The 459942-nt window shown below is 47.4% G+C and carries 476 protein-coding genes, 1 other RNA gene, 6 pseudogenes, 2 riboswitches and 4 other annotated features (1 of these 489 cut by a window edge); of the genes and pseudogenes, 339 read left to right on the top strand and 144 right to left on the bottom strand.

The window, feature by feature from the left end; translation table 11 throughout:
* The first annotated feature begins 46 nt into the window (after positions 1-46).
* The 4 genes from MKY22_RS04810 to MKY22_RS04825 all read left to right on the top strand — a co-directional run bounded on the left by MKY22_RS04810 (position 47) and on the right by MKY22_RS04825 (position 4447).
* Positions 47-1084: a M42 family metallopeptidase gene (locus MKY22_RS04810; protein ID WP_290754794.1), complete on the top strand. Its 1038-nt coding sequence runs from the start codon at positions 47-49 to the stop codon at positions 1082-1084.
* Complete coding sequence (locus MKY22_RS04815; RefSeq protein ID WP_035409139.1) at positions 1068-1271, top strand: YqgQ family protein; 204 nt, start codon at positions 1068-1070, stop codon at positions 1269-1271. Before MKY22_RS04810 ends, MKY22_RS04815 begins: the two co-directional genes overlap by 17 nt.
* Before the next feature lie 83 nt (positions 1272-1354).
* On the top strand, positions 1355-2305 hold the full coding sequence (locus MKY22_RS04820) for an ROK family glucokinase (protein ID WP_341087108.1): 951 nt from the start codon (positions 1355-1357) through the stop codon (positions 2303-2305).
* Positions 2306-2521: 216 nt separating this feature from the next.
* A complete protein-coding gene (locus MKY22_RS04825; protein ID WP_035409136.1) occupies positions 2522-4447 on the top strand; it encodes an LTA synthase family protein in 1926 nt (641 codons plus the stop codon).
* 105 nt (positions 4448-4552) lie between these two features.
* Here MKY22_RS04825 and MKY22_RS04830 read toward each other — a convergent pair whose 3' ends face one another.
* Positions 4553-4732 (bottom strand): DUF2759 domain-containing protein, encoded by a 180-nt coding sequence (locus MKY22_RS04830; RefSeq protein ID WP_035409134.1) that lies wholly within the window; start codon positions 4730-4732, stop codon positions 4553-4555.
* Between the two features lie 168 nt (positions 4733-4900).
* Between MKY22_RS04830 and MKY22_RS04835 the strand changes: the two genes are divergently transcribed.
* On the top strand, positions 4901-5518 hold the full coding sequence (locus MKY22_RS04835; RefSeq protein WP_341087110.1) for an MBL fold metallo-hydrolase: 618 nt from the start codon (positions 4901-4903) through the stop codon (positions 5516-5518).
* A 41-nt stretch (positions 5519-5559) separates the two neighbouring features.
* On the opposite strand, the gene MKY22_RS04840 is transcribed toward MKY22_RS04835, so the two are convergent.
* Positions 5560-5823: a DUF2626 family protein gene (locus MKY22_RS04840; RefSeq protein ID WP_023467555.1), complete on the bottom strand. Its 264-nt coding sequence runs from the start codon at positions 5821-5823 to the stop codon at positions 5560-5562.
* A gap of 224 nt (positions 5824-6047) precedes the next feature.
* Here MKY22_RS04840 and MKY22_RS04845 point away from each other — a divergent pair, with 224 nt between their 5' ends.
* The 13 genes from MKY22_RS04845 (at position 6048) to gcvPB (ending at position 14852) form a co-directional block, all read left to right on the top strand.
* Positions 6048-6434 (top strand): Spx/MgsR family RNA polymerase-binding regulatory protein, encoded by a 387-nt coding sequence (locus tag MKY22_RS04845; protein ID WP_023467556.1) that lies wholly within the window; start codon positions 6048-6050, stop codon positions 6432-6434.
* A 62-nt stretch (positions 6435-6496) separates the two neighbouring features.
* The gene (locus MKY22_RS04850) at positions 6497-7339 is read left to right on the top strand and encodes an ATPase, T2SS/T4P/T4SS family (RefSeq protein WP_149426967.1); all 843 of its coding nucleotides are present in this window, start codon (positions 6497-6499) and stop codon (positions 7337-7339) included.
* Positions 7340-7353: 14 nt separating this feature from the next.
* Positions 7354-8295, top strand: coding sequence for a type II secretion system F family protein (locus tag MKY22_RS04855; RefSeq protein ID WP_290778589.1), 942 nt, complete (start codon positions 7354-7356; stop codon positions 8293-8295).
* A gap of 17 nt (positions 8296-8312) precedes the next feature.
* Complete coding sequence (locus MKY22_RS04860) at positions 8313-8624, top strand: competence type IV pilus major pilin ComGC (protein WP_023467559.1); 312 nt, start codon at positions 8313-8315, stop codon at positions 8622-8624.
* Positions 8593-9054 carry a prepilin-type N-terminal cleavage/methylation domain-containing protein gene (locus MKY22_RS04865; protein WP_035398319.1) on the top strand — a complete coding sequence of 154 codons (462 nt, stop codon included), beginning with the start codon at positions 8593-8595 and terminating at the stop codon, positions 9052-9054. Before MKY22_RS04860 ends, MKY22_RS04865 begins: the two co-directional genes overlap by 32 nt.
* 5 nt (positions 9055-9059) lie before the next feature.
* Entirely contained in the window at positions 9060-9419 is a 360-nt protein-coding gene (locus MKY22_RS04870) for a type II secretion system protein (RefSeq protein WP_051656225.1), read from the top strand.
* The gene (locus MKY22_RS04875) at positions 9412-9705 is read left to right on the top strand and encodes a hypothetical protein (RefSeq protein WP_029341079.1); all 294 of its coding nucleotides are present in this window, start codon (positions 9412-9414) and stop codon (positions 9703-9705) included. The genes MKY22_RS04870 and MKY22_RS04875 overlap by 8 nt, the downstream gene beginning before the upstream one ends.
* On the top strand, positions 9702-9974 hold the full coding sequence (locus tag MKY22_RS04880; RefSeq protein ID WP_231925701.1) for a hypothetical protein: 273 nt from the start codon (positions 9702-9704) through the stop codon (positions 9972-9974). Before MKY22_RS04875 ends, MKY22_RS04880 begins: the two co-directional genes overlap by 4 nt.
* Entirely contained in the window at positions 9967-10452 is a 486-nt protein-coding gene (locus tag MKY22_RS04885) for a shikimate kinase (RefSeq protein ID WP_290778599.1), read from the top strand. The genes MKY22_RS04880 and MKY22_RS04885 overlap by 8 nt, the downstream gene beginning before the upstream one ends.
* Entirely contained in the window at positions 10449-10763 is a 315-nt protein-coding gene (locus MKY22_RS04890; RefSeq protein ID WP_023467565.1) for a hypothetical protein, read from the top strand. The genes MKY22_RS04885 and MKY22_RS04890 overlap by 4 nt, the downstream gene beginning before the upstream one ends.
* A 184-nt stretch (positions 10764-10947) precedes the next feature.
* On the top strand, positions 10948-12030 hold the full coding sequence (gcvT, locus tag MKY22_RS04895) for a glycine cleavage system aminomethyltransferase GcvT (RefSeq protein ID WP_035409121.1): 1083 nt from the start codon (positions 10948-10950) through the stop codon (positions 12028-12030).
* Positions 12031-12043: 13 nt separating this feature from the next.
* Positions 12044-13390 (top strand): aminomethyl-transferring glycine dehydrogenase subunit GcvPA, encoded by a 1347-nt coding sequence (gene gcvPA, locus MKY22_RS04900; protein ID WP_290778604.1) that lies wholly within the window; start codon positions 12044-12046, stop codon positions 13388-13390.
* Positions 13383-14852: an aminomethyl-transferring glycine dehydrogenase subunit GcvPB gene (gene gcvPB / locus MKY22_RS04905; RefSeq protein WP_290778607.1), complete on the top strand. Its 1470-nt coding sequence runs from the start codon at positions 13383-13385 to the stop codon at positions 14850-14852. Before gcvPA ends, gcvPB begins: the two co-directional genes overlap by 8 nt.
* A gap of 66 nt (positions 14853-14918) precedes the next feature.
* Here the strand turns inward: gcvPB and MKY22_RS04910 are convergent, their stop codons facing one another.
* A complete protein-coding gene (locus tag MKY22_RS04910) occupies positions 14919-15299 on the bottom strand; it encodes a rhodanese-like domain-containing protein (RefSeq protein WP_023467569.1) in 381 nt (126 codons plus the stop codon).
* Between the two features lie 138 nt (positions 15300-15437).
* Here MKY22_RS04910 and MKY22_RS04915 point away from each other — a divergent pair, with 138 nt between their 5' ends.
* The 3 genes from MKY22_RS04915 to hpt all read left to right on the top strand — a co-directional run bounded on the left by MKY22_RS04915 (position 15438) and on the right by hpt (position 17392).
* A complete protein-coding gene (locus tag MKY22_RS04915) occupies positions 15438-16268 on the top strand; it encodes a lipoate--protein ligase family protein (RefSeq protein WP_074668436.1) in 831 nt (276 codons plus the stop codon).
* A gap of 24 nt (positions 16269-16292) precedes the next feature.
* The gene (gene mntR, locus MKY22_RS04920) at positions 16293-16715 is read left to right on the top strand and encodes a transcriptional regulator MntR (protein WP_035398709.1); all 423 of its coding nucleotides are present in this window, start codon (positions 16293-16295) and stop codon (positions 16713-16715) included.
* Between the two features lie 149 nt (positions 16716-16864).
* Positions 16865-17392 carry a hypoxanthine phosphoribosyltransferase gene (gene hpt / locus MKY22_RS04925; RefSeq protein ID WP_029341088.1) on the top strand — a complete coding sequence of 176 codons (528 nt, stop codon included), beginning with the start codon at positions 16865-16867 and terminating at the stop codon, positions 17390-17392.
* Positions 17393-17450: 58 nt separating this feature from the next.
* Here hpt and MKY22_RS04930 read toward each other — a convergent pair whose 3' ends face one another.
* Together MKY22_RS04930 and MKY22_RS04935 are read right to left on the bottom strand one after the other, a co-directional pair.
* Complete coding sequence (locus tag MKY22_RS04930; RefSeq protein ID WP_069940386.1) at positions 17451-17852, bottom strand: SA1362 family protein; 402 nt, start codon at positions 17850-17852, stop codon at positions 17451-17453.
* A 20-nt stretch (positions 17853-17872) separates the two neighbouring features.
* On the bottom strand, positions 17873-18805 hold the full coding sequence (locus tag MKY22_RS04935; RefSeq protein ID WP_290778615.1) for a DUF1385 domain-containing protein: 933 nt from the start codon (positions 18803-18805) through the stop codon (positions 17873-17875).
* A 128-nt stretch (positions 18806-18933) separates the two neighbouring features.
* On the opposite strand from MKY22_RS04935, the gene aroQ reads away from it, so the two are divergent.
* The 15 genes from aroQ to spo0A all read left to right on the top strand — a co-directional run bounded on the left by aroQ (position 18934) and on the right by spo0A (position 32765).
* Entirely contained in the window at positions 18934-19410 is a 477-nt protein-coding gene (gene aroQ / locus MKY22_RS04940) for a type II 3-dehydroquinate dehydratase (protein WP_290778618.1), read from the top strand.
* Positions 19407-20471, top strand: a complete 1065-nt coding sequence (locus MKY22_RS04945) for a M24 family metallopeptidase (RefSeq protein ID WP_029341091.1) — start codon at positions 19407-19409, stop codon at positions 20469-20471. Before aroQ ends, MKY22_RS04945 begins: the two co-directional genes overlap by 4 nt.
* A gap of 35 nt (positions 20472-20506) precedes the next feature.
* A complete protein-coding gene (gene efp, locus MKY22_RS04950) occupies positions 20507-21073 on the top strand; it encodes an elongation factor P (RefSeq protein ID WP_023467577.1) in 567 nt (188 codons plus the stop codon).
* 170 nt (positions 21074-21243) lie between these two features.
* Complete coding sequence (gene accB, locus MKY22_RS04955) at positions 21244-21693, top strand: acetyl-CoA carboxylase biotin carboxyl carrier protein (protein WP_341087137.1); 450 nt, start codon at positions 21244-21246, stop codon at positions 21691-21693.
* A 15-nt stretch (positions 21694-21708) separates the two neighbouring features.
* Positions 21709-23061, top strand: coding sequence for an acetyl-CoA carboxylase biotin carboxylase subunit (gene accC / locus MKY22_RS04960; RefSeq protein WP_035409099.1), 1353 nt, complete (start codon positions 21709-21711; stop codon positions 23059-23061).
* Positions 23062-23181: 120 nt separating this feature from the next.
* The gene (gene nusB, locus MKY22_RS04965) at positions 23182-23586 is read left to right on the top strand and encodes a transcription antitermination factor NusB (RefSeq protein WP_023467580.1); all 405 of its coding nucleotides are present in this window, start codon (positions 23182-23184) and stop codon (positions 23584-23586) included.
* 69 nt (positions 23587-23655) lie between these two features.
* Entirely contained in the window at positions 23656-24489 is an 834-nt protein-coding gene (gene folD, locus MKY22_RS04970) for a bifunctional methylenetetrahydrofolate dehydrogenase/methenyltetrahydrofolate cyclohydrolase FolD (protein ID WP_082627410.1), read from the top strand.
* Positions 24486-25808 carry an exodeoxyribonuclease VII large subunit gene (gene xseA, locus MKY22_RS04975; protein ID WP_341087142.1) on the top strand — a complete coding sequence of 441 codons (1323 nt, stop codon included), beginning with the start codon at positions 24486-24488 and terminating at the stop codon, positions 25806-25808. Before folD ends, xseA begins: the two co-directional genes overlap by 4 nt.
* A 2-nt stretch (positions 25809-25810) precedes the next feature.
* Positions 25811-26032, top strand: coding sequence for an exodeoxyribonuclease VII small subunit (gene xseB / locus MKY22_RS04980; protein WP_023467583.1), 222 nt, complete (start codon positions 25811-25813; stop codon positions 26030-26032).
* On the top strand, positions 26029-26898 hold the full coding sequence (locus MKY22_RS04985) for a polyprenyl synthetase family protein (protein ID WP_341087144.1): 870 nt from the start codon (positions 26029-26031) through the stop codon (positions 26896-26898). Before xseB ends, MKY22_RS04985 begins: the two co-directional genes overlap by 4 nt.
* A gap of 117 nt (positions 26899-27015) precedes the next feature.
* Positions 27016-28902: a 1-deoxy-D-xylulose-5-phosphate synthase gene (dxs, locus tag MKY22_RS04990; protein ID WP_023467585.1), complete on the top strand. Its 1887-nt coding sequence runs from the start codon at positions 27016-27018 to the stop codon at positions 28900-28902.
* Between the two features lie 6 nt (positions 28903-28908).
* Positions 28909-29715, top strand: coding sequence for a TlyA family RNA methyltransferase (locus MKY22_RS04995; protein ID WP_214728070.1), 807 nt, complete (start codon positions 28909-28911; stop codon positions 29713-29715).
* 155 nt (positions 29716-29870) lie between these two features.
* Complete coding sequence (gene ahrC, locus MKY22_RS05000) at positions 29871-30320, top strand: transcriptional regulator AhrC/ArgR (RefSeq protein WP_023467586.1); 450 nt, start codon at positions 29871-29873, stop codon at positions 30318-30320.
* 12 nt (positions 30321-30332) lie between these two features.
* Positions 30333-32039, top strand: coding sequence for a DNA repair protein RecN (gene recN, locus MKY22_RS05005; RefSeq protein ID WP_214728068.1), 1707 nt, complete (start codon positions 30333-30335; stop codon positions 32037-32039).
* 3 nt (positions 32040-32042) lie between these two features.
* Positions 32043-32765, top strand: a complete 723-nt coding sequence (spo0A, locus tag MKY22_RS05010) for a sporulation transcription factor Spo0A (protein ID WP_214728066.1) — start codon at positions 32043-32045, stop codon at positions 32763-32765.
* Positions 32766-32801: 36 nt separating this feature from the next.
* On the opposite strand, the gene MKY22_RS05015 is transcribed toward spo0A, so the two are convergent.
* Both MKY22_RS05015 and MKY22_RS05020 read right to left on the bottom strand, forming a co-directional pair.
* Positions 32802-33380: a dihydrofolate reductase family protein gene (locus MKY22_RS05015; RefSeq protein WP_290778638.1), complete on the bottom strand. Its 579-nt coding sequence runs from the start codon at positions 33378-33380 to the stop codon at positions 32802-32804.
* A gap of 675 nt (positions 33381-34055) precedes the next feature.
* Entirely contained in the window at positions 34056-34310 is a 255-nt protein-coding gene (locus MKY22_RS05020; RefSeq protein ID WP_290778641.1) for a DUF2627 family protein, read from the bottom strand.
* A 122-nt stretch (positions 34311-34432) separates the two neighbouring features.
* Here MKY22_RS05020 and MKY22_RS05025 point away from each other — a divergent pair, with 122 nt between their 5' ends.
* The 15 genes from MKY22_RS05025 (at position 34433) to trpA (ending at position 51035) form a co-directional block, all read left to right on the top strand.
* Positions 34433-36088 carry a sigma 54-interacting transcriptional regulator gene (locus tag MKY22_RS05025; RefSeq protein ID WP_058704307.1) on the top strand — a complete coding sequence of 552 codons (1656 nt, stop codon included), beginning with the start codon at positions 34433-34435 and terminating at the stop codon, positions 36086-36088.
* 144 nt (positions 36089-36232) lie between these two features.
* The gene (yqiS, locus tag MKY22_RS05030) at positions 36233-37153 is read left to right on the top strand and encodes a phosphate butyryltransferase (protein ID WP_041255026.1); all 921 of its coding nucleotides are present in this window, start codon (positions 36233-36235) and stop codon (positions 37151-37153) included.
* A 13-nt stretch (positions 37154-37166) separates the two neighbouring features.
* On the top strand, positions 37167-38291 hold the full coding sequence (locus tag MKY22_RS05035) for a Leu/Phe/Val dehydrogenase (protein WP_290778646.1): 1125 nt from the start codon (positions 37167-37169) through the stop codon (positions 38289-38291).
* Positions 38292-38307: 16 nt separating this feature from the next.
* Positions 38308-39411, top strand: a complete 1104-nt coding sequence (gene buk / locus MKY22_RS05040; protein ID WP_290778649.1) for a butyrate kinase — start codon at positions 38308-38310, stop codon at positions 39409-39411.
* On the top strand, positions 39381-40802 hold the full coding sequence (gene lpdA, locus MKY22_RS05045; protein ID WP_290778652.1) for a dihydrolipoyl dehydrogenase: 1422 nt from the start codon (positions 39381-39383) through the stop codon (positions 40800-40802). The genes buk and lpdA overlap by 31 nt, the downstream gene beginning before the upstream one ends.
* A gap of 13 nt (positions 40803-40815) precedes the next feature.
* The gene (locus MKY22_RS05050; RefSeq protein ID WP_023467595.1) at positions 40816-41829 is read left to right on the top strand and encodes a thiamine pyrophosphate-dependent dehydrogenase E1 component subunit alpha; all 1014 of its coding nucleotides are present in this window, start codon (positions 40816-40818) and stop codon (positions 41827-41829) included.
* Positions 41826-42809, top strand: coding sequence for an alpha-ketoacid dehydrogenase subunit beta (locus MKY22_RS05055; RefSeq protein WP_023467596.1), 984 nt, complete (start codon positions 41826-41828; stop codon positions 42807-42809). Before MKY22_RS05050 ends, MKY22_RS05055 begins: the two co-directional genes overlap by 4 nt.
* Before the next feature lie 14 nt (positions 42810-42823).
* The gene (locus MKY22_RS05060) at positions 42824-44092 is read left to right on the top strand and encodes a dihydrolipoamide acetyltransferase family protein (protein ID WP_290778657.1); all 1269 of its coding nucleotides are present in this window, start codon (positions 42824-42826) and stop codon (positions 44090-44092) included.
* 56 nt (positions 44093-44148) lie between these two features.
* Positions 44149-44400: a binding site (T-box leader), on the top strand.
* Between the two features lie 48 nt (positions 44401-44448).
* Positions 44449-44698 (top strand) — a binding site (T-box leader).
* Between the two features lie 51 nt (positions 44699-44749).
* Positions 44750-46144: an anthranilate synthase component I gene (gene trpE, locus MKY22_RS05065; protein WP_064300279.1), complete on the top strand. Its 1395-nt coding sequence runs from the start codon at positions 44750-44752 to the stop codon at positions 46142-46144.
* Positions 46141-46707 (top strand): anthranilate synthase component II, encoded by a 567-nt coding sequence (locus MKY22_RS05070; RefSeq protein ID WP_290778663.1) that lies wholly within the window; start codon positions 46141-46143, stop codon positions 46705-46707. The genes trpE and MKY22_RS05070 overlap by 4 nt, the downstream gene beginning before the upstream one ends.
* A gap of 6 nt (positions 46708-46713) precedes the next feature.
* Positions 46714-47730 (top strand): anthranilate phosphoribosyltransferase, encoded by a 1017-nt coding sequence (gene trpD, locus MKY22_RS05075; protein WP_341087163.1) that lies wholly within the window; start codon positions 46714-46716, stop codon positions 47728-47730.
* Positions 47727-48494 (top strand): indole-3-glycerol phosphate synthase TrpC, encoded by a 768-nt coding sequence (gene trpC / locus MKY22_RS05080; RefSeq protein ID WP_290778668.1) that lies wholly within the window; start codon positions 47727-47729, stop codon positions 48492-48494. The genes trpD and trpC overlap by 4 nt, the downstream gene beginning before the upstream one ends.
* Positions 48491-49060: a phosphoribosylanthranilate isomerase gene (locus tag MKY22_RS05085; RefSeq protein ID WP_290778671.1), complete on the top strand. Its 570-nt coding sequence runs from the start codon at positions 48491-48493 to the stop codon at positions 49058-49060. Before trpC ends, MKY22_RS05085 begins: the two co-directional genes overlap by 4 nt.
* A complete protein-coding gene (gene trpB / locus MKY22_RS05090; RefSeq protein ID WP_290715361.1) occupies positions 49057-50253 on the top strand; it encodes a tryptophan synthase subunit beta in 1197 nt (398 codons plus the stop codon). Before MKY22_RS05085 ends, trpB begins: the two co-directional genes overlap by 4 nt.
* The gene (gene trpA / locus MKY22_RS05095; protein WP_290778673.1) at positions 50253-51035 is read left to right on the top strand and encodes a tryptophan synthase subunit alpha; all 783 of its coding nucleotides are present in this window, start codon (positions 50253-50255) and stop codon (positions 51033-51035) included. The genes trpB and trpA overlap by 1 nt, the downstream gene beginning before the upstream one ends.
* Positions 51036-51300: 265 nt before the next feature.
* Here the strand turns inward: trpA and MKY22_RS05100 are convergent, their stop codons facing one another.
* The 6 genes from MKY22_RS05100 to abc-f all read right to left on the bottom strand — a co-directional run bounded on the left by MKY22_RS05100 (position 51301) and on the right by abc-f (position 59328).
* The gene (locus MKY22_RS05100) at positions 51301-51843 is read right to left on the bottom strand and encodes a GNAT family N-acetyltransferase (protein ID WP_341087168.1); all 543 of its coding nucleotides are present in this window, start codon (positions 51841-51843) and stop codon (positions 51301-51303) included.
* A complete protein-coding gene (locus MKY22_RS05105) occupies positions 51788-53761 on the bottom strand; it encodes a penicillin-binding transpeptidase domain-containing protein (RefSeq protein WP_290778677.1) in 1974 nt (657 codons plus the stop codon). The genes MKY22_RS05100 and MKY22_RS05105 overlap by 56 nt, the downstream gene beginning before the upstream one ends.
* 117 nt (positions 53762-53878) lie before the next feature.
* Positions 53879-54595 (bottom strand): peptidoglycan DD-metalloendopeptidase family protein, encoded by a 717-nt coding sequence (locus tag MKY22_RS05110; protein WP_341087171.1) that lies wholly within the window; start codon positions 54593-54595, stop codon positions 53879-53881.
* A gap of 245 nt (positions 54596-54840) precedes the next feature.
* Positions 54841-55734 (bottom strand): diacylglycerol/lipid kinase family protein, encoded by an 894-nt coding sequence (locus tag MKY22_RS05115; protein ID WP_290778682.1) that lies wholly within the window; start codon positions 55732-55734, stop codon positions 54841-54843.
* Positions 55735-55871: 137 nt separating this feature from the next.
* Complete coding sequence (locus MKY22_RS05120; RefSeq protein WP_290776199.1) at positions 55872-57335, bottom strand: alanine/glycine:cation symporter family protein; 1464 nt, start codon at positions 57333-57335, stop codon at positions 55872-55874.
* Positions 57336-57531: 196 nt separating this feature from the next.
* Positions 57532-59328: a ribosomal protection-like ABC-F family protein gene (gene abc-f, locus MKY22_RS05125; RefSeq protein WP_341087175.1), complete on the bottom strand. Its 1797-nt coding sequence runs from the start codon at positions 59326-59328 to the stop codon at positions 57532-57534.
* A gap of 72 nt (positions 59329-59400) precedes the next feature.
* On the opposite strand from abc-f, the gene MKY22_RS05130 reads away from it, so the two are divergent.
* Positions 59401-59631, top strand: coding sequence for a hypothetical protein (locus tag MKY22_RS05130; protein WP_035398262.1), 231 nt, complete (start codon positions 59401-59403; stop codon positions 59629-59631).
* On the opposite strand, the gene MKY22_RS05135 is transcribed toward MKY22_RS05130, so the two are convergent.
* Complete coding sequence (locus tag MKY22_RS05135; RefSeq protein ID WP_023467610.1) at positions 59608-60489, bottom strand: DUF1002 domain-containing protein; 882 nt, start codon at positions 60487-60489, stop codon at positions 59608-59610. The genes MKY22_RS05130 and MKY22_RS05135 overlap by 24 nt on opposite strands.
* A gap of 194 nt (positions 60490-60683) precedes the next feature.
* Positions 60684-60790, top strand: a riboswitch (TPP riboswitch).
* A gap of 73 nt (positions 60791-60863) precedes the next feature.
* Between MKY22_RS05135 and tenA the strand changes: the two genes are divergently transcribed.
* Positions 60864-61559 carry a thiaminase II gene (tenA, locus tag MKY22_RS05140; protein WP_290776203.1) on the top strand — a complete coding sequence of 232 codons (696 nt, stop codon included), beginning with the start codon at positions 60864-60866 and terminating at the stop codon, positions 61557-61559.
* Positions 61560-61610: 51 nt separating this feature from the next.
* Positions 61611-61919 carry a hypothetical protein gene (locus MKY22_RS05145; protein WP_290776205.1) on the top strand — a complete coding sequence of 103 codons (309 nt, stop codon included), beginning with the start codon at positions 61611-61613 and terminating at the stop codon, positions 61917-61919.
* Between the two features lie 30 nt (positions 61920-61949).
* Here the strand turns inward: MKY22_RS05145 and MKY22_RS05150 are convergent, their stop codons facing one another.
* Both MKY22_RS05150 and MKY22_RS05155 read right to left on the bottom strand, forming a co-directional pair.
* On the bottom strand, positions 61950-63866 hold the full coding sequence (locus MKY22_RS05150) for a glycoside hydrolase family 3 protein (RefSeq protein ID WP_290776207.1): 1917 nt from the start codon (positions 63864-63866) through the stop codon (positions 61950-61952).
* 208 nt (positions 63867-64074) lie between these two features.
* Positions 64075-64848: a sporulation protein gene (locus tag MKY22_RS05155; protein WP_023467614.1), complete on the bottom strand. Its 774-nt coding sequence runs from the start codon at positions 64846-64848 to the stop codon at positions 64075-64077.
* 110 nt (positions 64849-64958) lie between these two features.
* Between MKY22_RS05155 and MKY22_RS05160 the strand changes: the two genes are divergently transcribed.
* The 7 genes from MKY22_RS05160 (at position 64959) to MKY22_RS05190 (ending at position 70325) form a co-directional block, all read left to right on the top strand.
* Complete coding sequence (locus tag MKY22_RS05160) at positions 64959-66143, top strand: class I SAM-dependent methyltransferase (protein WP_290776209.1); 1185 nt, start codon at positions 64959-64961, stop codon at positions 66141-66143.
* Positions 66144-66173: 30 nt separating this feature from the next.
* On the top strand, positions 66174-66599 hold the full coding sequence (locus MKY22_RS05165) for a BrxA/BrxB family bacilliredoxin (RefSeq protein ID WP_023467616.1): 426 nt from the start codon (positions 66174-66176) through the stop codon (positions 66597-66599).
* A 289-nt stretch (positions 66600-66888) separates the two neighbouring features.
* Complete coding sequence (locus tag MKY22_RS05170) at positions 66889-67662, top strand: transporter substrate-binding domain-containing protein (protein WP_023467617.1); 774 nt, start codon at positions 66889-66891, stop codon at positions 67660-67662.
* A gap of 57 nt (positions 67663-67719) precedes the next feature.
* A complete protein-coding gene (locus MKY22_RS05175) occupies positions 67720-68379 on the top strand; it encodes an amino acid ABC transporter permease (protein WP_290776325.1) in 660 nt (219 codons plus the stop codon).
* Between the two features lie 13 nt (positions 68380-68392).
* Positions 68393-69115, top strand: a complete 723-nt coding sequence (locus MKY22_RS05180) for an amino acid ABC transporter ATP-binding protein (RefSeq protein ID WP_041255311.1) — start codon at positions 68393-68395, stop codon at positions 69113-69115.
* 65 nt (positions 69116-69180) lie between these two features.
* Positions 69181-69717, top strand: a complete 537-nt coding sequence (locus MKY22_RS05185) for a GNAT family N-acetyltransferase (protein ID WP_214808240.1) — start codon at positions 69181-69183, stop codon at positions 69715-69717.
* The gene (locus MKY22_RS05190) at positions 69699-70325 is read left to right on the top strand and encodes an HD domain-containing protein (RefSeq protein ID WP_290776212.1); all 627 of its coding nucleotides are present in this window, start codon (positions 69699-69701) and stop codon (positions 70323-70325) included. The genes MKY22_RS05185 and MKY22_RS05190 overlap by 19 nt, the downstream gene beginning before the upstream one ends.
* Before the next feature lie 77 nt (positions 70326-70402).
* On the opposite strand, the gene MKY22_RS05195 is transcribed toward MKY22_RS05190, so the two are convergent.
* The 4 genes from MKY22_RS05195 to MKY22_RS05210 all read right to left on the bottom strand — a co-directional run bounded on the left by MKY22_RS05195 (position 70403) and on the right by MKY22_RS05210 (position 74265).
* Positions 70403-71116 (bottom strand): ZIP family metal transporter, encoded by a 714-nt coding sequence (locus MKY22_RS05195; RefSeq protein ID WP_047390876.1) that lies wholly within the window; start codon positions 71114-71116, stop codon positions 70403-70405.
* A 229-nt stretch (positions 71117-71345) separates the two neighbouring features.
* On the bottom strand, positions 71346-72110 hold the full coding sequence (gene fadH / locus MKY22_RS05200) for a 2,4-dienoyl-CoA reductase (RefSeq protein WP_290776214.1): 765 nt from the start codon (positions 72108-72110) through the stop codon (positions 71346-71348).
* 85 nt (positions 72111-72195) lie between these two features.
* Positions 72196-73131: a manganese-dependent inorganic pyrophosphatase gene (locus tag MKY22_RS05205; protein WP_290776216.1), complete on the bottom strand. Its 936-nt coding sequence runs from the start codon at positions 73129-73131 to the stop codon at positions 72196-72198.
* Positions 73132-73188: 57 nt separating this feature from the next.
* Entirely contained in the window at positions 73189-74265 is a 1077-nt protein-coding gene (locus MKY22_RS05210) for an N-acetylglucosaminidase (RefSeq protein ID WP_064300263.1), read from the bottom strand.
* 82 nt (positions 74266-74347) lie between these two features.
* Here MKY22_RS05210 and MKY22_RS05215 point away from each other — a divergent pair, with 82 nt between their 5' ends.
* Positions 74348-75304 carry an aromatic acid exporter family protein gene (locus MKY22_RS05215; RefSeq protein ID WP_290776218.1) on the top strand — a complete coding sequence of 319 codons (957 nt, stop codon included), beginning with the start codon at positions 74348-74350 and terminating at the stop codon, positions 75302-75304.
* Here MKY22_RS05215 and MKY22_RS05220 read toward each other — a convergent pair.
* Positions 75292-75441: a hypothetical protein gene (locus MKY22_RS05220; protein ID WP_156501846.1), complete on the bottom strand. Its 150-nt coding sequence runs from the start codon at positions 75439-75441 to the stop codon at positions 75292-75294. The two genes, MKY22_RS05215 and MKY22_RS05220, sit on opposite strands and share 13 nt — an antisense overlap.
* 95 nt (positions 75442-75536) lie before the next feature.
* On the opposite strand from MKY22_RS05220, the gene MKY22_RS05225 reads away from it, so the two are divergent.
* Positions 75537-76661 carry a M20/M25/M40 family metallo-hydrolase gene (locus MKY22_RS05225; RefSeq protein WP_023467628.1) on the top strand — a complete coding sequence of 375 codons (1125 nt, stop codon included), beginning with the start codon at positions 75537-75539 and terminating at the stop codon, positions 76659-76661.
* Positions 76662-76723: 62 nt separating this feature from the next.
* Here MKY22_RS05225 and MKY22_RS05230 read toward each other — a convergent pair whose 3' ends face one another.
* A complete protein-coding gene (locus tag MKY22_RS05230) occupies positions 76724-76903 on the bottom strand; it encodes a hypothetical protein (protein WP_023467629.1) in 180 nt (59 codons plus the stop codon).
* Between the two features lie 108 nt (positions 76904-77011).
* On the opposite strand from MKY22_RS05230, the gene rnz reads away from it, so the two are divergent.
* The 7 genes from rnz to MKY22_RS05265 all read left to right on the top strand — a co-directional run bounded on the left by rnz (position 77012) and on the right by MKY22_RS05265 (position 81763).
* Entirely contained in the window at positions 77012-77917 is a 906-nt protein-coding gene (gene rnz, locus MKY22_RS05235; protein ID WP_290776220.1) for a ribonuclease Z, read from the top strand.
* Between the two features lie 99 nt (positions 77918-78016).
* Positions 78017-78817, top strand: coding sequence for a hypothetical protein (locus tag MKY22_RS05240; protein ID WP_341087205.1), 801 nt, complete (start codon positions 78017-78019; stop codon positions 78815-78817).
* Positions 78814-79218 (top strand): DUF4430 domain-containing protein, encoded by a 405-nt coding sequence (locus MKY22_RS05245; RefSeq protein ID WP_290776223.1) that lies wholly within the window; start codon positions 78814-78816, stop codon positions 79216-79218. The genes MKY22_RS05240 and MKY22_RS05245 overlap by 4 nt, the downstream gene beginning before the upstream one ends.
* The gene (locus MKY22_RS05250; RefSeq protein WP_290776225.1) at positions 79196-79915 is read left to right on the top strand and encodes a hypothetical protein; all 720 of its coding nucleotides are present in this window, start codon (positions 79196-79198) and stop codon (positions 79913-79915) included. Before MKY22_RS05245 ends, MKY22_RS05250 begins: the two co-directional genes overlap by 23 nt.
* The gene (locus MKY22_RS05255) at positions 79851-80804 is read left to right on the top strand and encodes an ATP-binding cassette domain-containing protein (RefSeq protein ID WP_290776227.1); all 954 of its coding nucleotides are present in this window, start codon (positions 79851-79853) and stop codon (positions 80802-80804) included. The genes MKY22_RS05250 and MKY22_RS05255 overlap by 65 nt, the downstream gene beginning before the upstream one ends.
* Positions 80801-81364, top strand: a complete 564-nt coding sequence (locus MKY22_RS05260; RefSeq protein WP_251136703.1) for an ECF transporter S component — start codon at positions 80801-80803, stop codon at positions 81362-81364. The genes MKY22_RS05255 and MKY22_RS05260 overlap by 4 nt, the downstream gene beginning before the upstream one ends.
* Before the next feature lie 27 nt (positions 81365-81391).
* On the top strand, positions 81392-81763 hold the full coding sequence (locus tag MKY22_RS05265) for a hypothetical protein (RefSeq protein ID WP_223041529.1): 372 nt from the start codon (positions 81392-81394) through the stop codon (positions 81761-81763).
* Between the two features lie 43 nt (positions 81764-81806).
* Here the strand turns inward: MKY22_RS05265 and MKY22_RS05270 are convergent, their stop codons facing one another.
* A complete protein-coding gene (locus tag MKY22_RS05270) occupies positions 81807-82622 on the bottom strand; it encodes an SDR family NAD(P)-dependent oxidoreductase (protein WP_023467637.1) in 816 nt (271 codons plus the stop codon).
* Positions 82623-82767: 145 nt separating this feature from the next.
* Between MKY22_RS05270 and MKY22_RS05275 the strand changes: the two genes are divergently transcribed.
* Positions 82768-84228, top strand: a complete 1461-nt coding sequence (locus tag MKY22_RS05275; RefSeq protein WP_195865706.1) for an MDR family MFS transporter — start codon at positions 82768-82770, stop codon at positions 84226-84228.
* Positions 84229-84323: 95 nt separating this feature from the next.
* Here MKY22_RS05275 and MKY22_RS05280 read toward each other — a convergent pair whose 3' ends face one another.
* Both MKY22_RS05280 and MKY22_RS05285 read right to left on the bottom strand, forming a co-directional pair.
* Positions 84324-85907 (bottom strand): IS1182 family transposase, encoded by a 1584-nt coding sequence (locus MKY22_RS05280; RefSeq protein ID WP_341085783.1) that lies wholly within the window; start codon positions 85905-85907, stop codon positions 84324-84326.
* Positions 85908-86074: 167 nt separating this feature from the next.
* Positions 86075-86971: a DMT family transporter gene (locus MKY22_RS05285; protein ID WP_290776232.1), complete on the bottom strand. Its 897-nt coding sequence runs from the start codon at positions 86969-86971 to the stop codon at positions 86075-86077.
* 44 nt (positions 86972-87015) lie between these two features.
* Between MKY22_RS05285 and MKY22_RS05290 the strand changes: the two genes are divergently transcribed.
* From MKY22_RS05290 to MKY22_RS05310, 5 genes are all read left to right on the top strand, one after another.
* On the top strand, positions 87016-89133 hold the full coding sequence (locus MKY22_RS05290) for a DNA topoisomerase III (RefSeq protein WP_290776234.1): 2118 nt from the start codon (positions 87016-87018) through the stop codon (positions 89131-89133).
* Positions 89133-89552, top strand: coding sequence for a hypothetical protein (locus MKY22_RS05295; RefSeq protein WP_047390976.1), 420 nt, complete (start codon positions 89133-89135; stop codon positions 89550-89552). Before MKY22_RS05290 ends, MKY22_RS05295 begins: the two co-directional genes overlap by 1 nt.
* 71 nt (positions 89553-89623) lie before the next feature.
* Positions 89624-90064 (top strand): hypothetical protein, encoded by a 441-nt coding sequence (locus MKY22_RS05300; protein ID WP_214727881.1) that lies wholly within the window; start codon positions 89624-89626, stop codon positions 90062-90064.
* A gap of 206 nt (positions 90065-90270) precedes the next feature.
* Positions 90271-92826: an ATP-binding protein gene (locus tag MKY22_RS05305; protein ID WP_290776237.1), complete on the top strand. Its 2556-nt coding sequence runs from the start codon at positions 90271-90273 to the stop codon at positions 92824-92826.
* A 179-nt stretch (positions 92827-93005) separates the two neighbouring features.
* A complete protein-coding gene (locus tag MKY22_RS05310) occupies positions 93006-94079 on the top strand; it encodes an MFS transporter (RefSeq protein WP_341090077.1) in 1074 nt (357 codons plus the stop codon).
* 52 nt (positions 94080-94131) lie between these two features.
* Here the strand turns inward: MKY22_RS05310 and MKY22_RS05315 are convergent, their stop codons facing one another.
* The 6 genes from MKY22_RS05315 to MKY22_RS05340 form a co-directional block, all read right to left on the bottom strand.
* Positions 94132-95304 carry an MFS transporter gene (locus MKY22_RS05315; protein ID WP_341087215.1) on the bottom strand — a complete coding sequence of 391 codons (1173 nt, stop codon included), beginning with the start codon at positions 95302-95304 and terminating at the stop codon, positions 94132-94134.
* Positions 95305-95418: 114 nt separating this feature from the next.
* Positions 95419-96447, bottom strand: a complete 1029-nt coding sequence (locus MKY22_RS05320; protein ID WP_214769142.1) for an ABC transporter permease subunit — start codon at positions 96445-96447, stop codon at positions 95419-95421.
* Positions 96447-97307 carry an ABC transporter permease subunit gene (locus MKY22_RS05325; protein ID WP_047390994.1) on the bottom strand — a complete coding sequence of 287 codons (861 nt, stop codon included), beginning with the start codon at positions 97305-97307 and terminating at the stop codon, positions 96447-96449. The genes MKY22_RS05320 and MKY22_RS05325 overlap by 1 nt, the downstream gene beginning before the upstream one ends.
* A 28-nt stretch (positions 97308-97335) precedes the next feature.
* Positions 97336-98403, bottom strand: coding sequence for a DUF58 domain-containing protein (locus tag MKY22_RS05330; RefSeq protein WP_290776243.1), 1068 nt, complete (start codon positions 98401-98403; stop codon positions 97336-97338).
* A gap of 6 nt (positions 98404-98409) precedes the next feature.
* On the bottom strand, positions 98410-99333 hold the full coding sequence (locus MKY22_RS05335) for an AAA family ATPase (protein ID WP_029341157.1): 924 nt from the start codon (positions 99331-99333) through the stop codon (positions 98410-98412).
* 17 nt (positions 99334-99350) lie between these two features.
* On the bottom strand, positions 99351-100040 hold the full coding sequence (locus tag MKY22_RS05340) for a hypothetical protein (RefSeq protein WP_290776244.1): 690 nt from the start codon (positions 100038-100040) through the stop codon (positions 99351-99353).
* A gap of 181 nt (positions 100041-100221) precedes the next feature.
* Here MKY22_RS05340 and MKY22_RS05345 point away from each other — a divergent pair, with 181 nt between their 5' ends.
* On the top strand, positions 100222-100836 hold the full coding sequence (locus MKY22_RS05345; protein ID WP_149427003.1) for an NAD(P)-dependent oxidoreductase: 615 nt from the start codon (positions 100222-100224) through the stop codon (positions 100834-100836).
* A 46-nt stretch (positions 100837-100882) separates the two neighbouring features.
* On the opposite strand, the gene amyS is transcribed toward MKY22_RS05345, so the two are convergent.
* A complete protein-coding gene (amyS, locus tag MKY22_RS05350; protein WP_290776247.1) occupies positions 100883-102424 on the bottom strand; it encodes an alpha-amylase in 1542 nt (513 codons plus the stop codon).
* 337 nt (positions 102425-102761) lie between these two features.
* Between amyS and MKY22_RS05355 the strand changes: the two genes are divergently transcribed.
* Positions 102762-103586: an endonuclease I family protein gene (locus MKY22_RS05355; RefSeq protein ID WP_149427005.1), complete on the top strand. Its 825-nt coding sequence runs from the start codon at positions 102762-102764 to the stop codon at positions 103584-103586.
* 360 nt (positions 103587-103946) lie between these two features.
* Entirely contained in the window at positions 103947-104531 is a 585-nt protein-coding gene (locus tag MKY22_RS05360; protein WP_290776249.1) for a YdcF family protein, read from the top strand.
* Between the two features lie 52 nt (positions 104532-104583).
* Here MKY22_RS05360 and MKY22_RS05365 read toward each other — a convergent pair whose 3' ends face one another.
* Together MKY22_RS05365 and ytzI are read right to left on the bottom strand one after the other, a co-directional pair.
* Entirely contained in the window at positions 104584-105135 is a 552-nt protein-coding gene (locus MKY22_RS05365; RefSeq protein ID WP_290776251.1) for a hypothetical protein, read from the bottom strand.
* 134 nt (positions 105136-105269) lie between these two features.
* Positions 105270-105443, bottom strand: a complete 174-nt coding sequence (gene ytzI / locus MKY22_RS05370) for a YtzI protein (RefSeq protein ID WP_290776253.1) — start codon at positions 105441-105443, stop codon at positions 105270-105272.
* A 126-nt stretch (positions 105444-105569) separates the two neighbouring features.
* On the opposite strand from ytzI, the gene MKY22_RS05375 reads away from it, so the two are divergent.
* Positions 105570-106673, top strand: a complete 1104-nt coding sequence (locus MKY22_RS05375) for a PP2C family protein-serine/threonine phosphatase (protein ID WP_214727905.1) — start codon at positions 105570-105572, stop codon at positions 106671-106673.
* A gap of 80 nt (positions 106674-106753) precedes the next feature.
* Here the strand turns inward: MKY22_RS05375 and MKY22_RS05380 are convergent, their stop codons facing one another.
* Positions 106754-107689: a magnesium transporter CorA family protein gene (locus tag MKY22_RS05380; RefSeq protein ID WP_341087223.1), complete on the bottom strand. Its 936-nt coding sequence runs from the start codon at positions 107687-107689 to the stop codon at positions 106754-106756.
* A gap of 122 nt (positions 107690-107811) precedes the next feature.
* Between MKY22_RS05380 and MKY22_RS05385 the strand changes: the two genes are divergently transcribed.
* Positions 107812-108180, top strand: a complete 369-nt coding sequence (locus MKY22_RS05385; protein ID WP_023467659.1) for an Hpt domain-containing protein — start codon at positions 107812-107814, stop codon at positions 108178-108180.
* Positions 108181-108226: 46 nt separating this feature from the next.
* Here the strand turns inward: MKY22_RS05385 and MKY22_RS05390 are convergent, their stop codons facing one another.
* Positions 108227-109105, bottom strand: coding sequence for a chemotaxis protein CheV (locus tag MKY22_RS05390; RefSeq protein WP_341087225.1), 879 nt, complete (start codon positions 109103-109105; stop codon positions 108227-108229).
* Between the two features lie 218 nt (positions 109106-109323).
* Here MKY22_RS05390 and MKY22_RS05395 point away from each other — a divergent pair, with 218 nt between their 5' ends.
* From MKY22_RS05395 to MKY22_RS05445, 11 genes are all read left to right on the top strand, one after another.
* Positions 109324-110763: an NADP-dependent glyceraldehyde-3-phosphate dehydrogenase gene (locus MKY22_RS05395; protein WP_341087228.1), complete on the top strand. Its 1440-nt coding sequence runs from the start codon at positions 109324-109326 to the stop codon at positions 110761-110763.
* 173 nt (positions 110764-110936) lie between these two features.
* Positions 110937-111908, top strand: a complete 972-nt coding sequence (locus tag MKY22_RS05400; RefSeq protein WP_290776258.1) for an MBL fold metallo-hydrolase — start codon at positions 110937-110939, stop codon at positions 111906-111908.
* Positions 111908-112666: an SDR family NAD(P)-dependent oxidoreductase gene (locus tag MKY22_RS05405; protein ID WP_290776260.1), complete on the top strand. Its 759-nt coding sequence runs from the start codon at positions 111908-111910 to the stop codon at positions 112664-112666. Before MKY22_RS05400 ends, MKY22_RS05405 begins: the two co-directional genes overlap by 1 nt.
* Positions 112667-112685: 19 nt before the next feature.
* Complete coding sequence (locus tag MKY22_RS05410) at positions 112686-113882, top strand: ABC transporter substrate-binding protein (RefSeq protein ID WP_341087231.1); 1197 nt, start codon at positions 112686-112688, stop codon at positions 113880-113882.
* The gene (locus tag MKY22_RS05415; protein WP_341087232.1) at positions 113869-114627 is read left to right on the top strand and encodes an ABC transporter permease; all 759 of its coding nucleotides are present in this window, start codon (positions 113869-113871) and stop codon (positions 114625-114627) included. The genes MKY22_RS05410 and MKY22_RS05415 overlap by 14 nt, the downstream gene beginning before the upstream one ends.
* Positions 114624-115373 carry an ABC transporter permease gene (locus tag MKY22_RS05420; protein WP_195865470.1) on the top strand — a complete coding sequence of 250 codons (750 nt, stop codon included), beginning with the start codon at positions 114624-114626 and terminating at the stop codon, positions 115371-115373. The genes MKY22_RS05415 and MKY22_RS05420 overlap by 4 nt, the downstream gene beginning before the upstream one ends.
* Positions 115345-116232, top strand: a complete 888-nt coding sequence (locus MKY22_RS05425) for an ABC transporter ATP-binding protein (RefSeq protein WP_214857153.1) — start codon at positions 115345-115347, stop codon at positions 116230-116232. The genes MKY22_RS05420 and MKY22_RS05425 overlap by 29 nt, the downstream gene beginning before the upstream one ends.
* Position 116233: 1 nt before the next feature.
* Positions 116234-116815 (top strand): CDP-alcohol phosphatidyltransferase family protein, encoded by a 582-nt coding sequence (locus MKY22_RS05430; protein WP_341087236.1) that lies wholly within the window; start codon positions 116234-116236, stop codon positions 116813-116815.
* Positions 116812-117396 (top strand): NUDIX hydrolase, encoded by a 585-nt coding sequence (locus tag MKY22_RS05435; RefSeq protein ID WP_149427009.1) that lies wholly within the window; start codon positions 116812-116814, stop codon positions 117394-117396. The genes MKY22_RS05430 and MKY22_RS05435 overlap by 4 nt, the downstream gene beginning before the upstream one ends.
* 162 nt (positions 117397-117558) lie before the next feature.
* The gene (locus tag MKY22_RS05440) at positions 117559-118095 is read left to right on the top strand and encodes a PadR family transcriptional regulator (protein ID WP_023467670.1); all 537 of its coding nucleotides are present in this window, start codon (positions 117559-117561) and stop codon (positions 118093-118095) included.
* 79 nt (positions 118096-118174) lie between these two features.
* Positions 118175-118792 (top strand): hypothetical protein, encoded by a 618-nt coding sequence (locus tag MKY22_RS05445; protein WP_029341176.1) that lies wholly within the window; start codon positions 118175-118177, stop codon positions 118790-118792.
* A 63-nt stretch (positions 118793-118855) separates the two neighbouring features.
* Here MKY22_RS05445 and MKY22_RS05450 read toward each other — a convergent pair whose 3' ends face one another.
* Positions 118856-119515 carry a type 1 glutamine amidotransferase domain-containing protein gene (locus MKY22_RS05450; protein WP_023467672.1) on the bottom strand — a complete coding sequence of 220 codons (660 nt, stop codon included), beginning with the start codon at positions 119513-119515 and terminating at the stop codon, positions 118856-118858.
* Between the two features lie 67 nt (positions 119516-119582).
* Complete coding sequence (locus MKY22_RS05455; protein WP_341087239.1) at positions 119583-120437, bottom strand: aldo/keto reductase; 855 nt, start codon at positions 120435-120437, stop codon at positions 119583-119585.
* A gap of 168 nt (positions 120438-120605) precedes the next feature.
* Between MKY22_RS05455 and MKY22_RS05460 the strand changes: the two genes are divergently transcribed.
* From MKY22_RS05460 to MKY22_RS05485, 6 genes are all read left to right on the top strand, one after another.
* Positions 120606-121136 (top strand): NUDIX domain-containing protein, encoded by a 531-nt coding sequence (locus tag MKY22_RS05460; RefSeq protein WP_034785931.1) that lies wholly within the window; start codon positions 120606-120608, stop codon positions 121134-121136.
* A 101-nt stretch (positions 121137-121237) separates the two neighbouring features.
* The gene (gene fur / locus MKY22_RS05465; RefSeq protein ID WP_023467675.1) at positions 121238-121720 is read left to right on the top strand and encodes a ferric iron uptake transcriptional regulator; all 483 of its coding nucleotides are present in this window, start codon (positions 121238-121240) and stop codon (positions 121718-121720) included.
* Positions 121721-121845: 125 nt separating this feature from the next.
* The gene (xerD, locus tag MKY22_RS05470; protein WP_029341179.1) at positions 121846-122730 is read left to right on the top strand and encodes a site-specific tyrosine recombinase XerD; all 885 of its coding nucleotides are present in this window, start codon (positions 121846-121848) and stop codon (positions 122728-122730) included.
* A gap of 118 nt (positions 122731-122848) precedes the next feature.
* Positions 122849-124021 (top strand): phosphopentomutase, encoded by a 1173-nt coding sequence (gene deoB / locus MKY22_RS05475; RefSeq protein ID WP_290776273.1) that lies wholly within the window; start codon positions 122849-122851, stop codon positions 124019-124021.
* A gap of 18 nt (positions 124022-124039) precedes the next feature.
* Positions 124040-124852 carry a purine-nucleoside phosphorylase gene (locus MKY22_RS05480; RefSeq protein WP_029341181.1) on the top strand — a complete coding sequence of 271 codons (813 nt, stop codon included), beginning with the start codon at positions 124040-124042 and terminating at the stop codon, positions 124850-124852.
* 47 nt (positions 124853-124899) lie between these two features.
* Positions 124900-126201, top strand: a complete 1302-nt coding sequence (locus MKY22_RS05485; protein ID WP_029341182.1) for a pyrimidine-nucleoside phosphorylase — start codon at positions 124900-124902, stop codon at positions 126199-126201.
* 66 nt (positions 126202-126267) lie between these two features.
* On the opposite strand, the gene MKY22_RS05490 is transcribed toward MKY22_RS05485, so the two are convergent.
* Entirely contained in the window at positions 126268-127206 is a 939-nt protein-coding gene (locus MKY22_RS05490) for an IS30 family transposase (RefSeq protein WP_341087259.1), read from the bottom strand.
* A gap of 157 nt (positions 127207-127363) precedes the next feature.
* Between MKY22_RS05490 and MKY22_RS05495 the strand changes: the two genes are divergently transcribed.
* The 5 genes from MKY22_RS05495 (at position 127364) to MKY22_RS05515 (ending at position 130762) form a co-directional block, all read left to right on the top strand.
* Positions 127364-128008, top strand: a complete 645-nt coding sequence (locus MKY22_RS05495) for a hypothetical protein (protein WP_341087260.1) — start codon at positions 127364-127366, stop codon at positions 128006-128008.
* 83 nt (positions 128009-128091) lie between these two features.
* On the top strand, positions 128092-129096 hold the full coding sequence (locus MKY22_RS05500; protein WP_341087264.1) for a S66 family peptidase: 1005 nt from the start codon (positions 128092-128094) through the stop codon (positions 129094-129096).
* Between the two features lie 103 nt (positions 129097-129199).
* Positions 129200-129637, top strand: a complete 438-nt coding sequence (locus MKY22_RS05505) for a peptidylprolyl isomerase (protein ID WP_023467682.1) — start codon at positions 129200-129202, stop codon at positions 129635-129637.
* 97 nt (positions 129638-129734) lie between these two features.
* Positions 129735-130262 (top strand): type 1 glutamine amidotransferase domain-containing protein, encoded by a 528-nt coding sequence (locus MKY22_RS05510; protein WP_029341185.1) that lies wholly within the window; start codon positions 129735-129737, stop codon positions 130260-130262.
* A 152-nt stretch (positions 130263-130414) separates the two neighbouring features.
* Positions 130415-130762 carry a GNAT family N-acetyltransferase gene (locus MKY22_RS05515; protein ID WP_023467684.1) on the top strand — a complete coding sequence of 116 codons (348 nt, stop codon included), beginning with the start codon at positions 130415-130417 and terminating at the stop codon, positions 130760-130762.
* Between the two features lie 17 nt (positions 130763-130779).
* Here MKY22_RS05515 and MKY22_RS05520 read toward each other — a convergent pair whose 3' ends face one another.
* The gene (locus MKY22_RS05520; RefSeq protein ID WP_290776283.1) at positions 130780-131244 is read right to left on the bottom strand and encodes a DUF309 domain-containing protein; all 465 of its coding nucleotides are present in this window, start codon (positions 131242-131244) and stop codon (positions 130780-130782) included.
* Between the two features lie 92 nt (positions 131245-131336).
* Here MKY22_RS05520 and MKY22_RS05525 point away from each other — a divergent pair, with 92 nt between their 5' ends.
* The 39 genes from MKY22_RS05525 to MKY22_RS05715 all read left to right on the top strand — a co-directional run bounded on the left by MKY22_RS05525 (position 131337) and on the right by MKY22_RS05715 (position 175629).
* A complete protein-coding gene (locus tag MKY22_RS05525; protein ID WP_023467686.1) occupies positions 131337-132092 on the top strand; it encodes a segregation/condensation protein A in 756 nt (251 codons plus the stop codon).
* A complete protein-coding gene (scpB, locus tag MKY22_RS05530) occupies positions 132082-132654 on the top strand; it encodes an SMC-Scp complex subunit ScpB (protein WP_223041557.1) in 573 nt (190 codons plus the stop codon). Before MKY22_RS05525 ends, scpB begins: the two co-directional genes overlap by 11 nt.
* The gene (locus MKY22_RS05535) at positions 132654-133415 is read left to right on the top strand and encodes a pseudouridine synthase (RefSeq protein WP_290776285.1); all 762 of its coding nucleotides are present in this window, start codon (positions 132654-132656) and stop codon (positions 133413-133415) included. Before scpB ends, MKY22_RS05535 begins: the two co-directional genes overlap by 1 nt.
* 126 nt (positions 133416-133541) lie before the next feature.
* Positions 133542-134132 (top strand): thiol-disulfide oxidoreductase ResA, encoded by a 591-nt coding sequence (gene resA / locus MKY22_RS05540; protein WP_023467689.1) that lies wholly within the window; start codon positions 133542-133544, stop codon positions 134130-134132.
* Positions 134133-134154: 22 nt separating this feature from the next.
* The gene (gene resB, locus MKY22_RS05545; RefSeq protein ID WP_290776287.1) at positions 134155-135702 is read left to right on the top strand and encodes a cytochrome c biogenesis protein ResB; all 1548 of its coding nucleotides are present in this window, start codon (positions 134155-134157) and stop codon (positions 135700-135702) included.
* Positions 135699-136865, top strand: coding sequence for a c-type cytochrome biogenesis protein CcsB (ccsB, locus tag MKY22_RS05550; RefSeq protein ID WP_029341189.1), 1167 nt, complete (start codon positions 135699-135701; stop codon positions 136863-136865). Before resB ends, ccsB begins: the two co-directional genes overlap by 4 nt.
* Before the next feature lie 173 nt (positions 136866-137038).
* Positions 137039-138622 (top strand): IS1182 family transposase, encoded by a 1584-nt coding sequence (locus MKY22_RS05555; protein ID WP_341085783.1) that lies wholly within the window; start codon positions 137039-137041, stop codon positions 138620-138622.
* 224 nt (positions 138623-138846) lie between these two features.
* The gene (locus MKY22_RS05560; RefSeq protein WP_023467692.1) at positions 138847-139563 is read left to right on the top strand and encodes a response regulator transcription factor; all 717 of its coding nucleotides are present in this window, start codon (positions 138847-138849) and stop codon (positions 139561-139563) included.
* A 2-nt stretch (positions 139564-139565) separates the two neighbouring features.
* Positions 139566-141293, top strand: a complete 1728-nt coding sequence (locus tag MKY22_RS05565; protein WP_341087266.1) for an ATP-binding protein — start codon at positions 139566-139568, stop codon at positions 141291-141293.
* A gap of 33 nt (positions 141294-141326) precedes the next feature.
* Positions 141327-141878 carry a cob(I)yrinic acid a,c-diamide adenosyltransferase gene (locus MKY22_RS05570; RefSeq protein WP_290776292.1) on the top strand — a complete coding sequence of 184 codons (552 nt, stop codon included), beginning with the start codon at positions 141327-141329 and terminating at the stop codon, positions 141876-141878.
* On the top strand, positions 141875-143128 hold the full coding sequence (yfmF, locus tag MKY22_RS05575; RefSeq protein WP_290776294.1) for an EF-P 5-aminopentanol modification-associated protein YfmF: 1254 nt from the start codon (positions 141875-141877) through the stop codon (positions 143126-143128). The genes MKY22_RS05570 and yfmF overlap by 4 nt, the downstream gene beginning before the upstream one ends.
* Positions 143125-144396 carry an EF-P 5-aminopentanol modification-associated protein YfmH gene (gene yfmH, locus MKY22_RS05580; protein WP_290776295.1) on the top strand — a complete coding sequence of 424 codons (1272 nt, stop codon included), beginning with the start codon at positions 143125-143127 and terminating at the stop codon, positions 144394-144396. The genes yfmF and yfmH overlap by 4 nt, the downstream gene beginning before the upstream one ends.
* Complete coding sequence (gene ymfI, locus MKY22_RS05585; protein ID WP_290776297.1) at positions 144396-145100, top strand: elongation factor P 5-aminopentanone reductase; 705 nt, start codon at positions 144396-144398, stop codon at positions 145098-145100. Before yfmH ends, ymfI begins: the two co-directional genes overlap by 1 nt.
* Positions 145101-145194: 94 nt before the next feature.
* On the top strand, positions 145195-145977 hold the full coding sequence (locus tag MKY22_RS05590; protein ID WP_290776299.1) for a DUF3388 domain-containing protein: 783 nt from the start codon (positions 145195-145197) through the stop codon (positions 145975-145977).
* Positions 145978-146004: 27 nt separating this feature from the next.
* Positions 146005-146904 carry a helix-turn-helix domain-containing protein gene (locus MKY22_RS05595; RefSeq protein ID WP_214855264.1) on the top strand — a complete coding sequence of 300 codons (900 nt, stop codon included), beginning with the start codon at positions 146005-146007 and terminating at the stop codon, positions 146902-146904.
* Positions 146905-146968: 64 nt separating this feature from the next.
* Positions 146969-147547 (top strand): CDP-diacylglycerol--glycerol-3-phosphate 3-phosphatidyltransferase, encoded by a 579-nt coding sequence (pgsA, locus tag MKY22_RS05600; RefSeq protein WP_341087271.1) that lies wholly within the window; start codon positions 146969-146971, stop codon positions 147545-147547.
* Between the two features lie 71 nt (positions 147548-147618).
* Positions 147619-148851, top strand: coding sequence for a competence/damage-inducible protein A (locus MKY22_RS05605; protein WP_214855269.1), 1233 nt, complete (start codon positions 147619-147621; stop codon positions 148849-148851).
* A 111-nt stretch (positions 148852-148962) separates the two neighbouring features.
* Positions 148963-150006: a recombinase RecA gene (gene recA / locus MKY22_RS05610; protein WP_195865458.1), complete on the top strand. Its 1044-nt coding sequence runs from the start codon at positions 148963-148965 to the stop codon at positions 150004-150006.
* Between the two features lie 193 nt (positions 150007-150199).
* A complete protein-coding gene (rny, locus tag MKY22_RS05615; RefSeq protein ID WP_023467703.1) occupies positions 150200-151762 on the top strand; it encodes a ribonuclease Y in 1563 nt (520 codons plus the stop codon).
* 49 nt (positions 151763-151811) lie between these two features.
* Complete coding sequence (locus tag MKY22_RS05620) at positions 151812-152606, top strand: TIGR00282 family metallophosphoesterase (RefSeq protein ID WP_035408850.1); 795 nt, start codon at positions 151812-151814, stop codon at positions 152604-152606.
* Positions 152607-152635: 29 nt separating this feature from the next.
* A complete protein-coding gene (locus tag MKY22_RS05625) occupies positions 152636-152896 on the top strand; it encodes a stage V sporulation protein S (RefSeq protein ID WP_023467705.1) in 261 nt (86 codons plus the stop codon).
* A gap of 191 nt (positions 152897-153087) precedes the next feature.
* The gene (locus MKY22_RS05630) at positions 153088-154836 is read left to right on the top strand and encodes a 2-oxoacid:acceptor oxidoreductase subunit alpha (protein ID WP_035398188.1); all 1749 of its coding nucleotides are present in this window, start codon (positions 153088-153090) and stop codon (positions 154834-154836) included.
* The gene (locus MKY22_RS05635; RefSeq protein ID WP_023467707.1) at positions 154823-155689 is read left to right on the top strand and encodes a 2-oxoacid:ferredoxin oxidoreductase subunit beta; all 867 of its coding nucleotides are present in this window, start codon (positions 154823-154825) and stop codon (positions 155687-155689) included. The genes MKY22_RS05630 and MKY22_RS05635 overlap by 14 nt, the downstream gene beginning before the upstream one ends.
* Positions 155690-155788: 99 nt before the next feature.
* Positions 155789-156877 (top strand): L-threonine 3-dehydrogenase, encoded by a 1089-nt coding sequence (gene tdh / locus MKY22_RS05640; RefSeq protein WP_290776304.1) that lies wholly within the window; start codon positions 155789-155791, stop codon positions 156875-156877.
* Positions 156877-158052 (top strand): glycine C-acetyltransferase, encoded by a 1176-nt coding sequence (locus MKY22_RS05645; protein WP_341087283.1) that lies wholly within the window; start codon positions 156877-156879, stop codon positions 158050-158052. Before tdh ends, MKY22_RS05645 begins: the two co-directional genes overlap by 1 nt.
* Positions 158053-158197: 145 nt before the next feature.
* Positions 158198-159814 carry an alpha/beta hydrolase gene (locus MKY22_RS05650; RefSeq protein ID WP_414654383.1) on the top strand — a complete coding sequence of 539 codons (1617 nt, stop codon included), beginning with the start codon at positions 158198-158200 and terminating at the stop codon, positions 159812-159814.
* A complete protein-coding gene (locus tag MKY22_RS05655; RefSeq protein WP_341087285.1) occupies positions 159811-161265 on the top strand; it encodes a phytoene desaturase family protein in 1455 nt (484 codons plus the stop codon). Before MKY22_RS05650 ends, MKY22_RS05655 begins: the two co-directional genes overlap by 4 nt.
* Before the next feature lie 124 nt (positions 161266-161389).
* A complete protein-coding gene (locus MKY22_RS05660; protein WP_029341204.1) occupies positions 161390-161677 on the top strand; it encodes a hypothetical protein in 288 nt (95 codons plus the stop codon).
* Positions 161678-161782: 105 nt separating this feature from the next.
* Positions 161783-163051 carry a DUF445 domain-containing protein gene (locus MKY22_RS05665; protein WP_341087289.1) on the top strand — a complete coding sequence of 423 codons (1269 nt, stop codon included), beginning with the start codon at positions 161783-161785 and terminating at the stop codon, positions 163049-163051.
* Positions 163048-163875: a DNA-3-methyladenine glycosylase family protein gene (locus MKY22_RS05670; protein ID WP_341087291.1), complete on the top strand. Its 828-nt coding sequence runs from the start codon at positions 163048-163050 to the stop codon at positions 163873-163875. Before MKY22_RS05665 ends, MKY22_RS05670 begins: the two co-directional genes overlap by 4 nt.
* 112 nt (positions 163876-163987) lie before the next feature.
* Positions 163988-164425 (top strand): RicAFT regulatory complex protein RicA family protein, encoded by a 438-nt coding sequence (locus MKY22_RS05675; RefSeq protein ID WP_023467714.1) that lies wholly within the window; start codon positions 163988-163990, stop codon positions 164423-164425.
* A 62-nt stretch (positions 164426-164487) separates the two neighbouring features.
* Positions 164488-167019, top strand: a complete 2532-nt coding sequence (mutS, locus tag MKY22_RS05680) for a DNA mismatch repair protein MutS (RefSeq protein WP_341087295.1) — start codon at positions 164488-164490, stop codon at positions 167017-167019.
* A gap of 10 nt (positions 167020-167029) precedes the next feature.
* The gene (gene mutL / locus MKY22_RS05685; RefSeq protein WP_290776317.1) at positions 167030-168862 is read left to right on the top strand and encodes a DNA mismatch repair endonuclease MutL; all 1833 of its coding nucleotides are present in this window, start codon (positions 167030-167032) and stop codon (positions 168860-168862) included.
* A 447-nt stretch (positions 168863-169309) separates the two neighbouring features.
* Positions 169310-169684 carry a CidA/LrgA family protein gene (locus MKY22_RS05690; RefSeq protein ID WP_341087298.1) on the top strand — a complete coding sequence of 125 codons (375 nt, stop codon included), beginning with the start codon at positions 169310-169312 and terminating at the stop codon, positions 169682-169684.
* The gene (locus tag MKY22_RS05695; protein WP_290776319.1) at positions 169677-170360 is read left to right on the top strand and encodes an LrgB family protein; all 684 of its coding nucleotides are present in this window, start codon (positions 169677-169679) and stop codon (positions 170358-170360) included. Before MKY22_RS05690 ends, MKY22_RS05695 begins: the two co-directional genes overlap by 8 nt.
* 101 nt (positions 170361-170461) lie before the next feature.
* Positions 170462-170986, top strand: a complete 525-nt coding sequence (locus MKY22_RS05700; RefSeq protein ID WP_290776321.1) for an AAA family ATPase — start codon at positions 170462-170464, stop codon at positions 170984-170986.
* A gap of 101 nt (positions 170987-171087) precedes the next feature.
* The gene (locus tag MKY22_RS05705; protein ID WP_341087303.1) at positions 171088-173127 is read left to right on the top strand and encodes an ATP-binding protein; all 2040 of its coding nucleotides are present in this window, start codon (positions 171088-171090) and stop codon (positions 173125-173127) included.
* A gap of 236 nt (positions 173128-173363) precedes the next feature.
* Positions 173364-175193, top strand: a complete 1830-nt coding sequence (locus tag MKY22_RS05710; protein WP_290776916.1) for an anaerobic ribonucleoside triphosphate reductase — start codon at positions 173364-173366, stop codon at positions 175191-175193.
* Positions 175165-175629 (top strand): 4Fe-4S single cluster domain-containing protein, encoded by a 465-nt coding sequence (locus tag MKY22_RS05715; protein WP_341087313.1) that lies wholly within the window; start codon positions 175165-175167, stop codon positions 175627-175629. The genes MKY22_RS05710 and MKY22_RS05715 overlap by 29 nt, the downstream gene beginning before the upstream one ends.
* Before the next feature lie 40 nt (positions 175630-175669).
* On the opposite strand, the gene MKY22_RS05720 is transcribed toward MKY22_RS05715, so the two are convergent.
* Entirely contained in the window at positions 175670-177142 is a 1473-nt protein-coding gene (locus MKY22_RS05720; RefSeq protein ID WP_341087317.1) for a DHA2 family efflux MFS transporter permease subunit, read from the bottom strand.
* 169 nt (positions 177143-177311) lie between these two features.
* Between MKY22_RS05720 and MKY22_RS05725 the strand changes: the two genes are divergently transcribed.
* The 10 genes from MKY22_RS05725 (at position 177312) to MKY22_RS05770 (ending at position 189194) form a co-directional block, all read left to right on the top strand.
* A complete protein-coding gene (locus MKY22_RS05725; protein ID WP_341087321.1) occupies positions 177312-178220 on the top strand; it encodes a TetR/AcrR family transcriptional regulator in 909 nt (302 codons plus the stop codon).
* Positions 178221-178292: 72 nt separating this feature from the next.
* Positions 178293-179735 carry a SulP family inorganic anion transporter gene (locus tag MKY22_RS05730; protein ID WP_290755476.1) on the top strand — a complete coding sequence of 481 codons (1443 nt, stop codon included), beginning with the start codon at positions 178293-178295 and terminating at the stop codon, positions 179733-179735.
* 254 nt (positions 179736-179989) lie between these two features.
* A complete protein-coding gene (locus MKY22_RS05735; protein WP_341087331.1) occupies positions 179990-180385 on the top strand; it encodes a hypothetical protein in 396 nt (131 codons plus the stop codon).
* 261 nt (positions 180386-180646) lie between these two features.
* Complete coding sequence (locus tag MKY22_RS05740; protein ID WP_341087334.1) at positions 180647-181471, top strand: fumarylacetoacetate hydrolase family protein; 825 nt, start codon at positions 180647-180649, stop codon at positions 181469-181471.
* A gap of 287 nt (positions 181472-181758) precedes the next feature.
* Positions 181759-182505 carry a DeoR/GlpR family DNA-binding transcription regulator gene (locus MKY22_RS05745; protein WP_341087336.1) on the top strand — a complete coding sequence of 249 codons (747 nt, stop codon included), beginning with the start codon at positions 181759-181761 and terminating at the stop codon, positions 182503-182505.
* Positions 182502-183422 (top strand): 1-phosphofructokinase, encoded by a 921-nt coding sequence (gene pfkB, locus MKY22_RS05750; RefSeq protein WP_035408794.1) that lies wholly within the window; start codon positions 182502-182504, stop codon positions 183420-183422. Before MKY22_RS05745 ends, pfkB begins: the two co-directional genes overlap by 4 nt.
* A gap of 17 nt (positions 183423-183439) precedes the next feature.
* The gene (locus MKY22_RS05755) at positions 183440-185374 is read left to right on the top strand and encodes a PTS fructose transporter subunit IIABC (protein WP_341087339.1); all 1935 of its coding nucleotides are present in this window, start codon (positions 183440-183442) and stop codon (positions 185372-185374) included.
* Positions 185375-185481: 107 nt separating this feature from the next.
* Positions 185482-186627 carry an FUSC family protein gene (locus MKY22_RS05760; protein ID WP_035408788.1) on the top strand — a complete coding sequence of 382 codons (1146 nt, stop codon included), beginning with the start codon at positions 185482-185484 and terminating at the stop codon, positions 186625-186627.
* A gap of 70 nt (positions 186628-186697) precedes the next feature.
* Positions 186698-186902: a binding site (T-box leader), on the top strand.
* Positions 186903-186962: 60 nt separating this feature from the next.
* Entirely contained in the window at positions 186963-188612 is a 1650-nt protein-coding gene (locus MKY22_RS05765) for an aromatic amino acid hydroxylase (protein WP_214855316.1), read from the top strand.
* Positions 188613-188663: 51 nt separating this feature from the next.
* Entirely contained in the window at positions 188664-189194 is a 531-nt protein-coding gene (locus MKY22_RS05770; protein ID WP_214855318.1) for a hypothetical protein, read from the top strand.
* A gap of 63 nt (positions 189195-189257) precedes the next feature.
* On the opposite strand, the gene MKY22_RS05775 is transcribed toward MKY22_RS05770, so the two are convergent.
* The 3 genes from MKY22_RS05775 to MKY22_RS05785 all read right to left on the bottom strand — a co-directional run bounded on the left by MKY22_RS05775 (position 189258) and on the right by MKY22_RS05785 (position 191122).
* Positions 189258-189554, bottom strand: a complete 297-nt coding sequence (locus MKY22_RS05775) for an MGMT family protein (RefSeq protein ID WP_341087346.1) — start codon at positions 189552-189554, stop codon at positions 189258-189260.
* Positions 189551-190519, bottom strand: coding sequence for a cation diffusion facilitator family transporter (locus MKY22_RS05780; protein WP_341087348.1), 969 nt, complete (start codon positions 190517-190519; stop codon positions 189551-189553). Before MKY22_RS05780 ends, MKY22_RS05775 begins: the two co-directional genes overlap by 4 nt.
* Positions 190520-190636: 117 nt before the next feature.
* Positions 190637-191122, bottom strand: coding sequence for a pyridoxamine 5'-phosphate oxidase family protein (locus MKY22_RS05785; protein WP_341087350.1), 486 nt, complete (start codon positions 191120-191122; stop codon positions 190637-190639).
* 163 nt (positions 191123-191285) lie between these two features.
* Between MKY22_RS05785 and MKY22_RS05790 the strand changes: the two genes are divergently transcribed.
* Entirely contained in the window at positions 191286-192296 is a 1011-nt protein-coding gene (locus MKY22_RS05790) for an LLM class flavin-dependent oxidoreductase (protein WP_341087351.1), read from the top strand.
* 19 nt (positions 192297-192315) lie between these two features.
* On the opposite strand, the gene MKY22_RS05795 is transcribed toward MKY22_RS05790, so the two are convergent.
* Positions 192316-193584: an MFS transporter gene (locus MKY22_RS05795; RefSeq protein WP_341087352.1), complete on the bottom strand. Its 1269-nt coding sequence runs from the start codon at positions 193582-193584 to the stop codon at positions 192316-192318.
* 120 nt (positions 193585-193704) lie between these two features.
* Here MKY22_RS05795 and MKY22_RS05800 point away from each other — a divergent pair, with 120 nt between their 5' ends.
* On the top strand, positions 193705-194895 hold the full coding sequence (locus tag MKY22_RS05800; RefSeq protein WP_341087354.1) for a helix-turn-helix domain-containing protein: 1191 nt from the start codon (positions 193705-193707) through the stop codon (positions 194893-194895).
* A 29-nt stretch (positions 194896-194924) separates the two neighbouring features.
* Here MKY22_RS05800 and MKY22_RS05805 read toward each other — a convergent pair whose 3' ends face one another.
* Positions 194925-195104 (bottom strand): hypothetical protein, encoded by a 180-nt coding sequence (locus tag MKY22_RS05805; RefSeq protein WP_341087355.1) that lies wholly within the window; start codon positions 195102-195104, stop codon positions 194925-194927.
* An 89-nt stretch (positions 195105-195193) separates the two neighbouring features.
* Positions 195194-196627, bottom strand: coding sequence for a C40 family peptidase (locus MKY22_RS05810; protein WP_341087356.1), 1434 nt, complete (start codon positions 196625-196627; stop codon positions 195194-195196).
* A 194-nt stretch (positions 196628-196821) separates the two neighbouring features.
* On the opposite strand from MKY22_RS05810, the gene MKY22_RS05815 reads away from it, so the two are divergent.
* Positions 196822-198534 (top strand): ABC transporter ATP-binding protein, encoded by a 1713-nt coding sequence (locus MKY22_RS05815; protein ID WP_341087358.1) that lies wholly within the window; start codon positions 196822-196824, stop codon positions 198532-198534.
* 510 nt (positions 198535-199044) lie between these two features.
* Positions 199045-199905 (top strand): DUF4003 family protein, encoded by an 861-nt coding sequence (locus MKY22_RS05820; RefSeq protein ID WP_341087359.1) that lies wholly within the window; start codon positions 199045-199047, stop codon positions 199903-199905.
* Positions 199906-199962: 57 nt separating this feature from the next.
* On the opposite strand, the gene MKY22_RS05825 is transcribed toward MKY22_RS05820, so the two are convergent.
* Complete coding sequence (locus MKY22_RS05825) at positions 199963-201210, bottom strand: lysine N(6)-hydroxylase/L-ornithine N(5)-oxygenase family protein (RefSeq protein WP_341087360.1); 1248 nt, start codon at positions 201208-201210, stop codon at positions 199963-199965.
* A gap of 76 nt (positions 201211-201286) precedes the next feature.
* Positions 201287-202417, bottom strand: coding sequence for a S1C family serine protease (locus MKY22_RS05830; protein WP_035408750.1), 1131 nt, complete (start codon positions 202415-202417; stop codon positions 201287-201289).
* Positions 202418-202624: 207 nt separating this feature from the next.
* Between MKY22_RS05830 and MKY22_RS05835 the strand changes: the two genes are divergently transcribed.
* Positions 202625-202975 carry a DoxX family protein gene (locus MKY22_RS05835; protein ID WP_029341233.1) on the top strand — a complete coding sequence of 117 codons (351 nt, stop codon included), beginning with the start codon at positions 202625-202627 and terminating at the stop codon, positions 202973-202975.
* A gap of 38 nt (positions 202976-203013) precedes the next feature.
* Here the strand turns inward: MKY22_RS05835 and MKY22_RS05840 are convergent, their stop codons facing one another.
* On the bottom strand, positions 203014-203778 hold the full coding sequence (locus tag MKY22_RS05840; protein ID WP_341087364.1) for an SGNH/GDSL hydrolase family protein: 765 nt from the start codon (positions 203776-203778) through the stop codon (positions 203014-203016).
* Between the two features lie 126 nt (positions 203779-203904).
* On the opposite strand from MKY22_RS05840, the gene MKY22_RS05845 reads away from it, so the two are divergent.
* Together MKY22_RS05845 and MKY22_RS05850 are read left to right on the top strand one after the other, a co-directional pair.
* Positions 203905-204825, top strand: a complete 921-nt coding sequence (locus MKY22_RS05845; protein WP_341087366.1) for an ABC transporter ATP-binding protein — start codon at positions 203905-203907, stop codon at positions 204823-204825.
* Positions 204818-205816: an ABC transporter permease gene (locus MKY22_RS05850; RefSeq protein ID WP_034785942.1), complete on the top strand. Its 999-nt coding sequence runs from the start codon at positions 204818-204820 to the stop codon at positions 205814-205816. The genes MKY22_RS05845 and MKY22_RS05850 overlap by 8 nt, the downstream gene beginning before the upstream one ends.
* 36 nt (positions 205817-205852) lie before the next feature.
* On the opposite strand, the gene MKY22_RS05855 is transcribed toward MKY22_RS05850, so the two are convergent.
* Positions 205853-206380: a shikimate kinase gene (locus MKY22_RS05855; protein ID WP_214727984.1), complete on the bottom strand. Its 528-nt coding sequence runs from the start codon at positions 206378-206380 to the stop codon at positions 205853-205855.
* A gap of 506 nt (positions 206381-206886) precedes the next feature.
* On the opposite strand from MKY22_RS05855, the gene miaA reads away from it, so the two are divergent.
* The gene (miaA, locus tag MKY22_RS05860; RefSeq protein ID WP_341087373.1) at positions 206887-207813 is read left to right on the top strand and encodes a tRNA (adenosine(37)-N6)-dimethylallyltransferase MiaA; all 927 of its coding nucleotides are present in this window, start codon (positions 206887-206889) and stop codon (positions 207811-207813) included.
* A 48-nt stretch (positions 207814-207861) separates the two neighbouring features.
* Entirely contained in the window at positions 207862-208110 is a 249-nt protein-coding gene (hfq, locus tag MKY22_RS05865) for an RNA chaperone Hfq (RefSeq protein ID WP_023467753.1), read from the top strand.
* A 139-nt stretch (positions 208111-208249) separates the two neighbouring features.
* On the opposite strand, the gene MKY22_RS05870 is transcribed toward hfq, so the two are convergent.
* Together MKY22_RS05870 and MKY22_RS05875 are read right to left on the bottom strand one after the other, a co-directional pair.
* Complete coding sequence (locus tag MKY22_RS05870; protein WP_341087375.1) at positions 208250-208558, bottom strand: DUF2283 domain-containing protein; 309 nt, start codon at positions 208556-208558, stop codon at positions 208250-208252.
* A 29-nt stretch (positions 208559-208587) separates the two neighbouring features.
* The gene (locus tag MKY22_RS05875) at positions 208588-209559 is read right to left on the bottom strand and encodes a tyrosine-type recombinase/integrase (protein ID WP_294742434.1); all 972 of its coding nucleotides are present in this window, start codon (positions 209557-209559) and stop codon (positions 208588-208590) included.
* Positions 209560-209698: 139 nt separating this feature from the next.
* On the opposite strand from MKY22_RS05875, the gene hflX reads away from it, so the two are divergent.
* The 6 genes from hflX to MKY22_RS05905 all read left to right on the top strand — a co-directional run bounded on the left by hflX (position 209699) and on the right by MKY22_RS05905 (position 214755).
* Complete coding sequence (gene hflX, locus MKY22_RS05880) at positions 209699-210940, top strand: GTPase HflX (RefSeq protein WP_034785946.1); 1242 nt, start codon at positions 209699-209701, stop codon at positions 210938-210940.
* Between the two features lie 2 nt (positions 210941-210942).
* Entirely contained in the window at positions 210943-212220 is a 1278-nt protein-coding gene (locus MKY22_RS05885) for a methionine gamma-lyase family protein (protein WP_029341241.1), read from the top strand.
* A gap of 141 nt (positions 212221-212361) precedes the next feature.
* Complete coding sequence (locus MKY22_RS05890; RefSeq protein ID WP_023467758.1) at positions 212362-212760, top strand: MerR family transcriptional regulator; 399 nt, start codon at positions 212362-212364, stop codon at positions 212758-212760.
* Positions 212761-212805: 45 nt separating this feature from the next.
* On the top strand, positions 212806-214152 hold the full coding sequence (glnA, locus tag MKY22_RS05895; protein WP_056060529.1) for a type I glutamate--ammonia ligase: 1347 nt from the start codon (positions 212806-212808) through the stop codon (positions 214150-214152).
* Positions 214153-214268: 116 nt separating this feature from the next.
* Positions 214269-214505, top strand: coding sequence for a (4Fe-4S)-binding protein (locus MKY22_RS05900; protein ID WP_290776936.1), 237 nt, complete (start codon positions 214269-214271; stop codon positions 214503-214505).
* Positions 214480-214755 (top strand): GNAT family N-acetyltransferase, encoded by a 276-nt coding sequence (locus tag MKY22_RS05905; RefSeq protein ID WP_035398130.1) that lies wholly within the window; start codon positions 214480-214482, stop codon positions 214753-214755. The genes MKY22_RS05900 and MKY22_RS05905 overlap by 26 nt, the downstream gene beginning before the upstream one ends.
* Positions 214756-215068: 313 nt before the next feature.
* On the opposite strand, the gene MKY22_RS05910 is transcribed toward MKY22_RS05905, so the two are convergent.
* Both MKY22_RS05910 and MKY22_RS05915 read right to left on the bottom strand, forming a co-directional pair.
* Positions 215069-215395: an AzlD domain-containing protein gene (locus MKY22_RS05910; protein ID WP_035408727.1), complete on the bottom strand. Its 327-nt coding sequence runs from the start codon at positions 215393-215395 to the stop codon at positions 215069-215071.
* Entirely contained in the window at positions 215374-216075 is a 702-nt protein-coding gene (locus MKY22_RS05915; protein WP_035408725.1) for an AzlC family ABC transporter permease, read from the bottom strand. Before MKY22_RS05915 ends, MKY22_RS05910 begins: the two co-directional genes overlap by 22 nt.
* A 154-nt stretch (positions 216076-216229) precedes the next feature.
* On the opposite strand from MKY22_RS05915, the gene dhaK reads away from it, so the two are divergent.
* The 3 genes from dhaK to dhaM are packed head-to-tail and all read left to right on the top strand — an operon-like array spanning position 216230 to position 218186.
* Positions 216230-217198 (top strand): dihydroxyacetone kinase subunit DhaK, encoded by a 969-nt coding sequence (gene dhaK / locus MKY22_RS05920; RefSeq protein ID WP_035408722.1) that lies wholly within the window; start codon positions 216230-216232, stop codon positions 217196-217198.
* 24 nt (positions 217199-217222) lie between these two features.
* On the top strand, positions 217223-217825 hold the full coding sequence (gene dhaL, locus MKY22_RS05925) for a dihydroxyacetone kinase subunit DhaL (RefSeq protein WP_214855366.1): 603 nt from the start codon (positions 217223-217225) through the stop codon (positions 217823-217825).
* Positions 217818-218186, top strand: coding sequence for a dihydroxyacetone kinase phosphoryl donor subunit DhaM (gene dhaM, locus MKY22_RS05930; RefSeq protein ID WP_035408716.1), 369 nt, complete (start codon positions 217818-217820; stop codon positions 218184-218186). The genes dhaL and dhaM overlap by 8 nt, the downstream gene beginning before the upstream one ends.
* Before the next feature lie 87 nt (positions 218187-218273).
* Here dhaM and MKY22_RS05935 read toward each other — a convergent pair whose 3' ends face one another.
* From MKY22_RS05935 to lexA, 5 genes are all read right to left on the bottom strand, one after another.
* The gene (locus tag MKY22_RS05935; RefSeq protein ID WP_341087391.1) at positions 218274-218594 is read right to left on the bottom strand and encodes a hypothetical protein; all 321 of its coding nucleotides are present in this window, start codon (positions 218592-218594) and stop codon (positions 218274-218276) included.
* A gap of 78 nt (positions 218595-218672) precedes the next feature.
* A complete protein-coding gene (gene glpK, locus MKY22_RS05940) occupies positions 218673-220175 on the bottom strand; it encodes a glycerol kinase GlpK (RefSeq protein ID WP_214855371.1) in 1503 nt (500 codons plus the stop codon).
* 43 nt (positions 220176-220218) lie between these two features.
* A complete protein-coding gene (locus MKY22_RS05945) occupies positions 220219-220920 on the bottom strand; it encodes an MIP/aquaporin family protein (RefSeq protein WP_035408708.1) in 702 nt (233 codons plus the stop codon).
* A gap of 186 nt (positions 220921-221106) precedes the next feature.
* Entirely contained in the window at positions 221107-221577 is a 471-nt protein-coding gene (locus tag MKY22_RS05950) for a metal-binding protein (protein ID WP_035408706.1), read from the bottom strand.
* A gap of 31 nt (positions 221578-221608) precedes the next feature.
* A complete protein-coding gene (gene lexA / locus MKY22_RS05955) occupies positions 221609-222223 on the bottom strand; it encodes a transcriptional repressor LexA (RefSeq protein WP_023467770.1) in 615 nt (204 codons plus the stop codon).
* Positions 222224-222434: 211 nt separating this feature from the next.
* Here lexA and yneA point away from each other — a divergent pair, with 211 nt between their 5' ends.
* The 7 genes from yneA to MKY22_RS05990 all read left to right on the top strand — a co-directional run bounded on the left by yneA (position 222435) and on the right by MKY22_RS05990 (position 230001).
* A complete protein-coding gene (gene yneA, locus MKY22_RS05960) occupies positions 222435-222722 on the top strand; it encodes a cell division suppressor protein YneA (RefSeq protein WP_023467771.1) in 288 nt (95 codons plus the stop codon).
* A 45-nt stretch (positions 222723-222767) separates the two neighbouring features.
* The gene (locus MKY22_RS05965) at positions 222768-223421 is read left to right on the top strand and encodes a YneB family resolvase-like protein (RefSeq protein ID WP_290776938.1); all 654 of its coding nucleotides are present in this window, start codon (positions 222768-222770) and stop codon (positions 223419-223421) included.
* A 113-nt stretch (positions 223422-223534) separates the two neighbouring features.
* The gene (locus tag MKY22_RS05970) at positions 223535-223771 is read left to right on the top strand and encodes a DUF896 domain-containing protein (RefSeq protein ID WP_035398122.1); all 237 of its coding nucleotides are present in this window, start codon (positions 223535-223537) and stop codon (positions 223769-223771) included.
* 274 nt (positions 223772-224045) lie between these two features.
* Entirely contained in the window at positions 224046-226016 is a 1971-nt protein-coding gene (gene tkt / locus MKY22_RS05975; RefSeq protein WP_341087394.1) for a transketolase, read from the top strand.
* 122 nt (positions 226017-226138) lie between these two features.
* The gene (locus MKY22_RS05980; RefSeq protein WP_012370001.1) at positions 226139-226369 is read left to right on the top strand and encodes a YneF family protein; all 231 of its coding nucleotides are present in this window, start codon (positions 226139-226141) and stop codon (positions 226367-226369) included.
* Positions 226370-226489: 120 nt separating this feature from the next.
* The gene (locus tag MKY22_RS05985; RefSeq protein ID WP_341087414.1) at positions 226490-228241 is read left to right on the top strand and encodes an ABC transporter transmembrane domain-containing protein; all 1752 of its coding nucleotides are present in this window, start codon (positions 226490-226492) and stop codon (positions 228239-228241) included.
* Positions 228238-230001, top strand: a complete 1764-nt coding sequence (locus MKY22_RS05990; protein ID WP_341087415.1) for an ABC transporter ATP-binding protein — start codon at positions 228238-228240, stop codon at positions 229999-230001. The genes MKY22_RS05985 and MKY22_RS05990 overlap by 4 nt, the downstream gene beginning before the upstream one ends.
* 56 nt (positions 230002-230057) lie before the next feature.
* Here the strand turns inward: MKY22_RS05990 and MKY22_RS05995 are convergent, their stop codons facing one another.
* The 3 genes from MKY22_RS05995 to MKY22_RS06005 all read right to left on the bottom strand — a co-directional run bounded on the left by MKY22_RS05995 (position 230058) and on the right by MKY22_RS06005 (position 231948).
* Positions 230058-230957, bottom strand: coding sequence for an SH3 domain-containing protein (locus MKY22_RS05995; RefSeq protein ID WP_341087418.1), 900 nt, complete (start codon positions 230955-230957; stop codon positions 230058-230060).
* 303 nt (positions 230958-231260) lie between these two features.
* Positions 231261-231680 (bottom strand): hypothetical protein, encoded by a 420-nt coding sequence (locus MKY22_RS06000; RefSeq protein ID WP_290776941.1) that lies wholly within the window; start codon positions 231678-231680, stop codon positions 231261-231263.
* Positions 231681-231753: 73 nt separating this feature from the next.
* Positions 231754-231948 (bottom strand): aspartyl-phosphate phosphatase Spo0E family protein, encoded by a 195-nt coding sequence (locus tag MKY22_RS06005; RefSeq protein ID WP_023467779.1) that lies wholly within the window; start codon positions 231946-231948, stop codon positions 231754-231756.
* 222 nt (positions 231949-232170) lie between these two features.
* On the opposite strand from MKY22_RS06005, the gene MKY22_RS06010 reads away from it, so the two are divergent.
* Both MKY22_RS06010 and MKY22_RS06015 read left to right on the top strand, forming a co-directional pair.
* On the top strand, positions 232171-232869 hold the full coding sequence (locus MKY22_RS06010) for a cytochrome c biogenesis CcdA family protein (RefSeq protein ID WP_023467780.1): 699 nt from the start codon (positions 232171-232173) through the stop codon (positions 232867-232869).
* A gap of 16 nt (positions 232870-232885) precedes the next feature.
* Positions 232886-233365 (top strand): CcdC family protein, encoded by a 480-nt coding sequence (locus tag MKY22_RS06015; protein WP_149427051.1) that lies wholly within the window; start codon positions 232886-232888, stop codon positions 233363-233365.
* Between the two features lie 41 nt (positions 233366-233406).
* On the opposite strand, the gene MKY22_RS06020 is transcribed toward MKY22_RS06015, so the two are convergent.
* Positions 233407-233832 carry a DUF2621 family protein gene (locus MKY22_RS06020; protein WP_035408684.1) on the bottom strand — a complete coding sequence of 142 codons (426 nt, stop codon included), beginning with the start codon at positions 233830-233832 and terminating at the stop codon, positions 233407-233409.
* A gap of 91 nt (positions 233833-233923) precedes the next feature.
* Between MKY22_RS06020 and MKY22_RS06025 the strand changes: the two genes are divergently transcribed.
* Positions 233924-234247: a hypothetical protein gene (locus tag MKY22_RS06025; protein ID WP_341087421.1), complete on the top strand. Its 324-nt coding sequence runs from the start codon at positions 233924-233926 to the stop codon at positions 234245-234247.
* 43 nt (positions 234248-234290) lie between these two features.
* Here the strand turns inward: MKY22_RS06025 and MKY22_RS06030 are convergent, their stop codons facing one another.
* The 3 genes from MKY22_RS06030 to MKY22_RS06040 all read right to left on the bottom strand — a co-directional run bounded on the left by MKY22_RS06030 (position 234291) and on the right by MKY22_RS06040 (position 237168).
* Positions 234291-235595 carry an LD-carboxypeptidase gene (locus tag MKY22_RS06030; RefSeq protein WP_341087423.1) on the bottom strand — a complete coding sequence of 435 codons (1305 nt, stop codon included), beginning with the start codon at positions 235593-235595 and terminating at the stop codon, positions 234291-234293.
* Between the two features lie 26 nt (positions 235596-235621).
* On the bottom strand, positions 235622-236635 hold the full coding sequence (locus MKY22_RS06035; protein WP_058265204.1) for a hypothetical protein: 1014 nt from the start codon (positions 236633-236635) through the stop codon (positions 235622-235624).
* Between the two features lie 92 nt (positions 236636-236727).
* Positions 236728-237168 (bottom strand): RrF2 family transcriptional regulator, encoded by a 441-nt coding sequence (locus MKY22_RS06040; RefSeq protein ID WP_341087427.1) that lies wholly within the window; start codon positions 237166-237168, stop codon positions 236728-236730.
* Positions 237169-237308: 140 nt separating this feature from the next.
* On the opposite strand from MKY22_RS06040, the gene MKY22_RS06045 reads away from it, so the two are divergent.
* Entirely contained in the window at positions 237309-238106 is a 798-nt protein-coding gene (locus MKY22_RS06045; RefSeq protein ID WP_341087429.1) for a hypothetical protein, read from the top strand.
* Between the two features lie 56 nt (positions 238107-238162).
* On the opposite strand, the gene MKY22_RS06050 is transcribed toward MKY22_RS06045, so the two are convergent.
* On the bottom strand, positions 238163-239407 hold the full coding sequence (locus MKY22_RS06050; protein WP_341087431.1) for an MDR family MFS transporter: 1245 nt from the start codon (positions 239405-239407) through the stop codon (positions 238163-238165).
* A 402-nt stretch (positions 239408-239809) separates the two neighbouring features.
* On the opposite strand from MKY22_RS06050, the gene MKY22_RS06055 reads away from it, so the two are divergent.
* From MKY22_RS06055 to MKY22_RS06065, 3 genes are all read left to right on the top strand, one after another.
* Positions 239810-241390: a peptide chain release factor 3 gene (locus tag MKY22_RS06055; protein ID WP_035408673.1), complete on the top strand. Its 1581-nt coding sequence runs from the start codon at positions 239810-239812 to the stop codon at positions 241388-241390.
* Between the two features lie 125 nt (positions 241391-241515).
* Positions 241516-241977 (top strand): hypothetical protein, encoded by a 462-nt coding sequence (locus MKY22_RS06060; protein ID WP_341087441.1) that lies wholly within the window; start codon positions 241516-241518, stop codon positions 241975-241977.
* A gap of 120 nt (positions 241978-242097) precedes the next feature.
* Positions 242098-243186 carry an MBL fold metallo-hydrolase gene (locus tag MKY22_RS06065; protein WP_290776948.1) on the top strand — a complete coding sequence of 363 codons (1089 nt, stop codon included), beginning with the start codon at positions 242098-242100 and terminating at the stop codon, positions 243184-243186.
* 136 nt (positions 243187-243322) lie between these two features.
* On the opposite strand, the gene MKY22_RS06070 is transcribed toward MKY22_RS06065, so the two are convergent.
* On the bottom strand, positions 243323-244906 hold the full coding sequence (locus MKY22_RS06070) for an IS1182 family transposase (RefSeq protein WP_341085783.1): 1584 nt from the start codon (positions 244904-244906) through the stop codon (positions 243323-243325).
* Between the two features lie 254 nt (positions 244907-245160).
* Positions 245161-246399, bottom strand: coding sequence for a purine/pyrimidine permease (locus MKY22_RS06075; protein WP_341087447.1), 1239 nt, complete (start codon positions 246397-246399; stop codon positions 245161-245163).
* A gap of 107 nt (positions 246400-246506) precedes the next feature.
* On the opposite strand from MKY22_RS06075, the gene MKY22_RS06080 reads away from it, so the two are divergent.
* From MKY22_RS06080 to MKY22_RS06090, 3 genes are read left to right on the top strand one after another with little or no spacing between them, the layout of a single operon-like run.
* Entirely contained in the window at positions 246507-247328 is an 822-nt protein-coding gene (locus tag MKY22_RS06080) for a LysR family transcriptional regulator (RefSeq protein ID WP_341087449.1), read from the top strand.
* A gap of 27 nt (positions 247329-247355) precedes the next feature.
* Positions 247356-248540 carry an RtcB family protein gene (locus MKY22_RS06085; protein ID WP_341087451.1) on the top strand — a complete coding sequence of 395 codons (1185 nt, stop codon included), beginning with the start codon at positions 247356-247358 and terminating at the stop codon, positions 248538-248540.
* Between the two features lie 33 nt (positions 248541-248573).
* A complete protein-coding gene (locus MKY22_RS06090) occupies positions 248574-249143 on the top strand; it encodes a hypothetical protein (RefSeq protein ID WP_290777497.1) in 570 nt (189 codons plus the stop codon).
* Positions 249144-249176: 33 nt separating this feature from the next.
* Here MKY22_RS06090 and MKY22_RS06095 read toward each other — a convergent pair whose 3' ends face one another.
* Positions 249177-249671 carry a hypothetical protein gene (locus MKY22_RS06095; protein ID WP_195865405.1) on the bottom strand — a complete coding sequence of 165 codons (495 nt, stop codon included), beginning with the start codon at positions 249669-249671 and terminating at the stop codon, positions 249177-249179.
* Positions 249672-249928: 257 nt separating this feature from the next.
* On the opposite strand from MKY22_RS06095, the gene acnA reads away from it, so the two are divergent.
* The 10 genes from acnA (at position 249929) to MKY22_RS06145 (ending at position 261210) form a co-directional block, all read left to right on the top strand.
* A complete protein-coding gene (gene acnA / locus MKY22_RS06100) occupies positions 249929-252655 on the top strand; it encodes an aconitate hydratase AcnA (protein ID WP_290777500.1) in 2727 nt (908 codons plus the stop codon).
* Positions 252656-252712: 57 nt separating this feature from the next.
* Entirely contained in the window at positions 252713-253177 is a 465-nt protein-coding gene (locus MKY22_RS06105; RefSeq protein WP_023467798.1) for a DUF3939 domain-containing protein, read from the top strand.
* A 189-nt stretch (positions 253178-253366) separates the two neighbouring features.
* On the top strand, positions 253367-254074 hold the full coding sequence (locus tag MKY22_RS06110; RefSeq protein WP_290777502.1) for a hypothetical protein: 708 nt from the start codon (positions 253367-253369) through the stop codon (positions 254072-254074).
* Between the two features lie 76 nt (positions 254075-254150).
* Complete coding sequence (locus MKY22_RS06115) at positions 254151-256394, top strand: AAA family ATPase (RefSeq protein ID WP_290777504.1); 2244 nt, start codon at positions 254151-254153, stop codon at positions 256392-256394.
* A 12-nt stretch (positions 256395-256406) separates the two neighbouring features.
* Complete coding sequence (locus MKY22_RS06120; RefSeq protein ID WP_341087460.1) at positions 256407-256844, top strand: acyl-CoA thioesterase; 438 nt, start codon at positions 256407-256409, stop codon at positions 256842-256844.
* A gap of 239 nt (positions 256845-257083) precedes the next feature.
* The gene (locus MKY22_RS06125; protein WP_029341280.1) at positions 257084-258112 is read left to right on the top strand and encodes a M15 family metallopeptidase; all 1029 of its coding nucleotides are present in this window, start codon (positions 257084-257086) and stop codon (positions 258110-258112) included.
* Between the two features lie 17 nt (positions 258113-258129).
* Positions 258130-258744 carry a glycerol-3-phosphate 1-O-acyltransferase PlsY gene (gene plsY, locus MKY22_RS06130; RefSeq protein ID WP_214729537.1) on the top strand — a complete coding sequence of 205 codons (615 nt, stop codon included), beginning with the start codon at positions 258130-258132 and terminating at the stop codon, positions 258742-258744.
* Between the two features lie 191 nt (positions 258745-258935).
* Positions 258936-259700: a DeoR/GlpR family DNA-binding transcription regulator gene (locus MKY22_RS06135; protein WP_047391234.1), complete on the top strand. Its 765-nt coding sequence runs from the start codon at positions 258936-258938 to the stop codon at positions 259698-259700.
* A gap of 25 nt (positions 259701-259725) precedes the next feature.
* Positions 259726-260388, top strand: coding sequence for a copper homeostasis protein CutC (locus tag MKY22_RS06140; RefSeq protein ID WP_050678318.1), 663 nt, complete (start codon positions 259726-259728; stop codon positions 260386-260388).
* Between the two features lie 186 nt (positions 260389-260574).
* The gene (locus MKY22_RS06145) at positions 260575-261210 is read left to right on the top strand and encodes a DUF975 family protein (RefSeq protein WP_214729539.1); all 636 of its coding nucleotides are present in this window, start codon (positions 260575-260577) and stop codon (positions 261208-261210) included.
* Between the two features lie 51 nt (positions 261211-261261).
* Here MKY22_RS06145 and MKY22_RS06150 read toward each other — a convergent pair whose 3' ends face one another.
* A complete protein-coding gene (locus MKY22_RS06150; RefSeq protein ID WP_214729541.1) occupies positions 261262-262143 on the bottom strand; it encodes an NAD(P)-dependent oxidoreductase in 882 nt (293 codons plus the stop codon).
* Positions 262140-263885, bottom strand: coding sequence for an ABC transporter ATP-binding protein (locus MKY22_RS06155; RefSeq protein WP_214729543.1), 1746 nt, complete (start codon positions 263883-263885; stop codon positions 262140-262142). The genes MKY22_RS06150 and MKY22_RS06155 overlap by 4 nt, the downstream gene beginning before the upstream one ends.
* A gap of 124 nt (positions 263886-264009) precedes the next feature.
* On the opposite strand from MKY22_RS06155, the gene MKY22_RS06160 reads away from it, so the two are divergent.
* From MKY22_RS06160 to MKY22_RS06175, 4 genes are all read left to right on the top strand, one after another.
* Positions 264010-264441, top strand: a complete 432-nt coding sequence (locus MKY22_RS06160) for a YaiI/YqxD family protein (protein WP_029341287.1) — start codon at positions 264010-264012, stop codon at positions 264439-264441.
* Positions 264442-264524: 83 nt separating this feature from the next.
* Positions 264525-266159, top strand: a complete 1635-nt coding sequence (locus MKY22_RS06165; RefSeq protein WP_341087472.1) for an ATP-binding protein — start codon at positions 264525-264527, stop codon at positions 266157-266159.
* 31 nt (positions 266160-266190) lie between these two features.
* Positions 266191-267948 carry an EAL domain-containing protein gene (locus tag MKY22_RS06170; RefSeq protein ID WP_341087473.1) on the top strand — a complete coding sequence of 586 codons (1758 nt, stop codon included), beginning with the start codon at positions 266191-266193 and terminating at the stop codon, positions 267946-267948.
* 61 nt (positions 267949-268009) lie between these two features.
* The gene (locus MKY22_RS06175; protein WP_214729544.1) at positions 268010-268288 is read left to right on the top strand and encodes a hypothetical protein; all 279 of its coding nucleotides are present in this window, start codon (positions 268010-268012) and stop codon (positions 268286-268288) included.
* Positions 268289-268365: 77 nt separating this feature from the next.
* On the opposite strand, the gene MKY22_RS06180 is transcribed toward MKY22_RS06175, so the two are convergent.
* On the bottom strand, positions 268366-269325 hold the full coding sequence (locus MKY22_RS06180) for a DUF4003 family protein (RefSeq protein WP_341087475.1): 960 nt from the start codon (positions 269323-269325) through the stop codon (positions 268366-268368).
* Positions 269326-269379: 54 nt separating this feature from the next.
* Entirely contained in the window at positions 269380-269895 is a 516-nt protein-coding gene (locus MKY22_RS06185) for a DUF1836 domain-containing protein (RefSeq protein WP_290777526.1), read from the bottom strand.
* Positions 269896-270006: 111 nt separating this feature from the next.
* Here MKY22_RS06185 and trhA point away from each other — a divergent pair, with 111 nt between their 5' ends.
* The 5 genes from trhA to MKY22_RS06210 all read left to right on the top strand — a co-directional run bounded on the left by trhA (position 270007) and on the right by MKY22_RS06210 (position 274398).
* Positions 270007-270654: a PAQR family membrane homeostasis protein TrhA gene (gene trhA, locus MKY22_RS06190; RefSeq protein WP_023467814.1), complete on the top strand. Its 648-nt coding sequence runs from the start codon at positions 270007-270009 to the stop codon at positions 270652-270654.
* Between the two features lie 118 nt (positions 270655-270772).
* Entirely contained in the window at positions 270773-272497 is a 1725-nt protein-coding gene (locus MKY22_RS06195; RefSeq protein WP_341087478.1) for a M3 family oligoendopeptidase, read from the top strand.
* Positions 272498-272539: 42 nt separating this feature from the next.
* Positions 272540-273238, top strand: a complete 699-nt coding sequence (gene rpiA / locus MKY22_RS06200) for a ribose-5-phosphate isomerase RpiA (protein WP_341087479.1) — start codon at positions 272540-272542, stop codon at positions 273236-273238.
* A 20-nt stretch (positions 273239-273258) separates the two neighbouring features.
* The gene (locus MKY22_RS06205; RefSeq protein ID WP_290714896.1) at positions 273259-273519 is read left to right on the top strand and encodes a hypothetical protein; all 261 of its coding nucleotides are present in this window, start codon (positions 273259-273261) and stop codon (positions 273517-273519) included.
* 132 nt (positions 273520-273651) lie between these two features.
* Positions 273652-274398, top strand: a complete 747-nt coding sequence (locus MKY22_RS06210; protein ID WP_341087481.1) for a hypothetical protein — start codon at positions 273652-273654, stop codon at positions 274396-274398.
* 95 nt (positions 274399-274493) lie between these two features.
* On the opposite strand, the gene MKY22_RS06215 is transcribed toward MKY22_RS06210, so the two are convergent.
* Genes MKY22_RS06215 through MKY22_RS06225 form a run of 3 tightly spaced genes read right to left on the bottom strand, consistent with a single transcriptional unit; the run spans position 274494 to position 276250 of the window.
* On the bottom strand, positions 274494-274898 hold the full coding sequence (locus MKY22_RS06215; protein WP_023467822.1) for a DUF350 domain-containing protein: 405 nt from the start codon (positions 274896-274898) through the stop codon (positions 274494-274496).
* A gap of 13 nt (positions 274899-274911) precedes the next feature.
* Positions 274912-275079, bottom strand: coding sequence for a hypothetical protein (locus MKY22_RS06220; RefSeq protein ID WP_023467823.1), 168 nt, complete (start codon positions 275077-275079; stop codon positions 274912-274914).
* Positions 275080-275134: 55 nt separating this feature from the next.
* On the bottom strand, positions 275135-276250 hold the full coding sequence (locus MKY22_RS06225; RefSeq protein ID WP_341087485.1) for a GGDEF domain-containing protein: 1116 nt from the start codon (positions 276248-276250) through the stop codon (positions 275135-275137).
* A 239-nt stretch (positions 276251-276489) separates the two neighbouring features.
* On the opposite strand from MKY22_RS06225, the gene MKY22_RS06230 reads away from it, so the two are divergent.
* From MKY22_RS06230 to MKY22_RS06250, 5 genes are read left to right on the top strand one after another with little or no spacing between them, the layout of a single operon-like run.
* A complete protein-coding gene (locus MKY22_RS06230) occupies positions 276490-277929 on the top strand; it encodes a GntP family permease (protein WP_341087487.1) in 1440 nt (479 codons plus the stop codon).
* A 25-nt stretch (positions 277930-277954) separates the two neighbouring features.
* A complete protein-coding gene (locus tag MKY22_RS06235; protein ID WP_341087489.1) occupies positions 277955-278656 on the top strand; it encodes a CoA transferase subunit A in 702 nt (233 codons plus the stop codon).
* Positions 278657-278669: 13 nt separating this feature from the next.
* On the top strand, positions 278670-279332 hold the full coding sequence (locus tag MKY22_RS06240) for a 3-oxoacid CoA-transferase subunit B (RefSeq protein WP_064300169.1): 663 nt from the start codon (positions 278670-278672) through the stop codon (positions 279330-279332).
* Between the two features lie 5 nt (positions 279333-279337).
* Positions 279338-280114 carry a 3-hydroxybutyrate dehydrogenase gene (locus tag MKY22_RS06245; RefSeq protein WP_290714870.1) on the top strand — a complete coding sequence of 259 codons (777 nt, stop codon included), beginning with the start codon at positions 279338-279340 and terminating at the stop codon, positions 280112-280114.
* Positions 280115-280127: 13 nt separating this feature from the next.
* Entirely contained in the window at positions 280128-281318 is a 1191-nt protein-coding gene (locus MKY22_RS06250) for an acetyl-CoA C-acetyltransferase (RefSeq protein WP_341090081.1), read from the top strand.
* 57 nt (positions 281319-281375) lie between these two features.
* Here the strand turns inward: MKY22_RS06250 and MKY22_RS06255 are convergent, their stop codons facing one another.
* A complete protein-coding gene (locus tag MKY22_RS06255; protein WP_341087494.1) occupies positions 281376-282308 on the bottom strand; it encodes a DUF2268 domain-containing protein in 933 nt (310 codons plus the stop codon).
* A 279-nt stretch (positions 282309-282587) separates the two neighbouring features.
* On the opposite strand from MKY22_RS06255, the gene brnQ reads away from it, so the two are divergent.
* Both brnQ and MKY22_RS06265 read left to right on the top strand, forming a co-directional pair.
* On the top strand, positions 282588-283928 hold the full coding sequence (gene brnQ / locus MKY22_RS06260) for a branched-chain amino acid transport system II carrier protein (RefSeq protein ID WP_341087495.1): 1341 nt from the start codon (positions 282588-282590) through the stop codon (positions 283926-283928).
* Positions 283929-284082: 154 nt separating this feature from the next.
* Complete coding sequence (locus tag MKY22_RS06265; protein ID WP_214855490.1) at positions 284083-285192, top strand: glycerol dehydrogenase; 1110 nt, start codon at positions 284083-284085, stop codon at positions 285190-285192.
* 42 nt (positions 285193-285234) lie between these two features.
* On the opposite strand, the gene MKY22_RS06270 is transcribed toward MKY22_RS06265, so the two are convergent.
* Together MKY22_RS06270 and MKY22_RS06275 are read right to left on the bottom strand one after the other, a co-directional pair.
* Positions 285235-286179 carry a peptidoglycan DD-metalloendopeptidase family protein gene (locus MKY22_RS06270; RefSeq protein ID WP_341087496.1) on the bottom strand — a complete coding sequence of 315 codons (945 nt, stop codon included), beginning with the start codon at positions 286177-286179 and terminating at the stop codon, positions 285235-285237.
* Positions 286180-286435: 256 nt separating this feature from the next.
* Positions 286436-287176, bottom strand: a complete 741-nt coding sequence (locus tag MKY22_RS06275; RefSeq protein WP_341087498.1) for a peptidoglycan DD-metalloendopeptidase family protein — start codon at positions 287174-287176, stop codon at positions 286436-286438.
* Between the two features lie 316 nt (positions 287177-287492).
* Here MKY22_RS06275 and MKY22_RS06280 point away from each other — a divergent pair, with 316 nt between their 5' ends.
* From MKY22_RS06280 to MKY22_RS06315, 8 genes are all read left to right on the top strand, one after another.
* Positions 287493-287972 carry an NUDIX hydrolase gene (locus MKY22_RS06280; RefSeq protein WP_341087500.1) on the top strand — a complete coding sequence of 160 codons (480 nt, stop codon included), beginning with the start codon at positions 287493-287495 and terminating at the stop codon, positions 287970-287972.
* 87 nt (positions 287973-288059) lie between these two features.
* Positions 288060-288935, top strand: a complete 876-nt coding sequence (locus tag MKY22_RS06285) for an SDR family oxidoreductase (protein WP_341087503.1) — start codon at positions 288060-288062, stop codon at positions 288933-288935.
* Positions 288936-288948: 13 nt separating this feature from the next.
* Positions 288949-289137, top strand: coding sequence for a hypothetical protein (locus tag MKY22_RS06290; protein WP_341087504.1), 189 nt, complete (start codon positions 288949-288951; stop codon positions 289135-289137).
* Between the two features lie 154 nt (positions 289138-289291).
* Complete coding sequence (locus tag MKY22_RS06295; RefSeq protein WP_341087505.1) at positions 289292-289672, top strand: GntR family transcriptional regulator; 381 nt, start codon at positions 289292-289294, stop codon at positions 289670-289672.
* Positions 289665-290342 (top strand): ATP-binding cassette domain-containing protein, encoded by a 678-nt coding sequence (locus tag MKY22_RS06300; protein ID WP_035408568.1) that lies wholly within the window; start codon positions 289665-289667, stop codon positions 290340-290342. Before MKY22_RS06295 ends, MKY22_RS06300 begins: the two co-directional genes overlap by 8 nt.
* Complete coding sequence (locus tag MKY22_RS06305) at positions 290339-291154, top strand: hypothetical protein (protein WP_341087509.1); 816 nt, start codon at positions 290339-290341, stop codon at positions 291152-291154. Before MKY22_RS06300 ends, MKY22_RS06305 begins: the two co-directional genes overlap by 4 nt.
* 10 nt (positions 291155-291164) lie before the next feature.
* A complete protein-coding gene (locus tag MKY22_RS06310; RefSeq protein WP_341087510.1) occupies positions 291165-292256 on the top strand; it encodes a hypothetical protein in 1092 nt (363 codons plus the stop codon).
* Positions 292257-292335: 79 nt separating this feature from the next.
* Complete coding sequence (locus MKY22_RS06315) at positions 292336-292629, top strand: hypothetical protein (RefSeq protein WP_341087513.1); 294 nt, start codon at positions 292336-292338, stop codon at positions 292627-292629.
* Positions 292630-292657: 28 nt separating this feature from the next.
* Here the strand turns inward: MKY22_RS06315 and MKY22_RS06320 are convergent, their stop codons facing one another.
* A complete protein-coding gene (locus MKY22_RS06320; RefSeq protein ID WP_341087514.1) occupies positions 292658-293146 on the bottom strand; it encodes a DoxX family membrane protein in 489 nt (162 codons plus the stop codon).
* Positions 293147-293273: 127 nt separating this feature from the next.
* Positions 293274-294458 (bottom strand): MFS transporter, encoded by a 1185-nt coding sequence (locus MKY22_RS06325; protein WP_341087515.1) that lies wholly within the window; start codon positions 294456-294458, stop codon positions 293274-293276.
* Positions 294459-294647: 189 nt separating this feature from the next.
* On the opposite strand from MKY22_RS06325, the gene MKY22_RS06330 reads away from it, so the two are divergent.
* The 13 genes from MKY22_RS06330 (at position 294648) to MKY22_RS06390 (ending at position 307002) form a co-directional block, all read left to right on the top strand.
* Entirely contained in the window at positions 294648-295073 is a 426-nt protein-coding gene (locus MKY22_RS06330; RefSeq protein ID WP_023467853.1) for an OsmC family protein, read from the top strand.
* Complete coding sequence (nagZ, locus tag MKY22_RS06335; RefSeq protein WP_341087519.1) at positions 295070-296290, top strand: beta-N-acetylhexosaminidase; 1221 nt, start codon at positions 295070-295072, stop codon at positions 296288-296290. Before MKY22_RS06330 ends, nagZ begins: the two co-directional genes overlap by 4 nt.
* A 56-nt stretch (positions 296291-296346) precedes the next feature.
* Positions 296347-296449, top strand: a riboswitch (TPP riboswitch).
* Positions 296450-296531: 82 nt separating this feature from the next.
* The gene (locus tag MKY22_RS06340; protein WP_341087522.1) at positions 296532-297125 is read left to right on the top strand and encodes a thiamine phosphate synthase; all 594 of its coding nucleotides are present in this window, start codon (positions 296532-296534) and stop codon (positions 297123-297125) included.
* Positions 297122-298066, top strand: a complete 945-nt coding sequence (locus MKY22_RS06345; RefSeq protein WP_341087524.1) for an FAD-dependent oxidoreductase — start codon at positions 297122-297124, stop codon at positions 298064-298066. Before MKY22_RS06340 ends, MKY22_RS06345 begins: the two co-directional genes overlap by 4 nt.
* Positions 298063-298263 carry a sulfur carrier protein ThiS gene (gene thiS / locus MKY22_RS06350; RefSeq protein ID WP_214724653.1) on the top strand — a complete coding sequence of 67 codons (201 nt, stop codon included), beginning with the start codon at positions 298063-298065 and terminating at the stop codon, positions 298261-298263. The genes MKY22_RS06345 and thiS overlap by 4 nt, the downstream gene beginning before the upstream one ends.
* Before the next feature lie 2 nt (positions 298264-298265).
* On the top strand, positions 298266-299030 hold the full coding sequence (locus MKY22_RS06355) for a thiazole synthase (RefSeq protein ID WP_341087531.1): 765 nt from the start codon (positions 298266-298268) through the stop codon (positions 299028-299030).
* A complete protein-coding gene (locus tag MKY22_RS06360; protein ID WP_341087534.1) occupies positions 299027-300034 on the top strand; it encodes a ThiF family adenylyltransferase in 1008 nt (335 codons plus the stop codon). Before MKY22_RS06355 ends, MKY22_RS06360 begins: the two co-directional genes overlap by 4 nt.
* Before the next feature lie 122 nt (positions 300035-300156).
* Positions 300157-300513 carry a hypothetical protein gene (locus tag MKY22_RS06365; protein ID WP_023467859.1) on the top strand — a complete coding sequence of 119 codons (357 nt, stop codon included), beginning with the start codon at positions 300157-300159 and terminating at the stop codon, positions 300511-300513.
* A gap of 136 nt (positions 300514-300649) precedes the next feature.
* Positions 300650-301771: an exonuclease SbcCD subunit D gene (locus MKY22_RS06370; RefSeq protein ID WP_341087536.1), complete on the top strand. Its 1122-nt coding sequence runs from the start codon at positions 300650-300652 to the stop codon at positions 301769-301771.
* Positions 301753-304758 (top strand): SMC family ATPase, encoded by a 3006-nt coding sequence (locus MKY22_RS06375; RefSeq protein ID WP_341087538.1) that lies wholly within the window; start codon positions 301753-301755, stop codon positions 304756-304758. Before MKY22_RS06370 ends, MKY22_RS06375 begins: the two co-directional genes overlap by 19 nt.
* A gap of 13 nt (positions 304759-304771) precedes the next feature.
* The gene (locus MKY22_RS06380) at positions 304772-305563 is read left to right on the top strand and encodes an aminoglycoside N(3)-acetyltransferase (RefSeq protein ID WP_290776155.1); all 792 of its coding nucleotides are present in this window, start codon (positions 304772-304774) and stop codon (positions 305561-305563) included.
* A 57-nt stretch (positions 305564-305620) separates the two neighbouring features.
* On the top strand, positions 305621-306358 hold the full coding sequence (locus MKY22_RS06385; RefSeq protein ID WP_029341341.1) for a Bax inhibitor-1/YccA family protein: 738 nt from the start codon (positions 305621-305623) through the stop codon (positions 306356-306358).
* A 104-nt stretch (positions 306359-306462) separates the two neighbouring features.
* Positions 306463-307002: a class I SAM-dependent methyltransferase gene (locus tag MKY22_RS06390; RefSeq protein ID WP_341087542.1), complete on the top strand. Its 540-nt coding sequence runs from the start codon at positions 306463-306465 to the stop codon at positions 307000-307002.
* 52 nt (positions 307003-307054) lie between these two features.
* Here MKY22_RS06390 and MKY22_RS06395 read toward each other — a convergent pair whose 3' ends face one another.
* A complete protein-coding gene (locus tag MKY22_RS06395; protein WP_341087544.1) occupies positions 307055-307360 on the bottom strand; it encodes a hypothetical protein in 306 nt (101 codons plus the stop codon).
* A gap of 129 nt (positions 307361-307489) precedes the next feature.
* Here MKY22_RS06395 and MKY22_RS06400 point away from each other — a divergent pair, with 129 nt between their 5' ends.
* The 6 genes from MKY22_RS06400 (at position 307490) to MKY22_RS06425 (ending at position 313414) form a co-directional block, all read left to right on the top strand.
* Positions 307490-308224 (top strand): nuclease-related domain-containing protein, encoded by a 735-nt coding sequence (locus MKY22_RS06400; RefSeq protein ID WP_341087547.1) that lies wholly within the window; start codon positions 307490-307492, stop codon positions 308222-308224.
* 75 nt (positions 308225-308299) lie between these two features.
* On the top strand, positions 308300-308722 hold the full coding sequence (locus tag MKY22_RS06405) for a MarR family winged helix-turn-helix transcriptional regulator (protein WP_035397998.1): 423 nt from the start codon (positions 308300-308302) through the stop codon (positions 308720-308722).
* Between the two features lie 68 nt (positions 308723-308790).
* Positions 308791-309801: a hypothetical protein gene (locus tag MKY22_RS06410; protein ID WP_341087555.1), complete on the top strand. Its 1011-nt coding sequence runs from the start codon at positions 308791-308793 to the stop codon at positions 309799-309801.
* 182 nt (positions 309802-309983) lie between these two features.
* Positions 309984-310298 (top strand): ArsR/SmtB family transcription factor, encoded by a 315-nt coding sequence (locus tag MKY22_RS06415; RefSeq protein ID WP_029341347.1) that lies wholly within the window; start codon positions 309984-309986, stop codon positions 310296-310298.
* Positions 310299-310430: 132 nt separating this feature from the next.
* The gene (locus MKY22_RS06420; protein ID WP_064300132.1) at positions 310431-311735 is read left to right on the top strand and encodes an arsenic transporter; all 1305 of its coding nucleotides are present in this window, start codon (positions 310431-310433) and stop codon (positions 311733-311735) included.
* Between the two features lie 20 nt (positions 311736-311755).
* Positions 311756-313414 carry an FAD-dependent oxidoreductase gene (locus MKY22_RS06425; protein WP_341087559.1) on the top strand — a complete coding sequence of 553 codons (1659 nt, stop codon included), beginning with the start codon at positions 311756-311758 and terminating at the stop codon, positions 313412-313414.
* Between the two features lie 126 nt (positions 313415-313540).
* Here MKY22_RS06425 and MKY22_RS06430 read toward each other — a convergent pair whose 3' ends face one another.
* Entirely contained in the window at positions 313541-314179 is a 639-nt protein-coding gene (locus MKY22_RS06430) for an SDR family oxidoreductase (RefSeq protein WP_214730006.1), read from the bottom strand.
* Positions 314180-314443: 264 nt separating this feature from the next.
* On the opposite strand from MKY22_RS06430, the gene MKY22_RS06435 reads away from it, so the two are divergent.
* The 7 genes from MKY22_RS06435 (at position 314444) to MKY22_RS06465 (ending at position 318247) form a co-directional block, all read left to right on the top strand.
* Positions 314444-315010: a transporter substrate-binding domain-containing protein gene (locus MKY22_RS06435; protein ID WP_341087564.1), complete on the top strand. Its 567-nt coding sequence runs from the start codon at positions 314444-314446 to the stop codon at positions 315008-315010.
* Between the two features lie 9 nt (positions 315011-315019).
* Positions 315020-315274, top strand: coding sequence for a hypothetical protein (locus MKY22_RS06440; RefSeq protein ID WP_341087566.1), 255 nt, complete (start codon positions 315020-315022; stop codon positions 315272-315274).
* Positions 315267-316064, top strand: a complete 798-nt coding sequence (locus tag MKY22_RS06445) for a transporter substrate-binding domain-containing protein (RefSeq protein ID WP_214730008.1) — start codon at positions 315267-315269, stop codon at positions 316062-316064. Before MKY22_RS06440 ends, MKY22_RS06445 begins: the two co-directional genes overlap by 8 nt.
* Positions 316065-316166: 102 nt before the next feature.
* Positions 316167-316448 (top strand): hypothetical protein, encoded by a 282-nt coding sequence (locus MKY22_RS06450; protein WP_214730009.1) that lies wholly within the window; start codon positions 316167-316169, stop codon positions 316446-316448.
* 80 nt (positions 316449-316528) lie between these two features.
* A complete protein-coding gene (locus MKY22_RS06455; RefSeq protein ID WP_341087572.1) occupies positions 316529-317479 on the top strand; it encodes an ATP-binding cassette domain-containing protein in 951 nt (316 codons plus the stop codon).
* Position 317480: 1 nt separating this feature from the next.
* Positions 317481-317963, top strand: coding sequence for an ABC transporter permease (locus MKY22_RS06460; protein ID WP_290778853.1), 483 nt, complete (start codon positions 317481-317483; stop codon positions 317961-317963).
* On the top strand, positions 317960-318247 hold the full coding sequence (locus MKY22_RS06465; protein ID WP_341087574.1) for an ABC transporter permease: 288 nt from the start codon (positions 317960-317962) through the stop codon (positions 318245-318247). The genes MKY22_RS06460 and MKY22_RS06465 overlap by 4 nt, the downstream gene beginning before the upstream one ends.
* Before the next feature lie 56 nt (positions 318248-318303).
* Here the strand turns inward: MKY22_RS06465 and MKY22_RS06470 are convergent.
* The 8 genes and pseudogenes from MKY22_RS06470 to MKY22_RS06505 form a co-directional block, all read right to left on the bottom strand.
* Positions 318304-318740, bottom strand: a pseudogene (locus MKY22_RS06470) (Asp23/Gls24 family envelope stress response protein).
* 53 nt (positions 318741-318793) lie between these two features.
* A complete protein-coding gene (locus MKY22_RS06475; RefSeq protein ID WP_029341361.1) occupies positions 318794-319000 on the bottom strand; it encodes a DUF2273 domain-containing protein in 207 nt (68 codons plus the stop codon).
* A 20-nt stretch (positions 319001-319020) separates the two neighbouring features.
* Positions 319021-319563 carry an alkaline shock response membrane anchor protein AmaP gene (gene amaP, locus MKY22_RS06480; RefSeq protein ID WP_341087577.1) on the bottom strand — a complete coding sequence of 181 codons (543 nt, stop codon included), beginning with the start codon at positions 319561-319563 and terminating at the stop codon, positions 319021-319023.
* Positions 319564-319899: 336 nt separating this feature from the next.
* Positions 319900-321270: an amino acid permease gene (locus tag MKY22_RS06485; RefSeq protein ID WP_290778840.1), complete on the bottom strand. Its 1371-nt coding sequence runs from the start codon at positions 321268-321270 to the stop codon at positions 319900-319902.
* A 163-nt stretch (positions 321271-321433) separates the two neighbouring features.
* A complete protein-coding gene (locus tag MKY22_RS06490) occupies positions 321434-322315 on the bottom strand; it encodes a hypothetical protein (protein ID WP_341087581.1) in 882 nt (293 codons plus the stop codon).
* 58 nt (positions 322316-322373) lie between these two features.
* On the bottom strand, positions 322374-322967 hold the full coding sequence (locus MKY22_RS06495; RefSeq protein ID WP_023467894.1) for a DedA family protein: 594 nt from the start codon (positions 322965-322967) through the stop codon (positions 322374-322376).
* A 123-nt stretch (positions 322968-323090) separates the two neighbouring features.
* A complete protein-coding gene (locus MKY22_RS06500; protein ID WP_290715982.1) occupies positions 323091-324410 on the bottom strand; it encodes a Na+/H+ antiporter family protein in 1320 nt (439 codons plus the stop codon).
* A 313-nt stretch (positions 324411-324723) separates the two neighbouring features.
* Positions 324724-325275, bottom strand: coding sequence for a beta-class carbonic anhydrase (locus MKY22_RS06505; protein WP_035397969.1), 552 nt, complete (start codon positions 325273-325275; stop codon positions 324724-324726).
* Between the two features lie 336 nt (positions 325276-325611).
* Here MKY22_RS06505 and adhE point away from each other — a divergent pair, with 336 nt between their 5' ends.
* The 3 genes from adhE to MKY22_RS06520 all read left to right on the top strand — a co-directional run bounded on the left by adhE (position 325612) and on the right by MKY22_RS06520 (position 332971).
* Positions 325612-328206 (top strand): bifunctional acetaldehyde-CoA/alcohol dehydrogenase, encoded by a 2595-nt coding sequence (adhE, locus tag MKY22_RS06510; protein ID WP_341087589.1) that lies wholly within the window; start codon positions 325612-325614, stop codon positions 328204-328206.
* Between the two features lie 190 nt (positions 328207-328396).
* Positions 328397-329797 carry a hypothetical protein gene (locus MKY22_RS06515; protein WP_341087592.1) on the top strand — a complete coding sequence of 467 codons (1401 nt, stop codon included), beginning with the start codon at positions 328397-328399 and terminating at the stop codon, positions 329795-329797.
* A 459-nt stretch (positions 329798-330256) separates the two neighbouring features.
* On the top strand, positions 330257-332971 hold the full coding sequence (locus MKY22_RS06520; RefSeq protein ID WP_341087594.1) for a bifunctional 2',3'-cyclic-nucleotide 2'-phosphodiesterase/3'-nucleotidase: 2715 nt from the start codon (positions 330257-330259) through the stop codon (positions 332969-332971).
* A 38-nt stretch (positions 332972-333009) separates the two neighbouring features.
* Here MKY22_RS06520 and MKY22_RS06525 read toward each other — a convergent pair whose 3' ends face one another.
* Together MKY22_RS06525 and MKY22_RS06530 are read right to left on the bottom strand one after the other, a co-directional pair.
* Positions 333010-333753: a hypothetical protein gene (locus tag MKY22_RS06525; protein WP_341087597.1), complete on the bottom strand. Its 744-nt coding sequence runs from the start codon at positions 333751-333753 to the stop codon at positions 333010-333012.
* A gap of 13 nt (positions 333754-333766) precedes the next feature.
* The gene (locus MKY22_RS06530) at positions 333767-333892 is read right to left on the bottom strand and encodes a LysR family transcriptional regulator (protein WP_341087599.1); all 126 of its coding nucleotides are present in this window, start codon (positions 333890-333892) and stop codon (positions 333767-333769) included.
* Between the two features lie 101 nt (positions 333893-333993).
* Between MKY22_RS06530 and MKY22_RS06535 the strand changes: the two genes are divergently transcribed.
* From MKY22_RS06535 to MKY22_RS06570, 8 genes are all read left to right on the top strand, one after another.
* Positions 333994-335013 (top strand): ketopantoate reductase family protein, encoded by a 1020-nt coding sequence (locus MKY22_RS06535; protein ID WP_341087600.1) that lies wholly within the window; start codon positions 333994-333996, stop codon positions 335011-335013.
* Positions 335014-335026: 13 nt separating this feature from the next.
* Positions 335027-335764: an acetoacetate decarboxylase gene (locus tag MKY22_RS06540; RefSeq protein ID WP_133208109.1), complete on the top strand. Its 738-nt coding sequence runs from the start codon at positions 335027-335029 to the stop codon at positions 335762-335764.
* 90 nt (positions 335765-335854) lie between these two features.
* Positions 335855-336373, top strand: coding sequence for a GrpB family protein (locus MKY22_RS06545; protein ID WP_341087608.1), 519 nt, complete (start codon positions 335855-335857; stop codon positions 336371-336373).
* On the top strand, positions 336366-336812 hold the full coding sequence (locus MKY22_RS06550) for a DinB family protein (RefSeq protein ID WP_341087610.1): 447 nt from the start codon (positions 336366-336368) through the stop codon (positions 336810-336812). Before MKY22_RS06545 ends, MKY22_RS06550 begins: the two co-directional genes overlap by 8 nt.
* A 19-nt stretch (positions 336813-336831) precedes the next feature.
* Entirely contained in the window at positions 336832-337716 is an 885-nt protein-coding gene (locus tag MKY22_RS06555; RefSeq protein WP_214729798.1) for an alpha/beta fold hydrolase, read from the top strand.
* 484 nt (positions 337717-338200) lie between these two features.
* On the top strand, positions 338201-339322 hold the full coding sequence (locus MKY22_RS06560; RefSeq protein WP_214729814.1) for a GTP-binding protein: 1122 nt from the start codon (positions 338201-338203) through the stop codon (positions 339320-339322).
* A gap of 111 nt (positions 339323-339433) precedes the next feature.
* Positions 339434-340957 (top strand): cardiolipin synthase, encoded by a 1524-nt coding sequence (locus tag MKY22_RS06565; RefSeq protein ID WP_341087613.1) that lies wholly within the window; start codon positions 339434-339436, stop codon positions 340955-340957.
* Positions 340958-341109: 152 nt separating this feature from the next.
* Entirely contained in the window at positions 341110-343485 is a 2376-nt protein-coding gene (locus tag MKY22_RS06570; RefSeq protein WP_341087615.1) for a glycoside hydrolase family 31 protein, read from the top strand.
* Between the two features lie 75 nt (positions 343486-343560).
* Here the strand turns inward: MKY22_RS06570 and MKY22_RS06575 are convergent, their stop codons facing one another.
* The 3 genes from MKY22_RS06575 to MKY22_RS06585 form a co-directional block, all read right to left on the bottom strand.
* Complete coding sequence (locus MKY22_RS06575) at positions 343561-344361, bottom strand: SMI1/KNR4 family protein (protein ID WP_341087617.1); 801 nt, start codon at positions 344359-344361, stop codon at positions 343561-343563.
* Between the two features lie 110 nt (positions 344362-344471).
* A complete protein-coding gene (locus MKY22_RS06580; RefSeq protein WP_341087619.1) occupies positions 344472-345053 on the bottom strand; it encodes a DUF1643 domain-containing protein in 582 nt (193 codons plus the stop codon).
* Between the two features lie 15 nt (positions 345054-345068).
* Positions 345069-345752, bottom strand: coding sequence for a lytic transglycosylase domain-containing protein (locus MKY22_RS06585; protein ID WP_058704753.1), 684 nt, complete (start codon positions 345750-345752; stop codon positions 345069-345071).
* A 107-nt stretch (positions 345753-345859) separates the two neighbouring features.
* Here MKY22_RS06585 and MKY22_RS06590 point away from each other — a divergent pair, with 107 nt between their 5' ends.
* The 5 genes from MKY22_RS06590 to MKY22_RS06610 all read left to right on the top strand — a co-directional run bounded on the left by MKY22_RS06590 (position 345860) and on the right by MKY22_RS06610 (position 350094).
* Positions 345860-346534 carry a CPBP family intramembrane glutamic endopeptidase gene (locus MKY22_RS06590; protein ID WP_214729803.1) on the top strand — a complete coding sequence of 225 codons (675 nt, stop codon included), beginning with the start codon at positions 345860-345862 and terminating at the stop codon, positions 346532-346534.
* A gap of 136 nt (positions 346535-346670) precedes the next feature.
* Positions 346671-347105, top strand: a complete 435-nt coding sequence (locus tag MKY22_RS06595; protein ID WP_231681706.1) for a hypothetical protein — start codon at positions 346671-346673, stop codon at positions 347103-347105.
* Between the two features lie 410 nt (positions 347106-347515).
* On the top strand, positions 347516-348196 hold the full coding sequence (locus MKY22_RS06600) for an ABC transporter ATP-binding protein (protein WP_341087631.1): 681 nt from the start codon (positions 347516-347518) through the stop codon (positions 348194-348196).
* A complete protein-coding gene (locus tag MKY22_RS06605) occupies positions 348193-349011 on the top strand; it encodes a hypothetical protein (protein WP_341087632.1) in 819 nt (272 codons plus the stop codon). Before MKY22_RS06600 ends, MKY22_RS06605 begins: the two co-directional genes overlap by 4 nt.
* 12 nt (positions 349012-349023) lie before the next feature.
* Positions 349024-350094, top strand: coding sequence for a hypothetical protein (locus MKY22_RS06610; RefSeq protein WP_341087633.1), 1071 nt, complete (start codon positions 349024-349026; stop codon positions 350092-350094).
* 98 nt (positions 350095-350192) lie between these two features.
* On the opposite strand, the gene MKY22_RS06615 is transcribed toward MKY22_RS06610, so the two are convergent.
* The 3 genes from MKY22_RS06615 to MKY22_RS06625 form a co-directional block, all read right to left on the bottom strand.
* On the bottom strand, positions 350193-351086 hold the full coding sequence (locus tag MKY22_RS06615) for a hypothetical protein (protein WP_214729807.1): 894 nt from the start codon (positions 351084-351086) through the stop codon (positions 350193-350195).
* Between the two features lie 89 nt (positions 351087-351175).
* Positions 351176-351382, bottom strand: a complete 207-nt coding sequence (locus MKY22_RS06620; RefSeq protein ID WP_035408457.1) for a DUF2922 family protein — start codon at positions 351380-351382, stop codon at positions 351176-351178.
* A 36-nt stretch (positions 351383-351418) separates the two neighbouring features.
* Positions 351419-351646 (bottom strand): DUF1659 domain-containing protein, encoded by a 228-nt coding sequence (locus tag MKY22_RS06625; protein WP_023467919.1) that lies wholly within the window; start codon positions 351644-351646, stop codon positions 351419-351421.
* A 68-nt stretch (positions 351647-351714) separates the two neighbouring features.
* Between MKY22_RS06625 and MKY22_RS06630 the strand changes: the two genes are divergently transcribed.
* From MKY22_RS06630 to MKY22_RS06645, 4 genes are all read left to right on the top strand, one after another.
* Entirely contained in the window at positions 351715-352710 is a 996-nt protein-coding gene (locus MKY22_RS06630; RefSeq protein ID WP_341087639.1) for a potassium channel family protein, read from the top strand.
* Positions 352711-352779: 69 nt separating this feature from the next.
* Entirely contained in the window at positions 352780-353472 is a 693-nt protein-coding gene (locus MKY22_RS06635) for a hypothetical protein (RefSeq protein ID WP_029341394.1), read from the top strand.
* A gap of 59 nt (positions 353473-353531) precedes the next feature.
* A complete protein-coding gene (locus MKY22_RS06640) occupies positions 353532-353945 on the top strand; it encodes a hypothetical protein (RefSeq protein WP_023467922.1) in 414 nt (137 codons plus the stop codon).
* A gap of 49 nt (positions 353946-353994) precedes the next feature.
* Entirely contained in the window at positions 353995-355338 is a 1344-nt protein-coding gene (locus MKY22_RS06645) for a S8 family peptidase (protein ID WP_214729809.1), read from the top strand.
* Between the two features lie 46 nt (positions 355339-355384).
* Here MKY22_RS06645 and MKY22_RS06650 read toward each other — a convergent pair whose 3' ends face one another.
* Positions 355385-355828 carry a hypothetical protein gene (locus MKY22_RS06650; RefSeq protein WP_029341396.1) on the bottom strand — a complete coding sequence of 148 codons (444 nt, stop codon included), beginning with the start codon at positions 355826-355828 and terminating at the stop codon, positions 355385-355387.
* 134 nt (positions 355829-355962) lie between these two features.
* Between MKY22_RS06650 and rnpB the strand changes: the two genes are divergently transcribed.
* Together rnpB and MKY22_RS06660 are read left to right on the top strand one after the other, a co-directional pair.
* Positions 355963-356336, top strand: an RNA gene (rnpB, locus tag MKY22_RS06655) — RNase P RNA component class B.
* Positions 356337-356447: 111 nt separating this feature from the next.
* Positions 356448-357593, top strand: coding sequence for a THUMP domain-containing class I SAM-dependent RNA methyltransferase (locus MKY22_RS06660; RefSeq protein WP_214729810.1), 1146 nt, complete (start codon positions 356448-356450; stop codon positions 357591-357593).
* A gap of 218 nt (positions 357594-357811) precedes the next feature.
* Here MKY22_RS06660 and MKY22_RS06665 read toward each other — a convergent pair whose 3' ends face one another.
* The 4 genes and pseudogenes from MKY22_RS06665 to MKY22_RS06680 form a co-directional block, all read right to left on the bottom strand.
* Positions 357812-358039, bottom strand: coding sequence for a hypothetical protein (locus tag MKY22_RS06665; protein WP_214729811.1), 228 nt, complete (start codon positions 358037-358039; stop codon positions 357812-357814).
* Positions 358040-358292: 253 nt separating this feature from the next.
* Positions 358293-358715 (bottom strand): hypothetical protein, encoded by a 423-nt coding sequence (locus MKY22_RS06670; protein WP_214729812.1) that lies wholly within the window; start codon positions 358713-358715, stop codon positions 358293-358295.
* A 583-nt stretch (positions 358716-359298) separates the two neighbouring features.
* Complete coding sequence (locus tag MKY22_RS06675; protein ID WP_214729815.1) at positions 359299-359715, bottom strand: GNAT family N-acetyltransferase; 417 nt, start codon at positions 359713-359715, stop codon at positions 359299-359301.
* 935 nt (positions 359716-360650) lie between these two features.
* Positions 360651-360918 (bottom strand): annotated as a pseudogene (locus tag MKY22_RS06680) (IS30 family transposase); the annotation flags it as partial.
* Here MKY22_RS06680 and MKY22_RS06685 point away from each other — a divergent pair.
* The 6 genes from MKY22_RS06685 to MKY22_RS06710 all read left to right on the top strand — a co-directional run bounded on the left by MKY22_RS06685 (position 360901) and on the right by MKY22_RS06710 (position 363478).
* Positions 360901-361428 carry a M20/M25/M40 family metallo-hydrolase gene (locus MKY22_RS06685; protein ID WP_341087652.1) on the top strand — a complete coding sequence of 176 codons (528 nt, stop codon included), beginning with the start codon at positions 360901-360903 and terminating at the stop codon, positions 361426-361428. The pseudogene MKY22_RS06680 and the gene MKY22_RS06685 sit on opposite strands and share 18 nt — an antisense overlap.
* 46 nt (positions 361429-361474) lie before the next feature.
* Positions 361475-361765: a hypothetical protein gene (locus tag MKY22_RS06690; protein WP_214729710.1), complete on the top strand. Its 291-nt coding sequence runs from the start codon at positions 361475-361477 to the stop codon at positions 361763-361765.
* 25 nt (positions 361766-361790) lie between these two features.
* The gene (locus MKY22_RS06695; RefSeq protein WP_214729711.1) at positions 361791-362264 is read left to right on the top strand and encodes a GNAT family N-acetyltransferase; all 474 of its coding nucleotides are present in this window, start codon (positions 361791-361793) and stop codon (positions 362262-362264) included.
* A complete protein-coding gene (locus tag MKY22_RS06700) occupies positions 362261-362668 on the top strand; it encodes a cytidine deaminase (protein WP_029341405.1) in 408 nt (135 codons plus the stop codon). The genes MKY22_RS06695 and MKY22_RS06700 overlap by 4 nt, the downstream gene beginning before the upstream one ends.
* 41 nt (positions 362669-362709) lie before the next feature.
* The gene (locus tag MKY22_RS06705; protein WP_029341406.1) at positions 362710-362928 is read left to right on the top strand and encodes a hypothetical protein; all 219 of its coding nucleotides are present in this window, start codon (positions 362710-362712) and stop codon (positions 362926-362928) included.
* Positions 362929-363001: 73 nt separating this feature from the next.
* Positions 363002-363478: a glutathione peroxidase gene (locus MKY22_RS06710; protein WP_341087657.1), complete on the top strand. Its 477-nt coding sequence runs from the start codon at positions 363002-363004 to the stop codon at positions 363476-363478.
* A gap of 78 nt (positions 363479-363556) precedes the next feature.
* Here MKY22_RS06710 and MKY22_RS06715 read toward each other — a convergent pair whose 3' ends face one another.
* Both MKY22_RS06715 and MKY22_RS06720 read right to left on the bottom strand, forming a co-directional pair.
* On the bottom strand, positions 363557-364018 hold the full coding sequence (locus MKY22_RS06715; RefSeq protein WP_214729713.1) for a hypothetical protein: 462 nt from the start codon (positions 364016-364018) through the stop codon (positions 363557-363559).
* A gap of 3 nt (positions 364019-364021) precedes the next feature.
* A complete protein-coding gene (locus tag MKY22_RS06720; protein ID WP_214729714.1) occupies positions 364022-364933 on the bottom strand; it encodes an EamA family transporter in 912 nt (303 codons plus the stop codon).
* Between the two features lie 156 nt (positions 364934-365089).
* Here MKY22_RS06720 and MKY22_RS06725 point away from each other — a divergent pair, with 156 nt between their 5' ends.
* From MKY22_RS06725 to MKY22_RS06755, 7 genes are all read left to right on the top strand, one after another.
* Positions 365090-366043: an SMI1/KNR4 family protein gene (locus MKY22_RS06725; protein WP_251137689.1), complete on the top strand. Its 954-nt coding sequence runs from the start codon at positions 365090-365092 to the stop codon at positions 366041-366043.
* A 36-nt stretch (positions 366044-366079) separates the two neighbouring features.
* Entirely contained in the window at positions 366080-366508 is a 429-nt protein-coding gene (locus MKY22_RS06730) for a BsuPI-related putative proteinase inhibitor (RefSeq protein WP_341087658.1), read from the top strand.
* 444 nt (positions 366509-366952) lie between these two features.
* Complete coding sequence (gene murQ, locus MKY22_RS06735) at positions 366953-367846, top strand: N-acetylmuramic acid 6-phosphate etherase (protein ID WP_341087660.1); 894 nt, start codon at positions 366953-366955, stop codon at positions 367844-367846.
* A gap of 12 nt (positions 367847-367858) precedes the next feature.
* Positions 367859-369232, top strand: a complete 1374-nt coding sequence (locus tag MKY22_RS06740; RefSeq protein WP_149427152.1) for a PTS transporter subunit EIIC — start codon at positions 367859-367861, stop codon at positions 369230-369232.
* An 83-nt stretch (positions 369233-369315) separates the two neighbouring features.
* Positions 369316-370362 carry a DUF871 domain-containing protein gene (locus MKY22_RS06745; protein ID WP_341087663.1) on the top strand — a complete coding sequence of 349 codons (1047 nt, stop codon included), beginning with the start codon at positions 369316-369318 and terminating at the stop codon, positions 370360-370362.
* Entirely contained in the window at positions 370359-370886 is a 528-nt protein-coding gene (locus tag MKY22_RS06750; RefSeq protein ID WP_341087665.1) for a general stress protein, read from the top strand. Before MKY22_RS06745 ends, MKY22_RS06750 begins: the two co-directional genes overlap by 4 nt.
* Positions 370887-370989: 103 nt before the next feature.
* Positions 370990-371547: a DUF1349 domain-containing protein gene (locus MKY22_RS06755; protein ID WP_251137927.1), complete on the top strand. Its 558-nt coding sequence runs from the start codon at positions 370990-370992 to the stop codon at positions 371545-371547.
* A gap of 283 nt (positions 371548-371830) precedes the next feature.
* On the opposite strand, the gene MKY22_RS06760 is transcribed toward MKY22_RS06755, so the two are convergent.
* Positions 371831-372937 carry a citrate synthase/methylcitrate synthase gene (locus MKY22_RS06760; RefSeq protein WP_311247214.1) on the bottom strand — a complete coding sequence of 369 codons (1107 nt, stop codon included), beginning with the start codon at positions 372935-372937 and terminating at the stop codon, positions 371831-371833.
* A gap of 165 nt (positions 372938-373102) precedes the next feature.
* Between MKY22_RS06760 and MKY22_RS06765 the strand changes: the two genes are divergently transcribed.
* Entirely contained in the window at positions 373103-373369 is a 267-nt protein-coding gene (locus tag MKY22_RS06765) for a hypothetical protein (RefSeq protein WP_341087671.1), read from the top strand.
* Between the two features lie 53 nt (positions 373370-373422).
* On the opposite strand, the gene MKY22_RS06770 is transcribed toward MKY22_RS06765, so the two are convergent.
* The 6 genes from MKY22_RS06770 to MKY22_RS06795 form a co-directional block, all read right to left on the bottom strand.
* Entirely contained in the window at positions 373423-374202 is a 780-nt protein-coding gene (locus tag MKY22_RS06770; RefSeq protein WP_215147917.1) for an HAD-IIB family hydrolase, read from the bottom strand.
* Between the two features lie 126 nt (positions 374203-374328).
* Positions 374329-375024, bottom strand: coding sequence for a dihydropteridine reductase (locus MKY22_RS06775; RefSeq protein ID WP_341087676.1), 696 nt, complete (start codon positions 375022-375024; stop codon positions 374329-374331).
* A 28-nt stretch (positions 375025-375052) separates the two neighbouring features.
* Positions 375053-375805 carry an iron ABC transporter ATP-binding protein gene (locus tag MKY22_RS06780; RefSeq protein WP_341087678.1) on the bottom strand — a complete coding sequence of 251 codons (753 nt, stop codon included), beginning with the start codon at positions 375803-375805 and terminating at the stop codon, positions 375053-375055.
* Positions 375802-376866 carry an iron chelate uptake ABC transporter family permease subunit gene (locus MKY22_RS06785; RefSeq protein ID WP_341087681.1) on the bottom strand — a complete coding sequence of 355 codons (1065 nt, stop codon included), beginning with the start codon at positions 376864-376866 and terminating at the stop codon, positions 375802-375804. Before MKY22_RS06785 ends, MKY22_RS06780 begins: the two co-directional genes overlap by 4 nt.
* The gene (locus MKY22_RS06790; protein ID WP_341087683.1) at positions 376863-377858 is read right to left on the bottom strand and encodes an ABC transporter permease; all 996 of its coding nucleotides are present in this window, start codon (positions 377856-377858) and stop codon (positions 376863-376865) included. Before MKY22_RS06790 ends, MKY22_RS06785 begins: the two co-directional genes overlap by 4 nt.
* Positions 377859-377878: 20 nt before the next feature.
* Complete coding sequence (locus tag MKY22_RS06795; protein ID WP_341087685.1) at positions 377879-378871, bottom strand: siderophore ABC transporter substrate-binding protein; 993 nt, start codon at positions 378869-378871, stop codon at positions 377879-377881.
* Between the two features lie 382 nt (positions 378872-379253).
* Between MKY22_RS06795 and MKY22_RS06800 the strand changes: the two genes are divergently transcribed.
* The 3 genes and pseudogenes from MKY22_RS06800 (at position 379254) to MKY22_RS06810 (ending at position 380210) form a co-directional block, all read left to right on the top strand.
* Entirely contained in the window at positions 379254-379529 is a 276-nt protein-coding gene (locus MKY22_RS06800; RefSeq protein ID WP_341087686.1) for a hypothetical protein, read from the top strand.
* A gap of 24 nt (positions 379530-379553) precedes the next feature.
* Positions 379554-379682: pseudogene (locus tag MKY22_RS06805) on the top strand (GAF domain-containing protein); the annotation flags it as partial.
* An 18-nt stretch (positions 379683-379700) separates the two neighbouring features.
* A complete protein-coding gene (locus MKY22_RS06810) occupies positions 379701-380210 on the top strand; it encodes a GGDEF domain-containing protein (protein ID WP_341090086.1) in 510 nt (169 codons plus the stop codon).
* 55 nt (positions 380211-380265) lie between these two features.
* Here MKY22_RS06810 and MKY22_RS06815 read toward each other — a convergent pair whose 3' ends face one another.
* Positions 380266-380823: a hypothetical protein gene (locus MKY22_RS06815; protein ID WP_341087687.1), complete on the bottom strand. Its 558-nt coding sequence runs from the start codon at positions 380821-380823 to the stop codon at positions 380266-380268.
* A 255-nt stretch (positions 380824-381078) separates the two neighbouring features.
* Between MKY22_RS06815 and nikA the strand changes: the two genes are divergently transcribed.
* The 5 genes from nikA to MKY22_RS06840 are packed head-to-tail and all read left to right on the top strand — an operon-like array spanning position 381079 to position 386082.
* A complete protein-coding gene (gene nikA, locus MKY22_RS06820; RefSeq protein WP_341087688.1) occupies positions 381079-382689 on the top strand; it encodes a nickel ABC transporter substrate-binding protein in 1611 nt (536 codons plus the stop codon).
* A gap of 12 nt (positions 382690-382701) precedes the next feature.
* Positions 382702-383643 carry a nickel ABC transporter permease gene (gene nikB / locus MKY22_RS06825; RefSeq protein WP_341087689.1) on the top strand — a complete coding sequence of 314 codons (942 nt, stop codon included), beginning with the start codon at positions 382702-382704 and terminating at the stop codon, positions 383641-383643.
* Positions 383640-384485 carry a nickel ABC transporter permease subunit NikC gene (gene nikC / locus MKY22_RS06830; protein WP_445298367.1) on the top strand — a complete coding sequence of 282 codons (846 nt, stop codon included), beginning with the start codon at positions 383640-383642 and terminating at the stop codon, positions 384483-384485. The genes nikB and nikC overlap by 4 nt, the downstream gene beginning before the upstream one ends.
* The gene (locus MKY22_RS06835) at positions 384482-385288 is read left to right on the top strand and encodes an ABC transporter ATP-binding protein (RefSeq protein WP_445298368.1); all 807 of its coding nucleotides are present in this window, start codon (positions 384482-384484) and stop codon (positions 385286-385288) included. The genes nikC and MKY22_RS06835 overlap by 4 nt, the downstream gene beginning before the upstream one ends.
* Positions 385285-386082 (top strand): ATP-binding cassette domain-containing protein, encoded by a 798-nt coding sequence (locus MKY22_RS06840; RefSeq protein WP_341087690.1) that lies wholly within the window; start codon positions 385285-385287, stop codon positions 386080-386082. Before MKY22_RS06835 ends, MKY22_RS06840 begins: the two co-directional genes overlap by 4 nt.
* A 46-nt stretch (positions 386083-386128) precedes the next feature.
* On the opposite strand, the gene MKY22_RS06845 is transcribed toward MKY22_RS06840, so the two are convergent.
* From MKY22_RS06845 to MKY22_RS06860, 4 genes are all read right to left on the bottom strand, one after another.
* Complete coding sequence (locus tag MKY22_RS06845; RefSeq protein ID WP_341087693.1) at positions 386129-386899, bottom strand: ABC transporter permease; 771 nt, start codon at positions 386897-386899, stop codon at positions 386129-386131.
* Positions 386896-387780: an ABC transporter ATP-binding protein gene (locus tag MKY22_RS06850; protein ID WP_341087701.1), complete on the bottom strand. Its 885-nt coding sequence runs from the start codon at positions 387778-387780 to the stop codon at positions 386896-386898. The genes MKY22_RS06845 and MKY22_RS06850 overlap by 4 nt, the downstream gene beginning before the upstream one ends.
* Positions 387777-388004, bottom strand: coding sequence for a PLDc N-terminal domain-containing protein (locus MKY22_RS06855; RefSeq protein WP_341087703.1), 228 nt, complete (start codon positions 388002-388004; stop codon positions 387777-387779). The genes MKY22_RS06850 and MKY22_RS06855 overlap by 4 nt, the downstream gene beginning before the upstream one ends.
* 100 nt (positions 388005-388104) lie before the next feature.
* Positions 388105-388623: a transcriptional regulator gene (locus MKY22_RS06860; RefSeq protein ID WP_341087704.1), complete on the bottom strand. Its 519-nt coding sequence runs from the start codon at positions 388621-388623 to the stop codon at positions 388105-388107.
* A gap of 151 nt (positions 388624-388774) precedes the next feature.
* Between MKY22_RS06860 and MKY22_RS06865 the strand changes: the two genes are divergently transcribed.
* Complete coding sequence (locus MKY22_RS06865) at positions 388775-389023, top strand: hypothetical protein (RefSeq protein WP_035408387.1); 249 nt, start codon at positions 388775-388777, stop codon at positions 389021-389023.
* Positions 389024-389078: 55 nt separating this feature from the next.
* Here the strand turns inward: MKY22_RS06865 and solA are convergent, their stop codons facing one another.
* Both solA and MKY22_RS06875 read right to left on the bottom strand, forming a co-directional pair.
* Positions 389079-390221 carry an N-methyl-L-tryptophan oxidase gene (gene solA, locus MKY22_RS06870; protein ID WP_341087705.1) on the bottom strand — a complete coding sequence of 381 codons (1143 nt, stop codon included), beginning with the start codon at positions 390219-390221 and terminating at the stop codon, positions 389079-389081.
* Positions 390222-390291: 70 nt separating this feature from the next.
* Positions 390292-392037 carry a methyl-accepting chemotaxis protein gene (locus MKY22_RS06875; protein ID WP_341087708.1) on the bottom strand — a complete coding sequence of 582 codons (1746 nt, stop codon included), beginning with the start codon at positions 392035-392037 and terminating at the stop codon, positions 390292-390294.
* Between the two features lie 398 nt (positions 392038-392435).
* On the opposite strand from MKY22_RS06875, the gene MKY22_RS06880 reads away from it, so the two are divergent.
* The 3 genes from MKY22_RS06880 (at position 392436) to MKY22_RS06890 (ending at position 393383) form a co-directional block, all read left to right on the top strand.
* A complete protein-coding gene (locus tag MKY22_RS06880) occupies positions 392436-392660 on the top strand; it encodes a DUF2188 domain-containing protein (RefSeq protein ID WP_341087712.1) in 225 nt (74 codons plus the stop codon).
* A gap of 137 nt (positions 392661-392797) precedes the next feature.
* Complete coding sequence (locus MKY22_RS06885; RefSeq protein WP_023468028.1) at positions 392798-393007, top strand: helix-turn-helix transcriptional regulator; 210 nt, start codon at positions 392798-392800, stop codon at positions 393005-393007.
* Positions 393000-393383 carry a hypothetical protein gene (locus tag MKY22_RS06890; RefSeq protein WP_290778697.1) on the top strand — a complete coding sequence of 128 codons (384 nt, stop codon included), beginning with the start codon at positions 393000-393002 and terminating at the stop codon, positions 393381-393383. The genes MKY22_RS06885 and MKY22_RS06890 overlap by 8 nt, the downstream gene beginning before the upstream one ends.
* Before the next feature lie 69 nt (positions 393384-393452).
* Here MKY22_RS06890 and MKY22_RS06895 read toward each other — a convergent pair whose 3' ends face one another.
* Together MKY22_RS06895 and MKY22_RS06900 are read right to left on the bottom strand one after the other, a co-directional pair.
* Complete coding sequence (locus MKY22_RS06895) at positions 393453-394001, bottom strand: GNAT family N-acetyltransferase (protein WP_341087717.1); 549 nt, start codon at positions 393999-394001, stop codon at positions 393453-393455.
* An 84-nt stretch (positions 394002-394085) separates the two neighbouring features.
* Positions 394086-394330, top strand: a binding site (T-box leader).
* A gap of 376 nt (positions 394331-394706) precedes the next feature.
* On the bottom strand, positions 394707-395804 hold the full coding sequence (locus tag MKY22_RS06900) for an ISL3 family transposase (protein WP_341090093.1): 1098 nt from the start codon (positions 395802-395804) through the stop codon (positions 394707-394709).
* A 236-nt stretch (positions 395805-396040) separates the two neighbouring features.
* Between MKY22_RS06900 and MKY22_RS06905 the strand changes: the two genes are divergently transcribed.
* The 4 genes from MKY22_RS06905 to MKY22_RS06920 all read left to right on the top strand — a co-directional run bounded on the left by MKY22_RS06905 (position 396041) and on the right by MKY22_RS06920 (position 398015).
* Positions 396041-396436, top strand: coding sequence for a UvrD-helicase domain-containing protein (locus MKY22_RS06905; RefSeq protein ID WP_341087719.1), 396 nt, complete (start codon positions 396041-396043; stop codon positions 396434-396436).
* 17 nt (positions 396437-396453) lie between these two features.
* On the top strand, positions 396454-396687 hold the full coding sequence (locus MKY22_RS06910; RefSeq protein ID WP_341087721.1) for a hypothetical protein: 234 nt from the start codon (positions 396454-396456) through the stop codon (positions 396685-396687).
* 349 nt (positions 396688-397036) lie between these two features.
* On the top strand, positions 397037-397522 hold the full coding sequence (locus MKY22_RS06915) for an SMI1/KNR4 family protein (RefSeq protein WP_341087722.1): 486 nt from the start codon (positions 397037-397039) through the stop codon (positions 397520-397522).
* Positions 397523-397538: 16 nt separating this feature from the next.
* Complete coding sequence (locus MKY22_RS06920; RefSeq protein WP_341087724.1) at positions 397539-398015, top strand: GNAT family N-acetyltransferase; 477 nt, start codon at positions 397539-397541, stop codon at positions 398013-398015.
* Positions 398016-398303: 288 nt separating this feature from the next.
* Here MKY22_RS06920 and MKY22_RS06925 read toward each other — a convergent pair whose 3' ends face one another.
* On the bottom strand, positions 398304-398960 hold the full coding sequence (locus MKY22_RS06925) for a hypothetical protein (RefSeq protein ID WP_341087727.1): 657 nt from the start codon (positions 398958-398960) through the stop codon (positions 398304-398306).
* Positions 398961-399092: 132 nt separating this feature from the next.
* Between MKY22_RS06925 and MKY22_RS06930 the strand changes: the two genes are divergently transcribed.
* From MKY22_RS06930 to MKY22_RS06945, 4 genes are all read left to right on the top strand, one after another.
* Positions 399093-399779 carry a glyoxalase gene (locus tag MKY22_RS06930; RefSeq protein WP_290778709.1) on the top strand — a complete coding sequence of 229 codons (687 nt, stop codon included), beginning with the start codon at positions 399093-399095 and terminating at the stop codon, positions 399777-399779.
* A 30-nt stretch (positions 399780-399809) separates the two neighbouring features.
* On the top strand, positions 399810-400220 hold the full coding sequence (locus tag MKY22_RS06935; RefSeq protein WP_311247190.1) for a hypothetical protein: 411 nt from the start codon (positions 399810-399812) through the stop codon (positions 400218-400220).
* A 20-nt stretch (positions 400221-400240) separates the two neighbouring features.
* Positions 400241-400717, top strand: a complete 477-nt coding sequence (locus MKY22_RS06940; protein WP_290778713.1) for an NUDIX hydrolase — start codon at positions 400241-400243, stop codon at positions 400715-400717.
* Between the two features lie 281 nt (positions 400718-400998).
* Positions 400999-401616, top strand: a complete 618-nt coding sequence (locus MKY22_RS06945; protein ID WP_341087730.1) for a hypothetical protein — start codon at positions 400999-401001, stop codon at positions 401614-401616.
* Between the two features lie 243 nt (positions 401617-401859).
* On the opposite strand, the gene MKY22_RS06950 is transcribed toward MKY22_RS06945, so the two are convergent.
* Positions 401860-403803 carry a CDP-glycerol glycerophosphotransferase family protein gene (locus MKY22_RS06950; protein WP_214729751.1) on the bottom strand — a complete coding sequence of 648 codons (1944 nt, stop codon included), beginning with the start codon at positions 403801-403803 and terminating at the stop codon, positions 401860-401862.
* Positions 403804-404182: 379 nt separating this feature from the next.
* Here MKY22_RS06950 and MKY22_RS06955 point away from each other — a divergent pair, with 379 nt between their 5' ends.
* The 7 genes from MKY22_RS06955 to MKY22_RS06985 all read left to right on the top strand — a co-directional run bounded on the left by MKY22_RS06955 (position 404183) and on the right by MKY22_RS06985 (position 410530).
* Positions 404183-405679, top strand: coding sequence for a glycosyltransferase (locus MKY22_RS06955; protein ID WP_290778720.1), 1497 nt, complete (start codon positions 404183-404185; stop codon positions 405677-405679).
* A gap of 39 nt (positions 405680-405718) precedes the next feature.
* Positions 405719-406585: a UTP--glucose-1-phosphate uridylyltransferase GalU gene (gene galU, locus MKY22_RS06960; protein ID WP_313351390.1), complete on the top strand. Its 867-nt coding sequence runs from the start codon at positions 405719-405721 to the stop codon at positions 406583-406585.
* Positions 406586-406884: 299 nt separating this feature from the next.
* Positions 406885-407523, top strand: a complete 639-nt coding sequence (locus MKY22_RS06965) for a hypothetical protein (protein WP_290778724.1) — start codon at positions 406885-406887, stop codon at positions 407521-407523.
* A 2-nt stretch (positions 407524-407525) separates the two neighbouring features.
* Positions 407526-408083 (top strand): hypothetical protein, encoded by a 558-nt coding sequence (locus MKY22_RS06970; protein WP_290778726.1) that lies wholly within the window; start codon positions 407526-407528, stop codon positions 408081-408083.
* 444 nt (positions 408084-408527) lie between these two features.
* Entirely contained in the window at positions 408528-409340 is an 813-nt protein-coding gene (locus MKY22_RS06975) for an ankyrin repeat domain-containing protein (RefSeq protein WP_341087736.1), read from the top strand.
* 126 nt (positions 409341-409466) lie between these two features.
* On the top strand, positions 409467-409937 hold the full coding sequence (locus MKY22_RS06980; protein WP_341087740.1) for a DinB family protein: 471 nt from the start codon (positions 409467-409469) through the stop codon (positions 409935-409937).
* A gap of 62 nt (positions 409938-409999) precedes the next feature.
* Entirely contained in the window at positions 410000-410530 is a 531-nt protein-coding gene (locus MKY22_RS06985) for a GNAT family N-acetyltransferase (RefSeq protein ID WP_341087742.1), read from the top strand.
* 46 nt (positions 410531-410576) lie between these two features.
* On the opposite strand, the gene MKY22_RS06990 is transcribed toward MKY22_RS06985, so the two are convergent.
* On the bottom strand, positions 410577-411560 hold the full coding sequence (locus tag MKY22_RS06990) for a ketoacyl-ACP synthase III (protein ID WP_341087745.1): 984 nt from the start codon (positions 411558-411560) through the stop codon (positions 410577-410579).
* A gap of 168 nt (positions 411561-411728) precedes the next feature.
* Between MKY22_RS06990 and MKY22_RS06995 the strand changes: the two genes are divergently transcribed.
* The 4 genes and pseudogenes from MKY22_RS06995 to MKY22_RS07010 all read left to right on the top strand — a co-directional run.
* Positions 411729-412403, top strand: a complete 675-nt coding sequence (locus MKY22_RS06995) for a 5'-methylthioadenosine/S-adenosylhomocysteine nucleosidase family protein (protein WP_214729756.1) — start codon at positions 411729-411731, stop codon at positions 412401-412403.
* 203 nt (positions 412404-412606) lie between these two features.
* A complete protein-coding gene (locus MKY22_RS07000; protein ID WP_341087747.1) occupies positions 412607-413491 on the top strand; it encodes an acyltransferase family protein in 885 nt (294 codons plus the stop codon).
* Positions 413385-414611, top strand: coding sequence for an acyltransferase family protein (locus tag MKY22_RS07005; protein WP_341087749.1), 1227 nt, complete (start codon positions 413385-413387; stop codon positions 414609-414611). Before MKY22_RS07000 ends, MKY22_RS07005 begins: the two co-directional genes overlap by 107 nt.
* Positions 414612-414874: 263 nt before the next feature.
* Positions 414875-415465: pseudogene (locus MKY22_RS07010) on the top strand (transposase); the annotation flags it as partial.
* 658 nt (positions 415466-416123) lie between these two features.
* On the opposite strand, the gene MKY22_RS07015 reads toward MKY22_RS07010, so the two are convergent.
* Complete coding sequence (locus tag MKY22_RS07015; RefSeq protein WP_214730097.1) at positions 416124-416528, bottom strand: RrF2 family transcriptional regulator; 405 nt, start codon at positions 416526-416528, stop codon at positions 416124-416126.
* Between the two features lie 889 nt (positions 416529-417417).
* On the opposite strand from MKY22_RS07015, the gene MKY22_RS07020 reads away from it, so the two are divergent.
* Complete coding sequence (locus tag MKY22_RS07020; protein ID WP_214730096.1) at positions 417418-419955, top strand: ATP-binding protein; 2538 nt, start codon at positions 417418-417420, stop codon at positions 419953-419955.
* 69 nt (positions 419956-420024) lie between these two features.
* On the opposite strand, the pseudogene MKY22_RS07025 reads toward MKY22_RS07020, so the two are convergent.
* Positions 420025-421234: pseudogene (locus tag MKY22_RS07025) on the bottom strand (IS3 family transposase).
* 1122 nt (positions 421235-422356) lie between these two features.
* Between MKY22_RS07025 and MKY22_RS07030 the strand changes: the two are divergent.
* The gene (locus MKY22_RS07030) at positions 422357-425077 is read left to right on the top strand and encodes an ATP-dependent Clp protease ATP-binding subunit (protein ID WP_341087761.1); all 2721 of its coding nucleotides are present in this window, start codon (positions 422357-422359) and stop codon (positions 425075-425077) included.
* A gap of 212 nt (positions 425078-425289) precedes the next feature.
* Here the strand turns inward: MKY22_RS07030 and MKY22_RS07035 are convergent, their stop codons facing one another.
* From MKY22_RS07035 to MKY22_RS07065, 6 genes are all read right to left on the bottom strand, one after another.
* Positions 425290-426873, bottom strand: coding sequence for an IS1182 family transposase (locus MKY22_RS07035; protein ID WP_341086759.1), 1584 nt, complete (start codon positions 426871-426873; stop codon positions 425290-425292).
* A gap of 179 nt (positions 426874-427052) precedes the next feature.
* Positions 427053-430577 carry a CDP-glycerol glycerophosphotransferase family protein gene (locus MKY22_RS07040; RefSeq protein ID WP_290776556.1) on the bottom strand — a complete coding sequence of 1175 codons (3525 nt, stop codon included), beginning with the start codon at positions 430575-430577 and terminating at the stop codon, positions 427053-427055.
* Positions 430578-430737: 160 nt separating this feature from the next.
* A complete protein-coding gene (locus MKY22_RS17360) occupies positions 430738-432189 on the bottom strand; it encodes a glycosyltransferase (RefSeq protein WP_445298369.1) in 1452 nt (483 codons plus the stop codon).
* 268 nt (positions 432190-432457) lie between these two features.
* Entirely contained in the window at positions 432458-434350 is a 1893-nt protein-coding gene (locus MKY22_RS07055; RefSeq protein WP_341087764.1) for a glycosyltransferase family 2 protein, read from the bottom strand.
* A 170-nt stretch (positions 434351-434520) separates the two neighbouring features.
* Positions 434521-434907, bottom strand: a complete 387-nt coding sequence (locus MKY22_RS07060) for a hypothetical protein (RefSeq protein ID WP_214730062.1) — start codon at positions 434905-434907, stop codon at positions 434521-434523.
* Positions 434908-435016: 109 nt separating this feature from the next.
* Positions 435017-435256, bottom strand: coding sequence for a hypothetical protein (locus MKY22_RS07065; protein ID WP_035408336.1), 240 nt, complete (start codon positions 435254-435256; stop codon positions 435017-435019).
* 241 nt (positions 435257-435497) lie between these two features.
* Between MKY22_RS07065 and MKY22_RS07070 the strand changes: the two genes are divergently transcribed.
* From MKY22_RS07070 to MKY22_RS07135, 14 genes are all read left to right on the top strand, one after another.
* On the top strand, positions 435498-436037 hold the full coding sequence (locus tag MKY22_RS07070) for a hypothetical protein (RefSeq protein ID WP_214730063.1): 540 nt from the start codon (positions 435498-435500) through the stop codon (positions 436035-436037).
* A 31-nt stretch (positions 436038-436068) separates the two neighbouring features.
* Complete coding sequence (locus tag MKY22_RS07075; protein ID WP_341087772.1) at positions 436069-436791, top strand: DUF2750 domain-containing protein; 723 nt, start codon at positions 436069-436071, stop codon at positions 436789-436791.
* 34 nt (positions 436792-436825) lie between these two features.
* The gene (locus tag MKY22_RS07080) at positions 436826-437197 is read left to right on the top strand and encodes a hypothetical protein (protein WP_341087773.1); all 372 of its coding nucleotides are present in this window, start codon (positions 436826-436828) and stop codon (positions 437195-437197) included.
* The gene (locus tag MKY22_RS07085) at positions 437194-437328 is read left to right on the top strand and encodes a hypothetical protein (protein ID WP_341087775.1); all 135 of its coding nucleotides are present in this window, start codon (positions 437194-437196) and stop codon (positions 437326-437328) included. The genes MKY22_RS07080 and MKY22_RS07085 overlap by 4 nt, the downstream gene beginning before the upstream one ends.
* A 46-nt stretch (positions 437329-437374) precedes the next feature.
* A complete protein-coding gene (locus tag MKY22_RS07090) occupies positions 437375-437980 on the top strand; it encodes a hypothetical protein (RefSeq protein WP_214730066.1) in 606 nt (201 codons plus the stop codon).
* Positions 437981-438066: 86 nt separating this feature from the next.
* A complete protein-coding gene (locus MKY22_RS07095; protein WP_214730067.1) occupies positions 438067-438546 on the top strand; it encodes a hypothetical protein in 480 nt (159 codons plus the stop codon).
* Between the two features lie 59 nt (positions 438547-438605).
* Positions 438606-439088 carry a hypothetical protein gene (locus MKY22_RS07100; RefSeq protein WP_214730068.1) on the top strand — a complete coding sequence of 161 codons (483 nt, stop codon included), beginning with the start codon at positions 438606-438608 and terminating at the stop codon, positions 439086-439088.
* A 22-nt stretch (positions 439089-439110) separates the two neighbouring features.
* Complete coding sequence (locus MKY22_RS07105) at positions 439111-439593, top strand: DUF2691 family protein (protein ID WP_341087778.1); 483 nt, start codon at positions 439111-439113, stop codon at positions 439591-439593.
* An 86-nt stretch (positions 439594-439679) separates the two neighbouring features.
* Positions 439680-440066, top strand: a complete 387-nt coding sequence (locus MKY22_RS07110; protein WP_341087779.1) for a hypothetical protein — start codon at positions 439680-439682, stop codon at positions 440064-440066.
* Positions 440067-440087: 21 nt separating this feature from the next.
* Entirely contained in the window at positions 440088-440615 is a 528-nt protein-coding gene (locus MKY22_RS07115) for a hypothetical protein (RefSeq protein ID WP_341087782.1), read from the top strand.
* A complete protein-coding gene (locus MKY22_RS07120) occupies positions 440612-441079 on the top strand; it encodes a DUF2716 domain-containing protein (protein WP_341087785.1) in 468 nt (155 codons plus the stop codon). The genes MKY22_RS07115 and MKY22_RS07120 overlap by 4 nt, the downstream gene beginning before the upstream one ends.
* 14 nt (positions 441080-441093) lie before the next feature.
* Positions 441094-441261: a hypothetical protein gene (locus MKY22_RS07125; RefSeq protein ID WP_341087788.1), complete on the top strand. Its 168-nt coding sequence runs from the start codon at positions 441094-441096 to the stop codon at positions 441259-441261.
* Between the two features lie 7 nt (positions 441262-441268).
* On the top strand, positions 441269-442027 hold the full coding sequence (locus MKY22_RS07130) for a hypothetical protein (RefSeq protein ID WP_214730077.1): 759 nt from the start codon (positions 441269-441271) through the stop codon (positions 442025-442027).
* A gap of 57 nt (positions 442028-442084) precedes the next feature.
* Entirely contained in the window at positions 442085-442495 is a 411-nt protein-coding gene (locus MKY22_RS07135; protein WP_341087790.1) for a hypothetical protein, read from the top strand.
* 37 nt (positions 442496-442532) lie between these two features.
* Here the strand turns inward: MKY22_RS07135 and MKY22_RS07140 are convergent, their stop codons facing one another.
* Positions 442533-442685 carry a DUF2199 domain-containing protein gene (locus MKY22_RS07140; RefSeq protein ID WP_214730073.1) on the bottom strand — a complete coding sequence of 51 codons (153 nt, stop codon included), beginning with the start codon at positions 442683-442685 and terminating at the stop codon, positions 442533-442535.
* A gap of 134 nt (positions 442686-442819) precedes the next feature.
* Here MKY22_RS07140 and MKY22_RS07145 point away from each other — a divergent pair, with 134 nt between their 5' ends.
* The 3 genes from MKY22_RS07145 to MKY22_RS07155 are packed head-to-tail and all read left to right on the top strand — an operon-like array spanning position 442820 to position 444493.
* Positions 442820-443437 carry a hypothetical protein gene (locus MKY22_RS07145; protein ID WP_341087795.1) on the top strand — a complete coding sequence of 206 codons (618 nt, stop codon included), beginning with the start codon at positions 442820-442822 and terminating at the stop codon, positions 443435-443437.
* A gap of 54 nt (positions 443438-443491) precedes the next feature.
* Positions 443492-444076: a hypothetical protein gene (locus MKY22_RS07150; RefSeq protein ID WP_341087798.1), complete on the top strand. Its 585-nt coding sequence runs from the start codon at positions 443492-443494 to the stop codon at positions 444074-444076.
* Positions 444077-444133: 57 nt separating this feature from the next.
* Positions 444134-444493 (top strand): hypothetical protein, encoded by a 360-nt coding sequence (locus MKY22_RS07155; protein ID WP_341087801.1) that lies wholly within the window; start codon positions 444134-444136, stop codon positions 444491-444493.
* Here MKY22_RS07155 and MKY22_RS07160 read toward each other — a convergent pair.
* A complete protein-coding gene (locus MKY22_RS07160) occupies positions 444397-445335 on the bottom strand; it encodes an IS30 family transposase (RefSeq protein ID WP_341086530.1) in 939 nt (312 codons plus the stop codon). The two genes, MKY22_RS07155 and MKY22_RS07160, sit on opposite strands and share 97 nt — an antisense overlap.
* A gap of 853 nt (positions 445336-446188) precedes the next feature.
* Between MKY22_RS07160 and MKY22_RS07165 the strand changes: the two genes are divergently transcribed.
* The 4 genes from MKY22_RS07165 to MKY22_RS07180 all read left to right on the top strand — a co-directional run bounded on the left by MKY22_RS07165 (position 446189) and on the right by MKY22_RS07180 (position 451230).
* On the top strand, positions 446189-447859 hold the full coding sequence (locus MKY22_RS07165; protein ID WP_341087803.1) for a DUF6044 family protein: 1671 nt from the start codon (positions 446189-446191) through the stop codon (positions 447857-447859).
* A gap of 24 nt (positions 447860-447883) precedes the next feature.
* Positions 447884-448840, top strand: a complete 957-nt coding sequence (locus MKY22_RS07170; protein ID WP_341087806.1) for a glycosyltransferase family 2 protein — start codon at positions 447884-447886, stop codon at positions 448838-448840.
* Positions 448837-449214 (top strand): GtrA family protein, encoded by a 378-nt coding sequence (locus MKY22_RS07175; RefSeq protein ID WP_052169496.1) that lies wholly within the window; start codon positions 448837-448839, stop codon positions 449212-449214. Before MKY22_RS07170 ends, MKY22_RS07175 begins: the two co-directional genes overlap by 4 nt.
* A 780-nt stretch (positions 449215-449994) precedes the next feature.
* On the top strand, positions 449995-451230 hold the full coding sequence (locus MKY22_RS07180) for an MDR family MFS transporter (protein ID WP_047395646.1): 1236 nt from the start codon (positions 449995-449997) through the stop codon (positions 451228-451230).
* Between the two features lie 216 nt (positions 451231-451446).
* Here MKY22_RS07180 and MKY22_RS07185 read toward each other — a convergent pair.
* The 3 genes and pseudogenes from MKY22_RS07185 to MKY22_RS07195 form a co-directional block, all read right to left on the bottom strand.
* Positions 451447-451605 (bottom strand): annotated as a pseudogene (locus MKY22_RS07185) (ATP-binding protein); the annotation flags it as partial.
* A 154-nt stretch (positions 451606-451759) separates the two neighbouring features.
* A complete protein-coding gene (locus tag MKY22_RS07190; RefSeq protein ID WP_341087819.1) occupies positions 451760-452803 on the bottom strand; it encodes a Fic family protein in 1044 nt (347 codons plus the stop codon).
* A 283-nt stretch (positions 452804-453086) separates the two neighbouring features.
* Positions 453087-453926 carry a helix-turn-helix transcriptional regulator gene (locus tag MKY22_RS07195; protein WP_047395643.1) on the bottom strand — a complete coding sequence of 280 codons (840 nt, stop codon included), beginning with the start codon at positions 453924-453926 and terminating at the stop codon, positions 453087-453089.
* A 121-nt stretch (positions 453927-454047) separates the two neighbouring features.
* On the opposite strand from MKY22_RS07195, the gene fabF reads away from it, so the two are divergent.
* Positions 454048-455286: a beta-ketoacyl-ACP synthase II gene (gene fabF / locus MKY22_RS07200; protein ID WP_341087823.1), complete on the top strand. Its 1239-nt coding sequence runs from the start codon at positions 454048-454050 to the stop codon at positions 455284-455286.
* A gap of 389 nt (positions 455287-455675) precedes the next feature.
* Here the strand turns inward: fabF and MKY22_RS07205 are convergent, their stop codons facing one another.
* From MKY22_RS07205 to MKY22_RS07215, 3 genes are all read right to left on the bottom strand, one after another.
* Positions 455676-455945 (bottom strand): type II toxin-antitoxin system RelE family toxin, encoded by a 270-nt coding sequence (locus MKY22_RS07205; protein ID WP_035408288.1) that lies wholly within the window; start codon positions 455943-455945, stop codon positions 455676-455678.
* On the bottom strand, positions 455942-456166 hold the full coding sequence (relB, locus tag MKY22_RS07210; protein ID WP_026829710.1) for a type II toxin-antitoxin system RelB family antitoxin: 225 nt from the start codon (positions 456164-456166) through the stop codon (positions 455942-455944). The genes MKY22_RS07205 and relB overlap by 4 nt, the downstream gene beginning before the upstream one ends.
* A 197-nt stretch (positions 456167-456363) precedes the next feature.
* Entirely contained in the window at positions 456364-457065 is a 702-nt protein-coding gene (locus MKY22_RS07215; RefSeq protein WP_341087835.1) for a copper resistance D family protein, read from the bottom strand.
* Between the two features lie 3 nt (positions 457066-457068).
* Between MKY22_RS07215 and MKY22_RS07220 the strand changes: the two genes are divergently transcribed.
* A complete protein-coding gene (locus MKY22_RS07220) occupies positions 457069-458004 on the top strand; it encodes a heavy metal translocating P-type ATPase (protein WP_341087838.1) in 936 nt (311 codons plus the stop codon).
* Between the two features lie 200 nt (positions 458005-458204).
* Here MKY22_RS07220 and MKY22_RS07225 read toward each other — a convergent pair whose 3' ends face one another.
* On the bottom strand, positions 458205-459942 hold the 3' portion of the coding sequence (locus MKY22_RS07225; protein ID WP_214730047.1) for a heavy metal translocating P-type ATPase. 392 nt of this gene lie beyond the right edge of the window; the window shows 1738 of its 2130 coding nt (coding positions 393-2130); its start codon lies beyond the right edge, outside the window; it ends in the stop codon at positions 458205-458207.

Here is a 459942-nt window from a genome sequence, read left to right on the forward strand (position 1 = left end):
AAAGCGGATAGTACGGTGTAGTCCGATTGAAAGGGAGCGAATGAACATGAAAGAAGTCATACGTACGATTGAAGAGCTGGTCTCGATTCCAAGTCCGACAGGTTCGACGAAAGAAGCGATTACATATGTAGAAAAGCGTTTGGTTGCAGACGGGATCACGTATCGCAAACTTGAAAAGGGAGCGATCTTAGCGACTTTGCCTGGCGCTTCAAACCGTACACGATTGCTGACGGCACACGTTGATACGTTAGGTGCAATGGTAAAAGAGATTTTACCAACGGGGCGACTCAGTTTATCACAGTTAGGTGGGTATGCTTGGACAGCGATCGAAGGAGAGAACTGTCTCATTCATAAGATGGACGGTCAAACGATTTCCGGTACGATTGTTTTCCATCATTCGAGTGTCCATACGTCACGCGAGACGAATAAAACGGAACGGTCCGCTGATAATATCGAAGTCCGACTTGATATTCGTTCGACGACAGCAGAAGAGACGCGCGTCGCGGGGATTGAAGTAGGAGACGTCGTGACGTTTGATCCGCGTTTCCTCTATACGGAAACGGGATTCGTGAAATCGCGCCATCTCGATGATAAAGCATCGGTTGCTTTGTTGCTCGAATTGATTAAAGAATGGAAAACCATCGACCTGCCACACACGGTCCAGATCCTGATTTCAAATTATGAAGAGGTTGGGTTCGGTGGAAATGCTGGATTCACGGAAGAAGTCGCAGAATATATCGCGGTCGACATGGGGGCGTTAGGAGATGGTCAGCACTCTGACGAATTCACGGTCTCGATTTGTGCAAAAGACGGTTCCGGTCCGTATGACTTAGGGTTACGTCATCAGCTAACACGTCTAGCACAACGCAATAGTATCCCATATAAAGTTGATATTTATCCGTTCTATAGTTCGGACGCTTCGGCAGCAGTGCGTGCGGGCCATGATGTTCGACACGGACTATTTGGTCCGGGGATTGAATCGAGCCATTCTTACGAGCGAACACATGAGACGTCATTACAAGCGACCTATGATTTGCTACATGCGTATGTAAAGGAGCCGATGGTCGATGAAGACACTGTATGATGTACAACAGTTACTTAAGACGTACGGAACATTCATCTATCTAGGAGATCGAGCATCAGATATTGCGATGATGATGCTCGAACTTGATGAATTGCAAGAAGCAGGCGTTTTAGAGCAACGTCAGTATGATTCAGCAAAACTCATCTTACGACATGAGTTAAAACGTTCACAATCCGATAATGTTTAAGGTTGCGCAACCCTTTGCGCAATACGAGTGTGTCCGTTAAAATGAACAAGTAGACATTATATGAGCATAGGGGAGACAGAGCAATGAAATGGTTACTCGGCATTGATATCGGTGGAACGACAGTGAAGATGGCAATTTTGGATTTGCAAGGCATCATCGTGGAAAAATGGGAGATTGAGACGGTGATCCTGAATGATGGGGCACAAATTCCAGGAGATATTGCAAAATCATTCTTTGAGAAGTGTCAAAAAAGCGATAAACGACCAGAGGATTTCGTCGGAGCGGGAATCGGCGCGCCGGGATTCATCGACTTCAATACAGGTGTCGTCGAAAAGGCGGTCAACATCGGTTGGCATAATTTTGAACTCGTCGGTGAATTCGAACGTTTGACAGGTTTACCGGCAGTACTTGAAAATGATGCAAATGCAGCAGCGATCGGTGAGATGTGGAAAGGTGCCGGTAGTGGCGCAACAGAATTACTCGCTGTCACACTTGGTACGGGTGTTGGTGGTGGTCTAATCACGAACGGACAAATCGTTCACGGTACGGTCGGAATGGCAGGAGAAATCGGTCATATCACGATGTTGCCTGAAGGTGGCGTCCTATGTGGATGTGGACGTAAAGGATGCCTTGAGACGATTGCTTCAGCAACGGGTATCGCCCGTCTTGGTCTTGAGAAACGTAAAGGACAAGAAACACTACTGAATGACATTAAAGCAGTGACGGCGAAAGATGTATTTGAAGCATATGAGAAAGGCGATCGTATCGCAACGGATGTCGTAGAGGAAGTGACGTTCCACCTCGGACTTGCGATTTCGAATCTAGCAAATAGTATCAATCCGGAAATCATCGTCATCGGTGGTGGTGTCTCGAAAGCAGGTGAAACACTGCTTGCACCACTACGTCAGCAATTTGAACGGTTTGCGTTACCCCGTGTCTTTGGATCAACGACGTTCAAGATTGCTGAACTCGGAAACGATGCTGGAGTCATCGGGTGTGCATGGCTTGCTAAGCAAATGTTCTTGAAAAAATGATAATATTCAATTTCAATGAAAGGTTCGCTCCGGCGAATCTTTTTTTTGTTTACAAACGTATAGTAATTGTGTGATTGTTAAGTATCTTCCGGATTCCGGTTGCATTTTTGTAAAACTAAGCGTAAAATTTTCACGTGATATGGGTATATTTACATTATGATGTAAGTTGTGTGAACTGAAAGCAGAAAGCACATGTAAATTAGGAGGCAGGTTTTTATGCAGCAAGACGCAAACATCTGGTCGCGAATGCGCCTAAAGATGGGGCAAGGCGTTCGCAGTACTTATAAAGAGCATAAGCTCTTTTGGATTGCGACCTTATTGATTTGGTTAAAAACGTATTTAGCGTATACACTTTTCTTCAACGTTCCCGTAACGAATTCCGCGCAAGCATTCATTCTACTAATTAATCCAATTAGTTCAGCGCTCTTCATGTTTGGATTTAGCTTCTTCTTCCGAGGAAATGTCCAAAAATGGTTCATCTACGGTACACTGTTCGTCGCAACCATCATTTTATATGCGGACATCATTTTTTTCCGCTTCTTTAATGATTACTTGACGTTGCCAGTATTGTTCCAAACTTCGAATGCAGAGACGGTTTCAGCTTCACTCGCATCGCTTTTAAGTTGGGCTGATTTACTGATCGTCGGCGATTTGATCATCTTACCATTTTTCTTACGGAAAATGGACATGTCCAAAAACGTCGCGTCACGTGGACGCGCAATTCTTGCATTCGTCGCAGCAGTCGTCGTCTTCCTTGGAAACTTGACGCTTGCTGAGACAGAACGTCCAGAATTATTGACACGTGCCTTTGACCGGGAATTACTCGTTAAGAACATCGGAACATTTAACTTCCATATGTATGACGCACTCATCCAGTCGAAGACATCTGCGCAAAAAGCACTTGCGGATAGCTCTGAGTTATCAGAAGTCCAAAACTTCATCGATTCGAAGCATGCTGCAGCCAATCCGGCGATGTTCGGCAAGTATAAAGGTAAGAACGTCATCGTCATCTCGTTTGAGTCAGCTCAATCATTTGCCGTTGGTTTAAAAGCACCAAACGGTCAAGAAATTACACCGAACTTGAATAAATTGATCAAGGAATCCCATTCATGGGATAACTTCTATCACAACACAGGACAAGGGAAAACGTCAGATGCTGAGTTCATTCTTGAGAATTCGATCTATCCACTTGGTCGTGGATCTGCATTCTTTACGAACGGAGAGAACGAATTCCGTGCAACACCTGAGATGTTGAAAGAAGATGGCTATTACTCAGCTGTTTTCCATGCGAATAACAAGTCATTCTGGAACCGGGACATCGTCTACAACAGTTTCGGCGTAGATCGTTTCTTCTCGGAGACGGATTATGATTTAGGGGATCCAGCAGATTTGACGGAGTGGGGCTTACTCGATGACAAGTTCTTTGAACAGTCACTTCCGATGTTAAAAGATTTACCACGTCCGTTTTATTCGAAATTCATTACGTTAACGAACCACTATCCATTCGAGATGCCAAAACCAGAAGATGAACTCGTACCACCGCTAGAAACGAGTTCTACGACACTGAACCACTACGTTCAGGCGCTAGCGTATCAAGATATGGCACTCGGTAAGTTCATCGAAGGTCTCAAAAAAGATGGTACGTGGGATGATACGATCTTCATGGTATACGGTGACCATTACGGTATTTCAACAAACCATAATGCTGCGATGGCAGAACTCATGAACAAAGATGAGTTGACTCCATATGACGTTGCGCAACTGCAACGTGTACCGTTTGTCATTCATTTACCGGGTCAAACGAAGGGTGTCAAACACGAAAATGTTGCGAGTCAAATCGATATCAAACCAACATTGCTTCACCTGTTAGGTCATGATTTCAAGAATGAGATCTTGTTCGGTACCGATCTCTTCTCAAAACAACATAAAGACTATGCGTTGTTCCGTGACGGTTCTGTCGTAACAGATAAGACGGTCTACACGCAAGAAACATGTTATGACCGTAAGACAGGAGAAGAAGTGAAGGACGGGGAACAAGCGGAAATGTGTAAACAATCTACGAAACAATCTGAGAAAGAATTAGGACTCTCAGATAAAGTCATCTATGGCGACTTGCTACGTTTCCTTCAAACTTCAAAATAAGTAAGATAATACTGAGAGTAGGTCTACGTTCTAGTAGGTCTACTCTTTTTATAAAATAACAAAAAAGAGAGATGCTCGAGGCACCTCTCTTTTAGCGTACTCTGATTACGATGGAATACCGCCGTAAATCAATGTCGCAATCCCAAACCAGCCGAATAAGACGACAGTTAGGGCCGCGAATACGAGTGGAAACATTTGGCGTTTCTTAAGTGAACGAACGACGGCCCAAACACCGACGAGTGCGACGAAGAAGAAAAGCCAACCGATTGGTTGATCCAAATGCATGACGTACTCCCCCTTAAACAATCACGTTATGAATTTCACGAAGATTTCACTTAAATCTCACTTTTTAGTTTATCCGACTCGCGGGATAAAGTCGAGAGGGCGTTGCAGGAACTTTCGACAATTTCGTGTATAGTAGGAGAAGAGTCTATTGTAAAGGGGGTTTATAGAATGGAAATCGTAATGATCACTTCCGGTATGGCATCTGAGAATGGTTATTTGTTATTTAAAGATAAGGAATGTCTCGTCATTGATCCGGGTACAGAAGATATGCGGTTTTTCGATGAGATTGAAAGTCGGGGAGCAACATTAAAAGCGATTTTGTTGACGCATGCGCATTTTGACCACATTGGTGGTGTGGATATGTTACGACGCTTCACGGAAGCCCCTGTCTACGTGCATCCGGAAGAAGCAGGATGGCTCGGTAATCCAGAATGGAATGGTTCAGCAAAATTCGGAATGCCACCGATGCGGATGAAACCAGCGGATCATTTGTTGCAACCAGGACGATTGACGATCGGTAGCTTTTCGATGCATGTACTTGAGACGCCAGGACACTCACCAGGAAGTGTGACGTTCTACTTTAAAGGAGAACGGATCGCGTTCGGTGGAGATCTCCTGTTCCAGCAAGGCGTCGGACGAACGGATCTATACGGTGGGGATCAAGACGTGTTGATGCGTTCACTGGATCGACTCATCGCGGAACTACCGGCAGATACGACGATTTATCCAGGGCATGGTCCGAGTACGACGATTCGTCAAGAAATGAAGTCGAATCCATTCCTCTGACTAAAAAAACTCGCCATCCAAAAGGATGACGAGTTTTTTCATTACATCTGGAAGTTCGACCAGTACGTAAAGACGATGAAAAATACAGTTAAGTAAGCTCCAAAGATATAGACATACGTTTTTTCAGTTAAGCGCAAGTAACCGAGCGCTGCAAAAAATACAGTTTGTGCTAAGAAGACGAAGCCCATGACTAAAAATGAATCCGTATGCTCACTTGAGCTTGCATCGCCACCCAATGCGCCGATAAATGCCATGACTGCGATGATACCAGTCCAGAAACCGAGTACGCGGTACATTCTCCCCATTCCTATAACCCCCTAAATCCGACAGATAGTCAATATACGTACTTATTTTACCAAGCAAACAATCATCCGTCCATCCTGTTCTAGTGATTGTTAAGGAATAACTGTGAACAAAAGATGAAGTTTCAAAAAAAGTTGTACAATAGTTGTACAAAATGTGTACAAAGTCAAAATGGCATGCTATAGTAACTGTAATGAAACCCCACACTTTGAGAGGAGGAGCAAAAATGACGAATGAACTAGTCTTTTTCACATATCCAAGTTGTACATCATGTCGTAAAACGAAATCATGGTTAAAAGAGGAACATGTTGATGTAGAGGAACGTCATCTGTTCAGAAATGCTCCAACAGTTGATGAACTCATGGAACTGTTGAAATTATCGACGGATGGGATTGAAAGTTTGCTCGCAACACGCAGTCAAGCCTTCAAAGATCTCGGCATTGATATTGAAGACATGAAACTCAGTGAGTTATTACGCCTCATGAGTGACAATCCGAAATTATTACGCCGTCCAATCATCACTGATGGAAAACAACTTGTTATCGGATACGATAAACCAGGTCTTGAGACATTGGCGAAGCGTAAACATCGGACAATTGCACACGTATCGTAAAGAAGCCGGTTTGGTCGGCTTCTTTTTTTTGTGTATTGTTTGCGGTAAGGAGGTGAAGAGAAATGAAGGAATGGACGACACAACTCATGGAACGATTCGAATCACTTGGTGCAACAGATGTTCATTTCGTACCGAATGAAGCTTGCGTCCGAATCGTTTGTCGAACAGGTGACGGTTTGTGTGAACAAGAAGAGGTAGAACTCACGCGTTACCGGACACTTGTCAGTCATGTCCGCTATGAGGCGAACTTAAAGGAACAGAACGAGCGGATTCCGCAAAGTGGTTTGTATCCGCACGGGAAAAAGGGCATGCGCGTCTCGTTGTTACCGAGTCGACAAGGAGATGCAATGTCGTGGCGATTTTATCGTTCGACGGTCTCTCAAGAAACGGCTTTACGAACGTTACACGATCAATTGGACTTCGCTTGGTTAGCTGAACAACGACACGGGTGTATCGTCATTTCTGGATCGACAGGCGCAGGAAAGACGACGATGTTATATTCCTTGATGAGTGCGATGGAAGAAAAACGAATCATCTCGATTGAAGATCCGGTGGAGTGTACGGTACCAAACGTCTTGCAACTGGAACTAAATGAAAAAGCAGGGTTCACTGCTACGCGATGTTTTGAAGAAATATTGCGAGCGGATCCGGATTGGATTGCTTTTGGTGAGGTGCGGACGAGAGAGGCAGCACGTTTGACGATGAATGCCGCACTTAGTGGTCACGTCGTGTTGTTTACGTTACACGCTGGAAGTATTGATGAGGCGCGATTGCGATTGCGCAGTTTAGGTATCGAAGAGTCAGAACTGGCTGTCTGTCAACGCATCATTCATCTCGAGCGAAAAGGAGAGGATGTCCGCTGTACCGTCAGAAACTTACAAGCCGCGATCAAAGTCGGTTCTTAAAACGATATCATCGCTTGTTATCAAAAGGCATTTCCGCGAAAGAGACGTTACTCATTTTAAAACGATTCGAGCGTCAGCCGTTCGCGGAAGTAGTCGGAGAAATGGAACGCTGTCTTGAAAAAGGAGACTCCTTTTCAGCATCGCTTGAACCGCTTGCGTTAACGAATACTTTAAAACGACTTCTTTTTGTTGGAGAAAGGACAGAACGACCGTTGCTCGTCCTTCGCCAAATCGTGAAACTGCTCGACCTCGAAACAGAAATGCGATCGAAGTTTTGGAAGATGATCCGGTATCCGCTTGTTCTAGCGACTAGTCTATTCCTCCTGTTCTTCTTTTACGCCCTCTACGTATTTCCGTCTCTCCTTGAGATGTCGGACCCGAAGACTCTCCCCTCATTTCTGCATCTCCTTCTTCACCCCTCTGCGAAATATCTGCTCGCAAGTATTCCCGTTATTTTGTTAACCTCCGGTTACCTCTTTTTTCGCTTCTTTCCGTTAAACCGTATTTTACGACTGAAACCGTTACAGCGTTTGATTCGTCTCTACTACAGCTATTTATTCACGATCGAAGTAGGATCGTTCATCGATGCTGGCTTCTCGCTTGAAGAGACCTTTCGTCACCTCGAGCAAGGACAAGCGAATAAAAAAGGACATTTGTACGCTCGTCTACATGCTAAACAACAGGCAGGGGAACCACTTGCAGAAGCGCTTGGCGAAGATGAAATCATCGAAGCCGAGACGATTGGGATCGTCCATTTGGCGCGGGAAAGTGGCGATCTTGGTCCGTTGTTGCTTGAACAAGCGACACTCTTGCATGAGTCGATGGAAGAGGAACTAGAGAAAAAGTTGTTATGGATCGAGCCGATTTTGTACGGTGGATTGACGATCATGACGGGAACGTTGTTTCTCATCTTGTATTATCCGATTCAGCTAGCGATACAGCAGCTTCCATTCTAAACAGAGGAGACGATACGATGAAACAATTCTTAAAACGACAAGACGGATTCACCTTACTTGAGATGGCAGCCGTCTTATTGATCATTTCATTGTTACTACTCGTTTTGATTCCAACGATGACAAGTGGAAAGGACCAGGCGAAAGGTGTCAGTTGTGAGGCGAACATTCGCGTCATTCGCTCGGAGGTTAATTTGTATTATGCGAAAGAAAAGAAGTATCCGGAATCGCTCCAGACGATCAACCGCGGAACAGCTGATAAACCGAATGCCCTCGTCTGTGATCAGGAGACGTATACGTATGATCCGAAGACTGGCGAACTTACGAAGTGAACAAGGTTTTACCTTATTTGAGATGACGGCGGTGCTGACAATCATTGCTTGTTTACTTGTTTTTTTGTTGCCGGCACTGTTTGAAAAACGACCGGACTGGATTCCGCTTGAACAAGAGGTTCGTCTGATGGAACAAGATATTCAGACACTTCGACTCATGCAGTACTCAAAGCAAGATCAAGCATTGATGCAGTTTCGATTTCGAGGAGACGGTACAGGATACCTTGTCCTTGCGGATGACCGGTTGTTATGGCAACGGACATTCCAAAATGGTCATACGTGTACCGTTCCGCCCTCGAATCGCATCATCTATTTTAAAAGCTATCACTCGATCTATGCAGCGACCTGGTCTTGCCGTTCGGCAACAGCCGAATATGAAATCAAATTCTTACTTGGGAATTATCAAATGGCAATCCGTAAAGTGAGGTGAGAAGTATGCAGAACGAACGCCAAGCGGGCTTCTCTTTGCTTGAAGTAATGCTTTCTATCGTTGCAATCGGTATCTTCATGATGTTAGCGATTGATCCTTATCTCGATTTACGGACGAAACAAATGAAATGGGAACAAGAGACGGAACAGCTTGAGCAGATGGCTACGGATCAAGTTGAAAACCGAACAGCGTCCTATGTCCTGAAACAAGGAGCGTGGTGCAATGAAACGATGTGTCTTGCGAGCGGAATCCGGAATGACCCTTCTCGAACTGTCATTCGTCCTATGGCTGAGCCCACTTCTTCTGCTGGCAATCTTGACACTGACCCCACTCGTTCGTCCGCCGGAAGTCAACCGAATGAATGAAGAATTGTTCTTTCATACCGTGGAACGACTGATGTGGCGCAGTACGATGTGTGAGCGCCTCGGAGACGAGATTCGTGGAATGGACGTCAATCCGGGAGAGACAGCTGAAAAGTGGCGTCTCGTCCGTGTGCAAGATCAACTACGTCTCAAGAAAGAACAGGGAGGTGAACTGACATACGCCCGCGATGTCAAACAATATACCGTGACAGGGGATGCCGAGATTCTCTCGATTCAGTTGAACGACAGCAGACGTTCCTTCCGATGCGTCAGGAAGGATTCATCTTGATTCAAACGTTACTGTTACTTCTAGGAATGGGAGTCGTACTCTTGATTTCTTGTCAGCAAATTGACGAAGAGATGCGGCATCATCAGTTAGAGCAAGAAGCCCTTCAACTCGAGTCTCTCATTCGAGCGGCGAAAGCAGATTGTACGAAGGACGAGACCCTCCGCTACCCAATCGGACAAGTCAGCTGTACAGCGACCGATAAAGGCTTTAAAATGGAAGCGAGATTAGAGAATGGTCAAAGAATCGAGGCGGTCGTCACACATGAGTAAGGTTTATTTGATTGGGTTTATGGGAACTGGTAAAACAGCTGTCGGACATCGATTGGGTTCACAATACGAGGTCGACGAACTGGATGAACGGTTCAAACAGGAACATGGACAAACGATTACCGCTTTTTTCGCTGAGCATGGCGAAGCAGGGTTTCGTACACATGAAAGCGAATTGTTGAAGAGTAGCAATGCGGAAGTGGTTGTCACGGGTGGCGGGATCGTCGAACGGGAAGAGAACCGACTGTACATGCAGGAGTCCGGAACAGTCGTCTGGATCGATACACCCTTTGATTTGATTTGGGAACGTATCGCCGCTGATCCGAATCGTCCACTCGTGACAGAACGGGAACAAGTGAGACGATTGTTTGAACGTCGCTATTCCTTATATGCTGGAGTAGCTACTGTCCGACTTGAAGGAACGGCATCAATCGAAGAATTAACGCGTGCGATTGAAACTGTATTGGAGGAGAAGTCATGATTTGGATTACGTTAGGTATTATTTTATTGGCTATCATAGGACTCGTGTTGTTCGGATTCAGTCTTTACAAAAAGAAGCTGTCTCAGGATATTCGGCAGTTAAAACAACTGATGGAGCGCTTTACGATTCGTCAGCAAACCTTGCAGACGAACATTGATCATACGACGCAGCGAATCGATCAAATCAAAGGGAATATCAATCGAATCACTGAAGAAGGAAATCGTGTGAAGCAAGGAGCGAGCCAATTGGTGACGGAAGGTCGTCGACTCCAGGAGGAAATCAAACGAACTGCCGGAATCAAACAATTTTGAAATGGCTTTCATGGGAAGAATATGAAACAATAGGAGAGAAGGGACAGGGTCCTTTCTCTCTTTTTCGTATGTTCCTTTTTCCGAATAATACTAGATAATTATGATTTTAATTGGTAAGATGGATTTGAAAATGGAACATTAAAGAGAAGAGAGAGCGAAAACGTTCGTAAATAGGGGGATTTGTATGAGTCAAACGACATTGAAAAGAACACCGTTATTCGAGACGGTTTCGCAAACCGGTAAGATGGTGGATTTTGCGGGATTTGAAATGCCAGTTTTGTTTTCCTCGATTAAAGAAGAACACGTTGCAGTAAGGGAGAACGTCGGCATGTTCGATGTCTCGCACATGGGAGAACTGTTCGTCAGCGGACCGGATGCTCTGACGTTTTTACAAGCTACATTATCGAACGATATTTCGAAGATTGCGGTGGGGCAAGCGCAATATAACGTCTTATGCCAAGAAGACGGTGGGACAGTGGATGATTTACTCGTCTATCGTTTGGCAGAAACGGACTATCTTCTCGTCGTCAATGCTTCGAACATTGAAAAAGACGAACAACATTTACGTCACTATCTAACAGGAGACGTCACGCTTGAGAATCAATCGGAACAATATGGTCAAATTGCGGTCCAAGGACCACGTGCGGAAGCCATCCTTTCCGGCATGACACCACTTGTCTTATCAGAGATCGGATTTTTCAAGTTCCAACGTGGGACGGTTGCAGGAGTGGAAATGATCGTCTCACGCAGTGGGTACACAGGGGAAGATGGGTTCGAACTCTACATGGCAGCTGGTGACGCACCTGCTGTCTGGCAAGCACTGCTTGAGCAAGGTGTCGTACCATGCGGGCTCGGGGCACGTGACACATTACGTTTTGAGGCATGTCTTCCACTTTATGGACATGAATTATCAGCAACGATTTCACCAATCGAAGCGGGAATGGGCTTTGCGGTCAAACCACAAGTCAAACCGTTCGTCGGTTCGGAAGTCTTGTTGCAACAGAAAGAACAAGGAGCACCGCGACGCTTGATCGGTCTTGAATTACTCGATAAAGGGATTGCGCGTCAAGATGCACCGGTTTGGCACGACGGGGAAGTCGTTGGTGTGGTGACGACAGGTACGTTGCCGCCGACAGTCGGAAAAGCGATTGCTTGGGCACTCGTTCCTGCAGAAGTAGCGGAACAAGAGCAATTTGAAGTGGAAGTACGCGGAAAACGTTTAGCAGCGAAACGAACAGCGACACCGTTTTATCGTCGCACGAAATAAGGGGGATATTTCTATGGATTTTCGTTATTTACCAATGACAGCAGAAGATGAGCAGGCGATGTTACAGACGATCGGTGCAGCATCGATCGAAGATTTACTCGCTGATATCCCGGCATCCGTCCGTGATAACGGTACATTGGAAGAAGTCGGTGTGCCACTTCCGGAAACGGACTTGATTCGGACGCTATCGAAGCTTGCCGACCAAAACATGAATACGAAACAATATTCATCGTTCCTTGGCGCAGGCATCTATGATCACTATGCACCTGCTGTCGTCAATCATATGTTACTGCGCTCAGAGTTTTACACTGCCTATACACCGTATCAGCCAGAGATTTCGCAAGGTGAACTACAAGCGATTTTTGAATTCCAATCGATGATTTGTGAATTGACAGGGATGGATGTCGCGAACTCGTCGATGTATGACGGTATCACGGCGTTAGCGGAAGCGGCTATGCTTGCTTGTGCCCATACGAAGAAAAAGACGATCGTTCTTTCAGACGGCGTTCACCCGGAGGCACACGATGTCGTTCGGACGTATGCGAACGGTCCAGGACTAAACGTCGAGACGTTGGCGCTTGAGCAAGGTGTCACACGGATCGATCAACTCGATGCCATCGAAGACGTCGCCTGTGTCATCGTGCAGTATCCGAACTTCTACGGTCGTGTCGAAGAACTACAAGCATTGGCCGATGCGACTCATGCTCGTGGTGCGCTGTTCATCGTCTCTGCGAATCCACTGGCACTCGGTATCTTAGAAGCACCAGGTAAACTTGGCGCTGACATAACGATCGGAGACTGCCAACCGTTCGGAATTCCACAAAGTTTTGGTGGACCGACGTGTGGTTATTTCACGACGACAAAAGCGTTGATGCGTAAGATTCCGGGACGTCTCGTTGGGCAGACCGTCGATGAGAATGGGAAACGCGGTTTCGTTCTGACGTTACAAGCACGTGAACAACACATTCGCCGTGACAAGGCGACATCTAACATTTGTTCGAACCAAGCGTTGAATGCACTCGCTGCTTCGATCGCGATGAGTGCACTCGGAAAACGGGGTATCCGGGAACTCGCGACACGCAACTTGCAAACGGCACATGCCTTAAAACAAAAGCTGAAACAGGCTGGCTTTACGATCGTTGACGATGGACCGAGCTTCAATGAATTCGTCGTTACGCTACCGATCGATGCAACACGTGCGAGTCAACAATTGCTCGATCACGGGATCATCGGCGGTTTGCCGTTAGGATCGTATGACGCGGCACGTCAAAATGAAATGCTTGTTTGTGCAACGGAATTACGGACGAATGAAGAGTTGGATCAATTCGTGACAGCGTTAGGGGGACTCACACATGAATGAGCAAACATTGATCTTTGAAATTTCTAAACCGGGTCGTATCGCCTTTAGCTTACCGTTACCGACTGTCGATGAGGTGGCAGTAGAAGAATTGTTACCGGCTTCGATGTTACGGAAGGAAGACGTGGCGCTACCGGAAGTATCTGAACTGGATCTCGTCCGTCACTACACGGCACTCTCGAACCGTAACCATGGTGTGGATTCTGGATTCTATCCACTCGGGTCATGTACGATGAAATACAACCCGAAAATTAATGAAGATATGGCACGCCTCCCTGGGTTTGCACACATTCACCCGCTTCAACCAGTCGAAAGTGTCCAAGGGGCACTCGGTTTAATGTATGATCTGCAAGAAAAACTCGCAGTCATCACAGGAATGGATGAAGTGACGCTCCAGCCGGCGGCGGGAGCACACGGTGAATGGACAGGCTTGATGCTGATTAAGGCCTACCATCATGCACGCGGTGACTTTAAACGGACGAAAGTCCTCGTACCGGACTCCGCGCACGGAACAAACCCGGCATCGGCATCAGTCGCTGGATTTGATACCGTGACGGTCTTATCGGATGAACGTGGTCTCGTTGATCTAGCAGACTTAAAGAAAAAAGTCGGTGACGATACAGCGGCACTCATGTTGACGAATCCAAACACGCTCGGTCTGTTTGAGTCGGATATCGTCGAAATCGCAAAAGCGGTTCACGAAGCAGGTGGAAAACTCTATTATGATGGTGCGAACTCGAATGCGATCATGGGCATTGCTCGTCCAGGGGACATGGGCTTTGATGTCGTTCACTTGAACTTGCATAAGACGTTCACAGGACCGCACGGTGGCGGCGGACCAGGGTCGGGTCCAGTAGGGGTCAAACAAGATTTGATTCCGTATTTACCGAAACCAATCGTCCGCAAAGAAGAAGAGCGTTATGTCCTCGATTACGATCGTCCGGAAGCAATCGGTCGCGTCAAACCATTCTACGGTAACTTCGGCATCAACGTTCGTGCCTATAGCTATATTCGGACGATGGGTGGGGCAGGTCTCGCTCGCGTCTCGAAAGAAGCGGTCTTGAATGCGAACTATATGTTGGCTCGTCTCAAAGGTGCGTATGACGCGCCATACGACGTCTATTGCAAGCACGAATTCGTCTTGTCGGGTAAACGTCAAAAAGCACTAGGTGTCCGGACGCTTGATATCGCTAAACGTCTGCTTGACTTTGGATACCATCCACCAACGATCTACTTCCCGTTGAACGTCGAGGAGTGTATCATGATCGAACCGACGGAAACAGAGTCAAAAGAAACACTCGATGCCTTTTGTGATGCGATGCTCCAGATTGCAAAAGAGGTCGAAGAGACACCAGATGTCGTCTTAAATGCACCACACACGACGGTCGTCAAACGGATGGACGAGACACTTGCTGCTCGAAAACCGGTCTTACGCTACGAACCAAAACAAGAAGTACACGCATAAGCTACTTCATAAAAAAGAGGACCTCTCCGACGAAGGAGAGATCCTCTTTTTGCGATGAACGAAGCATTAGCTCCGTTTGATTTTTCCTGACCACTGCTTGAATCCGCCTTTTAACTGATACAGATTCGTATAACCAGCTTTTTTCAAGACTTTTGCAGCCTGTGAAGAACGCATGCTACCTTGACAATACAAATAAATCGGCATGTCTTTTCGTAATTCCTTCGAGCGCATCTTCATTTGGCTGACCGGGATGTTACGGGCACCGACGATGTGTCCACCTTTGAATTCCTGTGTCTCGCGAACATCGACGATTTGTGCTTTACGGTAGTTCGCACGGAATTCTTCTTGCGACAATTTCGTGATGCCTTTGACCGGCATGAAACGCCAAGCGATGTAGGCGATCAGCGCGACCCATAATACGATCGTAATGATAGTTCCAGTTTCCATATTCGACTTCCAACCCCTTCGTTCGTTTAACCTCTGTTTCATTATAGTCAACGAAATCGATTTCGGCAATCGACTCGTGATTGCGCGACCGAGAATGGGTTTGATACACTAAGACGGAAACGTTTTGGGGGTGCTCAAGTGAACAGAGAGTGGCAAGTGTTGACGACGCCGGCAATGGAGCCGGCAATGAACATGGCAATTGATGAAGCATTGATTCAGTTCGTCGGGCGTGGTGAAATCGCACCGACGCTGCGTTTTTACTCATGGGAACCACGTGGATTAAGCGTTGGTCATTTTCAACGGGCAACCCGTGATATCGATCGAAAGCGGATCGCGGAGCTCGGGATTCCGATCGTGCGTCGGATGACAGGAGGGCGCGCTGTCTTGCACGCAGACGAGTTGACATACAGTGTCGTCATCCCAGAAGATACAGAAGGTTTACCACGCACGGTCATCGAAAGTTATCGGATGTTGACGGAAGGAATTCGCAAAGGATACCATCACCTCGGCATTCCGGTCGAATTTTCCGTTCCGTTGACGGAAGAGGAAAAGGAAGAATTACGGAAGCCGAAATCAGCCGTTTGTTTTGATGCAGCGTCGTATTATGAACTCGCTGTTGGAAAACGGAAAGTCGCCGGAAGTGCACAAGTTCGCCATCAAGGCGTTGTTCTGCAGCACGGTTCGGTCCCACTCTCTGTCGATGAAGGTGAATTGTTTGATTGTTTCTTGTATGATGATGAGTCGACGCGCGAACGGATGAAAGCGCGTTTTTCAGGAAAAGCTGTCGCTTTGAATGAGCTAGCAGGTCGCGCAGTCGCATTTGACGAGGTACGAGAAGCGTTCACGAAAGGCTTCGAAGAGGCGCTTGATTTGTCGTTCGTTCCATTAACGTTCACTAGCGAGCAGTGGCAGGAGATTGAGCGTCTTGCCGAGAAATACCGTAGTGATGAGTGGAACTGGAAACGCTAATGAATGAAATGGGAAGGTGATGTCGTGCCAACTCCGAGTATGGAAGATTATTTGGAACAAATTTATAAACTGATTGAAGATAAGGGGTATGCCCGCGTATCGGATATAGCGGAGTCGTTAGGAGTTCACCCGTCCTCGGTAACGAAGATGGTTCAAAAGCTCGACCGGGAGACGTATCTCGTTTATGAAAAGTATCGGGGTCTCATGCTGACGCCTAAAGGACGCAAAATCGGAAAGCGTCTCGTGGAACGACACGCCTTACTTGAAGATTTTCTTCGTCTCGTTGGTGTGGATGAAGAACTGATCTATAAGGATGTCGAAGGAATCGAACATCATATTAGTATCGAAGCATTGGATAAGATCAACGGAATGATTCAGTTCTTCGCAGAACGTCCTGGTTTGAAAGAGGAACTGCATCGCTATCAACAAGCCCATCCAGAGGATTGAGGCTTGTTTTTTTATACTTTTTTTCTAAGAGATCATCTTAAACACGAACATTCCATTACAATTTAATGATAAAGTGCGCATTTAAAAGGTGTTATGTTATACTGAGCCTGAAAATGGACGAAGGGGGTGACGGGTGTTCGCACCTGGTCATGGAAATTACGATTAAAGAAAAGTTAGTGTCTGAGTCACAACTAAAAGAAAAAGTCCGTGAATTAGCACAACAGATTGAAGCAGATGCTGCCGGACGTCAAATCGTTCTTGTCGTCGTGTTGAAAGGGTCGATGGTCTTTGCTGCGGATTTGATGCGCGAAATCAAAGGAAGCGTTCAAATTGATACAGTCGCGTGCTCTTCTTACGGAACAAAGACCGTCTCTTCAGGGCGTGTCCAGTTGAAGAAAGATCTCGATCTCGATGTGCAAGGGAAATATGTCGTCGTCATCGAAGATATTATCGACACAGGACGAACGCTCCATTTCTTATGTGATCACATGAAGTTGCATCAACCTGGAGTTCTAAAGGTGTGTACATTGCTTGATAAACCGGCACGTCGTGAAGTAGAACTCGACGCAGACTATGTCGGTTTTGAGATTCCGGATTACTTCGTTGTTGGGTACGGAATCGATTGTGCTGAGGAATACCGCAATTTACCGTATATCGGTTGGGTCGAAACGGATTGAACACGAAAAAAGGAGATTCGTCGCGTGACGAATCTCCTTTTTAATGTACTTTTGAAATTTAGAAAGCACGTTTTTTCTTTTTACCTTTTTTTCCTTCGATGACTGTCAGGTGAGGCGCTTTTGAACGATCCCGCAACGGTCTGACTTTATTCGATGCCGGCGCTTTTGAAGACTTGACCGGTTTTTTCTTAAAGTCTGTCCGGCGAACAGAATTCGAAGAGCCGTGCATTTTTTTTGATTGAGCGACGGATTTTCGGTACTGAGCGTTCGCACCATTTCCGACGCTTCGATTACGAGTCAGGAACTTAAAGAGTAAGAAGATAATCCCGGCGGTAATCCCGAAGAACAGCAATTGTGAAAACAGACTACTTGGATTGTTGACGAGTTTATATCCGAAGCCGACAAAAGCGAACAGTAACACGACGAGTGCAAATGTAGAACCAATGCGTTGTCTGATCATAATATCACCCCTGTTATCGATTAACCCAGTGCATTCTCATGTAGGTTATGTTCCTGTTTTTCTAATGCTTCAAACGCATAAATCGCAACCTCGATCTGTGAATCATCCGGTTCCTTCGTCGTCAAGTACTGCAACCATAGGCCAGGCAAGGCGATGACGCGAAGTCCTTTAATGTGCTGTGCTTTATTCGTCAGCTGTAACACTTCAAACGAGAGACCGATGACGACCGGTAATAAAGCGATTCGGCAGACGAGACGCAACCAAAGCGGATCCGTTGGCACGATCAGATAGACGAAAAATCCGACGATGACGGTGAAGATCAAGAAACTCGAGCCGCACCGGTAATGAAGCCGACTGCTGACGCGAACGTTCTCGACCGTAAGTGGACGTCCTGACTCGACGCAATTAATGACTTTATGCTCAGCACCATGATATTGGAAAAGTCGTTTGACAAGCGGGGTCAACGAAATCACGTAGAGATAACTGAACAAAAGCGTTAATTTAATTGTTGCTTCAATGACGTTTTGAATGACATGTCCAGACAAGGCTGGAAATACATCGAATAGCGATGCAAGGAAAGCAGGTAGTAACGTAAAGAGTAATTTACCGAAAAAAAATGATAGGATCCCGACGACAGCTACGCCGAGCCATTTCGTCAAAGGACTGGCAGTCGTCTCTTCCGGTTCTTCTTCACCCGGTTTGACACCGTAGCGATCACTTGCGAAGTTCATATGACTTGCGCCATTCGCTGAGGACTCCATCAAAGCAAAGAGACCACGCAAAAGTGGAATTCGTTTTCCTTTGGCGATTCGTGGTCGAACCGGTTTTTGCTGGGCAAACGTCTCGATCGAATCATCATTTCGACGAATCGCGGAGACTGCATGGGTCGCATTTTGGAACATGACGCCTTCGACGATGGCTTGACCACCGACTGGCGGATTAGTCGTTTTCATAATTGAACGCATCCCGTCTTCATTAAAATTAGGTGTATCGTCAGTGTACTTGATTTACGCTAAAAAAACTATGTTCGACTCGTCAAAACGAGGTAATCTTTAGGAGTCGGAAATCGGGTTATGATACAATGAAAAGGAATTCTAGGAGGTGTTTTTTTTTGCGTGTCTTGATATTAAACGGACCAAACTTGAATTTACTCGGAACACGCGAACCGGATACATATGGAACGGCGACATTAGCCGACTTAGAACACGACCTTCGCGCTTATTTTCCGAACATTCAGTTTCGGTTTGAACAATCGAATCATGAAGGACGACTGATTGATGTTCTTCACGAGGAACGGGGAGCGGACGGCATCGTCTTCAATGCGGCTGCCTATACGCATACGAGTATCGCGTTACGTGACGCGATCGCTGCGATCGAAGCACCCGTCATCGAGGTCCATCTATCGAATGTCCATGCACGTGAATCCTTCCGTCATCATTCGATGATCGCATCCGTCTGTCAAGGCGTCATTGCTGGACTTGGCATGACGGGATATCGTCTGGCAACGGAAGCACTTCAAGCTTTACAACAATCGGAACAAGGGGGAAATCAATCATGAAACAACGGATCGAGGCGTTACAAGCAGCTTTAAAGGAACGGGACCTTCCAGGATTACTCGTCACGAAAGCAGAGAACATTCGTTACATTTCCGGCTTCACGGGTTCAAGTGGTGCATGTCTCGTAACAGAAGAGCAAGCGTACTTCGTGACGGATTTCCGTTACACGGAGCAAGCGGCAGACCAAGTTAAAGGAATGGAGATCGTCCAAATCGAACGGTCGATTCCAGAGACGATGGGCGAATTGATGGCAGGAGCGCGTGTTCGCGCGGTTGGTGTCGAAAAGGATGCGATGACACTCGGTGCTTTTGAAGCGTACGATCAAGCTTCGGCAATCGAGCTTGTTCCGACGACAGGAATCATTGAAAACCTACGCTTGATTAAGGATTCGTCAGAGATTAAGATGATTAAGGAAGCGGTGGAGCTCGCAGACGCGACCTTCCAACACATCTTGACGTATATTCAACCAGGACGAACAGAACTTGAAGTATCAAACGAACTAGAATTCTTCATGCGCAAGCATGGAGCGACGTCTTCTTCTTTCGATACGATCGTGGCGTCAGGCCATCGTTCTGCCTTGCCGCACGGTGTTGCTAGCTCGAAAGTCATTGCGACGGGTGAGCTCGTGACGCTTGATTTCGGAGCGCTCTTGAACGGTTATGTTTCAGATATCACACGGACTGTCGCAGTCGGTCCGATCAATGCCGAATTGCAGAAGATCTACGATACAGTCTTACAAGCGCAACTAGCGGGTGTCGATGGCTTAAAACCAGGTATCACTGGAATCGAAGCGGACGCGTTGACACGTGATATCATTAAAGAAGCAGGTTACGGTGAGTACTTCGGTCACTCGACGGGACACGGTATTGGTCTAGAAGTACATGAAGGACCTGGCTTGTCGTTCCGCTCTGAGACGAAACTTGAACCGGGCATGATCGTTACGGTCGAACCAGGTATCTACGTGCCGCAAGTTGGCGGATGCCGGATTGAAGATGACGTCTTGATTACGGAAACAGGTCGAGAAATTCTTTCGTCTTCACCAAAAGAACTGATCACTCTCTAATTCAGAGTGACGGGACATTTTAGGAGGAACCATTTATGGTATCAGTAAACGATTTAAAAACAGGATTAACGATTAAAACTTCAGACGGTATGATTTGGCAAGTACTTGAATTCCAACATGTTAAACCAGGTAAAGGGGCAGCTTTCGTTCGGACGAAAATGCGTAACATCCGTAACGGAAACATCCAAGAGATGACATTCCGTGGTGGTGAGCGTGTCGAGCGTGCACACATCGAGCGTAACAAGATGCAATACCTTTACCCAATGGGTGAGACTTACGTCTTCATGGACACAGAATCGTATGAGCAATTGGAATTGACGACGGCACAAGTCGAAGCAGCTCTTCCATACTTGCTTGAAAACATGGAAGTTCAAATCGCGGTTTACAACGGCGAAATCCTCGGTCTTGAATTACCGAACACAGTCGTCATGACGATCGTCGAAGCAGAGCCTGGCGTTAAGGGTGATACAGCTTCGAACGTCAAGAAAAACGCGACAGTGGAGACGGGTCACATCATTCAAGTACCACTCTTCATCGAAGCAGGAGAAAAAGTAACGGTTGATACACGTACAGGTGATTTCACAGGTCGTTACAACGGATAATATTGAAACGACAAGACGTCTCTCACCTTCTATCAGGTCGAGAGACGTCTTTTTTTTCATCCAGCTTGACTTGCATCCAATGGTATGACCAGTTAATATAAGTATTTGAGTAGGCATTAGCACCTGGTATAATAATTGTGAATACAGCATAGATGGGGGAAGAATGACAGATGAAAATCGATCAGTTGAAACAAGTACTCGAAATGCTCGATCAGTCGAGTGTAAATGAACTCTCACTCGAGACGGATACGTATAAATTGAAGTTGAAGAAACAAGGAGAAACAGTGACGGTCTCGCACCAAGCACCTGCTGCTCCAGTAGCGGCGCCTGCTCCTGTGAAGCAAGCGGCAACACCAGTCGAGGAAGAGGCGACTGCGGATGATACGGTCACGATCAATGCCTTGATGGTCGGAACGTTCTATTCGCGTCCGAATCCGGATAAACCGGCATACGTCAAAGTCGGTGATCAGATTGAAGTGGGTCAAATCGTTTGTGTCCTTGAAGCAATGAAGCTCTTCAATAACTTAAACTCGGAAGTATCTGGAACGGTCGTCGAGATTCTTGTCGCCGATGGAGATCTCGTTGAATTTGGTCAACCACTCTTCCGGATCCGTCCGTAAACGGGGGTGAACAGCATGGAAAAATTATTGATTGCCAACCGTGGAGAAATCGCCGTCCGCATCATTCGAGCGGCAAAGGAACTTGGAATACAGACCGTTGCTGTCTACTCGACGGCAGATAAGGAAGCCTTACACGTTCGTTTAGCCGATGAGGCGTACTGCATCGGTGAGGCGAGTTCTGCTTCATCCTACTTAAACGTTACGAATATCCTCGCAATCGCAACGAACCGTCAAGTAACGATGATCCACCCGGGTTACGGTTTCCTAGCCGAGAACGTCGATTTTGCTGAGATGTGTGAAGCGTGCGGAATCAAGTTCGTTGGTCCGACGTCGGATGCGATCCGTCAGATGGGGATCAAGGACGTCGCGAAGAAGACGATGATCGAGTGTGGCGTGCCTGTCGTGCCGGGTTCGGATGGAACGGTCACGGACGAAGAAGCGGTCGCACTGGCGCAAGAAATTGGTTATCCAGTCATCATCAAAGCAACAGCCGGTGGTGGAGGTAAAGGGATTCGGGTCGCTCGTTCGGAAGAGGAGCTGATCAACGGGTTAAGTGAGACACGCCGTGAAGCAAAACAAGCTTTCGGAAACGGGGATGTCTATTTAGAACGTTTCATCGAAGAATTCCGCCATGTCGAGGTACAGGTCCTCGCTGACCGTCACGGGAATGTCATTCACCTCGGTGAACGGGATTGTACCGTCCAGCGTCGGATGCAGAAACTGATCGAGGAAGCGCCGTCACCTGCGGTCAGTGAAGCGACACGATTAAAAATGGGCGAGGCTGCCGTAAAAGCCGCAAAAGCGATTCAATACACGGGAGCTGGAACGATCGAATTCATCTTCGTCGAAGAGACGGAAGAGTTCTTCTTCATGGAGATGAACACGCGCATTCAAGTCGAACACCCGGTAACGGAGATGATCACTGGATTCGACCTCGTTCAAGCACAATTGCAAGTCGCGCTCGATCATCCACTTGCCGTCAAACAAAAGGATATCAAGTTCCACGGTCATTCGATCGAGTGCCGAATCAATGCCGAGGATCCAGATCATGATTTCCGTCCGTCTGCTGGACGCGTCACACAATACGTGACACCAGGCGGAATGGGTGTGCGCATCGATAGTGCGGTCTATCCAGGGTACATGATTCCACCATACTATGACTCGATGGTCGCGAAGTTGATCGTCCATGCGGAAACACGGGAAGAAGCATGTGCGAAGATGGAACGTGCACTAGCTGAATTTTGGATCGAAGGTGTCAAGACGACGATCCCGTTCCACGAACGTGTTCTCAGTCACCCGGTATTCCGGCGTGGGACGTTCACGACGAAATTCGCAGAGCGTGAGCTAAAAGGTACGATCGTTAACTGAATCAGGACGGGAGTTTGTGCGACGAACTCCCGTCTTTTTTTGGCGTTCTCTATGTTTTTTAAAAGAGGAATGTGCTAAACTAACTGATTGAGAACGACAAAAAAAGGAGCACGCAAAATCATGATGAAACGACACATGGCACGCGAACTCGCAGTCCAGTCTTTGTTCCAAATGGAGCTTTCGGATCTGACTGCACAAGAGGCCATTGAATTCGCGGTAGAAGGTAAGGAATATGACACATTCGTCGAGCAATTGGTGAACGGTGTCGAAACGAACAAAGCAACGATTGACCAACACATCCGAGAAGCACTGGTCAACTGGTCATTCGAACGACTCGGAAACATCGAGCGGACGATTCTTCGCTTAGCCGTCTACGAATTGTTATTCGAAACGAACATTCCAGTTCGAGTGACGATCAACGAAGCGATTGAATTGACGAAGGCGTTCGCAGATGAAGAAGCGACAAAAATCGTGAACGGTGTTCTTGGTAAAGTCGCACAAGGCGTCGTCAAAGAAAATTCATAAACGTGTAAAACCGAATAGAGACAAACAGACAGAAGAGTGAATCGAACTTTTTGGGGGAGTGGACAAATCATGGCAGTAGTAATCGATGGAAAACAGGTAGCCCATTCATATCGTATGAAGCTGAAAGAAGAAGTCGCACGTCTGAAAGAACAGCGGATTCAACCGCAATTGACTGTCATCCTGATTGGCGAAGATCCTGCTAGTCAGTCTTATGTACGTGGTAAAGAAAAGGCGGCGAAGGAAATCGGCATGGATTCGGAGTTGATCCGACTTCCGGCAGAAACAACGGAATCAGAGCTTCTTCACTTGATCGACCGTCTGAACGTTGATGCGAGTGTCCATGGGATTCTCGTCCAATTGCCGTTGCCTGACCATATTGATGAGAGCAAAGTCATTTTTGCGATTTCTCCTGAAAAGGACGTCGATGGTTTTCATCCTGTCTCTGTCGGGAAAATGATGATTGGTGAACCGACATTTTTACCGTGTACACCAAACGGCATTCTTCATCTCGTCAAAGAGATGAACGTACCGATTGCCGGTCAACACGTCGTTGTCGTCGGTCGTAGCCAAATCGTCGGTAAACCCGTCGGTATGTTGTTCTTGAATGAATCGGCTACCGTTTCCTATTGTCATTCCAAGACAAAAGATCTCGGTGCGATGACGCGTCAAGCGGATATCTTGATCGTCGCAGTCGGCGTACCGAAGCTGATTACGGCGGATATGGTGAAACCGGATGCTGTCGTCATTGACGTTGGTGTCAACCGTGTCGATGGCAAACTCGTCGGTGATGTCGAGTTTGATACGGTACAAGACGTTGCATCGATGATCACACCTGTTCCGGGTGGCGTTGGTCCGATGACGATCACGATGCTACTGCATAACACGATCGAGGCTGCGCGATGAGCGAACCTCTTCACGTTTCCGATTTAGTCCACTATGTCAAACGTGAACTAGAAGGCGACGCCCTTCTGCAACAAGTCCAGGTGGTGGGAGAAGTGTCGAACTTTAAACGACACTCTTCCGGTCACCTTTATTTTACGTTGAAGGACGAGCAGTCACGGATGAAAGCCGTCATGTTTGCCCGGGATGCGAGTCGAGTCAAAGCAGACGTTCGCGATGGGATGCGAGTCGTCGTCACCGCGCGCTTATCCGTCTACGTCTCTTCTGGGGAGATGCAACTCTATGTCGAACGGATGACGGAAGACGGTGTAGGAGCGTTATATGAGGCGTTCTCACGCTTGAAGGTGGATCTTGAAGAGCGCGGTTGGTTTGATCCAGCCATCAAACAATCGTTGCCAGCATTTCCCGAGCGAATCGGGATCATCACGTCGCCAAAAGGAGCAGCGCTTCATGATATCGCAACGACACTCCGGCGCCGTTATCCGCAAGCGGCCATCGTCTTCGCCCCGGTCCTTGTACAAGGAGCGGATGCGGCACCACAAATCAGCCGTGCCATTCAGCTAATGAATGAGCATGCTGCCTGTGATGTGTTGATCATTGGTCGTGGTGGTGGTTCGATCGAGGAGCTGTGGGCATTCAATGAGATGTCTGTCGTGACAGCCGTGTTTGAATCGCGCATTCCGATCGTCTCTGCTGTCGGTCACGAAACGGATTTTACAATCAGTGATTTCGTTGCCGACGTTCGTGCTGCTACACCAACGGCAGCGGCGGAACTCGTCACTCCGGAAGCAGAGGCACTATCTCGACGGGTGCAGGATGTGGAGCGTCGTTTAGAACGAACGTATGCACAACTCCTCAAAAGTAAGCAGGAGCAAGTGACACGGCTTGCTGCGAGCTACGGTCTGAAATCACCACGCGTCCTACTCGGACTGAAGCAGGAACAATTGGACCGAGCAGAGATGTCACTCCAAAAGGAGATCAAGCAAGTAGTAGCGCAACACCAGCAACAGGTGGAGCGTCTTGACACACGCTTAATGCGTGTGCCGATGCGGGATCGCTTCGTGCAACAAAGGGCGACGATTGAACAATCACGACGTCGACTCGAAATCGTTCGTCGACTCTTGCAATCGAAGCAACAACAGGTGCGTCATGTGCTCGCGCGACTCGACTCCGTCAGTCCGACGCATGTTCTGATGCGCGGCTATACGTATGTCGAACAGGATGGACAAATCGTCCGTTCCGCGAAGGAATTGACAGCGTCTTCGTTCGATATCCGATTCCATGATGGAACGATTCGTGCTAAACGAGAGGATGGGGAGTAAGAATGGAGACGGAACAATCTTTTGAAGAAGCACTGGAACGATTAGAAGAAATCGTCACGTTACTCGAAGAGGGCGAAGCTCCTCTTGAACAGGCGATGGCTCTATATGAAGAAGGCGTCAAACTGACGGCTCTTTGCCAAGGGAAGTTATCCGTTGCTGAGAAAAAACTCGATCAAATCCTGGAGCAAGATGGTACGCTCCGGGAAAAAGGAGGAGCGCAATGATTGCTTTGAATGAGTGGAAGACACAAGTCGAAAACAAAATGGAAGAGTTCATGGAGCGACTCGACGCACCGGATCGTTTACGCGATTCGATGCGGTATTCACTCGATGCGGGTGGGAAACGAATTCGCCCAGCCTTGATTTATGCGGTACTCGATGCTTTTTCCATCGATCGTTCAAAAGGTGACGCGACTGCTGCGGCACTCGAGATGATTCATACATACTCACTGATTCATGATGACCTTCCAGCAATGGACGATGATGATCTGCGTCGAGGGCGTCCGACGAATCATATCGCTTTTGATGAAGCGACAGCGATTTTAGCAGGAGATGCCTTGCTCACGAACGCCTTCAGCTGTCTTCTTGAGACACCGGCTTCGCCAGAAGTGAAGCTTGCTCTTGTCGAACGGTTGTCAGCAGCAGCAGGTGCTACAGGTATGGTCGGAGGTCAACTCGACGATATGCTCGGAGAGCACGGCGGCATCAATGACGTAGCGGAGCTTGAGTCGATTCACCGTCGGAAAACAGGAGCACTCCTCGTCTTTGCAGTCGAAGCGGGTGGATTGCTTGCTTCGGTCAGCTCGAGCGATCTTGATCACTTGAAGCAATACGGTCGCCATCTCGGAATCGCATTCCAAATTCAAGATGACATCTTGGACGTGACGGGAGATGCTGAAAAAATCGGCAAACCGGTTGGTAGCGACGAAGGGAACGAAAAAGCAACGTATCCAAAATTACTGGGTCTTGAAGGCGCGAAACGCGCGCTGACAGCTCAGGTGGAAGCAGCGGAACAAGCGATTGATGCATTATCAGTCGAAGCGACGACACTTAAGGAACTGCTCGACTTCGTGGTCAAGCGCGACCATTAAGCAGGACGACGCATCTGCGTCGTCTTTTTCTATGCTGACAATGGCGCTCGATAGATTGTTCTAGTACAATGTAGGGTACAAACCCTATAAGATTGTAAGGAAAAGAGGCGGTAAGGTATGAAATTGACAGAAATACAGGATCCGTCATTTTTAAAGCGTATGTCGGTCTCCGAACTCGAAGTACTCGCAGGCGATATTCGACGCTTTTTGATTGAAGAATTAGCGACGACAGGTGGACACTTGGCACCGAACCTCGGTGTCGTCGAGTTGACGCTTGCGTTGCATCGTGAATTCGACAGTCCGAATGACAAGTTCGTCTGGGATGTCGGGCACCAAGCATACGTGCATAAGATTTTGACAGGACGTGCGAGCCAGTTTGATACGCTCCGTCAGCACAAAGGACTCTGTGGGTTCCCGAAACGCAATGAGAGTGTGCATGACGTCTGGGAGACAGGGCACAGCTCGACGTCCTTGTCAGCAGCAATGGGGATTGCTGTTTCGAATGAACTAAGCGGTAAGAGTGATCGTGCAGTCGCAATCATCGGTGATGGTGCGTTGACAGGTGGGATGGCACTCGAAGCATTGAATCATATTGGAGCCGAACAACAAAACGTCATCGTCATCTTAAACGATAACGAGATGTCGATTGCACCAAACGTTGGGGCGATGCATCAAATGCTTGGACGAATTCGTTCATCGCGTAAAGTGCGTTTTGCCCAAGACGAGCTTGAAACGTTGATCAAAAAGATTCCGGTCATTGGCGGACGCCTTGAAAAAGGAAGCGAGAAGTTGAAGGAAGCCGTTAAAGGCGCACTTGTTCCTGGCATGTTCTTCGAAGAGCTCGGCTTCAACTATTACGGTCCGGTCGATGGGCACGATCTTGATGATTTGATCGAACAGCTCAATTACGTGAAAAAAGAAGAAGGCCCTGTCCTACTTCATGTCATCACGAAAAAAGGGAAAGGCTATCGTCCAGCAGAATTCGATGGCGTCGGCACATGGCACGGTCTTGGACCATACAAGATGGAGTCTGGCGAAGTCATTAAAGGGAAATCAAAAGCACCTAGTTATTCCTTTACGGTAGCGGATACGTTGACGAAGATGGCACGCGACGATGAAAAGTTAACGTTGATCACGCCAGCGATGAGCGTCGGTTCAAAACTCGATTGTTTTGAAAAAGAATTCCCAGAGCGGATGTTTGACGTCGGCATTGCAGAACAACATGCTGTGACGTTCGCAGCTGGTCAAGCGACGCAGGGCATGAAACCTGTCGTATCGATCTACTCGACCTTCTTCCAACGTGCATACGATCAGCTCGTTCACGACGTGGCGCGTCAAAATCTAGATGTGACGTTTACGATTGACCGATCAGGTCTCGTTGGCGCAGATGGTGAAACACACCAAGGCGTCTTCGATATTGCCTTCATGCGTCACGTACCGAACATCCGGATCGTCATGGCGAAGGATGAGAACGAACTGCAACACTTGCTCTATTCAGCCGTCAAATATGAAGGGCCAATCGCCGTTCGTTTCCCACGTGGAGAAGGTATCGGTGTACCAATGGACGAGACATTGCATGAAATTTCTCTTGATACATGGGAAGTCGAACGTGAAGGAACGGACGTCGCGATCCTTGCATTCGGACCACAAGTACAAGATGCGCTCAAAATTGCGGATCTCCTAGCAGACGAACTATCGGTTCGTGTCATCAATGCCCGGACGATCAAACCGCTTGATGAGAAGATGCTGAACGCCCTTTACGCCGAAGGCATTCCACTCGTGACGCTCGAAGAAGCCGTCCTAAAAGGTGGATTCGGATCAGCTGTCCTTGAACATGCGAACGAGCAGGAAGCATTCCCACGCGTCAAACGCTTTGGTATTCCGGATTGGTATATCGAGCATGGCGGTGTGAACGAATTACTAGAAGAAATCGGATTATTACCTGGACAAATCGCAGAAGAAGTACGCGCTTTCGTCAATCAAGGAAAGAAACAGAGTGTGTGACGATTCATGGAAAATGTAAAGAAAATCCGCCTCGACGTTCTTCTCGTCGAGCGCGGTTTGTTTGAAACGCGTGAGAAAGCGAAGCGGTCGATTATGGCTGGACTGGTCTTTAGCGGAACGGAACGATTGGAGAAGGCCGGTGAGAAGGTCAAGTCGGACATCGACCTGCACGTCAAAGGTCAATTGATGCCCTACGTCGGTCGTGGAGGCTTCAAGATGGAAAAGGCACTTCAGGTATTCGATTTCGATGTCACGGGTAAAACAGGTCTCGATATCGGATCGTCAACGGGTGGCTTTACCGACTGCTCCTTACAAAATGGAGCAGCGCATATGTATGCGCTCGATGTCGGTTCCAATCAGCTGGACTGGAAGCTTCGCTCGGATGACCGTGTGACAGTGATGGAGAAAACGAACTTCCGGCATGCGACACCAGACATGTTCCCTGTTGCGCCGCAGTTTGCGACGATTGATGTATCATTCATCTCGTTACGATTGATGCTTCCACCATTGAAGACGATCCTCGTTGAAGGAGGAGATGTCATGGCGCTCGTCAAGCCGCAATTCGAAGCGGGGCGTGATGATATCGGTAAAAAAGGCATCGTTCGTGACGAGCGGATTCATGTCCGTGTCCTCGATGAGATGGTCGAATTCTTCATTCAACAAGGGTTCTATGTGAAACAGCTCGACTATTCACCGATTACCGGTGGAGAGGGTAACATCGAGTTCTTATTGCATGCGCGCCTTGGTCAACCAGGGCTTGACCCATCTGTTGATGCGACAGAGACAGTCAAGCAAGCACACGCTAGTCTTTAAAACGAACAGATGAAAACGAGGACGGATCCGGTTCATGGGTCCGTCTTCGTTGTTGTTCGGAGCGACGAAAACCGTATAATAAAATGGCAAACGTGGACTTTTAATGATTTATTGGATTACAATAGTAACATCGAAGAATACTGTGAGGTGCAGGAATGACAAAGGGGCAACGGTTGATTAAGATTCGGGAGATCATCACCCAGTCGGAAGTAGAAACCCAAGATGAATTGGTAGAGGAATTACGGAATGCAGGATATAAGGTGACACAGGCAACGGTATCACGAGATATTAAGGAACTTCATCTCGTTAAGGTCCCGTTGAATGATGGACGTTATAAATACAGCTTACCCGCCGACCAACGCTTCAACCCACTCGGGAAATTGCGGCGTCTGCTCGGGGACAGCTTCATCTCGATTGATTCTGCTCAAAATCTGATTGTCATGCATGTCCTGCCGGGAAATGCGAACGCAGTCGCTGTCTTACTGGACCACTTGAGCTGGAACGAACTGCTTGGCACGGTGTGTGGGGACGATACGATCCTATTGATCGCACGAAGTGAGGAACAAGCGAAAGAAGTGACGGAACGAATTTTAGAAATGCTGTAAGGAGTTGACAGGATGCTAGCTGAATTATCGATCAAACAATTTGCGATCATTGACGAGCTACAGATCGACTTTAAAAAAGGAATGACCGTCTTGACTGGGGAAACAGGTGCCGGTAAATCGATCGTTCTCGACGCGATCGGATTATTGATTGGTGGACGTGGATCCGCGGAATTCGTTCGATACGGGGAAGATCGGGCGGAACTAGAAGGATTATTTCTGATTGAAGACGACCATCTCGTCTATGATCTCGCAGAAGAGTACGGTATCGATATCGAAGATGGATTGATCATCTTACGTCGTGATCTGTTCGCGACCGGGAAAAGTGTCTGTCGCGTCAACAATAAGCTGGTCACACTGACGATCTTACGTGAGTTCGGACGTGTCCTCGTCGACATGCACGGGCAACATGAACATCAGCATTTAATGGACAGTACGTATCATCAAGCGATTCTCGATGACTTCGCGCAAGAGGCAATCGCGCCGCTTCTTCAAGCCTACCAGTCCGGTTACCAAGCGTATGAAGAAAAACGGACGGCTTTGCAATCGCTCGCGCAAAGTGAGCAAGAACTCGCTCAACGGGTCGATTTACTATCTTTTCAGACGGAAGAGATTGAAGGCGCAAAACTTCGAGCACACGAGGAAGATGAGTTGCTCGTTGAACGGAATCGTCTCGCGAATTTCGAAAAGCTATATGCGTCGTTAAAGACAGCGTATGATGCTTTACACGATGAGATGCGCGGCATCGATTCTGTTGGAGACGCGATGCGTGAACTACAGCAAGCATCAAGCATCGACGAACAGTTTTCGCAGCAGAGTGACGCGATCGCAAGCGCTTTTTATGGACTCGAAGAAGTCGGGTATGCAATTCGAGATCAACTTGAAACACTTGAGTTTGATTCCAATCGACTCGATGAGATCGAACAACGTCTATCCGTCTTTCAGCAGCTGAAACGAAAATACGGGGCGACGATCGAGGAAGTCATCGCGTATGGGGAAAAAATTCGAGTTGAACTCGATACGATGACGAATCGAGATGAGCGGATTGAACGATTAAAAGCCGAAGTCGAACAGCTCGAAGGCGAATTGTTTGAAATTGGTGGTCGACTCTCGCAACAGCGTCGAAAAGCGGCCGTTCAATTAAGCGAAGCGATTCATCTAGAGTTGCGTGAGCTCTACATGGAAAAAGCACGATTTGAAATTCGTTTTCTTCAAGACGGGAAGACACCGATGCTACGCAAGAACGGGATCGACCAAGTCGAGTTCTTCATCATGACGAATGCGGGAGAACCATTCAAGTCGCTCGGAAAAGTCGCATCGGGCGGAGAGTTATCTCGTATCATGCTCGGACTGAAGTCAATCTTCTCGCGCTCGGTCGGAGTCGCTTCGATCATTTTCGATGAAGTCGATACAGGAGTATCGGGTCGTGTCGCACAAGCGATGGCTGAAAAAATCTATCGTTTATCGGTAGATGGACAAGTGCTCTGTATTACGCACTTACCGCAAGTCGCTTCGATGGCCGATCAACATCTCTATATTCGGAAGATTGAGGAGACGGATCGTACGACGACACAGGTCAATGTCTTGTCTCAGTCAGATCGAGGAAACGAACTGGGACGGATGATTTCCGGTGCGCATATGACGGATTTGACGTTACGCCATGCCGAGGAATTGATGGATCAGGCGAAGACGATGAAAGAATCGCTTAAAAATGGGGTGTAAGGATTGATTAAAGTCGGGATAGCAGATGATAATCGCGAAATGGTCGAACTGATTCGCCAGCATATCTCTGCGCAAGAAGACATGGAAGTCGTTTGCGTCGCCTACAACGGCGAGAGTTGTCTCGAACGTATGAAAGAACATGAAGTGGATGTATTGCTTCTCGACATCATCATGCCTCATTTAGATGGGCTCGGTGTGCTCGAAGAGTTGATGAAGAAAAAGAAGAATCCTGCAGTCATCATGTTGAGTGCTTTCGGTAAGGATGAGGTCTCTCAACAGGCGGTCACCCTCGGAGCATCGTACTTCTTACTTAAACCGTTCAGCATGGATCAGCTCGTTCAAAAAATTCGTCTCGTGACGCATCAAGGACAAGTACCAATCGTTGAAACGATTGACTTAAGAGTCGGTACGACACTGCGAGAAGTGGGGATTGCTCCGCATATCAAAGGCTTCACGTATTTAAAGGACGCTGTCTTAATGGTGCTTGAACGGGAAGATTTACTTGGATTGATCACAAAGGAACTCTATCCGACGATTGCGAAAAAACATCAAACGACGGCATCTCGCGTTGAACGAGCGATGCGTCACGCCATCAAGTCCGCTTGGAACGAAGGGATGCAACAGCACGAGCTCTTCAATGGTCGGATCGAACAAGAGAAAAGTCCGAAGAACTCAGAATTCATCTCGTATGTTTCGAGTCATATGAATCAAGAACAATCTGGTTAAAGGAAACACACCGTCTGATGGTTAGACGGTGTGTTTTTAGTTCCGATCCCGTTCATAGTAAGCGATCAACACACCGTTATCAAACGTGTGTCGTTTCGTGACGTTCCAAGTAAGAGGCGTCATTCCATTGTCGGGAAATAGACGTTTACCAGAACCAACGATGACCGGATAGTGGATCAATCGAAGTTCATCGATCAGATCAGCTTGATAAAGCGTATGAACAAGTTGACTACTACCCCAGACGTGAAGCGGTGGTCCGTCTTGTTGTTTCAAGCGTGTTAGTTCTGAAGTCGGTTGATTCAAATATGTCGTCGGCTGCCAACGAATAGGTGGTGTATGTCGCGTAGCAACATACTTCATGGCACGATCGGCAACTGGCCAGATATCTGCATGGAGTGGCCAGTAACTCGACCATTGCTCGTAAGTCGCGTGACCGAGTAACAGGGCGCAATCCTCTTGCATCCATCCACGGATGACCTGACCGATCTCAGGATGCTGAAATGGAGCAGTCCATCCCCCCTGTTCGAAGTCATTGCTCATGTCCTCATTCTTTCCGCTCGGTGCTTGAACGACACCGTCTAACGATAGATGTTCGAAAACGATGATTTTTCGCATGAAAGAGCTCCTTTCGATTACGTTCTGCTTATAGCATACCGTAAAGCTAAAAATATATAAAAGCGCTTGCAAATAAATATTGCATAAACTGAAATGTTTGTTATAATAAAAGTACCAAATGATTTGGCAAGACGTCAGATGAACGTCGAGTCGACAAGGACTCCGGAAATCCTGTTGATGAACATCATCTCAGAACGCCAACTGTAAATGGCTCAAGAATGCCGGACGACATTCTCTTGGTAGAAGTCGTACCAAGGTATCTTGTTCATTCTAGATGGGAAATCTCGAATGAATGGGAGCTTCCATGATTTCGAAGCTAGGGAAAAGTGGAAGGTAACGGATCGTCTAAAATGAAAAGTACAGTTCGTGAAAAGGAGTGTTGTCTAGCAGTGATTGTTAGCAACCGAATGTTTGACTGCTTCAAGCGGATGACATTACGCTCCACCTAGGTCCCGAGTACAGTCAGATGATGGAACTGAAACACCATTCTATCGTTAGCCCGATAGCCAGATCTGATTTCTTTCTACCTCTTCATTAAGAGGAACACCTAAGGTTTTGGAGTACACGAATAGTTCTAACTATGAGAGGAGTTCATCCGTAAGTGAAACCAATTTTATACGAGTAAAAGGTCCCGCGCTTGAAATGAGTTCAAGAGATGGGGACCTTTTTCTGTGTTCATTTTTTTTGATAGCGGTCGGAGACTTTTCCACGTTTTCGATCGCGATAAAAGACATATCCTGCGACAAATCCAATGCCACCCATCGCAAGAACTAAACCAACGAGACCTTGCAGTACATATACGCAAGCCGCATCGCCTAAGTATTTAAACGGCACTTGCGCAATTAGAAAAACACTATCACGCATGAGCTTAATACCAATCGCGCCGATGATGCCGGGGATTAATAATGAGAGCAAACCAATGATACGCATAGGACGCCACTCCTTTCCAAGCGTATTGTATCAAAAAATCGATCGTTCTGCGAATCGGGTTTGCTTCCCTATTTTATTCCGAGTACGATAGAAATGTAAGCAGTTTCAAAGGGGGAATTCATATGCATCATCTACTCGTCGTCGGGGCTGGTCAAGGGGGAACAGAAGTCCTGCATGCGTTTCAACGTTCACCATTATTAACGGTCATCGGTCTCGTCGATCCAAACATGGAGGCGCCTGGGGTGGCGCTTGCACGGCGTGCGGACATTCGGATCGAAACGAATTGGTCAGCTTTTGAAGGAGCTGATGTCGATTTCATCATTGACGCTACAGGAGAAACTGGCGTACTTGAGCAATTGATTCATGATTTTCCGGGAGCAGCGGTCTTACCGGGTGAATTCGTCAGAGTGTTGCTTGAGCGATTGACTGAAAAAGAGAAAATGCTCGAAGCAATCATTCATTGTACGAGCGAGGCGATTTCCGTCGCCGATCAAGACGGACAGACGATGCTGATCAATCCAGCATATACGCGTATGACTGGTTTCACGGAGCGAGACGTTGTCGGAAAACCGGCAAGTGCCGATATCGGAATGCAGGAATCCGTTCATTTGAAAGTCTTGAATACGGGCGAGAACGTGCGGGATGTTCGCATGAAGATCGGGCAAGATCAACGTGATATCATCGTCAATGCGGCACCCGTCATCGTCGATGGACAAGTCCGCGGTTCCGTTGGGGTCATTCGGGATATTTCAGAAATGAAGGCACTCGCCAAAGAATTGAAGGCAGCGCGACAAAAAATCCGGACGCTCGAAGCCAAATATACTTTTGACGATATCATCGCTGAGAGTGAAGCGATGCGCTTCGTCGTCGATCAAGCAAAGCTTGCGGCAACGATGCCCGTCAACGTCTTGATTCGCGGTGAATCCGGAACCGGCAAGGAACTGTTTGCACATGCGATCCATGCAGCGAGCGAACGTAAATATGAACAATTCGTCCGCGTCAACTGTGCGGCAATCGCACCGACGTTACTCGAAAGTGAACTATTCGGCTACGAGGAAGGCGCGTTCTCAGGAGCGCGACGTGGTGGGAAGCGGGGGTATTTCGAAGAAGCACATGGAGGTTCGCTATTCTTAGATGAGATTGGCGAACTACCACTCGACGTCCAGGCCAAACTATTACGGGTGTTACAGGAAAATGAAGTCGTTCGCGTCGGTGGGACGAAGGCGATTCCAGTCGATGTCCGGATTATCGCGGCGACGAATGCGAATCTAGAGCAAAAGATCATCATGAATGAGTTCCGAGAAGATCTCTACTACCGGATCAATCGTTTACCGATTCACATACCGGCACTACGTGAGCGACCGGATGATATCGCACCATTGACCTTGCACTTACTCCGTAAATTGAATCAAAGTTATGGACGATCGGTCGGACGGATCTCAGATGATGTACTTGAAGCAATGAAGAAGCAACCGTGGAAAGGAAATGTCCGCGAGCTTGAAAATGTCATCGGTCGCGCGTTGATTTTTACGGATAAAACAGAAACCGTCTTGCGAAAAGGTCATCTTCAGCTTGTCGTGCCACAAACAACGAAAGTCACGACGAGACAGAAAAAGGAAATCAAGCATCTATCGGACGAGATGTCACACGTCGAAGAACGGTTGATTCGGGAAGCGCTTACTGCCTTTAATGGCAACAAAACAGAAGCGGCGAAACAACTAGGAATTTCTCTTCGGGCACTTTATTACAAAGTGGAACGATTTAACATCTATTCGTGAAGCGCAAATTTTTGCGTGCAATATATTGCAAAAAATGCAAAAGCGTGCAAAATTAAAGACGTTCTTGCTTAACCTACCGTCTCTTTTGAATTGGCACGAAAATTGCTATTACTATTTATGTATGACAGGTGAGGGGGGAATACGGTGAGATTCAGTGAAATGGTCGAGCAGGCAGCTCGACTCGAAGATTCCGTCGTTGCGATTGCAGCTGCGGATGACGAAGAAGTGATGGATGCTGTCGCATTAGCAATTGAGAACGATTTAGCGCGTTTTCATTTGTTCGGGGATGCGACACGGATTCAGCAGATGATTCAAAAGCGAGCATTACGAGAGTCACAGTTCGTGATCACTCATACTTCTACATCGCAAGAAGCGGCAGAACGTGCCGCTCATGCCGTTCGCAAAGGGGATGCGAGCGTCTTGATGAAAGGTCTTGTTCCGACAGCAACGTTCATGAAAGCTGTCTTGAACAAAGAAACGGGTCTGCGTTCAGGGAATGTCTTGTCGCATGTCGCGTTGTTTGAAGTACCGGGGCGTGAATCAGCAATCGGATTAACCGATGCAGCGATTCATATCCAACCGACACTCGAAGACAAAGTGAAGATCATCGAAAACGGTGTCTCCGCCTTACGAGCGCTTGGATACGGCTTACCAAAAGTCGCAGTCTTAGCAGCTGTCGAAGTCGTCAATCCAACGATGCAGGCGACGATTGATGCCGCTCTGCTAACACAAATGAACCGACGTGGTCAAATCAAGGATTGCCTTGTAGACGGACCACTCGCACTCGACAATGCCGTAAATCTCGTCGCTGCCCAGCAAAAAGGGCTAACGGGAGACGTAGCAGGTCAGGCGGATTTACTCGTCGTTCCGCAAATTGAAGTCGGAAACGTCATCTACAAATCACTCATGTATTTCGCACATGCCTCGGTTGCGGCGATTCTCGTCGGAGCGCGGGCGCCAGTCGTTTTGACTAGCCGTGCCGATACAGCAGAAGCAAAAATGTACTCACTAGCCTTTGCGCTATTAAATGCCCAACAGACGAAAAAAGTAAAACAAACAATCTGAGGAGGAACTTAAAATGGTCGAAACAAACGTAGAATCACGCTTCAGCATCTTTGAAACAATGGAGATGGAAGATTACGAACAAGTCGTTTTTTGCCACGATAAAGTATCAGGACTAAAAGCAATCATTGCGATTCATGACACGACACTCGGACCGGCACTCGGTGGACTTCGCATGTGGAACTATGCATCAGACGAAGAGGCATTGATTGATGCGCTCCGTTTATCAAAAGGAATGACGTATAAGAACGCAGCCGCTGGGTTGAACCTTGGTGGTGGTAAAGCTGTCATCATCGGCGATGCGAAGACACAAAAGTCAGAAGCACTCTTCCGGGCATTCGGACGTTACGTCCAGTCACTGAACGGTCGTTACATCACAGCAGAAGATGTCAATACGACGGTTGCAGACATGGATTACATCCACATGGAGACAGATTTCGTTACTGGTGTCAGCCCAGCATTCGGATCAAGCGGTAACCCATCACCGGTTACGGCATACGGTGTCTACCGTGGAATGAAAGCAGCGGCAAAAGAAGTGTACGGAACAGATTCACTTGGTGGAAAAACGATTGCGATCCAAGGTGTCGGTAACGTTGCCTTCAATCTATGCCGTCATTTACATGAAGAAGGGGCGAAACTGATCGTCACGGACATCAACCAAGAAGCACTTCAACGTGCAGAAGAAGCATTCGGTGCCTTGATCGTCGCACCAGAAGACATCTACAGTGTCGAAGCGGATATCTTTGCACCATGTGCCCTCGGTGCGACATTGAACGACGAGACGATTTCACAATTGAAAGTCAAGATCATCGCTGGTGCAGCAAATAACCAACTCAAAGAAGACCGTCACGGTGACATGCTTGAAGAACGCGATATCTTATACGTACCAGACTTCGTCATCAATGCCGGTGGTGTCATCAACGTTGCCGATGAACTCGACGGATACAACCGTGATCGTGCCATGAAAAAAGTTGAACTCGTCTACGATGCAGTCACGAAAGTGTTCGAAATCGCAAAACGCGATCATTTACCGACATACCGGGCGGCTGAGAAAATGGCAGAAGAGCGCATTGCGACGATGCGTAGTGCCCGCAGCCAGTTCCTGCGTCGTGATAAAAACATTCTAGGATCACGCGGCTGATCAGAGGAGGATATCCATGAGCGAACGTATTTTAACGATCAATCCCGGTTCGACGTCGACGAAGATTGGTATCTTCGAAGGGGCGAATCAGGTGTTCACGAAGACGTTACGCCATCCAGCGGAGGCGGTCGGAGGACCGCTTCCAGCGCAGCTGGAGATGCGTCGTCATGTGTTACTCGAAGTGTTAGCTGAAGAACAGATCGATTTGAAAGCGCTTACTGCAGTCGTGGGACGCGGAGGACTACTCCGACCACTCGTTAGCGGTACGTACGCCGTTAACCAGGAAATGCGAGAAGACTTACTCAGCGGTATTTTTGGCGTCCATGCCTCGAACCTCGGTGGACTCCTCGCGGATGAGATTGCTCGGACACTCGATATCCCATCGTTCATCGTTGATCCAGTCGTCGTTGACGAACTTGAGCCGATTGCGCGAATTACAGGCTTACCTGAACTTGAACGAAAGAGTATTTTCCATGCCTTGAATCAAAAAGCTGTCGCGAAGCGGTACGCGAAGGAAATCGGACGTCCATATGAGGAACTACGTCTGATCATCGCACACATGGGCGGCGGCATTACGGTCGGTGCGCACCAAGAGGGGCGTGTCATCGATGTCAACAACGGACTCGATGGAGAAGGACCGTTTTCGCCGGAACGAAGCGGATCGCTACCTGTTGGTCAACTAGTAGAACTATGTTATAGTACCAAGTATAAACTCGAAGAGATGAAGCGTCTGGTCGTTGGGTCAGGCGGACTTGTCGCGCACTTGGGAACGTTTGACGCGATCGAGATCGAGCACCGGATTGAGGAAGGCGACGAAAAAGCGGCGTTGTTATATGACGCGATGGCGTACCGGATCGCAAAAGAGATCGCTGGTCAAAGTGCCGTCTTGTTCGGTCAGATCGACGCGATCATCCTAACAGGCGGACTTGCCTATAGTGATCGATTGACGCGTGCGATCGAAGAACGCATCGCCCACCTCGGTCAAGTCGTACGTAGTCCTGGTGAAGATGAGTTGCAGGCGCTCGCAGAAGGAGTGTTGCGTGTCTTACGTGGGGAAGAAGAAGTTAAGGAATATGGAGGCGAACCAACATGGCTAGAGAATTCGACGTCGTTGTCCTAGGTGGTGGACCCGGTGGATATGTCGCCGCGATTCGTGCGGCACAAGCCGGGAAGTCGGTAGCAATCGTGGAACAAGGAAAATTAGGCGGGACATGCTTACATCGTGGCTGTATCCCATCTAAAGCCTTTTTAAAATCAGCAGCAGTCTATCAGACGGTCAAACACGCTGCTACATATGGCGTGGACGTACCGGAATCGTTTTTACGATTCGAACAGGTCAAACAACGTAAACAAGAGATCGTAGATGGGTTAGAGGCAGGTATTCAGCATCTGATGAAAAAAGGAAAGATTGAAGTCTTTCATGGTCGGGGTTCGATTCTTGGACCAAGTATCTTTTCACCAATGCCGGGAACAATCAGCGTTGAGCCGGAAGAAGGCGAAGGCGAGTTGATCCTTCCGCGTCAATTGATCGTCGCGACAGGGTCGCGTCCACGTCCATTGAACGGACTTGCTTTTGATTCAGAGTATGTCCTCAGCTCGGATGATGCCCTCGATATGGCAGATTTGCCAAAGTCGATCGTCATCATCGGTGGCGGCGTCATCGGTGTCGAATGGGCATCGATGTTGACGGATTTTGACGTCGCAGTAACGGTCGTCGAATTCAGCGACCGGATTTTACCGACGGAAGATGCGGCAGTCAGTCGTGAAGTCGCCCGTCAATTGAAAAAGCGGGGCGTCAAGATTCATACCGGCGCAGCTGCACAAAGTGACACGTTCCGGATGTCAGAAGACGGTGTCTCGATCGCGATCGACCGTAACGGAGAACAAACGACGCTTGAAGCGGATAAATTGCTTGTCGCAATCGGTCGAATAGCGAACGTCGAAGGCATTGGGATTGAAAACACGAATATCGTCGTCGAAAATGGCTTCATCCAAGTAGATGACCATTTCCGGACGAAGGATCAACATATCTATGCGATCGGGGATGTCATCGGTCGCTTACAACTGGCGCACGTCGCGTCAGCAGAAGGTGTCAAAGCGGTCGAGGCGATCGTAAACGGAACGACGACACCACTTGAGTATGCGTTCGTACCACGTTGTATCTACAGCGTACCGGAAGCGGCATCGGTCGGTTTGACGGAAGACGAAGCGAAACGTGCCGGAATGGACGTTAAGGTCGGAAGCTTCTCGTTCAACGGATTAGGGAAAGCGCGAATCGAAGGAGAGGCGGCAGGATTCATCAAGCTCGTCTCCGATGCGAAGACAGATGATCTTGTCGGCGTTCACATCGTCGGACCAAAAGCAACGGAACTGATCAGTGAAGGTGGATTAGCGCTCGTACTCAATGCAACGGCATGGGAAGTCGGACAGCTCGTGCATCCACACCCGGCCTTGTCAGAAGCATTCGGAGAAGCAGCACTTGCAGTCGACGGACTTGCGGTTCACGCCTAAGGAGGAATTACGGATGGAAAAAATAGAATTCAAAGAATTAGTAGAACTCGGATTAACGGAACAGGACGCGATTCAGATGTTCGAAACGATGGTCCGTGCGCGGAAGATCGACGAACGGATGTGGAAGTTGAACCGAGCGGGTAAAATTCCCTTCCTCGTCTCATGTCAAGGACAAGAAGCGGCTCAAGTCGGTGCAGCGTTCGCCCTTGAAAAAGGAACGGACTACATTTTGCCGTATTACCGTGATTTAGGCGTCGTCTTACACTTCGGTCAAACGTCACGCGATATCATGCTGTCGGCATTCGCAAAGGCAGAAGATCCGAACTCAGGTGGTCGTCAAATGCCAGGACACTATGGTTCACGTGCCTTGAATATCGTCACGGGTTCAAGTCCGGTCACGACACAAGTCCCACATGCTGTTGGAATTGCACTGGCTGCGAAGATGCGTAAGGAACCACTCGTTGCTTACGTCTCGTTCGGAGAGGGCTCTTCAAACCAAGGAGACTTCCATGAAGGGGCGAACTTCGCCGGAATTCATAAACTTCCGGTCATCTTGTTCTGTGAAAACAATAAATACGCGATCTCGACACCTCTCTCGAAACAGCTGTCGGCGAAACACGTTGCTGATCGGGCGATCGGCTATGGTATGCCAGGCTATACGGTGGACGGCATCGACCCACTCGCTGTCTACAAGGTCGTCAAGGAAGCACGCGAGCGCGGATTACGGGGAGAAGGTCCGACCTTGATTGAAGTTGAAGTCGAACGTCTCGTGCCACACTCATCGGATGATGACGATAAATCGTACCGTTCTGCTGAAGAACTCGATGCCTTAAAAGCACGTGACGGGATCAAACTCTTCCGGGCGCGTTTGATTGAAATGGGCGTCCTGACGGAAGAATCAGCGACTGAAATCGAACAAGCGATGGAGAAAGAAGTCGACGAAGCAACGGCTTATGCGGAAGCAGCAGCTTACGATGCGCCAGAAAATGCATTACGTTACGTGTACGACGAGGAGGAAACGAAATGACGACGTTAAGTTTAATCGAAGCGATCAATAGTGCAATCAAAGAAGAAATGGAACGCGACGAGTCCGTCTTCATCCTCGGTGAAGACGTTGGTGTCCGTGGTGGTGTCTTCCGGGCGACCCAAGGATTGCTCGAACAATTCGGAGAAGAGCGTGTCATCGATGCACCACTCGCTGAGAGTGCGATTGCCGGTGTCGGAATCGGAGCTGCGATGTACGGCATGCGTCCGATTGCTGAAATGCAATTCGCTGACTTCATCATGCCAGCGGTCAACCAAATCGTCAGTGAAGCAGCGAAGATTCGGTACCGTTCGAATAATGACTGGACGTGTCCGATCGTCATCCGCGCACCGTTCGGCGGCGGTATTCACGGGGCACTTTATCATTCTCAGTCGGTCGAAGCGATGTTCAACTCGACGCCAGGACTGAAAATCGTCATCCCATCGAATCCATATGACGCAAAAGGATTGCTAAAGGCAGCGATTCGTTCGAATGATCCGGTCTTGTTCTTTGAGCACAAAAGAGGCTATCGTCTGTTAAAAGGAGATGTTCCTGAAGGCGACTATACGGTCGAAATCGGTAAAGCAGACGTCAAGCGTGAGGGCGAAGACGTGACGATCATCACTTACGGGCTATGTGTTCATATGGCACTTGAGGCAGCAACACGCCTTGAAAAAGACGGAATCGATGTCCACATCCTTGACTTGCGGACGGTGTATCCAATCGACCGCGAAGCAGTCGTCGAAGCAGCGAAAAAGACGGGGAAAGTCTTGCTCGTCACGGAAGACAATAAAGAAGGTAGCGTCATGAGTGAAGTGTCGGCGATCATTGCAGAAGAAGCATTGTTCGATCTCGATGCACCAATCGAACGACTCTGTGGTCCAGACGTCCCAGCGATGCCATACGCTCCGACGATGGAGAAGTTCTTCAACATCTCAAGCGAGAAAATTGAAGATAAAATCCGGACGTTACACGCATACTAAGGGGGAACTGACCGATGAAGACTGAAACACTTACGATGCCACAACTCGGGGAAAGTGTTACTGAAGGAACGATTTCGATGTGGCTTGTCAAACCGGGCGATACTGTCAAAAAATATGATCCGATTGCAGAAGTCATTACCGATAAGGTAACGGCAGAAGTCCCATCTTCGTTTGATGGTGTGATTGAAAAACTGCTTGCAGAAGAAGGTGATACGTTGCAAGTCGGTGACGCGATCGTCACGATGCAAGTCAGCGGCGGATCGACGGAAGTCGCGGCGACCGAACAAGAAGTGCCGGCTGTCGAAGAAACGACGTCGGCTGATACATCGATGAAAAAACGCTATTCACCAGCGGTCTTGAAACTCTCGGGTGAGCATGGCATTGATCTCGAACAAGTGACGGGTACAGGAGCGGGCGGCCGGATTACCCGGAAAGATCTCTTGAAATTGATCGACTCTGGATCGATCCCGACACCACAAGCAACGGAACCAAAACCGGAAGCGCAAGCGGCTCCGGTAGCGCCTCCGGCAGAAGCACCACCCGCACCAAAACGTCCGGTCAGTGCACCACAACCGACGGAAACGGGCGACATCGAGATTCCGACTGCCGGTGTGCGTCAAGCGATCGCTTCGAACATGGTTCGCGCGAAACACGAAGCGCCACATGCTTGGTTGATGATCGAAGTTGATGTCACGAACTTGGTCGAAGCACGTAATCGTCATAAAGATGCGTTCTTCAAACAAGAAGGGGTCAAATTGACGTTCTTACCGTTCTTCATGAAGGCGACAGTCGAAGGATTGAAGAAACATCCAATCATGAACTCGACATGGGCGGGAGATAAGATCATTCAAAAGAAAGCGATCAACCTATCACTTGCTGTCGCGACGCAGGACGCTCTGTTCGTACCGGTCGTCAAGAATGCGGATGAATTAAGCATCAAGGGGATCGCACGCGCGATCGATGACTTCGGGAAACGCGCACAAGCCGGCACGTTGTCATCTGCAGAGATGCAAGGTGGGACGTTTACGGTTAACAATACGGGATCATTCGGTTCGATCCAATCAGCACCGATTCTTAACTTCCCGCAAGCGGCGATTCTATCCGTTGAATCAATCGTCAAACGTCCAGTTTGGGTGAACGGCATGTTCGCAGCACGCGACATGGTCAACCTCTGTATGTCGATCGACCACCGGGTGCTCGACGGACTCGTAGCCGGACAGTTCCTACAAACTGTCAAACAAGCGCTCGAATCGATTGATCCGAACCAACTTTCCTTATACTGAGTTTTTCCAGTTGACAGGGAAGAAGAAGCATCGTAATATAAGAATCAATTCAACACACGATAGCAAAGACGAAGAGAAGTAACTTGTGAAACGATTCAAGAGAGCTGATGGGTGGTGCGAATCAGTATCGGGCAACAAGCGAATGGCCTTCTGAGCTTCAGACCGAATCCCTTCAATGGGTAGTAGGCTCTGACGGGTTCCTCCCGTTATCGGGGTCGACGAATCAGGACAACGGTCCGGTTCGTTTCAAAGGGGACGGTGTCAGCATCGTCAACGAAGGTGGTACCGCGGGTCTTCCCGTCCTTCATGTTCTACATGAATGGGCGAGAAGACCCTTTTCGTATACAATCGAATCAAACAAATCGTAGAGTGAGTTAAGTAGCGAGACAACATCGGCGTTTCAGAGAGCGGGAGAATGGTGTGACTTCCGTACGGCGAGGTTTCGTGAATGGTCTCATGAGAGCGTGGCTGAACGAAGAAGTAGGTCGCGACGGATGCCCCCGTTATCGTAGGCTATGATGTCTCTTATTAAGACGCATCAGACAAAGTGGGAACGGTCAAACCGTTCCAATCGAGAGGTGGCACCGCGAGATAATCGTCCTCCATGCAGCATACGCTGTGTGGGGGACTTTTTTATATTCCAGGAGGCGAACAGGGATGGTTCAGACAGACACACTTATCATCGAACAACTTGAACTAAACGGCGACGAGATGACGCCGATCATGATTTTTCAACAACTGAGCGGAACACAGAAATGTTTGCTTGAAAGTTCTGCGCATACGGATCAAGGACGGTATTCGATCATCGGTGTTGATCCGGTGGAGATGATTCGCGCAGAGGGACGGACCGTGACGCGGGAACAGTTGACGACAGGTCGATTGACGCAGGAAACGGGTGATCCAGTACGACTGATGCAACAGATGATCCTCCGGGGTGGCGTCGAAGAAGACCTTCCGTTTTTAGCGGGTGGGATCGGATATGTCGGTTACGACATGATGCGCGCATATGAAACGCTTGGTGATATTCCAGAGCGAACGAGACAACTACCGGACGCGCTACTCGCTGTATACGACCAAATCATCCTGTTCGATCATCTCGAACATCGTGTTCATTTGATTCAGACGTCGCTCGGTGGCATCACTGATCGTGATGAATTACGTCAACGTTTAGCAGAACGAAAAGCACAACTTGAGCAACCACGGGAGCGAACGGATATCGAGCGTCCTCTCCGGGATGTCGTCTATGAACCGTTGATGGATCAAGAGACGTTTGAAGGACTCGTCGAACAAGCAAAGAAACATATTCGCCAAGGCGACGTCTTCCAACTCGTTCTCTCACAACGCCTCGATGCGACGTTCTCAGGTGACCCGTTCCAGTTTTACCGGAAGCTCCGCAAGGACAATCCAAGCCCTTATCTCTTCTATATCGACTTAGGCGAAGCGATCGTACTCGGGGCCTCCCCGGAAAGTTTGGTCCAAGTCAAAGGGAATCGAGTGACGACGAATCCGATTGCCGGCACACGCCGCCGGGGGAAGACGAAAGAAGAGGACGAACGACTGGCAGAGGAGTTGCTTCACGATGAGAAGGAACGGGCCGAGCACCGGATGCTTGTCGATCTCGGACGCAACGACCTCGGTCGGATTTGTCAGATTGGTACCGTCGAGGTGACGCGATTCATGCAAATCGAGCGCTTCAAGAACGTCATGCACCTCGTTTCTGTCGTTGAAGGGACGTTAGCAGACGGAAAGACCGGCGCAGACGCACTCGTCTCTTGTCTACCGGCTGGGACGGTCACGGGAGCTCCGAAAATCCGAGCGATGCAGTTGATCGACCAGTACGAACAGGTGAAACGAGAAGTATATGCCGGGGCGGTCGGCTATTTCGATGTTCGAGGGAATATGGATTTTGCCCTCGCGATCCGGACGATGGTGATCAAGGATGGTGTCGCTTCTGTTCAAGCAGGAGCTGGCATCGTCTACGACTCGATTCCACGCCTCGAGTACCAGGAGACGTTACACAAAGCGAAATCACTACTGGAGGTTTGGAAATGATCGTCCTAATTGATAATTATGATTCCTTTACCTATAACCTATACCAATACGCATCCGTTTATACGGACGTTCACGTCATTCGAAACGATGCGGTCAGCATCGAAGAACTACGCGAGATGAAACCAGACGGCATCATCCTCTCACCCGGTCCCGGTCGCCCGGCTGACGCTGGCATCTGCATCGATCTCATTCGTCAATTATCGGGTCGAGTACCGATTCTCGGTGTCTGTCTCGGACATCAGGCAATCGGCGAAGCATTCGGAGGACGCGTCGTCGAAGCACCAGTCATCATGCACGGGAAGACATCGATGATTCGACAATCGGGACAACTCTTCGACGAAATGACGGAAACGTTAGAGGTCATGCGCTATCATTCGCTGATCGTCGCTCGCAACGACTTACCGACGGAGCTCGTCATCACAGCAGAAACGGATGACCGGACGATCATGGCACTCGAGCACCGGACGCATCCGACGTTCGGAATCCAGTTCCATCCTGAATCTGTCGGAACACCACAAGGACAGCAGATGATTAAACGATTCATTGAATTGACAAAGGAGTGACGAACGATGAAAGAGACGTTATTGAAATTAGCAGAAGCAAAACATTTACGATATGAAGAGATGCAACAGGCAGCACGCGAACTATTTGCGGAAGACGTTACCGATAGCGAAATTGCCGCTTTTCTCGTCGCATTGAAAGCAAAAGGAGAGACTGCAGAAGAATTAGCCGGTCTCGCTTCAATCATGCGCGAGGTCGCCCTCGACATTCCGGTCACCGGCGATTTCATGGATAACTGCGGCACTGGAGGCGACGGCTCACAATCGTTCAACATCAGTACGACAGCCGCCTTCGTTCTGGCAGGTGCCGGCATAAAAGTCGCGAAGCACGGGAATCGGAGTGTCTCGAGTAAAACGGGAAGCGCTGATGTGCTCGAAGCACTCGGGGTTTCGCTCGATGCGACACCGGAACGTTTAGCAGAACAGCTCGAGTCGAACGGAATCGCCTTCTTGTTTGCGCAACGGATGCACCCACGCGTCAAGCAAATCATGAAGGTCCGACGCGATCTGCGGATTCCAACGATCTTTAACTTGATCGGGCCGTTGACGAATCCGGTCCCGCTCAAGACACAACTATTAGGAATTTACCGGGAGGATATGCTTGAGACGATGGCGTTGACATTGCATCGACTCGGACGGAAGCGGGCAATCGTCTTACACGGTGCGAATGGAATGGATGAAGCATCCCTTGCCGGAACGAACCAACTCGTCTTACTCGACGAAGGCGAGCTGATCCGCTTCAGTCTTCATCCGGAGGAAGTCGGACTGAAGACCGCACCGCTTGAAGCAATTCGCGGAGGTAGTGCACAAGAGAATGCGGCGATTTTACTCCGTGTTCTTGGTGGAGAGCATGGTGCTTATCGCGACACGGTCCTACTCAATGCCGGAATTGCCCTCTTTGCAGCAAATCGGGCGAAGACGATCGAAGAAGGAATCGCCTTAGCAGCGGATAGCATCGACTCAGGACGGGCGATGGAACGATTGAATCAATTACGACAAATGACACGGGAGGAAGCAATCGGATGAATATCTTAGATCGCATCATCGAAACGAAACGAGCAGAAGTCCTGCAATTAAAATTAACTGGTGTCGAACGGATCAGTCGGGAGGCATTGAAGCCGTCGATTAAGCAACGACTAGCGGGAGCGGATTTATCCGTCATCGCGGAAATCAAACGAGCGTCGCCATCAAAAGGTGCCATCGCACTCGACGTCGACGTCGTCACTCAGGCCAAACAATATGAAGCGAGTGGGGCGACTGTCATCTCCGTCTTGACGGACGAGACGTACTTCAAAGGATCGATGGACGATTTAGCGGCAGTCGCTGCAGCAGTCGATATCCCGGTGCTTTGTAAGGATTTCATGATTGATCGGATTCAAATCGACCGGGCAAAAGCACATGGGGCACGGTTGATTCTCTTAATCGTCGCCGCTCTCGAGCAGGAGACGCTTGCTGACTTGTATGCGTATGCTTACGCAGAAGGACTTGAGGTCTTGGTCGAAGTCCATGACGAAGAGGAGTTACGCCGAGCAGAGGCGATTGGTGCGCAAATCATTGGCATCAACAACCGGAACTTGAAAAAGTTCGAAGTTGATTTACAGACATCGGTCGGATTACTCGAACAAAAACAATCGGACGTCCGGTATATCAGTGAGAGTGGCATCAAGACGGTCGAGGAAGCACAGCGATTACACGCTGCCGGTGCAGACGGGATCCTCGTCGGCGAGACGTTGATGCGGGCAGACGATCCGCAAGTCTTCATCCGAGAAGTGAGTGGCGTTCGCGTATGACACGGATTAAGTTCTGTGGTCTCCGGGAAAGAGAACATGTCGAAGCGGCAGTTCGCTTAGCGGACTACATCGGCTTTATCTTTGCTAAAAGTAAACGACAGGTCACGCTGGAAGAGGCGGCTCGTCTCAGACGCGACATTCCAAAAACGGTCCAAGTCGTCGGTGTCTTCGTCTCCCCGACTTACCAGCAGGTGACCGATGCGGTCGAACAAGTCGCGCTAGATCTCGTCCAAATTCATGGTGTCATTCCGGACGGAGAGATACCAGTTCCCGTCATTCAAGCGATTCCGGTGACGGACATCGGACAAGTAGAGCAACAGACGGATTATTTGCTCGTTGACGCACCGGTTGCTGGAAGTGGCGAGACATTCGACTGGTCACGAGACATTCAAGCCGATCGACCACTGTTCATTGCCGGTGGCTTGACAGCAGGAAACGTCGGAGAAGCAATCAAACGATATCACCCGTTCGTCGTCGATGTCTCAAGTGGCATCGAGACGGATGGACGGAAAGATCCCATCAAAATGCAGGCATTCGCAGATGCCGTAAAGGAGAGAGAAGTATGAGCTACGCACAACCAGATACACTCGGACAATACGGTAAATACGGAGGACGCTACATCCCGGAAACATTGATGCACGCGGTGATCGAACTCGAAGAAGCTTACGCAACGGTAATAGAAGATCCAGCGTTTCAAGCGCGGATGGACGAATTATTGAAAGAATACGTCGGACGTGAAACACCACTTTATTTTGCCGAACATTTGACGCAAACGATCGGTGGCGCAAAGATCTATTTGAAACGAGAAGACTTGAACCATACCGGTGCACATAAAATCAACAATACGATCGGTCAAGCGTTACTGGCTGAACGGATGGGGAAACGAAAAATCGTTGCTGAGACAGGGGCAGGACAACACGGTGTCGCGACAGCGACGGTCTGTGCCTTACTCGATCTCGAATGTGTCATCTTCATGGGAGAAGAGGACGTCCGTCGTCAAGAATTGAACGTCTTCCGGATGGAGTTACTTGGAGCAACCGTCATCCCAGTCACACAAGGCAGTCGGACACTCAAAGATGCCGTCAATGAAGCACTCCGCTACTGGGTCAAACATGTCGAAGACACGCATTACTTGATGGGTTCTGTTCTCGGACCACACCCATTCCCGCAACTCGTCCGTGATTTCCAAGCAGTCATCGGAAAAGAGACACGACGCCAAATCATCGAAAAAGAGGGGCGTCTACCAGAGGCGATCGTCGCTTGTGTCGGCGGCGGTAGTAATGCGATCGGGATGTTCCACCCGTTCATCGATGATACAGATGTAAAATTGTATGGCATTGAAGCGGCGGGCAGCGGAATCGACACAGAGAAACACGCAGCGACGATGACAAAAGGAGAGGTCGGTGTCTTGCACGGCTCGATGATGTATCTCTTACAGGATGCACACGGTCAAGTACAAGAAGCGCATTCGATCTCAGCTGGACTCGATTACCCGGGTGTCGGACCGGAGCATAGCTTGCTAAAAGATATCGGTCGTGTCCAATATGAAGCGGTGACCGATGAACAAGCACTGGAAGCACTCCAGTTGTTGAGCCGCAAGGAGGGAATCATCCCGGCACTTGAGTCGGCACACGCGATTGCCTACGCGACTCAACTCGCGGCAGAGATGGACAAGGAAGAGATTCTCGTCATCTGCTTATCAGGACGGGGCGATAAAGACGTCGTCACTGTCAGAAACGCACTAAAGGGGGAAGCGTGATGCGATTAGAAACAGCCATTCGTACCGTTACGAGCAAAGGGGAGAAAGCCTTCATTCCGTACGTCATGGGGGGAGACGGAGGGATTGATCAACTCCCGGAAATCCTGTCGTTTCTCGCTGAATCCGGAGCGACAGCGATTGAAGTCGGTGTTCCGTTTTCGGATCCTGTCGCTGACGGTCCAGTCATTCAAGAAGCGGGACTTCGCGCACTAGAAGCGAACGTCGGACTGAAGGATGTCCTCGAGGCAGTTCGCGTTGCTCGTCAGACCGTCGATGTTCCTGTCGTCTTGATGACGTACTTAAATCCGATTTTCCGCTACGGATTAACGGTGTTTCTAGCGACATGTCGCGAAGTCGGGGTCGACGGACTGATTATTCCTGATTTGCCGCTTGAGCAGAGCGAACAGTTCTTCGAGCAAGAGGACAAATCGGACATCGCGCTCGTCCAGCTCGTCTCCTTGACGAGTCCGATGGAGCGGATTCAAAAGATTGCCGATAAAAGTGAAGGATTCCTCTATGCGGTCACGGTCAACGGAACGACAGGTGGACAGACGACGTTTGATACGGCGCTTGAAGACCACTTAGCGAACGTCGCAGCAAACAGTCCAGTACCTGTACTTGCCGGGTTCGGGATCAGTACACCGGAACACGTCAAACAATTGAGCCGCCCAGTCTCGGGGGTCATCGTCGGCAGTAAAATCGTCGATTTACTGCACCAGAACGATCGAGAAACAATTCAACAGTTGATGGCAGCACGTCTTGCGGCGACGCCGTCGCATTAATAAAAAGGACCTGACTCAAAGGACAGTCTCTACAAAGATAAGGGTGGCAGAATGATGATCTGCCACCCTTATCTCGTAACAAAAAGAATGACGCGTCACACACCACTCTTACAGGATCAGGCGCATTTATGCGCTGTTAGAGACGAACAAGACCCGCTTTCCTGCTTAAATGAAGCAGGGAAGCGGGCTTGTGTCTCGCCTGAGGAAAGGGCGTGAAAAGACGCGTCATTCTTTTTTTTGAGTCAGCCCCTTTTTCGTATAGATGTCACTGTTGAACGAGCGACTTCTGCAAGTTGGTATACAGCGGTTCAAATCCAAGTTCCTCATAAAACGTGGCGGCACGGTCGTTGACCGCCCAAACGTTTAAGCGAACAGCATCGACCTTTCGCTCGAGTGCGAGTTCTTCTGCAGCCTGCATTAACTGGCGACCAATTCCGAATGAACGATGGGATGAGGTGACACCGACGTCGGTGATGTTCAAGATCCGGACTGGTGTAAATCGATCGGATGCTGGCGCAGTCCACTTGCCGAACAAGTAACCAACGAGTGTTTCTCCGTCAAGCGCTGTCAGACAGAGTTGTTGTTCTGCTTCCACCATCTGACTTAAAGACTCCAGCGTGTACGGTGTCGTTACATCTGGATGAAAGTGAGGCGATAATCGTTGATGGTGCAAGAAGGTCTCTGCCGTCAGTGCAAGCAGGGCAGGGAGGTCTGAAGTACGGCTCGTGCGGATCATCAAGCAATCACTCCAATCATCGATTTTGTTTGAGTACTTCGGCAACAAGACCCGATACATACGGACTGCCACGATCTTCTTTTTCGACCGATTCGATCATGATGGCAACGAGAAGATCTTTTTTGTCGTTATCGTAACCGACGAAGAAGCCATTCTCTTTTCCATCGGTTTCGCCTGCCTTTTTCAATTCTGCCGTACCGGTCTTACCGGCAACATCGACTTCCTTGATATCGGCCGGGAGCGTGTAGCCGTTATGGACAACGTCATAGAGATCATCACGAATCATCTTCGCGTCTTTCGCATCCAGCAGATCTTTTTTGAAGACTTGCTTCGTTTTTTCCTCTTGTAAAAGAGTCGGACGATAGATTGTTCCATCGGTCAAGAAAATTTCATACATCGACGTTAGATGGAGAATGTTCGTCAGCATCTGTCCTTGTCCGTAGGACGTATCCATCAGCTGTCCATCTGAAGAGATCGTCCCGTCGTTTGAAATCTGAGAAGCGCGTAACGGATACGTAAACGGTAGCTTCTCTCCGTATCCGAGTGATTCAAGTCCAGACGTGAACGCTTTCGTTCCGACCTGTTCGAGTGTTGAGCGGGCGAAATAGATGTTATCTGAATAAACGAGCGCATTGTGCAGATTAACGGGTGCTGGCGTCTCGTGAATCCGCGTGACGTTAAAACCATCGATCTTATTTTTCAGTCCATTGATCGTATAGGCTTTTTCCGGGTCAAGTGTTCCACTCTTTAAGCCAACGGCGGCCGTCAGGGGTTTTTGGGTCGAACCGGGTGCGAAGGCACTCGTGAATCGGTTCAACAATGGTTGATCCGGATCCTGCGTCAGTTCATCGAGTCGCGCTTGCGAGATCCCTGACATGAATTCAGAAGGATCAAAGCCCGGGGAGCTAAGTAAGACACGCGTCTCACCAGTCCGCGGATCGATTGCCGATGCCGTTCCCGGATCCTCTTGCATCGTGTCGTACGTCTTTTTCTGGAGCGTAGCATCAATCGTCAACGGAATATCCTCACCATTCGTCGGCTTCGTTTCAGCGACGGTAACGCTTGATCCGTCTTTCTTTTGTAGAATGATCGAAGCACCGGTTTTACCGCGTAACCGATCATCAAGGACTTGTTCAAGACCTCGTTTCCCGACTTGTTCACCAGCTTGGATTTTATTTTTCGATTCTTTAATTTCGTCTGCTGTTGCCGAACCGATATATCCAATTAAATGAGAGGCTGCTTTACCAAGTGGATACGTTCGGACTTCTGTCTCCTTGACGCTGATTCCAGGAATGTCACGCAATTTTTCAACCGTTGCTTCGTCGGTCAGTGTTTTGAGCGGAACGAATTGTCCATCCTTGACCCAACTTGCTTTTAAGGAATCTTCGACCGATGAGGTCGGGCGGTCGAGCAACTCGGCAACTTGGTCGACATCTTTAAGTTGTCCTGCAGTTGCTCCGACAGTATACCCTTTACCGGAGGTCGCGAGCGGTTTATCGTTCGCGTCGAGTAAATCACCACGTTTGCCTTCTACGGTTTCTAACTGAACCTTGTCTTCTTTCTTAAAGTCTTTTAGAACAAACGAAGAGTCCCAGTCAATGAACCAGTTTTCTGTTTCTCCTTGTTTCTCGAATGTTAACGGGACTTGTTTATCATAAGCAACGGCTCCTGCAACCGTATCAAAGGAGATTCGTACGGGAAGGGACGCTTTTTCGTCATCCGTTGCTTCCTTCGCTTTCTTCCGTTCGACGGATAACTTTTTGATATCAAGCGATTTCGACAACTGTTTTGTCCGGTCGATGAATTCTTTTTTTCCGTATTCCTTTTTAGTAGCCGTACTCGCGTACGTATACATCTTATCGTAATCTTGTTTTTCCCAAAGTTTGATGTAGGCATCAAGACGTTCTTCAGGTGTCGGCTGATCTTGACATCCGGCAAGTAACGTCACACCAAACGTCGCTGATAAAAGAAAGGAGATCGTTCGTTTCATGTGTTTCGCCTCCGTTGTGGATTAGACTCATAACCATACCGTACCATTCCTGTCAGGAGATTTCATCTGAAACACAAAACCCGGACTTCTCATGGGGAGAAGTCCGGTGAATCAAGCTTAGTTGAAGTAATTGAGTGGATTGACACTGTTTGCAGCAGACGTTCCGCTGTAGACGTAAGGACCACGATGCATTTCAAAATGGAGATGCGCACCAAACGCGTTACCTGTTGCACCAATCGTACCGATTTTCGATCCTTTTGCAATCGTCTGTCCGACTGAGACGGAGCGACTATTCAAGTGTGCATACACCGTCGTATATTGGATGCCGTTGACGGTATGCGTCATCATGACGTAATTTCCGTATGCGCCGTAATAACGGGATGTGATGACTTTACCAGCGGCTGATGCATAGACAGGTGTACCTGTTGGAGCGCCGATATCGATACCGTTATGGAACGTATAACCGTAAACTCCACTTGCAGCACCATATCCTTGCGTGATTGGACCGCTTGCTGGACGCGAGAAGCCAGTCGTTGCTTTTGTTGAAGTCGTTGTGCTGTATTTTTTTACGTATGTAGAAGAAACGTAGCGTGATGCGCCACCGTATGAAATTTTTGTCCATGAACCGGAAACACCAAGATAATTGAATGTCTGTCCTGTATTGACGCTACCGACGATTTTATAAGCTGTTGATGGACCTGTACGAACACGAAGTCCGTCTGCCATGACCTTTACTTTATATGTCGTTGCAGCTTCAACTTTCGAAGCACTCGTTGTTGCAAAACCTGAAACTACCAAAGCTGCCATTGTCATTGTTGTAAGTAAACGTTTCATTGAGTGTATTTCCTCCTTAAAAATCTGAAGCGCCAGAACTGATCATTACAAAATTGTAAGATTTTATGTATAATTATTTATTTTAAAGAATGATTTTTCGCCTGAGATGATTATAGCATCGTCAATAACACGAAAATATTTCAAATATGTTTCAAAATTACGCTTTGTTAACATATATTGTAATGGATTAATAAGTAAAAAAGAACTGACGAAGAGTCAGTTCTTTTTTCTATGAACCTATACTGTTATTCATTAGAAGATGGTGAAAACACAGTTAAATGTTGCGGGAGTACCTCGACAGTCACGGGAACATGACCTGCTGTATCCCCATCGGCATTAATCGGCAATTCTTCTTTCGAGCGAATTTCGACACGTGTCGTCGTGAAGTGTTCGATTTGATCTGCTTTTGATAATCCACCCGTGATGAGTTTGGGTAATGCTTGGAGCGCATCAAAGAATCCAAGCTTCGTAATGATGAAACCGTGCAACAACCCGTCATCGACTTTTGCGTCTTCTGCAAAGGATTCGAACCCGCCAACGGAATTCGTTAAGGCGATGATCAACAAGTGCGCTTCTCCATCGAATTGTTTCTCAGCAGAATTGATTTCAATCGGATAGGGGCTATGATCCTTGAAGGCTTTTAGACCTTCAATGAAATAAGCGACCGATCCGAGTGACGTCTTTTGTTCGACACTGACCTCCTCGACGGCTTCCGCAATCAGACCAACAGCGATGACGTTCATGAAGTAATGGTCATCATATTTACCGATATCGAGCGGTCGGGCAGGGGAGTCAGCTAGAATCTGGATCGCCTCTTCCGGATCCGTCGGAATGTGTAATGCGCGCGATAAGTCATTTACCGTTCCGAGTGGGACGATTCCGAGCGTTGGGCGATGCGGTTGTTCGGCAATTCCGGTGATGACTTCATTGACCGTTCCGTCACCTCCCATGGCGATGACAGCGTCGTAATTAGACTGGGCAGCATGACGCGCAAATTCCGTCGCATCGTGTTCTTTTTCCGTGAACCGAACGTCGACGGTTTCAAAGCGAGTAGCAAGCGTTTCCTCAGCAAGCGTTGCGTGTTTTTTTCCGAGTTCTTTTCCAGAAGACGGGTTGATGATCAACATGGCTTGAGACAAGATGAATTCCTCCTTCGGGGCAATCTGTTGACTTTTTCCCTGTCCGATGAAAACATAATCCAAATTCTTTTTTACAAATAAAAACACCGAGTAGGCGCATGGCTTACTCGGTGCTGAAGTTCGAACTCAGAAGTGATTTATTGTGATGGCGGCACTTCGCCAGCCGCAGGACGAGCTTCTTCTTCAACGTCCCAACACTCCGTATTTTCGATCCCGAGTGCTTTTGCTGAGAAGACAGGATCGAGTCCCTGTTTCCGTTGTTCCTGATAATCTTTGATGACTTTGAGAGCGATGCCGCTCAAGAGGAGGATCGCTGTCATATTGATTAATGTCATGCCTGCCATGAAGAGATCGGCAAAACTCCATACCATACCGAGGCTGAGAACAGATCCGATGAAGACGAAGCCCATTGTCGCAATCCGGAAACCGAAGACGGCTGCTGGACTTTGTTTGATGAACTCGATGTTCGTCTCACCGTAGTAGTAACTACCAACGATCGAACTAAAAGCAAACAAGAAGACGCTGAGTGCGATGAATGGTGGGGCAATTGCACCAAATTCTTCGGAGAGCGCGTTTTGCAACATGCCGATTCCTTCGCCATTTCCAGCAGCATAACTATCACTGAGGAGAATAATCGTTGCTGTCGCTGTACAGACGATCAACGTATCAAGGAATACACCAAGTGTTTGTAAGAAACCTTGTTTTGCTGGGTGAGAGACTTCAGCCGCTGCCGCAGCGTTCGGAGCAGACCCCATTCCGGCTTCGTTTGAGAACAATCCACGTTTGACACCGAGTGAAATCGCAGCACCGACCGATCCACCGAATGCTTGCTCGATTCCGAAAGCACTTTTAAAGATCATTGCGAACACACCAGGAAGTTCCGTCAGGTTCGTGACGACGACATAAAGAGCAGCAAGCAAGTAAAGACCTGCCATGATAGGAACGATGATTGCAGAGAACTTCGCGACACGGTGGACACCACCAAAGATGACGAGACCCGTCAAGACGACGAGTGCAGCACCGACGACAGCTGTGTTGATACCGAACGCATTGTCAAAGGCAGCGGCAATCGTGTTCGATTGAACGGAGTTGAAAATAAGCCCGAATGTAACGGCAATCAAGATTGCAAAGACGATTCCGAGAGCCCGGTTCTTCAAGCCCTTTTCGATATAGTAGGCAGGACCACCACGGTACGCGTTCGATTTCGTATCGCGCACTTTATAAACTTGAGCCAGTGTACTTTCGATGAGAGCCGTCGCACCACCAAGAAGAGCGACCATCCACATCCAGAAGACGGCACCCGGTCCGCCGAGTGTGACAGCAATTGTGACACCGGCAAGGTTACCCGTACCGATTCGAGTCGCAGCACCGATGAAGAATGACTGGAGGGAAGTGATGCTTTCTCCTTTATCGTCTGTTGTTTGTTCACTTTTATCGAGCGTGACGCGGAACATCTCTTTTAAGTACGTGAATTGGATGAAGCCAGTTCGGATCGTGAAGTAGATCCCGCCGCCAATCAATACGGCGATCAATACATACGACCATAAAATATTGTTGGCGTAATCGACACTTCCTTGAATGACTTGCTGAATGGCGTTCATGATGGTGTATTCCTCCCAAAGAATAATAAAAGCTATACGCTAAATTATACGAATTTTCAGACAATAAGCAACAACAAAATAAAATAAAATTTTAAAACTTAATAAAGTTAGCTAAATGTTAGGAGTTAAAAACATTGTAGGTGAACGAAAAAACTGCCACTCTCGGTATCGAGAGTGACAGGCAAGTAAAGCTAAATCATCCATGCTGTAGCAATTGTTCGTATAGGTCATCGAGTTGCTGTTGGATGCTTTTAGAAACGGTATCGGTCGGTTTTTCACGTTTTGCTAATTTCTGTTCAAGCCGCTCGATCTGCACTTCTAACTCATGTTGTGACAAGCGTTTTGGTTTTTGAGGAGTTACGTGGAGTGAGGAAGACGTAGCGAACTCAGCACGCTTCTGTTGAGCATACGTATACGTACCATGATAACGCGTCAGACCATTTTCGAGCCACAGGATCTGCGGAAATAGCCGATTCAAGAAATAGCGGTCGTGTGAGACGGCAATCAATGTTCCAGAAAAATTCTCGAGTGCTTCTTCCAACGTCTCTCTTGATTCAATATCGAGATGATTCGTCGGCTCGTCGAGAATTAATACATTGACCGACGAATGAACGAGGACGGCGAGTTGCAATCGCACACGTTCGCCTCCGCTCAGTGACAAAATGGACCGAAAGACAGTTGGTCCAAAGAACAGGAACCGGGCTAGGATATGGCGGGCTTCCGCTTCTGGAACGGCAATCCGGTCTCTAAACCAGTCGATTAACCGCGCGTCCTCCTCGAAATGGGCATGCTGGGACAGGTAACCGATCCGATTCGATGGTCCACGCGTGAGTGTGCCTGCCTCTGGTGATAATTCGTCAAGCAGCAGTGAGAGCAACGTCGATTTCCCGCTCCCATTCGTTCCGACGATCGCGATCCGATCCTGTGCCATGATCTCGAACGAGACGTCATCAAAAATGTGACGGGTTCCATAAGCAAACGAGAGTTCTTCAGCGCGAAAGACGACTTGGCTCGAGTGATCAGTGGAAGAGAAGGAGACATCAGCGGTTTTGGCTTCGAGTTGTGGTCGTTTAATCCGTTCGATCCGCTCGAGTGCCCGTTCCATCGATTTTGCTTTACGGAATAATTTCTCACTCGGTGGAGACGCTTCGTTTGCCCATTGCCGGAGTCGACGAATCGCTTCCTTCATTTTCTTTATTTTTTTCTGTTGCTCTTGGTAGGCGTGGAACTGTTCCATCAAGCGACGTTCTCGTTCGACGACGAACGCGCTGTAATTCCCTATATAGGTTGTCAGTTCACCGTCCTCGAGTTCAACGATCGAGGTGACGACGGCGTCTAAGAAGACCCGGTCGTGAGAGACGAGCAGGATGGTTCCTGTGTAGTCCCGTAAGAACTGCTCCAGCCATTCCACGGCAGCTAAATCGAGATGGTTCGTCGGTTCGTCAAGAATGAGCAGATTTGGCTCCATGAGTAACATGCGACCGAGACAAATCTTCGTCTGTTCACCACCGCTCAACTGGTGGAAAGGACGAGTGAGTAACGGACGAAGGTGTAACCCGTTCACCATGCGCTCGATCTTCGAGTCGAGTAGATAGCCATCCTTTTGTTCGAACGCATTCGTCGCTTCCGCATATCGCGCGAGTAACGCATCAAGATTCTCTGGTGCTGTCGCCATCATTTGCTCCAACTGTTGCATCCGAGAACGGATCACGAGAGTCTCTGCAAACGCTGTCCAAAGGACGTCGAGTCCGGTCAGCGTCTCACTATATACAGGAAGTTGTTCCAAATAGCCGATCGTCAAACCGCTCTTTTGATAGATGACACCACCGTCCGGTTGCTCAAGGCGAGCAAGCAAGCGGAGTAATGTCGTCTTACCACTCCCGTTTCGTCCAATCAGACCGACACGGTCGTGTTCGTTTAAGAAGAGGGAAACATCCGCTAAGATCGTCTCGCCTCCGAATTGTTTTGTCAGGTGTTGAATGTCGCAAATCATCATATTCAATTGATCCTTTCGCGCGCATCAAAAAAGGAGAGCGCAAATAGCACTCTCCCTAACGTGTGAAAGATGCGCTTTGCAGTATTTTTCATTCATGAAGTTCTTAAAAAAGGACAGACGGGTGCCTTAGAACGCCATTTCATGAAAAATCGCGCGCAACAGATACAATTGTTCCATCAACCAGTGTTTGCACGCGGCAAAGTCCATCTTTTCACACCACCTTTCGTTTCAGATACATCTAGTTTACTATTTTTTTGTCAGTTAAGGAAGTCTGAATTATTTGAACACACCCGCGATTGAACTGAAGAAGTCACTGAGTCCATCAAATAATTTAGCGAAAAATCCTTTCGTTTCTTCTGAAGTTGCGAACGCGTGGATGTCTTGTCCCGCATTTTTCAATCCACTCTCGATTTGTCCCCAGTTGATGTTCGCTTGCTCCATTTGATTGAATAGATTCGTCAACCGGTCCATTTGTGCGTCAGACAACTGGATATTGTTGTTTTGAATGACTTGGACGATCAGGTTTTCGATCTCGACTTTGGTTTCCGGTTTTTGATTGGCGATCTCAGCCTTGATCTCATTCATTAAGTCAGCGACTTTATCCGTGCCGACCGTTTTTCCGACGTCTGATGTGACCGATAATTCTTGCTGTGCTAAATCCTTGCGTTCGTCACTTAACTTAATTCCCGTCTCAGCGGAAGTTTGATCGTACGCTTTCATGATTCCTGTCAGTGCCGATGTCCCGGTCACCTTGTAGGGAGAAGTGATCGTGATGTCGGCATCTTTGACACCCGCTGTGACGAGAGCGTTGAGATACATATCCTTCGTCACCCATGTGATGTTCTCCGTCGAGACGGAAAGTCCATCTCCTTTTTCCGTCAGTTCAATCTTAGCCGAAGAATACATGTTGCCACCTTTTTGCGACTGTGGAATGTTTTTCCCGAGATATTTTTCTTCGTCAGCAGAGGTTGCGATGATCGGCGTGATGCCTTCCGGTGCATTGAGACGGGAAAGCACCCATGCTTTATCCTTTGCGCCGAGTGACTCCCCGAGTGTGACGATCGTCTTATCGACGACTTGTTCGGCGGATGCGGCTGTTGGGAGTAATAAAGCAGAAGCGATAACGGCTGACGCCATGATTTTTGTTGGTGTATGCATAATGAAATCCTCCAATTTGTAAGTAACAGAATAAATTATAGTATCAGGTACTAAAGTTAGTGTACGAGAACGAAAGAAGTTCGGAATCGGTCTGTAGATGGAGACGGCATCCGTCTTCTGACACTCCATAGTATAGCGAAAAGAGGACAACTTGACTTCCATTTTCAGCATGCTATAGTGGATGGGAATCGAATAATGACCACTAGGGGAGTCGGTAGGCTGACTGAGACGAACGAAGACGTTCGGACCCTTTGAACCTGATTAAGTTCGTACTTACGGAGGGAAGTGGCGTCAAGTCTTGTTCTTCTTGCGCCATGCCCGTGTGTTTCGGGGTGGTGTTTTTTCGTTTCATACCAAACGAGGAGGATGAGATCATGACATTCACACAAGAAATCAAACAAGCGGCACAAGCGTATTGGAACAGTAGTTTTACGCACCCATTCGTTCAAGGAATCGGAGAGGGGACGTTACCACTCTCGAAATTTCGGCATTACGTCATGCAGGATGCCTATTACTTAAAACACTTTGCGAAGATTCAAGCGAAGGCAGCGTCAAAAGCGGACGACTTCGCGACGATCGCGACACTTGCCGAACATGCTACTTCGACTTACGAGGCAGAACTGAGCTTACATCAATCATTTTTTAAGCCGCTCGGTATTACGGCAGCAGACCTTGAAGCATTTGAACCGGCACCGACAGCATATGCGTACGTCTCGCACATGCATCATGCGAGTGAAGGAACGCTTGGTGAGACGATTGCTGCCATCTTGCCATGTTACTGGTTGTATTATGAAGTCGGGCAACAATTACTGACGTGTACACCGGAAGAAAAAATCTATCAGCAATGGATCGACACGTATAGCTCGGAATGGTTCGAAAAGGTCGTCTTTGAACAGATTGCACGGCTTGATGCGCTGGCGGAGCAAGCGAGCCCAGCGGAACGCGAGCGAATGAAACGTCATTTCGTGACAAGTTGTTACTATGAGTTACTCTTCTGGCACATGGGGTGGACGGAAGAGACGTTTGCGTCAGTTTACGAAACGATTCCGGCACGAGAGGTATCTTCTTGAATCACTAAATGGTAGAATTAGGAATACCATTTAGTGAGAGTTGGGATTGGAATGGAAATCATCGTGATCGCACTTGTGATTCTCGCGGCATATGTCGTGCAACAGGTGCTCGGAAAAGTAAAAGTGAGATTTGTTGGGTACATCATTCCCATCTTGATGGCGGTGTACGGAACATATGCTACGATTCAGAATTTTCAGGGGTTGCTTCAGTTCGGTTTTACAACGGGGAGTTCCATCGCGACTATCCTAGTCGTCATCCTCTATGTTTCGTTGACTTATTCACTTCATCGTGTCTACAAGCGTTCGAAAGAAGAAGCCGAATATCCGTATCAATCGTTAAAAGACCGAGGCATCCTTTAAGGAGCTTCGGTCTTTTGGTGTATCACGTCATCATTTTTTCCAGTTTTTAAAGCCGTCACCGAATTCGAGATGCAGTTGATCGGTAAAGACACCGTTCTGAAAGACCGGCACATCTACCGGTAAAGTGCCTTGCGGTTTGAACGTTCCGAAGATCGCTCGGATACCTGCAGGCAGGTTCGGTCCCGCTGATTTCAGATTGCCTGCTTCGGAGTCTGGTCCGTTCGGGTCGCCTTTGAAGCCATAGACGAGGACGTGTGCCGGTGCGTCCGGTTGAACGGCGACATCGTATGGGTTACGGAGACTGAGCAGGACGGATGGTGAATCCGTTTGTTTCGCATAGCGGAAGATCGAAGCCGGAACCGCTTGTTCTGGTGCAGTAGGTAGTAGTTTAGCACTCGTGTTGACGTTGGAACCGACGATGATGTAATCTGCTGCATCGAGTTGCGCCCGTAATGTCGGGTTTTGGTCGAGCGGTAGCGTAGTAGTTGAGTAATTCGCTGTCGTCACGTGCCAGTTCCGATTCTTCGGTAGGGACGCGATCGTTTTTTTCATGCTGTCCGTTTGATCCGTCGCAGGAGCGATCACAAGAACATTTGCATTCTTTTTCGGTTTGAATGGTAACGTCCGCTGATCATTTTTCACGAGTGTGACCGCGGCTTCCGTCATCGCGCGTTCTTTTGCTTTATGCTCGGGACTGCCGACGATTTGGTTCGAGTGCGCGATTTTTTCAGCTAGGGATGTCGTGTCAGTCGTACCGTTCCAAATCCCACGCTCTGCTTTTAGCGTCAAGATTCGTTCAACCGATTGATCAATTCGTTTCTCTGAAAGGCGACCGTCTTTGACTGCTGCGATCACATCCTTGAAAATCTGATCGAGCTTTGTGACATCTTGCTCGGAACGAAGGATCGTCGGCATGAGCGCGATGTCGACTCCAGCGTCAAACGTCTTTAAGACGGCTTCTGATTCCGTGAAGTTGTCGGCGATCGCCTGCATGTTCAACGCGTCTGTGATGACGATGCCATCGTAGCCAAGTTTTTCGCGCAGTACGCCCGTGATGACATCATCCGATAACGTCGCAGGTAAAGGGAAGGCACCATTTGTCGACGTGACGACTTCAGGTTCGATTTGCGGCATCCCGATGTGTCCTGTCATGATCATATCGATGTCTTCAGCAATAGCTCGCTTGAACGGTACGAGCTCGACTTGTTCTAGCTCCTGCAGGGATCGGTCAACGACCGGTAATCCATAGTGGGAATCGGTCGCCGTATCGCCGTGACCCGGGAAGTGTTTGGCAGTCGCCGCGACACCTTCAGACTGAATTCCCTTCATTAGAGCGGAACCGAGTGTGCCGACGAGCTCCGGATCACTCGAGAACGAGCGGACACCAATGACAGGATTTCCAGGATTGCTGTTGACGTCGAGAACCGGACCAAAGTTGACATTGATGCCGAGCGCACGCAGTTCGGAACCGATGATATGACCGGCATCATTGGCATATGTGCTACTGCGGGTCGCACCTAACGCCATGTTGCCAGGTAAGTTCGTCCCTGTTCCGAGCCGAGTAACGATTCCACCTTCTTGGTCGATCGTGACGAAGAGTGGAATATCGTTGCTAGCATCTTGTTTGACGACTTCTTGCAGATCATGAACGAGTTTCGTCGTCTGTTCGGTTTCGCTGACGTTCTCAGCAAACAAGATGACGCCGCCTAAATCATAGCGATCGATGATGTTCGCGACTTCTGGGGCAAGCGACGTATGATTGCTGCCATTCCACTGCCGGAAGTCCGGCATGATCATCTGCCCGATTTTTTGTTCGAGTGTCATCGTGTCGATTTTGTGACTGATCCGATCGGCTGAAGATCCTGCCTCTGCCATGACAGGTAAACTACTTGAGACGAGTACTGCTGCGAGTCCGGCTGTTAACGTGAACTGTCCGATTTTTTTCATGATGTACGTCCTCCTTTAGTCAAACCGTGACTGGAATTCTTTTCAATACGGACAGTATAGCAAGGTGTTTGTTTTAAAACAATATTTTATTTGTAAACGATTTCAAATTGAAATAAATTTCAAAGATGTTTTTAGACAAACTGACTTGAATGAAAAAAAGTGACTCCCCCTGAAGAGGAATCACTTTCAAGTAAAGTCGATCGATTGATCAGCTATAGCGTTCCACGATGCTTGTCAGCTGACGTTCGACGAACGATTGATCCTGCAGTTCACTATTGGACAGACGCAGTTTGATCATCGACTCATCCGCACCAGCCATTTCACTGAATAATGAACCAAGACTGTGCGCACGACGGTCGACTTGGACGATTAAATCAATCCCTGAGCTGTCTTGAAGCATGATGATTTCGATCTCATCCAGTTTATGGGCGTAGTGTGTATTGCGAGCTGAATACTCAAGCTCCTGAGCAATCGGTAAATCTTTCCGGAATCGTCCAGGTAATTTTTCCGTATCGGCTTTTTTCAATCGGAAGCCAAGTGATTCCATCGCGTCTAAGACCGTCGCTTGGTAGCGGTTTGCTTCGACGATGACGGCGTCACGGTCCGATGGATCAACGGCTTGAGCGATGTCGAGTCCCGTCTCGATCCACGATTTCGATTGACTGACGGAGAGTGGTGTATTCAGCGGTACGCGTAATGTAAAGGGAATTTCCCGCTCGACACCCGCTTCAATCGTGAACTTCGCTTCATTTAAGGCAAATCGGTCGAGCGTGAAGGTCGTAAACGTCGTGCTATCATTGACTTCTTGTTTGTACTGCGTGTTGAATTCAAGATAAATTCGATCAATTTCTTGATCGACGTTTCCGCCCTTGATATGGACGACACCGTGAATTTGACCGCCTGGTTCACAGCGGTCATCCGTCAAGCGTGTATCGACCGTTGCGGCACCGATTCCGATTTGTGAGAGAATTTTTTTGAACATGATGAATTCCTCCTTTTGATTACGTACGAATGATAAAGCGTGTAAACTTGTCGAACAGGTACGAATTTGCTACAGTTTCGAAAGAACATCAGAAAAGGACGGGACGACTAGTGGAACTACATGAATTAAAAGCGAGTCTTGCCTCGCAAATCACGCAAGGAATACTGATCCATGCAACGATAAGTAATCCGCGTCAAAAATCAAATGATCTCCGACGAATCAAGGTAAAACCGATTCTATTAAGAGATACGGTGATGATGCAGGTAGAGTTTCAATTTGAACGCGTTATGAAGCATGAAAATATTTTAATTGACGATTTCGTCGGACGACTCGATGACTGGTTCACGGAATTCCGTCAATTCTTATTCCGTTTTGAAGAAGAAGAATGGCAATTCCAGCTCTCGAAAAAGATGAAAGTCGCGATCAAGACATCCAAAAAGGAGCCGATGAAAGCTCTCTTGTCGCATGACCGCAAAAAAACCTATCTATTAGAAGACGGTGTGCCGGTTCCGTTTCTGATTCGCTTAGGCGTCATGACGGAAGCGGGTCAGGTCAAAAAACAGAAGTACGATAAGTTTAAACAAATCAATCGTTTCCTTGAATTCGTCGAGGATAGCATCGCTGCCTTACCAAAAGGAAAAAAACTCCGGATCTTGGACTTTGGCTGCGGGAAGTCGTATTTGACGTTCGCTCTCTATCATTATCTAAAAGTCGTCAAAGGATTCGACCTCGAAGTGACAGGTCTTGATCTAAAGAAAGAAGTCATCGAAGAATGTACACAAATTGCGCGTGATCTGGATTATACCGATCTAACATTCCGTGTCGGAGACGTTCATGATTACACAGGGGAGACGGAAGTCGACCTGATGGTGACACTTCACGCTTGTGATGTCGCAACTGACGTCGCACTCGCGCGAGCTGTTGACTGGAATGCATCGGTCATCCTGAGCGTACCGTGCTGTCAAAAGGAATTGAACCGTCAACTGGACTGTTCGCCACTCGATGTCATGCTCCAGCACGGACTGATTAAAGAAAAATTCGCATCACTTGCGACAGATTCGATTCGTGCCGAGTTACTGACGCTCGTCGGTTATGAAGCGCAACTTCTCGAATTCATCGACCTCGAGCACACACCGAAGAACATCTTGATTCGCGCCTATAAACAAAATAAACGACCAACAGAAGAAAAGATTGATCGTTATATCGCTTTCCGTGATTTGTTGCATGCCCGTCCATTTTTAGAAAGTGAATTAAGCGGCAGACTTGGACAGATTTCACCGAAACTCGTACAATAAGATGGAGAACGAATCAAAGGAGGCAATACGATGGATTTCCAAATGTATTTTGAAGATGTTGTCCAAACAGCCCGCAAAGAAGCGCAAGCTGCTGGATTTGAAGAATTAACGACGCCAGAGAGCGTAGATGAAGCAATGAAACGCGAAGGGTTAACACTTGTCCTTGTCAATTCTGTTTGTGGATGTGCTGGCGGGATCGCCCGTCCTGCTGCAGCGTATGTCAATCGGAAAGAGGGCATCAAGCCCGATCATTTCGTTACGGTATTCGCTGGACAAGATCGCGAAGCGACAGACCGTGCACGTGAATACTTCGAAGGTTATCCACCTTCATCTCCATCATTTGCATTAATGCAAGACGGAAACATCCTCTCGATGGTCGAGCGGTTCGACATCGAATCGTTCACGGCAGAAGAAGTCGTCGAGAAACTTGAATCATTGATTGAAATCTACGCATAAACAAAGAAGACTCCTGATAAAGGGGTCTTTTTTTTTGCGCATTCATGAGATTAAAATAATAAATTTGAAATTTGAAAGCGTTTGCAAAACTATATAAAAAGTCATTTATGCATGAATTATGAATAGAAAGTCAAAAAAATTTATATATTTATGCTTTACAGTGAATAAATATTCGTATATCCTAAAAGCAATAGAACAGGTCAGGCTTTTCGGTATTGAATTGGATATACACATAAGTCATACTATTGTTAAAGTTCTGACAATTGAGCGTTGGAAGGGGAAAACTCGAATGAAAAAATTATTAGCAACGGCAATGGCAGGCATTCTGGCAGTCACGATGGCAGCATGTGGCGCGTCGGAAGAATCAACAGGTGGATCAAGTAAAAGCGATAAAGTATTGACGATGGGAACGTCAGCGGATTACTTCCCATTTGAATACATCGATACGAAAAAAGGAGAGGACATCGTCGGGTTCGACGTTGCGATCGCCAAGGAAGTCACAAAAAATCTCGGGTATGACTTAAAAATCGAAGACATGGAATTTGGTAGCTTACTTGGTGCCCTCAGCTCAGGTCGTGTCGATTTCGTCATGGCGGGCATGACACCGACAGAAGAGCGTAAGAAAAATGCTGACTTCACGGACATCTACTTCGAATCAAAAAACTTAGTCATGACGAAGGATAAAGCGATTAGTTCGGAAGACGAACTCAAAGGCAAAAAAATCGGTGTCCAGCTTGGTTCGATCCAAGAGGGACTCGCAAAAGATCGCTTCAAAGATAGCGAAGCGGTTCCTTTAAACAAAATCCCAGAAATCATTCAAGAATTGAATACAGGTCGGATTGATGCCCTCATCATCGAGGATGCAGTTGCCGTCAAATACATGGATCAAGATGCATCCCTAAAAACGTACCAGATTAAAGAAGATGGTCCAGCTGGATCAGCGATCGCCTTCAAAAAAGGGGATAAGATGCGTGACGATTTCAACAAAGAGTTGAAGAAGATGATCGACAGTGGTGAAATCGATAAATTGGCAGAAGAATGGTTCCAAAAAGAAGCAAAATAAGTCAAGTGCATGGGGGTGGGGGTAACCTCATCCCTTTTGTGCGACGTTAGGAGATTGATTATGATAGACTTTACAAAGATTCAAGATTCAATTCCATATATTCTTGAGGGGATTCCGGTCCTGTTCCAAGTCGTCATCGCGGCGGCCATTGCCGGGATGCTGATCGGAATCGTCGTCGCGGCACTGAAAATCACGAAGAGCCGTTTCCTCCGTTTCATTGGTCATGCTTACACAGCGATCTTCCGGGGGACACCGCTGATCTTGCAACTGGCGATCGTCCACTTCGGATTACCGCAACTGACAGGGTATGTGACGACAGGATATCAATCGGCAATCATTGCCTTCTCCCTAAACTCCGGAGCGTATATCTCGGAAATCATCCGGGCAGGGATTCAGGCTGTTGATCGTGGACAGTGGGAAGCGGCGGATGCGCTCGGTATTTCGTATTTCAAACAACTCCGTTCGATCATTTTACCGCAAGCCTTTAAAAATATCCTTCCTGCGATCATGAACGAATTGATCACGTTGACGAAGGAATCAGCACTCGTCTCGACGGTCGGTGTGCTTGATGTCATGCGTCGTGCGCAAATCGTCGGAGGAGAAAAGGCGATTTATTTCGAACCGTTATTGTTTGCCGGATTCGTATATTTTGTTCTCGTCATGGGATTGAGCTTGATAGGCCAACAAGTCGAAAAAGCTATGAGAAAGAGTGGGTAATCAGATGGAACCTATGATCCAAGTCACCGATTTGCATAAGCAGTTCGGAAAATTAGAAGTATTAAAAGGTATCTCGACGACGGTTACACGCGGTGAAGTCGTCGCTGTCATCGGACCGTCGGGATCCGGTAAATCAACATTTCTGCGGTGTATCAACTTACTTGAACAACCAACGAGTGGAACAATCATTGTCGATGGTTTCGAATTGACGAAACCAAAAGCAAATATCTCAAAAGCACGTCAGAACATCGGAATGGTTTTCCAACAGTTCAACTTGTTCCCGCATAAGTCCGTTCTCGATAACTTGACGTACGCACCGATCAACGTCCTTGGTATCTCAAAGGATGAGGCAGTTAAACGGGCGGAGACGTTACTTGAGCGTGTCGGTCTAGCGGAAAAACGTGATAATTATCCGAACCAGTTGTCAGGTGGGCAAAAACAACGGGTCGCGATCGCCCGTGCGCTTGCGATGGAACCGAACGTCATGCTGTTTGATGAACCGACGTCCGCTCTTGACCCGGAGATGGTCAACGAAGTGCTTGACGTCATGAAGCAGCTGGCTGAGAGTGGGATGACGATGGTCATCGTCACACACGAGATGGGCTTCGCGAAAGAAGTTGCGGATCGTGTCCTGTTCCTCGACGAAGGAATTTTGATGGAAGAAGGTTCACCGGTCGAACTCTTCGACAATCCGAAGACGGACCGGGCGAAAAAATTCCTCGAAAAAGTTTTATGATCACAGTACGCTAACTCTGAAAAAGGGTTAGCGTTTTTCGGTTTTTAGTAGAGAGGGGGATAAAATTGAAAAAACTACTGGAAGGTCACCACATCCGGCTGACGCGTTTTCAACGGGAAGATACCGAAGTGATGCAACGTCTGCTTGACGATGTAACGTTTGCCCGTCATTTTAGTGCGACGCCATACCGCCATTTATCGATGGACAAGGTCGAACAGATGATGGCGACAGATGCACCGGAAACATTCCGTTTTGCCATTCGCAATTTTGAAGATGAACGGATGATTGGCGTCGTTGCACTGGAAGATATTCTATTTACACACGGAACGGCATGGCTGATGATCGGGATTGATCCGGATTGTGAAGGGCAAGGGTATGCGACGGATGCGCTACAGACAATCCTCGAATACGCCTTCTTAGAGCTGAACCTGTACCGGATTCAATTGACGGTCTTTGAGTATAATACACGTGCGGTTAAGCTGTACGAACGCCTTGGATTCGTACAGGAAGGAAGATACCGTGCCTTTTTACGACGAGACGGAGAGCGGCATGACATGTTACTTTATGGATTACTCGAACCAGAATGGAGGAATCGACAATGATTCAAGAAACAGAAATCTTTGTCCGGTCGTTTCATGCGACGGACTTTTCAGGTCATGATTATGCCCATATCGAACGGGTTCGTCGTTTAGCTTTACATATTGCCAAACAAGAAGGCGGAAACGTCAAGATCATCGAACTGGCAGCCTTACTTCATGATGTAGCAGATAGCAAACTCGGGGGAACGGCAGAGAAGGTCGCGACCTTCTTGCAAGGAAAGGTGACGGAAGAAGAACAGGAACAGATTCTAGCCATCATCACGAGCTTGTCCTATAAAGACGGTACACGCCCACCAATGCGGACAATTGAAGGGAAAATCGTCCAGGATGCTGATCGTCTCGATGCGATCGGTGCAATCGGGATTGCGCGCACATTTCAGTTCGCTGGTCGGTTCGGGGAGCCGATGCATGTACCTGGACTAGCACCACGAGAACCGGGTGATCGAAAGGGAGAGACGAGTGCCCTGAATCATTTTGAAGAAAAGTTATTCCGGCTAAAAGATTTAATGAATACGAAAACAGCACTTCATTTAGCAGAGGAGCGGCATCGCTATATGGAAGAGTTTGTTGCTCGGTTCAAGCAAGAGTGGGACGGTACGACAGACAGCTGAAGACCGATTTTCGAAATGACTAAAAAACAATGCGCGTTTCCGACTAAACTTACGGAAAATGCGCATTGTTTTTGTTATTAACTGAGGATAATTGCTGTAATCAACCCAAGTGCTGCGAACAGACCTACGATCGCGCCGCCTTCCTCGTGAGCTTCCGGCATCATCGTCGAAGCGAGCATCGCGATGATCCCACCGCTTGCGAAGCCACCAATCATGGCGAATTGCATGTCCGGGAGTTCTGCAAGAATCGTGTAGCCGGCAAGAGAAGCGAGAGCGGAGATCAACCAGACGACTCCCCACATCAGCAATACTTTATTCTTCGAGAAGCCATCTTTTCGCAAACCGGTCGTACTCGATAAACCTTCCGGAATGTTACTGACGAAAATCGCCGCGACGAGTGCCGCGCTGACATTTCCGGATAACAGACTGGCACCGATCATGATTGATTCAGGGATCGCATCAAGGATCGTCCCGAAGAAAATCGCTGTTCCTGTGCCTTCGTTCCCACCAGACGAGCGTTTCCGTTTACTCGCGCCGCGTGACGAAACGAATAGGTCGAATCCTGTAAAGACGAGTGCTCCGACGATAAAGGAAATCGCGACAACGAGTGTCGTTGACTTCTTTAATGCTTCATCGAGTAACTCAAACGTCGCTGCTCCAATCAAGATGCCGGTCCCAAACGACATGATATAGCCGATCAGGCGTTGTTTTAAGGGTAAGTACAATCCAAACAGGGCACCGATGACGACGGCACCACCTGCTAGCGCTCCCCAACCGAACGCTTCCCACATACGATCGCCTCCTTCTTGTCCTTTCTACCTGTTCTAGGTGATTCATAAACATAGCGAAAAGAAAGAAAAATAGTTCGAGACGCATGCAAGAGGCTGACTCCAAAAAAGGAATGACGCGTCTTTTCAAGCCCTTTTCTCAGGCGAGACACAAGATCCTGTAGGAGTGACGTGAAACGCGTCCTTCTTATCTTTGTGGAGACCGACTTCTTAAGTCATTAAATCTCAATCATTAGAATGGTTGTTTATTTAACCAATGACCACCGTCAAGAGCAATACATTCTCCGTTCAAGTAGCGGGCTTGATCTGATACCATCCAGCTTGCGAGCGTTGCGATCTCTTCCGGTGTACCGAATCGACCGAGCGGGACGTTGCGACGAATTCGTTCCGCGTGTTCCGGTGATAAAGCGAGTTTGTCAGCACCACCTGTCCGTTCGATCGGGCCTGGACTGATCGCGTTGACACGGGCTTGATATTTATAGCCCCATTCGACGGCAAGCGTCCGCGTCAAGTTCAGAACACCGGCTTTCGCAGCAGCACTCGGAGCGACACCAGCGCCGGCCTGCCACGCATAAGACGCAACGATGTTGACGATTTGTCCGCCAACGACTTGATCTTCCTGCCATCCTTTGACCAGAGCGTGACAGCAGTTGAATGTCCCGTTGAGGACGATATCGATGACCGTCTTCCATCCATTTGATGATAACTCGTCGGTCGGACAGATGAAGTTCCCGGCAGCATTGTTGATCAATGCTTCGAGACGACCAAACCGTTCGCGTGCTTGATTGACAGCAGCCAGACAAGCGTCAGCATCACGGACATCCATCTGAATCGTCAGATGTTCACCTTGAATCTGACCCAATGCTTCATCCATCAGTCGCAAGCGTTCCGCGTCGCGTCCTGTAACGACGACGTTCCAGCCGGCTTCCTTTAAGGCGAGCGCCATCGCTTTCCCCATTCCGTTCGTTCCACCCGTCACCATGATCGTTTGTGTCATATTGCTTCCTCCTTTATGTAATGAATGAACAGCCATTCATATTCTTTATTCAAAAAAGAAGGAGCGAACTCCTTCTTTTTCTGACTTATTGTGTTGCAAGAGCTGTATCTGTTAAGACAGGAACGACTTGTTTCTTACGTGATACGACACCTTCGAGGTAAACAAGGTTGTTCGTCGCTTCAAGACCGTAAGCACGCTCGACAAGATTTGCTTCTTTCCCGAGGACGAGTCCGACTGAGTTGTTCGTCAAGATATCCGTGACGATGAAGACGAATAGATCAAGACCTTTTGCAAGGATGACTTCATTGATCGCTGTTTCGAGTTCTGCTTGGCGAAGCAAGACTTCTGCTGTATCGACCGTGTTGACTTGAGCGATTTCGACTTTGAGTGTTCCCATCGTGAATTCTTTTGCATCAAGTGAGATCAATTCAGGAACGGATTTTTTCGAGAGATCAGCTCCAGCTTTGAGCATCTCAAGACCGTAGACGTTCGCATCGACACCAGCGATTTCTGCGAGTTCACGCGCTGCGATGATATCTTGCTCCGTGCAAGTCGGCGATTTGAACAGAAGCGAGTCAGAAATGATCGCTGATAACATCAACCCAGCGATTTCTGGTTTGATGGCAACACCATGCTCTTTGTAGAGCTTGTTCAGGATTGTTGCTGTACAGCCGACCGGTTCTGCTCGGTAGTAAACAGGGTCTGATGTCTCGAAGTTTGCGATCCGGTGATGGTCGATGACTTCTGTTACGGTAACAGCGTCGATATCGTTCGCACTTTGTTGACGTTCGTTGTGGTCGACTAAAATGACGTGTGACGCTTCCGTCGCGACTTCTGTCACGAGACGTGGTGCTGAAACTTTGAACGTATCGAGTGCGAATAACGTTTCATCATTCATTTCACCGAGGCGGATGGCTTCGGCATTGACACCGAGTGCTTTCTTTAATTCTGCATAAGCGATTGCCGATGTGATCGTATCGGTATCAGGATTCTTGTGACCAAATACTAAAACTTTTTCCATGACGTGTTCACTCCTCAATGATTGTTGTCTCGCCCTATAGTGTATCATATCTCGGATTTAGAAAGCGTTCATTTTCACCATGATACCAGCGATTTTTTCACTCCAGAAAGGGTCTGACGCGTAAAAGACGTTCATGCCTTTTTGTTTGTTCCCAAGGTACGCCCCGCGGAAATAACGTCCATCCCGATCGAGATAATCCTTTGCGATGAATCGACCGGTCTGCTCGATCGAGTCCGTCAAGGATTTATAGACGGTCGCATCTTCTCCCGGTGCGGAATCGGTCGCATTGACGCCGAACAAGTTATTTTTCTCGCGAGCAATCTCAGACCGTCCATAATCCGATTCGTGAATCGCATGTGCAAGCAGATAGGCAGCGTTGACACGGTATTTCTTTTCAACGGACTTAAAGACTTTCCCTTTACCGATCAAGGGGCTGTCCGGTGCTTGCTCCTTGATGAACGCATCGAGTTGTTTGGCACTGAGACGCGTCGGTTTCGTCAAATCACGCGTTAATGTCTTCGATTCGACATATTTGCTCGTCCGAGGCGTCGTTTTCGTCGCTTCGCCGGCAACAATCAGCCCACCAAGTCCGCTGTCCGCGACGATGTAGTGAAGGAGTCGATCGCCCTTCGTCTGATAATACGATGCATTCGAGACACGTTCTGCCGGGAACGGACGTAAGCGGTCCGTTGGGACATGCCCCGTCACGCCGGCGATGCTGACACGACTCGTCTGTTCACCGAACTCAAGCAACTGGACACGTGTGCCGGAAGCGACGTAAGTGAGCCGTTTCTTTAACTCAGGGTCACGATGAATCGATAGAATACCACGATCGTCGACGATCCCAGTACCTGGTCCACCGAGGTAGACGTAGCGGTCGTCCGATGAACGTTTCACCGCGCCGCGCTGTCCCGCGTACTCCTTCGCTTCGGTGAACGTCTGGAACTCTTGTTCCATGATTTTGCCTTTTTCATAGCGCTCAGCTGAATAAGGCGCTGGTGGGGTTAAGACGGTCTTCGGTTCCTCGCGGAGCCAAAAGAACAAGAGAACTCCGATGAGGAAGAAAAAAAGCAATCCTTTTATCGAACCGGTCCGGCGCACGGGGCGACCGGGGCGGATAGTGCGTGTCGTCAAAGTAAATCACGTCCTTTAAAAAGCAATGGACATTCGTGTCCAACGTAGGTAGTCTAACAAAGAAAAACAAAAGGGGGTGAACATGTTGCAAATCGGTTATCGCACGCTGAAGACAGCGGTCGCTGCTGCGCTCGCGATGTGGATCGCAGAACAGCTCAAGCTCGATTATTACGTCTTCGCTGCCATCATCGCCATCTTGAGCATCCAGTCGACACGAAAGAAGACGTTTCGGTCTTCTTACGAACGCATCATCGCATCATTACTTGCCATCGTGCTCGGATTTATTCTATTCGAGGTCATCGGCTATCGTCCGGTGACATTATTGATCTATTTCATTTTATTCCTTCCATCCGTTCAACGCCTCCGACTTCAGGACGGTTTCATCACGAGTGTCGTCATTCTGACACATTTGTATACGGAACGTCAGCTCAACGCGCACATCCTGTTAAATGAATCCTTATTGCTTGGCATTGGTGTTGGTGTCGGATTGCTTGTCAACATGTACATGCCAAGTCTCGATTTGTTGATTGACGACCGCCGAGAAAAGATTGATCAACGGATCGCTGCCTTATTCTTCGAAGTCGCCGCTGCGATCGAGACAGGGCGGGTCAATCATCATGCGTTGACGCTTGACGAGACAGAACGACTGTTACGTGAAGGGAAGGATGCCGCCTTAAAACGGATGGGAAACGCGATCGGTCGTCGGAACGATGATGAGGATTATGCCTACTTCCGGATGCGCGAACAACAATTCGAGTTACTGCGCGGTATCGTCCATCATGCCGAGGAACTGGTCCTCGTCGTCGAAGAAGGAAAAAAAGTCGCCGACTTCTTTCGGACGATTGGTGACAATGTCCGACCTGAAGCCGACGCAATGGTGTACATTTCAGAACTAGAGGCGTTATTGACACGTTTCCGTGCCTCTGCCTTACCCGTCACGCGGGAAGAATTCGAGGTCCGCTCTGCCTTACTACACATGCTACAAGAAGCGGAGCAATATTTACGTTTAAAACAACGCTACGTCAATCAAAAGAAATAAAACATCGTCGAGGCAAACGTACCGATCAGGAAGATTGCTAAGATCCCGATCGTCGTCCATTTGATGATGCGTTGTTGTTTCGATGGTTTTGCCATATCGTCATTGACTCCTCTCTCGTATCGACTGATTACTGCCATTGTACAAACAACCTTTCAGAAGTGCAAATGACGATGGGGATGGTATACTAAAAAAGCGCTAGTGGATTGAAACATAATAAGAGGAGGGTTTTGTCATGGTCAATGAACAACGTGTATTAGATACGTTTTTAGAACTTGTCCAGATCGATTCGGAATCAAAAGAGGAGGCACGCATTTGTGCTCACTTGAAAAAAACGTTCGAGGATCTCGGATGTGAAGTGTTCGAGGATGACGCTTCGTCCAAGACGGAACATAAAGGAAACAATTTAATCGTCACGCTTCCAGCAACAAAAGAAGGCGTCGATAAAATTTATTTCACTTCCCATATGGATACGGTATTCCCGGGTCAAGGCATTAAACCAATCATCGAGGACGGTTACGTCAAGACGGACGGCACAACGATTCTTGGGGCAGATGATAAAACAGGTCTCGCATCTCTGATCGAACTCGTGCATGTATTAAATGAAACGAAACAACCTCACGGGAAAATTCAGTTCGTCATCACAGTCGGTGAAGAATCTGGGCTCGTCGGTGCGATGGTTCTTGATCCATCCAAAATCGATGCCGATTATGGTTTTGCACTTGATTCAGATGGAAAAGTCGGAGACATCATTACGGCTGCTCCAACGCAAGCAAAAGTCAATGCGAAGATTTTCGGGAAAACAGCGCATGCTGGTGTCGCACCGGAAAAAGGTGTCTCGGCGATTACGATTGCGTCGAAAGCGATCGCGAAGATGCCGCTCGGTCGGATTGATGAAGAGACGACAGCGAACATCGGACGGTTCAGCGGTGGTGGTCCATCAACGAACATCGTTTGTGATTATGTCGAAATCTTCGCGGAAGCACGGTCACTCGTCGCTCCGAAGATGGAAGCACAGACAGAGAAAATGAAAGCGGCGTTCGAAGAAGCAGCAGCAGAACTTGGTGGTCGTGCTGAAGTTGAAGTCAAGGTCATGTACCCGGGCTTTAAGTTCGAAGATGGAGATCAAGTCGTCGAAGTCGCGAAAGCAGCGATCACACAACTCGGACGCACGCCACGCCTCTTACATTCTGGTGGCGGATCAGATGCCAATGTCATTGCTGGTTTTGGTATCCCAACGGTCAACTTGGCTGTCGGATATGAAGATATCCACACGACGAATGAAAAGATGCCAATCGAAGAACTCGTCAAAACAGCGGAACTTTGCGTGACGTTAGTTGATTACATCACGAACAAATAAGCTGATGAAACACAAAAAAGAGTGTACCGCAACATTGCGGTACACTCTTTATCATTGTACGATTAAACTACTTGAGGACGATCCACATATTCCATAGACTCTAGAACGAGTTCTTCTGTACATAATAAGGTCGAAGCGATTTCATCGATTTGAATCGACTTTCCGTATTTTTGCCGATAACTCTCGTTCAGTTTGCGGGCTTCCCGGACGATGCGGGCATAGGTCCGTTCAATCTTAGTCATGGAAAAAACCACCTTCCAAATCTGAATAGGTACAGTTTACCATGCTTCAACAGACGAAAGGTGTATTTTGTGTATAAAAAATGCTAATTTTACGAAAAGGGGAAAAAGATGGAATTTTATTTTTTAGGGACAGGGGCCGGTATGCCGTCGAAACAACGGAACGTCACATCGATTGCCTTGTTACACCCCAAAATGACCTGGTTGTTCGATTGTGGAGAAGCGACACAACATCAAATCTTACACAGTCCGATCAAACCACGGAAAGTCAACGCAATCTTCATTACCCATTTACACGGGGATCATATCTTTGGTTTACCAGGATTCATTAGTACAAGAGCTGCCTTAGAGGGAACGACGCCACTAACGATCTATGGACCGACCGGGATTAAGGAATGGATGGACGCGACGTTACGGATCACAGGGACGTATTTGCGATATCCGCTCCGAATCGTCGAAGTCGAGGACGGTCAAACGTATGAACAAAATGGTTTCCGCGTGACAGTGCGGTCACTTGAACACCGCTTCCCGGCGTTCGGGTACCGACTTGAAGGACCAGAAGAGCGTGGTGCATTACGTGTCGATGCCTTGCAAACGTTAGGCGTGCCGTCTGGTCCGCTCTATCGCCGGATCACACAGGAAGAAACGTTCGAGTTCGATGGCACGGTCTATACGTCGTCCGATTTTTTAGAAGCACCGAAACCAGGTGTCAAACTTGCGGTTCTTGGTGATACGATGCCGTGTGCGGCATCAATCGATCTTGCGCGTGACGTCGATGTATTAGTCCATGAAGCGACGTTTGCAGATCGAGAAGTCGAACATGCGGGACGCTTCGGTCACTCGACTGCCCGTCAGGCAGCTGTCATCGCTGATACGGCTCAGGCGAAAAAGCTTCTCTTGACGCACGTATCCGCGCGTTATGTCGAGCAAGAAGAAGTACTGGAACAAGAAGCACGAGAAGTGTTCGCGAACAGTCATTTGATGTTTGATCACCGGATTGTTCCGGTGAAAGGATAACCGATGGACTTTCTTATTCTTTGGGCACTCTTTTTATTGGCCGCTAGTGGTTTAGGATTTTTGCTCGAACGTCGGACCGAAAAAGAAACATACTTGTACATGAAATTCATTTTTTATGCGTGTCTCGGGGCCGTGTCGTTTCCGGTCTATGATATTCAATTACCACTCGGCATCATCATCTTCTTGATCGTATTGCATCCAAAAAAGAATTCGCGTTACAAACGGTACATGGCATTATTCGGATTCCTGTTCTTCCTGTTCCAACTTTTCCTTGGACCGTTTGATGCCGGAACGTTGCGGGAAGAAACCCAACAGATTGGTCGCGTGGCCATCACAGATGACTCGTTTGATAGCTTTCTTAATCAAATCGAACGCCGTGTCGGAGAAGACGGGCTGCGGATGGAACAAAGTCGGTTGATGTTCGATCGGGGCGGGAATCTCCGGAACGCCTCGTTTGAGATGCTCGTCGAAACACCGAAACGCTTCATTCGTTACGATGTCAGTTACCAGGAGTTGACGGGAACGATTTCCTATCGACCGCGTGAAGAGTTGACGACAAAATCGTTGACGTCGTATTACCAGAAACTGATTGATGCGAATCAATCGTTTGAGACGTTGCGAAAGCTTTCGATTCATGAGATTTTACATGATTCCAAAACACCCTATGTCGAGATGGATCTCGATGGGCTCTATGAAACGTTTAGTCTGCAGGATGCAACGGTCTTCTTGATTGATGACGAAGGAAAACTGATTCCGTACGTCAATACAGGGGACGATGTCTTAGCGAATGCGGTCCGTCTGACCTATTACCGTTCTGACGGTCAATCCTTACGCAATAAAACTATTCTGTTATATAATTACAGCTTTGAGACATCAAGGCGAAAAGGAGTCGTACGATGAAAAAATGGTTATTTGCCGCAAGTATCGTGTTACTTGCCGGTTGCGCGGAAGCAAAAGAGGAACAACAAACAGCGTCTTGTGAGGCGGAAATTAAGGTATCGGTCGTGGATCACGTCAAGGATAAGACGTTGTTTGATAAAGACGTATGCTTGAACGAAAACGATACAGCACTGGATGCACTTGAAGATACGACGCTCGATGTCGTCAAAACAGGTAAAGGTGAGATGGCATATGTCACTGCAGTCGATGGGATTCGAGAGAAATCAGCTGGAGCAGGTAGTGGCTGGGTCTTCGGGGTCAACGGCAAACCAGGCGAAGTCGGTGCTGGAAGTTACGAACTGAAAAAAGGAGATCGTCTCGAATGGCGATTTGAAAAAGATGCAATGGCTTATTTTGAGTAAACCAGAACGGGAGCGACTTCACCCAGTGAACGTCGCTCTCTTTTTCATCGGGATGATTACGATCCCGTTCGTCCTCACACATGATCAATCCGTGATCGTCGTCTATCATCTGCTCTTGTTTTTATTCGTTCAAGAACGGACAGTGTTTCGCTATTTAGTTCTCCCGGCTCTTTATGCGGTCATGATGTGCGTCCCGCTTCTTTATGGTGCAAGTATCGACACGGTGGCAATCTATGAAACGACGGTCCAAGTGACGTTATTCATCACGTCGAGTCAATGGATTTTTACATTGGTTCGACTCGATCAGATGGGACCGTTGTTTCGTTTCTTACCTCGACTGACACGATTGACGGGGATGGTGTTGGCGCTGATTCCGTCTTTCTTACGGACTTGGCCGGAAGTCAAGATGAGTCATCCGAAAGCGTCGCTTGCTGTTCGACTGGAGCGGATGGCCGCCTATCATATCGTACCGATCGAAGCGGTGCCGTCTCGCTTAAGACCGATCATGCGACGTGATGTTCAGACAGGCTTATTGCTTGCGGCAGGACTGGCTCTTTGTCTGACACCATGGGCGATCATTCCGGCGCTGATTTTGCCTATAGTGCTATTATTTACAAAAGGAGGAATCCGGGATGCCTATCATGTATATCGACACAAATCGCGAAGAGCGACTACGTCAACAGGCGAGCGAACATGAACAACCCGTCTTGACACCGGAGCGCTTACTACATGGACGTGTCCGAGATCTTCTGGCGACGGGTTCCTTGTTTCGGGCAGGAGAACTCGCGACCTTGCTTGGACTAGAAGCTTTTTTTGAAGCGGAGTCGAGTGAACTCTCATCCGGAGAACAACAGCTCGTCGGACTCGGTCATGCGTTGTCTTCGTCACCAAAGACCCTGTTCTTGTCGGAACCGTTTCTCTTTCTTGATCATGTCAGGCGAAAGCGATTGATGGGATTGCTTGAAGAAATCGAACGACGGTTTGGTTGTCAGATTCATTGCTCGATGACGATACAATCCGACTTGTCAATTACGAGTCGCGCTACTGAATTGACAGGTCGTACCCTGAATCGGATCGAAAACGTCCAACACCGTTATCCGTTACAGACACGCTATGCACTCGCAACAGAAAAATTGTCGTTTCATCAAGGTGAACGCATTGCGATCATTGGTGCGAATGGTAGTGGGAAATCGACGTTACTACGACTCGCGCTCGGTGTCGAGCGACCGCTGTACGGAAAAGTCCGGCGCTCGGGGGAGACGCATTATGTACCAGCGCATCCGATGCTTGCGCCATTAGACGATCGAAGCGGTAGTTTTACGACACAAAAAAAACGTCTCTTGGACGGTATCGATTGGAGTAAAGACAGCTATTACTTTGATGAGCCGACAGCGGGTCTCGATGACATGGATCGAACGACTTTCATCAATTCGTGGAATACGAACCCGACAACGCTCATTGTCATGGCGACGCATGATTCAGCTCTGATTCGAGCAGCACAGCGCATCATCTATCTCGTGCACGGAGAAGTAGCGTTTGACGGACCAACGGAGCAATTTTTACGTGAAAGCCGGTTGTTCGTATGATCGTCGCAACGATTCTGATTATGGGTCTGTTCTTGATCATCTTCGAAAAACTACCGATGACGGATCAACGATTACGGTTCATCGCTATCATCACGGCAGCGGCAATCGTCGGACGATTGTTGTTCTCCAGTTTGCCGAACGTCCAGCCGGCAACGGCACTCATCTTATTAGTAGCCGTCTTCATCCATCCGATCGTCGGTGCCATTTCTGGGATGCTTGTCGTCGTGTTAACGAGCTTGTTTCTCGGAAGCGGTCCGTTCGTCCTCTTTCAAGCGCTGGCGTATGCAACGATTGCCAGTCTAGGATTCGTTCCGTTTCTTCGTTACCGGATCGTATTGACTGGATATGGATTTCTCGCTGGTTTCTTATACGGATGGGTGAGCAATCTTGGGTTCTTGGTATTGACCGGATTCTCGTGGCAAGCTTTTTTGACACTGCTTGTAGCCGGAGGAACGTTTGATATGCTTCACGGATTCAGTAACGCGATCTTCATTTGGATATTGTTTCCGATTTTTTTACGAATTATGCATTCATTCGATGAAAAGAGGGGTACAGAATAGTAACATACCGAACAGGAGGGAAGGCATATGCTGGGATCGTCGATTTCGCTTGCTTATGTCGTCATGTTGCTCATCGTCTCGAGTGTCGGCTTAGTGTTTGGCAGTATTCTGTTGATGAAAGGTACGATTAGAGGACGTTACGCTGCTTGTTACTTACTTGCTGCCGCCATCTTCCCAAGCGCCATGCTCATTACCTCATCAGAAGGATTACTTTGGCAACATTTACGGTTCGAGAGTTCATGGTTCCTCGCGATTGTCTCCTGGTTACTCGTCTTATCGACGGGCTACATCGTCTCGATCACGGGTGCGCTCGTCATTCGTTATCTGTATCGCTATACGACGACCTTTGATCGCTTCAAACGTTATGCAACGCGGCGTTTTCGTCATCACGAGGCATAAATACAAAAACGGAAGAACCAGCTATCTGGTCCTTCCGTTTTTTTCATGAATTCGCGTACAGGAGTTCTTCTTCTGTCGACGATTCTTGCTGGCGAGCAGGATCTTGGATTCGACCTGTCACTTCTGTCAGGAGACGGCGTGGCAAGAGACGGGACAAGGAAACCATGGCGCGGTTGCTCGCACCTGGAACAACGACGCGACGCCCTTTGAGCATACCGCGATATCCAGCGAAGGCGACGAGGTGTGACGGCATACTCTTAAACGGTAGCGTGATGTTCGCCCGGTCGAAGAAGTTCGTATCAGTTGGTCCCGGGCAGAGACAAGTCACACTGACACCCGAGCCGTCGACTTCTGTCGCAAGTGCTTCCGAGAACGACAGAACATAGGCTTTCGTCGCGTAGTAGACACTCATGTATGGTCCTGGCATGAAGGCAGCGACCGACGCGACATTCAGGATGCGTCCAAAGCCACGTTCAACCATTCCTGGTAAAAGACGCTTCGTCAAATCCGTCAAGGCGACGACGTTGACCTGGATTGAGTTGATGTCTTCTGTTGGATCAATTTCCGCAAAGCGTCCCGACGTGGCGAAGCCGGCGTTATTGAACAGCAGATCAACTGTCAACTCCTGCTCCTCTAAGTACTGCACAAGGCGATCGACGCTGTCGCTCAGCGAGAGATCGGCAGCAAAAACATACACTTTGATCTGATAGCGTTTTTCAAGGACCTGTTGAAGCTCCTTCAATTTCTTTTCATTGCGGGCAACGAGGACACAATCGAAGCCATCTCGCGCTGCAAGGACAGCGAGATCGAGTCCGATTCCACCCGATGCACCGGTAATCAGTGCTGTTTTTCGTAACATAGGACATTCCTCCATTCGAAATCGTGAATCTGAGTCTAGTGTATACCATTCCATACCGTTCCCGCGAATCCTGTTTCGTAAGCATTTACTTTTCTTATCATTGGTCCAACCAGTATGATAGAACAGTAGAGGGGAAGTGGAACAAATGAGGAAAAAAGTAACCGTCGCCTTGTTGCTCGCGACGTTTTTAGCTGCGATCGAGGGGACGATCGTCGCAACAGCTACGCCTGTCATGGCGAGTGAACTGAACGGGGCGAAATTAGTCAGTTGGATCTTTGCCGGGTTCTTATTGTTCATGGCGGTCTCGACGCCGATTTACGGAAAGATGGCAGATTTATATGGGCGAAAACGGGTCCTGTTATTCGGGATTGGTGTCTTCACCGTCGCGTCACTAGCCTGTGGACTTGCTCAATCGATGGAGATGTTGATCGTCTTTCGCGCCGTCCAAGGCATCGGGGCAGGAGCCGTATTGCCGATTGCGATGACGATCATCGGTGATTTGTATACATATGAGGAACGAGGTAAGATTCAAGGGGTGCTGAGCGCGGTTTGGGGCATCTCGGGTGTCGCTGGACCACTCGTCGGTGGATTCCTCGTTGAATCGCTATCGTGGCGGTATATTTTCTTACTAAACGTACCGTTTGCGTTATTGTCGTTCTTCATGATCGTCGTTTACTACAAAGAGACGGTCCGTGAAACAGAGCGGAAAATTGATTACCGGGGTGCCTTGTTGTTTGCGCTCGGGATGAGTGCGTTTCTGTACGGCTTATTGTCGGGGAGTGAGTCGGAGACGTTCTTGCGTCCGATCATTCTAGCGAGCTTTTTCATTAGTTTCGTGTTATTGTTCACATTTTACCGGGTCGAGAAAAAGGCGAGCGATCCACTCTTACCGCCAGCAGTCATTCGCCATCCGGTCATTCTCGTGATCAACTTAGCGGTCTTCTTTTCCGCATGGGTGCTCGTCTCGATGTCAGCGTATATTCCGATTTTCGCCCAAGGGGTACTCGGTAAGAGTCCGACCGAAGCTGGTTTCATGTTGATGCCACTGTCGCTTTTTTGGACGCTGACCGCCATCATCGGTGGACGGACGATTGGTGTGGCTTCACCCCGGTACCGGACGATGACCGGAATGGGACTGCTGATCGTCGGTACAGTGATTTTATCGTTGATCACGCGCGAATCAAGTGATGTTTTCATCTATCTTGCCGTTTCGCTGATCGGAATTGGTTTTGGTCTCTCACAACCCGTCTTTATGGTCGTCTTGCAGACTTCCGTCGATTGGTCACTTCGTGGCTCAGCGACGGCCGTCAACTCGTTCTTGAGTACGACGGGGCAGACGCTCGGTGTTGCGATTTTCGGTACGATCTTCAACCTATCGATCCTTCGTTCATTTGCAGCGTCAGACACGCTGTCAGGGTACGCGATTGATCCATTCTTCCAATCGAGTACGGCAAAAACGTTCGGACAGGACGTGCAGTATGCGGCAGAAATCGCGTTATCACATGGATTACGTTACGTCTTCATCGGTGGCGTTCTTTGTGCGATTCTCGCATTCGCGATGACATGGCGTTTACCGAAAGTTCGACCTGACGATCCACGATCGTAATGAAAGAGGCTGGGACATAACTAGCTGAATTTAACGAAAAGAAGGAATTGCCATCACTGAGGATGTGCAATTCCTTCTTTTTTCATTGTCTCTCGTCAAGCTGCCCTTCGGGCAACGCTTTGGATGAGCCATTTCCTCAAATTTACGGCCATGAGGATGAAGCCGAGCTCACGCTTCACCTTCGCTTTTCCTCGCACAGAAAAGCGAGTGAAACTCAAATTAGCCTTCAGATATCCAAAAACTGGTTCCACGTCTATCTTCCGTTTCGCATAGAGGGATCCTGTTTTTTGATCTGAAAGCCATTTTTTCATCTGTTCTTTTTGTTCTTCCCATGAAGTGTTTATGTGTACCTGTCGGTGACGCCCTTCTTCGGCCTTTGTACAACGGGAGCGGAACGGGCAGCCATCACACCCTTCACTTTCATACACCTTGAAATCACGCGTGAATCCGTAACGATCTGTTCTCTTGGACATGTAACGGAACGTTACGTCCTGTCCATTCGGGCACACAAACCGATCCGCCGTTTCATCGTAAGACCAGTTCGCTGTGTTAAAGGGATCGTTGCGCCATTTTCGCGACTTTTCTTTTTCGAACATCGTGTAAGGGATGAGTGGAATGCGCCCACGGCGCATCAGAATATCCTGATAATTCTCCTGACTCCCATAGCCGGCATCCGCAACGATATGCGGTGGTAGTGGTAAATATGAGCTGACCTCATCTAAAAAGGGGAGTAACGTCCGGGCATCCGTCGGATTCGGATAAATATCATAAGCGAGTGTGTATTGTCCTTCGGTCGCGATTTGAACGTTATAGCCTGGTTTGAGTTGTCCATTTTGCATATGATCTTCTTTCATTCGCATGAACGTCGCGTCCGTGTCCGTTTTCGAATAGCTGTTCCGTCCAGCGAGCGTCCTCTTTTGAAGGGCGTATCTCTGTTTCCGCTCGATGAAATCTGTAATTTCCTTTCGAAGGAGACGTGGTTCCTTCCGTTCAGAACGCAGACGTTTTCTTTCTTGGGTGTCCGTACTCGCCTCGATTTTTTGGTTGATGGAAGCGATATGTGCGTCTACAGCTTCACCCATGTGTTCGAGTTCTGAGAGAGTAAGCTCGTCCGGGTTTTCTCGTTCAATTTCCGGTAGGATGTCTTGTTCGACGAGGTTGTCATAGATACGATTCGATTTGTCCACGAGAGACGCACTATGACGTTCAATCGATTTCCGCCAAACAAAGGTATATCGGTTCGCATTCGCCTCTAACTTTGTACCATCGATAAAGATGGCTTCTTCATTGATTTCTCCCATCTCGACGAGATGGCAACGGAAGGTAACGAAGGCTTGCTTCAATATCGGAGTGACTGCGGGATGCACTCGAAAACGGTTGATGGTACGATAGCTCGGCGCATTCCCTTGTGCTAGCCACATCATCCGCAGACTATCGGATAGTAATCCTTCAATCTTCCGACCGGAGAAGACCGATTGTGTGTAGGCACATAAGATAATTTTCATCATCATGCGTGGATGGTAAGCCGGGCATCCTGTCGTGCGCATGAAAGGCTCGAACACATCGTCTGGAATGGATTCGACGAGATGGTGGACAGCGAACGCAATATCATTTTCTTGAAGACGAACTTCTAAATCTAAGGGCAGAACCAGCTGGTTCATGTTATAATCTTTAAACATAAGGGCACCTCCGATGGTTATGGTTTGATCACTTTAACTTTATCAGAGGTTGTCCTTATTTGTTTATTCAGAATCGGTTTTTTTTCATAGAACAAGGCCCTCGAAACGTATAGTCGTTTCGAGGGCCTTTTGTTTGTGAAACTGAGTTATGTCCCAGCCTCTTGTCATTAAGAAGATTGACTAGTGGCACTCTCACGCTGGGCGATTTGTTCGCGAATATCGCGTTCGTTGCGTCGGAGGAACAATCCGATTCCGATCAATAGTAAAGCGGCACCGGTGATTTGAATCCATGTCAGCTTCTCATCGAACAGATAGTATCCGAAGATCATCCCCCAAACCGCTTCGCCAAGGATCGTGATGCTGACGATGCTGGCACTGACACGAGCGAGCGCCCAGTTGAATAAATTGTGACCGAGTAACGTCGGGAAGACGGCAAGAAGAATATACAGCCACCAATCTTGTTGGAACGCAGCAACGAGATTCGTTGATTGAATCAACGATAACAAAAGCAAGACGAGCGACGCGACAGCGTAGACACCGAACGAATAGAGATTCGTCGAAACGCTTGTGCGGACGTGTTGACCGAGCAACCAGTAACCAGCGACTAAAATCGTTGCGAGCAAAGCAAGACCGTCCCCGATCAAGGCGCGCATACCGACGGCGATATCTCCGTAAGCGACGAGACCGCCACCGAACAAGGCGACAGCAACGAACAGGAGTGCCTTGCGCGACGGGTGTTGTTTGAAGAATAATGCGTTACCGGCCAGGACAAAAATCGGACTCGCGGTCACGAAGAGCGTCGAGCTCGCAACTGTCGTATAATCAAGAGAGAGGAACCACAGCCAAAAATGCCCGGCGAGCAAAATGCCACTTAATAGCATATGCCGGATCGTTGACGAACTGAGTTGCAAAAGTTCCTTCAATCGAATGAGCGGGAGCAACAACAAGGTCGAGAACAACATGCGGTAAAAGGCGACAGCCTCGATCGGGGTCTCCGCCCACTTGACGAAGATTGCCGATGTTGAAATAAAGAATAAAGCCATGAATAACGTAAAATAGGGCATGGGTACCTCCACATGTCTGAAGTAAGGAAATGAGGGTGAAGCGTGTGCAATTGATCATTGCTGAAAAACCAAAACAAGCTGAAAAACTGGCAGCACCGTATCCGTCCGTGAAGCGGGACGGCTACATTGAAATCAAGCCGTGTGACCGGTTTCCGCAAGGAGCAAAACTCGCCTATGCGGTCGGACACTTATGTGAACTGCAGGAGCCGGCGCATTATGACGCCAAATGGAAACGATGGAACTACGATCATCTGCCGATCATCCCGGAACGATTTGATTACCGACTGGCAAAAGGCAAGAGTAAACCGTACCAAGTCATCAAGAAATTATTGAATGAGCGGACGACGACTTCCATCATTATAGCATCGGATGCCGAGCGAGAGGGAGAGGCAATCGTCCGATTGATCTTACGTCTCGCGAACAACGCGAAACCACTGCAACGACTCTGGATTTCGAGTCTGACGCCTCAAGCGGTTGATCATGGGTTTGCGAACCTGCTCGATGGTAAGGAAACGGAGAACATTTTTCATGAGGCGATGAGTCGCGCTTGCGCCGATTGGTTGATCGGGATGAATGCGTCCCGTGCGTATACGACGTTACTGAAGAAGAAGGGCATCGCCGACGTCTTTTCCCTCGGACGGGTCCAGACACCGACGCTCGCACTGATTGTCGAACGGGAAAAACAGATCGAGAACTTCCGACCGGAGACGTACTACGAAGTCGAGGCGGATTTTACGCGATACAAAGGAAAATACATCAATGCGAAGAAACAGACGAAGCTGAGTGACCGGGAACAGGCACAAGCGATCGTGGATCGGACGAAAGGAACCGGAGTCGTCGCATCGATCGAGAAAAAACGTCAGACGGAACGTCCACCGTTTTGGTTCAGTTTATCGCTCTTACAAACAGAAGCGAGCCGACGGTTTGGTCTCGGTGCAAAAGAGACGCTCGATATCGCGCAAAAACTCTATATCCGTGGTTGGATCAGTTATCCACGAACGGACTCTTCCTTCGTGACGAAAGAGGAGGCGGGACAGTTCCCGGTCATTCTTGATCGGTTATTGAAGCAAGCGGAATATAGCCCAATCAAGGATGTCCTGACGAACAATCCAGCTAACGATAAACGCTACGTCAATCCGGCAAAGGTCAGCGACCACTATGCGATCATTCCAACAGAAGAGGCGGGTGCCGTCGCGAAGCTCTCTGGACGAGATGCGCAAGTCTACGATTTAATCGTTCGCCGTTTCCTTGCTGCCTTTGCACCGGACGCTGTCTCGGAGAAAACGGAAATCGTGACGACGCGTGAGATGGACCGTTTTTTGACACGCGGCAGTCGGACGATTGATCCGGGCTTTAAACAGGTCTTACAAATCGAGTCAAAGGAAGTCGAATTACCAGCCGTCGAACAAGGACAAGAGATGCCGATCAAAGGCTGTCGTCTGCTTGAGAAACAAACGGAGCCGCCGAAACGCTATACGGAAGGGACACTCATCCTCGGCATGAAAACAGCTGGCAAATTACTCGAAGATGAGCTACAAGCGATCATGAAGGAAGTCGAGGGACTCGGGACGGAAGCAACCCGTGCCGGGATCATCGACGGACTAAAACGACGCGAGTACATTAAACTTGTCAAAAAAGAGATTCATCCGACGCCAAAAGGTCGAATCTTGATCGATGCCGTGACGGGAAGTATTCTTGCTTCACCAGAGATGACAGCGAAGTGGGAAAGCCGTCTCGAGCAAATCGGCAAAGGAGAAGCATCTGCTGCCCAGTTCATTGAACAGGCGAAAAAATTATCAGAGCATCTCGTCGTCGATGCCAAACAACGGATCGAACAACTCGCTGTTGATCCGACGCAAGTCAAGAGTAAGTCTCCGCGGGGTGCAACGAATCGTCCGGTCGGTCCGTGCCCACTGTGTCAATCAGCGGTGCTTGATCGTGGGAAGTTTTATGGCTGCAGCGGCTATCAGAAGAACAACTGTGGCTTTACGTTACCGAAAACGATCCTTGGTGCCAAATTGACACAAACGGAAGTCAAAAAAGTACTCGCAGGTCAAAAAACAAAGCCACTCGAGATGAAAAAGAATGCGCGCCAGTTTAAGGCGATGCTTTATCTCGAGCGCGATCAATTAAAATTCGAATTCACGAAAGGGGAAGACTGATGCAATACGAACTGATTCAAAATCAATCATTTCGTCCTGTCTTTGAACGACTGTTACAGGAAGGGCGCCGCTTGACGGTCTGGTTTCCGGATCATATCGAGGTACAGTCGGCAGAAGGACTGGTCGAAGAAGCAGAAGAACTGTTTGGTGTGACAGCGGAAGTGATCGATGATCCACAATCATTCGGCAAGCATATCCTGCTTCCGTACTTGACGGAAGTCGAGCATCGGGAAGATGGATTCATCCGCTACGAAGCTGAGCTGACGGAAGAATTACGCCAACTCGTCCGCGAATTGACATTACCGATGTTGACGGAAGGAGACTTCGAAGTGTTGTATTCATATCAAATCGAGACGGAGACGGAACGCTTCTTCGTTGAAGACTGGTTCCAAGCTGACTTACAAAAACTACCTAACTAGGTGAAACTTCCTTGAAGAGGATGACGTAGGATAAGTGATCGTCATCATTCTAGTCATTTGGAGGGTTCACTATGTTCACAGTAGCATTCATGGAAAGCGAATTGGGAGGCGACGGCTTCTTCTCGGGCATGCCGATTTTTATGGTCGGATTTTTCGTTCTCATCATCGGGTTCATTCTGTTCGGAGTCATATCTGCAGCCTCAAAGGGGATCTCAACGAATTCTTTGACGCAGCAACTGCGCGAGCATGCGGCGCGTCTCGTGAGTCCGGGTGAATCGGACGCACTGAACTACGTCGCATACTTAAAGACGTTGACACGGTTTCCGGTCGAAAAGACGAATCTTGAACCATTCCGGATTGCGACTGGTATCTTAAAGCTCGTTCAAGGGACAGATCTAATCTCTGAAACGATTAAAAAGCAGATCGAAGTCCAGTACTTACGGCTCGGCATTTTAGATGCGGATCATTTAGCTGATGAACAGCCGGTCCATCGACATCACCATCACCATTAAAAAGAGTCCTAAGGGCTCTTTTTTTGTTGAAAACGGTTGAATCGTGACATCTAATTGTCATATACAACGATTTAGATTAAAGTTGTATGAAATTGAAATCTTTTTGAGCAGAATACTGTGTATCGATTGAAAAAAGTTTACAATGAATGAACGGGAATACCTTTATTGCTGGAGAAAGATAAAGGGAAAGGAGTTGAATTCCTTTAATGAAAACATGGCTGAATCGAACGATTGGACGGCAAATCATGTCTGCGTTTTATGTGATTTTTCTGACACTGCTGCTAACGACAGGTGGTGTCTACCTATATACGAAACAACAGGTGGATGAATCACGCCAAGAATTAAAGATGTTAAACGAACATCGGACACGAGCGACGGATTTATACGAATCATGGCAAAGTATGCAGTACGAGATGCGTGGCTTCGTCTTGCTTGGTGACGAAGAGATGTTAAAAGAAATCGAAGAAAAGAAAAATGGTATCAATCAACAAACGACGTGGTTCGAGCGAAATGCACGTTTTAAAGAAGAACGACAGTATGCAACGGACGCACGGGAACTCTACACGGCGTATACCCAACGCGTCATGCCAAGCCTCGTCAATTATGTCGCGGCGAAAAAAGACGGCAAAGTGACGGAGCCGTTCTTGAAGATGACGACGCTTGGAAAAGTCACGAAATCAAAACCACTCGATCCACAGCGAAAGTTCAACATCAAGACGAAGAGTGCGGCTGATATGAGTTCAAGTATCGTTGATATGGAGAGCGTTTTTACAAAATATCGTAATTCCTTGAACGATCAAGAGATGGCGGCACAAGAGCGGCTTGGTAAACAAGTCAACTCGTCGCAAATTCTCGGAGCAGTCAATATCGCAATCCTCTTATTGATCACGCTCGTTTTCGTCCGACCATTCGTCCGCCGCTTGACGCGTCAGTTGCGTCAGTTGAACCGGGAAAGTGGACGACTCGCTAAAGGTGAAGATGCGACGCCGATCGTCATCACGAATCGTCAAGATGAGATTGGTGAATTGACGACAACGTTCAACCAGATGGCAGCCGCCATTTCCGGGCAAAAACATCAACTTGTCGCAAGTAACGACGAACTCCAAAGTCAACAAGAAGAATTAATTGCTCAGCAAGAAGAACTGCAATCGCAACAGGAAGAGCTCGAAGAAGCACTCGACATCACGTTACGTAACGAGATTCATTTGCGTTATCGCAATGAGTTGACCGAGACACTCGCGTCTCGCGAAACGTTGACGGCGTATCCGGCGATCATCGAAAAATTGATCACAATTACCGATGCGGAGCTCGGAGCGATCGTCTTCTTAGAGCAAGACCGCTATACGAATCTCGTCTCGTACGGGATGACGAAGGAGCAAGAGTATCAGTTATTACATGCTTCGACGTCATTACTTGAACGCGCCCGTCTAAACAAACGTGCCGTTCGTTCAAGTAAACAAGTCGCGAGTCATCATCCGCTCCCATATCCGTACACGATGTACGAAATCGTCGTACCAGTGATGGACCCGGCGACGAACACGATGATTGCAAGCATTTATCTCGTCCGTTACCGAGATGCTTTTACGGAAGAGCAGACGAACGAAATCTGGTCGTTCTCCCGTCAATTGGCACTCTCCTTGCTCCGGATGCGTGTCTTTGAAGAAGTCGAACGAGAACGGGAAAAGACGTCCAAACTTCTCCGTTCGATTCGGGAAGCGGTCATCTATATCGAAGGAGAGACGATTTTTGCCAATAAACCATTGCTCGCTTTATTCCATCATCCGGCGCACGATCAAGTGGCGGAAGAAGGATTGATGACGCTCGACGTCAAAATCGAAGAGTTGGCAGTGCAAGTCGATCAACATGAGGCGTTCTTAACCTACATGGATCATGTCTGCAGTCAGGAAATTCCGACGGAGAGCTTGGCGTTGTCCTTAAACAAGGAAGAGCGATTCGTCACGCTGTATGCAGAGGAAATTCATTACGGTGGTTGTTTCCGCGGTACGATGCTCGTCTTACGTGACGTGACGGCAGAGACAGCGATCGACCGGATGAAATCGGAATTCGTCTCGACCGTCTCGCATGAGTTGCGGACACCGCTTGCCTCGATTTACGGCTACACGGAATTGATGCTCGCGCGCGACGTACAGGAATCAAAACGTCAACGGTATCTCGAGACGATTCATGCAGAAACCGAACGGTTGACGAATCTCGTCAACGACTTCCTCGATGTCCAGCGCATGGAATCGAGTCAGCAACAGTATGACTTTAAACCGCTTGATCTGACGAAAGTCATTCAGGAAACGGTCGAGTTCCATACCGCTTCGGCAAAAGATCACGAGCTTGTCCTTGATTTTGAAGAAACGACGACGGGTCGGATTCATGCCGATGAACAAAAAATACGCCAGTTGTTCACGAACCTGATCAACAATGCGATCAAGTATTCACCAGATGGTGGTCAGATCACGATTACGATGCGTCAAGTCGAAGACCGGGTTCAGTTGAAGATCGAAGACGAAGGGATTGGTATTCCCCGTCACGCGCTACCACAACTGTTCAGTAAGTTTTACCGAGTCGATAATTCGGATAGTCGAAAAATCGGCGGTACCGGTCTTGGTCTTGCGATTTGTCAGGAAATCGTTCGTTCGCATGAAGGAATGATTCATGTCGAATCAACGGAAGGTGTCGGGTCAGCGTTCATCGTCGAACTACCGATCGTCCAGTCCGTCGTACCGGTCACGGAATCGGCAGATGAATGTTAATGTCAAAAACGTTCTTTGATTGAAAAATCAAAGAACGTTTTTTGTTGGTTTCCTCTGCAAAACGGGAATTAACTACTATCAAACAGAAAGGAAGTGAGGAGATGCGGCGAAGCAGATGGCCTTGTTAAGTCCGACGATCACTCATTCTTTGGATCCTGATCGAAGCCAGTAGTTCGTTCATTCCAGCTTATGTGATTGAACGCTTTTACTGGGAAGACCGGGGAATGAGCATTGCCGACGTCGTCATCGCAGAAATCGTCTTTGCTTGGGTCATGTTGATTGGTGAGGTTCCGTTCGGTTTGTTATCCGACCGGTGGGGTAGAAAGCCGTTTATTCTGGCTGGTTTCGTATGTGAGTGGTTATCGTTTACGGTGTTGATTGAAGCGCACTCCTTACTTGCCTTCCTCTTAGCGATGGTCTTTGCCGGCATCGGTGGCGCAGCACTTAGTGGAGCGATTGAAGCCCACGTCTATGAAACATTGCGAATGCAAAGGATAGAAGAGCGATTCGAGACGGTCTGGCGACTGATTTCAATCGGTGGTTTATTGACTTCAGGACTTGCGGCACTTGTCGGGAGTTACGCCGTGCGATCGGTAGACTTGATTTGGCACTATCACGTGTCCTGGTGGATTTTGCTCGGAACAGTACTGCTGACGTTTTTCTTAAAGGAAGCATCGCGAGAACAAGACGGAGAGACGAGTTCGTTGAAGACGTTGCTAAACGGTTTTTCGTTTCGACGCGTCTACGTCCGAATTCTTTGTCTTGTCTTGTTATACGGGGCGACGATTGATTTCGTCGATGAGTTTTGGCAACTCTATCTACGGGATCAAACGATACCGATGGTCCATTTCGGATTCGTCTTCGTGTTATTCCAAATCATGCAGGCGATCGGTGCGTCATTATCTCGGTTCCGATCGCCCGTCGGATGGGCGATGATCTATATCGTGTGTCTTGCCGGATTGTCGGTTGCCTCACCGCTCGTCAGTATCGGGTTACTCGGGACGCTGTACTTGTGCTATGGCTGGGCTGATCCTTATTTGACCACTGTCATCCAAGAAGTTGCACCGCCAAATGGACGCGCAACGTTTACGTCGCTGATCTCAGTCATTGAACGTTTAACTGTGCTTGGAACCGGTACCCTATTCGTCTTCGTCGAACGTGTCTTTTCGCTTCAGATGACCTATGCCGCGCTTAGTCTCGTCTCACTTATGTTGCTTCTGTTGTATAGTGTGACGCGAACGCGTCAGAACTGAATCAAAAAAAGGACAAAGGTGCATTGACCTTTGTCCTTTTGACTGTCATTTATTACGACACGTGTCGTTGCTCCTGAGAGGAACGTGCTAATACCTGGCGAGCTGGTTGCCACATCAACAAGGAGAGGACTCCTGCGAGCGCATAGACAATCTCGATCGCAAACAGATCGGCAAGCCATCCGAACAGCAGACTACCGAGACAGAAGCAGAGTGCATACACGGTTTGTTGCACGCTATAGACATACGGTAACCGTTCGAGTGGTGTCGTCGTCTGCAACAACGTATTCAGCTCGATCGCTCGGACTTGACTTGCAAACCCTTGGAACAGACAAGCTATCACGACAAGTGTGACGATTGGAGCGAAAGCAAACAAGAAGGTCGCAACAATCGAAAAGCCGATACTTCGATAAAGCAAAGAACGCGTTCCACGACGACGTAACATCATGTAACTGCCGGCAATCATGCTCAGCAGATAGAAGGCATTTAGAATGCCCCACCAGCGTTCCGATAGCTGGAAATGTGTGTCGATGTAGACGAGGAACAGAGCAGAAATCCACGCCGTACTGACGAACGCATCGATTCCGACGAGATACGTGTTGGCTTTCGCGAAAGAATGCGATCGCGTGTAGCGAATACTCGACCGGAAGGAGACGTCTTCTTCTTCCATCGAAGGGTCGGGTAGAGAGCGGACGCTTCGATAGAACAGATAGCTGATGAGACTGGCACCTAAAAACAGACTAGCCGAGACGGACAAGACGGAAAGAGGCGATAACCAGCTGACCAGAATGGCGCCGAGCGGCCACATGATGAGCTGAATCACTTGATTCGAACCTTGTACGAGACTGTTAGCTTTCTGAACATCCTGACACAGTCGAGGGATGAAGGCACTTTCGATCGGACGAGCAAATCCGTCGAAGAAAGCGATACATCCAACGAGTGCGAGGATAAGTGGCAGTGGTAAATCAAATCCCCAGATGACGCCTAATAGAATCGTCTTGAGGAGTTGACTGCCGAACAACAAAGAGGCATGGGGAACACGTTGAGCGACTTGGGCGAATAAGAAGCCGCTTCCTGTCATGCCTGCTGTGACGAGAACAGGAAACAGGGCAGCGAGACTCGCTTGCCCTGTCGTTTGATAGATCATCGCGATCAGGGAGACGATATAGAGCGCATCTCCCGCATTCGCAATCCATTGACTGACCAATAAAAGCGTAAACCGGTTCATTCTGAATGACCTCCATATCGTACGTATTTAGTTAGGAGTGAGAATTCAGAATGACTTACATCGGACGCCCTCATTTCGTGTTTTTTTCTAGTGTAAGAGGAAAAAAATGGATTGTCAATCAGAATCGTGACGGGAGTTCCGGGCAACGAGTGTAAAGGGATCGACCATCGACGTCGCAGCGGCTTCGTCTTGAGCACGAGATGCCGATAGCTTGATTGGTTTTAGTTGCTGGCGGAAGCGGAAAGCCCGTTCGAGTCGACTCATGAATAGATTGCTGAAAAAGACGACTAATGCTAGCCCAATCAGTGGAACAAGGAACATATGATTGAGCCAAGACGTCGCTGAAAACTGGTTATAGTAATAACCGAACATCGAGGACCACTCAAAAATCGTTGGGGCAGTTCCTACATGTAAATTAACCGTTCCAGCGAAGAAAATTTTGAAAAGTGATAAGTGAACGAGTAACATCAACGTTTGGATGAACTGTTGCATAAAAACGATTGTCAACGTTGGAACAAGATGTGGCCAAATGTGGCGTCTGAACCGATGCCACGGACTGCCACCAAGCGTCTGGGCGACAATCATGAACTCTTGACTAAGTAACTGACGGGTCTCAGCAATCAGATAAAGCGATAAAGAGGGGAGACCAAGCAAAATCAAGACGATTAACTCGAACGATACACGGTCGAACAACGATGGGATAGCAGTCGAATCAAAGAACGTAAGTGATGGAAGCAAAATGAGCAACGCGACAAGAGAGAGCGGTAAAACTAAAAATCCATCAAGAATAAGTTTTAAGTATCGATTGACGCGAGCACTTCTAAAAGCTAGCGGAATCGCAATCACTAGCGAAAGAAACATTCGACCGAGCGCAACAATCATACAAATACCGGCTGTCCATTTAAATCCTTCAATCATCAATTGAAAGAGGTCATAGCCAGAGCGGTCTGTACCGAGCCATTGATCACTTGACGGTTTTAGTGGTGATGTCGCAAGGAACGTACCGTCTTCAGCATACCGGTTCGAGATTTGATCGACTTGACCATCACGAAAGATCGTATTTCCAAAACTAAGGAGCAGTAAACCAGTGAGTAAAAATAAACATAGCCAGAAGACAGGATCTCGCATCAAAGTACGACGCATCAAATCCCCCCTTTCCAGGCGTTAGGAATAAGCCATTCTGCCAACAAATCAATGATGAAAATCGGTAGATAGATTAAGAACAAGATGACCATCAAAATCGGCATTTGTCCATTATAAAAGACGAACCGGAACATACCTTGCACTTCGAACGTGTATTCAATGATCACGAGACTCGATAAGACCGTAATGATGTTCGCTCGGAAAAACAGATAAAACCGATAGATCATTGTCGGAATCAAGTGTTTCCAGAAAAGAGCGGCAGGACGAATGCCTTTAGCCCGTGCGAGTTCAAGAAAAGGAGCAGCTTCCTGTTCGAGTACTTGCGTCGTTAACCATTTGATGAAGAAGAATAGTGTTGTCAACGTTAGGGTAAGAATCGGTAAAAAACGAATGTACTCAGCATAGGATCCCGCAATTTCGATTTTGTCATACCCGGTCGTTTTAAACAGATAAAGGACAAGGAATTGTGAAAGAATGATCCAGAACAGATCCGGAACCATCTCAAGCGTCCGCGTTGTCTGTTTCAGCATCATGCGTGTTTTGCGGCCACTCCGATAAAACAAATAAGCATAAAAAATCGCACACACAGCGGAGACCAGCATAGCTGTCGTAAAGATGATTAACGTCTCTTTAATAAAGGGACTGATGGTAGGAAGCAATAAGAACTCCTTTTGAGCGGTTACGTTGAAATAGGTAATCTCATCAAGTTTCGTTAATTGAGCAAATTGCTGTTTCAGACCTTCCCAGTAGCTTGCTGGGTTGAATTTCATTTGCGCAACGAGTGCTGGAAGGGCGCTGATCGCAATCAAGACAAAAAAAGCCACGATGAGCTGAATTGATTTTCGGGCGATAAAAAACATGAAGGGAAAAACTCCTTTCTTTGGATCCTCAACCGATGGCGAGGATTCGGTCATTGCCAATTTGGATCAACTGACTGTTCATATGTTTCCGGCGCAGTACGTAGCGTTCGAACTGTTGCGTCGCGATGAACGAATCACGCGTCGAGACCGTCGAGAGCGTCATCAGGACATGTTTTAATTGTGGTTGTCCTTCTTGTAATGAGAGATGCGTCATTCGGTTCGCTCCGTCGAGTCGATTGAGGAATAGTTCGATCTTACAGCCTTCTTTGATTAATTCACTGATCAGGAATGCGGCTTGTTCAATGAACGTCTCAAATTGTTGATGGAGACCGTAACCGCTCGGGGCAGATAAGTTCAAGGCAATCGTAAACGTATCTTGATTGCTCGTTTCGAATACTTTTGCCTGCAAGCGACCGGTCTTCGCCGTCGCATACCAATCGATCTCTTTTGACGGTTCCGCCGTATAGGGTTTTGCACCGAGTTGAACCAGTTTGTTCTTGAGCGGTGAGTAACGGTCCGGTCGATCACCGATTCGTAAACGCTGTAAAAGAAGCGGCGTCGCTTGCGCCGTCAAGGACGGTAAGACTGTAAACGACGGATATGTATCGAACGTAAAGAGATAAACGCCCATCTTCCAGGGCAGGCGAATCGTCAAGATGATCTCATCGAACTCGGCTGGTCCGCGGCGAACCGTCTGAATCGGGATCGTCACTCCGTCTTCAGAGTCAATCACTGCATGAAACGTCGCCGGATGTAGTGGGTCCATCTCCGGGAAAATGACTCCGCCATCCGTGTGCAAACGAAGTGTCGCTTCGAGCCCAAGCTGACTCAAGGATTCGACGCCGAAGACTTGCAAATGGAGCGACGTCTTCTCCTGGTTGAACATCAATGATTCATAATGTTTCCATTCGATTGCGACATCCCGTCGTAACTGCTTTTCTGTTCGCCCGACGACGAAATGAATCGTCGCCAAAGCTGCGAACAGAAATCCGAGGACGGAAAGACGCGGAATGAAAAGAAAGAAGAACGTCATCGTGACGTACAGTGGAAAAAGTCGGCGTTCAAGCCAAAACGGGACGGAACGTTCAATCTGCATGATTCGTCACCCCATCTCGACCGGAACCGGCACGTCGTCCAGAATATGCGTCAAGACAGCCGCTTTCGTCGTCTTGATTCCACCTTCAAGTGTCAGTGTCAGGCGATGGGACAGGACGTGTTTTGCAAGATATTTGATATCTTCCGGGATGATGAAGTCGCGTTGATTCAAGAACGCATAGCTTTGCGAGGCGCGAAGTAATGCAATCGCTCCACGCGGACTGACGCCGACTTCAATGAGTTCATGATTTCGTGTCGCTTGAACGATGTGTAATAGATAATCGAGCACGTCTTGCGATGCATGGACGCGGCGTGCCTCTTCCTGCCAGGAAATCAAGTCGCCACCTGACGCGATGCCGACGGCTGACCGACGGACGTTCGTCAGAATCTCAGACAATAAGCGACGTTCATTCTCGAAATCCGGGTAACCGACTTCAATTGCGACCATGAATCGATCGAGTTGGGCGTCCGGTAGTGGGAATGTTCCTGCCGATTCAATCGGGTTTTGTGTTGCGATGACAAAGAATGGGGCTGGCATCTGATAGGTTGTTCCACCGATCGATACCTGACGCTCTTCCATCGCCTCAAGTAATGCCGATTGTGTCCGCGGAACGGCGCGGTTGATCTCATCGATCAAGACGACGTTCGCAAACAATGGACCGCGTTTATTCTCGAACTCCTGCGTCTTTAAGTTGAAGAAGTCCGAACCGATGACGTCTGACGGGAGAAGGTCCGCCGTGAACTGGATCCGCGAGAAGGCACTCTCGAAGCTTTGAGCGAGCGCCTTCGCGAGCATCGTTTTCCCCGTTCCCGGTACATCTTCTAATAGAATATGTCCTTCTGCGATGAGTGCCGTCAGACAGAGATCAATGACGTCCGGTTTACCGAGATAGATCGAATTGAGTTGGTCTTTTAATTGTTGTAGTTTCATAGGAAATCCCTCCAAGGTCAAATGGTTGAGTAGCGTGCTAGTTGTTGTTCGAAGCGTAGAATTTCATCATTCGAGACGATCGTTTCCGACATATCACCGTAGCGGATATTCCGATACAACTGAAAATCGACAGGGACCTCAATTCGACGTAACCAGTCTTCAAGCGTTTCGTTCGGACGACGTTGCTGACTGCGCGGTAAGTGTTGCTCAAAGTGGATGACGAGATCACGGACACGTGAAGACGAATACGATGAATACAGGTAAGGTGATTTTCTTAAAGAGGCAGGACGAAAGATTGATTGAGCGAATGGAACGTCATCCGTTACGTCTCCTGTAGACCTGCGCCGTTTTTTCACGCGACGCGACTGAACGAGTTTCCAGACCATGAAACTAAATAAGCTGATTAAAATGACATATTGTAGATAAGAAAAGGGAGAGTCAGAGGCATCCGCTTTAAGGGATTTCCAGAGCTCTTTTGGACCAGGTCGTGGATTGATCGGTTCAAAAGGCATCTTGCCTTTTGTGTTAGTAGGTGAGTGACCGTTTTTAAAACTAATTTCGCCGTTCGCTTCAGTTTCTGCAATCGAAGGCTTTTTAAAAGGATTCGGCATGATGTAATGTGTATAAATATACGTCGCCGTAGTTTGAAACAAGAACAGACCAATCAAAATGACACCAAGCGACATGATAAAGCGTTGCCGTAACACAAGCGATCCTCCTTCCTGTTTTTAAGGAAAAAATATCCATATTTACTTAGGAAGATTTTAGCACACACGCTTAACAAATAAAAACAATTTTCTGAAAATAAAGACAAGGTGAGACGATTCATTTTCAAGTGGTGAGGGTATGATGGAATCAGTGGATCTTGAAAGAGAAAGGGTGTTTTGTATGAAATTGATTATTTTTGGAGCGACGGGTCAAACGGGGCAAGAACTGGTCAAGCAAGCGATTGATCACGGGCATGAGGTCACAGCATTCGTCCGCAGTCCGGAAAAACTGACACTACGTGACGAACGGTTACACGTCGTTAAAGGCGACGTGCTCGATCAAGAAGCAGTGACGACTGCTGTTGCCGGGCAAGAGGCTGTCCTGACGGCTCTTGGCACAGAGAGTCTTGCATACAGTGGCTTTTTAGAACGGAGTCTCGTCCGGATCGTGACAGCGATGAAAAAGCAGGGCGTAGACCGAATTGGTTATGTCGCGTCTGCCGGTGTTGATGATGAATTACCGGGTGTACAAGGAATGCTCGCTCAGCGGATTCTGAAAAATCCACTGAAAGATCACCGCCAAGCGATCGCGCTTTTGCAACAAGCGGATTTGAACTATACGGTGGCCCGACCACTCCGTTTACTGAACGGTCCGTTGACGGGGCTTTATCGTCAAGCAGATACAGGTGTTCCGGAAGATGCAAAACAAATCAATCGCGCAGATGTGGCGCATTTCCTCTTACAAGCAATCGAGACAGAAGATCATATCAAATCGAGTGTCGGTCTCGCTGAATGAAGAAGAAAGGTCTCTCCCGTCATACGGAAGAGACCTTTTTGAATGCTTATTGTTGGCGATAGACGGAGACCGAACCACCATTGACGAAGAATTGACCGTAGCCATCTTGGTTGATCGTGACCGATGCTGTGTTGTTTCCAGTGATGTCTGTCCAGACTTCTCCTTTGTTCTGAAGCCCGACGTACATCCACTTGCTACCGCCAGGACCATCCGAAAGGATTGTCGCAAGACCTGATTTTGCCCGGTCTGAGACACCTTCACGTGTCCAACCGATGATGTCTTGGTTATCGAGGTAATCATTTTGTTTCCCGAACGCGAAGTCCTTTCGTGCTTTAAGTAACGGATCAATCTTCGAAGCGAGTGCTGGAATTTCGCGATTCGACGTACCTTTTGTACCATAGTAGTCACCATAGAAGACCGACGGATAGCCTTGTTCACGTGTCAGAATCATCGCGTAAGCAAGCGGTTTGAACCATGACTGAACCGTTGATTCAAGCGATTGTCCAGGCTGCGAATCATGGTTCTCTACGAGTGTGACGGCTTGGACTGGATTGCTCTTGACGAGAGTACCGTCAAAGATCGTCCGCATGTCATAGTACCCGCCGCCTTTACTTGCCTGTTCGAACTTATAATGAAGCGGTGCATCAAAGACGGATTGTTGATAATTTGTCCGACTTAAGTAGTTTTGCAACGTGCCGAGATCGTTCTGCCAGTACTCTGCGACTGTAAACAATGGTTTGCCCGTCGTCTGACGAACATTCGCGAGCCAGTCCGCTAAGTAACCGTGTTTGATATGCTTGACGGCATCGAGACGGAACCCATCAAGACCAAGTTCGTTGACGTACCATTTACCCCAGTTCTTCATTTCTTGCTGGACTTCTGGATGATCGAAGTCGAGATCCGCATACATCAAGTAATCGTAGTTGCCATTTTCACCTGAGACATCCGTATCCCACGCTTTACCAGTACCGCGGAACTTGTAGATGGCGCTTTTTGAACGCGATTGATCCCAGTCCGTGCCGTCGAAGTGGTACCATTTCCACTTGAAGTTCGAGTAGAGGTTATTTCGCGCTGCAAAATTGAAGCCCGTCCATGCCTGGATTTGATAATCGCCAGAGACTTCTTGATTACGGTTACCCGGATTGACTTCGACTGCCGTGACGGCTTCCGTGAAATCGGCGCCACCTTTATGGTTCATGACGACATCGCCATAGACATCGATTCCGGCGGTATGCAATTGTCCGATCGCCGTTTTTAATTGCGCCTTTGTGCCGTATTTCGTACGGACCGTTCCTTTTTGGTTGAACTCACCTAAATCGTACAAATCATAGGCGCCGTATCCGACATCATTTTGCGAGGTACCTTTGTAAGCAGGGGGAATCCAGACCGATGTGATTCCGAGCTGATCGAGCTTTGTTGCATCACTCCCGAGACGGTTCCAGTGGTTACCGTCATTTGGCACATACCATTCGAAATACTGCATCATCGTTCCGTTGTCTGCCGTTGCGCCGACTGCAATCGGTTGCGCAAGTGGCGCTAAAAAAGCAACAGATGCGACGGTTGCTAAAATCCATCTTTTTTGTTTCACGTAAAGACCTCCTTATGATTTGTGAAATCGCTTGCATTATTTATTATAGGGAAGCTTCAGACAGGAGGAATATCATCCCGGATTCTTATTTGTAAGTCTCTTTTGTTCGTGACTTTTGACCCTAGAATATTTCTTCTGAAGTACTATTTCGATGGGATTGACGTCATGAATGAAAAAAATCAGGACCATCTAACCGTTGCCTTTCAATGAATATTCTGAACGACGACTCATCTACAAAAAAGCAGGTCTATCGTCCATCTTCCACCAGGAATGGATTCGGTGTGAAAATGAGCGTGTAACACCCGCTCTCATACATACCATTTAAGGGGGAACACACATGAACTGGAAGTCAAAGGTCACAGGTGCGCTTGCCGCAACACTTGCACTCGGGTCAATCGTCTTTACACCGGTCACAGCAAAAACAGTTGATCCAAAACAAGTTTCAGCAGGTCCGCAGATGGTTACGTCACAATCGACGATCGATGCGTACTATTTACCAGCAGCGGGGAAGACAGGGGCGGCGTTGAAGGCATCGCTGCACGATATCATCGATAATCATACACAAGTGTCATACGACACGGTATGGACAGCACTGAAAGAAACAGATCAAGATCCAAACAATGCGAATAACGTCATCGAGTTATACACGGGGAAATCGATTTCAAAGAGCAGTAACGGTGGGAATGTCGGTCAATGGAATCGTGAACATGTCTGGGCAAAGTCACACGGTGACTTTGGTACGTCAAACGGTCCAGGAACAGACTTGCATCACTTGCGTCCGGAAGACGTTGTCGTCAACAGCGCACGGGGGAATCTAGATTTCGATAATGGCGGTACGAAATACAGTGGATGTGATTGCTATCGCGATAGCGATTCGTGGGAACCACCGAACCGTGTCAAAGGTGATATCGCGCGGATGATCTTCTACATGGCGGTTCGTTATGAAGGTGGCGGAGAAATCGATCTCGAAGCTTCAGAAAACGTCAATAATGGTACGAACCCGTTACACGGCAAATTGTCGACGCTGAAAGCATGGAATAAGCTTGACCCAGTTGATAGCTTCGAGAAACGTCGCAACGATGTCATCTTCGAGAAGTGGCAAAAAAACCGGAATCCGTTCATCGATCATCCGGAATACGTAACATCAATTTGGGGAAATTGATGACGAGTCAGTGAATAGGAAAGGGGCTGACTCAACAGTCAGTCTCTACAAAGATAGGGGTGGCAGAATGATGATCTGCCACCCCTATCTTGTAACAAAAAGAATGACGCGTTTCACGCAACTCCTACAAAGAAAAGCGCATCTTTGCGCTGACAGAGACAAATAAGACCCGCTTTCCTGCTTGAATAAAGCAGGAAAACTGGCTTGTGTCTCGCCTGAGGAAAAGGCGTGAAAAGACGCGTCATTCTTTTTTGAGTCAGCCTTTTTTCATTGAGTCCGAACCTGTTATGCTGAAACTTTTTTGGAGAACCATTCGTATTGCCTACCGTAAGCCATTTTTTAGTAGAGAGGTCGTACGGTATGATCAAACGCAAGTTTAACAAACGAAACATCAAATGGATGGTCGGTGGGGGATTAGTCGCTTGTGTCGCCTTCTGGTACAGTGTCGGTATTTTCGTTAATAAAGGGGAACGGCCACTCGCTGATGGGACGTCACCGTATGTCATCGTCCTCGGTGCGGGTGTCAAAGGAGAAAAACCGTCGCAAATCCTACATAACCGGATTCAGGCAGCTGCGGCATATGGGAAACAACATTCAGAAGTCCGCTTCATCTTGAGCGGTGGACAAGGTCCAGATGAAGATATTTCAGAAGCAGAGGCGATGCGTCGCGGGATGGTGGCATCTGGGATTGCTGAAGAGCGGTTGATCCTTGAAGCCGACTCGACATCAACGACGGAAAATCTACAATTTTCAAAGGCGTTGTTGCCAAAGAACGTTCGTCGCGTCTCGATCGTCACGTCAGACTTTCATCTGTACCGTGCGCGACAAGAGGCGAAACAACTTGGTTTACAGACGGATGCGATTCCGGCTGAAACGCCACTTTCAGGAGTCCTTCGATTTGGAATGCGCGAACGCGTTGCGATCGTTGTTCAATTCCTACGCTAAAAACCCCGACATGCTGAACATGTCGGGGAGAAAGAAGAAGTGCATTGAATGATTAGATGTCTTCACCTTTATGTTTTTCCTCGGAAGATTGAGAATCATTTGCTTGTTTGTCGGAAGCATCATGCTCAGCAGGTGGTTCTTCTTTGCCGAGTGCGACATCCTTCGCTTCGACGACTTTATTGCTGATTGCATTCAAGTCACCTTTCGTCTCATTTACTGTCTCTTTCACCGTCGAGGCATCTGATTTCACCGTTTCAAGCTCTGTGTTCACTTTGTCATAGACATTTTGAACGTCAGATGCGACTTCTTGAATGATGCTTGAAGCACTCTTCACTTGATTGATGACTTGTGATGCTTTACCTGACGGATCTTCCTTAATAGAAGAAGCGAGGGTAGAGACGGAATCTTTCGCCCCCCGTAAACTCTGTTTCGTATTTTGGCGAGACGAAGAACTAAGTAGCGTCAATAGACCGCCGACAAGGGCACCGAGCAACATCCCTGTGACGAGATTGATTTGACGACCTGATGATTCTTCCTGATCGAACTGGCGATTCGGATGTTCTGCGTGTGCTGCGTGTGGATCATGTTGAAGCTTCGGTTCCATGATGAACACTCCCTTGAGATAATATTTAACCATGATATGGATATACCCTTGTGAGTGAATAAAAAACATTTAAAAATAACATGTATTTGAAATGAATATAAAAAAGACCATCGTGATATGATGGTCTAAGAGGTTCATTTGTTGGATGAATCATCATCATTTTCGTGACGAAGTTTTCGGTTGATTTCATCATAATCGATTTCGATATCATCTTTGTTGCCTTTGTAGCCATATCCTTTCGAAATGACGACGATCGAGGCGACCAAGACGAATACGATGATGAGAATGGAGACGACATATAACCACATAGTCCACTCCTCCTTTCGTTCACTTTCTAGTATGACGGAAAACGCAGCTTCCGTCTAAACGAAATTGTAGGTTGTGTGCTAAACTGATGTCAGATAAACATGTTAAACGGAACGAGGTGACGGCGTATGAGTATTTTGGTCGTAGATGATGAGTTAACCAATTTAATGCTCTTAGAGCGCTTGTTAGAAAATGAAGGCTATGACGTCGTCAAAGCAATGAGTGGGGAAGAAGCAATCGAATTAATGGACGATCCGTTATTCATCGAACAGTTGGACGTCGTTCTCCTCGACGTCGAAATGCCAGGGATCAGCGGAATCGAAGCGACACGTTTGATTCGAAAACGGTTTGGTCTCGATGAATTGCCAATTCTGATTGTTTCCGGGCGATCAAACGAAGAAGATATCGTTGATGGACTGAATGCAGGAGCATCGGATTATACAACGAAACCGATCCGTAAAACGGAATTGCTCGCGCGAGTTCGTAACGCGATTGGTCTGAAGCAAGCAATCGATGCGCGAAAACGATATGAAAAAGTATTACAGGAAGACTTTGATTTGGCGCAAAAACTGCAACAGAGTGTGCTCAGTGCGAATATTGAAGACGATGAGATCCGCATCATGGCGACGTATATCCCGTCTAAGAAACTAGCGGGAGATATGTACGCCTGGTACCGCATCTCTCAGAATAAATACGGCATCATCTTGTTTGACGTCATGGGACACGGTGTCTCTTCTGCGCTGATCACGATGGGAATGAGCTCGATTTTATTCGAACTCGTGCACCGGATTGGTGATCCAGCACAAGTACTCGAAGAATTGAATCAGCAGATGAGTCGATTGTTCCCAGGAGACGAGACAGAAATCTATTTCACTGCCGTTTACCTCTACATCGACCTAGATGAGATGAAGCTCAGCTATGCGAACGCAGGGCACCCGCCTGGTTTGTTGCGCATGAATGATCAAATCATTCCGCTTGAGAATACGGGACTTCCTGTCGGTATGTTTGAAGACTCGACATATTCGAGCAAGACGATCGACATCGTCTCACCAGGATGTGTCTACCTGTACACGGATGGTTTCATGGAATTGTACAGTAAAGGTATCGATGAGGGAATCCACGCTATCCAGAACCTGATCGAACAACAAGGACCGAGCATCCATCAGTTGATTCAACCGGATCAGAGCGATGAAGCGGATGACCTGTGTCTCGTGACGGTCGAAATCAATTAACCTGTAAGTGAAAAGACTCAGCGACGGAAACACCGTCACTGAGTCTTTTTTGAGTCTTACAAGCTCTGAATCTACTTGAACTAAAAGAACCTTCTCCGCCATAGGATAAATGCGGCAAGGCCTGAGAAGAAAATCATCATTCCGAAGACGATCCAGAAACCAATGACTTCATCTTCCCACGGAACATGAACGTTCATCCCGAACATTCCGGAAATCATCGTCGGGATCGAGATGACGATCGTAATCGAAGCAAGGAACTTCATGACGAAGTTGACATTGTTCGAGATGACGGAACCGAATGTATCCATCGTCGAACTGATGATATCTTTATAGATTTGTGCCATCTCCATTGCTTGACGGTGTTCGACGAAGACGTCTTCGAGTAAGTCTTCGTCATCCTCGTGCTTCTCGAGACTCGGTGTCTTGATGATCCGGTCGAGCACACCATCGTTCGATTTCAAGGACGTCATGAAATAGACCAATGATTTTTGAAGGTTCATCAATTGAAAGATTTCTTGATTTCGCATCGAACGTTGAAGTTCTTCCTCAAGTTCGTCCATACGACGGTCGATTTGACGCAAAAAACGTAGATACGAAGAACTGACTTTATAGAGAATCTGGAACACGAAGCGCGATCGATAATTCGTCCGGAATCCTCGCAACTTACCACTCGAGAATAACGTCAGTACATCGAGCTGTTGCGAACAAACGGTGATAAAATGACGGGATGTCACGATGATACCGAGCGGGATCGTATTATAACGGCGTCCTGATGATTCTTCTTCGATGTAGGGAACGTCGACGATCATCAGAAGACCTTCTTCATCTTTTTCAAAACGTGGTTTTTCTTCCACGTCCAAAGGGTCATAAATGAAATCCTCTGGAATTTTCGTAGCAGCGATGACTTGGTCGGCTTCGTCCTTTGTCGGATTGACAAGATGGATCCAGGAACCTTTCGTGAACTCCTGTATCTCGTTGACTGCCCCGGTGACATCGCTTCGATAAATCGTCAACATATTGTCTATCCCTCCTGCTCTTCACTGTCTCATTATAGAAATAGATACGACGGCGTGTAAATGATTCTCCGATTTTTTTTTATGAAGATTAGTGATAAGATGAAAACAGAGGAGGGGAAGACATGCCTTTTTTTAATGCTAAGAAGCTCGAAGAACTTCAATCGATCGCAGGTGGAGACCATGCGTTTCTTCAAAAAATCGGAGAGACGTATATCGCACAGTTCGATCGGAAATTTCCTGAACTAAAAGATGCCGTCGCCAAACAAGATGCTGAGCAAACTGAAAAGCTCGCTCACTTGCTAAAAGGTGCTTCCTATTCCGTTGCTGCTGATGATTTAGCGGATGATTTCGAACTGCTTGAAAAAGAAGCAGAGTCCGGTTCAATGACCGGAACACAAGAAATCGTCGATCGGATTGAGCAATGCATGGTGGAATTCCGTGTCGTCTGGCTCGATGTGTTTACTGGGAAAAATCTTGACGCCCTGCGTTGAGCAATCGAATAGATCAAAAAAGCCGACATGCTGTCGGCTTTTTTTCTTATAAGACGTAGGAATCAACCGTTTCGATCAAACGACCGATTTCTGGTTTCGTGATTTGTGCATTGACACCAACAGATTCACCTTTATGGCGTAAATCGTCGGAAATCAAGGAAGAGAAGACAATGATCGGCAATTCCGCATAACGATCATCTTCACGGAGTCGTTTCGTTAAATGAAGTCCATCCATCTTGGGCATTTCAATATCCGTAATCAGGAGATCACAGTTACTTCCTTGTTCGAAAGCATCGAATGCGTCTTTCCCATTGATGAACCACTTCAGTCCGTGGTAACCGGCTTCCTCGAGTGTTTCGATGATCAACATCCGGAGCATTTCCGAGTCTTCGGCAATCCAGATGATTTTATCGGACCGGTCACGGGACTGGACGCGACGTCCTTCTTCGCGGGCGAAGATATCCTTGCGTGAGAGCTCAAGGGCAATTTTTTCATAGTCGAGCAGGATGATCATCTTGTCTCCCGTTTTAACGACACCATTCGTTAACCCTTCGATGCCACGAGCGAGTTCGTTTGGTGTATCGATCTGCTCCCATGAGATACGGCGGATTTCCGTCACGGAATCAACGCATAGGACACTCTTTTCTCCATTGAATTCACAGATGATCAGTCGATCCTCGGTTGCTTCGTCGTGGGGAACACCGATGACCGTCGGCAAATCGATTACCGTCATGACTTCGCCGCGGAGTTCGATCAATCCTTTGACAGCATCCGGTGTACCCGGAAGTGGTGTCATCGGGAGCGGAACGATGATTTCCCGAACCTTCATGACGTTGATACCGAACGTATACGGACCACAATGGAAGATGACGATCTCGAGTTCGTTCGTGCCGGCTTCTAATAAAATATCGTGCTGATTGTACATATGGTTGTGCCCCTTTCCATTACCTTCACTTCACTTCTGACTAGTTATCGGCATGCTACGCTAAAAATTCTAGTTCTGAATTGACAAAAAAAGTGTTGTAATCGCTTTCATAATATGTTAAGCAAAAAGTTTGGCATTTGTCAGACCAATTGATTACAATAAGCTATGCAGCCACACACTGAAATGAGAGAGATAAAAATAAATGGAGGTAGAGTGGAATGACTACAGCAACAACCTACACATTTTTACTAGATGGACAATGGCATGAAAGTGAATCAAAAGAGACGATTGAAATCTCTTCACCATATAAAGAGGATCTTGTCGGTCGCGTCCAAGCGATGACAAAACCGGAAGTCGATCGTGCCATCGCTTCAGCGAAAGCGGCACAAGCAGAGTGGGCAAAACAACCAGCGAACAAACGGGCTGAATTGCTTCACGCTTGGGCAACGGAACTCGAAAAACGTGCGGACGAAATCGGTGAAGTCATCATGCGCGAAGTCGGTAAAGGACGTGCAGATGGCGTCAAAGAGGTCAAACGGACAGCTGAAATCATTCGCTACACAGCGGAAGAAGGTCTCCGTTTCGACGGTCAGATGATGCAAGGGGATTCGTTCCCTGGTGGTAGCGCGAAAAAAATCGCGGTCATCAAAAAAGCACCACTCGGCGTCGTGCTTGCGATTTCACCGTTCAACTACCCAGTCAACTTGGCAGCAGCGAAACTCGCACCTGCCCTCATGACAGGAAACGCCGTCGTCTTCAAACCGGCAACACAAGGTTCGATCAGCGGTATCTTGATGGTCGAGGCACTCGTCGCAGCAGGTCTTCCAGCTGGACTCGTCAACATCGTCACAGGTCGTGGATCGGTCATCGGTGATTACTTGACGGCTCACCCGGGCATCAACATGATCACATTTACTGGTGGTACAGGCACTGGACAACATCTATCACGTCAATCGGCAATGATTCCACTTGTCCTTGAACTTGGTGGAAAAGACCCAGCGCTCGTTCTTGAAGATGCGAATCTGTCACTTGCGGCAGACCATATCATCAGTGGGGCGTTCTCTTACTCAGGTCAACGTTGTACAGCAATCAAACGCGTTTTCGTTCTTAATCATCAAGCGGATGCACTCATTGAAGAACTCAAGACACGAATCGCGAAATTGACAGTCGGTTCACCTGAACAAGACAGTGTCGTCGTGCCGCTCATCGACACGAAATCAGCGGACTTCGTCGAAGGCTTGATCACGGACGCAACAGACAAAGGCGCAACGCTCGTCTCAGGTGGCGGACGTACGGCGAACTTGATCGAACCAACACTTCTTGACAACGTGACACGCGACATGCGCGTTGCTTGGGAAGAGCCGTTCGGACCAGTTCTTCCAATCATCCGTGTCAACTCAGTCGACGAAATGATTGCATACTCAAACGAATCAGAATACGGTCTTCAAGCAAGTGTCTTCACAGAGAATATCGATGCTGCGTTTGCAGTAGCGGATGCGCTTGAAACAGGTTCTGTTCAAATCAATGGTCGGACGGAACGTGGTCCTGACCACTTCCCATTCATCGGTGTGAAGTCATCGGGTCTCGGCGTTCAAGGCGTCGGACGTAGCTTAGCTTCGATGACACGCGACAAATTAACAGTCCTCAACTTAAAATAAGTTTTTGACCGACCTTTCAATCTGCGGAAAGGTCGGTTTTTTGTGCATCCGTTTTTGAAGCGCTAACGTAAGCTAGAAAACAAATGTCACCCTTTGACGCACAAAGTTTGGCGCTATAGCTTCATTCTCTCTATAATGAAAGAAAATGGACGAGAGAAAAGAGGCGTGTAGGTATGACAGTATCAGACGAAATCATCCCGATTCCGATTCCGACACCATTTCCGGTTGGAGACGTGAACTGCTATGTACTACGAACGGAAGGGGAAAACATCCTTATTGATTGTGGACCGGATACGCTTGAAGCATGGCAAACGATGCAACGGACGCTTGCACGACATGAACTTCAGGTCGAGGATTTAGATCGTGTCATCGTGACACATCACCATGCGGATCATGCTGGGATGGCACATCGCTTTTCAGAGAAAGGCATTCCCGTCTATGGACATGCGCGATTACGCCCATACTTGGAACAGGACGAGACCTTCTTGAACAACGGGGACGCATTCTTGCGTCGATTGGCGACATCGTTTGGCGTTCCGCTAGCGATTCAAGAGATGTTACCAAGCTATCAATCTGCCTTGAAATGGCTTGGAAAAGGTCAACTTGATTTCACATTAAAAGAAGGCGACGCGATTACGCCGTCTGGGCGATACCGGGTCATCGAACTACCGGGGCATGCAAGTGACCAAATCGGAATACTAAGTGACGATGGTGTATTGTTCGCGGCCGATCACCTGCTCGACCGGGTCGAGCCGAATCCATTGCTCGAACAACCGCAACCAGGTGATGATGTGCTCGTAAAACGTCCCGTTCTTGCGTATCTTGACTCCTTAGAAAAATTACAAGGCGAACAGGTTCGAATCGCCTATACCGGACATGGTGCTCCGATTCGGGATGTCGCGGCACTCGTCGAAGAGCGATTGATGCAACGCAAGGCACGTGGTGATCAGCTCTTGAAGTATTTTTCGGGAGAACATACGTTATTCGAATTAGCACAAGTGACGTATGGAAACCGATTAAAAAAATCATTCCCGCTTGTCATGAGTGAGATGAAAGCACGTCTCGATACACTCGTCGCCCGCGGTGCGATCACGGTTGAGAAACGATCAGGTATCCTCTACTATTCGAAAATGGAGGAAGTCTAATGCAACTCATCAACCGGACGATCGTCATCACGGGCGCTTCAAGTGGACTCGGGGAAGCACTGGCGCGCACTCTGCATAAAGAAGGCGCAAACTTGATTTTAATTGCACGACGCGAGGATCGGTTACAAACGTTAGCATCTGAACTCCAGGCAGACTACCTGGTCTACGATTTGGAAAAGGCGCCTGAAATTCTTGCGAAAACACTCGCAAATCGTTATGGACGGATTGATATTTTGATTAATAACGCAGGTTTCGGGGAATTCAGCTTCTTAGACGATACCTCGATTGAAACGATTGAGTCGATGCACCGGATCAACGTCTTAAGTCCCGTTCGCTTAACGAAGGCATGTCTGCCATTACTGAAAGAGGGTGGCATGATCGTCAACGTGGCCAGTCAGGCGGGGAAGTTGCCGACACCGAAATCAACGATCTATTGCATGACGAAAGCTGCGATGTTGCAGTTTTCGAACGCGTTACGTCTCGAGTTACGTCCAAAAGGCATCCACGTCATGACGGTCAATCCAGGGCCGATCGCGACGGAATTTTTCGTAAGAGCGGACATTAGCCGAAAGTATGAAAAAAACGTCGCTTCGATCGTCTTATCAAAAGAACAACTTGCACAGACCGTCGTTCGGGCGATGCGGCGCCGCAAGCGAGAAGTCAATGCACCATGGTGGATGGAGCTTTCGGCAAAAGGATACGGCGTTATGCCGCAGCTGATTGAGTGGTTAGGAAAATCAGGTTTCGACAAAAAGTGATGACGGAGGAGAACAACGAATGAAAACAAAAGTAATCAGCTTTCTTGCCTTAAGTACCCTGCTTGCAGGATGTGGGACACCGGATGCAACACCGGAACCGAAAAATGTCTTAGGGACTTCTTATCAGACGATTGAAAAAGAAGCGGAAAAATCAACGGTTCGGATGTACATGTGGGGCGGCGATGACGGAATCAATGCCTACATCGATGAGTACGTAGCACCGCGTTTGAAGAAGGAACACAACATCACCTTAGAACGGGTCCCGATCGAGACGGCGGATATCATTCAAAAACTGCGTGCTGAGAAACAGGCAGGTAAGGAAAAAGGTGTCATCGATGTCGTCTGGATCAATGGCGATAATTTTTTAAATGCTAAAAAAGATGATTTACTGTATGGAGAAATCACAAAAGTCCTCCCGAACATGAAATATGTCGATGCTGCCGCACAGAGTTCAGATAGTGGTACGAAAACAGACGGACTTGAAGCCGCATGGGGGAAAGTTCAATATACGTTGCACTATGACGCAGCTGACGTGAAGTCGCCACCGACCGACTTGAAAGCACTGAAGTCATGGGTCAAGGAAAATCCAGGACGTTTCACGTATCCGGAAGTGACGGACTTTACGGGGAATGCCTTCGTCCGCCACGTCATGTATGGTGTCGAATCGAATGAAACCTTAAAAGACCCGAAAGCAGACTTCAAGAAGACATGGGCTTATTTGAACGAAATCAAACCATATCTCTGGAAAAAAGGGAAGACCTATCCAAAGACACTTGCCCAACTCGATCAGTTATACGCGAAGGGAGACGTCGACTTTACGATGGGTTTCAACGAACGACGGGCTGAACAAGAAGTGAAGTCAGGAACGTTTCCGAAACAAACACGTCCGATTGTCTTGAAGGATGGATCAATCGCGTCGACGCATTTCCTTTCCGTACCGTTCAACGCACCAAATCCGAAGGGCGCACTCGTAGCGATCAATACGTTGTTATCACCAGAAGCACAGTTGAAAAAATACGATGCGACGTATTGGGGTGACGGAACAAGCCTTGATTTATCGACACTTGATTCGTCAGAACAAAAGCAATTCGCTGATGTACCGGCTGCGCCGTCGACACCAAAGCCAAGCGTCTTTGAAGGAAAGGTCCGGACGGAACTCGACCCATCCATTTTCGAGATGATCCGTAAGGAATGGCCGTCTCGTGTGGCGCGGTAACGCGTATCCTGCTGCACTCTTGATGGCAGGGATGGTCTTATATGGGTTATGGGTCAGTATCTCGATGACGACATCTGCTGATTACCGCGAGCTACTGACGGATGAGGTCTTTTTAGAGAGTCTAGCCGTCAGTAGTTATGTTGCCATCGTCAGTACGGTGCTCGCGCTGATCATCGGCGTGGTGCTCGCACGACTCTTGAGCAGAACAAGACTAGCCGCGTTACTTGCGATTCCTTTATTCATCCCTCATCTAGGAGCGGCTTACCTCGCGATTCTCTATTTGAGTGATGTGCCTGTCATCGGACCGCATGAAGGGAATTATTTTAGTGTCATCCTGACGTATCTGTATAAAGAAATTCCGTTCGTCTTTTTTTATCTCTTACCGGTGGTCCGGCGTCTTGATTCGCGTTATCAAGAACTCGGTATGATGCTCGGTTTATCACCAGTGCGCCGATTCTGGCATGCGCGGGGCGTCTTCCTACTCGTTCCGATGCTTGAGGCAGCATTTATCTTGCTTGCCTTCACCCTGTTCGCATATGAGATTCCAGCACTGCTCGGCGTGACCTATCCAAAATTACTTGGCGTCTATGCGTTCGATTTGTATACACAAGGCGATTTATCGGAGCAGCCACTCGCTTTTGCAATGAGTGTCGTTTTGACGGGAGGACTCTTCTTCCTATTGTTGCTCATGACTGGTTTGACACGCCCACTGGCAGCGAAGATCAGTAGGGGGCGAAGCGAATGATAAAAAAAATCAGTGTGACTGTATTCGTTGTACTCCTGTTCATCGTTCCTTTAATTGGTTTAATTCCGGGAGAGTGGAATTGGAATCCGCGCCTAGAAGCGACGCTCGGCACGACTGTCGCGATGATTTGTGCCGTCGTATTGTTAAATCATCTCTTCGGGTACATGGCAGGAAAAGCGATTGCCTTTCAAACGGGGAAACGGATTCGTATAGCAGAGTTCTTGATTAGTTTGCCGCTGTTCGTTCCCGTGTTATTGCTATCATTCGGTCTCTATTTGACATGGATCCGTCTTGGTTTGGCCGATCGATTTTTTGGTGTCCTGCTCGTGTTGCTTCTGCCGACCTTGCCGTATACAGTTCGCTTGTACACGAACGGATTTCAGGCGCTAGGAGAACGGATGCTTGAACAGATGGTCTTGATTGAGGGGAACCGGTTCAAGCGTTGGTTCTATTTGACGGGACCGATGCTTCGTTCGACGTTACAATCCGTGACGCTACTCGTCACGGTGATCACGATCAGTCAGTATGCACTCGTTGCGTTGATTGGTGGTGGGATCGTCCGCATGATATCACTCGAAGTATTCCCGGCGTATTCTGGTAATTCGCAAGGGGCGGCGCGTCTAGCGACACTCTGGTTGATCGGGTTGCCTATTCTCTTTTATGCTGGACAAGCCGTTATTTTTTCTAGTTGGATACGAATCGTACGGAGGCGTTTAAATGGAAGTCACGATACAACAAGTCAATAAACGATTTGGAACGAAGCATGTGTTGTCTGATATCGATTTAAATATCGCATCTGGACAATGTGTGGCTTTAGTTGGACCGAGTGGTAGTGGGAAAACGACATTACTCCGTCTGATTGCAGGTCTTGAACGTGTGACGAGCGGAATGATTCAGTTCGGTGACCGAGATGTCACTGTTCTTTCGCCGAATCAGCGAGGTGTGACGATGATGTTTCAACGATCGCTGTTGTTCCCACATTTGAACGTCGAACAGAACATCCGTCTCGGTGCCAAACAATTAACACCGATCGAACTCGAATCCTGGTTACATCGCGTCGGACTCGAGGGAAGAGGAAAAAGTGCTGTTCACGAATTGTCAGGGGGCGAACAGCAGCGGGCAAGTTTAGCTCGTGCGCTGGCGAGTCAACCGGACTTCTTGTTGCTCGATGAACCGTTCTCGAGTCTAGATGTACCGAGACGACGGGAATTACGGACATTGATTCGGAAGTTGACCGAGGAACAAGGTGTCACGACACTCCTTGTCACACACGATCGGGAAGAGGCAATGGCGATGGCGGATATCGTCTATGTTTTAGAACAGGGGCGAATCGTCGATCATGGCACGCCGATTACGCTGAGCCAGACCAGCCCTTTTTTTGGGGAAGGCATTCAGATTGAAGAAACATGGCATCCGTTGACGGCAGTCAACTTGGTCTCAAGACCGACGAAGGAGACGGATGAACGTGTTACGATTACGAAAGAACTCATTCAATACGGTGTTCGATTCTACGAAGTCGAACGAGCATCCGGAGAACGACTCGTGCTCTCTTCAGACGAGACGATTCATGAGAAAGAAGGCTATATCGTTAGAAAGGAGGGGTGACATGTTAGATACGCGTGCGCGTAAAATCGTTCAACCCCTATTTGATCAAGGGGCGACCTTATTTAAGAAAATTGGATTATCGGCGACACAGGTGACGATCATCTCCGGCATCATCGGTGGTGCGACGGGCTTTTTCGTCTATAACGACATGATGGGAACGGCGATTGTCTTGTTGTGGATCTCGGGCATGCTTGATGTCATCGATGGAACGATGGCACGAAAAGAAAAGACAACTCCGATTGGCACGATTCTTGACCTTGTGCTCGACCGGATCGTCGAGCTGTCAGTATTGATTGGTCTTGCGCTTCGGTTTCCGAAAACGCAGGTCGTTATTCTGTTGCTCGTCGCATCATTCGTCATTGGGATGACGATGTTCCTTGCAATCGGAGCGGTCAGTGAGAATTACGGCTACAAGTCGTTTCAATATCAACCGGGACTCGTCGAGCGAACGGAAGGGTTCTTATTCCTAACAGCGATGATTCTGTTCCCAAGCGCCATCATTTGGATCGCAATTGTCTTCTTGATTGCTGAACTCTATACGGTCGGGGAGCGATTCCATCAAGCTTCGAAGGTGTTGCGATGAGTGAACAAGAGATGATCATGACCGTGGATCGAGCGGGCAACCTGCTCGGACCTCGTCCACGATCAGAAGTCCACGCAAACGGCTTGTGGCATGAAACGTTTCATTGTTTCGTCTATGATCCAAAGCGGGACGTCGTGTTGCTCCAGCAACGGTCTGAACAAAAGAAGGACTTTCCAGGAATGCTTGATATCACGGCAGCGGGTCACTTGCTTGCGGATGAGACAGTCGAGGATGGTGTCCGGGAACTCGAGGAAGAGATTGGTTTGACATGTACCTTTGATCAATTGATACCGCTTGGCATCCAGGAAGAGGAGTTTCGGGATGCGTCGCTCTGGGACTGTGAGCGATGCCATGTCTTTCTTGCTCGAAGTGATCAAGCGATAGACGCATACGTCCTCCAGGAAACAGAAGTGAAGCGATTGATTGCTTTTTCAATCGAGCAGTTTGAACGAATCGCGGACATGTCCATCGAGCGCATTCAGGACACGACAGGCGAATGGTTCGATCGTCGTCAATTCGTTCCACATCCTTCTTCTTACTGGAGACATGTCCGACAGGGAATCGAGCAATTACGTAAATAGAACGAATGGAAAAGCAATAACGCATGAAGACTTACGATCGAATGTGATTTCGCTCATAGGTCTTTTTTTAATCGTACATTCGTTCGACGCAAGAGTAGCGAAATTAAGATATATTTGAGATAATTAAGTATATATACAAAAGAAGGAAAGAAGGTGCAGCCAGTGGCATTACGATTTGCACTACTCGGGCTGCTGACCCAAGGGGAAGCGACCGGTTACGATTTAAGCGCGACTTTTAAAAAACAAATGATCCACTTCTGGACCGCACATCATACTCAAATATACCGAGAGTTGTTAAAGATGGAAGAGGCAGAGCTCGTGACGAGTGTCCATATCGTCCAAGAAGACTTGCCGGACAAGAAAGTCTATTCCATCACCGATAAAGGACGGACAGAGCTCGTTGAATGGTTACGGACACCGAATGAATTCAAACCGAAGATGAAGGATGAGAACTTGATGCGGGTGTCGCTCTTGCATCTGCTCCCACCCGAGGAAGCCGTTGCTTATTTGGAAGAGTCGAAGCGGCACCATCAATTTGCCGTCGAGATGATGCATAGTTGGCGTCACGACCACCTTGAGAACGGTGCGACACTAGGGGAAACCTTGACGAGTGAGTACGGCTTGCGTATGATGTTGAATTACTTGGATTGGTGTGATTGGGCAATCGCGGAAATTAAAAAAAACGAAGCAAACGTCTAACAACACTGGCTCGACTGTCATGGAGGTGGCGGATTCGAGCCAGTGTTGTTTTTGATGATATGAAGTAAGGAGCTAAACGATGTATTTTAATGATTACGAAGACTGGATTGAAGAAGAAGCGGAAGCCTTATTTCGCTTACATCAGGAACCGTTGACACGAGAAGCAACGTCGTATTCGCAATTCACGGCGTATGTAGAAGAGGCACTACTTGAACCGTTGTTACTGAAACTACGTTGGCTCGGAGAAGCGGAAGAAGAAGAGATTCTAGAACAAGCGGATCCGAGCGTGTGGGAGAATGCCATAGGCAATTCGGAAGCCTCCCTTCGTCGAGATGTATTACGACGAGTCGTCGAGCGAGACTTTACTGCGCATATCCTCGCGTACCTGACACCGATTCTTGAAGCTAGACAAACTGCCTATGAGGCGGAATTAGAGCAGCTTCAATTGGCGCATGCGGAACAAATGGAGGAAGTTCAACAACATGAGCAACAGATTGAACTCGGACCGCCACCTCAAAAGGTCAAAAAATGGTGGTATCTCAAAGAAAAAGAAGTATCACGTTCCTATACAGAGGAAGAACGATCTGCATTGCAAGCTCAACAACAACAACTCGAGGACGAGTTAAAGCGACTCGAACAAAAAACACGTGAGACAGAAGCTGATCTCGAACGATTGGATTCACTTCACCGTCTATAACGTATGAAAAAATGGAGCATGCGACATGATGTCGCGTGCTCCATTTTGTATGAATACTATCTATTAAGCTTGTGTCGCGAGTTTCGCGAGGACTAGTTTTGCGACTGCTTCACTTGAAGCCGGGTTTTGTCCTGTGACGACATTGCCGTCGATGACGGCGAATTCTTTACCTGCATCCGATGTCAGGAAAGTAGCTCCTTCACCGCGAAGTGTCGTCTCGAGCAAGAATGGTACTTTATCTTCGAGACCTGTTGATTTTTCCTCTTCATCCGTAAAGCCGTTGATTTGACGACCTGATACGAATGGTTTGCCATCGATCATGACGTGCGCAAAGGCAGCAGGACCGTGACAAACTGATGCGACGACGCCATCTTTTTTGATGACGGCTTCAATGGCACCTGCCACTTGTGGGTTATTCGGGAAGTCAACGACTGCACCGTGACCACCTGGGAAGTAGACTGCATCAAATGATGCTGGATCGACTTCCGAGAGTGCTTTCGTGTCGTGCAACGCACGGCGTGCATCTTGGAATTTCGGCAAGATTTCTTTGACGATCGATGCTTTATCGATTGGAACGTCGCCACCTTTGATCGACGTGACTGTCACGTCATGTCCTGCATCCTTGAACAGGTTGTAAGGTGCTGCGAATTCTTCGAACCATAATCCTGTTTTGTGGCCATTCATGTCGTCTGCGCTTGTTGATACGATTAAAATACGAGCCATAATAAAACTCCTCCTCTGTATGAACGTTACAAAGAAGGAGTTTCCCGGAGAAATGAAGAGTTAAACCTCACCGGTGTTCGGTGTAGTGATGAACGGGTAGTGAAGCAAGTGCCTGGTCGATTTGAGATTGCGAGATCGACTCTTTCATCGCTTGGACGTTTGACTGAAGTTGTGACACGCTCGATGCACCAGGAAGGACGATGTCGACCTGTTGATCGATGACTTGCAATGCAAGCGCCGGAAGCGGGAAATCTTGAAGTTTTTGTAGACTTGCCTCAAGCGTTTCCTTATCAAATTGTTCGAACCGATCAACCGATTGCAGGCGTGAAGCACTCTCATGTGTCAAGAGTCCTTTTGCTAGTGGACCACGAGCGACGACTTGGATGTTTTTCTCTTTTAAGCGTGGTAACAACTCTTCGATGCGACGATCGAGCAACGAATAAGGCGTCATCAAGTAAGAGAAATTACTATGCTCGAGCCAGTATTCGATGACATTCGGGCGCAGTGACGACAGACCATATTCCTTGATTTTCCCCTCTGCTTTTAAATCTTCCATTGCGCGGATCGACGCATCGATATCATCATCAATCGTGCCGCCGTGGACGTAATACAGGTCGAGATAAGGGGTTTCAAGACGATTCAAACTTTCAAGACAAGCTTGTTTCAAATAGTCATAACTCGGATCCCATGTCCAACCGGTTCCGGTCGCGTTCATCCGATTTCCACCTTTTGAGGCGAGAAACAATCGACTGCGATCCTCTTGTGAGAAGGTTTGACCGATGATGGATTCGACCGCTCCGTTCGCATAGACGTCCGCTGTATCGAAGTGCGTGATTCCAGCATCAAGTGCCGTCCGCAGGATTGCCGTTGCTTCTTCCTGGCCGCGCTTTAAGATCGTCATCGTACCTAATCCTAATGACATGTTCAATTCCCTCTTTTCTTAGATGAACTGTAAGTTTGGAACTTCTGCATTCTAGTGTATCATATCTGATGAAAAAGACGATTTCGAAGTCTTGCGGCAATACGTCGGAAACGGCATACTAATCATGACAGAGAACGTAAACTAAGATAGAAGAGGGGAACACATCCGATGGAAGAAAAAACGATTGAACGTGAAGTGATTTATGAAGGAAAAGTCTTTGATGTCGAGAAACACGTCGTCACGTTACCGAACGGCAATACGTCCGTCCGTGAACTGGTCTATCATAATGGTGCCGTCGCGATCATTGCTTTTGATGAACAAGGTGACTTGATCGTCGTGGAACAGTACCGAAAAGCATTTGAAAGTCTATCGATCGAGATCCCAGCAGGAAAACTCGAGAAGGGTGAAAATCCACTTGATTGTGCCGGACGCGAATTAAAGGAAGAAACAGGATACGTCGCGAAAGAGTTACGACATGTCTTTGATTTTTATGGTGCGCCTGGTTTCTGTAGTGAGCGTGTACATATTTATGAAGCGATTGGTCTGACTGCTGGTGATCGTCAACTCGATGAAGATGAGTTCCTTGAGAATAAGACATTGAAGCTTGAAGAGGCGCTCGAACTCGTTGCAAACGGAACGATTGTTGATGCGAAGACGATCATGGCGATCCAGCATTGGCAGATCCGTACTTTAAAATGATTCTCATTTAAATGATTTTCAGTTGATAATCATTTTAATTTGAAAAAAGACTGATTATCAGCTATGATAATAGCATCAGTTCGAACAAAGGGGGCGTTATGATGGAAAGTCGTGTAGAACGCATCAAAAAACAGCTAAGCGGTAAAGGATATAAGCTGACTCCCCAACGTGAAGCGACTGTGCGTGTCCTGCTCGAACATGAGTCGGATCACCTCAGTGCCGAAAATGTCTTTCTCCTTGTAAAAGAAAAGAACTCCGACATCGGACTTGCGACGGTTTACCGGACGCTTGAATTATTGACGGAGCTTGAAGTCGTTGATAAAGTCAACTTCGGAGATGGCGTATCCCGATTTGATTTACGACAAGAGGGTGCGAGTCATTCGCATCACCATCTCGTCTGTATCGAATGCGGATCCGTCGAAGAGATTTTAGACGATATGCTGGAAGAAGTAGAGAAAGAAATCGTGTCCCGATTCCACTTTAAAATCAAGGATCACCGCCTGACATTCCATGGCGTCTGCCGTGTCTGCCAAGAGCGTCATGCTCGGGAAGCGTTGGAACAATCGCAAACACAAACAGTCTGACCGTCCGACGAAATTTCGGATGGTTTTTCTTTTTCAATTTTTATAGGTCAGACCTCTTCACAACGGTTTACACCTTTGATATGATGGGAAAGTAAGCGATTTCGTAAACGAAGAGGATGAGTTCAGTGCGTGAACAACTGGAAGCATTTATCAATTATTTAGTGATTGAACGGCAAATGTCCGCGAATACGGCAGCTGCGTATCGAAATGATTTAAATCAATACTTACAGACGCTTGAAACAGCGGAAGTTTCCTCGTTCGAACAGGTTCACCGACATCATATCGTCGACCATATTGAACGATTGCTTGAGGCACGAAAGTCACGATCGACGGTTCGCCGGGCGACGAGCTCAATCCGTTCGTTCCATCAATATTTGGTCGAAGAGAGACTTGCAACACATGATCCGTCTCGTCATCTTGATTTACCGAAACCGGAGAAAAAGTTGCCGGTCGTCTGGAGTCAAACGGACGTCGAACGCTTGCTTGATTCGGTCGTCGGGGTCGATCCGCTTACACGACGAGATGCAGCAATGCTTGAGCTTCTCTATGGAACAGGCATGCGCGTCAGCGAACTGCTCCAACTGAAGTTGAACGATTTGCAACTCGAACTCGGGTATCTGTCGTGTCTTGGGAAAGGGAACAAATCCCGGATTATCCCGATGAGTACGACATCGATTGAAAGCGTTAGGACGTATTTGGATCTCGCGCGTAACAGTCTTGGTGGTCAACAGACGGACGATGTCTTCTTAAACAGTCGCGGTGATCGTTTGTCACGGCAAGGGTTTTGGAAGATGATTAAACGACGAGCAAAGGAAGCGGGGATCGAAAAAGAGATCACGCCGCACGTCTTGCGCCATTCGTTTGCGACCCATCTACTTGAAAATGGTGCCGATTTACGCGTCGTACAAGAGATGCTAGGACACGCTGATTTGTCAACGACACAAATGTATACCCACGTTAACAAAGCACGACTCCACGACGTGTATAAGAAACATCATCCACGGGCATGATGGTTCTATCTTTTAAAGGTCTGACTTCAGACAAATGATGCGTTTTGTCTAGTCTCTTTCCGGGAAAAATCGTAACGGGAATCGCACAACTACAGCTCGTATATAGGAGGAACAGCAAATGGCTCAATCATTTAAACGTGTATTTTTGATCGTCATGGACTCCGTAGGAATCGGAGAAGCACCGGACGCTGAACAGTTCGGAGATCTTGGTTCGCATACGCTCGGTCACATCGCGCGTGAACGCAACGGACTCAACATGCCGAACATGGCAAAACTCGGTCTCTCGCATATTGAACCGATCGAAGGTGTCTCAGCTGAAGAAGCACCGCTTGCGGCATACGGAAAAATGCAGGAAGTATCTGCAGGGAAAGATACGATGACAGGGCACTGGGAGATCATGGGTCTGCGGATCGATACACCATTCCGTGTCTTTGAAAAGTTCCCGCATGATTTGATTCATCGCTTAGAAGAGTTCTCAGGACGGAAGATCATCGGGAACAAACCGGCTTCTGGTACGGAAATCTTAGATGAACTCGGACAAGAACATGTCGAGACAGGCGCTTTAATCGTTTATACGTCGGCAGACTCCGTCCTTCAGATCGCAGCTCACGAAGAAGTCGTTCCATTAGAGGAACTGTACCGGATTTGTGAATATGCACGCGACATCACGCGGGATGACCCGTACATGCTCGGTCGTATCATCGCACGTCCATTCCTTGGTGAAGCAGGAGCGTGGGTCCGGACAGCGAACCGTCACGACTATGCCCTTAAACCATTCGACCGGACGGTCATGAACGAACTCGAGACGGCAGGACTCGATGTCATCTCGCTCGGTAAGATTGCTGATATCTACGATGGAGAAGGTGTCACGGATGCAATCCGGACGAAGTCGAACATGGACGGGATGGATCAGCTCGTGAAACAACTCGATCGTGATTTCAACGGACTTTGCTTCTTAAACCTTGTCGATTTCGATGCGTTGTTCGGACACCGTCGTGATCCACAAGGTTATGGACAAGCACTCGAAGAGTTCGATGCGCGTCTTCCGGAAGTGTTTGCTCGCTTAAACGAAGACGATCTCTTGATCATCACGGCTGACCACGGAAACGATCCGGTTCATGCTGGGACTGACCATACACGGGAATACGTACCATTGCTTGCCTACCATAAAAATGGTGTTGCAAAACCGCTCGGTATCCGTGAAACGTTCGCTGATCTTGGAGCGACGGTCGCAGAAAACTTCGCCGTCAAGATGCCGGCACATGGAACAAGCTTTTTAACAGAACTATAATTCGAGGGAGCGATTCAGATGACAGTCAACTGGAATGAAACACGTTCATTTTTAGAAAGCAAGATGCAGGCAAAACCGGAGATCGGATTGATTCTCGGTTCAGGACTGGGTGTCCTCGCGGATGAGATCGAAAACCCGATCGCGATTCCATATCATGAAATTCCGAACTTCCCGGTATCGACGGTCGAAGGACACGCGGGACAACTCGTCTTCGGTACTCTTGAAGGAAAACAAGTCGTTGCGATGCAAGGGCGATTCCACTTCTACGAAGGATATTCGATGGATATGGTCACGTTCCCAGTCCGTGTCATGAAAGCGATCGGCGTCGAGACATTGATCGTCACGAACGCAGCGGGTGCTTGTAACGAAGCGTTCGAACCAGGTGATTTGATGTTGATCACGGATCACATCAACTTCTTCGGTACGAACCCATTGATCGGGAAGAACGTCGATGAGATGGGACCACGTTTCCCGGATATGTCGAAGCCGTATGATGCGGAATTACTTCGTCTTGCACAGGAAACAGCGGACGAGCTCGGAATCCGTGTCCGTCAAGGTGTCTACTTCGGAAACACTGGTCCGACGTATGAGACGCCAGCAGAAGTCAAGATGGCACGGATGCTTGGAGGAGACGTCGTCGGTATGTCGACGGTCCCTGAAGTCATCGTTGCCCGTCATTCCGATATGCGAGTCCTTGGGATCTCATGTGTCTCGAACATGGCAGCAGGTATTCTCGACCAACCGTTACATCATGATGAAGTCATCGAAACGACAGAACGTGTCCGGGCACACTTCCTATCACTCGTTCGCGGTTCGATCAAAAAAATGTAACGACTGTTTATAAAACTCACAAACCACTCCTGAGGAGGAACTAGATTATGCGTATGGTAGATTTGATTGCAACAAAACGAGACGGTGGCGAACTCGCAACAGCTGATATTCAAGCAATGGTAGAAGGATTCACGAACGGAGAGATTCCGGATTACCAAATGTCAGCGATGTCGATGGCGATTTTCTATCAAGGAATGTCAGATCGTGAAATCGCTGATTTGACGATGGCGATGGTCAACTCGGGTGACGTGATCGACCTTTCGCGTATCCACGGTAAAAAAGTCGACAAACACTCGACTGGCGGTGTTGGTGACAAGATCAGTCTAATCGTCGCACCACTCGTTGCGTCAATCGGTATTCCGGTTGCGAAGATGAGCGGTCGTGGACTCGGTCATACAGGTGGAACAATCGACAAACTCGAAGCGTTCCCTGGTTTTGACGTTGAGCTTTCAGAAGAAGCGTTCGTCTCACAAGTCAACGACATCAAGATGGCAATCATCGGTCAAACGGGTAACCTGACGCCTGCAGACAAAAAACTTTACGCCCTTCGTGATGTCACGGCGACAGTCAACTCGATTCCATTGATCGCAAGTTCGATTATGTCGAAAAAGATTGCAGCAGGAGCAGACAGCATCGTACTCGACGTTAAGACGGGTTCTGGTGCCTTCATGAAATCGTTCGAAGATGCAAAAGCACTTGCGACAGAGATGGTTTCGATCGGTAAGAGTGTCAACCGTAAGACGGTTGCTGTCATTACAGACATGGATCAGCCGCTCGGCTTTGAAATCGGTAACGCAAACGAAGTCAAGGAAGCGATCGAAGTCCTTCAAGGAAAAGATGTCCGTGACTTAAAAGTCATCGCCTTGACAATCGCTTCACACATGGCAGTCCTCGGTGAGTTCTACCCGACGTTCGATGAAGCATATGCGGATCTCGAAACACGTCTCGGTAACGGAGCAGCACTTGACGTCTTCAAGAAGTTCATCGCAGCTCAAGGTGGCGACGCTTCACTCGTTGACGACATGACAAAAGCACTTGAAACGAAATACGAAAAAACATTCGTTGCTTCAAAAGCGGGTTACGTCTCTGAAATCATCGCTGACGAAGTCGGTGTTGCAGCGATGATCCTCGGTGCAGGACGCGCGACGAAAGCAGATGAGATCGATCACGCAGCAAGCGTTACGTTGCACAAGAAAGTCGGCGATCGTGTTGAAGTCGGCGATGTCATCGCAACGCTTCGTTCAAACAAAGAAACGCTCGACCAAGCAATCGAAAAAATGGATCACGCATACCATATCAGTGAAACGAAACCGGAAGCACGTCCGCTCGTTCACGCTGTCATCCAGTAATCCATCCGATAAGCAATATCTGAGTAGTGGACTTCGTCCGCTACTCTTTTTTTATGAGACGGTTTGTCAAATTAAGTGCAACACTTCTTCTGTGAAGACCTCGTATGCAGTTTTCCAGTTGAGACATTTTCGCGGTCTCCCATTGATCCAGGCGAGCGCTTGAGCGAGTTCAGTACGACTGACCTTTCCGAAATCTGTCCCCTTCGGGAAAAATTCACGGAGAAGACCATTGGCGTTCTCGTTACTCCCACGCTGCCAAGAAGAATACGGATCCGCAAAATACATCGGTACGCCTAACGTGTCACGAATTCGTTCATGACAACTAAACTCTTTTCCACGATCTGTCGTCGCAGTTTGGAACGTTCCCAACGGGAAGTAAAGATGCAATGCTTGAATCGCAGACTCCATCGATTGAGCGGACCGATCTTCCATCGGTACAGCGAGATAGAAGCGGCTCTTTCGCTCGACGAACGTTGCGACACAGGCTTTAGATTTCCCTCTACCCGAGACAACAGTATCAAGCTCCCAATGTCCGAACGTTTGACGCGCTTTGACGTCAGCCGGACGTTTACTGATCGGCAGTCCGACGTTGAAGCGTCCACGCGTCTCACGTGGTTTCTGACGCTTTCCTTTTTGTCGGAGGAGTCCAGAATCGGCCTCGACGAGGCCCATATAAATCCAACGATAAATGGTCTTGAACGAGAGCCCTTCGTCTTGGAATAATCGTCCGGCAATCTGTTCAGGGGACCAGGTCTCTCGTAACTTTTCGAGGATGCGAACTCCTTTTTCGATCGTAAACTTTGTCCGTGCACCGCACTTCTTTTTCCGCTCCACATAACGCTTGTCGGCATGGGAAGAATCATAGTGAGGATTTCGTTTCAATTCTCGTGAAATCGTAGAAGGTTGACGCCCTAGGCGTCCAGCAATCTTTCGGATAGAAAAACCTAGCTCGAGATATGTCTCTATTTTGACTCTTTCTGATGTGGTAAGATGAACATAGCTCATAACGAATCCTCCGTTGAATTTGGTGTGGTAACTCTATTCTACACGAGGTCGTTATGGGTTTTTTTGTGTTTTCAGCTAGGTGTTGCACTTAATATTACAATTCGTCATGATAAAATCAAAAGTGTAAAAATATGGATATATACAGAGGAGCGATCGTGTGAAACGTTGGTTCATAGTAGTTGCCAGTTTAGTTGGAGTTATCGGAGGCGGCGCATTGATGATGACGTACGCTTTTACAAAGGACATGGAGTCAGATGGAACGAAAGAGGCTGAAGTACAACAAAAAGCAAAGACTTACTTAAAGAAGCATCTTCCGAAAGCAAAGGTGACCGGTAGTATTTACGACAATATGGGAAATTATTCGTTTGAGTATGCAGCGCGAGCAGTCGATGGAAAAACGAATACTGAGTTTTTCGTCTATCAACAGAAGGAGTCTGGAAAGTTCGTCGATACGTATCATGCGGCACTTTGGGAAGATCGGTTAGAGCAACGGATTCCGTCGCCGACTCTCGAAAAACTGAAGGATCAATTGAGCGTGACCGTACTTTATGACAACGATAAAATTCAGCGACTTGGTAAGGTCCGTTTTGATTCAAAGGCTTATTTACGTGCGGAAATCGCTCCGACGCTCTTGGTGGACGTGCCTCGTAAACGACATGAACAGGATAGAGCACAGATCAAAGAGTGGGCAAAGTCGTTACGTGAGCAAGGAATTCTTCAACACATGACGGTCAAGATTGATTATGTCTCGAAAAAAGGTGAGTTATTGGAGGACGGAAATTCGTTGTTCGTAACGTTATAAAGTGGACCAAAAAAATGAGAATACGCGGTTCCCATTCAATTTGTTATACTGGAAATACTTGTAATGAATAAGGGGGAACTTTCGTGAAACCACCACGCTTACAAAAAGGGGATAAGATTGCCATCGTCTCGCCGGCGTCTGCTGTCGCAGCATACGTACCGCGTCGTCTTGCCCGCGGTATCGCAACACTTGAAAAAATGGGGTTCGAAGTCGTCTTGATGCCGAACGCAACGGCTGTTCATAGTCATACGGCAGGAACAATCGGCGAACGGCTGCAAGACTTACATATGGCGTTCGCTGATCCATCGATCAAAGCGATCATCTCGACGATCGGTGGATTTAACTCGCACCAGTTGCTCGACGAACTCGATTATGAATTGATTCGGAACAATCCGAAGATCTTTGTGGGCTTCAGTGATATCACAGCACTGTTTGCTGGCATCTATCAGCAGACAGGATTGACGACGTTTGTCGGACCCGCACTGCTGACACAATTTGGTCAATTCGATGGTCTAGATCCGTATACGGAAGAGTCGTTCAACCGTACGTTCATGCAGACGGAGCCGATCGGTCGGATCGAAGCGTCTGAAGAGTGGACGGACGAGATTTTACGCTGGGATGTCGCGGACGATCGAAGACGGGAACATCAAGTGAACGCAGGGTACACGATCGTTAAGACCGGCGTCGCAGAAGGTCCGATTCTGACGGGGAACACGGGAACACTTTTACTGCTTGCCGGAACACCTTACCTGCCATCGTTTGACGGTGTCGTCTTGATGCTCGAGGATGACGAAAGTGAGACACCGGAAACGATTGACCGCTATTTCACGCAATTACGACACATGGGTGCGTATGACAAGGTTGCGGCACTCATCGTCGGACGTTTCCCGCGAAAAGTCGATTTTGATCCAGACTTCTCGCTCAAGGACATCATTCTGCGCGCGACAAGGGGTTACGATTTCCCGATCATTCTCGATGCGGACTTCGGGCATACGGATCCTGTTGCGACACTGGCGAATGGAATTCGGATTCGTGTCGAAGCGACGGATTCGGTCACACTCGATATATTAGAGGCAGCTGTCGAGTAAAAAGGTCTGCACGACGCCCTGAAATTTGGTACACTGTACCATGGAATCACGATCTCGAATCGTGACGAATCTCCTGCTGAAAAGCACGAAAGGTTGGTCAAACATGCAAAAAACTGGTCATATCTTATTAGAAGATGGAAATAAAATCGAATTCGAATTGTTCAACGATGAAGCACCGATCACGACTGAAAACTTCGAAAACCTTGCAAACTCGAACTTCTACGATGGATTGAACTTCCACCGTGTCATTCCAGGCTTCGTCTCACAAGGCGGATGCCCAATCGGAAACGGTACAGGTGGTTCAGGAAAAACGATTCCTTGCGAAACGTCAACTTCGTACCCACACAAACACAAAGCAGGTTCACTTTCGATGGCACACGCTGGTCGTAACACAGGATCAAGCCAGTTCTTCATCGTGCATGAGCCACAACCGCACCTCGACGGCGTACACACGGTCTTCGGACAAGTGACTTCAGGTCTCGAGCACGCTCAAAAAATGAAGCAAGGCGCTGGCATCAAAGAAATCCGCGTCGAAGCGTAAGTTCTTGCTCCTCTTCGAACGTTCGAAGAGGAGTTTTTCTTTTTTTAGATCCGGGTACAATCAGTAAGGGAAGTTAACTCGAAAAGGAGTGTTTGTCATGCGATTAGAAGGAAAACGAATCATCCAAGTCGTCAGCAATGACTTCGAGGATTTAGAATTATGGTATCCTGTCCATCGCTTACGTGAAGAAGGGGCAATCGTCGATATCGTCGGAGAGAAGGCGGATGAGACGTACATCGGGAAGTATGGTGTCCCGATTAAATCGAATAAGACGTTCGATGAGATCAACCCGTCGGAATATGATGCGATTCTTGTTCCGGGTGGTTGGTCACCTGATTTGTTACGTCGCTTTGACTCCGTTCTGAATATGGTGCGTCATTTTGACCAGAACAAGCAACCGATCGGTCAAATCTGCCACGCTGGTTGGGTGCTGATCTCTGCAGGCATCTTAAAAGGTGTCAACGTCACGAGTACGCCAGGAATCAAGGATGATATGACGAATGCAGGTGCGATTTGGCACGATGAAGCAGTCGTCGTCGACGGGCATATCGTCTCGAGTCGTCGTCCGCCCGATCTACCAGACTACATGCGTGCCTTCATCCAAGTGATGGAAGAACAAGCATGACTCAGATGCAGGGGACGTCACAAGACGGACTCCTGCATTTTTAGTGGATTATGAAAAAAATGCAGTAATTCTGTGTGAGAAGGTGTAGAATGAATGAGTCTCAGTCGTTCATGCTCCTGAGAGTTGTTGAAATTAGGAAGGTGTAGAATCACATGCTAGTAAAATATAAGAAGTTGAATGAACGGACCGCGATGGGGCTGATCGCCTTTTCGTGCGAAGTGAAGGATCCGAAGTATTTGCTTGAAACGGTTCAAGCCTATGAACAGGAAGAAGACCAACGCTTGTATTTGTACAAACAAGATGAGGATTTCGTTGGTGTCATCGGGTTTCAATTAATGGATGGCCATGCTGAATTGAAACATATCGCCTTATCACCGTCTTTCCGGGGAGAACGGATGTCGTATCTCCTACTCGATGAAGCAGCCAAGCTTCTGCGAACGGATATTACGGGTGCGACCGAAGAGACGCAACGCCTCGTCGACAAATGGAAAAATCAATAAAAAGACCGGTCCATGGCTCAGATGGACCGGTCTCTTCGGTTTTGTAGCGCTTCTTGTCGTGCCGTGACGACATCCGTACGATCGCGTAAACGGTGTTTATGTGTCACATAGTCAAGATCAGGTGCTGTCGCTTCAAGTGCGACGGCTCGGATGACGTCCGAGAAGACAGGTAACGGGATGTGTCGATAAACCTTATCCGTAAAATGGTCGCGATGATCGAGCAAATATGAGACGTCGATCCCGGACGCAATCAGTGATGCCCGGTGACGTTCGATTTTATCGAATGCTTTTGCATACGTCCGCTGTGCCCCAGCCGCATTTCCGCGGCGGTGATGATAGCGGGCGACGGCCAGTTGAATCAGACCGACAAGCGCCTCGTCCTGGCGTTGTCCTTCTTGCCAGACTTCCTCTAAGATTTCATGGCACTCGAAGTAATCGTGCCGAATGTTGAATTCAAATACGAATCGCTCGATTGGATTCATGAAATCACCTCTTCCTTTGAATATAACATAGTCGAACCTATCCGTTGTATGGTATACTAAGGCGCAAAAAACGTTGATGGGCAGGGAGAATCATGGAATCATACAGTGTAAAGATGGATGCGTTTGAAGGCCCGCTGGACTTGCTGTTACACTTGGTTGGTAAATTAGAAATCGATATTTATGATATATCCGTTTCCATGGTGACGGATCAATATGTGTCCTATATCCGTGCGATGCAGCATCTTGAACTAGATGTTGCTAGTGAATATCTTGTCATGGCAGCGACGCTGTTGCAACTGAAAAGCAAACAACTCTTGCCGATCGAACAGACGGAATACGATGAGATTCCCGATTTCGAGGAAGAACCGACGCGAGAAGGTCTGATTCAACAGTTGATCGAGTATAAAGCATACAAAGAAGCAGCACTCGTCCTGAAAGAAAAGGAAGAGGCACGCCTTGAGCTGTTCTCGAAACAACCAGAGGATTTGATGCGTTATCTCGATACGGATGCACAAGAGTATAACGGTACGTTATCACTGAGTGATTTATTACGTGCTTACGAAAAAATGCGCCAACGGGAAGCCTGGAAGGTGCGCCGTTCGAAGACGGTCAAACGGGAAGAACGTTCACTCGAGCAACAGATGGAGTCCGTTGCCCGGTACGTCGCGACCCGTGAGCGGACGACATTCTTCGGCTTTTTTGCGGAGCAACCGACGGTCGAAGAACTAGTCGTCAGCTTCCTCGCTGTTCTTGAGCTCGTGAAGCAACGGGTCATTGATTGTGAACAGATGACCGATGATATCCTATTGCGGAGCATGGTGAAGGAGGAGAGTCAGATTGGCGTATGAACAAATCATTGAGAGCCTGTTATTCGTCGTCGGAGACGATGGGATCGATCCACGTGGTCTCAGTCAAGCGTTAGAAATCAGTGAAGCGGCAGCGCGTGAACAGTTGCTGGCTCTTCAAACGACATTCGAAACAGAGCAGCGTGTGTTGCAAATTGTGGAGTCGGGTGGTGTCTTTAAGATGGTGACACGAAAAGAAATGTCGCCATATATTCAGGCATATGCCGGTTCGCTCGCAGAAGATTCCTTGTCTCGAGCAGCGATGGAGACACTCGTCATCATCGCATACAAACAACCCGTCACACGTGCTGACATCGAAGTCGTTCGTGGTGTGAAGACGGAGCGTGTCATCCATACGTTAAGTGCAAAAGGTTTGATTGAAGAGGCGGGACGCGCTAAAGGCGTCGGTCGCGCGAAATTGTATAAAACGACGGATCATTTCCTGGACCATTTTGGTTTGAACAGTATTGAAGAGTTGCCGCCACTCGAGTTCGAAGAAACGTTCGAATCGGATGGAGATCTCTTCTTCCGGAATGATCCTTCATTAGAGGAGAGAGTGAATTAATGGAACGGTTACAAAAAATCATCGCACAAGCAGGTGTCGCTTCGCGGCGTAAAGCAGAGGAATTGATCACAGCAGGTCGTGTCAAGGTCAACGGGAAAGTCATCACGGAACTTGGAACGAAAGTCGGAGCACGTGCCGAAGTCGAAGTCGACGGTGTGAAGCTTGAGCGTGAAGAGCACGTTTACTACATGCTCTATAAACCAACAGGTGTCGTTTCGACGGTTGAAGACGATAAAGGACGTAAGACGGTCGTCGATCTCGTACCACCGGGGCACCGTGTCTTCCCAGTCGGTCGACTCGACTACAATACAAGCGGTCTTCTGTTAATGACGAATGACGGTGAATTCTCGAACCTCTTGCTTCACCCAAAATATAAGGTACCGAAGCGTTACATCGTCAAAATCAAAGGTGTACCAGAATACTTCCACGTCAAAGGTCTTGAAAAAGGCGTCGTCTTACCGGATGGTTTCAAGACAGGTAAAGCCCATGTCGAGATGCGCGATATCGATAAGAAGAAAAATACAGCGATTCTTGAAATGGTCATCTATGAAGGACACAACCGTCAAGTCCGTCAAATGGTCGAGACACTCGGTTCGGAAGTCTTGAAGTTGAAACGTGAACAGTTCGGTTTCTTGACACTGGCCGGTCTTACTTCTGGCGAGTGGCGTGAACTTTCAAAAAAAGAAGTCAATCAATTGCGTGAGCTAGCGGATCCAGCCGCTCCACCTACGAAAAGACGTAAGAACACAAAAAAACGTTAATTTGTAAAGCGAGAAGCTCATCCTCCGGGTTGAGTTTTCTTTTTTTGTGACAAAACGATTAACGAATTTCACATTTTGTCAACGGTAAAGCGATTTCAAGTACAATATGGGTGGAGGCGGTAAAATATGAAAAAAACGAAACAAAATCCGGAAGAACGCTTAGCAGCGGCCCAGCAAAAAAAGAAGAAACGCTCCTTCTGGCGTCTGATGATCATGACGATCGTCTTGTTCGCCGGAGCAGTCGTCATCATGCAATTCGTCGATCAAGCGACACGTGATAAAAACGGTCGTGTCATGGCAGGTGATGATGCCCCTGGTTTCGCACTCGTCGATCTATATGGTGAGAAACAGCACTCGATGGACGAGTACAAAGGAAAAGGACTTTTACTCAATTTCTGGGGAACATTCTGTGAGCCATGTAAGAAAGAGATGCCATTGATCAATGACAACTATCAGATGATGCAAGACCAAGGCGTCAATTTCGTAGCGGTCAATGTCGGTGAAACACCAGTTCGTGTCTCAAGTTTCATCAAGGATATTGGCGGAACGGACTATCCGATTCTCATGGATACGAACAGTTCGGTCGAGAAGGCTTACGGGATCTACAACTTACCTGTGACGTTCATCATCAATAAAAAAGGTGAAGTCGTCGAGAAGTATGAAGGTGAGATTGATCAAGCGAAGCTCGAAGAGATGGTGAAGAAGGCGAACGAGTAACGCATCGAAGGGGGATTTAAGGATGCAGGAGCAAGAAGATTTCAAACAACTGGACATGCGTTACGAGGAAGCGGAGCTTCGATCGAAACGTAAAAATCCATCTTGGATCGACCGGGCATGGACGTTCTTCTCGTCCGTCAAGGTCGGGTTGTGGCTGATCGGGTTGATCATCATCGCGAGCGGGGTCGGAACGATCTTCCCGCAAGAGATGTATATTCCACAGGCAACACCACCGGAAGAGTTTTATCAAAAGGAATACGGCACGGCAGGTGACATCTACTATACGTTAGGATTCCACAACCTGTTTGAATCATGGTGGTATATCGGATTGATCACGCTTTTATTACTCTCGATCATCATCGTATCGATTGACCGATTCTTCCCGCTCTACCGAGCACTGAAGAAACAACCGGTCATCCAGTCGGACCGTTTCATGAACGGTCAGCGATTTGGCGCGGAAGCGACTGGCGATATCAAAAAAATCGATGCGATCGCACCGTTGCTTGAGAAAAAAGGATATAAAGTCCGTCGTCAAGATGGGGCACTCTTAGCGGAAAAGCAACGTTTCGGACGATGGGGTCCATACATCAATCATATCGGACTCGTCTTATTCTTCGGTGGTGCGATGCTTCGAGTCGTACCAGGGATGCACGAAGATGAATTGCTTTGGCTCCGTGAAGGAGAGACGTTGCCGATCGAAGCGACGGACAATCAGTACTACTTGAAAAATGAAGCGTTCAACATCGAATTCTATGATCCTGAGAAGGTCGATGAGAAGTTCAAGAAATCACTTGAAGCAGCAGGCGGAAATGTACCGAAGAACTATGATACGAAGATGACGCTGTACAAGAAAGTCGGTGAAACATCCGATTTCAAACCGAAGCTTGAAGAAATCAAGTCAGGTGAGACGGCAGTCAACCGTCCATTCGAATTCGATGATTATCAAGTCTTCCAGGAACAGTACGCGGCAGATCCGGAATTCAAGACGATGTCGTTTAATATCGTTAACCAGAAAACGGACAAAGTCGTCGATACGATCAAGGTCGACTTGCGTGATCCGAAAGAAACATATGCCTTAAAAGATGGATATGAAGTCGAACTGAAGGACTTCCTTCCGGACTTCGTCGTCAAAGATGGTCAGCCAACGACGAACTCGGGACGTCCAGTCAATCCAGCCTTCGTCTTCAGCATCAAGTCACCCGAACATCCGAAAGGTGAACGGAGTTTGATTGGGATCAAACTTAATGTCGGTGGAGATGAGAATCAGTACAAGATGGCATTCGCCGGTACGGAACTCTCGAACATCTCGGGTGTCCGGATTAAAAAAGATTTGACGCTACCGTTCCTGTTTGCAGGTGGTATCATCTTCATGGCAGGCCTATTGATCGGGATGTACTGGCCGCACCGTCGTCTCTGGCTCAAAGAGAAGAACGGTCGAATCCAGATTGCTGGATTTACGAACAAAAATGCATTGGGGCTCCAAAAGGAAGCCAATCTCGCGTTGACGGAAGTCGGTCTGCCAGAACTTGAGGATCGACAAAAGTTGCGGGAAGAGGGGGAAGCTAAATGAATTTGCTTCAGTTGAGCAGTAACCTGCTCCTTACATCATTTATCGTCTACCTCGTCAGTACAGGATTCTTCGCTGTAGCGACGAGTGGTAAAAAAGGACCGACGCGTTCTGGTAAAATCGCCTTTACGCTTGCGATCATCGGTTTCCTCGCGCAGCTCGGATATTTCTTCACGCGCTGGGCTGGAGCTGGGCACGTTCCAGTTTCGAATTTATATGAATACACGACATTCTTCGGCATGATGATGGTGCTTGGTTTCTTGATCGTTTATGCCATCTACAAAAACAATGTCCTCGGTTTGGTTGCGATGCCAGTTGCATTGCTCGTTATCGCTTATGCGTCGATGTTCCCGGATGAAGTCCAACCGTTGATCCCAGCACTACAAAGTGTTTGGCTCAAAATCCACGTCACGACGGCAGCGCTCGGCGAAGGGATTCTTGCCGTCAGCTTCGCGACCGGATTATTGTATCTGATTCACGCGACGGATTTCAGCAAGGAATCGAAAACACGGACGTGGCTCGAAGTCGTCATGTTCTCACTCGCATGTGTCGTCGGTTACATCTTAGTTGGGCTGTTGTTCAAAGCGACAGGTTCTGCGTCGACGATCGAATACGTGGCGAAAAACGGTGCAACGATGACGCATGACTATGCCATGCCAGTCTTGACAGGTCCTGAAGGCGGAAAAGTCTTATCGGGTTCAGGTGCCGTCATCGAATTACCGAACTTCTTGAACGCGAACAAAGTCAATACGGTCTTATGGTCGATCATTGGTGGCGTCGTCTTATACGTCTTGCTTCGCTTCGTCATTCTTCGCAAGCGTCTTGCTGAGAGCTTGAAGCCGATCGCGCGTAAGATCGATCTTGAGACAGCAGATGAGATCAGCTATCGTTCTGTTGCGATTGGTCTTCCCATCTTCATCCTGGGCGGTCTGATCTTCGCGATGATCTGGGCGCAAATGGCATGGAGCCGTTACTGGGGCTGGGATCCGAAAGAGGTATGGGCACTCATTACGATGCTCTTCTACGTCTTTTATCTCCATATGCGCATCCAGCGTGGTTGGATTGGTAAAAAATCAGCTTGGTTATGTGTTGGCGGATTTGCTGTCATCATGTTCAACCTCGTCTTCGTTAACCTTGTCGTAGCAGGATTACACTCTTACGCATAAGGAAAAAACAAGGAGGCTGGGACATAACTCAGTTTCACAAACAAAAGGCCCTCGAAACGACTATACGTTTCGAGGGCCTTGTTCTATGAAAAAAAACCGATTCTGAATAAACAAATAAGGACAACCTCTGATAAAGTTAAAGTGATCAAACCATAACCATCGGAGGTGCCCTTATGTTTAAAGATTATAACATGAACCAGCTGGTTCTGCCCTTAGATTTAGAAGTTCGTCTTCAAGAAAATGATATTGCGTTCGCTGTCCACCATCTCGTCGAATCCATTCCAGACGATGTGTTCGAGCCTTTCATGCGCACGACAGGATGCCCGGCTTACCATCCACGCATGATGATGAAAATTATCTTATGTGCCTACACACAATCGGTCTTCTCCGGTCGGAAGATTGAAGGATTACTATCCGATAGTCTGCGGATGATGTGGCTAGCACAAGGGAATGCGCCGAGCTATCGTACCATCAACCGTTTTCGAGTGCATCCCGCAGTCACTCCGATATTGAAGCAAGCCTTCGTTACCTTCCGTTGCCATCTCGTCGAGATGGGAGAAATCAATGAAGAAGCCATCTTTATCGATGGTACAAAGTTAGAGGCGAATGCGAACCGATATACCTTTGTTTGGCGGAAATCGATTGAACGTCATAGTGCGTCTCTCGTGGACAAATCGAATCGTATCTATGACAACCTCGTCGAACAAGACATCCTACCGGAAATTGAACGAGAAAACCCGGACGAGCTTACTCTCTCAGAACTCGAACACATGGGTGAAGCTGTAGACGCACATATCGCTTCCATCAACCAAAAAATCGAGGCGAGTACGGACACCCAAGAAAGAAAACGTCTGCGTTCTGAACGGAAGGAACCACGTCTCCTTCGAAAGGAAATTACAGATTTCATCGAGCGGAAACAGAGATACGCCCTTCAAAAGAGGACGCTCGCTGGACGGAACAGCTATTCGAAAACGGACACGGACGCGACGTTCATGCGAATGAAAGAAGATCATATGCAAAATGGACAACTCAAACCAGGCTATAACGTTCAAATCGCGACCGAAGGACAATACACACTCGCTTATGATATTTATCCGAATCCGACGGATGCCCGGACGTTACTCCCCTTTTTAGATGAGGTCAGCTCATATTTACCACTACCACCGCATATCGTTGCGGATGCCGGCTATGGGAGTCAGGAGAATTATCAGGATATTCTGATGCGCCGTGGGCGCATTCCACTCATCCCTTACACGATGTTCGAAAAAGAAAAGTCGCGAAAATGGCGCAACGATCCCTTTAACACAGCGAACTGGTCTTACGATGAAACGGCGGATCGGTTTGTGTGCCCGAATGGACAGGACGTAACGTTCCGTTACATGTCCAAGAGAACAGATCGTTACGGATTCACGCGTGATTTCAAGGTGTATGAAAGTGAAGGGTGTGATGGCTGCCCGTTCCGCTCCCGTTGTACAAAGGCCGAAGAAGGGCGTCACCGACAGGTACACATAAACACTTCATGGGAAGAACAAAAAGAACAGATGAAAAAATGGCTTTCAGATCAAAAAACAGGATCCCTCTATGCGAAACGGAAGATAGACGTGGAACCAGTTTTTGGATATCTGAAGGCTAATTTGAGTTTCACTCGCTTTTCTGTGCGAGGAAAAGCGAAGGTGAAGCGTGAGCTCGGCTTCATCCTCATGGCCGTAAATTTGAGGAAATGGCTCATCCAAAGCGTTGCCCGAAGGGCAGCTTGACGAGAGACAATGAAAAAAGAAGGAATTGCACATCCTCAGTGATGGCAATTCCTTCTTTTCGTTAAATTCAGCTAGTTATGTCCCAGCCTCCTTTTTCATGTGCGTCTGACCGAAGTGTGCCTTTTCGGAGAAATCAGCCAGAGCAAGCCATTCTTTTCGTTTCATAGTATACTAAAAGAGTAGTAGGATAGAGGAGTAGAGTTTAGTTTATAGGAGGAGACAGCATGTCAGAAGAAGCACGTATTTTAGTCGTCGACGATGAAGAACGGATTCGTCGCCTGTTGAAGATGTATCTGGAGCGGGAAAATTTCACGATCGAGGAAGCAGACAATGGAGAGACGGCGCTTGAAATGGCGCTTGAGACAGAATACGATGTCATTCTCCTCGACTTGATGATGCCGAAGATGGACGGGATGCAAGTTTGTGAAGAATTGCGGAAAACGAAAGCGACGCCAATCGTCATGTTGACGGCAAAAGGCGAAGAGACGAACCGCGTGCATGGGTTTGAGATGGGGGCAGATGATTATATCGTCAAACCATTCAGTCCACGCGAAGTCGTCTTGCGTGTCAAAGCGATCCTTCGCCGGGCAAGTGCGACGAAATTCCTCCACACGGATGCGAAAACAAAAGATGTCATCGTCTTCCCACACTTGACGATCGACAATGATGCGCACCGCGTGACGGTCGAGTCGCAAGAAGTCAATTTAACACCAAAAGAATACGAACTCCTGTATTTCTTAGCAAAACAAACGGATAAGGTATTCTCGCGGGAACAATTACTCAAGGAAGTCTGGAACTATGAATTTTTCGGAGATCTGCGGACGGTCGATACACACGTCAAACGTCTGCGTGAAAAGCTGAATCGTTTGTCCCCGAACGCCGCTCAAATGATCACGACGGTCTGGGGTGTCGGATACAAGTTCGAGAATAGTCCGACCTGACGATGAAATGGTTGCAAAGCGTTGTCATCAAACTATGGGGAACGATTCTGTTACTCGTTTCGGTCGTCTTGATCGCCTTGACGATCTTGTTACTTGAATTTTTCAACTCGTTCCATATCGAACAGGAACGGGGGCACTTGGCAAAGCTCGGTCAACAAGTCGAGACCGTCTTTCAGGCGCACTCCGGCATCGAGGAAGGGTCGAGTACTGCGGTTGAAATCACGGATATCTACGGGGCGACACTGATCGCGAAGACGCAGGACGATTCTGTTGAAGCGAACATCTCACAAGCGAAGGCGAACCGGATCATCAAAGAACTCGAACGTCAGAACTGGAAAGCGATTGACGGTGAAGAAGGCGAGACGGCGATCGGCAACTATGAGACGTTCGATGGAAAGGCGGCACTCGCGTATCGGGCACCGCTCATTACGGACAGTGGCAACGGAACGATCTACTTGATCGAGCAATTGACGAACATCGAACAGGCGAATGAGGGTGCACGTCAAATCATTCAGCTCTGTGTCCTGTTAGCGATTATCGGAACGACCGTCTTTGCCTTCTTCCTCTCGACACGGATCACGGCACCACTGCGGACGATTCGTCAAGCTGTCGTTGAGGCCGGTGAAGGAAAGTTCGATCAGAGCCTGACGCAACGTTCACGGGATGAGATCGGTGACTTAGCGCTTGCGTTCAATGAAATGAGTAGTCAACTCAATCAATACGTCACGGATCTCGACAAGGAGCGACATTTACTCTCCTCGATTCTGCGCTGTATGGCAGACGGCGTGTTGACGTTCTCAAAATCAGGTAAGCTCCTCGCGACGAATCCACCAGCTGAAGCATTTTTAGCAGGTTCTCCTGTACCGGATGAACTGATTGAACTGTTCCAGACGGTCATGCAGGAAGAGACGGAGATGACGGTTTCCTTCGAACGAGAAGGACGCTTCTACATCATCATCGTCAGTCCGTTACTCGAACAAGAAGAACAGATCGGAGCGGTCGCCGTCCTGCGTGATATGACGGAAGCACAGCAACTCGAGAAGATGCGCGCTGATTTCGTTGCGAACGTCAGTCATGAACTGCGGACTCCACTCGTCATGCTGCAAGGGTACTCAGAAGCGATTGTCGATGGCATGACCGAAAGTGATGAAGCAACAAAGGAATTCGCTTCGATCATTTACGACGAGTCCCAGCGACTGTCAAGACTCGTTAACGATCTTCTTGATCTTGCGCGCATGGAAGCGGGATATCAGGAGTTACGGATTGAATCCGTCGAAGCAATACCTTTTGCGAATCGAGTGATCAAGAAGTTCAAACAGATGGGACGCGATAAACAAGTTACCTTCTCGGTTTCTGGTCCGAACATCGCGTTTGAAGCAGACCCTGATCAAATGGAGCAAGTCTTGACGAACCTGCTTGGGAACGCCCTGCGTTATACGGAGAACGGTGAAATCAAGATTAAGATTGACGAAGATAGGGAAAACATTACATTATCCGTCATTGATTCGGGTGACGGAATTCCAGAAGAAGATCTACCGTTCGTCTTTGACCGTTTTTATAAAGCGGATAAAGCGCGGACACGTGGCAAGACGGGTACAGGAATCGGTCTTGCGATCGTGGCGAATGTCGTCCGAGCTCATGGTGGTGAAGTCGAAGTCGACAGCCGCTTGGGAGAGGGAGCGACCTTCCGGATCCGATTACCGAAAAAACAAGGGAAGCGAACATTATGAGTCGCTTCCTTTCGCTATAGGAGTGAATGAAACATGAAAATTTACACGAAGTCTGGTGACAAAGGAGAAACATCTCTCGTTGGTGGGAGAGTCAAAAAAAATGATCGGTTGATCAGCTTGATGGGAGAACTCGACGAATTGAACAGTTTCGTCGGACTTGCCCGGACGAAAGCATCATCAATCGAGGTGCGTGAGCAACTGACAGTGATCCAGCACGCGCTATTCGATTGTGGCAGTGACTTGATGTATGTCGAGCCGCGCCCGTCACGTTTGAGTCAAGAAGCGACGGTTGATTTAGAAAGTTGGATTGACACGTTAACGGAGTTATCGCCGCCGCTCGATAAGTTCATCTTGCCCGGCGGAACGGAAGCAGCTGCAACGTTACACGTGGCACGGACGGTCTGTCGTCGCGTTGAACGTTCGATGATCGATGTCCCTCAAGCGGCTCATTTGTTACCGTTCATCAACCGACTCAGTGACTTCTTCTTTACAGCAGCCCGTTATGAGAATGCCGTCAAACAAAAAGCAGATATTGAATATGTCCGCAGTGCGCATGTATTCAAACGAAAGGATGGAGAGCAATGAGTCAGTCATTTAGCACATGGAAAAAGGAAGGAACGAGCTACCATCTCGTTCCGACCGACAAATTCAAGACGACGACGATTCTCGTCACATTTTCAGCACCGTTAGAAGCGAAGACGCTGACAAGCCGTGCAATCCTACCGTATATCATGGAAAAATCTACAGCCGCTTATCCGTCGATGAAAGCGTTACGTGAGCCGCTTGAAACACTATATGATGCGGGACTTTATGCGGACGCGTCGAAGTTCGGAGAAGAGCATGTCATCTCGTTCCAACTCGATGTCGTCCGGGGAGAACTCGTCCATCATCCGTCGTTGTTAAAAGAAGCACTCGAATTGCTCGAGCAAATGGTGCTGTATCCAGATTTGACGGAAGGTGGCTTCCGTGAACAGTTCGTCAAACAAGAAAAACGATTGCATGCCTTACGGATCAGTTCACTATATGACGATAAAATGCGCTACGCACAGCAACGTCTTCTCGAATTGATGGCACCAGGTGAAGCCGTCGCGTTGCCATCCCTTGGAACACTCGAAGAACTCGAACAAATCACCCCGTCATCCTTGCGTGATACATACCGTTCGATGATTGAAGACGACCGGATTGATGTCTTCGTCGTCGGACATGTAACGAAGGAGGAGATGGAAGACGCTCTATCATTCTTGCCATCGCATTCTGAAAAAATCAGTCATTACATTCCGGCCCAAAAAGCAGTCAATGGCGTGAAACGGTCGAGTGAAACACAACCGATCAAACAAGGTAAATTGCACCTTGGTTACCGGGTAGCGGTCGATCCGACGTCTGCTGACTCGATTCGGATGCAAATCGTCAATGGTCTGTTCGGTGGCTTCCCGCATTCAAAACTGTTCATGAATGTCCGTGAAAAAGAGAGTCTCGCCTATTATGCGGCTTCACGATACGCGGCATTGAACAGTGCACTCTATGTTTATGCAGGAATCGACACGAAAGAAGCGGAACGTGCCGAGAAAATCATCTTGGAACAACTCGTTGATTTGAAAGCAGGACAGTTCACGGATGAAGAATTGACACAGACGAAGGCGATGTTGATCAATGCACGCCGTCAAATCCTTGATCAGCCGGGTCAACTGATTGGTTGGTTGAATGGTTCGAAGATGCGTGGACTGACACTGGAGGATGAGATTCATATCATTGAAACGGCGACACGTGAAGACGTCGTTCGATTAGCAGCGGCAATCGATCTTGATGCCGTATATCTATTGCGAGGTGAAGCATGATGGAACAACTGATCTATCACGATACAGACGAAACGGTATACCACGAGCAGCTCGATAACGGCTTATCCGTCTATTTGTTGCAAAAAAAAGGATACGAAAAAACGTATGCGACGTTTACGACGCGGTATGGGTCGATTGATCAACGATTCAAAAAAGGGGAGGAATGGATCACGGTACCGGACGGCATCGCCCATTTCCTCGAGCATAAGATGTTCGAATCTGAAAAAGGGGACGTCTTCCAAGAGTTCGGTCGTCTCGGTGCCTCTGCGAACGCCTTTACCTCGTTCTCGCGGACAGCGTACTTGTTTTCAGCGACGTCGCTGATCGAACAAAACCTCGAGACGTTGATCGATTTCGTACAAGATCCCTATTTCACGCCGGAAAGCGTTGAAAAAGAGAAAGGGATCATCACGCAAGAAATCCAGATGTATCAAGATAATCCGGGATGGCGCCTGTTCTTCGGTCTGATCGAATCGATGTATGCATCGCATCCGGTCCGAATCGATATCGCGGGAACTCCGGAATCAATCAATCAAATCACGGCCGATGACTTGTACACGTGCTACCGTACGTTCTATCATCCATCGAACATGGTGTTGTTCGTCGTCGGAAACATCGACCCGGAAGAGACACTGGCATTGATCAAGGCGAATCAGGCGAAGAAAGACTATACGGATCGTCCTGCAATCGAACGGGATTACGGTCAAGAGCCGCATGGCGTACATCGTCCACGTTTTGAACTCGAGCTCGACGTTAAGACACCTAAGGTATTGATCGGTTACAAGGACGAATCGCTTCGCGGTGAGGCACAAGTCCGCCGTGAGTTAACGAGTGAACTGCTGTTACATCTCTTGTTCGACCAGACATCATCGACGTATTTGGAACTGTATGAAGACGGTCTGATTGACGATACGTTCAGCTTTGATTACTCGAGTGAGGAAGAGTTCGCCTTTGCGACGTTTGGAATGGAGACAGAAGATCCAGACAAATTCATCCAAGCGTATGAGACGCTCCTGCAAACACGTCCTGACTTTACGGAAGACGAAGTCACACGCAAGCGGAACATGATGCAAGGGAAGTTCCTCCGTGCCTTGAATTCACCGGAATTCATCGCGAATCAGTTCTCGCGTCACGCACTTGCCGGTACGAACCTGTTCACGCTTCCGACATTGATTGCTTCGATTACGAAAGAAGAGATTGAAGCCCGTTTCGACGAGTTGTTCGCCATTGAAAACCGGGCGATCTCAATCGTCAAACCGTACGCGTGATGCGAATCCTCATCACCGGTGCGAGTGGCGCCATTGGTCTTGCGGCAGCAAAACAACTTGCTGCCGCCGGACATGAATTGGTGCTTCAGACGTATCGACAGCAAGCGGTTTTAGAACGGATGATAGAGGAGTGGCAAGGCGAGCACCACATCCTGACTGCGAACTTAGCAGACGAGGAGGACTTGCAGGCATTTTGTGCGGCATTACCTGTTGTCGATGCTTTCGTCCATTGTGCCGGAACGAGTTATAGCGGTCTGTTGCTCGATCAATCAGCAACATCAATGCATGAACTTTGGAAAATCCATGTCGAGGCATTGATTCGCATCAGCCAAACCGTAACACGGACGAAACCGTTTACGTCGAAGCTTGCGATCGTCGTCATCAGTAGTGTATTAGGGGAACAAGGTGTCGCGGGTGAGGTCGTCTATTCGACGTGCAAGGCGGCACAGCTGGGCTTCGTCAAAGCATACAGTAAAGAACTTGGACCAATGCATGGACGCATCAATGCGATTACGCCAGGATGGATTGATACGCCGATGAACGCGATTTTTTCTGAGGATGAAAAGGCAGAAGCGATTGCTGAAATCCCTGCCGGACGATTCGGAAAAGTAGAGGAAGTGGCTTCTGCCATCCGTTACTTGGTGCAACCAGAATCGAGTTATGTGTCGGGAGCCATCCTTAAAATAGATGGTGCGTGGATGTAAGCATTGGAATTTCAGTTCAGGAATGCTTTTCATTTTTCAAAAAATCATTTAACATGAGGAATGGATAATCGTATCAATAGAGGAGGATGGGCGCGTGAGTGAGTTCGAGCAATGGTATCTCGAATATGAATTAAAGGTCAACCGTCCCGGTATACTCGGGGACATTGCTTCGTTGATGGGAATGTTACATATTTCGATCGTGACGATCAATGGTGTCGATCATCAACGACGCGGTATGTTGCTCCAAACGAAACAACCGGATCAAATTCCACGACTCGCTGCTATTCTCAAGACGATGTCAACCATAGAGGTCATCAAACTACGAAAACCAAAACTGCGCGACCGGATCGCGATTCGTCACGGTCGTTATATCGATCAAAGCAGTGATGAACGAAAGACGTTCCGCTTCGTTCGGGAAGACTTAGGGATTCTCGTCGATTTCATGGCAGAACTATGCAAACAGGATGGGCACTTGTTGATTGGTGTCCGCGGTATGCCACGAGTCGGGAAGACGGAATCGATCGTCGCTGCAAGCGTCAGTGCGAACAAGAAATGGTTGTTCCTTTCTTCGACGCTGATCAAACAGACGGTCCGAACGTCGTTATTCGATGACGAACGGACTGGGGATTATGTCTACATCATCGATGCCTTGGTGTCGCAACGGAATTTCGATGAACGGCACTGGCAGATTTTACGCGAAGTCATGCGACTACCGGCGACGAAAATCGTCGAACATCCGGATGCCTTCGTCAAATCAAGTGAATATACGTGGGATGATTTTGATTACATCATTGAATTACGCAACACGACAGAAGAAATCATTGTGACTGAACTGCCTCGTTCCCATAGGGGAAATGATTGGTTCAACTTTGAATAAGTATGAAAAATGGAAGGTGTGTTACCGATGACCGAGCTCGGAACCTACTTAAAGGAACAACGAGAGGCGCTAGGCGTCTCTCTCGAACAAATTCAAACGACGACGAAGATTCAAAAGCGTTACATCGTCGCGATTGAAGAAGGCAACTATGATCAATTACCAGGTGCTTTTTACGCCCGGGCCTTCATCAAGACATATGCGGAAGCACTCGGTCTTGACGTCGACGAAGTCTTCACGACCTATAAGCGTGATCTTCCGGAACCGGAGACACAACCGGTCGTCGAATTATCACGACGCGCGACGTATTCGAAATCAAGTGCACCGAAGAAAAGCGTTGCAAAGCGCTGGATTCCGAACATCATCATCATCGTGCTAATTTTTGCGATTGGTGCTGCCTTGTATTATGGACTTCAGATGTTCCTCGACGGTAACGAAGAGGCAAAAACGTCTGCACCGAAGCAAAACGATGTCACGATCGACCAAGGAGACGCACCGAGTAAAGAAACGGATGCGCCTGCGAAGACGGAAGAAAAGCCGAAGGAAGAACCGGCGAAACAAGAAGAAACAAAAGAAAAACCTAAAAAAGAAGCGCTTGCTGCGAAGTCGACATCTGGTCAAGATGTCACCTATGAAGTCGCAACGAAAGATACGATGAGTGTCTCGATTCAAATCAAGAAAGATGCCTCTCCATCACCATTCGTTGGTGTGCGTGATACATCCCTTGAAGGAAAAGCACTCGCGCCAGATCACATCAACGCGTCGGATCCGAATCCGATCGTCGTGAAGGACGCGAAGACGGACTTGATCCGGATCCGGATCGGTTCGATTAAAGGGATTGATAAAATCGTCGTCAATGACCAAGAACTGAAACTGAACCGTTCGCTTCTCGTCCAAAACATCTATCTGAAGAAAGTAGCCACGCCGTAAACCGGCGTGCCTTCTTTTAGATGGCATATTCATCTACATATGAAATGAAGGAGGAGGGCGTTACATGAACTTACCGAATCAATTGACAGTATTACGCGTTTTATTAATTCCCGTGTTCGTCATCGTACTTGCGATTGATCCGAACTGGGGACAGTGGGATGTACTAGGAGCTGAACTTCCCGTCTCACACTTCGTTGCAGCCATCATCTTCCTTGTTGCTTCACTGACGGACTGGCTTGATGGGTATATCGCCCGCAAACAAAAACTAGTGACGAACTTTGGAAAATTCATGGATCCACTTGCTGATAAGATGTTAGTCGCTGCTGCGCTCGTCTACCTCGTGGAACTTGAGTTCGTCGCGGCTTGGATCGTCGTCATCATTCTCTGCCGTGAGTTCGCAGTCACGGGTCTGCGTCTTGTCGCTTCTGACGAAGGCATCGTTCTTGCTGCCGGAAACTCTGGGAAAGCCAAGACTTGGGTCCAGCTGACATCGATCACGGCATATTTGTTGCACGATATCATCTTTGCGATGTGGAACATTCCGTTCGCAGATATTACGATGTGGCTTGCTTTGATCTTGACGATCTACTCAGGCGTCGAATATTTCTCGAAAAACATTAAGTTAATTACGAAATCCATGTAAGATGGATCAATTTAGACTGTTCGTCATACCGAACAGTCTTTTCTTATACTTCAAGAAGGTGAGGAATCAACATGAAAGCAGAAATCATCGCAGTCGGAAGTGAGCTTCTCCTTGGAGAAATCGCGAACACGAATGCACAGTACCTTTCCGAATGGCTAGCCAGTGCCGGAATTGACGTTCATTATCATACAGTCGTCGGTGATAACCGCGAGCGGATGCAGAAAACGTTCCGTCAGGCGCAACAACGGGCAGATCTCCTCGTCATCACAGGGGGTCTTGGACCAACGGAAGATGATTTAACGAAAGAGGTGCTCGCAGATCTTCTCGGACGTGATCTCATTCTCGATCAAGCAGCGTACGAAAGAATCGAAGGATTCTTGAAGACACGTCAACGGGAGATGACGAACAACGAGCAGAAACAAGCATTAGTCATCGATGGCGCGACGGTTTTACGCAATGATGCGGGTCTTGCTCCCGGTATGTCGGTGCAGACGGAGCACCATCAATATATCGTTTTACCCGGTGTGCCACGTGAGATGAAGCAAATCCTCAAAGATCACTTCAGTCATCTCTTCGGTCAGGAAACGATCCGTTCCCGGACACTCCGTTTCTTTGGGATCGGGGAGTCGGCTTTAAACGACCGCCTGGAAACGTTGATCAAGGAAGCGACCAACCCGTCGGTCGCACCGTATGCGGAGCTCGCTGAAGTCCGGTTGCGCCTGACGGCTAAAGCACTCGATCAACAGGAAGCCGACCGTATGCTCGATGAACTGGAACAACACGTACTGGCTGAAGTGGGCATGTACTTTTATGGATATGGCGAGACGAGTCTGCCGGAAGTCGTACTGAAACGGTATCAAGAAGCAGGATTGACACTGTCACTCGCCGAATCACTGACGGGAGGAGCTGTCGCGAGTGGTCTCGTTGATGTCAGCGGTGCGAGTCAAGTGTTGCGCGGGAGCGCCGTCGTCTATGATGATGCAGCGAAGCAAGCCGTGTTATCGGTACCGGAAGTTTTGTTACGAGAGCATACTGCTGTCAGTAAAGAGGTCGCGATCGCGATGGCTGAAGGGGTACGGGAACTGTATCAATCCGATATCGCTGTCGCGTTGACAGGGGAAGCAGGTCCGACGAGCAACAGCGGAAAAGTGGTCGGAACCGTCTATTGTGCTGTTGCGGACGCACGTGGAACACGGATCGTCGAATGGCAATATCCATCGTTCGACCGAGGCATGATTCGACTGCGCGCCGTCAAGGATACCTATTTCCTTCTACTGAAACATCTCGAAAAAGCACCCGAGTGAGAAAAATGGTCAAAGTGCAAGTATGCGAATAAATGTTCGTAAAATGCTTGTCATTCGGTCTCAAAAGAAGTACAATAATCTCAGTAAGATAATTAAAAGGAGGCCTGCTACGTGAGTGATCGTAAAGCAGCACTTGAGATGGCGTTACGCCAGATAGAGAAACAGTTCGGTAAAGGTTCCATCATGAAACTCGGAGAAAATGCGGATCAGAAGGTTTCAGTGATCTCTTCTGGATCGATTACATTAGATATTGCCCTAGGTGCAGGTGGATACCCACGTGGACGGGTCATCGAAGTATACGGACCTGAATCGTCAGGTAAAACGACGGTAGCGCTTCATGCAATTGCAGAAGTTCAAAAACAAGGTGGACAAGCCGCATTCATCGATGCGGAGCACGCGCTTGATCCAGCATATGCCAACAAACTTGGTGTCAACATCGATGAGCTCCTCTTGTCACAACCGGACACTGGGGAACAGGCACTTGAAATCGCGGAAGCACTCGTTCGTTCTGGTGCGGTCGATATTCTTGTCGTCGACTCTGTTGCGGCACTCGTACCAAAAGCAGAGATCGAAGGCGAAATGGGTGACTCACACGTCGGTCTTCAAGCACGTTTAATGAGCCAAGCGCTTCGTAAGTTGTCCGGTGCAACGAATAAATCGAAGACGATCGTCATCTTCATCAACCAAATCCGTGAAAAAATCGGTGTCATGTTCGGTAACCCGGAAACAACTCCAGGTGGTCGCGCACTTAAATTCTACTCGTCTGTACGTTTAGAAGTGCGTCGTGCGGAAGCGTTGAAAAACGGTACGGACGTCGTCGGTAACAAAACGAAGATTAAGGTCGTCAAAAACAAGATCGCACCTCCGTTCAAACAAGCGGAAGTTGATATCATGTACGGTCAAGGGATTTCAAAGGTCGGTGAGTTGATCGACATCGGAACAGACCTCGATATCGTTCAAAAGAGTGGTGCATGGTACTCGTACAACTCAGAGCGTCTCGGTCAAGGACGTGAGAACGCGAAGCAATACATGGTCGAGCATCCGGAAGTCGCAGCAGAGGTCGAACGTTTGATTCGTGAACACCACGGTCTCGTCGATCGCGAAGAGCCGGTTGATTTCGAAGCAGAACAACCAGAAGATCTATTTGCTGAATAAACCGTTTCAGAGAGGATTCGCATGCGAATCCTCTCTTTTTTAGTGTAAAAGAGGAAAACAGTGGAATTCTTTCCCGTCCGTTCGTTGACAATGAACGAGTGCTATCCTTACAATATAGATGTACGTTTTTTAGACAGCTTCGATGAAATACCGAAATGAACTAAGAAACACCTTGCAAAGGGGAGGTGAACCCATGAGTACACTGACTTGGATTGTCATACTTCTCCTCACTTTGCTGATCGCATTCATCGTAGGCTACTTCTTGCGGAAATCGATTGCAGAAGCGAAAATTCAAGGCGCAGAAACGGAAGCGAACAAAATCGTTGAACGTGCGCGTGAATCGGCTGAGGCAACGAAAAAAGAAGCAGTACTCGAAGCGAAAGATGAAGCATTCAAACTTCGTAACGAAGTGGAAAAAGAATTGCGTGAACGTCGCCAAGAGCTAGCGAAACAAGAAGCCCGGTTGCTCCAGAAAGAAGAGACACTCGATCGCCGTGTTGACGCTATCGACCGTAAGGAAGATCAAATCAATACACGTGATGCAGAGATCGCGAAACGGAAGCATCAAGCTGAAGAACTAGAGCGCAAAGTAGAGGACCTGTATGAACAGGGACGTCAAGAGCTTGTCCGCGTCGCGAATTTATCGCAAGACGAGGCAAGAACGATCATCATGGATGAGACGAAACAGGCTGCTTTACACGACGCAGCCATTCTTCAAAAAGAAATCGAACAAAAAGCAAAAGAAGAAGCCGACAAGAAAGCACGTAACATCTTGTCACTTGCGATTCAACGGTTCGCCGCTGAACATATCGCAGAGACGACTGTATCGGTCGTCAACTTGCCGAACGATGAGATGAAAGGTCGGATCATCGGACGGGAAGGCCGCAACATCCGTACGCTCGAGACCTTGACTGGGATCGACTTGATCATCGATGATACGCCGGAAGCCGTCATTTTGTCTGGTTTTGACCCAATTCGTCGCGAAGTCGCTAAAATGGCGCTCGAGAAATTGGTTCAGGATGGTCGGATTCACCCGGCCCGTATTGAAGAGATGGTCGACAAATCCCGTCGTGAAGTCGACGAGCGGATTCGAGAAATCGGGGAAGAAGCGACGTATGATGTCGGAATCCACGGCATTCATCCGGACCTTGTCAAAATTCTCGGTCGCTTGAAGTACCGTACGAGTTACGGACAGAACGTCCTGTATCACTCACTTGAGGTTGCCCACCTTGCAGGTATGATGGCAGCTGAACTTGGAGAAGATGTCACGCTTGCGAAGCGTGCGGGTCTTCTGCATGATATCGGGAAAGCGATCGACCACGAAGTCGAAGGCAGTCACGTTGAGATCGGAGTCGAGCTCGGTACGAAGTATAAAGAGCATCCAACCGTCATCAACGCGATCGCGTCCCACCACGGGGATACGGAAGCGACATCTGTCATTTCCGTCTTGGTCGCAGCTGCGGATGCATTATCTGCTGCTCGTCCAGGTGCACGTCAAGAGACACTCGAAAGTTATATCCGCCGTCTCGAACGCCTCGAGGAAATCTCGGAATCGTTCGACGGTGTCGAAAAATCATTTGCGATCCAAGCGGGTCGTGAAGTCCGCATCATCGTTCGACCTGACGTCGTCGATGATGTACTGGCTCACAAGATGGCGAGTGACATCCGGAAAAAAATCGAAGAAGAACTCGATTATCCGGGACACATCAAGGTCACGGTCATTCGGGAAACGCGAGCAGTCGAATACGCGAAATAAGTGGAGTGGCGGGCGACCGCCACTTTTTTTAATGAACGGAGGAACAGCAATGAAGATTTTATTCGTCGGAGACGTCGTCGGTGCACCCGGTCGACATATCCTGCAACAATTCACAGCACGCTTGAAAGCGAAATACAATCCGAACGTCATGCTCGTCAACGGTGAAAATGCAGCACACGGACGCGGTATCACGAAGTCGATCTATCATCAATTCCTCGAACTCGGATTCCACGGCATCACGATGGGGAACCATACGTTTGATAACCGTGACATCTTTGACTGGATTGACGACGCGGACCGGATCATCCGTCCTGCGAACTATCCGGAAGGCACACCAGGTCGTGGGATGATGATCGTCAAGGCAGGCAATAAAAAGATTGCCGTCATCAACGTCCAAGGAACGGTCTTCTTACCACCTCTCGGTGACCCGTTCCGTACCGTTGATGAACTGATTGCGGAAGTCGAAGGAAAAGTCGATGCGATCTTCGTTGATGTCCATGCGGAAGCAACGAGTGAAAAAATCGCGATGGGTTATCACCTCGATGGTCGTGTACAAGCTGTCGTTGGCACACATACGCACGTCCAGACAGCAGATGAGCGTGTTCTTGACGGAGGAACGGCTTATATCACGGATGTCGGGATGACAGGTCCGCTGAACGGTGTGCTCGGGATGCGTCAGGAAGATGTCCTACGAAAATTTAAGACACAGCTCCCAACGCGGTTTGAAGTTGCCGAAGGACGGGAACAACTTAATGGAGTCTTGATTCATATCGATGACACAACCAAAAAAGCAACGAAGATTGAACGGATTCATCTGACGGATCAGTCAGTATTCTTCGACTGATTGCCATTTCTGGATGGGGAGGTACACGCATGGACGTCCTGAAAGTATCAGCTAAGTCGAATCCAAACGCGGTAGCAGGTGCACTCGCGGGTGTCATTCGAGAGAGAGGTTCCGTCGAGATTCAGGCCATTGGTGCGGGAGCGCTCAATCAATCTGTCAAAGCCGTCGCCATCGCACGCGGATTCGTGGCGCCTTCTGGCATCGATTTGATTTGTATCCCAGCCTTCACAGACATTTTAATTGATGGAGAAGAAAGAACCGCCATCAAACTCATCATCGAACCACGATGATGAATTGGACATAGGTCCTATATTTACAAGTAGACCATTTACTCGACTGGAGTAGATGGTCTTTTTGCTGCGTCTTCGAATTTTTCTCACCTTTCCACCGAGGGAGCATTGTACTACTTCCGGTAAATCGGTATCATGAGGGAGGATAGAGAGAACTATCATTTCAGGGGACAGAGAAGGAGCGAACGTCGATGTATAATCAGTTATCATGGAAAGTTGGCGGTCAGCAGGGAGAAGGGATCGAATCAACAGGCGAAATCTTTGCGATTGCCTTGAATCGACTCGGCTATTACCTGTATGGCTACCGTCACTTTTCGTCACGTATCAAGGGAGGACATACGAATAATAAGATTCGTGTCGCAACACAGGAAGTCCGGACGATTTCCGATGATCTCGATATTTTGGTCGCGTTCGATCAAGAGACGATCGACGTCAACTTCCATGAATTGCGTCAAGGTGCCATCATCATCGCGGATGCAAAATTCAATCCGACGAATCCGGACGAAGCACGCGCTTCCTTGTATGCGATTCCATTTACGGAGATCGCAGCTGATCTCGGTACGGCCTTGATGAAGAACATGGTCGCGATTGGTGCATCGAGTGCGATTCTCGGCATTGCACCAGAGCGTTTCCAAGCCGTCGTCGAACAGATTTTCGGACGAAAAGGTCCAGATATGGTCGAGAAGAACTTAGCAGCGATTCGTGAAGGAGCAGCAGCGTTTGAAGCTCTTGCAGGAGAGGGCGAACGGTTCGTCTTGGAACCGGCTGACGGAAAACAACGGATGTTCATGATTGGAAACGATGCAATTGCTCTTGGCGCGATTGCCGGTGGAGCGCGTCTGATGGCAGCTTACCCGATCACACCATCATCTGAGATCATGGAATACTTAATCAAGAAATTACCGCAGTTCGGTGGAACGGTCGTCCAGACGGAAGACGAACTGGCAGCGGTCACGATGGCAATTGGTGCCAACTACGCAGGTGTCCGTGCTTTGACGGCGTCTGCTGGTCCAGGATTGTCACTAATGGCGGAAGCGATCGGATTATCCGGGATGACGGAAACACCGCTCGTCATCGTCGATACACAACGGGGTGGTCCGTCAACAGGTCTACCAACGAAACAGGAACAGTCGGACTTGATGGCGATGATCTATAGTACACATGGTGAGATTCCGAAGGTCGTTTTGGCACCGTCAACGGTCGAAGAAGCGTTCTACGATGCAGCAGAAGCATTCAATATCGCAGAGGAATACCAGTGTCCTGTCATTCTATTGACGGATTTGATGCTGTCGCTCGGAAAACAATCGGTCGAGCCACCGGATATGTCACGCGTTGAAATCCGTCGCGGAAAGTTGATCCAGGAAGACTTACCGGAACTTGAAGGAAAAGCGTACTTCAAACGCTACGAAGTGACGGAAGATGGAATCAGCCCACGTGTCATTCCAGGCGTCAAGCACGGGATTCACCACGTAACGGGTGTTGAGCACAATGAGGAAGGGCGTCCGTCGGAAGCGACGAAGAACCGGGTCGATCAAATGACGAAGCGACTTCGTAAGCTGAACACGTTCCGCTTACAGGATGCCGTTCTCGTAACGGAGCATCATGCAGAACCGGATATCTTATTCGTCGGTTTCAACTCGACACGTGGAACGATCGAAGAGATCATGCCACGACTCGAAGCACAAGGAATCAAGGTTGATCACTTGCATATCCGTCAAGTCCATCCGTTCCCAAGTGAGCTCGTCACGCCGCACTTAGAGCGGGCCAAACGAGTCATCGTCGTCGAGTACAACGCAACGGGACAACTGGCGAAGCTGATCCAGATGAACTGTGGACATGCATCGAAGATCGAGCATATCCTGAAATTCAATGGCGACCCGTTCTACCCAGCAGAGGTCGTCGAGCAGGTCGTAGGAGGGGTATATCATGGCAACCTTTAAGGATTTTAGAAATGATGTCAAACCAAACTGGTGTCCAGGGTGTGGAGACTTCTCGATTCAAGCAGCGATTCAGCGTGCTGTCGCGAACGTCGGTCTCGAGCCAGAAGAGTTGGCATTGATTTCCGGGATCGGCTGTTCTGGTCGGATTTCCGGTTATATCAATACGTATGGCTTCCACGGCGTTCATGGACGATCCCTTCCGATCGCCCAAGGTGTTAAGATGGCGAACCGCGAATTGACAGTCATCGCGTCTGGTGGCGACGGTGATGGATTTGCGATCGGCATGGGACATACGATTCATGCATTCAAGCGCAATGTCGACATGACGTACATCGTCATGGACAATCAGATTTACGGCTTGACGAAAGGACAGACATCACCTACTTCTGCACCTGGATTCAAGACGAAATCGACGCCAAAAGGGTCGATCGAAAAGAGTGTTTCACCGGTTGAACTCGCCTTGACGGCTGGTGCGACGTTCGTTGCCCAAAGCTTCTCGAACGATTTGAAGGGCTTGACGCAACTGATCGAGCAAGCGACGGCACATAAGGGGTTTGCGTTCATCAACGTCTTCAGTCCGTGTGTCACGTTCAACAAGGTCAATACGTACGATTGGTTCAAACAGAACTTGACGAAGCTGTCCGACATCGAAGGATACGATCCGTCGAACTTGGATCTTGCAAAACAGACCGTTCATGCTCACGACGGACTCGTCATGGGATTGATTTATCAGGATGAAACACGTCCTGATTACCAGTCACAAATCGACGGCTATCAAGAATCAGGTCTCGCATATGCGGATCTTGAGCTAAACGAAGAAACATTCGGTAAACTAGCGGCAGAATTCATGTAAGATAGAGGAAAGATGTGTTTGGTTTTTTGGGGATGCTAAACATTTGGAAGTTCGCCACATATACATAAACGCGAACTTCCGCGAAGGAGTCGGGGAAAGATGACGAAATTAGTAACGACGGTAGAAGAGACGGCAACGACGAAAACGATGCGTGCACTCGTCAAAGAAGAGCGCGGATTCGGTGCGGCACTGAAAGAAGTATCGGTACCCGTACCGAGTCGTGGGGAAGTCTTGATTCGAGTCGAGGCAACATCGATCTGTGGAACGGACGTGCATATCTATGAGTGGGATGCGTGGGCAGCCTCGCGTGTCAATCCGCCGTATGTCTTCGGTCACGAGTTCTCGGGCGAAGTCGTCGAGCTTGGAGAAGGCACGAAACGCTTGAAGCTCGGTGACCGTGTCTCGGCGGAGACGCATATCGTCTGTCATCAATGTAAACAATGTCTTCGTGGTCAATATCATATCTGTAAGAACACGAAGATCATCGGTGTCGATACACAAGGTTGTTTTGCGGAATACGTCGTCATGCCGGAAGAAAACCTTTGGGTCAACCCGGAAGATATGCCAGCAGGGATCGCTTCGATTCAAGAGCCAATGGGCAATGCCGTCCATACGGTACTCGCGAGCGATGTCAGCGCGAAAACGGTCGCAATCGTCGGTTGTGGTCCGATTGGTCTGATGGCAGTTTCGGTCGCAAAAGCAGTCGGTGCGGCGGAAGTCGTCGCAATCGACGTCAATCCATATCGTCTTGAACTCGCACGGACGATGGGGGCGGATGTCGTCATAGATTCACGTCATGACGATGTCTTGGAGCGGATCGAGCGCATGACGGACGGGGATGGAATTGATGTCGTCTGTGAGATGAGTGGTCATCCGGTTGCGATTCGTCAAGCCTTCGAGATGGTGACAGCAGGTGGAGACGTCAACATCCTCAGTCTGCCGGTCAAACCGGTCGAAATCGATTTGACGAACCATGTCGTCTTCAAAGGTGTCCGGGTTCAAGGCATCACGGGTCGGAAGATGTACGAGACATGGAGCCAGGTTTCTGCTTTCTTATCGAGCGGAAAAGTCGATGTCCGACCGTTAATTACACACACGTTGCCGCTAGAGCGGTTCGAAGAAGGATTTGAATTGATGCGTCAAGGGAAATGCGGGAAAGTCGTATTACAACCAAGGGGGACGAATTAATGGGATTTGAACACTTACGGACAGAACTAGAAGAGATGAAACAGGCGGGCACGTTCCGCAACCTCGTAGCACTTGAGAGCGCGCAACATAACCGCGTGACGATCAATGGTAAGGAACTCATTCAACTGTCGTCGAACAACTACCTCGGACTCGCCGCACATCCACGTCTTGCTGAACAAGCAGCGGAAGCAGCGCGCACGTTCGGTGCTGGAACAGGATCGGTTCGGACGATTGCCGGGACACTCGATATGCACCAAGCATTCGAACGGGAACTTGCGACATTCAAGCACACGGAAGCAGCACTCGTCTTCCAGTCTGGATTCGCCACGAATTTAGGTGTCTTATCGGCACTGCTCGGTCCGGAAGACGTCGTCATCTCGGATGAGTTGAACCACGCTTCGATCATCGACGGGATTCGTCTGACGAAAGCGAAACGCCGGATCTATAAACACGTCGACTTGGCGGATCTTGAAGCGGCCTTACAAGAAACACAAGACGCGCGGACGCGCCTTATCGTCACGGACGGTGTCTTCTCGATGGACGGAAACATCGCACCACTTCCAGAAATCGTTGAATTAGCCGAGCGTTATGACGCACTCGTCATGGTCGATGACGCTCATGCGTCAGGTGTGCTTGGGAAAGCGGGACGCGGTACGGTCAATCACTTCGGTCTTGACGGACGTGTTGCTCTTCAAGTTGGTACGCTCTCAAAAGCCATCGGTGTCCTTGGCGGATACGTCGCGTGTGAACAGCACGTCAAAGATTATCTGATCCATAAAGGACGTCCGTTCTTGTTCTCGACATCACATCCACCAGCGGTCGTCGAAGCGAACCGCGAAGCACTCCGCGTTATGGAAGAAGAAACGGTACTTTTCGAACGTCTGTGGGAAAACACGGAATTCTTCAAACAAGGACTCCGGGATCTTGGATTCGACATCGGCACGTCGACGACTCCGATCACACCGGTCATCGTCGGGGATGAAGCACGTTGCCACGAATTGTCGGATCGCCTCCGTCAAGAAGGTGTCTTCGCTCAAGGCATCGCCTTCCCGACGGTCGCAAAAGGAAAAGCACGTGTCCGGACGATCGTGACGGCGGAACATACGCGTGAAGATTTAACGACGGCTCTTGCAGCGTTCGAAAAAGTCGGTCGTGAATTAAACTTGATCGGTTGATATCGATCACGGACGAAATGCGTCCGCATACTTTCAGGCAGCGGATCAGCGATCCGCTGCCTGAAGTGCGTCATGACGAAAGAATCAACGTCGACCGTTTTTACTTTTGCGAGATAGGGAATAACAGATGAGGAAAGGATGTGACCTGATGAGTACGAAGAAGAAAGGGATTTTGCTCTCATTTTTGATGCTGACGCTGCTCCTTGGGGGGTGTATTCGCATCCAATATGATGCGACGATTCATACCGATCAGAGTGTCACCTTAAAAACGACATATGCCGCAAAGGAACACCCAGTAGCGCGTTTACTGAACCTAAATCCGAATTGGAATAGTTATGTCAAACAGGCAGAAAAGAACGGCTATGCGGCGAAAACGTTCAAGACGAAGGATGACTATGAAGGGATCCGGATGCAGAAGACATTCGCGAACTTCAAGGACATGACGTCGATCAAGGAGGAATGGAAGACAGGTATCGGAGGGATTCTCATTCCACCTGATACGAAGTTCGACATGAAAAAATCGGACGGATTTTGGTTCGATACGTATCGACTGGATACGAACATCGATCTCAGTATCGATCGTTTGAATATCAAAGGCTATCAACCGACGGGACAGGTTAAGAAACTCGCCGACCGGTATATCCGTCAAGCCGATATCGAGATCAAACTCCACGGTCCGAAAGTGATCGGTCTCCAAAACGGAGAAAAGATCGACTGGTCGAATTATCATGATGTGTCATGGAAATTATACGGAACGAAAGCCAACCAGCTACAGTTGATTGCGTATGTACCGAATCCGACAGGTTGGATCATTACGGGTATCGTGTTATTAATCGGTGTCGGATTATTGCTCTACTGGGTCTTTCACCGTGTCCGCCGTTTGCGCCGGCAACAGTTGAAGACGATTAGTATCTCGCTCCTCGTCTGTTTGATCGTTGGGGGAGGCGCGTGGTGGGTGTTCGCGGAGGATACGTCGAGTGCGCCGCCACCAACGCGTCAGATCGTCACACAAGGAAAGAGTGAAATCGTACCGACGTTCCTCGTCCACGGGCTATTCGGGACGGAGCGGACGTTCGTGCCGATGATTCAAAACTTCACGAATAAAAAAGTCGCCGATGATGGTGGTCGATGTGACGTGACTCGTTCCGGAAAAGCGACTTGTAGCGTCACACCCTCGCCGACCGGCTACCCGCTTGTCCGAATCGTCTTTGCAGACGACGAGGCGAGCCTTGCCGATCAACAAAAGTGGTTGAATGCAGCGATTGCTGCGTATGATGCGAAACAAAAAGTGACCTTTTCCGATATCCAGCTCGTCGGTCACAGCATGGGTGGTGTGGATGTCGTCGCCTATACGGTCCAAGAAGAGATGCCGTATCACGTCCGAAAAGTCGTGACGCTCGACTCACCGATCGCCGGTTCCGATTACGCAAAACTCGGGTTGACGCTCGCACCGCTTGGCACGAATACGAACAGTCCCGCCATTCGTGATCTCGCGAAGGGCTCACCAGCGATGAACAATTTAACTAAGCGGCTCGAGACATGGCCACGCGATGTACTCGTCTATTCGTTTGGTGCCAAAGGAGGCGATTTCAATATGATTTCGTTAAAGAGTTCCTTTGCACTCGAGAACTACACGGATAATATCCAGACAAAATCGTATAAATATGATCACTTCACGATTCATCGCCGGGAGCCGGTCTTCCGCGAAATCCGCAATTTCCTATTTAAAGAAAATCGGGTCACGGAGGAGGAATCATCATGAAACACGTCGTCATCGTCGGCGGAGGAATTGCAGGTTTAACGGCTGCGGCTCTGATCGCACAAGAAGGACATACTGTTACCGTCCTTGAAGGAAGCCGTGAATGGGGGGGATCAGCCGGGAAGTTCACGCGCCGGGACCTGACGTATCCAGTAGGGGCGACACTCGGAATGGGGTTTGAGCCCGGTGGTATTCACGATCGTGTTCTTAATCATCTTGGAGTGACGTATCAGGTCGAGTCGCTCGACGTCGTCATGACGATTCGCATCGCAGGACGGACGATTCATTATTATCAGGATCGTGCTGCGTTTCTAACCGAATTGACATCACATTTTCCAGAGCAGGCATCGTCGATTCAGGCTTTCTTTGCAGAAATCGAGCAGATTTACGAGGTGATTCGTCCGCTAATGGCAGAACTTCCAGCATTACCACTTCAAGATCCAGCAGACGTCCGGCGGTTAGTCCGACATGCGAAAAGTGTCGTCCTTTTACCGTATTTTCCGCTGACGATTGGTCATCTGTTACGAAAACATGAACTAGCGGATACGTTGTTCGCACAAGTGATCGACGGGATCTTGCTCGACAGCATGCAGACTGGGCAGGAGGCCTCAGCTTTACTAGGAGCCGTCGCCTTATCGATTTATCATGAAGGTGCCTATTATGTTCCGGGCGGCTTGTACCGACTGGCTGAGCAATTGAAAGAGACAGCAGAGGCGAGCGGGGCAACCTGTCTCCTTGGACGGAAAGTCACGTCGATCCGAAAGACATCAGATGGATTTTTGATCGAGGATCGCCGAGGACGCTTGATGATTGCTGATACTGTCATCTGTGCGGTTCCGCTTGAAGGCATCCGAGAAGTCGTCAGCATGGATATGCGACGAACATTACGACGAACGTACCGACGACAGGAAAAATTACAGCAATGGGCGACCTTTACGTATTATGCGGCGATTCCAGAGGCGCTCATTTTGTCTGACGAAGCATTCCGGCAAGTTCATGATACGTCCTTAACTTCAGGTCATGCCTTCATCTCGCTGTCCCGTCCGGATGATCGATTACGTGCACCAGTTGGTCAGCGGACGCTGACGATGTCATGCCATGTTCCGATTGGTACGTTTGATAAGACGAACCGCAAACGTTACGACGGACAAGTCGAGACGATGTCGGCGATCTTCGAAGCCATTCTCGAACAGCAGTTTCCGGGTTTTAGTCAACAGGCAATCGAACGCCATCCGGGTGGACCAGGTGCATGGGTCCGCTATACGTTCCGCCCGGATGGTGGAGTCGGTGGATATCCGCAACGTCCGAGTACGAGTCTCCTATTCGCGGCACCGTTTCGAACAGGTGTCGATCATTTCTTTGCAATCGGCGATACCATCTTTCCGGGTGCTGGAACGATCGGTGCGACGACGTCTGCGATCCATGCTGCCCGACAGTTTGGAGTCAGATTGTGAGAAATCGTCGTAAACTGATGAAAGAAGCGACGCATCTGTCGCTTTTTTCACATTTGAGGATTATGATGAGGAAGAGTCGGGAACATGATATCCATGAACAAAAAGAGAGAAGGAGTGAAGAACCATGGAGACATTCGAACAAAAATGTCAGTCGTTCATTCAGGAACGACGACCTGAAGTCGGTCCGATTCAATTCGAGTCGGCGCGTACGTTTCTCAATGCACGCGGTTTAAGTGTCTACGAACGGATTTATCAAGGGAAAGAAGAAGTCCGATTAGCGTTCGTCGAGCAGACGAATGGTCAACAACTCGTTTCATTAATGGAAAATACATTCGGCAACGGACTGGTCTATTTTGTCTCAACGGCAACCGCGACATGGGATGGCGACCGTTTTGGTGAATACACGTTTTAAGTACATAGGGAGTCCCAGTCGATGACTGGGGCTCTTTCGTGTCGAAACCTAATCCTTGTCCCGTTCGTAAGGTAGATAAGTGACTCAGTTGAAGGAGGAAACGATGTGTCATCATTTGAACAACCTAAAACATCGACACGGCGGCTTGCAACCGTTTCGTTGATTTTCATGGCGGTCGGATTCGTCGTCTCATTGCCATTTAAAGAAAATGCGTGGGTCTTTTGGCTCCAGAGTGGTTTTGAAGCCGGACTCGTCGGTGGGATTGCCGACTGGTTCGCGATCACGGCGCTGTTTCGTCACCCGCTTGGATTAAAGATTCCCCATACGAACCTATTGCCGAAAAATCGGGAACGGGTCATCGAATCGATTGTTCATATGCTCGAGACGGATTTACTGAACAAAGAAAGTATCGTTGCGAAGCTGCAACATATGACGCTTGCAGATCGTGTCATCAAAATTTTACGTTCGATTCTGGTCTTACCTGCCTTTCGAGCAACCGTCACCGAGCTGTTGAAGGGTTTGATTCGGAAACTACCGAAAGAGGCAATTCTTGAGTTTGCGAATACACGGGTGACGGAGACGATCAAAGCGTATCCGTCCAAACGGCTGGCGGTCCGGGCGATGGAGTTGAATGAGGAACGTCGACTCGACGAGTGGCTGATGGATCAGTTACTCGATTACGGCCAACGTCTTCTCGAAGATCCGATCATTCGCGATCAGATCGGCCGCCTTGCTTATACGGCAATGATTGACCAAGAAAAGAATACGTTTTTGCGGGTGACGGCGCGAACCGTCCAAAAAGTCTATTCGGAAGAAAAACTCAGTCTGGTCATTCAAGGCGTCTTGTTGACGGTCATTCAAGATATGCGACACGTCCATCATCCAAATCGACTCGCGATTCTCGATCATCTGCGTCGTAACCTGGCACAGTTGTCGATTGATGAAGAGCGTCTCGCGAAAATCGATGCTTGGAAGGCAAGTGAGGTCGACCGGTTTGACTTCGTTCCGGTCATTGAACGTGCCTATGACGCTGGTCTGATCGAGCTCGAACGCTATTTGACGTCAGACGCTTTCTGGACGGAACGGGCGATGCCGATGCTTTCGCGCGCTTTAGACGACTGGGAACAGCATCCGACGTTCAAGGATAGCAGTGATCAGTGGATGAAGGAGCAACTCGTGCGTTTCGTCGAACAAAATCACCAAAAAATCGGCGGACTCGTGCGCGAGAACTTAAATCGGTTCGATACCGAGACACTGATTCATATGATCGAGGATAAGGTCGGCAGTGACTTGCAGTGGATTCGGGTCAACGGGGCATTGTGTGGATTCATCATCGGTTTGATTCTCGGTGCGATCAAGGTGTTCGTCGGATGAGCCGGTGGACATATGATCTGACGTTGTCGGAAGCATTGGATTTTAAAGGAATCGTATCTCGTTTGACGGAAGACCCGTTACAAATCGAACAGGATGGGCGACTCGTCGTTCCGGTCTTCATCAACGATCAGGCATATATCACGATGATGGAAGCCATCGACGGTTATACGTTACGGATTGACGGTTCAGGACCGCAAGCAGCGGTGCTGACGCAACTCAATCGGCGCTTTCGACTCAGTGAGCCGAATCCTGCGCAGCATCTCAAGACGACGTCGTTACATGCGATCGTCGAACAGTTCGGCGACGAACGGCTCGTTCTTGATCATTCACCGTTCACGGCCTTGATTCGTTCGATCATCCATCAACAAATCAATCTGTCGTTTGCGCATACGTTGACGGAACGTGTCTTTCGGACATTCGGAACGGTCAAGGATGGAATCATCCTACCGCCGACACCGCGCCAACTAGCGGCAGCGCGTCGCGAGGACTTGCTCGCTCTGCAACTATCAGGACGTAAAGTCGATTATCTACTCGGGGTAGCAACAGCAGCGATTGATTATGATGCATTGACGTCAGCCGACGACGCAGAAATCGCTGAGACGTTGATTGCACTGAAAGGCGTTGGACCATGGACGGTCCAAAACGTCCTGATGTTCGGGTACGGTCGTCCGGATTTGTTTCCGGCATCGGACATCGGGATTTTACGGGCTTTCGAACGGTTGCTCGGTTACCGACCGACGGTGGAAGAAGCGACGCGACTGGCGGAGGAATTTGCCCCTGTCCGCAGTCACGCCGCCTATCTATTATGGCGTTCGATTGAATAAGGAACTATTCTTGTCACTCTATCGTCAGAACGGTATAATGAATGCGATAGAACGAGGAATCGTTCAGAAATGCTAAGGGAAGCGACGTGTTCGCTAACGATAGAGGGGACGAATGTGGATGTATACAGATGAACAAATCATCGAAAAAGCCAATGAAATCGCCAAAATGATTTCAGAGACACCGGAAGTAGAACGATTCAAAGCGGCAGAAGCCAACATCAATGGGAATGAAAAAGTCCAAAAGATGATGAAACAAATCAAGTTCCTTCAAAAAGAGGCAGTCAACTGCCAGCATTACGGCAAAACAGAAGCACTCGCACGTGTCGAAGCGAAGCTCGATAAATTGTTCGCTGAGCTCGATGAGATGCCTGTCGTCCAACAGTTCCAAGAAACGCAAGAAGAAGTCAACGGACTTCTCCAATACATCACGGTGACGATCTCGAACGGGATTACGGATCAAATCATCGAAGCGACGGACGGAGATGTTCTTGCAGGTAAGACAGGTAGCGGCATGGAAGCAGAAAACAAAAGCGGCGGTTGCGGCTACTAATCACGAAATGAACGAAAAGCCGACGGACATCCGTCGGCTTTTTCGACGAATGAGGTGGAAGAATGGAAGCAGTACACAACACACCGATGATGAAACAATACTTCTCGATCAAGGCGGACTATCCGGACGCTTTCTTGTTTTATCGGCTCGGTGATTTTTATGAATTATTCTTTGAGGATGCCAAAAAGGTCGCCCATGAACTGGAGTTGACGTTGACGGTGAAAAACGGTAAAAACGCGGAGCATCCGATTCCGATGTGTGGCGTACCCCATCACGCAGCGAACGGCTACATCGAACAGTTGATCGAGCGTGGGTATAAAGTGGCGCTTTGTGATCAAGTCGAGGATCCAAAGTTGACGAAAGGACTTGTCAAACGCGAAGTCATCCAAGTCATCACACCGGGAACGTTGATGTCCGCTTTAACGGAAAAAGAAAATCGTTACTTAGTTGCAGTCGTTGAACAGGACGGTCGCTTTGGGATTGCCAGAGGAGATGTCTCGACGGGTGAGAGTGCCTTGACAAGCGTTGCGACACTCGATGGTGTAATCAAAGAATTAAGCATTATCTTGCCACGGGAAATCATCGTCACGACAGAGGAACATGAGACGGCACTTGCGTCCTTACGGATCCCGCTGACGCGCAGTTCACGACGCGAGACACATCCACATGGCGATCGCGCGATTGATACAGCCCAAGCGGAAGCCTTTGCGGTCCTCTATGCCTACATGCACGATACACAAAAACGAGCGTTGACACATCTGCAACCGGCCATTGTCTACGAAGCGAGCGATTTCATGCAACTCGAACCGAATACGGTCAAGAATCTTGAGCTCGTCCGCTCGGCACGGACAGGAGACAAAAAGGGTTCGTTGCTTGGTCTACTTGACGTGACAGGTACAGCGATGGGTGGACGGATGCTGAAACGCTGGCTGGAAAAACCGTTGTTATCGGAGCGCGTCATCACGGAACGGCTCGACGCTGTCGAGGAACTGTTGCAGCACTATTTCGAGCGTCAGCAATTAAAAGATACGTTACGGGAAGTCTATGATCTTGAGCGACTCGTCGCAAAAGTCGGTTACGGAACAGCGTCAGCGCGTGATCTCGTTCAATTGAAGTCGACGTTGCGATTGATTCCCCGTATTCAATCAGCACTTGAAGAGATGATGAGCGAACGTCTCGGTCAACTTAGTCTCGGACTCGATCCACACGACGAATTGAGCGATCTACTCGATCGTGCGTTCGTTGAAGCCCCACCGATCTCAACGAGAGAGGGCGGCATGATCAAGTCCGGTTATTCACCAGACCTCGACGAGTTACTTGTTGCTTCAAAAGACGGTAAGACGTGGTTAGCGACGCTTGAAGCAAATGAACGAGCAGCAACCGGCATCAAAACGTTGAAGATCGGTTACAACCGTGTCTTCGGCTATTACATCGAGGTCTCGCGTGCAAATGCCAAACTGTTACCGGAAGGACGGTATGAACGGAAGCAGACACTCGCTAATGCTGAGCGTTATATCACACCGGAATTGAAGGAAAAAGAAGCGTTGATCCTTGGTGCGGAAGAGAAGAGTGTCACGCTCGAGTACGATCTCTTCTGTGGAGTGCGCGATGAAGTCAAAGGACATATCGAAAGCTTACAACGCGTCAGTCGCCGGATTGCGGAACTCGACGTCCTCGTCGCACTGGCTGAGATTGCCGAAACACACGACTATGTCCGACCAATCACGACGACGGGACGAACGGTTGATATTCAGCAAGGGCGTCACCCGGTCATCGAGACTGTCTTACCGCGCGGCGAATATGTTGCGAACGGGATCACCTTAAACGAAGGACGCGAGATGCTGTTGATCACTGGACCGAACATGTCCGGTAAATCGACCTATATGCGACAGTTCGCCTTGATTGCCTTATTGCATCAAATCGGCTCGTTCGTACCAGCTGCTCAAGCGGAACTGCCGATCTTCGATCAAATCTTCACGCGGATCGGGGCGGCAGATGACCTTGTCAGTGGACAGTCGACATTCATGGTCGAGATGGTCGAGACACAAGAAGCGTTGACGCGCGCGACGGACCGGTCGTTGATCCTGCTAGATGAAATCGGTCGCGGGACCTCGACGTACGACGGGATGGCACTCGCACAAGCGATCGTTGAACACATCGCCCGGCACGTCGGGGCAAAGACGCTATTTTCGACGCATTATCATGAATTGACAGTGCTCGAAGAATCGATTGATCGATTAGCGAACGTTCATGTCCGCGCCGTCGAACAAGAGGGACGCGTCGTCTTCTTGCATGAAGTACGCGACGGAAAAGCCGATCAATCTTACGGAATCCATGTCGCGCGTCTAGCTGATTTACCAGATAGTCTGATTGAGCGGGCGCAAGTCCTCTTGTCCGAGTTCGAGCAGGCTGAGCCTGTTCCGGTCGCAGCACCTGTAAAAGCCCTTGTTCAGGAGGAGCCGATTGATCAACTCAGTCTGTTCTCAGAAGCGGATCCTCTGCGAGAGACGATGGCTAGTCTTGATTTAATTAATATGACGCCACTCGAGGCACTGAATACGCTATACCGTCTACAAGCTGAAGCGAGAAAGTGAGGAGAATGCAGTGGGAATCATTCGTGAATTATCCGATAGTTTAGCGAACCGAATCGCGGCGGGAGAAGTCGTCGAACGACCGGCATCGGTCGTCAAGGAACTGGTTGAGAATGCACTTGATGCCGGTGCGACCCAAATCGATGTCGAACTCGAAGAAGCCGGAATGAAACGGATGACGATCCGCGACAACGGACATGGGTTTTACCCGGATGACGCCGAACTGGCTTTCGTTCGTCATGCGACGAGTAAGATTAAGGACGAGCATGACTTGTTCCGAATCAAGACACTTGGTTTTCGCGGAGAGGCACTTGCCTCGATCGCGTCCGTAAGTAAAGTGACGTTGAAGACGAAACGCGAGGACGCAGAAGGAATTCAAGTGACGCTTGAGTACGGGACGGTCGTAAAGCGGACACCAGCAGCAATGAACCGGGGAACGGAATTGACGGTCGAGCATCTCTTCTTCAATACACCGGCTCGTTTGAAATACTTGAAGACTACACATACGGAGCTTGCCGCAATCACGGACGTGCTGAACCGGATGGCGTTCGCTCATCCAGACGTCAAACTTCGAGCAACCCATGAAGGGAAGACGTTGATCCAGACGAACGGATCAGGAGACGTCCGGCAAGCATTGGCGAGTGTCTACGGTCATCAAACGATCCAAGGGACGTTGGTCGCTAAGGGAGCGAATGCCGATTATCAACTGACATGTCATCTCGTCAAACCGGAAGTGACCCGTGCCTCGAAGAATTACATCACGTTGATTCTTAATGGACGTTCGGTCAAAAACTTCGCCCTGACGCAAGCGGTCTTGAACGGTTACCATACGCTCTTACCGATTGGACGGTATCCGATTGCGGTCATTGAGGTGACGATGGATCCACTCCTGATTGACGTCAACGTCCACCCGGCGAAACGGGAAGTTCGTCTTTCAAAAGAGATGGAGCTCTGTCAGTTGATTCAAGAGACAATCAAGATGACGCTCAGCCGAGAGACGTTGATTCCGAAGGTGACGCCACCGAAACCGAAAAAGGATCCGAGTAGTCAAGAGAAACTCGATTTTTCTTACGTCGCGGAACCGGTCGAGGAGACGTCATCGCGAGCAGTCTGGAATTATCCGATTCCGAAAAAACCGCAAGAGGACGATCGACCCTTTGTAGAGAAACCATTGCCGTTTAGTAACGAGGATGATCTATTCGAGCCCATCGCACCGGTCAAGCAGGACGTTGTCGAACCGATGGAAGAATCTCACGCGCGTCCGCGCTTTCCACACCTCGACGTCATCGGACAACTTCATTCGTCCTATATCGTCTGTGCCGGAGAAGACGGGATGTATATGATTGATCAACATGCGGCTCAGGAACGGATCAAATACGAGACGTATAAAGTCATGTTCGGTCGACCACCAGAGCAACGGCAGCAATTGCTCTTACCATATACGTTTGAAATCTCGTCAGATGACATGAAACGAATGGAGGAAATCCTTCCGTTACTAAAAGACGTCGGCATTGAATTCGAAGCGTTCGGTCCACAAAGCTTCATCGTCCGAGAAGTTCCGACGTGGTTCCCGTCCCATCGACAGGAAGAGACGATTCAAGAATTACTCGATGAGGCATTGATGAAACGGAAAATCGATCTTGAGACGTATCGGGAAGATGCCGCCATCATGATGGCATGTAAGAAATCGATCAAGGCGAATCATCCGTTGAACGATGAGATGATGCGTCGGTTGATTGATGATTTAGCGAAGACAGAGATGCCGTTCACGTGTCCACACGGACGTCCGGTCATCATTGAATGGACGACGTATGAACTCGAGAAGTTATTCAAACGGGTCATGTGATCAAGAAGAGGAGTCGATCCCATTCAGGTGTCGTCTCAGATTATAGAAAAGGGAGCTGACTCAAAAGTTAGTTTCTACAAAGAATGACGCGTCATACGCAACTCCTACAGGAAAAAGCGCATTTATGCGCTTCAGAGACAAACAAGACCAGCTTTCCTGCTTGTATAAAGCAGGAAAACTGGCTTGTGTCTCGCCTGAGGAAAGTGCGTGAAAAGACGCGTCATTCTTTTTTGGAGTCAGCCTCTTTTTCGTTCGTCTCGAATCATTTATTGTACTGATACACGATTGAGTAATTTTTTGTTTGTTCTAATACAAAAGAAGTGTGTTTTTTCATGAGAACGGTTACTTCGGTTGATTAACCAAATTTCATTGATTGTTAAGGAAAAGAGGCGGATAATAAGACCCGAAACTGTTAAAAAGGGGACCTTTATCATGCTGTCACGCGTTATGCGTATTATTCAAATCATTGCTCAAATCGCACTCATTTTTTGCTTTTCACTCAGTGGGGACTGGGTGAGCGAAACCTTTCAATTACCATTACCCGGTAACATCATCGGCTTGATTCTACTGTACCTAGCGTTAAAAAGCCGTCTGATTCCGCTTGTGGCCGTCGAACGGGGCGGGACATTTCTTCTGTTCGTCATGCCATTGTTCTTTGTTCCAGCACTATCCGGAATCATGGATTATACGGCATTTCTCCGGACATCCGGTTTACAGATCGTGTTGATCGTCGTCGTCAGTAGCCTTCTGACATTAGTCGGATCAGCGTACATCGTCGATCGTTTAGCACACCGAAAAGAGGCGGTGACACGACATGAATGAGGCACTGTTTTGGATCATTCTGACTATTTTATTGTTTAGCGTAGCGATGTTCCTCTATCAACGTCATCCTCGAGTCTGGACGTTACCAATCCTGACGGTAACGGCAATTTTGATCTTAATTCTCGTCTATTCTGGAGTCTCACACGCAGAATACATGCAAGGTGGACAATATCTATCGAAGATGCTTGGTCCAGCGATCACGGCATTTGCGATTCCACTCTATCAGGTCCGGCATCACGTCCGCCGTTTCTTACCGGAAATCGGACTCGGCGTGTTGCTTGGAACCTGTATTGCGATGAGTTCAGATTTGTTACTCGGTCTGCTACTTCATCTCGAGCGGACGACGAACCTTGCCTTGTTGCCGAAATCGGTCACGTTACCCGTTGCCTTAGCGATCTCACAAAAAGCAGGCGGGACGACGACGCTGACGGCTGCCTTCGTTTTATTGACCGGATTGACGGGATCAATCGTCGGACCAAAATTAATGACGGGCTTGAAGATTCGGCACTTCGTCAGCCGTGGAGTAGGCTTGGCATCGATTGCCCACGTCATGGGCGCGACGAAATCGATGAGTCTTGATCAGCGCGAAGGGGCGGTCGGTCTGTTGACGATGGTCTTGACGGCTGTCTGTGCCAGCATTCTCGCACCGTTTTTAATCACATGGTTATATGGCTAAACACTCTGTTTTTTCAACGGAGTGTTTTTTTGTAACCGATTGAAACTTGTCGACCACTTTTGCAGTATAGTACAACAGAAAACAGGGTGGAGGAGAAGAGGATGATCATTTGGATTAACGGTACGTTTGGCGTCGGGAAGACGACAGCAGCAAAAGGATTACAAAAGCGTTGGAGCGGATCATACATTTTTGACCCGGAAGAGACAGGCTACTTCTTACGCGCACAACTGCCGGAAAACAAGGACGATTTTCAGGATGAGCCGTTGTGGCGCACGTTTAATCGACAGCTCCTCGAACAGCTCGATACGGAAGATGCGCGGATCATCGTGCCGATGACCTTGACGAATCCAGCGTACTTTCAGGAAATCATCGGGACGTTACGCGAGACTGGACATGATGTCCGTCATATCGCCTTGATGGCGAAGGAGACGACTGTCAAACGCCGCCTGATCAGCCGCTTTGAGCGTCCAAACTCGTGGGGCGGTCAACAAGCGGAACAACGACTACGGCAATTATCCGATCCGCTGTTCAGTCAACAGATCGAGACGGACAATCTGACGAAAGGGCAAGTCATTGATGCGATTGCTCTCGTGACCGGGATTGGACTCTCGCCTGCCCGATCGTAAAGGATTCAAGAGGGATGTTTCCGGGAATCATTAGATGATAATAGATGAGGAGAAAACAATCTTGAACGAAGGGCAACTTATTGCTAGGAGGATTTATGAACATGAAACACTGGATGACTGAGAAATTGGGCAGACAGTTGATGGCGATTTTTTATAGTGTCTTTGCACTAAGTGTCATCACATCGGTTGCCAGTTATTTATACGTGGACAATGCAGACGGTCGGACGAAAGAACAGGTACTCGACCAGTTACAAAAGACACAATGGTTCTGGTTTTTGAACTTGATGGTTTTTTTATTTTGTCTACTGTTCATCGTCCGTCCATTGATTCATCGGGTGACGTCACAGCTCCGCGAATTGAATGTCAAAAGTCGTCGTCTTGCGGAAGGAAAGTCGATTTCGCTCGAGCATGATGTCGACAGCCATAATGAAGTCGGTCAATTGGCGGCATCGTTTTACCAGATGGCACGGTCGATCTCATCACAACATGCGGAATTGTCAGCAAAGAATCAAGAAATGGAACACAATCAGGAAGTATTGAAGCAAAAACAGAATGAGCTTGAGCGTGCCTTGGAAGTGACCCGGACAAACGAGTTGCATCTACAAGATCGGAATGAATTAATCGAAACGCTTGCGTCAAAGGAGAGTTTATTTGATTACTCGTCTGTCATCAGTACGATCGTCCGGTTGACGAAGACAGAGTTCGGGGCATTGTTATTGATTAAGAATAATGAAATCGCGCAAGTCGTTCCAAAAGAAATGACGGAAGAACAACAAGAGAGTCTGAAGACGGAGTCGTTACTACTAAAGCGAGTCATGATTTCAAAGGAAACGGCACATTCCTCAAAAAAGGTCGCGAACGACGATCTGATCAAATATCCGTATCACGTCTATGAAGGTGTCATTCCGATCATGGATCCGGCAAAAGAAGAATTGATTGCCTGTCTCTATCTAGCACGGTTTGACGCACCATTCAATCAACAGGATTTGGCGGAACTGGAATCGTTCTCGAAACAGATTGCGATCTCATTGATGCGAATGTCACTCTACGAACAGATGGAATACGAACGAAAAGAGACAGCACAACTGCTGAATTCCGTTCGGGAAGCGATTCTTTATATCAAACATGAGGAAAAGACGATCTTAGGGAATCAGGCATTGTTTGATATCTTCCAGTCGTTACAGGTCGAGGAAGACAATGACTCGATGACGTTTCTTGAAGTCCGACCAGAGACGATGTTCGAGCAGATGGACCAGAAAGAAGCTTTTGAAGCGTACTTTGAAGAAGTTTTATCGGGTGAGATCCCTGAGGGCATGTTCTCTTTGTCGATCGACCAGGGTGAATATTTCATTCAAGTTTATGCCGAAGCGATCGCGCATGGAGAACAGTCGAAGGGAACGATCCTCGTCTTTCGTGACGTCACGGCTGAGACAGAGGTTGATCGGGTCAAATCAGAACTCGTCTCGACGGTTTCGCATGAACTTCGAACACCGCTCTCTTCGATTTATGGCTTTACGGAGCTCATGTTGAAACGAGATTTGGATCCCGAGCGGAACAAAAGGTATTTGCAGACGATTCACGATGAATCAAAACGTCTGACCAATCTTGTCAGCGACTTCTTGAACGTCCAGCGGATGGAGTCAGGAAAGCAAGAGTATGATAAACAAATCTTTGATCTGAAAGAAATCGTCAAGGAACAAATTCAGTTTTATCAAGCAGCGACGGAACAACATAGTCTGCAGCTTGATTTGAATGACGAACAGGACTTTATGGTCGAAGCAGATGCGAACAGTATGAAACAGCTACTTGGAAATCTATTGAATAATGCAGTCAAATACTCACCGGACGGTGGGGATGTCGTTGTGACGCTGACCCATCAGCACAATCAGATTGAACTCAGCGTCCGTGATTTCGGAATCGGGATTCCGAGTCATTCGATGCCGCATCTATTCAGCAAGTTCTATCGTGTCGATAACTCAGACAGCCGAAAAATCGGCGGAACAGGTCTTGGATTATCGATTTGTAAGGAAATCGTTCGAGCACATGATGGCAACATCGAAGTCGAATCGATCTTGGGAGAAGGGACGGTTTTTCGGGTCAAGTTACCAAGTGCGACGGACGCGTTACTCGAAGCAGAATAAGGAGAAGGAGAGGCAAGCTAATATGCCTCTTTTTTTTTGTCGTTTTTCGTGTGAGATTCGTCCAATTCAGGAGATCGGCTAAAATGTAGAAGAATCGGGCTTTTACGCAATAAACCGAACAGATTGATGACAAAACGGCTGAAACAGTTGAAAAAATCGTAAATTGTGCAGGGATTGCGAACGTTTCTGAACTCTCGCTATAGTGATTACAAAAAAACATGGGAGGAAGAAGAATCATGGAGAGCTTAGAAGCGTTACTCACACCACCGCAAGAGATCGAACAAGAGAATGCAAACATTGATGGCAAAACACCACTTGCGAAGTTACAACGGATTGCTGGGGAAGCAGCACGGCAGATGATGCGACGACATCTCGAAGCGGATGTCTTGCAGGCGCTTGACGACAACATTTTGTATATTCATGACGCCGATTATTATGTGACTGGGACGACGACTTGTGCCCAAATTCCGCTCGGTCAGTTACTCTCAAACGGATTTCAGACAACGCACGGTTCGATCCGTCCGGCGCAAGACATTCGTTCTGCCCTCGCCCTTGCGGCAATCATCGTCCAGGCGAATCAAAACATGCAGCATGGCGGACAAGCCTTCGCAACCTTTGATGATGATTTAGCGCCGTTCGTTGAAAAGACCTATCAACGGGAATGGACGAAACTAAATGACCTCGTTCCGCATTGGAAGCGGCGTAAGCGGGAGCGACATGCATGGCAGGAGACGTATGAAAAAACGTTTCAAGCATGTGAAGCATTCATTCATAATACGAATTCGATGCATTCGCGCGGTGGTGGACAGGTTCCGTTTTTATCCGTCAATTACGGAACGAATACGACGCAAGCAGGGCGGCTATTCCAGCGAGCCTTGCTAACAGCGACGGAGCGTGGACTGGGCAAAGGTGAGACACCGATTTTTCCGATTCAGATCTTTAAAGTCAAACAAGGCGTCAACCTGTCACCGACAGACCCGAATTACGATTTGTTTCAGCTTGCTACCCGCGTGACAGGAAAACGACTGTTTCCGAATTTTGCGTTTCTCGATGCGCCATTTAATCGCCAGGAGCAACCAGGAAAAGCAGAAGTCGCGTATATGGGATGCCGAACCCGTGTATTCGAGGATCGTGGAGACATACCGTCCGTCACAGGTCGTGGTAATTTATCCTTCACGAGCATCAATCTCGTCCGTTTGGCACTCCAGAGTCAAACCGTCGATCAAATGTTCGAAGTCGTCCAAGATACGACAAGACTTGCATGCCGGCAACTCATCGCACGGTATGAGTTCCAGGCAAGTCGAACGGCTGATGAGTTTCCATTTTTATATCAACACGTCTGGAAAGACGGTGAGACGCTAAGAAATAAGGATCAGGTAGGTCCGGTCCTCAAGCACGGGACGTTGGCGGTCGGCTTCATCGGTCTCGCGGAATGTTTGACCGTCCTGACGGGGAGTCATCATGGGTATTCCGAACTGGCACACCGGATTGGTCTTGCATTGATTCAAGCGATGCGGACGGTAGTCGACGATTTTGGCGAACAGACAGGGTTGAACTTTAGTTTACTCGCAACTCCGGCCGAAGGATTATCCGGTAAGTTCACACGTCGCGATGTCAGTGACTTTGGTGAGATCGAAGGAGTGACAGATCGACCGTATTATACAAATTCCTTTCACATTCCTGTCGATGCGCCGGTGACGATCCGTGAGAAGATTCAACTCGAAGCCCCGTTCCATGCATTATGTAATGGCGGTCATATCACCTATGTCGAGACGGATGGTGCGCTTGCTGGAAATCCGGAAGCAATCGAAGACATCGTTCGTTTAATGGCGGAAGCTGGAATCGGTTATGGATCAATCAATCATCCCGTCGATCGTTGTCTTGATTGCCGAACAGAGCAGACGATCGAGGATCAATGTCCGGTTTGCGGGAGTGGATCGATCGAACGCATTCGACGGATCACCGGATATCTCGTCGGTACGCTGGACCGCTGGAATGAAGCGAAACGGGCTGAAGAGCAGAATCGGGTGAAGCACGATGCTACGCGTTCTCTCCCTTCTTCCTGACTCCGTCGTCGACGGTCCCGGTCTGCGAACGGTCCTGTTTCTTGCTGGTTGTCCACACCACTGTATCGGCTGTCATAATCCGTCCTCCTGGGATCCTGCAGGTGGCGTAGCTTGGACAATTGACGAGACGGTCGCGCGGATTCAAGCAACCGGTCACCGGCGCCTGACGCTATCCGGTGGGGAACCATTGTTACAAGCAATAGCGCTCTATCGGCTACTAGAACGACTCGGACCAGACTATGAAGTGATCTTGTATACGGGCTATGTGTTGAAAGAGATCATTAAGCACCGAGAATGGTACCCCTTGTTACGCCGACTAGATGGATTGATTGATGGTCCGTTCATCCTATCGAAACTTGACCGAACGACAAGCTTTCGGGGGAGTACGAATCAAAGAATCTATAATCGACAACAGCTAAACAAACGTTTGGATTAGACAAAAACTCCCCCATCTTTTTAGACAGGGGAGAATCAAATCAAGCATATTTTTGTTCTTGATCGACGGATTCGACGACTGCGAGCGTCGTTGTCCGTCGTTTTTTGATGAAAAACGATAAGATCAAAGCAGCAAGTGCGAGTAACGTCGCGATGAAAAACGTATCATTGATTCCTTCGATCATCGCCTGCATCTGCAACCATTCCGGATTAGCGGCTTCAGGTTGTGAAGCAAGTTCCGGAACGTGATGTTTCGTCCGCGACGTCATGATCGTCACGAGCAGACCTGAACCGATCGCACCCGATACTTGTGACAACGTATTGTTCAATGCCGTACCGTGTGGCGTCAAGTGTTGCGGAATATGGTTCAACCCGTTCGTCATGACGGGCATCATGACCATCGAGATTCCAAGGAAACGTAGCGTATACATGATGACGAGGAACGCGTATGACGTATCCGCAGCTAGCTGACTAAACGAGAACGTCGTTAAGACCGTCAGTGATAAGCCGATGATCGCAAGGATCCGAGCACCGAATCGGTCGAACAGACGACCTGTGATTGGTGACATGATCGCCATGACGATCGCACCCGGTAACATCAAGAGACCAGAGTGAAACGGTGAGATACCGCGAATCGTCTGGATGTAGATCGGCATCAAGATCATCGCGGAGAACATCGACATGTTCAAGACCATTGAAATCCCTTGCGATAAAGCGAACATCGGATAACGGAAAATCCCGAACTCAAGCATCGGTTCTTCGAGCATGAATTGACGTATAATGAAGGAAGTCAAACTGATTACACCGATGATCAATGATCCGATGACCGTCCAAGATCCCCATCCGGCAGAACCGGCGGAACTAAATCCATACAACAAACCACCGAAGCCGAAGCTTGAAAGGACGAGTGAGAACAAATCGAGCTTAAGTGAACTTTGAACTGTCTCTTTCTTCAATAAGAAAGCACCCGTGAAGAGTACGAGCAATGCGATCGGTGTGACGAGATGGAACAACATCCGCCACTCATAATGTTCAAGAATCCACCCGGACAATGTCGGTCCGATTGCTGGAGCAAAGGTGATGACGAGTCCGAAGATTCCCATCGCTTGCCCACGCTTTTCGATTGGGAAACCGGTCAAGAGAACGTTCATTAACAGTGGCATCATGATCGCGGAACCCGACGCCTGCATCATGCGCGCACCGAGTAGAAGCGGGAAGACGTGTGCTTGTCCAGCGATAATCGTACCGAGTGAGAACAGCGTCATCGCCGTCAAGAACAGTTGACGTGTCGAGAACTTTTGGACGAGGAATGCTGACGTCGGAATCATGATTCCGTTGACGAGCATATAGCCCGTCGTCAACCACTGGGCGGTGCTTGCCTGAATACCGAAGGATCCCATGATTGACGGTAAGGCGATATTAAGTAACGTTGAGTTCAGGACCGCAACGAACGCACCTGCCATAAGGACAGTTAAAATTAAATAAAGTCGTGATGATTGCTTGCTTGATTGCATTTCGTTATGCTCCTTTTGTACTACGAGTCTAAAATGTTAGACTTGAATTCTATGACTAACTTGGCTATCTTACCAGGCTAAGTCGAATGAGTTCAAATTATTTGATTCATACACTAAAATAAGTGATTGTTAAACCATTGCAATCATTTGAACAGAAAAGGACAAGACCATGAATCCAAAAAAGAAACAACTTCTAGATGCCGCCTATCAGCTATTCGTCGAAAAAGGTTATCAATCGACGTCCATCCAGGACATTCTTGAGCATAGTAACGTTTCCAAAGGAACGTTCTATAACTACTTCTCCTCTAAAAATGAATTATTCATCGATGTCTTTAATACCGTCTTTGAAAAGATGCGGACAGCGCGCAAGGAAATTCTCGTCGGACGAGATGTCTCGGATTATGAGACGTTCATTCAACAAGGCAATTGTTATTTGGAACTGATGCAAAAATATAAATTATATACGTTGTTCGAAGAGGCAATTGCTTCGAATGAAAAAGAACTGAAGACATTCATGGAGAATAACCGTCTTCTTGAGATCGAATGGACGTTTGAGCGGTTACGTGATTTATTCGGTCAGACGAAAGAACCGTATCTTCTAGATTTAGCTGTCATTTATACAGGGATGTTGCAATATGCGATGTACTTCTTCCGTCAATCCGAACCGAACACACAGCCGGAACGAGTCGTCCGTTATGTATTCAATCGATTGACGCATCTCGTCGAAGACGTCAGTCGGACGGAAGAACAGTTGATTCCCCCGCGCTTCCTATCCGTTTGGCTCGATCGGCCACAAGATGAAGTCGTCATTCGGAAGGATTTATTCGAGAAGACGAGTGCGCATATGAAACGCTTGATTACCTTGTCATCGATTTCTGATGAATCGAAGGAAGCCCATGAAGAGGTTCTTGATTTCATCTATGAAGAGCTGCTCGAACGGAAGAAACCGAAAATTCATCTTCTGCGTCGTGCGCTCGAGACGATGGACGAAGATCCGGTATTTGCGGGACAAGAAATCATGGCAACTTATAAAACGATGGTCGATGAGATTGCCCGCCTTCGGACCAAAACTTCCTAAAAAGGTTGCTTTTTGAAACCAATCCAATTACACTGAGATCATTCATGTTAGAAAAGGGGTCTCAATCATCATATGTTTACTCAATGGAAAAAAGAGTGGTTCTTGCAACCAAAAGCGGATTTGTTGTCCGGAATCGTCGTTGCCTTAGCACTCGTCCCGGAAGCAATCGCGTTTTCGCTGATCGCTGGTGTCAACCCGATGGTTGGGCTATACGCTTCCGTTATCATTGCAATTGTCATCTCGATTGCTGGTGGTCGCCCTGGAATGATTTCGGCTGCGACTGGCGCGATGGCACTCGTCGTCGTTCAGCTCGTCAAAGATCACGGTGTTGATTATCTACTAGCTGCCGGTATACTTGCCGGAATTCTACAAATCGCGTTCGGCTTTTTAGGAATTGCCAAGTTATTACGATTCATTCCTCGAGCTGTCATGGTCGGATTCGTCAATGCGCTCGCCATTCTGATTTTCTCGGCGCAATTGCCACAGTTCGAAGGGCAAAACTGGATCATGTATGCGATGGTCGCCGCGTCACTCGCCATCATCTTGTTATTTCCACGGGTCACGAAAGCGATTCCGGCGCCACTTGTTGCGATCACGATCATGACGGTATTAACAGTCGTCTTTTCGCTTGATACCCGTGTCATCGGGGATATGGGACAAATCGAAGCGGCGTTACCAAGCTTCTTCTTGCCAGATGTCCCGTTCTCACTCGAGACGCTTCAAATCATCTTCCCATATGCCTTGTCACTCGCATTCGTTGGTTTGATCGAATCGTTACTGACAGCACGAATCGTTGATGAAATGACGGATACGACGTCGAACAAAGCGATGGAATCGCGCGGACAAGGAATTGCGAACATTATCGCCGGTATGTTCGGTGGAATGCCAGGTTGTGCGATGATCGGGCAATCAGTCATCAATGTCACATCCGGTGGACGCGGTCGCTTGTCGACGTTGACAGCAGGTGTGTTTTTGATGCTATTGATGTTTACGATGAACGATCTATTGATGACGATTCCAATGGGAGCACTTGTCGGTGTCATGTTCTTCGTCTCGTATGCGACGTTTGACTGGGGCTCATTCAAGATGCTCAAGACGTCACCGAAAAGTGATTCTGCGGTCATGCTCGCGACCGTGCTCGTGACGGTATTGACGCATGACTTATCGATGGGTGTCCTTGTCGGGATCTTGCTTGCAGCGTTATTATTCGCGTCAAAAATTTCTCGCATCCAAGTCGAGCGCAAGGAGCAAACAGAACGAGTCCGTTATACGATCCGTGGACCGTTATTCTTCGCATCGACGACTGCATTTGCGGAACAGTTCCAGCTCGATGCTGATCTATCATCGATCATCACGCTCGATTTCTCAGCGTGTCACTTATTTGATGATTCAGCCATCGAAGCGATCGAGAACGTCGTCTTGAAATATGAACGACTCGGCAAAAAAGTTGAATTGGTAGGATTAAATGAAGAGTCTCAGGCTCTTGTTGATCGATTAGCGCAACGGATTGCATAATGAATTTTATCAAAGGGGTAGCATTCCTAGGTACATGGGAATGCTACCCCTTTCTATTATCTTGACGAGTCATATAAGTACTATATATCCGATAGTTGTATGATGTGATAAGGTGTAAACTATTAAAGAAAGTTATCTGAACTAACGTTAATAATATTTAATTAAACTCACTATAATAAATAAACGAGGTTCACTAAATGAAAAATTACCACCTGAATAGAATAATCAATTTAAGGTCGGTCGAAGCATATTTTTTGAGAACTGGTTATTTAACACCACCTATTTATTGCATGATACTGATTGATTATCAACGTCCTAGCACAATTGACGATTTTCCTTATTTAAAAAATATTGATGGAATCTCGGAAGACGAATTCGGAGATGATAATTATATTAAGGCACTCCTTATTTCATCTGAGGAAGTTACTCAAGAAACGTATGATGAGTTATGTATAGTGGCGGGTGGTTTTTTAGAGGATAAAGAAGAATGTCGATGGAACTTTGATGTTGAAGTTATTGATGATTTTAAACAAAAAAATAATTTGAACGACATTTTTCCATTACTTCAAAACATATTAGAAAAATACAATTGTTCAATAAACGTTGATCATATTCCTATAGAAAAGTTTAACTTCTTATCGCAAGAATAAACAATTTTAGGATGTTTCAATATTTAAATGTACTATTTGTTCAATATGATTCATGAGATAACTATTTATAACGGATGATTTCATAATTTTTCACCAGATAAAACGAACAACAAGATCGAGGAACGATTGAGTAACATGTATGGATGGTGCTCTATCTTTGAAAATAATAGTAAAATGATTTTAGGACTGAATATAGGCTGAAGAGGTTAGGTGCGACGGGTTATCCGTTTCGCTATACTAAAAATAAAGGGGGCAGTTAAGATGAAATGGTTTCGATTTGAGCAAGACGGAAAAGTAGGCATCGGGGTTGAACAACAGGGCACTACATATGATGTAACAGGGCAAGTCTACACCGATTCATTGTTTGAAGTGATTTCACGTGAGTTTGATGTTGATATTGATTTAGATATCGCACCACTACTTAAAGGGGATGTGCGACAACTCGCACCGTATATACCAGCACGAAATGTCATTTGCGTCGGCAAGAACTATGCTGATCATATCAAAGAGATGGATACGGTGGGAGCAGGGAAATTCGTCTTGTTCACGAAAGCACCGACGTCGATCGTCGGTCCGTTCGAACCAATCGAACGGCATGCAGATTTGACGAAGCAACTGGATTATGAAGGAGAACTTGCCATCATCATCGGCAAGACGGGGCGTGATCTGACACCAGAAAATGCGCTTGATCATGTGTTTGGTTACAGTATTGTCAATGACGTGACGGCACGGGATTTACAAAAAGAACACGTCCAGTTCTTCCGTGGTAAATCACTCGATGGGTTCTGTCCGTTTGGACCGGTCATCGTCTCAGCGGATAGCTTTGATCCAAGTGACGTCCTCGTCGAGACACGTGTGAACGGGCAACTCCGACAGTCAGGATCAACCGCCTTAATGTTGCGTGACGTCGTAACGATTTTAGTGGAAGTGTCACGTGGGATGACGCTTGAAGCCGGAGATGTCATCGCGACAGGAACTCCAGCTGGTGTCGGACATGGTATGAAACCACCGGTCTACCTTCAGACAGGGGATGTCGTCGAAGTATCGATTGAAGGAATCGGTCGTTTACAAAATGAAGTCCAGTGAACGAAGATGACCGAATTGATTGAATTGCATTCACCGCTTTCCAAATTACTTTGGAAAGTGGTTTTTTATTTTGTGAAAATCGTCAAAAATTTAAAAAATGATTGATTTCAAAAAATAAAACAGTCATAAAATGACCGTTTTTGATGTATAATGAAACTATAAGAACGGTTTCATGTCGAAAAAAGTCGTATTCTGAACGTTTTATAAAGAATTTATATAAATTTTGAACGTTTTTGATTGATTTTTATATGTAAACGCTTTATATTAAAGATGCGGAGGGAAACCTTATGTTAACCAAAAAACGCCATCAACTCATCCTTGAGCTTTTAGCCCGAGAAGAAGTCGTCAAGATGCAAAAGATCGTCGAACAAACCGGTGCGAGTGAATCCACGGTTCGTCGGGATTTATCACAACTCGAGACAGCAGGTCACCTGCGTCGAGTGCACGGGGGAGCAACAGCAAACCATTTGCAAATTGAAGAACTGAGTTACTTCGAGAAGAGTGACCAACATGTCGAAGAGAAGGAACGGATCGCGCGAGCGGCTGCCGACCTGATTGAAGACGGTATGTATGTCTATCTCGATGCCGGAACGACGACGCTTGCCATCGTTCCGTATCTCGAAGAGAAGGCGATTACGGTCGTAACGAACAGTCTTCCTCTAGCGAACACGTTACTCTATCACCGTATCCCGACGTTCGTCGTCGGAGGGCAACTCAAGCATTCAACGCAGGCACTCGTCGGTTACAACGCACGTGAAGGAATGTTGATTTACCATTTTGATGTCGCGTTCCTTGGGATGAACGGTGTTCATCCGGCACAAGGCTTCACGACACCAGATCCGGAAGAGGCACTCGTAAAGAAGACAGCGATCGAATTAGCAAAACAATCGTATGTACTCGTCGATGAGACGAAGCTGGATGCGATCAGCTTCAGTCGGGTGGCGTCCTTGCAAGCGGCGACGATCATCACGACGACATCCAGTGAGCAAGCAGCGAAATACAGTCAATATACAGAGGTGGTGAACGCGAAATGATTTATACACTGACACTCAACCCATCAATCGACTATTATGTCACGTTACCGGTATTTGAGGCAGGACAAGTCAATCGTGTCGAACAGGCGGAAAAAGTGGCCGGAGGGAAAGGAATCAACGTCTCTCTCGTCCTAAAAAACTATGAGGTAGAAACACAAGCACTCGGATTCCTTGGAGGAAGTACTGGACAATTCATCCGGACGGAACTCGAGAAACGAGGCGTGTTAACGGACTTCACACCGATTCAAGATGAGACGCGGATCAACGTAAAGATTCGTGCCGATCAAGAATCTGAGCTGAATGCAGCGGGACCGAAGATTCAACCGGAAGAGCTGGAGCATTTATTATCCCGATTCAAGACGATGCAAGCCGGTGACATCGTCGTCTTCGCAGGTAGTATCCCAAGCAGTCTACCGCATGATCTCTATCGTCATATCGCGACGATCTTGAATGAACGGAACGTCCGCTTCGCCGTCGATACGACGAAGGAAGCGATGCTTGAAGTCTTACCGCTCGGTCCATTTTTAATCAAGCCGAATCACCATGAACTCGGTGAAATTTTCGACGTCGAGATTACGTCGAAGGAGATGGCCGTTCCATATGCGCAACAGCTCGTCGAGCGTGGTGCCGAGAATGTCGTCATCTCATTTGCAGGAGACGGAGCACTGCTCGTCAATCGTCAAGGTGCCTACACGGCAAACACACCGGCAGGAAAGCTCGTCAATTCCGTCGGTGCCGGAGATTCACTCGTCGCTGGATTCGTCGCCAGCCACGCGCTCGGCAAATCACCAGAAGAAGCGTTCCGCTATGCGGTAACGACTGGCAGCGCGTCTGCTTATTCCTTCGGTCTTTGTACGAAAGAAGATATCGATCGTCTCCTCGTAGACGTCAACGTCGTTGAACTCATTCAATCCTAAAAGGAGTGTGACTACTCATGAAAATTACTGATCTCTTGACACGTGATACGATTCAACTCGATTTACAAGCGTCATCTAAAGCCGCTGTCATCGATGAACTCGTCAACGTCCTCGATCGGGCAGGAAAACTAAACGATCGCTCGGCATATAAAGAAGCAATTCTCGCACGGGAAGCACAAAGTACGACAGGTTTAGGGGAAGGAATCGCGATCCCACACGCAAAAACAGCAGCGGTCAAAACACCAGCAATCGCTTTCGGTCGTTCGACAGGTGTTGACTACGAAGCACTCGACGGTCAACCAAGTCGGTTGTTCTTCATGATTGCAGCGGGTGAGAACGCAGATAATGCGCACCTTGAAACACTTTCGAAACTATCCGTTTATTTAATGGATATGAACTTCCGTGATACGATCCTTGCGGCTAAAACGAAAGACGAAGTCATCGCAGCAATCGAAGCGAAGGAACGCGAAGAAGAAGGTCCAGTTGACGTCTCAAGCGACAACGTCGATCAAGACGCACCATATATCCTTGCCGTCACAGCTTGTCCGACAGGAATCGCACACACGTATATGGCAGCTGATGCCCTTCGTCAAAAAGCGGAAGAGATGGGTGTCCGTATCAAAGTCGAGACGAACGGATCGACAGGCGTCAAGAACGGTTTGACACAACAAGATATCAACGATGCGACAGCCATCATCGTCGCAGCGGATAAAGCAGTTGAGATGGATCGTTTTAACGGGAAACACGTCGTTGAAGTACCAGTTGCACAAGGAATCCGGAAACCACAAGAATTGATCAACCGTGCCGTCAAACAGGATGCACCTGTCTACAAAGCGAGCGGTTCAAGCGAAAGCTCAAAACCAGCTCGTGGCGGATTCTACAAACATTTGATGAGTGGGGTATCCGCGATGTTACCACTCGTCGTTGCAGGTGGTCTCTTGATCGCAATCAGCTTCTTCTGGGGTATCAACTCTGCGAACCCAAAAGATCCATCGTACAATGAATTCGCTGCGCAATTGATGACGATCGGGAAAGCCGCGTTCGGTCTCTTGATTCCGATCCTCGCTGGATTTATCGCGATGTCGATCGCTGATAAACCAGGTCTTGCTCCTGGTCTAATTGCTGGTTTCCTTGCAAGCAACGGTAACGCTGGTTTCCTCGGCGGATTGATTGCCGGTTTCCTTGCCGGGTACGTCGTACTCTTGCTTGTTAAAGTCTTCAAAGGTCTTCCAGCAGCACTTGAAGGAATCAAACCAGTCTTGCTCTATCCTCTGTTTGGTTCATTCATCACAGGAATGATCATGTTACTCGTCATCAATGAGCCGATCGCGAAGTTCATGACATGGCTCACAGATTCATTGAACGGACTCAGTGGTGGAAACGCAATCCTCCTCGGTATGCTCGTCGCAGCGATGATGGCAATCGACATGGGTGGTCCAATCAACAAAACAGCATACGTTTTCGGTACAGCTGCTCTTACAGCAGGTAACACGGAAGTCATGGCAGCTGTCATGGCAGGTGGTATGGTTCCACCACTCATCGTTGCCTTCTCATCCACATTGTTCGCACGTAAGAAATTCACGCCGCAAGAACGTGAAGCAGGTATCGCTGCTTACGCAATGGGCGCATCGTTCGTCACTGAAGGTGCGATTCCATTCGCTGCAGCCGATCCACTGCGCGTCATTCCGTCAAGCGTCATCGGTTCAGCGATCGCTGGTGCGTTGACGATCGTCTTCGGCGTCTTGCTCCCTGCACCACACGGCGGTATCTTCGTCTTCCCGTTACTTGATGGTCCATCAGGTACGGTCATGGCAATCGTCGGTTACGCGGGTGCGATCCTCATCGGTTCACTCGTCGGTGCGGCAATCCTATCCTTCCTCAAAAAACCGCTTGTTGACCAATCGGTCGCGAAAGCGGAAATGACAGAAGGAACAGGTACGAAAGCATCATAATTCACCTAAATCTCCTCTCCGTTTTTAAGCGGAGGGGATTTTTTGTTGAATTTTGACGGCTAACGGTGAAGAATAGAGGGCATACTGAATAAGAAGGAGGGATGGACATGGGTGGACAATCCTTACAAATCGGACCACGGACCATTAAGACAGGTCTTGCGGTCATCTTGGCGCTGTTGATCAGTAACCTGTTCAACCTCAGCCCAATCCTGCCTGCGATCTCGGCAGCGACGACACTCCTGCCTTCGGTCTATCAGACATGGAAACAATTTCTCGAGGAAGCAGAGGCCAACTTGATTGGTGCCTTTTTGACGTTACTCGCACTTTGGATTTTAGGCGATAATCCGGCGAATCCGCTTGCGATCGGGATCGTCATCATGGCAGCAATTTCGATTTTGCTAGCTTTTGGTTTCGGGCGGACGATTCCACACGTCGTCTTGATGATCATCGTCATTCTCGAAAGTGTCGCGACTGCGACCGAACCACTTTGGCAAGTCGTTTTGATCCGCTACTTGCTCGTCATGCTCGGGATTGGTTGTGCACTCGGCATCAATGCGTTGATTTTCCCGCCACGTTACGGCAATGTCTATTACCAGAAAGCGACGAAACTCTTTGAGAAACTACTCGTCGTCACGCGAGCAATTGCCTTTGAAGGCAAGGTCACCCCATATCGGGCAGCAATCGATAAGATGGGGCGTTCGCTCCTTGAGACACAAAACCTGTTCAACCTACACAAGGAAGAAATTAGAGGAACGCGTCAGAAGCATGCCTCGCTTCTACGGAACCTGCTGATCCTCAAACATATGCAATCGTGCCTCGAACGTGGCGTCGCGACGGCAGAGCGCTTTAGAGAACGAGAGAAGGCACTTGATTCGATTGCAGACGATCTTCGAAGTGAACTGTTCTATCACTTGATGCATATCGCCCAGCGACAAGAGAAAGTCTTGCTGACATACGATCTCCTGTTGACGGAAGAACCGCTCGCGATGGAGGATCTCGTCAAAGAGAACATTGCCTTCGTCAAGCACTCTTTTCTCGATCGTGATGAACTCGAGGAAGAAGTCATCATGGAAATTTTACCGATCGTCGTCTCGATGAACGAGTGGATACAAGAACTCGAATCCTTTGAAAAACGGCTCAATGGTGGGCTTCGTCGCCATATCACATCACTGACGATCGAACAAAAATCAGTCCGTGATAAAACATTTAATCGATTCAAACGTAAAAAAGCCATTGACGAAAGTAAAAAGTAAGCGTATAGTCCTCCTTAACGATACTTTACTTGCTAAAAGCATAACAGCATAACAGCATAACAGAACGAAAGATTGAGCGATGATGAAACCGAAGTAAAGACCATCTCCCTGTTTCAGAGAGCACGTGGCGCTGCGAACGTGTACACAGATGGTGTTGAATTACAGTTTCTGAGCTTCTTGCGTAAGCGAGCGGAGCAAACCGTTATCCCAATCATGAGTGACTCAGTCGATGACTGGGTAATCAGGGTGGTACCGCGGCTTTCGTCGCCCCTGTCGAACGATACGTTCGGCAGGGGCTTTTTTGTTATCTTACATTCATTCAAGGGGGAACTCATATGTCTACACCAATCATTCCAAGTCACTTACGTCCACATGTCGCACCACAGCACTACGAAGACTACACGCCAACGGATCATGCCGTTTGGAGATACGTCATGCGACTGAATTTAAATACGTTACAAGATACAGCACATCCAGCATACCTCGAAGGGCTTGCTGCATCGGGCATCAGCCCGGAACGGATTCCAGATGTACGTGAGATGACAGCGAACCTAAGCCGTGGAGGCTGGGGAACAGTCGCTGTCGATGGTCTCATTCCTGGCGTCGCCTTCTTCGATTTCCAAGGACATGGTTTATTACCGATTGCGACCGACATCCGGAAGGTCGATAACATTCTCTATACACCAGCACCGGATATTCTGCACGAAGCAGCGGGGCATGCACCGATCTTGATGAATCCGGTCTACGCGGAATTCGTTCGTCGCTTCGGTGAGATAGGGGCACATGCCTTTAACCATAAAGCCGAGCATGACGTGTTCAAGGCACTCAAGAAATTGACGATCGTTAAAGAGAGTCCATTCTCGACGCCAGCCGATATCGAGCAAGCTGAAATTGAGCTTGCGGAGACACGGACACACGTCAAAGGGATTTCGGAAGCGAACGAAATCTCACGTCTGTTCTGGTGGACGGTTGAATTCGGTCTGATTGGTGATATCGACAACCCGCAAATCTACGGGGCAGGTCTTCTATCATCAGTCGGTGAAAGTCGCCATTGTTTGACGGACGCGGTCGTTAAACATCCATTCTCGCTTGAGAAAGCACTTGCGACGAAACATGACGTGACGAGCATGCAAAAAGAACTCTTCGTCTGTGAATCGTTTGAACAACTCCGCGACGCACTCGAAGAATTCGCTCAATCGATGTCCTACATTCGCGGTGGCATCCACGGACTAACGAAAGCCGTTGAATCGGGCAATCTGTCAACGCTCGTCTTCGACAGCGGTCTCTCACTCGTCGGTGTTCCTGAAACGCAAGAGATTCACGATTCGCTGCATATCGTCAAACTGACTGGACCGACAGCGTTGGCTGCAAACGATGAAGTGTTGACAGGTCAAGGACTTGCAGATCATCCGGAAGGTTTTACACTCCTTCACGGCAAGGAATTGAACGAAGTATTGATGCAAGTCAAAGTCGGTGAACGTCTCGACTGGGCGGAAGGAAATGTTCATGTCACAGGTGACATCTCAGCAATTCAAAATGTCAATGGTCACCGGGCACTCGTCGTTTTAGAAGCAGCAACGCTCTCGAACGACGGGAAAACGATGACGATGGACCGGATGGAATTGATCGTCGGTGACATCACGTCAGCATTCCCGGGAACGGAAGTTGAAGCACTGAAGCCGATTCCAGAAACGATCGAGTTCGAACGAATCGAGCGTCCGTTGACAGCGGCTGATCCAATCTTCGAAGTTATTCGTGAGATTCGCGAAGGACGTGCTGGTCGGGAACGGTTGCCGCAACTGATCGACCAGACACTCGTCCAGTTACCGGACGCTTGGTTACTCCGCCTCGAATTACTTGAGTTGGCGGATGAAGTCGACCAACCACGTCTTGTCGCTGATCTCGAACGCTTAAAAGCAACGTCCGAACAGCGAGATGAATTAATCACGCGCGGGATGGCATTACTCGACGTCGTTCATCAATGAGTCGAACTCCGGTTCTGAACCTGTTAGAATGGAGACATTCGGTAAAAGGGGATGATCGGTATGACAAACTATTATCAAGACGTAAAGGAATTCCACCGTGTGTTTTCACACCCTGGTGCAACGACGCCAACACCAATGACGGTTGATCGTGGGATTAAACGCTCGACCTGGACGGCGGAAGAAGCGGTCGTTGAGTTCTTGCATCAAACGGCGACGAGTGAAGCAGAGTTCCTCGAGGCAATCGAACGTTTCAAGTCAGGGCTTGATACAGCGGTCGAAAAATCGCTCCAGATGAAACAACCTGAAACAGATGTCGAACGACTCGTTGGACAAGGGGATGCCTTGACGGACGCGCTCTACTTCATCATGGGAAGCTTTGTTGAGATCGGGCTTGATCCGGCTCCATTGTTCGAGATCGTTCAACGTGCCAACATGGCGAAGCTTGGACCGGACGGAAAACCAATCTTCCGAGAATCTGACCAAAAGGTCATGAAACCAGAAGGCTGGCAACCACCGGAACCACAGCTTGAAGCAGAAGTACGTCGACAAATTGCTGCGGCTTCGAGTACGTCAAAAGCTTGATTCATTACGATAAAAAGAGAGGGATGACTGGTCTGCGAACCGGTCATCCCTCTCTTGTTGTATCTATTCGCTTCTTACTTGATAACGCGATAAATCAAGTTGACGGGCGGTGAGGAACTCGACACCTTCTGCTTCAAGCGCAAGTCGCTGTTCATCGCCTTCAAGTGATAGTTTTCCACCAGCAGCAAGCACGCGGTGCCACGGTAGACGTTTCGTCGTACTCATGCTGTGAAGAATCCGCGCTACTTGTCGTGCGCTACGCGGATGACCGGCTAGTCGAGCGACTTGCCCGTACGTCATGACCCGACCAGCAGGAATCGAGCGAATGATGGTCAGGACATCTTGCGTGAACGGTGTCATGACTCGTCAGAAGCGACGATATACTGTTGAATCTTATCGTCTTCGTCAAAGCCGATCGTCACATCGATGATGCCTTGTTGCAAACGGATCTGCAGTTCAAGGCGGTCTTTGATGTCGTCTGCTTGAGCGATCGTCAACGTCGGATCAACTTCGATTTCAACTTCGACGTGGAAATGATCGCCTTCTTTAATAACTTCCAGTTTACTAATGTCTTTGACGTCTGGGTCTTTCATGATCAGTCCGCCGAGACGTGCTGCCATCGTCTCATCGGCTTCACCAAGTGCACCAGCTGCGTTTTGCAGGAAGACGTTTCCGACGACGTAAAACATCATCAGCCCGATCAGGATAGAAGCAATTCCTTCTGCCTGATGAAACGGTGTCACATGTGAGATGATGACGGCGATCATCGCGACGATTCCGCCAGCCGTTGCGACTAAGTCTTCAAGGAACACAAGGCGTGTCGCTGGTTTTGCTTGCTTCAGTGACCGGAAGCTGTCGAGGATGAGGCGTGGTCCTTTTGAGTCCAATTTCGCATCATGCGCGATTTCCTGCATTGCTTTAAAGAACACACCACTTTCTAAGACGACCCCTGCGAATAAAACGGATAACGTGATCCAGAAGCCTGTCGATTCTGTCGGTTCGATGATATGGGCAATCCCTTCATGAATCGTTTCGTAGGCCATGATGCCGACAAAGAGGATTGCGCCTAACAAGACGAGATTGACGAGACGACCAAAGCCATTCGGGAACCGTTTCGTTGGTGCTTTTTTACTGAGGGCAGAACCGATGAAGACGAAAAATTGATTGGCAGCATCCCCGAGCGTATGCATCATTTCGGCGAACATCGCGACATTTCCCGTCAGGACGTAGGCAATTGCCTTGATGATGGCGATGATAGAGTTGACGATGCCTGCCGTCAACGCAGACCGGTTACCCCGGCGTAATAACGTAAAAAATTCTCCCATGATTGTACTCCTTTTAGTTAAGTTACGTATTAGTTCATTTTATTATGTTACATCATTTTGAGAAAAACGACTATCTTCACATGAAAAAACCCACGCAAGCTGCGCGGGTTTAACTCGTCAAGATAAGTCGACTGTTTTATTGATTTCGTTCTCATCGTCTTTGCCGACGACTTTCTTCAAGACTTGTTTGACGGACTTTGTCGTGTTTCCTGTTTCCCAGTACTCAGCAGCTTCCGTGTTGACCTTGATCAAGACGACTTTCGGATCTTCGTATGTCGTTCCAAGATATGCTTCGTAACGTGGGCTCCAGAGCTCTTTTTTTCGTTCGATGTCTTCGACGAGTTCTGCTGTCCCACGGATCGAGACGTATGATTTGTCGATGTACGCGACGTTGACACTCGGATTCTTAAGTAGTTCTTGGTACTTGTCTGTTTCTTTTGAAGTGAGGAACCAGAGGTCGCCATCAAATTCGATATCCTGTGTCTGCATCGGACGCGATACGAGTCCTTCTGCTGAAATCGTCGTCAGCATCGCTGTTTCGATTTTATCAATCAGTTTCTTGACCGTTTCGACTGCTTCTTGATTCGTAGTATGCGTTGACATGTAGCTCCACCCCATTTGTTAGATTTTTATGCTCACTTAGGCATTGTTCCCTGAATTTCAAAATGAAAACGTCCCCATGACGGAAAGAAGCAGTTTCGTTGCGCCGTACAACGAGGAGGCGTACAGTGTAGGTACGTATTCGAAAGAAAAAGGAGAGACATATATGAAACTTAGTATTTTAGACCAATCCCCGGTCTCTAAAGGACAATCCCCATCTGATGCTTTACACGAAACGGTCGAGCTCGCAAAAATCGCGGATGAACTCGGTTATCATCGTCTGTGGGTATCCGAGCACCATTTCGCCAAAACACTGGCTGGTTCGAGCCCGGAAGTCCTGATCGCATACATGGCAGCGGTGACGAAACAGATTCGTCTCGGTTCAGGCGGTGTCATGTTGCCGCATTACAGTGCCTATAAAGTCGCGGAGAACTTCCGTGTCCTTGAAGGACTTGCTCCGAACCGGATCGACCTTGGACTCGGTCGGGCACCGGGCGGTATGCCGCTTGCGACACGTGCGTTACAAGAAGGTTCGTCGCCACGGTTTGGTGGAGCCGATTACGGCGAACAACTCGATGATCTCATTGATTACTTGAAAGACGGGGCACCTGCCGGACACCGGTTCGCGGGACTCGTCGCCACACCAGAAGTCGATACGACACCAGAAGGCTGGTTGCTTGGATCAAGTGGTGGTAGTGCCTTGAACGCCGCACAACGCGGATTCGGATTTGCCTTTGCTCACTTCATCAATGGACAGGGTGGTCAGGAAGTAATGGATTACTATCGTCATAATTTCATGGCGACGTCGTTTAATGAGACACCACAAACACTCGTTTCGATCTTCGTGACATGTGCCGAAACGACGGAAGAAGCAGAACGTTTGGCGTCAAGCCTTGATTTATCTCTGCTCTTACTCGAAAAAGGGGTCTCGTCAACAGGAACGCCGACACCGGAAGAAGCAGCAGCGTATCCGTATACGTTCCAAGATCAGTTCCGGATTGCTGAAAATCGGAAACGGATGATCGTCGGTAACCCGGAATCCGTTGCGAAACAATTACAAGAGCTTGCCGATTCATATGGAACGGACGAAGTGATGATCGCTTCGATGATTGCAGACAAACAAGCAAAACAACAATCATTAAAATTAATCATGGATGCCGTCAAAGCGACGGTCTGACCGATACGCACGTCCTTTCTCACGAAGTGAGGGAGGACGTGTTTTTTGTGTCTGCTACAGGAATGCTCTCGGATAAGATGTTTTTACGAAGTCGAAGGAATCCGAATGATGCAGCACCGAATAAGCCGACTGTACCGACTCCAAGTAGCACGATGATAGATACATGATCACTGAGTAAACCAAACAATAGGGTACCGATCGGCATCATCGCCATCGCGACCGATTCCAGCACACCGATGACACGTCCGAGGTAAGCCGGATCGGTCTGTTTTTGAACGATGAGCTGTAATGGAATGTTCATCCGTAAGACGAGCATGCCGTCGATGAACAGTAGAATCATGAAGAAAGGTAGTAGTAGAGCAGATGGTACATAGCCGAGTAGCGCAAGTGCAGGAAGCGCGTAACAAGAGGCGATTAAAAAGAGCGACTCGAATATTATTCGTAACGGACGTTTCACCGTAAAGCGAGGTAAGGCAAGAAGTAACGAAGCGACAAGAAGACCGGCACCCAGTGCGGACTCGACCATTCCAAATCGAAATGGTGTGAATTGCAGTCGATCGAGCAAAATGATTGGTAACAAGATTTCGAAAGCGACAAAAAAGAAGTTCAGGACGATCGCCATCAGGACGAGCGTCGTCAACACTGGTTGACGGAACAGATAGCGGTAGCCTTCTTTAAACTCCGAGACGAAAGACTGAGTATCGGTAGTAGCCAGAGGAGAGGTATCCACTGCAAGAAAGCGGAGACGGCTATTCCACCAGGCAGCAGAAGCAAACAAGAGAAACGGTAAAACCAAAAATTGCGTGATAGAGACAGCGGCGATGAGCAATCCCGCAACGAGTGGAGCGGTGATCGTTGAGGTCGATTGAATCGTCGAGAAGAGGGCGTTCCCGCGTTGTAACTCCTCTTCTTGTACGAGTCGCGGTAACGAGCTTGATAAGGTGACGGACAGGAACGTCGACAGGCTCGTCAAGAGGACACTTGCGATGATGTAATGAACGGTATGTAGAGGGGCTTGTAGCGAATAGAGCAAAAGTCCGAACAAGACGAGTGCGCTTAAGCTCTCGGTCATGACGATGATTCGTTTGCGGTTCCATCGATCAGCGAGGACACCCGCAACCGGTGAGAGCAAAATCCGTGGCACCGATCCTGCAAGCAATACGAGCGCGAACTGAAAACCAGACGATGTTTCCCGTAAGACGGTCAGTCCGGCGACAAACGTAAAGAGACTAGCCGCGAACAATGAACAAAACTTTCCGAATAAGACACGCTTTAAATTAAATGACATCCTGTTCACTCCTTCAGAGTTAAATTATATTGAACTTTAGTGTAGAATAAAGGAGTGGAAGAAAAATGTAAAGGAAAAGTTAAATTTAATTTAACTTTTATGATAAAAGGAGTGACCAGTGTGTTAGGGGAACGTATCAAACAGATCCGAAAACAGAAAAAAATGACACAAACGGACGTTGCGACCGGTATCATCACGAAGTCGATGCTCAGTATGGTCGAGAATGGGAAAGCGACACCGTCTGTACACGCACTACAGGCGATTGCTAGGCGATTACAGGTGACGGTCGAAGAATTGATGCTTGATCCGCGGGATGTTCAGATGCGGGAACTCATCGAAACAATCCGTTCACGGCATACCCCATATTTTTCAGACGAAAAAATTCAGGAACTGCTAAAACCTTACTTGGTTCCGGAAACGACTTCTTATTGGCAAGGGCAGGTCTACCATAAATACGGCGATGCCCTCCGAGCGTCTGACCCGGAGCTTGGTTTGACGTATTACGAGAAAGCAGAGCAGATTTTTCGACAGCTCGGTCGTCAAGATGAGCAGTTGCTCGTTCAGATCTCGACAGTCTATTTTTTGTTCAATCTCAAACGGACGAAGGAAGCGTACGAGCTGATCGAAGCAATGGATGTACCACGTGAGATTCCACTTGCGCCAAAAACCTATTTAAATTTCCAAATCTTGCGTGCACTTCGAGCAAGTTTGTTCGATGATCATTATACAGAAGCAATCGCCTTATTGCGTGAAGGGGTTCAGTACATGCGGGAGCAGGATGTCTATTATCATGTCATTTCGTTTCAACGTTTTCTTGGACTGTTTTTGTATCTGGAAGGAGAAATCGAACAATCACAGCAAGAGTTTGATCGATTGGAGCAGTTTTTTGCATTTAGTGAAACGACTGCCGTCGGACGAATCGAAGTCGATTTGACGAAAGGACTCATCGCGATTTTTGAAAACGATACAGACGGCATGCAAATGGCGTGGGAAAAACTCGTCACTGTGGCGATCGATGATGCGAAGCATTACATCGGACAACTCGAAGTCCATCTCCTTGTTAACGGCATCGAATTACCGAATCAGACGCTTCAGCAGAGCGTCGATAAGATATGGGCGATGCAAGATGCGTGGCTTGCCGCGAGTGGATTCGACCAAGCGATGATGCTTCAAACACTCGTACTAGCGATGCAACGAGGAGTTGGTCAGGAACGCTTGGAGGATGTCTTGCGATTGAAGGATGACCTTCAAAGCGAACGCCTCAAAGGCGATCTTGAGCGAGAGATACAAGCGTTCGTTAATATTCAATGATGAAAAAACAGGCATGAAGCGAGTGCGCTTCATGCCTGTTCGTGTGAAGATGTCGTTCTTCTGAAAATCAATAAGACGCATGCGGCGACGGAAACGATCAAGTGACCGATATAGACGTCTCCCGTCTGGATATAATGCAAGAGCATCGAGCCACCAAAAATCAATAAGGTAAGAAAGAGAAGTCGGACATAAAGTGTTTTGTAAGACATGCGGACACATCCTTTCCATATACAGTATATCCAAAAGAGAAGCGGTAAGACAAAAAAACATCCACCCCAAGGGATGGATGAAAAATGTCTTAAAGTGATTTAAAGCCTAACAGTTTTTGTGTCCAGTACCGTTCTGAAAGACGACTGATGCCGAGTGATGGTGTGTTCGCATGGATGAACTGATCGTTGTTCAACATGATGCCGATATGCGTCGGACCAGCGGCATACGTGTTTTCGAAGAAGATGATATCGCCGCGTGCCGGTTGACGCAGTTTCGAAAGCTTCGCCCCAAGATACCGGTCATCATTCCAGTAACCGTTGACGTTCGTCCGTCCGACAGAATAGCCAGCGGCATTCAACGTGTAGTTGATGAAGCCAGAGCAGTCGAAGCCACCGTTGACTGGATTACTAGATCCCCAAACGTATGGTGTTCCGAGATATTGTTGACCAATCGAAATGGCACGTTCCATCAATGTTGAACCGGGAACGGTCGTCACAGGAGGTGTCGTCGGAGTGACAGGAGGCGTCGTCGTGACGGATCCCGTCGTGATGTAACTCTTCGCGACATAGTAGAGACCCGTTCCGATCTTGATCTGGTACCAGCCGCTATCTTTACCTGTCGTTTCACCTGTTACGTTTACCGTCGAAGCGTGTGCGACTTGTGTGAAGACTTTAGACGACGTCGAAGGCAACGTACGGACATTCAGACCGGTTGGGGCGTTGACGCGATACGTCTTCGAGGCATCAACCGGCGTCAAAGAGACTTCAGGCGTCGTCGGCGTTGTTGGTGGTGATGCTTTTGTTGAAGCTTTGACATAGGTCGAAGCGACATATGCTTCTTTTCCGTCAAGCTTGACTTGGTACCATGAATCAACGGCGCCTGTGACATCAAGAACCGTCTGATGCGGTAATGTCTTGTAGATTTTTGCGTTCGTCGCTGCAGCAGTCCGTGCGTTCAAGCCTTCCTTCGCATTAACCGTGTAGACTTTTGATCGATCAACCGCTTTAACGACTTTTTTGACGGGAGTCGTTGCGGGTGGTTTTGAATCTGTCGTGACGTTCGACGTCTTTTTGCTGACTAACGTCGCATGGACATAGGCCGTTTGTTTCTTATGTGTGATTTGGTACCAATCACCTGATTGTTTCTGAACAGTCAAGACAGTATTCTTTGCCAGTTTTCCGAGTGATTTCGAACTCGTCGTTGCTTTTTGCCGGACGTTGACGGCATCGGTGTTCGTTATGTAGGTCGTAGTTGTCGGAGCCTTTTCCGTCGTTGCTTTGACGTATGCTGAAGTAATGAAAGCTGGTTTCGACTGATAGCGGATTTCATACCAGCTGTTGACTTTCTTGACAGCTGTCAGCTTCGTACCTTTTTTTAGCGTCGTGATGACCTTCGCGGAAGTCGAGGCAGCCGTGCGAATGTTGACGTTATCCGTCAAAGTCAGTGTCGTTGACGCGGCTGAAACCGGAATTGTGGTACCGACCAAAGCGAGCGTCGTGAGGGCGAGAACGGTCTTTTTCACGTGACATAGCTCCTTCCAAGAGATAGGTAAAAATCGTTGTTACCATTTTGTCATAAAAAGTGCTGATTCCCCTGAATTAAAAATATAATTTTTGTCTGGAAAACTGTAATACCGTTTTTCAAAAAATGAACAGGTAGAAGGAGTATTTTCAAAAAAGTTCAAGTACACTAGAAGTACTCGGAAGGAGGCTACACATGTTACACCGTTTTTATCAATATTATATCCCACATAAACGTTTATTCTGGCTCGATTTCATATCTGCCTTATTCGTCGGGGTGTTAGAACTTGCTTTTCCACTCGCAGTCCAGTGGTTCATCGACTCCTTGTTGCCAAACGGTGAGATGAACTGGATCATCCTCGTCAGCGTCGGATTATTAGCGCTCTACATCATCAGTACGCTGATGCAATTCGTCGTCAACTATTTCGGACATAAGCTCGGGATTAACATCGAGACCGATATGCGTCGTCAGTTGTTTAGTCATGTCCAGAAACAGTCGTTTCGTTTCTTTGACAATACGAAGACGGGTCATATCATGAGCCGGATCACGAATGATTTGTTTGATATCGGGGAACTAGCCCATCATGGTCCGGAAGATGCGTTCATTGCCGTCATGACCTTGCTTGGTGCATTCTCGATCATGTTGACGATCAATGTGCCGCTTGCCCTCGTGACGATCATCGCCGTACCATTCCTGATCTGGCTGATCAGCTATGCGAACGTCCGGATGAATAAATCATGGGACCGGATGTACGGTAATATCGCGGAAGTCAATTCACGCGTCGAGGACAGTGTTTCCGGTGTCCGTGTCGTCCAGTCGTTCACGAACGAAGCTTACGAAATCGAGCGTTTTGAAAAAGACAACGCGACGTTCCGTCAGTCGAAGATCAATGCCTACAAGGTCATGAGTAAGAGCCTGTCCGGCATCTACTTGACGACTCGTTTGATGACACTTGCCGTCTTAGTCGTCGGTGCGTACTTGACACATCGCGAAGCCTTAACGGCAGGAGAACTCGTCGGCTTCATTCTCTACATGAATATCTTATTGAAGCCAATCGATAAGATTACGGCATTGCTTGAGATGTATCCGAAAGGGATGGCTGGCTTTAAGCGGTTCCTTTCGATGATTGATGAAGATGCATCTTTACCTGATGCGCCAGATGCGCTCGTCGTTGATCGCTTGAACGGTGGCATCACGTTCAAGGATGTCGCATTCGGATATGAAGCGGATCGTCTAATCTTAGAACACATCAATCTGACGGTCGAACCTGGTCAGACGGTCGCATTCGTCGGAACGTCCGGGGCAGGGAAGACGACGATCTGTTCGTTGATTCCACGTTTTTACGATGTTCTAGATGGCGCAATCACGATTGACGGAATCGATATCCGGCAGATGACGAAGGAGTCTCTGCGACAACAAATCGGGATCGTCCAGCAAGATGTCTTTTTGTTCTCAGGGACGATCGCTGAAAACATCGCCTACGGTGATTTGAATGCGACGCACGAAGACATCGTGCAAGCGGCAGAACGTGCCCATCTCGGTCCGATGATCGCGGATCTACCTGATGGGTATGCGACACAAATCGGCGAACGGGGACTCAAATTGTCGGGTGGACAAAAGCAACGACTCGCCATCGCGCGGATGTTCCTGAAGAACCCGCCGATTCTGATTCTTGATGAAGCGACGTCTGCCCTTGATACAGAAACGGAAGCACTGATTCAAGAATCGCTTGCCGAGCTGTCTGAGAACCGGACGACGCTCGTTATCGCCCACCGTTTAGCAACGATTCGAAATGCCGATAAGATTTTCGTCGTCACGAAGGACGGCATCGTCGAAGAAGGCTCGCATGATGAACTAATGAATCAAGGTGGTTATTTCTCCCGGTTGTTAGAGAGACAACGAGTTTGAATCGATTTGAAAGAATGAGAGGTAATGAATAAGGTCTAAGACTAAAGACAACGTGCAATTTTTCTCTAACGAGAAGAATTGCGCTTTTTTGTTCGTCTCACATCGTTTTCCTGGGACAAGCATCGCGCCGCTTCGCTTCGCTGCAGGGTCGCTCTTGTTTGTTTTTCCCTAGGAAGCGATGTCGAGTGAACAAAACGCTTCTCTGACATTCTTCGACATTCTTCTGGTTATAAAAAATGACGCGTCACACGCAACTCCTACAGGAACAAGCGCATATTTGCGCTGTCGAGACAAACAAGACCCGCTTTCCTGCTTGAATGAAGCAGGAAAACTGGCTTGTGTCTCGCCTGAGGAAAGGGCGTGAAAAGACGCGTCATTCTTTTTTTGAGTCAGCCCATTCGTCTACAGTCCGGGACGTAATCTGTTGCCATTTTTTGTTCGTATAAAAATAAGGTTGTGCAAGCCAATTTTAGGGAAAACGATTGATAGAAAAGAAGGCGAGGTGGAAGGATGTACGGTCAATTCTGTGAGAACTATGATGAGAGTTATCCCGTCTTGCGGGAAGAGACGTCACATGATTTCCATCGTTTTTTTGCACTGTCCTACACGATTCATGATACTGTCTTTGAACAAACTGTATATGAAAGACTGATGCGGACAATCAAACACAAGACATCGCGTTTTTCAGCGCTTCGGAGCCGTTATACGCCGTTACTTGTCGCCCATGTTCAATTGAATAGCACGGATCCCGATGTTCTCATCGAAGAGATCATCGTTGCGGAAAAGAAGATTAAACATCGCCTGATTCGTGATAAAGGGGTTCGTCCATTTTTTGCGCTCAACGAAGTATTGAATCGGCGTCAAGGAATCGATGCCTTTCCCTATATGGAACGCTTGCATGCAACACGCCCACATTTGAATGCAGCAAAGCAGTACGTCGTGACATCGACCTTGCTTGAACAGCAGCCATTACCAGAGGAATTTCTAGAGCGGGTCAATACATCGGAAGAGTGGCTCGCGCAATTCATGGAACGAACGAGTGAACGTGTCATTACGGCGCAAATCTTAGCGGCGGATCCAGATCCTTCAGCGCAACAGGAACGAATCATTGCGTGGCGGGAACTGTTAGAGCGGCGAGAAATCATCATCTGGGATCGCTTGATGCCAATCCTTGCGTTACTGCCTACAATGGAGCGTGTCGACTGGATTTATGTGACTCGGATTGTCGACCGGGAGCGGGCACGGAATCGATTTTCAGACGAAGTCAACTGGTTGATTGCCTTTCATTTGTTGCTTGCTAAAACAGGTGTGACACGAGTTCAAGCCACGTTGCTATTGCTGGCTGCACTAGAGTTGACGAAAAAACCGTAAAACGAAAAACGAACGAGGAGTGGCGCACGCCATTCCTCGTTCGTTTGGTTTAGTGACTTAATCGAACGTCGTAAACGTCGCATGTCGTTCGACCGGATACAGTTCCGTACCGGCGACAGCGTTCAAGATCAACTGGTTCCGCGAGACAGACATCCCGAGATTATCCGCAGCCGGACCGTGTGACAGCTCTAAATTAGCAGTTGCGTAAAGATGATGGGCTGTCTCGACCGAACGCACGATTTGGTAGTCGGCATCGACTTTCCAGGCATTCGGTGCTTCGAACACGATATCAAGTCGGTCGATGAAGCTCGGAAGGGATGGCGAAAAACCAGTTGCTGCAATGACGGCATCTGTTACAGACGAGCGCTCGTCCTCAAGTTCTTGATGTTGCATCGCAATCGTGAACCGCTCATCATAGGTGATTTCTTTTACTTCGAGATTCGCGCGGATCGCGACCTGTCGTTGTTCCTCTTCCGTCAAATCATAGAGGTGGGCATAGATCGATTGCAGGGTCTCTGGACTGATGCCGTTCTGAGACCGGGCAAACTTCTTGACCGACTCTTGTCGTACTTCGAGTGGGAGTTGGTTGAAATACATCACATAGCTCGGTGAAAAAATTTCTTCTCCGAGTTTACCGGTCTCAAGTGTCTCAAACAGTGTCGAACGCGCAATCCATTCGAGTTCAGGACGCTCTGGAGCAGGTGTCGTCAAAAGATCAAGGAAGATCTCGGCGGCACTTTGACCGGAGCCGACGATACTGATTTTTTTGCGCTGCAACAGTTCTGCCTTGTTCATGACATACTGTGTATTGTGAATGACACGCTCGTCAAACGTGTCTGGAATCGTGGGCTTTGAGCCAGTACCGATGACGACGTTCCGTGCTTCGAACGTTTCCCGTTTCCCGGTTGTGACATCTTCGACGAGGACCTCAAAACTATCACCGGTATCTTGCACATCGACGACGCGGGTTGAAAATCGTAAATCATTAAGCTGTGTCGCCACCCAGCGTAAGTAATCATTGTAACCTTGTCTTGAAATCAGAAGTTTTTCATAGAAGTAAAACGTGTGGAGACGTTGGATCGATCGTAAGTAATTAAGGTAAGAAAATGCGCTCGTCGGATCAGCAAGTGTGACGAGATCGGAGATGAAGCTTGTCTGCATCATCGAATCCTGAATCATCATGCCGGGATGCCATGAGAATTGTTCGCTTTCGTCAAAAAATAACGTTTTTAAATCTGTCGGATGAGCCAGTGCGCTCAACCCTAAATTCATCGGACCAATGCCGATGCCGATTAAGTCATACATAGAAAAAGCCTCCCAATTCGATATTGTTCTAAAACAATACCCGAAAAGGAAGGCGGACGAAACGTCAGGCTGAAGTTTACAGCTGGTCGGTCGTCGTTGTTTTCGTCTCGACCGTCATCGTTTTTCCGTCACGGATGATTGTCAGTGAGAGTGGACCGTCTGATTTGATGAGTGCCGTTTTGATATCGACGAATCCTTTAATCTCGGAGTCGTTGATTTTCGTGATCACGTCACCTGTTTTCAGTTTAGCCGCAGCAGCTGGACTGTTCGGTTCGACTGACATGACGACGACACCTGTTTTTTGACTGTCTGGTAAGTTAACTTGATCTTTTAAATATCCAGCAGGGAACGCCGCCACATCTTGTAAGGAAACACCGAGTGTCGGATGTTCGACTTTACCGTTCGTCTCAAGTTGTTTAAGGATTGGTAATGCATCATCGATTGGAATACTGAAACCGACACCTTCAACACCCGACTCGGCAATTTTCATCGAGTTGATACCGACGAGTTGTCCTTGTTCATTGATCAAGGCACCGCCTGAGTTACCAGGATTGATCGCGGCATCCGTCTGGATGACCGTTGTATTAAAGTCGTCTTGTCCATCGTTATTCGTATCGACCGGTACAGTCCGGTCTTTCGAACTGACGATTCCGCGGGTAACGGAATTTTGGAATTCACCAAGTGGATTACCGATTGCGAGGACCGTTTGTCCGGCTTTTAAGTCCGCTGATTTCCCAAGTGTGATGACGCCTGGAACGTCGTTTGCGTCGACTTCTAACACGGCTAAGTCATACGTTTCGTCACTACCGAGTAATTTGGCTTGAAGTGTTTTACCGTTGTTAAGTGTGACATCAAGTTTTGACGCGCCATCGACGACGTGGTGGTTCGTAATGATGTATGCTTTTCCATTCTCTTTTTTATAAATGACACCAGATCCCGAGCCGGCAGCTGCTTCTTTTTGCGACATCGCATTACCGGTTTGATAATTCGTCACCGTTACAACGGATTTTTGAGCAGTGGCGACTGCATTCGTCACTGGATCATTCGACGTCGTCGAGACTTGTTTTGGCATTCCGTTTGAGAGTGGTGTGTCCGCGACCTGTTGCTCTTGATCGAGTAAAATCGGAAACGCGATCGTTGCCGTCAGAACGGCACCGATGATTCCTCCAGTCAATCCAGGTAAAAGTCCTTTTGTTTTTCCAGCCATAAGTCGTCATCCCTTCCTGTATGATTTCTGACTTCATCATAGCAAATGAAGTGACTTATCACCTGATTACGGGAGACATTCCGAAATGACTCATCATTCCCCATAATTCGACGACAATTTCTAAAAGTTGAGATAATCAGGTCATTTCGATACACTGAAGCTGTCTCGAACATATATTTCATTAACAGAAAGAGAGTGTGGAACATAATGCTATTGCGTCTAGTCTATGGAGCAGGATTACTGTTTGCGGGAGTTGGTCATTTCCGCAATGAAAAAGGGTTCGTCAGCATCATGCCGTCGTTCATTCCGTTCAAGCGCTTCTTCGTCCAAGTGACAGGGGTCATCGAAATCGCTTACGGTGTCATGTTGTTGACAGGAAAAGGGGTGCACCTCGTTCGTAAGACGCTTCCTGCCTTCTTATATGCTGTCTTACCCGCAAACGTCAACATGGCAGTCAATCCGAAGCCGATTAATGGAAAACGTCTTCCGTCTTGGTTGCTTTGGACACGGTTGCCGCTCCAATGGGGGCTCGTCTCTCTTGCGAAACGTCTGAAATGAATCGGAACAAAAAGCCGCCTAAATGGCGGCTTTTATTGTTAGAAACGTTTATTGACAGCAAGTAAGGAAGCTTTTGCAATCTCTTCGTAGGTAGAATCGTTCGGGTGGAATTGGTCACTCGACAAATCGCGTTTGACGTCACGCACGAGATTGAATGTGTCGATGATCTCGACATCGTACTCGATACCGAGCGTCCGTGATTTTGCGTTCCAATCTTGTACGATAGCATCGAATGCTTCACCGTTTTCCGTCGCACGGAAAGGATTATAGAGCCCGACGTAGAAAATGACAGCATCCGGATTTTGTTCTCGTAGGATACTGAACGTCTTTTTCAAGTTCGCTTGTGCCGTCGTGACGGTTTCGGCTGTCTTCTTCGCATTGAAGTTCGCGACGCCTTCACCACGGTTGAATAAGTCATTTCCGCCAATCGTCACCGAGATGACTTTTGCTTGTTTGATTGAACGTAAGACTTCTTTTTGTTCTAGTTGTTTCAGTAAATCTTCCGTCCGGGCACCACTGACGGCAAGATTCTGGAAGCGCTCGACAGTGTTATCTTTGACAAGATCGCGTCCGACGATCGTGGCGTAACTATTGCCGTTTGATGCTCCGACACCACGTGTCAAGGAATCACCAAGCGCGACGTACGTCCCGCCTTTTTTGACAGGCTCTTCCTTCGTAGGTGTCAGGACGGCACGTTTTGGTGGGTTGACGACGTCACTATAGGCACTGACGAAGCCGTATCCAAAGATTGCCGTCAAAACGAGTGAGACGGTTAAAAACAGGGGCCAGCGTAATCGCTTCATGAACGTTCCTCCTTCTAGGTTCTAACCTGATTGTAGCAAAAGTTGAAAGAATGTGCGGAAATGAAGTGTTCTGACAAGTCAAATGATTCATTATTCCGCTAGAATAGACAATAAGAGGTGAGAGACGTGAAACCAACAGTGAAATTAGAAGGTGTAACAAAGGTGATCGGAAAAAAGACGATCATTGATAATATCTCGTTTGAGATTCAACCAGGTGAAGTCTTTGGCTTCCTTGGACCGAACGGGGCAGGAAAAACGACGACGATCCGGATGCTCGTCGGCTTGATCAAACCGACGTCCGGTAAAATCACGGTCTGTGACTTCGACGTCCGCAAACAGTTCGTCCAAGCGATGGAGCGGATTGGCTCGATCGTTGAAAATCCAGAGTTGTATAAGTATTTGACGGGTCGCGAAAATCTACAAGTCTTTGCCCGGATGTTACCGAATGTCGATGATGCCCGGATTCAGGAAGTCATCGATCTCGTCGATTTGACGGCGCGTGTTGATGATCAAGTCCGGACATACTCGCTCGGGATGCGGCAGCGTCTCGGAATCGCACAAGCATTACTCGGACGACCGAGCGTCTTGATTCTCGACGAACCGACGAATGGTCTCGATCCGATGGGGATTCGGGATTTACGTCAATTCATCCGCCGGCTCGTCGAGGAAACGGGACTGTCGGTCCTCGTCTCGAGTCATATCTTGGCTGAGATCGAAATGCTTGCCGATCGAGTTGCGATCATGAGTTATGGCAAAATCGTTCAAGTCGGAACGGTCAAGGAACTGGTCGAGTCGCTCGCACCAGGCGTTGACTGGCGTGTCGATGATGCCTTTAAGGCAAATGAGATTTTATCAGCATCGGATCAAGTCCAAGTGTCCGAAGTCGTCGATGCGAATACGGTTCATACTTTGATGGATGCAAGCAAGACACCAGCGCTCAACAAACAGTTGATCGAAGCAGGTGTCGAAGTCTGGACGATTGAACGGAAAGTCCAAACGCTCGAAGATCTGTTCATCACGTTAACGGGAGGCGATCACATTGCGTAATCCGAACATGATCGGTCTCGTTCGAAATGAAGTGACGAAAATCGCTTCAAAACGTCGTTTTGCTGTCGTTGCGATCATTTTGATCGTCCTTGTCTCGATGTTTACGTACGCACAGTACCGAGACATCCAGGAACAAATCAAAAAGCAAGGAACGCTCGATTGGCGGGTTGAGTTACAACAAGACATCGTCGACACGCAGAACCGTCTTGCTTCCAGCAGTATTCAAGATGAGTTCCGTCAGTTCCTTGAGTTTGACCTAAAACAGAATCAATATTATCTCGATAACGACATCAACCCGAACTATCCGGGAGCCCCGACGTTCATCCGAATCTTCTTCTCGCAAGGATTGACGCTGATCTTACCGCTGTTCATCATCGTCATCATGGCGGATATCGTCAGTGGGGAGCAAAATGACGGAACGATCAAGACGCTACTGTCGCGACCAGTCCGGCGCTGGAAGATCCTGATGGCGAAATGGTTGACGGTGTTACTCTATACGTCGATGCTGATGGCATTGACCGTCGCCGTCTGTTACGCGATATCCGGGATCGTCCTCGGCTATGACGGATGGACCGCACCGATCTTGACCGGGTTCCAAGCCTCACCGAGCGGTACGTTCTCGACCGAGTTCGTGCATACGTTACCGATGTGGGAGTACCTCTTGATGGCCGTCGGTCTAGCATGGATCGTCACAGCTGTCGTCGGAACGATCGCCTTGATGGTCTCTGTTCTCGTCAAAAACACAGCGACAGGGATTGGGATCATGATGGCAGTCTTGATTTCCGGCACGTTACTGACGACACTCGGTTCAAGTTGGACGAGCTCGAAATATCTCGTCAACGTCAACTTCGGACTGATCAACTATCTCGATGGACAAGCACCACCGATCGAAGGGATGACGCTTCCGTTCTCCCTTGCCGTCCTCGGTTGTTGGACGGTCGCGGCACTAGTCGTTGCGTTCTGGAACTTCACACAAAAAGATATGTATTAAGACGAACGGGTCCACCTATAGAGGGGGACCCGTTTTTCATGGATGAAGCGACAAACGATCGTATGTCTCGATTATTTTTTGATACTGAAGTTGTGTCGATAACGAAGCATCTACTATGAGAATCGGGGAAATTGACCGGTCCATTTGATACTGGTGTTCTGCGAACGTACCGATCATCGATGGGTCCGTCGCCGTGTGATACGTCCGGCACCAGTCAAGGAATTCATTGGAGCCTGTAAAATCTGGGTATCGTGCTGCTTCGCGTGCGATGAGACGTTCCATCCGAACCGATTCGTCGAGCGACAGGAAGACAAGCAAGTCCCGATTGATGAAACCGTCCGGATGCCAGGCGAAGACAGAACCGGAGACGATGTAATCGTTGTAAGACATAAGATCTGCTTCATACATGGAAAATCGCTCGGAGACGTCTCGCTTTTCAGTGAACGTCGTATCTTTCCAAAGATAATGGTCTGTATCAATCCAGGGAATCTGTTCAGCTTTCCCGATGAAGGCGCCCAGTGTACTTTTTCCGGTACCTGATCCACCAATGATTTGAATACGCACGATAATCGGCTCCTTTCGAAATAATGTATCGGCACGCAGAACAGGCCCGGGCATGATGCCGGACCTGTCGCTTGGAAGAACGAATTCTTCCTATGTCGCCTCGTGCAAGCACAAGACATGGAATCGAGAGGCAGTGCCTCTAATAGGAAGCCGATGCAGGTCAGCTTCCGCGCTACGTACCAATCGTACTTTTATCATACTGATTCCAAGAATTGGTGTCAAACCTGCTCGAAAGGGTTTACAAACCGTTCAAACCGTCAAAAGAGAGAATAACGATGACTAGAGGAGGAACGACCATGGCAGATTGGGGCATCATGCTGACAGGCGTCGTCATTTGTGGGTGGTGCATCTTTAGTGCCATTTATGACGATTTCATCCGTCGCGTATAAGACGAGCAAACGTGAACCGTCCAAGGAGGGCGGTTTTTTTGTTGATTTTTTTAATCCGAGTAAGTGGCTGTGGTACACTCGAATCAGAATGAAAAGATAGAGAATGGGTGAAGAAAAATGAAGAAACAACCAGTCATCGTCATCGTCGGACCGACTGCAGTCGGAAAAACGAAGACGGGCATTGAACTAGCCAAGCGATTAAACGGAGAAGTCTTATCTGGAGACTCTGTCCAAGTCTATCAAGGGATGGATATCGGATCGGCAAAAGTGACGACCGAAGAGATGGAAGAGGTGCCGCATCATCTGCTTGATCTCGTTACACCGGATGATGAGATGAGTGTAGCGCGTTTCCAGACGGTTGCCCGAGCGACGATCGATGAGATCGCAAGTCGGGGGAAGTTACCGATCATCGTCGGTGGAACAGGGCTTTATATCCGTTCGATTTTATATGATTATCAGTTCACCGAGCAGGCAGAAGATCCAGCCTTACGGGCTGAACTCGAAGCGTATGCAGCGACACATGGAGCGAATGCGCTACATGATCAGTTGAAGGAACTTGATCCGGTGCGTGCCGAAGCGATTCATCCGAATAACATTCAGCGGGTCGTGCGGGCGATCGAGGTCGCGCGGACGGGTCAGACACAAACGACCGGTAGTAAGCCTGCACTTTACGAGAGTCTACTGTTCGTCCTACACATGGAAGACCGGGATCGCTTGTATGATCGGATCGATCAGCGAGTAGATATGATGGTCGAAAGTGGACTTCTTGAGGAAGTGGCACGTCTTGACGCTGCAGGGTACCGTCAGACGAAGGCGTTGCAAGCGATTGGTTATAAAGAGATGTTACCGGTCCTTGACGGGGCACCACTCGATCCTGCCGTCGATATGCTGAAACGGAACACGCGACGCTTCGCGAAACGTCAATTGACGTGGTTCCGTCACCAATTTGATGGCGTTTGGGTGGATATGGGAAAGTTTTCATTTGAAGAAACGTTCAAAATTATCTATGATAGAACTGTAGAGTTTCTGAAAGCGGTTAAATAAGAGTTGCCCGAAGACAGAAACAGATAAAAAGAGGGGGCACGGGGAATCATGAAAGCGACATACAACATTCAGGACGTCTTTTTAAATCAATTACGGAAAGATGCAGTCCCGACAACGGTTTTCTTAATCAGCGGGTATCAATTACGGGGGCTGATCAAGTCATTCGATAACTTCACGGTCATCTTGGAGTCGGAAGGCAAACAGCAGTTGATCTACAAGCACGCGATTTCGACGTTCGCACCAGCGCGCAACGTGACGTTATATGAGCAAGAAGAGACACAAGAAGTCTCTCGCTAAGTAAAAAAGACGACCGGGGGTCGTCTTTTTTTGTTCACTTCATTATTTATACGCTGGCTGAGCAAGCGTACGAAGAACGTCGACAGGATATCGTTCTAAGTCAAGGATATCAAGTCCGATGAATCCGGTATGATCGGTTTCAGCAAAGTAGAACGTAACTCCTTGGAGGTGACACGAACTTTTCGGAATCGTGTTTTGCAATCGGAGCGAGAAACGATCTGTATGTTCTGCGTAATAAGAATGCTTGTGAATGGACGGCGCGGATCACATTCGCTTCTTCATTGAAAAATTCGATTCCGACGATGCGTCCCTCTTGATCAACGTCTACGTTGAGGAATTCATTTTCTTCTAGCTCGTCCGTTTCTTCAATTGCGGGAGTAAATGTTTCTGGGAAGAGATATAGATATCCCATTTTTGCTTTTTGATCATAAGTCATTCGAATCGTCATTCATGTCACTTCCAAGTCTAATGAATTTTTTACAACAACGGTGTCAGTTCCTCGACCGCCTCTTCATAACGTCGGAGCGAGACATCCTTATAGAGGCATGTCTTCTGCAGACGTTCTTCCTTCGTCATCTCGTCCTGATATGTTTTCAGGATAAAACTGTTGCGTAACATCGACGGTGTCAAGATCCGTTTATTATCCGACCGTTCATTCAGCTGACGCATCATCTTCGTGATCATGACGATCGACAATTGCTTCGGTGCATTCTTACTGTAAACCCAGCGGAATGTCATCCGGGCGAAGTCGAACGCGACGAAAAAAGGGTCGGTACTGTGATAACGAGGACGGACCGGCTCCGGAATCGTCTTCAAGTAACGCAACATGATATCTTGATCTTCCCGCTCGAGATGGAGCAGGTAGCGGTTGCCGAGTCGATCGTGGACGGTCATCTCTTGCTGGGCGAAATTGAGGTCATGCATCTTCAAACCAATGATATGATGAACACGTAAGCCGTAGCGATAAAACAATCGAAGGATCAGTTCGTTTCGATCGATTAAAAACGGACGTGCCTTCAATTGATGTTCCGTCAAGCCGCGATCAGATTGATTCGTCCGCACCAATTGCTCGTATTCCTTGAAGGAAGCGACGTGTTTTGCCGTTAATTCGTGCGTCGGTTGTGCGTATTCGATCAGCTTCGCTTTCGTTTGCCGAATCTGGTAATTGACTTGATTGATGACGGTGACGATTCGAGCGACCGTCGCTTGCTGGTAGAGTTTCTCTTCGATCAAGTACTCATTGATGAACGTCTTCCACGTCTCGATTGAAATCGCCTTGAAATCGTCGATCGTCTCGAGTGGTTGGTCGACATCGGTCATATAGCGATGGACTTCGATGAGATCATAGCGATAGCGTCGGACGGTCGAAAGTTGCCGTCCACTTGTCGTTAGATAAAACAGGTAGCGTTCAATGAACTCTGGAAGCGTATACGACTGTTCGCGTGCCATCGTTTTCCTCCCTTTCGTAATGGTGTTTCTTCCATCATAAACCGAACGGATGTTTCCTGTCCAAAAAAGTTCAGACGAACCGGTGGCTGTGGTATGATAAGGGGCGCAGTACGTCTTTACTCGTGAAAGGAATGATATTATGTCAGAACGCGTCATCGTCGTTGGTTGCCAGCTCCCCGGTGTCCCGGATCATGTCTATGAAGAATCGGTCGCGGAGCTCGAAGCACTCGTAACGACTGCGCATGGTGTCGTCGTCGGTCGTTTGGATCAAAAACGACAAGCAATTGACCGCCGTACGTTCATCGGAAAAGGAAAGGTTGAGGAACTCGTTGCGTTAGCAGACGAACTTGAACCTGATTTAATCATATTCAATGCCGAGGTCACGCCCGGTCAGATGAAGAATATCCGGATCGCCTTATCGGACCCGGAAGCCATCAAATTGATTGACCGGACGCAGTTGATCCTCGATATCTTTGCTGGTCGTGCCCAGTCGCGCGAAGGGAAGTTACAGGTCGAACTGGCACAGATGAGTTATCTGTTACCACGCCTAGCCGGGCAGGGTACACAACTGTCACGTCTTGGTGGCGGAATCGGGACACGTGGACCAGGTGAGTCGAAACTTGAGACGGACCGCCGTCATATCCGGCGTCGCGTTGATGAGATCTCGAAACAACTCGAGACATCCGTCGCGCACCGTGCCCGTTACCGGGAACGTCGCAAAGAGAACCAGACATTCCAAATCGCGCTCGTCGGTTATACGAATGCCGGTAAATCAACGATCTTCAACCGGTTGACACAAGCCGACACATACGAGAAGGATGAGCTGTTCGCGACGCTCGATCCGTTGACACGTCAAGTCGATTTGCCGGAAGGTGGTCAAATCCTCCTAACGGATACGGTCGGTTTCATTCAAGATCTCCCGACGAAGTTGATCGCGGCGTTCCGCTCGACCCTTGAGGAAGTGCTGGAAGCCGACTTGATCCTCCATGTCGTTGATGCGTCGAGTGAGCATTACTTGAATCAGATGCAGACGACGAACGATGTCCTCGATGAACTCGGTGCCGGTGACATTCCGCAACTGGAAGTCTACAACAAGAAGGATCAATTGAACCGCTTGTTCACAGGTGGAAAACTGCTGATTTCTGCGCTTGACCCGCAGGATATCGAGCGCTTGATCGAAGAGATCGAACGGTCAATCAGCGAAATCCTCGAGTATCTCGAGATTCGCATTCCAGTTGACGGATTTGCCCATTACAATCCGGCGAAGGAAGTCATGATGAATTTGAAGGAATCGTTCGAAGAAGATGGTTCCGTCATTCTAAAAGGTTACTTGCGTAAAGATACGCGTCTATACGCGACATTGAAACAATACGAGGTGTAAACATGTTTTCAGAATTAACCCATTACGAAACGCTCCGTCCGCTCATTGATCGGGCGGAGGAACAGATCGCCCCGTACGTCAAGAAAGCGCAAGAGGTCGCGGAATACAATCAATTCCGCGTCCTCGATGCGTTCCGACGTCACAAGGTCAGTGATTTTCACTTCATGCCGTCAACAGGCTATGGCTACAACGATGAAGGACGCGATACGCTCGAACGGATCTATGCCGATGTCTTCGGTGCGGAAGCCGGTCTTTGTCGTCCGCAAATCATCAGCGGCACCCATGCAATCGGTATCGCGTTGTTCGGTTTGTTATTGCCAGGCGATGAATTGCTTTATATCACAGGAAAACCATACGACACGCTTGAAGAAATCGTCGGAATTCGTGGTGACGGACGCGGTTCATTAAAGGAACTGGGCGTCCAGTATGATGTCGTCGAGATGAAAAACGCTGAGACGATCGACGTACCGGCTGTTCTCGAACGAATCACACCGCAGACGAAGGTCGTCGGGATCCAGCGTTCAAAAGGCTATGCGACACGACGCAGTCTACCCGTCAACGAAATCGGAGAAGCAATCGCCACCATCAAAGCCGTTCATCCGCACGTACTGATCTTCGTCGATAACTGCTACGGTGAGTTCGTCGAGACGATCGAACCGACACACGTCGGGGCGGACTTGATGGCAGGATCGTTGATTAAGAACCCGGGTGGTGGACTTGCGAAGACCGGCGGTTATCTCGTCGGTCGAACGGATTTGATTGAACGAGCGTCATTCCGGATGACGACACCAGGGATTGGCGCCGAAGCCGGTCCATCGTTATCCGCACTTCCGGATATGTACCAAGGCTTCTATATGGCACCACATACGGTGAGCCAAGCGTTGATGGGCGCGATGTTCACGTCGAGCATGCTTGGTCAGTTCGGCTTTGACACGGCACCGCACCATACGGCAGAACGGACGGATTTGATTCAATCGGTCTCGTTCCATGCGCCAGAGCCGATGATTGCCTTCTGTCAGGCGATTCAAGCAGCTTCACCCGTCAATGCACATGCGTTACCGATTCCGGATTATATGCCGGGATATGCGGACGATGTCATCATGGCAGCAGGAACATTCGTACAAGGATCATCGATCGAGTTGTCAGCGGATGGTCCGATCCGTGCGCCCTATACCGCATACGTCCAAGGTGGGTTGACGTATAGCCACGTCAAGATTGCCATCATCTCAGCCGTCAATCACTTGATGGAAAAACAATTAATTCCAGAAAAAAACGTTTAATACTAGCATATCTCGTGAAAACGACCTCTGAACGACTTCGAGTAAAGTGATTAAAAAAGTTGTGTTAACTTTTCTTACATCGCTTGACAAGTTGCCTGACAGAGGTTTATTCTCATGGAGTAAGGAAAAAGGAGGAACCACATGGCAGACTCATCACGCCAGTCCAAGCCACTATTTCCCATCGGAGTCGTTCAAGAGTTGACCGCGTTATCTGCCCGCCAGATCCGATATTACGAAGAACAGGGACTGATTAAGCCGGAGCGGACAGAGACGAAGCGTCGCCTCTATTCGTTCAACGATGTCGATCGCCTGTTGTCGATTAAGGAATACCTGGATCAGGGACTGAATATCGCAGGGATCAAATTGATTTTTGAAAACGATCTCGTCAAACGCGAACGCGTTGCGGAGAGCGTCGTCGAGACGCGCCCGGAACTATCTGACGGCGAATTGTATAAACTCCTGAAAAATGAATTGAAGGAAGCAGGACGACATGGAAAGACGTCGCTCATCCAAGGTGAGCTCGGGCGTTTCTTCAAGTAAGGACCTGTAACCATATAAAAACGAATCGGAGAGGGGATTTGTCACATGACACGTCGCAACATTACACGAGAAGACATTTTGAAAATCGCTAAAGCTGAGGATGTACGCTTCATTCGCTTACAGTTCACAGATATCCTCGGAACGATCAAGAACGTTGAAATTCCAGTAAGCCAATTGGAAAAAGCACTTGATAACAAAATGATGTTCGATGGTTCATCGATCGAAGGATTCGTCCGGATCGAAGAATCAGATATGTATCTCTTCCCAGACTTAAACACATGGGTCGTCTTCCCATGGACAGAAGATGGAACAGGGAAAGTTGCACGTTTAATCTGTGACATCCATAATCCGGATGGCTCGCCGTTCGCAGGAGACCCACGTGGTCAGCTCAAACGGGTACTTAAAGAGATGGAAGAACTCGGTTTCACATCATTCAACGTTGGACCAGAGCCAGAATTCTTCCTCTTCAAGAAAGATGAAAAAGGTCGCCCGACACTTGAATTGAACGACCAAGGTGGATACTTCGACCTCGCACCAGTCGATCTTGGTGAAAATTGCCGTAAAGAAATCGTCATCGAGCTCGAGAACATGGGCTTTGAAATCGAAGCATCACACCACGAAGTCGCTCCAGGTCAGCACGAAATCGACTTCAAATATGCGGATGCGATCACGACGGCGGATAACATCCAAACGTTCAAACTTGTTGTCAAGACGATTGCGGCGAAGCACAACTTGCACGCGACATTCATGCCAAAACCACTCTTCGGAGTCAACGGATCAGGAATGCACGCGAACATGTCGCTCTTCAAAGGCAACGAGAACGTCTTCTTCGATGAAGGCAACGAAGAAATGCAATTGTCGGATGATGCACGTGCCTTCACAGCAGGTATCCTCAAACACGCACGTGCCTTCACAGCGGTTTGTAACCCGACAGTCAACTCATACAAACGTCTTGTTCCTGGCTACGAAGCGCCTTGCTACGTCGCATGGTCAGCCCGTAACCGTTCACCACTCGTCCGTGTTCCTGCAGCACGTGGACTCTCGACTCGTATCGAAGTTCGTTCAGTCGATCCAGCAGCGAACCCGTACCTTGCGCTTGCGACATTGCTCGCTTCAGGTCTTGATGGAATCAAGAACAACTTGAAAGCACCGGCTCCAATCGACCGTAACATCTACGTCATGGACAAACCGGAACGCGTTGCGAACGGAATCGATGATCTTCCATCAACACTCAGCCACGCACTCGAAGTCTTGAAAGCGGATGACGTCGTCATGCACGCTCTCGGCGATCACATCGCAGAGCACTTCGTTGAATTGAAAGAAATCGAATGGGATATGTTCCGGACGCAAGTCACGGAATGGGAACGCGATCAGTACATGGTCTTGTTCTAATCCAACTCAAGCACTTCTGGACTTTTGTCTGGAAGTGCTTTTTTCATGTCGTCGACAGGGATTGAGTCAAGGATATGGAAAGATACAAGAGTACAAAGAAAGGGAGACGATATATCATGAAAAAAGGATATGAAGGCAAAGAGATCACGGTCTATTTTGATTCGGAAGTCTGCATTCATTCCGGTCATTGTGTACGAAGTCTACCGACCGTCTTTGATGTCAAACGGCGTCCTTGGATTGAAGCGGACGGGGCGCCGGTGGAAGACGTCATGCACGTCGTCGATGGTTGTCCAAGCGGCGCCTTATCTTACGAACGGAGGGAAGCAAATGGAGCTGAAACGAGCGGAACGTAAAATCGAAGCCCATCAGGAAGGTGAAGTGATTGGAGAAATCACTTACAGCGATACGAACAACGGCATGTGGATCATCGATCACACGTATGTTGATCCCGCGCACCGGAACCAACAGATTGGGGAACAACTTGTTGCCGAGATCGTCAACTGGGCACGGGAAGCAAACGTCAAGCTACTGCCGTTATGTCCGTTTGCGAAAAAAGAGTTCGAACATCAATCGGATTATCAGGACGTACAAGCAAATACGTGATCATAAAAATCTCCTCCGGTCTCTCAAGACTAGAGGAGATTTTTTCGAGTCATTGTTTGTGATCTCTGACTTTCATTTTGCGAGAAACAACCATCGCACCGAAATAGGCGATGATGTACAACACGACCAGTCCTTGTTTTAGCATATAAGGTAGATCCATTTGATTCACAAGTAGAAAACTAGCGCACGATAAAATTAAAAAGGGTATTAGCCACTTGTTCGGCACATCAGCACCTCCTTCACTATCTATGTATTTCCATTTTAAGGATAACATAAAATATTTACCGAAATATGTTAAAGATGAATAACTTGCTTACAGATAAATCCGTAGAAACGCCATCGTGACGACACCGGTGATGACCGTCCAAGAAAGACTTTTACTGAAAATCGCGACTGCCATCGTCGGTAGGGCGGCGAAGACATGAAGCGTCGAAATCGTCGGGAACGCGTTGTCTTGCGCGATAAGTAAATTTTGAAAGAAGAGGGCGCCAAGCAGGCAGACGGGAATGAACGAGAGCCATTCCGTTACAAGGCGCGGTAACGTCAGTCCATGAAGGACGAGAAACGGTAAGATACGTGGAATCCAAGTGACGAGTCCACAAGCTAAAAAGAGACCGATTAATTCTGGGCGGATTTCCATCGTGTGATCACGACTCCTATACTAGCGCCACCGAGTGTCGCGCAAAGAACGGCGACTTCCGCAGAAAAGTAGCGCATGGTGATGTAAAGCAAAAGTAAGACGATCAATAAGAGGCAACTATTCACGGCAATGCGGGTACGTTCTCCTTCAAATTGTAAGTACAATAAACCGATGAACATCGCCGTCAGAGCAAAGTCGAGACCGAAGCGCTCGGGATCAGGAAACCAGCTACCGACAAGTGCACCGAGAACGGTTGCGATAATCCAGCTAAGATACGCGGTCAGATTTAAGCCATGCATGAAGGACGGTGAGATCTTCCCTTTTTGCGCAGTATTCATTGCGACAGCGAACGATTCATCCGTCAGTAACGTCCCAGTACCGAGTCGATCACGAAGGTGGCGTGTCTCGACGTGCGGAGCGAGCGTCAGACTCATTAACAAGTGCCTGAGATTGACGATGAATGTCGTCAGAATGATGGCAGAGGCGGGACTATTCAACAGCAAGAGACTCGTGATGATGAATTGAGCGGCGCCGGCATAGATGAAGACGGACATGAATCCGACTTCAAGAGGGGATAAGCCGGAGGCACGACCGACGATCCCTGCGGAAAAGCCGATGCCGATATAGCCAAGGACGGTGGGTAGACAGGCGCGGACACCTGCTTGAAAGGCTGATGACATTCGATTCCTCCTCTTTTTTAAGAGCATAGCATTCATGTGGAATATCGTCACTAACTGGTCAATATTTTCATCGTTTTTTTCGACATACTCGACTTGATTTGGTGGTAAAGAGTAAGTGGTACGGCAAAATCAGTTAGGTAAAGGAGCGTTTTTCATGCACAAATTAATGAAAGATTCGAACCGGTTCGTTTCAGACATGGTCGACGGACTCGTACTTGCTCACCCTGATTTGTATAAAAAAGTCGAAGGTGTTAACGTCGTTGCACGGAAAGTACCACTGGACGGAAAAGTCGGTCTTGTTTCTGGTGGGGGAAGCGGTCACGAACCGGCACACGCTGGATTCGTCGGGGACGGTATGCTTGCTGCGGCTGTTTGTGGGGAAGTGTTCACTTCACCGACACCCGACATGGTGCTTGAAGGTATCAAGGCAGCTCATGGGGGAAAAGGTGTCCTACTCGTCGTCAAGAACTATTCAGGTGACGTCATGAACTTCGATATGGCGAAGGAACTTGCTGAACTCGAGGATATCGAAGTCGATACGGTCGTCGTCAATGATGACATCGCGATCAAAAAGGAAGAGGATCGTCGTGGGGTCGCGGGAACTGTCTTCGTCCATAAGATTGCCGGTGCTGCAGCGGCAGAAGGAAAATCACTAAGTGAAGTCAAAGCAGTTGCGGAAAAAGTCATCAAGGGCGTTCGTTCGATCGGAATGGCACTCTCACCATGTTACATGCCGGAGAGCGGAAAGCCAGGCTTTGAGTTGCATGATGACGAGATGGAGATCGGAATCGGGATCCACGGTGAAAAAGGACTTGAACGAAAAGCAGTCGCTTCCGTTGATGCGATCGTCAAAGAGTTGCTCGATCGTTTGACGAAAGAAGTACCAGACAAAAAAGTCGCCGTCATGGTGAATGGGATGGGCGGAACACCAGAATCCGAACTGTACATCACGTATAAATATGTCGCGGAAGAACTTGAGGCGCATGGTTACGAGATTGCCCGCTCATTCGTTGGAAACTATATGACATCGCTTGAGATGCACGGGTTCTCAATCACGCTCTTACCAGTGGATGATGAACTGCTCGGATATCTCGATGCAGAAACGAAAGCGATTGGATTCTAATTCAAATAAACGGGGTGTAAAAACATGAAGTTGACGACGGAACAGTTGCAAAGCGCGCTCCTCAAAGCAGCGGAACAGATCGAACAGCATAAGGATGAATTGACGGACCTTGACCGGGAAATTGGTGATGGAGATCATGGAATTAACATGTCGCGTGGCTTCCAAGCAGTCCAGAAGACGCTAGAAGAACACGGCGAATATGAGGATTTAGGAGCTTTATCCAAAGAAGTCGGGATGACGCTGATCAAAACGATTGGTGGGGCATCCGGTCCTTTATACGGGACAGCATTCGTTAAGTTCGCCGGTGCATTCAAAGGGAAAACAGAAGTCGAAGGTGCAGAGCTTGCAGACGCTTTCCGCGAAGCGACGGAAGGGATCAAGTCGCGCGGAAAGTCAGAATTCGGTCAAAAGACGATGGTCGATATCTGGACACCGTTCCAAGAAGCGCTCTCGCAAGAAGGGGACTTGAAAGCGGCAATCGATCAAGCACTTGCTGATACAAAAGCGCGTATCGCAACGAAAGGGCGCGCGTCCTACTTCGGTGAAGCGACGGAAGGCGTCCAGGACCCAGGTAGTTTATCGAGTGCTTTGCTACTCGGCGAAATCGCGGAGGTGCTTCATGGTTAATCTTGTACTCGTTTCTCATAGTGAAAAACTCGCGGCTGGGCTGAAAGAACTGTTGGCAGAGATGGCACCGGATACGCCAGTCTTAGTAGCAGCCGGTCTTGAAGATGGTAGCATTGGAACAGACGCGACACGAATCGAAGAAACACTGAATACACTAGACGACGATGGAGTCGTCTTAACGGATATCGGTTCTGCGACGATGAACACGGAATTAGCACTTGAATTATACAGTGGCGAACGGACGGTACGTTTTATCGACGCACCACTCGTCGAAGGTGCTTTTCTAGCAGCTGTTTTAAGTGGACAGTCGAAATCCGTCGATGAGATTGAAGACGGATTAAAAAATGAGTTTGGCAAATAAGTAATAAATCCCCCATCGCGAATAGGCGAGGGGGATTTATTTCAATTACTTCTATTCATATTAAAACTTGGTAGAGAGTCTCATGAATCAAAACGACTGGAGCCATTTTTCTAACCACTCTCTAGGCAAATGAATTGTAGCTAAATCAATGGTCTGTAATTCATTTAGAGTATAACTGTTAGCAAGATACATATCCCATTGTGCATCGATATCGTTTGCTACTTCAGTCGCTTGTTCACTTAATGGATAAGTTCCACGTCCGTCAGTTGCAAGATGATAGTAATCATTATGGTAGACGTCAATCATATACCGGTAACACCAATCTGCCAATTCTTCATGTGTGATGTTGCCATCTAGTGCGGCCAAAATGTGCTCTTTTAGCTGTTGATCAGAATAAATGGTATTCATGAGGCACCTCACGCTATATTTTCTATAAGATATCAAAAACCCGGTCCCTCTGTAAAAGGGATCGGGTTATTAATTAACTTATTTCGATGGTTTAAAGACCATTGTCGCTTCCACTGCTTTTTGCCATCCAGCATAGCGTTGTTCACGATCGTCTTCTTTCATCTCTGGTTTAAACTGATGATCGAGCTTCCATTGTTGTTTGATTTCCGCTTTATCTTTCCAGTAACCGACGGCTAATCCAGCAAGGTAGGCTGCACCGAGTGCTGTCGTTTCGTTGATTTCTGGACGATCGACAGGAACGCCGAGGATGTCCGATTGGAACTGCATCAAGAAGTTATTGGCTACAGCACCACCGTCGACACGAAGTGTTTTCAGTTCGATTCCAGAATCTTGTTCCATTGCTGTCAATACGTCGCGTGTTTGGTAAGCAAGTGATTCAAGCGTTGCCCGAACGAAGTGCTCCTTATCAGTTCCGCGTGTTAATCCGAAGATTGCTCCACGAACATCTGAATCCCAGTACGGCGCGCCGAGACCAACGAAGGCAGGAACGACGTAGACGCCGTCTGTTGAGTCGACTTTCGTTGCGTAACCTTCTGAATCTTTCGCGTGTTTCAACATACGGAGTCCATCACGGAGCCACTGAATCGCAGAACCAGCGACGAAGATAGAACCCTCAAGCGCATATTCGACTTTTCCATCAACGCCCCAAGCAATCGTCGTCAGGAGTCCATGGTCAGAAGAAACGGCTTTCTCACCCGTGTTCATGAGCATGAAACAACCAGTACCGTATGTGTTTTTCCCTTCACCCGCTTCAAAGCATGTTTGACCGAAGAGTGCGGCTTGTTGGTCACCAGCGATCCCGGCGATTGGCACTTCGTAACCGAAGAAGTGATACGGTACCGTTTTGTCGTAGACTTCACTCGACTGACGAACTTCTGGCAACATCGAAGCAGGAACACCGAGGATATCGAGTAACTCTTCATCCCATTTTTGTTCGTAGATGTTATACATCAATGTTCGTGAAGCGTTCGTGTAATCCGTGATATGCGTTTTTCCACCAGACAGTTTCCAAACGAGCCACGTATCGATCGTACCGAAGAGTAATTCACCGTTCTCTGCTTGCTCACGCGCACCTTCGACATTATCAAGGATCCATTTGACTTTCGTACCAGAGAAGTAGGCATCAATCAGAAGTCCTGTTTTATCACGGAACTTCTGGTTCAAGCCTTGTTCTTTTAAGTCGTCACAGATACCAGACGTTTGACGCGATTGCCAAACGAGTGCGTGATAAACCGGTTTACCTGTTTCTTTGTTCCAGACGACTGTCGTTTCACGTTGGTTCGTGATTCCGATTCCGGCGATTTGCTCAGGTTTGATATCTGCAGTTCCGAGTGCTTCTGCCATGACAGCAAGAATTGAACCCCAGATTTCGTTTGCATCATGCTCGACCCAGCCTGGTTGTGGGAAGTATTGCTTGAATTCCCGTTGTGCCGAGTTGACGATTTTCCCGTCGTGATCGAAGATGATCGCACGTGAGCTTGTCGTACCTTGGTCGAGTGCTAGGATATACTTGTTTTCCATTTCGAAATCCCCCTTGAGCGGTATGTGTTAGTGAGACGTGATCTTAGTAGATCAATTGATAGATGAACACGGCAAGCGCTCCACCGATGATTGGACCGACGACTGGAATCCATGAGTAGCCCCAGTCAGATGAACCTTTATTCGGAATCGGTAGGATAGCGTGTGCGATACGCGGTCCAAGGTCACGGGCCGGGTTGATGGCATATCCTGTTGTACCACCAAGTGATAGACCGATGACGACGACGAGTAAACCGACGATAAGTGGTTTTAAGCCGTCACCGAATGTCGTTAAACCGAGCGCCAAGATACCGAAGACGAGAACGAATGTCCCGATGATTTCAGAAATCAAGTTCGACGGCGTATGGCGAATCGCTGGACCTGTTGCGAACACACCGAGTTTTGCAGCTTGATCATCAGTCGCTTCAAAATGTTTCATGTAATGAAGCCAAACGAGAATGGCGCCGATGAAAGCTCCGACAAGTTGTCCGGCAATATAGACAGGAACGTCTGCCCACGGTAAATCAGAGTTTAAAGCAAGTGCAATTGTTAAAGCAGGGTTCAAGTGCGCTCCACTCTCAGCAGCGACGAATGCTCCTGTCATGACGGCAAGACCCCAAGCGAACGTGATGACAATCCATCCGCTGTTTTCGGACTTCGTCTTTCTCAAGACGACACCGGCGACGACACCATCCCCGAGCAGAATGAGGATCATCGTACCGATCATTTCTAGTACAAAGTTATTCATGCAAAACCCCTCCCTTTGGATTAAAGCAAATAATGGTCTTTCTACTTTAAATTACTCCGATTTGATAACGTTTTCAATACATATAATTGAAATATAGGAATGGAAATTTTTTATTTTAATGTTTAAAGATACGAAAAATTGGATAGGAAAACACCTCGTCTTGCCTGCAAGCAAGCAAAAGAGGTGTTAACGACGACGCTTTTTTCTTTTTTTAGGTCGAAACCAACTACTGGAATAATCTAGTAGGATATGAATTGTACTCGCCACCATGATACCAATGACAAAAGCGGGTAGGGAAGCAAACCAGGAATCGATGGTCTCTGACGCGATGACTTGAAAATACAAGCTGAGAAATAATAAGGGAATCACAAGTGCAGCACTATAAAGGAGTCGAATGACATCCCCAATGATCAATCCGTGTGACCAGATCGAGCGGTGGGGCATGATCTTCACATAAGGCATCCACAGGACTCGAAATGGTCCAAAGCGATAATACGGTTCTGACTTTAAATCGAGGTCAGGTGACAACCAAAGCGTACCGACAGCGATACCGATGGCAGTCGGTAACCAATCGGTTTGTTGCGTTGCGACCGAATACGCAACGTAACCCGTCAGTGCGACGGTATTGACGGTATCATGTACATTTCCTGAAGGCATGAAAAAAGACCAGTCGTAACTGGTCCCTCCGTCAATGAATCGTCCGATACACGCCGATTACCTTACCAAGAATGGAGACATTATCGAAATACATCGGATCCATCGAGTCATTTTCTGGTTGTAGACGTACCTGTTGATCTTCTAAGAAGAACCGTTTCACCGTCGCTTCGCTATCTTCGGTCATAGCTACGACGATTTCTCCGTTTTCTGCTGTGTTTTGTTGGCGTACGATGACACGATCGCCGTCAAGAATACCTGCGTTAATCATCGATTCACCATCGATCGTCAACATGAAGACCGTTTCGTTTCCTACATAATGTGCAGGAAGCGGGAATTGTTCTTCGATGTTTTCAATCGCTGTAATCGGAAGACCAGCTGTGACTTTCCCGATGACGGGAACATGAACGATGGCTTCCGTGATTTCTTCAGGCTTATCAAGCAATATCTCAATCGCACGTGGTTTCGTCGGGTCACGGCGAATCATTCCCCGTTTCTCGAGTCGATCCAAATGACCGTGTACCGTCGAGCTAGACGCGAGTCCGACTGCTTCTCCGATTTCACGAACTGATGGTGGATACCCCTTCAGTTTCACTTCAGAGACGATGTAGTCGAGAATCTCTTGTTGGCGCTTAGACATTTTCCGCATACGAATTGCCACCTCTTTCTGGATTGAAGTTTGAAATGTAAGAATATATGTTTCTAGATTCACTATAACATAGAACAAATGAGCGTACAAACAATTGTTCGATATTTTGTGTTGACCGAACACGGGTTCTGTGTTTATTATGAGTTATGCGAACAATTGTTCCGAGAACATTTATTCTGACTCATTCATTTCATATTTGGAGGGATTCATGATGATTCATACGATTCGTACTCATGCTTTTTCAATTCTCTTCTATGCATTAAGTATTGCTTTCGTGATCTTTTTACTCACACCACGCCCGGATGAAAAAGTGGCGCAACTAATGACAGCTTCCGTTACGGTCGATGAGAACGCTACAGTCGAACAAATTGCTGAAGTCTACAATGACGGTTCGATGTCAGATGAGGAATACGTCAACTGGTTGATTAAAAATAATGATGTCGAGACAAAACATGTCATCTCAAAAAGCAAAATCGTTGTACCAATCGCACAACAATGACAAAATGGAAAAGTTGTGAAAGAACGAACAGGGATGTGAGGTACGATGAAGGTCGTGATTTATTGTCGAGTATCGACCGAAAAAGAAGCACAAGATAGTTCGATTGAACGCCAACGGATGGAGCTTTCGAAGGTTGCTTCTCAAAAGGGATTTGATGTCGTGGACATCGTCTCTGAAAAAGAGAGTGGATATGATGTCGATCGGGAAGGGATGCTGACGGTTCTTGATCATGTGACACGTGACGCGGTAGATGCGGTCCTCGTGACGGATGATACACGGATTGGTCGTGGGAATGCAAAAATCGCTATTTTGCATACATTCAAAAAACATGGGGTCCGCTTGATGACGCTTGATTCAGATGGAGAATATCAACTTGCGGATGCAGAAGCGATGGTCCTTGAGATCGTCTCACTCGTGGAAGAATACCAACGGAAACTGCATAATGCAAAAATCGCCCGTGGCATGCGGCGAGCAGTCGAACAAGGTTTTCGCCCGGAACGAAATCTCAATCGTCAAGGAGAGAACGCAGGACGTAGTCGAAAAGACGTACCGATCGAAGAAATTGTACGTCTTCGAGAACTCGGATTGACGTTTTCTGATATCGCCATCACCTTGCGGGGGATGGGGCATGATATTTCAAAAGCAACGGTCAATCGTCGATATCTTGAATACCGCGAACTGACACCTAGCCCGGAATGAGAAGCAAGTAACCCGTCGACTGACGCGGTTAACTTGCTTTTTTTTATAAGCTCTTTTACAGTAAGAATACAATTGAACAACTCAAGTTTGAGTCATAAAGAAAGAGGGATTCCATGTTATCACAAGAACAATTAGATCGAATCAATGCATTAGCGAATAAATCAAAAGTCGAGCCGTTATCAGAAGCGGAAACGGCAGAGCAAAAAGAATTACGTGCAGCGTATCTCGCAGCATTCCGTGGATCGTTCAAAAACCAACTCATGGGCATGAAAATCGTCGATGAAGAAGGAACGGACGTAACACCAGAGAAATTGAAACAAGCACAAGAAGAAGAACGGAATAAACAATAATCGTTTGTTCCTTCTATAGAAGAAAGAGGTTTCGCGTTAAGCGGACCTCTTTTTTGTTTAGCGCTGTTAGATGAGGAAACATTGCACGATAGCAATACATCTTAATAACGATCTTTCATCAATTCATGCATCCTGTATGAGTCGATAGAACGGCTATAGATAGCGCATTCATTTTAATGTGACATACTATTTAGAAAAGTTGTATCACATTTAAGAGTGTGCTAAAATGAGTAGGAATTTGTGAAAAAGAGAGAGGATGATTGTTTTGACGAACATGACGACAGTAGAACAATTAGCAATTAATACGATTCGTACCTTATCGATTGATGCCGTACAAAAGGCGAATTCGGGTCACCCAGGTATGCCAATGGGAGCAGCGCCGATGGCATTCTCGCTTTGGGCGGATCATATGAACCACAACCCTAAAAATCCAGAATGGTTCAACCGCGACCGTTTTGTACTTTCAGCCGGACACGGTTCGATGCTTCTCTACTCACTCCTCCACCTATCGGGATATGATCTATCAATGGATGATCTTAAATCATTCCGTCAATGGGGATCAAAAACACCAGGTCACCCGGAATACCGTCACACGGCTGGTGTAGATGCGACAACAGGTCCACTTGGTCAAGGGATTGCAATGGCAGTTGGTATGGCGATGGCAGAACGTCATCTTGAAGCAAAATACAACCGTGACGATCTCAACGTCGTCGATCACTTCACATACGGAATTTGTGGAGATGGAGACTTAATGGAAGGTGTCTCAGCTGAGGCGGCTTCACTCGCAGGTCACCTTGGTCTCGGGAAATTGGTCGTATTGTACGATTCAAACGATATCTCACTTGACGGCGATCTCGATAAATCATTCTCTGAAAACGTCCAGAAGCGCTTCGAAGCGTACAACTGGCAAGTCATTCGCGTAGAAGACGGAACGGATATCGATTCGATTTCGAAAGCGATCGCGGCGGCACAAGCAGAGACGACAAAACCAACGTTGATCGAAGTCAAGACAGTCATCGGCTTCGGTTCACCGAACAAGTCAGGGAAATCGGCTTCTCACGGTGCACCACTCGGTGAAGCGGAAATCAAATTAACGAAAGCAAGCTACGTTTGGGATCACGAAGAGTTCTACGTGCCTGAAGAAGTTAAGTCATTGTTTGACGAGCGGATCGTCCAACGTGGTGCTTCTGCAGAAGACGCATGGAACGAGACGATGAAACAATACGAAGCAGCGCATCCAGAATTGCATGCTGAACTCGTTCGCGCAATCGCAAACGAATTGCCAAGCAACTGGGAAGCAGATCTTCCGACATACGACTTGTCATCGAAAAAAGCGACACGCCAAACGAGTGGTGAAGTCTTGAATGGTCTCGCGAAGAACGTTCCGACATTGTTTGGTGGTTCAGCTGACCTTGCAGGATCGAACAACACGATGCTCAAAGGCGAAGCAGACTTCGATATCGACCCAAGCGGTCGTAACATCTGGTTCGGAGTACGTGAATTCGCAATGGCTGCGGCTGTCAACGGTATGGCGCTTCACGGTGGCGTCATTCCTTACGGCGCGACATTCTTCGTCTTCTCGGATTACCTCCGTCCAGCAGTTCGTCTTGCAGCATTAATGGGGCTTCCATCTATCTTCGTCTTGACGCATGACTCAATCGCTGTTGGTGAAGATGGTCCAACACACGAGCCAGTCGAACACTTGATGAGTTTCCGTGCAATGCCTAACGTTACAGTTTACCGCCCAGCAGACGGAAAAGAGACGATTGCTGCATGGAAAACAGCGGTTCAAGCAAAAGACAAACCGACACTTCTCGTCTTGACACGTCAAGGTCTTCCAGAGCTTGAAGGCACGACGACAGAAGGCGCTGAAAAAGGCGGTTATGTCATCGCTGGTGACGTCACGAAAGCAGACACGCTCTTGCTCGGTACAGGTTCAGAAGTTCATCTTCTTGTCGAAGCACAAAAAGAACTTGGTGAATCAGCAGCTGTCGTTTCGCTTCCATCATGGGAAGTATTCGAAGCACAGTCAGCAGAGTACAAAGAATCAGTTCTTCCGAAACACATCACGAAACGTGTCGCGATCGAAGCAGGCGCTTCGCTCGGTTGGTACAAATATGTAGGAACAGAAGGACAAGTCATCGGAATCGATCGTTTCGGCGCATCTGCTCCTGGAGACTTCCTCTTGAAAGAATACGGCATGTCTGTTGAGAACGTTTTAGCGACAGTCAAGCAACTCGGATAATCACTTCCGGAAAACGGGTCCGATCTTACGTCGGGCTCGTTTTTCATCTATTATCATCTATGCAAACAATTGGAATTATAGTATAGTAAAAAGCGACGTTTTAAGTTAGAGGAGGAAGCAACTTGGCTACATGGATTTGGATTTTAATTGCCCTTCTTTGCTTGGTAGCAGGTGTCGCCCTTGGTTTCTATATCGCTCGTCGATACATGATGAACTACTTGGAGCAAAACCCACCAATCAACGAAGATATGATTAAGACATTGATGATGCAAATGGGTCAAAAGCCATCACAAAAGAAAGTCAACCAAGTGATGCGTTCAATGAGTGGTTCAATGAAATCACCTAAAAAATAAGCTGTACGAGAGGGGACCAAATGGTCTCCTTTTTGTTTGCTATTTTTTAGAAAGAGAACTAATCTAAAATGTGAGACTATTTCAAATAATCATAGGATTTAAAAAAGGGGGGAGACTTGAATGGGAGTCTTCAGGAAACTCGGTTGGTTTTTCCGACGAGAATGGAAAGCATATAGTCTTGGGGTCGTCTGCTTGATATTTGTAGCAGCGTTAGAACTCATTCCACCGAAGATCATCGGGACGACAGTCAATGGTCTAAGTGAGGGGAGCTTGACGAAGAATGATTTGATTCGTCTCGCAGGTACATTGTTGCTCATCGGGGTCGCGACGTATTTCATTCGTTATTTTTGGCGTTTTCATATCTTTGGGGCATCGATTCGTCTCGGTCGATTGTTACGCAGTCAACTGTATGGTCATTTTTCAGATTTGGATCAATCGTTCTATAAGAAATATCGGAGCGGGGATTTGATGGCGCATGCGACGAACGACGTACAGGCGGTATCGATGACAGCAGGTGCCGGTATTCTAACGCTCGTCGACTCGGTGACGATGGGGAGCTTCGTCATCATCACGATGGTCACGACGATTAGTTGGAAATTGACGCTCGTATCACTTCTACCGATGCCACTGATGGTCTATTTGACGTCACGCTACGGTAAGATGTTACATTCCCGTTTTCATGACGCGCAAGAAGCGTTCTCTGATTTGAACGATAAGGTCGCGGAGAGCATCAGTGGTATCCGTGTCTTAAAAGCAACAGGGGAAGTCGAATCCGACGTGCAGACGTTTACCGATCTGTCTGATGACGTCGTTCAAAAGAATCGTCGTGTGGCGAAAATTGATGCACTGTTTGATCCGACGATTTTTGGATTAGTCGGTCTATCGTATATCATCGCGGTCGGCTATGGCGCCTACTTGTTACGACAAGGCGAAATCCGGATTGGTGATATCGTTTCCTTCACTACATATCTTGGTTTATTGACGTGGCCAATGCTCGCCTTCGGTTGGTTGTTCAACATCGTTGAACGGGGTCGTGCTTCCTATGACCGGATCGAACGGATGCTTGCGATCGAACCAGAAATTAAAGATGCGAAGGAAGCAGCAACGAGTGTCTCATCATCAGAACTTCATGTCGGGATTAAACGATTCATCTATGACACGCAACCGGTCCTTCAAGAGATCGATGTGACGTTGAAGCCCGGTAAATCGCTTGGAATCGTCGGGAAGACGGGTGCCGGGAAATCGACGTTCGTTCGCTTATTGTCTCGCGAATACGACGTCAAACAAGGCGCCATCACGATTGGTGGACGAGACATCAAACAATTGACGCGTGATACCGTCCGTCGTCAAGTAGCGATCGTTCCACAGGATCATTTCTTATTCTCCGCGTCGATTGCTGATAATATTGCCTTTGCCAAACCGGAGGCATCAATGGAAGACATCATGGAAGCAGCGCGGATCGCAGCGGTTCATGATGATATTCTTGGGTTTAAGGAAGGGTACGCGACGATGGTCGGGGAGCGTGGGGTGACGTTATCCGGCGGTCAAAAACAACGGATCTCGATTGCCCGGGCATTACTAGCAGACTGTCCGATTTTAGTGCTCGATGATGCCTTGTCTGCAGTCGATGCTAAAACCGAGGAAGCGATCATCCATCACTTCCGCACAGCGGATCACGATCAGGCACAAATCATCGTTGCCCATCGCCTGTCGGCTGTGTCGCATACCGATGAGATCATCGTCCTTGAAGACGGTCGGATCATCGAACGAGGCACGCATGAGCAGTTACTCGCTCATGACGGTTGGTATAAAGAGACGTACGATCGCCAGCAACTAGAATCACTTGTCGAACAAGGAGGGCGTTCCGAATGAATCATGATATCAATGAAAAAGCCGTCCTGAAACGATTGCTTGATTTCGTCAAACCGTTCAAAAAGCAGGTCAGCATCGCCTTCATCCTGCTGTTCATTACGACAGCGGCAAAACTCGGGGGACCGTATCTCGTCAAGATTTTCATTGATGAATACGTCGCACCGGGGACGTATCCGGTGCAGGAAGTCGCACTTTTGTTTACAGCGTACTTGTTACTGCATACGACAGGGATCATCGTTGATTACTTGCAGGCGTTCGAATTCCAAAAGATTGCCTTGCAAGTCATTCAACGCTTACGCATTGATGTGTTCCGGCACGTCATGCACTTACGGCTTGCCTATTTTGACCGGACGCCTGCTGGAGTGCTCGTATCCCGGATCACGAACGATACGGAAGCGATCAAGGAGCTCTACATCGGTGTCCTGTCGACATTCGTGCAAAGCGGCGTTCAGTTGATTGGAACATATATCTTCCTTTATCTACTAGAGCCGCGACTCGCGACGATTGCATTACTGTTGTTACCATTGTTTTATTTCATCATTTGGATTTACCGAAAGTATTCGACGAAGTATTACGCGGAAGTCCGCGATTTACTATCGAAAATCAATGCCCAACTGAACGAATCCATCAACGGTATGGCGATCATTCAACAATTCCGCCAAGAAAAACGCTTGATGGCAGAGTTCGAGGAGACGAACGTCGCCCACCAGAATGGCCGTTATAAGAACTTGAAGCTCGATAGTTGGTTACTGCGACCAATCATTGAACTGTTACTCGCCATTTCAATTGCGACACTCGTAACGTATTTCGGTGTCCTATCGTTCTCACAAACGGTCCAAGTCGGTGTCGTCTATGCCTTCATCAGCTACATGGAGCGGATCTTCCAACCGGTTCAGCAAATCATGCAACGGTTGTCCGAGTTCCAGCAAGCTGTCGTCTCAGCAGACCGTGTATTCAAGGTCCTCGATACGGATGAGCCAGAACCAACGAAACAACTCGAAGGGGATGCACGAGTGTCGGAAGGACATATCGTCTTTGAAGACGTGCGCTTTAGTTATGACGGAGAGAAGGATGTCTTGAAAGGGATTTCGTTCGAGGCGAAAAAAGGACAGACGATTGCGCTCGTTGGTCATACGGGAAGCGGGAAAAGTTCAATCATCAATATCTTGATGCGTTTTTACGCGTACCAATCGGGTCGGATCTTGATCGATGGTCAACCGCTTGAGCAGTTATCAGAAGAAGAACTACGACAGCATGTCGGACTCGTGTTGCAGGATTCATTCTTGTTCACGGGAACGGTCGCGGATAACATTCGATTATTCGATAGTTCGATTTCCTTTGATCGTGTCGAAGCAGCTGCTAAATTTGTACAAGCGGACGGATTCATCAATCAACTCGACCAGCAATATGACAGTCCCGTTGCGGAACGGGGGGCGACGTTCTCAGCTGGGGAACGTCAGTTGATCTCCTTCGCACGCACGATGGCGCGGGATCCGAAAATCCTGATTCTTGATGAAGCAACCAGTTCGATTGATACGGAGGCAGAGGAGAAAGTACAAGTCGCACTTGAACGGATGCGTCAAGGGCGGACGACGATTGCTATTGCCCATCGTCTATCGACGATTCAAGATGCAGATTTGATTCTTGTATTGCATCAAGGGGAAGTGATCGAGCAAGGAAATCACCAAGAATTGATCGCACAAGATGGTCTGTATAAGAAGATGTATCAACTGCAATCCGGTCATGTCACGGTCTCTTAAATAAAGACATAAAAAAGCCTGCCAGGCGGTCTCGCCCGGCAGGTTGTTTGTTTTGATTAGTAGACTGTAACTGTGACGTTTTGGCGTCCCCAGTTGAGTGCTTCTTGTTGTGAACCAACGAGAAGGTCAAGTTTGTTACCTTGGATTGCGCCACCACGGTCGAGTACGATTGCTTCACCAATGCCTTCGATGTGCATACGTGTACCGATCGGGTATTGTGAAGAAGCTGCTACGATACGCATACCATTGTACGTGATCGTATTCGTAACGTCATAACCGCTTGCTGTCAACGCACGACCGTTGTAAAGTCGGCTACCATTGTTAGATGGGTCGTTCGTGTAAGCAGTGACGTTCATTGTCACTTTCGTACCTGATTTTGCAGGTGTCGATTGTTTTGTTGCAGTTGCTGGTTTAGCAGCTGCTTTTGGTGCTGGCTTCGCAGCTGGTTTAGCAGCAGGTTGTGCTTGCGCTGCTGGTGCTTTTGATACGCCAGCGAGTGAAGTATAGTCGCTGTGTACGTAGCGTGTTTTACCATCGATTGTTGTTTTGATCCATGCACCAACTTTAGCTTCTACGTTGACTTTTTCGCCTTTGTAGAGGTTACCGACATCTTTCGAGCTTGTCGTCGTTGGTTGTGTGCGGACGTTTAGTACTGCCGTAGTAACTGTCGCTTTTTTAAAGTCGAATGAGCCTGCTGCAGACGTATACGCACCATGGACATAACGTTTTTGACCGTTAACTGTTGTTTTGATCCATGCGCCAGAACGTCCTTCGACATTTAATGTTTGACCTTTATATACATTGCCTACGTCTGCTGATGCAGTTGTAGGTGCTGTGCGTACGTTGAGTACTGGTGTATTTACTGTTACGGTTTCTGAGGCAGCCTCTGTCTCTTGGGCAAATCCTACTGATAGAGCTGTTGCTGCAAGACCGGCAGCGAAAACTGCTTTTTTCATTATTGATGTCCTCCTGACATATGCTGTGTTTACTGTTCCTACTTTACACGGCAAATCTGACCTGTGCGTTTACAGGTCAATGTCATTCGAGTTACAAACCGAGCTTTTGTGACAACAAGATTGCAAAAGAGCAGTTTTTGTCATCTATAGGAAATACTGATTATGAAAAACGGGTGTTTATAGGTCTTTAGGCTTACTGAATATAAAAAATTCGCACAATTCAACAGAAAAAAGCCTTAAAAATAGAAATTGTGGAATCCTTCTATCGTCTGATGATGAAAAAGTGAAACGGATGATAATAGATCAATACTTGACGATCGTCGTCACACCGAACGCTGTCAGATAAGAACGATGGTACAATTCCTGCATCCAACCATCAGCGGAGAGCTGAAACGTGCCGTGAATCGTTTGGTACGTTCGCTGGCGAATATTGATTTCAATCGGCTCTAGTAGCGGAGTGGACGGTAGATGGTCATGCATGCTGTCATTTTGATTTTCGATATAGAGCAGCTCGAGGACATCTCCTTCTTCCATATAACGCTGTAGATAAATCATGAACTCCCACTGATCAGCACCTTCGATCGTATACAAGTAGGGCATCGTGAATCGTCCTCGCTTCAATGAGACGTATTCAAGCGGTTCGACTTCATGTACGTATAATTGAGAGAGATCGTCAGGTATAAAGAGGGGGCGAGAACTAGCAATGAATGTAAGAGCGGACATAAAGCACCTCCATCAGAAATAAGAAACCATAAAAAAGTCAGCATTCATACTCGAATGCTGACCAAATCGTGCATTAAGATAAGAGCGGTTCGTTCGAACCGTGAATGGTGTAGTTTTGGACTGTCCGTGAATATTCTAAAAGCAGGACGTCAAGTTCATGGCTAAGTTGTAAAACACGCGGGGAGGTAAAGCTGGACTGGTCAGCTTGATGATATAGTTCGCTACGTTTGGCTTCGATGGCTAACGTCAATAGTTGTTGTGTCGTCATAGCAGTCTCCCTTACATTGGTGTCGTATCCATATTCTAGCAAGTCCATTTAATAGGCGCAACGAGATTTCAGTAAAATCGACGAAATGTAATTTTTTTGTAATTTTGGCGGACACGAATCTTTTGCAACTTTCTGTGAGATAATAGGTGCTAAATGCAGAGGAGTTTGGCAAAATAGAGGAGGAACTTCTTCTATAGTAGTAAAGGAAAGGGGATGCTCATGATGGAGCTCTCGTTATGGTTAGCGTTTGGAGCAGGATTATTATCTTTCGTCTCTCCATGTACGCTACCACTGTATCCTGTGTTTCTCTCATACATCACAGGCGTGTCGGTAACGGATTTAAAAGAACGGGGCGTACGAGAAAAGCGATCCTTGTTTCATACGTTAGCGTTCCTCGTTGGTTTTGCGATGGTATTCGTTGTACTCGGTTTATCGACATCGTTGTTCGCAGATGTCTTTATCACATATCGGGATACGTTACGGATGGTTGGGGCACTCGTTATCTTCGTATTTGGGATTGTTCTCGTCGGATTATGGCAACCAACATTCTTGATGCGTGAAAAGAAACTGAATCTCGGGGAACGAAAAGGAGGATACGTCGGGACGGTACTCGTCGGAATCGGTTTTGCAGCCGGTTGGACACCGTGTACAGGTCCGATTCTCGCAGGAGTCATCGGATTAGCTGCGACCAATCCGAGTCAAGGCATGTTCTACATGCTCGCGTATGTCCTTGGCTTCTCGATTCCGTTCTTATTGATGGCGTTCTTCGTCGGTCGTTCGCGCTTGTTTGTGCAGTATAGTCTGAAATTAACGAAATTCGGGGGAGCCTTGATGATGGTGTTCGGAGTCATGCTGTATTTTGATGGCTTGAGTAAATTCGCAGCATGGATGAGTGACATCGTCGGATTCACTGGATTTTAATCAAGGAAGTGATCGGATGATTTGGATATCAACTGGGGTAGCGCTCGTCATGGGATTGCTGATCAGCTTCATTCGTGTGAAGGCATCAGCAAAACCGACGAATGCTAAAAAAATCTTGATCCCTCCCTTTGCGATGTCGACGGGTATGCTACAGTTTTTATACCCAGCATCCCGTCTGACATGGACGGAAGTGGCAGAAGCATTGCTCATTGGAGCCATCTTCAGCATCTTTTTGATCAAGACATCCAATTTTTATGAAGCAGAAGGGCAGATTTATTTGCAACGTTCGAAAGCTTTTTTCATCGTCTTATTCGGTATCTTATTCATTCGGACGGTTGCGAAGTTCTTCATCGGCGGGCAGATTGATATTTTCGAAACGGGCGGCATTTTTTATCTCGTCGCATTCGGAATGATCGTCCCTTGGCGCTTCGCGATGTATATGAAATACAAACGAGTCAAGTCGGGCACCGTGCCGGTTGCTCACTTACCTCACTAAAAAACCGCTGAAGGCGACTTCGGCGGTTTTTCGTGCATCTTTCAATTTTGGAAGTATAATGCGTAGTCTCGCCAGTCGATGGCGTGCTCCGTTAGTGCTTTTTTCAAGAATTTATGATCGCGTTTCGGTGTCGCAGAAATATACCCTTTGACGACCAGTTCGGATGTCATCTCTGTCGCCCGTTCTTCAAGTGCGAACTGTCCGATCCGCCCGGCAATCTTGCGGCGTGCGACATCACGAAATGCCGATGGAACCGGCATGACGAGAGCATTCAATAACTCCATCGTCTCATCCGTCCAAAGGTGTCGTGTTTTGTCGATGTACTCATCTTCCCAGTCCATCATCGATTTACCGTCTTCTTTCGGTAACTTCTTGAGGAACTTCCGGAACATGAAAAACCCGCCAATCGCCATGAGTGTAATCATGATAAAGCCCCAGAGCAGAATCCCGTTCATGAACCATTCCATACGCGACTCATCCCCCTTTCACATCAAATATAGATTAGCATAAATCAGGTGGACGTGCTATGATGAATGACGGAGAAAGTGAGGCGAAAGAATGCTGCAACCATACGTACAATTGGACGAGACCGGACAGCCCCGTAAAGGTGTTTTACCTGAAACAGCGGACGGTCGGATCGTTGAATTCTATTATGATACGAAGGGCGAAGAGATCACGGTCATCTTCGTCACCGTTCCGGCAGAAGATGCGAGCCGGAAGCGTGCCTTTACGGTCGGGAAAACGTTCAAGACGGTCTCGACACTCGAAGACTTCACGTTACTTCACTATGAATGGGCAAATGACCAGATTTTCGCAACACTTGAGATGTTCGAAGATGGGTCGAAACGTCAAATCGACGCTTCGAGATTGCTCGACTACTAAAAAAGAAGGAGATGCGGATTGCCGCGTCTCCTTCTTTTGATATTCAAGAAATATGAAGTCGGATGACCTCGTCATGCAGTTCAACCTGACCACCAATCGGAAACGTGAACAAAGGACTCGTATGTCCGAAGTCGACATTCGCAAGAACCGGTACGTGCTCTAGGACTGGATAGAGCGAGATCAGATACCGCAGATGCTCTTCCGTCATCTTCGTTGCGAGCTGGAAGCGCCCGAAGACGATCCCGCGAATCGTTTCGGCACCCGGTTGCGCCATCAATGAGGCGAAATCACGGGCGAACGTCGCTGGATGGACTTCGTAATCGTCTTCAAGGAATAAAACCGTATCCCGTAAATCAGGGAAGTGTGGTGTGCCTTGCAGGAGATTTAACGTACAAAGATTCCCACCGAGCAGTCGACCACTTGCTTGTCCCGGAGATAAGAGAAGTGGACCTTTGTTTGGTAACGTAATGACATGTCCGCGATCGTTATCACGCCAATGCACCGAAGGCTTGATCGTAACGGGATCCGTTCCAAACAACACTTGCTTGAAGTAATCGATTGTATAGGCGTCGCGATCACGGAAAGCCCGTAACATTGGTCCCGAGTACGTCACTAAGCCGGTATTCGTTAGAATGGCGTGACTGAGTGCTGTGATATCGGAGAAGCCACACAGGATTTTCGGATGTGTCCGAATCAATTCGTAGTCAAGTAAGTCGACAAGTTCATTCGTACTGAACCCACCGCGAACGCACAGAATCGCATCAACATTCGGATCAGCGAACGCAGCATGGAGGTCTGCAATCCGTAATTCAGGATCACTGGAACCGAACGGGTTGACGGCACGCGCATGTTGACTGATCGAAACACGTAATCCAAGTGATTCGAGGGTCTGGATCGCACCATCGATGATCTCCATCTCGACCGTCGAGAGGCTTGAGGCTGGTGCGATTAAGCGGACATGAGAACCATCCGTCAACTTCTTTGGAGTTAACGTCGGCAGGTGGGCAGCGATGATCTCCAAACGGTTACCGAAGGGATCAGCTGTGAAGAAACGACGACGTGGCGCAAGGCGTGTGTCATGCTCAACCGGATAACCGGCAGCTTGAAGAGCATCGCTCAAGGCTTCGAACGCAGCGACGGTTAATCCAGGATGCGCTTTTTTAGCAGGGGAGAAGGGATCCTCGATGCCGAGATGAAGTGCTGCACCATGATCCTCGAACCAGACACCACCACTGGCTTGAACACCAGCTGGTTTTTCGACTTCCTTCATATGTAAAAGCCCGGCATAAAATGCACGGGCGCGATCTTCTTCGTTTTTCGGCATAGCGAGCTGGACATGATCTAACATGAAGACACTTCCTTTACGAATGAGATTCAGGCAACGAACTGGGTGATCCGTTTTAGTTCACGTTCGACGAGGTTCAAGTAGAAGACACCTTCGATCCGGCGATCGAGAGACTGTGCAATCTCATAGAGATTCGTCCGAAGCGCTGCGAGATACGACGCTTCCTCACCAAGCGATTGACGATGGGCGAACGCATAGTGAGCGAGTAGGAACTGAAGATATCCACGATCAGTCAAGAACGGGATCAATTGTTTTTTCTCTTCCATCGACCAAGTATAGTTTGTATCATAATACATCTTCGCATACAGGTGATACGGCTCGTCACCGCCTGTGAAGAGGGTTTCACCACGTTTGACTTCTTCAATCAAGCGTTCGCTCCAATCGAAGCGTTCTTTTTTGCGACTGAGGAACAACGGAAGGATGTATGGGTGAGCCTGATCCGGCATCCGCGAGCAACCGCGTTCATGCCGCAGTGCTGCATAAAGTAGCAAGGCACGATCTTCGAAGCCACGATCAATCGCATACGTCATTCGGCTGAATGCTTCACAGGACGGGCAATCACTGAGTTCGTCACTTGGCGCGTCAACCCATTCCGATAGATAATGATCGGCTTGTTCCTCGTCACCGAGTTTGCTGTAGACCATGAAGCTGATATAGTCACGTGTCCGAATAAAGCCATGCGCGTCACAGAAGTCGATGAAACGGTCGAGGTCTTCTTCGAGAAGCGAGACCGTCACATCTTCTTGTTCTGCCATATAGATCAAGTAGGACTTGTAGTTCCAGTACAAATCAAGTTCTTGTTTGGGAGTCAGTGTCATCTCATCTTTTCGGATCCATTCCATCAAGAGCGTGAAGGACACGAGAAACGATCGGAAGTGTCCTAAGTCAAATTGATTTTGTGAAAATGCCCATAAGGAGAGGAAGCGGAGTGAATCATCAGCTGTTTCCTCAAAGATGGCCCATAAGGCCTCACCGCGTGCAACGGAGGGTTCTTCTTCCTTTAAGCGAAGATATAAGAGATGGAGTTCTTCTTGAGGGTTCATCTGTACCCCTCCTTTCTTATATAAGTATACCACGAGCGTTTTGAGAAATCGCAATTGAGCGAGGGTGGAATAAAAAAAGATTCCGAATCGGCTCAATCGCGGTTCGGAATCATTTCAAGTATTTGTGGATGAGTATCAGCTGTCGGATGTAGCAAATCATGTACTGTGTAACCATTGAGTACTTGATGGAACGCCGCAATGGCATCATCGAAGGCATCACGTGCCGGATTGAGCGAAGGAATCTCGTGAATGCCTTCTTGCGGATCGAGAAAATGAACGGTTGGTTCAAACAGTTGTACGACGTCACCGATATGAATTGCATCTGGAGGACCTGCTAAGCGGAACCCACCTCCACGACCACGGACAGATTCAATCAGACCACTCTGTCCTAAACGATAGACTACTTTCATCAAATGATTCTTAGAAATGTCGTAACAATCCGCTACTTCCTGGATTCGGACTAAACGATCGGGATGAGCTGCTGCGAACAGCAGGGACCGAATCGCGTAATCCGTATAACGTGTCATGCGCATTTTCATCACCTACTTAACACACATACTAGGGGGGGGCGCAAGCTTTTACAAATCTCAATGTGCAAAAAATAAGATGCATTTTAGAGATTGTTTTTGAGGGTGGATTCACGCATAATGGACGGTGAAAGGTAGGTTAAATTATGCATTTCGATCAGGCATTACACCTTTTGCAACAGCTCGGTCCATCGATGGAGCAAAAGGGATTGCGGATCGCGACGCGCTTCTATGACTCGCTCGAGGCGACGTACGAAGAAGAATTGCGCGCGCTTCGAGAAGCGGGGGCTCAGGACGGAACTCGTGCCTTGCGGATTTTACGCCTGAGTCAATTACTGAACCAGATTACCAACCAGCATGAATCGAGTGAACTGTTTAAATTGATTTTACTGAATGAAATCGATCAGACGAAATCGTTTCTGTTGACGTACCCGGACATCATCAGTCGTGAAATTCTTCAAGCTATTCAAATCGAATATGACCTTAAAGAAGATGCACCTTTACTTCAAGCTTGGAGTATCGTCCATCATCAACTTGTTGATACGTGCCGACATTTTTGTAAATACCGCCGTGCTGAGAACTGGCGTCAACAAGATATTTTGTTGATCGCAGAAGAACATCATCTCGGAGCCGTCATCGACGAAGCCCGACATGCGCTCCTGAGTGGTCGAAAAACGACCTTGTTACATGTCTCAGCTGAGGAACTGGCAGAACGAATGTTAGCGAATGTCCTATCCTTGACGACGAAAGGGATGGTCGTTCATCACATTCATCAAGAAGGATGGGAACAACAGATGCACGAATTCTTGACGATGATCACGGCAAATGATCCGATCGTCTTCGTCAGTGGATCGACGAATTTCATTGAAGAAATCCAGCAACGACTTGATCCGTTACCGGTCCTGTTTGGTCCGTTCGTAGCGGCAAATCAATTACCCTCTTAACGAGAAAAGCGATGTGTAACGCTCTGACAAAAGTCGGAGCATGACACATCGCTTTTTTAAGCTGATTTCGTTAAGCGTTTTGCGCGTTGAATCGACCGGTCGAGTGCGAGATAGACCCCACCTGAGACACAACAGAGCAGTCCGACGAATCCGAGCGCAAAGTCACCTTTTCCGGTATCAAGGAATAACGATCCGAGAAGTGGTGCGGTGACGCCACCAATCAACCACTGGAGACTAGCGGCACCATTGTACGTTCCGCGGAGATGTTCTGGTGCGATCAAGGCGATGAACGTCATCTGGACAGGTGACATGATCATCTCGCCGAGCGTATAGAACGCATAAATCGCAAGCAATACCGTCACGAGCACGACATAACTCGTTCCGAGTGAGAACAGGTAAGACGGAACGAATGCGAGGAAAATCATGCCGATTCCGAAAATCGAGGCTCCGAGCAACATGACTTTTCCGAATGCTTTGCCGGACAAGCGAGCAGCGATCGGGAACTGGAACAAGACGACCATGATTCCGTTCAGTGCCATCAAGTAAGGGAACGGATTTTGTTTCGTTGGTAACCCCGGTAGTGCTTCCTTCAAGAAGACCGGTAACATACTCTCAACGAGGGCAAATCCCATCGAGATGAAGACACCCGCACCGATGAAGATTAAAAAGACATGATCCTTTCGCAATACAGTGAGCGGTGATACTTTGACTTCGTCCGTCTTTTCGATATAGTCCGGTTTCGTCTCTTCGATGAAGAAGTAGAGTACGATTCCGTACAGGAAAAAGACGAAAGCGGCAGAGTAGAAGATGAGTGAACGGTCGACGAACAGGACGGCACTTCCGAGAAGTGGACCGAATGCGGCCCCGACGTTATGTCCCATCCGCAGCAGACCGAACGATTCGTTCAGGCGTTCTGGTGGTGTGACGTCAGCGACCATCGCGCTTGCCGCCGGATGGAACAGTGAACTTGATAAACCGAGCAGCGCGTTCAAAGCGAGAAGCGGTCCGAATGAATCGGCGAACGAGAAGCCGATTAAAGCAATGACGTCACCGATGATTGAGAGGACCATCAGTGGTTTTCGACCGAATTTATCAGCGAAGTGACCACCGAGAACGGCGCCGACGAGCGACATGATCGGTCCGGTCGCCATGATGATACCGACCAAGAAGTAGGAATCGAGTCGATCCGCATAATAAAGAACTAAAAATGGTGCAATCATGAACATCATGATCCCGGTGATCGTTTCCCCGACGAACCGGATCCAGATGTTGCGATCAAGCTGTTTGAGTGCGTTAAACATAGTGAAAACCCCTTATATTCCGTTTTTAGACAATAGAAAAGACGGATACGCACAAATATGGGCATACCCGTCCTAATATAAGAGGGCAGCATGTACGTATACGCATACGCACACCCTGCTTAATTAAAAATTAAACGATTGGGTGACGTACAGTTGTAGCCGATACAAAGACAGTGTGGACAGATGTCCGAGCTTGATGGAATACCATTGTACGTCTCCTCCTTCTGTAATAGTGAACTTCCTTGTCATCGTAAAGAAGATCGTGATGAATTGTCAACTTTAAATCTGAAAATTGAGTCAATGAAGTGAAATGGACGAGACCTTGAAAATTCGGTATGATAGACTAGTTGCGAAAAAGATTGATCGGACTTTTGAATATATCGTTGAAAGGAACTACCATACATGACAAACATTCTACAAACGGAAGTCGAAAAGCGTCGGATTTTCGGCATCATTTCCCACCCGGATGCGGGTAAGACGACATTAACTGAAAAATTCCTCCTGCACGGAGGGGCAATCCGTGAGGCAGGTTCTGTCAAGGCACGGAAAAACTCGAAATTTGCGAAATCCGACTGGATGGAAATCGAAAAACAACGCGGAATCTCTGTTACGTCTTCGGTCATGCAATTCGAATACGACAAAAAGATCGTCTCGATCATGGATACACCAGGTCACTCGGACTTCGGTGAAGATACGTACCGGATCCTGACAGCGGTTGACTCAGCGATCATGGTCATCGATGCGGCGAAAGGGATCGAGTCACAAACGAAGAAACTGTTCCAAGTCTGTCGGATGCGCGGGATTCCAATCTTTACGTTCATCAACAAGATGGACCGTCAAGCGCGTGACCCACTCGAATTGATGGAAGAACTCGAAGAAGTCCTCGGCATCCCGTCTGTAGCTGTGACGTGGCCAGCTGGTTCAGGTCAACAGTTCGAAGGGGTCTATGACCGCGTCAAAGGACAATTCCACTGCTTTAAAAATGATCGCAAGACGATCGAACTCGGCGAGGAAGGTCTCGCAAACGAAGAACTCGCGACGACGATCAACTCGGAAATGTACGAGACGTTGATGGATGAAGTCGACTTACTCGACGGCGCAGGTAACGAATACGATGAAGAATTGATCGCAAAAGGTGAGTTGACTCCGGTCTTCTTCGGATCAGCCCTCGTCGATTTCGGCGTCACACCACTTCTTGAACATTACTTGAACTTGTCCCCTTCACCGACACCTCGTGAGTCGAATAAAGGGAAAGTCGAGCCGGCACAAGACTTCTTCAGCGGTTTCGTCTTCAAGATTCAAGCAAACATGAACCCGAACCACCGTGACCGGATTGCGTTCGTCCGTATTTGTACGGGTAAATTTGATCGTGGAATGGACGTCGTCCTGACACGGACAGGCAAGAAAATGAAACTGTCGCAATCGACACAATTCATGGCGGATGAGCGGGAAACGGTCAATGAAGCGTTCGCAGGAGACGTCATCGGATTGTACGATTCAGGCAACTATCAAATCGGTGATACGATCACGAACGGTGATCCATCATTGCAATATGAAGCACTCCCGACGTTCGCACCAGAACTCTTCTTGAAGGTCTACACAAAAAACGCCTTGAAGTCGAAACAGTTCCAAAAAGGTGTCGAACAGCTCGCGCAAGAAGGTGCGATCCAGGTCTACAAGACGGAATACAACGAAATCATCCTCGGAGCAATCGGACAACTCCAATTCGAAGTCTTCGAGCACCGGCTCAAAGGTGAGTATGGCGTTGACATCTTGAAGGATGCTGCGAACTTCCAAGTCGCGAAATGGATCAAGCCAGCTGAAGTCGCTGCCGTCAAACAATTGACGGATTCACGGACGGTTCTCGTCTACGACCGTTGGGAAAATGCTGTTCTATTATTTGCGAATGATTTCGTCTACGAGCGATTCGTTCAGAAAAACGAAGGAACCATCACATTGGTCGATTCACCGCAACAACTCTAAGTTTTTGACGGACTACTTTTCGAAGTGGTCCGTTTTTTCGTTCCTGAAATTTCGTTTGATGGCAAGCGAACAAGGGTAAAAACAGAGCGAGTTTGAATTCATATGAAAAAGGACGGTGTCATGTGATGGCGAAACGGTTTGTTGGAATCTATCAGGATCAATCGAGTCTGGAACGAAAAATCGAGGAATTGAAACAACAGGGGCATCATGATTCGGATTTTTCTGTCGTCGGTCGAGATGACGCGGCAGACGAAGCATCGGGTGCAAGTTGGATTGATCAGGTCAAATCAAAATTTTCTAAAGAACCACCGCTCCGCGGGACATTAAAACGTGTCGGACATTCGGACGATGAGGCAGAACGGCATTACGCAGAAGTCGAGCGTGGCGGTCTTGCATTGTTCGTCAAGGATCGAGATCACGATCATGACCACGACCATGAGCACCATCATCACCATGACCACGATCATGATCATCGGCACGATGATAACAAGGTCGAAAATCCAGGGAATAACGCCTATGAATCCAATCACCGCGGGGACGGTGAGAAGAGCGACCGGGCGAAGTGGAAAGCGGACGATCTCGACTAATACCTAGAAGTGAAGGCGCCATATCGGTGATCTTCACTTTTTTCTCGTGTCCGGAGTCGCAAAGCGAGATGTGTGAGGAATCGAGGTGCTATACTGAGAGCATCGAAGAGGTGATAAGACATGAAAAAAATAGTGACAGCTTTAGCAGGAATCGGTCTTGCCAGTGCTTGGTTCATCAACCGATACCCGGTGTTTGGGAAACGACCAAGCCGTGCAGAGCGGCGGAGTTTCGAGCGATCAGATCGTTTTGTCGACGGGAAGTTCAAAAATGAGATGGATTTCCAGTTGAAGATGGAATGGGACTCGATGAAAAGCATCTTAAAGGATTACGGACGAAACATTCCGAATCTGCGTCCTGTCAAAGCGTTACCGACGCTTCCGTATCAGCGACGTCAAGACGATAGTGAAGCACCACGCGTCACATGGTTCGGACATTCGGCGTTTTTACTCGAACTTGATGAACAAACGATTTTCTTTGACCCGATGCTCGGGCGCGCACCATCACCGTTCCCGAAACTGGGTGGGGGACGTTTTCAAACGACGCAGAAGGTTGATCTCGATCGCCTGCCGTTGATTGATGTCGTCGTCTATTCGCACGACCATTATGATCATCTTGATTATCCATCCGTCCTCGCCTTGAAAAATCGAGTCGGTCGCTTCATCGTGCCACTCGGGGTCGGTAGTCGTCTCCGTGGATGGGGTGTCTCGGCTGAGCGAATCACGGAACTCGACTGGCATGAATCGACGCAAGTCGGTGGCATCAAACTGACAGCGGCTCCTTCGCGCCATTATTCAGGGCGAAATGGTCTTGATCAATTTTCAACGCTATGGGCGTCATGGGTCATCGAAGGCTCGCAAAAGGTCTTTTTTAGTGGCGATAGTGGATATGGTCCACACTTTAAAGCAATCGGCGAACAATATGGTCCGTTTGATTTGACGATGATGGAATGTGGGCAGTATGATGTCCGGTGGTCCAATTCGCATATGTTACCGGAACAAACAGTTCAAGCACATCGAGATGTCAAAGGTCGCGTCCTGATGCCGATTCACTGGTCTGCCTTCATCCTCGCTTTTCATGCCTGGTTCGAACCGGTCGAACGGTTGCTCAAGGAAGCGAAACGCGATGAGATTCCGGTTCTGACACCAATGATCGGGGAGAGTGTGACACCCGAGAGCACGACACGAAAATGGTGGCGGGAAGTGCGTTGAGTAAAATAGCTTTTTGATTTTAATCGAATGAAATGAGAAAAAAGTAGAGGCTGGGACATAACTAGCTGAATTTAACGAAAAGAAGGAATTGCCATCACTGAGGATGTGCAATTCCTTCTTTTTTCATTGTCTCTCGTCAAGCTGCCCTTCGGGCAACGCTTTGGATGAGCCATTTCCTCAAATTTACGGCCATGAGGATGAAGCCGAGCTCACGCTTCACCTTCGCTTTTCCTCGCACAGAAAAGCGAGTGAAACTCAAATTAGCCTTCAGATATCCAAAAACTGGTTCCACGTCTATCTTCCGTTTCGCATAGAGGGATCCTGTTTTTTGATCTGAAAGCCATTTTTTCATCTGTTCTTTTTGTTCTTCCCATGAAGTGTTTATGTGTACCTGTCGGTGACGCCCTTCTTCGGCCTTTGTACAACGGGAGCGGAACGGGCAGCCATCACACCCTTCACTTTCATACACCTTGAAATCACGCGTGAATCCGTAACGATCTGTTCTCTTGGACATGTAACGGAACGTTACGTCCTGTCCATTCGGGCACACAAACCGATCCGCCGTTTCATCGTAAGACCAGTTCGCTGTGTTAAAGGGATCGTTGCGCCATTTTCGCGACTTTTCTTTTTCGAACATCGTGTAAGGGATGAGTGGAATGCGCCCACGGCGCATCAGAATATCCTGATAATTCTCCTGACTCCCATAGCCGGCATCCGCAACGATATGCGGTGGTAGTGGTAAATATGAGCTGACCTCATCTAAAAAGGGGAGTAACGTCCGGGCATCCGTCGGATTCGGATAAATATCATAAGCGAGTGTGTATTGTCCTTCGGTCGCGATTTGAACGTTATAGCCTGGTTTGAGTTGTCCATTTTGCATATGATCTTCTTTCATTCGCATGAACGTCGCGTCCGTGTCCGTTTTCGAATAGCTGTTCCGTCCAGCGAGCGTCCTCTTTTGAAGGGCGTATCTCTGTTTCCGCTCGATGAAATCTGTAATTTCCTTTCGAAGGAGACGTGGTTCCTTCCGTTCAGAACGCAGACGTTTTCTTTCTTGGGTGTCCGTACTCGCCTCGATTTTTTGGTTGATGGAAGCGATATGTGCGTCTACAGCTTCACCCATGTGTTCGAGTTCTGAGAGAGTAAGCTCGTCCGGGTTTTCTCGTTCAATTTCCGGTAGGATGTCTTGTTCGACGAGGTTGTCATAGATACGATTCGATTTGTCCACGAGAGACGCACTATGACGTTCAATCGATTTCCGCCAAACAAAGGTATATCGGTTCGCATTCGCCTCTAACTTTGTACCATCGATAAAGATGGCTTCTTCATTGATTTCTCCCATCTCGACGAGATGGCAACGGAAGGTAACGAAGGCTTGCTTCAATATCGGAGTGACTGCGGGATGCACTCGAAAACGGTTGATGGTACGATAGCTCGGCGCATTCCCTTGTGCTAGCCACATCATCCGCAGACTATCGGATAGTAATCCTTCAATCTTCCGACCGGAGAAGACCGATTGTGTGTAGGCACATAAGATAATTTTCATCATCATGCGTGGATGGTAAGCCGGGCATCCTGTCGTGCGCATGAAAGGCTCGAACACATCGTCTGGAATGGATTCGACGAGATGGTGGACAGCGAACGCAATATCATTTTCTTGAAGACGAACTTCTAAATCTAAGGGCAGAACCAGCTGGTTCATGTTATAATCTTTAAACATAAGGGCACCTCCGATGGTTATGGTTTGATCACTTTAACTTTATCAGAGGTTGTCCTTATTTGTTTATTCAGAATCGGTTTTTTTTCATAGAACAAGGCCCTCGAAACGTATAGTCGTTTCGAGGGCCTTTTGTTTGTGAAACTGAGTTATGTCCCAGCCTCTACTTTTTTTAGGTGAATAAACAGATGAGATGTTCATCCTCGACTCTTATAGAAAAACGAGGATGATGACATCGTCCGGTCGTACAATACCATTTAGCTCGCCAATCGATCCACTTGTTTTACGCGACGTGAGCGAACTTTTTCGATGATCTCAAAACCGAGCACAAGCATCGTACCGACGAGTAATCCGTTACTGAGGAACGGACGAAGCGTCAAAGGCAGGACTTCCGCGATGACGGTTGATTGTAACAAGATACTGATGCCGATGACAGCACTGATCGCAAACGCATGGCGGCGACGGCTATTCTCCATGTTACTTTCCGCAGACTGCCAGGCAATCAGGAACATGTGCGGCAATGTCGCAAGCAACGCGGCACTCGCGACGCTACGCGGTAATGTCGCGATGATCCCGATCAAGCTTGGGAAGAAACCGATCAACGCGATGACGAGCGAGGCAATCAAGAACGGACGACGTTTCCGGCTTCCTGTTTGCGCGATGAACCCGCTCGTAATGGGTAAAGGCACCGGCACCAGCGTCGAGAAAGTAGCGGCGAGTATATGAATGACGCCTTCGATGGATAACCCTTGGTGGAGACGTCCTTGTTTTTGAAGCGTCGCTTCGACGGCGCTTAAAGCAGCAATCAAATTGACGACGAGCAAGATCGCGAACGGAATCGCGACAAGAAACGCGCTGCCGTCAAACTGCGGCCATCCGAACGGTAACGCTTGCGGTGGTGCGAACAAACTAGACGACGCAGGAAGCGACGGACGGCTGACGAGCCAACCAACGATGATTCCGATCATCAAGGCAAACGGACGTAAGCGACTCGGTCCAAACTGGCTGAGTCCGAGTACGAGCAAGAACGTGATGATTCCGGCGAGACGTGTTGCCTCGACGGCAAGAACGGCACCGAGCATGACGCCTGTTAATTGAATACATAATAAGAGCAAAAACGTTCCGCTGACGAGCGGTGTGAAGACGGGTAATAAGTATTTCGTCCATCCTGTCAAACCGAGAATGATGAGGACGACGCCGGCAATGACGACGGCTGCCATTGCGATCGTAAAGGCCGTTTTTGAATCGACCGGTAGTGCGGCGATGACGACGAAGATGCTGACCCATGATCCGGCAGGTCCCGATACGATCGGAAGCCGGTGGCCGAAGGCTCCGTGTAGGAAACAGGCAATCCCGCCTACAAAGAACGACCGTTGGACAAGAGCAGCTGTTTCGACTGATGAGAGGTCGAACAGACTGGCGACGACGATTGGTAAAGCAATCGTGTTCGCGAGTAAAAAGACGATCCACTGTAAGGTAGAAGTCGTTTGTTTCATGAAAAAGCTCCTTTCTTAAACTTCAGATATTCCTGCATCATAGCATATGATTGATGTTATGATTCATATATCTTTATACATGAAAACATATGAAAGAGATGATGAATATGGATTTACGCCAGTATCGCTATTTTTGTGCGGTCGTCGAGGAACAATCCGTCACGCGGGCAGCGGAGCGCTTACGGATGGCACAACCTGCCTTGACGCAACAAATCCGACGAATGGAAGAAGAGTTAAGCGTTCGCCTAATCGAGCGGGCAGGGCGCGGAATCCGGATCACACCAAGCGGCAACCGCTTATATGAACGGGCGGTTTCATTGCTACAGTTTGAGCAGGAGACACGAATGGAATTAAGCGACATCGAAGCCGGACGAACAGGGATTTTGCGGATTGGTGTCAACACGTTATCAGCCAGTCGGCTTGTTGACTGGATCGAACAGATGAAACGACGACATCCTGGTATTATCTTACAAGTTCACCAAGGAGAATCGAGTGCGCTCATCGAACGGTTAAAAGAGCGGTCACTTGATGCAGCGTTGGTCCGTTTGCCGATTGATGCGCAAGGCGTCTCGATTGAATGGATGGAGGAAGAACCGTTTCATCAAGTCTGGCACCCTGATCATCCGACAGCGGATCTCATCATTCCAAGTCAGGAAGGGCTTGGTGTCTTTCAGACATTAAGTCAACGGCTCGGTGTCGTATCGCAAGAGACGTGTTCTGACGTCTTGACACTAATCGGACTCGTTCGGAAAGGGAAGGCTGTGACCGTATTGCCGGAGAGTACGTTGCGGGAACTGGACACGGCAGGACTGCATCAGACATACCTGTCAGGTGCAGCGAGTACGACAGCCTTCGCCTGGTTGACGGAGACGGGACCGACGACACTGACGAAACAATTCATTGAAATCATGCAAGAAACAGTAGAATAATTAAATGGATAAGAAAGGAACAATCGAATGAAAACGATTCAAGGCACATATGGGGAAGCAAAGATTTTCACGGACAACGTCGACGAACTGACGATTAAGCAAGTAACAGCCATGTTGGAGGAACAATTTGCGACAGATAGTCGCGTTCGGATCATGCCGGATTGTCACGCTGGAAAAGGGTCCGTCATCGGAACGACGATGCATGTGACGGACGAGGTCGTACCGAATCTCGTTGGTGTCGATATCGGTTGCGGGATGTTATGTACACGACTTGCTGAACAAGAACCAATCGATTATGCGAAACTTGACGCGACGATTCAGCGTCTCGTTCCAAGTGGCATGTCGGTACGCCAGCAAGCCCATCCATTGTCAGAACAGGTACCGTTTGATCAAGTACTTGCACCGTTCAACGAGACACGGGCACGGTTGTCGATCGGGACGCTCGGTGGAGGGAATCATTTCATCGAACTGAACCAGGATGCAGCAGGACAGCGCTATCTCGTCATTCATTCTGGTAGTCGCAATCTTGGGAAGACGATTGCCGAACATTATCAAGCAGAAGCGGAAACGGCACGCTTCCAATTTGACGCGGACCGAGTCATCGCCGAATTGAAGCAACAAGGGCGCGAGTCGGAGATTCAAGCCACCTTACAGCAATTGAAGGAAAAACGGTCTACGTTTAACAAAGATTTAGCATCTGTTTCTGGCGAAGCGATGGAGCGTTACCTCCATGATCTTAAGATTGCCCAACGATACGCAGCATTGAACCGTCAAGCGATGACTGAAGTTATTTTTGAAGCGATGGGATGGACGGTAGCGGATCAGTTCGATACGATCCACAACTATATCGATCTTGACGCGATGATTCTACGAAAAGGTGCCATCTCTGCAAAAGCCGGCGAGCGGGCAATCATTCCGATGAACATGCGTGACGGCTCCTTGATCGTCGTTGGAAAAGGAAATCCTGATTGGAACTATTCCGCACCACACGGGGCAGGTCGTATCATGTCACGATCAAAAGCATTCAAAACTGTTGAACTGGATGCGTTCGAAAAGACGATGACTGATGTCTGGTCAAGTTCAGTCGTCGCATCGACGCGTGACGAGTCGCCGTTCGTCTACAAACCGATGGATGAAATCATCCGTAACACGAAAGAAACGGTCGATGTCGTCGAGGTCATTAAACCGCTGTATAACTTTAAGGCGAAGTGATAGAAGGATATCAACAATGGGGGAGGATGTTCTATGAATTATAAGGGGACTATGTTGATTCTGTTTTCAAGTGTGTTTTTAATCGCTGGATGCAAGGATGAGGCGGTCGCGACGGAACAGAAAAAAGTAGAAGTCAAAACTACTACGCATACGAATCAAACGAAACACCCCATCTTAAATCCAGTTCAGTATGAAAAGCTGTTCAAGCATATGAATGAACACTTGAAGATGAATCAGTTTCAGTTGAAGGGAAGTACGATCGGTGCAGACTTCACGGCTGTCGACCAATCCTTGAGTTTTGGGAAAAGACGATGGTTAACGGTTGACGGAACGATTGACACGCCATCGACCCAGGAGACACTTTATTTTGAAAACGAAAAACAAGATACGCGGTTAGCGATTCATTTTGCGTATACGGATCGATACATAGGCAATGATTTGGTTCAGTATCAATCAAACGGTGATTACGGCGAGCTCCTCATCATCAGCTACAAAAATATCCTCATAACCGTGCAACACAATTCTATACAGAAAGTCGATCCTGACACGACACAGGAAACAGCAAAACAGGTAATCCAGGAATTAAAAAACGTTCCCGTTTAAAACGAGAACGTAAAGAAGACAACTTTGATTTGATTAGACCGTACCATCCGGTAATGTCTCACCTGTCCGGCGAATCGTCGCGCCAAGTTCAGCGGCGATCGCATTGACGGCTTCTGAATCTTCGTTGACTTCACTGATCAAGATGACACCGTAATGGTCGGGATCAATCTGATTCAGCGTCCGGTTGAATAAATCAAACGATTCCCGTTCATTCTTTTCATCCCGGTTCGCACCGATCAAATAACCAGCAACGGAACCGACGAGCATACCGAACGGACCTCCGACGACACCGATCGCCATGCCGATCAATGAGCCTTTAAAGGATTGGTCCTGTTGCGTGAAGTCGATGGCATCGATAAAAGAGAAGCCCTCTGCTTCGTCACGTTTTGCGAGAACCATCTGATCCATCTCGATTTCCTTAATTGCCTCAAGATCCTTAATCATCGCAAAGCCTGTTTTTGCTTTTTCTAAATCACTGAAAATGATTGTCGTAATAACGTGCGTTGCATCGCTTTTATATTTCGCCATAATAAACGCCTCCACAAGAATCGGATATCGTACTACACTTTTTAAGTACCCTGAACATTCTAAATGGAAACGCCTGACTGGAAATATGAGAAAAACAGGACAACAGAATAATTTTCTAATATTGGCAATAAGTAAAACTTATCGAAAGTCTTTTGTTCTTTCAAATTGTAACGGAATCCATATTATACTATGATAGAACTGTACAAGTAAGCGGTATCAGGGGCTTGATGTCGTGAACACTTAAAGGGGGAATCACCATGAAGCAAACAGATGTGTCGCAAGATGTCTTTGGCGCACGCCGTTCGTTTGAAGCAAACGGTAAGAATTATCAGTACTATAGTCTTGAAAAATTGGAAGAACTCGGATTGACGGAAGTCAAACGTCTTCCATACTCGATTCGTGTCCTACTCGAGTCAGTACTTCGTCAACAAGATGGTCGTTCGATCACACGTGAACACGTCGAGAACTTGGCGAAATGGGGAACAGCTCAAGTTTCGAACGATGTCGATGTTCCGTTCAAACCGTCACGCGTCATCCTTCAGGATTTCACAGGTGTTCCAACGGTCGTTGACCTCGCGTCACTTCGTAAAGCCATGCAAGATCTCGGTGGAGACCCATCGGTCATCAACCCAGAAGTACCAGTCGACCTCGTCGTTGACCACTCGGTTCAAGTCGATGCTTACGGTTTTGCTGGAGCACTTGCAGAAAACATGGATCTCGAATTCGAACGTAACGAAGAGCGTTACAAATTACTTCGCTGGGCGACATCGGCATTCGATAACTACCGTGCCGTACCACCCGCAACAGGGATCGTCCACCAAGTTAACCTTGAGTACTTGGCATCTGTCGTCCTCGAAAAGGAAACAGCAGACGGTACAGTTGATGTGTACCCGGATACACTCGTCGGAACGGACTCACATACGACGATGATCAACGGTCTTGGCGTCCTCGGTTGGGGAGTCGGTGGGATCGAAGCGGAAGCGGGCATGCTCGGACAGCCGTCATTCTTCCCAGTACCTGAAGTCATCGGTGTACGCATCACAGGTGAGATGCACCCAGGAACGACAGCAACAGACGTTGCCCTTCGTGTAACGGAAATGCTCCGTCAAGAGAACGTCGTCGGTAAATTCGTCGAGTTCTTCGGTCCATCACTCCACTTGATGTCATTATCTGACCGGGCAACAATCGCGAACATGGCGCCAGAATATGGTGCGACATGTGGATTCTTCCCAGTTGACACAGAAACATTGACGTACCTTCGTCTGACAGGTCGAGATGAAGAATTGATCGAAAAAGTCGAGAACTACTCGAAAGCAAACGGTTTGTTCTACACGCCACAAAACGAAGATCCAACATTCACGAAAACAGTCGAACTTGATCTTTCGACAATCGTTCCTGCCCTTGCTGGACCAAAACGTCCACAAGACCGGATCGATTTGACGGATGTTCATACATCATTCAAAAAAGCGTTGACGGCTCCACAAGGAAACGCTGGATTCGGCTTAGCGGAAGAAGAAGCGAACAAAGTCGCTGTCGTTCAGTTCGAAGACGAAGCAGTTGAAATGCGTACGGGTGACGTTGCGATCGCTGCGATCACGAGCTGTACGAACACATCAAATCCATATGTCATGATCGGTGCGGGACTCGTCGCGAAAAAAGCGATCGAACTCGGTCTTTCGGTTCCAAAATACGTCAAGACATCACTTGCGCCAGGATCGAAGGTCGTTACGGATTACCTCGAGAAATCAGGACTCCAAACGTACCTTGACGAACTCGGATTCAACACGGTCGGTTACGGCTGTACGACATGTATCGGTAACTCTGGTCCACTCGACCGCGCTGTCGAAGACGCGATCCTCGGTTCAGACTTACTCGTTTCGTCTGTCCTCTCAGGTAACCGTAACTTCGAAGGTCGTGTCCACCCGCTCGTTAAAGCGAACTATTTGGCTTCACCACCACTCGTCGTCGCGTATGCACTTGCAGGAACAGTCGACGTCGATATCATGAACGCGTCACTCGGAACAGGCAAAGACGGACAAGAAGTCTTCTTCGCTGACATCTGGCCGTCACGTGATGAGATCCAAACGATCATCAACACGGTCGTCACACCAGAAAGCTTCCGTGCAGAATACGATTCAGTCTTCACAGGAAACGAACGTTGGAACAACCTTGACGTGCCAACAGGGGATCAGTACGACTTCGACGGTGAGTCGACGTACATCCAAAACCCACCGTTCTTCGAGAACTTGGCGAAGGAAGCTGGTCAAGTCGAAGCACTCAACGGACTCCGTGTCTTCGGTAAGTTCGCTGATTCGGTCACGACGGACCACATCTCACCAGCGGGTTCATTCTCGAAAACGACACCAGCCGGTCAATACCTCGTCAATAAAGGGGTTGCACCAAAAGACTTCAACTCATACGGTTCACGTCGTGGTAACCACGAAATCATGATGCGCGGAACGTTCGCGAACATCCGCATCCGTAACCAAGTCGCACCAGGTACAGAAGGTGGCTTCACGACGTACTGGCCAACAGGCGAAACGATGGCGATGTACGATGCTGCAATGAAGTACAAAGAAGATGGCACAGGTCTCGTCATCCTCGCTGGTAAAGATTACGGTATGGGTTCTTCACGTGACTGGGCAGCAAAAGGAACGAACTTGCTCGGCGTCAAAGCCGTCATCGCGGAGAGCTTCGAGCGGATTCACCGTTCAAACCTCGTCATGATGGGTGTTCTTCCACTGCAATACGTGGCAGGTACGACAGCTGAAACACTTGGTTTAACAGGTGAAGAAGCAATCAGCATCGCAATCGATGAGTCTGTTCGTCCACGTGACATCGTTAAAGTCACAGCAACAGCGGCAGACGGAAAAGTCACTGAATTCGAAGCGATCGCTCGTTTCGACTCAGAAGTCGACATCGATTACTATCGTCACGGCGGGATCCTTCCAATGGTCCTTCGTGAGCGTCTCCAACAATCATAAGTTGTCTAATCAAAGGTGGGGGAAACCCCACCTTTTTTTGACGAGAGGAGGAAAAAGGTGAACCGATTCAAGAAGTGGTTTCAACCGAAGGAAGACCAGCCGTTGCCGATGCGTGACGTGACGCTTGATGAAGTCAAACAAGCGACGCATGCCTTTGAATCCGAACTACCGAAAGGGACGAATCGGACAGTGCTTCTAGATAATGAGCAACGCATCGACTTAAAGCAGCTGGAGCCGTATTTGAAAGCACGTTCGACACAAGTGTTTTACATGTCGCGTGAGACATTCACCATCATGGAGGCAAAAGACCGGGAACTCGTCTATGAGATGGATCATGTCCAGGTTGCCGTCGATCGCTATTTTGACCGGGTGAAGAAACTCCCGTTGAAACCATATAGCAAAACGTTTCAAGTCGACTGTGCGATGTTGTTTCAAGATGGCTATTTGCGTGAAATGCCGCATCATAGCTATTACTTGGTCGATGAGTCGATGATCGTCTCGCTGACGCCGAAGGAAGCATAAACGTAATCAAGGGTGGACCGAATTCATTCGGTTCGCCTTTTTTGTCGTCCTGACCGTTTTCTGATTTGTTCAAAAGTCTGACGAATTTAGTCAGAAATCGTGAAATCTCGGACAAACCCTTTGTATTCTCCTTATAAAACCGATACGATGATAAGGAATAGAGACTTGAGCTAGGAAGGTGTACATGGCATGACGAAACGAACGAGCACGTGGATTGCAGTAGCAATCGTGGCAATGGCGATCCTCCTTGCCTACAATTTTTATCTCTTGAACAAGACGCAGACCGCAAGCGATGAAAAAGCCGCGACGGTCAAACCGTTTTATACGATGACACGCATCCATTATGTTGAGAAGAAGCTCGCGACGAAAAAAGATGAACTTGAATCACGCACGTATGAAGTCGTCTTTAATGACAAAGGTCATTTCCGGACAGAAGTCGTAGACGGTCCGTCAAAAGGATCGCTTGCAATCTGGAACGGGACGATGTTCCGTGAGTATGATGCGACAGGGAAGTTAGTCAATGAGACGAAAGCTGGCAAAAGTGTCAGTGCGCCGCGCCCATTCCTCTCACGTGGCTTCAACGAACAGATCCTCGCCTTCATCAACAAAGGTGACTTTGGACAAGTCGAGGGAGAAGCGGACATCGCCGGAATGGCAGCGGACGTGTATGTGAAAAAAGAACCGTCCAGCACGGTACCAGAAGAATGGATCAAACAATATCCATCGATCTTCGATAAAGAAAACAACCAAGAACAAGCAACGTATTATGTCGCTTCCGACCGTTCGAAAGTACTCGGTGCGGAGTCACGCAATAACGGTAAATTGTTCTACTCTGTCAAGATGAAGAGTTTTGAAACGATCGATACGTTCGATCCGGATTGGTTAAAAGCAAAATAAACAAGAAACGACCGGCGATGACGCTACGAAACGGTAGCGGGCAAAGTCGGTTTTTTCGAGACGCAGGAGGTTCAACATGGAAGCATTCTCGAAAGAGGAGATGTTCAATCAAATCAAAGCGTGGGAAGAGGGCGCGAAGGTCGAGGAGGTGCTCGCGCTACGTTATGCTCAAAGTAGCCGGTTGCTTGGAGAGACGGAAGCACTCGTCCGCATCTTGGCGTTACTCGTCGAACATCGCTATATCATGACAGGACGACTGGATGCCTTAGCTGAGAGTTGGATGCAAGAAATCCGTCAGCATGGTCGATTGCCAGCCCGTCTTGAGCAGTTGTTGACGGAACAACAATTACAAAGTACGTATCAGCGCCTTGTCGCGCATACGTTTCCGACGATTCGCGAGACGGACAATGCGAACGCCAAACGATCAGCGACGAAGGAACTGATTCTCCAAGCAAGTCAAATCGTCGAGGAGACGGAACAAATCGTCGAACTGACGGAACGACTTCGTCGGTTGGATGCCGGACGCTGGACGGAACTGTTCGAGGCTGGAACGGCATTACTGCGTTCGAGTGCCACGCTTGAACAGACAGCACAGACATTCGTCGATAGCCTACAAGAGCGCTTCTATTCCCGGGAAGCGTTCCGCGAGATGACGGAACTGAAAGCGACGACGATCCAGGATCTCAAACGTGTCGTCGCTTTGCTCCCTGTCGAAAGCAAACAAGTCGAACGTTCAGCACTCGAGGAACTTGACGCGATGATTGGTCTCGAAGACATCAAACAACGGGTCCATCATATGTATCGTTTCTTGAAGTATCAACAAAAACGATCGGAAGATGGCTACCGTTCAAGCGATCAACCATCGCTACACATGATCTTCATGGGTAATCCCGGAACCGGAAAGACGACCCTTGCCCGTCTGATGGCGAAGATCTACCATGAACTCGGACTACTCGAACGACCGGAAGTCGTCGAGACGGATCGTTCGTCGCTTGTTGGTGCCTTCGTCGGACAGACGGAAGAACAGGTCATGAGCAAGGTCCGGGAAGCTGTCGGAGGTGTACTCTTCATCGATGAAGCCTACGCCTTAAAGCGTGCCGGACAAAGTGGGAACGACTATGGGCAGGCAGCGATCGATACGCTCGTCGCTGCGATGACGAGTGGGGAATATGCAGGGCGATTTGCGGTTGTGCTTGCTGGATACCCAGAAGAGATGCGTGATTTCCTGAAGGCGAATCCTGGACTCCGGAGTCGTTTCCCGGAGTCAAATCATTATCTACTCGCTGACTATACGGATCAGGAGCTGCTCGCCATCGGACGTTCGATCGCGACCGCGAACGATTACGTCTTGACGGAACAAGCAGAGCGGGCGTTGCTCGGACGGCTTGAGCGAGAACGAGTTGACGCCAGTTTCGGAAATGGACGCGCCGTCCGTAATATCGTGCTTGATGCGATCTTCAAGAAGGGATCAAGCCTTGGAGAGAGTGCCAGTCACGAAGACTTTGCCTTACTCGAACAAGAAGACTTCGAGATGGTGCAAGAACCGGACGCGACGGTAGAAGAACGGATCGCTTCGCTCGTCGGATTGTCTGATCTAAAGGATGAATTGAAACAGATCGAAGCCTTATTATCAATGCAAAAACGCCGTCGTGAAGCCGGTTATAAGGTATTACCGGTCGAACTGCATGCGGTCTTTAGCGGCAATAGTGGAACCGGTAAGACGACTGTCGCTCAGCTTTATGCCGATGTCTTACGACAATGCGGCTATTTAAAACGCGGACACTTGAAAGTCGTCAGCCGAGCTGACCTCGTCTCCGGATATGTCGGACAGACCGCGCAAAAGACACGCGACGCGATTCGAGACGCGCTGGGTGGTGTCTTATTCATTGATGAAGCCTATGCGTTAAACGGTGGAGCAAATGACTTCGGGAAGGAAGCCATCGATACGCTCGTGGATGAGATGACGAAACATCAAGACAATCTCGTCGTCGTCCTTGCAGGTTACGAGCAACAAATGAACGCCTTGCTCGCGAGTAATCCGGGATTGAAGTCGCGCTTCAAGCGGTCGTTCCACTTCCCAAATTATTCGCCAGACGAGTTGATTCAAATCATTGAAGGATATGCGGCACGATTCGGATATGAGCTGACGGAGGACGCGCGACAGACGCTTACCGAGAAGATTGATGTCGTTCCGAACGGAAACGCACGGGCGGCGATCACGATCGTCGAACAGGCGATCGCGAAACAATCGATGCGATTAATTGACAAAGTTAGCTTATCCGGTTCAGAATGGTCCTATCTTGAAAAAGAGGATTTTTAAGGGGGAAGCTACATGCATACGATTGAAATACCTGTTCGGTACGCCGAGACGGACATGATGGGCATCGTCTATCATTCGAACTATCTCGTCTATCTGGAACTGGCACGGACAGAATTAATCCAGTCCTTGGGTCTTAATTACAAGGAGATGGAAGATGCGGGTTATGTCTCCCCGGTTACGAATGTCAATCTCGATTATAAGCGCTCGTTGACGTACGGTGATACGGCGGTCGTCACGGTCTGGATTGATCATTACGATGGCTTACGGACGATTTATGGTTATACCGTCAAGCATCCAGACGGAAAACTTGCGGTATCGGCAAAGACGACACATGTCGTCGTCAAGAAGGAAAACTTCCGACCGATTCGTTTGCCGAAGGTGTTCCCAAACTGGCACGATATCTACGAGAAGATGAGTGAGACGGACGCAACACTCTTAACGGAAGCATGAAGATGTACAACAATAGCGGGATCGATTTTATTGAATCGGTTCCGCTTTTTTCATTTATTTAGTCAAAACATTAAAAGTTAGCACTTGGTACTAACGACCGATGACAAAGTCGGGATCATTTGCGAAAATAAAGATGCTGAAGTAAGGTAGGGACTTACTCCATCTGTCGGAAGTAGACTCGACGGATGGAACGATTAGCGGTAACATAGAGAAGCATAAAAAGAAGAGGGGTCTTACTCATGAAAAAAATCGTAACCGTCAGTACGTTAGCGCTTCTCCTTGCAGGATGTAATCCTGGGGATCAACAAGCGGATGATACAACGAAAACGGAACAGAAATCAGATGAGACAAAACAATCAAACGACGAAACGAAAAAAGAAGACACAGCAAAAGACACGAACAAAGAAGAAACAAACAAAACAGACGAAACAACAAAAGACGATACGTCAGAAGAAGCAAAACAAGAAGACAATTCGTCTGATGCAACGCAAGAAAATCAAGAATCTTCAGATGAAACGAAAAAAGAAGAAGAACAAAAAGACGATACACCAGCTTCAGAGAACAAAACAGAGGACAAAAAAGATGAATCGACGGATAAACCGGACAGTTCGTCTCAGGATCCAGAACAAGAGAAACCGTCGAAACCAGAAGATGAGACACCGGACGTTGATAAATCAGCAGATGCTAAAGCAGATCTATCACTTGGTAATCTCGTCGTCGTCAATAAGAAATACAGCTTACCGATCGACTACAAACCATCGGATCTCGTCGTACCAAACGTCAGCTTCTCATACTCAGGTGTACTTGAGCAGAGCTACATGCGGGCGCCAGCTGCGAAACAGATGGAAAAGATGTTTGCCGCTGCTAAAAAAGAAGGCGTGACATTAAACGCTGTCAGTGGATTCCGTTCAGGCGAACGTCAAAAAGTATTGTATAATAATTATGTCGCACGTGATGGCAAGGCAGCTGCTGATCAATATTCAGCACGTCCTGGTCATAGTGAGCACCAGACGGGTCTCACTTTCGATATTTCAGCACCAAGCGTTGGTAACGGATTAACGGCTGCTCTTGGTGATACGAAAGAAGGGAAATGGATTGCGAATAACGCAGCGAAATATGGTTTCATCGTTCGCTACGATCGTGGCTTCCAATCACGGACAGGCTATACGTATGAGCCATGGCACATTCGTTATGTCGGTGTCGATGTCGCGACACAAATTAAAAATAACGGACAGACTCTTGAGGAATATATGAAAGTCGGTCACTAAGAGGTTGGAGGTTGACTATGATTGAAATCATAGGGATTTTAGTTCTTGGCTATCTGCTTGGTTCGATACCGTTCGCACTTCTTGTCGGGAAGTGGGGACACGGGATGGACATTCGCCAACATGGTAGCGGGAATCTCGGAACGACGAATACGTTCCGTGTCTTGGGAAAAAAGGCGGGAATCATCGTATTGATCGGTGATTTCGGAAAAGGAGCCGTCGCAAGTCTCGTTCCCATCTTGATGGGAGCAGATATACATCCGTTGTTTGCTGGACTAGCAGCTGTCATCGGTCACATCTATCCGATCTTCGCGAAGTTCAAAGGTGGAAAAGCAGTTGCAACGTCAGGTGGAATGTTGCTCGTGACGAGCCCTGTTCTGTTCATCTTCCTGCTCGTTTCCTTTTTGACGACACTTCGTCTGAGCCGGATGGTGTCGCTCAGTTCAATCGTGGCAGCAAGTGTCGGAATCGTTGTTTCCATCACGATTGGTGTCTTGACGAACGACTGGATCGTTCCGACGTTCTTTACGGTTCTTGCCATGTTCGTCATCTTCAAGCACCGCGAGAACATCCAACGGATTCGCCAAGGTACAGAGTCTAAGATTCCACTCTTTGCAAAGAAACCGTCTGAATGAGTCATTAAGACGCATCTACATCTCGTTCATTGAGATGCGGATGCGTCTTTTGTTTGTGGAAAAAGTCGGATAACGGACGAATTCAACGACATTTCATAGGAACTACACGTTTATTTACATCGGATTTACAAGACCTTTACAGATGTTCGATACACTAGAACTAGAACTTGTCTGTGAAGGGGGAAGCGCACGTGTCGTTGTTAGGAGAAGAGCGGAAATCACGCATCATGGAATGGCTGGAAGAGGAAGGGAAAGTCATGACGAAGGATTTGATCGAACGTCTCGATGTCTCGGGAGAAACGGTACGACGCTACTTAGAGGAGCTCGAACGGGAACGGCAGTTGAAGCGCGTCTATGGCGGTGCCATCTATCAAGGAGGAAAACGAGAAACACCGATCTCGCGTCGGACGGATCAGTTGTCTCGCCGTTTAGCGCGTTATGCGAAAGGATGGCTCAGCGATTATTCCTGTATCTTTCTTGGTCGAGGCGAGCCGGTCGAGCATCTGTTGCCGTATTTAACGGGGAACGCGACGATCGTCACGAACTCACTAGTGGTCGCTAGTCACTTGGAGCAGTGCCGCAAGACGGGACCGTTCAAAGGTGAAATTCGGTTACTTGGTGGGACGGTCGATGCCTATGGGCAGACGGTCGGAGTCGAAGTCTTGCAGGCGCTCGATGCCTACGCTTTTGATGCCTGTTTTCTATCGTTTGACGGTGCCGAAATCGAGCGTGGCTTCGTCAGCGATGATATTGAATCCTCGCTGATTCAAAAAGCCGTCATCAGTTGTACGAAAGACGTTTATGCCTTCTTGGCGAATGATGAATTCCAGGGCAATCGTAAATATAAGGTGGCAGAGTTCCGACGTGCGAAGATCGTCCTCAGTCCAGCCTCCTATCCACCATCGTGGGAGATGAAACTGTTCAACGAACGCGTGAACTGGATGGTCGTCTCATGATACACTGATGCGGGAGGGATGTATCATGTTAGAAATCATCGCATCGACCGTAGAAGAAGCGGTCGCAGCAGAACAAGCCGGAGCGGACCGGATCGAGCTCGTTTCTGCATTATCCGAAGGTGGGTTGACGCCGAGCTATGGACTGATTCGTCAAGTCGTCTCGACGGTCGAGATTCCAGTTCACGTCCTCGTTCGACCACATAGTAAGTCGTTCGTCTATTCGAAATCAGACGAAGAAACGATCATCACGGATATCGACTTGATCCGAGAACTCGGTGCTGCCGGGATCGTCGTCGGCTCATTGACCGCAGACGGTCGCGTCGACGAAGGCTTCCTTGGTCGAATCATCAAACATAAAGGGGAACTGTCATTGACGTTCCACCGAGCAATCGACAGTAGTCGCGATATTCTCGAAGCGGCAGAAGTGCTCGCTGATTTTCCAGAAGTCGACCGGATCTTGACGTCGGGTGGTCAAGCGACGGCGTTAGAAGGAAAAGAGACAATCGCGCGCTTGATCGAGGACCATCCGGACTTGATTATCTTACCAGGTTCCGGGATTACGCTTGAGAATGCGGAAGCACTTCTTGAGGCGACGAAGGCATCGGAACTACATGTGGGATCCGCTGTCTTACAAGACGGTATCATTCAAAAAGAACGTGTTGAGGCATTGACGCGACTTCTGCGCTAATCCTATACCGCACGAATCCATTTTTCAAATCTTATGAGATGAGAGAAATGGATTTTTTTGTATGTGTTCGTGACGGATTTTCGACGATTCCGTGACGCGTTTGAAAAGCAGAGCGGGATAACTAGGTTTTTCAACGGGACTACGCTAGAATCAAAGATGGAAATAGTGGAAATGAAGGAGTACGACATGAACCCTAAACAATTAAAACAAGACGCCCTTGGTACACTAAAAGGACGTTGGCTGGTCGGGCTAAGCATCTCGATCATCTACTTCCTTATCTTTGCGCTTGCAGCAAGCCGGATGTCCTTTGACCAAGATGACATCGACAGCATGGTCCGTTTCATCGGACTGAACATGGTCGTAACGATCGTGCTTGCTCCGGTGACGGTTGGACGAACGATTGCTTACTTACGCTTCACACGCGGGGAGTCTGCCGGCATCGGAACGTTATTCGAAGGATTTTCTTCGTTTCGACGTGCTTTCCGGACGATTGCCGCTTACGCGATCGTGACGGTATTGGTGTATGTCGGATCATTTTTGATTTTACCGGCATTGTACTTTTATCTAGCGTATCGCCTCGTCCCGTACATTTTGGTCGACCGACCGGAATTGTCGTTTTGGCAAGTGCTCGGTGAGAGTCGTCGGATGATGAAAGGGCATAAGCGTGAACTGATCATGCTTTACTTGAGTTTCATCGGCTGGGGCATCCTCGCACTACTTAGTACTGTCGGTGTCATCTTCTTGACGCCATACTTCGATACGACGATGGCACACTTCTATGAACGCTTGAAACCAACACGTCAATCCTCCATCGAGGGATGAACGAAAAAAGCCTGTACATTACGTCAGTAGACGTAGCGTACAGGCTTTTGCTTATTCCACCGAAGCGCGTGAACGTTCGGCGAGCAACAGATAAAGCGCTTGTGTACCGGAATCGGCGTGACCGAGCTCTGCAAGCTCTTCATATAGATCTTTGACGAGTGCGAGACCAGGTGTCGCGATGCCCATCTCAGCTCCTCGTTCGAGCGCAAGGCGCATATCCTTGATGAAGTGCTTGACGAAGAAACCAGGTGAGTAGTTTTCAGCGATGACGCGCGGAATCAAGTTCTCAAGACTCCAGCTACCGGCAGAACCAGATTTGATCGTCTCGATGAACTGCGTCGGATCAATCCCGGACCGCGTGACGAACAACAGCATCTCCGCTGTTCCGATCATTGAGCCGGCGATTGCGATTTGGTTCGCGAGTTTTGCTGATTGTCCTTTACCAGGACCACCGAAGAGTGAAATCGATTTTCCCATCGCTTCGAATAATGGCTTCGCTTGCGCGAACGCTGCTTCTTCACCACCGACGAGAATAGCGAGTGTCCCGTTCTTCGCACCGAGGTCACCACCTGTGACAGGTGCGTCCAGTGCCTGAAGACCGCGTGTTGCCGCTTCCTGCGCGATGCGTTCTGCAAGAGCTGGACTAGATGTCGTCATATCGACCAGGATCGTTCCGGGTGACGCATAGTCGAGGACTCCGTCTTCGAAGTAGATTTGCTCGACGTCTTGCGGATAACCGACGATCGAGATGACGACGTCGACATCCGTGACAACGTCTTGAATCGTATCGACGATTTCGACACCATCTGCTTCAAGGACAAGTCCTTTTTCTTTCGTACGATTGTATCCTTTGACTGTAAAACCTGCCTTGCGCAGATTGCGGACCATGCCTTGTCCCATGACACCTAATCCGATGAAACCGACTGTCTTCATACATGATTCCCCCTTGCACGTTCCGTGCCGATGAATTGTTGCGTTACGAGCTTATTATACAATGGATTGTCGACGACAAGACGATCATGTGTCCCGATGCCGGAAATCCGACCATCTTCAAGAACGATAATTTGATCGGCATGACGAACTGTCGCGAGACGATGAGCGATGACGAACGTCGTCCGTCCGACCATCAATCGCTCGAGTGCTTCCTGAACGACCCGCTCGGACTCGGAGTCGAGGCTTGACGTGGCTTCATCCAGCAATAGAATTTCCGGGTCTCGGAGGAGTGCACGTGCGATCGCAATCCGTTGGCGTTGACCACCAGACAACTTGACACCTCGTTCCCCGATTTCAGTTGCGTACCCCTCTGGAAAACGTTCAATGAACGTATCGGCATTCGCCATCCGTGCAGCCTCACGAATTTTGTCTTCACTGACGTCTTCCGCAAGACCATAGACGAGATTGTCACGGATCGTTCCCGATAAAACAGGGGAGTCTTGGGCGACATAACCGATCGCTTGGCGCCAAGACGATAGCGTTAAATTAGCGATGGATTGATCTCCGAGTCGAATCTGTCCGGATGTCGGTTGATAGAATCGCTCCAGTATCGCGAATAATGTCGTCTTCCCGGATCCACTCGGACCGACGATCGCTGTCGTCTTGCCGCGTGGTAACGTAAAGCTGACATCCTGTAGGATGGGCGTCTCATTGTATCCGAATGATAGGTGATCGACCGTGACGTCCGTAAACGGACGCGGCGCAACAAGCGTTCCAGGTGCTTCCGGTGTCTCATCGAGAAGCTCGATGATTCGCTCTGTCGCCCCGCGAGCCTTCTGTAACTTCGTGATGAATTCAGTCATCGTCACGAGTGGCGTCATGATTTGGAACAAATAGAGTGAGAAGGCGACGAGTTCACCTGCTGTGATCTGGTTCGTCGCGACGCGGTAGGCACCAAAGCCGATGATCAAGATCAACATCGTCGTCAAGGTGACGTTAAAGATTGGCAACAAAAGGGCTTGGATTCGTCCTTCCTTGACGCCATAGCCATAAAGATTCTCAATGCGAGTTTTCCCACGGTCGAGCTCATAGAATTCAGTCGCTTGCGATTTGACGAGTCGGACTTCACCGAGCATCTCGGCAAAAAAACCGGATAATCCCGCGAGTTCCTTCTGAGTCTCACGAGATATCTTATGCAACTTCCGCACGAGCGGGATGATGATTAGTAGCGTCACGGGTACAGCGATGACCATGACGAGTGTCATCTGCCAGTCGAGGAAGAACAGAATCGTGATCGCTCCGATGATCGAAACGAGTGATGTCAGCAGGCGGACGAGTTGCTCCGACAGCAATTGCTGGAGTGTCGTAGCGTCACTGTTGAGTCGGGAGACAAGCTCACCAGATTTCGTCTCATCATAGAACGGAATCGATAAGGTCAACAGGTGTTTCCATAGGAGTGTCCGTAAATTAGCGACGATTCGTTGACCGACGATCTGTAACCAATAGATCGATAAAGCATTCGCGACGACTTGGACGACAAAGACGATCACGAACAAACTGATCAGATGCGGAGTCAGTCGATCGACTGTAAAACCGTCAATCAACGTCTTTAAGAACCAAGGAATGGCGAGGGCAGCCAGTGCTTGGATGACGGAGACGGAAACAGCGGCGGATAATAATCCGACCGGGGGTTTCGTTTTTTTCAATAACAGGTAAAAAGATTGGAACGTCGCAGCGTTCATTTCAACACATCCTCTCTTTTCCATTGTCCGAAAGAACGAAGAAACGGTCAAATGGGAAACGCGACTTGACAAGAAATCTTTTGGTTTGTGACACTGATAGTGGAACCAACAAGGGAGGATGCAGATGTCTATTTTCGTAGATGCGGACGGATGTCCCGTTGTCGATCTCGTCGTTCGACACCGACAGGGACGTGACGTCTTTTTAGTTTGTGATACAGCACACCAGATGATGCGGGAGGGGGCGACGACGATTACGGTCGGACAAGGTCCAGATGCTGTCGATTACGCAATCGTCAATCGGATGAAACGTGGCGATCTCGTCGTGACCCAAGACTACGGTTTAGCAGCACTCGTCTTAGCGCGAGGAGGACTCGCAATGGACCAAAACGGTCGTGAGTTCACGAACGATAATATTGATTTATTACTTCATACACGGCATGTCGGACAACAAATCCGACGAGCCGGTGGACGGACGAAAGGACCGAAAAAACGGACACGTGATGCGGATCGGGCATTTGAAGAAGCATTTCGTGCATTAGTGCACACCATCATATAAGTAAGAATGTACTTGAACTGTTGATACAGCAAGGACCATGCTATAATTTGAAACAGGAATGAATTCAGAAAGGAGGATGCACGTTGAAACGAATTTTACGCGACCACTCGAAGGACCGTCCTTACCGATTGCGCCAAGGAACGGTTCCGGCATCAGCTGAGGCACGACTCACTTCACTCGATCAACGTGAAATCAATCGGTTACAACAGAATTTACGGGAAGTCGAACTGAAATTGAAGCAACGTAATGAAATCATGGAAGCGCTAGCGACACAAAATGTCGAAGCGGCCTGTGAGACCGTCCTGACGATTCTGTTGCAACTGCTCGATGTAAAAGAAGGTGCCATCCTCTTGTACCGTCGTGAACAATTGAATCATTTCGTCGCGCAAGGCATCGACGAGATGGAGCTGATCGAAAAAGATCTCGATCAATATTCGGTCTTACGTCGGGCGTTCGTCATGCGTAAATCGGTTCAGTTGCCAATCAGTGAGCAGTTCGAGTCGGCAATCCCGGTCCAGTCCCCAAGCAACGGACAAGTCGTCGGATTGCTTTATGTTCGTCATGCCTTCGCTCAGTTCAATCTAGAGCAAGTCGGGGACTTACTTGATCTATCACGAAAACTCGGGATGACGCTTGAGCGCCATCTGTTGTTCCATCAGATGGAGCATGAAAAAATCAAGACGTATCAGCTCCTCGACTCGATTCGGGAAGCTGTCCTATATATCGAGAGTAGCGGAGAACAGATTTATGCAAACCAAGCATTGTTGAACATGTTTCCCCCGAAGCTCGTCAATCAAGCGCAAGGATTCCGTCATGCGTATGAACGGGCGACGTCGCTGTTTGAGCATGTCGATCAGCCGGACGCACTTCATGACTATATCGGTCAACTAATGAACGGGGATATTCCGGGAGAAACAATCGAACTCTCGGCGTTTCGTGGGAACTTATTACTCAGTGCCTACGCTGAACGGATTGCGATCGCGAACGTCGAATGGGGAATGATGCTCGTCTTACGCGACGTGACGAAAGACAAGGAACTCGATCTTAAACAGGCAGAGTTCGTCTCGATCGTATCGCACGAGTTGCGGACACCGCTCTCTTCCATCATGGGCTTTACGGAGTTACTGATGAAACGAGAAGTCGATCCGAAGCGCCAAAAGCGGTATTTGCAGACGATTCATTCGGAAACCGTTCGATTAGCGGAATTGATCAATGATATCCTGGAAATTCAGAAAGGGGAAGATTCGACGCAGGGCACGCAAAAAGAACCCCTTGATTTGAAACAGTTGACATTCGAGATGAAGCCGATGTTTGATCTTGCGAGTCAGGCACACCGAATCAGTGTTCAGTTCGAATCAGGAGACTATACGGTATCAGCCAGCAGTGAGAAGATGAAGCAACTGTTTACGAACCTAATCATGAATGCGATAAAATATTCGCCTGAGGGCGGCGCAATCCGGATCAAAGGGTCAAACCAATCGGATCAATTACGGATTGAGATTTCGGACGAAGGGCTCGGTATACCAGAGAAAGCCCTACCTTACATTTTTGATAAGTTTTATAGAGCCGATAATTCGGATACACGTAAAATCGGTGGAACGGGCTTAGGGCTCGCGATTTGCCGAATGATCGTGCTCGATCATGGAGGAGCGATTTCCGTTCAATCGACGGAAGGAAAAGGTAGTACCTTCATCATTCAACTTCCAGTTGACGTATGACCACGACAGAACCAGAAAGGAGGAAGACACGGTGAATAATAACTCACACATTCGTTATGAAGCTTTGCATCCACTCGTCGAAGAAATTCTTGAAAAACTGAGTGAACGAATCGGCGTCAATACATTATTTTTTGCATTAAACGATTCTTACAGCAATTTTGTCGTTAAAGCAATCAACCAAGACCGTCAGTTGATCGAAGAAGGCTCGACCCATGTCTTCCAACATGTCCTCTGTAAGCTGGTCGTCGATGAGACGGATGGGAAGGTCTCGATCAATGAATTGCTCAATGATCCATTGACGGTTAATCATCCGGTCACGAAAGCACTTGGAAACGGTAGCTTTTTAGGGGTGGCGATCAAAAACGCGGAGAACGAGAAAATCGGAACGTTATGTGCCTTTGACGATCAGCCATTTGACTTCAAGGAGCAGGATGTTGCGCTCGTTGAACGATACGCGGATATTATCAGTAAATCAATCAACGTCGAAACCTATGTCATCAAAGATGCACTGACAGACGTCTACAACGAACGGTATATGAAGCGATTGATTTCGAGTATGACGATTCATCCCGCTTTCATGATGGTGTTGAACCTGGACCGCTTTCATGCAATCAATGCAGCGCACGGATACCGGGCAGGGAATGAAGTACTGCGTGAAATCGCGAGCCGGTTAAAGTATGTTCCTTTACCGAACCATGTCGTCGGGCGGATGGACGGGAATGAATTCGTTGTCCTAGCAGCACTCGAACAGGATCTGGAGTTCGAGCAACATGCAGAAGAATATGCCCGTATCGTCACGGAAGCGATTGAGCAACCGATCGTTGGTGTCGCAGATGAACCGATTCACGTGACGGCTTCGTCTGGCGTCAGTCTCCTGACCGGTGACATGGCAAGCCGTCAAACACAAATTTACGCAGCAGAAGCGCTGATGCAACAGGTCAAACACGATGGGAAACGACGGACCTCGTTCGTTAATCCGTACCGAAATGCGGAGCAACACCCGTTTGCATCGGTCCTTGAATCAGAGCTGTCGCATGCACTGAAACGAGGGCAGTTCGAGCTTTATTACCAATGGATCGTCGATGCGAAACAAGAACATTATGTCGCGGTAGAAGCACTTCTACGCTGGAATCATCCAGTGCTTGGGTTCGTCAGTCCGACGGATTTTATTCCGATTGCCGAGAAGATGGAGATTTTCCCAGACATCGGTCGATTTACGATCCGTCAGGCAATCCTGGATCAACGGCGCTTGGAGGAGACATTTGGACGTAAGATTTCCGTCGCCGTCAATCTGTCGGCGAATCAGTTCGAGTCAGATCAACTATTTTCCGAGTTGCTCCGACTGACAGAGGAGTCATACTTCCCGAATGAACGACTCATTCTTGAAATTCGGGAAGAAGTACTGCAGACACGTCGCCGTTTTGCGATCAACCGGTTGGAACAATTGCGTCAAGCGGGCTATCGTTTGACCGTCGATCATTTTGGAAGTCATTACGCATCACTCAATTCGTTATTGCGTTTACCTGTTCAAACGGTCAAGCTTGATCCAATCTTTACGCGTCGCCTCGTCCAAAATCAGTTGGAGCGCTCGATGATTCGGTCTGTTCATTCGTTGACGTCTGTGCTGAACATCGCGCTCGTGATTCAAGAGGTTGAGACCGCGTCTCAACTCCAACAGATTCAACTGCTGGATGAGGACCTTTATGTGCAAGGCTATGAGGTACATCACCCTCAGCCAATTGACCAATTACTCATCGAGGACATTGTTCGCGGGCACGCCGAGGTTTAATCGTTCTTCAGTCGGGAATACTTTAAAATGTGGAACAAGTACATTTTAAGGGGGATGCCAAATGGCGAATCAACACGATAAAGAGACGGATCCGATTACTTCAGGGAACCGTATGACGAAGGATGAGATTGCGGGGCGTGATCCGCAAGACCATACGAATGTACCGGAATCTTCAAAAGAGGAAAAAGAATCGAAGCACCAAGAGCAAGAACAAGATGCTGAGAAAACAGAACGACCAGATGACGATGCTTCGAGTGAAGAAGCACCCGATTTGTCCCATGCTTCAGATGAAGATGGCGATGTCCAGCCGTCTGATGAAGACCAGCAAGATAAAGAATAACTATAAATAAGGGCAATCGACGTTCGGCAGTAATGCCACGCGTCGATTGCCCTTTTTGCTGTATTGTTCTTGAATGATTACTCGCCCCCGCCGTCACCACCACCATCAAATCCTCCGTCGATCCCGCCGTCCGTCGCATGGGACGTGTCGGTCAAATCAATAGGGAAGAGTAAGAACGGAATCGCGTCAGCGCCGTCCGGTGGGAGAATCGAAGATGGGAAGAGTTGTTGCAGGATCTTTTGTTGACTTAAATACAATCGGATTGCTGTCAGATAGACTAAGTCCTTCCGGTATTTAAAATGTAAATCGGAGCGTAACGCCTCTGCCATCCGTTCGAGTGACGAAGCGTGAACGTTTGGATCACCGAGTAACGCAAGCATGCCGTGGAACGACAGCGGAACATGGTGTTTACGATGTATCTTACGGGATGCCTCCACTTGTGCGATATAGCGATCCCAATCGTCTTCAGGCAATAAAGCGAATATCAAGGCGACGACATACGTCTGTTGAGCGCGTCCGAACCGTCGTTTGAGTCGTTGATAGACCGTTTCGATACGCGAGGCGAGTTCGTCTAACTCACCGCGTGTCGTAGCGTGAAAATAGACGAAAGAGATCAATAGCGGTGACACGATGAACCGATGTTGTTTTTTGAGGCGTGTGTATAATTGTACCGTTCGTTCAAGTACCGCGTCCTGTGGAGTAAGACGGCTGATGAAAAGGGCAGTAGAGTAGGCATTCAAGGGATGCGACAAGCGATGCGATTTAAAATAGCCATGAATCGACATCATCTCAGCAATCCGACTCGGTGTGTGGGCGTCAAAGGCATGAATCTTCGAAGCAAGCAATAATGCCTGGGTCGTTTGTGTACGCAACCGTATTTTTAAGTCATCTGCTGTCTCAAGCAACACACTTGCGGAAACCTGCTCCGTTCCGATCGTCCGGTCGAATGCCAGTTCGATGAGAATGCCATCCTGATAGGTTCTGAATTCTGGTCCGATGTGATCCAGCTGTCGCAAGAAAGTCGTCGCGATCTCCATGACTGTTCCTCCTCTGCCTTTTCGTATAGTGTATCACGCAGCGAAAGCGTTCTCTTATTTTTTCAGTTGGGTGTCTATCAAGTGTTCTGCTGCGCGCCGGTACAAGTTACTCATATGAGCCATCGCTAAGATCTGTTCCAGTGGGTCGGTCGTCGAGGCGGTCAAAGCTTCTTGTTCCGTTACGAAGCGAGCTGTATTTTGTTCTGCTAACATGAGATAGTCACGGTAAAATCCTTCAAGATCGAGTTGATCCTGTTCGATCCCTTCGTTCAAGGGCGCGAGAATCGTCTTGATATCATTGATCGAAAACGAACTTTTCAATTGATAGATCAAGCTGATCAGAATCAAGTGCTCCTTCGTGTACTTTTTATTCGTGACCGGAAAGAATAATTTCTTTTTGGCATAATTGTTGATCATCGTCTTCGTCAAAATCGTCTCGTCTGCACTTCGCGTCGTTTCCTCGAATGTCCGCTCGAACAGTTGGATGACTTGATCCATATAGAGATCGATATTCGGGATATCCTCGAGCCGTAATTGACGATCGTGTCTCGTGTCGTCAGAATGTGTCATAAAAAACCTCCAAAATCGCTAAAATAGGACTTTCTACTTCTCCATCATATGATAGAATACGTATATAACGCCATGTAGTATTCGAAACTACATATCAGGGGAGGAACGAAAGTGAAAGCTTATATGAGAGAACCGATTAATGGATTAACGCATCTTGGAGGGGCTGTCTTTGCTTTTGTCGGGTTACTGGCACTTGTCATCAAGGCATCGTTAGAACGGGGGGCATCACTTGCGATCGTTGCAGCGATTATTTTTGGTGTCAGTATGATGGCGCTTTATGCTGTTTCGGCAACGTATCATATGGTGCTTGCGAGCGACCGGGCGATCGCGATCTGGCGTCGGTTGGATCATTCAATGATTTATCTGTTGATTGCCGGGTCTTACGCACCTTTTTGTCTCGTCAGTTTGAACGGTCCGACTGGTTGGGTCTTGTTCAGCATCGTCATGTTGATTGCAGTCTCTGGAATCACCTTTAAATTGGTTTGGTTCAACAGTCCACGTTGGTTATCAACGACGCTCTACATCGGAATGGGCTGGATCATGGTATTTGCGATCACACCACTTGCGCAAGTCTTATCACCGCTCGGCATCGGATTGTTGTTCCTTGGTGGTATCTTCTATACGATCGGTGGCATCATCTATGGGCTGAAGCCACGGATCTTATCGTTCAAACATCTTGGATTCCATGAAATTTTTCATATCTTCGTACTACTGGGTAGCTTAGCGCACTTCCTATGTGTCTACTTCTTCGTCTTATGAGGATGTCCTCCTTCAGTCAATGGCTGAAGGAGTTTTTTTATGTCTGATGGAAAATACAGGAGAAGTCGAGCATCCTCACGAATGAAAGAACGAATAGATCACGCATAGGGGGAAAAGCATGAAACACACACGATGGCAATTAGAAAAACTCTACACGATTAACGATGTCAAAGCAGGAATCGCTACGATACGAGCCGCGTTGACGAAACGTCCGACAAATGTGGCAGAACAGGTCGAGCGTTATCAGAAAGTCGCGCGCGACGTCGAGGAATGGAGCGACTTCATTTATTGTCTGTACGCTGAAGATGTCACGCGCTCAGAAGTCCATCCATTGCTCGAAGAGATTGAAATCGTACAAGCGATGGTGCGCAGTGAGGCAGCAGCACTCGATACGAAGATCGCCGCACTGTCACAAGAAGAGTGGGAGGAGCTCGTCACGGGTTCACCATACGCCTTTTTCTTGAACGAACGCCGTGACATCCAATCCCGTCGTGCATCACTGGTTCAGGAAAAATTGTTGCAGGATCTCGGTGTGGACGGGTTCCAAGGCTGGGGGCAGCTCTACAAACAGCGCTTCATGGCATTACGCGTCGACTTGGACAAAAAGCAGGTCACGATCGGTCAAGGGCTACACGAAGCGATGTTCGCACCTGACCGTTCGACTCGTCTAGCGGCAGCAACAGCAGTTGACACTGCTTGTGCACAAGAAGCTGACCTCTTCGCGACGATTCTGAACCGGATTGCCGGCTTTAGATTGCAATCCTACAAGATGCGGAACTGGGAGCAACCATTGACTGAGTTGCTTGAGCAGAACCGGATCTCGGAAGCGAGCCTAACAGCGATGATGGAAGCACTTGATCAACACCGCGACCTCTTTCACGCCTATTACGCTCGCAAGATTGCCCAGGCGGAGCGGGTGACGGGAGAATGGCATGATTTTGAGACGAACACCTATCGCTCCGCCCGTCACATTCCGTTTGAGATGGCAGAGACCATCGTCACGACACAATTTAAACGATTGAATCCGCGACTCGGTACTTTTGCTGAAAACGTGTTTAGTAAGGGATGGGTTGATGCAGAGAATCGTCCTAGAAAAGCGGAAGGCGGATTCTGTGCCGCATTCCCGATTGCCAAGGAGAGCCGGATTTTCATGACGTATCGCGACAGTTATCCGGACGTTGCGACGCTCGCGCATGAATTCGGTCACGCCTATCATAATTATTTACTGCAAGACGAACCGTATTTAAATCAACTCAAAGGAACGAGCATCGCGGAAACAGCTTCGACGTTCATGGAGAATCTAGTGCTCGATGCTGCTATCAAAGAGACAACGGAACGCGAGGAAGTGCTTGCTTTGCTTGAAGTCAAGATCCGGGAAGGGCTGAAATATGCCAGCATCGTTCCCGGGATGTTCCGGTTCGAGCAACGTTTTTATGCGGAACGTCAGCAAGGGACGGTCAGTGCCGAACGGTTAAGTGAACTCCTGCAAGAGGAAGAACGGTTAGCCTATGGTCCAGTATTGCCTGAACCGGCGCGCTATAAATGGATGTACATCAGTCACTTGTTCAATCCGAATCTTGCGTTCTACAACATTCCCTACACGATCGGTTATCTGCTCAGCAATAGTCTGTATCAGACGGTTCAAGCGGATCCGAATCAATTTTCGGCAGTCTTTGAAGCCGTCATGCATAATTCCGGTCAAGCGACGATCGATGAGATCGTTAAACGTCATCTCGACGCTGATCCGACATCTGTCGCGTTTTGGATGGAAGCCCAGCAACCGCTCATCCAGGCAATTGAGCAGTACTTGACATTAACGGAATCCTCTCTCTCCGTCGATTGAAGACGAATCGAAACGGGAACAGAAATGTAGGGAGGGATGCGGATGTATGAACAGGAGAAACAATTAGTCGCTGAGGCAGCACTAACTTACGTGAATGATGGGATGATAGTGGGTCTTGGGACGGGTTCGACGACGGAACGGTTCATCGAGGCGCTCGGTCCACTTGTGCAGGCGGGACTACAGATTCAAGGTGTGGCGACGTCACTTGCGACAGTCCGACTCGCGGAACAGTTACACATTCCGTTGATCGACTTGGAAGAGGGAATGGAAATCGATGTGACGATCGATGGGATCGACCAGATAGACGGACGATTTCAAACGATCAAAGGTGGTGGCGGCGCACTATTTCGCGAGAAAATCGTCGCGCTGATGAGTCGGGAATTGCTCTATCTGACCGATTCTTCGAAGTTCGTCCATCATTTAAGCGGACCGTTACCGGTCGAACTGGATCCGTTTGCGTTACCGTATGTGCGGCAACGGTTGCGTGATAAGCATGTCTCAGCAACGCTACGCGTGAAAGACGATCGTCCCTTCGTTACAAATGGAGGTCACGTGATTCTTGACGTTGACTTATCAGCCATCTCGGACGTCCGAGTATTCGCAAAAGAAGTGAAGAGTTGGTCGGGTGTACTCGAGACCGGTTACTTCGAGCGACAGCCCGATCATGTCCTGACGGTCGATGAGGGAAAGGTCAAACGTATCGCACATCCACGACTGCGTGACGGTGGTGGATTGGTTTAAGAAAGAAAGAAGGAAACCGTATGGGCTTGAAAAAACGGTATTTATTCGGAGCAGGTGTCATTGCCGGTGCGAGTCTACTGTTGTTCAGGAAGCGGGAACAGGGCACACAGACCGATGCGCTACGTGATTATTTAGCGCATCTCGATCAGGATCCAAGTCCAGATGCTGCGAAAGACCCGGATGAGGTCGGATTGACGAAACTGGATTCGATCTATCGAGCTGAGTGGCAAGCGAATGGTTTTCCACGTTCGCGGACGGAGCTAGAGGAGCTTGAAAAATAGTGGCAGTCAACTATAAGTAATTAAAACGGTTAAAGTCCGGATTTGAACGGACTTTAGCCGTTTAGTTGTGAGCGTAGTAAAAATTGAACGCAATCCATAGAAAATTAAAAATGTTCAGCAGGAGGCACATGTATGTATTGGTGGTTAAGAAGAATGAGGCGTTTGTGGTTGAAGTTTGGTTGGATTGTGATTATCGCTTGTTTCGCTGTTATCGTTGGTTCATTCGTTTTAATCATGAATGGCAATCCGATCAAAGAAAAAGAAATCGGAAAACGATTGGAAGTAGATTTAGAGCGAGAGTATAAAACGAAATTTGACCTAGAGTACACTCGTTACGATGCGACTATAAGCGAATATGGGGCAATTTTTCATACGAATGAACCGGATAAGAAGGATGATGTCTCTTTCTATGCAACGTATCATAATGATTATGAATTGTACGATACATATTGGGAAGAAATTTGGTCACGTGATATTCGTAAAGTAGTCACGAACGAAGCAAAAGAGGTGTACGGAAACAATTTTATTAGTGTCGAGGTGAACTCTCCACCGGAATTATTCATAGATGACGTAAAACTAAATAATGTATTGCAATATACCGAATTGAATAAAGAATCGATGCGGCATGTGCAGATCATGGTGAACGTACATAAGGAAGCGCGACACACGGTGAAAAAAGACTTGGCAAAATTAGTGACGAAAATGAAAGACGGATCGATGAAGGCTGGAAAGGTGATCGTGATGGGAGCAGATGATGAGAAGGCTACAGCATTTCGTTCATGGGTATGGATCGATGTAACGAATCTTCCGAAGGACTTTAAGATGTCTGAGTTCAATAAATTATTGGAATGGGATAAGACTTTTACAGCTATTAAATAAGAGTATAGAAACATGACTGGATATAAAAAAGCTCCTATGAAAGAAAATAATTTTCTTCTTTCGTAGGAGCTTTTTAAATGAAGTACGGTCTGTTCTTAATATGTAAGTGATCCTGCGATGATCAAACCGATCGAAATCGATAAGAAGAGGAGCAATAAACCGACTGCTTCGTTGTTCGCATCAATCTCTTTCGTCATGCTTAAGCGTGGGATTAGTAAATCCGCGAGATAGAATAAGACGATTTGTAAGACGATCGCGAGTGCACCCCATAACACCATATCGAGAATGCTGACAGAGTTCGAAATACTCGAATACAGGACGATGGCGAGACCAAGAATTCGTCCACCGAAGGCGTAGACGGCCGCTTTCTTCCCGTTACGAATTAATTCAAGCTCCTTTGATTTCGTCGTCACTTCGAACAGGACGACACCGATGGCAAGGAGTACGGTTGCGACACCGATATACGAGAGAGTCGAGAGGAATAAATCACTGAATGTCATGCTGGTACCTCCATCATGATTTTTTATTTTTTTTGCGTTGTTCGTATGCAACATATAATTCGAGCAGTGCTCCGACAAGAATACCTGCTGATACATACAAATAGAAGTTGTCACCAATGAATCCGAACAAGAGACCTAATATGAGGCCGATCAGGATATAGGGACCTTTTGCTAACTTCATGCCAATCACCTACCTCTTCTTTAAAGGTAGCGGATTTCAGAGGTGACGTCCATCGTTATTCTTGAAAGCTGACGGCAGATTCTGCATTAGGAGAAAACAGGACGACTTGGTTCCGACCTTGTTGCTTCGCCTGATAGAGGGCAGCATCCGCATCCGGAAGGAGCTGGTCGATTTGAGATGTCGTTTCATCAAAAGCCGCTAAACCAAACGATGCCGTAAGTGGCAAATCGATCGAAGCCAATCGAAACGGGCTGGAAGCGATCCGTTCACGCAATTGTTCTGCTAAAGGAATCACTTCAGCGAGTGGCACGCCCTCAAACAGGACTGAAAACTCCTCACCGCCGTTACGGGATAAATACCCGCTTTCTGCCACTCCATCGCGCAGTCGATTGGCGAACTGCCGTAGCACCTCGTCGCCCGCCTCATGTCCATACGTATCGTTGACCTGTTTAAAATGATCAATGTCAATCGTCAACAACACGACCGACTGTTTGTTCAGGATCAATCGCTGTTTGACATCCGTGAAGTATTCATTGAAGGCGCGTGAATTATTTAATCCCGTCAAAAAGTCAAGTTGCGCTTTCTGACGAAGCATCCGTAATGATTGTTTGGTCAACCGAATATCGCGGATGATCAGCAGGGCGAGCCAACTACTGACGAACGATGCAGGAATGACGACTGTCATCACTTCAAGTAGAAGAATCTGTTTCGGTAAGACAATCCATAAGACAAGAGCGTGTAAAGCCGTCGCGTATATCGTCACGAGTGTGAATGTTCGTTTTGCATAGGGTGGCATCTCGCGAACGATCAGACTCGTTCCGAGAGCAACGGCGACGATAAAACCGAATGCGGTGAAGGCTGCTAGATTCGTTCCCAAACTGAAGCGATAGATGATGATCGCGATCGTCACGATCGTTGTCGGGATGGCACCACCAAAGTAGGCAGCGACGACGACCGGAATATGACGCAAATCAACCATGACGCCAGGTGCTGCTTCAATCGTCATCTGCATGAGTAGTAACGTGATGACACTTAGAGCAAGACCGTACAATACGCGCGTCAGCCGCGGGGAGTCACGCGTGATCGGAAGCGGTGATAATTTTCCGAGCAGATAGAAACCAGCCATTAATAGCGTCACGTTATGCAAGACGTCAAAAAGGATGCTTTTCATGAACTGTCCATCCTTTCAAATAAAGTACGTTACTTAAAAGACATACGCCATAAAAGGACTAACTCCTGTTCCTTGAAAAAATAGTCTATCTGATGTAATTGTGTCTATAATGTGAACTTATGATTTCTATAAGCTGTACTTATGGTTTTACGAAATGTAATTGACCTCCTCGACACTGCGTTGTTAAATGATGAAGAAGTGATATGAAAGCGCTTACTAAATTTGAAGGAGATCTACTTATGGAACTCGTCATCATTCTTCTTGCCTTATCCTTATTGATGTTCGTTGCCTATCGTGGTTTTTCGGTCATCCTATTTGCACCAATCTGTGCCTTGTTCGCTGTCTTACTGACGAACCCGGACTGGGTGTTACCTTTCTTCTCGAATATCTTCATGGAAAAGATGGTCGGCTTCATCAAAGCATACTTCCCGGTCTTCCTCCTCGGAGCGATTTTCGGAAAAGTCGTTGAGATGTCCGGTATCGCAGAGTCAATCGCGAAGACGATCATCCGCATGATTGGTGCGAAGCGTGCCATTCTTGCCATCGTCTTACTCGGCGCCATTCTTACATATAGCGGCGTCAGCCTGTTCGTTGTCGTGTTCGCTGTTTATCCGTTTGCTGCGAACTTGTTCCGCGAAGCGAATATCCCGAAACGCCTCATCCCGGGAACCATCGCCCTTGGTGCATTCACGTTCACGATGGATGCTTTACCAGGAACACCGCAGATTCAAAACGTCATCCCAACGACGTTCTTCAAAACGGATATCTACGCTGCCCCGATCATGGGAACAGTTGGTGGCTTGTTCATCTTAGTCGTCGGGATGTGGTACCTCGAGTCACGCAAGAAAAAAGCGCATCAAGCGGGTGAAGGTTATGCTGGATTCGAAGCGACGGCGGCAAGTGCCGCACCGCAGATGGAGTTGAAGAACGAACCGGAAATGGCACTCGAAACAGATCGTCAACCAGTCTATCGGCAAGTCCTGGCTTTCGTGCCACTCGTCCTCGTTGCTGTCATGAATAAAGTCTTCACCCTGTCGATTCCGAAATGGTATCCGGAAGGATTTGATTTTTCAGCAATCGGTCTAGAAGCATTCGGAAAGATCGAGACACCCGCCGTTCTTGCAATCTGGTCCGTGCAAATGGCGTTGTTGATCGGAATTCTTGCAGCGATGCTGTATGACTTCCCGAAGATCAAGACGAATTTCCAAGCTGGTCTCAATGTCAGTATCGGTGGCGCGCTCTTAGCGGTCATGAATACAGGTGCTGAGTATGGTTTCGGAGGCGTCATCGCAGCATTACCAGGATTCAAGTCCGTCTCAAGCGGGATTTCAGAGACGTTCACGAACTCACTCGTCAACGGAGCTGTCACGACGACGACGCTTGCCGGTGTCACTGGTTCCGCATCGGGCGGGATGGGAATCGCGTTAAGTGCGATGTTGGATAAATATACGCAAGCCATCACATCAGGCGGCGTGCCACCGGAAGTCATGCACCGCGTCATCTCGATGGCGTCCGGCGGAATGGATACGTTACCGCATAACGGTGCCGTCATCACATTACTTGCCGTCACGGGCCTAACGCATCGTCAGTCGTATAAGGACATCTTCATGATTACGATCCTCAAGACAGTGACGGTCTTCTTGATGATCGGATTGTATAGCTTGACTGGTTTGTACTAAGGATTTTTAAAGGGGGCATCATCAGATGAAACAGGGGAAAGTATACGCATCATTCGCGGAAGCGACAGCAGACATCTTTGACGGGGCGACGCTAGTTGTAGGGGGCTTCGGACTCTGCGGAATCCCGGAAAAATCAATTACCGCGTTGCAAGAGAAGGGCGTCAAGGATTTGACGGTCGTCAGTAATAACTGTGGCGTCGATGACTTCGGTCTCGGTCTGCTCTTGCAGACGCGACAAATCAAGAAGATGATCTCGTCGTATGTCGGGGAAAACAAGACGTTCGAGCAACAATACCTCAGTGGCGAGATTGAAGTCGATCTCGTCCCACAAGGTACGCTTGCCGAACGTATCCGTGCCGGTGGAGCTGGCATTCCCGGTTTCTATACACCAACAGGCGTCGGGACACCGATTGCTGAAGGGAAGGAACAAAAGGAGTTCGATGGAAAAACGTATCTGCTGGAAGAAGGAATCGTCGGCGATTTTGCGATCGTCAAGGCATGGAAATCAGATCGACTCGGGAATCTCGTCTTCCGAAAGACGTCACGCAACTTTAATCCGATCGTTGCGACAGCCGGAAAAGTAACGATCGTTGAAGTCGAAGAACTGGTCGAAGTCGGTGAACTCGATCCGAATGAGATTCATACACCTGCTGTCTACGTCCAGCGCATCGTCGTCGGAACGGATTATGAAAAACGCATCGAACGCCGGACTGTCCGGGAAGCTTGAGGAGGAGACGGATATGAAAACGACACGAGAGATCATCATTGAACGCGCACTTCAGGAAATCGAAGACGGGATGTACGTCAATCTCGGGATCGGGATTCCGACATTGATCGCCAATGCGATTCCGGACGACATGCATGTCATGCTGCAATCCGAAAACGGATTGCTTGGCATCGGACCGTATCCACTCGATCATGAGGTCGATGCCGACGAGATCAATGCCGGCAAAGAAACGGTCACGGCACAATCCGGAGCTTCTTACTTCGACAGTGCCGAATCATTCGCGATGATTCGCGGTGGGCACATCGACCTCGCGATCCTCGGCGGGATGGAGGTCGATCAAAACGGTGACCTCGCGAACTGGATGATTCCGGGCAAAATGGTCAAAGGCATGGGCGGGGCGATGGATCTCGTCAACGGAGCAAAACGCGTCGTCATCATCATGGAGCATGTCAACAAACACGGCGAATCGAAAGTCAAACAGGCGTGTACCTTGCCATTGACAGGACGCGCCGTCGTCAACCGTTTGATTACGGACCGGGCCGTCTTTGATTTCACACCGGACGGAATGGTCTTGATCGAGACGCTGAATGGTCATACGGTCGAAGACGTCAAACAAGTCACGGAAGCACGATTCACGGTCAGTCCGGAACTCGAGCGCGTGACGGTAGGGGAGTGAAGCAGATGGTCCAAGGAGATATCGTACTCGTCACAGGTGCAGGAAGCGGAATTGGTCTTGAAATCTCAAAGGCGTTCGCTGTGGCAGGAGCGAAGGTCGTCGTAACGGACGTTCGCGCGGAAGCAGCAGAAGAGGCGGCGGCAGCGATTCGGGCAGACGGTCATGAAGCGGTCGGCATGACGCTCAACGTCACCGATGAAGCACAGGTCGAAGCCGTCTTGAAGCAGACGGTCGAACAATTTGGTCGACTCGACGTCTTGATCAATAACGCGGGTCTTCAACACGTCTCACCAATTGAAGAGTTTCCGACGGAGAAATTCGAGTTGATGATCAAGATCATGTTGACGGCACCGTTCATCGCCATCAAACATGCCTTTCCGATCATGAAGGAACAAGGTTACGGACGGATTCTCAACATGGCATCGATCAATGGTTTGATTGGCTTTGCTGGGAAGGCGGCGTATAACTCGGCGAAACATGGATTGCTCGGTCTAACGAAGGTCGCAGCCCTTGAAGGAGCGGAACACGGAATCACCGTCAACGCGATTTGCCCGGGGTATGTCGATACACCGCTCGTCCGAAATCAGATGGAAGACTTGGCAAAGACGCGTCACGTTGAACTCGAAAAAGTACTGGAAGAAGTCATCTATCCGCTCGTTCCGCAAAAACGGTTGCTCGCCGTCGAAGAAATCGCGGATTATGCGTTGTTCCTCGCGAGCCGCAAAGCAAAAGGAATCACCGGACAAGCAAACGTACTCGATGGAGGATATACAATTCAATAAGGAGATGGAGCAGATGAGTGAAGCAGTCGTCATCGTCAGTGCGACGCGCACGGCGATCGGGAATTTCAATGGAAGTTTGAAGGACATCAAAGCAACGGAACTCGGAGCGACAGTCATCCGCGCGGCACTTGAAAAAGCAGGTGTCGCAGGAAATCACGTCGATGAAGTCTTTTTTGGTAACGTCCTCTCAGCAGGACTTGGTCAAAATCCAGCACGACAGGCGGCACTCGCTGCCGGCTTACCGGAGACATGTCCAGCGATGACCGTTAACAAGGTCTGCGGATCCGGTCTCTCAGCCGTCCATCTCGCGTATCAGGCGATCAAGTCGGGCGAAGCCAATGTCATCGTTGCTGGTGGCATGGAGAACATGAGTCAGGCGCCATATGTCCTCGCGGGCGCACGATCTGGCCTGAAGATGGGTGACCAACCGCTCGTCGATACGATCATCCAGGATGGACTTGAGTGTGCGTTCAATGACTATCATATGGGGATCACGGCAGAAAATTTGGCAGACGCCTACGAACTTTCCCGCGAAGCGCAGGATCAGTTCGCTGCGACGAGTCAGCAAAAAGCGCAGACGGCATTAGCAGAAGAACGGTTCGTCTCGGAAATCACGCCAGTGTTGATTCCACAACGAAAAGGCGACCCGATCAGTTTTGATCAAGATGAGTTTCCGCGTGCCGGAACATCTGTCGAAACACTCAGTCGTTTGCGCCCGGCATTCAAAAAGGACGGAACGGTCACGGCAGGCAATGCATCTGGCATCAATGACGGAGCTGCTGCGCTCGTCATCATGTCCGCGACAAAGGCAAAAGAACTCGGTGTGACTCCACTCGTTGAGATCGTTGCGAACGGAACGTCCGGCGTCGACCCGAGCATCATGGGGATTGGTCCCGTTCAAGCGGTCCAGAAGGCACTCGATAAAGCGGGACTGACGCTTGAGGAGATCGATGTCATCGAAGCGAACGAAGCGTTCGCGGCACAATCTCTCGCGGTCGATGCGGAGCTACAGTTCCCGCATGAGAAGCTCAACCGAAACGGCGGTGCAATCGCGCTCGGTCATCCGATCGGTGCGAGTGGGGCGCGGATTCTCGTTACGTTGATCCATGAACTCGAGCGGACGGGTGAGACGCATGGTCTTGCGACGTTATGCGTCGGGGGCGGTCAAGGGGTAGCGACGATCGTCAAAAAATACGAAGGTTAACAATAAAGCACGAGACGAAGGAGATGTTTGCTCCCGTTGTCTCGTGCTTTATTGATTTTAGCGAATCGTTAATATGTCTTTGTAACTGCTTTTTTCGAGAATTTGCACGGAGGACATCCGTGACCATTCCTTCAAGGAAATCTCGGGATGTTGCTTCACGAAGTCGGAGACAATCATGTAGCCGAGTCTGTATTTCACGAACGATGGAATTTGTTTTTCGTAATTTCCAAAGAATAGATCATCCGTCGTCAATCGTTCCGCATTTAGCTCCGAAATCACATGCTCTAAAGTATGGTCAAGTAGAGTGGCGATCGCTTCCGATGATTCCACTGGATAAAGCTTGTGGGCAAAGAATTCCGCTTTTCCTTCGAGGATGATGTAATCGAGCATCGTCGCACGATTCGGTTCATCGAGGGCTACGGTATGATGGTACTCATGCGCCGTCGTGTTGCGTAATGATGTTTCCGAAAAATCCTTCAAGAAGAACAGACTCATTGAATTGTTTCCTTGCGCGACACCGCTGACACCACCATAACGTTTGGCATCATCATGCTCGATTGGTGTCGTCGGGGAGACGAAGACGACGAGCTTTTCATCTCGTGGAAGTTGTTTCATCGAAGTCAGGAGACTGGACTTGATCTGTTTCATGATGCGCTGATGGTGTTTTTTCAAATATGTATTCATCTGCTTTAAGTCCTTGATGTTCTCCGATGGCTGTTCATAGAGGCTAGGAACGGGCATGGCTTGGAGCTGTTCTTTTTTGATGACGCTATTTTTAGCGCCCAATACATATTTTTTAAATAGTGCCTCATTGTCCTCTGGCTGTTTCGAAGCCGCTTGAATGTAATCGTCATACGCCTTGTACAAAGGAACGATTTGAATCTCTTGTTTCTCATGCGTAAATGAGATGTCATACGTCTTTGGTTTTTCGGCAGCGGGGGAACAACTGGCAAGTAAAAGGGTGGCGCTAAGAAGATAGATCGATTTCATAGAAAACCTCCTATTTTATTATCCATATATTTACTTTCTTCATGAAACCTTTTAATCCTACTCCGTCATATGAACTTATGAATCCGGTTTCATGCTTCGACGCACAGACGTAACAAATTCTATAGACCGTAGCTCCACCAAACTTTCTGCACAATTTTCAGAATATTCTCCAGATAAACTCCTAGCATGAGCTCTTAAACGTATGGTATCCTTTCGAACGAAGTACTTCATCTGCTTAGGGAGCGAGATGAAGTCGATCATCATCAGTGGGGGTTTATTATGTCTAAAACTGTTCCAACATCATTTATCATCGTCATCGGCATGATGCTCTTCGCCTTATTCTTCGGGGCAGGAAATCTCATCTTTCCGCCGATGCTCGGACAACTCGCAGGGGAGCATGTCTGGGTCGCCAATGCCGGATTCCTCGTCACCGGTGTCGGTCTACCATTGCTTGCGATTCTTGCATTCGCGTTTTCAGGGGAACGCGATTTACAAGCGATGGCGTCACGCGTTCATCCTGCGTTCGGAATCGGGTTCTCGGTCATTCTGTATCTTGCGATCGGTCCCTTCTTCGCGATTCCTCGTGCCGGAACGGTCTCGTATGAGATCGGCATCAAGCCTTTCTTCAGTGAATCGACGAGCCACTGGCCGTTGCTCATCTTCACGGTCTTCTTCTACACGGTTGCGTGTCTCTTATCATTGAATCCGACGAAAATCGTCGATGTCGTCGGGAAAGTCCTGACACCAATTAAGATCACGTTCATTGGTCTGTTGATCGTCGTCGCTGTCCTGCATCCGATCGGAAGTTTTCAGAATCCTTTGAAGACATATCAGTCGAATGCCTTCTTTAACGGTTTCCAGGAAGGATATATGACGCTCGATGCACTTGGTGCCTTCGTCTTCGGGATCATCATCATCGCAGCGATCAAGGAAAAAGGTGTCACATCGAAGCGACAGTTACTGTTGATTTGTACGAAAGCGTCATTGATTGCAGCAGCCTTGCTAGCAATCACGTATTCGGCACTTGCCTTCATGGGTGCGTCAAGTGTCTCTGAGATCGGACAGCTCGCGAACGGCGCAGAGATTTTGTCTGCTGTGTCGGATCATTACTTCGGTGAGTATGGGGCGATTTTGCTTGGTCTGATGATCACAGTCGCTTGTATGACGACGAGTGTTGGTTTGATCACGGCGTGTGCCGCGTTTTTCACGGCACTCGTCCCAAAAATCTCATACGTCAAATGGACGATTGGTCTATCGGTCTTCAGCGCACTCGTTGCGAACATCGGTCTGAATCAATTACTCGCTGTCTCTAAACCAGTCTTGATGACGCTTTATCCACTCGCGATCTGTCTGATCTTCTTAACGTTCTTGCATCCACTCTTTAAAGGGAAGCCAGCCGTGTATCAAGGGGCGTTATGGATGACGTTCCTCGTCAGCTTGTTTGATGGATTGAAGACAGCAAAAATCAATGTCTCAGCCGTCACGAAAGTGTTTGATGCGGTATTACCGTTTGCTTCTGTCAGTCTCGGTTGGGTCGTTCCAGCTATCATCGGTGGGATGATCGGAGCGATCGTCGGTAAGAAAAAAGCGGAGACACGATCGTCATCACGTGTGGCTTAAGTTGTCATGTATAAAGGGAAGCGGATTTTTGATCGTATGATCAAAGTCCGTTTTTTTTGTTCACTCGATTGTGGGTTTAAGCATAAGCGGAAACGGCAATTCCTCTACTGTATATCATTGACCATCGTGTCCCTTACAGAAAGGATGTTGAAACATGTCAGAACGTGTCTTCATTAGTCCCTCGAAGTATGTCCAAGGAAAGGATGTCATTGACCGGCTCGGTACATATGTGAGCCCGTTCGGTGAAAAAGCGCTCGTCATCGCGGACGATGTCGTCTGGAAAATCGTAAAGGAACGTGTCGAGCAGTCGCTGTCCGGCGAAAACGTCAGCATCGAGAAGGCAGACTTTAGTGGTGAAGCCTCACGGCATGAAGTAAAACGAATCGCTGAGCAAGCAAAAGCAGCGGATGTTCGTTTCGTCATGGGAGTTGGGGGTGGAAAGACGCTCGACACAGCAAAAGCCGTCTCGGATGAGCTGAACGTGTCCGTCGTCATCGTACCGACCCTTGCTTCGACCGATGCACCGACGAGTGCTCTGTCCGTCATCTATTCCGACGAAGGGATTTTCGAAAGCTATCGTTTCTATAAGAAGAATCCCGATCTTGTTCTCGTCGATACGAAACTGATTGCCCAAGCGCCAGCACGTTTCTTTGCGTCCGGAATTGCCGATGCACTCGCGACGTGGGTCGAAGTTCGAAGTGTCGTCGCCTTTGGTGGACAGACGATGGCGGGAGGACGACCGACAATTGCGGCACAAGCGATTGCCAAACGTTGTGAGGAAGTCTTGTTCGAGCACGGGCGTCTGGCGTACGAATCCGTTCAGGCACAAGTCGTCACACCAGCACTCGAAGCCGTCGTCGAAGCGAATACCCTGCTAAGTGGGCTCGGCTTTGAAAGTGGGGGACTAGCAGCGGCGCATGCGATTCATAATGGCTTTACGGCACTTGACGGTGAGATTCACCACCTGACGCATGGAGAAAAGGTCGCCTTTGGTACACTTGTCCAGTTGGCGCTCGAAGAACATCCACAAGAAGAAATCGAGCGCTATATCGCGCTTTACACGGATCTTGGTTTACCGGTGACACTCGAGGACGTCAAGCTAAAGGATGCGTCACGTGAAGATATCGTCAAAGTCGGAGAGGCAGCGACTGCTGAAGGTGAGACGATCCACAGCGGATTCAACGTTACGGCGGACGAAGTCGCAGATGCGATCATCGCAGCCGATCGCTATTCAAAAGCGTATCAAGCAAAACGAAAACAATAAGAAAAAATAACCCTTGCCGAGACGGCGAGGGTTATTGTCATTTTACAGATAATCGAGTGGATTGACACTGCTACCAGCAGAAGTTGCGCTGTAGACGTACGATCCTTTATGGAGTTCAAAATGTAAATGTGTTCCGAAAGCGTTACCTGTCTCGCCAACTGTTCCGATCTTTTGACCTTGCGTGACGGTTTGACCGACCGAGACCGAGCGGCCATTCATATGTGCATACAGACTGATGAACGGCGATCCGTTGATCGTATGTGAAACCATGACATAGTTGCCGTACGCGCCTTTGAGCTGAGACGTAATGACTTTACCGCTTGCTGTCGCATAGACTGGTGTACCTTTTGCTGCACCATAATCGATTCCGTTATGGAATGTGTAACCATAAGCACCACTAGAAGGTCCATAACCTTGCGTGATCGGACCGCTCGTTGGCGTCGCGAAGTTCTTTGATGTCGACGTTGACGCTTTTGATGCGCCACTGCTATTCGTCAGTGTCAAAACAGCGTATTTCGAGACATAGTCCGCATGGACGAATCGTTTATCTCCACCGTATAAGAACTTGATCCAATCGCCTGTACGACCGAGGTAGCGGAACGTTTCGCCCTTATCGACACTTCCGACGACTGTACTGCTCGTCGAACTGCTGCTACGAACACGAAGGTTGTCGACATTGACTTTAATCTTATAGATACGTGTTACAGAATATTTTTTAACATATATAGAAGAAACATAGACTTTTTTTGAACCGTACAGAATTTTCGTCCAGTTGCCTGTCCGTCCGAGATACTTATATGTATCACCTTTTTCAAAGCTCGTGATCGTACCGTATGATGTCGAAGGACCCGTTCGAGCACGCAAACCGTCCTCCATGACTTTCACCTTATAGAACGTCGTTGCTGCATCCGCACGTGGGATGGCAAACGAAGCAAAACTTGCCACAGCGATGGCTGTCGCTGAAACACCTTTCCAAAAACCATGCATGATTCATTCCTCCTGAATATGTAATCTGTGTGACTAAACCGTTATGTAAATTTCATAGACGAGTATAACATTTACGAAAATGTTTAAATGTTACATTCACATTTCGATATTATTTCAATAAATTATATTTAAAGACATTAATTTTGTTTGTTTTCCATTTATCCATAAATTCCTTTGACAAGATTGGATGGAATTGGATATGATGAAATGTCCATTAAAAATAAGAAAGGTACCCCGGTTGAGGTACCTTAAATGCTTATAAAAAGGCGAGTGGATTGATGCTGTTTGCTGCAGAAGTACCGCTATAGACATAGTTACCGCGATGGATTTCGAAGTGAAGATGAGCACCTGTCGAGTTTCCTGTACTGCCGACTGCACCGATCGTTGCGCCTTTCGGGATCGTTTGACCGACGAAGACAGAGCGTTTGCTTAAGTGAGCGTATACCGTTGTGTACGAAATACCGTGCACTTTATGTTTGACCATGACATGGTTTCCATATGCTCCTTGGTAAGACGATGTGACAACTTTACCTGCCGCTGCTGCATGAACGGGCGTTCCGATTGGTGCACCAAAGTCGACGCCGTTATGGAACGTGTAGCCGAAGATGCCGCTAGTTTTTCCATAACCTTGTGTTACTGGACCGCTTGTCGGACGCGAGAAGCCATTTGATGAAGTCGAGAATGAGGCTTTCTTCGCTGTATGACCAGAAACGCGATATTTTTTCACATAACCTGAGTAGACGTAACGCTTATGTCCTTTATGAAGAATTTTTGTCCAGTTTCCGCGATGACCCAAGTATTTGAAAGTCTGTCCCGAATTGACGCCGTCGACGATCCGGTATTTAAGAGATGGGCCAGTACGAACGCGAAGTCCGTCTGCTTTGATTTTTACTTTGTACGTAGATTTCGTAGCTGCGTCAACCTTACCTGTACCCGTAGCTGCAAAACCTGAAACAACGAGCGCGCTCATTGCAAGTGTCGTGATTGTTCTTTTCATGAATGTTCCTCCTTGATGTAAATCGAGATCTTGTCGGAAATGACATGTATATAGAATGTGTGTGGTGTAAAATGTGGTGAATTGAAGTAGATGATGCTGTCGTCATTTGACTAACGAGAGTATAGCATTGAAAAGTCAGACGTTTGTATTTCAATTCGATTGCTTAGATATATTTTAATAACAATTCTTGTAATTTTGAATACATATTCAATTTCAGAATCCCTTAAAATCAAGATGAATCAGTGTTACAACGAGATGAATTTGATGACAAAACGCAATCGTGGGAAATGATGAGAAAGTATGGGGGTCTAATAAGATGAGAGTAGGTAATGAGATGGATTTGACGTTTGCAGTAAATCAAAAAAAGCTTAACATTCGCGCAGTGGCGCTGTTGATTCAAGATGGACATCTTTTGATCCATCGGCAAGGAGAAGATGATTTTTGGTCATTACCGGGAGGACGGGTACAATTTGGTGAAAGTGGTGCCAAAGCGATTGAACGTGAATTATTAGAAGAATTAGGACAGTCAATCGAGCCACCGGTCTTTCGTTTCCTGCATGAAAATTTCTTTAATTATGCAGACCATCAGTTTCATGAACTGGGGATGTTTTATGAAGTGATATGTCGAGAACCACTACCACTTTCAACGGAAGACTTCTATGGTCCCGAAGGTGAAGAATTGACGTACCGGTTCGTTCCGTTCGATAAACTGGATCAGTATACATTGTATCCAAGCGAACTATCAAACATGCTCCAAACGAATGTATTCCCAACACTGTTGACGAATGACATCTGACTTTTCCGGAAAAACGTTTATAGATGTATCGCAAGGGAATGGTTAATCATGTAATTCATTCCACAATGATAAGGGAGCTGATCGTTCATGAGAGAAGAGCAGTTCGAAGCGATGCATCAAGAAGCACGAGGGCAGACGCAGGAACAACAACCCGGTGTCGAGTACGCCATGAAACCAGAACCGATTTACGATGATCCGGACTATGTCGGTTCAGGAAAACTGACGGGGAAGGTCGCGCTGATCACGGGCGGGGATAGTGGAATCGGTCGTGCCGTTGCTGTCGCTTATGCGAAAGAAGGGGCAAATGTCGCGATCGTTTACTTAAATGAGGGGAAAGACGCGGAAAAGACGAAATCGTTGATTGAAGGCTACGGGGTCAAAGCCTTAAAAATCGCAAAAGATGTCAGTCAACCGGAAAATGCACAAGAGATCATCGATACGGTCATTGCAGAATTCGGTCAATTGAACATTGTCGTCAATAATGCAGGGAAACAATTCCCGCAGGATGATTTTCTTTCGATTACACCAGATCAATTGAAGGAAACGTTCGAGACGAATGTCTTTTCGATGTTCTATTTGATTCAAGCGGCGCTTCCGCATCTGCATAAAGAAGATACAATCATCAATACCTCATCGGTGACGGCTTATCGTGGAGCGCCGACGTTGATCGATTACTCGGCGACAAAAGGGGCAATTACGACATTGACGCGCTCACTCGCCTCTAGCTTGATCGAGAAGGGAATCCGCGTTAATGCGGTCGCACCCGGTCCGATCTGGACGCCACTCATTCCGGCGACGTTCTCGAAGGAGAAAGTCGAGTCGCATGGGGAAGACACATTAATGAAACGCCGGGGACAACCGTCGGAAAATGCACCTGCTTATGTCTATCTGGCTTCTCGCGATTCAAGTTACATCACGGGTCAGACGATTCATATCAATGGCGGCGATTACATCACGTCTTAAGGGGGAGATCAAGATGAAGAAAAATCCGAATGAAGTGCCAGAACGCGAACCGGATCATCAACCGGACGAGATACCGCAGACACCACCAAGTGAGGTGCCAGATGCGCCACAGGAAGACCCGGTCCGTCAGCCGGAACCGGATACGTTCCCAGAACCAACCGAGATTCCCGATACACCAGAGGAAGATCCGAATCCCTATTAATCAATTCATCGAAGCCGTCATCCAATGCAGGATGGCGGTTTTTGCGTGACTAATCAAAAAAACTATCTTGACAGTCAAACTGTATGGTGAGTATGATACAGAAGAGAAGTGTATTATTGTTTTAATACATTATACAGGAAAGGGAGGTCTACCGATGCAGTTCGACCAAAGAAGTCCGGTGTACCTGCAGGTCGTCCGTTGGTTCAAACAACGAATCGCGACCGAGGAATTGCAAAGCGGGCAAGAGATCCCGTCCCGCCGCGAAATCGCCGCACAGCTCGGAATTAATCCGAATACCGCACAAAAAGCATATAAAGAGATGGAGGAGCAGCAATTGATTACGACAGAACGGAATGTCCCGAGTAAGATTACACGCGATCCACAAGTTGTCCAAAAAGTACGTGCTGAGATGCTGGAAGAAGCCGTCTCTGAATTCATCGATGCCGTCAAAGCGATTCAAATCCCACTCGATGAGGTCGTCTCGAAGATCGAGACGGTGTATCAGGAAACGGAACGGAGGCAGATCGATGCTTGAAGTCCATGGCTTACAAAAGAAATACGGAAAAAAACCGGTTCTTCAAGGAGTCTCGTTCTCGGTTCCGATGGATCAACTAACGTGTCTGATCGGTTTGAACGGTGAGGGGAAATCAACGATCCTGAAGGCAATCGCAGGTCTCGTCCCAGTCAACGCGGGAACAGTTCTCGTCGATGGTGAGATCAATCGAAATAAGATCGCCTTCGTTCCAGATATTCAGACGATGCCCGGTTACATGACGGTCGGTGACGCGCTGACATATATGGCGGATTATTATTCCGATTGGAACCAGGAGACTGCGAATGAATTGATGCGAATTTTCCAGCTACTTTCAACAGATAAGATTACCGACTTATCAAAAGGAAACCAGGCGAAGGTCAGCTTAATTCTTGGATTTGCTCTCGATCGTCCGTACTTATTACTCGACGAACCGTTCGCCGGAATTGATTTGTTTACGAAAGAACAGATTGCAGGATTATTCTCAAGCCACTTCATGGAAGGGCGCGGTATCCTGATGACGACACACGAAATTCAGGAAATCGAGCATTTGATCGACCGGGTCGTCTTCTTACAGGACGGTCGAATCATCGATGAACATGAGACAGAAGAGATGCGAGAACTGTACGGGAAGTCGGTTCAGGACCGGATGCGGGAGGTCTATCAGCGATGAAACAATACATACAATTGACGAATGAAGAGATTAAGCGGAGTTTTAAGGTATATGTAATTGCGGTCCTTGTGATGGCAGCGATTGAGTTAGCATCCATTGTTGCGCAAGTCATGTACCACGAGCGGAAAGTCGAGAATTTCATGGAAAATAATCGTGCGACATTATCAGAGGCACTTCAACAAATCGGAAAGCTAGATTATGCAGATACGACATCTTTTTTCGTATTTATGACTTTGATAGGAATTGTATTCGTTGTGATTTACGCATTTCAAATTTGGTATCGTGATTGGCTTGGGGAAACAAAATACATCTATCGACTATTAATGCTTCCAGGGCGAAGATATAGCATTTTCTTTTCAAAATTAACTGCTGTATTTCTGGTCATGATTAGCTTTATTGGTTTGCAATGGTGTTTTCTTAAGGCTGGATCTTATTTATTTGATTGGTCAATCCAAGCGGAGTATCAAAAAAGTTCTAATACGAATATATTCAGTAGTTCATTGGAAGAATTTTATACGACGAATTTAACTAATATGATTTTTATCATCCTTATTTCTACAATGATTGTCTGTTTAATCTTTTTGCTCGTTTTGTTGGAGCGGTCACATCGAAAAGTAAAAGGATTGATTCGAGTCGCGATTGAAACGACAATTTTTGTATCGTATGCGTTCGTCTGTATTTATTTTTTGGATCAAACACATTTATTACTAAGTTCAGAAAAAGACGCTTTATTCATCGGGTTTGTCTTTGTCTACATGATTTATGCTTGTTGGAGAAGTTTGCGACTTCTGAAATGGAAAATCTCGGTCTAAGGGGGATAATATGCGGTCATATAAATATTTCATTGGTTTTATACTAATCAGTGTCGCATCACTAGCTTTTTATGTAGGATACGTCTTAAATTTAGAAAAACCTGAATTAGTAGTTGAAACAAAGAGCGGTAGCCCGAAGCAAAGCACTCTTCAAAATCTACAAATCAACTTAATCGATGTAGTGCGTCAACCAACAGACTTCTCAGTCTCGATTAAAGATGGACAAGTCTCTGAATCAAAATCATCTTATCTAAATAATATGTATCTCGACCGTGTTTATATAAATGATGAAGCACCACGGTCATTTAAACAGTTCATGCAAGAGGAAACGTATACTCTCATGCAAGATTCCGTAACTTACGGATTAAAAGGTCAAAAAGACGGTAGCTGGGATTTGCAATATTGGGATCTTAAAACTAAAAAATTGACGACAAAACAATTGAGCACTCCCTTAGAAGTCAATAATAAAAAGTACGCCTACTCACCCTTTCAACGAACAGAAGATCTACTTTATGTGGAGCGCTATTCGATGGATGAGCAGACCCAAAGAAGTTTTATTTATGTCATTGACTTAAAAAATAATAGCGTACGTAAACAACAACTACCAATCGAATTAAAGAAGAATGAATACATTGAGTCGTTCTATAAAGGACAACTACTTTATTCTCAAACATATTTTCCTAAGAATAACCCCGATACTGAACAGCAGCGTCTGCTGATGACAGACGGAAAAAAGACGAAACGATTAAAACAACTGGAAGGAGAAGATTTTAACACTCGAATTTTAAATGAAGGCAAATTAATCGTGACGATAAATGAAAATGATGAGACACAGTTAAGCTGGAATACGTTCGATATGGAGTCGGAAAAATATACAGTACATCAAGTTCCACTTCCTGATCGTAAAAAATTCACAGATGGAGGTGGATTCCCGGTCTCTATTTTGGAAAATGGACGCATTTATTTTTCTTATCAGCTAAAAAATGATGATTACAGAGTATTGGTTTTCAATCCGACATCAGCAAATATTGAATATGAAGGAAACATTTCGAATAAAAATGCGAAGGTTGAGTTATCTTTAAGCGATATGCGATTGAGGTAAAATATAGAAATTTTATTCACTTATTTGAAACCTCCCGTTTTCTTCCAACGTATAAAGACTATACAAAGGGGGAACTCACATGCAATTCTTGATTTTTGTCGTCTTCGCAGGTGCCATGTATTGGTTCTACTACAATTTCTTACTCGGATACCGCAAGAAAAATATCACGCTGACGTTCGACGATCGCTATTATTCACTCGACGAACATGTCACAGCAATCGAACAAAAGCTTGCAACGGAGGGGCATTCGGCGCGTTATCTCGGTGACCGTCGTTTTGAAGTTGATGGCAAACCTTATCTGTTCCTCGAGCGGACAGTCCCAGTCGGCGGGGTTCCGACACAGCAGACGATTCTCGAGCAACAAAAAAAATAACTCTCCCGCGTTTGGGAGAGTTTTTTCGTTAGACCGGAATCCGGTCGAGGGGATGTGGTTGTTGCGACGAACGATACCAGTGCATGATCCAATGATCAATACCGATTTGATACGCAAAGCGTCCTGCAGCAAGTAAGACGATTGAGGCAGCTAAGAACAACGGGTTTAACGCAATCGTTCCAGCAAGTAAGTAATTGAGATTCATGATGCTCCCGACGACCAGTGCAGGAACCGTCAATAGACTGAGAATAAACAAGATCCCGACGACGAGTTCTGCGAACGGAATCAATACGTTGATCAGCCCGACGTTTGGTAAGGCGAGTTGCTCGATCCACGTCGCGTACCACGAACTGACGAGTGCGTCTTCGCCAGTTGACTTCGCGAGCGCTCCTTCGAGAAACGGTTTTGCATCGAAGCCATTGATGTACTTGCCAATCCCGGCGATGAACCATTGGATTCCGAGCCAGAGTCGGATGATCGTCAACAAACTGATGCCGATGATGTGTAATGCTTTCACTTTCAGACATTCCTCTACTACAACATAGTCCCCATCATACTGAAAAATCATCAGTGAGATGGGGACTATCATCATAACGTCATCGAACCGTCATCGACCTGTTACAAAAAAGGGTAAGGTAACGGTTTCATGACCGTCGATCGAGACGATGACTGATTGCAGTTAATAAAGCGGCGACGAGCGCGACTAGTCCACCGACGAGTGCCGTGTTCATCATCGGACCGTTCGCATAGACGATGCCACCGAGTGCCGAACCAAAAGCAATCCCGACGTTACTCGCAACCGGCATCAATGAAGCGGCGAGTCCTTTTGCTTCCGGGTTGAACTTTTCGGCGAGGTCAATCAAGTAGATTTGTGTCGAAGTCGTCAGTAAAATCGACATCAACGACATCAAGGCGATGTTGAACAGACCAAGCGGAAGGGATGCTGTCGTGATGTATAACGCAGCAAGGACGATTGCTTGCACGACGAAGACGAATCGTAAGCGTCCCATCGGATTTTTGCTAGCGATCTTGCCGGCAAGGATGTTACTGAAGATCGAGACGACGCCGTAAGCGAGCAGGATCGGACTAATCCATGTCTTCGCGATGCCGAGTTCCGTTTGCAGGATCGGCACGAGGTACGTGTAGACGACGTAAGTTGCCCCGAAGCCGAACGACGGAATGAAGAAGGCAATCAGGATCCGTGGATTAGCGAGCAATCCAAGCTGCTCCTTGATTGAACCGGAGCCCGTCGATTGCTGGACGGGAACGATCTTCCACACAGCGAGGAACGCAATCATTCCCATGACGGTCGTCAGCCAAAACGTGGCTGCGAAGCCAGCGTGTTGACCGATGAACGTACCGATCGGAACACCAAGGACGTTCGCGAGTGTAAAACCACCGAAAATGAACGAAACGGCGACACCGCGCTTCGCAACAGGTACGCCATCGCTTGCGACGACCATTGCGAGCGAGATCAAGACACCGGTCAGGATGGCTGTCAGGATGCGGGTGGCGAGCAATACTTCGTAACTTGGAGCAAAACTACTGGCAAGGTTCAGTAAGACCCAAACGAGTAACAGACGTAGAATCAGGCGACGCCGTTCCAAGTGACCGGTCAGCGACATGACAATCGGTGTACCAATCGCAAAGGAGATGGCAAATGCCGAGACGAGCGTACCGGCTGTTGCGATCGTGATATCAAGGGCTGAGGAGATTTCAGCGAGGATCCCGACGATGACGAATTCGCTTGTTCCGAGAACGAACGTCAGGAGCGACAACGTGGCGATCAACAGCCAATCGCGTCGACTTAAACGAGTAGTAGGTGACATGGATGATTCCTCAATTCTGGCGCTTGCGCGCGAAACTATGAGTAACAGGATAGCATGAAACGATTTCGTCGGGTATCGCAAAGCGAGAATTCGGGAAAAGAACCATTATTCGAAATAGCGTGAGAATTTCCAGGCTTGCTGTTTTTGCGTATACTACAGATGAAGACTACTGACAAAGGAGTGGAAACGATGCAAGCGACAGTGACATGGAACAAACAGATGGGCTTTAGTGGACAGACGGAATCAGGGCATCATCTGGCGATGGACGCAGCACCCGAAAACGGTGGTGAAAACCAAGCACCACGACCGACCGAACTCTTGCTACATGCCGTTGCCGGCTGTACTGGAATTGATATCGTCTCGATTTTAGAGAAGATGCGCTTGACGATCACCCATTTCGAAATGGATATCGAAGGAGAACGGGCAGAGGACCATCCGCGGCGTTTTACGTCGATCTCGATTCATTACCGGCTCGAAGGTGATCTCCCGGAAGATAAGGTCCGTCGCGCCATCTCGTTATCAAAGGATAAATATTGTTCGGTCTCGCAATCCCTGAACGCTGAGATTTCCGTCTATTATTCGATCAATGGTGTGCGAAGCGAGGATCCTTTGTGAAGAAAACCGTACTAATCGGTTGTCTGTTGCTTGCAGGGTGTGCGCAGGAGACGACGGAACCAACGAAACCATCACAACCAGCAACGAAGCAACCGACGGAGGCGAAGAAACCAAAGCCTGAGCCGACAAAGGAAGCACAACAACAAGCACGATTAAAGCATCAACTTAAAGCGATGTCGACGTCAGAAAAGATCGATCAACTGCTCTACATCGGAGTCGCCGGCACGGAACTTTCAGCAGCTGACCGGAAATTGTTACAGACGCATGCGATTGGCGGGGTCTTATTGCTCGGCGGAAACATTACGTCGGAAGAGCAACTCTTGACGTTCACGCGTGCGATTCAAGAGACGAACCAAAAACCGTATGCCTTCGTCGGGATTGATGAAGAAGGCGGACGCGTCAGCCGGGTACCGGATCAACGATTACGTTTACCGACGAGTCAACGGATGGCGCAAGGAGCAGATGAAGTGAAAATGGAAGACGTCGGACGTACGCTCGGACATTTGTCACGTTTTTATGGCTTCAACATGGACTTCGCGCCGGTCCTTGACGTCAACAGTAATCCGAACAATCCGATCATCGGCGACCGTGCGTTAAGTGCTGATCCGAAGACCGTCGCGACGCTTGGTACGGCCCTGATGCACGGGATGCAGGAGACGGGAACGATTCCAGTCGTCAAACATTTTCCCGGTCACGGCAATACGAGTGTTGATTCCCATGTCGGGCTACCGAAAGTGACGGCATCAAAGGAAGAATTGAAGCGGACGGAACTGTTACCGTTTAAAGAAGCGATTCAAGAGGGCGCCGAGATGGTGATGGTTGCCCATATTCTCTATCCCGCGTATGACAATCAGCATCCATCCTCGCTCTCAAAGCCGATCTTGACTGACCTCTTGCGTCAGCAACTCGGATTCAACGGTGTCATCATCACGGATGATCTCGTCATGGGAGCGATCACGAAACAATATGGTCTCGCGGAAGCGGCACGTCAGTCGCTCGTCAACGGAGCTGATATGGCAATGTTTTCAGAGGCAGGTGCTTACACAAAGGTCCATGCCGAAGTGATGCAAGCCGTCAAAGACAAAACGCTGACGCCGGAGATGCTCGACGCTAAAGTAATGCGCATCCTGAAGCTAAAGCAGACGTATGCCGACAGCCAAGAGCAACAGCGACCGACGAAATCGGAGCTGATTCAGCAAGTGGAAGCGCTCAACTAGGACTAGCGAAGCAAAGCGACTCATGCTAGACTAATGGGGCAAGCCAATTAAACACGAAAAGACACTAGGGGAGTCTCCCAGCAGACTGAGACGGAAGTATCCGGACCCTTTGAACCTGATCTAGTTCGTACTAGCGGAGGGAAGTGGCTCGAAACCCTAGATATCCTTAGCGCTTCAGCGCATTTTCGGACCACTCCTTTCAACATCGGGAGTGGTCCTTTTTCGTATGGAAAGGAAGAACATGATGCGTTTACATCTGATTTCGACGGGATCCATTAATCCGCTTGACGAAATAAAGACCTTTCAATCCCTTCAACCCTATACGAATCAGCTGCATCTACGTGAACCGAACTTATCGGCGGCAGAATTACTTGATCTGATTGAAGCACTCCTTGGGCATGGTTATTCGCCTGAACAGTTAACGGTTCATGACCGGGTCGACGTCGCCCATGTCGCCGGCATCGGTGTGCAGCTGACGCGCCGTTCCTTGCGTGTCCGCGATGTGCGACGTCATTTTCCGAATCTCGTCATCGGGAAATCGGTCCATTCACTAGCAGAGGCACTGGCAGCAGAAGCGGAAGGAGCCGACCGACTGCTGTACGGTCATATTTATCCGACAGCGTCGAAGCCGGACATGCCACCACGAGGTATTGACGCCTTGAAGCAAGTCGTCACCTTCACGACGAAACCAGTCATTGCAATTGGCGGGATCACACCAGAACGCATGCCTGAAATCGTAGCGACCGGTGTAACCGGAATCGCCGTCTTATCGGGTATTCTCGGTCAATCGGATCCACTCGCCGCCGTCAAGCATTATCAGGGGGTACGGGTATGACGAATCACATCATCATCGGCGGTGGAGTCATCGGTTTGACGCTTGCTTACGGTCTCGCCTGTCAGAATGAATCCGTCGTCGTCTTAGAACGCGGAGCAGGTGGACAAGGAACGAGTCGCGCGGCTGCCGGGATGCTTGCGACGGACATCGAGCTCAGAGAGGAATTGCATGCACTTGCCGCGCGAAGTCGTCGTCTGTATCCGTTGCTTGCTCGTCGCCTCGAGCGAGAGACTGGCATCGATTGTGGGTACCGGGAACAACCGTTTTTGTTAAAGCGTAAAGGACGCGAGCATCTGTTTCCAATGGTCGGTCAAATCGATCCACGACGACTGACGACTGCATTGATGTATGCCTTACACGCACGTGGTATATCGATTGAAGAACAGGTAGATGTCACACGCATCGAAGAGAGCGATGACTTCATCAGGGTCGAGTCGAATGCGGGAACGTGGACCGGACGAACGGTGACGGTCGCTGCCGGACGCGGGTCGCAAGCCTTGCTCGATACAGCTGGTATTTCGATTGCGACATATGGAGTCAAAGGAGAATGTCTCGCCGTCCGTCTCGCGGGTCAGCCGTTACGCTCGATCCTGTTTGACGACGCCGTCTACCTCGTTCCGAAAGCAGACGGTCGGATTTTGATCGGTGCGACCGAACTGCCGCACGACGAGACGGTCGGTGTCAGTGTCGCAGGGGTCACGTCGTTGCTTCAAGCAGCAGAACGACTGTATCCACCGATTCGTGACGCGGTCATCGAAGAAGTCTGGTCCGGTGTACGGCCACAAACGGTGTCCGGCTTGCCATATATCGGAGTCGCCGATTCATCCCGTCGGATCTTCCTAGCGACGGGGCATCATCGGCATGGCATATTACTCGCACCGGCGACAGCGGAAGTCTTGGTAAATACATTACGGTTGATTCAGAAGGAGGAAGTCCGATGAACATTACGATTAACGGCAATGACCACACGATCGATCAGATTGAAACGATCGAGGACATGCTCACGCAACTCGGCTTAGGGGAAAAGCTCGTCATCGTCGAACAGAATCGACAAATCATCGATCGCATGGCGTACGGTCAGACAGTCGTTCGGGACAATGACACATTTGAAATCGTTCATTTCGTAGGAGGAGGATAAACATGCTGAAAATTGGAGAAAAGACATTTGAATCACGGTTATTGCTCGGAACAGGGAAATATACGGATGCTACCGTACAGCAAGAAGCAATCGATGCGTCTGCTTCACAAATCTTGACGTTCGCCGTCCGTCGGCTCGACATCTTCGACAAACAACAAGCGAATTTCTTGGAGTCGCTTGATTTAGCGAAGTACGATTTACTGCCGAACACGGCCGGTGCTAAGACGGCGGAGGAAGCTGTTCGGTTAGCAAAGCTTGCGCGGGCATCCGGTATGTGTGACATGGTGAAGGTCGAAGTGATCGGTTGCGATAAGACGTTACTACCGGACCCAATCGAGACGTTACGGGCTTCTGAAGAATTACTCAAAGAAGGCTTCATCGTCTTACCGTATACGTCAGACGATGTCGTGCTCGCACGACGACTCGAGGAAATCGGTTGTCACGCCATCATGCCGGCTGCATCACCAATCGGTTCCGGACAAGGTATCCTCAATCCGCTCCACTTGCGATTTATCATCGAGCAGACGACGGTCCCGGTCATCGTCGACGCCGGGATCGGTTCACCGACCGACGTCGCCTATGCGATGGAACTGGGTGCGGATGGTGTCTTATTGAACTCAGCTGTCGCCCATGCCCAAGATCCGGTCAAGATGGCGCGTGCGATGCGACTAGCTGTCGAAGCAGGGCGCCTCGGTTACGAAGCGGGACGTATCGAGAAGAAACAGTATGCGGTCGCGAGTAGTCCAACGAGTGGATTGATTCGATGAACCGTTACTCACGGCAAACTCGATTTCAACCGATCGGGGAAGCGGGACAAGCACGCTTGGCATCAGCGAAGGTGCTGATCATCGGCATGGGAGCGCTCGGAACGGCGTCGGCAGAGCAACTCGTCCGCGCCGGTGTCGGTGTCGTCCGAATCGTCGACCGCGATTATGTCGAGTGGAGTAATCTACAACGACAACAGCTTTATACCGAGGACGATGCGCGTCACATCGTACCAAAAGCGATTGCCGCAAAAGCACGGCTTGAAGCGATTAATTCGACGGTGACGATCGAAGCGCATGTAGTAGACGTCGACCGGGCAGCGCTGACGTGGCTTCTCGATGATATCGATTTGATCATCGACGCAACGGACAATTTCGATATTCGCTTGATAATGAACGACATGGCGTTGATGCGTTCGATTCCGTGGATTTATGGTGGCTGCGTCGGCAGTTATGGGATCACGTTCACCGTCCGTCCCGGAGAGACGCCGTGTCTGCATTGTCTACTCGATCAATTACCACGGGATCAGGAGACGTGTGATACGGCGGGGATCATCGGACCAGCTGTACAGATGGTCGCTTCCTTGCAGGTGACGGAAGCGTTGAAGTGGTTGAGCGGAAAGACGGACGCCATGCGGACGCGCTTGCTAGCGTTTGATGTCTGGTCGAATACGTTTCAACAAATTAACGTCCAGTCACTGAAGCAAACGGAGTGCCCGTCGTGCGGCATCGAACCGTCCTACCCTTACTTATCGGATCAAACGGTTCATTTCACGGCACTGTGTGGTCGGGATGCCGTTCAAATCCGGGGAGACGGACAGCGGGATCTGGAACAGTTGAAACAACGTCTCCAGCCGGTCGCTGCGATTTCCGCTCATAATCCATATTTGCTGGCGTTTACGACGGACGAACATCGGATGGTTGCTTTCCGAGATGGACGCGTTCTGATTCATGGCGAGGCGGATCTCGTCAAAGCGAAGCGACTCTATCATGCCTATTTCGGCTAACGTTCACAAAACATTAAAAACTAATTTTAAATATATATGTTTTAAATGTTTGAAAAACAGGTAAATAAGACTTCAGACATAAATCGGTCTACAAGTTTTGAACGTGAAGAGGAGTGATTCAGATGAAACAAGAATTCGATCCAATCAAGGATCAAGCACAGACGGAAGACGCCCAAGCAGTTGTTCAGCAAGCCAACTGGAATCCGGACCGGTACCGGACGAACTTGAACCCATTCTATCTGTCACCTTGTAGTGTCGAACGTAGAGAAGACGTGCATCAGGATGCATCGAAAATTCTCGAAGTCGAGACGTCGTCGCCCCTCCAACAACTTTTTGAACACAATCAAGCAACGCATAAATCAGAACAATCGGGCAAAAAATTCAAGACAGGCATCGTTGTCGGTGTCGGTGCGATCATCGGCGGATCGGTTTCTGTGATTCGTTCCGTTCAACGCTTTAGAAAACAACGGACGAAATAACACATTCGTCTCAAGAGTGAAAAAAGCAGGAGGCATTCGCCTTCTGCTTTTTGTGTTCCAAACGGATGTTCGTCGCAGAACGAACGCTTGCATGCTACACTTAAGCTACTATATTCAAAAAGTGAGTGTGATGAAGATGAAATGGATACATACTGCCGATTGGCATCTCGGCAAAATCGTTCATGGCGAGTCGATGCTCGAGAACCAGCGGGCGGTCTTAGCGGATTTTTTGACACTCGTCGACCGCGAACAACCGGATGCGATCGTCATTGCAGGTGACTTGTACGACCGCGCTGTACCACCAACGGAAGCCGTCGAACTGCTTGACGAGACGCTCGCTGCCTTGATTCTCGATCGAGACATCCCGGTCGTTGCGATCAGCGGAAATCACGATTCGGCCGAACGGTTAAGTTTCGGAACGACGTTACTCCAACGGGCTGGTCTGCATCTCGTCGGAAAACTAACGCCGGTCATTACTCCGGTCACGATTAAAGGGGTGTCGTTTTATCCGGTGCCATTTGCGGATCCGGCGACCGTTCGGTACGTGCATAAGGACGAAACGATCAAGACACATGATGATGCGATGCGGACGATCCTTGCCGGATGTATTCCAGACGGACCGAGTGTCCTCGTCGGTCATGCCTTTGTGATTGGCGGACTCGAGACCGATTCGGAGCGACAATTGTCCGTCGGAACAGCAGGACAGGTCAGTGCGAGTCAGTTTGCACCGTTTACGTATACGGCACTCGGTCATTTGCATAATCCACTTGCGATTCAATCCGAGACGGTTCGCTACAGCGGATCGCTCTTGAAATATTCCTTTTCGGAAGCCCATCATGTCAAAGGGGTCGATGTGTTGACGTTGAACGAAGCGGGTACGTTCGATCGTCGGTTCGAACCACTTGCACCAAAACGTGACTTGCGGGAACTGACTGGAAGTCTCGCTGAGCTGACAGACCCGGCATTCGTCGCGACACAAGACACGGACGATTACTTAAAGATCAATCTAACGGACGGCGAAGCCTTGATGGATCCGATGGGCAAGCTGAAAAAAATCTACCCGAATATCCTGCACCTCGAGCGAATCGGATTCGTCCGCGAGAGTACGCGGGCAGTCAAGGCGTCGCGGGAGCAAGTCAAGGATGCATCCGTTGCGGATCTATTCAGTGAGTTTTATGAAGCAGTCCGTGAAAAGAAACCGACGGAAGCGATGCAAGCCGTCCTGAAGGAGGAAGCGACATGCGCCCAGAACGACTGACATTACGCGCCTTTGGACCGTTTGCTGGTGAAGAGACGATTGATTTCACGGCACTTGCCGGACGGACGATGTTCGTCATCTCCGGAAATACTGGGGCAGGAAAAACGACGATCTTTGACGCATTGACGTTCGCCCTGTATGGCGAAACGTCAGGCGGCGAACGGGAAATGAGCGAACTGCGAAGTCATTTTGCCGTGCCCGAGCAAAAGACGGAAGTTGAACTGGAGTTTACGCTGAAAGGGGAACGGTACCGGATCATCCGCCAACCGAGTCAACCGCATCCGGTCAATAAAACCGGCTACTCGCATGAAGCCGAGCTCGCTCGGTTCGACGGAACGACGTGGAAACCGCTCGCGGTCAAAATTCCAGAAATCAAGCAACGGGTTCAAGAGCTGATTCAGCTCGACCATAAACAGTTTTCGCAAATTCTCCTGTTGCCGCAAAATAAGTTCCGCGAACTGTTGATGGCAGAGTCAAAAGACAAACTCCAGATTCTCAAACAGCTGTTTAAGACGGAACACTACGGTGAGTTCCAGCAACGTTTGCACCGACAAGCGCTCGATCTTGCGGCACGCATCAAGGAAACGAAGACGAAACAATGGGCCAAGCTTGAGGAACTACCTTTGCAAGCGAACTGGAGTGAGTTGACGGAAGGCGACATCCGGTTACGGATGGAGGCATTGACGACGGAACGGGACGAATGGTTAACGGCTGCTCGTCAAGCTGAAATAGAGACCCGTGCGATCGTCGAGAAGAAAACGACACAATTGCAACAAGGCGAGCAACTCGAAGCGGTTTTCCAAGAGCGGGAGCGACTTCAACAGACGGAACAGTTGCTAGTGGACCGCTTACCGGAAATCAAACAGATGCAAGAAGAAGCAATGGCAGCTGAACGCGCTCAAATCGTCGCACCGATCTATGACCAGTGGCAACAGGATCAAGAACAATTGACGCAACTCACGCATCGAAAACAGGAAACTGAACAGCACATCGCTCGCTTGAAAGAGCAACAAGAGGTCGTGCAAGCAAAAGTGGATCGATTGCTAGCGGAGGAACCAAAGATTGAGCAACTTAGTCGTCGTCTTGAAAAAATTCAAGAAGAGCGCGAACGGTTGGAAGCAGAGACCGCCTTACGACAACAACAGCAACAACTAATCGAACGTTCGAAGCTTCTGGACCCAGAGCCATTACGGAAGCAACTCGAACAAGCACGGACGGAGCGTAAGACTGTTCAAGAACAACTGCATCCATTGCAAAACATCGGAGCAGAGCGCTTAAAGGTGCAAGAACGGCGCTTCATCCTGCAACAGCTGGCGACGAAGATGGCGGAACATGACAAATTGGAAGCAGAACGGCAACAGCTGATTGTCCGCGGCACAAGCGTTCGGGACCAAAAAGAGGCAGCAGCGCGCCAATACGAAGAAGCGCGTAGATACGAACGGGAACAACTCGCTGCTGAACTTGCCAAAGGATTGACAGACGGGACGGCTTGCCCAGTCTGCGGCAGTACGTCGCATCCACAGCATGCTGTCGCCGGCGTAAAGGAACGATCCGTCGATGTAGCGCAACAGCGGTTCCTAGAAGCCCAACAAGCGCATCAAGAGTTACAAGCCTCGTACCGAACGGTTGCCGAACGTCTCGGACAACTGATGACCGAGATTCAAAAGACGAGTGAAAACGAGTCATCTCATGCAGATGTTTCAGCACAGCTTCGGGAAGTCGAACAGACGGAAGCCCGATTAGCGTCAGCACAGACGGAAAAAGCGCGTCTTGAGACTCGCCTGCAACAACTCGAGCAATCCATGGATCAGCTACAACTGAAAATCGATGCAATGATCAAAGATCGGACCGTCATCGAATCGGAAATGGCACACTTGTCTGGTCGCCTAAGTCAATCAGAAGAGTCCACGAAATCGCTACCAGCACTCCGTGAGGAACAACAACAGGCAGAAACACGTATCGAGCAGTTCAAGCAAGACAAACAACGTCAGTTACGCGAGAAGGAACAGCTCGATCGTGACTTCGCGGAACACCAAGGACGATTCCGTCAATTGACTGAGGCATCTGCTGAACAAAGTGACCGATTAACGAACCGCGAAAACGAATTACACGCAGTCTTGGCAGAAGAAGCGTTTCCGACGATTGAAGCCTTCCGCGATGCGAGATGTTCTCGTGACGAACTCCGTCATCTCCAAGAACGTTTGGAACAAGACCGTCTAGCGCGGCAGGAATTGAAGCTGAAGCAGGAACAAGCCCGTTTGAAGACAGAAGGTCAAGTGCGTCCGGATCTCGAACAGTTGCGGATGGATGTGAAGACGTCGTCGCTCGAACTGACGGAGCGGACCGACCGACGTGTCGGGCTTGAGAAGGAACGCGCACACATCGATCAATTGATCGCGGCTTGGGAAAGCTTGCAACGCCAGATTGAGGACGAGGATGCGAGATACGGAGTCATCGGCGAACTCGCTCGCGTTGGTGTCGGGGAGAATGCGCAACGGATGACATTCGAGACGTACGTCCAGACGGCATACTTCGATGAAATACTGTTCGCCGCAAACCGGCATCTGCACGAGATGACCTCTGGTCGTTTCCAGCTTGAACGGAAAACGGAGGCGGGAAAAGGACTCAAGAAATATGGGCTTGATTTAAATGTCTTTGACGCGTACACGTCGCAAACGCGTCACGTCAAGACGTTATCTGGTGGAGAAAGCTTCAAAGCATCACTTGCGCTTGCGCTCGGATTGTCGGAAGTCGTTCAAGAAGCAAGTGGTGGCGTGTCACTTGAAACGATGTTTATCGATGAAGGATTTGGAACACTTGATCCGGAATCACTCGAACAAGCGATCGAGACGTTGCTCTCGATTCAAGCGAGCGGTCGCATGGTCGGAATCATCAGTCACGTCCAGGAACTGAAGTCACGAGTTGACGCAAAAATCGAAGTCAAACAAGGAAAAACGGGGTCGACGATTGCACTAGTCGTCGAGTAAGGAGCTAAGATCGATGGAAACACGAAACATGGTCACAAAATCACAAATCAAAGAGGCGTTACACGAATTAGGTGTGACGCCCGGTATGAAACTGTTCGTCCATTCGTCTCTCAAACAAATCGGCTGGATTCCCGGCGGCGTACAAGCATTGATTGAGGCCCTACAGGAAGTCGTCACGACGGAAGGGTTGATCATGATGCCGGCGCAGAGTACGGATAATTCGGATCCGAAGAACTGGAGCCAACCGGCTGTTCCCGAGGAATGGTGGGAAACGATCCGCCGGGAGATGCCGGCATATGACCCGGCAAAAACGGTCACACGCGGTATCGGGCGCGTCCCGGAAGTCTTCCGGACGTATCCCGGCGTCGTTCGAAGCGATCATCCGATGTGGTCCGTGACCGCCTGGGGGAAAGATGCGGCGACATTCGTTGCCGATCATACATTAGAAAATGGCTTCGGTCCCGGTTCACCGATTGAACGCTTCATCGAGGCGGACGGTCAAATTCTGCATATCGGTTCCCCTTGGGATACGACAACCGTCTGGCATTACGCGGAATACGGATTGAATCGTCCGGACGTCGAGGATGGCTGTAAAATCAAAGAGGGAACGACGGAACGATTCATTCATTACCGACATCGCCAAATCGATAGTGACGCGTTTGGTCCGATCGGCGAAGCGTTAGAAAGTGCCGATTTCGTCACGTCCGGTCTGATCGGACAAGCGAAATCGTACCGCATCGATGCGAAAGCCTCGATCCCAGTCGTCATGTTGCAATTAAAAGCGCTCGATCAATGGTTATTTTGAAACTTTTTCGGGAAACCTTCGTAGTAGAAAACAGAATCATAAAAAGGAGTGAAAGCAATGGCTTCACGTTTTAAAGTAAACCCGGCATTGCGTCGCGGATTCGATACAGCACGTGTCGGAGAGCGACCAATGACAAAAAGCGGGACGATGAGCAAGATTTTCTTGATGCTCGCTCTCGTCACGGCAGCAGCAGGGGGAAGTTGGTTCTTCCTCGCAGAAAACCAAGCGTTCCTATTCCCAGCCTTAATCGGTGGATTCGTCATCGGTCTGATCCTTGCCTTGATCATCACATTCAAACCAGCAACAGCTCCAGTCCTTTCTCCGGTTTATGCGATCGTTGAAGGTGTCGCCGTCGGAGCGTTATCGTTGATGTTCGAAAGTATGTACCCAGGAATCGTTGGAAAAGCAGTCGTTGCGACATTCGTCGTTGCGTTTGCGATGTGGTTCGTCTACTCGACGGGGATGATTAAAGTGACGCAACGTTTCCGTTCTGCGGTCACAGCAGCGATTCTCTCGATTTTCGTCTTGTATGCGGTCAACTTGATTCTCGCGTTATTTAGTGTCGACCTCCCATTCATGACAGGTAGCTCGCCGGTTGCGATCGGCGTTCAGTTCGTCATCGTCATCGTCGCATCCTTGTCACTCGTAATGGACTTCGATTTCATCTCACAACAAGTCCGTGCAGGAGCGCCAAAATCGATGGAGTGGGTTGCAGCATTCGGATTGATCGTGACGATCATCTGGCTCTATATTGAATTACTCGATCTCCTGTACCGTCTCGCGGCGCGGGATTAACAGCAACAGACGACGGTTTCTCCGTCGTCTATTTTTTTGTCGAAAGCAGGGATGGTCGCAGAAAACAAGAAATGATAAAACGTAACTGAAAGGAGAGAAGATACATGAAAGAACGTATCGTCATTGGAGCAGGACCGTACCACAACAATCCCGGTTGGTATCATACACAGGAAGATGAGCTGAATCTACTCAATCGGTCCGATTGGGAACGATTGTGTTCGAACGACACGTTGCAAGCGATTCTTGCGGAACATGTCTGGGAGCACTTGACGTTCGAAGAAGGAATTGACGCGGCACGTCATTGTTATACATACCTTGCACCAGGGGGATACGTCCGTTGTGCTGTGCCGGACGGTTATTTTCGGGATGACGCATACCAATCGATTGTTCAAGTCGGTGGACCCGGTCCAGTCGACCATCCGGCAGCGAGTCACAAAATCGTCTATACGTACGAAACGTTACGGAACGTATTCGAAGAAGCTGGATTTCAGGTACGATTTCTCGAATATTTTGATGAGAAGGGATTGTTCCATCAAGCGGACTGGGATGGCGCAGACGGTATGATTTTCCGTTCGAAACGATATGATCCCCGTAATGCAGAACAGATGAGATTTCCTTCGTTGATACTTGATGCATATATATGAATACATAGTTGAAAAAGACCATCTGAACTTCGCTGTCAGATGGTCTTTTTGATCATATTCCGTGCTCGCTTTTTAGTTGATCGACGTATTGTTTTGCTTCGAGCAATGACGATCCGAGCGTCTCTCGAACGCGTTTGACAGCTTCAACCGTCTTTCCTTCATGAAGCAACTGAACCAGTTCGACTTGTAACGCAGCTTCTTCTAGTGACACCTCATTCAGACCGAGGTGCTCTTCGATCCGTTGTAGCTTCTTCAGAATCGTTTGTTGGCGGCGTTTCGCTTCGTCTGCTTTTTGTGATAATGACATCCAGATGAAGATTAAGACGATTAGTGGTGCGAACGTGACGACAGAATCCATAGTGAACACCTTCCTTTAGTTCACCGTACCATAGGATAGTCTCCGTAACAAATAGTGGAAAATGATACAGAAATTGATTATGCTGATATAGTGGAAATAAAAGGTTAATATGGAGAGGAGATAAATCTAGTGGACAATGTATTAGTGATATTTTTACCGCTCTTGATTCAAATCGGACTGATCATGGTACTATTCTTCTTTGGAACGTTCGGACTGTTTTTCTTTGTAAAACGAAGTTCGTATCACGGTAGTCGTTATTATCGTTTAACGCGCGAACCGTTTTTGCGGATCGTTCGCGATAAAGGGAAATGGGGCGAATACTTGACGACACGTCAACTCGACCAAGTTTCCGGATACGGCACTTATGTCTTTAATACATACTTACCACGTGCGCGTGGAGAAGGAACGACGGAGATCGATGTGACGTTCATTCATGAAAGTGGCATCTATGTACTCGAATCGAAAAATTACAGCGGGTGGATTTTCGGACGCGAGCAGGACCGTCAGTGGACGCAGCAGTTCCAGAATCGCTTCAAGCAACGGTTTTATAATCCGATCAAACAAAATGAAGGGCATCTCAAAAGCATGCAACGCTTCTTAGAAGGAACGGATCCTGCGCTCTTTCACTCCTTGATCGTTTTCAGCGAACGCTGTGAACTGAAAAAGATCACGGTCGATTCAGCTCATGTCCGTGTCTTGAAACGAAATGTCCTTCGCAAGACGATCGAGCAACTCGCGACAGGAAAGCCATTGACACCCAGTCAAGTCGATACGATTGCAGGGAAACTCGGGGTTCATTCACAAGTCGATCGTGCTACGCAACAAGCACATATCGATGGGATTCGTCAACGCCAGGCAAAATGATACCGTTGACGGACTTGTTCTCCTTCAGGTATAGTGGATAAATAATAAGTAGTGCAACTATATGGAGATGATGGGATGAAAGAATCGGAATGGTCGCTTGGCATGCAATTATCCCGTAGTTATTATGCGTTCAAACGTGCTGCTGCTAAACGGATGGAAGCGTTCGGACTGACACCAGAGCAGTTTTCTGTCCTGAGCGAACTCGCTAAACAAGATGGTGTTTCGCAAAAACAGCTGGCACTCGTGACAGAACGTGATCAAACGACGATTGGTAAGATTCTCGATAAGCTCGGTAAAAAAGAACTGATCGTTCGGACGCCGGACCCCCGGGACCGACGAGCGGTTCTGCTCTTGATGACACGAGAAGGACGCGATATCGTCGATCGCCTCGGACCAGAGCTTGATCAGTTACAACTCGAAGCGTTCCGTGGACTCTCGCGAGAGCAAATCGAGCAATTAAAGGAAATACTTGAGACCATTCACCGGAATGTGACGTGAATGGTTTTCCTTCGGACATATAGTTGCACATGATATTATAAGCGATGCATATAAAAGGAGATCACAATATGAAAGTATGGAAAGATGTCTGGTCAATGACACAAACGAAAGTGGGACTCGTCTTCGCGATCGTCGTCCCGCTCTTGTTCCTCATCGTTTGGATGACTGGTTACGAAGGAACAACGGAACGGCTCGATCAATTGAACGTCGGAGTCGTTGGCGAAGTGAATGACCCGTTCGTCAAATCACTAAAAGAAGCACCATTCACGGTCCAAACACTCGCGACCGAAGCGAAAGGGTTGGAAGCACTCGATGCCAATGAAGTCGATCTCGTCCTACAAAAGGATGATGCCTCGCGTCAACTGACGGCACACGTCAGCCAGACGAATGCCGAATTTGCGAATGCGATTCTCGAGCGGGCAACGGAAACGATCGGCAAACAGTTGAATGGTGAGCCAACGTTTACGACATCGATCGTCACGGAGCATGCCGTCTCGGATTTTGCCTTGTCGATGCTGCCACTCGTCCTCGGGTTCGTCATCTATATCGCGACGATGACGATGGGGATTCAATTCAATCTTGTCAGTACGATCTTAAGTAAGCGTCATTCGATCTGGTCGCTATTTTGGAGTCGCCAACTGTTGCACGGGATCGTTCTTTTGGTCGTTCCATTACTGCTCGTTTCCATGGCACATGTATTAACGGACATCACGACACCATTCATCAAACTGTGGGCGTTCGAGCTCCTCGTCGTAGCGACCTGTATCGCCGTCACGCAGATGAACTTTGCGATATTTGGACCGATTGCTCCACTCGTCAATGTTGCGTTGATTCCGTTCCAGTTGATGACTGCCGGAAACATCGTGCCGGCGAAGATGCTGGCACCGTTTTATCAATCCCTCGGAACGTTCTTACCTGTTCCGAATGCCGTGGCTGGATTCAGTCGATTGTTATTCATGAATGGATCCATCGGTACCCAAGTGTTGCATTTATCCCTGCTTTGTTTCGGTAGTTTTATCATAACGTGCTTAGTGCTAAGTTGGAGGGAGCAACGACAAGCACAACGTGTTGTTGCATGAAGAATATAAGAAGAATCGTCATCGAATGGGATGGCGATTTTTTTATTTGAGATAGATTTATGAAAAAATCATTGCATAACAAAAAGGTTATATAATAATATGGTTATGTGAAAAGCGAAAAAGATAACTTCGCTCCTGTATCAGGCATGGATTATACGTTTAAGAGAAAGGAGGACTCTCCAGTGATCGAGACAGCAAAACGGGTAGAAGAGATGAGTCAGTTCTTAAAGCTACTGAGCGATGGAACACGTCTTGAAATTTTGCGAAGACTACACGTTCGGGAACATTGTGTCTGTGATTTCGTCGAAATGTTTGATATTTCGCAACCTGCAGTCAGTCGTCATCTAAAATTATTGCGTCAGTCCCATCTCATCTTGGAACGACGTGAACGACAATGGATTTATTTTCGAATCAATCCAGATCACCCGCAACACAAGTTGTTATTGACGATTTTAGAAGAAATGGACACTCCGGACATCCCGGACAGAAGTTGCTAAGGACACACACCGTGGATGAAATGGATTAGCACGAGCAAGGCATTGGAATCGAGACGATATTCCATTCTTGATGACACGTTCAAGATTGGCGAATCGTTAACAGAACCACTCGAAATTTAATACAGAAATGAAGTGAACGCATTGACCGGTACACATTTACTAGCGATCGGAATTTTTCTGATCACCTTATTCTTAATCATCAAACAACCGAAAGGACTCGGCATCGGTTACTCGGCGATGGGGATGGCGCTCGTTGCGCTATTGACGGGAGTCGTCAATCTCGATGATGTTTCAACTGTCTGGGGCATCATCTGGAATGCCACCTTTACATTCATCGCTCTGATCATTATCTCATTGATTCTTGATGAGATTGGATTCTTCGAATGGGCGGCACTCCACATGGCACGCATCGCACGAGGTGGTGGTGTCAAACTATTCGTATATATGACATTGCTCGGTGCTGTCGTTGCGGCTTTATTTGCGAACGATGGGGCAGCCTTGATTCTGACACCAATCGTCCTCGCGATGGTTCGTCACTTGAAACTTCCGGATTATGTCGTGTTAGCCTACGTATTCGCTTCCGGATTCATTGCCGATACAGCAAGTTTACCGTTCGTCGTCTCGAACCTCGTCAATATCGTCTCAGCAGACTTCTTTAACATCGGGTTTACGGAGTATGCGTCACGGATGGTATTCGTCAATCTCTTTTCTGTCGTAGGCAGTCTGATTGTCTTGTATCTCTATTTCCGAAAGAGTATCCCAAAGAATTACGATGTAGCGCAACTCGTCGCACCCGCGACAGCGATCAAGGATCAACGGATGTTCAAGTTATCTTGGTTCGTACTCATCTTGCTTGTCGTCGGATACTTTACGAGTGACGTCATTGGCATTCCAGTCAGTCTTGTCGCTGGAATCATCGCCTTGTTCTTCTTATTGATGGCACGTCGTTCACCGAGCGTACCGACGAAAAAGGTCATCGGTGGTGCACCGTGGGCGATCGTCTTCTTCTCACTTGGAATGTACATCGTCGTCTACGGACTTCAAAATGCAGGATTGACACAAGTTCTCGCTGACATCATTGATGGCTTTGCGACGAATTTAGCAGCCGCGACATTTGGTATGGGCTTCTTGGCTGCCATCTTGTCGTCCATCATGAATAACATGCCGACCGTCATGATTGATGCCCTTGCGATCGATTTGAGCCAGGCGACTGGAACGATTCGAGAAGCGCTCATCTATGCGAACGTCATCGGATCCGATTTGGGACCGAAGATCACGCCGATTGGTAGTTTAGCGACATTACTTTGGTTACACGTGCTTCGGACGAAAGGCGTGAAGATTGGTTGGGGTCAATACTTTAAAATCGGAACGATTCTGACGATCCCGACACTTGCCATCACATTGCTTGGCTTGTATATCAGCTTGATACTTTATTGATTTTTAAGGAGGAACTAGAGATGAAATTGATGATTATTGGTTCAGTTGCTGCGGGAACATCAGTAGGAGCAAAAGCACGTCGTAACAGTGAAGAGTTGCAAATCACGATTTATGATCGGGATCAGGACATCTCGTATTCAGGTTGTGGGATTCCTTACTTCGTCGGTGGGGAGATCGCTGACATCGACGAATTGACACCGCGCGATGCCGCTTTCTTTAAAAAACGATATAACATCGATATTCATACACAACACGAAGTCGAATCGATTGATCATGCGACAAAAACGGCGACGATTGTCAATCTCCTGACAGGGGATCGTTTCACAGACACGTATGATACGTTAGTGCTGGCAACCGGTGCTTCAAGTATCATTCCACCACTTCCAGGCGTTGAACATGAGAATGTCTTTACGGTTCGAAATGTCCGCAATGCCGACGCGATCCGGTCCTACATTGATGCTCACGATCCGAAGACAGCAACGATTGTCGGCGGAGGATTCATCGGACTCGAGATGGCAGAGCAATTGACGTATCGGGGCATTCAAGTCACGCTCGTCGAACGCTTGCCGCAAGTCATGCCGCCACTTGATCGCGATATGGCAGAACGCGTAGCGGATCATTTGAAAGATAGAGGGGTAGCCCTTTTGCTTGGCGAATCCGTGACAGCGTTCAACGGAGAAGAACGTATTTCTGAGGTCGCGCTTGAGAGTGGAAAAACGATCGAGACGGATCTTGTCATTTTATCTGTTGGCGTCAAGCCGAACACCGATCTTGCGAAACAGATCGGTGTGGAGCTCGGTAAAACAGGGGCGATCGCAGTCAACCGTCAAATGCAAACGAATGTAGCCGATGTCTACGCAGTCGGCGATGTCGCAGAGAGTTTCTCCGTCATCACGGGTGAAGCACTTTATCGTCCGCTTGGGTCAACAGCGAACAAGATGGGACGGATTGCCGGCATGGTCATTACTGGAGAAGAAGCGGAGCACCGTGGGATCTTAGGGACGGGTATCTTCAAGACATTCGATTTGACGGTCGCTCAAACAGGTTTGACGGAAAAAGAAGCGCGTGAGTCAGGCTATGCCATCGAAGTCTTGCATAACATCAAACCAGATCGTCCGGAATACATGGGTGGGAAAGAGATGACGATCAAAGCGATTGCCGATCGGGCAACAGGGCGAGTTCTCGGAGCCCAAATCGTAGGTCCGCAAGGTGTCGACAAACGGATTGATGTCCTAGCGACGGCGATCACCTTTAAGGCGAAGGCAGAGGATTTATTCCATCTCGACTTAGCCTACGCACCACCGTTTGCGACGACGAAGGATCCCGTTCTCTATACGGGAATGGCACTCGATAATGCCATCAAAAAAACGGCTCGCTTGATAACGCCGAACGAATTGATTGATCAAGTCGCGAGTGGGAAGTCGTTCCAAATCATTGATACACGCTCAAAAGCACAATTTGAAAAAAATCATGTTGATGGAGCGATTCATATCCCGCTCGGTGAATTACGGACACGCGCGAAGGAACTGGATCCGACGTTACCGACGATCGTCTACTGCAACAAAGGCGTGACGGGGAATGCTGCGCAAAACGTCTTGAAAAACCTTGGATTTACGGATGTATGCAACTTATCAGGTGGTAACAAGAACTATCAGCATATAAAAAAATGTTTGTCATAATCTTGAACTGAGTTATATAAGAATTTCTAACCATTATGTAAGAAGTGCACACCTGCTTTTAATGAATAGACTAGATTTTGTTTATAAAAAGCTCACGTCTCGGAAATCGAGACGTGAGCTTTTGTATTAGAATAACTCGTTGATCGGTGTGTCACCTTCGAGTAGTGTGACGACTTGCTTCGACGCCTTGTCATGACCGATTGCTGCCAAAATGACGCGTGCGACATCCTCGCGGGGAATTTTTTTAGTTGCTTGTTCGGACGGATCCGTCGTGACGTTTCCTGTGCCGGCTTCATCCGATAGTCCGCCTGGGCGAAGAATCGTGTAGTTGAGTGACGATTCCTTCAGGACACGATCCGCGTAGCGTTTTGCAATGTAATACGGCTTCATGCTGTTGGACCATGTTTCCGGCGAATCGGCATTCAAAGCACTGACCATGATGAACTGTTTTGCATTGATTGCTTCTGCTGCTTCAATCGCTTTGACAGCACCGTCGAAATCGATCAGCATCGTCTTGTCGGCTCCCGTGTGACCTCCGGACCCTGCCGTAAAGATGACGACATCTGATCCTTGTAATGCATCAGTGATCGTCGCGACGTCCGCTTCAAGATCGAGATGGGCCGGGGTATGACCTAATTTCTCAAAATCACTGAACTGGTCCTTGGAACGTAATCCTACTTTGACATCGTGCTTCGAATCCTGCAGTAAGCGAGCAGCGTGACGACCTACTTTACCATTTGCACCAATGATGAAAATCTGACTCATGTTCCATTCCTCCATTTCACGATTTGATGATTCTGTTTCAGTATGGAAAAGACGGGGGGATTCTGTAAAGAGAGACGACTTGTAGAACTATAACCGTCATCAAAACATCTTTTTAACGCTTTTATGCATAAAATCATCAAATTATCTTGAAATCACGTGTAAGTGTGGTAGGATAATGACTATTACCCACACCGAAAATCATTTGGGTTAAATTGTAGCAATATTCGGTGAATGGGCAACGACGAAACAGAAAGGAGAGATACGATGAGAAAGAAACCATGGCTACTGGCAGGACTTGTTTTGACAGGCGTTGCCGCTTGGATGATCTGGAATCAACAGACGGATGCCAAAGCACATGACATCTTCGAAGACCACAAGCTGGTCGTCGGGACGACGGGGGATTATAAGCCCTTTACATATTGGAACGAGGAACGGAATCGTTATCAAGGCTTTGATATCGATGTCATCCAAGCGTTCGCAAAAGCAGCAAATCTTGACGTGACGTTCGTCAAAACGACATGGCCGACATTATCGGAGGATACGAAATCAGGCAAGTTTGATATCGCTGTCGGTGGCATCACGAAGAAAGTCGAGCGCGAGGTCGTCGGAGACTTTACATCGTCGTATTTCTCCTTTCAAAAAGCACCGCTCGTAAAGAAGAAAGATGTCGAACGCTTGAATTCGCTCGCTGCAATCAATGATCCAGCAGTCAAAATCGGCGTCAATCCGGGTGGCACGAACGAAGCGTTCGTGAAGAAGCATTTTCCGAAAGCAGATGTGACCGTCTTTGAGAACAACTTGTACATTCCAAAAGCCGTAAAAAGCGGATAAGTCGATGTCATGGTGACGGACGACATCGAGGCGTTGCATTACGCGACAGAACTCGATCTTGCGGTGCCGAAACTGGCAGAGGCGTGGGAACCAGCTGAGATGGCGTATTTGATGAAACCGGATCAAAAACAGCTTAGAGACGTTTTCCGAGTCTGGATTGAAAGTGCAGAAGGGCAAGAACAGGTTGAACAACTAAAGAAAAAATGGAACATCGTCTCGACGCGTGAGACGGTCGGAGCGAAAGGAGCGAGAGCACATGAGTAAATGGGGATGGATCGTCGTCGGAGGTGGCGTCCTGTTTGCGAGCTTATTGACGCTATGGCAAGCGGAGCAACCACGACGTGTACAAGCGAAGAACGTCTTTGCGACGAAAAAAATCATCGTCGGAACGACCGGGGACTACAAACCATTCACCTACTTGAACCGGAAGACGAACGAGTACGAAGGGTTCGATATCGAAGTGATCCGTTCATTTGCGAAGACGACCGGCATCGATGTCGAGTTCGTTCCGACGACATGGCCAACGCTATCTGCTGATCTTGCTAGCGGGAAATTTGATATGGTCGTCGGGGGCGTGACGAAGAACATCGAGCGCGAGATCATCGGCGACTTCACATCGAGTTATCTATCGTTCCAAAAGACACCGCTCGTCCGTAAAGAAGATGCTAAACGCCTTGCTTCAATCGAACAAATCAATCGTCCAGACGTGACGATTGGACTAAATCCAGGGGGAACGAATGAACAGTTCGTCCGTAAGACATTCACGAAGGCGAATATCGTCATGTATGAACAAAACCTCGATATCCCGCACGCGGTTGCGTCAGGTGAAGTCGATGTCATGATCACTGATACGGTCGAGGCGATTCATTATGAAGCACTCGACAAACGACTCGCGGCACCAAGAATTCAAGAAAAATGGATTCCGGCGGAGAAGAGTTACCTCGTTCGAGAGTCGGAAGGAGATGTTGTTGATGTCTTCAATCTCTGGATGCAATCGCACGAAGGTCAAGAAGAGATGGAGCAATTAAAAGAAAAATGGCAAGTAGCGTCGTAAGTGGATCGTGTCTCCGTATAACAGGAGGCACGATTTTTTAGTAACAGGAATCTAATCGGAAAGGGCGAACAAGTATGTAGAAGCAAATTAGGAGGAATTAATATGTTGAAAAACGTGTCAGCGAGGCAATGGCTCATCATGATCGTTCTTCTAGGATGTGTCACTTACGCATGGATCGTCATCGGAGAGTCATGGATTAATTCTAAGTTGTTATTTAGAGGGGCGCTTATATTTACAAGTGGTGCAGTGCTCTCGTTTAGTCTCGCGTTAGCCCGAACTGTTCAATTAACAGGAATCGGATTAACGATGATGCTGGTGCCGATCGTCACAACGCTCGTAGTATCTGCTAGCGTCTTGTACGGCGTGTATCAGATTGTAGCGTAATCTTTAAATCTTACATCAAGGCACCGAATCAGGTGTCTTTTTTTTGATTCGAGAACAGAAAAAACGGGAAAATCTTGGACATGACTTTGAATTCAGAGAAAGAAGGAATGAAGATGATTCATGTCGAGAACCTGACGAAGACGTACGATGGGAAGGATGTCGTCAAAGGCATCTCGTTCGATGTCGAGGCAGGAGAAATCTTTGCTTTTCTAGGAGCGAACGGGGCTGGAAAGTCGACGACCGTCCAGATGCTGACGACGTTGATTCCGATTTCCGGTGGTCGGGCGACGATTCAGGAATTTGATGTCGTCAAACAGGAAAAACAGGTCCGGTTACAAATTGGGGTCGCCTTACAAGATACCGGCATCGATGAGGATTTGACCGGGCTTGAATTACTCGTCCTACAAGGAAAATTATTCGGATTAAGTCAGACGGAAGCAAAAATACGGGCAGAGGAATTACTACGACTCGTCGGACTCGATCAAGTCGGCAAGCGTCGGTCAGGCACTTACTCCGGCGGGATGAAACGACGACTTGATCTCGCTTTGACGCTCGTGCATCAACCGACCGTCTTGTTTCTCGACGAACCGACGACCGGACTTGACCCGGCGAGTCGTCTGCAAATCTGGAACGAGGTCCGGCGACTAAATGAAGATTTCGGAACGACGATCTTTTTGACGACTCAGTACTTGGAAGAAGCCGATCAGCTAGCAGACCGGATCGCGATCATCAATGAAGGGCAACTGATTGCCGAAGGAACGGCAGCTGAGCTGAAAGCAGCAAACGGAGAAGAACGGATTGAATTGACACTTGCGGAAAAAGAGAACGAACGAATCGTCTTAGAGACGTTTGCCGGTCGTCAGGAAAAGGATCGCCTCGTCATTCCTTCGCGGGGAACGGAGACACTGCGCGCGGTCGTCCGTTTTCTCGACGAACGGAAGATGGTTGCGACGTCACTCGTCGTCAAACAACCGTCGCTTGATGATGTCTTCATTCGTTTAACCGGACAAGCTTATAAGAAGGAATCGTGACATGATACGGGAAACGTGGTTTTTGATGCGTCGGAGTCTACTCGTCACGTTACGTAATCCGTTTTCCTTCATTCCGAATTTGATCATCAGTGTCTTCTTCTTGCTCGTCTACACGAGTGGTTTGTCTGGAATCTCGAATTTACCGCAGTTCGACGGCGTCGATTATTTGAACTTCATTCTGCCAGTTTCAATCGTCTCGGGTGCTGTTGGTGGAGCCGGGGGAGCCGGTCAAGCACTCGTCAAGGATATCGAGAGTGGTTACTTCGCACGACTATTATTGACACCGGTCTCGCGAACCGCGATCGTCCTCGGACCGATGCTTGCCGGGATGTTGCAATTATTCGTTCAAACGTTACTGATTTTCGGGATGGCCTTTTTGCTTGGTCTATCGATTCCAGTCGGTGTCAGCGGCTTTTTCTTGACGATTTTACTCGCGCTCGGATTGGACTCGCCTTTGCCGGTTACTCGGTCGGTGTCGCTTTGAAGACACGGAATGCGCAAGCCGCTCAAGCCGGAACGCTCTTATTCTTTCCGCTGATTTTCCTGTCGACGACGTTTGTGCCGAAAGACTTGATTGAAGCCGAATGGCTCAAGATTGCTGCGACGATCAATCCGACGACCTATATCATGGAAGGGATGCGCAGTGTGTTAACCCGTTCGGAGATTGATTGGTCGGTTTATTGGCAAGGTTTGATCGTCGCTGCTGTTCTTAGCATTGCGATGGTGATCTTTGCTGCGTTGAACGCACGCGGAGCGTTGAAAAAGTAAAAAAATGGACCCGTTTTTAAGTGGATCCATTTCATGCGGTTATCTAGTTGATTGTCTTATTTCAAATCGCGTTTTTCTTCCTCTTCTTTCGACGATTTGCTTTTTGCGTCGAACTCAGAACGTGTCATGACATCTTCAACATGCATATTGATTTCGATGACATCGAGTCCTGTCATATCATGGACTAATTTTTGATTTTCGTTACAGCGTCTTGGAAGATGGACGGAATGTTTTTACCGTACTCGACGATGACTTTTAAGTCGAGTGCGACTTGTCGTTCGCCGACTTCTGCGTCAATGCCTTTTGTGATGTCTTCCGTGCTCCGGAAACGATTTGTCAATCCACTCATGAAGCCACCGCTCATTGAGAGGATGCCTTTGACATCATTTGATGCGATACCAGCGATTTTTTTAATGACTTGATCTTCGAATGTGAGTTTGTTTTCGCGTACTAATTCGTTTTCGTTTTGTTTAGTGTTGATTTCGTTAGCCATGAGAAATTTCTCCTTTTAGTGTGAGTTGAATGATTTTTTTATTTTCTATATGCTCAATCCCGCTGAAAGAACTGAATCCATCCTTCAACATCAAGCGCATTATCCCGCCACTGACCAATCAAGTAACCGATTGTTGCGAATACGATGATCAACAACGTCGGTCCAAAACCGATCGTTAAGAACAAGATGGCGAGGATCAGTCCGACTAGCCCGCCGAGTAGACGGTAGCGATACGGACGAAGTGCTTCGCTCGTTTTCATGATCTTCCTCCTCTCGTATCTTAGACGACACGTTCAGACGTTTTTGTCTTCGTGTCACTGATTCGGACGCGTGTTTTTGTGACAGGTAGTTCGAGCAACGATTCGACCGCGTTCTTGGCACGTTCTTGAATGTCTTTGCCGATTGTCGGCAAGCCTTCTTGACCGAAGACGAAACAGTCGACTTCTAACGCTACGGTTTCTTTTTTCGAGTGAATATCCGCGTTGACGCGTGGCGAACGTACGCCGTTGATACCGCGAATTGACTCGAGTGCCGTTCGTTCAATCGTTTGCTTAGAGATCGTGATATTCCCGTCACCGGTTTGAATCAGGAGACGTTGTCCTTTTGAACGACTGAATAGTCCAGTGAATAATAGAATGACAAATACGAATGCTAGGAAGCCACCAAGTGATAAAATCGTGTAGCTATACCATTGTTGATCTTGCCACTGTTCAATCAAAGGACTGAGTCGTGGAACATCATAGACGCCGAGTACAAGAAGACCGACGCTGACTAAACCGAGAATGCCAATCAGGACGAGTAGGAAACGATTGAATCCGTTCATGTTACATCTCTCCTTTCTGTCGTTAAAATGTTTTAACGTGATTGTTCTACACATGAAATATTATGTGTATGGTGAGGATATTCCCGCTCAAACGAACTCGAAAAATGGAAATACATTTCAAATAAAAAGACTATTTATTCTGAAAATTTATCTATTTATTAGAAAAATAGTAGATAAAATACGGCTTTATGTACTGAAATCAAGAATGTTACAATGTCCTAAAGGTTTAAGCGTTTGCGAAAAAATATCTATCATGAATAGTATTCAATGTCAATATAGAAAATCATCTCCAACAAAAAACTCCTCTCATGCGGTCATGAGAGGAGAGATAAACGTTTATTTTTCGACTTTCGGTACTTTTACGATGTAATAGACCGTACTTAAAATCAAGAAAGCGACTCCGATTAAGATCGAGACGCGTGTCTCATCGTTGAACAACATCCCGACGAGCACTGTCACCAGCGCGACGATCGACAGATAGTTCGTCAACGGCGCACCTGGCATCTTGAACGGATGTGAGGCTGTCCGTTCGCTTTCAAGTTTACGATACCGAATATGACTGATTAAAATCGCGAACCATGGCACCATCCCTGGCAGTACCGAAGCACTGTAGACATACACGAAGATATTCGTATCCTTCCCGAGAACGAGTGGCAAGGTGATATCGAGAATGACTCCGAAGAAAATCCCGATTGAAATCGCGAAGACCGTGTAGAATGGAATGCCACGTTTATTGACTTTCAAGAAGAAGGACGGTACTTGTCCTTTTTCAGCCAATGCATAGATCATCCGGCTTGCACTGAAGATCCCGGAGTTACAACCGGATAAAGCGGCCGTGATGACGACGAAGTTGATGATACCGGCAGCAATCGTGACACCGACCTTAGCGAATGTCGCAACGAACGGACTGCCGAGATCCGACAACTCATTCCACGGATACACCGTGACGATGATGAAGATAGAGCCGACGTAGAAAATCAAGATTCGCCAGACGACACCATTGATCGCCTTCGTAATGTTCTTCTCTGGATCTTTCGTTTCTCCAGCTGTCACGCCGATCAACTCAACACCGATATAAGAGGCGAAGACGATCGAGAGCGCAAAGAAGAAGCCGGTGAAACCATTCGTGAAGAATCCACCATTCGCCCAAAGATTCGAGAAGCCGACCGGATTTCCGTCATTTCCTAGACCAAAGAAGATGATTCCAAGTCCAGCGACGATCATGAGAAGAATCGTTATTACCTTGATTGAGGCGAACCAAAACTCGAGTTCGCCGAACATCTTGACGGAAGCAAGGTTCGCAAGCGTCAAGAGAATGATGACGACGACGCCTGGAATCCAAGTCGGTAGTTCCGGCCACCAGAAGCGTAAATATGTTCCGACAGCGATGACTTCACTCATCCCGACGACGACCCAGTTGAAGATATTACTGCTTGCTGTCAAGAAGCCAGCTGCTGGATGGATATAGTCGTTTGCGAACTTTGCGTACGAACCACTGTGAGGATGGGTGTAGACCATCTCACCAAGTGCCCGCATGATAAAAAAGATAAAGACTCCTGCTAGCATGTACGCGAGTAAGACAGATGGTCCCGTCCAAGCAATCGTACTCGATGCTCCAAGGAAAAGACCGACCCCGATCGTTCCTCCGAGTGCAATCATTTGTACCTGTCGTGCTGTTAAATCTCGTTTCAAATTCGAACTCATCATTTCCCCCAAAAAAATTCTGTGACGTCATAATGTTCAGACAACTTGTCCAAATAACTATAACGCTGAGTATACTATCCTCAGATAGAACTCGGCTAGTCTTTTTGAAAATTTGAAATGAGGTTTTCAAAAATCAGAAATTCATGAAACTATTGTGTAACAGCTTTCATTCGTTGGCAATCAAAGCCGGAAGGTGTCGTTCCAACTTACCGAAAAATAACTGATTCGAGGTAGATAAAACAATCAAATCTTGACGCATTGTAAGGTCACCTGACAGGATTTCACCCTGTTCAGTCATGAATCGAATCGAGCGAATCGGCTGAAAGATAGTCTCATCCCGCTTTAATAATTGGACATCCTCGTGATCGGCAGCGAGAAGGTATTCACCATGACGAGCAAACTGGGAAAAAGCAATCGTTGGTGCTTCACAGACTAAATCCTCTTGACTGATACGGACGAAGCGAAAATCGGAATAATAGAAAAACCAGACTTCCTTTGACGAACAAACGTTTAAAGCGTAGCAGTCATCGATTGGATATTGACGATTTTTATACTGGACCTCACCGCGGTCGTTGAAGGCAACGAGACCAAACGCTCCGTTTGAACTCGTCATTGCGTCCGCGTAAATGCCTTCATCGAAATAACTGACCCAGATCTGACCTTGTTCATCGATTTGAACGTTCTGAATCCCATCGTCGAGACAATAGCTATCGAGTAAGTGCCCTTGAACATCATAAATGAATGCATTCGGCATCCAGGAGCCGTCGATGTCGTCATCGCAGCGTGAGGCGACGAGCAGGAGCCGACCGTCCGGGAAACGATCAACGAACGAGAAATCAGTTTCTGACTGAGCGACGATCGTCGTCTTACGCCACTCGTTCTTTAATTGATGGATCGACAAAACCGTACGACCGCGCGCTTCATCCAATGTCTCTTCAACGAGTAGGATGTGTCCGTCGACACTGATACCGGTCGCGACCGGCTTACCGTTCCGATAGGATGCAGTCAAACGACGGAGTGGAAAATGAGCAAGTGGGGATGTGAGCATGGCAGGACCTCCTGTTTGTTTAAAAAAGCAGTCCGTCGTCAGACAGACTGCTAGTTGTTCAAACCGTTCGTTGACGGCGTTTGTAGATAACGTAGAAGATGATCAAGACAACGGCAGCGATTAGGACACCGTTCGTATAAGGTGCTGCTACTTCTTTGATCGAGCGCCAGTTCGTTCCGAGCGTTTCACCAAGATACAGGAACAAAATTGACCACGGAATGATCGCAAGCACCGTATAGAGAGAAAACTTCGTTTGATCCATCTTAGCAAGACCTGCCGGAATCGAGATGGCATGACGAACGACGGGGATGAAACGGGCTCCGAAGATGACGCCTTGACCATATTTCAAGAACCAACGCTCGGCTAAGTCCAAGTGATGCTCTGAAATCAAAACATACTTCCCATATTTTAGGATAAGGGGACGACCGCCGTAGCGAGCGAACCAATATAAGAATAATTGCGAGAATAATCCACCGATGACGGCAGCGACGATGGCGAGCGGCCAGCCGATCGTTCCTTGGGAAATCATGAATCCACCGTAAGAGAGGACGATTTCACTCGGTATGATTTCAATCATCAACCCGAGGGCGATGCCGAAATATCCGAGATCGGCAAGCGAAAGTAAAATCTGGTTGACGACTTGAGATAACACGTTAGACAACTCCTTTGTATCAGTTCATTCCTTTATTTTAGAGAACCGGCGACGAAATGAAAAGGAAAAAAACGGAGACAATTCAAAAGACGGATTCGCGATGACAGCGAATCCGTCTTGTTTTTATAATACGACCGCAGCGATCGTACCGAAGATGAGTAATGGAATGTTGTAATGCAGGAACGTCGGAATGACCGTTTCTCGCATGTGATCGTGCTGACCATCAGCATTCAAACCACTCGTTGGTCCGAGTGTCGAGTCAGACGCCGGGCTACCCGCGTCACCGAGCGCACCGGCTGTACCGATGATGGCAATCGTCGCTTCTAAGCTGAATCCGTACTGGATACAAAGTGGAACGAAGATGGCAGCGATGATCGGAACGGTCGAGAAACTCGAGCCGATCCCCATCGTGACGAGAAGACCAATCAAGAGCATGACAAAGGCGGCAACGAGTTGTGAATCGCCCATCAACGCTTTCGAATTCTCGACGAGTGGCTCGATATCGCCCGTCTTACGCAAGACGTTCGAGAAGCCGTTCGCTGAAATCATGACGAAACCGATGAATGACATCATGCGCATACCGCGTGTAATGACGTCATCTGCTTCACTGAAACGAACAAGACGAAGAAGCAAGAAGAGAATCAACCCCGTCGTCGCAGCGAGAATCATCGACTCCGTTTGCAGTTGGACGATCAATGTCGCGATGACGACGATACCACTTAAGACAAGCTTCGTTTTCGTGATGACTGGGATTTCATAATCGTCCGGTGCGATGTCACGCATCTCATATGTCCGTTCTTTACGATATGAGTATAGACCTATCAAGAGACCGACGACCATCCCGAGTGCTGGAATCGCCATCGCTTCGATGACGGATGCTCCTGCTGTATCGAGACCATTTGCCTTCAAGTTCTTTAATAGAATCTGGTTGAGGTAAATGTCTCCGAAACCAACTGGTAGGAACATGTATGGTGTCACAAGACCAAACGTCATGATGATCGCAATCCGGCGTCGATCCATCTTCAATTGATTGAAGAGACCAAGAAGCGGCGGAATGATGATTGGAATGAAAGCGATGTGGATCGGCAACACGTTTTGTGAACTGATCGCAAGCAAAAGAATCGCAAACAAGATGAATCCTTTTAATTTTTTGACGGAAGCGGCACTTGCGTTACCACGCGAGCGTGCAATCAAAGAGTGAGCGAGTGCATCCGGTAAGCCCGTTTTCGAGAGGGCAACGGCAAATGCACCGAGCAACGCGTAGCTCAGGGCGATTTCTGCCCCGTCACCAAGACCACCGGCAAACGCTTCGGTTGTTTTCGTTAAATCAAGACCACCGACGAGACCACCGGCAAACGCACTGATGACCATCGCGAGCACGATGTGGACGCGGAAGATCGCTAAAATAAACAGTAAAAAGACGGCAAACAATACGGCGTTTATCATTCAGTAAAACCACACTTTCTTTTGTTATCACTGTACTATACTAAAGTATATTACAGCCATGTTGGAATGCTGTCAAGAGTAAAAGTCTGACCTCGTAATCAAAAGATGAATGATACGCTTATTAGCTCTCCACAAGATGATACATTCTGTTATACCCCGAAGCATGAAGTGAGAAGCGTTTTGATCACTGAAAATGACTCATACGAAAAAACGTGCCATCCTTCTCCGGTAAGAGAGAATGGCACGTTATCTTTAGTTTAAAGCGGAGTAAATCATCCAATTCTATTTGCGTTTCTTCTATAGAGAGTGATCAGCAATCGACGACGTCAAGCTTACCAGTACCTGGATCGATGACGAGTCCGTGGACGTTCGTCCCAGGTGGCAGTAATGGGTGGTTCTTCACGAGGCTGACTGAGTGAGCGACGCTTTCTTGAACTGACGTGAAGCCACGCAACCATTGATTCAAATCAACCCCGGATACTTCGAGTGTATGAAGAATCTGTTGGTCGATTCCCCGATCCTTCATCTCGTTGATCATGTGGTTAGGATCAATCGTGCTCATTCCACAGTCGTGGTGACCGATGACGACGACTTCTTCAGCGCCAAGAGCATACAACGCAACGAGAATCGAGCGCATAACGGAGCCGAATGGGTGCGATAGGATAGCACCGGCATTTTTGATGATCTTCGCATCCCCGTTCTTAAGACCAAGTGCGTGTGGGAGGAGCTCCGTCAAGCGGGCATCCATACACGTCAGGATGACGACCTTTTTGTCTGGGAACTTATCCGAGACGAACTGTTCATACTGTTTTTCGGCGACGAATCGCTCGTTGAAGGCTAGCATTTCCTGTACAACTGACATTCAAGTGTCCTCCTTTAGTGGTAGCTCTTAATATGTACCCCATATCAGAATACAAGATGATGAAACGGCTATCAAGTCACGAAAATGCAAGGTGTGACAAATCGCACACATCCATGTACATGAAGCAAAACGATAAAAAAGAAGAATTTAAAACAGTTGTAAACGCTATCAAAGGTGTGAGGGAATTCACAGGATGGTCATGCACAAAACAAGAAAAAGGGGTTATGATTGATTTGTGAAGGAAAGCACAAACTATTGAAAAACAGCTTGGCATTCCTGACATAATGGTTGGCAAATCAAACTCAGATTCGTTCCACGACAGGGAGGAAACCACTCATGGCTGTGAAAGAAAAAACAAAATCGACGGCAACGCCGGTCGAACAAGCAGTTGGGCAAATCGTTGAAAAAGGGCAACGTGCATTACAAGAATTACTGACATTCGATCAAGAAAAAATCGACACGATCGTCCGGGATATGGCACTTGCCGGACTTGAACGGCACGTCGAACTCGCTCGTCTCGCAGCAGAAGAGACGGGACGCGGTGTCTTTGAAGATAAGATGATTAAAAACATTTTTGCGACAGAATACATCTACAATAGTCTACGTCATGAAAAAACGGTCGGGATTCTCGAAGAAGATGTCCAAAACGGCATCACCTATATCGCTGAACCGGTTGGTGTCGTCTGTGGTGTCACACCGGTCACGAACCCGACATCAACGACGATGTTCAAAGCATTGATTGCGATCAAGACACGCAACCCGATCGTCTTCGCGTTCCATCCATCGGCACAACGTTGTTCCGTTGAAGCAGCGAAAACACTCCGTGACGCAGCCATCAAAGCCGGGGCACCAAAAGACTGTATTCAATGGGTGGAAGAACCATCACTTGAAGCAACGAAAGTCTTGATGAACCATGAAAAAATCGCCATGGTCCTTGCGACAGGTGGAGCAGGAATGGTCAAATCAGCGTATTCAACTGGTAAACCGGCACTCGGTGTTGGACCAGGGAACGTTCCGTGTTACATCGAACAGTCTGCGAAAGTCAAACGGGCAGTCAGCGATCTTGTTCTCTCAAAAACGTTTGATAACGGGATGATTTGTGCGTCTGAGCAAGCCGTCATCGTCGACCAAGAGATTTATGCGACTGTTCGTGCGGAAATGGAAGCACTCGGTTGTTACTTCTGTACACCGGAAGAAAAACAACGCCTCGAATCACTCGTCATCAAAACCGATACATGTGCCGTCAACGCGGACATCGTCGGGAAACCTGCGACATGGATCGCAGAAAGAGCCGGCATCGACGTTCCGGAAACAACGGTCATGCTCGTCGCGGAACTCGAGCACGTCGGGGCAGCAGAACCACTGTCTCATGAAAAACTCAGTCCGGTCCTCGGTGCGTACCGCGTCGCATCAACCGAAGAAGCGTTCACGATTGCCGAACAGATGCTTGAAATCGGTGGTCTCGGTCATACAGCTGTCATTCATACGACGAACGATGATTTGATGACAGCTTTCGGACTCCGCATGAAAGCCTGCCGGATCCTCGTTAACAGCCCATCTGCTCACGGCGGAATCGGTGATCTGTACAACGAGTTGACACCATCACTGACACTCGGTTGCGGATCATACGGGAAAAACTCTGTTTCTGAAAACGTGACAGCGAAACACTTACTCAACGTCAAAAAGGTGGCGAGACGACGCGTGAACATGCAATGGTTCAAGGTTCCTGAAAAAATCTACTTCGAAAAGAACTCTGTTCAGTACTTGCGGTCGATGACTGACGTCTCACGCGTCATGATAGTCACGGATCCAACGATGGTACAGTTCGGGTATGCCGATAAAGTGATTCAAAACTTGCCACAGTCCGTCAGTTACCGGATCTTTGACCAAGTCGAACCAGATCCATCGGTGACGACTGTTCAGACGGGTGCTCAAGCGATGCGTGACTTCAAACCTGACTTGATCATCGCTCTCGGTGGTGGTTCAGCGATGGATGCTGCAAAAGGAATGTGGCTCTTCTATGAACAACCGAACGAAACGTTCTCAAACTTACGTCAAAAATTCCTCGATATCCGCAAACGGGCGTATCAATTCCCGACACTCGGTCGTCAAGCGAAGTTCGTCGCGATTCCAACGACTTCTGGTACGGGTTCAGAAGTAACACCGTTCACCGTCATCACGGATAAAGAGAAAAACGTCAAATACCCGATTGCTGACTATGCGTTGACACCAGACGTCGCAATCGTTGATCCAGAATTCGTCATGACCGTCCCAGCTTCAATCACTGCTGATACCGGAATGGATGTCTTGACGCATGCGACAGAAGCATACGTCTCGGTGCTTGCGAACGACTACACGGATGGACTGGCACTCAAAGCAATCAAGATGATCTTCGACTACTTGCCACGAGCATATGCTAACGGATCAGACGCCGAAGCACGCGAAAAAGTGCACAATGCGTCAACGATGGCAGGGATGGCATTCGCGAACGCCTTCCTCGGCATCAACCACTCGATCGCACACAAAATCGGTGGCGAGTTCCACACGCCACACGGACGGACGAATGCGATCCTGATGCCACACGTCATTCGCTATAACGCGTCACGTCCAACAAAACTAGCAGCATTCCCGAAATATGAATCATTCGTTGCGGATGAGCGGTATGCCGACATCGCACGCTACCTCGGTCTTCCGGCAGCAACGACGGAGCAAGGGGTCGAATCCCTCATCCAAGCCGTTGCTGATCTTGGACAACGTCTCAACATCAAGATGTCATTCAAGGCGCAAGGCATTCAAAAAGCAGACTTCGAGGCAAAACTCGACAAGATGGCAGTCGATGCTTTCGAGGATCAATGTACGACAGCGAATCCGAAGATGCCGCTTGTCGCTGAGTTACGGACGATCATGGAACAAGCATACGAAGGCATCTAAATAGAGAAAAATACCATGGCACCTGATCGTTCAACCGGCTTCTCACTGTGAGAAGCCGGTTTTTGTTTTGGGAATCAGTGGAGACAGTCAGAGAAAAAGTGGGATATAATGGCTGTTGAATGAATTTGATGTTTTTGGTTTCGCTGTAGCAGGAATATTCAAACATCAGACATAAAAAGGAGGAAATGGGATGGAGTCAAGGCAAGAAAGGAAACAACGACGGTTTTCCGTCTGGGATGTCCTGTTTGGCGTCCTCATCGGTCTCATCTTTTTCGGTGTCATCTATGGTGTGATGGCATTTTTGACTTCACAAATCACCTCATCCTCAGACTATCAGGATCTCGTGACGCAGATGCAACAGGCGGACGTCTCCTGGAAAGATGCAGACATCACGGTGTCATTGATGCTACTGTTCGTCGGTGGGCTATCGATCACGATGCCGAGCGCGGTCCGGGAAGGAATCATCAATCAGGTGCTCGATGCGAGTTCTGCCGGCGATGTCTTATCGTTGTTTGGGATTGACTTAAAGCAAGTCCTTGCACCACTTACGTTTGATGTCTCTTACGGCACGTTACTCTATTCCGTTTTTGGCATCGGTTTGATCGTCCTGTTATTTTTGGTGTTACGGATTAAGGCAAGTCGTCTCGGGTGGACGATTCGATCGATCAGTTTCTTCTTAACGGTCGGAATCATCTGGTTCGTCCTTGCCGGACGCGGAAACGACGTGCCGTTCCTCTCGTTACAAGACGGCTATGCGATGAGTGGGATCCTACCGCTTCTCGTCGTCAGTTTGCTTGGTTGGATGGCGTTCTTCCCGCAAAAGTTATCTGGTCTGACAGCTGCCGGTCGTGCCAGCTTGCTGATTTTGATGCTCGCAAGTACACTTCAACTCGTCTTTACGGTACAGGACGAAGCGGAATATGACGGCGATTCCTCACTACGGACGGCACTCACCGTCGCGAGTCTGAACGCCGGAAGTGGCGGGATGTACGACTGGATCCACGGCGGTCAGGTCGTGTATCAAGCAGACGTCCTTGGAGCGAATGCGGAAATCCCGGTCTCGATGTTGAACGGGGAGACCTCAACGGATCAGCTCAATGACTCGATCCAAAAAGTCGTCGATGGAATCGACACGGACCGGGTGACAGAACAATTGTTGACGTTACTCGGTGGAGAACGTCCGGATTTGTCAGCAACACAATTGAAGCTCGATCCGGTTGATTACGGTGTCGCACGGCAGACGATCCAAGTAATTGATGCGGAATCGGCAGGAGCGACGCCACCAAATGTCTCGAGTGAGAGTGCGTACTGGGTGCTGTTGCTCGTAACGTTCGCGATCTACTTTGTCTGTAGTATCCGAAGCTTCAAGTCGATCATCGATCCGTTCGTCTTTGCGATCGCGATCGGTGTCATCAGCTTCATCGTCAGTCAAGCTTCATACGTTCAGTTCGCGATGAAATGGCGCAGTGACGTCTTATTCGAGTTCGCTCAACAGACGGCAGGCTGGACGGTACTCTACGCTGCAGGTCTTGCGTTACTTGCCGGAATTCTTGGTTATGTCGTCCGACGGAAACCAGAGAAAACGGTTTAAGGGACGTGGAGTGATGAAGCTCATGCACCATGAATCCAGACGACGAACGTTGCTGTAACTCATTCTTGCTTTCTACAGTCGAGAGATAAGCCATGGAATCTTAAGCTTCATTTCACGGGCCGAACCTGACCCTGACGAAAGCGAAGCGCGTGCTTTCTTTTCCTATAGGAGTCGAGAATGAACAGATACGTTTTACATTAATTGAAACGATACTTTTTCAGGACTAAATCTTGATAAAGTATCGTTTTTTTTGTATGAATCATACAACGATGTAAAACACCTTTTTTTACCATTTAAACTTGATTTGTAAAGGGAAAAACAACAATGTTAAGCCAGTATTTGGAATTGGTTAAGTAGGTTAAATAAGACGGATGTCCGACCTATTTGAAAGGACTATTAGCTATAATCGAATCATGCTAAATTAATGAAGCAGTCAAAACATCCTGGGGGGAAATCCATATGAAAAAAGCAACGAAACTCGTCATCGCGTCGACATTGATCGCACCGATGCTCGTACCAGTCGTTCAAGTCAAGACACTTGCTGCCGACAACAGTGTCGTCAAGTTACGCTTCTTAGAAACAACGGATTTACATACGAACTCAATGAACTACGATTACTTCAAGGATGCGCAGGACGAAACGATTGGTCTCGTCAAAGCGGCTACAGTCATCAAAAAGCAACAAGCTGAAGTGGGCGTTACGAATAGCTTCTTGTTCGATAACGGAGATACACTTCAAGGAACGCCATTCGGTGATTACGTCAAGAATCAGTATGACAAAGGAAACAAAGGCAAACATCCGATGTATGAATTGATGGAATACCTCGGTTATGATGCGGTCACGCTCGGAAACCATGAATTCAACTTCGGTCTTGATTTCCTCAAGTCAGCGATGAGTGCTTCGAGCGGTTCAATCAAGTTCGTCAACTCGAACGTATTGGATGCAGTCACGAAAAAGCCGATCGTCGCGGACTACAACAAAGATGGAAAAGACTATCAAATCATCGAACGTCAAGTCAAGGACCAGAACGGTGACATGAAAACAGTCAAGGTGGGTGTGTTCGGAGTCGTCACGCCACAAATCATGGCATGGGATGCGGGGAACCTGACGGGGAAAGTCACGGCTGAAGATATCATCCCGACTGCTAAAGCAACAGCGAAAAAATTAAAAGATGCTGGCGCAGACGTCGTCGTAGCACTCGCACACACAGGGATCGGAGATACGACGGATCAAAAAGATGGCGATGAGAACGTTGGCTACGCGTTGACGAAAGTCGCAGACATCGATGTCTTGATGACAGGTCATCAGCACGGGAAGTTCCCAGCAGCCGATTCAGCGTTCAACAAGCTGCCGAACGTTGACGCGACGAACGGTCTAATCAATGGCAAACCGGTCGTCATGGCAAACACACAAGGGAAAAACGTCGGAGTCATCGATCTTCAGTTGAAGCAAGTCGACGGGAAATGGGTCGTTGATACGTCTGGTGCGAAACTAGCGGACGTGACGAAAGACACGACAGCAGATGCCGGTGCTGTCAAGTTGATCGAAAAAGCACATGAAGGAACGCTCGCTTACATTCGTCAAGAAGTCGGGACGATCAATGATGATATCCAGAGCTTCTTCGCTCTCGCGCAAGACGATGATTCAGTTCAGTTCGTAACGAACGCTCAGAAATGGTATGTCGAGAAACAACTCAAAGAAAATGCCGATCTTGCGAAATATAAAGATCTCCCGTTGTTGTCTGCTGGTGCACCATTCAAGACAGGTGGTCGTAACCAGGTCAACGCATCTGATTACACCTTGATCAAAAAAGGACCAATCGCACTCAAGAACGTCGCCGATCTCTATGTTTATCCGAATACACTCGAAGTCGTCAAAGTAACAGGGGCTGACGTCAAAGACTGGCTCGAAATGTCAGCTGGTCAGTTCAACCAAGTCGGCGGTGAGCAAACGAACTTGTTGAACAAAGAATTCCGTAGTTATAACTTTGATATCCTCGATGGATTGACGTATGAAATCGACATCACGAAACCAGCGAAGTTCGACTTTAACGGTGTCGTTGTCAATAAAGACGCAAATCGCGTCCAAAATATCAAGTATCAAGGTAAAGCGATCGCAGACGATCAAGAATTCCTTGTCGCGACGAACAACTACCGCGCAGGCAGTGCGACGTTCCCAGGTCTTGGTGGCGGAAAGAATATCGTCTACAAATCAGCCTACGAAACACGTAATGTCATCTCGGACTTCATCAAAGCGAAACAACCGGTTGATTATAAAGCTGATGACAACTGGTCACTCGTCGCAAGCAAACCGACGACGGTCAGCTTTGATTCAGCGGCTGCAGCTGCACCGTACGTCAAGCGGTATGAAGGCATCACGAACACAGGTGAAACACGTCCAGGTGAGACAGGTACGTTCCTTAAATTCAATATGAACGTTCCGATGAAAGACTTCACGGTCTCGGCAAAAGCAGTTAAACCGGGTGCAAAAGTCGTTACTGGTCAAGCCGTTCCAGGTGCGAAAGTCACAGTCAAACTTGGCGAAAAAGTCCTTGGAACAGCAACAGCAAACGAAGCGGGTCAATACGAAGTCGTGACACGTCCGCTCAAATTGCGTGACAAGTTGACGATCGTCTCGGAACTCAGCTTTATGAAGACAGAAACGAACGTCAAAGTCGGAACAGGTGTCGTTTCGACACCAGCGATCGATAAAAAGTCAGCAGTCTACGGTTCAACGGTCCTCCGCGGTAAAGCAACGGAAGGCCTTGACGTGACGCTCTATAAAGGATCAACGAAGATCGCGAAAGCGAAAACGACGGCAAGCGGCTTCAAGATTGCGGTCAAGAACGGTCTAACGACAGGTACGTACACGGTCAAGTCGACAGACATCTCGAACAAGATCACGAAAAAAGCGTCGTTCACGATCAAGAACACGTATCCGGTCAAAAAATGGTCAGGCAAAAAGACGTTGACAGGTAAAGTCGAAAAACGACAAATCGTCCGCCTCTACCAAAAAACAGAATCTGGTTATCAATTGATCGCTCAAGACGTGGCGGATCAGCACGGGAACTATGTCTTGAAGATGCGTAAGGCATTGAAGAACGGCTCGTACAAACTCAACATCTATACAGCGAAAGATCATCTCGATCAGTCACGCTACTTCATCACGAAGTAATATGTCACACGGATGTCTGCATATGCAGGCATCCGTTTTCATGTGGTTAGATATGTGCGTTGTGAGAGCAGAAATCGTTTAATGCGTTCGTAGATGGTTGCTTGCTCGACTGTTAATTGATTCGTCGCGTGCGACATGTAAAGTCGTGATGTAATGGTAAACACATCGTCTGTGATGAAAGGAAGTCCCATCTCGCGACAGACGGAGACGGGAACGAAGCTGAAATACCGTTGCTGGCGTAAGGCGAGTTGCAGTGAGACGTCATCAATATAGTGCGAGGTATCGGCATAGATGTTTAGTTCCGCCATCTTCAATTGGATGAAGCGGTTGTAGTCCTTATTGTGGGAGGGAAACAAAAAGGCAGTCTCCGTTGCATCCGTATAGAGCGTCGTAATCGCTTCTTTCTCTGAATAAGAAGCAGGATAGGTGATGACGATATCCTCTTCCACGATCGGTTCGCTCGTAATGAGCGGATGCTTGAGTTCCATAAAGCTAATCGAGAAATGGAATTCTTGATGAAGCAGACCGCTTAAAATGTCGCGGTTCGAGAGGATGTCCGAATTGAACAAGGGCGCCGTCTGAGGCAAGAGAAATTCTCGTAGAATCAATTGGATGAAGCGACCATGCGAACTGGCAAGACTGAGTGGCGTTTCGGTAGAGGCATCATTTCGCGCCATGCGTTCCTGGACCCGTGTTAGCTCGTGTTCGATTTTTTCGACCGACTGCAGTAGAAGTCGTCCATTGTCGGTCAAGCTGATCGTTCTGCCTTTTCGATGAAACAACGTCGTGTTTAATTCACGCTCCAGTTTTTTTGATCGTCGTACTAAGGGCAGGCTGACTGATGAATAATCGTTCGGCAGCACGCGTCACGTTCAATTCCTCCGCGACGTGACGAAAATAATTCAAATGTAAGAGTTCCATGATATCCTCCTGACATAACCTATAGGTTATTAAAATATATAAATATATATATTTTTGTTTATGATGAAACCAGTATATCGTAAATACCAGAGGTGATAGAAATGAAAATCGGAATTTACGGAGCAGGATCACTAGGAACCATCATGGGAGCTTATTTAAGTCAACAGTATGAGGATGTCGATTTGATTGATACGAATCGCGCACATATCGAAGCGCTGAATACAACAGGCGCGCATGTCATTGGACCAGATTTGACGCAAGCCGTCCATGCGATGCATCCGGATGACGTCACGGAGATGTACGATATCGTATTGTTGCTAACGAAGCAGGTCTACAATGAACCGGTCCTGGCGAAAGTCCGGACGATTTTGAAGGAAGACGGTATTCTCGTCTCCTTGCAAAACGGTGTACCGGAAGAATTCATTCAACAACAGATTCCACGCGAACGCATCATCGCGGGATCCGTCGAGTTCGGAGCGACGTACGTCGGACCAGGTGAGTCACGTCTGACATCGGATTACGAGCATTTCAAGACGTATGCGATGCAAATCGGTGAACTGAACGGCAAGAAGACGGACCGGATCGTCCAACTGAAGGGCATCCTTGATCACATCGGTGGGACGGAGATCTCTGATAATCTACCGGGAACGAAATGGTCAAAACTCGTCATCAATAGTACGTTCAGTGGGTTATCCGCTGCGTGTAACGGTACGTATGGCGACGTTCTCGATCATCCGGTCTTGCTACGGGCAGCGATCCATACGATGCAGGAAGTCGTTGAAGTCGGTCACGCCCACGGCATCACATTCGCGCCGATGAGTACGTTTGAGCCGGCAGCCTACGCAACACTAGACGATATCGATGAAAAACTGATCACCGTGCCACAATTGATGCACGGGTCGCGTGACTTAGAAGCGAGCATGTTGCAGGACTTACAAAAAGGGCAACCGACCGAAATTCGTTTCATTAATGGGATCGTCACGATGTATGGCAACATGTACGATATCAAAACGCCGTTCAACTCACTCATTCAAGAAATCGTCGAAGAAGCGCAAGCAGCGAAGACAGTTCCTAATTTTGAAACAAGTGTCGCACGCTTTGCCGCATTGTTAAACGCATAAAGGAGGGATTCAGATGAGACAGGAAGATGTAAAAAATATCGTCGCGACACCGATCAATGCACCGGTCTTTCCGGCGGTCGATATCTTCTTTCGGAATCGGGAATACTTGAACATCATCTATGAGACGGACATCGAAGCGTTACAAGCAGTCGTTCCGGAACCGCTCGAGGTGCTGAGTAATCAGATCAAGTTTGAGATCATCAACATGCCGGATAGCACAGGTCTTGGGAGTTATCTCGAGTGCGGGCAAGTCATTCCGGTTCGGTATCAAGGAGAGGTCGGTGAGTTTTACCTCTCGATGTATGTCAACAATCAGCCGGCGATCGCCTCTGGTCGTGAAGTGGCTGCGTTTCCGAAGAAGTATGGTTCACCCCGGCTTTATCTCGACAATGATGTACTCGTTGGAACGCTTGACTACCATTCACTCCGTGTCGCCCAAGCGACGATGGGATACAAGTATGTTCCGATGGCAGTCGAAGAAGCACAATCGATCATCGGTGCGCCGCAGTTCATGCTCAAACAGCATCGCGGTTATCAAGGCGAGTTGATCATCTCCGAGCTGACGCGGAGTCAAATCACGGATCTTGAGATTAAAGAAGCATACCGTGGACCAGCGCGACTTCAGTTATTCGAACATGTCATGGCACCACTCGCTGACTTCCCTGTTCGGAAGATCGTCGATGCCCAGCATATCATCGCTGATCTTCGACTTGGTGGACCTGCGAAACTGTATGATTATTTAACGGATTAACGACTCTCTAACATTAACGACCTCCAAAATGGATGGTCGTTTTGTTTTACCCCAAAAACTGGCATACTGAATTGAGAGGGGGAAACGACCATGCGACAAGTCATTGTGTTACCGTATCAATCAGAATGGGCGAGTGAATACTCACGAGAAGCGGACCACTTACGGGAGGTGTTCGGAGCACGCCTTAAGCAGATTCATCATATGGGGAGTACATCAGTTCCGGGACTCGCAGCAAAGCCGATCATCGATATCCTGCCTGTCGTCGATGCGCTCGAGGGAATCGAGCAGTTTGATGAACCGATGAAAGCACTCGGTTACGAAGCGAAGGGTGAATTCGGCATGCCGGGACGCCGCTATTACCGAAAAGGCGGCGACGAACGGACGCATCACATCCATCTCTATGCGGCGGGAAATCCAGAAATCATGCGTCATCTCGTCTTCCGGGATTACTTACGTACCCATCCAGAAGAAGCCGCTGCTTACGGAGCATTAAAGGAACAATTAGCGACAACATATCCGTTCGATATCGAAGCCTATATCGCCGGCAAGGATGCGTTCGTCAAGGAACTCGAACTCCGCGCAATTGCTTGGGGGAACGCGCATGACTGACTGGGAACGTGCTCTCATTCGCCATGTCAGTGTTGGTGTAAAGACGTCGAAAGTCTTGTTTGAGAAGATCGAGGCGCAGGACTGGGACGCGCAACCGATCCCCGGGAAGCGGACCGTCGGTGAAGTCGCCGTCCATCTTGCTGTATTGCTTGAAGCCGATTTGATGATCGCAGAAGGAGCAACGGCAGAAGCGATGCAGGCATTTTATGCGGAACCGGTCATGTGCAATCAGTTATCAGAGCGAATCAATCAAGCCTTTCGGGTCTATCAAGAAAAAGTCACAATCGGATTTTTGACGCGTCCGACGTACTGGGAGGTTACCGACTCGATGAACGGCTGGGCGATCGAAGCAGCCGTGCATCTCTATCATCATCGATCCCAGTTATTTGATTACTTGAACATCCTTGGGTACGAACTAGAGATCTCGTTATTTGAATGAATGGAAGTAGGGATAGTGTATGGAATATATCGTCGAAACATCAGCCGGTCGATTTGATACCCGGTTGACGGGAAGTGGGGACGTCACATTCGTCCTCGATCACGGGATGATGTCGAATCGGCATCAGTGGGGCTGGCTCCGAACTGAATTATTGAAACGGGGGCGGGTCTTTGAATATTCGCGTCTCGGTTATGGGCGGTCGAGTCGTGGCAAAAACAAACGACTCTTTACACATCAAGCGGATGAGTTGGCAGATGTTTTACGGATACTTCAAGTCGAAGGACCCTATGTCTTCATCGGTCACTCGCTCGGAGCTTATATCTCCCTTGCAAGTGGACGCCTGTTTGCAGACGAGACACGCGGCATCGTCTTGCTCGATCCGTCGCACCCGGATGTCGATGCGGCATTGCCGAACTGGTACGAACGAACACAAGAGGAGTGGAATCGATTCCTCTATTTCCTTAGTCACGTCCGACCGATCGCCTGGATGATTCCTGATCGTCTCGGCAAAAAGATGTTCAGTGTCTTACCGGAAGCCGATCAATTACCGATGTGGCAGCATTTTGCGGCACCTGGGCATTGGCAGGGAACGCTCGATGAATGGCGAACGGTCGAGGAGAACAATCAGATGATTCTTTCGTTGATCGAAGACGTGACGCAGCCGGTCCTCGTCCTGTCCGCTTCGAACTGGGCGGGTGGTATGCCAGAAAGTTGGTTGAACCCGGCATTGACCGAACAAATCAATGCGGCTCACGCTGCGTTCGCTGACAGTTTACCGAACGGAATGTATCATGTGATTGCAGATACGAATCATTACACGATCGCCGGATTTTCACACGAGGCAGCGGAGCGGATCACGGATTTGATTGGCTCGACATGGGATTTACCGATTCAAAGTCAGTAGTAAGGTTACGCTTTTTCGTTTCGCTCGAATCGTTTTCCTGGGACAAGCATCGCGCCGGTACATTTCGTTGCAAGGTCGCTCCTGCTTGTATTTCCCTAAAAAGAAATTCCGAGCGGAAAAAAGTTTCTTTTCTTGTGCTTCGGAATATCTGACGGAGCTGACTCTAAAGCCAGTATCTACAAAGAATGACGAATGACGCGTCACACGCCACTCCTACAGGAAAAAGCGCATTATGCGCTGTCAGAGACGAACAAGACCCGCTTTCCTGCTTGAAGGAAGCAGGATAACTGGCTTGTGTCTCGCCTGAGGAAAGGGCGTGAGAAGATGCGTCATTTTTTTGGAGTCAGCCCGGTCTACTCCTTGAGTCGATGCTTATCGGCTTTTTTTAGGGAACAAAATAAATCGAAATCATTACGATTGACGTCAGGTGAAAAGTCGGTTACTCTATAAAACGTAACGATTACGTTTTAGGAGATGAATGATGATGCAACCGATATCGATCACCGTTTTATCTGGATATCTTGGATCCGGTAAAACGACACTATTGAACCATTTACTACATAATCGCGAAGGGCGCCGCCTCGCGATCATCGTCAACGATATGAGTGAGGTCAACATTGACGCGGCATTGATTGAGCAAGGCGGATTCTCGCGAACGGAAGAGTCGTTCGTCACACTTTCGAACGGGTGCATTTGCTGCACGTTACGTGACGATTTATTACTTGAAGTCAAACGCCTCGTCGACCAAGGCGATATTGACGGTATCGTCATCGAATCGAGTGGTATCTCGGAACCGATTCCAGTTGCACAGACTTTTACGTACGAAGATCCGGACAGTGCCATCGACTTATCACAAGTCACGAAAATCAATGCGATGGTCACGGTCATCGATGGGTACCGTTTCCTGAAGGACTTCGAATCCGGTGAATCGTTGATTGAGCGGAAACAGGCCGTCGATGAGACAGACGTGCGTGAAGTCGTCGATCTACTCGTCGATCAAGTCGAGTTCGCGGATATCATCGTCTTGAATAAAGTAGATCGTCTGACTCCAGAAGAACGCCATACCGTCATCGGCTATCTAAAGGCATTAAATCCAGTTGCCCGCTTGATTGAGACGACATATGGTCAAGTCGATCCGGCAGACATCTTAGACGTTGATCTATTTGATTTTGAACAAGCGGCAGCGAGTGCCGGTTGGATTCGCGAGTTGAATGCGGAAGAACATATTCCGGAAACGGAAGAGTACGGAATCAGTTCGTTCGTCTACAAGCGCGACGTGCCGTTCCACCCGGAGCGCTTGCTAGCCTTGATTGAAGACTGGCCGCAAGAAGTCGTCCGGGCAAAAGGCTTTTTGTTCCTTGCGACACGTCCTGAGATGGCATTGTTGTTCCATCAGGCAGGATATGCGTCGAACATGGAATACGCTGGTCGTTTTGCATCAGATGAGGATCGACGGACCGAACTCGTCTTGATCGGCATCGGACTGGAGAAAGAGAAGCTCGAAGCGCTATTCGATGCGTGTCTCGTCCAGGAACACGAAACGGATTGGGCGTCACTGAATGATCCAATCCCTGGTCGCGAGATGTACGAAGAAAACTTTCTATAAGAGGTCAATCTTTCGAGAAACCGTATCTGCGGTTTCTCTTTTTTGTTATATTTTCATAGTGAATGGGGAAAGAATACTAGTGAAGGTATGTAAATTGAAGGAGGAAGGTCTGTGCGTAACCGGATTTTACAATTCGCACTCGTATTTTTAGTCGCCGGTGGCATCATTTGGGGACTATATCAACTCGGCTATTTATTTTATGTCTTAACGATTTCAGCGACGGTCGTGCCGCTTGCTGTCATCATGATCATCTTCATCGAGAACCGGACCGCAGAATCAACGATCGCTTGGTTTCTCGTTCTAATTTTCTTACCGATTCTCGGAGTCATCATCTGGTTGATGTTCGGTCGGAATCCACGGCGTCGGCGCCGGAATCGTCGTTCGCATGATGAAAGGAAATTGCTCAAGCAAGCGATTCGTCCAGTTCGGTCGCTTGCTGTCAGTGAGTTGCCACCGAATCACTTGAAGCTTGCGAACACGATTCGTAACTTTGGTGGTGGCGGGGTGGACGTTCATACAGCAAGTGAGATTCTGACGAACGGGGAAGAAACGTTCCCGGCGATTCTTGACGCAATTCGTCAAGCGCAGCATCACGTCCACATCCAGTACTACATCTATCGCAACGATGAGACAGGTAAGTCGATCCGGGAAGCATTGATCGAGCGACTCGAAGCGGGAGTCGAAGTGCGATTCATGTATGACGGACTCGGAAGTTATATGCTCGGTGAAAACTTCTTGCGCCCGCTACGCGACGCGGGAGCGCATATCGCAGCCTATGACCCAATCTCAAGTCCCTTGTTCATCTTCACGGCGAACTTCCGCAATCACCGGAAAATCGTCGTCGTTGATGGAAAAGTCGGATTCACCGGTGGATTGAACGTCGGGGATGAGTACGACGGTAAGAGTAAGAAGTTCGGTTTTTGGCGTGATACGCATTTGCGGCTTGAAGGACGCGCCGTCAAGGAATTACAAGCGACGTTCCTCGACGACTGGATCTATGCCCGAATCGAATCGGACGACACATGGGAGACGTTTGCGGGGGAAGAGACAATCCACCAGTACTTCCCGAAACATGATGTTGCGTCCGACGGAGCGATTCAAATTGTCACGAGCGGACCGACCTCAAAGGATCCCGCGATTCGCAATGCCTTGATTGCGGCCATCATCTCGGCGCAACGCTCGATCTGGATTGCGACACCGTATTTGATTCCGGACAATGAGACGATGACGCTACTTCGACTTGCTGCACGTGCCGGGCTTGACGTCCGCATCCTGACACCGGGGAAAGGCGATAGTTTTACGTCTTACTACGGCACCCGTTCCTACTTTGGACCACTCCTGAAAGATGGGGTCAAGATTTACACGTACAACCGTCACTTCATCCATGCCAAACTGTTTCTCGTCGACGGCAAGATTGGGGCTGTCGGAACGGCAAACATGGACATTCGCAGTTTTGTCCTCAACTATGAACTAATGGCGTTCCTGTACGATACGAAAAGTGCCGAGCAGCTCGAGCGTGACTTCATTGCTGATTTCGATGTCTCGATTCAGTTATCATCGAATGATTACGTCAAACGCCCGCTCCGTTTCCGGATTTTCGAGTCACTTTCGCGCTTGATTTCACCCTTATTATGACGTAACGTCCCGCATCTATTTTCAGGTGCGGGACATTTTTAGGTTGATTCTTCCTTGAAGTGGGAACATGAACTCTTATACACTAGATGTGTAATCGGTTGCACACTACTTAGCCTGGAAGGAAGTGAAAGGGACGGAAGTCCCGAACCCGTATGCGAACAATTGATGAATCCCATTTCTACACGCGCGACATGAAACCACAAGCACGACCAGACGCTATCATCCAAGGAGATGTCTACCGTTTCACGGTCTTGACGAGTCGGATGATTCGACTCGAATACGCGGCGGATGGACAATTCGAGGATCGACCGACCCAAACGGTCTTCAATCGTGATTTCCCGGTACCTGCTTACCGCATCGTCGAAAACGAGGAAGAATTGCAAATCATCACCGAGCACGTCCATCTGCATTATACAAAGGGACCGTTCGCTGCGAACACACTTTATATCGATGTTTTAGGGAACTTCAGTACCTATTACAGCCGTTATACGTTCGGCGGACCGCTCCGGACATTAAAAGGAACGGCACGGACGCTTGACCACGCGGACGGTGTCATTCCTCTCGAGGAAGGAATTGTCTCACGGCAAGGATACGCGGCGATCGACGATTCGAACGCCTTCGTGCTGACGGAAGACCACTTCGTCGAACCGCGTCGCTCCGGTACGCATGACATCTATTATTTCGGATACGGTCACGACTACAAACAGGCACTGCGTGACTTCTACCACCTGACAGGACCGACACCGATGTTACCGCGTCAGGTACTTGGCAACTGGTGGAGTCGCTACTGGCGATATAGTGAGAAAGAATACAAGGACTTGATGACACGCTTCAAGACGGAAGATATTCCGTTCTCGGTCAGCGTTATCGACATGGACTGGCACGTTACCGATATTCCGGAACGATACGGGAGCGGTTGGACGGGTTATACGTGGAACCGTGATCTATTCCCGGATCCAAGCGGCTTCTTGCAATGGTTGAAGGACGACGACCGGATGGTCACGCTTAACTTGCACCCGGCGGACGGGGTGCGTGGGTTTGAGGAAGCATACGAGGCGATGGCGGTCGCAATGGGTGTTGATCCCGAATCGGATGTCCGGATTCCGTTTGATTTTTCGGACCGGACGTTCATTGAGAACTACTTCACGAAGTTGCATCATCCGCATGAGGCGGATGGCGTCGACTTTTGGTGGATCGACTGGCAACAGGGCGCGAACTCGAAGATGAAGGGGCTCGATCCGCTCTGGATGCTCAACCATTATCATGCGCTTGATATCGCCCGCGATGGTAATCGACCGTTGATCTTCTCACGTTACGCGGGACCCGGAAGTCATCGTTATCCGGTCGGTTTCTCGGGCGATACGATCATCTCGTGGGCATCGCTCCAATTCCAGCCGTATTTCACGGCGACAGCGTCGAACATCGGTTACGGCTGGTGGAGTCATGATATCGGGGGGCACCAGCGCGGGGAAAAAGATGACGAGTTATCGACACGTTGGCTCCAGTACGGTGTCTTCAGTCCGATCATGCGTCTGCATAGTACGATGAGCATCTTCAATGGGAAGGAACCATGGCGCTATTCGACCGATGCGGCGAACGTCATGAAGAAATATTTACGACTCCGGCATCAGCTTGTGCCGTACATCTACACGATGAATGCCCGCAATCACTTTGACGGCTTGCCCCTCGTCTCACCGATGTATTATGAGCATCCAGAAGACGATCAAGCATACAATGTTCCGAATCAGTTTTACTTCGGAACGGAATTGATCGTTGCGCCGATGGTCACGCCGATGCATCGGAAACTGCACATGACAGCTGCGACTGCATGGTTGCCAGAAGGGGAATGGTTCGATTTCTTCAATGGGCACCGGTACCGTGGCGGCAAACAGATCCGTCTGTTCCGCTATCTCGAAGACCAAGGTGTACTCGCGAAAGCCGGTGCGATCGTCCCCCTCGGTCGTCATCTCGAACATTCGAATGCATTGCATAATCCGGACGATCTCGAAGTCGTCGTCTTCCCGGGAGCATCGAACCGGTTTACGTTGTTTGAAGACGACAGCACAGGGGTCGCACACCGCGACGGCGTCAATGTTGAGACGACATTCGCGCTCGATTGGGAAGCGCGTGAACTGACGATCGCTGCACCGACTGGACATCGTGACTTGCTACCGGAAAATCGGTCGATCACATTGATTTTACGTGGAGTCCGTGAAGGATACGTCCAGCGCGACGGAGAGAGTGTCACCGGTATCTATGATCATGCGACACAGTCCCTTCGTGTCGAACTGGGTGAAGTGACCGATACGATCACATTGTCGCTTCAAGTCGAGATCTCGACGAACGAGAACAAGATGGACCGGTTGTATGCATTCCTCGACCAAGCGGAAATCAGCTATGATTTGAAGGACCGTTTGTACCGCCTGCTGTCACAAAAGCTCGACCCGGTCAACATGATGCACCAGTTGCAAGCACTCGAACTCGAGAAGGATCTCGTCGATTGTCTGCTTGAGTTGATGTTGTCTTAAACGATTGGATAGGCATGCGAAAAAGCCAGTATTCGTCATCCATATGGACGAGGAATACTGGCTTTCTGGTTGAGGTCAGAACTCTTCGTCTATCTCTTCATCCATCCAAGATAGCAAGTCTTCTGCATCGAGATCGTCACCTTTACTGAGGATCAAGGTCGTGACGTCATCTCGTTTCTGTTCTAACAACTCCGGGTTGTTCGTCAAGACTTCCATGAGGTAATACGCATAAGAATCGAGGAAATCAGGCTGGTCGTTTCGTTCGATCAGTGTCATGAACGCTTCGATGAGTTCTTCCTGTTCTTCATCGAGAATCATCCAGTGGGAGTATGCGAGAAGTTTTTCGTTTTCGTCATCTCCACGGAGAATGTCCTTGATTTCAGGTAACGTCAGAAATACAACATCCGGCATGACGACTTCCGGAACATCGGTACTCAGCTTCGTTAACCACTCGTCATAGGTCGCCGCGACAAAATAGGTCGTTTCATCCGAAATATCGAGGCACCAGACAGTCGGCTCAGCAGCCTCCATGAAGTGGAAGTACCAAAAATAGCTCCCTTCTCCTTCCGCGAACATCATGACGTTTCCTTCGACATCCCATTCCCTGAGGACCGACAATTCGTCCAGATACCGTTCGAATGTCAATGACGTCATGGAGCGGAGTGGGAGGTGCAATCCGCTTTCTTCGTCCGACCATGTATTCTTGAACTCGACCATCACGGCCATAGCTTCTGGGGCACCACCGTTTTGTTCCCGGATTTGTTCGAGGTAACGGACGGGGAGTGAACCGTTGACGGCTTGCTCGATTCGTTGAATGTCTGTTTCTTTGACTGAAATCATCGTTTCTTCTTGTAGATCTTCATCCCAAAATGGCATCGTATGACCTTCCTTACTATGTAATGATTGATGTAGACCTTGATTATACGCAATATGTTTGGAAAATGTTTCGAAAAAAGACCCTGTCCATTAAGGAAGGGTCTATTGTGTCATTTACGACGCAATTTTTTCGCTTTTTGTTTCATGTCGTTATACGTGATCATTGGACTATCGTCCATCGTCAAGCGCAGATGGTTCGGTTCACCTTTGTTCGTTATGCCGGAGCAATAAAGGATGTCAGCATATTGATCAAACAGTTCCTCATATGCCGGCAAGTGGTGCATCAGACGACCAGGAGAACCCCAGCCACAGAGGACGACGCCATTTTTCGCTTTGACATCGGCAAGTGTCTTCGCGACGAACGCATAGTTCGTCTCATCGAAACTCGCTTGAGCGAATGGCAGATCCTCGCTGACGAGCAGGTCCGGCATCAAACTGATGATGTCATATTGTTTAACGGGATCACTGACATACTTCTTCATCAAATTGTACGCACGTTGTGTCGTCGTTCCGGAGAGAAAGGCGTCCGTCGTCCGTGGTGTGTAGATTAAAGCGGCGACGTGCGTTCCTTCTGCGATGTCGTCAAAGATATAGCTGCGTAAGTAGCGTTTCGTCTTGTCTCGATCAAACGTCGTCTGGACGCGGATCGACGATTCCTCAATCAAGAGTTCGGAAGAATCGGCTGGTGTCATGGGTGGTGCCTCCTTTTAATTGGTCAAACGTGAGCTGATGCGAAGGAAGAATGCGAGTGTCTTCTTCTTGAGGTCGAGGTCGTTCGCATCGATCGCCTCGACGTGTTGCTGGTAACGATCGTATTGGGCGAGCACGTCAGAAACATATTGTTCACTGCGATTGTATTCAAACAGTGCTGTCGCGAGCGTGTCTCGGTCGGATGTCTTCGTGACATCATGTTGTTTCAGGTATTTCGCTGCCGTGTGGGCGCTGTCGACGAGACTCGTCGGGTCAGCTTTCCCGTCGCCGTCCGCGTCCACTCCGAGACCACCATATTTCTCGATGGCTTCCGGATCCGTCACGTCGATGCCGTCATGCTCGATGTCACCGAGCGACGTGCCACCTTCGTATCCCCAACCGACCCATGTTTTCGGCATGAATTGGAATGGACCGATAGCGCCGACGGACGATTGCATCGCTGACGAGTTGGAGAAGATCGTCTCGACGCGATGAATGGAGGCGAGCAGCTTCCAGTCGATGCCGTAACGTGCCGCGGCTTGTTCGTAGATGTCGATGTTCTCGGCAGGTACGCCATGCTGTCCATAATACGTACGATACATTTCGTTTTGAACACGTTCCCGATTTTGCCAGTAGATGAAGCTACTGACGATGAGGGCGAACAGTACGAACAAGATGCTGATTCGAAAAACTTTTCGCATATTGTTCTCTCCTCTGTTTAGGATTCCACTGAATGGTATCATATTTTAGTAGGGTCTAATAGCACTTTCTGTGACGGGAGTGTGGAATCAAAAAAGGAGTCGAAGTCATGTATCTCTTCGTAAATGGATTTTTACTCGGATTGCTCGTCGTCCTTTCGATCATCGCAGCGGTCCGACCGGTCGATTTGACGATCGTCCCACGCAAGGAATTTTATCCCTCGATGGTCCAGTCGAGTGGTATCTTATGTCTGTTGCTCGTCGGCGGAACGCTGATCAGCGGTACACGGTTGCCAGAAATCGGCTTGACGTTTTTTGTCCCAAGTGGTCCGGTCTGGTACGCGACGATCGGACTGATCGTCCTTCTCTGCTTCGTCTTACTTTTGACGGCGACTGTTCCAGCGTTTCGCAAACGTTTGTTGCCGCTTTATCAAAGTGAGGCGGAGCGACTGATTCTGCCGCGAACGAAAGAGGAGCGGACCGGGTTTCAGATGGTCGCGCTGATGGCAGGGGTGACGGAAGAGTTGATCTATCGCGGTTTTCTCTTTCATGCTCTCGGATTATTTTTACCGTTTTCTAACATCAGTTTCGTCTGGATCGGGGCAATCTTGTTTGGTGTCGCACATCGTTATCAAGGATGGTTTGCGATCCTCGTCACGGGACTGATCGGGGCGGGATTCGGTTACTTGTATCTAGCACTCGAAACACTCTGGCCGCTGATCATCATCCATGTCTTGATCGATCTCGTTGCTGTCTACATTTACAAGGACGATGTTAATTCCTGACATCGTCAAAAAGCGTTGAATTTGATAGACTGAATGTCAAGCGAAGTCATCATTATAAAATGGTCAAGTTGACGGTTGCAGAACAGGTCAAATGACAGGTAAAATGAGAAGGTAAACGCTTACACATCAAAAGGAGATGGATGAAACCATGCGAACGATCACTTCCACTGGCGAGCGAAAGAAGACGAGTTGGACATTGAATATCGGCAATCAGCCACATTTGATGATGGATGGTGTGACAGAACAAACGCTTGATGCCGAACAACGTGTCGTTTACGACGAATTTTTGATTCCGACGACGGACACTTTGATTCATCGGTTCAAAGCCCGCTTCCCGAACCATCTCTGCGAGAACGGGTATGATGTGTATGGCGCTGCCGCTTTTGACGAACAGGTTGTCGAACTGATCTCCAATTGGTTCATCGAACTGGTCACGGTCTTAACAGCGATGCAGCGGACGAAAGGCATTCAGCATGTCCAGATTGAAGGCGGTGTCGCAAAACGGACTGACTTCTTACCGACCGTGCGTCGGACATGCCGGGCACTGGAGTCGACGATTGATATTTATTGAAACACCAGTCACGTGTTCAGAGGGGACGTCTATCAGGGCGTCCTCTCTTTTTTTAATCAACGAATCGAGAGAATTCGACGTCGTGAAAACAGCGTGCACTTTTTTGTTCATCTCGAATCGTTTTCCTGGGACAAGCATCGCGCCGCTTCACTTCGTTGCAGGGTCGCTCCTGCTTGTTTTTCCTTAAGAAGCGATTTCGAGTGAACAAAACGTCTCTCTTCTTTCATAAATTAAAAAGCAAAAACGAAGTCGAATACTCGCGGAGTCGGACATGATTGTTCGGCTCCTTTTCATTTTCTGGATGATAGCAGGAAAAAACAGGTTGACGCTAGACTGTATGGCATGTACCATACAGTTAACAGATGTACTATTGTCTTAATACAATGGTGGGAATTGAGGGAGGAAGTCTAATGCTTGAAGTGAAGGGGCTACAAAAGCGATACGGACGAAAAAAGCACGTCTTACGTGACGTGACGTTCTCTGTCGGTCTAAACGAAGTGACATGTCTGATCGGTTTAAACGGGGAAGGAAAGTCAACGATTTTAAAAGCAATTCTCGGTCTGATTCCGGTGGATGCCGGGACGGTGACAGTCGACGGTAAAGCGTCGCGCGACCAGATCGCGTTCGTGCCTGATCTCCAGACGATGCCGAGCTACATGACGATCGGACAAGCGCTCGTATATATGGCAGATCATTATCCGGACTGGAATCAAGAGACAGCGGAACGGTTACTGCAGACGTTTCAGCTGTTTACGACGGATAAAATGGCGAACTTATCAAAAGGGAACAAAGCGAAGTTCAATCTCGTCTTAGGATTCGCCCTCGATCGACCGTACATATTACTCGACGAACCGCTCGCGGGAATCGATTTGTTCATGAAGGAACAGATTGCCTGGATTTTCTCAAGTGAGTTCATGGAAGGACGAAGCATCCTGATGACGACTCACGAAATCGCTGAAGTCGAGCAGGTGATCGACCGAGTGTTGTTCTTACGGGACGGAAAGATCGTCGAAGTCAAAGAGACGGATGAACTGCGAGGTCGTCATCATCAATCGGTCCAAGACCGGATGCGGGAGGTATATCAAGGATGAAACGTTGGTTGTTATTAACGAATGAAGAACTGAAACGAAGTACGAAATTACTGGTGTTGTTGATTTCAGGCTTGATCGTCGCGGAAATCGCGTCTCTGCTCTATCAAATTTACGATTATCAAAGCACGATCGAGAAAACGATGCGGATTGAACAGATATCAGAAATGGACGCAATTGCGCGAGCAGGTGGTGCGTTGACATTCGCACAGGCAACGGATTTTTACGATTCAATCATTGTATTAGCAATGGGGATGATCATCCTGTTTGCGTTCTGGATTTGGTACCGCGACTGGATAGGTGAGACGAAGTACATCTACAGATTGCTATTGTTACCGGGATCACGCCGGGCGATTTTTGGGTCGAAAATGACGGCACTCTTACTTGTCGTGACTAGTTTGATCGGAATTCAGTGGGGGCTGTTGTTGCTTAGTCGTAATCTCTACTTATGGTTGTTACCAGATGCTCAACAGATCACAGCCAGCATCAATGAATACTCCATCTATATGAAGTTGTTCTATACGATGTATCCGAGTGATATTTTATTCATCTTACTGATGACATTCATCGTCATCTCGTTCGTCTTCATGACAGTATTACTTGAACGATCGTTCCGAAAGGGAAAAGCGTTCTTGCTCGTCGGATTACATGGGATTGCGTTGATTGGCGGTTATATCATTTTGGGCTTAGCATTGTCAGCTATTTCGAACGATTTGAGTCAACTGCACATGCAATTTTATCTCGGGTACATCGTGCTCTTAACGTTATATGTGTCGTACAAAAATCTGCGGTTAGTCCAGACGCGTCTATCCGTCTAAAGGAGAAATCTCATGAAACGATATCGTCAACTTCTGATCTATGGAGTGATCATTCTCATAACAATCGGAAGCTACATCGGCTACACGCTGTCGATCAAAGGAGCAGACTTTTCGCTCGAGACCGTCAGTGGAAAATCATCGCAAATCGAAAATTTTAATTTACGTCTTCAGACGAAAGGCATGCGTTCGACGATTTATGATGTCAACGCTAAGGGAGACATCGAAAAACAGTCAAATTCTTACGTCGGACAACTATTCCGTGAAGATAGCATGACGGATTTACCAGATAAATATTACGAATTCACGACGCATATGGAAACGAATGTAAGTGGAGATGGACAATCAGAGTATGCGATTCAGATCAAACAAAATAAACTGCAATTTAAGATGTTTACGTTTAAGACGGAGGAGATGTTCGAGAAAACATTTCAGTATGATACAAAACTTGAGACGGGGATGGACATACAAGCCACTGTCGTCGATAAACAGGCGATGAAGGTCTACATCCAACTCGATCGAGTCGATCAGCCAAGGGAAACAAAACTGCTTGTGCTCGATTTAACAGGCGACCGGGTTGAAGAGATCGTTCTTCAAAAGCCAGTAGCGCCTAAACACGCTCGTCAATTTTTAGCGATTCATCAAAATGAGGTCGTCTACACGGAACAACCGTCTGACAGCGATGAGGAGAACACAAAACTATCTTATTTCCTCGATGACGGCAAAAGCGTTCGTTCCATCAAGGAGTTGAATCAGCAACAAATCGATTATACGCCCTATGCGAACGGTCGTTATCTCATCGGCTTCCGTCTGCCGGAAGGGGAGACGAAACGAATCGAATGGTCGATGTTCGACTTGGAAACGAAACGATTATCCGAGCATAGCGTAAGCAGTCCGCTCGTTTTGAAAAAGATTGATTGGTTGGATTCGAAGGATGAGATGCAACTTTATCTCTCTTCCGAGACAAACGATGGATTCCAAGTGTCCGTGATTGATCTGAAGAATGAGCAACTGATGTATCAAGGAGAAATCAAAGATGCGAATCGTAAAAAAGGAACGCGTATCTATGATTTTGCGGTTCAATGATCCACGAAAAAAACGGTTCGTCCCGGAAAAACTTATCCGGGACGAACCGTTCTTTTTTTCGTTTTGACTAGGAATCGATACATTCTAGGGCGAAAGCATCAAGACGTGAAATTTTTTTCTGCCGCTTTACAGGCACGCAATAAGGCGTCCTTGAAGAAACGATCTTCCTGCGAAGCGAGTTGTTGTGTCGCTTCCTCGTCTCCGCGCAGTGAGCGAGCGAGCATCTGAATGACCTTGACCCAGCGCCGGACGTGATCAAGTTGCGGACGACCCATCGCGACGTACACTGTGAACCAATCATTCTGATCGCGACGGATCATCCGTTGGAATAGTGATTTCGCGAGATCGACTTCTTCGGTCGTCGGGAGTTCGTTCGTCTCGAAATAACGACGTAACGCGGCAACAGCAGTTGCGTACGCTACTTTGACGTCGTCTGACGGCTGATGCTTACCGTAGTCGGATGTCGACAGATGAAGTAAGGCAGGTTTTTTCTCGACACCCGTGATCCAGGCAGAGATCGTCTTATTGCCTTTATAGGCTTGACGGTTCGCGACCGGGAGCTTCGCCGTGACGTTTCCGACTTTCCCGATCAAGGTCACTTTGTTGTTGCGATCCTGAATTTCGGTCACTTTCAACTCGACTGTATCACCCATTTCATGAGGAATGGCTTTCGGCTGGAGCTTTTCTCCTGCCGAGAGCGGCGAACGCTTGCGGATCATCCGCAGTGCTTCTTGTTCAATCCGGTCGTCAAGCGACCACAGATGTTCCGGTGGGACGTTGCGGAACCGGCGACGTCGGACCTTGATGTACTGGTCAAGCGCGTCAGCAGCTTGCTCCCGCGTCGATTCACCACGTGCGACGGGGCCGATGATGTCTCGGAGCGTAATGGATTCGAGACGTTCCATGATGCCTTCGAACGGGATGAGTTCCATTACGTAGAGACTGCAGACGACGAGTTCGCATTCGCGAGGAGTGAGTGGGCGTTTGGCCATAAATTGACTTCCTTTCAGCTGGTTGATGTTTCTAGTATACCAAAAAAAAGCCATCGTCACGTAATCCCGTGACGATGGACTAAAAAAGCTTACAAGACGAATGGCGATTCCGAACTATTTTGCAATTCAGCGGACGCGAGACGTGTGACACCGTTCATGAATGGGTCATGGGCGACGAACAAGTCACCGATTGCTTTGATCTCAGCAACGGTCGCATTCTCCTTCGCACCAGCGATCCGTAAGCGATACGGTTTTTTTGTCACCGTATCAAATGTCAGGACGATCGTATGTTCCATCAATGGTCACTCCTTTCATGAAATGTAGAGGATGGGTCATGCCTTCAGTAGAGCGTAGTCACGGCTGATTTCCGTCAGCGCGTAGCGTCCGTCGAGTAAGCTGCCGATCGATTGCCCGATCGAAGCGACGACGTCTGCTGGAAGATTCGAACGTAAGCCGTTGTAGCGGCGGCGAGCGACGACGGCATCACCGTTTGCTGTCACCTTGTCCTTCCGCTCGAAGACAATGACGAGACTCGTCTTGATTTCTTCTGCTTGTGTCATGTGTATCACCTCCTTCGCCCTTATTGACAGGGGAAGAGACCGGATTGTTCGAAAGGAATGAAAAAAAGATGGTCTGGTTACGTTTTTTACGAAAAGTATCGTTTTTACGCATGCGGACGCTCGGATATGCGTCTTTGATCTTTGTCTTTGGTGTCGCGGGCATCATGTATGCTCTTGAGCCAGAGACGTTCGGATCCTACTTCCGGGCCGTCTACTGGACGATGACGACCGTCGTCACGGTCGGGTACGGCGACTTCTTCCCGAATTCTGATACCGGTCGGATTCTGACGATTTTCGTCTTCATCTTTGGAATCGGGATCGTCGGGGGACTAATCTCAAAACTGGTCGACGGTGTCCAGTTGATTCGCAATCAAAAGGAAAGAGGGTTATTACAAGTGAAAGAAACAGGGCATACCGTCGTTTTCGGTTACAGTCGGCGTTCGAAGCACGTCATCGATTCATTACTCGAACATACGGACGTCGTCCTCGTCGATGATTTAGAGCGCGAGCCATTCAGTCATCCACGATTTCATTACGTCTGTGGTGATCCGGCACTGACCTCGACGCTCGAACGGGCACACATCGAAAAGGCAGTTCGTGCGATCGTCCTCGCCGATCATTCGATTCCACCGGTCCATGCTGACGGACGGACATTGTTGATTGCTTCAAGCATCGAACGGGCGAACCCGAACATCTACACGATCGTCGAGATGATGCTTGAAGAACACCTCGACAGCTTCGAACAGGTTAAGGTTGATGAGGTGTTACTTGGTGATGAGACGATTGCCCGGATGGCGATCCTCGCGTCCCATCATCCTGGCGTGACGAAGGTCGTGACGAATTTGTTGACGAAGGATGGGGGAGGGATGTTCTCAATTCCGACGCGACCGGAATGGGCGACATATCGTGATGCGTTTCATGCCTTGCTAGAAGAAGGGGTGACGATTCTATCCGACGGGAAGCGGCTCGATTTGAACCAACGTCTCGACGAAACGATTCCGAAAAACGGAACGCTGATCGTCTTATGTTCGGAGGAAACCGCCCAACGAATCGGAGCAATTTAAGGTGGGCATGATTCAACTAATCTTTTTTCGGGTATAGTAAACAAATTTACTAAACGGAGGAAAAGGATTATGACACAACCACAACCAGAATGGATCCAAGAATTATTCGAGACGGTCGATCAAGGTGAAATTAAAAATGCACCGAAATTACTCTATATGGCATTGACGCTTGAACCAAGTTATTTTACAAAAGCAGTTAGTCGTTTTAATCAACGATTGGAAGTCGAACCATTAACGGACGTTTCGGAACTACTGACGGTCTATCGTCAATTCTTCCTTTCAGCGAATCCGTCAGAGGAATACTGGTCACTTGCTTGGAACGAACTCATCCAGACCCTACAACATATGATTGATCGACCAGAAGCGCAGCAATTACTTAAGGAACATGTCGATTTACTTGACTGGTGGTCAAGCGAATCGTTGCTGTCACTCCCGAGTTGGTTAACGATTCTCGACGTTGCAGAACGCATCGACGCGCTCGATCAATTTAGCAGTTATCTTCCAGATATCTTTGAGAGCTACGCACTTGAGACAGCAAAGGATGAACCGTTCGCCCGTCTTGCCTGGTACGCACTCGCAAGCAATCAACAAGAGTTGCTTGCCCCGTACAGAGACCGGATTGAAGCCGGTTCGTCGAAGGAAATCCAGTCTCTTCGTCAAGCGGATCTCGTCGATCAAATTGAAACGACACGGGTCGTTATGTTAAAGTCGAAAGATAACGAGCCGATTGAATTAACATTTGATCGAAAATGGACATTATAAATTATCGAAGAAAAAATGACACCTAGAAGCCGCACGAATCCAATCCAAGGGGTGTAGGGATGATTCACGTCAATTTACCGAGTGGTGACTATGTCGTGTTAGTAGAAATAAATCGTGAAGTGCTGCTGTGTCATTCGATTGAAGAAGCGGAACAAGCACAACGTGACCGGTATGAACTGGTCGGACGGATGAGCGAACGCTTGCCGGCAGAAGTGATCGGACCCTCGATTGCGGACTTCGTCCGCTTTTCGACCGGGTTCATCGGCGAAGAAGTAACGTGGCATGAAGAAGAGGAAGCGTTCTTTTGCCAACAGTTCGAGACGTTCGACGGTTCCCCGTTAGGTGAAGACCTGACGGGTATCGATGCAACGCGTTGGCGTGCGGTCCTTGCACGCTATTATGCTTACGTGACGATCGGAAAGATCATTCCTTTTGAAGTCAGCGAAGAACCGGACGGTACGGTTCCGCTTTAGTCCAGACGATTCTTCGGTCGGCGTGTAAACAGAGAAGGGCAGGGTTCCCATGAAAAAGCAACTTGCACTACTCACGCTAGCGACAATCGTCGCCATGCCAACGTCTGCTTTCGCGCAGTCTCAATATGTACAATACGACCCAACCTTTACAGAACAACAAAAACAAGAATGGTTGGCAAATCAGGGGCTGACCGAGATTCGTGCCTTGAAACAAAAAGGATTTTCTCTCGTCGAGCCACTTGCACATCTCGAGGAAGAGGATATCGACGCCGATTTGATTCCGATCACGGATGTCAAAAAAGCGACGGATTCTGCCCAGTTCCAGCAAACGTACCTCGATCAGTCACGGATTCCGGCTTACTGGAAGTACAGCCGCGGGAAATCGGATGTTCGTGTTGCAATCATCGATGACGCGATCGATACGAAACATCGTGAGTTCAAGGATGTCATCTATAAAACGACGACGATTTCCGGGATTCGAAAACCAGATGATCACGGGACACATGTCGCGGGGATTGTCGGGGCGCGTGAAGACGGTCAAGGGATTGTCGGTGTCGCTTCTGGTGTCAAACTGATCGGGGCGGACGTCTTTGACGGAGAATATGCCGGGTCGATCGATATCGGCGACGGTATTTTGTATGCCATCGAGCAGGGGGCAGATGTCATCAATCTGTCGCTCGGACAATATGAATACGATCCGTATATGGAGTCCGCGATCAAAAAAGCAGAAGCGAAAAACATCCTCGTCGTCGGCGCAGCCGGGAACGACGGGAAGGGGAAAGTTCTTTTCCCAGGCTCGATGAGTCAAGTCGTTGCCGTCGGATCAGTCGGGACGCTCGGTCGTGCCTCGACGTTCTCGAACTACGGCAAAGGACTCAACATCATGGCGCCGGGTGAAGGGATTTACTCGACGATCGTCGGGAATAAATACGGCTACTTGGACGGAACGTCGATGGCGACACCAGTCGTCAGCGGTGTACTGGCACTCGCAAAATCGAAGAATCCGTTCGTCTCGAACACGACGATGCGCAGTAAGTTATATGCCGCAGCGACGAAAAAATCAGGCGATACGAAGTTGCATTACGGGACGGGTCGCTTGAACGCCGGAATCTTGGCGACGTTACCGGCACCGATCTCGAAGATCTCGTTGCCGTCAACGGTCAAGCCAAATCAACTGTTTTCATTCTATTTCGATGAGTACGCGAGTGCGAAGACGACGACACGTCTCTATAAGGACGGAAAGGTCGTCAAGACGTTCACGCAATCGAATTTAACGAACGGGACGCATAAGTTTACGTATAAGTTAAAAGACAAGGGATCCTATAAGCTCGTCTTTACGACGACCGGCGGACGCCATACGCGGACCGTTGAACGACTCCTGACAGTGAAATAAAAAAGCGCCTCCCACTGAGTGAGAAGCGCCGTACGAGACCTGAAGGTTACTTCGGGTCTTTTCCTTTTTTATAGACGGGCGTCGGAGGCGTTAATGCCTCTCCAGTCCACGTGATCATCGCTTCCATCTTGTATCCTGTGTCATCCTCATGGACGAACGACAAGCGACTGGAATCGATCAATTGGTATAAACCATAAGCGACCTGGTCGGCCCAAGAGCGTAACGTCATTGCTTCATCATACAACGGGATTTGCTCAGGGAAACGTTCATTCATAAGCAAGATATCGTGTTGATCGAAATGATAGCTACGTTTTGAGAGTGCATCGGGCGCCTTGACGTTGAACGGCTCGAACGCGTGGATGAGCTCTCCTTGACGATAGAAGGCGAAGATGCCGTTTCGCAGATGAAGTGCCTTGATCTCATCGATCTCGATCAAGAATGTCAACTTGCGAACCGTTCGCCGGTTCGTACCAGAGCGTCGTTTTTTCATGCTACATGCCCCCTTCTGAACTCTTGTACTATACCGTGAAATGAGGCAGGGACGCAACTTTTTCGTTTATAAAACGAGAATTGCCTCTTGCAGGAAAGCGGCATCTACGCTACACTCATAAGCAGTGACTATGTTGGTTCGGACAATCGCGGGGCATTTCGGTGCTTTGAGGAAAGTCCATGCTCGCACAGCCTGCGATGGCTGTAGTGATCGTGCTACACAAAAAGATAAGTGTAGGCAGCGTCAAGCTGACGGCAGAAGGAACGCCTAAGTCTTCGGATAGGGCCGAAACTTCTTGAAGGTGCCACAGTGACGGAGCTTCATGGGAAACCATGAAGGTGGAACGAGGTAAACCCCACGAGCGAGAAACCCAAATTTGGTAGGGGAATTTCCGGAGCGGAACTGAACGCGAAGGAGAGCGTATGCAAATACGGAGATAGATGATTGTCGCCTGCGTGTGAGGGTCAAACCGTTTGGAACACTAAGGAACAGAACATGGCTTACAGGACCACATAGGCTGTTATTTTTAAGTTGAACGAGAGTCCAGGTCCACCCTGGGCTCTTTTTTTATTGCAATGAAACGATCCAGTGGAAGAAACGATAAAGGAGTGAACGCGATATGGCAAAACGCTTAGTCATCGCGACAGCGGCGATGGGAATCGAAGCGCTCGTCGCAAAAGAAGTCCGTGCGTTAGGATATGAATGTACGGTCGAGGACGGAAAGGTCTACATCGATTGTGAGATGGAGGACATTCCCCGTTTGAACATGTGGCTTCGGACAGCGGACCGGATCAAACTCGTCGTCGCTGAGTTCCGCGCGACGACATTCGAAAAATTGTTCGATCAAGTCAAGGCACTGCCGTGGCACGAATTGATGCCATGGGATGCGAACTTCATCGTCAACGGTCGTTCGGTCAAGTCGAAGCTGTTCTCGATCCGTGACTGTCAGAAGATCACCGAGAAAGCGATCGTCTCGCACATGCAAGAACAGTACAACAAAGGAACGGAATGGTTACCAAAGACAGGCGCGAGCTATCCGATCGAAGTTGCTTTGTTAAAAGACATCGCGACATTAACGATCGATACGTCTGGCGACGCGTTACACAAACGTGGCTACCGTGAGTTCCACTCGGCCGCTCCACTCAAAGAGACGATGGCAGCAGCGATGCTGATGCTGACGAACTGGAAGCCGGACATGCCGCTCTACGACGTCTTCACTGGTTCAGGTACACTGGCGATCGAAGCGGCGATGATCGGGCGTAATATCGCACCAGGGATCAACCGGGAGTTCGTCTCACAGGAATGGAAATGCATTCCGAAGAAGGCGTGGTTCGATGCGATCAACGAAGCAAACGACAAAGCCGAATGGGACAAACCACTGAAGATTTACGCAAGTGATGTCGACCCAGAGATGGTCAAGCTCGCGAAAACAAACGCAGAACTCGCAGACGTCCGCGATGCGATCAACGTCATGCAACGCGACGCAGCAGACTTCAAACCGAAGGAAGACTTCGGTGTCATCATCGGGAACCCACCTTACGGGGAACGTCTCGAGGACGCACGTGAAGTCCATCAGCTATATCGCAAGATTGGAACGGCGTATAAAGAATTCCCATACTACAGTGTCTACATGATCACGTCGTATGTCGAGTTCGAAAAAGCGTACGGTCGTCCAGCGACGAAGCGCCGGAAGCTGTACAACGGGAATATTGAAGTTCAGTTTTATCAGTATTATGGTTTGCGTCGGAAACGTCCGCAGGCTTAAGCGATTTGTGAGAGGTGAGTGGGCGTCAGTTCCCACTGACTTCTCACTTTTTTATTTTTTCGCAAAAATATCATGAGCCGCTCGGTTGCGCGGTTTTTTTTGAGGTCTAATAATGCCTGGAACTGATTGATAGGATCATGTTGTGAATTGCTCTTAATAAATATGTTCTTTTTAAATCTAAAAGAAAAGGAATCTGAGTGCCCTTAACTGTACTAAGTTCAAGATGCTTCTTCATCGGCGTATTTCATCAAAAACGTACTGTAGGCGGAAATATCAGCTTGAACGAGTTGTTTCATCGTACTGAAATTCTTTTTGATTTCTTGTGATAGTTGAATAGCGTCAGAATAATCTTGTTTGTCGACGCTATAAAACTGCGTCTGAAGTTGTTCGTAAATCCGGTTCATCTCATCCTGGTTAGCAGCTAACCGTTGCGTAGTAGCCGTCACGTCATCGGGTGCGCTCATTTTTTGAAGCGTGGCGAGTTCTGCACTGATAGGAGATCGATCATTTCTTTGAGTGAGAACAGCAATGAAGAAACTGGAGCAGTCACCTTATTGCCGTTTGTTCCGACCATTTGATTCAGCTCATCAATTTTGAAGGAGAGCTGGTCGTACATTTGTGAAACGTTGTAGATACTGGATAAAATTGTAGCTGTATAGTAAGCTATTTCCGTTTGAGAATTAGTATTACTCTCTTTCGTTACCGGCTCCGCGAAGATCGGTTCTTCTTTTTCAATCGACTCTGGTTTTTGACTACATCATTCGTCGCGTCCGGGTGCATGTCGTAACGGGACTCATCCATGTTTTCGAAATTGATCGGCGCATTGATCTTGTCGCTCAAGCTCTTCTTGAGGCTACGGAAAATACCGAGATGGATCCAGTAACCGTCTGCCTTCTGGAAATAGCGCTCCCGATTGACTAAGACCATGTCCGAGAAGTTATCGAGATTCATCTGGTCAAGTGTCTGTCGAGTGTAATACGATTTCAGGACCGGTTCGAGTTCTTCGTTGCCATTGTCGTCTGTCACGACCGTAGATCGTTCAAAGGCGAATAAATCGAAGTTCTTGTTCTTATAGAGGTCCTCCAATAAACGAATCGAATCCAAAGTATAACTTTCGGCCATCGTGTTCTCGCTTCAAAATGCAGAATCTTTATACTGAACAATCAACGTTTTGTCTTTCACCTTCGCACGGTGATCATCTGCTATGATGCCCTCGCGCTCATCAAACGCATGAACCCGATGACGAGATACGAGCTCTAGAATGGATCAAGACTTTAGTTTTCTTAACGATTATTATTTCGCCGTACTTGTTCACCACGAACACTTTTACTTTGAAGAAAGAGAAGTCTTCATAGGGCAATCGCAATAGATGACTCTTCTTCAAACAGCTCATGGTCAACACATACTATTTTCGTACATAATGCGCGCCAGTTCTTTATATTGCCGCGTTAATAAACTGCGAGTTGTTTTTCATCGAATCGTAATCATGATGACAGGGGCCGGCCTAAGAAAGTTGAATTGAGCGTATGCAAATTTGTTCTCGAAAAAATCCTCTTTTTTCAAATATACTTTCCCCTAAAAGGAATCAAAAGAAAGAACAAGAAAAGTTATGTTTAACCAACTTTCTTGCTCTTTCTTTTATGTAAGTTCCCACTATAGTCAGAATACATGAACTAGATTAAGAACTACTAAAAACGATATTATTTTAAATTTTTTTGTATAAATAGTAATGCGTGAACCCCTTTGGGAAATCTTTTAATTCTCCAAAAACCTCGAATCCTAATTTCTTATAAAAAACAGGCGCTTGAAAGCTGAAGGTATCCAATCTTAACAACCGGCATTGTTGAGCTCGCGCATATGCTTCAGCTGTTTCCATTAGCTCTTGGCCTTTTCCCATACCGCGCAGTGAATCGTCCACCCACAGGATATCTACAAAAAAGCATTCCCAGTCTATATGACCGACTAACCCTCCGACGATTTCGCCCTTTTCATCCTTTAATACAAAGTTTATTTTCTCCTCATCATTGTAAGGGACTTTCGATTTATTGTGCCTGACCAAATTATATCGGATAAATCCAGCTTCCTCCTTATCATATCCAACGTGCATGTGGATATTCGTCATCATCATCACTCCTCACTTAATCTATTATAAAGCGTTCGCCTTACCATCATGATGGTCAAATACGTAGACTCAACACTAGATGTAGGGATAGTCATTGATTTTATAGTTTTTTGATTTTAAGCGTTTAGATTTGTTCCTGCGGAAGCTATAATACATCCGATTAAGAAGCTAAAAAAGCCACCATTAATATCCTACATTAACTCTTGTATACCTTCTCTTCTCCTTTCTCACTTATTGTATCAAAGTTTTGTACGACCAAGGGGGTGAATTCTTCCTGCTTTATGAAATTGCTTTTTATCTATATCCCTATTAACAAAGAAGAAATACAAAACGCCTTTTTCTTGTTGTATCCATTAACATGTTAAGATGTCCCCACGTTGATTTTATTCACTATTCTACAAACAGATCTTTCAACCATCCGACAATATTTTAAGAAAGTCTTCTTCAAAATGCTTGACTCCATCTTCATCCACTAAAAAGAAGATGTGATTCTTAGGGGGATCATCGCTAAGTGATACATGAATCCACTTGTTTCATTTACTTTTCATTATTAGGGTATTCTAGGTAATTTGTTGGATCGACTATCGTTAGAACGTAGTATCCGGTTTATTTTCTTAATAGCCTTCTTCGTCTGAAATATCTCCCGAATCAATATCGATCCCCCGCCTATTCATGCATTGAACTTAGATGTCCCAAAGTCATTGAGTTAATGTTCCTGTGACTATACATCACTGATACTATTTAAGATATGACGCAAATAGACATTTTTATCAAGCTACCGTAATTCTTACCAATAGTCCTCATAACTTAAAGCGTTATAACAATGGGATCCGCATGTTCAGAGTTGATTTATCTGTTAAATTTTTCTCGTATGTCGTATTTTTTATACATTTCCCCTTTTCTTATCCAACTTAGTTTTATGAAATGACGGTTTGTCAAATTAAGCGCAACACTCCTTCGGAAAAGACCTCATATGCAGTCTTTCCAATCCAAACACTTTCTTGGTCGATTGTTGATTCTAGAAAGTGCGTGATTTAATTCTGTCTTGTTGATCATTCCGAAGTTGGTTCCCTTTGGGAAGAACTCACGGAGAAGACCATTGGCATTCTCATTGCTGCCACGTTGCCATGAAGAATAGGGATCCGTGAAGTACATTGGGATACCAAGAGAGTCCTGTATCCGTTCGTGACAGCTGATCGAGCGGGCATCGCTGCGATTCTTGAACTCATGGAACGCATTCCAGCGACTGACTTCCGCGGAACGATCAAGCTCGCTTTTTCAATCGAAGAAGAAATCGGTTGTCGTGGTGCAGAATTGATGGACGCGTCCTTTTTAGAGGACGTCGACGCAGCAATCGTCTTTGATCGCCGCGGTACACGCGACATCGTTACAGGGTGTCACGTCGAGTTTGATTTTTGTGAGACAGCTTTTGGTGCATGTTTTGAGCAAGCCGGTATGTTGAGTGATATGCCGAATTGGCGAACGACACGGTACGGAGGAAGCAGTGATACGAAACTATTCGCACTACGAGCTATTCCAGCTGTCAACTTGTCCGTTGGTTATCTGCACGAGCATACGGATTTTGAACAGGTTGATTTCGCGGCGACGCTCGAAACCGTCCGTTTGGTCGAAACATTACTTCATCACCGATTGCTCGAGCGCTATTTCGCTGAGCAGACAAAAAATCCAACTCTAGGCGGATATACCGAGTAATGGATTCCAAATATAGTAAAAAGGAGAGGTGAGAGGAGACGATTCAATGTGGATCATTCTGGGTTTACTGGCGATTGGATTTACGGCACTGAATATTATCTTTTATGTGATCGGTAAGGACTATCGTTTTCTGATGGTGCTCGGACTAAGTTTGACGGCACTGACGCTGTGCGCGGAATACCGACTCGTTGCGGAATTCGTGGCACGGGAGGACTGGGCAGCGTTACAGGACGTCGTACCGGGCATGGAGCGGGCACTGTGGGTATTGACGTTCATCTCGATCGGATTAAATGTATTGCCGCTACTGTTAGACTACCGAAAGAATCGATCTCGTTAACGAACCAAAGAGGAGCTGAATCCTGATGAGCTATACATTTTCACCGCTGACACAACGACAGGCGGAACAGGTCGCCTACGAGTGGCAATATGACGGGGCGTTTGCATTTTATGATATGCCGAATGACGAAGAAGATTTAGTAGAATTTCTCGATCCAGCAAAGCGGACGGAACATTATTTTGCTGTGTTGGATGGGGAAGAATTGGTTGGCTATTATGTATTTGAACCAAACGCAGACGTCGTTGACGTCGGGCTTGGCATGCGGCCGGACTTGACCGGGCGAGGAAATAGTACGGCATTTTTAGAAGCCGGTCTTGCGTTCATCATGGACCGGTATGCACCTAAACAAATCGAATTAGCTGTCGCGACATTCAACGAGCGGGCGATTCGCTTGTATACGAAAAGTGGCTTCCTTCCAGTAGAACGGTTCCAACAGGCGACGAACGGTGGAAGCTATGAATTTTTGAAAATGCGTTTATCGATAGGAGTGATATCATGACAATCGAACAACGATTATTCGAGGCAGCGACGAATTTGATCAATAGCAGATATCCGAATGGATGGGGTGGGGCAGCAGCGATGGCGACCGATGACGGTCAAATCTTGACGAGCGTGGCGCCAGAAGTATTGAACGCTTCGACCGAGTTATGCATAGAAACCGGAGCGATTCTTGAGGCACACAAACTCAATTGCCGCATCACGCATACGATGTGTGTCGTTCGGGATGACGAACAAGCATCTTTTAAAATTTTGACGCCGTGTGGAGTCTGTCAGGAACGATTGAATTATTTTGGACCGGACGTCCTAGCGGCAGTGACGAACTCTGAACAAACCATTCTGTTTAAATCACTCCAAGAGCTTCAACCCTATCATTGGTCACACGCTTATTCGACTGAAACGTAAATGATAAGAGGAAACGTATGTAATGAGAAGGAGATGATCAGATGGTACGTTGTACGAATTGCCAGTATAAGTTCAAAACAAAAGAAGTGCTTGCTGTCGGATTTGCGAAACATGGGAAAGCATGTCCGAACTGCGGCGTGAAGCAATACATCTCGAAAGACTCGCAACATTACTTATCGCTCGGATACGTCAGTCTCTTGTTCGTCTTGATCCTACCGTTCGTCATCAAACTGAGCGACAAAGAAGAGACGATCTGGTAAAGCATTACGCGCATGCCTGAAAACGACAGGGTGCGCGTTTTGTCTTATACTCGGGGCAAAGGAGCTGGGAAACATGCAAACCGTATACGATGCAACCGTACAAAACGCAGCGGGCGAGACTGTTTCATTAGGTGACTATGCTGGACGAGTCCTCGTGATCATCAACACGGCAAGCAAATGTGGGCTCGTCAAACAACTTGGCGAACTGCAGGCATTGTACGATAAATATGACGAGCAGGGAGTCACGGTGCTTGGCTTTCCGTGCGATCAATTCAATCAGCAGGAGTTCGCGAGTCAGGAAGAGACGATGCAGTTCTGTCAGCTGAACTATGGCGTGACGTTTCCGATGTTTCAGAAGATCGACGTCAATGGACCGGACGAGCATCCGCTTTATACGTTCTTGAAGAAAGAACAGTCCGGCTTGCTGTCGTCGAAAATCAAATGGAACTACACGAAGTTTTTAATCGATCGCCAAGGACGTGTCGTACGTCGGTTCAGTCCGGTCGATTCCGTCCAGTCAGTTGAAAGAACGCTATCTTTGTATTTATAATCATAGTAACCGTCCGGCGCGAGCCGTTGGGCGGGACGAACGAATACCCTACCTTTGGCGAGGTAGGGCTTTTTTATGTCATTCAGCGTTGAACGAATCAAATGAATACGTGACAATCGCATCACTTCGTTTATGTCCGAGGTCGATCAAGACTGGTGGCCGGGGAGACAAGACATGAAAATCCTGTTCGAACGCCCGGAGCCAGTAATGGATCCAGTCTTTTGTAGGATCGAGTCCCATCATTTCACGTGCGAACGTCAGTAGCTTTGAATCGGTCAGCGTCAGAAGTGGAATCGGATTGATCTCGACATCTTCTTTTAGTTCATAGAGGTCCGGTGAACGAAGCAGAATCGCATCCGCTTCGAAGGTCAATCGGAAGTAATTGCAACTGTAGTCACCAACGATGACCATCGTCTCCTCCGTATGCCCACGGAAATGAAATATCAATCTGTTACCATTTGCGACATCCATCAAGAACTGATCGAGTCCGATGTTGTAATCCTCGCGAAACTGCAGTTTTTCAAGCGTGATTTCTTGCATGATTTAGCCTCCTGTCCGAGTTTGTCGCTCTTCTATCAAAACGGTTTGGCGCGTTGCTAGGCGAGACGAACTGATTAATAAGACGATACCGAGTAACAATAACGAGATCCCGAACCAAGCCGTGCCACTTAACTGTTCGCCGAGGACGAACACACCGAGCAAAGCAGCCGTCAATGGTTCACCGAGCGAGAGCGTGACGGCAGTCGACGACGGTACGTTCGATAGCCCTTTTGCGAATAACCAGTAAGCAAGCCCGGTCGCAACGACGCCGAGATGGAGGCTGATTCCGGCACCACGTGACGTGAACAGCCAGGAGAGATCGAATAAGAAGAGTAAAGGTGACAACAGAACAGCGCTCGTCGTGAAAATGACGGCAACGACCGACAGCGGCGCGTGTGTCTTGACGAGGTCTCGACTGACGAATGTATACCCGGCAAACGATAGTCCGGCACCTAGTGCGAGGACGATTCCGATTGGATCAATTGCGACCGTTCCTTGATTGTTCAGAAGCAACAGACAACCGGTGATCGATAATCCGGTTGAAGCCCACCACAGCAACGCCGGACGTTTTTTTAGGAACAGCCACTCGATACATCCGGAAAAAATCGGCGCGCTACCGATCGCGACGACGGTACCGACGGCGACACCCGTCATTAAAACAGCCGAGAAGAACAAGGGCTGGTAAGCTGCCATGCTGACGGCAGCAAGTAAAATCGTCCGCAGTGGCCAGTCGCGTAACGTCAGCGTTCCTTTGAAGAGAACGAGACAGAGTAAGAACAGTCCGCCGACAGCCAGACGAACGGCACCAATTGCAATCGGGTGTGCATCTTCTGGCGCAAAGGCTTGTGAGGTCCCCGTCGTACCCCAAAAGATCGCAGCAAGTAATATGAGCAACATCGATGATGATTTAGACATGAGTCACCTCTTCGAATGCAATTTTTTTAATGATATTAGAACGAGAATACCACAGAAAGAGTAAAATGGAATACACCAAATAATTGAAAAAATGGTATGGTGTATAGGGTAAAATCGTATTATTCACGAATGTGAAGGTGAAAAGGATGGGGACCCATGAAACAAATGAACCAAATCGAAGCAATACTTGACGTCTTAACACAAAAAATCAATCACGGATCGACCTTCATTCAGCGGCGATACGACACAGGAGTCGCTCAATTCAATCTGAATGATCCGGTGACGGAACAGGCGATTCAGTCGTTTGAAAAACAGTTCAAGTTAACGTTACCAAGTGAATATAAGACATTCCTTCGTTTACATGACGGAGCGGAGTTGTTCATGATTCAAGGTCTTGGCATCGAACTCTATCCGCTTGAAAAAGTCATTGAATTGACGATCCAGGCTAAAGAGGACGACCTGATCCATGAAGACTACGATCATTTCTTGATGATTGGCGAAATGAACGAAGGATACGTCTTGATCCATACGGAAGATGCGAAGACGGAGGAGACGCCGTATATGCACTGGATGTTTCATGAGTTGTCGACAGAGGAAACTGACCCAATCGGACAGAACTTCGGCACGTTTCTTGAATATGCGATCATTGCGCAAGGGGATATGTTCTGGGAGTTCAAGGACTTCTCGATTGCAACAGATGCTTATTATGTAGAGGACTACAATTCCGAAGAGGAAGTGAGCAAACCTAGACCAATTCGTTTCGTCGACTCGGTTCGCGTTGAAATCGAGTATCCGATTGCGAAGAAAAATGCTTGTTTCTCGGTTAAGATTTTCGAAGGAAAACAAGAAAAAGAACGTCTTGGCAGTAGCTACGACTCGGATTCGTGTTTTGAAAAAGTGATGCAATCGGTTCGGGAATATCTAATGGCAGAGAGATTTCAGTATTCATCGATCATGGTCTTTCAAAAAGAACACCGATTTTGGCAGAACGATGACGAGACGGGTGACTCGTTGATTCGCAACCATAATCCGCAACGTCAAGGACTGAGCTTCGATGGATATCGTGCTTTCGTCGAGGAGCCACCTCGCCCACTCCCAGGGTGGGAATGATTCAGAAATTTCTTCACACAGAACGGAGTTTTACAGATGAAAAAATGGTTGTTATTCCCCATGATACTTTGTTTGAGCGGTTGTATGATTCAACCGCAAAGTGGGAGTGAGACGAATGAGACATCCTTCAAAGGGACTACGAAAGAGGGACTCGTCTTTGAATACAAATTGACGAACACAGGAGACCATGCATTTGATGTCGTAGCTCGCTCTGGGCATTTGTTGAATGTCATCGTTCGTGAGAGCAAATCAAGGACTGTCGTCTTCGATTCAAGAAAGCAACAGAGTAAAACAAGCCAACAAAAGAAACGCGTCAAAGCATCAGAAACCGTCGTTCTCAAACAAACGGTACAAGGCGGTACGATCGAGCCGGGTACATATGATATCGAATATCTCGTTGAGGAGAAAGAAAAGAATAGCGACAGTTCTAGTTCGGTAGAGGATATGGAAGAGAAATTAAAATGATTTACGCCTCTGGTGAACGACTTCTTCAATAAATATCTTAGAGCCTCATGCAGGTTCCGGTACGAATGATGCTATTAGTAACATGAGATGTAAAAAGTGGTTTCATAGGAAGCTGATTTTTGTCCTTTAGGCAACTAACGGGTGAAAATCAGCTTTTTGTTTATCAATGATACTATGCGACGCTGCTCTATCAACTGACGATTGATCAACCCTAGGTCCACGAATCCCATTGCTCCTTGAAACAATCGGTCGCGACCAAGTCTGTTCCTTACTCGATTTTTCAAAAGAGATGGTCAGCGAAGCCCGCAGGAAATCTGCTGATCCATCCTGAAAAAGAAGAAAAGAACTTTATTATTGTATATAGAAATTTAATTTCAAAATTAAATAAAAAATATTGAATTAAAATTTCTTAATTGTATAATAAAGGGAGGGATAACAGAAAGGGTGAAGCAGATGTTAGATCAGTTAGCAACGGAACGTCGAAATGAGCGCACGATGCATCTCGACGATATGTCGGTCGAAGATGTGTTGCGCGTGATGAATGCCGAGGATCAAACGGTCGCGACGGTCATTCGGGAACAAATTCCCGTTATCGCGGAAGTCGTCAAACACGTCATTGCATCATTCAAAAACGGAGGACGCTTGATTTACATCGGTGCTGGTACGAGCGGACGACTCGGGATTCTTGACGCGGCAGAATGTGTGCCGACATTCGGGGTCTCACCAGACATGGTCGTTGGTTTGATTGCTGGCGGCGAACGCGCGTTAATTAAGGCGGTCGAGGGGGCAGAGGATAGTCGGACGCTTGCCGTCGACGATTTGAAAGCGCTCCAGCTAGAAGCGCGTGATACGGTCATCGGGATCGCAGCAAGCGGGCGGACGCCGTATGTCATCGGTGGTCTTGATTACGCGAAGGAAGTCGGAGCGGTGACGGCAGCGATTTCTTGCAACACGGATGCGGTCATCAGTCAGCACGCGCGTTATGCGATCGAAGTCGAAACGGGTCCGGAAGTCTTGACGGGGTCAACAAGACTAAAGGCTGGAACAGCGCAAAAGCTCGTCTTGAACATGATTTCGACGGCGGCGATGATTGGTGTCGGCAAGGTCTATCAAAACCTGATGGTCGACGTCCAGTCAACGAATGAAAAACTGGAGATTCGGGCGAAGCGGATGATCCGTGAGGCGACAGGAGTCGATGCCGTAACGGCGGAGCGTGTCTTTAGTGAAGCACACGGGCACGTCAAGACGGCGATCGTCATGATTCTCGCGAATGTTTCGTATACGGAAGCCGTCGAACGATTACAACATGCAAACGGATTTGTCCGAGACGCACTCTAAGGGGGAAACACGATGAAGAAGGAAGAAGTGCTGGCACACGCGATTCTTGAGCACGTCGGTGGAAAAGATAATCTCCGGCAGCTTGCGCACTGTATGACGCGGGTTCGATTATCGCTAAAGGATCCGACGCAAGCAGATATCGATGCGTTAAAGCGGATTGATGGGGTCATGGGGGTCATCGATGACGAGACGTTACAAATCGTCGTCGGTCCGGGAACGGTCAATCGGGTAGCAGACCACTTAAGTCGCGAAACAGGACTCGCGATCGGAGAAGAGTCCGTTGATCCGAACTTGACGCCAGAAGAACGAGCTGCCGTCGAACGGCAAAAAGTAAAAGCAAAACAACAGTCTCCGTTCAAACGCTTCTTGCGCCGAATCGGGAACATCTTCATTCCGCTCATTCCGGGTCTTGTTGCTTCCGGTATCATCAACGGTGGTGCGAACTTCGCGAAAAATGCGGGTGTCGATGCAACACAGACATGGATGCAGATTTTACTCTTGATCGGTGGGACGGTCTTTGCATATCTCGCAATCCTTGTCGGTTGGAATACGGCGAAGGAGTTCGGCGGAACACCGGTGCTCGGGGCGATTGCCGGTGGAATTCTATTCAACCCCGTGCTTGCGGACATCACAATTTACGGGGAACCGCTCGTTCCAGGCAGGGGCGGCTTGTTTGGTGTCATCTTCGCTGCGTGGTTGATGACGTATCTTGAGAAACACATCCGTCGCTTCATGTTCGCATCGATCGATATCATCTTTACGCCACTGTTTACGGTGCTGATTGTCGGATTTGCCTCGCTCTATGCGATCATGCCGGTTGCTGGACTCTTGTCAGACGGTATCATGAAAGCAATCAATGCCGTGCTTGAGGTCGGTGGACCACTCGCCGGAGCCGTGCTGGCTGGCTTCTTCCTACCACTCGTCATGGTCGGTCTCCACCATGGATTGACACCAATCCATCTCGAGTTCTTGAACACGATTGGTAACACACCACTCTTACCGATTCTTGCGATGGCAGGAGCGGGTCAAGTCGGGGCGGCAATGGCGATTTTCGTCAAGACGCGCAATCCGCGCCTGCGTAACATCATCAAAGGGGCGATTCCGGTCGGATTCCTCGGAATCGGTGAACCGTTGTTATACGGTGTTACGTTGCCGCTCGGTCGTCCGTTCGTAACGGCATGTCTCGGCGCAGCAGTCGGTGGTGCCTTCCAAGCAACGATGAAGACGACGGCGCTTGGAGTCGGCGTATCCGGTTTGTCATTGACACCGTTGATCGACAACGGAATGTACTTGACGTACATCGGTGGTCTCGTCATCTCGTACGCGGCAGGATTCCTGTTCACGTATTGGTTCGGTTTCAAAGAAGAGATGGCAGACGGTATTTAAGGTATTGAAAAGCAGTTGAATCCTTCGAAAAAGAAGGAATCAGCTGCTTTTTCCCTAAGTAGATAAAGAGAAGGAGTGAGTAGATGAAAGGATTATCAATCTATTTAAGTGAACCGATCACAGACGAGACGAGCGAGTGGCTACAGCGGATGCGTGTTGTTGGCTTTACGTCGCTCTTTACATCGCTACATATTCCCGAGGACGATTCTTCACTGTACGTCGAACGCTTGCAAGCGCTCGGTCGTTTAGCACGTGAGCTCGGATTCGAACTCGTGGCGGACATCGCACCAGCGTCGCTCGCGACGCTCGGCAAGACATGGGAGACAGCAGCGACGTTAACGGACTGGGGCGTCACTGGACTGCGTCTTGATTACGGCATCAGCCCGCAGCAAATCGCGACGTTATCGAACCAAATGATGGTCGCGCTGAACGCTAGTACGTTAACAGCAGATGAATTAACGGAGATGAAGGCACAGGGTCTGCGAATCGATCACACGGAAGCGTGGCATAATTTTTATCCGCGACCGGAAACAGGACTCGACCGGACGTGGTTTGATGCAAAGAATGCTTGGTTGCAGGCGCAAGGATTACGGGTTCAAGCATTCATACCGGGTGACGAGACACTCCGTGGACCGTTGTTTGAGACGTTACCGACACTTGAAGAACACCGGCATGCGTCACCGTTCGCCAGTTATATCGATTTACAATCGACCGTCGATCGAATCCTCGTCGGAGATCCACGATTGACGGAGGCGACGATTCGGCAATTCGAAGCAGAGCAAGACGGAATCATCCTCCTCCGAGCCGTGGCGAACGGACGACAGATACAACGAGAGACGGAAACGAATCGGTTTGATCCGGCGCGGGATGTCATTCGGTCCGTCGAGTCGCGGATGAAGCCGTCGACGATCGATCTAACACCGCAAGATCCGTCTGCCCGCCCGCTTGGCACAATCACGATTGATAATGAACGCTACGGGCGATACGCGGGCGAGGTTCAAATCACGAAACGTAATCTACCTGCGGATGAGCGAGTCAACGTTCTCGGACGTGTCGTTGAGGCCGATCAACCATTGATCGCACAGCTTGGTCCAGGAAGTAAATTCCGGATTGACTGGGTGGCGCCATGAGGCAGATCGTTGCCGAGCGCTTCGCCTATCTATACCGAGGGGAATTGTTCACGGTCATCACGATTTTACCACTCAGCTGGTTTGGTAATCGTGTCTTTCCGCAACTTCAATTATTTGAACTCAGTGCCTTTTGGATGTCACTGTTTTTGTTTGAGCTGTTGTTGATTCAAGGAGCTTGGTATTGGTACAGCAAGTCAAGGCGTCTGAAGAAGGAAGGAACGTCAATTACCCGAGAACCGGTCGTCCGACGATTACGTCACTGTCGTGTCATCAATCTGGCTTTGATCGTTCTGACAGCGTGTGCGTTCGGAATCGACTGGATTCGTTTTCAATCTGAGCTTCCGGTGTATGGAATACGAATCACCTTGTTTCTATATATTTTCGCAATCCTTGAATATATCAATTATTTCCATATCCAACTGATGTACGATAACCGGTCAGATGTGCAATACTTAATACGGAACAGACGTTTGAAACGATCAGCATTGAATAAGGATATGCAACGACTTCGTAAAGTAGTCTGAGGGTTCATAGAAAATAGGAGGGATTGTATGCTCGATATGCTCATTCGTGGCTATCGAAAGTTACGGAAATTAAGAGGGCGTTGAGAAAAAGGAGGATATGTTGATGAATTGGCTCAATCAACCGTCGCGTATTAAAGAAGAGACACCGTTACGCTTCATGACGGATCCGGATACGGATTTTTGGCGCAACACACATTATCAGTTTAATCGTCAGACGGGGCATGCGTTGTTGCAGGATGCTCCAAATGGAGAATTCAAATGCCGGATTGAAGTGAAATTAAAACCGAATGCTACATATGATCAAGCGGGGATTTTACTTTATGTGAATGACGATCACTGGGTGAAAGTCTCGGCTGAGTTCATTCCGGATGGTCCATCACATCTGGGTGCCGTCGTGACGAGCTTTGGGTACTCGGACTGGTCGTGTCGGGATGTCGACAACACACTATTTGATGCACCGCTTGTCTTTGAACTCCACTATCTCAATCAAGATGTCACGTTGTATCACGTAACAGGAGAGCACAAAGAGCAACTCCGGATCGCACACTTACATGACGTGACCGATTTGAAGATCGGACCGTATGCGTGTAGTCCGGATGTAGAAGCCGCAGGGTGTGAAGTGGAAGTACTAGATTTCTCATTAGAAACTATCGTTAAATAAAACGCCATAGCAAATGGGGCTGACTCAAAAGTCAGTCTCTACAAAGATAAGGATGGCAGAATGATGATCTGCCATCCTTATCTCGTAACAAAAAGAATGACGCGTTTCGCGCCACTCCTACAGGAAAAGCGCATTTATGCGCTGTCAGAGACGAACAAGACCCGCTTTCCTGCTTCAACGGAGCAGGAAAACTGGCTTGTGTCTCGCCTGAGGAAAGGGCGTGAAAAGACGCGTCATTCTTTTTTTGAGTCAGCTTCATTTTTTGATCGTAACTAGAGACTAATCAAAACTTAGCTGCTTGTTCCGGCATCTGTCCTGTGTATGACGATTGAGGTCTGAAGATCCGGTTGTCTTGCGATTGTTCGAGGATGTGTGCCGTCCAGCCGATGATACGGCTAGAGGTGAACGTCGGTGTGAACAGTTCTTTCGGAATGTCGAGTCCTTTTAAGACGGCTGCCGCGAAGAATTCAACATTCGTATACAGTTTTCTACCCGGTTTGTATTCCTCGAGTAAATCGATCGCTGTTTGCTCCATTTGTGTAATCAGGTTGAACCAATCGCTCTCTTGTGCGAGACCCTTTGAGACGACTTTCAAGGCTTCTGAACGCGGATCGCGTGTTTTATAGACGCGGTGACCAAAGCCCATCAATTTTTCGCCTTTTTCTAATTTGTTCCGAATCCACGGTTCGATGTTGTCGATCGTTCCGATCTCATTAATCATCTCAATGACTTCTGACGGGGCACCACCATGAAGCGGTCCTTTCATGGAGCCAATCGCAGCACAGACGCCAGAAATTATTTCCGATTCCGTCGAAACGACGACACGGGAAGCGAACGTCGAAGCATTCATACCGTGTTCAATCGTTAGAATCAGATACGCCGTCAGCGCTTTGATCTCGACGTCACTTGGTAATTGTCCTTTAATCATATAGATGTAATTCGCGACGTGATCGAGTTCCGGATTCGGTTCGATGAAGTCAGCGCCTTGATTTTTTTGATATTTATAGGCGATGATCGATGGCAAGAGTGCTGTTACGTGCATCGCTTGATCAATTGTCGGTGGCCAAGCGAAAGCGGGTGTGCCGAGTGCCGAGATTGCTGTTCGCATCGTACTCATGACATCCATCTCGTTCGGCAATGTATCGAGAATCGTCTTAATATAAGAAGGAAGTTCACGGTAGCTCGTCATCTGTTCCTTGAATGTGACCAGTTCCGCTTCAGTCGGGAACGCACCGTTCCAGATGAAATACGCCACTTCTTCGAATGAATAGGATAATGCGAGTTCCTTTGCCCAGTGTCCACGATAGATAAGGTGACCTAATGTTCCATCGACTAAACCGATTTGTGTTTCAGCGGCAATGATGCCCTCGAGTCCTTTTTTGTATTCCATCTTCAACACTCCTTTTCTAATATTTACTGTCAGTATGACTTACAACGATACCAAATCACCAGTTATTTGAATGCGTTTCCAAAATTATTCTGTGAAGCGCTATAATTAGAGGGCATTCTGTTTCATGAAACAAATCAAATAGATAGTAACCATGAAGGAGTACATATGAATAAAGAAATGATCATTCGCTTATTGGGATTTTTCTTTGTATTACATGTCTTTTTAATGATCGATATTTTCTTTTCAGTGAGCCGAACGATTCTTGAGCCGCTTGCATTAGTCTTTGCTTCATTGACCATGCTCATTCCTGTGAAACGGCTCAAGCCACTAGAGGAACAAACGCTGTCGGTTTTCAAATCGAGTATCGCTGTCTTAGTAGGAATGCTCTTGATGGGCGGATTATTCTTACCCATCGTATTTCTCTTTGGATGAGTAACTATTGATAGAGATTTAACTATTGATCCGAAAATTTCACCAGGCGTTATTTAGGAATACGACGTGGAATAGACGTATTTTTGGCTTAGATGCCTGATTTGTTCGACTATGTGAGATTCTAAAGGACTGGTGGAGTCAATGGTGTGATCTGCGTAAAAACGGAGTGATTTATGGCTTCCGATCATGACCGCATACTGTGCTCCTTTGAATAGCTCGATATCATTCGCGTCATTCCCAAAAGCAATGTATCCCTCGCTCTCGATCCCGAGTGATTGTAAAGCAGTCCGTTTATTGATGGTGGTCGGACTAATGTCCAATACTTGTTCCGATCCATGATAATGAACAACGACATCCATTCGAAGCAGCTCGTTTTCTAAGGATTTCAGATTGTTGGCACTCAAAATGAGGATTTTTATGATTCGATCATGGTGAGCTAGCGGAACATTTTGTGCCGTCTTACCCGGATCTAGATTGTTCAGAATAGGATGGTCTTGCGGTCCGTTATATGTATAATCCCAATCACTATCGATTAAATATGTGGCTTTATGCTTGTCGAGTAATTCTGTGATAAAAGAAAGCTCACGATCGTCGAACGATTTTGATTGAACGATTGTTTGTTCCGATGCGACCAACGATCCGTTTCCGCCGATTAAGATATGATCATGGAATGAAGGATGAATGACAGGTAGCATGTCACGGATAGGACGTGCTGAAGCAAAAATCACACGGTGCCCGTCGTTCTCAACTGCATGAAGCGCCTGTACGATGTCTTGAGACATCGGTTTTCCTTTAAAACAGATTGTTCCATCGAGATCAAATACAAAATTCATAAGCAACCCTCCAAAAGTCAGTTGATGCACTTATCATAACAAATATTTACAGATAACATACCAATTCTTTATTTTGAGAAAACAAAAAAAGACTCCAGTCAATGCTGAAGTCTAATCATTGGTACCTTATACAAAAAACGTATCTCGCTGGTCCTGACGTTTATCAATCATGATCTGTGCTGCCGGAATGTTAGCAGTCTGCAACACGTCAATCGTGTCTCGGAGAAATTCATCACTGCCAACGATGTAGAACAACCCTTCCTTATCCGCTGTCATCGCTTTGACAGCATCGTAGTAGGCAGCGCGACTCTCTACATAAGCAGGGCTAAACTGCTCGTGCGAAGGAAGCTGAGTTTTGAATAGTTCAGTGCGCGCCGAGTCGACATTTAACGAGTGCATGTGCGGAATACCACTTCTGTCAGCCTGATGTTGCAGGATGATTGGTCGAAACGTTGCCAAACCGACGCCTGCTGACAGTAAGTACACCGTACGATTTTCCCGACGTAGTGGAATGTTCGAATGCGTCTTAAACAAAGCAATCTTCTCACCCATTTTCAGCTGCCGAAGTGTCTGCTTAAAGACGGAACATTCTGGTTTGATCCGCGTCGTGATGCCGATCGTTTCTTCATGAGGGAGCGTCGAGATCGACATATGCCGAATCAGACTGCGGTTCGGCTTTTCGCCTGCATTAAAACCTTCTAGCGCCATATGCGTATGGGCGCCTTCCTCCCAAACGAAACCATCTGGAAGTTTTAAATGAAAAGTATAGGTATGTTCGCCCTCTTGCGTCACTTGTTCTAGGGGTAGCCAATCGATCTGCATCATTCATTCCTCATTTCCATATAAAGTATCAATAGACGGCAATCGGACCGTATGGACCTTCGATGATCTCAAGATGAGTCTCGAAGATCTCGGATAATAGCGCTTCATCCATGACTTCGGCAACCGTTCCGAAGGCGGCGATTTGTCCGTCCTTCATCGCACAAATGTGGTCTGCGTATTTCGCAGCAAAATTGATATCGTGCAAGACGGTGATGATCGTCCGTCCGAACGTATCAGCGACGTGTCGTAGGTAACCCATCATCTGGACCGAGCGGGCGATATCAAGATTATTGAGAGGTTCGTCGAGTAGAATGTATTCCGTTTCCTGACAGAGTACCATCGCGACATATGCCCGTTGCCGCTGTCCGCCCGATAATTCATCGAGGTAGCGGTTCTCAAGCGACGTCAACTCGAGAAAATCGATGTATTTCGAGATGATCGTCTCATCGTCAGCCGTCAAGCGACCTTTTGAGTAGGGAAAACGTCCGAAGCCGACGAGCTGCCGGACTGTCAGCCGGGTTACAAAATGATTTTCCTGCCGCAGGATGGTGATGATCTTCGCTAAGTCTTTCGATTTGCTACTTGTCACGTCCATCCCGGCGACTTCGATCTGTCCGGCATCGAGATCAAGCAAACGACCGATCATCATCAACGTCGTCGACTTACCGGCACCGTTTGGACCGATCAACGCCGTGAATCCGCCTTTAGGAATCGTTAAGTCGATTGGACCGATTCGGACCTCATCCGTATACAATTTTTTAACTTGTTCAAGTGATATCATAGGGACCTCTTTCTAAGCAACACGATAAGGAATATCAGCCCGCCGAACAGTTCGATGATGACGGAGACGACGCTTGGCGTGTTGAAAATGTGATACATGAAGAAATAGGCAGTCGTTAAAACGAAGAAGCCGATTGCGAATGCCATCGGGAAGACGTATTTATGATCATACGTCGCAGCGACTTGATAACTGAGTGTCGCCACTAAAAAGCCGAAGAACGTCAATGGTCCGATCAGAGCCGTCGACATCGACATCAGGAGTGAAATCAAAATCAAGAAGTAGATGACACTGCCGCGATGATTGACACCGAACGATGTCGCAACCTCTTTTCCGAGTGCGACGACGTTAAGTCGTCCGGACGAAAAGTAAAGCAACAGACCAACGACGAGGACGACCGGAATGACGATCGGGAAGTAAGCTGCGTCGGCATTCGTGACTGAACCGAATAATCGTGCTTGTAAGATATCGAACTCGGACGGCGCGAGCATCTTTCGCATGAATGACGATAGCGAGTTGAGACCAGTACCGAGAATGATTCCGACGAGCAACATCAGCTGCAGGTTCGCATATTTTCCGGACAACAACCATCCGTATAATAAGAGACTCATCGCGAGCATGATTGCGACCTGTGTCAAAAAGGCGCTCGTGCCGGTAAAGCCGACGAGTGCTCCCGCACCGAAGAAAAAGATCATCGATGTCTGGATCGTCGAGTAGAGAGCATCAAAACCAAGCAGGGATGGTGTGATGATCCGGTTGCTCGTGACCGAATGAAAGGCGACGGTCGCAAGACTTTGGCAAATTGCTGCGATCGCCATCGTGATGACTGCCGTGATCCGGCGTTCGACGACCGGCCAAAAGGACGGAGAAGCAAACGGAACCGGGTTATTGTAGAGCAAGAGACCGATCGTACTGAGCACTCCGCCGCTGAGGAACAGAATGAGGAGAATCCAGTAGCAGCGCTCGAGTCGTTTCGACTGAAACGCAGACGCTCGGCGATTGGTTTCACGTGTAACGCTCGGTTGAATTCGTGTATGTTCTTGTTGTCTAATCGCGGTACTCATCTGACACCTCCAGTCTTCCGTCGACGTAACAGAATGATGATGAAGACAGCTGCCCCGACCGTTCCGAGAATCAAGGAGACCGGTAGCTCAAACGGACGGATGATCGTGCGTGAAATCAGATCACTAATTAGAATCGTTGCCATGCCAATCAGACAGACCCACGGCAAATTACTACGAAGATCGTCACCGCGAAACATCGAGACGATGTTCGGAACGATCAAGCCGAGGAAGGGCAAATTGCCAATGACAGTCGCGACGACACCGACGGATAGGGCAATTAGTCCGGTCGCAATCAGCATCAGCCGGTTGTAGTTGACGCCGAGACTCGTCGCGACGTCTTCGCCGAGTCCGACGAGCGTCAAGCGACTCGCGAGAAAGAAGATGCAGACCGTGACACCGATGATGATCCAAAGGTATTCGTAGCGACCGATCTGGACGGATGCGAACGAGCCGACGAACCAGCCTTCGATTGCCTGACTGGCACGGAAGAACAACCCGAGGAACGTCGAAATCGCGGAGATGACGGCTCCGAGCATCAGACCGATGATTGGGACGATCAACGATGACCGTAATCGGACCGAACGGAGAAACCAGAAGAAGACCATCGTTCCGATGAATGCAAAAAGAATAGCACCGGTCATCCGCATCATTAGTGACGGTGCCGGAACGAGTAAGTAAACGGCTAACAGTCCGAGTCCTGCCCATTCGATCGTTCCCGTTGTCGTTGGTTCAACGAGCCGGTTTTGCGTGATCAGTTGCATGACAAGTCCTGCCATCGCCATCGCAGCACCGGTCAGCATCAAAGCGAGCGTCCGCGGAACGCGCGTGATCCAGAACATATCGAAATCGTTCGCGGCACTCCGTAGTTCGTAGACGCCCGTGAAGAGGGACGCCGTCGCGAGCGCTAAGACGAGACATAAGGTCAAGACGAACGGCTTCGTCCAAACGACAGAAAAGGAAGGTCGAGCGGGTGGCTCAACTCTTCCATTCATTTGTTGCTGTGCATGTGCCATTACTTCTTGAGCGCTTTCGCGATGTCAGTAAAGAATTCCGAGTACGTCTGGATCGATTCATTTAAGTACGTATCTTTTGGTGCATAGACGATGTTGTCGTCTTTGATTGCTTTCGTTTTTTGCAGAGCAGGCGCACGGTCGATGACATCTTGCGCCGGTACGGCACCTTCTGCGTTTCCGAGTGGCGCGTCACGGTCAAGGACGAGTAGCCAGTCCGGGTTACTTTGAGCAATCGCTTCGACCGAGACTTCATCACCTTGATCGTTCCCTGATTTTTGTTTAACTTCGAGCGCTGGTTTCCAGTCGAACAAATCATACATCGGTCCGAAGACACGTCCACTCATCGGCGCTGAGAATCCAATATCGCCACCCGAGACGATGACCGACATGACGCTGTCCTGTCCGTTATACGATTTTTTGACGTCTTTGATCGATTGCTCGAGTGTCGTCACGAGCTGATCCGCTTCTTGTTTTTTATCGAAGATCTGTCCGAGTGTCTCTGTCGTATCTTCAAGACCTTTGACGAGTAACTCACCTGGCGTACCAGAGTCTTCCGGCAATGCGATGTCAAGATCGATGACAGCGGCGTTTGGAACGAGTTTTTTGATGTCTTCATAATGATCAGCGAAACGCTGTCCGACGATGACGACGTCCGGATTGACACCAGCAATCGCTTCGAGGTCCGGTTCGAAGTGCATGCCGACATCGACGATATCCTTATCTTTTGCATAAGGTGACTCAGCCGGGAGCAGTCCGACTGGTGCTGCAACAAGTTCGACGTCCCATGCGGCAAGCGTCTCAAATGTCCGGTTATCGAGTGCGACGACTTTCTTCGGATCAACCGGAACGTTGACCGTTCCGTGTGCGTCCTTGATTTTGACCGTCTTTGGTGCTTCTGCGTCCTTCTTCGTGTCCGCTTCTCCTGCATTCCCGCATGCTGCGAGTAAAACAGCAAGCGAACTCACGACGAGTGGTGTTTTCCATTTCCCCATGATGATTCAGCTCCTCATATTTGATTTGATAACACATAAATCACGGATTGAGCAGCAGATGGATTATGTATGACTACGTGATTAATCTGTTCTCAATAAGTGATAATGATTATCATTGTCATGTTCAATGAGAATCATAGCAAACGAATTCGGAAGACGCAATGCTCATTTCCAGTCAAATGGCTGTCCGAATTTTTACCTTCTATAAACTATACGAAAATAAAAAAATGATAATCCTTCTCATTTGGATGTAGAAATAGGACCATCGGACGCTTTTGAGCAACAGAGGTTTAGACGACTTCAAAAAGAGAAAGTGGTAATATATGTATCAAATTTTCAAATCAGAGACGCTACAGAAGATGACTTCGAAATGAGGTGCTGTATGAATCAACCATTTGAAGAATTGAAGATGTATCAAAATTTTGATGAGCTCGCAGACGATGTACTCGATTTCGCAAAAGAGATTTTACCGGATCAGATGTTGTACTTATCAGCGATCGAAGCAGGACAACAACGAATGTTAAAGATTGCAAACGATAAAGCAGATATTCCGATGGTGGAAGGCATGCAGATTGAACTGAACCAATCATTATGTAAACTGGTTGATTTCGAGACGAAACAGCCGGTCGTCCTCGAAGATATTCCAAACGCGGAATAACTCGGCGATTGGCGAAAAGGTTTAGAGGAGGCTCACGTCCTGTCCTACTTAGGGATTCCAATCGTCTTGACGAGCGGGGAAACGTTCGGGACGTTATGTGCGATCAATAATCGGGTCAGCTTGTATGAACAGAAGAATGTTCAGCTATTGCAACGGATCGTCCGACTCTTCTTGTACTATCTGGAGCTTGAGCGTCATGCTTGGAAGGATGCGTTGACAGGACTGTATAATCGGCGTTACTTAACGAAGCAGTTCGAGGATCATCCCGGACAGACAGGAGCGGTGTTCTTCCTTGATCTCGATGGCTTTAAGCAAGTCAACGACGTCTTTGGACACGAGACGGGGGACATTGTTTTGCAAGAGGTCGCGCAACGTCTGCGACAGTTCGTGCGCGAACAAGACGATGCGATGGCCGTGCGCCTAGGCGGTGATGAGTTCATCCTCCATTTCGGTCATGCTGATTCAAGGGAAAGGTGGGAGCGACTCGCGAAGCGGATCGTCACTTCGTTAAGTGAGTGGGAAACAGATTACCGAGTGTCAACAAGTATCGGGATTGTGATATATGACACCGAATTTCGTCCAGAGTTAAAAGTCTTGCTACAGCAGGCGGACGTTGCACTATATGCCGCTAAGTCGTCAGTAAAGAATACGTATCAGTTCTATGAGCAGGCGAATAAATGACGAAATATTAAAAGACACGACGCTTCTGAATCTCCTCAGAAACGATCAGGTCTTTTTACTTACTATGTAGGCGATGCACGATCCGAATGACGTCTTTTTTCGTACGGTCAGGAAACCTGAGACACAACGTCTCGACACAAGTCACAGGATCCTCATTCTCTAACAAGCGGAGGGCTTCCTTTACGACTGGATCAAGTGATTCGGTGACTTCGGAAGCTTTAGCAGTCGAGTCGCTCAAGTGATGCATCAAATAAAACAACAATGTATGGATAAAAACGAGGACGACTTTCGTCGCAAACGAAATCGTGATGGACTCAACATAGAGATCCATCCAAAGCAGGACACTTAAACTTACCCAAAAATTCACTACGGTAAAGAGTACGTTCGAGACAGGGCGTTTAAAAAGGCCACCGAACGCACGCATCACCCCATCGAACACGACGCTAACGAGTAGACTGACAAGATAGAAGCATAAAAGAAATACGAGACAACCAACGAACGAGTCATAGGAAACATCTCCGACGGATAAAATCAGTCCATCGATCATCAGTAAAGGGAGCACTAAGAGCAGACTGAGCAACACAAGCGAGACGGAGGAAATCAGTCGTGACATCCTATCATCCTTTCCGTACAAATGATTTCCTTAGACAAGAAATGCAGCATACAAACTAGGATACCGCTTAACACAGTTGATTACAATTATTTACAAACAAGAGGCGTACACAGAATGTTACTCAGTTAAGCGTGGAAACCCTGTCAAAAAGCGTCTTTACGTCCAGTTAACATCTGGATTATCCATTGACAATCCTTCCCTTTCCCTCTTACAATTGAAAATGATTATCAATACAAGTTGGGAGATCTATCTACCATGAACATTAACCGTAAAAAATTACTAATTTCTACCGTCTCGATCCTGTCTTTGACATCATTATTGATCGGCTGCTCGAATCCGGGCGAGTCGACAGGAGAGCGAAAAGATAAAGATACATTGACGCTCGCGTGGCCACGCGACGTTGGAACAATGAACCCACACGTCTATAATCCATCACAACTGTTTGCACAGTCGATGATCTATGAGCCACTCGTCCACTACGGCGAAGGTGGAAAGCTTGAGCCATACTTAGCCTCATCTTGGAAGATTTCTGAAGACGGAAAAACGTATACGTTCACGCTCCGTGACGGCGTCAAGTTCTCAGACGGTTCGACGTTCGACGCAGCCATCGTCAAAAAGAATTTTGATGCGATCCTTAAACAAAAAGCCTTACATAGCTGGCTTGGGTTCATCACGAAAATCGAGAAGACGGAAGCGGTTGATGCGAAGACATTCCGTCTGACATTATCCGAAGCCTATTACCCGACGATTCAGGAACTCGCGGTCGTCCGTCCGGTACGTTTCCTCGGAGAGGCTGGATTCCCGGAGAACGGCGATACATCGAAAGGTGTCAAAAAGGAAGTCGGGACAGGTCCATGGATGCTCGACGAGTACAAACCGGATCAGTACGCGACGTTTAAGGTCAACAAGAACTACTGGGGACCGAAGCCGAACGTCGATCACATCAAGGTCGACATCATCCCGGATGCGGAGACACGTGTCTTAGCACTCGAAAAAGGACAGGTTGATCTAATTTACGGGGAAGGGGCGATCAGCATCGATGCCTTCAACCAGTTGAAGACGGATAAGTCGTACAAAACGCAGATGTCTGAACCAGTCGCGACGCGTCTCCTCGTCTTGAACACGAAAAATAAACGTCTGTCTGACGAACGCGTCCGCCAGGCGTTACAGCACGGGTTCGATAAAGCCGCCCTCGTTGAAGGGATCACGTCGGGATTAGAAGCACCGGCTGATTACCTTTTGCCACCGAACATGCCGTACACATCGAACTTGAAAGTGAAGCAACGGGATTATGACGTCAAGGAAGCGAATCGTCTTCTTGATGAAGCAGGTTGGAAACTGACAAAAGGTGAGAAGGTTCGCGTCAAAGACGGTCAACCATTGCAAATCGGGATGATGTATGACGCAGCAGAACAGGTCCAAAAGGCGATGGCCGAGACACTTCAGTCGGAATGGTCAAAAATTGGTGTCGAGCTGAAGACAGAAGCTGTCGAATTACCGGATCAAGTCCAGCGCTTCAAGGATAACCGGTTTGATATCAACTTCTACAGTAACTTCGGTGCGCCGTATGATCCGCATACGTTCGTGAACTTGATTGATACGGATGGCTTCGGCTTCAAGGAAGCGATTTCGGCTTATCCGAATAAAGAACAACTGTTGCAAGAGATCAAAGATGTCTTGAAGACGACGGACGAAACAAAGCGTCAGAAGATGTACGCCGACATTCTGCCATCGCTCCAAGATCAAGGTGCGTTAATTCCAATCTCGTACTTGAAGAAGATGGCGATCTATCAATCGGACGTGACGAACTTCCAGTTCCCAGCGAACCGAGACGAGAGTCCATTCGCGCGTATCGGAATCAAGTAAAGGAGGGATGACATGGGGGTCTTCCTCGTCAAACGTATATTATCCGTCATCCCGATCTTGTTACTTGCTGTCTTTATTCTAACCGGGTTGATTCATTTATCACCGGTTGATCCGGCACAGGCCTATCTATCTGCTGCCCATATCCAGCCGACGGATGAACTACTCGCTGCAAAACGAGCAGAATTTGGGCTCGATCAACCGTTTTATAAACAATATATCGATGCCGTCATCCGCTTGGCGCAGCTTGATTTCGGAACATCGTATCTATCGGGTAAACCGGTCCTTGAAGATGTCTTGTTACGCTTACCACCGACAGTCGAACTGGCTTTGACGAGTCTGTTGCTGGCGCTTGTCATCAGTATTCCACTCGGGTTCCTTGCCGGCATTAAGAAAAATGGCTTCTTTGACCATCTGAGTCGGGGAATCGCCTTCATCGGGGCTTCGATTCCGTCGTTTTGGCTCGGGTACCTGTTCATCTTCTTCTTTGCCGTAAAGCTTGATTGGTTTCCAGTCGGCGGGACAGGAAGTGTGATGCATTTGATTTTACCGGCATTGACACTCGCGTTTCCGTTGATTGCCCTTTATACACGCTTGCTGCGCGGAAGTGTGATTGAAGCATTGAATGAACCGTATGTCTTGTTTGCCCGGACACGTGGATTAAAGGAAGGACGGATTCTTGGCAAACACGTCCTTCGGATGGCGATTCCGCCGATGATCACGGGTCTTGGGATGAACCTCGGGAAGTTGCTGACGGGAACGATCATCGTCGAGACCGTTTTCTCGTGGCCCGGCTTCGGTCGCTACTTCATCGAAGCGATCTTTGATCGAGACATGCCGGTCATCCAAGGCTACGTCTTTCTCGCGGCACTCGTCTTCATCGGCAGCAGTTTGCTCGTTGATATCATTCAAGCCGTGCTCGATCCACGACTAGCGAAAAAAGGAGGAGCAGTATGAATACTCCACTTCCAGCAACGATGATCCGGTCGCGATATACACCGCTTCTTTATCTCTGTGCCCTCGTCTTGATTGGCATGGCAGGCGTTGCGTTGTTTGCACCGTGGATTGCACCGCATGATCCGAATCTCGTCGACTTGACGCAAAAGCTTCATGGACCTTCGTCAGCCTATCCGCTCGGAACCGACCAGCTCGGACGTTGTCTCTTGTCGCGCTTGATCTATGGTGCGCGGATCTCACTCGGGTGTGCCGTGTTGATTTTCATCGCCTCACTTGCAATCGGATTGTTCGTCGGAACACTTGCCGGCTATCGTGGCGGTTGGGTCGATCAACTCTTAATGCGTCTGTGCGACGGCGTAATGGCGTTTCCGAGTCTGATACTCGTCCTCGGTCTCGTCGGAATCTTTGGTCCGGGTCTCAAGCAGGTCATCATCGCCTTGATGCTCGTCCAGTGGGTTTATTACGCGCGGATGTTCCGCGGAATGGTCATGACGTTGAAGACGGAAGCGTTCATCGCGGCTGCTCGCGTCAACGGTTCATCTTCATGGAAGATCATCCGGACGCACATCCTGCCGAACATCTTACCGCCGCTACTCGTCATCGGGACACTTGAGATGGGCTGGGCGATCATGGATATCTCGGCGATGTCGTTCCTCGGGCTTGGTGTCCAGTCACCGACAGCCGAGTGGGGCGCGATGATTCATGAAGGAAAATCGTACATTCGGACGAATCCGGAGTTGATGATTTATCCAGGATTCGCGATCATGCTCGTCATCATTAGCTTTAATCTAGTAGGAGAACAGTTAGCAGAACAATTCGGTGTTTCAAAAACGATGAAATGAGAGGAGGTGCCCGTATCGAACCGATCTTAGCTGTCGACGGTCTGACCGTCCGTACGAAACAACAGATGACATTGATTGAAAAGGTATCGTTCTCGATTCAACCAGGTCAAATCCTCGGTCTCGTCGGAGAAAGTGGTTGCGGGAAGACAGTAACGAGTCTTGCGTTGATGCGTCTGCTTAATCCGCAAACGACAGACGTGACCGGTGATATCCGACTGGACGGAAAATCAATCCTTTCCTTATCGGAACGCGCTGTTCGGTCGATTCGGGGCGGTGAGATTGCGTTCATCATGCAAAATCCGATGAGTGCCTTCACACCGGTCTACTCGATCGGGCACCAGATGATCGAGACGATTCAGACCCATTCACGTTGTTCAAAGCGTGAAGCGAAACAGCAAGCGATGACGGCACTTGAAGAAGTTAATCTAACGGATGCCGCCCGGTTGCTCAAAGCTTATCCGTTCGAGCTGAGTGGCGGGATGTTGCAACGGATCATGATCGCTTTAGCCGTCGCCCTTCGCCCGAGCGTCCTGATTGCCGACGAACCAACGACCGCGCTCGACGTCTTCAATCAAAAGACGGTTCTTGAGTTACTTGAACGGATGCGGGCGAACTACGGAACGGCGATGTTACTCATCTCGCACGATCTCGGTGTGATCGCTGAACTTGCAGACGAAGTCCTCATCATGCAGCAAGGACGGATCGTCGAACAGGCGGATGTCTTTGAATTGTTTGATCGACCGCAGCATCCGTATACGCAGTCACTTCTCGCACAGCATATAGGAAGGGAGGCGCTCGGATGAGTCTACTGCAAATTGATCAAGTCTCGCATGTCTACAAGCGTCGGTTTCAACCAGCACAGATTGTCTTACACGAAGTCTCATTGACGCTTGAAGCCGGACGCTGTCTCGGGTTGCTCGGATCGAGCGGTGCCGGGAAAAGTACGCTCGGACGACTGTTGCTCGGACTCGAACGTCCCTCGAGCGGAACGATTTGGTTTAACGGTGTCGATCGCCACGCGACAAAACGTCCGTTTCAAGGTGACGTCCAAGTCGTCTTTCAGGACTCGTTTGCTGCCGTCAATCCGAAGCTGACAGCGGCTGATATCATTGCGGAACCGCTTGATAACTTCATTCGTTTAAAGGGAGATGCGCGGCAACGACGCTTGATGACGTTAATCGAACAAGTCGGGCTCAAGGCGACGGATTTGACGAAATATCCAGCGCAGTTCAGTGGCGGGCAACTCCAGCGAATCGCAATTGCGCGAGCGATTGCTGCTGAACCACGACTGATCGTTTTAGACGAAGCGGTCAGCAGTCTCGACATGGTCAACAAAAGATTGATTCTCGCTTTGCTAGCTGATTTAAAGCGAAAACATGGCTTAACATATGTCTTCATCACGCATGACATTAAAGCTGCCGAGCAACTCTGTGACAGCTTTGCAATTTTGGAGCAGGGACGCCTTGTCGGTCATTACCCGAGTCTAGCGGCGTTCGATGCTGCGACGGATCCTGCCGTTGAACGGATGCGTCAAGCGAAGCTTGCCATGCACCCAAGACAACGAACGATTCGAAAGACACAACCAAACAAAGGATAACGGACTGCTGAACGCTTCCGTTATCCTTTTTTGTTGTAGAGCCGGATCAGTAAGCCGTTTTTCGGAACTGAAGTGCCGACCAGCCGAGTGTGAGGACAATCCAAACGAGACAAGAAATGACACCGAACAGATGGGACGAAGAAAAAAACGATGTGTTCGATGGAACTGACAGAAGCGCACCAGGCATGAAAAATAGAACGTCTGGCTTTAGAGAAGGAAGTACAACAAGAAGCAAGGAGACGACGAGCGATAGGATGCCAATCGGTACAGCGCGTTGCAAGAAGGTGCTGATCAGTAATGTCAGACTAACGACGAACAACGTCCAAAGACTAAAATCGAGGATGATGCGTAGCGCAAGCATCGGCGAAAGGAATCCGAACCAATAGACGGTCAGACAATAGGACGTGAGTGCCCCGATTAGAATTCCGAATAAACTGATCATACCGTGACTGAACCATTTCGATAGCAGATAGACATTCCGAGAAACGGGACGCGTTAAAATGAAATCCTGCATGCCGGTTTGGCGATCTGACGCTAACAGTCCCATGAAGCTCATGATCAGAACGATCAAGCCAAGCTGATTGAACTGTCCATGAATGGTTGCGCTAAAGACGTCAAGTGATTGCGGAGCAGGACGATTCGGGTCAACGATGATGCCATCCGCGTTTCCGACGTGTGCGAGCAAGACATCCATATACATCAACAGCAATGGTTGCGTCACCCCGAGGGCAATGAAGAACAGCGGTAACCAAACGATCTTCCATTCTTTCCATGCTTCCAACCACTCGGTCCATGTCAGCGTATAAAAGGTCCTCATACGTCTGCCACCATGTCGAGGAATCGTTCCTCGAGTCCGATCGGTTGATAGGCAATTGAAGCAATCGACCATCCCTGTTGAATCAGAGTGATCGCTAATTGTGAGAGATCAAGCGGCTGCTGTGCGGAGAACTGATAGCAGCACGGGTTGATTCGATCAATCTCGACTCGTGGAAATCGTGTCGCAGAAAACGAAGGGACAGCTGTAAGCGTCTCGACTTGAATCCGGTTTTGATCCACGTTGCGTTGATTATCGAGCGGTCCTAGCAATTTTCCATGTTTAATGACGAGGAAGCGGTCGCAACACATCTTTGCGTCTTCTAACAAGTGCGTTGAGACGATGATCGTCATCCGTTTCTTTAAGCGGAGAATCAATTGATTGATATCATGTCGACCACTCGGATCTAGGGCGGAAGCCGGTTCGTCAAGAATCAAAAATGTCGGTTCATGTAAGATGGCTTGGGCGATTCCGAGACGTTGGCGCATGCCGCCGGACAGGCGTTCGATGACTTCTGTTTGTTGGTCGTGGAGTCCAACTTCATGTAGAACGGCTGGAATCCGCTTATTTAACGTTGCGCGATCGAGACCTGACAAGCGACCGAAAAAACGTAATGATTGTTCACACGTCATCCAAGGCTTAAAGTCGGTCTGTTGTGATAAGTAGCCGATCGATTGCTGGTGTTGACGGATGGAGCGCGAAGACATCGTGATGGACCCACGGTCACTCTCGATCATGCCGCTAAGACATTTCAGGAGTGTCGTCTTTCCGGCAGCATTCGGACCAATCAGTCCAAGACATTCATGTTCGTGAATCGTAAAGGAAATATCGTCTAGGATAAGACGTCGTTGAAGTGAAAGCTGGAGATGAGAAATCTGAATCATGCTGTCATCCTCCTTCCGAGGACGAAGTAGAGAATCGAGCCAATCGGCTGGACGAGGAGAATAATCAATAACCAAGTAGTCGGTGTCGCGATCCGGTCCTTGCGACTAAACCAATCGATACAGGCGCAGCTGAGTAGAATCAGGTTGATGGAGATATAAATCAATAATAGGGGCATAAAGCGTTCCCAGTCGATTTGTGATAAGGCAGAGAAATCTGTATTCATGAAACACCCTCCTTTTCTATTTCCATTATCAATAATGAAAATAGAAAAGTCAATAAAAGATGTACTGATAAAAAAACACTCTCCTGAATACAGAGAGTGTTTACGGTAAGATGACGAGTGAGACGGTCCGTTCTTTTGCCTGGTCTTCCATCTCCAAGTGATGATATTTTTCGAGCAATGTCCGCATGTCCTGTTGGAAATCATTGAAGGTTTCATCCGTCAGCTGCAGTTTAACAATCGAGAACGTCGAGTGGTCCTGACCTTCCATTTGAACGGTCTGTTCGAAGTATGTTTGGTACTGCTGTAAGACATACATGAAGTAGAACGAGACGAAATTCACTTTTTCGTCGTACGTCGCACTGTTCCAGTCCGCTTCGCTGATCTGGTAACCACTCGTGTTCAAGGCATAGATTTTCTCCTCGACTTTTCCGACGCGCTGGACGGCGACGATTTTCAACAACTGATCGTCCATCATCGCATTGACTTGCCGGTATAAGGTCGACTGCGGTACATCCGTTAAGCGTTGATTCAGTTGCATGATTGATAAACCATCTTCGAGATCAATCAATTCGAGTGCAATTTTAAAACGGACATGGTTTTTAAATAGATTAAAGTTCATGATGCATCTAACTCCTTCATCGATGAGATTCCTGAAGCTATCATATCATGCTACTAATGGTATTCTTAAAAATGATAATGTAAAAAGAAAGGAAATTTCAATTAAATCGAGAATAGTCTACAATGACACTAATTGGAAAAGGAGCGTTCCTATGAAAGATCCTAACTATCGATACGGTACATATGCACTTATCACAAGCTTTTTCTTATTTTTCATTGTTCAGATCTTCCGAGCATATGTGGAATTATCACCGGAATTTGCTGGCGAAGCACTGGAAGAATATCATTTGATGTACTTTCCAATCATCGCATTAGTCGTTGGAGTTGTCTTATTTATCAACGGCTGGTGGAAATCGACGGAAGCACAACATAAAGCCTTGTCGAATTCAGAGCAAAAATAACGTATGTAAGTTAAAAAGACCGTCAACGAAATTCTCGTTGACGGTCTTTTTAGGTTTATTCACTGACTTTCGTAAATCGTTCAATCGAAAATGCTGCAATCGGTTCAGGAGTCGATTTTTCGATGACTAGTTCACTGAGTACTTTTCCGACTAAGCTGCTGAACTTGAATCCGTGACCGGAAAAGCCGGCGGCGATCGCGATGTGCAGATAGTCCGGGTGCAGATCGATGATGAAGTCCTCGTCCGGTGTCATCGTATAAAGACATGTTTTGCCATGAGATAAGGTACCGATCGAGGGGATGAATGTGTTCGTGAACTGTCGTAAATCTGCCAGATCACCGGCTTCATGACCAAATGGACGGCGTGGATGATTCGGATCAACCGGGATACCACCATCGTGTCGTCCGATTTTCAGACCGGCTTGAGCGATACTTGGAAAACCGTAATAATAACCGGCGGGTGTATCAAAGGCGAAGGCAGGGAACACCGCGTCGTTGAATACTTTTTCCGCTGCTTCGAACCAGGCAAACGTCTTTCGGACCGGGCGAAGCGGTAAGGAGAGGCCGGTCTGTTCGAGCAATGGACCAGACCAGGCACCGGCTGCGACAATCAACGCTTCAGCTGAATAGGTGTCTGTTCCGATGGTCACGTCAACGCCAGTGGCGTGGGCGGTAAGCGTCGTCACTTTCGCATTCGTCCGGATGTCGACACCATTCGCGACAGCAAGATCGCGATACGCTTCAATACAATCCTCGCACTTCAACACACCAGACGTCGGTTCAAAACAACCGATATAATCGTCGGGCATCGTTAAGCCGGACCAGCGGATTCTAACTTCCTCAGCCGTCAGGACCTCGAGCGGTAAATCGTATTGCGCTGCACTCTTGATGATCGTCTGCATCGAACGGGACGAGCGTTGACCGGCATTCAAGACTCCGGTGTTCAGGAACAAGCTCCGACCACTGACCTGTTCTAACTCGTACCATAAGCGTTGCGCAGTTAACGCGAGCGGTACGTAAGCTTCCCCTTCACCATAGGCATGGCGGATGATCCGTGTCTCCCCGTGATGACTTGCTTGATCATGCGGCGGATTGTGGGCGTCTAGTAGTAAGATTTTTTGATTGGTTCGTGAAAGATAGTAACTGGCAGCCATTCCCATGGATCCGGCACCGACGATGATGACATCATATTGGGACATGTGGTTCGACTCCTTCATATGTATATTCATACCAGTATAAAGTGAGAACCAAAACATGACAAATGTGATATCAGATCTCGAAGCGACGGGCTTCTTGTTCTAAGTGTTCCGTTCGTGCGTTTAAATCACCGACGAGCGTATGCAACGTCGTGATCGTCGCAATCATCTGTTCAGACGCAGCGGCGACTTCCTCGTTACTTGCCGTATGTTCTTCCGCGACAGCGGCAATTTCCGTCAAGGCATTACGAATGAACTGTTCTGCCTGCAAGACGTCTTCCATCTGTTGGGTCATCTGCTGTGTTGCTGACGAGACGTGCGTGACTTGATCCGTCAACCGTTCGAACGTCGTATCCGTATCAAGGACGATCTGCTTACCGGCTGCTGTTGCTTCAACCGTCGTCTTGAAACTGTGTTGCATCTGTTGCGCACTGTCTTCAATCGAGGTGACGATTGTTGCGATTTCACTGACACTACTTGCGACGTGACTTGAGAGATTCTTGACCTCGGTTGCAACGACGGCAAATCCTTTTCCTTGTTCACCAGCTCGTGCCGCTTCAATCGCGGCATTGAGGGCAAGTAGATTCGTCTGCTCGGAAATACCGCGGATGATGCCGACGAGCGTTTGAATATCCGATGATTGCTGTTTCAGTAGATCAATCTGTTCAGCAGACTGGGTGACATGTTGATGAATGTGGCGCATCTGTTCGACAGAAGCAGACATTTGATCCCGTCCGACTCGTGTCAGTATTGCCATCTGATCCGTCGTTCCTTGAATTTCGACACCAGACTGATTCGTCGTCTCGATTAATGCTGCGAACTGATTCATCTCGTCATTCAATGAAAGCGTGACTTGCGTCTGACTTTCAGTTCCCGTTGCGATTTCCGACATCGTATGAGCGATTTGCTCAGATCCGTCGAGTACTTCTGATGTACTTTGATCAATCGATTGACTCGTCGTCGAGACGAGAGTGGCTGTCTGTTTGATATCAACGATCATCGTCCGCAGCATTTCATTCATATCACGAATCGAGATCGCAAGCGCATAGATTTCGTCCTTTGAAGCGATTGTCAAATCGCTCAACGTCTGTTTCGCCTGATCCAGTCGTCCGTCGGCAATCAAGGCAGCGACTTTCTGTAACGTCTCGAGCGGACGTAATTTTCGACCGAGCACGATGTAGAGCAAGACGAGGGTGATCGTTAACAGCAGGAGCATTAACCCGATGAAAATCGGAGCGTTTTGTTGTAATAGATCCGTCGTAAGCGCATCGACTTCCTTCGCAGCGATGTCGGTTCCAAGAATGCCGATGACTTGACCGGACGCATCTTTTAACGGAACGTAGATGCTCATATACTGCCCATACTCAGGATCATTAATGATGTCCGTCGCATGTGTGTCGCCTTTTAATACATCCTGCATATCCGCGACTTTTGCACTGCTTGCTGGCGCATCAATTTTAGCCGCATCTTTTTTGGGGAGACCGTCAATCAGCAAACGGACCTTATTTTGGTCGACCCGGGCCGTGTAAGTGTAGAGGAGCCCGTTTTGCTTTCGTAACGTATCGAGTTGAGATCGTAACGTTTCATACTGTTCGGATGCGCTAGGAGATTTTAGAAAATCTGCATAGCTCGCTGTATCGAACGTTTTGCTGATGCGAAGCGCGTCTTTTTCAGCGGTCGCCTTTAAGGTGGAGATGGCGGTTTGTTTTGTGTTGAAGTAAAGTGCAATGCTACTGAAAATAAAGAAAGTAATCAAAATAAGGCTGATGATGGTCAATAAACGTGTTCGGAGTGAGTGTTGATTCGTAGGTGTACTCAAGTTGCATGTTCCTCTCGTCGTGGATTCTAGTGCTGTATTTAAATTATCGGTCACTTAAATAGCTATTAAACAGGACTATTCGACGATTTTTTTTGTGGAAATCAGTAAAATAGAGCGTTTTTTTCAAAAAAAGATTTACTCAGAATGATTTAGGGGAGAAGTAAAATAGAAAAAAATACAAGATGAGGGAAGAGGGAACAAAATGGAAAGTGAAGCAATTCCTCGAATCAAAGCAAGACACGTCTATGAAAACGAATTACACAGACATGCCGTCAATAAGAAAAAAACATCATTCCGGTTGATGACGTGCTTACGATACCAAACAAAAATTTTATTAAAAAACGGGCATCAGGATGCACACCAGTGTGATGTAGTGTAATAGGGAAGGAGAAAAGCAAATGAAGCGAAATCAACATGTCCTCCCGCATCCGCAAGGTGGATATCAGGTAAAAGCAGATGGGGCTGACCGAGCGACGAAACGTTTTCCGACACAAAAAGAAGCGATTGCGGAAGGTCGTCGAATCGCTAAAAATCAAAAGACGGAACTTGTGATCCATAATAAAGAAGGACAGATTTGTGAAAAAGACTCTTACGGTCATGATCCATTTCCACCACGAGGTTGAGCCATCATTAAAAAACACGTTCTGATCATCAGAACGTGTTTTTTAATGATCCTCATGTCAAATGTTTTTGACATGAGGATGGAAGTTCATTACAGTAGAGATGTAAAAAGAATTTGACACGTCGTGGAGGAATGGACATGAGAAACCACATCAAAGAGCGACGTCTAGCGGCAAAATTATCGCAACAAGAACTGGCTGACCGTTGTCAGGTCAGTCGGCAGACGATCAATGCGATTGAAAACAACAAGTATGATCCGACTTTACAATTAGCGTTTAATATCGCCAAAGTCTTACAGACACAAGTCGATCATCTGTTCATTTCAGAACAGGAGGAATGGGATGTCTAAGAAAAAAACGGGTTTATTTTTAGTGACGCTCGTGATAGTGGCGAGTCTTACTATCATTAGTATGATCATCGAAAACAACGTAACGTTCTTCTCGATTGTTCAATTGGCGATTTTGATGATTATGTTCTTCTCGTATTTTACGTGGGCACGTTCAGGAGAAGACAGTCGACCGACACCGAATGATGAACTTGGAGAAAAGATTACGACGGAGAGTGGGCTCGTTAGCTACAAAATTCTGATCGTCCTGATTTTTGGATTTATTTGTCTCGATTACTTTTTACATGGATCAACGAATCTGTTATTGATCGTTTTGTTCGCGATCGGACTGACACTGTTGCCGATCATTGAATTTTTAAAAGCAAGATCTTATCGATAAAACGGTATAAAAGTCGTTTAGACGGATTCACCCATCTAAACGACTTTTGATATTTCACAGATTATCTTTTTAAGACGACCAATCACTCCGCAAAATCGAGTACATATACAAATCATCGAACTGACCACGCGAGTTTTCATATTGACGAAGCAACCCTTCCCGCTGAAAACCAAGCCGTTCAAGCAATTGGTGTGAAGCAGTATTTGCTGGCAAGACAAGTGCTTCGATACGATTTAAAGAGAGGTCCTCAAACCCATATGAGATGACCGCAAGTGCGGCTTCTTTCGCGATGCCCTGTCCCTGATAGGCAGGATTCAACTCAAACCCGAGTTCTGCCCGCTGATGGCGTGCCGACTGATTCAAGAATCCGCAACTGCCGATGATGACATCGTCTTCTTGTAACGTGATCCCGAACCGGATGCCCGTGCCATCGCGACGAATCGAAGCGTACCAGTCAATCTCTTCAAGCGCGTCTGCTTCTGATTGAAAGGGGTCGAGCCCCATCTGTTTGACGACTTGTTCGTCTGATAAATAGGCGAGGACACTCGTAGCATCTTCGGGTAACACTTCGCGTAAGACGAGGCGGTTCGTTTTAAGAGTTGGGAAAGTATGTAACATTCAAAAAACTCCTTTGCAAGAAAATGTATAAAGCTGTTGTGCAGTATTTAAGTCATATGGTAAGATTCTCCACAACAAGAGCATATCATTTCGTTGACGAGAAAGAGTAATGATTGTCCCTCTGCCTTACAGAAAACCGGGATTGCTGAGAACCGGTAGCCAGATCAATCATGAAGATCCTCTCTGAGAAGTCACGCTGAACCATTCAGTAAGCGTGACCAGGTGTCCACCGTTACATGGAATCACATGATAGTGTGCAACTAAGTGCTGTCGAGAATAAGCATTCTCGACGGAATATGGGTGGTATCGCGGTGAAGTCCGTTCCTGTCAAAGGGGGCGGACTTTTTTGTATTCTCTTAGTTACCGACAAAGGAGCGAACAAGAGATGACGTCACAAACGAACCGTCAAGGATACCGTCGCCCGCTATAAGACGATGCAAGGGTTCCGGGTTATGCAAAAAGTAGGTTAGGATATGCATGGGCTATTGTGAAGAAATGATAGAGTAACATAGCTTAAACAGCGAAATAATTGAAAGTTTAAGTATGGAAATGGCAATCGTAGAGATGATTGATTTCTTCCTCATAAATCAAGTGTTATTATTATGTTTAACAGTAAAGTACCTTAAGCGAGATATACATTTTTATGGTTTATTTTTCTAATAAAGGATATATTATGGCTCATCACCATAACACGTGGTTGCTATTTTAACCACCAAGCTCGAGGCGCAATCTCAAAAAGAATCGTTCGAGGTTTCGGTAGCCATAACCACGACGTTTGATGAGCTTAATCTTGTTGTTCGTTCCTTCCATTTTCCCGTTCGATAGCCTTGATACAATGGTCTGACGCATCGCTTCCTCACGCCCCCGGATCGCTTTCGCGATTTTTGCGAGAGGTCCGCACGGATGGAACTGGTAACGGTCCAGCCAGTCCGTCAGTCTTCGGTGAGCCTGCCTGTTACACGTTGCCTTCAGCACATACCGGATATGTTGGAGTCCTCTATATAGATCCTGAGTAAAGGCGTCTTCTAGAATACAAGAACGGGCGACCTCTCGGTCTTCTGGAGCCAGCATTTCTGGGCGACAAGCCAGTGCACGGTCAATGACGCGAATATGATGATGGCGTTTCGTCTCGTTCAAAAATCGACGCCGACGGCGAAGAGCGTCCGTGAAGAACTGGATGAGATGAAAACGATCCAGTACATGCGCTGCACTCGGGAAGGCACGATTAGTTGCCTTCGCCATCGCAGGTGCAAAATCACTGACGACAGAACGAACATCTCCCAGTACACCTTGAAGCGCAGCCGTGATCGCCGATACGTCCCGACCCGGGACGATAGACAGAAGACGTCCAGTCTTGGCATCAAGAACGATCGTCGCATAGTGGTGTCCTTTTCTCGTGGCGAACTCATCGACGAGGATGTGTGTCGCCTGTCCCACTGTATCCACTGAAGCGTACTGATAAAACCACCGTTCCACAGTCGTATAAGGAAGTTCATATTCATGCGCAACATCTGAAATTGTGCGGCCATGGCACCGTTCTGTGATGCCTTTTCGGAACACTTCGGTAGAAGTACGGACGAGTCCGAGACCGTAGTCATATACAAACGTCAAATCACAAGAGAGGCATCTTTGACGTGGGACATCTAGTTCGATCCACAAGGCACCGACTCCCCACGCATGACCGTGTCGAAAACGACGACGCTTTTTCGAATGCAAGATAGTCTTTTTTTCGCATAGCAGACAAGGGATTTCATGTGTATCAGGAATGATAGGAAATACGTGCGGTTCTTCATCGGACGACATCTGGATTTGAAAAAGGGCTGGAAGCGGAAGAATTAATTTGATAAACTGTTGGGACAAGGCGAAAACTCCAATCGTGGTTTGTCTAGACAACAATTACGATACCGGGGTTTTCGCTTTTTTTCTATGTTCGATTTAAAATCCGATGGATTTTATGTGTCAACCACACCTTATGGTGATGAGCCAAAAAGATAGTAAAAGAAAAAAGAAAAAAAATCTTAGTTATAGTAGGTAGATATTTGGACTCTGTTTTCATAGATGAAGCGCAAGATATAGATAGCAATTTAGCTAAAATTATTGAAACACTTCACAATAATGATTTTAATTTACATTTGGTAGGTGATCCTAAGCAGGATTTAAGGGGAAGAAATGAATTTAGAAAGTTATTAGAAAAGTATAGTCAGTACGTTGAGTATAAAAAAGAGAATTATAGGTGTCCCGCTTCGCATATAAATTTTTCAAATAAATATGTCTCTGAAGAAGAGAGACAGGATTGCAAAACGAATGTTTTAGGGACTATTGAGTATTTATTTGAATCTGATATAGATGTCCATGAATTAATCGAAAATAAAAAAATAATCATATATTTATATATCAAAAAAATGAAAGGTTTAACACTAATAGTCAAGAGATAAATGGATTCGATAATTTATTGAAATATGAATTAAAAAGATTAATTCAAAAATCTAAGTATGCTGAAAATCAAATGGATAAAAGAATATATGTTTTGTCTAAATGGATCCGTCTTAAAATAAAATCAGAAAACAATTGGAGAATTATTAATAAATTATGTGAAGTGTTATCTTTAAAAATGTCTAAAGAAGATAAAGGAAGATTGATAACCGCTTTAGATTTAAATAGAGAAAAAAACAAAAAGAAGGAATAGTAGTTGACTCAATCGATAAAGTAAAAGGATTAGAAGGAGAAAGATGTTTATTTATTTTATCAACGGAACTAGCTGAATATTTTTTTAAAATGAAAACAGATCAAAATAAAATGACAAATTATTTATATGTTGCATTAACCCGGGCAAGAGACGAATTAATAATTCTTATAACTAAAGAAGTAGAAGATAAGTATACAAAAAAATGGATAAACGAAAAAATATTAGTTTTATTGAAATAATAGTATCTTTCTCTGATTTATTTTAAAATCTATAATTTTTTAATATTTTGGTGAACATGACATCGGTGTCTCGTTCACACCAACGAAAGAATATTGTTAAGGAGAAGAGCATGATTGCATTAGAAGCATTAAAAGGTCGACTCGTCGACGGTTTGTTAGAGGTCCAAAAGGAAGAAGGGGAAGTGGCACGAGAACGTTTTATCTTTAACCGAGGAGCAACGGACGAACAGCTCGCGCTGTTACCTGCGTGGACGGCAGACGACTATCAGATGTTCTTACGTCAACATAACGGGGCGAAGCTGTTTCAGCACGAAACGTTATCCTACAACGATGGATTCGAACTCTTTTCGATCGAGGATTGCCTGACGTATAGCGAGATGTGGGAATGTCCCGAAAACTTCTTAGCGATCGGCGCAGGACCAGACGGGGAGTGGATCGTCTACGAGATGAATCGACCGGCAGGAAATCGGATTTGGAGTGGGGAATTTCTTAATTTCGAGGAATGGGAAGAAGACGCGATGCCGTTCGGCTTCGAGCGATGGCTCGACTACTTGATCGTCGCGCAAGGCACGCCATTTTGGGAATGGTTCCGTTAAGAGAGGAAGAGGTTCATTGGACATTCAATTACAGACAGCGTCTCTTGCAGATGCCGCAAAGCTTCATACGCTTCAAATCGAGGCGTTTTCAGAGACGCTCGAGCGGTATCAAGATTTTGCAACGAATCCGGCGAACGAATCGATCGATCGTGTCATTCACCGGATCACGCATCCAAATAGTACGTTTCATCAAATCATCGTCGACGATGTCGTCGTTGGCGGGATTTGTGTCGTTGCGAAAGCAGCGAATCGCTACGCGATCAGTCCGATGTTCTTAGATCCAGCCCGTCAAGGTGAAGGAATCGCCCAACGCACATTACAGCTCGTTGAAGCAGCGTATCCGACCGCAACGACATGGGAACTGCGGACGATTCGCGAAGAGACGCGCAACTGTTACTTTTATGAGAAGATGGGTTACCGATTGACCGGTGTCAGTCAACCGCTCAACGAACGGGCGACACTCGTTTCCTATCAAAAATCGGTTTCGGAATGAGCGGGTTTTGTCGAAAGGAAGAACCACCACAGATTCATTAAAAGAGCGGCAAGGACGGCAAAGTTAAATAGATAGAGACAAAAGAAGAAGACGAACTCACCGATGTCCTCAAGGTTAGCTAACGGATTATCGACCAGGTACGATTCGTGACTGACGCCGAAGAGGAACAAAGGAAAGAAGACATAGAAGTATCATTTCCAAAAAAATGACGCACGACCTGGTTGAGACATAAGAGCACCTCCTGAAGGAATGGCACGCTTCTTCTGAGCGGAAGAAGCGTGTGTTCGTTTACGATAAAGAGGGTGTACAGACGACTTCGACGTGACGCGTGACCGTATCAAACAGACGTGTCCGCGTATCGTTATGGGACAACAGCAACTGCTCACCCGTCTCGTCATAGATGAAGGCAATCGGAATCGAAAAACCACAGTTGCGGTACGAACCATCGGCATGACTCGTTCCGATCATGAGCGCTTGTTGCGCCTGACTGATGATGCGCGCTTCACCGGACCACTCAACGTACTGTTCCTCGCTGAACATGCCGACGCCAATCGGGTTGAAGATGAGATCAAGTCCGGATTCCTCGCGTAGTCCGTCGTTTCCTAAGAAGATTTCGCGGCAGAGGAGGTATCCATAGCGAAATAACCCGTCGTTTGCTGTTGATGGTGTATAAAGCGGTCCAGCTTCTGGTGTTTTGGCGCGATCAAGCAGAATCGTCCCGGTCGCATCGATGATGACAGCGCGATCGAGATTCGCTTCATCTTTGTAACCAAGGACGATTGCTGTTTCGAACTGCTTGGCAAGATGTTGCACGCGTTCGATTTCTGCGACCGTACAATAGCCTTCCGGGTAGACAATCAGGTCGACTTCAGGATAAGCGGTGATTTCACGTTCGAATTGCTCGAGCCCGGTCTCGCGTTTCGGTTGAGCGATTAATAATTTCATCAAAACATCCTCTCGGGTATAAATATATCTGAAAAATCAGACTTTTATATCGTCATGATTTTACCATTAGTGGTAAAATAAAGCATATCACTTTTTGATAAATTTTACTGCAAGTGAAGGAAGGTTAATGGTATGAACATTTCGAAAACCATTCTTGTAACACGCCATCTACCGGCGATGAAGGCTTTTTACATAAACCAGATCGGATTTCCGCTCGTCTCGGAAACGAATGAGTCGTTTACGATGCAAATCGGTACCGATCAGCTGACATATCAACAGACGGACGATGTTGATACGCAATACCATATGGCGTTCAACATTCCGGAAAACGTCTTCCAACAAGGTAAAGCGTGGCTTGTAGAGCGGACACCACTCTTGATCGAAGACGGACAGGACGAGATTTATTTTGACTTCACGGACTCACATTCCTGTTACTTTTATGACCCGGATGAGAACGTCTTGGAGCTGATTGCGCGGCATCAAATCAATCCCTCTAAAGCGGAACTGACGTTTGATGTATCCGACATTCTCGGAATCGGTGAGATGAGTCTGACGGTAAAAGATGTGCTTGAAGTGGGTGAGCAGTTAGCAGAAATCGGCGTTGTCGAGCGACGGGAACGTCCGCTCAATGGCGCGTCACTCAACTTCCTCGGACCGGTCGCGGATGGAACGCATATCTTGCTCGTCCCAGAAGGTCGGACATGGTTGTTCTCACCGAAGACGGCGAAGGTCAGTCCGATCGAGATGGAACTCGACGGCAGACATCGGGTCCGGCTTGATGCAGCGGGCGTATGGCATCAAAGTACCGTTTCTTCATAATTCATTATTCTAAAAAGTGAGGGAAGTAAGATGAACAAAGCGGTGAATGCGAGTATCGCGTTCGGATTATTATTGTTCGTATGTGGTTTCTTTTTTCTGTTTGGCTATTTGACCCGCTCGATGCCGATTCAGCAAGGCGGTGACCCGGTCATCTTACCGGTCGCAGCACTCCTCGTTCTCCTACCATTCGTCATCCGTGAAGGCATGCGCGTTTTGACATATGTCTCGCTGACACGTCGACAGGTCGGCGTACTCATCTTATTTGCAATCAGTGGAATCATACTAAGTAGTTGGATTGAGGTGCAGCAGAATGTTGCCGTAATCGATTTCCGTTCTCTCTTTACGATTCATATGTTCGTACTGTTCGTTTCGGGCATCATCTTGTTGTGTCTCCTATTGACGGGGCTCAAACGGATGCGCGTCCGAACGAGAGTGATTTAAATGGAAAAGGACTGAATGACATGGGATACATTACAGAATTACGAAAACTCGTCGGCACACGACCGCTCGTCATGGCAGGAGCGTGTGTCATCGTCGTCAACGATAAACAAGAAGTCTTATTACAACTTCGGCAAGATAATGGTTGCTGGGGACTCGCTGGTGGAGCGCTTGAGATCGGGGAGACGCTCGTAGAAACAGCAAAACGAGAATTAAGGGAAGAGACCGGTCTTGAAGCGGAGAATCTCGAATTATTGAACGTCTATTCGGGTGATGCGTTTTACTATAAGTATCCGCATGGGGATGAAGTCTATAATGTGATCTCGGCATTTCTGTGTACAGCTTATACGGGTGAAATGGTTCGGGATCCGTCAGAAGTCGCAGAATTACGCTTTTTCGCTATGGATAAGCTACCAGAAAACCTCAATCCACCGGAACAGCCGATTTTGATTGAGTATGTCGAAAAACAGCAAGCAATAACGCATCACGTTTCCATCTGAAGAAATTGGTATGAATAGAAAATCTTGAATGAGCCTTTCATTCAAGATTTTTTGTTGCCCTGGAACGCGTTCTAGTCTTTAGCCGATCAAACAAGAACTCGCCAATCCTTTGAACAACATCAACCGCTCTGGGCACTTGAAGAGAAATGGTATAAACAGTTTCTGGTCTATCCGATCGATACGACAGCGAAAACGTCGGAGCAAGTCCGACAAGCAACGGTTCATCGGTTGGCAGTCACCGGAATCTTAGGAAGGGAGAATGAGATATGAATGTAAAAGGGATGACCTATCCCCTCATCGAGGGACAAGACGAAAAACAGGTCTACTGGATAGAAAAAGGAGAATCGGTTCAGATTGGACAGACTTACGAAACGATTCGGTTAGAAAAAACATCACATCAATCCATCCTTGTACGGGAGCAAGAATTGGTGTCAGAAAAAATCGGTAATCGAACGATCCGCCTGACGATTGATGCAGAAAGTCATGCGCCACTCGAATTCGTCGAGTACCAAGCTGGTGTTCAAACCGTGCATGCGTTGTATCGAGCGGATGAAGTCGTGATCACGCGAGGAAATGAGCAGTCTGTCCTATCGATTCATACCGAAACTGTTGATCTATTTTCAATCGAATTGTTGTTGCGAGCATTACCGCTAACCGTCGATTCGACACTTTCGTTCAACGGCTTTAGTGCCGTTTCCGGACGTGAGGTGCCGATTCAGGTTCACCCTCTGCGGAACGAACTATTGACGACTGAGTCAGGCGAACACGTAGAGACGCTTTGCGTTCACGTTACGTTTGGTGAGCGGATTCAGTATTACTGGATTGATCCAGTGAAGCGGGAGTTGTTAAAACAGTCCTCCCAGATTGCCGACGGGGTCTCATTGGAATTTCGTCGATGAAAAAAAGAGCTGACTCAAAAGTTGGTCTCTACAAAGAAAAGGGTGGCAGAATGATGATCTGCCACCCTTTTCTCGTAAAAATGACGCGTCACACGCCACTCCTACAGGAAAAAGCGCATTATGCGCTGTCAGAGACAAACAAGACCCGCTTTCCTGCTTAAATGAAGCAGGAAAGCTGGCTTGTGTCTCGCCTGAGGAAAGGGCGTGAAAAGACGCGCCATTTTTTTGAGTCAGACCCATTTGTTATAGCTGAAAATGATGTTGCATCGCTTCGAAAATCCGCTTACTTGCTTTCGTATCGTCAAACGCATAGATGTGACTGAGATGACGTTTGAACTTTTTAGGCATTTTCGATTCGCGTAGTGATTCCATCAAGGCGTCTCTTGTTTCGATGACGTCTCCTGGTAACAAATCCGTCGATTCGCCGGCGTTATCTTCGCCAACTAAGACAGGTGGGCGGTAGTAGATGACCTTTTTGTGCATCAAGGAAAAATCGAGACCGACACTCGAATAATCGGTAATCAACACATGATGATTTTCAAGTAGCTCCTTGACTGTGAACGCATCCTGACTGATGACATCGACGAAGTCTGAGTGGAACAAGTGGCTGAATTTTTGGAAATTGCGATGAAGGTAGAACGAGACTTCAACCTTGTTGTCCATCACTAAGCCTTTCAACCGTTCGTCTGTGATTAACGCTTGAAACTCCCGGTAATAGTCGCTTTCCATGAACTGTTCGTCTGGATACGTATCGAGTTTCGGTCGCCACGTCGGCATGATCAATAGCTTTTTCCGGTTTTTATATCGCTTGAGCCAACGTGATCGTTCCGTGATCAATTGATCGAATCGGGCGAGACCCGTCACGATGATTTCGTCAGGATGAAAACCGTAATCTCGAGCGATGAGTTGTTTCTCCCGCTCCGAAGAGACGACGAATAAGTCGGTAAATGGATGCGGCATCTTTTTTCCATAAAGATGACTGACATCTTTTGACCCGATGACACCGTGTTGCAAGAACAGCTTTTGTTTCGTTTGCATCATCGCCTCGGTGTGATAGGTAGCGAATGGTAAGGCATAACTTGAAGAATGAGTATGACAGAGAATGTCTGCTGCTTGGACGACCTCGATGTTCTCTGGTGATTTGTAGAACACGATATGGTTCTCATATCCGACAAGATTTTTGAGGTCCGGACTCGATCGACTGATGATGTAGAAGATATTGAAGCGCTTCTGATGCTGGTCAACGAGATACTTGAAGAAAATCATCCCATTATCTTGTGCTTTATCCGGATATTCAAAACATATAATCGTCTTCTTATTTGGATCCAGTCCAAGTAACGGTTGAGGGTCCGCGTAATACTCGACGGTCTCGACCGGCACCGGTATTAGACGCATCGCAAGTCGTTCCGACACGGTTGAATAGGGGCGGACCAACACGTCATGTTGCTCATTAAGCGATAACCAGTGCTCATCGTTCAAGAGTTCCGGGTGATTTTTGAAGTGACGAATCCGCGGTGTGAAACCAGAGATCGGCATCTCACGAATCGAAAATCCGAACAATAGGTCGTAGATGTTTACATTAAGGGTTTCGTAGTCATACTGGTCACCAAGCAATTGATTGACAAGTTCTGGTTCGATCACGGCTTCGACTTCGGTTCTGAAGCGACAGGCGTCGACTGGTGTGACGCTGAAGCGATTAATCGGCAGGGCGATTTTTTGTTCCAGATGTCTGAATTTAATGAAACAACTCGGCTGTTCCACTTCGAAATACTTCGAGTGAAACGAAAACTTCAATAGAAGGACGTCGTCTTGACGAGTGATGCCCTCAAATAGGACGTCTTGATCATAAAAATTCATGATGGACGGTTTTTTGTTATAGATCAGACTGAGCTCATCGTCTTGGTCGATGAAAATGAAATAGGAATGTTTCCCTTGTTTGATGTAACTATTCGGTGCGATGACTAGTGGCTCCGAAAGATGTTTGAACGAGATCGGTGTTCCGGATTCATCGACGAATTTAACAGGATGATTCTTTTTTTTGAAGATATCGAGCAATGTATCAATCGATAGCACAAAGGCTGTCTCTATTTTTTGGAGTGGTATCAGTTGTTCATTGATCGCTAACTGTAGGCTTTGGTGCGGAAGATTCTCGATCAAAAACGTATGATCACGACAGGTGATTTTCATTGGTGCATGGCTTCCTTTCATACTCTGATTCAATCGTTCTTAAACTACATCACTTACCATATAATATCTTCCGATTTCTGCAAAGATGTAGATTGATTGAAACCACTGCAGTATAGTCTACTGGCTGAAGGATATTGGGAAAAGACAGACGTTACCGTATCTTCGACAGATCATTGGTTGCAGAACCATGACAATGATTGGATATTATGCAAAACCGATTGACTTTGTTCGTAAAAAAGGAGATAAGTAGAAACTGTATTGGTAAATGCGACTAGTATCGCAAGAGGTTTATGAAAAAGCAAAGTCGGCTATATATAGAGGTTGAACTCACAGAAAAAAACAGGGATCAATCTTGAAGGGTGAAGGGGAGTAATGACAGATGCTGTATACGGTAACATCGACATTACCACCAAAACACGGTGGTAGAACGAAGTCGTTATTGAGTCGAATCGCGCTCATGGAACAAGAACTTGGCGCGGGTTCAACAATCGTTACGACGAACTACAATGCCAACTACATGGAAGTCTACGAATTGTTCCGAACAGAAGAGAAGGTCGGTCCGAAAGTACAATTTGAAAATATCTACGATTGGCTATCAGATTACAAATTGTTAAGTATTCCAACGACTCGTTTTCGTAACAAACCGATCATCAAAGAAACGGAGCGCGAAATCGAAGGATTGAAAAGCGTCGAGAAAAAAAACAGTGACGCCGTTCGTTATTATGATGAGGAAGATGAGTATGTCCTCTACCGTAAATATTACCCTGAAACGCAAGTCGTCGAATTCGAGGATTTCATGACGAACGCTTCCCGTAAAAAAGTCGAGCGCTGGGAATATAACGTCTACGGTCAATTGCACCGGAAGACGATTTATTCGCCGGTCCATCATGGAAAGATGATGGAAGAGCTATATGATTCGGAAGGCAATGTCTATTGTAAGAAGTTTTACAATGAAATGGCGCGCCCGAAGCTCATCTTGATTCAGTTATACCGGAACGGCAGAATGTACAAAGCGTTCAAAAAAGAGAAGGACTTGTTTGAGTATTACTTCAACCGATTGTTTAAAGACGGTGATGTCTTGTTCGTCGATGCGCGTTTACTGGACCGCTCAATTCTCAACATTAAAGCAGATGTCAAACGGGTCATGGTCATCCATAACTCACACTTGGATGGTACGACCGTCAAAGGATCATATACGACGATGTTCTCGGAATCCGATAAAGTGACACGTTTCATCAGTCTGACGAATCACCAAAAAGAAGACATCCTGGAACGGTATAACATCCCGGAAGAGAAGATTTCCATCATTCCGCATTTCATCGTCCCAGAACAAACGCAACGACGTGACCAGGTCAAGGATCAATTTTGTTTCATCGGTCGATTCGGTCTACAAAAGCAGATGGATCATTTGATCAAGAGTTATGCGATCTTCAAACAATCCGGTCACGCGACGAAGCTTGTGCTCTACGGCATGGACGAACAAGGGCAACTGGCGATGATGGAGAGTTTGATCGAGGAACTCGGCTTAGAGGACGATATCGAAATCCACGGCTTCACGTCGAATCCGGCAGAAGTGTTCCGGGAATCGAAAGCCTCATTGTTGACGAGCGAATTTGAAGGATTCGGGCTGACGGTCATGGAAAGTATCAATGTCGGCTGTCCGGTCATTTCTTATGACGTCAAATACGGACCACGCGAAATCATCGCCCACGGCGAGAACGGCTACCTTGTTCCAGCGAACGATATGGAAGCTTTTGCTGCCGCGATGGTGCAACTCGTCGAACGACCACTCGAGCGCGTTGAGACGAAGCCATCACTGTACCTCGAGACGGCTGTAAAGAACTACGGACGATTACTAGAAGAATTGAGCAACTAAACTAAACCTACTACTTGAACGATGAAGAGGATGAACGTTATGAAGAAAATCACGAAAGCCATTATTCCGGCAGCAGGACTCGGGACACGTTTCTTGCCTGCGACAAAAGCAATGCCAAAAGAGATGTTACCGATTCTCGATAAACCGACGATCCAGTATATCGTCGAAGAAGCGGCAAAAGCCGGCATCGAAGATATCATCATCGTCACGGGGAAACACAAACGGGCCATCGAAGATCATTTTGATAACCAAAAAGAACTCGAGATCACGCTCGAGAACTCTGGGAAGACGGAATTACTCGAGAAGGTTCAATTCTCGACGAACCTCGCGAACATCTTCTATGTCCGCCAAAAAGAACAAAAAGGTCTCGGTCACGCCATTTTGACGGCAAAACAATTCATCGGGAACGAACCGTTCGCAGTCTTACTCGGGGACGATATCGTCGAGTCGGATGATCCGGCAATCAAACAATTGATGGACGTCTACGAACAGACGGAGAAATCGGTCATCGGTGTACAAGAAGTCCGTCCGGAAGAGACGCATCGTTACGGCATCATCGATCCTGTCTCGCAAAACGGACGACTGTATGACGTGAAGAAATTCGTCGAAAAGCCGGCTTCGGGCACTGCACCATCGAACCTCGCGATCATGGGACGTTATGTGCTGACACCGGATATCTTTGACTACCTAGCGGATCAAGAAGAAGGGGCGGGTGGTGAGATTCAATTGACGGATGCGATTGAACGTTTAAATGCGGATAGCCAAGTCTTTGCGTATGATTTCGAAGGCAACCGCTATGACGTCGGGGAGAAACTCGGTTTCGTCAAGACGACGATCGAATATGCGTTGAAAGATGCAGAGATGCGTGACGAGCTGAAAGCTTTCATCAAGACACTAGACATTTAACATGATGGACCACTCTGACATGATTCAGAGTGGTTTTATTTAGAATTTAACAAGTTAATCGAGAAAAATAATATAACTTAAATTCATTTTTGTGATATTTTTTAATTTTTACAGCATATTTAGCTATTTTTATTCAGATTTTTTGAATAGATAAAGTAAAAGAGATTTTATTGTAATATAATCAAATATTTTTTTACTTCATTCGTTAATACAGTTAATTAATATTCGATATGAGGTGATAAGATATTTTGGTAGCGTATTTCTACTAAAATATAGAGGTAAAAAAAGGAGTAAATAAAATGAAATTTAAAAAATTATTCGTACCAACGGTCGTAACAGGTATTTTGATTTCAAGCTCTCAATTTGTATTAGCAGAGGCTAATTCAGTTGAAACAAGCTCAAATGCTAACATTGACGAAGCAACTATCACTAAAGACAATGTTGGTGATATTGAAGTTACAGAATATGAATATAATAAACCTATATTGACTGACTATGAGAGTGTCGATTTAGTTAGGAAAGCTTACATTCCTTATGATGGACGTGATTATAGTCCGTATCAAACAAAAAAATACACGCAAATTGACTGGAAAGCAGAGCTTAAAAATGGAGGGAAGACATCTGATACTGTAACAAAACTTATCTCGAGAAGTCAGTTTTGTAATGGGAAAATTGGTGCTGAAGCTTCAGTAAAACTAAATATGCCATTAATTGAAGATAAGATTAAATTTAATGCAGAGGTAAGTTTTGGTACAACTACAGTAGATTCTGTATCATATACTTGGACTATTCCACCAAAGCACACAACTTATATTAGTTTTGGATCGAAAGCAGTCAAAACGATGGGAACAGTATCTGTATATAAACGAGGTTCACTATCTAAATCGGAAGCAATAGATGTAAAATATTCTACTCGTGTATATTATGCTAAAAGCTAAAGATGAACAAATTTTATATTAAAAAAATTGTAATCTTCTGCGCAATATGTTTACTTATACTTTTATTTATTATTGCTACGTTTAAGTTTGAACAAGACGAACAGACTACTAAAAAAAATAAAACTGAAGAAAAGTATACATCAGTTAATCAATACGTTTCTGAAATACAAGGTAATCAATTTAAAAGAACAGAATTACAGGTTAAATTTATAGACAGTAATAGTGTTGATTTGAAAATGAAAATGAAGTTATCCAAACATTTATTTAAGATATTCAAACACACAAAAAACCAACCAACTTTTAGTTTTGCTGCGAATATGAATCAAGATGTACTGAGTAAGTTTGTTTTGAAAAAATCTCCTGAAGTCGTAAAGATTAACTTTCAATTAGATTCGAATCAGGTGATGCATATCCATCAAAAGTTATATTTAAATGTACCAATATCAAGTAAAACGAAATCATTATTTTTGGATACACGTAATTATCAATTCTTATTTTTAAATGAGCACCAGCAAGCGGTAGCAATTTTGTTTGATTTAAACTTATCGACTTGGCAATAAAGTCACAGAATAGTAATCAGATCTTGTTTTGAATAGCCAAACGATTTTGATTTTTTCAGAACGGAGAAGATGAAAATGTTATCTTGGCTAGGTATAAAGAAAGCGAATAGCGCAGGACGTCCATTTTTTGCAGGTGTCGAGAAATCGACGGTCTTCTCAATTTTATTAATATCCCTTGCATTTCTCAATAGTGTGAGGTGGATCCTCAAATTTCTCATTCCAACATCCTTTTTCAATGACTCCATCGTTTCGGTCTTACCAGGCGTAGTTGGAATCCTATCAGCTATTATATTCGTGTTTTTGGTCGAACGACTGATAAGCGATGAGTCTAACCCTGCTGAATAATCGTCGAAACCATCCTCAAGTAGGATGGTTTTCGCGCATTATAACAGGTTCTTGTTGTAAAATGAGGAGGACAATGGAACAGGTGAGGGGCGAACGGACATGACGAAACGATTCATCCAAGATGCTGCTTTTTTGGGCAAACGAAAACAAGTAATGCGCTGCATCGAACGTGGTGACGATCTGAACGAACTGGATGAAGAAGGATTTGCGGCGCTTCATTGGGCGATTCAGGAAGGGTACCTACGGATCGTCGAATTGTTGCTCGATCACGGGGCGGATGTTAACCTTCCGAATCAGGACGGGATGTCACCGTTGCATATCGCGTTGTATGATCAAAAGACCGACATTGCGTTACTTTTGATCAAGCGAGGTGCTCATCTTGATTTAGATGAACACGGATTCTCAGCGCTTCATTTAGTAGCGGGACGGTCCGGCAATAAAAAAGTCTTACGGAAATTAGCACAGAATGTCGAGTTGTTACATCAACGGACCGATGACGGGGAAGGTGTGACACCGCTCCATTATGCGGCGCAAGAAGGTAAATCGAAAAAAGTCCAGCTGTTACTGGAAGCAGGAGCAGAAGTCGATGCTGTCGGATTAGATGGATTCACGCCGCTGTATCTCGCAGTCGGAAATAATCATCCGAAAGCGGTCAAAGTGCTTCTAAAGGCGGGAGCCGACATCGAGGCGGAAAACGTCGCGGATGGAGATACGGCAGTCCTCGCATTAGCGAGTGCTTACGGCTATGAACGGATTGTCCGTTTACTTCTCTCTTATGGAGCCGATCCACTACATCGAAATGAAGACGGGCGGACAGCGCGTGGTGCAGCACTTGATAATGACCACCATCAGATTGCGGAAATTTTAAGACAAAAAGAGATTGATGCATTGTCTGAGGAAGAAAATAAGTGAGCGATTGACGACAACAGGAAACATCTGCGGAGGCTTCCTGTTTTTATTTTTAAAAGGACTTTCAAATCGCTTTGTCAAAATAGAGATAGGAGAACACTTATTCGTCATCGAAAGGAAGGATACATCATGAACGCAAAAGATTGGATGGTATGGAATTTAAATGAAGTGAGAAGAAGAAGCATCAAAGTCTGGTGCTCGATTCCTGAAGATAAGCTGAACTGGAAACCGGATGAGAACGCCATGACGTGTTTGGAAATGATTCGTCATGTGTTAGATAGCGAGTATTATTATTACTTAGCCTTACAAAATGGAGGCAGTCTATCGTCGTATGAGTCTCCGTTTGAAGGGCGTGACTTCGTATCCGTGCAAGAGGAGCTAGGCTTTGCGGAGGTCTATCGGGAGGAATTCATGACATATGTCGGGCGATTACCGGAATCAGATTTAGCGACGGTCCAGATTGATCGTTCCGAATCAGGTTATGTCCGTTCGCTTGGTGATATGCTGTTACGAATTGCTTATCATGAAGCAGTGCATACAGGACAGCTACTCGATTATTTGAGAACAGCAGACATTGAGCGTGTGCGGGTTTGGGACTAAGGTAGGTGAATGAGAAAATAATGGTAGTACTATGAGCTACCGATGCTAGGGGGATGAAATTCTTGAATATACGTTTAGCCACGTCCAAAGACATGAAAGTAATAGCAAAAATTTACGTTGATACGTGGAGGACGACATACGCCGGTTTAGTACCTGATGTATATTTGACACAACTCTCGGTTCAACGAGCTGAACAAAAATGGACACAGTTTTTGAACGATTCCTCACAAGATACGTTCCTATATGTGGTATTGAACGAACAGGGAATCACAGTGGGATTCGCAGCAGCTCAGATTCATGCTGATGATGGAGTACGGATAGGCGAGTTATCTGCCCTCTATATATTACCTGAAGCGCACGGTTTAGGGATCGGCAAAAAATTGATGGCGACTATCGCTGCTCATTTCCTGAAAGCAGATGTCTTCTCGATGCTGGTTTGGGTGATGAAAAAGAATGAGCCGGGACGAGCATTTTACAAACGACTCGGAGGTAAATACATAGATCATCGCCAGAGTCGTTTTGGGAATGTCACGGTTAAAGATGAAGCATATGAATGGCTGGATATTACCACGCTTGTCCGTCATCAGAATTAAAAACAAGGAGGAAGTACGATGCATCTGTACTTCCTCCTTGTATGAATCACAGACTCCATTTCATTAGTAATCCAGCTTGTGTCAAACCGCCACCAAATCCATATAATAGAAGCAAGTCACCCGTTTTGATTTTCCCTTCGGTAACACCTATATCTAAAGATAAGGGAATGGAGGCAGCGGAGGTATTTCCGAAATGGATGAGACTGTAAAGCGCTTTATCAAACGGAATATTGCTTTTTTCACAAATCGATTGAATCATGCGTAGGTTTGCACTGTGCGGAATGAACCAATCGATTTGATCCAAAGTCATTGATGCCTGATCCACTACTTGTTTCATTCCACGAGGAACCGTGCTGACCGCCCACTTGTAAACTGCGCGTCCATTTTGGATGAGTTTATTAGTGGGAATGATAGGATCTTCGAACAAGTGATTTGACAAGTTCGAGCAATAGAGACTGGCTCCTTTTTCCCCTTCCGAGTTCAAGTAGAATGAAATAAAGTCAGACTGGACTTCATCGCGTTCCACAAGAACCGCTCCACTACCATCTCCAAATAAAATGCATGTGTTTCGATCGGCATAGTCAGTGATGTTAGAGAGTGTCTCTGCTCCGATGACGAGAATTTTTTTATGAAGACCAGATGAAATTAACCCGTTCGCCAGGTGTAATCCGTATGTAAATCCTGCACATGCGGCGTTCAAATCAATTACACCCGCATGATTGATACCGAGTTTTGCTTGTACCAATGATGCAGTACTTGGTGTCTTAAAATCGGGTGTCATCGTACAGATGATGATCATATCAACATCTTGAAATTCTGTATTGTAACGCTGTTTTAAATTCATGGCTGCTTGATAGGCAAGATCACTTGTCGATTCAGTCTGACCCGCGATTCTTCGTTCTTTGATGCCTGTTCGTTGCACTATCCATTCATCATTTGTTTCTACTAGTTTCTCTAAATCATGGTTCGTCATGATTTGATTTGGAACGTAAGAGCCGATTGCTGTTACTCGAGCATGATATGCAGTCATAAATGGTTCCTCCCTGTAAAAAGATGTTATACTTGGTTTTAGTACTAGGTACTAATTTAAGCGAATTTTCTTTTAAACACAAGGAATATAACTTATCGTACACATCATCAATTCGATTAGATGAAAAAAAAGCGGTCTTTAGCGGATGCTCGAAAGGAGTAAGGAAGGATGATTGGAATCAGCATCGCCACCACATGGGAGTTCGACGCGACGATTGCATATTTTCATGTCTCGCCTGAAGAAAGAATCTTCTATCCGTATGGTGAATACTTTACGCGCGAGATGAAAGGGGAAACGCTCTTGTTTTACAGCACAGGCGTTCGAAAAGTAAATGGCATCGGAGCGAATCAATATATGATCCTCCGTTTCTCATTGACGAAGGTCATCGTTGCCGGAACGTGTGCCGGGATTGACCCGAGGTACGACGTACTTGACATCATCGTTCCAGATCGTGCCGTTCAATATGATTGTACGGTCAAAGAGATTGAACCACTCATTAAACCGTCATTCATCGTCAATCTCGACGTCTCAAAATATGGCAACGACTTTCATCTCGGAACGATCGGAACGGCTGATCGCGCTGTCGTCATGTGGCGAGACTATATCGAACTGCGAGATAACGGTCTGACGATTGCCGATACGGAGGCGGGGGCTGTCGCGTACATCTGTCAGAAAAATGCTGTCGAATGTATCATCATCAAAGGCATCTCCGATTTTCCGACAGAAGAGAAGAACGAGGGTGCTGTCGAAGCAAACGTCGAACAGATGCGGATCTATATCGAGAACACACCGAAAGTCATGCGACGGATTTTTGACGACTACTTGCATCGATTTCTAATGTAATTTGCACCCGATGCATTTCTTTACATATTTTCCAAGTTTCTTACGGCAATATAGTTCATTGGCATTGTATTTTTTGAAATATGTTCTATCATAGTGAATGGAAACGTTTTCTCGAAATGGTGAGTACATACCGAACTGTACAAGAAATGCGCTGCAATCATCAGGTTTCGTAGGTGTAGAAGTAGATGGAGGGACATAGAAGCATGCAAGAATGGAAAGTATCTGGTCAGAAACGGATTGATATTGAAAGCCGGTTTCGTCCAGAAATCGAAGGGCTACGCACGGTAGCTGCCTTACTCGTCGCAATGTATCACATTTGGTTCAATCGTGTCTCAGGTGGTGTCGATGTCTTCTTCGTCATCTCGGGTTTTTTAATCACGACATCAATCATCTCGACGATCAACCGGACAGGAGAGTTCAAGTTCCTTCCGTATGTGACAAAGTTGCTGAAACGACTGTTGCCATCGGTTTTATTCATCTTAGGTGTCGTCTTGGTATTAAGTACGTTTTTATTACCAGCATCGATTCTCGGTAAAACGATTCGTGAAGTCATCGCCTCGATGTTCTTTTATCAAAACTGGCAACTCGCCGTCTCAAGTACTGATTACTTGGACGCGACTCAAATGAAGTCACCCGTCGAACATTTTTGGGCACTATCGATCCAGTGGCAGTTTTATATGATTTGGTTCGTCTTGTTTTCGTTCATCTTATGGATGATGAACAAATATCAGATTCGGTCAATTAAAGCCGTCCTCAATGGTCTGCTTGGATTCTTGTTCGTCACGTCACTCGCGTACTCGATCTACCTGACTGAAGTCAATCAGCCATGGGCGTATTTCATTACGCCGACACGGGTCTGGGAATTCTCCTTAGGCAGTTTGTTATGCGTGAACTTATCGGCGATCCTTATTCCGAAAGGGGTGGCAACGATCATTGGCTGGATTGGTCTGATCGGTTTGCTGACGACCGGCGTCCTGTTAAATGTTCCCTGGTTATATCGCACTCTGGCCGATGACATGCGCCTTGATGATCGTGTTATCAGGGACGCAAGAGACACGGTTCGGATTAAAACGATTCCTCGGATCTAAACCAATGGTCAAACTTGGGGGGATTGCCTTCGGGATTTATCTCTGGCACTGGGTACTGCTTGAGTTCTATCGCTACAACGTCCAACAAACACCTGGCCTGCTCGTCGGCACATTGATTATTGTCTCGTCGATCGGCTTATCGTATCTGATGACGGAATGGATTGAAAAACCGATCCGGACTTCAACCGTCAATCGGACAGCGTTCAAGAAATTAGGTGCGCTGTTGACGGTCAACGTTTTGTTACTCGGATCATTACTCGGATTCGCTTATATGGAAGAGCAAGAGCTGAAACAAGCCGTTAGTAAGGATAAATATCCGGGTGCCTTAGCGATTGAACAGGCACTGTCTGTACCGAAGCAAGACCCATTCCCGTCATATGCGAACGTCTTCAATGACTTACCCCTCGTCCATACGGATGGTAGCAACCAAGGGCTACAAAAGACGGAAGCGAAGGTCGGCGAATACGGGAAGACGAAGGAGTATAAAGCAACGATCGCACTCGTCGGTAGCTCGCACTCAGAGCAATGGTTCGGTGCCTTACATGAAGCAATCAAAGGGACGGACATCCGTTTACTCAACCTGACGCGGTCAGGAACACGTTTTTCAACCGGATATGAACCGGACTCCCTAAAAGGGATCTGGAATCAGAATGTCTTGAACTACTTGAAAGATGCCGATGTTGATTTGATCATCTCACACGTAACAGCAGATGCTTCAAAAGACAGCATCCATCAACAAATGGTCGACCAGATGCAGTTCGTCAAGGACGAGTATGGAATCGAAGGTCTAGCACTCCGGGACAATCCACGATACGATTTTAACGTACTCGAGGCACTGGAGACGACAAGCATCGCTGACACGACGAAACAGATGAACGCACAACCGAATCAAACGGATGAGGCGTATTGGAAACAATTCGAAAAAACGAACCAGTCGCTCCATAAGCTGGATTTGACGCGTTACTTCCACGTCAAAGGCGAGTACCGTCCCGTTATCGGCAATGTCGTCATCTATCGCGATAACAGCCATATGACGAATACGTATGCGGAAAGTTTTGCTCCGATGTTCAACAAAAAGCTCAACGAGGTCCTCGCAGAAAAATTAGCAACGGACGAATAAAATATGTAAAACGAGGCTGGGACATAACTCAGTTTCACAAACGAAAGGCCCTCGAAACGTGTAGTCGTTTCGAGGGCCTTGTTCTATGACGAAAAACCGATTCTGAATAAACAAATAAGGACAACCTCAGATAAAGTTAAAGTGACCAAACCATAACCATCGGAGGTGCCCTTATGTTTAAAGATTATAACATGAACCAGCTGGTTTTGCCCTTAGATTTAGAAGTTCGTCTTCAAGAAAATGATATCGCGTTCGCTGTCCATCATATCGTTGCGGATGCCGGCTATGGGAGTCAGGAGAATTATCAGGATATTCTGATGCGCCGAGGGCGCATTCCACTCATCCCTTATACGATGTTCGAAAAAGAAAAGTCTCGAAAATGGCGCAATGATCCATTTAACACAGTAAACTGGTCTTATGATGAAAGGTCGGATCGTTTTGTGTGCCCTAATGGACAGGACGTAACATTCCGTTACATGTCCAAGAGAACAGATCGGTACGGATTCACGCGTGATTTCAAGGTGTATGAAAGCGAAGGGTGTGATGGCTGCCCGTTTCGCTCCCGTTGTACCAAGGCCAAAGAGGGTCGTCACCGACAGGTACACATAAACACTTCATGGGAAGAACAAAAAGAACAGATGAAAAAATGGCTTTCAGATCAAAAAACAGGATCCCTCTATGCGAAACGGAAGATAGACGTGGAACCAGTTTTTGGATATCTGAAGGCTAATTTGAGTTTCACTCGCTTTTCTGTGAGAGGAAAAGCGAAGGTGAAGCGTGAGCTCGGCTTCATCCTCATGGCCGTAAATTTAAGAAAATGGCTCATCCAAAGCGTTGCCCGAAGGGCAACTTGACGCGAGACAATGAAAAAAGAAGGAATTGCACATCCTGAGTGATGGCAATTCCTTCTTCTCGTTAAATTCAGCTAGTTATGTCCCAGCCTCATTTTACTAAGTTTTTCCGTTGCCCGCCAACAAACTGGCTCTTATGTCCAGCAATAGTTTCAGGTTTTTATGGTGCTTAGCTCACCAGTTACTTCTCTATGTAACAATCATACACCATGTGTATTCTTTTATCTACAAATTTGTCCATAAATCTATCTATAAACTACTCTGTATAAATGATTCCATAAATTAAAGTTGAACTTTTTAATTTATTTTTTCCCCTTCAACCATAGGCTTTTACGTGCAATCGCTCCATAAATCAATGGATAGATGTTCCTTATTCTTGTTATATTAATGAGTCCACTATCCTTTCCATTATTCTATTGATTTATGGACTTTTATCGCTGCATGAAAAAAGAATTAAATCATTATGATATGATTTCAGATTGTATATACATTCTATATACGTTATGCAAACTAGGAATGTTGAGTTATAAGGAAAATATAAAAGGATTATGGCAGGTTGACATCGGGATAGGTGCCGACTTAGTTTTTCTTTTCATCATGCTGTATGTAGGACTTATTATAAACTGTATAATTTTTTTCGAATCATAGTAATTAACCAAACTTACTCGCTGAGAATTTTTTCACGCTTATCTAATATATTTTTCAACGTAATTGAATGGAGAAATTCAGAAAACATCGTATAAGCACGTCCTAAAAACAGTTCGACTATAAACTGATCATCACTACTTATTTTCTTATTCTTTGAACCACCTACATTTTCAAACAAATTAAGAATCTCCCCCATATTAATATCTATAGGCGATTTAGCTAATTTTAATCCACCATTTCTCCCTCTTTTGGTCTCAATGTAGTTAGATTTTTGTAAGGCATAAACAACTTTCGTCAAAGAGTTTTCATGAACTCCATAAAATTGTGCAACCTCACTTTTTTTCACTAAACGTGTTGGATGAGATGCAGCAAACAGCAGCAATAATATTGCATGCTTTGTTGGATGATTGACTTCCATGACTACCTCCTCATTTCTTTAGATTTTATGGTTCATTTTATAGATTTAGTAATCCTCATCATCTAACAGAAAAAGAATCAAATATCATGCCTATACATATATGTGGAGTATAGAAAAAATAAAGATAATAATATTTAGAAGAATAGTAATTAAATCATGGGAATTTACGTGTAGTATTATCTTCTTGAACGTTTCTTACCATTCCAATACTTTCATAAGCGAAAGCGAGTTTTATAGGCATGGAAAAATTATATGAAAGTCACTATATAATGATAAGAAGAGTAAAGAAGCGCAGGACTAATGAATATTTCTTCAAATAATATGGTATTTTCTGCACCCTCCAACTCTCTATAGTAATGGCGAATAGAAGTTGCAACTTCATCGTGCAATTCCTTATATTTCGTCGGTGAAGACTTACAATTTCGCCGAGCGTGATCTTCGATAAGTAAAACGTATGGTTCGCTCGGTTTCAATACAGTAGTGGAAAAAGAAATTTCACTCTGCTCAAACTTTTGATTCAGTTTTTTAGCTAATAAGGATGATTTTTTCATCAAAAAAACCCTTTCTAAACAAATCCTTTTGATCAATAAAAGGATCTCTAATTTTCATCGTTAAATACGTTTAAAATTGTAATGTCATAATTATATACACTATGTACCTTTAAAAAAAATAATAAAATTTAAACAACATATCAACTAGAAATTTAGTACATGTATATCATACAATTAGATGTATTAAAAATATAAGTATAATAGATAAGAATAATATTATGTTTAAATTTAACTTCAAACTAAGAAGTACAAAATTATTGTTTATTGTAATGAAGTAATGATTATTTTTCGTAATAATTAGCTTATCTATATATCAAACAAATATGGAGGACATATCTGTGAAATGGATTAATCATACCATTAGTCGCCAATTGATGTTTGCGTTTTATATGGTCTTCATCGTATTAAGCGTTACATCCGGCATTGTCTATTTTTATACAGAGCAAAAGATTACTCAAGCCAATTCCACATTTAATGATTTAAACAAACGTCGAACAAACGCAAATGCTTTGGCAAGTGAATGGTCTTTCGCTCAAAACAATACCAAAACCTATTTATTAACTGGTTCAAACGAAGCACTGGATTCCTTGAAAGGTAATCAGAAAGAAATCAATCGATTGACGAAGTGGTTCGAAAAAAATGCTATTTACGATCAAGGCAAAGAGTATGCAGTTGCAACACGTCAGCTGTATAACGATTATTTTAATCAATCGATACCATCACTCTTAGAATATGTCGATGAAAAAAGGAAAGGTGAGATTGACGAAAAGTTTATCAATTCAGAAATCCTTGCAGCTCTTTCTAACACTCAAAGTTCTCTCAATATAAACAGAACATTAAGTGCTTCTAGTCGTGAAGCTACTAATCGTATTCAAATGACACAAATTGATATCTTGTTAGATAACTTTCTAAATTTGATTCAAGAAAAGGAAGCCAATGCAAAACATGACTTATTGAACGAAATGCGCATATCTCAATTCATTTGGCTCTCTAACCTTCTTGTTTTGATTCTTGTCTTGGTCTCACTTGTACGACCGTTCATAAAAAGAGTGACGAAGCAGATTAACGTATTATCTCGAGACAGTGCACTCCTTACAGAGGGAGAGGATATTCAAAACATTCCACTCCCAAAAAGACAAGATGAACTTTATAATTTAACGAATACTTTTAACCATATGGCAAAATCAATTGCTGATAATAAAGTGCATATGTTGACAAAAAATGAAGAACTACAAATTCATCAAGAAGAACTTATCGCCCAACAGGAAGAGTTACAGGCGCAACAAGAAGAACTTGAAGAAGCATTTGGTCTTACACTTCAGAATGAACAACGCCTTAAATATCGAAATGAACTTACCGAAACACTGGCTTCTCGTGAGACGTTGACTGCATATCCTGAAATTATTGAGAAACTGGTATCGATTACACAGTCTGAAATTGGTGCTCTACTCTTCCTCGATCAACAAGAAGTTCGCTCGAAAATTAATTATGGGATGTCGGAAGAAATGGTCGAACAATTGATTACAAGTGATCAATCTTTATTCCATAGAGTACGTCTTTTAAAGCGACCAATGAATTCATCGAAGCAAGTTACACATGAAAATCCTTTACCTTATCCTTATTATATGTATGAGGTCGCTGTACCAGTTCTTGATCCAAATAGTCAACAGATGATTGCTTGTATCTACTTGGTCCGGTATAAGGATCCGTTTAATACGGAGCAAATAAATGACATTCTATCTTTTTCGCAACAATTATCCTTATCACTTATGCGAATGGGCATTTACGAACAATTGATTAAAGAAAAGAATAAGACCACACAAATTTTGAACTCGATTCGTGAAGCAGTCATATACCTTGAACACGAAACGAATGAGCTACTATTTAATGAACCCTTGATGACACTACTTCCCGAAATTTTGATCAATGATAAGGATGAGGACAGTTCTACTTTTCATCAAGCAATGCAGGCATTCGCCTCTATTATTGATGAACCGACCCCATTCAACTGCTTTATTGAACAAATTATCGCGCACACCCTACCAAAAGATGGCTTAGTTGTCTCCATTCGAGGATATAGTAGTTATATTCAAATTTATGTTGAAAAAATCGAAGTGGAGGGGAAATGGGAAGGTACGATGCTTGTCTTACGGGATGTAACAAAAGAAACTGAAGCGGAACGAATGAAAGAAGAGTTCGTATCGACCGTTTCACACGAGCTCCGTACTCCCTTGTCATCTATCTCTGGCTTTACCGAATTGATGCTCAACAAGGATTTTGAAGATGATAGAAAACGGAAGTATCTTCAAACGATTCACTCAGAAACAGGTCGCTTGACAAGACTTGTCAATGATTTTCTCGATGTGCAGCGTATGGAATCAAGCGAATATCGATACGAAATGATGACATTCGATATTGTCGAAATTGCACAGGATTTAATTGAGTTCTATGCTGTCTCCCATGAAACGCATCACATAATTTTTGAACCGAGTCAGCCCATCACGATTAACGGTGACCCTGAAAAGATAAAACAATTGTTGAACAATCTTTTGAGTAATGCTGTCAAATACTCACCAAATGGAGGCACAATATCAATACACATTACGAGTGACTTGGGCTTCGCTAAAATTCGAATTCAAGACGATGGAATTGGTATATCTCAAGATGCAATACCGAAATTGTTTAATAAATTTTACCGTGTTGATAATTCAGAAACACGAAAAATTGGGGGTACCGGTCTAGGGCTTGCGATTTGCAAGGAAATCGTCAAGTATCATAATGGAACAATTGATGTCGAGTCTGTACTCGGTATTGGTTCTACTTTTACAATCGGTTTTCCGATTGCCCTTCCTTCCAGTACGTTGAATAAAGACTAATTGAAAATACCGCTCTATTTGAACTGAGCCCTACAGTTTGGACAGTTTAATAAAACCACCCTTAACGTTTTAAGCTGCTATGAGATGGCTGCGGTATTGTACCGGAGTCATCTTTTGTAGTTTCCATTGTCTTCGTTCGCTATTGTAATAATCAATATAAGCATCGACCATGGCACAGACCTCATCGAGGTCAGATGCTAATTTATACTCGACATAATCTTTCAAGTGCCCAAAGAACGATTCCATCGGGGCATTATCCAGGCAGTTTCCTCTACGAGACATGGATTGAAGCATTCCCATCTCATGGATGCGTGTTTGATAAGCAGGATGCGTATAATGGAATCCTTGATCAGAATGTATCATGGCTTCCGGGTGTATGTTCCCTTGAAGTCGTTCTGCGAGTTTATTCGCTGTATGAAGGACGAGTTCCATATGGAGGTTTTTAGATACATGATGTGCCATAATTTCATGTGTAGCGATATCCTTCACACAAGAAAGATAAACAGTTTGGCAAGATCCAATACGGAGATAAGTGATGTCTGTGACGAATACTTTACCAGGCTCCTGCTGATCGAACCGACGGTTCAAGTGATTTGGTACCGTCTTATGTTCATATGTCGCTTTAGCGATTTTACGGTAGGCGTTCTGCCTACGGATTTTCATCACGATTCCAAACTTCCCCATGATACGCAAAATACGTTTATGATTCATCGGCACCCCGATAAGATCAAGCATCTCCATGTAAAGACCACGATAGCCGATTTTTCCCTTATGACGATCATGAACATGTTTTAGAAGGAGGTAGTCCGCATAGTCACGTTCTTCCCGAAGGGAAACACTATCTGTACGTGCGAGCCAGGCGTAATAACCGCTGCGGCTCACTTCAGCGAGCATACATAGATCCGTCACGAACCGACTCGACGATTGTTTTCGTAAGACAATATTGATTGCCTGATAGCGTTCAGATGCCGTTAGTTTCGGTACTTCGCCTCTCATTCGAGAGCTTCTAGCTTTTTTAGTAATTCATTCTCCGCTGTTAGGTACTTGATTCGTGCTTCAGCTCTCGCAAGTCGTCGTTCGGCGTTTGCTTACCGATCATGTCCAAGTCAAAGCCGCTTTCCTCAAAGATTTGTATCGGTCGCTTACCAGCTAGATTCTCACGTACAGCGTGAATCTTAAATTCTCCTTTGTATTGAATCGTACGATCTGATACAGAGGCTACGTGAAGATTCGCTTCAAGTTGTCTGATTTGATCTGGATTGAAGGTGCGTCTGTTCATGAATAGTTCTCCCGTCTAAATTGAATAGGTACAGTATATCGATATCTTTAAACACAAAAAACCCCGAATGGGGTCTTTTATCAAGTGTCCACCATTCAGGGTTCAGTTCAGCTTTATGTCGTTTGGTGTCTTTTCCATTCTCTAAATAGTAGAATCTATCTTTTCTATCCATTCTCCTTCATATGCGATTTTACGATCGGCAATTCCCTAGTCGTTCCCTACACATAATGACATTCCTAATCGTTGTTGAGTCGCTTGGATTGAAGCGTCTCCACCTTTCTTTTTGCAAGGTGATTATGACTGTCGACTTTCCCTTTCTCCATGATCATTCTATTTAGGGTATACGTTCATTGCATTTTGATAAAAGATACATATGTTAGACGTTTCACGATCTGATACCGCTAAGTGATGAGAATGCGTCTTTTTAATTTTCTTTGCACTACTGTCATAATAATGATGGTTTAACTTGGATGCCTTCACTTCCATTCCATTATGTCCCCAAGCCAATTTCACTAGTAAATATGTCTTCCTTAAAAAGAAAGGATAGAAATCAGTATGGAGGTCTGCAGCATAGCTAATGAGCAATTCTATAATAGCGTTCTGAGATGTGACCGTTCAACTGAATATTATATCGTGTAGTCTTGATGGCTCTATTTCAATCTCGTTATATACTTTTTTAGGGCTTCTGCATTTTCTTTTTGTATACTCACGACTTCATAGTCTGGTCCTTTAATACTCACAAAAATAATTGAGTAAGGTGACTGCAATACCTCCTACAATGGTCCTTTATATCATCTTATGCATTCCTCTCTGTAATTATTAATATAGATACATGAAGAATTCGCGGACACACTCGCCCAGAACAACGGGCGGCCGAGAAAGTTCTGAACTGGAAAACGGCACAGTGGGCCTTTACGAGGAAGTATTGCGCTTAATTTGACAAATCGCCCATCTAAAGGACGAATGTATCTTATGCACAGATATGTTAAAGTCAGCATTTCTTTTAAGAGTGATCTAAAAACAATTATTTATTATAGATATCATGTTTTACGTTAAGTAATCTCGGGGAAATATGTATAATGTATAGACTAAACTATACGATTGATTAAGGAGGTAGGGAAGATGTCGAAGAACACATGTGATATTTGTGGAAAGCCAGCATCAGTCAGAGTCCAAGCAAACTTGAATGGTCAGTTACGAAATATGGAGTTATGTGAAGGTCATTATCAAGAAATTTTACAACGCAATGGATTAAACATTTCTCCAATCGAATCGTTATTTGGAATACGTGGCACTATGCTCGATAACTTTTTTTCGAGCAAACTACCTTTTTTTAATGTAGATGAAGAAGTTAGTAAAGAAAATTTTTATGATGAAACCTCGAGCGAAGTGGCACCGCAAAAGCGTGGTAGTGCTTTAACTAGCCGATTGAGTGAAAACGCGGAAGAGATGCTTCAAAAAGCGGGACAATATGCATCTGAATTTAACAGACCCGAAATAGATACAGAGCACTTATTGTTGGCGTTGACAGATAGTGAGGTTGTTCAAAGTATATTTAATCAATTCAAAATTAAAGTGGAAGATTTGAAAAGACAAATTCAAGCTGAGGCGAAACATGGAGAGAAACTACATGAAGGTGAGATTAGCGTTTCACCGCGAGTAAAAGACGCCTTAAGTCGTTCTTTTATTGCTTCAAATGATCTAGGACACACTTATGTTGGTCCCGAACATTTTTTGATTGGTTTATCTGAAGAGGGAGAGGGGCTGGCTGCAAACATCCTTCGCAAATATGGTTTGACGCCTCAATCTATAAGACAGCAAGTGAGTAGGGTTGTCGGGAACGGTGAAAACAAAGGAGGTCTATCCAATGTGAGTAACACCCCTGAACTGGAGAAATTTTCGCGCGATCTTACTAAGATGGCTAAAGAAGGAAAGCTAGATCCGGTCATAGGTCGTGCCGAAGAAGTGGAAACCACAATAGAGATATTAGCTCGACGTAGAAAAAATAATCCAGTACTGATTGGTGATCCAGGGGTTGGGAAAACTGCTATTGTAGAAGGGTTAGCACAACGAATTGTTGACGGTGAAGTACCTGAAGGTTTAAAGGATAAGCGATTAATGGAGTTAGATATTAATGCAATGGTTGCTGGATCAAAATACAGAGGAGAGTTTGAAGAACGTGTTCAAAAAGTGTTGAAGGAAATATCGGAAAATAAAGATGATTTAATTATATTCATTGATGAGGTCCATACGATTGTAGGCGCTGGACAAGGTGGTGAAGAAGGCGGTCTAGATATAGCTAACGTTTTCAAACCAATGCTTGCTAGAGGAGAGTTGAATCTCATTGGCGCGACTACTCTGAATGAATACCAAAAGTACATTGAAAAAGACGCGGCTTTAGAAAGAAGATTTCAACCGGTTACTATTCACGAGACGACTCCAGAGCAAACGATTATGATTTTAAGAGGTTTGCGCGATACTTTTGAAGCGTATCATAAGGTGACTATAACCGAAGAAGCTATTATTTCTGCAGTAGAGTTATCAGATCGATATATTCCTTCTCGTTTTTTACCTGATAAAGCCATTGACCTTCTTGATCAAGCGGCAGCTAGAGTTAAACTAATTGCCACTTCACGTCCTGCCGGAATTCAAGAAATCGAAGCTGAATTGCAGCACCTTCTAAGAGAGCGAGATTACGTTGCAAATAGAAAGCAGTATGATAAAGCAAGCGAACTTACAAAAGTTATTGAAGAAAAAGAAAGTGAGTTAAAGAAATTAACAGAAGATTGGGAATCCGAAAAAGGCTCAGGGAGTACAGAGGTAAAACCTGAACATATTGCTCATGTGGTTTCGCATTTGACTGGCATTCCAGTGAACGAACTAACAACAGAAGAAAAAGACAAACTTTTACGCATGGAAGAACAACTACATCAGCGCTTAGTAGGTCAAGAAGAGGCAGTAAACGCTGTTTCAGATGCAGTTCGTTTGTCTCGTTCAGGATTACGCGAAGAAAATAAGCCTGTCGCTACTTTTCTTTTCTTAGGACCTACCGGGGTAGGTAAGACCGAGCTTGCAAAGGCTTTATCAGAAGTTATTTATGGAGATGAAAATGCATTATTACGAATTGATATGTCAGAATATGGAGAGCGGCATGCAGTAGCACGTCTTGTAGGTGCTCCTCCTGGGTATGTGGGTTATGATGAAGGCGGTCAGCTCACCGAAAAAGTACGACGTTCACCTTACAGCGTGATATTGTTAGACGAAATTGAAAAGGCTCATCCTGACGTGTACAATATCTTACTTCAAGTTTTCGATGATGGACGACTTACTGATGGAAAAGGAAGAGTTGTAGATTTCACCAACACGATAATTATAGCTACGTCAAATTTAGGGTCAGATATTATTCGTACTAGATTAAACAGCGATAGTTCTTCTAAAGAAGATTATGAAGGCGTAAAAAAAGAAGTTATGACTGTCTTGGCAAGTCATTTCCGTCCTGAGTTTTTAAACAGGATTGATGAAATTATTGTATTTAGTGCTTTAAATAAGGATCAAATAAACGAAATTGTATCACTTCAACTACAACGTGTCGCGAAGAATGTGTCGAAACAGGGTATTACTATTTCTTTCGATCAAACTTTAGCTCGGCACTTTACAGAAGAAGGGTACAAACCTGAATTTGGTGCCCGAGAACTCAAACGTGTAATCCGTAGTGAGCTAGAAACGAAATTAGCTCGTGAAATTTTAGGAGGGGCTATTGAGAAAGGGGATAAAATATTAGCTAAATGGGACGAACAATCACAACAGATTGTTTTTGAACGCACGGAGACTAATGAGGATTAAACCAATTTTGGGAGAATAGCCTATATTTTAGAGAAGGTGTCAACAGCGTTTTTTCATTCTTCTCTGATAACTGTGTAGTTGAAAATAAGAGTGATTATTATGCGATGTTGGATAACGATAACGAGGCTGGGACATAACTAGCTGAATTTAACGAGAAGAAGGAATTGCCATCACTCAGGATGTGCAATTCCTTCTTTTTTCATTGTCTCGCGTCAAGTTGCCCTTCGGGCAACGCTTTGGATGAGCCATTTTCTTAAATTTACGGCCATGAGGATGAAGCCGAGCTCACGCTTCACCTTCGCTTTTCCTCTCACAGAAAAGCGAGTGAAACTCAAATTAGCCTTCAGATATCCAAAAACTGGTTCCACGTCTATCTTCCGTTTCGCATAGAGGGATCCTGTTTTTTGATCTGAAAGCCATTTTTTCATCTGTTCTTTTTGTTCTTCCCATGAAGTGTTTATGTGTACCTGTCGGTGACGACCCTCTTTGGCCTTGGTACAACGGGAGCGAAACGGGCAGCCATCACACCCTTCGCTTTCATACACCTTGAAATCACGCGTGAATCCGTACCGATCTGTTCTCTTGGACATGTAACGGAATGTTACGTCCTGTCCATTAGGGCACACAAAACGATCCGACCTTTCATCATAAGACCAGTTTACTGTGTTAAATGGATCATTGCGCCATTTTCGAGACTTTTCTTTTTCGAACATCGTATAAGGGATGAGTGGAATGCGCCCTCGGCGCATCAGAATATCCTGATAATTCTCCTGACTCCCATAGCCGGCATCCGCAACGATATGCGGTGGTAGTGGTAAATATGAGCTGATCTCATCTAAAAAGGGGAGTAACGTCCGGGCATCCGTCGGATTCGGATAAATATCATAAGCGAGTGTGTACTGTCCTTCGGTCGCGATTTGAACGTTATAGCCTGGCTTGAGTTGTCCATTTTGCATATGATCTTCCTTCATTCGCATGAACGTCGCGTCTGTGTCTGTTTTCGAATAGCTGTTCCGTCCAGCGAGCGTCCTCTTTTGGAGGGCGTATCTCTGTTTCCGCTCGATGAAATCTGTAATCTCCTTTCGAAGGAGACGTGGTTCCTTCCGTTCAGAACGTAGACGTTTTCTTTCTTGAGTATCCGAACTCGCCTCGATTTTTTGGTTGATGGAAGCGATATGTGCGTCTAAAGCTTCACCCATGTGTTCGAGTTCTGAGAGAGTGAGCTCGTCCGGGCTTTCTCGTTCAATTTCCGGTAGGATGTCTTGTTCGACGAGGTTGTCATAGATACGATTCGATTTGTCCACGAGAGACGAACTATGACGTTCGATCGATTTCCGCCAAACAAAGGTGTATCGGTTCGCATTCGCCTCTAGCTTTGTACCATCGATAAAGATGGCTTCTTCATTGATTTCTCCCATCTCGACGAGATGGCAACGGAAGGTAACGAAGGCTTGCTTCAAGATTGGAGTGACTGCGGGATGCACTCGAAAACGGTTGATGGTACGATAGCTCGGCGCATTCCCTTGCGCTAGCCACATCATCCGCAGACTATCGGATAGTAATCCTTCAATCTTCCGACCGGAGAAGACCGACTGTGTGTAGGCACATAAAATGATTTTCATCATCATCCGCGGATGATAAGCAGGGCATCCCGTCGTCCGCATGAAAGGATCGAAAACATCATCCGGAATGGATTCGACGAGATGATGGACAGCGAACGCGATATCATTTTCTTGAAGACGAACTTCTAAATCTAAGGGCAGAACCAGCTGGTTCATGTTATAATCTTTAAACATAAGGGCACCTCCGATGGTTATAGTTTAGTCACTTTAACTTTATCAGAGGTTGTCCTTATTTGTTTATTCAGAATCGGTTTTTCGTCATAGAACAAGGCCCTCGAAACGACTACACGTTTCGAGGGCCTTTCGTTTGTGAAACTGAGTTATGTCCCAGCCTCGTTTTTTCGTATCATCGGTCAAACAGAGTAACTGCCGTCTGGTTGTTCAAGTAATTCAAGGGTTTGAGTGCGCATCATTTGATCCGTTTTGAAGTACGCATCGACGACACGAGAAGCGGCAAACCCATCCTCCATCGGACCGTATGTCGCACGGAACGTATCGAGTTGCGCTTGATACATTTTCGTCAGACGCGGAATGTCCGATAAGGCGTGAAGCAAAGCCTCTTCCGTTTCTAAGATCGGTCCCGGAAGGTCATTGTAGTAATCCAGGTAGAAGCCGCGTAACGTATCTCGATAAAGATCGAGGTCATACGCATAGAACATCATTGGACGATTCATGTTCGCGAAGTCGAAGAAAACAGAAGAATAGTCTGTGATCAGTAGATCGGTGATCAAGTAAAGTTCTTGAATATCCGGATAGGCCGTCACGTCGATGAATTGTTCCCGGTGCTGCGCTGGAATCTTCGGCTTTTTCGTGACGAGCACATGCGTCCGAATCAAGAAGACATACTCATCGCCTAACGCTTCCGCGACCCGGTCGAAATCAAACGGATAGTCGAAGTAGAACTTCCCTTTACCGAGCGACTGATGGTCACGGAAAGTCGGTGCATACAAGATGACTTTCTTGTCTTCCGGTAGTTGAAGCTGCGTCCGGATCCGTTCGATTGTCGCCGCATTATTCGCCGTAAAGAAGAGATCGTTTCGCGGATAACCAGATTCGACGACCGGTCCCCCGTACTGGAACGCACTTCTAAAGATGTTCGTCGCATAGGGACTCGGAGACAAGAGGACGCTCCATTGCTGGATCGCGTTCGTTACACGCTCGACATAGCCTTCGTCCCGTCCATGGATCTCGTCTAAGTCAAACAACATCTTCTTCAAAGGTGTGCCGTGCCATGTCTGAATGTAGGTCGTCTCTTTTCGCCGCGTCATGTAATGCGGGAAGTTCTGATTGTTGACCCAAAACTTCGCCGTCGCCATGTAATAGAAATAGGCAGGAGATAAGCGTTTGACGACTTTTGCGTTCGGATCTCCGAGATAAAGCTTCTTGTTATAGATCCAGACGACTTTGTAGCCGAGTGCTTGTTTCTTCAGTTCCTCGTAAATGTAACGCGGACTGTCCGCGTAATGTTTACCGAGCCCACTCTCGAAGACGACGAGTTTCGGGTCGACCGGCAAGACGCGTTGCATGAGCCGGTATCCAGCCTTCATCGTCGGGAAGTAGAACCGGCTTCGGCGATAGACCTTAAAGAGGATGTTCGCTGCCTCGTTCGTCTGAATCTTTTCAAAGAGACTCGTCTGTTTCGTATAATTAGCGATTGTTTGATAGACCTGATCAGAGTAAGTCGTATCCGTTTTCGTCAAGAAGACGTCAGCGCGTCGTTTGTATTCGTCCGCCATCTCAAAATTATGGCGTGCCGTCGCGTCAAGATCGTCGAACAGGTCATCAATCGTTTTTGAGATTCGACCCGGTAATTCGTTCTCGAGATCGAGATATGAACCGAGTGGACCGATGAAGCGTTTCGGGTCGAATTGGAGATAGTGAACCGGTCGCTTTAAGAAACTGAAGTCAAAGGCAACACTCGAGTAGTCAGTGACGAGCAACAGGCTCTCTTTTAATAACCCTTGGACGTCACGTTCGCCTTGGTGGATGACCGTGATCGGTAAGTTCTCGAAATGACTCGAATATTGCTGCATGTTTGGATGCAGGCAAAGAACGATCTCGAGACGATGCTGTTTCGCGTACGCATGCAAACGATCACTCGATAGGAACGCTTGGTACTGCTGATAGTATTCTGATTCGAAGAACTGGAGTGGCGTCTGTAACCACGACCGCCACGTCGGAATGACGAGCATCTGACGTTTGACCGGGACGTCATTTTTCAAGAGTGCATCAAAGCGAGACAAGCCAGTAATTTTGACCTCGCGCTCAGCGTATCCCATATCTTGTGTGACGAGTCGTTTTTCCCGCTCCGAGCTGACAAGGAACAAATCCGTGTCGAAGGCAGCAGCAAATTTCCCGTATTGATTGTTCATGTTCTTCGTTCCGAGAACCCCGTGTTGGATGAAGACACGATCTGCACGCATCTTGCGTTTGAACGGCTCCGAGCGAAGCGGATACAAGTATTCCGCGTGGTGTGTCCCGATGACCTTCTTTGCCATCAAAGAGTGATAGATGTGTTCCTTCGATTTGATCGGCAAGACGTTTCCGAGCGGAGCGACTTGCGCATATTCGTTCGACGCCGGATCGATGACGTAATAGACCGGTCGCTCCGGATAGGTCTCGCGCATGTATTTGAAGAAGTGGTAACCATTGTCCTGCGCTTTATATGGACGTTCTCCGACGAGCCACGTGTTCTTCTCGGCAAACAGCCGGTAGAGCGGGGCAAATGTCATCAGATGATTCAGATAGGCGTAATTTTCATTCGTGAACTCGGTCATCTCAAATGATAGATTCCGGTGACCGACCGTGTAGTACGGAATGATATGCATCGTCGACGTCTCATCTTTCCCTAACGCTTCCGGTGTCAGCTGACGCGTGATATAACGGGCACGACCGAGACGGTGTAATTTCGGTTCCGATCGGTGATAGAAATCGAGCGTGATGAAAGCATCATAAACCCCTTCTTGCAATTGGGCTGCTTGATAGAGGTGCGACCAGTGAATCTTCGCCGTGTAATGATAGAGATACAATCCGAATTTTTTCGCACTTACCTCGTTTTGGTACAACCAATCGATTGGGATAGGGACTTGATCGCCACTCTCTCGGTGAACAAGGAGCAACCGTCCCGTCTTGATGAACGCATGACGCGTAAAGGCTTTTCCGCTGATGACTGTCGTCGCCTTCGTCTCATTATGGACCGCATCGATTTGAATCTTCGGCTTCGTCTGCGGTTCTTTGTTCAGCAACAGACGCAGGTTGCCTTTTAAATCCGTATACAACTGGACGAATTCGTTGAACGTCTCATCCATCAACGGCGCGAGAGGCGCAGGGATCTGTGTATCAAGGAAACGTCCTAGCAGAATCTCACGGGTGAAGACAGACGCGTCGAGCGTAGCATGACTCGGTAAGCCGTCAGATTCCCATTTCTGTAATTGCTCCGGTGTGAGGTGTTCAACTTTTTTCGTGAACGTAAGCCAAAGCGAAAAACGACCAATCGGATAGAGCGTATCTTGATCGGCTTCGACGTACTCGATCTCAGCGAGACCGTCTTCTTCGACCGTCGGAACGTCCGCCTCTTCTTGCATCTGAGCAACATGCTGACTCAATTGAGACACGATTGAATGCGACAGCTGAAAGGTGAAGCGATGATCGTCCAGTTGGTTCGGCACTTCAAGGACCGTCTCTTGCGATCGATCGCGGATACGTAACGACGTGATCGTCAGCAACGGATCATTCAATTGACCGGATAGCGTATAGTCTGTCGGCGAAGATTGAATCTTTAACGATTCTTTTAATGCCGATCGTTTAAGCTTTTTTTGTTTTTTCGGAAGTACGGAATGTCCAAATTGGAGCACCCGGAGAGCAGATTTAAACAGCATGGAATCAAGGAACCTCCTACTAAAAGATGTTTTATGAAAGCGCTATCTTCCCTTAGCATTCTATCATAATCAATAGCTAAAACATCCTAAAATTTGAAAAACAATGCGGACTTTGGTGGATAGACAAAAAAACCTCCTCACAGGGGAGGAGGTCGACTAACTATTCGTCGAGCTGATTCAAAAGCATCAGCCAATTTTTCGTGAAAAGATCATCCGAAAAACGCTCAACCGAATGCAAGGCGGCTTCGCCCATTTGACGTCTTAGGGACGGTTGCTCCATCAAGCGGATCGCTGCTGCTGCGAAAGCTGACGTGTCACCTGTTGGAATGATAAAACCAGTCGTTCCATGCTCAATGATTTCACGGGGACCGTAACAAACATCGTAGGCGATGACCGGAACACCATAGCCCATGCTCTCAAGGATCGCCATCCCGAACCCTTCGGATTGCGACGTAAAGATCGTTGCGACAGCACCATGATAAGCGTCTTGAATGTTCGTGACGAACCCTTTGAAACGGATGTGCTTCGTTAATGACAATTCCTTGATCAAAGCATGGAGATCCTTTTCGAGCTGATCGTTGTAACCGAAGCCATAGAAATCAAGGAAGGCATTGGGGTGGTGGTCGACGATCTTCCGCATGACACGGACACTCGCAGCGACATCCTTTTTGACTTGAATGCGCGAGACGACGATGAACCGATTCGGATCAGGTTCAGGAAGTACCGAGTAGTCGGCTTCCGGAACAGCACCAACACCGTGTGGAATCGCATGGAACGTTTCCGGATGACCGAACTGGTTGGTCATATGCGCTTGTTGACGAGGTGTTGCCGTGATGACACGATCCCACTCGTCGATGCGACCGAATAATGTATCCCAGACACCACTGACGGCTGCTGTCTCATTGAAGGGCGACACGAAGTGATTGCTATGCCCGAAGGCGATCTTTTTAATATTCGGATGCTTGATGTCTAGGATGACCGCATCCAAATTTTTTTTCGGTAGGTTGGCAAGACGATCCCGGTATTCTGATGAGATCAAGACCGCGTCATGTTGATCTAACAGCTTGTTCAAGACGAACGTATTAAAGATCGCTGGATCATTGAACTGTTTTTCCTGACCGGCTTCGAAATAAAATAGATGACTCCAGTCTGCCGAGTTGATTTTATGCCAAATCGTCAAATAACACGTTCCATCACTGTGGAAGAAGGAACGGGAGACCGGCTTATTCGATGTAAGCGAATACTGGATCGTCTGCACCAACTGCCCGTTATCAAGGTATTCCTCGCGGCGTAGGCGATGGCGATTCTCTGAAAAATAATCGATGAAGCTGAGCTGATTGTTAGCGTCAAACCGAGCGTACTGGACGTATGTACCATTGTCGAACAATCGATAGGAATCTTTTTCGGCACGGCTCGCATCGAGGAACAACGTATACCGTTTTTCCCAACGCGGAATCAATTCGGCTTTCGAAGAAACGACGGACCGTTTGTCTGCCTGGCGGCGTGCTAAAAAATTGATGACGTTGACGACCTGGATGCGAGGATCAAGCAAACGCGCCTCGACTATCTCTTCGCGAATCGCTTCGAGGTTCGGTTGAATCCCTAACGTCACGAGTGTGACATTTCGCTCCGGATCAGCCGTGATGATGGCATTCGCGCGTTTAATGACTGCTTTTGATAAACCGCCACGCTAAGCTGCTAACGTATTCAATGTAAAAAACAAATCTCGTTTCATAGGGCATCTCCTTATATAGCGCTTACAATTTTATTTAGTAGCATAAAATATGGATCATATCGGTGAACCTTATCCATACTATAGCATACTTTGTTGGAATAATAAGGAACCTAGGAACGAGATCTCTCTATCCCTAGGTGTATTGTTAAGCTTCGTTGATCGGTTGAACGAATGATCGATTGGCTGTGATGTACATATCCTGAGCCGTTTTCAAGCGTGGTGTGCCTTTCGATGACAGGACGACCTTCTCGATCTGAAGCACCGTATCGGGTGTGTTTTTCGTCGGTAGTTCATTTTTAAAGTCACGATCGGCGTACTGTTTACATGTTTTCAAAATCCGGACTGTTGTTGGAGGCACAGTCAGATAGGTCTCGTTATCGATCACAGGCGGAAGATGGACATATTTTTTGTTTGCCGTGACGTAAGCTCCATCAGCCGTGACGAGTCGTGGTGTGCCAGCAATCGTCAACTGTAGATCACTGATTGTCAGGAGTTGACCGACTTCGAGCGCTGCTTGCTTATGCTCGAATTCGAGGTCATCATACAAAAAGGCTTTCTCGAGTACGACGACTTGCGGCGGTGCTTCGATATGATACTTCGTCGCGTCGATTTTCTGTATCGGTGATTTTTGTTCCTCGGGACGAAATTCGACTTTAAGTTGCTGATAATGCAAATGCATTTCGTCGACACTACTCGGTAACGTCATCCGGACGACGAACGGATGATAGTCGTCATGGATCAGCATCAATTGGAATGGATCTGAACGCGGTTCGAGTGCCTCCGTCGGAATGAACAGTTCGTTCTCATCGATATGGAACGGAACGGCGGTTTCCGTTGCTTCATCGTTGGGTGCGATTAAGAGAACTTGATCGATCGAAGACATGTCGTCTTTGAGTAATTGTACGACTTCATAGAAGAGACCATCAACGAGACGGGTGCCCGCATACGTAGCAAAGAATGGCTCAAGGACAGGACCGAGATGACTCAACGAAGCAGGCATCCGGTAATAAAGACGATTCTCCGATACATATCGCCGGGCTTTATGTTTTTGGACGAGCAGCGTGATGAAGGTGACGAAGCTGTCATAGTCTTTTTGCTGAAGCAAGGTGTACTGTTTTTGAAAGATGTCATCAAAAATGAAATCCGCTGGATCTGCACCATGGCGTTCAAAAACGGCAATCATTTCGCGGAACAGGTCAAAAAAGGTCTGCTGCTGCGGATGCTCAAGGAAACGCTTGTTGTTGAACAGTCGGGAGAGGAAGTCCATCTCGATCAATCGACTCAAAGCATGGGTTTTAGCAACTGCTGGAATATCAAGTTCGAGCGTTTTCTCAAGCACTTGTAAATTGAAGGTCGTCTTTTCGAAAATACTTGTTTGTCCGACAAGCGAATCATTCATCGCGAAACGATTGACGTGATAGACCGGTGCCGGATTCATCGAAGCCGTTTGGCATTTCGAGATGGCTTCAAAGAAGAAGAGTTTATCTTCACCGTACTGCATCGCGCTGAACCGAATGTTATGTTCAAGCAAGACGGAGCGCTTCAGAATTTTCCCTGGAGGTCCGACCGCGCGGAACACTTTATCGATTTCATACGGAACAAGCTGATTCGCTGTCGTAAACGATGCAAAGCGGCCAACCTTTTGAATCGACGTGTTGGTATGTTTGATCGTTTGACCGAATGCGATATCGGCATCATGCGAAGCGGCTTGTGCGACGAGTCGAGGGAATCCGACTGGATCGAGACGATCATCAGCATCTAAGAACGTGACGTAGGTACCTGTCGCTTCTTCAATTCCGACGTTTCGCGGTTGTGCAGGACTGCCCGAATTTTCAGGAAGTTCGATGATGCGAATGAAATCCATCGTTTGTGCAGCCGTGTGGAGAATCGATAACGATTCATCCGTCGAACCGTCATCAACGAAAATCGCTTCGATTGTTGAGTGATCGAGCGTGAGTTCTTGGATCGATGCGATACAAGTTGAGAGATATGTCGCCTTATTGTATACAGGAATAATGATCGATGCGGTTCTTTCCATCAGTAATTCCCACCTTAAACTAAATATTAAAAAATACCCCCTGAACTGTGCCTTAAAACAGATGAAGGAAAGAGAAGGATAAGAAAACACGAAAATGGTCGATGGCTCCATAAAATAATGGAGTCATCGACCATTTAGACAATTAACCAATCAGCCTTATAGGATTAGAATTACTTGATTCCAATGTTCTCAAGGTATTTTTTTTCAGAGGCATCGATTTTACCGCTGATTTGTTTCGAATACGTCTTCCGCGCGTAAGTCGATCCTTTTTTCTGATAAATGGCTTTTTGTCCTTCAGATGATTGGTCGTAATAGATTTCGATTAAATCTTTATCCTCATAGACGATGACGCCCGTTTCATCAGTGTTTCGCTTTAGTTGCTGGTTGATCTGTTGCTGCTTCAAGTACTGGTTTTCAGATTTGAAGACTTGATTGATGGCTGCATCGTATTTCTTTTTTGCTTCCTCACTAGTCGTATTTCCGTCTTGATCGTAATTGCTACATCCTGCTAGACAGACGATCGAAAATAGCAGTAAAAATAAAAGTTTGCTTTTCAAATGCGAACCCCTCCGAAGTACACGTTCTGTATTACCGATAGTATACATCAAGGCAACACTTCATATGTAGCTTACTTAAGAAAAAGGGAAGTGTTTCATGTTGGTCGCACTATAGTTCGATGGCATCGATGACGCCTTCAGGATACTCCCAGACATTGCCTTCAATGAGCCATTGATGATGGCAGTTCGGACAAGCGACTTCCGAAGAAAAGTCATACTGGATTTCGAGACCTAAGCGCCGGTCTTCGTACGCTACACTATGTAAATCTTCAATGAGAATCTCATCCTTGAATTTCTCGCGACAACGTGGACATTTGAATTTCGAATAGTGACTGATGACCGTATCCATTTAATTCAACTCCTTAATAAAGAATAAGTACCGTATACAGTATAATGATAACGCTTACATAAAAAGTGTTTTAAATTAAATTTGTAATCAAAATGGAATATATCATATGAATAAATAAAAATTCCCATAAATGGTTATGGGTTTTATAATGAAGAAGAGAAATTGATTTTTCAAGAAAACAACAAATGACAAGAAATTAAAAATTTCATCGACTTATTACTTAAAGGAATCGTGTGACAATATGCAACTCATTAAACAAATCAACGGTCAGAATCATTTTTGGCTGTTCGAGAAGGATGGACGGACACTCTACACGTTTCACGGCATCATGGGAGAGAGATTGAAAGAACCAATGAGCGAGCAAAAGTTCTCGCGCTTTTTTAATCTGGATGCCTGTATCCGAGAACTTGTTGCAGAGAAAGAAAAAGACGGATATTCTGTCGTTCAAGAAGCGGATTACCACGAAGTTGTCGTAGAGATCTTTTGTCAGGATACAGAGTATGATGTCATCTTTGAGCATCGTTCGAGCATTGAAGAAGACCTCAACGGATTTCTTTTTGAAATCGGCAATGGGTATTTTGTTGAAGATGAGTATGGGCCAGAAGCGATCGAATTCGTCCTTCATATCTTGGAGCCGTCTTATATCGTTGAACCCGTCATTGATTATTTTAAAAAGCAGTATGGCGTGACGCGGCTTCGGATGGGACAGGCAAAAGTTCATTACGGCAGACGATTGACCGGACTTTATCCCGCAGGAAAGAACTTTAACCGAAAAAATTAAAGACAAAAATGTATAAGAAGGAGTCACATAGATGACATATCAAATCGGTTTACCAGGCGTTACTGAAGAGAGATTACAAGAGGTAGAAGCAGAACTTGGCTTTAAGCTTCCGAAAGAACTACGAAATAGGTACAAGCACGAAAATAAATTCAGCATCGGCGAATGGGAGTTTCATCCGATCAAGGACGAGCAGTATATCAAGCGGACATGGGACGACCTTGTTCGTGTTAACACGACGGATGCGGAGGACTACCCATCCGGTTTCTTACGAATCGCACGTGACGGAACAGGTGACGAACTCGGGTATCAGCTTCCGGACACAGAGACAATCGTCTTATGGGATCATGAGGAACAAGAATTATTTTCGGTAGCACCAACGTTGAAGATATTCATTGAAAAGGAACAACAAGTGGATCGCAGTGCAGAACAAGCAGAACTCTTCGTACAAACGGTCATCGAGACAGGCGCCGTCTATGGTCTATCAAAATTTGAACAGTCGGGTTGGGCCTATTGTCCTTCGTATCAAGAGGAATCGGATGTATTGTTATTCTTTTCGTCGAAATCAGCGGCGAAAGCGCTACAGACGAAGGAATGGGCGGACTATCATCTAATTCGCTTGGATTTGGGTCTATTCATGGATGGCTGGTTGCCGAACATGATTGACAATGGACTGTATTGTGGCTTGAACTGGGAACCGGAGCTCATTGGACTTGAGCTGGATCCAGAAGATGTCCTAGCAGATCTGGAGGGTTAACACGATTCGGACGCTTCATAAACAAGTCGATGGAATGACAGCCGTTTGGCTCATCTATCGCGATGGACGAAAATTGTATACGTATCACGGTGTCATGAACGAGATTCATCAGGACGATATGAAACAAGCGATGGAAGATCGCTACTTGTTCAGATATCAAGCGAAACGTCGGATGAATACGTGGATTTCGGAAAAACAGGCAGAAGGATACATATTCGAGGACGTATTCGGACTGACACCGAACCGCAAGAAAAGACAGACGTTCAAGCGTCGAATGATAGGACTCGCGTCTCTCCAATTATCATCGCAGTGCTTGCGTTACTTCAAATGGGAATGGTCGTTTTCAGTAAAGACTATTTACCGGGCTGGCTACGCACGGTTTGTTTCATCAGTTGCTGTGTCATGAACATTGAATACCGAGAGGGGTTATATGCTGGTTTCGCGATTGGAACGGGTACACTCCTATTGTTTTATGTCCAAAACAGATACAATCAAACGGATTTTCTAGCGGAACAGCCGAACCATGCTTCTATTTAAAAAATTGCTACAGAAGACTAATTCAATTGATAAGGATGATAATTTAATGATTGTCACGCTCAGTAAGCAAGTGGATGGCATCATCTATTTCTGGTTCATGTACCGGGACGGTCGAACAATCCAGATGTATCACGGTGTCACCGAACAATGGAAAATCGATCAGGATGTCAGTGATTCAATTGAAGAACGATATACATTTCGGCGTCAAGCTAAACGACGACTGAAGGAATTGATTGCTGAGAAACAGGCTGAAGGATACAGGCAGGATGATATTTACGGGATGCAACCCGGACGGAAAGAGCGTGAGAAATTTCGCCGTCGGACGTCCTGGCTCGCTTATCTTCTTCTGGGTCTCGGTCTGTTCCAGTTAGTGACACCGTTCACTATATTACCGTTTGTTGTATTAGGTATCGGTATCGCTCTGATGTTCTTAGCGTTTCTTAGTAAAGATCAGTTTCCGATGTGGCTACGTGTCATCTGTTTCGTCGATTATTTCTTAATGCATGTCGGTTTTCGGCAAGAGCAGTACATCCCACATCTATTTCCGATTCTGTCAATTGGAACAGGATTGATACTTTTATTATATCTTCGAAGCAAATACAAACGTAAACTCGAGAACAACGCCAATGATAGAGATGGCTACATATTATAAATGAAACAAAGAAATACCAGACCCATTTAAAGAACTATCCTGATAGAATTTTAATGCATTGCACAAAAGAATGTGAGGATGATCTCATGAAAATAATCTATTCTCGTGAAGACTTACTCGCACTCGAAGATCCCTTTGAATATGAGGTGGGATTGCCAATCCGCATCAGAGAACTTCCGGCTTCCGTCATCGAAGAGGAGCTACCGGATAGCCGCGAACAATTGAATCATCTTCTGAAAGAGGGCTATACTTTGGTCATTCAGAAACCGCAAATTCCAAACTCTCCCGTATTCGCGGGGTTATCCGTGATAGCGGAGAACACGGTCATGAAATTATATGTCTACGAGGCGGATCATTGTGAAGATGCGTTATGGGAGGCTCTCTCCGAGAATGAATACAATCAGCATTGGGCATATTTTTTATTGAAGAAAATCGAAGGTGTCAGATTCGAATTGCCTTACACGCAACCATCACAACAATCACTCAGACTCACTCATCTTGGTACAAATCAACTCGTGTATCTACAGTTTGAAACGTATCAAAGTGTATCGTGTCAGTGGGATTGAAAAAGGAGATGCTTTTGTTTCGAGAAGACATCGTTTAATTCAAACAAATCAGTAGTGAGATGTTCCGTGATGAGCTAGCGAAAAAGCATGCGCTAAGCACATATCGCTTTTATGTAGTAGTGCGTGTCGAAAATAAGTTCCATTCCAAAAGAATCTTTGATTACTACAAGCTGTGGCGTTTGCTCGAACGAAAAGAGATGCTTGATGGCTTCACCTCCCGAATAGAAGTGCCGGTCCAAGTCGGAGAAGAATCATATTACGTTGGGATCGCTAAATTTGGTCTCGAACAGCTTTCGAGAGCCATTGAAATGATTAGTGACTCTCCAGCTATGTATACCATTATTTGTGCGAATCATGATCGACCATTACATTGTCAGGAATTACTAACGCAGGTGCTCGATATCGGCTTAACAGAAAGTGGAGACGTACCAGTCGTCGAGATGGTTACGACATTGGCAGCACAAGGTTACGCCGTCTGCACGTGGGGAAGTTCAAGTGAAGAACAAGAACTACAGTGTTTTCATACGGTAGCCTTCTTATGACAAGATAGAAAGAGGGGATTCGATGAGTCTGCGTGGTGTGTCATTTGAAATCCCGAATGAACCGGGGCGTATCTTGCTCGACATATTAAGTGCGATTGAAATGAAAGAGTATGATTGGTTTCTTCGTAACTTTGATTTTCCGATCCAAACCATGGATGGGGACTTGTATGACAGTTTAGAAGAGTTTTCAATCGATCGGATAGCGACAGGACATGAACTAGCGAAATGGCTAAGGGGACCAAGCAATTACTTGATTTTTGCTGCATTGTTTGCATTTCAAAGTGGTCAGACTGAAGAAGTGGGAACGACTTATGCGTGGTTTCAGAAAAGCAATTGTCACATCGCGATTTTGGTGTATGACTGCACGTACGTCGATATCTATTGTAAGGAGCAGCACGTATCCGAAGCGTTTTATGAGAACGCCGTGAGACGTGGATATACCGGAATCGAATGGGTGACCGATGATAATGATCCTCGGACCCGTTTGTCGGTATGGTCAGAATAAGAAGTAGTTCTGACGAACAGATGTAAACGCTCAACGTTTAAGACAAGAGGGGTGAACTGCTGGGTATTAATGAAGGAGAGAAAATCATGAATCAAGAGTTGGAAGAATTCGTTCAAGCAGTTTATCGAACGGTTGTTAAAGAAGGTATGGCGGACTATAAGGACATCTACGAAGAAGAAGTCGATCCAAACGTCAATGACTATACGGCCTGTATCGCGTTTTACCAGCAGTCGAGCGAAGCGGATCAAAAACGGATGAGACAGATGATGGAACAGACGATTATCGATACGGTTTCGCATGTATTTAGTATCATCGATGGGAGTTCAGGACTAAGTGGATCTGAGCTTGAAGTGAAACTGGCACTTGTCCGAGTTGACGAAGCAGGAGATTCGGTCGAGACCGTAGAGACAGATGGTGCATTGCAAGATGCGTTTTTAGGCTACATAGAAGATCGTGACTTGAACGCATTGTGAAGGAGGGAGCGGGAACCACTCATGATCCAACTGATAAAACAAAGCGGCTCGAATACACTCTACCAAACAATCTATACAGAGGGGCGCCTCATCGTTCAACATCAAGGAATCGTTGGAGCGTGGGTGAAAGCAGAAAACGTAAAGCAAATGCGCGTCTCGCGCTTCAAACGATTAGATGTACAGATTTTGCAGCTGATCGAGAAGTTTGAACGTCAAGGTTATCGCGAGCTGAACGAGGCAGATTACCGGGAACTCATCGTCCATTTTCCTTATGACAAGGGTCAGGCAGAAGCAGCGCTCGAGCGCCGTCACATGATGGAAGAAGTAATTAATGATGGTTTGCTTCATACGGGGAACGGCTACTGCAAAGGGGGAGATATCGGCAACGGTACGACGAATATCTTTTACTACGTCCTTGATGTTGAGGCAGCCATTACACTAATTTTTGAAGAAATGAAAGCACGCGATGTACAAGACGAACCAAAAATTGCAGTACAAGAAGGAGCAGCGTACACCGTTCGATCTCCTCAAGGAGCGACGTTCGATTGAAACCATGGAGCTGGATTCCGATGACGCAAGCGGAGGACAAGAAGATATGGCACGTCATTGATCAACAATTTCAATTCGCACCCAGTACGACAGTTTTTCCCTCATACCATGCCCCGAGTCCGTTCATTACATACGAAGTGGATTACGAGAAACGCGAAGAGATCGAGCAAATGCTAAAGCGTATTCTGACCGATCTGACCGTTGAAGGGAAACGCGTCATGGCACTCGATTGGAATCATCAAGGATACTGGATCGACCCAAGACGTCCGTTTCTTCGAAATGAAGAAGGAGATTGGATGATTCCAGCCGTTCCAGATGGCGATTATTCCTTTTTTATCGCTAGCGACTTCCGCTGGGGGTATCTCGGTCATCCGTGGGAGGGGAGTATCACGTTGTTTGGAGAAGACATGATCTCTGCGTTCCAAGGAACAGAGATTTTTATGAATGAAATTCGAAGAGGATAGAAGGAGGATAGAAAGTGAGAACACCATACGACGAGTATCAAGGAACCGCATTATGGCAGGTCATCTCGGAGACAATCAATGAATTAGTCGACAATGTTGATCTCGAAGAACGGACGACGCATGAACATATCGTGGGCTATCTCTGTAGCAAACTAGAAGGTCGGATGAAATATGAAAAATAAGAATAGGATGCTAGTTGAACGAGACGAGTGGATCGATGTGTTCCGGGAACTGCTACCACGCGATGATTGGCAAGACCTCGTCCGGGTTCAAGTAAGTCAGCATTCGTACCCATTTGAAGTAAAATTACTGGAACGATCTCTCAAGCAGAATCCACACATCGACGATTTTTCGGATTGGACGGTCCGATCTCACATGATTATGACCGACGACTCACAGCTTGACAGATTTCTCGAACATCTTGTCATCGAACAGCAGGAAATGGCGACTAAAGCAGAAGTGACGCTCATTATCCAAAAACAAGGACAAGGAATCGTCCGAGTCACGAACGATTATGTCTCGATGTATGGAGTCGCTTATGAGGAGCTTGATGACGTAGGGACAGAATATGAGAACTTTTTTGATGCGGTTTTACCACACGCCACGTTTCCGGTAGAAGTCGTCTTTTGTGGTCGGAATGTTTTAGAAAATGATGATTCGATTCACGTGATGATATTGCACGATTCTAATTGGCAAGCGGTATTTGAAGAACATTTATTGCATTTACTGAATCGAAAAGAAGTGACGACAGGATTATTTTCGAAAGATGTACGTCCCACGCAGCAAACGCTTGAGAACTTCATGTCTGAATTCTCGTTATTGATGGCCTACAACTTCATCGTGACTCGCGATGCAACGGATCGATTTGGCATGCTCGATCACTTTTGTACGAATGGAAAAATCGCGCATTTTGGAAAGATAGACAATGGAAAGACGTCTTTCAATTAATGATGTAAACATCACACAGAAGGAGGAAGCATAATGAGCTTAGCATCATATATCTGTATGGAGAGACAAATTCCTGAACAGTATCTCAATTTAGATGAAAAAGGTGAAACCGTTCCTTTATATATCGGCCCCTGTTTTGCGGATCAAGACTGTCTGTATGAAGTAAAAACGAAGCATTTTCATAAATGGTATGTATATGAAATTTCGAGTCACTGGGGCATCGAGATCGTTGAACCTTTTGATTCCGAAATTGCACTGGAATCGAAAGAAAAGCTGCGTTATTTGTTTACGCTCATGAGTGACTTCTTAGACGAGGGCGAATCGTTTGAATTGTATACCTGTTGGATTGGGGAGGAGTCCGATCCGCAAGTGAAAAGTATGACGTTATCATTGGCACTTGATCAGTTAGAAGACATTGAGATTCCTGAAAGAACGCATATGTTGATCACGAAACAGAGTGAAAACTAAAAAGCTGCAGATCCACAGTGGCTACGGGTTAAATGGTTCACTCTTGTGCATAGACGATATCTACGATGGCGTGGACTTGCGCAAGCGTCATCTCGGAATAGAATTCGATCGACAAAGGATGATTCGTCGGCTCGAGTTCGAAGAAAGGAAGTTGACCGGTTCCTTTGGCGCAAGGCATAAGTTTTTTCATCGGAATCACCTCTAAGTGAAGTTATGTATGTCTCGTTGTCGAACCTTAGGAGAGAGCATACTTGTAGTTTAGTATCTATTGTTAGAGAATCCTGATGAAGACCGTGACAATCCAGCGAAAGTGAGGGGATTAACGTGCAAATCGACATCGAAGAACATCAAAATCATGCGAAGACAATCAAGGAATATCATCTCACGATAAGAGGACAAGACCGAATAAAATCCATTTATTCTTTTGAGTATTATAATGATGACTCAAATGAAGATGAAGTCATCTCGGACGAAGAAGTGTTAACACGATTATTCTCGCGTTTGAATCGCTTTCCCGTCTATCTCTCCTTTGGATTCCATGAACTGACTGATTTAGAAAAAACGGATTTGCTCTCTACGGTTAAGGACAAACAGTTATCTTATACGAAGACCTCGATCACTAAGCGTGAAATATATATGACCGTCGAAGTGAATCACCCGACGGACTTATTTCAGGTACTTACACAATCAATTACAATGGCTAACTACAATGGCTACTATTTAATTGCTTTCACCAATCTATTGAAATTTGAAACGAGGAGAGTAAGACGGTGGTTGATCAAAAAAGAGAGAGTGGTACCAGTAATCGATATAACGGATCCGACGACATTTTTTAAAATCGGCTTTGATTTCGAGAATGTGCTGATCTTCTCGAATGAACCGGATTTCGATGAATTAGAAAAAATAGAAGCACTGTTTCCAGAAGAAAAAATCGAGCGGTAGTGGAGAGATTAAGAGGGGAGAGGGAACGTGTTGGATGTCTATTTTGAGAAGCATATGGATCACGCACAAGTGTTTAAGGACAGATACTTGTACGTTGATCGACCAGAACGTATCGACTTCATCTATTCGATGGGTTGTCTACCGGATGACACTGAAAGCGACTATCAAGGCGATTCAAATCGAGTCTTGAAACAATTTTTGACGTGTCTCAATCGGTTCCCGATTTTCATCACGTTCGGTGGAAGTTTTACGGACGAGGAGGTCGAGCCGTACTTTCAAAAGCACAATCTATCGTATACAAAGATTCGACCGTACAAGAACCTATACTATAGCGTTCATGTGCATGATGCGACCGAACTAGAGTTATTGTTAGATGAGACCTATTGGTATGGGGCTGTGAATGAAGACTTCTTTATATCGTTTACGAATCTCCTGACGTTTGAGCGGAGAATGGTCAAAGGATGGTTTTTCAAAAAAGAACGTACCGTTCCCGTCATTCGTGCGACGAAAGAGATGTCGTTCATCACGATGGAGCATGATTTCATGGGCTATTATCTGTTTTCGAATGAAGCCTGTTTTAATACCGAGGACAAGGTGAAAGCCATCTTTCCTGACGATGGTACCATTGAATTCTATTGATGAAACAAGCAGTTGAATTATGTAGATGGATCTAGCAGAATACGTGGAGGAATTTTTATGTTATATATCTATCTCGATGAACATACGAATCATGCAAAAGTGGTCAAAGACCACTATCTCGATATTGATCCACCAGGTGCTGTTAAGTCGATTTATTCGATGGGATGTATTCCGAATGACGAGAAACGTGACTATCAACATGACTCCAATGAAGTACTGAAGCATTTTTTGACGCGTCTGAATCGCTTTCCACTATTCGTTACGTTCGGCGGTGGTTTTACCAATGAAGAGGTGGAACCATTTTTTCAGAAGACGGTTTGTCAAATTAAGCGCAACACTTCTTCGGAAAAGACCTCGTATGCAGTTTTCCAATCCAAACACTTCCTTGGTCGATTGTTGATTCTAGAAAGTGCGTAATCTAATTCTGTCTTGTTGATCATTCCGAAGTTGGTTCCCTTTGGGAAGAACTCACGGAGAAGACCATTTGCATTCTCATTGCTGCCACGTTGCCATGAAGAATAGGGATCCGCAAAGTACATTGGGATACCAAGAGAGTCCTGTATCCGTTCGTGACAGCTGAACTCCTTACCGCGATCCGTCGTCATGGTTTGAAACGTTCCCGATGGGAAAGAAGAGTAAAGTGTTTGGATGGCATGTTCCATCGAGTGAGAAGAACGGTCGACCATCGGTAGTACGATATAGAACCGACTTTTACGTTCGATGAATGTCGCAACACACGCCTTTGTCTGCCCTCGTCCTGATACGACAGTATCCAACTCCCAATGCCCGAACGTTTCTCGACCCCGGACGTCCGACGGACGTTTACTGATCGGAAGCCCGATGTTGAAGCGACCTCTTGTCTCACGTGGCTTTTGGCGCTTTCCTTTTTGTCGTAAAACGCCTAAATCGCTCTTGATGAATCCTTTATATATCCATCGATAGATTGTACTGTACGATGGTCCCTGTTCGTGAAAGAGCCGTCCGGCGATCTGTTCGGGAGACCATGTCTCTCGCAGTTTCGAAAGGATACATGAGCCAAGCGAAGTGCTGAACAGCGTGCGTGCTCCACAATTCTTTTTTTGCATCTCATAACGCAGTCCGGCGTTGATCGCATTGTAGGAAGGATTCCGTTTGAGCTCACGTGAAATCGTGGACGGCTGTCGTCCGAGATGCTGAGCGATCTTTCGCATTGAAAATCCAAGCTCTAGATAAGTTTCTATTTTGACTCTTTCTGATGTGGTAAGATGAACATAGCTCATAACGAATCCTCCGTTGAATTTGGTGTGGTAACTCTATTCTACACGAGGTTGTTATGGGTTTTTTTGTGTTTTCAGCTAGGTGTTGCACTTAATATTACAATTCGTCTAGAGAAAAAATGTAGTCGATCATGAAAAATAATTAGTTTTGTAAATAAGGAATAATGTAGTGCCTATCTTTTTCTTAAATGGCACTGTAAATGCATATCTAACCAATGCAACCAGTCAGATGCACTTAACCAGCCAAGTTCATCATAATAAATCTTTTTTGAAGCATCTATAGTTTGAATATGCATTTTAACGCACTCCATTTGAGTAATTAATTATTTTGTGCTTTTTATGAGAATAGCGTAATCCAGGTTACTTTCTAGTTCGATATTAAAATCATTTTTAAATTTACACGTACCTATGGAACTTCGTCATATAAAAAACAAAGTCTCCAAATCTTGTTCTCCTTTTCGAAGGCTGATGAAGTAAATTTAAGAACCCAAAAGCATCGTATCTTTTCTTAACAGAAATGGTACGATGCTTCTTTGTAGTTCCTCGATAGAATTAAAAAAATCTATAGTTAGTCATTCATAAAAGGGAAAAGTAGAAAAAGAAGAAGAGGTCTGGTCAAGATTGATTAATTCTTCTAATCTCCATTTAACTAATTTATTAATTGAATTAACTTTAATTCTGAAAAGTAAATTTAATAAATGTCACCCATCCTATTGTGATATAAGGTATCATTGGAAATAGTTTCTTAGGGAGTATATACCATAAAGAAAGTTATAAGAGGAAAAGAACAGGCAATTGATTTCTTGAAACTACTAGCAAAAGAATTAAATCTTAAAGTAGATGAAGGAGAGGTATGATGAGAGAAAAAACTCGCATATTAATAGGGCTGCTACTAGCTTGCCTCTATATTTTACCGATGGTCTTACTGGGGGAACATGCACATGTCCGTATTCATGATAATCTAGACTCAAACATCACGTGGTATAAAACATTGGTCGATACCAATAGTATTTACGCAAGCCTTCATGCAAATGTTCCTGACTTATTGAATGGGGTCGTCTCGAGAAATGCTTTCGTCAGTGAGTTTACAGGTATCGTGTGGCTATATCAATGGTTCCAACCATTTACGGCATACGTGATCAGTCAAACGTTGGTCCGAATCTTTGCTTTCTTAGGAATGTACTTATTACTACGTGATCATGCGAAAGGGGTTATTCCTAAATCATATGCGCTGTGGGTAGCAGTTCTATTTTCTTGGACACCATTCTGGCCATCGGGCATGCTCAGCACGCTTGGGATGCCACTCTTATTGTGGGCTTATTGGAATATCTGGCATGGACGGAAAATAAAATCGAGTGCATTCGTATTGTTAGTGGTTCCGTTCTATTCGAGCTTCGTGCTAGGAATCGTTTTCTTTTTAGCAACGCTTGCCATTTACCATATGGTGAAGGAGATACGCGCACGTAGTTTTCATAGCCGTTTTTGGATCGCCTATGGCCTTCAGGTCCTTTTATACTTATTAATTGAATATCGACTGGTCTTCTCGATGCTGTGGGAAGAAGAGCCTACGAGTCGAAATGACTTCGAAACAGGGAATAACGGATTTTGGGCAAGTATTCGTTTATTTTTTAAGAATTTGGTGTTTGGTCATACACATGATCGCGCAGTACAATCGCCCATCATCCTCCTAACACTTCTGATTGTTGGATTTCTAGTATTTCGTCAAAAAGATCATGCAGCAAGACGAATTCGAACTTTGATGTGGTTTCTATTTGGACTATCGCTGTGGTATGCGTTTTGGTTTTATGAGGGGTGGAATCCGTTAAAGCAACATGTCTCTCTCATTAGAACTTTCAATTTCTCACGATTCCACTTCCTTCAACCGATGTTGTGGTATGCATTGTTTTACTTGATGCTCGACTGGCTATGGCGAACTGCCAAACGAAAATGGGTGACTTGTCTGCTCGTAGCCCAAACCCTTGTCTTGCTTGCATGGAATCCCGAGTTCCTCTATCGTCATCATCCATCCTATGAAGCGTTTTATGCGACTTCTCAGTTTTCTGACATTAAACGCTTCATCAACCAACCAACGAAAGACTATCAGGTCGCTTCTCTCGGATTGCACCCTGCGATCGCACAATACAATGGTATGCAAACCGTGGATGGTTATGTGAACTTTTATCCATTACGCTATAAAGCATCTTTCCGAAAGGTGATTGCTGGAGAATTGGATAAAAGTAAGCTATTACAACGTTATTTTGATTCGTGGGGAAATCGAGTCTATGTGTTTTCATCTGAACTCGGTAAGGAATACGAGTACACAAAGGAGCATCAAGTACCGGTTCGACATTTATCTATCAATACAGCACAGTTGAAGCAAATCGGTGCGACATATCTTTTGTCTGCTGTACCAATCAAAAATGCTGCAGCCATTGGATTGCAGTACGAAAAAACATTTGAAGATCAACATTCTGCTTGGAAGATTAGGTTATACCGTATCCAAGCTACTACAGAGAATACGAAGTAAGTTCATTTAAGGAGGAGTAATGGTATGACGATGACGACAATCCCTACGCTAGGCATAATTATACCGTGTTATAACGAGACGGAAGTATTACGCTTGACGGTCCATACGATGCACCGTTTCTTAACAGAGTGGCGAGAACGAGACCTCATTTCTGAGGACTCCTTTGTCTTGTTCGTAGATGATGGAAGTCAGGATGATACCTGGGCCCAAATTGAAGATGTACACGCACAAGATGGTCGGTTTAGAGGATTAAAATTAGCACATAACGTAGGACATCAAAATGCTTTGTTCGCAGGTCTTGTCGAAGGACACACCGATGCGGATTGTGTTGTGTCAATGGATGCGGACCTTCAGGATGACGTAAAAGTGATTGAACAGTTTTTAAGTGAATTTGCGAAAGGGAATGATATCGTCTATGGGGTAAGAGAAAATCGTCAGAACGATAGCTGGTTTAAACGGTCGACTGCTCAAGGCTTTTATCGCTTCATCGACTGGTTGGGTGTAGAGACCATCTTCAATCATGCAGACTATCGTCTCATGAGCAAACGAGCTGTCGAAACACTTTGTGCACATCCGGAACGCAATCTCTTTTTGCGGGGGATGGTACCTTCGCTTGGTTTTCAAACAGCAGAAGTGACCTATACACGTCAATCACGTCCAGCAGGCGAATCAAAATATCCATTACGAAAGATGATGGCACTCGCATGGGATGGGGTGACCTCGTTTAGTGTTCGTCCGATTAAGTTGTTATTTTTAGTCTCACTATTCATGCTCATCGTCTCGATCGGTTTTGTCGGATATGCTCTTTATCGTAGATATGAAGGAGAAGCGATGGATGGGTGGACGTCTTTAATGATGTCGATCTGGTTCATCGGCGGACTTCAATTACTAGGTATTGGACTGATAGGAGAATACATCGGTAAAATCTATCAGGAAGTCAAACGACGTCCTCGTTATGTCGTCGAGAAAAAACGAGAATGATGACCTTTCTTCGTTTCTTATTAGTAGGAGTTCTTAATACGCTGGTTGGTCTGACGCTGACACTGATTTGTTTTCATGTCTTGCATACTGGTTATTGGGGAGCGACAGCGATCGGGAATGCATGTGGTGTTTGGGTCAGCTATATGCTAAATCGTCGCTTCACCTTTCGTCAAGAGGCTGGAGGATGGCCCTATTGGATACGTTTTTTGATCGTCGTTTCGATTAGCTATCTCATCGCTTATCGTCTTAGTTTATGGGGAGTGCATTACGTATTGCCAAATCTACAAGAGACTGGAGCAATTCTGATCGGTATGATTATCTATACGGGGTTAAATTATCTAGGTCAGTCTTATTGGGTATTTCGCAAATCATGATGATAAAACAAGCTATCTATAGAGGTAGCTTGTTTTTTTTATCCTCTCAATTGCACTTGCAAAAGCACAGTAGCAAATCAAAAGACTGACAAATGAATTTTCAAATTATAGAAATCAACCACTCAGATTAGAGTGAGGAAAGTCATTTACAATTTGATAAAATGACGCATTCAACGTATGCATCACATAGTTATATGGGTGGATATGCTATTTCTCATGTAATCGACCATGCCTATTCCTTATTCATCGACTCCCTTCAGTCCACCACATTAAATGATCGTTGATGAACGAATCCCAAAAGAAGAATGAAAGTAAAGTATCCGTGAAATCTAATTTACAGACTTAAATTTATTACAAACGACATCAATAAATCGCAATTTCTTCTTGTAGTAAATAATTCTGTTAAAAATAAGAAATTTTTATTTTTTAGTTGGTCCGTTATTACTCCTTCTCGATAAAGTAAAAGTCTATGAACTTAAACGATAAGAAGCAGTTCCTGTCATGTAAAGACAGGAACTGCTTCTTATCGAACAATTATATCGTCGGTAATTCTAAAATTCTTAAGAAATAGAAAAAAGTAAGACAGAAAGATATGTCACTTCGTTTCAAAACAAACATACGTTCGTTTTACGTGACAATTTAAATAAAAGTGTCCTTACTTAATTTTCATAATATTAGTATAATCCATATCAAAATATAAGTCTATATCTTGATAACTATCTTCTCTATAGTAAAGCTACGAAAAGAAGACGCTATTCGTTAACTATGAGAGGAGTTATTATGAACAAAACTACATGGAATCCTAATGTGAAAGTCAGACTGATAGGAGAAGGCCTTTTCAATCTGCTATTTTGGATGTACTTTCCTTTTCTAACGGTCTATTTTGGTAAAGGACTAGGGTTACAGACTGCTGGATTAATAATGGCACTGCCCCCCTTAATAAGTATTGTCGGAAGTTTAACCGGAGGAAGCTTTGCGGATACGTTAGGGAGACGTCCTGTGATGCTGATCGGAACATTTTTGCAAATGACCATGTTTATTCTATTTGCTGTCTCTTCTTCTCCTTGGATTAATTATGTTGCCTTTATCGGAATTAATATAGGCGCAGCATTTTATCGTCCTGCTAGTTCAGCGATGATAGCGGACACAGTTCCAAAAGATGAATTGCGACAAGTGTATGCGACATTTATGACCGTGAACAATATTGGTGCCGTTTTAGGACCAATCATTGGAGCAGTCTTCTTTTTTCAACATCGTCAACTGTTATTGTGGACCTGTGCAATAGTTCTCTTTCTTTACTTCATAACGATCTATTTTATTGTTAGTGAAACCTTACCTGTCCGATCCAAGCAAAAAGATGTAACGACCCCACTTAAAAATGCGTTTCAGTCTAAGTGGTCTGGCTATCGACTTATTCTCAAAGATCGTATTTTTCTGCTATACGTAATTGCGGGAACCTGTTCACTCTTCCCAGTGATGCAACTCGATCTCTACTTACCAGTTTACGTGATAGACAATGTGCCTAAACAACCTCTCGTACCGCACTTGCTGGATTCTTTTCAGCTCACGAGCCAATCCATTTTTGGCTATCTGGTAAGCTTTAATGGTCTTTTGTTTGTCATCTTGATCCTTCCCGTAACGAATCGACTTAAAAATTGGTCAGAAAGACGTCTCTTCGTCGTTTCGACCTTACTTGCAGGAGGAGGTACATTTTTAGTCGGATGGAATAACAACATCTGGTTTTTGTTTGGTTGTACGCTCATCTTCACGTTAGGTGAGATCATGCGTACACCAGTCACGCAGAGTTTCATCGGTCATTATGCTCCAGAGGAGGCAAGAGGTCAGTATCTAGCTGCTGATAGTCTTCAAAACACACTTGGTAAGACGCTAGCACCTCTTGCTATCTACGCATCAGGATGGATCGCCCCGCTTGGTATCTTCACTATCATTCTCCTTTTTGCTATCATTGGAGCTTGTTTATATCTGCAATTATTTAGACTGTATTCTCCCACTTGACAATCAGGTTGATAATACAAAGTGTACGATTACAAATAAAATATTAATTTAGACTTTAGAATGATTTCACGAAAATAATAATTACTATAGATAATTAATATCAGATAAATGCTATCTAAAATATCTTAAATCAGCATGAATGAGATGATTTCAACATTTCGCGACAATGAGTTGTCGACGTCAAGTAGAAATTGACGTTTTCTGCTCGATTGATATTTACACTTCTGTTGAAAATAAATTCTTACGATTTCTCATGCGATGACTGTCGTCATCGCTATGAATCACTTCGACACGATGTAAGAGACGGTCTAATATTGCAGTTGTGATTCCTTGATCACCAATTAGTTCGCCCCATTGATCCGGACTTTTACTAGAGTTCTAAATAAATTGAGCAAAAGTGTAAAGCGTCATCGAGCAAAAACCGTCAACTAAATTCTAGCGGTTACATACGTGTAAGTGAATTGGTATTGGAATCTTCTCGCATGATAAGTTATTTATTCTTCACGGATGTTCTTGATACCATGTAGTGTTATTGTTTCGTCCATTTCGCACTCCGACCAAGACCGGATGGGGCAATGATCCCCTCGTCACGTAAGTCACGCAATACGCGATTGATTGTCGTCTCACTGATGTCGGGACAAGCCTTCCTTACGTCTGCTTTCGTGAACGGTGTGATTCGTCCTTCAACGAAACGACGAATCCGATTGTTCTTGTTCTGACTACCCGTCGTGACCAATCCGACGCGATCTTCAAGCTCCTTATAAGCAGCAAGAATCGTGCTCAGCAAGTAGTTGATCCATGGAAACGGATCTTGTTGGTTTTGGTGCCAACGCACGGAATAGAGACGGAGTGACTCATAATAATCTTCCTTCCGCGATTCGACGATCTTCTCAAGACTGATGTAGCGTCCGACCTCGAAGCCATACTGATAGAGCAGCAAGAGGGTCAACAATCGTGCCATTCGACCATTCCCGTCATTGAACGGATGAATGGATAGGAAATCGAGGACGAACAAGCTCGTCAGGATGAGCGGGTCGACGTCCTCTTGTTGCCGACGCTCTCGCAGGCTGTCGCATAACGCCTGCATCGCTGCCGGTGTCTCGAACGCAGGGACGGGGATGAAGCGAGTCCGGCGCGTGCCATCCGGGAACGTCTCACTAATCTCGTTGTCGACGTTCTTCCACCGCCCACCTTCGACGGGGACGAACTTATAGAGTTCCTTGTGGAGTTGCAACAGAATATTCGCATTGACCGGGATGTCCTCGGCTGAAGCGTTGATCAGGTTAAGTACGTCGCGGTAACCAGCAATCTCTGCTTCTGAACGGTCGGCAGGGTCGGCTGACTTTGACATGATGGTCTGAAGACGACTTTCTGTGACGATGATTCCTTCGATCGCATTCGAGGCTTTCGTCGACTGGATGACGGCGACATCGCGTAAGGTGTTAAGGATTTGAGGCGCTTGCTGTTTATAGAGATCCTGTTTGCCTTTATACTCATTGATCCGTCCAATCAAGCGGACGGTCTCCATCGGCAGGGCGAGCTCTTTGAGATAGGTATATGTATAGTCGCGCATTCGTCGAACTCCCTTCGCAAAATAGATCACTTTAGATTAAATATACTCATTTTTATATTATTTGACTATGTTTAAACTCATTATAATGTATTTAAAGTCGTTCAAACACATATAAACATAGTCAAATTATCATATTTAGACTATGTTTATTTATTTATGACCATGATTACTTGTCAATCCGAAAGTCGGACAATCCTGACTGATTTGAACGGAACAATCCTGACATGGAAAGCGTCTCATCGATTGCTTCCATATTTTTAGCAGTTTTTCACTTCATTTGAATTCATCGAACTAAAATCAATCGTTTCAGTTTTTCTTCTGTACCGGATTCCTCGACAGGTGTATAGATGCTACATCGCAAGTCGTCTTCTCCCTGCACTTGAAGAGAGGTCAGGTCGAATAGCATCTTACCGACTTTTCCGTGTCGGAATTCAATCAGGATTTCCGGAGCCTTACTGACCTGACTCTCCATCCAGAGTGATTTGAATTCAGGATACGTATCACTCATCTCCTGAATGAAGGACGTATACCATTCATCACCAGAGTATTGACCGTAGTATGCACGGAAAATGGACAAGAACCCTTTGGCGAAATGTTCCCAGTTCCCGGCAAGTACTTTGAATTCTTTCTGTGAGAACAAGAGGCGAATGAGGTTACGCTGTGATTCTGGAATGGTCGCGAAATCTACGAACACATGGGCCGCTGCCGGATTCCAGCCCACAATATGGCAGTAACGATCCGTGACGATCGTCGGACACGTCGTCAAGGCAGACAGAATTTTTTCGAGTGACGGACTGATGGTCGCAGGGGAAGCTTGGATTTTCCTACTGACGATCTGCGTCCCTAATGCTAAATCGTACAAATATTCGTGTTCATCCCTTTTCAGACATAACGCCTCGGCGATACAGTCCAGGACGCTTCTAGATACCTTGATATCCCGTCCTTGTTCTAGCCAGGTGTACCATGTCGTACTGACGCCTGCTAATTGAGCGACTTCCTCTCTTCTCAAGCCAGGTGTTCTTCTTCTTGATCCGGGCGGTAGCCCCACCGACTCCGGTTTGAGCTGTGCTCTTTTCGTCTTCAAAAAATAGGATAGGGCTTCTAATCGATTCGAGTCATCCATATGTTCTCCTCCTGACTTCTCTCCATCCAAGTATCATTGATAATAGGATAAATGAACACTTGTAATAGGATATATGACGACACGTATGATTATCTCATACTATTACGAGGAGTGAAGAAACATGGAGCGCGTAGTGATCACAGGAATGGGTGTCGTCTCACCAATCGGAAACGACGTGGAGTCCTTTTGGAATAATATGATTGCTGGAAATTCAGGCATCACGGAAATCGATACGTTTGATACGACTGATTTCAAAGTAAAGATTGCAGAGAGTGTAAAAAACTTTGATGCGGAAAAGGTGATTGGTAAAAAAGCCGCTCGTAACCTGGACCGCTTCGTCCAGTTCGCATTAGCGGCTGCTGATCAAGCCTGGAACGATTCAAAACTAGGAGAATCTGATCTGTGTCGGGAAAGACTTGCTGTATATGTGGGATCAGGTGTAGGGGGCATTGAAACGTTGATTGACGGTGTTCATGCTTTGCACCAAAAAGGTCCGAGACGGGTCAGTCCGAGTCTCGTACCTTCCATGATGTCTAACGCAGCAGCAGCTCAGATTAGCATCAAGTGGCAAGCGATGGGACCTTCCATGTCACCTGTATCCGCGTGTGCGATTGGAAACACGGCTATTGGTGAAGCATATCGACTCATTCGAATGGGAGAGGCTGATGCTGCATTCGCTGGTGGAACAGAAGCGGGTATCACTGAATTGTCTATAGCAAGCTTCGGTAATGCGACGGCATTGTCTACAAGAAACGAATCACCCGCTAAAGCGAGTCGTCCTTTTGACGCGACACGCGATGGTTTCGTGATGTCGGAGGGAGCAGGTATCTTGATACTAGAATCGTTATCGCACGCAAAGCAACGAGGTGCGTCCATCTATGCGGAAGTCGTCGGATACGGAGCAAGTTCCGATGCCTATCATATAGTAGCGACTCATCCAGAAGGTCAGGGAGCATACCTCGCTATGAAGCGGGCCGTTCAACAGGCAGGGATTGAGACGAATGACATCGATGTGATCAGTGCCCATGCGACGAGTACGATCGTCGGCGATCAGTCCGAGACACGTGCGATTAAAAAATTGTTTGCAGAACATGCGAACATACTACCGGTGACGGCGAACAAATCAATGCTAGGTCACATGCTCGGTGCTGCCGGTGGAGCGGAAGCGATCGCGCTTGCGAAATGTTTACAGGAAGGAATCATTCCACCAACGATTAATCTTGAAGTCGATGATCCAACGTGTGACCTGGATTATGTAGCAGGAGGGGCTCGTTCGCTGGAGATGCAGTACGGACTATCCAATTCTTTCGGATTCGGTGGTCATAACGCCGCCATCGTCTTGAAAAAATATATGGATTAAGCATCAGAGTTTGGGTTCGGACAAGAGAACTCAATGAGTAAGTACTCGCTGAAAATGTATACAATCTTTTTTGTGTATCCAATTCTTATTGAATGTTAGTGATTCGGGAACCTTCACTATTGCTGTATCGTCATTCATCCAACGATTCATGACACGTTCTATCTATTTTACATAAAGCGCGAATCATCAGTTCTAGTCAGAGTTTGCCTTAACTAGGACATCATGATCTTTATTTTAATAATCCACCCTCTGAAGGGAGGTTTGAATCCACACCTAAAAAAATAACTGTATATGTTGTCATTCTAATTCTAGCTTTTTCATCATATCGTCAAAAGAGAAGGCTTTTGATTGATTATCATGTACTTCCTAAGATATGAGTTTTGGATGCTTTATTTATAGATATCCCGACGATGTCCAATCTCAAGAATCAATATCACGACTTTCTCATCCTGGATGTCAGCAATCAGACGATAGTCGCCGATGCGATACCGCCATTCGCCAGAGCGATTCGAGACGAGTCCTTTCCCATGACGACGCGGATCATCCGTCCCGACAAGGTTCTTCTTGATCCAGGACATGATGATCCGCGCTTGTTGTGGGTCCATCTTCTTGAGAGATTTTTGAGCCCCGCGCTCGAATTCTACATTATAAGCTGTCATTCTAAATCAAGTTCCTTCATCATGTCGTCGAAAGATATCGCTTCTGATTTTTTACGGTGTGCTGCCATGGAATCATGATAGAGTTGCAAATCGATTTCGTCTTCGATACGGTCGAGGACGGCATCGCGAACGAGTGTAGAAATCGTGATGTTCTTTGCCTTCGCATATTCCTTGATAAGTCGTGTATCCTGATCATCCAGACGTACGGAAATGGTACTCATGATTATCAGCTCCTTTGTAATACATTGTAATACATATTCCAGTAGTAGTCTAGAAATGGCACCGATTTAAAATAGGATTGAACCTGTTATAACTAGTATGAAAATGATGAATAAGTATGAAAAAAGAAAGGCTGCTGTATCGCGTGCCTTTCTTTTTGTATAAGACGTCGCACACGCTGAAATGCTCATGTGGAGGATCATAAATACACGGAAATACTATACAACGCTGCGAAAAATAATGAGATCGAGACGCCTAATCCAAGATAGAGGGTCTTGATGGAGTCTTGGGTTGATCGGATGACGTACACCAACAATCCCACGAAAAGGAGGCTGATTGCCATCAAGAAGAGGGATATCATGGTCGGCTCGAACCGGATATCAGAATAGGTGAAACGCAAGCTAGGGAAAAGAAACCCTGACAGTGGACCAGCCCCGCTGGATTGAAGAGTATCCTTGATCGAGTGAGGGGGTTCCTGTTGACCGAGCCACGCAGTCGCTGTGAAGAGAAGCAGGATCAAGATGCCTTCCTTGCGCATCCGCATCCGTCGGACTTCAAACGATCGTTCAGGAGACGCGTAACTCCACTTCCCGTTCATGATACCGATGATCAGCACGGGTAGAATCAGGACGTGTTTCCAGAGTAAGGCTTGTCCATACGGTAAAATCCAGGAATCGGAATACTCCTCTACCTGCACGACGACAGACATCAGATAGATGCCGGAACCGACGATCAGTAAGAAACATAGCGTCACGAGTGGTTTGAACCATTCGAGGAAGATGCCCCAGTTACGGTCTGATGGACTCCAAAAGCCGAGTATGAGCAATCCACCGGTCCAGATGAAGACGGCGAGTGCGTGAATAGAATGTACGAGTATGCCTTCTGCCCCTTTGATGCTCAAAAGATGCAAAATGTCCAGACCGTCACAGTTTCGTTTGCCCGTGGGGAGATGGAAATCGACCATCAGCTGGATGCTCGACAAGTCCAAAGCGAGCTGAACAAGATCGGTTTCGATGGATACGTCAAGGGAAAGAAAACGTCCGAGGCACCGGTCCGGTCGTTCGAGGGGATCTCCTTGATCCTGTCCGGGATTTTGATTGGTCTGGGATTGCTCATCCAAACGAGCGGAGTAGCGTATCTTCCGAATGTTTTGTACGGTATCGCCTTGATCCTCAGTGGGGGGAGAGTTTTCCGGAGTGCCTATTATGCCGTCCGTGCCCGCTCACTCGACATGAACGTATTGATGAGCGTAGCAGCCATCGGTGCCGCATGTATCGGGGAGTGGCTCGAGGGAGCGACCGTCGTCTTCCTCTTTGCCATCGGCAATTTGCTTCAGAATCGCTCCCTTGCGCGGACGCGCAATTCCATTCAGAAACTGATTGAACTGTCTCCGAAGGAAGCCTTCGTGCTGACGGACGGGGACGTTAGACGTAAACCGGTGGAAGCGGTGCGAGTCGGAGAAATCCTCCGGATTCGACCAGGTGATCAGGTTGCACTGGACGGCACGATCCTGAACGGGACGACGACCATCAATCAAGCACCGATCACGGGCGAATCGATTCCTGTCGATAAGAAGGAAGGAGATCACGTATTTGCCGGAACGCTCAACATGGATCGTTCGTTCGACATGATCGTCGAGAAGACGTATCAAGAGACGACGCTTGCGCACATCATTGAACTGGTCGAGGAAGCGCAGGATAATAAAGCACCGAGTGAAGCGTTCATCGATCGTTTCGCGAAAGTGTATACACCGTTCGTCTTCCTAGGTGCATTGTTGCTGATGATCGTCCCACCTTTACTCCAACTTGGTAGTTGGGGAGAGTGGTTCTATAAGGGGTAGCGTCAGGAAAATGCGGATTTACAATGCTAAGGAAATTCCCATACTAAAAAGCCAAATTTCTCAACATCAATTGAGAAATTTGGCTTTTTCCGTTGCTCAGTTAAAGCGTCCTTTAGTTGTATATTTCCTGTTAATATCCCTTTTAAAGCATAACATTGTTTTCAATGATCGCACCCGATAGTTGACGCCCATTTTAGAACCTATTCTTTGATTTTCAATAAGCGTAAACTGTTTAATGTTACAAGTAAAGTTGCTCCCATATCAGCAAATATAGCTATCCAAAGTGTTAACCAACCGGGCATGACCAAAAGTAATGCCACTAATTTAATCGCCAAAGAGAAGGTAATGTTTTGCTTGATGATTGCTAAAGCCTTACGGCTTAATTTTATTGTATATGGCAATTTACTCAAATCATCAGACATTAAGGCGATGTCAGCCGTTTCTAAAGCTGTATCAGTTCCAGCACCACCCATTGCTACACCAACGGTAGATGCCGCAAGGGCTGGAGCATCATTCACGCCATCTCCGACCATCCCCACACTTTGATGTTTTTCTCGAAGTTCTTTAATAAAATTAAGCTTATCTTCTGGAAGTAAGTCAGCTTTAATATCCGAAACACCAACTTGTTTTCCGATGGCTGTTGCCGTTCTTTGGTTATCGCCTGTTAGCATCACTGTTTCGATTCCCATATTGTTCAACTTGCCGATAACTTCTTTAGACGATTCCCTCATTTCATCGGCTACGGCAATAAACGAAAGAATTTCTTTTTCTGTTCCTAACACCATCACCGTTTTACCTTGAGTTTGCATATCGGCAATTTTTTCTTTCCTATCGCTTGAAATGCTTCCGTGTAATTCCTCAAAAAGATTTGGACTTCCCACATAATACATTTCATTATTTATTTTGGCTTTAACGCCTTTACCTGTAATGGATTGAAAATCCTCTACTGTTACTTCGTTGAATTTTAATCCATTTTCTTCTGCTTTTCGCATAATCGCTGAAGCAAGAGGGTGCTGTGATCCTTTTTCAATGGCTGCTGTTATGGTCATTAATTCATTTTCATTTCTACCATATGTCACAATGTCTGTTACAGCAGGAATCCCTTTGGTTAATGTTCCTGTTTTATCAAAGGCTATCGCTTTTAAGTGTCCTGCTTCTTCTAAATGGATACCACCTTTAATTAAAACACCATTTTTCGCTGCATTTCCTATTGCTGTAACCACAGCAACTGGAGTTGAGACTACTAAGGCACAAGGACAACCAACCACTAATACAGCTAAGCCTTGATAAATCCATTGGCTCCAGTCTCCGCCAAATAATGGTGGAACTACCGCAATTAAAAGAGCTAGTATGACAATAGCTGGTGTATAGTATTTTGCAAATTTATCGACAAACGCTTGAGAAGGGGCCCGTTCTGCTTGGGCTTCTTCTACCAAGTGAATGATTTTTGAAAGAGTAGTATCTTCAACTCGTTTTGTTACTTTAACCTCAAGTAACCCTTCTTCATTCAAGGTTCCTGCAAATACTTCATCATTTGTGGTTTTCGTTACTGGAACACTTTCACCTGTAATCGCAGCCTGATTTAATGTCGATGTACCTTTAACCACTATTCCATCCATTGCTAACTTTTGACCGGGCTTAACAATCATGATGTCTCCAACTTGAATATCATCAACATGAATCATCATTTCTTCATTGCCTCGTCGAATTAACGCTTCTTTTGGGGCAATATCCATTAAAGATTCAATAGATTGACGTGCTTTATCCATTGAATAACGCTCTAATGCTTCACTAATCGCAAATAGGATAACAACGGTTGCCCCTTCACCCCATTCACCAATGATTGCAGCTCCTATAATTGCAATAGTCATAAGCGTATTCATATCGAAATTTAATCTGCTTAGATTTTTGAGACCTTTAATGAATAACGAATATCCA

The organism is Exiguobacterium sp. FSL W8-0210, assembly GCF_038006045.1.
Lineage (GTDB): Bacteria > Bacillota > Bacilli > Exiguobacteriales > Exiguobacteriaceae > Exiguobacterium_A.

What these genes read in the sequence shown, in the direction of transcription:
- MKY22_RS04870 (WP_051656225.1), top strand. Translation starts at nt 9,060, where the DNA reads ATGCAGAACGAACGCCAAGCGGGCTTCTCTTTGCTTGAAGTAATGCTT.
- xseA (WP_341087142.1), top strand. Translation starts at nt 24,486, where the DNA reads ATGAGCGAACCTCTTCACGTTTCCGATTTAGTCCACTATGTCAAACGT.
- MKY22_RS05515 (WP_023467684.1), top strand. Translation starts at nt 130,415, where the DNA reads ATGCTAGTAAAATATAAGAAGTTGAATGAACGGACCGCGATGGGGCTG.
- MKY22_RS06700 (WP_029341405.1), top strand. Translation starts at nt 362,261, where the DNA reads ATGACAATCGAACAACGATTATTCGAGGCAGCGACGAATTTGATCAAT.
- MKY22_RS06370 (WP_341087536.1), top strand. Translation starts at nt 300,650, where the DNA reads ATGAAATGGATACATACTGCCGATTGGCATCTCGGCAAAATCGTTCAT.
- MKY22_RS07055 (WP_341087764.1), bottom strand. Translation starts at nt 434,350, where the DNA reads ATGGAAAGAACCGCATCGATCATTATTCCTGTATACAATAAGGCGACA.
- MKY22_RS06065 (WP_290776948.1), top strand. Translation starts at nt 242,098, where the DNA reads ATGAAAAAAATAGTGACAGCTTTAGCAGGAATCGGTCTTGCCAGTGCT.
- MKY22_RS07175 (WP_052169496.1), top strand. Translation starts at nt 448,837, where the DNA reads ATGATGACCTTTCTTCGTTTCTTATTAGTAGGAGTTCTTAATACGCTG.
- MKY22_RS05595 (WP_214855264.1), top strand. Translation starts at nt 146,005, where the DNA reads ATGACCGAGCTCGGAACCTACTTAAAGGAACAACGAGAGGCGCTAGGC.
- MKY22_RS05060 (WP_290778657.1), top strand. Translation starts at nt 42,824, where the DNA reads ATGAAGACTGAAACACTTACGATGCCACAACTCGGGGAAAGTGTTACT.
- MKY22_RS07070 (WP_214730063.1), top strand. Translation starts at nt 435,498, where the DNA reads ATGCAACTCATTAAACAAATCAACGGTCAGAATCATTTTTGGCTGTTC.
- MKY22_RS06930 (WP_290778709.1), top strand. Translation starts at nt 399,093, where the DNA reads ATGAACATTTCGAAAACCATTCTTGTAACACGCCATCTACCGGCGATG.
- MKY22_RS05385 (WP_023467659.1), top strand. Translation starts at nt 107,812, where the DNA reads ATGCCTTTTTTTAATGCTAAGAAGCTCGAAGAACTTCAATCGATCGCA.
- MKY22_RS05645 (WP_341087283.1), top strand. Translation starts at nt 156,877, where the DNA reads ATGGGATTTGAACACTTACGGACAGAACTAGAAGAGATGAAACAGGCG.
- solA (WP_341087705.1), bottom strand. Translation starts at nt 390,221, where the DNA reads ATGTCCCAATATGATGTCATCATCGTCGGTGCCGGATCCATGGGAATG.
- gcvPB (WP_290778607.1), top strand. Translation starts at nt 13,383, where the DNA reads ATGAATGAGCAAACATTGATCTTTGAAATTTCTAAACCGGGTCGTATC.
- MKY22_RS05320 (WP_214769142.1), bottom strand. Translation starts at nt 96,447, where the DNA reads ATGCGTCGTACTTTGATGCGAGATCCTGTCTTCTGGCTATGTTTATTT.
- MKY22_RS05830 (WP_035408750.1), bottom strand. Translation starts at nt 202,417, where the DNA reads ATGGCTGGAAAAACAAAAGGACTTTTACCTGGATTGACTGGAGGAATC.
- MKY22_RS04850 (WP_149426967.1), top strand. Translation starts at nt 6,497, where the DNA reads ATGAAGGAATGGACGACACAACTCATGGAACGATTCGAATCACTTGGT.
- accB (WP_341087137.1), top strand. Translation starts at nt 21,244, where the DNA reads ATGAAAATCGATCAGTTGAAACAAGTACTCGAAATGCTCGATCAGTCG.
- dhaM (WP_035408716.1), top strand. Translation starts at nt 217,818, where the DNA reads ATGGTTAATCTTGTACTCGTTTCTCATAGTGAAAAACTCGCGGCTGGG.
- MKY22_RS06645 (WP_214729809.1), top strand. Translation starts at nt 353,995, where the DNA reads ATGAAAAAGCAACTTGCACTACTCACGCTAGCGACAATCGTCGCCATG.
- MKY22_RS06290 (WP_341087504.1), top strand. Translation starts at nt 288,949, where the DNA reads ATGAAGAAAAATCCGAATGAAGTGCCAGAACGCGAACCGGATCATCAA.
- MKY22_RS06315 (WP_341087513.1), top strand. Translation starts at nt 292,336, where the DNA reads ATGCAATTCTTGATTTTTGTCGTCTTCGCAGGTGCCATGTATTGGTTC.
- MKY22_RS05400 (WP_290776258.1), top strand. Translation starts at nt 110,937, where the DNA reads ATGACAGTATCAGACGAAATCATCCCGATTCCGATTCCGACACCATTT.
- MKY22_RS06625 (WP_023467919.1), bottom strand. Translation starts at nt 351,646, where the DNA reads ATGACACAAGCAGAAGAAATCAAGACGAGTCTCGTCATTGTCTTCGAG.
- MKY22_RS05490 (WP_341087259.1), bottom strand. Translation starts at nt 127,206, where the DNA reads ATGAGCTATGTTCATCTTACCACATCAGAAAGAGTCAAAATAGAGACA.
- xseB (WP_023467583.1), top strand. Translation starts at nt 25,811, where the DNA reads ATGGAGACGGAACAATCTTTTGAAGAAGCACTGGAACGATTAGAAGAA.
- MKY22_RS06935 (WP_311247190.1), top strand. Translation starts at nt 399,810, where the DNA reads ATGAACAAAGCGGTGAATGCGAGTATCGCGTTCGGATTATTATTGTTC.
- MKY22_RS05430 (WP_341087236.1), top strand. Translation starts at nt 116,234, where the DNA reads ATGTTAGATACGCGTGCGCGTAAAATCGTTCAACCCCTATTTGATCAA.
- MKY22_RS04875 (WP_029341079.1), top strand. Translation starts at nt 9,412, where the DNA reads ATGAATGAAGAATTGTTCTTTCATACCGTGGAACGACTGATGTGGCGC.
- gcvPA (WP_290778604.1), top strand. Translation starts at nt 12,044, where the DNA reads ATGGATTTTCGTTATTTACCAATGACAGCAGAAGATGAGCAGGCGATG.
- MKY22_RS05605 (WP_214855269.1), top strand. Translation starts at nt 147,619, where the DNA reads ATGAAAGCAGAAATCATCGCAGTCGGAAGTGAGCTTCTCCTTGGAGAA.
- MKY22_RS06425 (WP_341087559.1), top strand. Translation starts at nt 311,756, where the DNA reads ATGAAATTGATGATTATTGGTTCAGTTGCTGCGGGAACATCAGTAGGA.
- MKY22_RS06060 (WP_341087441.1), top strand. Translation starts at nt 241,516, where the DNA reads ATGGCGAAACGGTTTGTTGGAATCTATCAGGATCAATCGAGTCTGGAA.
- MKY22_RS07190 (WP_341087819.1), bottom strand. Translation starts at nt 452,803, where the DNA reads ATGCGCGACTATACATATACCTATCTCAAAGAGCTCGCCCTGCCGATG.
- MKY22_RS05995 (WP_341087418.1), bottom strand. Translation starts at nt 230,957, where the DNA reads ATGAAAAAAGCAGTTTTCGCTGCCGGTCTTGCAGCAACAGCTCTATCA.
- MKY22_RS06215 (WP_023467822.1), bottom strand. Translation starts at nt 274,898, where the DNA reads ATGACATTCAGTGATTTATTCCTCTCGACTCTCTCGTATATCGGTGTC.
- MKY22_RS06915 (WP_341087722.1), top strand. Translation starts at nt 397,037, where the DNA reads ATGATTGCATTAGAAGCATTAAAAGGTCGACTCGTCGACGGTTTGTTA.
- MKY22_RS06530 (WP_341087599.1), bottom strand. Translation starts at nt 333,892, where the DNA reads ATGGAACTCTTACATTTGAATTATTTTCGTCACGTCGCGGAGGAATTG.
- MKY22_RS06900 (WP_341090093.1), bottom strand. Translation starts at nt 395,804, where the DNA reads ATGTCGTCCGATGAAGAACCGCACGTATTTCCTATCATTCCTGATACA.
- MKY22_RS07220 (WP_341087838.1), top strand. Translation starts at nt 457,069, where the DNA reads ATGCAAAATGTCCAGACCGTCACAGTTTCGTTTGCCCGTGGGGAGATG.
- MKY22_RS04930 (WP_069940386.1), bottom strand. Translation starts at nt 17,852, where the DNA reads ATGATCAGACAACGCATTGGTTCTACATTTGCACTCGTCGTGTTACTG.
- MKY22_RS05565 (WP_341087266.1), top strand. Translation starts at nt 139,566, where the DNA reads ATGAAATGGTTGCAAAGCGTTGTCATCAAACTATGGGGAACGATTCTG.
- MKY22_RS06620 (WP_035408457.1), bottom strand. Translation starts at nt 351,382, where the DNA reads ATGGAACATACGATCGTCCTGACATTTGATACGGTGACAAAAAAACCG.
- MKY22_RS06615 (WP_214729807.1), bottom strand. Translation starts at nt 351,086, where the DNA reads ATGGCCAAACGCCCACTCACTCCTCGCGAATGCGAACTCGTCGTCTGC.
- MKY22_RS05815 (WP_341087358.1), top strand. Translation starts at nt 196,822, where the DNA reads ATGTTACACCGTTTTTATCAATATTATATCCCACATAAACGTTTATTC.
- MKY22_RS05015 (WP_290778638.1), bottom strand. Translation starts at nt 33,380, where the DNA reads ATGCGAAAAATCATCGTTTTCGAACATCTATCGTTAGACGGTGTCGTT.
- MKY22_RS06020 (WP_035408684.1), bottom strand. Translation starts at nt 233,832, where the DNA reads ATGGAATGGTTCATGAACGGGATTCTGCTCTGGGGCTTTATCATGATT.
- MKY22_RS06715 (WP_214729713.1), bottom strand. Translation starts at nt 364,018, where the DNA reads ATGCAAGAAATCACGCTTGAAAAACTGCAGTTTCGCGAGGATTACAAC.
- MKY22_RS05655 (WP_341087285.1), top strand. Translation starts at nt 159,811, where the DNA reads ATGAAACACGTCGTCATCGTCGGCGGAGGAATTGCAGGTTTAACGGCT.
- MKY22_RS06990 (WP_341087745.1), bottom strand. Translation starts at nt 411,560, where the DNA reads ATGACTGCATATCATGCTCGAGTAACAGCAATCGGCTCTTACGTTCCA.
- MKY22_RS06045 (WP_341087429.1), top strand. Translation starts at nt 237,309, where the DNA reads ATGCATTTCGATCAGGCATTACACCTTTTGCAACAGCTCGGTCCATCG.
- MKY22_RS05745 (WP_341087336.1), top strand. Translation starts at nt 181,759, where the DNA reads ATGTTAACCAAAAAACGCCATCAACTCATCCTTGAGCTTTTAGCCCGA.
- MKY22_RS05225 (WP_023467628.1), top strand. Translation starts at nt 75,537, where the DNA reads ATGGTCAATGAACAACGTGTATTAGATACGTTTTTAGAACTTGTCCAG.
- MKY22_RS05380 (WP_341087223.1), bottom strand. Translation starts at nt 107,689, where the DNA reads ATGTTGACGATTTATCGAAGCGATGTCACCGGGGCAGTCAACGAGATA.
- MKY22_RS05220 (WP_156501846.1), bottom strand. Translation starts at nt 75,441, where the DNA reads ATGGCAGTAATCAGTCGATACGAGAGAGGAGTCAATGACGATATGGCA.
- MKY22_RS05195 (WP_047390876.1), bottom strand. Translation starts at nt 71,116, where the DNA reads ATGTGGGAAGCGTTCGGTTGGGGAGCGCTAGCAGGTGGTGCCGTCGTC.
- MKY22_RS07100 (WP_214730068.1), top strand. Translation starts at nt 438,606, where the DNA reads ATGTTCCGTGATGAGCTAGCGAAAAAGCATGCGCTAAGCACATATCGC.
- MKY22_RS06440 (WP_341087566.1), top strand. Translation starts at nt 315,020, where the DNA reads ATGGTGACGGACGACATCGAGGCGTTGCATTACGCGACAGAACTCGAT.
- MKY22_RS05705 (WP_341087303.1), top strand. Translation starts at nt 171,088, where the DNA reads ATGAAACACTGGATGACTGAGAAATTGGGCAGACAGTTGATGGCGATT.
- MKY22_RS05110 (WP_341087171.1), bottom strand. Translation starts at nt 54,595, where the DNA reads ATGAAACGTTTACTTACAACAATGACAATGGCAGCTTTGGTAGTTTCA.
- MKY22_RS05460 (WP_034785931.1), top strand. Translation starts at nt 120,606, where the DNA reads ATGGAAGAAAAAACGATTGAACGTGAAGTGATTTATGAAGGAAAAGTC.
- MKY22_RS04995 (WP_214728070.1), top strand. Translation starts at nt 28,909, where the DNA reads ATGGAAAATGTAAAGAAAATCCGCCTCGACGTTCTTCTCGTCGAGCGC.
- MKY22_RS05570 (WP_290776292.1), top strand. Translation starts at nt 141,327, where the DNA reads ATGAAAATTTACACGAAGTCTGGTGACAAAGGAGAAACATCTCTCGTT.
- MKY22_RS06660 (WP_214729810.1), top strand. Translation starts at nt 356,448, where the DNA reads ATGGCAAAACGCTTAGTCATCGCGACAGCGGCGATGGGAATCGAAGCG.
- MKY22_RS06950 (WP_214729751.1), bottom strand. Translation starts at nt 403,803, where the DNA reads ATGAAAATCACCTGTCGTGATCATACGTTTTTGATCGAGAATCTTCCG.
- MKY22_RS06185 (WP_290777526.1), bottom strand. Translation starts at nt 269,895, where the DNA reads ATGACACATTCTGACGACACGAGACACGATCGTCAATTACGGCTCGAG.
- MKY22_RS05520 (WP_290776283.1), bottom strand. Translation starts at nt 131,244, where the DNA reads ATGAATCCAATCGAGCGATTCGTATTTGAATTCAACATTCGGCACGAT.
- MKY22_RS07080 (WP_341087773.1), top strand. Translation starts at nt 436,826, where the DNA reads ATGACAGCCGTTTGGCTCATCTATCGCGATGGACGAAAATTGTATACG.
- MKY22_RS06395 (WP_341087544.1), bottom strand. Translation starts at nt 307,360, where the DNA reads ATGGATTCTGTCGTCACGTTCGCACCACTAATCGTCTTAATCTTCATC.
- MKY22_RS05325 (WP_047390994.1), bottom strand. Translation starts at nt 97,307, where the DNA reads ATGTTTTTTATCGCCCGAAAATCAATTCAGCTCATCGTGGCTTTTTTT.
- MKY22_RS06475 (WP_029341361.1), bottom strand. Translation starts at nt 319,000, where the DNA reads ATGAAAACGAGCGAAGCACTTCGTCCGTATCGCTACCGTCTACTCGGC.
- MKY22_RS05780 (WP_341087348.1), bottom strand. Translation starts at nt 190,519, where the DNA reads ATGGGAGAATTTTTTACGTTATTACGCCGGGGTAACCGGTCTGCGTTG.
- MKY22_RS06860 (WP_341087704.1), bottom strand. Translation starts at nt 388,623, where the DNA reads ATGAACTTTAATCTATTTAAAAACCATGTCCGTTTTAAAATTGCACTC.
- MKY22_RS07005 (WP_341087749.1), top strand. Translation starts at nt 413,385, where the DNA reads ATGTTCCCTGGTTATATCGCACTCTGGCCGATGACATGCGCCTTGATG.
- MKY22_RS06815 (WP_341087687.1), bottom strand. Translation starts at nt 380,823, where the DNA reads ATGTCACGACTGATTTCCTCCGTCTCGCTTGTGTTGCTCAGTCTGCTC.
- MKY22_RS06460 (WP_290778853.1), top strand. Translation starts at nt 317,481, where the DNA reads ATGATACGGGAAACGTGGTTTTTGATGCGTCGGAGTCTACTCGTCACG.
- MKY22_RS05250 (WP_290776225.1), top strand. Translation starts at nt 79,196, where the DNA reads ATGCAATGGCTTATTTTGAGTAAACCAGAACGGGAGCGACTTCACCCA.
- MKY22_RS05660 (WP_029341204.1), top strand. Translation starts at nt 161,390, where the DNA reads ATGGAGACATTCGAACAAAAATGTCAGTCGTTCATTCAGGAACGACGA.
- MKY22_RS06535 (WP_341087600.1), top strand. Translation starts at nt 333,994, where the DNA reads ATGAAAATCGGAATTTACGGAGCAGGATCACTAGGAACCATCATGGGA.
- MKY22_RS05275 (WP_195865706.1), top strand. Translation starts at nt 82,768, where the DNA reads ATGAGGAAAAAAGTAACCGTCGCCTTGTTGCTCGCGACGTTTTTAGCT.
- yfmF (WP_290776294.1), top strand. Translation starts at nt 141,875, where the DNA reads ATGAGTCAGTCATTTAGCACATGGAAAAAGGAAGGAACGAGCTACCAT.
- MKY22_RS06855 (WP_341087703.1), bottom strand. Translation starts at nt 388,004, where the DNA reads ATGAATACAGATTTCTCTGCCTTATCACAAATCGACTGGGAACGCTTT.
- MKY22_RS05435 (WP_149427009.1), top strand. Translation starts at nt 116,812, where the DNA reads ATGAGTGAACAAGAGATGATCATGACCGTGGATCGAGCGGGCAACCTG.
- trpC (WP_290778668.1), top strand. Translation starts at nt 47,727, where the DNA reads ATGAATATCTTAGATCGCATCATCGAAACGAAACGAGCAGAAGTCCTG.
- MKY22_RS05970 (WP_035398122.1), top strand. Translation starts at nt 223,535, where the DNA reads ATGTTATCACAAGAACAATTAGATCGAATCAATGCATTAGCGAATAAA.
- MKY22_RS06240 (WP_064300169.1), top strand. Translation starts at nt 278,670, where the DNA reads ATGAAAACGACACGAGAGATCATCATTGAACGCGCACTTCAGGAAATC.
- MKY22_RS05055 (WP_023467596.1), top strand. Translation starts at nt 41,826, where the DNA reads ATGACGACGTTAAGTTTAATCGAAGCGATCAATAGTGCAATCAAAGAA.
- MKY22_RS06705 (WP_029341406.1), top strand. Translation starts at nt 362,710, where the DNA reads ATGGTACGTTGTACGAATTGCCAGTATAAGTTCAAAACAAAAGAAGTG.
- MKY22_RS05770 (WP_214855318.1), top strand. Translation starts at nt 188,664, where the DNA reads ATGATCGGTATGACAAACTATTATCAAGACGTAAAGGAATTCCACCGT.
- MKY22_RS05710 (WP_290776916.1), top strand. Translation starts at nt 173,364, where the DNA reads ATGGAGAGCTTAGAAGCGTTACTCACACCACCGCAAGAGATCGAACAA.
- MKY22_RS05345 (WP_149427003.1), top strand. Translation starts at nt 100,222, where the DNA reads ATGAAATTGATTATTTTTGGAGCGACGGGTCAAACGGGGCAAGAACTG.
- MKY22_RS06220 (WP_023467823.1), bottom strand. Translation starts at nt 275,079, where the DNA reads ATGAAGTTAGCAAAAGGTCCCTATATCCTGATCGGCCTCATATTAGGT.
- MKY22_RS07110 (WP_341087779.1), top strand. Translation starts at nt 439,680, where the DNA reads ATGAATCAAGAGTTGGAAGAATTCGTTCAAGCAGTTTATCGAACGGTT.
- MKY22_RS05365 (WP_290776251.1), bottom strand. Translation starts at nt 105,135, where the DNA reads ATGGAACCGAAGCTTCAACATGATCCACACGCAGCACACGCAGAACAT.
- lexA (WP_023467770.1), bottom strand. Translation starts at nt 222,223, where the DNA reads ATGCGGAAAATGTCTAAGCGCCAACAAGAGATTCTCGACTACATCGTC.
- MKY22_RS04910 (WP_023467569.1), bottom strand. Translation starts at nt 15,299, where the DNA reads ATGGAAACTGGAACTATCATTACGATCGTATTATGGGTCGCGCTGATC.
- MKY22_RS05870 (WP_341087375.1), bottom strand. Translation starts at nt 208,558, where the DNA reads ATGACGATTCGAATGACTTATGATCAAAAAGCAAAAATGGGATATCTA.
- MKY22_RS05190 (WP_290776212.1), top strand. Translation starts at nt 69,699, where the DNA reads ATGGAGGAATCGACAATGATTCAAGAAACAGAAATCTTTGTCCGGTCG.
- MKY22_RS06145 (WP_214729539.1), top strand. Translation starts at nt 260,575, where the DNA reads ATGAACCCTAAACAATTAAAACAAGACGCCCTTGGTACACTAAAAGGA.
- relB (WP_026829710.1), bottom strand. Translation starts at nt 456,166, where the DNA reads ATGAGTACCATTTCCGTACGTCTGGATGATCAGGATACACGACTTATC.
- MKY22_RS05620 (WP_035408850.1), top strand. Translation starts at nt 151,812, where the DNA reads ATGAAGATTTTATTCGTCGGAGACGTCGTCGGTGCACCCGGTCGACAT.
- MKY22_RS06180 (WP_341087475.1), bottom strand. Translation starts at nt 269,325, where the DNA reads ATGGAGATCGCGACGACTTTCTTGCGACAGCTGGATCACATCGGACCA.
- MKY22_RS06015 (WP_149427051.1), top strand. Translation starts at nt 232,886, where the DNA reads ATGATTTGGATATCAACTGGGGTAGCGCTCGTCATGGGATTGCTGATC.
- MKY22_RS05410 (WP_341087231.1), top strand. Translation starts at nt 112,686, where the DNA reads ATGAAAACAAAAGTAATCAGCTTTCTTGCCTTAAGTACCCTGCTTGCA.
- MKY22_RS05525 (WP_023467686.1), top strand. Translation starts at nt 131,337, where the DNA reads ATGGAATCATACAGTGTAAAGATGGATGCGTTTGAAGGCCCGCTGGAC.
- MKY22_RS06295 (WP_341087505.1), top strand. Translation starts at nt 289,292, where the DNA reads ATGCAGTTCGACCAAAGAAGTCCGGTGTACCTGCAGGTCGTCCGTTGG.
- MKY22_RS05355 (WP_149427005.1), top strand. Translation starts at nt 102,762, where the DNA reads ATGAACTGGAAGTCAAAGGTCACAGGTGCGCTTGCCGCAACACTTGCA.
- MKY22_RS06445 (WP_214730008.1), top strand. Translation starts at nt 315,267, where the DNA reads ATGAGTAAATGGGGATGGATCGTCGTCGGAGGTGGCGTCCTGTTTGCG.
- MKY22_RS06780 (WP_341087678.1), bottom strand. Translation starts at nt 375,805, where the DNA reads ATGATATCACTTGAACAAGTTAAAAAATTGTATACGGATGAGGTCCGA.
- MKY22_RS05510 (WP_029341185.1), top strand. Translation starts at nt 129,735, where the DNA reads ATGCGATTAGAAGGAAAACGAATCATCCAAGTCGTCAGCAATGACTTC.
- MKY22_RS07180 (WP_047395646.1), top strand. Translation starts at nt 449,995, where the DNA reads ATGAACAAAACTACATGGAATCCTAATGTGAAAGTCAGACTGATAGGA.
- MKY22_RS06140 (WP_050678318.1), top strand. Translation starts at nt 259,726, where the DNA reads ATGTTAGAAATCATCGCATCGACCGTAGAAGAAGCGGTCGCAGCAGAA.
- MKY22_RS06005 (WP_023467779.1), bottom strand. Translation starts at nt 231,948, where the DNA reads ATGACGACACAACAACTATTGACGTTAGCCATCGAAGCCAAACGTAGC.
- MKY22_RS05775 (WP_341087346.1), bottom strand. Translation starts at nt 189,554, where the DNA reads ATGACACCGTTCACGCAAGATGTCCTGACCATCATTCGCTCGATTCCT.
- MKY22_RS05555 (WP_341085783.1), top strand. Translation starts at nt 137,039, where the DNA reads ATGTTTAAAGATTATAACATGAACCAGCTGGTTCTGCCCTTAGATTTA.
- MKY22_RS06010 (WP_023467780.1), top strand. Translation starts at nt 232,171, where the DNA reads ATGGAGCTCTCGTTATGGTTAGCGTTTGGAGCAGGATTATTATCTTTC.
- MKY22_RS06090 (WP_290777497.1), top strand. Translation starts at nt 248,574, where the DNA reads ATGAATTATAAGGGGACTATGTTGATTCTGTTTTCAAGTGTGTTTTTA.
- MKY22_RS05305 (WP_290776237.1), top strand. Translation starts at nt 90,271, where the DNA reads ATGAAAACATGGCTGAATCGAACGATTGGACGGCAAATCATGTCTGCG.
- MKY22_RS06455 (WP_341087572.1), top strand. Translation starts at nt 316,529, where the DNA reads ATGACTTTGAATTCAGAGAAAGAAGGAATGAAGATGATTCATGTCGAG.
- MKY22_RS05900 (WP_290776936.1), top strand. Translation starts at nt 214,269, where the DNA reads ATGAAAAAAGGATATGAAGGCAAAGAGATCACGGTCTATTTTGATTCG.
- MKY22_RS06035 (WP_058265204.1), bottom strand. Translation starts at nt 236,635, where the DNA reads ATGAACCCTCAAGAAGAACTCCATCTCTTATATCTTCGCTTAAAGGAA.
- MKY22_RS05335 (WP_029341157.1), bottom strand. Translation starts at nt 99,333, where the DNA reads ATGAAACTACAACAATTAAAAGACCAACTCAATTCGATCTATCTCGGT.
- MKY22_RS06550 (WP_341087610.1), top strand. Translation starts at nt 336,366, where the DNA reads ATGACTGACTGGGAACGTGCTCTCATTCGCCATGTCAGTGTTGGTGTA.
- MKY22_RS07170 (WP_341087806.1), top strand. Translation starts at nt 447,884, where the DNA reads ATGACGATGACGACAATCCCTACGCTAGGCATAATTATACCGTGTTAT.
- MKY22_RS06605 (WP_341087632.1), top strand. Translation starts at nt 348,193, where the DNA reads ATGAAACGTTGGTTGTTATTAACGAATGAAGAACTGAAACGAAGTACG.
- MKY22_RS06515 (WP_341087592.1), top strand. Translation starts at nt 328,397, where the DNA reads ATGGAGTCAAGGCAAGAAAGGAAACAACGACGGTTTTCCGTCTGGGAT.
- MKY22_RS06540 (WP_133208109.1), top strand. Translation starts at nt 335,027, where the DNA reads ATGAGACAGGAAGATGTAAAAAATATCGTCGCGACACCGATCAATGCA.
- MKY22_RS05935 (WP_341087391.1), bottom strand. Translation starts at nt 218,594, where the DNA reads ATGAATACCATTTATTCTGATCAACAGCTAAAAGAGCACATTTTGGCC.
- MKY22_RS05150 (WP_290776207.1), bottom strand. Translation starts at nt 63,866, where the DNA reads ATGAAAAAAATCGGACAGTTCACGTTAACAGCCGGACTCGCAGCAGTA.
- nikB (WP_341087689.1), top strand. Translation starts at nt 382,702, where the DNA reads ATGGGGGTCTTCCTCGTCAAACGTATATTATCCGTCATCCCGATCTTG.
- MKY22_RS07065 (WP_035408336.1), bottom strand. Translation starts at nt 435,256, where the DNA reads ATGGATACGGTCATCAGTCACTATTCGAAATTCAAATGTCCACGTTGT.
- MKY22_RS05835 (WP_029341233.1), top strand. Translation starts at nt 202,625, where the DNA reads ATGCTATTGCGTCTAGTCTATGGAGCAGGATTACTGTTTGCGGGAGTT.
- MKY22_RS04835 (WP_341087110.1), top strand. Translation starts at nt 4,901, where the DNA reads ATGGAAATCGTAATGATCACTTCCGGTATGGCATCTGAGAATGGTTAT.
- MKY22_RS06435 (WP_341087564.1), top strand. Translation starts at nt 314,444, where the DNA reads ATGAGAAAGAAACCATGGCTACTGGCAGGACTTGTTTTGACAGGCGTT.
- resA (WP_023467689.1), top strand. Translation starts at nt 133,542, where the DNA reads ATGAAAAAAACGAAACAAAATCCGGAAGAACGCTTAGCAGCGGCCCAG.
- folD (WP_082627410.1), top strand. Translation starts at nt 23,656, where the DNA reads ATGGCAGTAGTAATCGATGGAAAACAGGTAGCCCATTCATATCGTATG.
- MKY22_RS06340 (WP_341087522.1), top strand. Translation starts at nt 296,532, where the DNA reads ATGATGCGTTTACATCTGATTTCGACGGGATCCATTAATCCGCTTGAC.
- MKY22_RS06800 (WP_341087686.1), top strand. Translation starts at nt 379,254, where the DNA reads ATGAATCAACCATTTGAAGAATTGAAGATGTATCAAAATTTTGATGAG.
- MKY22_RS06570 (WP_341087615.1), top strand. Translation starts at nt 341,110, where the DNA reads ATGCGAACAATTGATGAATCCCATTTCTACACGCGCGACATGAAACCA.
- lpdA (WP_290778652.1), top strand. Translation starts at nt 39,381, where the DNA reads ATGGCTAGAGAATTCGACGTCGTTGTCCTAGGTGGTGGACCCGGTGGA.
- MKY22_RS06995 (WP_214729756.1), top strand. Translation starts at nt 411,729, where the DNA reads ATGATTGGAATCAGCATCGCCACCACATGGGAGTTCGACGCGACGATT.
- dxs (WP_023467585.1), top strand. Translation starts at nt 27,016, where the DNA reads ATGAAATTGACAGAAATACAGGATCCGTCATTTTTAAAGCGTATGTCG.
- MKY22_RS06505 (WP_035397969.1), bottom strand. Translation starts at nt 325,275, where the DNA reads ATGTCAGTTGTACAGGAAATGCTAGCCTTCAACGAGCGATTCGTCGCC.
- MKY22_RS06630 (WP_341087639.1), top strand. Translation starts at nt 351,715, where the DNA reads ATGGTCTGGTTACGTTTTTTACGAAAAGTATCGTTTTTACGCATGCGG.
- MKY22_RS06975 (WP_341087736.1), top strand. Translation starts at nt 408,528, where the DNA reads ATGACGAAACGATTCATCCAAGATGCTGCTTTTTTGGGCAAACGAAAA.
- trpD (WP_341087163.1), top strand. Translation starts at nt 46,714, where the DNA reads ATGAAAGAGACGTTATTGAAATTAGCAGAAGCAAAACATTTACGATAT.
- MKY22_RS06430 (WP_214730006.1), bottom strand. Translation starts at nt 314,179, where the DNA reads ATGAGTCAGATTTTCATCATTGGTGCAAATGGTAAAGTAGGTCGTCAC.
- MKY22_RS06375 (WP_341087538.1), top strand. Translation starts at nt 301,753, where the DNA reads ATGCGCCCAGAACGACTGACATTACGCGCCTTTGGACCGTTTGCTGGT.
- MKY22_RS06110 (WP_290777502.1), top strand. Translation starts at nt 253,367, where the DNA reads ATGACGAAACGAACGAGCACGTGGATTGCAGTAGCAATCGTGGCAATG.
- MKY22_RS06000 (WP_290776941.1), bottom strand. Translation starts at nt 231,680, where the DNA reads ATGTCCGCTCTTACATTCATTGCTAGTTCTCGCCCCCTCTTTATACCT.
- MKY22_RS05255 (WP_290776227.1), top strand. Translation starts at nt 79,851, where the DNA reads ATGCCTATCATGTATATCGACACAAATCGCGAAGAGCGACTACGTCAA.
- adhE (WP_341087589.1), top strand. Translation starts at nt 325,612, where the DNA reads ATGGCTGTGAAAGAAAAAACAAAATCGACGGCAACGCCGGTCGAACAA.
- MKY22_RS06600 (WP_341087631.1), top strand. Translation starts at nt 347,516, where the DNA reads ATGCTTGAAGTGAAGGGGCTACAAAAGCGATACGGACGAAAAAAGCAC.
- MKY22_RS06080 (WP_341087449.1), top strand. Translation starts at nt 246,507, where the DNA reads ATGGATTTACGCCAGTATCGCTATTTTTGTGCGGTCGTCGAGGAACAA.
- MKY22_RS07115 (WP_341087782.1), top strand. Translation starts at nt 440,088, where the DNA reads ATGATCCAACTGATAAAACAAAGCGGCTCGAATACACTCTACCAAACA.
- MKY22_RS05135 (WP_023467610.1), bottom strand. Translation starts at nt 60,489, where the DNA reads ATGCATACACCAACAAAAATCATGGCGTCAGCCGTTATCGCTTCTGCT.
- MKY22_RS05915 (WP_035408725.1), bottom strand. Translation starts at nt 216,075, where the DNA reads ATGTCATCAGCCTTTCAAGCAGGTGTCCGCGCCTGTCTACCCACCGTC.
- yneA (WP_023467771.1), top strand. Translation starts at nt 222,435, where the DNA reads ATGATTCATACGATTCGTACTCATGCTTTTTCAATTCTCTTCTATGCA.
- dhaK (WP_035408722.1), top strand. Translation starts at nt 216,230, where the DNA reads ATGCACAAATTAATGAAAGATTCGAACCGGTTCGTTTCAGACATGGTC.
- MKY22_RS04890 (WP_023467565.1), top strand. Translation starts at nt 10,449, where the DNA reads ATGATTTGGATTACGTTAGGTATTATTTTATTGGCTATCATAGGACTC.
- galU (WP_313351390.1), top strand. Translation starts at nt 405,719, where the DNA reads ATGAAGAAAATCACGAAAGCCATTATTCCGGCAGCAGGACTCGGGACA.
- MKY22_RS05950 (WP_035408706.1), bottom strand. Translation starts at nt 221,577, where the DNA reads ATGCCTTCAGGAAATGTACATGATACCGTCAATACCGTCGCACTGACG.
- MKY22_RS06155 (WP_214729543.1), bottom strand. Translation starts at nt 263,885, where the DNA reads ATGAACGCTGCGACGTTCCAATCTTTTTACCTGTTATTGAAAAAAACG.
- MKY22_RS06795 (WP_341087685.1), bottom strand. Translation starts at nt 378,871, where the DNA reads ATGGGGAAATGGAAAACACCACTCGTCGTGAGTTCGCTTGCTGTTTTA.
- rpiA (WP_341087479.1), top strand. Translation starts at nt 272,540, where the DNA reads ATGTATGAACAGGAGAAACAATTAGTCGCTGAGGCAGCACTAACTTAC.
- MKY22_RS05035 (WP_290778646.1), top strand. Translation starts at nt 37,167, where the DNA reads ATGGTCGAAACAAACGTAGAATCACGCTTCAGCATCTTTGAAACAATG.
- brnQ (WP_341087495.1), top strand. Translation starts at nt 282,588, where the DNA reads ATGTCTAAAACTGTTCCAACATCATTTATCATCGTCATCGGCATGATG.
- MKY22_RS06965 (WP_290778724.1), top strand. Translation starts at nt 406,885, where the DNA reads ATGAAATTTAAAAAATTATTCGTACCAACGGTCGTAACAGGTATTTTG.
- deoB (WP_290776273.1), top strand. Translation starts at nt 122,849, where the DNA reads ATGGCTCAATCATTTAAACGTGTATTTTTGATCGTCATGGACTCCGTA.
- MKY22_RS06300 (WP_035408568.1), top strand. Translation starts at nt 289,665, where the DNA reads ATGCTTGAAGTCCATGGCTTACAAAAGAAATACGGAAAAAAACCGGTT.
- ahrC (WP_023467586.1), top strand. Translation starts at nt 29,871, where the DNA reads ATGACAAAGGGGCAACGGTTGATTAAGATTCGGGAGATCATCACCCAG.
- MKY22_RS04860 (WP_023467559.1), top strand. Translation starts at nt 8,313, where the DNA reads ATGAAACAATTCTTAAAACGACAAGACGGATTCACCTTACTTGAGATG.
- MKY22_RS05285 (WP_290776232.1), bottom strand. Translation starts at nt 86,971, where the DNA reads ATGCCCTATTTTACGTTATTCATGGCTTTATTCTTTATTTCAACATCG.
- MKY22_RS06115 (WP_290777504.1), top strand. Translation starts at nt 254,151, where the DNA reads ATGGAAGCATTCTCGAAAGAGGAGATGTTCAATCAAATCAAAGCGTGG.
- MKY22_RS06040 (WP_341087427.1), bottom strand. Translation starts at nt 237,168, where the DNA reads ATGCGCATGACACGTTATACGGATTACGCGATTCGGTCCCTGCTGTTC.
- MKY22_RS06255 (WP_341087494.1), bottom strand. Translation starts at nt 282,308, where the DNA reads ATGAAATCGATCTATCTTCTTAGCGCCACCCTTTTACTTGCCAGTTGT.
- MKY22_RS06250 (WP_341090081.1), top strand. Translation starts at nt 280,128, where the DNA reads ATGAGTGAAGCAGTCGTCATCGTCAGTGCGACGCGCACGGCGATCGGG.
- MKY22_RS06235 (WP_341087489.1), top strand. Translation starts at nt 277,955, where the DNA reads ATGAAACAGGGGAAAGTATACGCATCATTCGCGGAAGCGACAGCAGAC.
- MKY22_RS05265 (WP_223041529.1), top strand. Translation starts at nt 81,392, where the DNA reads ATGCTGGGATCGTCGATTTCGCTTGCTTATGTCGTCATGTTGCTCATC.
- MKY22_RS05445 (WP_029341176.1), top strand. Translation starts at nt 118,175, where the DNA reads ATGTATTTTAATGATTACGAAGACTGGATTGAAGAAGAAGCGGAAGCC.
- MKY22_RS05245 (WP_290776223.1), top strand. Translation starts at nt 78,814, where the DNA reads ATGAAAAAATGGTTATTTGCCGCAAGTATCGTGTTACTTGCCGGTTGC.
- MKY22_RS05890 (WP_023467758.1), top strand. Translation starts at nt 212,362, where the DNA reads ATGGCAGACTCATCACGCCAGTCCAAGCCACTATTTCCCATCGGAGTC.
- MKY22_RS05165 (WP_023467616.1), top strand. Translation starts at nt 66,174, where the DNA reads ATGGATTTCCAAATGTATTTTGAAGATGTTGTCCAAACAGCCCGCAAA.
- MKY22_RS06925 (WP_341087727.1), bottom strand. Translation starts at nt 398,960, where the DNA reads ATGAAATTATTAATCGCTCAACCGAAACGCGAGACCGGGCTCGAGCAA.
- MKY22_RS06640 (WP_023467922.1), top strand. Translation starts at nt 353,532, where the DNA reads ATGATTCACGTCAATTTACCGAGTGGTGACTATGTCGTGTTAGTAGAA.
- MKY22_RS06850 (WP_341087701.1), bottom strand. Translation starts at nt 387,780, where the DNA reads ATGATTCAGATTTCTCATCTCCAGCTTTCACTTCAACGACGTCTTATC.
- MKY22_RS05795 (WP_341087352.1), bottom strand. Translation starts at nt 193,584, where the DNA reads ATGTCATTTAATTTAAAGCGTGTCTTATTCGGAAAGTTTTGTTCATTG.
- MKY22_RS05155 (WP_023467614.1), bottom strand. Translation starts at nt 64,848, where the DNA reads ATGTTCAAAAAAATTCTCTCACAAATCGGAATCGGTGCCGCAACGGTC.
- MKY22_RS05120 (WP_290776199.1), bottom strand. Translation starts at nt 57,335, where the DNA reads ATGAACGCCATTCAGCAAGTCATTCAAGGAAGTGTCGATTACGCCAAC.
- MKY22_RS05905 (WP_035398130.1), top strand. Translation starts at nt 214,480, where the DNA reads ATGGAGCTGAAACGAGCGGAACGTAAAATCGAAGCCCATCAGGAAGGT.
- MKY22_RS06325 (WP_341087515.1), bottom strand. Translation starts at nt 294,458, where the DNA reads ATGTCACCTACTACTCGTTTAAGTCGACGCGATTGGCTGTTGATCGCC.
- MKY22_RS06865 (WP_035408387.1), top strand. Translation starts at nt 388,775, where the DNA reads ATGAAAGATCCTAACTATCGATACGGTACATATGCACTTATCACAAGC.
- MKY22_RS06195 (WP_341087478.1), top strand. Translation starts at nt 270,773, where the DNA reads ATGAAACACACACGATGGCAATTAGAAAAACTCTACACGATTAACGAT.
- glnA (WP_056060529.1), top strand. Translation starts at nt 212,806, where the DNA reads ATGACACGTCGCAACATTACACGAGAAGACATTTTGAAAATCGCTAAA.
- MKY22_RS06085 (WP_341087451.1), top strand. Translation starts at nt 247,356, where the DNA reads ATGAAAACGATTCAAGGCACATATGGGGAAGCAAAGATTTTCACGGAC.
- thiS (WP_214724653.1), top strand. Translation starts at nt 298,063, where the DNA reads ATGAACATTACGATTAACGGCAATGACCACACGATCGATCAGATTGAA.
- MKY22_RS06885 (WP_023468028.1), top strand. Translation starts at nt 392,798, where the DNA reads ATGAGAAACCACATCAAAGAGCGACGTCTAGCGGCAAAATTATCGCAA.
- MKY22_RS06720 (WP_214729714.1), bottom strand. Translation starts at nt 364,933, where the DNA reads ATGTCTAAATCATCATCGATGTTGCTCATATTACTTGCTGCGATCTTT.
- MKY22_RS06490 (WP_341087581.1), bottom strand. Translation starts at nt 322,315, where the DNA reads ATGCTCACATCCCCACTTGCTCATTTTCCACTCCGTCGTTTGACTGCA.
- MKY22_RS05505 (WP_023467682.1), top strand. Translation starts at nt 129,200, where the DNA reads ATGCAAAAAACTGGTCATATCTTATTAGAAGATGGAAATAAAATCGAA.
- MKY22_RS05480 (WP_029341181.1), top strand. Translation starts at nt 124,040, where the DNA reads ATGACAGTCAACTGGAATGAAACACGTTCATTTTTAGAAAGCAAGATG.
- MKY22_RS05205 (WP_290776216.1), bottom strand. Translation starts at nt 73,131, where the DNA reads ATGGAAAAAGTTTTAGTATTTGGTCACAAGAATCCTGATACCGATACG.
- MKY22_RS06380 (WP_290776155.1), top strand. Translation starts at nt 304,772, where the DNA reads ATGGAAACACGAAACATGGTCACAAAATCACAAATCAAAGAGGCGTTA.
- MKY22_RS04815 (WP_035409139.1), top strand. Translation starts at nt 1,068, where the DNA reads ATGAAGACACTGTATGATGTACAACAGTTACTTAAGACGTACGGAACA.
- fur (WP_023467675.1), top strand. Translation starts at nt 121,238, where the DNA reads ATGGAAAGTCGTGTAGAACGCATCAAAAAACAGCTAAGCGGTAAAGGA.
- MKY22_RS06595 (WP_231681706.1), top strand. Translation starts at nt 346,671, where the DNA reads ATGGATGAAACCATGCGAACGATCACTTCCACTGGCGAGCGAAAGAAG.
- MKY22_RS06485 (WP_290778840.1), bottom strand. Translation starts at nt 321,270, where the DNA reads ATGATGAGTTCGAATTTGAAACGAGATTTAACAGCACGACAGGTACAA.
- hfq (WP_023467753.1), top strand. Translation starts at nt 207,862, where the DNA reads ATGAAAGCGACATACAACATTCAGGACGTCTTTTTAAATCAATTACGG.
- trpE (WP_064300279.1), top strand. Translation starts at nt 44,750, where the DNA reads ATGGTTCAGACAGACACACTTATCATCGAACAACTTGAACTAAACGGC.
- glpK (WP_214855371.1), bottom strand. Translation starts at nt 220,175, where the DNA reads ATGGAAAACAAGTATATCCTAGCACTCGACCAAGGTACGACAAGCTCA.
- MKY22_RS05390 (WP_341087225.1), bottom strand. Translation starts at nt 109,105, where the DNA reads ATGTACAATCAGCACGATATTTTATTAGAAGCCGGCACGAACGAACTC.
- MKY22_RS06545 (WP_341087608.1), top strand. Translation starts at nt 335,855, where the DNA reads ATGCGACAAGTCATTGTGTTACCGTATCAATCAGAATGGGCGAGTGAA.
- MKY22_RS07095 (WP_214730067.1), top strand. Translation starts at nt 438,067, where the DNA reads ATGAAAATAATCTATTCTCGTGAAGACTTACTCGCACTCGAAGATCCC.
- MKY22_RS06205 (WP_290714896.1), top strand. Translation starts at nt 273,259, where the DNA reads ATGGGCTTGAAAAAACGGTATTTATTCGGAGCAGGTGTCATTGCCGGT.
- MKY22_RS05630 (WP_035398188.1), top strand. Translation starts at nt 153,088, where the DNA reads ATGTATAATCAGTTATCATGGAAAGTTGGCGGTCAGCAGGGAGAAGGG.
- MKY22_RS05730 (WP_290755476.1), top strand. Translation starts at nt 178,293, where the DNA reads ATGTTTACTCAATGGAAAAAAGAGTGGTTCTTGCAACCAAAAGCGGAT.
- MKY22_RS05240 (WP_341087205.1), top strand. Translation starts at nt 78,017, where the DNA reads ATGAAATTCATTTTTTATGCGTGTCTCGGGGCCGTGTCGTTTCCGGTC.
- MKY22_RS06760 (WP_311247214.1), bottom strand. Translation starts at nt 372,937, where the DNA reads ATGGAATACAAAAAAGGACTCGAGGGCATCATTGCCGCTGAAACACAA.
- MKY22_RS05375 (WP_214727905.1), top strand. Translation starts at nt 105,570, where the DNA reads ATGAGTATTTTGGTCGTAGATGATGAGTTAACCAATTTAATGCTCTTA.
- MKY22_RS06305 (WP_341087509.1), top strand. Translation starts at nt 290,339, where the DNA reads ATGAAACAATACATACAATTGACGAATGAAGAGATTAAGCGGAGTTTT.
- MKY22_RS05395 (WP_341087228.1), top strand. Translation starts at nt 109,324, where the DNA reads ATGACTACAGCAACAACCTACACATTTTTACTAGATGGACAATGGCAT.
- MKY22_RS04935 (WP_290778615.1), bottom strand. Translation starts at nt 18,805, where the DNA reads ATGAAAACGACTAATCCGCCAGTCGGTGGTCAAGCCATCGTCGAAGGC.
- MKY22_RS05260 (WP_251136703.1), top strand. Translation starts at nt 80,801, where the DNA reads ATGATCGTCGCAACGATTCTGATTATGGGTCTGTTCTTGATCATCTTC.
- MKY22_RS06450 (WP_214730009.1), top strand. Translation starts at nt 316,167, where the DNA reads ATGTTGAAAAACGTGTCAGCGAGGCAATGGCTCATCATGATCGTTCTT.
- MKY22_RS06575 (WP_341087617.1), bottom strand. Translation starts at nt 344,361, where the DNA reads ATGCCATTTTGGGATGAAGATCTACAAGAAGAAACGATGATTTCAGTC.
- aroQ (WP_290778618.1), top strand. Translation starts at nt 18,934, where the DNA reads ATGAAAAGGAATTCTAGGAGGTGTTTTTTTTTGCGTGTCTTGATATTA.
- MKY22_RS07160 (WP_341086530.1), bottom strand. Translation starts at nt 445,335, where the DNA reads ATGAGCTATGTTCATCTTACCACATCAGAAAGAGTCAAAATAGAAACT.
- MKY22_RS06385 (WP_029341341.1), top strand. Translation starts at nt 305,621, where the DNA reads ATGGCTTCACGTTTTAAAGTAAACCCGGCATTGCGTCGCGGATTCGAT.
- MKY22_RS05105 (WP_290778677.1), bottom strand. Translation starts at nt 53,761, where the DNA reads ATGAAACGAACGATCTCCTTTCTTTTATCAGCGACGTTTGGTGTGACG.
- MKY22_RS07140 (WP_214730073.1), bottom strand. Translation starts at nt 442,685, where the DNA reads ATGAAAAAACTTATGCCTTGCGCCAAAGGAACCGGTCAACTTCCTTTC.
- MKY22_RS05985 (WP_341087414.1), top strand. Translation starts at nt 226,490, where the DNA reads ATGGGAGTCTTCAGGAAACTCGGTTGGTTTTTCCGACGAGAATGGAAA.
- accC (WP_035409099.1), top strand. Translation starts at nt 21,709, where the DNA reads ATGGAAAAATTATTGATTGCCAACCGTGGAGAAATCGCCGTCCGCATC.
- resB (WP_290776287.1), top strand. Translation starts at nt 134,155, where the DNA reads ATGCAGGAGCAAGAAGATTTCAAACAACTGGACATGCGTTACGAGGAA.
- MKY22_RS05085 (WP_290778671.1), top strand. Translation starts at nt 48,491, where the DNA reads ATGACACGGATTAAGTTCTGTGGTCTCCGGGAAAGAGAACATGTCGAA.
- MKY22_RS06150 (WP_214729541.1), bottom strand. Translation starts at nt 262,143, where the DNA reads ATGAAGACAGTCGGTTTCATCGGATTAGGTGTCATGGGACAAGGCATG.
- nikC (WP_445298367.1), top strand. Translation starts at nt 383,640, where the DNA reads ATGAATACTCCACTTCCAGCAACGATGATCCGGTCGCGATATACACCG.
- MKY22_RS05625 (WP_023467705.1), top strand. Translation starts at nt 152,636, where the DNA reads ATGGACGTCCTGAAAGTATCAGCTAAGTCGAATCCAAACGCGGTAGCA.
- MKY22_RS04845 (WP_023467556.1), top strand. Translation starts at nt 6,048, where the DNA reads ATGACGAATGAACTAGTCTTTTTCACATATCCAAGTTGTACATCATGT.
- MKY22_RS05720 (WP_341087317.1), bottom strand. Translation starts at nt 177,142, where the DNA reads ATGCAATCAAGCAAGCAATCATCACGACTTTATTTAATTTTAACTGTC.
- acnA (WP_290777500.1), top strand. Translation starts at nt 249,929, where the DNA reads ATGAAGCAAACAGATGTGTCGCAAGATGTCTTTGGCGCACGCCGTTCG.
- MKY22_RS06025 (WP_341087421.1), top strand. Translation starts at nt 233,924, where the DNA reads ATGCTGCAACCATACGTACAATTGGACGAGACCGGACAGCCCCGTAAA.
- MKY22_RS06210 (WP_341087481.1), top strand. Translation starts at nt 273,652, where the DNA reads ATGTATTGGTGGTTAAGAAGAATGAGGCGTTTGTGGTTGAAGTTTGGT.
- MKY22_RS05725 (WP_341087321.1), top strand. Translation starts at nt 177,312, where the DNA reads ATGAATCCAAAAAAGAAACAACTTCTAGATGCCGCCTATCAGCTATTC.
- ymfI (WP_290776297.1), top strand. Translation starts at nt 144,396, where the DNA reads ATGCGAATCCTCATCACCGGTGCGAGTGGCGCCATTGGTCTTGCGGCA.
- MKY22_RS05740 (WP_341087334.1), top strand. Translation starts at nt 180,647, where the DNA reads ATGAAATGGTTTCGATTTGAGCAAGACGGAAAAGTAGGCATCGGGGTT.
- MKY22_RS06845 (WP_341087693.1), bottom strand. Translation starts at nt 386,899, where the DNA reads ATGAGGACCTTTTATACGCTGACATGGACCGAGTGGTTGGAAGCATGG.
- MKY22_RS05695 (WP_290776319.1), top strand. Translation starts at nt 169,677, where the DNA reads ATGAATGAGGCACTGTTTTGGATCATTCTGACTATTTTATTGTTTAGC.
- MKY22_RS04885 (WP_290778599.1), top strand. Translation starts at nt 9,967, where the DNA reads ATGAGTAAGGTTTATTTGATTGGGTTTATGGGAACTGGTAAAACAGCT.
- gcvT (WP_035409121.1), top strand. Translation starts at nt 10,948, where the DNA reads ATGAGTCAAACGACATTGAAAAGAACACCGTTATTCGAGACGGTTTCG.
- MKY22_RS07030 (WP_341087761.1), top strand. Translation starts at nt 422,357, where the DNA reads ATGTCGAAGAACACATGTGATATTTGTGGAAAGCCAGCATCAGTCAGA.
- MKY22_RS05455 (WP_341087239.1), bottom strand. Translation starts at nt 120,437, where the DNA reads ATGTCATTAGGATTAGGTACGATGACGATCTTAAAGCGCGGCCAGGAA.
- MKY22_RS06270 (WP_341087496.1), bottom strand. Translation starts at nt 286,179, where the DNA reads ATGCATGGTTTTTGGAAAGGTGTTTCAGCGACAGCCATCGCTGTGGCA.
- MKY22_RS06890 (WP_290778697.1), top strand. Translation starts at nt 393,000, where the DNA reads ATGTCTAAGAAAAAAACGGGTTTATTTTTAGTGACGCTCGTGATAGTG.
- MKY22_RS06030 (WP_341087423.1), bottom strand. Translation starts at nt 235,595, where the DNA reads ATGTTAGATCATGTCCAGCTCGCTATGCCGAAAAACGAAGAAGATCGC.
- MKY22_RS06245 (WP_290714870.1), top strand. Translation starts at nt 279,338, where the DNA reads ATGGTCCAAGGAGATATCGTACTCGTCACAGGTGCAGGAAGCGGAATT.
- MKY22_RS06275 (WP_341087498.1), bottom strand. Translation starts at nt 287,176, where the DNA reads ATGAAAAGAACAATCACGACACTTGCAATGAGCGCGCTCGTTGTTTCA.
- MKY22_RS05805 (WP_341087355.1), bottom strand. Translation starts at nt 195,104, where the DNA reads ATGTCTTACAAAACACTTTATGTCCGACTTCTCTTTCTTACCTTATTG.
- MKY22_RS06955 (WP_290778720.1), top strand. Translation starts at nt 404,183, where the DNA reads ATGCTGTATACGGTAACATCGACATTACCACCAAAACACGGTGGTAGA.
- MKY22_RS06940 (WP_290778713.1), top strand. Translation starts at nt 400,241, where the DNA reads ATGGGATACATTACAGAATTACGAAAACTCGTCGGCACACGACCGCTC.
- MKY22_RS06390 (WP_341087542.1), top strand. Translation starts at nt 306,463, where the DNA reads ATGAAAGAACGTATCGTCATTGGAGCAGGACCGTACCACAACAATCCC.
- rny (WP_023467703.1), top strand. Translation starts at nt 150,200, where the DNA reads ATGAGTACACTGACTTGGATTGTCATACTTCTCCTCACTTTGCTGATC.
- MKY22_RS07000 (WP_341087747.1), top strand. Translation starts at nt 412,607, where the DNA reads ATGCAAGAATGGAAAGTATCTGGTCAGAAACGGATTGATATTGAAAGC.
- MKY22_RS05170 (WP_023467617.1), top strand. Translation starts at nt 66,889, where the DNA reads ATGAAAAAATTATTAGCAACGGCAATGGCAGGCATTCTGGCAGTCACG.
- MKY22_RS05450 (WP_023467672.1), bottom strand. Translation starts at nt 119,515, where the DNA reads ATGGCTCGTATTTTAATCGTATCAACAAGCGCAGACGACATGAATGGC.
- MKY22_RS06070 (WP_341085783.1), bottom strand. Translation starts at nt 244,906, where the DNA reads ATGTTTAAAGATTATAACATGAACCAGCTGGTTCTGCCCTTAGATTTA.
- MKY22_RS06285 (WP_341087503.1), top strand. Translation starts at nt 288,060, where the DNA reads ATGAGAGAAGAGCAGTTCGAAGCGATGCATCAAGAAGCACGAGGGCAG.
- MKY22_RS05270 (WP_023467637.1), bottom strand. Translation starts at nt 82,622, where the DNA reads ATGTTACGAAAAACAGCACTGATTACCGGTGCATCGGGTGGAATCGGA.
- MKY22_RS06610 (WP_341087633.1), top strand. Translation starts at nt 349,024, where the DNA reads ATGAAACGATATCGTCAACTTCTGATCTATGGAGTGATCATTCTCATA.
- MKY22_RS04810 (WP_290754794.1), top strand. Translation starts at nt 47, where the DNA reads ATGAAAGAAGTCATACGTACGATTGAAGAGCTGGTCTCGATTCCAAGT.
- MKY22_RS05790 (WP_341087351.1), top strand. Translation starts at nt 191,286, where the DNA reads ATGAAACTTAGTATTTTAGACCAATCCCCGGTCTCTAAAGGACAATCC.
- MKY22_RS06330 (WP_023467853.1), top strand. Translation starts at nt 294,648, where the DNA reads ATGCAAGCGACAGTGACATGGAACAAACAGATGGGCTTTAGTGGACAG.
- MKY22_RS04825 (WP_035409136.1), top strand. Translation starts at nt 2,522, where the DNA reads ATGCAGCAAGACGCAAACATCTGGTCGCGAATGCGCCTAAAGATGGGG.
- MKY22_RS07040 (WP_290776556.1), bottom strand. Translation starts at nt 430,577, where the DNA reads ATGCTGTTTAAATCTGCTCTCCGGGTGCTCCAATTTGGACATTCCGTA.
- ytzI (WP_290776253.1), bottom strand. Translation starts at nt 105,443, where the DNA reads ATGTGGTTATATGTCGTCTCCATTCTCATCATCGTATTCGTCTTGGTC.
- MKY22_RS04865 (WP_035398319.1), top strand. Translation starts at nt 8,593, where the DNA reads ATGATCCGAAGACTGGCGAACTTACGAAGTGAACAAGGTTTTACCTTA.
- MKY22_RS06880 (WP_341087712.1), top strand. Translation starts at nt 392,436, where the DNA reads ATGAAGCGAAATCAACATGTCCTCCCGCATCCGCAAGGTGGATATCAG.
- tkt (WP_341087394.1), top strand. Translation starts at nt 224,046, where the DNA reads ATGACGACAGTAGAACAATTAGCAATTAATACGATTCGTACCTTATCG.
- MKY22_RS06755 (WP_251137927.1), top strand. Translation starts at nt 370,990, where the DNA reads ATGAATTGGCTCAATCAACCGTCGCGTATTAAAGAAGAGACACCGTTA.
- MKY22_RS05145 (WP_290776205.1), top strand. Translation starts at nt 61,611, where the DNA reads ATGGAAATCATCGTGATCGCACTTGTGATTCTCGCGGCATATGTCGTG.
- MKY22_RS06710 (WP_341087657.1), top strand. Translation starts at nt 363,002, where the DNA reads ATGCAAACCGTATACGATGCAACCGTACAAAACGCAGCGGGCGAGACT.
- MKY22_RS05875 (WP_294742434.1), bottom strand. Translation starts at nt 209,559, where the DNA reads ATGGCACGCGAACAGTCGTATACGCTTCCAGAGTTCATTGAACGCTAC.
- MKY22_RS05820 (WP_341087359.1), top strand. Translation starts at nt 199,045, where the DNA reads ATGTACGGTCAATTCTGTGAGAACTATGATGAGAGTTATCCCGTCTTG.
- MKY22_RS05420 (WP_195865470.1), top strand. Translation starts at nt 114,624, where the DNA reads ATGATAAAAAAAATCAGTGTGACTGTATTCGTTGTACTCCTGTTCATC.
- MKY22_RS06310 (WP_341087510.1), top strand. Translation starts at nt 291,165, where the DNA reads ATGCGGTCATATAAATATTTCATTGGTTTTATACTAATCAGTGTCGCA.
- MKY22_RS06670 (WP_214729812.1), bottom strand. Translation starts at nt 358,715, where the DNA reads ATGGCCGAAAGTTATACTTTGGATTCGATTCGTTTATTGGAGGACCTC.
- MKY22_RS06055 (WP_035408673.1), top strand. Translation starts at nt 239,810, where the DNA reads ATGACAAACATTCTACAAACGGAAGTCGAAAAGCGTCGGATTTTCGGC.
- pfkB (WP_035408794.1), top strand. Translation starts at nt 182,502, where the DNA reads ATGATTTATACACTGACACTCAACCCATCAATCGACTATTATGTCACG.
- MKY22_RS06175 (WP_214729544.1), top strand. Translation starts at nt 268,010, where the DNA reads ATGGCGAATCAACACGATAAAGAGACGGATCCGATTACTTCAGGGAAC.
- MKY22_RS05785 (WP_341087350.1), bottom strand. Translation starts at nt 191,122, where the DNA reads ATGTCAACGCATACTACGAATCAAGAAGCAGTCGAAACGGTCAAGAAA.
- MKY22_RS06980 (WP_341087740.1), top strand. Translation starts at nt 409,467, where the DNA reads ATGAACGCAAAAGATTGGATGGTATGGAATTTAAATGAAGTGAGAAGA.
- MKY22_RS05765 (WP_214855316.1), top strand. Translation starts at nt 186,963, where the DNA reads ATGTCTACACCAATCATTCCAAGTCACTTACGTCCACATGTCGCACCA.
- MKY22_RS05070 (WP_290778663.1), top strand. Translation starts at nt 46,141, where the DNA reads ATGATCGTCCTAATTGATAATTATGATTCCTTTACCTATAACCTATAC.
- MKY22_RS07155 (WP_341087801.1), top strand. Translation starts at nt 444,134, where the DNA reads ATGTTATATATCTATCTCGATGAACATACGAATCATGCAAAAGTGGTC.
- MKY22_RS05295 (WP_047390976.1), top strand. Translation starts at nt 89,133, where the DNA reads ATGCAATACGAACTGATTCAAAATCAATCATTTCGTCCTGTCTTTGAA.
- MKY22_RS05715 (WP_341087313.1), top strand. Translation starts at nt 175,165, where the DNA reads ATGCTACGCGTTCTCTCCCTTCTTCCTGACTCCGTCGTCGACGGTCCC.
- MKY22_RS06895 (WP_341087717.1), bottom strand. Translation starts at nt 394,001, where the DNA reads ATGTTACATACTTTCCCAACTCTTAAAACGAACCGCCTCGTCTTACGC.
- MKY22_RS07205 (WP_035408288.1), bottom strand. Translation starts at nt 455,945, where the DNA reads ATGACAGCTTATAATGTAGAATTCGAGCGCGGGGCTCAAAAATCTCTC.
- MKY22_RS05025 (WP_058704307.1), top strand. Translation starts at nt 34,433, where the DNA reads ATGCATCATCTACTCGTCGTCGGGGCTGGTCAAGGGGGAACAGAAGTC.
- MKY22_RS05965 (WP_290776938.1), top strand. Translation starts at nt 222,768, where the DNA reads ATGAAGGTCGTGATTTATTGTCGAGTATCGACCGAAAAAGAAGCACAA.
- MKY22_RS06945 (WP_341087730.1), top strand. Translation starts at nt 400,999, where the DNA reads ATGACCTATCCCCTCATCGAGGGACAAGACGAAAAACAGGTCTACTGG.
- MKY22_RS05405 (WP_290776260.1), top strand. Translation starts at nt 111,908, where the DNA reads ATGCAACTCATCAACCGGACGATCGTCATCACGGGCGCTTCAAGTGGA.
- MKY22_RS05280 (WP_341085783.1), bottom strand. Translation starts at nt 85,907, where the DNA reads ATGTTTAAAGATTATAACATGAACCAGCTGGTTCTGCCCTTAGATTTA.
- MKY22_RS06650 (WP_029341396.1), bottom strand. Translation starts at nt 355,828, where the DNA reads ATGAAAAAACGACGCTCTGGTACGAACCGGCGAACGGTTCGCAAGTTG.
- fabF (WP_341087823.1), top strand. Translation starts at nt 454,048, where the DNA reads ATGGAGCGCGTAGTGATCACAGGAATGGGTGTCGTCTCACCAATCGGA.
- MKY22_RS07105 (WP_341087778.1), top strand. Translation starts at nt 439,111, where the DNA reads ATGAGTCTGCGTGGTGTGTCATTTGAAATCCCGAATGAACCGGGGCGT.
- MKY22_RS06265 (WP_214855490.1), top strand. Translation starts at nt 284,083, where the DNA reads ATGTCAGAACGTGTCTTCATTAGTCCCTCGAAGTATGTCCAAGGAAAG.
- MKY22_RS06695 (WP_214729711.1), top strand. Translation starts at nt 361,791, where the DNA reads ATGAGCTATACATTTTCACCGCTGACACAACGACAGGCGGAACAGGTC.
- tdh (WP_290776304.1), top strand. Translation starts at nt 155,789, where the DNA reads ATGACGAAATTAGTAACGACGGTAGAAGAGACGGCAACGACGAAAACG.
- trpA (WP_290778673.1), top strand. Translation starts at nt 50,253, where the DNA reads ATGCGATTAGAAACAGCCATTCGTACCGTTACGAGCAAAGGGGAGAAA.
- MKY22_RS05130 (WP_035398262.1), top strand. Translation starts at nt 59,401, where the DNA reads ATGCGCTTTGCAGTATTTTTCATTCATGAAGTTCTTAAAAAAGGACAG.
- MKY22_RS04945 (WP_029341091.1), top strand. Translation starts at nt 19,407, where the DNA reads ATGAAACAACGGATCGAGGCGTTACAAGCAGCTTTAAAGGAACGGGAC.
- ccsB (WP_029341189.1), top strand. Translation starts at nt 135,699, where the DNA reads ATGAATTTGCTTCAGTTGAGCAGTAACCTGCTCCTTACATCATTTATC.
- MKY22_RS05020 (WP_290778641.1), bottom strand. Translation starts at nt 34,310, where the DNA reads ATGCGTATCATTGGTTTGCTCTCATTATTAATCCCCGGCATCATCGGC.
- MKY22_RS06675 (WP_214729815.1), bottom strand. Translation starts at nt 359,715, where the DNA reads ATGACGAATATCCACATGCACGTTGGATATGATAAGGAGGAAGCTGGA.
- MKY22_RS06095 (WP_195865405.1), bottom strand. Translation starts at nt 249,671, where the DNA reads ATGGCGAAATATAAAAGCGATGCAACGCACGTTATTACGACAATCATT.
- MKY22_RS05230 (WP_023467629.1), bottom strand. Translation starts at nt 76,903, where the DNA reads ATGACTAAGATTGAACGGACCTATGCCCGCATCGTCCGGGAAGCCCGC.
- buk (WP_290778649.1), top strand. Translation starts at nt 38,308, where the DNA reads ATGAGCGAACGTATTTTAACGATCAATCCCGGTTCGACGTCGACGAAG.
- MKY22_RS04830 (WP_035409134.1), bottom strand. Translation starts at nt 4,732, where the DNA reads ATGCATTTGGATCAACCAATCGGTTGGCTTTTCTTCTTCGTCGCACTC.
- abc-f (WP_341087175.1), bottom strand. Translation starts at nt 59,328, where the DNA reads ATGATTTGCGACATTCAACACCTGACAAAACAATTCGGAGGCGAGACG.
- MKY22_RS06590 (WP_214729803.1), top strand. Translation starts at nt 345,860, where the DNA reads ATGTATCTCTTCGTAAATGGATTTTTACTCGGATTGCTCGTCGTCCTT.
- dhaL (WP_214855366.1), top strand. Translation starts at nt 217,223, where the DNA reads ATGAAGTTGACGACGGAACAGTTGCAAAGCGCGCTCCTCAAAGCAGCG.
- MKY22_RS07165 (WP_341087803.1), top strand. Translation starts at nt 446,189, where the DNA reads ATGAGAGAAAAAACTCGCATATTAATAGGGCTGCTACTAGCTTGCCTC.
- MKY22_RS04820 (WP_341087108.1), top strand. Translation starts at nt 1,355, where the DNA reads ATGAAATGGTTACTCGGCATTGATATCGGTGGAACGACAGTGAAGATG.
- MKY22_RS05760 (WP_035408788.1), top strand. Translation starts at nt 185,482, where the DNA reads ATGGGTGGACAATCCTTACAAATCGGACCACGGACCATTAAGACAGGT.
- MKY22_RS07015 (WP_214730097.1), bottom strand. Translation starts at nt 416,528, where the DNA reads ATGGAAGTCAATCATCCAACAAAGCATGCAATATTATTGCTGCTGTTT.
- MKY22_RS07090 (WP_214730066.1), top strand. Translation starts at nt 437,375, where the DNA reads ATGATTGTCACGCTCAGTAAGCAAGTGGATGGCATCATCTATTTCTGG.
- nikA (WP_341087688.1), top strand. Translation starts at nt 381,079, where the DNA reads ATGAACATTAACCGTAAAAAATTACTAATTTCTACCGTCTCGATCCTG.
- tenA (WP_290776203.1), top strand. Translation starts at nt 60,864, where the DNA reads ATGACATTCACACAAGAAATCAAACAAGCGGCACAAGCGTATTGGAAC.
- MKY22_RS06730 (WP_341087658.1), top strand. Translation starts at nt 366,080, where the DNA reads ATGAAAAAATGGTTGTTATTCCCCATGATACTTTGTTTGAGCGGTTGT.
- MKY22_RS06125 (WP_029341280.1), top strand. Translation starts at nt 257,084, where the DNA reads ATGAAAAAAATCGTAACCGTCAGTACGTTAGCGCTTCTCCTTGCAGGA.
- MKY22_RS05840 (WP_341087364.1), bottom strand. Translation starts at nt 203,778, where the DNA reads ATGAAGCGATTACGCTGGCCCCTGTTTTTAACCGTCTCACTCGTTTTG.
- MKY22_RS06790 (WP_341087683.1), bottom strand. Translation starts at nt 377,858, where the DNA reads ATGAATGGAAGAGTTGAGCCACCCGCTCGACCTTCCTTTTCTGTCGTT.
- MKY22_RS05180 (WP_041255311.1), top strand. Translation starts at nt 68,393, where the DNA reads ATGATCCAAGTCACCGATTTGCATAAGCAGTTCGGAAAATTAGAAGTA.
- MKY22_RS07085 (WP_341087775.1), top strand. Translation starts at nt 437,194, where the DNA reads ATGAACATTGAATACCGAGAGGGGTTATATGCTGGTTTCGCGATTGGA.
- MKY22_RS07150 (WP_341087798.1), top strand. Translation starts at nt 443,492, where the DNA reads ATGGATCACGCACAAGTGTTTAAGGACAGATACTTGTACGTTGATCGA.
- MKY22_RS05560 (WP_023467692.1), top strand. Translation starts at nt 138,847, where the DNA reads ATGTCAGAAGAAGCACGTATTTTAGTCGTCGACGATGAAGAACGGATT.
- MKY22_RS05535 (WP_290776285.1), top strand. Translation starts at nt 132,654, where the DNA reads ATGGAACGGTTACAAAAAATCATCGCACAAGCAGGTGTCGCTTCGCGG.
- MKY22_RS07075 (WP_341087772.1), top strand. Translation starts at nt 436,069, where the DNA reads ATGACATATCAAATCGGTTTACCAGGCGTTACTGAAGAGAGATTACAA.
- MKY22_RS06355 (WP_341087531.1), top strand. Translation starts at nt 298,266, where the DNA reads ATGCTGAAAATTGGAGAAAAGACATTTGAATCACGGTTATTGCTCGGA.
- MKY22_RS06280 (WP_341087500.1), top strand. Translation starts at nt 287,493, where the DNA reads ATGAGAGTAGGTAATGAGATGGATTTGACGTTTGCAGTAAATCAAAAA.
- MKY22_RS06360 (WP_341087534.1), top strand. Translation starts at nt 299,027, where the DNA reads ATGAACCGTTACTCACGGCAAACTCGATTTCAACCGATCGGGGAAGCG.
- hpt (WP_029341088.1), top strand. Translation starts at nt 16,865, where the DNA reads ATGGAAATTACGATTAAAGAAAAGTTAGTGTCTGAGTCACAACTAAAA.
- MKY22_RS05360 (WP_290776249.1), top strand. Translation starts at nt 103,947, where the DNA reads ATGATCAAACGCAAGTTTAACAAACGAAACATCAAATGGATGGTCGGT.
- MKY22_RS05885 (WP_029341241.1), top strand. Translation starts at nt 210,943, where the DNA reads ATGTTTTCAGAATTAACCCATTACGAAACGCTCCGTCCGCTCATTGAT.
- MKY22_RS07195 (WP_047395643.1), bottom strand. Translation starts at nt 453,926, where the DNA reads ATGGATGACTCGAATCGATTAGAAGCCCTATCCTATTTTTTGAAGACG.
- MKY22_RS05330 (WP_290776243.1), bottom strand. Translation starts at nt 98,403, where the DNA reads ATGCAGATTGAACGTTCCGTCCCGTTTTGGCTTGAACGCCGACTTTTT.
- pgsA (WP_341087271.1), top strand. Translation starts at nt 146,969, where the DNA reads ATGAACTTACCGAATCAATTGACAGTATTACGCGTTTTATTAATTCCC.
- MKY22_RS06770 (WP_215147917.1), bottom strand. Translation starts at nt 374,202, where the DNA reads ATGAATTTTGTATTTGATCTCGATGGAACAATCTGTTTTAAAGGAAAA.
- MKY22_RS06520 (WP_341087594.1), top strand. Translation starts at nt 330,257, where the DNA reads ATGAAAAAAGCAACGAAACTCGTCATCGCGTCGACATTGATCGCACCG.
- MKY22_RS05050 (WP_023467595.1), top strand. Translation starts at nt 40,816, where the DNA reads ATGGAAAAAATAGAATTCAAAGAATTAGTAGAACTCGGATTAACGGAA.
- MKY22_RS06690 (WP_214729710.1), top strand. Translation starts at nt 361,475, where the DNA reads ATGTGGATCATTCTGGGTTTACTGGCGATTGGATTTACGGCACTGAAT.
- fadH (WP_290776214.1), bottom strand. Translation starts at nt 72,110, where the DNA reads ATGACACAAACGATCATGGTGACGGGTGGAACGAACGGAATGGGGAAA.
- MKY22_RS06225 (WP_341087485.1), bottom strand. Translation starts at nt 276,250, where the DNA reads ATGAAAAGCATCCTTTTTGACGTCTTGCATAACGTGACGCTATTAATG.
- MKY22_RS05485 (WP_029341182.1), top strand. Translation starts at nt 124,900, where the DNA reads ATGCGTATGGTAGATTTGATTGCAACAAAACGAGACGGTGGCGAACTC.
- MKY22_RS06840 (WP_341087690.1), top strand. Translation starts at nt 385,285, where the DNA reads ATGAGTCTACTGCAAATTGATCAAGTCTCGCATGTCTACAAGCGTCGG.
- MKY22_RS06120 (WP_341087460.1), top strand. Translation starts at nt 256,407, where the DNA reads ATGCATACGATTGAAATACCTGTTCGGTACGCCGAGACGGACATGATG.
- MKY22_RS05700 (WP_290776321.1), top strand. Translation starts at nt 170,462, where the DNA reads ATGATCATTTGGATTAACGGTACGTTTGGCGTCGGGAAGACGACAGCA.
- MKY22_RS06835 (WP_445298368.1), top strand. Translation starts at nt 384,482, where the DNA reads ATGAGAGGAGGTGCCCGTATCGAACCGATCTTAGCTGTCGACGGTCTG.
- yfmH (WP_290776295.1), top strand. Translation starts at nt 143,125, where the DNA reads ATGATGGAACAACTGATCTATCACGATACAGACGAAACGGTATACCAC.
- MKY22_RS06365 (WP_023467859.1), top strand. Translation starts at nt 300,157, where the DNA reads ATGAAACAAGAATTCGATCCAATCAAGGATCAAGCACAGACGGAAGAC.
- rnz (WP_290776220.1), top strand. Translation starts at nt 77,012, where the DNA reads ATGGAATTTTATTTTTTAGGGACAGGGGCCGGTATGCCGTCGAAACAA.
- MKY22_RS06580 (WP_341087619.1), bottom strand. Translation starts at nt 345,053, where the DNA reads ATGACACCAGCCGATTCTTCCGAACTCTTGATTGAGGAATCGTCGATC.
- MKY22_RS07130 (WP_214730077.1), top strand. Translation starts at nt 441,269, where the DNA reads ATGCTAGTTGAACGAGACGAGTGGATCGATGTGTTCCGGGAACTGCTA.
- MKY22_RS05910 (WP_035408727.1), bottom strand. Translation starts at nt 215,395, where the DNA reads ATGGAAATCCGCCCAGAATTAATCGGTCTCTTTTTAGCTTGTGGACTC.
- MKY22_RS06765 (WP_341087671.1), top strand. Translation starts at nt 373,103, where the DNA reads ATGAATAAAGAAATGATCATTCGCTTATTGGGATTTTTCTTTGTATTA.
- mutS (WP_341087295.1), top strand. Translation starts at nt 164,488, where the DNA reads ATGGAAGCAGTACACAACACACCGATGATGAAACAATACTTCTCGATC.
- MKY22_RS07035 (WP_341086759.1), bottom strand. Translation starts at nt 426,873, where the DNA reads ATGTTTAAAGATTATAACATGAACCAGCTGGTTCTGCCCTTAGATTTA.
- hflX (WP_034785946.1), top strand. Translation starts at nt 209,699, where the DNA reads ATGTCAGAACGCGTCATCGTCGTTGGTTGCCAGCTCCCCGGTGTCCCG.
- MKY22_RS05670 (WP_341087291.1), top strand. Translation starts at nt 163,048, where the DNA reads ATGAGCCGGTGGACATATGATCTGACGTTGTCGGAAGCATTGGATTTT.
- MKY22_RS05825 (WP_341087360.1), bottom strand. Translation starts at nt 201,210, where the DNA reads ATGTATGACTTAATCGGCATCGGCATTGGTCCGATGAATTTAGGGTTG.
- MKY22_RS05300 (WP_214727881.1), top strand. Translation starts at nt 89,624, where the DNA reads ATGTTCACAGTAGCATTCATGGAAAGCGAATTGGGAGGCGACGGCTTC.
- MKY22_RS05315 (WP_341087215.1), bottom strand. Translation starts at nt 95,304, where the DNA reads ATGAACCGGTTTACGCTTTTATTGGTCAGTCAATGGATTGCGAATGCG.
- MKY22_RS06585 (WP_058704753.1), bottom strand. Translation starts at nt 345,752, where the DNA reads ATGCGAAAAGTTTTTCGAATCAGCATCTTGTTCGTACTGTTCGCCCTC.
- MKY22_RS05425 (WP_214857153.1), top strand. Translation starts at nt 115,345, where the DNA reads ATGGAAGTCACGATACAACAAGTCAATAAACGATTTGGAACGAAGCAT.
- MKY22_RS06555 (WP_214729798.1), top strand. Translation starts at nt 336,832, where the DNA reads ATGGAATATATCGTCGAAACATCAGCCGGTCGATTTGATACCCGGTTG.
- MKY22_RS06345 (WP_341087524.1), top strand. Translation starts at nt 297,122, where the DNA reads ATGACGAATCACATCATCATCGGCGGTGGAGTCATCGGTTTGACGCTT.
- MKY22_RS06635 (WP_029341394.1), top strand. Translation starts at nt 352,780, where the DNA reads ATGACACAACCACAACCAGAATGGATCCAAGAATTATTCGAGACGGTC.
- MKY22_RS06785 (WP_341087681.1), bottom strand. Translation starts at nt 376,866, where the DNA reads ATGAGTACCGCGATTAGACAACAAGAACATACACGAATTCAACCGAGC.
- MKY22_RS05690 (WP_341087298.1), top strand. Translation starts at nt 169,310, where the DNA reads ATGCGTATTATTCAAATCATTGCTCAAATCGCACTCATTTTTTGCTTT.
- MKY22_RS06970 (WP_290778726.1), top strand. Translation starts at nt 407,526, where the DNA reads ATGAACAAATTTTATATTAAAAAAATTGTAATCTTCTGCGCAATATGT.
- MKY22_RS05675 (WP_023467714.1), top strand. Translation starts at nt 163,988, where the DNA reads ATGTGGATGTATACAGATGAACAAATCATCGAAAAAGCCAATGAAATC.
- MKY22_RS06050 (WP_341087431.1), bottom strand. Translation starts at nt 239,407, where the DNA reads ATGTTTAACGCACTCAAACAGCTTGATCGCAACATCTGGATCCGGTTC.
- MKY22_RS05215 (WP_290776218.1), top strand. Translation starts at nt 74,348, where the DNA reads ATGTTGCAAATCGGTTATCGCACGCTGAAGACAGCGGTCGCTGCTGCG.
- MKY22_RS06230 (WP_341087487.1), top strand. Translation starts at nt 276,490, where the DNA reads ATGGAACTCGTCATCATTCTTCTTGCCTTATCCTTATTGATGTTCGTT.
- MKY22_RS05755 (WP_341087339.1), top strand. Translation starts at nt 183,440, where the DNA reads ATGAAAATTACTGATCTCTTGACACGTGATACGATTCAACTCGATTTA.
- MKY22_RS06740 (WP_149427152.1), top strand. Translation starts at nt 367,859, where the DNA reads ATGAAGAAGGAAGAAGTGCTGGCACACGCGATTCTTGAGCACGTCGGT.
- MKY22_RS05945 (WP_035408708.1), bottom strand. Translation starts at nt 220,920, where the DNA reads ATGAATAACTTTGTACTAGAAATGATCGGTACGATGATCCTCATTCTG.
- amaP (WP_341087577.1), bottom strand. Translation starts at nt 319,563, where the DNA reads ATGAACGGATTCAATCGTTTCCTACTCGTCCTGATTGGCATTCTCGGT.
- MKY22_RS06725 (WP_251137689.1), top strand. Translation starts at nt 365,090, where the DNA reads ATGAAACAAATGAACCAAATCGAAGCAATACTTGACGTCTTAACACAA.
- MKY22_RS06750 (WP_341087665.1), top strand. Translation starts at nt 370,359, where the DNA reads ATGAGGCAGATCGTTGCCGAGCGCTTCGCCTATCTATACCGAGGGGAA.
- recN (WP_214728068.1), top strand. Translation starts at nt 30,333, where the DNA reads ATGCTAGCTGAATTATCGATCAAACAATTTGCGATCATTGACGAGCTA.
- MKY22_RS06405 (WP_035397998.1), top strand. Translation starts at nt 308,300, where the DNA reads ATGAAAGAATCGGAATGGTCGCTTGGCATGCAATTATCCCGTAGTTAT.
- MKY22_RS06410 (WP_341087555.1), top strand. Translation starts at nt 308,791, where the DNA reads ATGAAAGTATGGAAAGATGTCTGGTCAATGACACAAACGAAAGTGGGA.
- MKY22_RS06160 (WP_029341287.1), top strand. Translation starts at nt 264,010, where the DNA reads ATGTCTATTTTCGTAGATGCGGACGGATGTCCCGTTGTCGATCTCGTC.
- miaA (WP_341087373.1), top strand. Translation starts at nt 206,887, where the DNA reads ATGAAGAAACAACCAGTCATCGTCATCGTCGGACCGACTGCAGTCGGA.
- MKY22_RS07135 (WP_341087790.1), top strand. Translation starts at nt 442,085, where the DNA reads ATGGAGAGACAAATTCCTGAACAGTATCTCAATTTAGATGAAAAAGGT.
- MKY22_RS06775 (WP_341087676.1), bottom strand. Translation starts at nt 375,024, where the DNA reads ATGCAGATCGATTGGCTACCCCTAGAACAAGTGACGCAAGAGGGCGAA.
- trpB (WP_290715361.1), top strand. Translation starts at nt 49,057, where the DNA reads ATGAGCTACGCACAACCAGATACACTCGGACAATACGGTAAATACGGA.
- efp (WP_023467577.1), top strand. Translation starts at nt 20,507, where the DNA reads ATGGTATCAGTAAACGATTTAAAAACAGGATTAACGATTAAAACTTCA.
- MKY22_RS06745 (WP_341087663.1), top strand. Translation starts at nt 369,316, where the DNA reads ATGAAAGGATTATCAATCTATTTAAGTGAACCGATCACAGACGAGACG.
- plsY (WP_214729537.1), top strand. Translation starts at nt 258,130, where the DNA reads ATGATTGAAATCATAGGGATTTTAGTTCTTGGCTATCTGCTTGGTTCG.
- nusB (WP_023467580.1), top strand. Translation starts at nt 23,182, where the DNA reads ATGATGAAACGACACATGGCACGCGAACTCGCAGTCCAGTCTTTGTTC.
- MKY22_RS06075 (WP_341087447.1), bottom strand. Translation starts at nt 246,399, where the DNA reads ATGAAACAAACGACTTCTACCTTACAGTGGATCGTCTTTTTACTCGCG.
- MKY22_RS04840 (WP_023467555.1), bottom strand. Translation starts at nt 5,823, where the DNA reads ATGGGGAGAATGTACCGCGTACTCGGTTTCTGGACTGGTATCATCGCA.
- MKY22_RS06560 (WP_214729814.1), top strand. Translation starts at nt 338,201, where the DNA reads ATGCAACCGATATCGATCACCGTTTTATCTGGATATCTTGGATCCGGT.
- MKY22_RS05635 (WP_023467707.1), top strand. Translation starts at nt 154,823, where the DNA reads ATGGCAACCTTTAAGGATTTTAGAAATGATGTCAAACCAAACTGGTGT.
- MKY22_RS05990 (WP_341087415.1), top strand. Translation starts at nt 228,238, where the DNA reads ATGAATCATGATATCAATGAAAAAGCCGTCCTGAAACGATTGCTTGAT.
- MKY22_RS04985 (WP_341087144.1), top strand. Translation starts at nt 26,029, where the DNA reads ATGATTGCTTTGAATGAGTGGAAGACACAAGTCGAAAACAAAATGGAA.